Below are 445,081 nucleotides of genomic sequence, written 5' to 3'. Positions count from 1 at the left end.
TTTCCCGGACGAGCGCACGCTCGCTGTTCCTGCGCAGCGTTGCCATGCCGGGCCAGCCGGGAAGCAACTCGGAGGCCGCGGCGATTTCACCCGATGGCACCCTGTCGCCGCCATAGAGCGCGATGGCCCACGCAAGGATATGATGGTCGAGCGAGGAAACCGGAAGCTTGTCGCGGGCTGCGCGCGCGCCGTCAAAATCCTTGGCCGCAAGCGCGTCGAGACCGATCTTCAACTGCATCGGATTGAAAGCCGGCAGATCCTGCTTGTTCGGCACGGGAAACATCGGCAGCGCATCGGACAGGCGCTTGTCGATGCCGCTGCCGATGGCGATCGCCGGCGCCAGCAACACGATCGCTCCAAGGATTGCAAAACGATAGAGCCGTCTGGCGGTCATGATTCCGGTCTGTTCAAGGTGTGGACGCGCTACACATAGGACATAGGTTGGGATTGTTGAAACCCCAGCAGTCGCTTGCGCGAAGCCGATAAAAGAAAGGTTATTGGTTCCGTTTCCTTTGCCGTCTTCCGCGCCGGCTCTACTTGCCCCAGAACAGTGTCGAGACTATGGTGCCCGGCCTTTCGATGGGCTAGAGCCGTTCAGGATCGGCCTGGTTCGATCGATACCCTGAAAAAGAAGCTTGGAAACCGTTGGGTTCCGTGGAGTTTGAAGACATGCTGAGAGGCTCGCTGACTGCGCTCGTGACACCGTTCGAAAAGAGCGGGCGCTTCGACGAGAAAGCCTTTCGCGCGCTTGTTGCCTGGCAGATCGAAGAAGGAACCCGCGGGCTGGTTCCGGTCGGCACCACGGGCGAATCTCCGACGCTGTCGCATGAAGAGCATCGTCATGTTGTGAAGACCTGCATCGAGGTCGCCAACGGCCGCGTGCCGGTAGTGGCGGGCGCCGGCTCCAACAACACCGAAGAAGCGGTTGGTCTGGTGCAGTTCGCCGAGCAGGCCGGTGCCGACGCTGCCCTGGTGGTGACACCCTACTACAACCGGCCGACCCAGCGCGGCCTCTACCAGCATTTCGCTGCCGTCGCGAAGGCCACCAGGCTTCCGATCATCATCTATAACATCCCGCCGCGCTCGGTGATCGACATGATGCCGGAGACGATGGGGCAGTTGGCCAATGATTTCAAAAACATCGTTGGCGTGAAGGATGCCACCGGCAAGATCGAGCGCGTGTCCGAACAGCGCGCTACCTGCGGCAAGGACTTCATCCAGCTTTCGGGCGAGGATGCGACGGCGCTCGGTTTCAATGCGCATGGTGGCGTCGGCTGCATCTCGGTCACGTCCAATGTTGCGCCACGCCTGTGCTCCGAGTTCCAGGAAGCTACGCTTGCCAATGACAAGGAGCGCGCGCTGGAACTGCAGGATCGGTTGCTGCCGCTGCACAAGGCCATCTTCGTCGAGCCAGGCGTTTCGGGCGCCAAATATGCGCTTTCGCGGCTTGGTCGTGTTGAGAATGCTGTGCGCTCGCCGCTTATGACGGTTGAGGAGAGCACTGCAGCCAAGATCGACGCGGCGATGAAATTTGCGGGTCTCTTGAACTAGGCTGTCACGGGTCTAGAGCGTTTCCGTTTTTCACGGAAATGCGGGAACGCTCTAACTCTTTGTTTTTTCGCAATTCCAGACGGAAAACCGTTGCACACTTTTCCTGGAATTGCTCTTGCGGAATTCGACCCGCATTGCCATTTGATGGCTTCTTTTCCGACGCGTCTCGGGTGGCAGGGCCTGCCGTGGCGCGCCGACAGTTGATTGAAATTGAATGCCATGAACCAGGTGAAGAAAGCCGACCCCAATAACAAGACCGCCGCGGAAAACCGCAAGGCGCGTTTTTCCTATGAGGTGCTCGACACGGTCGAGGCTGGCTTGGTGCTGACCGGTACCGAGGTGAAGTCCTTGCGTCAGGGCCAGGCCAATATCCAGGAATCCTACGCTTCGGTGGAGGATGGCGGCATCTGGCTGATCAACTCTTATCTTCCGGAATATCTGCAGGGCAACCGTTTCAACCATGAGCCGCGGCGGCGGCGCAAGTTGCTGCTCAACAAGCGCGAGATCGCGAAGTTGGGGCAGGGCGTCGCGCGCGACGGCATGACTCTGGTTCCGCTCAAGATCTATTTCAACGACAAGGGCAGGGCCAAGCTGTTGCTCGGTCTGGCGCGCGGCAAGAAGTTGCACGACAAGCGCGAGACGGAAAAGCAGCGCGACTGGGCCCGCGAAAAGGGCAGGCTGCTCAAGGAGCGCGGCTAGACGTCTGCCGAAGAAACTGCTCGCGTTGTTGGGCAGTGCAGCTTATGCCGGACCCAGTGCTGCCCTGATGTCTGAAAACACCTTCATGAACATCTCCGTCGTGAGCACGCCGGTATTCGTGTTGTAGCGGGAGCAATGATAGCTGGAGAACAGCTGGATTTTGCCTGTGTCATAGTTGCCGCCGTGCTTGAACGGGAAGGCCGCGACGCGCAGTCCAAGGGCTCGAACGGTCGACTGATGCGCAATCGCCCCCAGCGTCAGAATGGCACGCAGATTCGGAAAGCGTGCCATTGTCGGGACGAGGAAGGTCCGGCAGGTCGCGATCTCCGGGCCGGTCGGCTTGTTCTCCGGCGGCACGCAACGCACTGCGTTGACGATGGCTGTGTCGACAAGCTCCAGGCTGTCGTCCGGCCGTGCCTCGAAGCGTCCGCGAGCAAATCCATGGGCAATCAGCGTTGAATAGAGCAAGTCACCGGCATAATCGCCGGTAAAAGGCCGTCCGGTCCGGTTGGCACCACGCAGGCCAGGTGCCAGGCCGACGATCAGCAGACGTACACTGTCTTCTCGTCGGTCCGGTGCACTGCCTTTGGGCAAGAAAGCCGGCACGGGACCGTTGAACCAGTCAGGCTCGCGTTCACGCCAAGCGGCAATGAAGTCGTGCAGGCGTGGGCAAAGCGGACAGTCGTGATCGGGTTCGGCGGAGACAAGCATGCCTCGGTGCTACCATCTGCCGGCCCCCATCATCAATACTGGTCGTCGTCATCATCCTGGGCGGCCGCTGGTTCGGCACGCCGGACCGGACGATCCGTCGGATCACGGCCAACCTCGTTCTTCAAGGTCATCAGGTCGATGAAATGGTCGGCCTGCCGGCGCAAGTCATCCGAGATCATTGGCGGCTGGGAAGCCATGGTCGAAACGATCGAGACCTTGCGGCCACGCCGCTGCAGGGCTTCCACCAGGGTGCGGAAATCTCCATCACCGGAAAACAGCACATAGTGGTCGACGACATCGGCGAGTTCCAGCGCATCCACGGTCAGTTCTATGTCCATGTTGCCCTTGATCTTGCGGCGGCCTGCAGCGTCGGTGAATTCCTTGGCTGGCTTGGTAACAACCTTGAAGCCGTTATAGTCGAGCCAATCGATCAGAGGTCGTATCGAGGAGTATTCCTGATCCTCGACCAGCGCAGTGTAATAATATGCGCGCAGGAGATAGCCGCGCTTCTGGAAGCTGGCCAGAAGTTTACGGTAGTCAATGTCGAAGCCGAGGGAACGGGACGTGGCGTAAAGATTGGCGCCGTCGATGAAAAGAGCGATCTTTTCGCGTGGGTCGAACATGGCAATATCCTTCTTGAAAATAGGCAATGCGATAAGTACGTCTGGCAAGGTTTCTTAAGAAAACCGCCAAGCCCCTATTCTTTTGGAAATAACGCCCGGATGATGGCATTCCAAGGGTAGCCAGGGATTGAGCAAGAAATTGTGATCGCAGACAGACCTGGTGGGTGCTTGAGGCGCGCCGCGCTTGTATTCCAGGCCGGTTCGGGCTATGGAGCCCGCCAGATTTCCAATAGATCAAGAGCATGAAAGGGGCATCGGATGGCCCGCGTAACCGTTGAAGATTGCATCGACAAGGTCGACAACCGCTTCGAGCTGGTGCTGTTGGCCGGTCACCGCGCCCGTCAGATCAGCCAGGGTGCGATGATCACCGTGCCGCGCGACAACGACAAGAACCCGGTCGTGGCGCTGCGCGAGATCGCCGACGAGACGCTCTCGCCGGGCGACCTGAAGGAAGACCTGATCCATTCGCTCCAGAAACATGTCGAGGTCGACGAGCCGGAAGCACCGGAAGCCGAGGCGATTACCGATCAGACCGGAACCGCTGTTGCGGCCGACGCCGACGAGCCGGAAGAGAACATCACTTTCGACCGCATGTCGGAAGAGGATCTGCTGGCCGGTATCGAAGGCCTGGTTGCTCCGGAAAAGAACGACGATTATTGATAGCCGGCGGGGCTTAAGCCCTTTCGCGCCATAGTTTTCGTGGCTATTTGTGACATGCGTCGCTCGGCGAGCGGCGCATGATTCATTTCAGCGTTGCGAGAATCCGCCCATGATGCGTCAGTATGAGCTTGTCGAGCGCGTCCAGCGCTACAAGCCGGACGTCAACGAGGCGCTGCTCAACAAGGCCTATGTCTATGCCATGCAGAAGCATGGCCACCAGAAGCGTGCTTCTGGCGATCCTTATTTTTCGCATCCGCTCGAAGTCGCAGCCATCCTCACAGACATGCATCTGGATGAGGCAACCATTGCCGTTGCCCTCTTGCATGACACGATCGAGGACACCACCGCCACGCGTGCCGAGATCGATGAGCTCTTCGGTCCCGACATGGGCAAGCTGGTCGAGGGCCTGACCAAGCTGAAAAAGCTCGACCTCGTCTCCAAGAAGGCGGAGCAGGCCGAAAACCTGCGCAAGCTTCTGCTGGCGATTTCCGAGGATGTGCGCGTTCTCCTGGTCAAGCTCGCCGATCGCCTGCACAACATGCGCACGCTCGACCACATGCGCGAGGACAAGCGTCTGCGCATCGCCGAGGAGACGATGGAGATCTATGCGCCGCTGGCCGGACGCATGGGCATGCAGGGCATGCGCGAGGAGCTCGAGGAGATCGCGTTTCGCTATATCAATCCGGAGGCCTATCGCACGGTAACCGCGCGGCTCGCCGAAATATCGGAACGCAACAAGGGCGTGCTGACCGAGATCGAGAACGCGCTTTCAGCTTTGTTCGACAAGCATGCGATGAAGGCCAGCGTCAAAAGCCGCCAGAAGAAGCCGTGGTCGGTGTTCCGCAAGATGGAAGCCAAGGCACTGTCCTTCGAACAATTGTCGGACATCTTCGGCTTTCGCGTCGTGATGGACACGGTCGAGGATTGCTACCGCGCGCTTGGCCTGATCCATACCACATGGTCGATGGTGCCCGGACGCTTCAAGGATTACATCTCGACGCCGAAGCAGAACGACTACCGGTCGATCCACACCACCATTGTCGGTCCTTCGCGCCAGCGTGTCGAATTGCAGATCCGCACGCGCGAAATGAACAAGATCGCGGAATATGGCGTCGCCGCCCATTCGATCTACAAGGATGCCGCTGGCAAAAGCAACGGCACACACATCATCTCCAAGGAGACCAACGCCTATGCGTGGCTGCGCCGTACTATCGAGCAGCTGGCCGAAGGCGACAATCCGGAGGATTTCCTGGAGAACACCAAGCTGGAACTGTTCCAGGACCAGGTGTTCTGTTTCACCCCGAAGGGCATGCTGATCGCGCTGCCGCGCGGCGCGACGCCGATCGATTTCGCCTATGCCGTCCACACCGATGTCGGAGACACCTGCGTCGGTGCCAAGGTCAACGGCCGGGTGATGCCGCTGATGACCGAACTGAAGAATGGCGACGAGGTCGAGATCATCCGCTCGAAGGCGCAGGTGCCACCCGCGGCCTGGGAATCGATCGTGGTCACGGGGAAGGCGCGCGCTGCCATTCGCCGCGCCACCAAGAACGCCATCCGCAAGCAATATTCGGGGCTTGGTCTGCGTATCCTCGAACGCGCCTTCGAGCGTGGTGGCAAAACCTTCTCGAAGGAAAACCTGAAGCCGGTGCTGCACCGGCTGGCACGCAAGGATATCGAGGACGTTCTGGCCGCCGTCGGGCGTGGTGAGCTCGCTTCGGCGGATGTCTTGAAAGCCGTGTTTCCCGACTACAAGGACGAGCGCGTCACAGTCGCGCCGAAGCAGCGCGAAGAAGGCTGGTCGCGCATCCGCAATGCTGCCGGCATGCTGTTCCAGATGCCGGGGCGCGCCGCTCGCCGCGACAAGACACAGCCGCGAGACGATGCGGCGGTGCCGATCCGCGGCGTGCGCGGCGATCTGCCAGTGCGCTTCGCGCCTGAAGGCGCGGTTCCCGGAGATCGCATCGTCGGCATCATCCAGCCAGGCTCCGGCATCACCATCTATCCGATCCAGTCGCCGTCGCTGACCGCCTTCGATGATCAGCCGGAGCGCTGGATCGACGTGCGCTGGGATATCGACGAGAACAACCGGGAGCGGTTTCCGGCGCGCATCTCGGTGACGGCCATCAATGCGCCGGGTTCTCTTGCTGATATCGCGCAGGTCGTGGCGTCAAACGATGCCAACATCCATACGCTGTCGATGGTGCGCACGGCGCCCGACTTCACCGAAATGCTGGTCGACCTGGAAGTCTGGGATCTGAAGCACTTGAACCGGCTGCTGTCGCAGCTCAAGGAAAACTCGAGCGTCAGCGATGCGCGGCGTGTCAACGGATGATTGGAGCCGCAAGGCATGAACACGGCTGAAGTGCTTGATATCTTTCGCTCGGCGGGCGCGGTGCTCGAAGGTCATTTCATCCTCACCTCGGGCCTGCGCAGCCCGACCTTCCTGCAGAAGGCGCGCGTGTTCATGCATGCGGACAAGACCGAACGCCTCTGCAAGGCGCTGGCCGACAAGATCCGCGCCGAGGTAGGGGGACCGATCAACTATGTCGTCGGTCCTGCCGTAGGTGGTCTGATCCCTGCCTACGAGACGTCGCGTCATCTTGGCGTGCCGGCGATCTGGGTCGAGCGCGAGCAGGGTGTGTTCAGACTGCGCCGGTTCGACATCGAGAAGGGCGCGCGCGTCGTCATCGTGGAAGACATCGTCACGACCGGCCTGTCCATCCGCGAGACGATCGAATGCCTGCGCGATCTCGGTGCCGAGGTGCTGGCAGCCGCCTGCATCATCGATCGTTCGGCCGGCAAGACCGACGTCGGCGTGCCGCTGATTGCACTCGCGCAATATGAGGTTCCGGCGTATCCTGCCGATCAGTTGCCCCCCGAGCTGGCCGCGATTCCGCCGGTGAAGCCGGGCAGTCGCACGCTCTGATTGGTCCGTGTGGGGTTGGCCTGATCGACATGTTGTTCAAGCGAAGAAAAGCGGAAAGTCTTGGTGAACGCCTGCGGGTGTGGTTATGGCCGCGCCGCTCGTTGTCGCGGTCGTTGCGCTATTATGCCAGGCGCATCGTGCGGCTGGAGGCATCGCCGCATGCCGTTGCCGCCGGGGTGGCGGCGGGCGTGTTTGCGTCTTTCTTCCCGCTTGGACTGCACTTCGTTGTTGCTGCGGCCGTATGCTGGCTGGTCGCCGGTAATCTGGTCGCCGCCGCCATCGGTACCGCGCTTGGAAATCCGCTGACCATGCCGTTTCTGTGGGGTGCGTCCTGGGAGACCGGCAAGCTGATTTTGCACCAGCACCTGCCACGCAAGGGGGTGCCGGAGCATCTCGGTGCCATGATGGAGCATTTGAGCCTGTCGCAGCTTTGGGAACCGGTGTTGAAGCCGATGACTATCGGCGCAGTTCCACTTGGTCTGCTCACCGGCGTTGTCGCTTATGGGCTTACGCGTTGGGGGATGACGGCGTTTCGCGAGCGTCGACGCCGGCGGCTTGCCGAAAGGGCCACGCATCATCGGGTATCAGGCGCTGATGCCTTGGGTTCGGCGACACGATGATCATCGGTATCGGTTCCGATCTGATCGACATCCGTCGTATCGAGAAGTCGCTTGAGCGACATGGCGAACGTTTCGTCAAGCGGGTCTATACCGATGTCGAGCAGGCCCGGTCGGAAGGCCGCCGAGCCCGCGCAGCCTCCTACGCCAAGCGGTTTGCCGCCAAGGAAGCCTGTGCCAAGGCTTTGGGAACCGGCATCGCGCAGGGTGTTTACTGGCGGGACATGGGCGTAGCCAACCTGCCGAGTGGCAAGCCGACCATGGTTTTGACCGGTGGCGCAGCAGTCCAGCTCGGGAAGCTTCTGCCTTTCGGCCATCACGCCGTGATCCATCTCACGATCACCGATGATTTTCCGCTTGCTCAAGCCTTTGTGATCATCGAGGCACTGCCGGTCGCAGAAGCGCCACAGTGATGGAGGCTGGAGGGGTTATTGACGTTGTCCGACAAGACAACGGCGTTGCCCGGCAGCCGGTGACCCCGTATATGAACGGCGGGACAATGCATCAGCCCGAAAGTCGGAATCGATTTTCGGCAAGAAGGATGTGTAGATAAAGTTTTAGAGCGTTCCCTGTGCGTCCGAACAAGCGCGCGGTGCTCTAGCGAGGATGAGATGAGCGTGGCTGACAAATCAGAAAAGAAAAGCGGCGGACTTGGCGAAACCGTAAGCGTTATCGTGCAGGCTCTGCTTCTGGCGCTTGTCATTCGTACCTTGTTCTTCCAGCCCTTCTCAATTCCTTCCGGTTCGATGCGGCCGACTTTGCTGGAGGGCGACTATCTCTTTGTCACCAAGTGGGCCTACGGTTATTCGCGCTATTCGCTGCCATTTGGACCAGATCTGTTCTCAGGTCGCATCTGGGGTTCGGAACCGAACCGCGGCGACGTGGTCGTCTTCAAGTTCCCACCGGATCCATCCGTCGACTACATCAAGCGGGTCGTCGGCCTGCCGGGCGACAAGATCCAGATGAAGGGCGGCCAGCTCTTCATCAATGGCGTCGGCGTGCCGCGCACCAAGGTTGGACAGATCGACAACCCCGATATCACCGAGAAGAACGGGCCTGTCGACGTCTACCGCGAGACGCTGCCGAACGGGGTGAGCTACGACACGCTCGACCTGACGCCAAACGGCATCGGCGACGACACACGCGAATTCGTCGTGCCGGAAGGCCATTATTTCATGATGGGTGACAACCGCGACAACTCCAGCGACAGCCGGTTCAGTGTCGGGTATGTGCCTGCGGACAATCTTGTCGGTCGCGCCAACATCATCTTCTTCTCGATCGCCGGCGGTGCCAGCCCGCTCGAAATCTGGAAGTGGCCGTCCGAGATGCGTCCGTCGCGCCTCTTTTCCTTCGTCCACTGACAGATGACGGCGCCCAAGCGTTTAACTCCCGAGGCATTGGCTGCCGTCCTGGAAAGTCGAACCGGTCACGGTTTCCGCGATCCCAAACGTTTGCAGCGCGCGCTGACACATGCCAGTGCTCGCGGCAGCCATGCCGGGGTCGACTATGAGCGCTTTGAATTCCTGGGCGACCGGGTGCTCGGCCTTGCAGTCGCGGATATGCTGCTGGCCGATTTTCCGGACGCACCCGAAGGCGAGCTGTCGGTGCGGCTGAATGCATTGGTCAACGCCGAAACGTTGGCGCAAATTGCCGATGAGATCGGACTGGCCGATTTGATCCGGGCGGGTAGCGAGGTCCGCAACCTCGCCGAACGCAAGCGGGTCAACCTGCGCGCCGATGCGCTTGAATCGCTGATTGCCGTCATCTATCTCGACGACGGGCTCGACGCAGCCAGGCGCTTTATCCACTCCTATTGGAGGCCGCGCGCCAAAGCTGTTGGTGCCGCCAGACGCGATCCAAAGACCGAATTGCAGGAGTGGGCGCACCAGGCGGCAGCCGCAACCCCGGAGTATCGCATCGATAGCCGGGAAGGGCCTGATCATGACCCGCTCTTCACCGTAACAGTGAGCGTTGCCTCCAAGGAAACGGCGACGGGCACCGGCCGCTCAAAACGTGAAGCGGAACAGGCCGCAGCTACGGCGCTTCTGCTCCGTGAAGGAGTATGGGCCGCCGAAGGAGACAATGTGCGATGACGGCAGACATGAGCGCAGGGACAACCCACTCTGGTTTTGTCGCGCTGATCGGCGCGCCCAATGCCGGGAAGTCGACGCTGATCAACCAGTTGGTCGGTACCAAAGTGTCGATCGTGACCCATAAAGTGCAGACAACCCGTGCCCTCGTGCGCGGCATTGCGACCCACGGAAGTGCACAGATCGTGCTGGTCGATACGCCCGGCATCTTCAAGCCAAAGCGGCGACTCGACACTGCGATGGTCACCACCGCCTGGGGTGGAGCCAAGGACGCGGATCTGGTTCTGGTGTTGATCGACGCTGAACGCGGCATCAAGGGTGACGCCGATGCCATTCTCGACAAGCTGGCCGATGTGCGCCAGCCGAAGATACTGGTCCTGAACAAGGTCGACCGCGTGAAACCGGAGACGCTGCTGACGTTGACAAAGGCAATCAACGAGCGCGTTGCTTTTGAGCGCACCTTCATGGTTTCGGCTCTGACAGGCTCCGGCTGCAAGGACCTGCTCAATTATCTTGGCGAGGCTTTACCGGTTGGTCCCTGGTACTACCCGGAAGACCAGATATCCGACCTGCCCATGCGCCAGCTCGCCGCTGAAATCACGCGCGAAAAACTTTACCTGCGCCTGCATCAGGAACTGCCTTACGCCTCCCATGTCGAAACCGAGAAGTGGGAGGAAAAGAAAGATGGCTCGGTGCGTATCGAACAGGTGATCTATATCGAGCGCGACAGCCAGAAAAAGATCGTGCTTGGCCACAAGGGCGAGACCATCCGTGCAATCGGCGAGTCCGCTCGCAAGGAGATCGGCGAAATCCTAGAGCAGAAGGTCCATCTCTTCCTGTTCGTGAAAGTTCGGGAAAATTGGGGCGACGACCCTGAGCGCTATCGCCAGATGGGGCTGGATTTCCCGCACTAACGGGCTGTTCCTTTGTCGCGTAACTGTCATATGCGACACCTATAGCCGTCGCGTCCCGGTGGCGTTCGTTGCGTCGGGGCAGCGGCGGAACGATGCGCATGAATGGACTTACCGGTACCACGGGCGGCCTTTCCCGGCTTGAGCTCGAGCGTGTTGCGGTGGCTGAGCTTCAGCGCGTGTTGCGAGCCAGCGTCGATCCGTCCAACGAGGAGACCATTGCAGCCTCGGCATTTGTCGGCGGCAGCATCGCGGCGGCAATCGTCACTCTCTCTCCGCGCCAGCGCCGGGCATTGGACCGGCTGCTCAAGAACCCATCGAAGCTTGCCGCCAAGATCGTCAAACTCCTCCTCGTCGATGTCGCTCAGGCATCGGAAGGCCGGGGACCGGTGCATGAGAGCGCCACTTTGCTGGAAAGCCCTTTGTCAGAATCTGCCTCGGAGCTTCCGTCGCAGCGCAATGGTCTGGCGTCCGTCCTGGTCGAGGAGTGGGCAGGGCAGGTGGCGGGCTCCACCTATCTGGAAGAAACGTTGCGCATCCCACGCTCCACTTTGCATCGTTGGCAGCGGCGGGGTGAGGTGATTGCGCTGCGCACCGGCGGCAGGAAACACGTCTTCCCGCTCGCTCAGTTCATCGACGGCCGCCCGGTGCCGGGGATTCGTGAGGTGCTTGGGTTCATCGGCCATCCGAGAACGGCCTGGTCGTGGCTTATCCGGCCGGCATTGGAGTTCGGCGGCGAGGCTCCGCTCTCGCTTCTGGCCAAGGATCACGCAGGCGACGTCATCCGCGCTGCCGAGGCCTTCGCGGGGTCGTCGACCGAGGTCGCCTGACTGCCTTTGGCAAGTCTGCCTTGTGCTCAATTTTCTTTAGCCGGCACAAAATTATTCGGCGAATGACCGGTCTTTTATGACAGATTCTTGTCGATGTGCCGTATGTGCCAAAAGTCATTAAATATCAACATGTTAGTTGTAAATTTACAACAAGCTGCGGGCGAATGTCCTGTCCTGCCGTTGTGCAGTGCAATATTCGTTGAAAGTGAAAACTCGATGGGTATTGTCCCGGCAGAAAGGGGCGCTCGGGCGTCACCTTTCGAGTGGCGGTTGGTGGCAATGGCCTTCAGCCAGAAATCTGAAAACATATTTTTGAAAATTGACTGGAGAGGTCAAAATGAACATCAAGAGCCTCCTTCTCGGCTCGGCTGCGGCACTGCTCGCAGTTTCCGGTGCGCGCGCCGCCGACGCTGTTGTGGTCGCCGAGCCGGAACCCGCTGAATACGTCAAGATCTGTGACGTCTACGGCGCCGGCTACTTCTACATCCCGGGCACCGAGACCTGCCTGCGCGTCGGTGGTTACATCCGCTATGACGCCGGCTTCGGTGATGTCGGCTCGTTCGATGGCTCCGTCGCCACCGATCGCCTGGACGGTGACCGCAACCACACCTACGCAAAGAATGCCCGTTTCGCTCTGCGCACCTGGACCGGTCAGGAGACCGAATACGGCACGTTGAAGACCTTCACCGAGACCCGTTTCCAGTTCGGCAACACCAACAGCAACGGCGACGCCGTGAACAAGAACGTGTCGCTGAACTTCGCCTGGATCCAGCTCGGCGGCCTGCGCGTCGGTAAGGACGAAACGGTGTTCGATTCGTTCATCGGCTACGCCGGTAACGTAATCCAGGACACGCTGATCCCCTACGGCGGCAAGGACACCAACCTGATCAGCTATACCTTCGATGCCGGCAATGGCTTCTCGGGTATCGTGTCGCTGGAACAGGGCTCGGGCAGCTACTCCCGCGTCAAGCGCGTGGGTGACACCTGGACTGTCGACAGCAACACCATCGACAGCTACGTTCCGCACGTGGTCGGCGGCCTGAAGTACAAGGGCGACTGGGGTTCGCTCACCGGCGTCGTCGCCTACAACAGCGCTTACGAAGAATGGGCTGGCAAGGTTCGCCTCGATGTGAACGCAACCAGCGACCTCACCCTCTTCGTGATGGCTGGTTATGGTTCGGACGACAACATCGACCGCAACCAGTACAAGCCTTGGGGCGGCAACTGGGCTGTCTGGGGCGGCGGTACCTACAAGTTCGACTCCAAGACCAAGTTCAATGCTCAGGTTTCGTATGACGACAACCGCAGCCTCGCAATCGCTGCCAACGTTGCCTACGAAATCGTCCCTGGCTTCGTGATCACGCCTGAAGTCGACTTCGTCAACGAAGGCCGCTACGGCAAGGCCGGCTACCTCGGCAGCTGGACCAAGGCTGACAAGAAGAACAGCTTCGGCGGCATCATCCGCTTCCAGCGCAACTTCTAATCGACCTCCAGTCGATATCTTGCGGCCCGCGGCATTCGCCGCGGGCCGTTTGTTTTGGCGGGAGATTTGAAGCCTTCTGCCTGCTCCTTGATTTCCCAGCCGAAGGCGTCAAATCTCCCGCCATGGAATGGCGCGACGAGGGAATCATACTCGGCACCCGCAAGCATGGCGAAACCAGCGCCATCCTCGAGGTGATGACGCGCGCGCATGGCCGGCATCTCGGCCTGGTGCGCGGCGGCCGCGCACGCAAGATGCAACCAGTGCTGCAGGCCGGCAATCGGGTCGACCTGATCTGGCATGCCCGACTCGACGAGCATCTCGGAACGTTTCAGGCCGAAGCCATCGAAATGAACGCGGCACGCTTGATGGACAGCGCGGTCGCCGTCTACGGCTTGCAATTGCTGGCCGCCAATCTCCGGCTTCTGCCGGAGCGCGACCCACATGACGCGCTTTACGAAACTCTGGCCCTCATCATTGCCCATCTGGAGGATGCCGACGTTGCCGGCGGGTTGGTTGCGCGGTTTGAACTCATGATCCTCGACGAACTCGGCTTCGGTCTCGACCTTTCCGAATGTGCCGCTACCGGGACCAAGGAGAACCTGGCCTATGTCTCGCCGAAGTCGGGCAGGGCGGTGTCGCGCGAAGCGGGAGCGCCCTGGCACGACAAGATGCTGGCGCTGCCTATGTTCCTGCAGCGCGGCGCCGGGCTGAACGCGGATCTTTTCGCGGTGGAGCAAGCCTTCAGGCTGACATCGTTCTTTTTCACCCGTCATGTCTACGAGCCACGTGGCGTCGAACCGCCGGATGCCCGCTCCGGCTTCATTGCCGCCTTGCGCAAGCATCATGCTGCCCACGGCTCGACCAAGGGAGACACCGCCGCATGAGTGCCGTTGAACTCTATCCCGGCCGGATTTCGCCGATGGGCGTCGGCACCATTCCGCATGCCGACATGCTCGCTTATTCAGGACTGGAGCTGCTGCAGCGTGTCATCGACGGTCGGTATCCAGCGCCGCCCATGGCGTATCAACTGAGTTTCGCCCTCACCGAGGCAGAGGAGGGGCGCGTCGTCTTTCGCGGCATGCCCAACGAAAAACATCTCAATCCCATGGGTGGGGTGCACGGCGGCTGGGCGGCGACCGTGCTCGATTCGGCGCTCGGCTGTGTGGTGCAGACCTTGCTGGCCAAGGGCGAAGCCTATGCGACGGCGGAATTCAAGGTGAACCTGATGCGACCCATCACGCCGAACATCGGCGAGGTGGTTTGCGAGGGCAGGATCATGCACAAGGGGCGCACGCTGGCCGTATCGGAAGCGACCCTGAAGGACAGTGCAGGCAGGCTACTGGCCTTCGGTACCGAAACCTGCTCGATCTTTTCGGTCGCCAACCTGGCGGCCCGATAGGCGATTCGGGCGACGGTAGAACGCGGCTTCAGGGGGATGCCTCGGTGGATGTCTTCAGCATTGTCGGTTTTGTCGTTCTGCTTGTTATCGTGGCTCGACAGCGCTCGCAGCTTGGCAGGATCGAACGCGAGCTCGGCGAGGTGCGCAAACTCGTCATTCCGGGTGCAGCCGGATCGACCTCCAGGCCCGCGGAGGCGCTCACGACCGAGCCATCGCCGCTGAGCTCAAGCGAGGCTTTGCTAGAGGGCGGGCCCGACGATGTTCCTCAGGCCTCCGAACCGGAGGATACGCAGGAAATTGCAGCGGCTGGCCCATGGGGAAGCCCGGTTCAGGGTGAGGAGGCCGTGTCCGAGCCGAGGGGCGAAGACGGTGCCGCGAAATCGCAAGAACCGAAGAAGAAGCCGGACATTGAAACCGCGCTCGGCACACGCTGGGCGGTATGGGTCGGTGGTATAGCACTGGCCTTGGGCGGTCTCTTCCTCGTCCGCTACAGCATCGAGGCGGGTATCTTCGGGCCGGGTGTGCGGATAGCCATGGCGGCAATCCTCGGCCTTGTTCTGGCCGGCGGCGGTGAATTCATCCGCCGCACCGGCTTCAAGGTGCCTGTCGAGGGCGCGGCCGGTGCCTTCATCCCGGCCATTCTCACCGCGGCCGGCGCCTTCACATTGTTCGGTACCGTTTATGCAGCACATGGCATTTACGGCTTCATCGGTCCCACGGCGGCTTTCGTGCTGCTTGGGTTGATCGGCATCGCGACGATCGCCGCCGCGCTCGTGCACGGGCAGGCGCTCGCCGGCGTCGGACTGCTCGGCTCGCTGGCGACGCCGATGTTGGTCTCTTCTCAATCACCCAATCCATGGGCCTTGTTCGGGTATCTGGCGATCGTCCTCGCGGCGACCGGTTTCATCGCGCGCATCCGTCGCTGGTCGCTGCTGATGGCGGCAGCCTTTGCCGGCGTCGGTTTGTGGGTCGTGCTCTATATGATCGAGGCGCCAACGCCCGGATTCGGTGTCCTCGTCTTCATCAACCTCGTTGTGCTGGCGGTTCTTGGCCTTGTCTGGTTGGGCTCAGAGTCCAGCCCGGCCGAGGCGCGGATGGGCTTCGACCTGACATCGATCGCTCCGGCGATCTTCGTCGCGGCAGCAAGCCTGGTGTTGTTTGCCGAGCCGCGTTTCGCTGATCTTGGTGGTGCCTGGCCAGCAGCCCTGATCGTCGCCGCGATGATCGGAACCGTCGCGTTTCGGCCGCAGGCATTGCCTGTTCTAAACGGTTCCGCCCTGGCAACCGTCTTTGCCTATCTCAAAATCACGCCGTTGGCCGAGACATCCATCGACCTTTCAGGCTACGCGGCCATTGACACCACGCCAGTGACCGTCGTTGCAGATGCCGTGATGGTCCGCATCGGCATCGTGCTTGGTTTGCTGTTCTTGGGCACGGGCCTGTGGAGCGCCAGGCGACATGTCGGGACAAGCCTTGCACAGTCGGCTTCCTGGGCTGCATGTGCTGCGGCTGTGCCCCTGGTGATCGTGTTGTCGCTTTGGGTGACGTTCGGCGATATCGATCGGGATTTCGTCTACGCGGCAGTTACCTTGCTGTTGCTCGCTGTGCTGGTTGCCGGTGGCGAATGGATCGCGCGGGCCGAACAACCTCCGCTCATCGGCGGTCTGGCTGTTTCCTTCGCGTTGGCCGGTGCAGGGGTCGCAACCGTCCTGTTGCTGCATATGGCTTTCGGCTCAGGCCTGACCACCGTTCTGTTGGGCGCGGCTGCCGTCGTGCCCGCCCTGGCCACGCGTTGGCGAGACTATCCTGTGCTTGGCTGGCTTTCGGTCGGCTCCGTTGTCGCCGTTCTTGCGCGCATAGCCTTCGACCCGACCATCGTCGGTGCCGAGTTCCTGTCCAGAACACCAGTCTTCAACTGGCTGTTGGCAGGTTACGGTGTGCCCGCACTCGGCTTCGGCTTTGCGGCCTGGCAGCTGGCGCGCACCACCAATGGCCGCCCACGCCTTGCCATGGAAGCCGGAGCGGCGCTGTTTGCCTTGCTTTGCGTGGCGATGCTGGTGCGTCATGCCATGCATGGTGGCGTCATCGATGACGGGCGGGTCTCACTCGCCGAGCAGTCGATCTATACGCTGATAGCTCTCGGCGCAGGCGCCATTTTGATCAGCATCGACATGCGCTCGCCGAGTTCGGTGCTGCGTTATGGTTCGCTGATCGTCGGTGTCGTTTCGGCGCTCGCCATAGTCGGCCAGCATTTTGTCATCCTCAATCCGCTCTTCACCGACGAGTCGACGGGCGGGATTCCGGTCTTCAATCTGCTTTTCCTCGCCTATCTGTTGCCGGCTGCCGCTGCCGGGGCAGTGGCATATTACGCGCGCGGCAAGCGCCCGAAATGGTATTCCGCCATGCTTGCCCTGATCGGAGCCCTGTTGGCTTTCGCCTATGCAACCCTGTCGGTGCGGCGCTTCTTCAAGGGTGAGTTCATCGGCCTGTGGAGCGGCATGGAGCAGATCGAGACCTACAGTTATTCCGCGCTGTGGCTGCTGCTCGGCGTCGTGCTGCTCGTGATTGGTGTCCGGTTCGGTTCCTATGTGCTGCGTGTCGCTTCGGCGGCGTTGATTGCGATAGCCGTGCTGAAGGTCTTCCTGTTCGACATGTCGGAACTGGAAGGTGTGTTGCGGGCGCTTTCCTTCATTGGGCTGGGTGCCGTGCTCATCGGCATCGGATTGTTCTACCAGCGACTGCTGTCGCGGGCGCCCAGGCAGGGGTAGCCGCTTTCAGGAATGCTTAAGGAATCTTACTGAAATATTACCCATAAATATTTGTTTTCGCTAAACTTTGCGCAATGTTGGCGTAATCCATGCCGGCCATTGTCCCCATGCAACCAGCGCGCTGGTGCACGGGGCCCAGCCGGCGGATTGCTTCCCCAGTCGCCGACCGGCCGTCAGCCCCGTCAACGGGCTGCGGAGCTAAATGCTCCGCAGCTCAATCATTTTCGGAGCTAAAACCATGTCCAAGCGAAATCTGTTTCTCGTCATGTTCGCTGGCCTTGCACCTTTCGCCGTGCCGGCCGTAGCGGCCGATCTCGTGTCCGACCAGACCTATTCGGATCCCGCCTACAACTGGTCGGGCAGCTATATCGGCGGCCAGTTGGGTACCTCATCCTCGGGCTTTCCCAACCCGTTTTCGAGCAAGAGCGGCTGGCAGTTCGGCGGCCAGGTCGGCACCAATTTCCAGAGCGGCCCATTCGTCTACGGTGCGGAACTCGACGGCACCTACTCCAAGGGAACCAAGCACAAGCTGGATGACGGCGCCGAACTGAAGCGTACCTGGACCGGTGCCGCCAAGGTTCGTGCAGGCGTCTCCTTCGACAGGACACTGGTCTACGGCACGGCCGGCTATTCGATGACCAAGGTCAAGCCGGGCGGCACCGTTGCCTCAGGTGGCAAGTGGGAGGGCGGCTATCTGCTGGGCGGTGGTATCGAGCAGGCATTCGCCGGCAACATCTCGGCCAAGGTCGAATACAACTATGTGAACTATGGTGACGTCGACTACACGTTGCGCAATGGCGCCAAACGCACGGATGATCTGAAGAGCCACACCGTCAAGATGGGTCTCAACTACCGGTTCTGATATCAGCCGGTTCTCCAGCGCCGCTGGCTCCCCGAGCTGGCGGCGCTTATTTTTTGATGCCCGCCAATTGGTCCGGGAATAATCCCTTCGCTGGCTTCGTTCTGTTCCTGAAGGCAACAGAGCGGGCATTGGCGCCGCTTGCGCTAGCCGGCGAAGGCGCGTTCAATCGCCAGGGCAACGGGAAAGATTGGCGAACAGCCACCCATGGACGACAGGAAGGCCGCGATCCTTGGCGAGATTCCGCGCTTGCGCCGCTATGCGCGGGCGCTGTTGCGCAATCGCGATTCCGCGGACGACCTTGTCCAGGACTGTCTCGAGCGTGCCTTGGCCAGGCTGGATAACTGGCAAACCGGCGAAAGCCCGAGGAAATGGCTGTTCACGATCATGCACCACCTTTTCATCGACCAGATGCGCAAGGTGAGCCGCCGCGGCGAAATGGCGATGCTGCCACTGGATGGCGACGAGGCGCTGACAGTGCCATCGATCCAGGTGGAAAACATCGCCTCCCGGGAAATCCTCGATGCCCTGCAGGCGATTGCGCCCGAGCGTCGTGCGGCGATCGTGACCGTTGCCATCGAAGGTTTCTCCTACGCGGAAGCCGCCAACATTCTCGGTATCCCTGCAGGTACGCTTATGTCGCGGATTTCGCGTGGCCGTGAGGATCTGCGCGCGCTGCTCGACGATCGCGCGCGCCGCCGCTCGCTGAAGGTGGTCGAGAAATGACCGCGCGTGATTTCACGGAACGGGACATCCATCTGGCACTCGACGACGAATTGCCCGATGAAGAACGGACCGCCTTCGAGCTATGGCTCGAGAGCAATCCGGAGATGAAGGCCAGGAGCAGTCGCTTCAATGCCGATCGCGATGCATTGCGCGGCGCCTTGTCGGCTATCCTTGACGAGCCGGTTCCGTCCCGTTTCACCAAGTTGGTTGCGGGCGATACCGGCACCCGGGCGCCACTGCGCTCCCGCTGGTGGCAGGCTGCCGCAGCTGCGGTCCTGCTGGCAACGGGTGGCAGCGGTGGTTACGTCATCGGTTCGCGTGGCATCGGTGTGGAAGACCCTTCGGCCGACAGATTCGCCGAGGAGGCGGTTGCCGCCTACACCGTCTATGCAGCCGAGAAGCGTCATGCCGTCGAGGTACCCGCCTCGGACGGGGAGCATATGCGCAATTGGCTGTCGGCGCGGATCGGCTTGCGACTGATAACCCCGGATCTCACCGCCGACGGGTTCCAACTGGTCGGTGGCCGGCTGCTGCCCTCTGGTACGGGCAAGGCGGCGATGCTGCTCTACGAAGATGCCGAGGGCAATCGCGTCTCACTTTTCGTGACTTCGGAATCCGGCAGCTATGCGAAGGGCACCTACGCCGAGAAGAACGGTCCGACTGCGGTCTACTGGCTCGACAAGGGTTATGGTTGTGCCGTTGTCGGTGTCCTGCCGCAGGAACGGCTAGCCACCGTTGCCCGCAATGCCTATCGCCAGTTGATCGAAGGCGCCGAAAGCAAGGTCTGAGCGATACGGCTGGCGGTCCGGGCTATTGGCAGGCTTGGAGATCGTGCTCGACATGCACCTGTTCGCCGACTGCACTGGCGATATTGGCGGCTATCAGCACGCAGAGCAGGGCAGAGAAGATCGCAAAGACCAGGTTAAGCCGGTCGCGAAGATAGCGGCCGTTCACAACCGCGCCGGCGCCATAGATCAACAGTGTGGGGACGGCAAACAGATAGACCGAGATCGGTCCGTCACAATCCACAGCATCCACGCCCAAGGCTTTGTATTCATTCGCCGGTATCGTCATTGCAGCCAACGCTGCCGGGATGGCAGCAACGAGGAAGGCAATGCCGAGCCATCCGAGCCATTTCGGCCAGGGGCGCAAGGACTGTTGTCGTTCGGTAGTGACCATATCTCTTGGTTGCACGGCTCCGGCCGGCAGCAAAGCCCTGTGCTGTCTTTTTTCGTAGGGTCTGTCAGAGCCTGATTGCGACTGTCGTGGAGAGCCCGCTCCCTCGATATCTCCGGTGGCGGAAGTTGTTCGACGTCTTGGCAAGCAAGTCGAATCTGTCACAATTCAGCCGAAATCGAAGCGCGAAACGCTGAATATGCGTCGGCTTTCCTGTCGGCGTGTTCGATGTTTCGATAGGCCCATTTCCTGCCACGCACCGAGGTTTTTCAAGCCTTCATGCCTGCCGAAGTCCGCACGGCCCGCGCTTCCGACGTCGATGCTCTCGCCGCCATCGAGAACGCCGTCTTTGCAACCGATCGCATTTCGCGCCGTTCCTTCCGCCAGCTCATCGAGCGGGAAACGGCTGAGACCCTGATCGCTGAGAGCGGCGGCAACATTGCAGGTTATGCGATCATCCTGTTTCGCAAGGGCAGCCGCGTCGCGCGGCTCTATTCATTGGCCACAGGCCCTGATTTCGGCGGGCGGGGCGTTGGCCGCCTGTTGCTGGAGGCGGCAGAGGACGCTGCTTTCGAACACGATCGCATGATGTTGCGCCTGGAAGTACGAGAGGACAACGCGCGCGCGATCCGCATCTATGAACAATCCGGCTATCGCAAGATTGGTCGCGAGAGCGACTACTACGAGGATGGCGCACCCGCACTGCGTTACGAGAAGATGCTGCGGGGCCATGTGCCGGTCATTACCTCTGTGCCATTCTATGAGCAGACCTGTGATTTTACGTGCGGTCCATGCTGCCTGATGATGACCATGGCGCATTTCGATACCGGCTTCAGGCCGGACCCAGTCATGGAAGTGCGGTTGTGGCGGGAAGCAACGACTGTTTTCATGATGTCGGGCCCAGGCGGCTGCGAGCCATTCGGATTGGCGGTGGCTGCTTATGAATACGGACTTTCGGCTGAGATTTTCGTCTCGTTCGACGGACCGCTGTTCCTGCAGTCGGTGCGCAGTGTCGAGAAGCGCCGTGTCATGGAGCTCGCACAGATCGATTTCCAGCGTCGTGCCAGGGAGTATGGCATCCCGGTGCGCTACAATGCCTTTTCCATCGAAGACATCCGCGCCGCGATCGCCACTGGCAAGCTGGTTGTTGTCCTGATCAGCGGCTTCCTGATGTTCGGCAAGAAAGTCCCCCACTGGGTTCTGGCCATTGGCGACGATGGCGACCATATCCTCATCCACGATCCATGGGTCGAGGACGAGCGGGAAGAAACGCAAGTGGATGCCGCCAACATTCCGGTGCCGTACGACATCTTCATTTCCATGGCGCAGTTCGGCCGCGACGGCCTGCGTGCCGCCATCATTCTTGGAGCGCGCGCGAAACAATGACCTGGGTCATCCTCACAGGCAGGCAGAACGATCTCGACCAGGTGGCAACGCCGCACAAAGTCATCACCAATCGCGACTATCTGGCCCATCCTGGCCTGTTTCGCGGCCAACGCCCGAAGGTGATCAATCTTTCCAACCGCTATGACTACCAGAGCCGCGGTTATTACTCGTCGCTGCTGGCGAGTTCGCGCGGCCACAAGGTCATTCCGACCGTCGAGACGATGATCGACCTCTCCGAGCGCAAGCTCTACGAGCACGCGCTGCCGGAACTGGAACTGGCGCTGAACAAGTGCCGCAAGGATCTCGGCGGTGTCTTCCCAGCCAAGGTTCACATCTTCTTCGGTATCGGTCCGGGCAAGGCTTGGGATCGTTTCGCCAAACTGCTGTTCGACTGGTTCCGTGCACCGGCGCTGGAAGTGGCGATAACCGACGCGGGCGAATGGGCGACGATACGCAAGATAGGGTTCTATCCGCTGGCACGGATGACCGAGGTGGAGGAGAAGCGCTTTCTCGAATGCCTCGATGTCTACACCGGCCGCGAATGGCGAGACAGCAAGGCGCGCATCCCGGCACGCTACACGTTCGCGACGTTGGTCGATCCGCATGAGCAATTGCCGCCTTCGGCGATCTCTTCTCTGCGTTATTGGGCGCGCATAGCCGAGAAGATGGGCGTCGAGGTTGAGCCGATCACCAAAAAAGATCTGGCCAGGGTCGCCAACTACGACGCGCTGTTCATCCGCGAGACGACCTCGATTTCCAACCACACCTATCGTTTTGCCCGCCGTGCCCAGCAGGAAGGCATGCCGGTGATCGACGACCCGCTGTCGATGATCCGCTGCACCAACAAGGTCTATCTGAACGAGTTGATGGCTTTCAACGACGTGCCGGTGCCGCCCACCGTGATGATCGCCGGTCCCTCAGATCTGGAAGTGGCTGCAGACGCGCTTGGGTTCCCGCTGGTCCTCAAGATCCCCGACAGCGCTTTCTCGCGCGGGGTCAAGAAGTGCAAGGATTTCGGCGAGCTGAAGAAACTGGCGACCGAGTGGCTGGAGGATTCCGACCTGCTCGTTGCGCAGAAGTTCATCCCGACCGACTATGACTGGCGCATCGGCGTGCTGGGCGGCGAGCCACTCTTTGCGGTGCAGTATCTGATGGCCAAGCAGCACTGGCAGATCGTCAACCATGATCGCGCCGGCAAGCCGGACGAGGGCGGCTTCAAGACCTTCACTCTCAAGGATGCTCCCGCACATGCGGTCCAGACAGCCGTCAAGGCGGCCCGCTGCATCGGCGATGGCCTCTACGGCGTCGACTTGAAGGAAACCAAGGACGGTGTTTTCGTCATCGAGGTCAACGATAATCCCAACCTCGACCACGGTTGCGAGGACACCGGCGAGAAAGATGACGTCTGGGTGCGGCTGACGCAGTGGTTCCTGGATCGTCTGGAGCGCCAGGGGCGCTAGTCAAGAGACTTTCGGTCGGCGTCGAAGCGCTCGCGGGCGGCGTCGAGATCGCCCGAATGGCGCTCCGCCCAGCGGTCCAGCGTGATCAGCGCTTCGCTGAGTGAGCTGCCGAGGGCACTCAATCTGTATTCGACATGCGGTGGCACGGTCTGCATGTCCTTCCTGATCACCAGCCCATTGCGCTCCAGGTCCTTCAGCGTCTGCGTCAGCATTTTCTGAGAGATGCCGCCGATCTTCCTCAGCAGCGCGCTGTTGCGCATCGATCCTTCGGATAAGGCCGGCAGGATCAGCATCGCCCATTTCGAGGCGATCAGTTCCAGCGCATCTCGCGCGGAACAGGCAGAATCATAGACATTTGGCGCGGCCATCAAAAACCTATAGGCACCAAAAGGTGCGTAATTGCTCTTTGGTTCCCGCTAGCACACATGGGTCTGCATCTGAACATCAAAGGAGGGCCGGAATGGCTTGGCTGCTGCTTCTTGTCGCGAGTGTCATCGAGATCGCGATGGGTGTTTCGTTGAAATATGCCGAGGGCTGGACGCGGTTCTGGCCGAGTGTCGGCGGCATCTTTTTCGCACTGCTAAGCGTCTTCGTGCTGACTTTCGCCATGCGCCATCTGCCGGCTGGTACCGCTTATGCCGTTTGGACAGGCATCGGCGCGGTTGGAATCGCGACCCTCGGCATTGTGCTGTTCGGCGATCCGGCGACGCCACTCCGGCTTGGCTGTATAGCGCTCATCATTGTCGGCGTGGTTGGCCTGCGCTTCGTCGAGGGCTGAGTAGACCTGGAGCGTTTCCGTTTTTCACGGAAACGCTTTAACTCCCTGTTCGTACGCAATTCCGGACGGAAAACCGTTACACGCTTTTCCTGGAGTTGCTCTGGCGCAAACCGGCTTCGATCTTGTGGAACCGAGCCATGAACGCCTTTTCCACCTGCTTGGCGGGTTTGGGAGTGAGGTCGAACTGATCTATGGACAGTCCGCGTGGGCGGCCGAAAAATTCCGCCGCCTCCGCGAGCCCGAAACCGGCCAGCACCGTCGCCTCGAAATAGGCAGCGATCTGGTCTGCGCGCTTGATGTCCCTTTTCAGGCTTTGGCTTGCGGAAGCAGGCAGTCCGTAGCGCAGGTGGATGGCATGCTGCAGCCGCTCCTCGCAGGACCTGTAACCGCCACCGACGACCGACTTGAACGGCGAGATCATGTCGCCGATGACATATTCCGGCGCATCGTGCAGCAAAGCCGTCAATTGCGCGGCGGGTGACGCCGATGGCTCGATGGCGCGGAAAATCTCTTCGACCAGCAGTGAGTGCTGCGCCACTGAAAAGGCATGATCGCCGGAGGTCTGCCCGTTCCAGCGCGCGACGCGGGCAAGGCCATGGGCGATGTCGCCGATCTCGACGTCGAGCGGGGAAGGGTCGAGCAGATCGAGCCGGCGTCCCGACAGCATACGCTGCCAGGCTCGCGGCGGCGCGCCGACCCGGTCCGCCATCAGGCGTCCTCCGCACTTGCGGTTTCAGGGAATGTGAAACGCGCCCAGCTGGGGATGGCCAACGAAACGGCAACACCTTCGGCACTGATTTCCTGGCCGGAATCCATCGCCGCCTTGACGCGGTCGATGCGCGCAATGGCCAGGCCGCGCGTGCCTGAGACCGAGCCCAGGGTGCCGACTGGGCGGCCGTTGACGGTCAGTTCTGTTCCTGAGGCTGGCAAGGCGCTTGCGGCGTCCACCAGCAGCACGCGCCGGCGCGCAGTGCCGCGATGCTGCATGCGCGAAACAACCTCCTGGCCGATGAAGCAGCCTTTCTTGAAGCCGACGCCGTCCAGTTGGTCGAGCAGGACGTCATGAGGGAAGGCGTCGTTCAGAGCGTAGTCGGGACCGCTTTCGGCGACGCCCTGTGAAAGGCGGAAGGCCTCCCATTCGGCTAACGTAGCCTCCGCCGCAGGCAATGGCGCTTCGTAGAAGCGCCGGACCGGAGAGTTGAAACGGGTGTCGCGCACGCCGGCGCTTGATTCACTGGTTGAGGCTGCGGAATCATTTTGCGAGGCATTTGAATCAGCCTGCCACCAAACGGCGACAACATCCTGTTCCTGCTTGGAAATGTCGACCTTTGCGCGCAGCCGGTAAAACATCAGCCGCTTGACGAAATCATCGGCGATGTCGGCACGGCACTCCAGTCGGAAGCCATTTTCGCCGGTGCGGGAGACCAGGAAATCGAAGAGGATCTTGCCTTGCGGCGCCAGCAGTGCACCTGGCCTGGCTTCGTCTTGGCTTAGCGGATCGAGATCGACGGTCAGGATATTCTGCAGGAAGTGCTCGGCCTCAGGGCCTGAGACGGAGACGAGTGCGCGGTCTGCGAGAAGAGTTGTCGGCATGGGCCTGATCTTGCATTTCGAAGAGCCATTACGTAAGCCGCAGGCAATTCCCACACAAGGGCCGGAGCGGATGGCAGTGACCTACGACCTCATCCTCAAGGGCGGCATCGTCGTCAATCATGACGGCATTGGCCAGCGCGACGTTGGCGTGAGTGGAGGCAGGATTGCCGCGATCGGCGATCTTGGTTCCGCTTCCGCTGGAGAAACCATAGATTGTCGCGGCCTGCATGTGCTGCCTGGCGTCGTCGACAGCCAGGTGCATTTTCGCGAACCGGGCCTCGAGCATAAGGAAGATCTTGAAACCGGCTCCCGCGCCGCGGTGCTGGGTGGCGTCACCGCCGTCTTCGAGATGCCCAACACCAATCCACTGACGACCAGCGAAGCGACGCTCGCTGACAAGATCGGGCGCGCCACCGCGCGCATGCACTGCGACTTCGCTTTCTGGGTCGGCGGTACGCGCGACAATGCCGGGGATGTGGCCGAACTGGAGCGCCTCCCGGGCGCTGCCGGCATCAAGGTGTTCATGGGTTCGTCCACCGGGGACCTGCTGGTGGAGGATGACGAGGGCGTGGCCTCGATCCTGCGCAACACCCGTCGTCGCGCGGCGTTCCACTCGGAGGATGAATTCCGCCTGCGCGAGCGTCTTGGCCTGCGGGTCGAGAACGACCCGTCTTCGCACCCGGTTTGGCGCGACGAGATCGCGGCACTCCAATGCACCGAGCGCCTGGTGCGCATCGCGCGCCAGACGCGCGCGCGCATCCATGTGCTGCATATTTCGACGGCCGAGGAGATCGCCTTTCTCCAACAGCACAAGGATGTCGCCACCTGCGAGGCGACACCGCATCATCTGACCATGAGTTCCGAAGACTATGGCCGCCTCGGTGCGCTTCTGCAGATGAACCCGCCGGTGCGTGCGCCGCGCCATCGCGACGGCATCTGGCATGGCATCAGTCAGGGCATTGTCGATGTGCTTGGCTCCGACCATGCCCCGCATACGCTGGCCGAGAAAGCAAAACCCTATCCGGCTTCACCCTCCGGTATGACCGGCGTGCAGACTCTGGTCCCGATCATGCTGGATCACATCAATGCCGGGAGGCTCACGCTCGAACGCTTCGTCGATCTTTCCAGCCATGGTCCGAACCGCATCTTCGGCATGGCGCGCAAGGGGCGCATCGCCGCCGGTTACGACGCCGATTTCACGGTCGTTGACATGAAGCGGCGCGAGACCATCACCAATGCGCAGGCAGGCTCGCGGGCAGGTTGGACGCCGTATGACGGCAAGGAAGTCACAGGCTGGCCGGTCGGCACCATCGTGCGTGGCATCCGCGTCATGTGGGAGGGCGAGATCGTCACGCCATCGCAGGGCAGGGCAGTGGAATTCTCGGAAGCTGTTGTCGGCTAGAACCGTACTGCCACCGTCGCCGCAGGCAAGTTGATTGGTCGCAGGGGGCGGGATTTAGACAGGCTGCGTTCATGTTGGATCGGTAAGGTCGCGCCGACGTCCGTAAGGACCCAATGGAGAATGTCCTGATGAATTTGATGAAATTTGCGACTGCCGCCGCCCTGGTGATGACGCTCGGAATTGCCGCCTGCTCGCAGACAGCACAGCAGCAGAGGGCAACCGGCGGCGCCGCCCTTGGCGCAGCTGGCGGCGCGCTGGTCGGCCAGGCGATTGGCGGCAATACGGAAAGCACGCTGATCGGTGCCGGTGCCGGTGCGCTGCTTGGTGCGGTTCTGGCAACCTCAGGCGGTCCGCAACCGCGCGACCGCGGTCGCGAGATGTGCCGTTATCAGGACCGCTACGGTCGGGTATTCACTGCGCCTTGCGACGAACGCTACTACCGCCGCCGCGGATACTAAGTAGCCTTTCTGGCGGACATCGAGTCCGCCAGAGCCTTCCTTGGGTGAGCGAGGCAGCCCTTGTCCTATCAAGGTGGCCCCTGCGTCAGTCGCCTGCGACGAAGAAGGTCCAGCGGCCCTGTGGCGTGATGCCCACCCGATAGAAGATGTACGTGCCGTACTGTTTCATGTCTTCGTAGTCGCCGGCGGTGACGATCTTGAAGAGCTCCACCCGCTGCTTGGCGTCTAGCTTGGCCAGCGGGTAGGCGAAGAAGTAGGGCCAGACGTAAAGTTCCTGCGGTGTGCCTGGGTCGAGCTGCACGTAACCCGCGTCCAGAACTTCCTGCAGGATCGCCAGGATCTCCTGGCCCTCGGTATCGCCCGACAGTCCCTTCAGGAAGGCGATAGGATCGCCTTCGATATCGGTCAATGAAAGCTGTGTCAGCGAATCGCCGATGCCGATCAATGGGCGGAGCTTCTCTATATCACCGCTCTTGCAGGCTTCGATGATCAGGTCGCGCATTCGCCGCACCGGTTCCGGCAGTTTGGCAAGGTCATATTGCACAGGTGGCAACGACGCGGTGGGATCGATCTGCGGCCGTGCGAGATTGCCGCTGCCTTCTCCTGGTTTGGCAGGCTCGACCTGTTCGGGCTCGTCCTGGCCCGGTGGCGTTGTTTTCTGGGCCGGCGGAACGGTCTGGATCGGATCCGGCAGCGGAACGGTACCGGGTTTGGGGGCTTCTGGTCCCATTTGCGGACGCTTGCCGGGGACCTGCACGTCATCGTACTTGATTTCGCTGAGAGCGATGGCCGGCCGGGCCGTCGTGAGCAGCGCGGAAGGTGTCGCGAGCGCCAGCGCGAGGAAACCAGCGCCAAACGCCAGGCCGCGGGGTCTGTCGAAGGACGAAGATTTCAACGGCCGCCTCTCCATGCTGCCGGGTCCTACCCGGTCGGTATGCCGCCGCGCGGCGGAAAGGCTATTCCGCCAGTCGGCGCCGGGCGTCGGTTCAGTGCCGCACTTGGTCAGGCTCGAACGCCCCGGCAATTACCTTTTCACGCATCCTGTCGAGCAGGGCAAGGGCTGCGGTTTCACCATTGGTGCGCAGCATCTCGCAAAATGCGGTTTCCAGTGCAGCCTCGGCGATGATATCTGGCTCGATACCCGCAGAAAGCCCTTCCGCCCATGCTTCGCTATGGCTTTCGACGGCAGTCAGGCGCTTTTCTTCCCTGACGAGGGCATCGATATCGTTGGCTGTGTGTCCCATACGCAACTACCACCCTTGTTCAAGCGGCGATCCTTCAAATGAGGATCAAACTTGACCCGTCCCTTTAATGTCCCATTAAGGTTCCTACCACAGGACTTTGGTGCTGTGCTGCCACAATGGTGAAAAAGTTAACAGCTCGCTAATTGCCGTAGCGCGACGCGATGTCGCGCGAGAGCTTCTCGCCCTCTTTCATATACCTGCTGATCGCCTCGCTGGCAGAAGATGTGCACTGCGTGTAAGTGCTGCCGAACGAGCGGTAACCTCTGTTGAAGGCTGCGATGAAGCGCGCCCGCCGCTCGGGATCGGGGTTTTCCGATTCCAGCAGCTTCTCCATCTCGCCGCGCCACTGATCTCCCTTCTCGCCGCAAAGGTTGCGCAGGAAATGCAGTGATCCCAGAACCTCGGCCAGCCGCATCAGCCCAGGCTCGAATGGCGCCTCGGCAGCCGTCACCGGGCGCGCCGGAGCGGCCACGAGGACGGCGAGAGCAAGCATGAAAAGCATAGAAGCGCGGATCATAAGCCTTTGTGAACAAACAATCTGTCTGCCGCAAGGCGTTCGCGGGCTTAGCCCAACGGCTTTTTGTCCGGCTGCAGCAAGTCCCTGGCGACCGAAAAGACAGAACCGGCCAACGGCATCGTTTCCATCTCTGCAAGCGTGTAGAAGGCCGCCGTTTCGGCATCGTCGTCGGCTTTGGCTTCGCCGCCGATGTAGCGGGCGCCGAATACGGTCAGGCGGTAGTCGACCGGGTGGCCCTCGGCGGAGCCGTCGATGAAGATCTCGATCAACGGACGCAGATCGGCCGCGCCGAGGCCAGTCTCCTCGAGAAGCTCCCGGTTCGCCGCAGCTTCCAGGGTCTCGTTTGTCTCTACCTTGCCGCCTGGAAAGGCATAGACACCCCGGGAGGGCGGCTTGGCACGTTTCACCAGAAGCACTGTGTCTCCACGTACGACCGCCACGGAAACCGACGGTATGGTTTGCCTGCGGGTCATTTCGCTGTCTCTTCCCATTGTTCGCCGGACGGCGCGATGGCTGTGGATCGCGCTTCCAAATCGAGCTTTAGCGGTTGCAGCCACGCGCTTCCACCACCACTTTTGAAGCCAGACAGAGAAGAGATTGCGCCATGTGCGGACGTTTTGCCCTGACCGCCACGCCTGACCAGACCACGACATTCCTGGGGCTGGACGATATCGAGCCCTTTCCGGCGCGCTACAACATCGCACCCACGCAGCCCATCACGATGGTGCTTTCCGGCGCTCCGAAGGCACCCGGTTCGAACCGTTCCGACCGTAGCTCCATGCTGGTTCGCTGGGGGCTGATTCCAACCTGGGTCAAGGACACGCGTCAGTTTCCCCTTCTCATCAATGCCCGATCCGAAAGCGCAACTGAGAAAGCCTCTTTCCGAACAGCCATGCGTCATCGCCGTGCCCTGGTACCGGCCAGCGGCTTTTATGAATGGCGTCAGGCAGGCAGCAGGAAGGGGCAGGCCTATTGGGTGCGCCCGAAAAACGGCGGTATCGTCGCCTTTGCGGGGCTCATGGAGACATACGCCGAGCCCGGTGGTTCCGAAATGGATACGGGCGCCATCATGACCACCTCGGCCAATGCCGACATCGCCCATATCCACGACCGCATGCCGGTCGTCATCCATCCCGAGAATTTTTCGCGCTGGCTGGATTGCCGGGGCCAGGAGCCGCGCGCTGTGGCTGATCTTCTGCGCCCGGTCGAGGAGGGGTTCTTCGAGGCGATCCCGGTCTCGGACCTCGTCAACAAGGTAGCCAATTCGGGTCCGGAGATACAGGAGAGGTTCGTTGCGTCGCCCGACGACCTTGTGGCCGATCCAGGACCGGCCAAACCAGCGCGCAAGAAACCCGCTGGCGACGATGCTGATCAGATGTCGCTATTCTAGTCTCTTGCGCTGAACGAACATCGGCTCGTCAGCGGCGGTCTGCGCCCACAGACCGTTTGTTCAGGCCGCGCGTGGCGAAGTGATCTTGTGCGCGGGCTTCTTCTTCTTAGCCGTGTGGAGCAAGGCCGCCACCACCGCCGCCGGGCCGATTGCCCGGTATTGGCTGGCGAGTGTCGGTTGTTTCGCTCGACTGGCTTCCTGTTTGCTGCGTGGCATTTCGACTTCCCCAAGGTCAAGGTCACTGGAAGGCGCTGCACATGATGGTCGATTCCGACCAAATCGTGGCGTTTTCCACGTGCGCCGACGAATATTATAGCACTGAACGCACATGCTTAAGAAAAAGTTTCTTCAAATGGTTTACGCCTGTCAGGGCGACCTGCAGGTGAAAGTTGCGACTTGACGGCAACACGGGCGGGCGCGATAAAGCCGCCCATGAGAACGTCTTTCGCCATTTGTGGCATCTGCATTATTGGCTAGCGCTCGCGCTGGTCTGGACGTTTTCGCCTCAACTTTCTCTCTGAGTGGACAACGCCCCGGCCAGCAGGCTGGGTTGAATTGTGCGCGAAAATGCGCGTCGGCCGGGGTCGGCCGGGAAGGGGATGAATGTCTGAGGGTTCGAAGGGTTTGCGCCTCTACAACACGCTGAATAGGGCGAAGGAGGATTTTGTCCCCATCGATCCCGACAATGTGCGCATGTATGTCTGCGGCCCGACCGTCTACGACTTCGCCCATATAGGCAATGCTCGCCCCGTGATCGTCTTCGACGTGCTGTTCAGACTGCTGCGCCATGTTTATGGCGCCGAGCACATCACCTATGTCCGAAACATCACCGACCTTGACGACAAGATCAACGCGCGCGCCCTGCGTGATTTCGGCAACGATATCGCCTCCGGAAAGCTGTCGCTCAACGAAGCAATCCGGCGGGTAACCGAGAAGACGGCGGACCAGTTCCACCAGGACGTCGCCACGCTTGGCTGTCTTGAACCGACCTACGAGCCGCGTGCCACCGAGTTCGTGGAACCGCGCGCCGACGGCAGGACCGATATGATCGGCCTGATCCACCAACTGATCGATCGCGGTCATGCTTACACGGCCGAAGGCGAGGTGTTGTTCGATACCGCGTCGATGCCGGACTATGGCGAGCTCTCCAAGCGTCCCCTGGATGAACAGCAGGCCGGCGCGCGCATCGCCGTCGACGTGCACAAGAAGAGCCCGGGCGATTTTGTCCTGTGGAAGCTTTCATCCGCGGAAGAGCCGGGCTGGCAAAGCCCGTGGGGCCGTGGACGGCCCGGCTGGCACATCGAGTGCTCGGCCATGAGTGCGGCTTATCTTGGCGAAGTCTTCGACATCCACGGCGGCGGCCTGGACCTGATCTTTCCGCACCATGAGAACGAGATCGCGCAGTCGCGCTGCGCCCACGGCACCGACGTGATGGCCAATGTGTGGATGCATAACGGCTTCCTTCAGGTCGAGGGGCAGAAGATGTCCAAGAGCCTGGGCAATTTCTACTCGATCAATGAACTCCTGCAGACGGAGACATTCGGCGGCCGCAAATGGCCGGGTGAGGTGCTGCGCCTTGCCATGCTGATGACGCACTATCGCGAACCGATCGATTTTTCGGTCCGCAAGCTGGAGGAAGCCGAGAACACGCTGCGCAAATGGAAGCGCGGTGCCGACCTGGCTGTCGGCGAGGCAGCCGACGTTCCGCAAGCCATCATCGAAGCACTGTCGGACGATCTCGGCACTTATCAGTCTTTCCAGGTTCTGACGCAGCTTGCGACGGAAGCTGCCGAAGGAAATGCCGCAGCGGCAAGCCTCAAGGCGGCGCTGCAATTCCTCGGTTTCAGCCTTGCTACCGGAGTCATTGACGAGCAGGCTGTTTCGAACACCATAGCGGAGCGCCTCGCCTTCATTGCAGCCAAGAACTGGGCCGAGGCGGACCGCGTCCGTGACGCATTGCTCGCACAAGGGATCCAGCTGAAGGATGGCAAGGATCCGGCGACAGGGGAGCGGGTTACGACCTGGGAGGTGAAGAGATGATCGACCATACCGGCATTTCCGTCGTCGATTTCGAGGCGGCGAAGACGTTTTACGACAAGGCGATGGCGCCACTTGGCGCCTCACTGCTCTACATGGTGCCCGAGCAATATACGGGCGGTGCCAAGGTTGGTGGTTACGGCCGTGACCGGCCGGTATTCTGGCTTCACGAGACCAGGACGTCGGCGCCGGGTCGTCACTATGCTTTCGCAGCCAGCAGCCGGGCCGATGTCGATGCTTTCCACAAGGCGGCAGTCGTTGCGGGCGGCAGGGACAATGGGGCTCCGGGGCTGCGCCCGCACTACCACGAGCACTATTATGCCGCGTTTGTTTTCGACCCCGACGGCAACAACATCGAAGCCGTCTGCCATGGGCCGGCATGATGAGCCTCGACAACAAACCCACCTATGCCGGTGGATGCCAATGTGGCGCGGTGCGTTTTCGCGTCGAAGGCGTGCTGGGTGAAGCCTCGATCTGCCATTGCCGCATGTGCCAGAAGGCGAGCGGCAATTTTTACCAGCCGCTGGTTTCCGTCGCCGGCGCAAGGCTGACATGGACGCGCGCCGAACCGAAGCTGTTCCAGTCCTCCAGCTTCGCCAAGCGCGGTTTTTGTCCGGAATGCGGTACGCCGCTCACCTTCGAGGCGCCGGACGGCATCGCTTTGGCCATCGCGGCCTTCGATCATCCGGAAGAAATTCCGCCGACGATTCAGTGGGGCATCGAGGCCAAGTTGCCCTATGTCGATGCGATCCCGTCCTTGCCCGGCGGGGTAACGGAAGACGATCCGGTTTCCGTACCGTTCATCACCTCGATGGTGAACCACCAGCACCCGGACCATGAGACAGAAACCTGGCCCCCGGAGGAAAGATCATGACCGACATCAGAACTGGCGGCTGCCAGTGCGGGGCCGTGCGTTTCCGCATAAGCGGTGAACTGGGGCGTCCATCCATCTGCCATTGCCGTATGTGCCAGAAGCAGTTTGGTTCGTTCTTCGGCGCTTTCGTCACGGTACCGTCGGCGGGCGTCGAATGGGTGCATGAGGAGCCGAGCTATTTCCAGTCGTCCATCAACATCGCACGCGGATTCTGCAAGCGTTGCGGCACGCCGATGACCTACAAGAGTCCGGATGCACTGGAGATCTCCATCGGCAGTTTCGATGACCGTTCCGATCTGGCACCGGCGCACCAGGTCAATTACGGCTCGCGGCTGCCCTGGGTGGAGAAGATCTTCGAGGCACCGGTGCACCAGAACGCAGACTACTACGCGCGGCAGGAGCACATCATCTCCTTCCAGCATCCCGACCGCGAAACCGAAAACTGGCCTGAGAAAGGTCTGAAACTGTGAGTCTGGGACTGCGTGCGCTTTATCCCGAGATCGAACCGTTCGAGACCGGCATGCTGGATGTCGGCGACGGTCACCAGCTCTATTGGGAACGGATTGGCACCAGGGGCGCCAAACCCGCCGTCTTCCTGCATGGCGGACCAGGCGGCACCATCTCGCCGAACCATCGGCGTTTGTTCGATCCGAAGCTCTACGATGTGATCCTGTTCGATCAACGCGGCTGCGGCAAATCCACGCCCAACGCTTCGCTGGAGGCCAATACGACCTGGCATCTGGTTGCTGACATCGAACGGCTGCGCGAGATGGCCGGCTTCGACAAGTGGCTGGTCTTCGGCGGGTCTTGGGGTTCGACGCTGTCGCTCGCCTATGCCGAAACGCATCCCGAACGCGTCAGTGAACTGGTGGTACGCGGCATCTACACGCTCACCCGGGCCGAGCTCGAATGGTATTATCAGTTCGGTGTCTCGGAGATGTTCCCCGATAAATGGGAGCGTTTTCTGGCACCGATCCCTCAGGATGAGCGCGGCGACATGATGGCCGCCTACCGCAAGCGGCTGGTGGGCAGCGATCGCGAGAAGCAGATCGAAGCTGCCAAGGCCTGGTCGATCTGGGAGGGCGAAACCATCACGCTCCTGCCGGAACCGTCGACCAGCGACCCGTTCGCGCAGGACGACTACGCGGTCGCCTTCGCCCGCATCGAAAACCACTTTTTCGTTCACAACGGCTGGCTGGAGGAGGGGCAGCTTCTGCGGGATGCCTACAGGTTGAAGGATATCCCCGGCACCATCATCCATGGCCGCTACGACATGCCGTGCCCGGCGAAATACGCCTGGTTGCTGCACAAGGCCTGGCCGAAGGCCGACTTCCACCTTATCGAAGGCGCCGGACACGCCTATTCCGAACCAGGTATCCTCGACAGCCTGATCCGCGCAACGGACAGATACGCCGGAAAATGATCATGCAACGCGACCGCCTCTACCTTTTCGACACGACGTTGCGCGATGGCCAGCAGACGCCGGGCATCGACTTTTCGGTCGAGGACAAGATTGCGATCGCTGGCATGCTGGACGAGTTCGGCATGGATTACGTCGAGGGCGGTTATCCCGGCGCCAATCCGACCGATACCGAGTTCTTCACCAAGAAACGTACGACGCGCTCGACGTTCGTTGCCTTCGGCATGACCAAGCGCGCCGGCGTTTCAACGTCGAATGATCCAGGTCTCGCCGCACTGGTGCAGGCCCGCTCGGATGCCATCTGCTTCGTTGCCAAGAGCTGGGACTACCACGTTCGCGTCGCGCTGGGCTGCAGCAATGAGGAGAACCTCGAGGCGATCGGCGCATCCGTGGCCGCTGCGGTAGCCGCCGGCAGGGAGGCCATGGTCGATTGCGAGCACTTCTTCGATGGTTTCAAAGCCAATCCGGACTATGCGCTGGCCTGCGCCAAAGCCGCCTACGAGGCAGGCGCGCGTTGGGTGGTGCTGTGCGATACCAACGGCGGCACCCAGCCGTCCGAGATCCGTGCCATCGTCGAAAAGGTGATCGCAGCCGGCATCCCGGGCGATCATCTCGGCATCCATGCCCATGACGACACCGGGCAGGCCGTGGCCAATTCGCTCGCGGCCGTCGAGGCCGGCGTGCGGCAGATCCAGGGCACGTTGAATGGTATCGGCGAGCGTTGCGGCAACGCCAATCTGGTGACGCTGATCCCCACGCTGATGCTGAAGCCGGCCTACAAGGATCGCTTCGAAACCGGCATCTCAACGGAGCAACTGGCCGGTATCTCGCGCCTTTCCCGTGCTTTCGACGAATTGCTGAACCGCGCTCCGGAAGCGCAGTCGCCCTATGTCGGTTCCTCTGCTTTCGCCACCAAGGCAGGGATCCATGCGTCGGCTCTGATCAAGGAGCCACAGACCTATGAACATGTACCGCCGGAGACTGTCGGCAACCGTCGCCGCGTCATGGTCTCGGATCAGGGCGGCAAGGCCAATTTCCTCGCCGAGCTGAAGCGCCGCGGCATCGACGTGCCGAAGGATGATGCGCGGCTGGACGCGCTCATTGCCGTGGTCAAGGAACGCGAAGCCGAAGGCTACGCCTATGAGGGGGCCGATGCTTCCTTTGAATTGCTGGCGCGCAAGATGTTGTCGGGCCTGCCGGAGTTCTTCGCCGTCACCTCGTTCCGCTGCATGGTTGAGCGCAGGTTCGACGCCAATGGCCAGCTGAAAACCGTCTCGGAAGCCATCGTGAAGGTGATGGTGGACAACGAGGAGAAGATGTCGGTGGCCGAAGGCCATGGTCCGGTCAATGCGCTCGATCTCGCGCTGCGCAAGGATCTTGGCAAATACCAGAACGAAATTGTCGATCTCGAACTCGCCGACTTCAAGGTGCGTATCCTCAATGGCGGCACCGAGGCGATCACTCGAGTGTTGATCGAATCACACGATTCCACCGGTGCCCGCTGGTGGACGGTCGGCGTGTCGGAAAACATCATCGACGCCTCGTTCCAGGCACTGATGGATTCCATCATCTACAAGCTGATGAAGAACCGCGAGATGGCTGGGCTGGTTGCAGCCGAATAGAGCCCGGACGGCGCCGCGACCCCAAGCAATCCATCAGCGAAAGTCCACGATGCATCAGAATTAGTTGATGGTCTTGGTGCGGCCGCTGGCGCATAGCTTTGGGCCATGACGACCCAGACTGTACCAATGGAAACTGATTCCGGCGCGCGTCGCGGCTTTCTCCTGGCTCTCGGCGCTTATCTCCTGTGGGGGCTTCTGCCCTTCTACATGAAGGCAGTGGCCCATCTGCCGCTGGCCGAAGTCATCGCCCATCGCATCATCTGGTCGGTGCCGATCGCGGCCGCCGTGCTGATCTGGCTCGGCCGCACCGCCGATTTCAAGGTTGCGCTGCGTTCGCCGCGCATGTTGGCGATGGCAGCGCTGACGGCGACATTGATCACCGTCAACTGGAGCATCTACGTCTGGGCGATCGCGGTCGATCGCACAGTGGAAACTGCACTGGGGTATTACATCAATCCGCTCGTCAACGTTCTGGTCGGCGCGCTGCTGCTCGGTGAGCGCCTGAATCGCCTGCAGATCGTGGCTGTCGTGCTGGCGGCAGTCGCGGTGATCGTGCTCACGGTCGAAAGCGGCACCTTGCCCTGGGTTTCGCTGGCCCTAGCTTTCTCTTTCGCGGCCTATGGCTTCTTTCGCAAGACGCTTCCTATCGGCCCGAGCCAGGGTTTCCTGCTGGAAGTGCTGCTCCTCTCTATTCCATCGCTGGCCTACATAGTCTGGCTGGCGTTGAAAGGGGAAGGGCATTTCGCGACCGGCAATACGACGGATACGCTGCTTTTTATGGGCAGCGGCATCGTCACTGCCGTGCCGCTGCTGCTCTTTGCCTTCGGCGCCAAGCTGCTTCGTCTATCGACCATCGGCATCATGCAGTACATTGCGCCGACCATCGTGTTCCTGATCGCCGTCTTCGTTTTTGGTGAGCCGTTCGACACGACGAAAGCGATCGCTTTCGGTCTGATCTGGGCTGCGCTGGCGATCTATACGTGGTCGATGCTGGCCGCGAGCCGGCGTGGCTAGGCAATCCCAGCAAAGGTGCTTGGGTTTGCGTCCCGAAATCGTGCAGAAAATTTAGTCCCGCGATTCAGAGAAAAGCGGCCCGCCGCCGTCGGCACTACATCTTGTCGATGACGGAGGAGATGCCGCTGGTTGGGGCGTCGACGGCAGCGCCTGTGGCAAGAATCGTCGCAACGATCTTGTCTGGATCCTCGACCACCAGGGGCTTCACGTTGTGAGCGGTGTGGATGAATCCTTCAGCCGCCATATGGTCTATCAATGCCAGCATCGGGTCCCAGAAACCCTTTATGTTGGCGAATACGATCGGCTTGCGATGATGGCCGAGCTGTGCCCAGGTCATGATCTCGACGATTTCCTCGACCGTGCCGATGCCACCGGGCAACGCCACGAATGCATCGGATTCTTCGAACATCCTGTGCTTGCGCTGGTGCATGTTTTCGGTGACGACCACTTCATGCAGCCGGTCGAGCGCGCTTTCCGTCGCCTCCCTGTTCATCAGGAAGCGTGGTATGATGCCCATGACCTTGCCGCCTGAGCGCATGGTGCCTTCGGCAACCGCGCCCATGATACCCTTGGTGCCACCACCATAGACCAGGCGCAGGCCTGAGCGGGCAAGGGAATGACCGAGCTGGCGACCGGCTTCAAGATAGATGCCATCGCGGCCAGGTGACGAGCCGCAATAAACACAGACGGATCGAATCGTGTTCATGATTGGATTGGTGATGCCGTCTGCAGGCCCGGTCAAGTCTGAAGGCGGGCTTTTTCTTGTCGGCTCCGCGAAAAGCGGCTAGACCGAAGATAGGTGGCTAAGGGGGGCTAACAGGATATGACAACAGCGCTTGTCAGGGCATTGCTATTTGCAGGAGGTGGCGCGGCGGCGGTGGCTGGCGTTGCCTATGTCTCCGGAGCTCTCGACCCCTACCTGAAATCCATTCCGCCGGCGCAGCTCGCCGCCGTTCAGCCAAGCGCACCAGCAACGCAACAGCCAGCGGTGCAACAGCCAACGATGTCACCGCAGCCGGCTGAGCAGCAGGCCGCCGTGACACCGGCGCCGGAAAAGCCCGCCGCACCAGCGCCGGCGACTGTCCCTGTCGCGCCGACCTTCGACGTGGTGCGTGCCGAAGGAGACGGCTCCCTCGTCGTTGCCGGCAAGGCCGCGCCGAATGCAAAGGTTGATGTCGTGCAGGGCGCGACCGTGTTCGGGACCACGACGGCCGGGCCGGATGGCGACTTTGCAATCGTCCTGAACGATCCGCTGAAGCCTGGAAACTACCAGTTGCAGCTGCGTTCGACCTCTCCATCCAACGCTGTCGTGCCCTCCGCGCAGACCGCCGTCGTTGCGATCCCCGAGAAGTCGAACGGTCAGGTGCTGGCCCTGGTCGAGGAGCCGGGCAAAGCCGCAACCTTGCTCTCGGTGCCGAAGGTTGAAGAGAAAGCCGGCGGCGAAACCAGTCCCCAGCAGACAGCCTCCGCGCCTGCTGGCGCACAGGCTGCCTCGCCGCAGCCGACGGTTTCCGCGGCCCAGCCTGCCGAACCTGCGGCTCAGCTGGCGCCCGGAGCACCGAAGGTCTCGGTCGGCGCTGTCGAGATCGACGGCGGCAAGATCTTTGTCGCCGGGACTGCCGATCCGGGTCGCAAGGTTCGCGCTTATGCCAACGAAATCCTGCTGGGCGAGGCGGTGGCATCCGAAAAGGGACAGTTCCTCGTCGAGGCGACCCGCGACCTGCCGGTCGGCGACTACACCGTTCGGGTCGATCTTCTGGATGCCGATGGTTCCAAGGTGATTGCCCGGGCGGCGGTGCCATTCCAGCGTGAGCCCGGCGAAGCCGTCGCCGCGGTTGCACCCTCTGCTTCCGAAACGGTTCCGGCCACACCTCAGCAGGACACGGCTTCGGCAGACAAGGCTCCAACCACCGTCGCGCCGAAGCTTGAGCAGGTCGACCACGCCGTCATCATCCGCCGCGGCGATTCACTATGGCGCATCTCGCGTCGGGTTTACGGGCATGGCGTCCGCTACTCGACCATCTATCTTGCCAATCAGCAGCAGATCAGCAATCCGGACCGGATCTGGCCAGGCCAGGTGTTTAAGGTGCCGCCGAAGTCGAAGGAAGGCGAAACCGCCGACATGAAGACATTGGGCGACCAGGCAACGGTCGCCGAATAGAATTCGTTTCGTCCATCTGGCCAGGTTGCGCAAAATTGGTTCATCGTTTATCGACGATGAACCATGGACTCTCCGTTTGAACTTTGTGGCGCAGGCCACCCTGTCGATACGCGCGCAGTCGCCGCAAAGTTCGCGGCGCTGTCTCATCCTGCGCGGATCGAGATCCTGAAGTGCCTGTCCGCCAGCCGTTCCTGTTGTTGCGGCGAGGTGGTGGATCATCTCGACCTGGCGCAGTCGACGGTTTCACAACATCTGAAGATCCTCGTCGAAGCAGGATTGGTCCGCTTCACGCCCGACCGGCAGCGTTCGCGCTACGAGGTCGACCATAAGGCACTCGCCGTTGTCTCCGCATCCGTCGCCGCGCTGGTTGATGCCTGCCGCCATACGGCCGAGTCGATTTCATAAGGCAAGAACAGTGGCTGAAAAGACCGTTTCCGCCGCCGATACCGGCACTACTTTCCAGACGCTGCGCAATCTGTGGCCTTATATGTATCCGGCCGACCGGCCCGACCTGCGCTGGCGCGTCACCTGGGCGACGCTGCTGCTGGTGATTGCCAAGCTGGTGCTGGTGGCCGGTCCCTATTTCTTCAAATGGGCGACCGACGCCCTTGCCGGCACCGGGCAATATCATCCGCCACTGCCGGAGATTCTGCTGGCGCCGATCGCGCTCGTTATCGCCTACAATTTCCTGCGGCTCGTGCAGCTTGGTTTCAATCAGCTGCGCGACGCGCTGTTTGCGCGAGTCGGCCAGCACGCGGTGCGCCAGCTGGCCTTCCGGACCTTCGTACATATGCATCAGCTGTCGTTGCGCTTCCATCTGGAACGCCGTACCGGCGGCCTGTCGCGCATCATCGAACGCGGCACGAAGGGCATCGAAACCATCGTGCGCTTCATCATGCTCAACACGGCGCCGACGGTGCTCGAGTTCGCGCTTACGGCCGGCATCTTCGGCTTTACCTATGGCTGGAAATACGTCGCCGTCGTTGCCGTCACCGTAGCGCTCTATGTCTGGTTCACGGTAAGGGCGAGTGACTGGCGCATCGGCATCCGTCGCGACATGAACGACAGCGATACCGACGCCAACACCAAGGCGATCGATTCGCTGCTCAATTTCGAGACGGTCAAATATTTTGGCAATGAGGCGATGGAAGCCCAGCGCTTCGACCGGTCGATGGCGCGTTATGAAACCGCCGCCACGCGCATCTGGACGTCGCTCGGCTGGCTGAACTTCGGCCAGGGCGTCATCTACGGCCTCGGCACGACAGTCGTCATGTGCATGTCTGCCTATGAGGTGATGAACAAGACGCAGACCATCGGCGACTTCGTGTTCATCAACGCCATGCTCATCCAGCTCTCGGTGCCGCTCAATTTCATCGGCTTCATCTATCGCGAGATCCGCCAGGGGCTGACCGACATCGAACACATGTTCGACCTGCTCGGCGTGAAGCAGGAGGTGGTCGACAAACCGGGTGCCAGGCCGCTCGCCATCGGCAGCGGGAATGTCGAATTTCGCGATGTGCATTTCTCCTATGATCTCAACCGCAAGATCCTGAAGGGCGTTAGCTTCGAGGTCCCGGCCGGCAAGACGGTCGCCATCGTCGGGCCTTCAGGCGCCGGAAAATCGACGATCTCGCGGCTGCTCTTCCGCTTCTACGACGTTCAGTCTGGCGCGGTGCTGATCGATGGACAGGATGTGCGCGACGTCACGCAGGAAAGCCTGCGTTCGGCCATAGGCATGGTGCCGCAGGATACCGTGCTCTTCAACGACACCGTCGTCTACAACATCCGCTATGGCCGCATGGACGCCGGCGAGGATGAAGTCCGCCGCGCGGCGGAACTGGCCCAGATCGGTCCCTTCATCGAGCGCCTGCCGGAGGGATACGCCACCATGGTCGGCGAGCGTGGCCTCAAGCTCTCGGGTGGCGAGAAGCAGCGCGTGGCCATCGCCAGAACGATCCTCAAGGCACCGCCGATCCTGATACTCGACGAGGCCACGTCCGCGCTGGACAGCCATACCGAGCAGGAAATCCAGGCAGCACTCGACCTGGTGTCAAAGGACCGCACCACGATCGTCATCGCCCACCGTCTGTCGACCGTGATTTCCGCGGACGAGATCATTGTTCTGAAGGATGGTCAGATTGCCGAACGCGGTACGCATGGCGATCTGCTTCGGCAGAATGGCCTTTACGCGTCGATGTGGGATCGCCAGCGCGAAGCGACGGAAGCCGAAGAACGCCTGCGCATCGCCCGCGAAACGGACGACCTCGGCGTCGTCGTGCGCAGACGCACGGAAGAAGTGTCGTAGGCAACACGCTTCTGCGTTATACCAACGGTCGGGTTGACGGACGTCTTGGGCAGGGACGTACGCCGCAACAAAATCCGGGGAACCGATGCTCTACGCCATTCTCGCTTACCACGCCTCGGGCGTGGTCGAATCCTGGACGCCTGACGAGGACGCTGCTGTGATGGCGGATCTCGCCATTGTCCGCGATAGACTGCTTGCGGAGGGCAAGCTCGGCCCTGCCGCAAGGCTCGGGCCGACCGAAGGAGCCTTCACCTTGCGTGGACCGGGAGCCGGCATGGTCATCGATGGACCGTTCGCCGAGACCAAGGAGCAATTGCTCGGCTTCTATGTCGTCGACTGTGCGACGCACGAGGAAGCCGTTGAGGCCGCTCGCAGCCTCCGCAGCGCCAATCCGACCGCGGTCTATGAGATTCGGCCCGTTCCGGTTTATTTGCCGGGTGTTCCATTCCCGGCTGTGCAAGCCGAAGAAAATTAGAGGGATCTCAATCCCTTAGCCGGATGGGCTGCTGGATATCGCAGCGCTCGCAGCTGCGTTTACGCCTTGGCCGCTGCCCGCGCGGCTTTGGCGCGTTGCGATGGCAGGCGCTTTCCGGTAGAGAGGCGCATCCGAAACGGAGCCGCCCCCAGCCCGATGAATCTTGTCGACACGGTCAAGAACGCGTTCGTTCCGATCCACCGCGAAGGCTATCCGTTCATCGCGGGCTTTGCCGCGGCGACGCTGCTGCTCGGCTATTTTTCGTCGACCCTGTTCTGGATCGGCCTGATCCTCACCGCCTGGTGCGCCTATTTCTTCCGGGATCCGGAGCGGGTGACGCCGGTCGATGACCGTCTGGTCGTCAGCCCGGCCGACGGCGTCGTATCGGCGGTAGGGCCGGCGGTGCCTCCGCGTGAGCTTGGCCTCGGCACGACCGAGATGACACGCGTCTCGGTATTCATGGATGTGTTCTCCTGTCATGTGAACCGCGCTCCCGTGCGCGGTCGCGTCACGCGCATCGAGCATCGGCCTGGGAAATTCCTCAATGCCGAACTCGACAAGGCAAGCCAGGAGAACGAGCGCAACGGTCTCGTCATCGAAAGCCCGAACGGCACGGTCGCTGCGGTTCAGATCGCCGGTCTGGTGGCGCGGCGAATTGTCTGCTGGGCTGACGCCGGCGGCACGCTGGCGGTCGGCGAGCGTTTCGGGCTGATCCGTTTCGGCTCGCGTGTCGATGTCTTCCTGCCTGCCAACGCCGCTCCGCGCGTCGCTGTTGGCCAGACCGCGGTTGCCGGCGAAACCATCATTGCCGAGTTCGGCGGTGCGCAGGCTGCGCCGCTTGTGCGCATCTCGTAGGGACGGCGCGATGGGCGCTCCCTTCAAGAAATTCGAGGCGCACGGTCATGGTGGGCCGCGCATCACGGAAATTCCGCTGCGCATGGTTCTTCCGAACCTGGTGACCGTTCTGGCGATCTGTGCCGGCCTTTCCGGTATTCGCTTTGCTTTCGAGAACCGTTTCGAGACCGCGGTGGTGATGGTGCTGCTTGCAGCATTCCTCGACGGCATCGATGGTCGCCTGGCACGGCTGCTCAAAGCAACGTCGAAGTTCGGCGCACAGATGGATTCGCTGGCCGACATCGTCAATTTCGGCGTCGCACCCGCACTGGTCCTCTACGCCTATCTGCTTGACAGGGCGGGATCGCCCGGCTGGATCGCAGCGCTGCTGTTCGCCATCGCCTGCGGCATGCGACTGGCGCGCTTCAACGTGCTCGACGAGCAGACGGATCGGCCGGCATGGCAAGCCGACTACTTCGTTGGCGTGCCGGCACCGGCGGGTGCCGTTCTTGTCCTGCTGCCACTCTACCTGGCTTTCCTCGGCATGCAGCCGACACGGCCGATCGCATTTGCAGGCGTCGCCTTCACCGTGCTGATTGCTTTCCTGCTGGTCAGCCGGTTGCCGGTCTACTCCGGCAAGAGCCTCAAGATTCCCGGAGATCGCGTGCTGCCGGTGATCCTTGCCGTCGTGCTTTATGTGCTGCTGCTGGTCAGCTACCCGTGGCACACGCTGACGGCATCGGTGGCAGCCTATCTGATCTTCCTACCCTTCAGCGTGCGCGCTTATTCGCGTCGTGCCAAGAAGGAAGGCGAGGCGATCCTGCCGCCGGATGTCGACCACAAGGGGGTCGAAGGCGAAGGCTGAGCCGCAAGCCTCGTCCGGGGAGATTGTTCTGAAGCGTCAGACGGCCAGCCCCAGTTGCTCCATCGCCAGCTTTTTCGCGGCGACATAATCAGTCTTGCCGGATCCCAGAACCGGGAGCGTATCGACCTTGACGATATCGTGCGGCACCATGAGTTCAGCCGCGCCATGCTGCTTGCTGAAGTCGCGCAGATCCTCCGGATCGGCATCATCGGCGGTGGTCACCAGGACGATACGTTCGCCCCGCCGTTTGTCGGGCAGCGCAACAGCGGCGTGATTGTCTTCGGGCCAGAGCGATCGCACCAGCATTTCGACCGCGCCCAGGGACACCATCTCGCCGGCAATCTTGGCAAAACGCTTGGCTCGGCCACGGATGGTGATGAAACCGTCCCGGTCTACCGAAACGATGTCGCCTGTATCGTGCCAGTTCTCCAGCCGCTGCAACTCTCCCGGCCGGTCCGCGGTCATGTAGCCCATCATCATGTTCGGTCCGGCCAGCCATAACCTGCCGCCATCCTTGATGCCTTCGACGGCATCGAGCCGCATGCGAATGGCGGGCAACAACCTGCCGACGGTACTTTCGCGGCTGTGGATCGCGGTGTTGACAGCGACAACCGGGGCGGCCTCCGTCAGGCCAAAACCTTCGACGATATCGGCCTGAAACCGGTCTCGGTAGGTACGGCGTGTCTCCGGTTTAACCGGTTCGGCACCTGCAACGATGAAGCGCAGGCTGGCGAAATCACTGTCGCTGGCCTGGCGTGCATAGTTTGCCAGGAAGGTGTCGGTGGCAATCATCGCGGTGGGACGCGTCTTGCCCGCTATTTCTGGAATGATCTTGTAGTGGAGCGGGGAGGGATAGAGAAACGCTTTCATCCCGCTCAGCAGCGGCAGGATAGCCCCGCACGTCAGGCCGAAGGAGTGAAACGCCGGCAGCACGTTGAGCAGGGTATCCTTGGGTGAGAGCGAAAGACGCGCCTCGGCCTGCATGGCATTAGCCACGAGATTGGAACTGGAAAGCACAACGGCCTTCGGCTGCCCCTCCGAGCCCGAGGTGAACAGGATCACCGCAGGCTTCTGCGCGTCCTGCGGCTGCAGCGGCCAACGCCATAAGGCAGCTGCTGCCAGCTTTGCGAGGCTCGATGTGCTCTCACGAATGTCCTCGAGCCAGACGAATTTGGCGCCGCCGTCTTCGGCGGCGGTGACAATATCGGCAAGGGATGCCTTTTCGACAAAGGCGCGCGACGAGACCACGGTGCGGATCACCGCTGTGCGCACGGCGGACGTCACATTGGCGGGACCCGCCGTGTAGTTGATCATCGCGGCGACGCGACCGGACGACCAAAGTCCAAGCAATGAGATCACCATGGCGTTGGCGTTGGGCAGGATGACGCCCACTGCCTCGCCGGGTGCCGTACGCGCCTCGATGTGCTGGCCGAAGACGCGCGCGCTTGCGAAGAGTGCCCTGTAGCTGAGTTTTCCGCTCACCACGTCTTCGATGATCGGATGAGAGGAGCCGAAGCGATCCGATGCAGCGCGGGCCGATTGGAAGAGGCTGCATCCGAGATCGGTGGCGCCGAAGCGGGCCTCCGCGACATAGTCGAACAGCGCATTGCCGCGATTTCGTGCTGGCTCGCCATCTCGCGCAGCCAGTTGCTCAAGCGTCATCGGTGGCAGCACGCTGATCGTGAGCTGAGGAAACAGCGTGCGCGGAGCTTGCTCTGCCGGTGACAGCGAACTGGGAAGCCAGCGGGCGCCGCCGACGAAGATCGGTACGATACGGGCATCCGCCTGCAGGGCGATTCGTGACACCGCGCGGTAGAGCCTGAACGACTTCAGGTCCGGTTCGACAGCATCCGGGAAATAAACCGCGAGGCGACCTCGCCCCTTCAGGACACGCACCAGCCGCCGACTGACAAAGACATGTTCAGCGTTGAAGGCGATGGTGCGGGCGAGTTCGCGCCAAGGCTCAAGCCAGAACGAGCGCGCAGAGGCCTCGTCGAGGATGTGGAGCGTATTCTCCGGCAAAAGCGACAACATCAGCGCCGGATCGAGCTTCGACTGATGGACAATTGCGTAGATCACAGGGGCATCCGCGTCGCGGGCGACCCTGAGTTTGTGGTCGGTGATCCGGTAAGCGAGCTTGAACGGTGTGTAGAGGAATGCCTGGGCGAAGCTCAGCCCAAGGCGGACCTTTTCGATGATTGCGATGAGCAGCCAGACAGCCGCGACAGCTGCGAACAGGGCAACAGCCAGGATCATACCGCGTCACTCCCAATGCAGTTCAGGGTGTCGCGCGTCCGGTGGGACGCTTCGCGCTCCGATTACCGGCGCACCGCGCAGACCCTATCGAAAGTGGCATCAAGGTCAATGCGAAACGGGAGAGTGCGCTCGTGCAAAGAAAAAGCCGACCATGAGGTCGGCTGGAGGGGGGCGGGCCGAGGGGTTGGGGGGACTAGAGCATGGCCCGCAAGACAATAATGCGCGGGCTCTGTGATGGTTCCATGACAGCGCAATTATTTTACAGCTTTGGCTGTGGAAAGCTGCGCCAGGCGCTGCGCGGAGCTCCAGTCATGCCAGCCGTGTGCGAGGACCGCGGCTAGTACCACGGCTCCGCCTGTCAGACTGGCGTAAGGAGGGATCTCGGACAGGAAAAGCCAAGCGAACAACGCCGCGGCAGGAATCTCGGCTGCACCGAGCAGCGCCGCCTCCGGAGCAGGGATCAGCCTGCTGCCTTCGGTCCATAGCACCGAGGCGACCGCGAAAGAGGTGCCGAAAACCGCCAGCAGGACGATATCCTCGCGGCTGATGGCCAGCGGATCCGTGACGAACCAGCCAAACAGGAACAACAGCAATGACGAAACGGCGCCCGCCCAGACCACGGGAGTGTCGCGGAAGCCACGGACCATGATCATGTAGAGCGAGCTGCCGATCGTCATCAGCAGCGCCAACCCGTCGCCGAACAGATTGCCCGTGCCGAGGCCGGAATGCACCATGACGGCGACACCGCAAAGCGACAGCAAAGCCGCAGCCATCGTTGGCAGCCGGCACGGTTCGCGTACCAGTATCCAGGCGAGCAGGGCGGTCACGAATGGCGCTGTCGCGTAGATCACCGCGACATTGGCTACATAGGTGAACTTGAAGGCCGCGATGAAGGCGATGCTGGCGGCAGCCCCTTCGACGGCCAAAAGCCATCCACGCCAGCCGAGCCGCAAGTCAGGCCGCTTTCCAGTCCGGCCCGGCCGCCAGCGCACATAGGCTCCGATCAACAGGAAGCCGACAAATCCGCGCCAGCAGGTCACCGTCAGCGCGTCGGCGGTGATCGATTTGGTCAGCACACCGCTTAGGCCGAAGACGATTGCCGATGCTGCCACCAGCAGGATGCCGAGTGCACGGTTCTTTTCAGCCTCATTCGCCTGTTCCATCAGCCCCTCCGGTGCTGATCATACTAGCGTCGGGCTCCTGACAGCCTTCTGACAGGAATATCGGTTGTTCAGGCCGCGGGTTTGCGGAAACGTTCGCTGGCGACGACGACAAGACCGGCAAGCACGATGATGGCCGCGCCGACAAATACGGCGTCACGCGGCACGTCGCCCCAGATCAGGAATCCAAGCGCGAAGGCCCAGAGCAAGGCTGTGTATTCGAACGGGGCGATGATGGAGATCGGTGCCCGCTTCATCCCCTCGAACAGGAAATACTGGCCAAGGCCACCGAGGACACCGACAGCGATCATCAGCGCAAATTCCTGCCAGCTTGGTGTCTGCCAGCTCCACAGCAAAGGAATTCCGGCGATCACCAGAAAGAATGCGTTGTTCAGCACGAGCTGCACAGTGGTGCGCTCCTGTGTGGCGACCTTGCTGAGCAACACGATGGAAAGACCCCAGAAGCCGGCCGCCGCCAATACCAGCAGAACGGGCAGCGAGAAGCCGAGGCTGGCGGGATCACAGGCGACGAAGACGCCGCCGAAGCCCATCAGGACGGCCACCCAGCGCAGCAGCGGGACTTTCTCCTTCAGGATCACGATCGACAGAGCCGTCACGATGATCGGCGCGGCGAAATAGATGGTCGTGAGCTCGGCGAGCTGCAGGTCCTTCGCGGCCGTGTAGTAGCAAAGCCATGCTGCGAGGATGAGGAAGCTCCGCAAGAGCATGGATTTGAGGATCGGCGACCGTGCCGAATCGATGACCAGCTGCCCGCCGCCGGCTGCAAGACAGCCAACGAGGATCGTGGCACTGCGGATGAACAGAATCTGCCAGACCGTCGCGGTCGTCACCAGCAGTTTGATCGAGGCGTCCTGCAGCGAAAACAGCAGATAGGCCAGGCTGGTCAATAGAATGCCAGCCAGCACCTTTTCGCGCGTATCGGAGAGAACGACGTCTGTCATTGTGGGCTCGGTTGCGGAATGCGCGGCCGAGCCAGGATCGTCATTGGTCCAGGCCCCTCCGTAGCTGCCAAGCTACACGAGAGGCTGCTTCAGCGCTGCTGAGCCAGACAAATGCTTGCGTTGGCGCAGTTCTGGAGTGTTTCCATTTTTCACGGAAACGCTCCAGCTTTTGTCTACGCAATTCCGGACGGAAAACCGTTTCACACTTTCCCTGGAATTGCCTTGGCGCCGCAACGTGCCCCGGCTTACTGGGCGGGAGCCGGTTGCTGCTGTTGCTGCGGCTGCTGCTCGGCGCCGGGCTCGTCGTCGCCCATATCGGCATAAGGCGAGGCGCTCGGCACGCACTGGACGGTCCAGCCGGTTGGCGCAGGCTGCTGCTTCTGGAATTCGGTAATGGCTGCAGCACACTGCTCGCGATTGTCGAAGGTGCTGGGCAGTACAACCATGCCGCCTTGCGGGCCGGCAACGACGAGATACCAGACCAGGGCAACGGTCGATGACATGGGAAGTCCTCACTTTGGGATTGGGAATGAATGAGTTGACGGAACCTAGCAAGTCTTGGCGGCGCGTGAAAGCACGCGCATGACATCCGGCTTCGAAAGCTGAATCAACCTTCGGAGCCAGCTGCCTTCAAAAGTGAACACAGCAACCGAACTTGGATTTAAGTGTGGCCTGGATCCGACGGTTGCCGCGGGTTTCTCACTCAGCCGCAAAACAATAAAACAGCCCGTCGCCGCCGGTGCCTTTCAATGCGTCCTGACTGCAGCCGCCACGCGAGCCGTGCGACGAGTTCCAGGATTTGGCCGCTGCCGAATCGTCCAGCCCGGTGCGATCGGAGTGACCCATGAGCGCGACGCCCTCGGCCCCGCTCTGTGTCCAGTCGCCGCAAGTCTTGTCGGTGGCCTTGGTGCCGTCCGGGTTCGAGCCGGTCAGGATATCGTGGCGGTTCGGCTTGTCGCCGCGTCCATTGATGACCTCGCCTCTTTCGTTGAGCGCCGTCTGCTTGGTGAGATTGTTCTTGTCGCTGTGCAGGGACGCGACATCATCCGCTATCCTGTCGCCCTTGGCATTGAGCCACGGGCCCTTGCCGATACGGTCGCGTGCATCGGTGTCCTTGGTGGAAAGGTAGGCATGCCAGGTCTTGCCGGTCACGCCAGCGGCTTCGGCCAGCTTGCCGCAATGGGCATCCGCGCCGGCCAGTCCGCCAAGATCTGCGCCCTTGCCGGAACCAACGCTGGTGACGAAGAAACTCATCCTTTTGTCCTGAGCATAGGCGGATCCCGCAAGGATGATCGCCGCGGTCATGGACAAGAAAAGCAGTTTGCGCATGGAAATTCCTCCCGGTTGGATGCCCCTGCCATGGGCAACGATACCGGGGAAGGAATTCATCCCGCAACCAAGACCTGCTTGAGTACCGAAGGTCTCAGGCCGGCATCTGGTACGAGACCCAGCGATTGGGCTTGGCCTGAAAGATCATGCCGGTCTCGGTGACCGACTGGCCGGCAAGCGGCACGATGCGCGCGGCAATTTCGGAAGGATGGGGCAACGTATCCGGGTTTTCGCCCGGCACCGCCTGCGCGCGCATGGCGGTGCGGGTGGCACCGGGATCGACCATGTTGACGCGCAGCGGCGAATTGCGGGTCTCGTCGGCCCAGGACCGCCCCATTGCCTCAAGAGCGGCCTTGGAGGCGGCGTAAGGCCCCCAGAAAGCGCGTGCGGAGTGAGCGGCTCCCGAGGAGATCAGGATGGCCCGGCCCGCGTCGGAAAGCCTGAGCAGCGGGTCGACCGAGCGGATCAGGCGCCAGGTCGAGGTGACGTTGACGTTGATCACCTTCTCGAAGGTCTTGGCTTCGACATGGCCGATCGGAGCAATCACGCCGAGCACGCCCGCATTCGCGACCAGGATATCGAGCTTGCCCCAACGTTCGTGGATCGCGCCGCCCAGCCGGTCGATGCCGGCCATGTCGGCGAGGTCAAGCGGCACCAGCGTCGCCTCGCCTTTGCCGGTCCTGGCGTGTTCCGCCTTGATCTCGTCATCCAGCTCTTCAAGTCCGCCAACGGTACGCGCAACCGCGATGACATGCGCGCCGGCGGCCGCCATCTGCTTGGCGATGAAGTAGCCGATGCCGCGCGAAGCGCCGGTGACGACCGCAAGGCGGCCGGTGAGGTCTGGAGTAGCGGTCATGCGGTCATCCAATATGACGAGAACGGTCAGCGCGATCAGATAGGACGAAATTGGCGCAAACGAAACCCCGCGAGCCTTTGCCGATGGCCGGTTCGACGAATGGTCGCAGCATTTCATGGGGCCATGTCGGGAAACGCGACCTCCCGACGTCCTTGGAATGAACTCGGCTTCCAGAGGAGGACAAAATGGGCCGGACTGTCGCAATTCTCGTCGCAAGACTGATCTTCGCCGGTGTTTTCGCCATGGCCGCAACCTTCAAGTTTGCGGGAATGGCCAACACGGCCGCCTACATCGCTGCGGTCGGCTTTCCGGTCCCGCTGTTGCTGGCCTGGCTGGCGGCGATCTTTGAAGTCGCGCTGGTGCTGGCGTTTCTAAGCGGCGCCTTCTTTTCGGAAGCCGCCTTGCTGGCGGCCGCCTATGTGATCTTCCTGGCCGTCTCGTTCCACGGTCCGTCGCGCTGGCAGGCGAACCAGGCCGAGTTTGGCTTCTTTGTCGACCACTTCACCTTCTTCGCGGGGCTGCTTTACGCCGCGGTTCACGGCCCGGGCGAAGTTCTCGCCATCAAACGAAGTCTGGTCGGGCGGGCCACGGAGTCCAGCGCGCAGTCATGACCAGCCATCAAAGGCCGGGTACCAGATGCCGCGTCGGAGGAAGTTGCCGACATTGGGTCGAACGTGGTTCTGTTCGAGATCCTCTACGCTCTCGACGGGCCTGACGCGACACACTGGCATCTCTGCCTCGGCGAAAAAGTGCAGTTTCAGCAGAGCGAGAGCATCCCTTGCGTCGGAAGCGGTAACTCCGACCCCAAGAGTCATCCAGGCTGGAAGGCGCTCGAAGTCTTTCTCATCGAAGTCGATCCAGAAGACGCCGAGCGGCATCTGTTGTGATCGACTTACTGTCCGCCGCTCGCCAGCAGCGACAGCGTGCGCACGTTGTCGGCGCCTTCGTGGTCGAGCAGGCGCGTCGGATATTGCCCGGTGAAGCAGGCGTCGCAGAACTGCGGCTGCTCTTCATTGCGCCCGGCCTCGCCGACGGCGCGATAAAGCCCCTCGATGGTGAGGAAGCCGAGCGTGTCGACACGGATGAACTCCGCCATTTCCTGCACCGACATCCGCGAAGCCAGCAGCTTCGACTTCTCCGGCGTGTCGACGCCGTAGAAACAGGACGCGCGGGTCGGCGGCGAGGCGATGCGCATATGCACTTCCTTGGCGCCGGCATCGCGCACCATCTGCACGATCTTCTGCGATGTGGTGCCGCGTACGATCGAATCGTCGACCAGCACCACGCGCTTGCCTTCGATCATGCGACGGTTGGCGTTGTGCTTCAGCTTCACGCCCATGTGGCGGATCGAGTCGCCCGGCGAAATGAAGGTGCGGCCAACATAGTGGTTGCGGATGATGCCGAGTTCGAACGGAATGCCGGCTTCTTGGCTGAAGCCGATTGCGGCAGGTGTTCCGGAATCCGGGACCGGCACGACGATATCGGCTTCGACGGGGTTTTCGCGCGCCAGCTCCGCACCGATGCGCTTTCGCACATCATAGACGTTGCGGCCCTCTATCGAAGAGTCCGGGCGGGCAAAATAGACATATTCGAAGATGCAGAAGCGGGTTTTCTGTGGCTCGAACGGGAAATGGCTTTCGATGCCCTTGGTGGTGATGACGACCATTTCGCCGGGCTTGATGTCGCGCACGAAGCGGGCGCCGATGATGTCGAGGGCACAGGTTTCGGAGGCAAGGATCCAGGCACCGTCGAGATCGCCCAGCACCAGCGGGCGGATGCCCAGCGGATCGCGCACGCCGATCAGCTTCTTCGAGGTCAGGGCGACCAGCGAGAAAGCGCCTTCCAACTGGCGGATGGCTTCGATGAAACGCGAATTGATGTCGCGTTCCTTCGAGGTGGCGACCAGATGCAGGATCGTCTCGGTGTCGGACGTCGAGGAGAAGATCGAGCCCTGCTTCTGCAGGGTGCGCTGCACGGTCAGTGCATTGGTGATGTTGCCGTTATGGGCGACGGCGAGACCGCCGGTGGAGAGCTCGGCGAAGAAAGGCTGCACGTTGCGCAAGCCGGCGCCGCCGGTGGTGGCATAGCGCGTGTGGCCAATGGCACGGTTGCCCTGCAGCCGGTCGATCACCGACTGCTTGGTGAAGGTGTCGCCGATCAGGCCGACATGCCGTTCGACATGGAACTGGCTGCCGTCGTAGGAGACGATGCCCGCTGCTTCCTGGCCGCGATGCTGCAAGGCATGAAGTCCAAGTGTGGTGATGGCGGCCGCATCCTGGCGGCCGAAAATACCGAAGACACCACATTCGTCGTGGAAGTGGTCATCTGCCTCGGCGCAAAGCACGTCGTCTGCGTCTGCCATGCCGGAAGCCTCTTGTCCGCTAAAACCGCGATATAAGGCCATGGCGCAGCGAAAGCAACGTGCTCTCGCGGCGTTTCACATGATCGTCAGTTGTTTGTAGCCGGCGCATTGCCGCCGGCGGGCGGCTGATCGGCCGGAGCTTCGTCGTCCGGTGCCGGCGCCTCGTTGTTTTCAGGCACTGCCCCTTCGGGAACCGGGGCCTGCGTACCTGCGGGCGGCGTTCCGGTATTGGGCACCACGCCGCTCTTGTTGAGCTGCTTGAGGATCGTCTTTTCCGGATCTTCCGGCAGCACGCTTTCGATGTACTTGCCGATCGATTCCAGCAACGGACGCGACTTCGATTCGGCCACCCAGTTCGGTGCCTTCTCGCCCGCCAGCCAGTTGAAGAACATCAGCCCGACAGCGACGACCAGAATGCCGCGTGCGGCGCCGTAGAGGAAGCCCAGCGTGCGGTCGAGCGCGCCAACCCGGGAATCGATGATCCAGTCGGCGATTTTCATGGTGATCACCGACACGACGATCAACGCGATCAGGAAGACGATGCCGGCGGCAGCGCCCATCGCGATCTTTTCATTGTCGATATAGGGCTGAACGTAAGGAATGACCGGCTTGTAGAACAGATAGGCGGCGACCGCCGCTGCCGCCCAGGAGGCGATCGACAGCACCTCGCGAGAGAAGCCGCGCACCATGGCAAGCATTGCAGAAACAAGCGTGAAGCCGGCGAGAATCCCGTCTAGCAGCGTAATCGGCATGTCCTGCGCCTACTCCATATGCCCTGTTATTCGTCCTCGATGGCGCGGCCGCGGCGGGTGCCGGCGATGCGCGCCACAAGATCGGCGAGCTCGGTAGGCTGGAAAGCGCCGGCGCCTATACCCCCGGCAATTTCCTCGCTGCCCACGGGCAGGACTGCGCTTCCGAAGCCCAGCTTCTCGGACTCCTTGAGACGCTGTTGCGCATGCGCAACCGGCCTCACGGCGCCGGAAAGGCTGATTTCGCCGAAATAGACGCAATCAGCCGGAAGGGCAAGACCGGTGAGCGATGACACCAGCGCCGCAGCCACTGCAAGGTCGGCGGCCGGTTCCGAAATGCGATAGCCGCCGGCAACATTCAGATAGACGTCGTGCTGGCCGAAGCGCACGCCGCAATGGGCTTCCAGGACGGCCAGGATCATCGACAGCCGCGCCCCGTCCCAGCCGACCACCGCCCGGCGGGGCGTGCCGAGGGAAGAGGGCGCGACGAGAGCCTGGATCTCGACCAGCACCGGCCGGGTGCCTTCCATTCCGGCAAAAACCGCGGCGCCGGGCGACTTTGCGTGCCGTTCGCCGAGGAAAAGCTCGGAAGGGTTGGCGACTTCCCGCAACCCTTTGTCCGACATTTCGAACACGCCGATCTCGTCGGTCGGGCCGAAGCGGTTCTTCACCGTGCGCAGGATGCGGAAGTGGTGGCCGCCTTCGCCTTCGAAGTAGAGAACGGCGTCGACCATGTGCTCGACGACACGTGGTCCGGCGATCTGCCCTTCCTTGGTCACGTGTCCGACGAGCACCACTGCAGCGCCTGTGGATTTCGCATAGCGGATCATCGCCTGGGCCGCCGCGCGTACCTGCGTGACCGTTCCCGGGGCCGAATCGGCGAGGTCGGTCCACAAGGTCTGGATCGAATCGATGATGACCAGATCCGGGCGCTTGCCGTCGGCGATGGTGGCCAGGATATCCTCGACATTGGTCTCGGCGGCGAGTTCCACTGGCGCCGAGGCGGCACCCAGACGCTGCGCGCGCAGCCGGATCTGCGCGACGGCCTCTTCGCCGGACACATAGACGATGCGATGGCCCTGGCGCGCGAGTGCCGCTGCGGCCTGGGTGAGCAATGTCGATTTGCCGATGCCGGGGTCGCCGCCGACCAGCAGCGCCGAGCCGCGCACGAAGCCGCCTCCGGTGGCACGATCCAGCTCACCGATCCCGGAAGCAATGCGCGGCGCGTCCTCGATATCGCCCGACAGTGTCGTCAGCGCGACGGCGCGGCCCTTGCGGGCGCTCTTCAGTGACGCCGGTCCCGAGCCGATGCCGCCGGCGGTGCCTTCTTCGATCAGCGTGTTCCATTCGCCGCAGGCATCGCACTTGCCTGCCCAGCGCTGATGCACCGTGCCGCAATTCTGGCAGATGAACTGTACGCGGGACTTAGCCATGAACCTGGTCGCCCCGGTCCGGGAAGTTGCGGCCTTTTCGGACAAGGATCATGTGCTGGGATGCCAGGGCGCAGATCAATGTTCGAACCGCTCGGGCAGCTGATGCTCTTCCGCGAGATCGGAGAAACGGGTGTATTGGCCCTCGAATGCGAGCTCGACCGTGCCGGTGGGGCCGTGACGCTGCTTGGCGATGATGAGTTCGGCCTTGCCCTTCACCTTCTCGAACTTGATCCGCCAGTCTTCGTATTCCGGCGTGCCTTCCTCTGGCTGCTTGTTCTGCATGTAGTATTCGTCGCGGTAGACGAAGAGCACGACGTCGGCGTCCTGCTCGATCGAACCCGATTCGCGAAGGTCGGACAGTTGCGGGCGCTTGTCGTCGCGGCTTTCGACCTGACGCGACAGCTGCGACAGCGCGATGATTGGAACGTTGAGTTCTTTCGCCAGTGCCTTGAGGCCGGTGGTGATCTCGGTGATTTCCTGCACGCGGTTCTGCGAGGATTTGGCGGAGCCCTGCATCAGCTGCACGTAGTCGATGACGATGACTTCCAGGCCGCGCTGGCGTTTCAGGCGCCGCGCCCGCGCGGCAAGCTGGGCGATCGAGATGCCGCCGGTGGCGTCGATGTAGAGCGGGATCTTCTGCATGGTCTGCGCGCAGGCGACCAGCTTCTCGAAATCCGACTCGGTGATCTCGCCGCGGCGGATTTTCGATGACGAGATTTCGGTCTGCTCCGAGATGATACGGGTCGCCAGCTGTTCCGACGACATTTCCAGCGAGAAGAAACCCACCACGCCGCCGTTGGCGGCCTTTGTCGATCCGTCGGCCTGCTGGGCCGGCTGGTAGGCTTCGGCGATGTTGAAGGCGATGTTGGTGACCAGCGATGTCTTGCCCATGGCCGGGCGGCCGGCAAGGATGATCAGGTCGGAGGGTTGCAGGCCGCCGAGCTTGCGGTCGACGTCGCGCAGACCGGTGGAGATACCGGACAAATGGCCGTCGCGCATATAGGCGGCATTGGCCATGTCGACGGCGGTTTTGACCGCATCGGTGAAAGCCTCGAAACCGCCATCGTAGCGGCCGGTCTCGGCCAGTTCGAACAGGCGCCGCTCGGCGTCTTCGATCTGCTCCGCAGGCGACATGTCGACAGGCGCATCGTAGGCGATGTTGACCATATCCTCGCCGACCGTAATCAGGGCGCGGCGGGTGGCCAGGTCATAGATGGCGCGGCCATAGTCGGAAGCGTTGATGACGGTGACGGCCTCTGCGGCGAGCCTCGCGAGATATTGCGCCACGGTCATGTCGCCGACCTTGTCGTCGGCTGGCAGGAAGGTCTTGATGGTGACCGGATCCGCCTTCTTGCCCATGCGGATCAGCTCCGCGGCGACCTCGAAGATCTTGCGGTGCAGCGGCTCATAAAAATGCGCGGATTTGAGAAAATCGGAGACGCGGTAGAAAGCGTCATTGTTGACGAGCATGGCACCGAGCAAAGCCTGTTCGGCCTCGATGTTGTTGGGGGCTTCCCGGTAAAGCGGCGTTTCCGCCGCGCTGAACTTGAGAGCTGCCTCTGCCATGATATCCCCAACCTATCCTGGTGTGTCGTTAGCAGATGGATCGTTGCTGCGGTCCATCCAGACGCCCTGAAAGGCCAACCATGCCCGTGATCCACAGAACGGCTTCATCGTCCACAGGACGATATTCCACCACCCCGAATCCGATTGACTCGGTGGGGCATTAAGCCTAGCCGGGCAGCAGGAACAGATCAAGAACTATTGGCGCGGTCAGGCAGATTCGAGGTCGAGCGTATCACCCCAATCCAGCCGGCGCGCTGCCTTGAAGATGTCGCCGTCGCGTTTCGTGAAAAGCCGCTCCGATACAATGCCGCCAGGCTGGCACAGCTTGAGTGCGACCTTGCCCGAGCCGGCTCTCGGCGGCGCCAGCACGCGGGCTTCCTGCGCGATCCGAGGTGTGCGGGATGCGGCGAGATAGATGAACTTCTCGTCCTCCCAGGGCACTTCGGCATCCTTGGCCAGCCGGTGCAGGCGGGAGCGGGCGACACGTCGCGAAAAATGGCACCAGTCCGGCGCGGCCAGGGGGCAGGGCGCGTGGTGCGGGCAGGGCGCGGCGACAGAAGCGCCGATCTCGATCAGCTGGGCTCTGGCATGCAGGATGCGCTGCCAGCCGGCGGGCGTGCCCGGTTCGACGACGAGCAGCGTGCCGGCGGTCAACTGCCAGAGGCGTTCGATCAGCCGAGACAGTGACGCCGGAGCGATTTCATCCATGACATAGGCCATGGTGACGAGGTCGGCGGCCGGCATCTCGGCCAGATCGATGGTGAGGTCGCCGGCCTGCCAGTGCACTTGCGGCACATCGATGCCTGCCGCGAGCGTTTGCCCCACCTTGCGGGCGGCATTGCTGGCTTCCAGCAATGTTGCCGATTCTATCGAAGTCCACTGGTCGGCGGCTGCCCACAACACTGTGCCGGGTCCAGCGCCGATGTCGAGCATCGTCCTGGGGGCAAAATCCGGCAAGGTGTGTGCAAGCACCTCGAGGCTGGTGCGGACAGCCGCATAGGTGGCCGGCAGGCGGGTGGCGAGATAGGCCTTGGCGGCAACGTCATCACCCATATGCAGACGCCCATCGCGTACTTCCGCACGGTAGCGGTCGGACAGCGTCCGGGAAGCCTGCTTCAAGGTTGCCAGCGGCACGTTGTCCAGCAGTTGCTCGACGGCTTGCCGCAGCGGTGCGGGCAGTTCCATGCCTAGACGCTCCTCGGTGCGAACAGGATCACCGACGCTCCCGCCATGCAGATCGCGGCACCGACAACATCCCAGCGATCGGGGCGAACGCCTTCAGCGAGCCATAGCCAGAGCAGGGATGCGGCGATGTAGATGCCGCCATAGGCCGCATAGGCGCGTCCGGCGGCGTCGACCGGCGCCAGCGCCAGCAGCCACGCGAAGGCAATCAACGAGGCGAGGCCCGGCAGCAGCCACAACGGTGATTTCTCCAGACGCCACCAGGCCCAGAATGAAAAACAGCCGGCGATTTCGGCGACAGCCGCGACAACAAAGAGGAGGATGTTCATCCTCCTCTCTTAATCCATCTCGATGGCCATGGACCAGTCCGGCAAAACGCCCGGCTGGATCTCGCCCCTATTCCTTGACCTTGCGGCGCCGCGCCGGCTTTGCGAACAGCGGCTTCTGCGGCGCATCCCTTACTTCCAGGGCCTTTTCGCACTTGCTGATATAGTCGCGCGTCATGGGCAGGACGTCGTTCTTGTGCGTGAGCTGGATCTGGAACACGACGAGATCCTGCCAGCGGAAGGACGCTTCGGAACCGGACAGGTAGAACTCCCACATGCGGCAGAAGCGCTCGTCGTAGATCGCCTTGACCTTGTCACGGTTGGCGAGGAAGCGCTCGCGCCAGTGCTTCAGCGTGTCGGCATAGTGCAGCCTCAGGATCTCGACGTCGGTGACCGCCAGGCCCGAGCGCTCGATATGCGGCATCATCTCCGAAAGCGCCGGGATATAGCCGCCGGGGAAAATATGCTTTCGGATGAAGGCATTGGTGGTGGTGGCAGGCCCGGTCCGACCGATCGTGTGAAGCAGCATGACGCCGTCCGGCTTCAGCAGTTTCGCGCTTTTGTCGAAGAAGGTCTTGTAGTGGTTGACACCGACATGCTCGAACATGCCGACGGACACGATGCGGTCGAAACGCTCGGACAGGTCGCGATAATCCCGCAGTTCGAAATGCACGTGCCGGTCGAGGCCCTGGGCATGCGCACGGTCGGTGGAAACCTGATGCTGCTCGGTGGAGAGCGTGACGCCCAGCACATCGGCTTCAAAGGCCTCCGCGATGTAGAGGCCGAGGCCGCCCCAGCCCGAACCTATGTCGAGCACGGTCTGGCCGGGCCGCACTTTCAGCTTGGCGGCGATATGCCGTTTCTTGGCAAGCTGCGCTTCCTCCAGCGTCATGTCCGGCCGTTCGAAATAGGCGCAGGAATACTGCATGTCCGTATCGAGGAAGAGTTTGTAGAGATCACCCGACAGGTCGTAGTGGTGCGCGACGTTCCGGCGCGACTGGCGGGCATTGTTGAGCTGCTGCAGCGGCCGGATGGTCAGCCTCGCCGAGTTGACCAGCTTGCCCCAGGTCGACTCGATCCAGGAAATGCCAGTGTTTTGATACACGAGATGGAGGAACGAGAGCACGTCGCCTTCAACGAAGTCGAGTTCTTCTTCCATGAAGGCTTCGGGAATGGCCAGGGATGGGTGCAGGGTGATGGCGCGCTCCGCGTGGCGCGTATGGATCACCATATGCACTTTCGGGCCGCTGCCGTCGCCGAAAGTCCGGGTCGCCCCATTTGGCCCGGTGATGGTCAGATTGCCTCTGCGAACAACGCGTTCGGCAATGCGTTCCAGAAAAACATTCATGACGTGCCCTCAAAGAACGATAGTGACAGCAGTGCTGTCCAATCCCTCAAAAAAGGCGGAAGCGTCGAAAAGTTCCGTTGGCATAAAAAAACCGGGCGCCAGGCCCGGTTTCTTGATCCAGTAGCAAGACTGGCTTTATGACAGGTCTCTAAAAGATCAGGCGTTCTCTTCTTCGCCTTCGAAATCGGCGTTCGGATCGAAGAAGCTGTCCGGACGGGCGTTTTCGTTGATGTCGTCGCCATAGATGGCTTCGGCAGTGGTGAGCGTCTCGCCCTTGGACTGACGCTCGGCCTCTTCGGACGAACGGGCGATGTTGAGCGTCACGGTGACTTCGACTTCCGGATGCAGCGCGATCGCCACATTGGTCAGGCCGATGGTCTTGATCGGGTGGTTCAGCTCGACCTGGTTGCGGGCAACCGAGAAGCCTTCGGCGGTCAGCAGATCGGCGATATCGCGGGTCGAGACCGAGCCATAGAGCTGACCGGTTTCGCCGGCCGAGCGCACGATGATGAAGCTCTTGCCGTCGAGCTTGTCGGCGATCTGCTGGGCTTCGGACTTGCGCTCGAGGTTGCGGGCTTCCAACTGGGCGCGCTGACCTTCGAACTTCTTCTTGTTGGCTTCGTTGGCGCGCAGCGCCTTGCCCTGCGGCAGCAGGAAGTTGCGGGCGAAGCCGTCCTTGACCTTGACGGTGTCACCCATCTGGCCGAGGCGGGAAATACGTTCGAGAAGAATGACTTCCATTGTTTTCTCCATCTGCGTCGCGATCGACGCTGTTCGGGAGACAGTCAGGAAGAGAAGGACGCCTTGGCGCCGGTTTCGCTGTCCTGCCTGTCGAGGCAGTTAGGGCCAGGCCCAACTTGGGATTTGGATATCACCGGCTGTGCCCATCACTGCCGGAGAAAACCCGCGGGCATTGCTGCCCGCGGGTAAGCTGTTTAGCGGACCACGTAGGGCAGCAGGCCGAGGAAGCGGGCGCGCTTGATCGCCTGGGCGAGTTCGCGCTGCTTCTTCTGGCTGACGGCGGTGATGCGCGACGGCACGATCTTGCCGCGCTCGGAAATGTAGCGCTGCAGCAGACGCACGTCCTTGTAGTCGATCTTCGGGGCATTGGCGCCGGAGAACGGGCAGGTCTTGCGGCGACGATGGAACGGGCGCCGGGTCGGGATCTGGTTGATGTCGACCATTATTCTGCACCCCCTTCAAAGCTGCGCTGCGGACGCGGGCCACGATCGCCACCGTCACGGTCGCCGAACGAGCGCGGACCACGATCGCCGCGGTCGCCGAACGAACGTGGACCACGGTCACCGCGGTCACGGTCGCCGAAGCCGCCACGCTCGGAGCGCTCTTCGCGCTTCTGCATCATTGCCGAAACGCCTTCCTCGTGCTTCTCGACCTTGATGGTCAGGAAGCGCAGGACGTCTTCCGACAGACCCATCTGGCGTTCCATTTCGCTGAGCGCTGCCGGTGGGCAGGTCAGGTCCATAAGCGTGTAGTAAGCCTTCCGGTTCTTCTTGACCCGGTAGGTGAGGGACTTCAGTCCCCAGTTCTCGACCCGGCCAACCGAGCCGCCGCCTGCGGTGATGACGCCCTTGAAACGTTCAACGAGCTCATCGACCTGCTGCTGCGACAGATCCTGCCGGGCAAGGAACACATGTTCGTAAAGAGCCATTTGTCTTGCCTTTCTTCGTTTCTCTCCCGGTTCCCGGCGGCTAAAGCCTCTGCAACTTCTCTTTATCCGCGACGCGGAGAAGAAAGGAGCACGACGAGACGGTCGAGAGCGGAGACACGGGAGGCGGAAGCGTTTTCGCTCCACACGGCGGTTCTCTGAAGAACCTCCGGCCCTCCGTTCAGCCCCCAGCTGGGACCGGCAGATTGCGCGCGTCTATACAGCAATCTGGCAGGAACACAACCCTGGCAGGCTATGCAGCGGCAATCCGTCGCCGAAATCGCACCGAGCCGCGATTTAGGCGGCTTTAGGATCGCGGGCGTTGCGGCAGACTGGCGAACGCCTCATATTCCGGCCTCTCAACAACCGGAGAATTTCATGTCTTTCCAGGCCTATCTCGATACGATCAAGAACAAGACGGGCCAGGGACCGGACGATCTGATGCGCCTCGCCGACGCCAGAGGCTTTTCGGAAGGCGGGAAGCTGAAGCCGGGCATCAAGGCCGGACAGATCATCGAATGGTTGAAGACGGATTATGATCTCGGTCACGGTCACTCGATGGCGGTCTACGCCCTGCTGACCGGCAAGAAGAAACCCGGCGATTGAGAGACCGCCGTCGGCTCGCAAGTACGAAGTGCCGCTTCCCGAATTGCGCATCGCTCGATGGCTGGAACATGAACGGGCCCGAGTTGGACATTGTACGAGCCCGGTGAATGAGCCATCAGGCCCGTTTCGTTTCGAAACACGGAGCCCGCCATGTCCGGCACCAGGAGAGACCACGATCATTGGTCCGATGTCGCTTCCGAGTGGATCGAGTGGGCCCGCGCACCCAGCCATGATGCCTTCTGGGCCTATCGGCCTGCCTTGTCCGAATTTGTTGGCAAAGGCACCGGCGATGCGCTGGAGGTCGGCTGCGGCGAGGGCAGGGTTTCGCGCTTGCTCAAGGAACGCGGCTATCGCGTGACCGCGACGGATACGGTCGAAGTTTTCGTTGCCGCCGCCAGGGAGGTCGATTCGGCAGACCGCTATGAGGTCGCGCCTGCCACGGCTCTGCCTTTCGAAGCGGCCAGCTTCGACTTCGTCATGGCCTACAACGTTTTGATGGATCTTGACGATGTGCCCGTCGCCGTGAAGGAAATGCGGCGTGTTCTGCGTCCGTCCGGCACGCTGTTTGTCTCGATCGTGCATCCCTTTGCCGATCGCGGCCGTTTCGACCGCGAGCGTCCGCAAGCACCGTTCGTGGTCGACGGCAGCTATTTCGGCCGCGAGCGCTTTGAAGGCACTGAGGAGCGCGACGGCTTGCGCATGCGTTTCGCCGGCTGGTCGCAACCGTTGCAGAACTATGTAGCGGCGCTGGAAGGTGCCGGGCTCGCCATCACCTCGTTGCTGGAACCGAAGCCTGACACCGGGCCGCAATGGGCTACCATGCGCAACTGGGATCGCATTCCGTTGTTCCTGTGGCTGAAGGCGCGGCCGCTTGCGGCCTGAGATGCGTCAGCCTCTGCCTGATTTGAGGACAAGGCGTCCGACCGCCAGGAGGATGTAGGCGCCGAAGAACAGGGACAGCGCACCGCCGAAGCCGGACGGCCCGAAGGCATCCATGCCGAGGCCGATGGCCTGCGGGCCGAGCACCATGCCGACGCCGTAGCAGAGGACGAAGGCGGCATTGGCCGAGGCCAGCTCGTGGCCTGAAAGCTGCGAACCGAGATGGGCGAGGCCAACAGTATAGAGCGCGGCCACCACACCGCCCCATACGAAAAGAAGTCCTGCCATGAGGTGCCAGTTCGAGGCCAGGTGGGGCATCACCAGCGTTCCGATCAATCCGACGGCGGCGCAGGCCAGTAGCAGGTAGCGACGGTCACCGACACGATCGCTCACCATGCCGATGGGGATCTGCAACAGCACGTTGCCGAGGCCGATCATGGTAAGCAGCAGCGCCGCGTCGGCCTCCGAATAGCCGATGCGGTTGCCATAGATCGGAAAAAGCGCAAAGCCACCGGTCTCGACCGCACCGAACACCAGGACGGCAGCCGTGGCGGTCGGAACCAGCCAGATGTATTGCAGGAAGCCGCTGGTTTCTTCGCCCTCCGGCCGGATCGGCGGGCTTTCCTTGCGCGCGGCGAGAACCGGGATGGCTGCCACGGCGACCAGCACGATGATGACGCCGAAAGGCAGGAAGCCAGTACTGCCGATGCGAGAAAACAGCCACGGCCCGGCGGCGAAACCCAGTGAAAGCACTGTGGCATAGATGCCGAGTACCAGCCCGCGGCGCTTTGGCGGGGCGGACGTGCTGATCCAGAATTCCGACAGGATGAAAAGCACCGTCAGCGCGATGTGAAGCACGATACGCAATGGAAACCACATCCAGAACGACGGCGCGAAATGGAAGCCGACGAAGGCCAGCGCGCCTGCCGCGATCATGATCAGCATGGCCCAGGCGACGCCGAGGCGGGTGGCGATCGGCGTCGCCAAGGGTGCTCCAGCGATCGACGCGAGACCGGCGACCGCCGTGTTCAGGCCGATCATCGAAGCTGAATGGCCACGTGATTCCAGGATGACGCTGAGCAGCGGCATGCCGAGACCGATGGCAATGCCCACGACGCTGATCGAGGAAATGGCTGCTATCATCGGCAGCCAATGTACGCGCTCCTCGTCTTGCGCCATGGTTTCGTCCGTCATGCCAACCTGATTTTGTCTTAGAGAACGTCGCGCACGAAGCGGTTGTGGAGCATCCGATAGAAAGGCACCGCCCCGCCGGGGCGCAGCAGCGGATCGTCACTGAGCCGCTTTTCCAGCTCGTCCAGGATCGTTCGCGTAATCGTCGGGATATCGGCTTTCCTTGCCTCGGCCAGTGGCAGCCAGACAAGTTCTTCAAGCTCGTTGGTCGGGCCGTTGGGCAAAGCAACCGCGACGTCGTCGCGCCAGGCCGCGAGAAAACGGGTATCGAAGCGGCGGACGCGCCCGGGCGGGGTGATTGCGCGGGCAATGAAGCGCACGGCTTCCAGCGAAGGCTGCACGCCATGTTCGACGAACCCCTGCCAGTCGCGCTTGCCTGTGGCGAGGGAACCCTTCCGGCCGATCAGCAGTCCGGCCTCTTCATAGGTTTCGCGGATCGCAGACAAGGCAATGGCGCGGGCGCGGGTGGGGCCGGTGCGGCCGGCGCGAGCCGTCAGTTTGGTTTCGTCTTCGGGATGCAGGCCGGTCGCAACTGGAACGCGGCTGTCGGCAGGGTCGGTGCGGCCCCCGGGGAAGACGAATTTACCGGGCATGAAGGCGTGTGCCGCGTGGCGCCGGCCCATGAGCACGCGAAAGTCGTCGCCCTTACGGTCGAGCAGAATGAGCGTCGCGGCGTCGCGCGGACGTTTTGGCCCATCTCCGAGCGCGGATTCGTTGCGCTCAGCCTTGTCGACTTCCGCCTTGGTCATCCCTTGCATGTGACCCACCTAGCGGAAACTCATGTCAAATTAAAGGGGTGGTCTGGGCCGGTGCATTGCACCAGCCGCAAGGTCAGGTCTCGGGATGACCTTCGATGTGATCGACCTCACCGCCGAAACCATGCATGTAGTATGCCCACTGCAGACCGATCACGGCGCCCTTGATCGGCTGCAAAAGCGCCAGCGACATGATGATCGTGAGTGGCGCCCAGATCGCGAGGTGCTGCCACATGGTCAGCGTCGAGGTCGCTTCGACGCCCATGAAACCGCCGAGGATGACATGGCCGATGATCACGATCACCAGATAGGCCGGCAGGTCGTCGGCGCGGTGATGGTGGAATTCCTCACCACAGGCCTCGCAATGGTCGAAGGTCTTGGTGTAAGCGCGGAACAGCTTGCCTTCGCCGCAGTTGGGGCAGCGGCACAGGAAACCACGCTTCATCGCTGTCCACAGCGGGCGCGTTGCCCTGCCGGAATGCTGTTCGCCGCCGAAAACCTGCTGTTGCATCATCGTCTCCTGCCGCGCGGTCCAGAACGCGATTGCGAGGCTCGGGCGCGGCCCTTTGCCTTGTGAAACGACCGTTTCGAGCCAGGCAGTGGTTTCGGTGCGCTCAGCATTTCGAAGCGCATTGCGCCAGCCAGCGGCGCCACTTCGACAAGACGGACCTCAACACGGTCCGCAAGCTGATATCCCTTGCCGCTGCGTTCCCCGAAAAGCGAACGCGCCGTTTCATCAAATATATAATAATCGTCACCCAGTGATGACACCGGGATAAAACCATCTGCGCCAAATTGTGGCAATTGGACAAAAAGTCCTGCCTTCGCGACACCGGAGATGCGGGCGTCGAAGCGCTCGTCGACGCGCTCGGCCAGATAGGCTGCGATGAGGCGGTCGACGGTTTCGCGTTCCGCGGCCATGGCGCGGCGTTCCGCCGCCGAGATCAACGCTCCGGTTTCGGCAAGCCTTTCTTCTTCGCCATGGGTCAGGCCGTCCGGCCCCAGGCCAAGCGCCGCGATCAGCCCGCGGTGCACGATCAGATCGGCATAACGACGGATCGGTGAGGTGAAATGCGCGTAGCGGCGCAGATTCAGCCCGAAATGGCCGATGTTGTCGGGGTTGTATTCGGCCTGGCTCTGCGAGCGCAGCACAACCTCGTTGACGAGTGCCTCGTTGTCGGCGCCGCGCACGCGTTCGAGGATCGCGTTGAACTGGCTCGGACGCATCTGCGCGCCACGCGCCAGCGACAGGCCGAGCGTCTGCAGGAATTCGCGCAGCGATTCCTGCTTGGCCAGTGTCGGGCCATCGTGGATGCGGTAGATCAGGGGCTGCTTCTTGGCTTCCAGCGTTTCGGCAGCCGCGACATTGGCCTGGATCATGAACTCTTCGATCAGCTTGTGCGCATCCAGCCGCTCCGGGACGATGACGCGGTCGACCGTGCCGTCCTCCTTGAGCAGGATCTTGCGCTCCGGCAGGTCGAGTTCCAGCGGCTGGCGGGCATCGCGGCCACGCTTCAGCACCGCATAGGCATCCCATAGCGGTTTCAGCACGCTGTCCAGGAGCGGGCCTGTCTTGTCGTCGGGCGCTCCGTCGATGGCAGCCTGTGCTTGCGGATAGGCAAGCTTGGCAGCCGACTTCATCATGACGCGGTGGAAGCTGTGACGGATCTTGCGTCCTTCCGCCGAAAAGGTCATGCGCGTGGCGATAGCCGGGCGATCCTCGCCCTCGCGCAATGAACAGAGATTGTTCGAAATGCGCTCTGGCAGCATCGGCACGACGCGATCCGGGAAATAGACGGAGTTGCCGCGCTTCAGGGCTTCGCGATCGAGCGCCGAATTCGGCCGTACATAGGTCGCGACATCGGCGATGGCGACCGTCACCACCACGCCGCCAGGATTGTTTTCGTCCGTGTCCGGTAACGCGTAGACCGCGTCGTCATGATCCTTGGCGTCCGCCGGATCGATGGTGACCAGAGGCAAGTCTCGCCAGTCTTCGCGTCCCTGCAAGGTCACCGGCTTCAAGGCCTCGGCCTCGGCCAGCACGTCGGGCGGGAAGATATGCGGGATGTCGTGCGCGTGGATGGCGATCATCGAGACCGCTTTTTCGCTGGTCAGCGAACCCAGGACGGCCAGCACTTTCGCCCGCGGCAGGCCGTAGCGGCCGGCACGCGACGGTTCGACCTCGACAAGGTCGCCATTGCGGGCGCCGTTCTGGAATTCCTGGTCGACGATGAGTTCGGGTTGCCGCCGCTCCACCGGCTCGATACGGAATGTGCCATCCTTCAAGATACGGAAGACACCGAGCACGGCGTCCTTGCGTTTCTCGAACACTTTCATGATGCGCGCGGTGTAGGCGGGGCCAGCCGGATCGTCGGTCGGGAAGGTCTTGGCAAGCACCCGGTCACCAATGCCGGCTACGGGACCGCTACGTGAGACGCGGATCGAAACCACCGGCGGCTCGCCATTGCCCTGATGCTCCGCAGGCCGGCCGACGAGACCGCCTTCACTGTCACGTCCGATCACGTCGAGCACGGCGACATGAGGCAGCGCTCCGGGGCGAATATGTCGCTTGCGCGTCTTTTCCAGCAGGCCCTCATCCTGCAGGTCGCGAAGCAGGTCCTTCAGCCAGGCGCGATCGTCGCCGCGCAAGGCAAAGGCCTTGGCGATTTCGCGCTTGCCGGAGCGATCTGGGTTTTCCGCGATGTAACGCAGAATCTCGTCACGCGAGGGGCGATACTGATCGCGTGTCCCCCGGCGGGTATCGGCAGCGCGGGGATCGCCATGGCTTCGTCCGGAGATCCTGCGCGCCAATGCCCTATCCCTTCTTCTTGCCGCGGAACGGCTTCTTGCCGCCACCGCCCTTGGCTTCCTTCTCGGCGATCAGCGCGACGGCTTCGTCCACCGTCACTGTCTGCGGGTCCTTGCCCTTGGGCAGGGTCGCGTTGATCTTGCCGAAATTGACATAGGCACCGTAGCGGCCGTCACGCACCGTGATCTTGCCGCCGCCAGCAGGGTGTTCGCCTAGATCCTTCAGCGCTGCCGGCGTGCCGCCATTGCGTCCGCCTGGTCCCTTCGACTGCTTTTCAGCGAGCACCGATACGGCGCGGTTGAGGCCGATGGAGAACACGTCCTCGATGCTTTCAACGTTGGCATAGGTGCCGTCATGCAGCACGAACGGGCCGTAACGGCCAAGGCCGGCCGAGATCATCTTGCCGGTCTCCGGATGCTGGCCGACATCGCGCGGCAGCGACAGCAGGGCCAGCGCCTTCTCGTGATCGATCGTCGCTGCCGTCCAGCCCTTGGGCAGGCTGGAGCGCTTGGCATCCTTGCCTTCGCCGCGCTGCACGTAGGGGCCGAAACGCCCCGAGCGCAGCGTGATTTCCTCAGCGGTATACGGATCCTTGCCGAGCAGCTTGGTGCCGTCTTCGACCGCGCCATTCTCGCCATTGCCGTTCTGGCCATCGAGCTGGCGGGTGTAGCCGCATTCGGGATAGTTCGAACAACCGACGAATGCACCGAATTTGCCGAGCTTCAGCGAAAGGTTGCCGTTGCCGCATTTCGGGCAGATGCGCGGATTGGAGCCGTCCTCGCGCTCGGGGAAGACCAGCGGCGCCAGTTCTTCGTTGAGCGCGTCGAGCACGTCGGTGACGCGCAATTCCTTGATGCCGTCGACAGCGCCGGAGAAATCCTTCCAGAAATCGCGCAGCACGTCCTTCCAGGCGAGCTTGCCGTCGGAAATCTCGTCGAGTTTCTCCTCGAGCGAGGCGGTGAAGTCATACTCCACATAATGCTCGAAGAAGCCCTCCATGAAGGCGGTAACCAGCCGGCCCTTGGACTGAGGCATCAGCTTGCGATTCTCGATCTTGATGTAGTCGCGGTCTTCCAGCGTCTTCAACGTCGCGACATAGGTCGAGGGACGGCCGATGCCGAGCTCTTCCATCTTCTTGATGAACGATGCTTCGGAGTAGCGGGGCGGCGGCTCGGTCGTGTGCTGCGTGGCGCTGATCTGCTCGCGCTTCAGCGTCTCCTCGGCGCGGATTTCCGGCAGACGGCGGTTTTCCTCGTCTTCCGAATCCTCGTCCTTCTGGTCGGTATAGGCTGCGATGAAGCCATCGAAGCGGGTGACGGAACCCACCGCGCGCAGGCCGGCGACCTTCGCGCCATTGCGTGCTTCGATCTCGACCGTGGTGCGCTCGATCTCGGCCGGCTGCATCTGGCTGGCGATCGCCCGCTGCCAGATGATTTCGTAGAGCCGCGCCTGGTCGGCATCGAGATACTTGCGCATCTCTGCCGGCGTGCGGTTGAAATCGGTCGGGCGGATCGCTTCGTGGGCTTCCTGCGCGTTCTTGGCCTTGGTCGTGTAGTGACGCGGCTTTTCGGGCAGATATCTGGCGCCGAATTCCTTGGCGATGGTGTCGCGGGCTCCCGAGATCGCCTCGGGCGCCATCTGGACGCCGTCGGTACGCATATAGGTGATCAGGCCGGCCGTCTCGCCGCCAATGTCCATGCCTTCGTAGAGGCGCTGGGCAACCTGCATGGTACGCTGGGCCGAGAAGCCGAGGCGTGACGAGGCGGCCTGCTGCAGCGTCGAGGTGGTGAACGGCGGTCCAGGATTGCGTTTGGTCGGCTTGGCTTCGACCGAGAGCGCGCGGAAGGATGCGCCTTCCAGCATCGCCTTGATGTCGTCGGCCATGACTTGCGAGGAAATGTCGAGCTTCTGCAGCTTCTTGCCTTCATAGACCGTCAGCCTGGCTTCGAAGCTATCATTGCGCGGCGTGCCGAGAATGGCGGCGATCTGCCAGTATTCCTCGCGAACGAAGCGTTCGATTTCAGCCTCGCGATCGCAGACGAAACGCAGCGCCACCGACTGCACGCGTCCGGCGGAACGGGCGCCCGGCAGTTTGCGCCACAAGACCGGTGAAAGCGTGAAGCCGACCAGATAGTCCAGGGCACGACGCGCCAGATAGGCGTCCACCAGCGGCGGATCGATCTCACGCGGGCTGGCGATCGCATCGAGCACTGCCTGTTTGGTGATGGAGTTGAAGGCGACGCGCCTGACCGGCTTGTCCTTCAGCACTTTCTTCTGCTTCAGGACTTCCAGAACGTGCCAGGCAATGGCTTCTCCTTCGCGATCCGGATCGGTTGCGAGGATCAGGCCGTCGGCTTCTTTCACGGCCTTGGCGATATCGGTCAGTCGTTTGGCCGAAGCCGTGTCGACTGCCCAGGACATGGCGAAATCCTCGTCGGGCTTCACCGAACCATCCTTGGCGGGCAGGTCACGGACATGACCAAAGGAGGCCAGAACCTTGTAGTTCCGGCCAAGATACTTGTTGATGCTTTTAACCTTGTTCGGCGACTCGACGACGACGATGTCCATGAGCGGCTGCGTTCCCGTGCGGCGTCAAACCAGAAAATGGAGCGCCGGAAGCTGAAAAATCCGCCCGTCACATGGCCGTGCTTTTCGGTCCGGTCAAGAGGTCGCCTCAAATTGCATATGTCGAGCAGGGCGTAACTCACGTATTTGAAGGGCGATCTTCTGCTACCCGAGGTGCGCATGGACAGTCCGTCAATATGGCGACTTTGGTCCTGTCGACTCGGGGCCGCGATCTTGCGACGGACAGAACTGCAACAGGAACTGTTGTCCATTGCGAGTTCGAAGTCCCGACCCGAGGGGTATGCCAAAGGCGCCGGCAGGCAGAGAGCATCTGCAATCCGCTTTCTCACGGTTTCCTTGCCTCACGATTTCGTCATCGCTGACAAAACCGTTCTGCGCTGACTTGCCACACAATGGTGATTGGAGCCCTGGCCCTGGCGAGGCTATATCCTGCTGCGCAACGGACGGAGCATTAAACATGGCGTTGGATGTCGGCTATCTCAGCGCGATCGGGGCAGGGGCCATCTCCTTCCTGTCGCCATGCGTGCTTCCGCTCGTCCCGCCTTACCTGTGTTACATGGCCGGCGTTTCCGTTGACGATTTCCGCGGCAATGCCGGTGTCGCGGCCAAGGCCGGAGCCCGCGGCGCGTTGATCGCTGCCTCCGTCGCCTTCGTCCTTGGCTTCTCCACCGTCTTTATCGCATTGGGCGCCGGCGCTTCGACGATCGGACGGCTGCTGCGCGTCTACCAGGAGCCATTGGCGATGATCGCCGGCGCCCTCATTATTCTGATGGGCCTGAATTTCCTGGGTGTCCTGCGCATTCCGCTCCTGTCGCGCGAAGCGCGTTTCCAGTCGCAGGGCAAGCCGGCCAGCGCGGTCGCCGCCTATGTCATGGGCCTTGCCTTCGCCTTTGGCTGGACGCCTTGCATCGGCCCAGTGCTCGGCCCGATCCTGACGCTGGCGGGTGGACGCGAGACCGTGAGCGAAGGCGCGTTGCTGCTCGCCGCCTATTCGCTCGGCCTAGGCATTCCGTTCCTGATTGCCGCGCTGTTTTCCGGGGCGTTCATGCGCTTCCTGGGCAGGTTCCGTGTTCATCTGGGTAGGGTCGAGAAGGTAATCGGGGCGCTGCTGGTTGTTGCCGGCGTCTTTTTCCTGACCGGTGGCGTGCAGGTGATGGCCTACTGGCTGCTCGAAAACTTTCCAGCACTCGGGCGTCTCGGATAGCAGCCCGAAATTTAACCGTATTGGTACCATAATGCGCCGATGCTAGAAGCCATTCGTCTTTCCCGCATCGGTAGCCGCTCATGACATCCAGAACCTGCCTGTCCATCATCCTCGCCGCCGGCGAAGGCACGCGTATGAAAAGCGCGCTGCCCAAGGTCCTGCACCAGATTGCCGGCCTGCCGATGGTGGCGCATGTGGTGAAGGCTGCGGAGACCGCCGGTGCCACCGACATCGCTCTGGTGATCGGCCATGGCGCCGAGGAGATGCGCAAGGCAGCGGAAAAGTTTGCGCCGCGGGCCGGCACCTTCGTCCAGGAACAGCGCCTGGGCACCGCGCATGCCGTGTTGGCTGCACGCGAAGCCATCGCCAAGGGGTATGATGACGTCCTCGTCATGTTTGGAGACACCCCCTTGATCGATGCCGGGGCTCTCGGTGAGGCGCGGGCCAGGCTCGCCGAAGGAGCTGCCGTGGTGGTCATCGGCTTCCGCCCGCCAAGCCCTGCCGGCTATGGCAGGCTGCTTGAAAAGGGAGGCAAACTGATCGCGATCCGCGAGGAAAAGGATTGCACCGATGAGGAGCGCAAGATCGGTTTTTGCAATGCCGGCATGATGGCTGTCTCCGGCAAGCACGCGCTCGACCTGCTTGACGGCGTCGGCAATGCCAACGCCAAGGGTGAATACTACCTGACCGATATCGTCGAGATCGCCAACGGCAAGGGGCTGGATGTCGTTGCAACCGAGGCAGGCTACGAGAACGCGCTCGGCATCAACAATCGCGCCGAGCTCGCCGAAGCGGAGGCCATCTGGCAGAAGCGCCGGCGCAAGGAGGCAATGCTTGCCGGCGTTACGCTGATCGCGCCGGAGACGGTCTACTTCTCATATGACACTGAGATCGGTCAGGATACGGTGGTCGAGCCCAATGTGTTCTTTGGTCCGGGCGTGACCATCGCCGGCGGCGTGAAGATCCACGCGTTCAGTCACCTGGAAGGTGCTACCGTTGCGGCCAATGCCGACATCGGCCCCTACGCGCGCCTACGCCCAGGCTCCGATCTCGCGGCCAAGGCCAAGGTCGGAAACTTCGTAGAGGTCAAGAACGCCCGGATCGAGGCCGGCGCCAAGGTCAACCATCTGACCTATATCGGCGACGCGCGCGTCGGCGCCGGTGCCAACATCGGCGCGGGCACCATCACCTGCAATTATGACGGCTATTCCAAGTTCTTCACCGACATCGGGGCCGGCGCTTTTGTTGGCTCGAACTCGTCGCTGGTGGCGCCGATCAAGCTTGGCGACGGCGCATACATCGCTTCCGGCAGTGTGATTACGGAAGATGTTCCGGAAGATGCTTTGGCATTCGGTCGCGCACGCCAGAAAACCTTGCCTGGCAAGGGCAAGGAACTGCGCGAGCGCCGAGCTTCTGCTGTCAAGAAATAGGAAGTTGTTGCGGCTGGACTTCGCCAAGAGCTTGTCATACGAGGCACCGGAGCAGGTCTAGAGCAATTCCAGGAAAAGTGCGTGGCGGTTTTCCATTCGGAATTGCGCAAAAAGTTAGAGCGTTTCAGTGTTTCCGGAAAAACCGGAAACGCTCTAAGTCAAAAGACTGGACGAAACGCAATGTGATTGTCGTGGGCGACAGCGGTCAATTAAACAGCGGCCGGGTGATCGCCAAGAGGAATCGGGGCAACTTTTTATGTGCGGAATTGTGGGAATTGTCGGCCATTCGCCGGTTGCACCGCTGATCGTCGACGCGCTGAAGCGGCTCGAATACCGTGGCTACGATTCAGCCGGTGTCGCCACGATCGAACATGGCGAACTGTCGCGACGCCGCGCCGAGGGCAAGCTGGTCAATCTGGAGCGTCGGCTGCAGGCCGAGCCGCTCGATGGCACCATCGGCATCGGTCACACGCGCTGGGCGACGCACGGCGTTCCCAATGAAACCAACGCACATCCGCATTTCTCCAATGGCGTGGCGATCGTCCACAACGGCATCATCGAGAATTTTGCCGAGCTGCGCACCGAGCTTTCGGCGGATGGCTATGAATTCTCCTCGCAGACCGACACCGAAGTCGTCGCTCATCTGGTCTCGCGCGAAACGGCGCGCGGCGCCAAGCCCGTGGAGGCCGCTCACAACGCGCTGAAGCGCCTTGAAGGCGCTTTTGCACTCGCCATCATGTTCAAGGGCGACGAAGACCTCATCGTCGGTGCCCGCAACGGCCCGCCGCTCGCGGTCGGCCATGGCGAGGGCGAAATGTATCTCGGTTCGGACGCCATCGCGCTGGCGCCGTTCACCAATTCCATCACTTACCTTGAAGACGGCGACTGGGCGGTGGTGCGCCGCAACGAAATCACCATCTTCGACATGGATGGCAACAAGGTCGAGCGCAAGCGCCAGCAGTCGATCGGCACCTCGTTCCTGGTCGACAAGGGCAACCATCGCCACTTCATGCACAAGGAAATCCACGAGCAGCCGGAAGTCATTTCCCACACGCTCGGCAACTACATCGATTTTACCAATGGCAAGGCCAAGGCGCTGGACCTGCCGTGGGATTTCGCCAAGATCGACCGCCTTGCGATCTCTGCCTGCGGCACCGCTTATCTTGCCGGCCTCGTCGGCAAATACTGGTTCGAGCGCCTGGCGAGGCTTCCGGTTGATATCGATATCGCCTCGGAGTTCCGCTACCGCGAAATGCCGCTGTCGAAGAACAGCGCCGCGCTCTTCATTTCCCAGTCCGGCGAGACGGCCGACACGCTGGCCTCGTTGCGCTACTGCCGCAAGGAAGGCGTGCCGATCGGCGTCGTCGTCAATGTGCGCGAATCGACCATGGCGCGCGAAGCCGATATCGTTCTGCCGATCCTCGCCGGGCCGGAGATCGGCGTTGCTTCCACCAAGGCTTTCACCTGTCAGCTTTCGGTGATGGCGGCGCTGGCCGTGCGCGCTGGTGTTGCTCGTGGCTTCATCTCGCCCGATGACGAGGCGAGGCTGGTCAAGCAGCTCGCCGAGGCGCCGCGTCTGGCCAGCCAGGTCATCAAGCTGGAAGAGCAGATCGAGAAGGTCTCGCGCGATCTCGCCCATCACCGCGATGTGCTTTATCTCGGCCGCGACACCAATTTCCCGCTGGCGCTCGAGGGCGCGCTGAAGCTCAAGGAACTATCCTACATCCACGCGGAAGGCTACGCAGCGGGTGAGCTCAAGCATGGACCGATCGCACTGATCGACGAAAACATGCCGGTCGTCGTCATCGCTCCGTTCGACCGCATCTTCGAGAAGACCGTTTCGAACATGCAGGAGGTTGCAGCGCGTGGCGGCAAGATCATCCTGATCACCGACAAGAAGGGCGCCGAGAAGTCGACAGTCAAGACCATCGACACCATCGTGCTGCCGGATGTGCCGGAAATCATCGCGCCCATACTCTACGCGCTGCCGGTCCAGATGCTGGCCTATTTCACGGCGGTGTTCATGGGCACCGACGTCGATCAGCCGCGTAACCTGGCCAAATCAGTCACGGTGGAGTAACTGCCAGCCTGTCGCGTTGGTCCTGTCGCGATAGTGATTGTCGCCCATTCGTGTTGATGCTCTAAGATAGGTGCAGCGCACAATCTTAGAGCATGGCCAAGCACGGAATGTCGGATACACCCAGAACATCAGCGATAACCCGGCTGAGGAACTATTTCCTCGCGGGCTTCGTCGTCTGCGCACCGCTGGCGATCACCGCCTATATTGCGTGGTCGTTCGTCGGCTGGGTCGATTCCTGGGTCAAACCCTACATTCCGGGGCGCTACAATCCCGACACCTACCTGCCGTTTCCGGTTCCTGGTTTCGGGCTCATCGTCGCGCTGGTGCTGATCACGCTGATCGGTTTCCTTGCCGCCAACATCGTCGGCCGCGCCATCGTCACCTTCGGCGAACGCCTGCTCGGACGAATGCCGCTGGTACGCGGCATCTATGGTTCCCTGAAGCAGATTTTCGAGACCGTTCTTTCAAACAAGAGCGAAATGTTCCGCCAGGTCGGGCTGGTCGAATATCCACGCAAGGATGTCTGGTCGCTGGTCTTCGTCGCCGGCGAAAAGCACACCGAGATCAACGAGAAGCTGGATGTCGCCGGCGATCCTCTGATCGGCGTGTTCATGCCATGTACGCCGAACCCGACCACCGGCTTCCTGATGTATGTGCGCAAGTCCGAGATCGTCATGCTCGACATGACCATCGAGGAGGGCGCCCGCCTGATCGTCTCGGCCGGTCTCGTCGCGCCGGATCCGAGGAAAAAGGTCAAGGGACCGGATGGGCAACTGATCGATCTCGGCAATCCGTCTGCCGGTACGTTGAGCAATTCCAGGAAAAGTGCATAGCGGTTTTCCGTTCGGAATTGCGGAAAAACAAGGAGTTAGAGCGTTTCCACGTTCCCGCAAGAACGGAAACGCTCTAGCCTCAGCCGGCCCGCAAGAGCCGCACCGCCTCATCGCGCCCGAACAAATAAAGCAGCAGCCTCAGCGCCTCGCCGCGGTCGTCCTGAAGTTCAGGGTCGCGCGAAAGGATCAGCCTTGCATCGTCGCGCGCTGCCTCCAGCAAGTCGGCGTGCACATCGATGCGCGCCACCTGGAAACCAGGCGTGCCTGACTGGCGGGTGCCGAGAAGCTCGCCTTCGCCGCGCAGCTTCAGATCCTCTTCAGCGATGACGAAGCCGTCCTCGGTCTCGCGCATCACCGAGAGCCGTCGCTTTGCCGTTTCACCGAGGGGATCCTTGTAGAGCAACACGCAGCTCGACGGCTTCGAGCCGCGACCGACGCGACCGCGCAGCTGATGCAATTGCGCCAGGCCGAAGCGCTCGGCATGTTCGATCACCATGATCGTGGCGTCCGGCACGTCGACGCCCACTTCAATGACCGTGGTGGCGATCAGCACGCGGGTCTCGCCTTCCTTGAAGGCGCGCATGGCCTCGTCTTTTTCGGCGCCTTTCATGCGGCCGTGCACGAACCCGAGACGATCGCCGAACACCGGTTTCAGCGAAGCGAAACGATCTTCCGCAGACATCAGCCTGATCTCTTCGGACTCCTCGACCAGCGGGCATATCCAGTAGATCTTCTGGCCTTCCGCTGCCGCGTCGCGGATGCGGCCGACCAGTTCGTCCAACCGTTCCAGCGGCAAGGTGACGGTCCGGATCGGCTGCCGCCCGGCCGGTTTTTCGGTGAGTTTGGAGACGTCCATGTCGCCGAACGCAGTGAGCACCAGCGTGCGTGGGATCGGCGTCGCCGTCATCACCAGCATGTCGGGGGCATCGCCCTTGGCGGTGATGGCGAGCCGCTGATGCACACCGAAACGGTGTTGCTCATCGATCACCGCAAAGACCAGGTTCTTGAAAGCCACGCTCTCCTGGAACAGCGCATGGGTGCCGACGACGATGTCGATCGATCCATCGGCTAGCCTGGCCAGCGTCTCGGTGCGTTCGCGCCCCTTTTCGCGGCCGGTGAGGATGGCTGTCGTGAGCCCGGCTTTTTCGGCCAGCGGTGCGATGGTGGCGAGATGTTGGCGCGCCAGGATTTCGGTCGGCGCCATCAGTGCTGCCTGACCGCCCGCCTCGACCGCGCGCGCCATGGCCAGCAATGCAACCACTGTCTTGCCGGAGCCGACATCGCCCTGCAGCAGGCGCAGCATGCGTTCGGGCGTTGCAAGATCGGTGAGGATCTCGGCAAGTGCTGCTTCCTGCGAAACCGTCAGCGAATAGGGCAGGGCCGTGCGCAGCCGTTCGATGATGCGGCCGTCACCGTTCAACGGCCTGCCTGATAACTTGCGGATTCGAGAGCGCACCAGCGCCAGCGACAGCTGGCCTGCCAGGAATTCGTCATAGGCGACCCTGCGCCAGGCCGCACTTTCCGGCTGGGCATCGATCGGGCTTTCCGGATTATGCACCCGGCTAAGCGCTGCCGCGAATGATGGAAAGGTATGACGCCGCATGAAACCGGCGTCCTGCCATTCCGAAAGCGCGGGCACACGCTCCAGCGCCTGGCCGATGGCACGCCGCAGCACTTTCGAGGATAGCCCTGCCGTGAGCGGATACACCGGTTCGACCAGCGGCAGGTTGCCTGCATCGCTTGCCAGCGCGATATGGTCGGGGTGCACCATGCTCGGCCGGCCGTTGAACCACTCCATGCGGCCGGACACCACGACCAGCTCGCCCTCGGGCATTGCCTTTTCGAGATAGCTGGCATGGGCGTGGAAGAAGGTCAGCGTGATCTCGCTGGTGTCATCATGCGCGTAGACCCGGTAGGGCACAGACCGGTTGCCGCGTGGTGGCGGCTGGTGTCGATCGATCCGCACCTCCAGCGTGACGATCGCACCTTCGATCGCATTGGCTATGCCCGGCCGATTGCGGCGGTCGATGACCGAGTTCGGCAGCACGAACAGAAGATCGCCGACACGCGCCTCCCGGTCGCCGAGATCCACCGGCAGAACCCGCTCGATGAGTGTTGCCACCTTTGATCCGACACCGGCCAGCGTCGTGATGGATGAGAACAGCGGGTCGAGCAGGGAAGGGCGCATCGTTGCAATAAGCGCGGAAGCGGCCGCATGCGCAAGGCATATGCGGCCGGTTCCTGTCGCTTCAGATTTGCGGTTGTCAGGCGCTGGCGGTTTTCAGGGAGTGAGTGCTCGCTGATCCAGCTGCGTGCCGATCCAACCCGGCTGCATGGTTGCGGGGTGTCTCGAACCTCTCGAGCAGATGTTCGGTTGCCGTCGCCAGTGGCAACAGCAGCCCATAGTCATCATGCAGGTAGCCCCGATCGAGCCCGCGTCGCAGTACCGTTTGGTCGCCGATACCGGAAAGATAGGCCGACATTGTCGCTTCGTTGAGGATTTCGGCATCCACATCGGCGCAGGCACGCGTGTCCGCCAGCAGGTAACGGCCGGGTGAGAGGTCGAGCACGCACAGGACCGGCATGACGCGGTCCGGCGCCCAGGCCGCTTTCCAGGCCTCGACACCGTCACCCAGCCGGCGCGCCAGGTCCGGTCTGCGGCGAAGGCTGGAATCGTAGTCGCCAGTGAAGTGATAGGCGATGTCGTCGGCTCGTTCGATCGTCGGGAACGCCAGACCATAGGCCGGAATCGGCCGGACGTTGGTGATCTTGTAGTCGTCCTTCCTGTCGAAATACGGGCTGAACCGTTCGATGCTGAGCTGGCCGACCCCGACTGGTGGCTGCAGGTGCTGCAGCAGCGGGATCAGGCGTGCCGTGACCTCATAGGCAATGTCTTCGTCGCCGGGAAAATCGGTCAGCAGATTCCAGGCGGCTTCGATGCCGAGCGCCCTGGCGAAACGCAGGCAGTCGAGATTGATCTTCAGCGTGCTCCCCTTGCGCATCAGTTTCAGCACCGAGGTCGCGAGTGACTCGATGCCGGGCTGGATGCGCTCGACCCCGGCCGACTTCAGCAGCTTCATCTTCTGGAAGGAGAGATTGGCCTTCTGTTCGTAGAAGATGCCAACCTTGTTCTCGGCCTTGGCCAGTTCCGGAAGCAGGGTCGAGAAGTAGGAGTGCGGCATGATGTTGTCGACCATCATGATCCTCGTCGACTTGTGTCGCGCAACGAGGTCATTGAGTTCGGTGAATGCTTTTTCCGCCGATTTCTGCCGATGCTGCATGCCGTTGGCGTTGAGACCACAGAAGGTGCAATGCTGCTTGGCTCCCCACCAGCAGCCGCGGCTTGTTTCATAAGGCAGCCAGATTTCTTCCGGACGCAGTCCGTCGGGGTGAATGTCGCAGCCTACCGTCTGCGCCAGTTGCGCGAAATAATCATCGTAGTCGGGCATCGGCGAGTCATCGAGGGCCTCGAGCGGTTCGCCACGGATGATCTTGCCATTACCCGGTTTTTGATCGCGCAGATTGGTCAGGAAATCGACGAAGGAGACGTCGCTTTCGCCCGAGAAGATGTGATCGATCGAGCCGGCCAGTGGCTGGATGCCTTCCGACATGATGCCGTCGACATTGGCGCCGCCGAGCAGGAAGATCTTGTCCGGTGCCGCTTTCTTGGTTCGTTTTGCGATGGATAGCGCAGCCAGGGTTTGCTCGAAGACGGTGCTGAAACCGATAATGGTTGCGGGCATCGCTGCGAGTGCGGCGGAGAAATCATCGGCCCATTGCCTGGCGGTTTGCTGGAGCCAGTCGAGCGTGACGCTTGATGGGGCGGTCGCGGCGGCAATGGCGCGTGCGACTTCGGGTTCCATGCGCCCATGCGCCTTGGTTCCGAACATGGCGCGCGCGAAAATCCGTTCCCCGATCAGCAGTCCGGTCGGTGTTCCGCAGAGCTTCTGGTAACGGCGAACGCCGATCCTGCTGGCGAAGGAGAGGTTGGCATAAAGCACTCGGGCTTCGTAGCCGGCCTGCGCTGCGCGCGCGGCAATCACGTGCGGACCGAGAGCCGGTCGATCCGGGCTGGCGAAAGGCGGTACGACCACAAGGATGTCGGCTGTATTGTAGTCTGCGTCGAACATGGTGCACCTCTGTTTTTTGTCGGGGAAACTCCCTCCGCGTCGGTACGCATGGCGCGGAGGGCTCTGCACGATGAACGCATGGCTGGATCGACGGCGGTTTACCGCCGTCGATCTCCCAGTCTTCGTCAGAATTTGACGCCGACGGATACTGTGACTTCGGTTTCCGCGGCCTCGGAGCCGGTGAGCGCGCCGCCGGGGCGCGTTCTCAGCTTGGCGACTTCGCGGGAGAGCCGGGTGGCCTCGGCGTCTGAAATGACCAGGCCCTTGGCTTTCAAGGCTTTCGACGGATCGCTGAGAAAACTGTCGCCGAACTTTACATCGGTGCTTTTCAGGCTGGCGGCAGTGGTCTTGACGGGACTTTTGGTGACTGCTTTGACCATAATCATGCTCCCTCATGTGACCAGGTGCTTGAGTGCACCGGAAATCTGATCACGAAGCCGGGCAGGTGACTGTGAGATCGATCACAGTCGAGGAGACCGGCGACCGAGCTGCGTTCGTCGGGGAACAGGCTGACACCGCCGCCTATCCACGCTATATGCGCCCTGCAAGTAAGGGATGCCGCCGCCATGACCGCAACGACACGATCGAACGCAAGATTGGCGAACAATGAACTGGACCCGCATCGCAAGAAGCTCCTGTTCCGTTCCTGGCATCGCGGCATGAAGGAGATGGATCTCATCCTTGGCAATTTCGCGGAGCGCGAGATCGCCAGCTTGACCGCCGCCGAGATCCATCAATATGAAAAGCTCCTCGAAATTTCCGACACCGTGCTGATGCCCTGGCTGACCGGAGGCGAACCGGTTCCCGGTGACATCGATCTGCCGATCCTGCACAAGATCCTGGCGTCGCGCGAAACGCTTGAATTCTGAAACGACCATGAGCCTGATACCCAAAATCGGCCTGCCCAAGGGCCGCGCAGCCTCCTGTATCGTCGACGGTGTCGCCGATGGCTTTGAAGCCTTTGCACTGGTTCAGGCGGCGAACGAGATCGCACCCGACGGGCCTCTGCTGTTCGTCGCTCGTGACGGCCAGCGTCTGCCTGCCATCGTCGAGGCGCTTGCCTTTGTCGCGCCCGGACTGCCGGTGCTGGAACTCCCAGCCTGGGATTGCCTGCCTTACGACCGTGTTTCGCCGGGTTCGGATGCCGCCGGGCGGCGGCTGGATGCGCTGGCGGCGATGATCGCTCTGGCCAGGAAGCCGCACCGGGCCATCGTGCTGACCACTGTCAACGCTCTGTTGCAGCGCATGCCGCCCGCCGAATTGCTGGAGGGCCAGACGTTCCACGCCAGGCCTGGCAATCAGGTCGACATGAACAAGCTGATTTCGCGGCTGGAGAATTCCGGCTTCGAGCGCGTGCCGACGGTGCGCGATATCGGTGAATTCGCCGTGCGTGGCGGCATCCTCGATCTCTACGCCCCGGGTTGGAGCGAAGGCCTGCGCCTCGACTTCTTTGGTGACACGCTGGAATCGATCCGCAGTTTCGACGTCGCCAGCCAGCGCACGACCGGCCAGCGCAAGGCGATGACACTGCAGGCGATGAGCGAGGTGGCGCTGACGCCGGAAACCATCAGCCGCTTTCGCCGCTCCTACATCGAGGCCTTCGGTGCGCCGTCGCGCGATGATGGCCTCTATGCTGCGGTCTCCGAAGGGCGTCGCTTCGCCGGCATGGAACACTGGTTGCCGTTCTTCTACGAGCGGCTGGAAACGGTTTTCGACTACCTGCCGGAAGCGCCGGTGGTATTTGATCACCTGTCGCATGAGGCGTTGACCGAGCGGCACGATCTCATCCTCGACCACTATGAGGCACGGCGCAAACAGGCGGATGCGGCGCTCAAGGATGCCGTGCCCTACAAGCCGGTGGCGCCGGCGCTGATGTATCTGGCGCCGGATGATGTAAAGGCGGCAACCGGAGAACGCGAGCAGATCGAATTCACGCCGTTCGATGCACCGGACGCCGGGGGGCGCAAGGTTTTCCACGCCGGTTCCCGTGCCGGTCGCTCTTTCGCCGAGGAACGCGCCGACCCGAATGCAAACGTCTTCGACGTGGCGGTCAAACACATCGCCGAAGAGCGTGCCGCCAGGCGCCGGGTCATCGTCGCCGGCTGGACCGAAGGTTCGCTCGATCGTCTCGGCCAGATCCTGGCTGAACACCACCTCGGCAACATCAAGCAGGTCACGTCGCTCGCCGACGCTGAAAAGCTGGCGCCGGGCGAGGCGGGTCTGGCGGTCCTGCCTCTGGAAACCGGCTTCGAGACCGACGCACTGGTCGTCGTGGCCGAACAGGATATTCTGGGCGACCGGCTGGTGCGCCGTTCCAAGCGCAAGAAGCGCGCTGCCGATTTCATCGCCGAGGCAGCTTCGCTGTCGCATGGCGACATCGTCGTTCACGCCGATCATGGCATCGGCCGGTTCGTCGGCCTGAAAACCATCGAGGCCGCCGGCGCACCGCACGACTGCCTGGAAATCCGCTATGCTGGCGATGACCGGCTGTTCCTGCCGGTCGAGAACATCGAACTGCTGTCCCGCTACGGATCGGACTCGGCCGAAGCCACGCTCGATAAGCTGGGCGGCGGTGCCTGGCAGGCACGCAAGGCCAGGCTGAAGCGCCGGCTGCTCGACATGGCCGGCCAGTTGATCCGCATCGCTGCCGAGCGTCAGATGCGTGCAGCGCCCGCCATGGTGCCCGCCGACGGGCTTTACGGCGAGTTCGCCGCACGCTTCCCTTACGAAGAGACCGACGACCAGCAGTCGGCAATCGATGCGGTGACCGAGGACCTTTCCGCCGGCCGGCCGATGGATCGCCTGATCTGCGGCGACGTCGGCTTCGGCAAGACCGAAGTGGCGCTGCGGGCCGCCTTCATCGCGGCCATGGAAGGTTTCCAGGTCGCCGTGGTGGTGCCGACGACGCTGCTGTCGCGCCAGCATTTCAAGACCTTTTCGCAGCGCTTTTCAGGTCTGCCGATCCGCGTGCGCCAGGCATCGCGGCTGGTCGGCGCCAAGGAACTTGCTGAAACCAAGAAAGGCATTGCCGATGGCACGGTCGATATCGTCGTCGGCACCCACGCGCTGCTGGGTTCCTCCATCTCCTTCAAGAACCTCGGCCTGCTGATCATCGATGAGGAGCAGCATTTCGGCGTCAAGCACAAGGAGCGCCTGAAGGAGCTGAAGAGCGACGTGCACGTGCTGACACTGTCGGCGACGCCGATTCCGCGCACGCTGCAATTGGCGCTGACCGGTGTGCGCGAACTGTCGCTGATCGCCACGCCGCCGGTCGACCGCATGGCGGTGCGCACCTTCATCTCGCCGTTTGATCCGCTGGTCATCCGTGAAACGCTGCTGCGCGAGCGTTATCGCGGCGGCCATTCATTCTACGTCGTGCCGCGGATCTCGGACCTATCGGAAATCCACGATTTCCTGAAGGCAGAAGTACCCGAGCTCAAAGTGGCAGTTGCCCATGGCCAGATGCCGCCGGGCGAGCTCGACGACATCATGAATGCTTTCTATGACGGTCAGTACGACGTTCTGCTCTCCACCACGATCGTGGAGTCCGGTCTCGACATTCCGACGGCCAATACGCTGATCGTGCATCGCGCCGACATGTTTGGCCTGGCCCAGCTCTATCAGTTGCGCGGCCGGGTCGGTCGCTCGAAGGTGCGTGCCTATGCGCTGTTCTCGCTGCCGGCCAACAAGAAACTCACCGACACCGCCGATCGCCGCCTGAAGGTGCTGCAGTCGCTGGACACGCTGGGGGCGGGCTTCCAGCTCGCCAGCCATGACCTCGACATCCGCGGCGCCGGCAATCTGCTCGGCGAGGAGCAATCCGGCCACATCAAGGAGGTCGGCTTCGAACTTTACCAGCAGATGCTGGAAGAGGCTGTCGCAGAGGTGAAGGATTCCGGCGAGGTTGCCGACACCGGCTGGTCGCCGCAGATCACCGTCGGCACCGCCGTCATGATCCCCGAAGGCTACGTGCCGGACCTGCAGCTCAGGCTGGCGCTCTACCGGCGCCTTGGCGACCTGGAGACCACCGAGGAGATCGATGCCTTCGGTGCGGAACTGATCGATCGCTTCGGTCCATTGCCGGAGGAAGTGAAGCACCTGCTGAAGATCGTCTTCATCAAGGCATTGTGCCGCAAGGCCAATGTCGAGAAACTCGACGCAGGTCCGAAGGGCGTCGTGATCCAGTTCCGCAAAAAGGAATTCTCCAATCCCGTGGCCCTGGTCAAGTTCATCGGCGAACAGGGATCCCTGGCCAAGATCAGGCCGGATCAAAGCGTGGTCTTCACCCGCGATTGGCCGACGGCGGAAAAGCGGCTGGCAGGTTCAGCCGTGGTGATGACGCAGCTCGCGAAACTGGCGGTGTAGGTCCTCTAGACCGCCTTTTCCAGTTCTCCGCGCGCCTTGGCTTCGGCCACCTGACGGATGGCGTCGGCGAGCGTGTCGGTGTCCTGTGCGCCCATCACCGCATAGCGCCCCTCGATCAGGAAGCATGGAACGCCGGTGATGCCCATGCGTGCGGCGGTCGCGATCTCGGCCTTCACGGCTTCCACGTCCGCGTCGGTCGGCAGCAAGGTCTCGACGATGGAGACATCCATGCCGGCCTCGCGCGCGGCCTCGATCAGCACATGGGGGGCGCCGGTGTTTTCCCCGCGTTCGAAGTAGGCGCTGAACAAGCGATCGACCAGCTTGTTCTGGACGGCAATACCGGCAGTCCCTGCCCAGCGGATGACGCGATGTGCGTCCAAGGTGTTGGGAGCCACCTTGATGGCGTCGAAGTCGAAGGAAATGCCTTCCGCGGCGCCCAGCGACACCAGGTTGGCGTGGATCTGCTTCAAGCGGTCACCGTCGCCGAACTTGGCCTGCATATAGGCCTTGCGGTCCTTGCCCTCCGGCGGAATGCTCGGGTCGAGCTGGAATGGCCGCCAGCGCATCTCGACGCTTACGTCCTTCAGGCTTGCAATCGCATGCTGCAGCCGCTTCTCGCCGAGGAAGCACCAGGGGCAGACGACATCCGACACCACGTCGATGCTCAGGGTCTCGCTCATCGCTTCGTCCTTTCGCGGTAGGGCAATTCCAGGAGAAGTGAAGCGGTTTCTGTCCGGAATCGCGTACAAACAAAGTGTCAGAGCATTTCCGCGGTGCGCGGAGAAAATCGCTCTGGGGTTCAGTCCGGTTTGCGCCACCATACCGGCAACTGGTAGCCGAACAGCGGCGTTACCTTGGGATGCTCCAGATAGCTCCAGTATGCGACCCACTGGTCGGGATTGTACTGCATCGGCACCATATAGTTGCCCGAGATGAGCAACCTGTCGAGCACGCGTACCGCGGCAACGAAATCTTCCTTGGTGCGCGCGTTGAGCATGGCGTTGATTGCAGCATCCACGGCCGGTTCGGCAACGCCGGCCAGATTGAACGAGCCGTCGACCTTGGCCGCTTCCGATCCCCAGCGCCCTCGCTGCTCGATACCGGGCGAGAGCGAATTGTTGAAGCCGCTGGCGCCGATCAGAACGTCGAAATCGTAACGCTGCTTGCGCGACTGGATCTGGTCGCCATCGAGCGAACGGATCGAAACGGTGATGCCGATCTTGGCCAGCGTGCGCTGATAGAGCGATGCGAGCCGTTCTTCATCCTGCGACGAGGTGAGGATTTCGAATGTAAAGGGCTGGCCCTGTTTGTCGAGCAACTGGCCGTTTTCAATATGATAGCCTTGACCCTTGAGGATCTCGAAGGCCGCCTTCAGTACCTTGCGGTCCTGGCCGCTGCCATCCGTGACGGGAGGCAGCCAGGTGCCGTCCATGACGTCGGCGGGCACGCGGCCTGGATACGGTGCCAGAAGCGCCTTTTCCTTGTCGCTGGCTGGATGACCGAGGGCCGAAAGCTCCGAATCCTGCCAGAAGCTCTTCAGGCGCGCGTAGCGGTTGTTGAACAGGTTCTTGTTCGCCCATTCGAAGTCGTAAAGCATGCCGAGCGCGTGGCGCACCTCGGCATTGGCGAATTTCGGCAGGCGAGTGTTGAAAAGAAAACCGGTGACCACTGGCGGAATACCGCTCTTGAACGTTTCCGCCACCACCTCGCCGCGCTTGAAGGCCGGGAAGTCCATGTCGCGCTCGCGCTTGACCGGATCGGTCTCCATGTTGACGGCGCAGATACCCTTCTTGAATGCTTCAAGCTGTGCGTTCGAATTCAGGAAATATTCGATCGTGATGCGGTCGTAATTGTCAAAGCCGCGCTTGGAAGGGATATCCCTGGCCCAGTAGTCGGGATTGCGCTTGAAGATGATGCGCTGGCCCGGAGCAACCTTGTCGACCGTGTAGGGGCCTGAACCGATCAGCGGCTTCAGGGTCGTCTTGTCGAAGGTCTCCTTGTCGAAGGCGTGTTTCGGGATAATCGGCGTCATCGCGATGATCAGCGGAAATTCCCGGTCCGACAGCTCGTTGAAGGTGAAACGCACGCTGCGCTCGCCGGTCTTTTCCAGCTTCTCCACCCGCTTCATGCGATCGGAATAGGGCGGCCGACCCTTTTCGGTGAAGACGTCATAGGTGAACAGGACATCCTCCGGCGTTACCGGTTGCCCGTCCGACCACCTGGCCTTGGGATCGATGTGGAACTCGATCCATTTGCGCTCCGGATCCATGTCGACGCTATCGGCAAGCAGGCCGTAGAGACCAAACGGCTCGTCGTAGTTGCGCTGCATCAACGGCTCGAAGACGAGGTTGCCATAGATCGTGTCGATCATGCCGCGCGCTGTGGTGCGCAGGCTCTTGATGATGAAGGGATTGAGATTGTCGAACGAGCCGACCACGCAATAGGTGACGTTTCCGCCCTTCGGCGCATCGGGATTGGCGTAGCGGAAATGGCTGAACCCGGCCGGCAGTTCCGGCTCGCCCTGCATGGCGATGCCGTATTTCGGCTCAGCCAGGGTCGAGGCGCTGCCAATCAGAAGAAACGCGGCGGTCAGCCAGTAAAAAGAGCGGCTCATGCCGTATCCTCGAACGGAACGTGTGATTCGAGACGCAACCTAGCATGAGCTGTGGCCGTACCGTGGCCATAGTCAACAAATGGTCGGGCAACTGGCGCAAGCCGACTGACGAAGCTGGCAAAGAACAGAACGGCCAAACTGGGCAGGAAATGCGCTGGTGGGCTGGATTCGGGAACAATGCCGGTGTAACACGCCGGGCGAAGTCATTCTGTTGCCTCATTTGGGCAAGAGGTAGCACGCCAAGGTCTGAAGGCCGCTACGGGGATCAAGGTAGAGGAAGTTCATCATATGAAGAGCCTGAACAGCAAAGCTCATCGTCTTTCGCTCATGGCCGCTGGCGTCGTCGGCATCCTGGGTGCGGGCGTTCCGGCTGCTTCCGCTCAGCAGCAGATCCCGCAGGGCTGGTTCAAGGCCTGCACCAAGCAGGAAGATGTCGACATCTGCAACGTGCAGAACATCCAGACCGCCGGCAACGGCCAGTTGATCACCGGCGTCAGCCTGATCGACCTGCGCGGCAAGGTGAACCGCAAGGTGTTCCAGGTCACCGTACCGAGCGGCCGTCTGGTTCCTCCCGGCATCGCACTCCAGATCGACAACAACAAGGCGCAGAAGCTCGACTATGTCATCTGCTTCCCGGATCGCTGCGTTGCCGAGGTGCCGCTGACCGACCAGCTCGTCACCTCCTTCAAGAAGGGCCAGCAGATCACGCTGACCTCGATCAATTTCCAGGCACAGCCGAACCCGATCAAGATTCCGCTGACAGGTTTCGGCACCGCCTTCGACGGCCCGGCCATGCAGCAGTCTGACATCGAAGACCGTCAGAAGAAGCTGCAGGAGTTCGTTAACAAGAACAACCAGGACTTCTCCAAGAAGCTCAAGGAAGAGCAGGAGAAGGCCAAGACGGCACAGTAATTGCCACTCGAGGGCCATGAAGCACTTGAAACCCCGGCTCAGGCCGGGGTTTTTTGTTGGCGGGATGCCTCGCCCGTCAGATAGCGTTCACGCAGCATGGTCTGGCCCTTGGCGGGCTTGTCTTCTCCATTGCGACGGGAGGAACTGCAATGAAACGCGAAACGCTTCTGACAGCACTGACCGTGACCAATCTTGCCTTGCTTTTCGGGATGGGACTGGACCGGGTGTTGCCCGCACGAGCCCTAAGCGAGCCAGGTATCTTGCGAGGCAATGGACTGGAGATTATCGACAAGGAGGGGCGGCTGCGTGCCACCATCACCATCCAGCCTCCAGCCGAGGGCGCTACTGAAACAACCTTGTTGCGGCTGATCCAACCCGACGGCCAGCCTGCGGTAAAGATTGGCGCTTCTCTCACGGGTGCGGGACTGAGCTTTGTCGGCGGTGACGACCAAAGTTATGTCATCCTTGATGCGGATGGGGCTGAAACCAGGCTCAAAATGATGGAGCCCGGTGGTCGCGAGCGGCTTCTCACGCCCTGAGCGTTCCTCTTGCAAGCCGGCTTCGTTCACGCCGTCGTCATGCCGGGCCGCTATGAGCGGCGCCGATCCCGGCGATTTTCAAATCGCCTTTTCCGGCACGGAGCGATTCTTTATGCGGATGGCACGGCTCGGGGCGGCACTGGCCGCCATGCTGACGATGACGTTCGGATCTGCCGCGGGGCAGGATCGCGCTGCACTCGTCCTCGAGCGCCTGCAGCATGCAAACCAATGGCGTGATCATGTCATGGTCGTGGCGCATCGCGCCGGTGGCCTGCAGGGCGGCAAGGCACGCTTCCCCGAGAACTCGCTGGCTGCCATCGAGGATGCCATCTCGGCGGGTGCGGAAATGATCGAGGTCGATGTGCGCCGTTCGAAGGACGGCACCTTCATCATCATGCATGACAGCTGGCTCGACCGTACCACGACCTGCAAAGGCGAGGCTGCGGAACGCTCCGTTCTGGAGCTCAAAAGCTGCCGGCTGGTCATCGAGGCGGGACGCGTCGAAACGAACGAAACTGTCTCGACACTCTCCGAATTGCTTGCTGTCACGCGCGGGCGCATCCTGGTCAATGTCGACAACAAGCTTGGCACTGACGCATTGCCCGGAATCATTGCCGAGGCGAAGGCGCTTGGCATGGCCGAACAGGTCGTGGTCAAGGAGAACATCTGGAGCGACGCACGCATCACCGAGGTGGGGGCCGCTCTGAAGGCCGCGGGCAGGGGCTTCCAGTTCATGCCGATCATTGCCGACGATGCCGTGCGCGATGCGGCTTTTGTCGAGAAGGTTGCCCGGACCTTCAATTCCCATGCGATGGAATTGATCAACTGGCGCAATGGTGCCGAGACGCTGACCGAAACCGGTGGTGCGCTGTTCTCAACCCGAATGCGTGCAACTGCCGTGCGTGGCGGCTGGCATCTGTGGGCGAACACCTATGCCATCCTCAACAAACCTGGCGGGTTCCTAGCGGGGGGGCGCGGTGATGAATTGGCCGTAGCGGCGGCCATGCCTGCCGAAAGCTGGGGTTTCTGGGCCGAGCGCGGCGCCACCATCATCCAGACGGATGAGCCGCGGGCTGCGATCGAGTGGCTGGCGGCCAAGGGCTATCGTGTGCCCTATGGTGAAAGGCGGCCTGAAGTGCCGACGACAACAGCCAGCATCAATTGACCCTGCAAGGGCAGCGGGACAGCTTCTGCCCTCAGGCAAGCAAAAAGGCCGCCCGAAGGCGGCCTTTTCGATCGATTCCGTGAAACGCTTAGCGCTTCGAGAACTGGAAGCTGCGGCGGGCCTTGGCCTTGCCGTACTTCTTACGCTCGACGGTACGGCTGTCGCGGGTCAGGAAGCCGCCCTTCTTGAGAACGGCGCGCAGCGCCGGCTCGTAGTAGGTGAGCGCCTTGGAGATGCCGTGGCGCACGGCACCGGCCTGGCCGGAGAGACCACCGCCGGTAACAGTGGCGACGATGTCGTACTGGCCGGCGCGGTTTGCCGCGATGATCGGCTGGTTGAGGATCATCTGCAGGACCGGACGCGCGAAATAAGCGCCGAATTCCTTGTCGTTGACAGTGATCTTGCCGGAGCCGGGCTTCACCCAGACGCGGGCGATGGCGTCCTTGCGCTTGCCAGTGGCATAGGCGCGGCCCGACTTGTCGAGCTTCTGGACGTGGACCGGAGCGGCCGGCTGCGCGGTCTGCGCGACCGAGCCGAGTTCTGCGAGCGAGGAAAGCTCAGCCATTATCAAGCCCTCTTGTTCTTGGCGTTCAGCGCGCCGACGTCGAGCGTCACAGGCTGCTGGGCGGTGTGCGGGTGCTCAGCGCCGGCATAGACGCGGAGGTTCTTCATCTGGCGACGGCCGAGCGGGCCGCGCGGGATCATGCGTTCAACGGCCTTCTCGACAACGCGCTCCGGGAAGCGGCCTTCGAGCAGCTGGCGCGCAGTGCGCTCCTTGATGCCGCCGGGGTGACCGGTGTGCCAGTAGTAGACCTTGTCGGTGTACTTCTTGCCGGTGAAAACGACCTTGTCGGCGTTGATGATGATGACATTGTCACCGTCGTCGACGTGGGGCGTGAAGGTGGGCTTGTTCTTGCCGCGCAGGATGTTGGCGACGAGCGATGCCAGACGACCGACGACGAGACCCTCGGCGTCGATCAGCACCCACTTCTTCACCACGTCCGCAGGCTTCTGCGAAAAGGTTGCCATGGTTACATGCTTTCGTTTCGGACCTTCAAAAGAAGGCGTTTCTTGTTGCTTTCATTGGCAGCCGGCATCGGCCCGTTGCCAATAACAAAACGGCGGCCTTTGCAGGCCGCTGCTTTGCGTCGGCTTATAGGAGAGGCCATTGCTGTCGTCAAGCGATCGAAAATCAAGGGTTTTTCAAAAAATAGTTTAAAAACAATATGTTAAAAGTGAGGTATTATTTTACCGCATTCCGGCCGCCTGAATAAGGCCGCGTTTCTCGCCATTCACAGCCTCGGGGCCGTCTGCACAGACACAATCACGATCGAAGCGTTCCTGGGCTGCAATCACCGCTTCGATATTGGCTTCGGCCCACTCCGTGATGGCCGAGAGTTTCTCGGCGAGCGTGTTGCCCAGCGGGGTGATCGAATATTCCACGGTAACCGGTACGGTGGCGAAGACCTTGCGCGCGATCAACCCGTCGCGGCCGAGCCGTTTCAGGGTCTGCGACAACACTTTTGTCGAGATGCCTTCGACGTCGCGGCGCAATTGGTTGAAGCGCACCGGTCCGTCCGAGATTTTCCACAAGACCAGCGCAGTCCATTTGTCCGCTATATGATCGAGCAGCAGCCTTGTCGGGCAATTCTCGGCATAGACGTCATAGTTGCGCATGGCTGCTTGTCCGTCGGGGCGATTACCTGCCGGTAACTTGGGTGCGGCACGCACCACCTTGTAACCGGACAGTGCCTTCTTTTTATCTACGTTTCCCATGGCTAACAAGCTTCTGTTTGAAACCCGCTTTCGAAAAGAAAGCGTCAGGAGTTTGATATGTCCAAAGGAAAGATCCTGGTTCTGGCGGCGACAGGCAATGTCGGAGCACCGCTGGTCGCCGAATTGTTGCGTAAGGGAGAGCAGGTCAAGGCGGCAAGTCGTGCTGCCTCCCCGAGCCTGCCGGCCGGTGCCGAACCCGTCCGGCTCGACTTGTCCAATCCGCACAGTCTTGAGCCGGCGCTGGACGGCGTCGATCGCATCTATGGCGTTTCCCCGGCGGGTTACCTCGACCAGCTCGGCCTGTTGGGGCCGGTGGTGAGGGCCGCAGCGTCACGCAAGATCAAGGTGGTTCTCCAGACGGCGATCGGCGTCGACGCCAGCGATGCCATTCCGTTCCGGCAACTGGAACTGCAGCTTGAACGCTCCGGCACGCCTTTCGTGATCCTGCGCCCCAACTGGTTCAGCGACAATTTCGCGACTTATTGGGCGAGGGGCGTGCAGGCCGGTGAAATTCGCGTGCCGGCGGGTGAGGGGAAGACAAGTTTCATTGATGCCCGTGACATCGCCGCTGCTGCCGCCGGCGCGCTGGTGACGAGCCGCCATGACGGCAAGGCGTTCGCGCTGACCGGTTCCAGGGCGTACAGCTATGCCGAGGCAGCTGCGCTGTTGTCGGAGGCGCTCGGCCGGACAATCCGCTACAGTTCGATAGACGACCGCACCTTCATCGCCGAAACGGTGGCCGGCGGACTGTCTCAGGGCTATGCCGAACTTCTGGCGGCAATCTTCCATCCCGTCGCCGAGGGATGGGTGGCTGCGACGACCGACGCAGTCGAGACCCTTTCAGGAAACAGACCCCGCTCGCTCGAAGAATCGATTGGCGACGTCGTTCGCCGGCTCCAGGCTCAGCCAGCATAGCAAAAACCGTGTCGAAGGCCGGGTTGCTCCCGGCCCTCGACGTGTTTTTCAATCAATTCCACGCGGCGCCAGCCACCTGCCGCACGCTGGCGTTCAGCCGGTTCCACACGTTGATCTGGGCGATCTGCAACAGCAGCCCGGAGATGGCCTTCTCGTCGTAATGTTTGGCGGCTTCATTCCAGACATCGTCCGGCACTGCGTCGGAGCGGTCGGCAATGCACGTCACGGCCTCGGTGAGTGCAAGCGCCGCGCGCTCGGCCTCATTGAAGAACGGTGTATCGCGCCAGGCCGCCACCGCAAAGATACGGCGGTCGGTCTCTCCCGCCTTCTTCAGTTCCTGCGCATGCATGTCCACGCACACGCTGCATCCATTGATCTGGCTGGCGCGCAGATGGACGAGTTTGGTGGTGACCTCGGAAAGGCCGCTCTTTTCCGTCGCCTTGTTGAGCGCCATCAGCGCCTGCATGGCTTCGGGGATTACAAAGACGGGGTTCTTCATTCGGGCCTGCATGGCTTTCATCTCCGTGTTAGATCGAGGTTCACGACGATTTCCGCGCCCTGTTGGTCACATCGGCCGGATTTCGTTCGTCATCGGCATGACGCACGGCAGACAGGGAATGTGACCGATGGACGAAAAAAAGTTTCTGGCAGGCCAGTTCGAGGCAAGTCGCGCTCATCTGAGAGCCGTTGCCTTCCGCATGCTCGGCTCCCGCACCGAGGCCGAGGACGCCGTGCAGGAAACTTGGCTGCGGCTGAACCGGACCGACGTTGGCGACGTCGAGAACCTCGGTGCCTGGCTGAGGACGGTGACAGCGCGCATCTGCCTCGACATGCTGCGCTCACGCAAACTGCGTCGTGAAGATCCGATCAGTGACGGGGAGCACGATCTGCCGTCCGAAGCCGGCACAGCCTCCTACGATCCCGAGTACCAGCTCGCCATGGCCGATTCAGTTGGTCTTGCCATGCTCATCGTCCTGGAGACGCTTGGGCCGGCCGAGCGGGTCGCTTTCGTCCTGCACGACATGTTCGACCTGCCGTTCGATGACATTGCCCCGATCGTCGGGCGCACGACCGATGCAACGCGCAAGCTGGCCAGCCGCGCCCGCCAGCGCGTGCAGGGCACCTCGGTCTCGCCCGAAGCGGATCGTGCCCGCCAGCGCAAGGTCGTCGAGGCCTTTATCGCCGCGTCGCGTGACGGCAATTTCGAGGCGCTGCTCTCGATCCTGGATCCGGAGGTCGTGTTCCGGGCCGATGAGGCCGCGATGCGATTGGGCTCCGAGGCCGAATTGCGTGGGCCGACGGCCGTTGCCAATGCGTTCAACGGCCGCGCCCGTGGGGCAAAACCGGCCATGCTCGACGGTGCGCTCGGCGTGGTGGTCGAGGCCGGTGGCCGGACGCTGCTTGTCCTGCGCGTCGCACTGAAAGGTGATCGCATTGCCGGCATCGAGGCTGTGGCGGATCGCGAAAGCCTGGCCGGGTTGGACGTGACGGTGCTCGACTGACCGTGATCAGCGCTTCGGTGGGATCGAATACGTGCCGGTGGCCTGGGCGACGGTGTGGCCCGTTGCTCCGGCGACGATATCGATGTCGTAGACCATGAGGCTCCGGCCTAGTTTCAGGATGCGGCAGTGGCCGAGAACCGGCCCAGCATCGGCCTTGCGCATGAAGTTGATGTTGAGATTGGTGGTGACGGACAGCGCATCCGGGCCGGCGTGGGAAAGCACGCAGACATACCCGCCGATATCGGCCAGCGTGAACAGGCAGGGGCCTGACACGGTGCCACCGGGACGCAGGTGCCGCTCGTCGGCATTGAGACGAACCGTGCAGCCGCCCGGGAAGATGTCGACGGCCTCATAGGCGAGATAATCGTCGTTGAGCTGCGGGTAGACGGATTTCAGGAGGGCGTTTGCCTCGCCTGCGGTCAGCACCGGCCTGAGATCGTCCTGCATCGGCATGGCATCGTCCGTTCATTGTCGTGGCGCTTCGGTCTTTGCCCGACGCCTGTTATGATCCCAGGGCAACTCCAGGGAAACTGTGTAATGGTCTTCCGTCCGGAATTGCGAAAGAACAAGGAGTTAGAGCGCTTCCGCGTTTCCGTAGAAAACGGAAACGCTCTAAAGTTCAGAAAGCATGCTCAAAGCCTTTCCTTCAATCGGCAGCGTGCTAGTTCTTTTGTTCCATACTGAACGAATCCGACGGCGGGGTCGTCGAGCAGCGGAGATCAAGACGTGGCCGAAATCGTCGCCATCAAGTCCGAACCCGTCGGGCCGGTACTGGTCGAACAGGCCAATGGCATCGCACGGATCACGCTCGTCAGCCCACCAGCCAATGCGCTGTCCCTGGCCGTCATGGCAGCCTTGCAGGCGGAGTTCGACCGGTTGCGCGACAACCGTTCCGTGCGGGTCATCGTGCTTGCGGCATCGGGCAAGGTGTTCTGTGCTGGACACGATCTCAAGGAACTCACCGCGCATCGCAACGAGGAGGACCGCGGCAGGGCCTTCTTCGAGAAGACCTTCGCCGCCTGCTCGGCCTTGATGCAGACCATCGTGCGTCATCCGAAACCGGTGATCGCGGCGGTCGACGGGCTGGCGACGGCCGCCGGCCTGCAACTTGTCGCCAGCTGTGATCTGGCGATTGCCTCGCATGAGGCGACATTCTGCACTCCGGGTGTCAACATAGGCCTGTTCTGCTCGACACCGATGGTGGCCCTGTCGCGCAATGTCCCGCGCAAGCAGGCGATGGAGATGCTGTTGACCGGCGAAACCGTCGACGCTGCGACCGCCAAGGAATTCGGCCTGATCAACCGTATCGTGCCACGCGAGTACTTGAATCAGGTCGTGACCAAATACGCGCAAACCATTGCTTCGAAATCGCCTTTGACGATCCGCGCCGGCAAGGAAGCCTTTTATGCGCAGGCAGAGATGGGGCTCTCGGACGCTTACGACTATGCCGGGCGTGTGATGGTTGACAACATGCTGGCGCGAGACGCCGAGGAAGGTATCGGCGCCTTCATCGGCAAGCGGCAGCCTGAATGGAAGGGCGAGTGACACCGCTTTCGGCCATGTCGCGCACACCGAAACACCCGGCATTTTCCCGCCAATGAGCCAAAGCCTCGTTTTCGACATCCGGCCCAACACCGTCTGGCACGTCGAAGAGGCCTGCCGGCAGGCCTGGCCAGCAGCGGTGGAGCAGGTTGCCGACGGCTGGTTGTTGCGCCGTTCAGGCGGCGGCATCCGCAGGACCAACGCTGCCAATCCGTTGGCGGGCGAGCGCCATTGTGGTGCCGCGCTCATCGATAGGGTCGAAGCTTTCTATCGTGGTTTCGGTCAGGTGCCGGTCTTCCGCCTCACCGATTTCACGCGCGAGATTTCGTCGGAACTCGACCGGCGTGGCTACACGACGCAGGCAAGCACGCTGACCTTGCTGGCTTCGCTGGCGGCCCCGCCCGGATCCGGCGCCAACGGGCCGACGGTGACGACCGAGCCGACAGGGAACTGGTTCGAACTGCGGGATCGTCTGGCGAAGGATCCACTGATCTTTCGCGATATGGTGACTTCTATCGACCTGCCGAAGGCTTTTGCGTCGTCGCGGGCCGGTGGCCGCACCGCCTCGATCGCTTACGGTGTGATCTGCCACGGCATGCTTGTGGTGGAATCGGTCGCCACCCACCCCGACCATCGCGGCAAGGGACTGGCCAAACAGACCGTCGGCGCCCTGATGAACTGGGCGCGCGGAGCCGGAGCCGACAAGGCATGCCTGCAGGTGGTGGCTGACAACCATCCGGCCCTTGCGGTTTACCGGGCTTTGGGCTTCAACACCTCGCTCTACAGCTATCACTATCGTTTCGCACCGGATGCCGCATGAACCACGACTCCTATGACAACGCCTACATCGCCGGCATCCTCAATTCGGTGAAGACCATCGCCATCGTCGGTGCTTCCGCCAATGACGTGCGGCCGAGCTGGTTCGTGCTGAAATACATGCTGGACAAGGGATTTTCGGTGTTTCCAATCAATCCCGGCCATGCTGGCAGGGAAATCCTCGGGCGCATGACCTATGCCAGGCTGGCGGATATCCCCCAGCCGATCGATATGGTCGACATCTTCCGTGCGCCGGCCGCGGTGCCAGGCATCGTCGACGAGGTGCTGGCGCTCGATCCTTTGCCTAAGGTGGTCTGGATGCAGCTCGGCGTGCGTCACGACGAGGCGGCCGCGAAGGCGGAGGCCGCCGGCATCAAGGTGGTGATGAATCGCTGCCCAAAGATCGAATATGGTCGCCTCTCCGGCGAGATCGGCTGGAACGGCGTCAATTCGGGGGTGCTGTCCTCCAAGAAGCCCATCATGCGTCAGGGTTTCCAGAGTTTCGGCGTTCGCCAGAGGTAGCCAGCAACAATTTTCCGCGGTTTTGCCAAAACGCTGGCAGCAGCACTGAAAAATAGCACTCGCCGGGCAAAATCTTCTTTGCATTCGCTACGCGGCTCGCCCAAGAATGCCCGGCGATTTTTTGGGGCGATTTGAGGAGGTTTTCGATGAGCCAGCGCGCACCAGGTTTCAACACGCTCGCGGTTCACGCCGGCGCCAAACCCGATCCGGCCACGGGCGCTCGCGCCACGCCGATCTACCAGACTACATCCTATGTCTTCGACGACGCAGATCACGCTGCCTCGCTGTTCGGCCTGAAGGCGTTCGGCAACATCTACACACGCATCATGAACCCGACACAGGCGGTGCTCGAAGAGCGCGTAGCAGCGCTTGAGGGCGGCACGGCAGCACTTGCGGTGGCGTCCGGTCACGCCGCGCAGCTCCTGGTAGCGCACACGCTGCTGAAATCCGGCGAGAACTTCGTCGCGGCGCGTCGGCTCTACGGCGGTTCGATCAACCAGTTCGGCCATGCCTTCAAGAACTTCGGCTGGGAAGTGCGCTGGGGCGACACCAACGACGTGTCGACCTTCGAGAAGCAGATCGACGAAAACACCAAGTTCATCTTCGCCGAGAGCCTGGCCAATCCGAACGGCGAGTTCGTCGACATTGAAAAGCTGGGCGATATCGCCCGCAAGCACGGCATTCCGCTGGTCGTCGACAACACCCTGGCGACGCCCTATCTGGTGCGCCCGATCGAGCACGGCGCCGATATCGTCGTGCATTCGCTGACCAAGTTCATCGGCGGCCATGGCAATTCGATTGGTGGCGTCATTGTCGACGGCGGCACCTTCGATTGGTCGAAATCCGGCAAGTATCCGATGCTGTCCGAACCGCGTCCCGAATATGGCGGCGTTGTGCTGCACGAGACCTTCGGCAATTTCGCCTTTGCCATCGCGACCCGCGTACTCGGCCTGCGCGATTTCGGCCCGGCGATCTCGCCCTTCAATGCCTTCCTGATCCTGACCGGTCTGGAAACGCTGCCGCTGCGCATGCAGCGCCATTGCGACAATGCTTCGACCGTGGCGGCCTGGCTCGCCAATCATCCGAAAGTGTCCTGGGTGTCCTACCCCGGCCTGCCGACGGACAAGAACAATGCGTTGCACAAGAAGTACTCGCCGCTGGGCGCGGGCGCTGTCTTCACGTTCGGTCTCAAGGGGGGCTACGAGGCCGGCGTGAAGTTCGTCGAGGCGCTGGAACTGTTCTCGCATCTGGCCAATGTCGGCGACACCAAGTCGCTGGTCATTCATCCGGCATCGACCACGCATCGCCAGCTTTCCGACGAGCAGAAGGTTGCGGCGGGTGCAGGTCCGGACACGGTGCGTCTCTCGGTCGGTATCGAGGACGTGAACGATATCGTCGCGGATCTCGAACAGGCGCTCGCCAAAGTCTGATCGGCATGGCACAGAAGGCTCCGGATCAGACCGGAGCCTTTTTCATGAGCCAGCCGAAATTCCTCACCGTTTCCATTGACGGCATCGAGCCGGAGCATGGCGCGCCGGCTGCGGACCGCCTGGTTTCCGGCGACCCGAAATTCCGCACCTGGAATGCCGAGGAGCGCGATGGCGGTCTCTACGCCGGCATATGGGAATCGACGCCGGGAAAATGGCGCATCGTCTACGACGAGTGGGAATTCTGTCACATCCTCTCAGGTGTCTCCGTGATCGCGGAGGAGGGTGGTGAGGCGCGCACCGTGCGATCTGGCGACAGTTTCGTGCTCAGGCCCGGCTTCAGGGGAAGCTGGGAAGTGCTTGAAACGACTCGCAAGGAATACGTCATCAAGCTCTGACGGCATGCCTATCCTGGCACCCGACCCGAGACCCTGAAGAAGGTGTGCGAGGTCACCAGAACGTCGGGATCCGCCAGGTGGATTTCGAGTGCGGCCATGTCCGTTTCGAGGTCGTCCCGCGTGATGAAGCCCTGATCGATCATCTTTTCGCGCACATTGTTGACGAACTCATAGAGCATCGGCCGCCGATCATGCCCGAGCGGGTAGACATGGTAGACCGCGTCGACATGGACATCGATCATGCCAGCTTCACGAAACAGGCGATGCGTGCGCCGGCCGATGAAAAGGTCGATCCCTTGAGCCGCCGAGTAGGCGATGTAGGCATCGAGCAGACGATTCCAGGCCGGCAGCGCCGGGTCGCAGAAATGGGCGCCGAAATCGGCCTCGAAACTCGCAATCCAGCCTCCAGGTCGTACCAGTGCCACCATCTCGCGCACGATGCGCTGGGGCTCCGGTACATTGACCAGGACCAGCCGCATATGCGCACCGTCGAAAGACCCGCGTTCCAGTCCGGTATCGTAGGCGTCCCCCTCGCGCACCTCGACTTGCGGCAGCGCATGATCGGCGACGAAACGGCGTGCCATTTCGACGAAATGCGGGCTGCGCTCGAGGCCGAGCACCGAGCCGGTCACGCCGACGCGCTTGCCTAGCAAGTGCAACACTCCGCCTGGCCCGCAACCCAGGTCGATGACCCGTTCGCCCGGCTTGATGCCGATGCGCTCGAATTGAACATCGGAGTCTGGCGCCAGATTGGCGATCTGCCGTTTCAGCCTTGCTTCCTCGGCCGGGCCACGGCCGAGCAGATATTTGTCCTGCCGCATGGTGCACGCTCCCCCTCATCGAGACGTGAACTGCGAAAAACCTAGATTAGCACGGAACGACTCTGTGGGGCGGAGGATTTCGCAAAACGCCATTGCTCGGATTTGCCGTGCGTATGATCAGGCTTTTATCGCCAGCACATGCAGCCAGATGGCGGGAAGGTTGTAGTAACCGGAGCCTTCGCGCTGGGATATTTCGACCGATGACCAGTTCCCGAACTCGAGCGCCTGCCGCAAGTACGCTTCGTCGGGATAGTTATAGTAGCGGCCAAACTGATCTATCCGTTCCTCGCCTCCGGTCTTGAAACTCGCGTAGAGTACGCCGCCGGATCGCAACGCCTTGTGGATATTTTCGAAGATCGTGGGCAGTGACGACTTGGGCGCGTGCAGGAGGCAAGCATTTGCCCAGATGCCGTCGAATTCGTTGACGAAGTCGATGTCCTCGAACAGCAGCACCTCCACCCGTCGGTCCAGCCGCTTTTCGGCCTCCCTGGCCAACTCTGCCGAGCCGTCGGTTGGGATGGCGTCGAATCCGGCAGCAAGCATTGCCTCGCTGTCCTGTCCTCCGCCGCAGCCGAGTTCCAGTATCCGGCCGCCGGCCGGAACGAGTGCAAGGAAAGGTCCCAACTCCTCCGATACCCGGTAGCGCGTCGCGTAGGCCTCGGCCTCGCGTGCATAGAAATCCAGTGTCGGCTGATCCTTCAAGCTACAACCTCTAACCTCTCCAGCCCGTGAAAGTGATAGGTATCACGAAATTGTGGTTCCACGGCGAAATGCAGCGTTGGCAGGCGCTCGAACAGAGCCTTCAGCGACACCTGCAATTCCAGCCTGGCCAATGGGGCTCCAATGCAGAAGTGTATGCCGGCGCCGAAGGAGACATTTTTCTGGTCGGTGCGCTGCGGGTTGAAGAGATCTGCCTCCGCAAAAGCTGAGGGATCGCGGTTGGCCATTCCAAGCAGGAGGCCGAGCTGCTCGTTCGGCTTTATGGTCACACCCGGTACGACCTCGATCTCCTGATAGGCGTAGCGGGTGAACATGTGCAGCGGTGCGTCGTAGCGCAGGCATTCCTCGACCGTAGCGGCGGTTGCCTCCGGCGAAGTGAAGAAACGTCGCGGATCGCCGCCCTGCGCGAGCACTGAGCGCACCGCATTGCCGGTCTGGTGCACCGTTGCCTCATGACCGGCATTGAGCAGCAGGATTGTCGAGGAAACCAGCTCGTCTTCCGAGAGCTTCTGTCCATCTTCCTGGGCGGAGATCAGCAGCGACAGCAGGTCATCGCCTGGCTGCTTGCGCCGTTGGGCGACATAGCCGCGCAGGAAATCGCCGAATTCGCGTGCCGCGCGGTTGGCCGTATCCTCAGTCTCGCGGGTGCGGCCGTGCATGTACATCGCCACCATCTGGTGAGACCAGTCGAGCAACTGCGGCCCCATTTCGACTGGGACGCCGAGCATCTCGGCGATGATGGTGATTGGCAGTGGCGCCGCGTAGGCAGGCAGCAGGTCCACGGGTTTGCCTGGCTCGAAGCGATCGATCAGTTCGTTGGCGAGCGCTTCCACGCGGGGGCGCAGCCTTTCCACCTGGCGAGAGACAAAGGCGCGGTTGACCAGTGTTCGCAGCCGGGTGTGCACCGGCGGCTCGAGCTCCAGCATGGAATTGGCTTCGATCGCGTCGAACGCGGCCAGATGGCTGCGATCCTGGTCGAGACCGCGGCTGTCCGGGATACCGGTCGGGTTCTGTCGACCGAAGCGGCGGTCGCGGAGCAAGCCGTTGACCGTGTCGTAACCGCCCAGGCACCAGAAGCCGAATTCCTTCCAGAAGAAGGCCGGACTGTTGGCGTGCAGCCAGGCATAGGCGTCATAGGGATCCTGAACGAAAGCAGGCTCGTGCGGGTCGAGGCTGACATGCCGGCTCGCCGGGTCGAAGGAGAGGTAGGCTGGCTTGGTCGGCATAAGTCGCTCTCAGCTTGCGAAGGAAAGGCACAGGATCGGGCCGGAGCCGGCCTCGATGCGTCGCCAGTTCACGAAGGCCGCACTTTCGCACAATGCGGCGAGCAGATCCGGCCGGCTGCGCTTGAGCGCTTCAGCCTGCTCCAGCTGAATGACAACGATGCCGCCTTTTTCCACATGGATGGTCGAAAGGCCAGCATCCGGTTCGTCCAGATGCGACATGCAGTCGATCCAGGCGTCCCAGTTGCGGCCATAAAAAACCGGGAAGCCGAAAGCGTCGGCAAAAAGGGCATGCATGTCGGTGACTTCGGAGCAGTCGATGCGCACAAGACGATATTGCAAGAAACGCCCCGGGGTTGTGAATTGATATGACTTTCCCGCATCAGAGGGCTGTTGCCAATATGAACGTCATCGTCGTCGGCGCCGGCATCGCCGGCCTCTCCACCGCATGGTCGCTGATCAAGGCCGGACACAGCGTCTCCATTCTGGAGCAGGGGCCGATTCCCAATCCCCTGGCTGCCTCGGGAGACCATCATCGGATCATCCGTCGTGCCTATCGCGCGGGGAGCGGTTATGGCCAATTGATCAGCGAGGCCTATGCCGCCTGGGAAGAATTGTGGAGTGACCTTGGCGAGGATCATCTCGATCAGCGCGGTTTCCTGTGCGTGTCGCGTGAACCAGGCGATGAGGCGGAGGAATATCGCGAGGGCATGGAGGCGGGCGGGTGGCCTATTGAGCTGCTGATGCCCGAGGCCGCGGTTGAACGCTGGCCTTTCCTGGAGGCTGGAAGCTTTCGCTACGCGTATTTTTCGCCGGATGGCGGCGCGTTGCATTGCCGCAAGATCGCGGAGGGACTGGCGAAATGGCTGCGCGCGCACGGCGCTGACGTGCGTGAAAACTGCAGGGCAACCGCAATCGACGCCGCGGCTGGGCGAGTGACGTTTGCCAATGGCGATAGCCTCCAGGCCGATCGCGTGGTGGTTACCGCGGGCGCCTGGGTGCTGAAGCTGTTTCCGGAACTGGGCGACGAGCTGAAGACCTATCGTACTGCGCTTGCCTATGTCGAACCGCCGGTCGATCTGCGCTCTGCCTGGGAAGCTGCCCCTGTCATCCTCGATATCGGCGGCAAGACCGACGGCTACGTGATCCCACTGACCCGTGGGGCCGGGATGAAGCTCGGCTCGGGCCTGCACAAGGTGCCGGCCGCCGATGCCGACTGGAACCGCGTACCGGTACCAGGTGAGGGGGAGCGGATCCGCGACCTGTTCTCGCCACCGATTGCCCGCATCGACGAATACCGGGTGACCGATGTGGTGACCTGTGCCTACACATTCACCGCCGATGAGAAGTTTCTGGCGCGCGAAAAGGGCAAGTGCCTGATTGTTTCGCCCTGTTCGGGCCATGGTTACAAATTTGGCGCCTCGGTCGGTCGTCGTGTCGCCCGTGCTGTCGGTGACGGTGATGTCGAAGGTCTCAAGCGCTGGCTTCGAGCCGAACAGGTTTGACTGCCGCACAACAAGAAGCCGGATCTACCACCCGGCTTCTTGTTGTTGAGCTGTCGCCCGATATCGAAAGCAGACGGAATTCGCCTTCACATCATCCGCTTGCTCAAGCGGGGTTCATCGCTGCGAAGATAGCCCCATAGCTGCCATCGCGTTCGGCCCAACGCCGGGCCTGATCCCGTTCGACCAGCACCTCGCCTCCGGGATGCTCCTGTTGCTCCAGTAATTGCATGACTTCCGCGACGAAGGCATCGACAGGCATCGCGCGTGGATCCGACGCCTGGTCAACACTTGTGAGTTCCGTCTGCACATAGGGCGGCGCGAGTTCGAGCACTTCGACGGGCATGTTGCGAAGCTGGTGCCGCAGCGATTGCAGCCAGGAATGCAGGAATGCCTTGCTTGCACAATAGGCGGGAAAATCAGCGCGCGGCACGAAGGCCAGGTTCGAACTGGTGGCGACGATTGTCGCATCGGCCTGTCTCTTCAGCGTTGGCAGAAGGGCTGCTGTGATACGCAGTACGCCCAGTATGTTGGTTTCGACAATTGCCTCGGCGTCGGAAGTATCCCAATTGTCGCAAGTCATGTCTTCCGCTCGTGAAATGCCGGCGTTGGCAACGAGCACGTTGAGTTCGGGGAAATGCAGCCGGATGTCGGCTGTGGCGCGGGAGAGCGAGGCCGGATCGGCCAGATCGAGCAGCATGCCGTGGAGGTCAGGCTGTCCCGCCGTGATCTCATCGAGCAGTGACTGTCGCCGTCCTGTGACGACGACGCGGTTGCCACGGGCGTGGAAAGCCTCGGCCAGCGCGCGACCGATGCCGCTCGTTCCGCCTGTGATGAGGATGGTGTTTCCAGTCATTTTCATGGGTTTGCCTTTCAGGTGCTTGTCGGGAAAGGCGGACGGTGGGCCAGGCTGTGCAGGGCGGGACAGCATGCATCCCGGCAAGAGTGCTCTTGCCAAGGCATGTGTCGAGCGGGCTAACAGCCGCTGAGCAGGAAAAATGGACATACCGTTGCGCCTTCGTGATCGAGATCTCCCAGCCGGGACCTTCTCGAAAGGCGCGTTGGATGACGGTAACGCCTACGGCAGCGCCATTCAGGCAACTGCGGGCGGAGAACTAACGCGACGAGTCGCCGACGTCAATCGATTGATTGGTGCGGAAACTGGTAGTCGATAGAGCCGTTTTCGTGCACACGACGCTCTAGCACGACTGTGGACCCACTAGGATAGAGCACGATGGGTGGGCCCGGTATGATGATGGTTTGAGAGCCATCCAGTCGAATGAAATATCGGTTACTTGACCTGGCTGAGGCCACCGAGATCACCGTGCCCGAGACTTGAACCTTTCTGATGACGCGGCTGTAGCCTGAATACGTCCAAAACCCGGTACCAACGATGAGAATCCCGACGATGGCGAAAACCACTCGGCGGGTCACGTCCGATTTGGTTGGTGATGAAAAATCCACCGTCTCCATCAGCCACATATAGAGGCTCGGCCGCCCAACCAAAAGCTGGCGGGCGCGCCTGGATTGGTTCATTCTTTCAGCGGGAAACCCAAGATCGCTCGCCAATGCCCTCGACGACGATGCGGATAAGTCGACGTACCTGACTGTGATCGAATGCTTCTCCCACAAGGGAGTTCAGCATCGCCTGGCCATAGATCCCAAGCAGCACCAGCGCCATGTAATTTGCTTCCTCGTCGCTGCGGACGAGGCCCTGCTGCTGGCCAAGAGCAAGAATGTCCCGGACGAGCCCCTGAAAAGACGGGCGTTCGGACGGCGGCTCCAGGGACGGTCTTATGGAAGGCGCAAGCGCCAGGCGTGCCAGCGATGGGTTGGCGATGCACCAGCGCGCACTGTCCGTCAGAACCAGCTCCAGCAATTCTGTGACGTTCATGTTGCGCGCCATCAATTCACGGTAACCGGCATCGTTCGCTTCCACGCGGGCGATGAGGTTCAAGGCGATGTCTTCCTTCGAGCGGAACAGGTTGTAGACGGTCTTGCGGGTCAATCCGGCGTGCGCGGCGATTTCCTCGACCGAGGTGTTTTCAAACCCTAGTTCCCGGAACGCCTCATCGGCAGCGTCGAGGATCAGATTTCTGGATCGCTCAGTACGTTTCAAGCTTGGCATTTTTATACATATGTGTAAATTTACTCATCTGTAAATATTGGTGGTGACGTGATTTCCATCCTGACGCAGTTCGGGCCTGAGATCTGGCTTGCCGAAGGCCGGACCGTAACAGCCGCGGCCGGTTTTCACTATCCGACGCGCATGGCTGTCATTCGTCTGTCCGGAAACCGACTGTTCATCTGGTCGCCGGTAGCCCTTACAGCCGACTTGCAAGCGGCGGTCAGCGCGTTGGGCGAGGTGGGCTATCTCATCCCACCCAATTCACTGCATCACCTGTTCCTGCGTGACTGGCAGCGCGCTTTTCCACAAGCGAAGACCTTTGCCCCGCCAGGGTTACTCGAGAAACGACCTGATATCCCGTTCGATGGTGACCTCGCCGGCATCGCCCAGCCGGCCTGGAACACGGATGTGAAGCAGGTCGTCATGGGCGGAAACCTCATCACAACCGAAGTCGTGTTTTTCCACCTGGCGAGCCGTACCGCTCTCTTCTGCGATCTGATCCAGCAATTCAAACCCGGCTGGTTCTCTGGCTGGCGAGCGGTCGTCGCGCGGCTTGACCTGATGATCGGCGCCGAGGCGTCCGTGCCCCGCAAATTCCGGATCGCGTTCACGGACAGGCGGGCCGCACGTGCCTCAATCGAGAAAGTCCTGGCCTGGCCTGCGGACAAGGTTTTGATGGCTCATGGCGACCCGATAACGCGGGACGGGCAGGCGTTCTTGCGTCGCGCGTTCCGTTGGCTGATTTGAGCGTGGCCATCCAGTCGGTATCGGCAAAAAGCCGGAGCAAATGCCCCGGCTTTGTCAGCAGGCTGTCTGCTCAGTATTGGCAGTGCCGCGGAATGTGCACGCGGCGCCAGCCGGTCTGGCCTTCGGAGACCATCACGCGGCGGGCGACCTGTCGATAGGTCGGCGGCACCTCCAGCACGCGCTCCGATCCCGGCTGCACGACCACCTGTTCGGTTTCGTAGCCATATTCCGCGGGGATGACGACGCGGCGGCGCGATTCCGGCTGGATCACGACGGTTTCTGCCACCCTCTCATAGCGTGGCTTGTATTTGATCTTGCACAGTACACGGCGGCCGTTGATCCAGCGCCATTCCCAGCCATAGCCGCCATCCGAGACCTGCACGGTGCGGTAACGCGTATCGACGACCGCAGGGATCACCTCATAGGTGACACGTTCCGGTCGGATCAGCACGGCACGCTGGCGCGTACCATAGATCGGAGGCGTCCTGACCACGCGGCTGTAGCCGGGACTGACCTGCTCCTCGCCATAGATGGTGTCGTAGACCGGACGTGTCCGGTACGGCTCGTAACATTCGACCGCGCGGCCGCCGGCCACTGTTTCCGAGGCGGTACCGAGCATGATCAGCGCGGACACGGCCAGCGAAAGCTGCTTCTTCAACATATGCCACCCCTTTTTACGCGAACTGACGCCGCTCGCTTCAACTTTAACGGACGGTAGTGCGCGGGAAAGTGAATTCTTTAAAATTCGTTAACGGCGGCAAGGCCATAAAATGCGCTGGCCGGATGGCTAGGCGGCACGGTCTTGCGCTAGGGTGAGCCGGCATCCTATCTACGGAAACGACCGTCAGCATCGATTCCGCCCGTTCGGCGCGGAAACCCATCCAGGCAAGGGACCATTTATGAAGAGCCCCATCGAAACCTACATGAACCTCGTTCCGATGGTGGTCGAACAGACCAATCGCGGCGAACGAGCATATGACATCTTCTCGCGTCTTCTCAAGGAACGCATCATCTTCATCACCGGCCCGGTCGAGGACGGCATGGCGACGCTGGTTTGCGCGCAGCTGCTTTTCCTGGAAGCAGAGAACCCGAAGAAGGAAATCAACCTCTACATCAATTCGCCAGGTGGCGTGGTGACGTCTGGCATGGCGATCTATGACACGATGCAGTTCATCAAGCCGGCGGTTTCGACGCTCTGTATCGGCCAGGCCGCATCGATGGGCTCGTTGCTGCTCTGCGCCGGCCACAAGGACATGCGCTTTGCCACGCCGAACGCCCGCATCATGGTGCATCAGCCATCGGGTGGCTTCCAGGGCCAGGCCTCCGACATCGAACGCCACGCCCAGGACATCATCAAGCTCAAGCGTCGTCTGAACGAGGTCTATGTCAAGCACACCGGCAAGGACTACGAGACCATTGAAAAGACGCTCGACCGCGACCATTTCATGACCGCCGACGAGGCCCGGGATTTCGGCCTTATCGACAAGGTCATCGAGAGCCGTGAGCCAGCGGAAACGGCCGCAAGCTGATAGTCGGCCCGACTAAAATTGTCAGTTGTCGGCGGCAGACCACGCTTTTGGTGTGGTTTGCGGCATTTCAGCCACAATTGGCTGTTTCCTCGACGACGACGATTGCCTACGTTAAGGCTATGTTGATTTTCGGCGGCTTAGCTTTCCGTGGGGCTGCAGGAATCATTGCCACGTTTTCTGATTTGTGTTTCGTACGGAATGCGTTGCAGGAGCCAGACCACTGGCCGGCGCGGATTCCCGCGATAGATATGTAGGTGTGCCATACGCCAAACCATCGGCGGGTGCCCATGAAAGGACTGGGACGATGAGTAAGGTCAGCAACAGCGGCGGTGACTCCAAGAACACCCTGTATTGCTCCTTCTGTGGCAAGAGCCAGCACGAGGTGCGCAAGCTGATCGCCGGACCGACGGTGTTCATCTGCGATGAATGCGTCGAATTGTGCATGGACATCATCCGCGAGGAGAACAAGACCTCGATGGTGAAGTCGCGCGAAGGCGTGCCGACACCGCAGGAAATCCTGAAGGTTCTGGACGACTATGTCATTGGTCAGCCTTACGCCAAGCGCGTGCTGTCGGTGGCCGTCCACAATCACTACAAGCGCCTCGCGCACGCCGGCAAGAACAACGACGTCGAGCTGGCGAAGTCGAACATCCTTCTGATCGGCCCGACCGGCTGCGGCAAGACGTTGCTCGCCCAGACCCTGGCCCGCATCATCGACGTGCCGTTCACCATGGCTGACGCCACGACGCTGACCGAAGCCGGCTATGTCGGCGAGGATGTCGAGAACATCATCCTGAAGCTGCTGCAGTCGGCTGATTACAATGTCGAGCGCGCGCAGCGCGGCATCGTCTACATCGACGAGATCGACAAGATCAGCCGCAAGTCGGACAATCCTTCGATCACCCGCGACGTGTCGGGCGAGGGCGTCCAGCAGGCGCTTCTGAAGATCATGGAAGGCACGGTTGCCTCGGTGCCGCCGCAGGGTGGCCGCAAGCATCCGCAGCAGGAGTTCCTGCAGGTCGACACCGCGAACATCCTGTTCATTTGCGGTGGTGCGTTTGCCGGGCTGGACAAGATCATCTCCGACCGTGGCCGCAAGACCTCGATCGGTTTCGGTGCGACGGTCGCCTCGCCGGAAGATCGCCGCACCGGTGATCTGTTCCGCCAGGTCGAACCCGAGGATCTGCTGAAGTTCGGCCTGATCCCGGAATTCGTCGGTCGTCTGCCGGTTCTGGCGACGCTCGAGGATCTCGATGAGCCTGCGCTGATCCAGATCCTGACCGAGCCGAAGAACGCGCTGGTCAAGCAGTACCAGCGCCTGTTCGAGATGGAGAGCGTGGATCTCACCTTCCATGAGAATGCGCTGTCGGCGATCGCCAAGCGCGCCATCGAGCGCAAGACCGGCGCTCGCGGCCTGCGTTCGATCATGGAAGCCATTTTGCTCGACACCATGTTCGAGCTGCCGGCGCTCGAAGGCGTCCGCGAAGTCGTGATCTCGGAAGAAGTCGTTTCGGGCAACGCCCGGCCGCTCTACATCTATTCCGAGCAGAAGGAAAAGAAGGGCAACGTCAGCGCCTGACAAGTCCTTTTTCAAGATCGAAGCGGCGCCGTTCGGCGCCGTTTTCGTTTCGCGGATAAGGTTCTGCTGGCGGGTTACCTAGCACTAAAGGTAGGTGAAGGTGGACCTTGATCTTTGCCGGTGACTTATCCACTTAACATGCGAAGGCCACGGGCCGAATTCTGTGCTGCAAAACTCCCGTCACAATCGGTGGTAGGCGGAATGGTCCGCGGTCGTTAATATGAGATTCGCGATTGGCCAAAGGCGATCGCGAAGGAAAGGTTGGACAATGGCCAAAATATCCAAGGCTACCGGTGACGGCGCCTTTGCGGTTCTTCCGCTTCGCGACATCGTGGTGTTCCCACACATGATCGTTCCGCTCTTCGTCGGGCGCGAGAAATCGATCAAGGCGCTCGAAGAAGTGATGGGCCAGGAAAAGCAGATCCTGCTTGCCACCCAGATGAACGCCGCCGATGACGATCCCGAGCCCGATGCGATCTACGATATCGGCACGCTGGCCAATGTGTTGCAGCTGCTGAAGCTTCCCGATGGCACCGTGAAGGTGCTGGTCGAGGGCGTGGCACGCGCCAAGATCGTGACCTTTACCGACCGCACCGACTATCATGAGGCCAAGGCCGGTGTTCTGGCCGAACCCGAGGAGGAAGAGGTCGAGGTTGAGGCGCTGGCTCGTTCCGTGGTTTCGGACTTCGAGAACTACGTCAAGCTGAACAAGAAGATCTCTCCTGAGGTGGTCGGCGCGGCCAGCCAGATTGACGACTATTCCAAGCTCGCCGACACGGTTGCCTCGCATCTCGCCATCAAGATCCCCGAGAAGCAGGAGATGCTCGCCACGCTTTCCGTCAAGGAGCGTCTCGAGAAGGCGATGGGCTTCATGGAAGCCGAGATCTCCGTCCTGCAGGTGGAGAAGCGCATCCGCTCGCGCGTCAAGCGCCAGATGGAGAAGACACAGCGCGAGTACTACCTCAATGAGCAGATGAAGGCGATCCAGAAGGAGCTGGGCGAAGGCGAGGACGGTCGCGACGAGGCCGCCGAGATCGAGGCGCGCATCAAGAAGACCAAGCTGACCAAGGAGGCCAGGGAAAAGGCGGAGGCGGAGCTCAAGAAGCTGCGCACCATGTCGCCGATGTCCGCCGAGGCCACGGTCGTGCGCAACTATCTCGACTGGATCCTGTCCATTCCGTGGGGCAGGAACTCCAAGGTCAAGCAGGACCTGAACTTCGCGCAGGACGTGCTCGATACCGATCACTATGGCCTGGACAAGGTCAAGGACCGCATTGTCGAGTACCTCGCCGTGCAGAGCCGCCAGAAGAAGCTGAAGGGGCCGATCCTGTGCCTCGTCGGCCCTCCCGGCGTCGGCAAGACCTCGCTCGGCAAGTCGATCGCCAAGGCGACCGGTCGCGAATTCATCCGCATGGCGCTTGGCGGCGTGCGTGACGAGGCCGAGATCCGCGGTCACCGCCGCACTTATATCGGTTCGATGCCCGGCAAGGTCATCCAGTCGATGAAGAAAGCGAAGAAGTCCAACCCGCTCTTCCTGCTCGATGAGATCGACAAGATGGGCCAGGACTTCCGTGGTGACCCGTCTTCGGCGCTGCTCGAGGTGCTCGATCCGGAACAGAATGCGACGTTCATGGATCACTATCTGGAGGTCGAATACGACCTCTCGAGCGTGATGTTCGTGACGACGGCCAATACGCTGAACATCCCTGCGCCTTTGATGGATCGCATGGAGATCATTCGTATCGCCGGCTACACCGAGGACGAGAAGATCGAGATCGCCAAGCGGCACCTGCTGCCCAAGGTGGTGCGTGACCACGCGCTGCAGCCGAAGGAGTTCTCGGTTTCCGAGGACGCCATCCGTGCTGTCATCCAGACCTACACCCGCGAGGCCGGCGTCCGCAGCCTCGAGCGTGAGCTGATGAAGCTTGGCCGCAAGGCGGTGACCGAGATCCTCAAGACCAAGAAGAAGTCGGTGAAGATCACGGCTGCCAATCTGGCGGACTATCTCGGTGTCGAGCGGTATCGTTTCGGCCGTGCGGAGTCCGACGATCAGGTCGGTGTCGTTACTGGTCTGGCCTGGACGGAAGTCGGTGGCGAGTTGCTGACCGTGGAAGGCGTCATGATGCCCGGTAAGGGCAAGATGACGGTGACCGGCAACCTGCGCGACGTCATGAAGGAATCGATCTCGGCGGCGGCGTCCTACGTCCGCAGCAGGGCGCTCGATTTCGGTGTCGAGCCGCCGCTGTTCGACAAGCGTGACATCCACGTGCACCTGCCGGAAGGCGCCACGCCGAAGGACGGTCCGTCCGCCGGTGCGGCCATGGCCACCGCCATTGTGTCGATCCTGACCGGTATTCCGGTCCGGGCTGATGTGGCGATGACCGGCGAGATCACGCTTCGTGGTCGCATCCTGCCGATTGGCGGCCTCAAGGAGAAGCTGCTTGCAGCACTGCGTGGCGGCATCAAGAAGGTGCTGATCCCGGAAGACAACGCCAAGGACCTGGCGGAGATTCCGGACAATGTGAAGAACGGGATGGAGATCATTCCGGTCTCGCGTGTCGGCGAAGTGCTGCGGCACGCGCTGGTCAGGATGCCTGAGCCGATCGAGTGGGTGGAGCCGGTTAACGCCCCGGCAAACGCCGATGTCGATGACGCTGGAAAGTCGCTTGCTCACTAGAGCTTCGCGCGTCCGTTAGGGCGCGCGAAGGCTGCTCTGAGGTTCTGGAGCCGTGCTTTGTGCTTGCCGAGAATCGATTTCGGTTTTCGGGTTGCTAAGTGAGCGTCGGCTAAGAGTGCAATGCACAAATGAAAAGCCGGGCCCTGTGCCCGGCTTTTTTGTGAAAAAGCCCGGTTTTCCGGGCTTTTTTCGTTCTTTTGTCGGTCTTTTGGCTTGGTTGTCGGAACGCTTCTTTCTAAAGTCCAATCCCTGCCGGATGAGTCGTAAGTTCCGGTGTTCTCATGGAAGGGAATTTTGATGAACAAGAACGAACTGGTGTCCGCTGTCGCCGATGCCGCGAAGATCTCGAAGGGTGACGCGCAGTCGGCGGTGGATGCGGTGTTTGCCGTTATCACCGGCGAGTTGAAGAAGGGTGGCGATGTCCGTCTGGTTGGCTTCGGCAATTTCTCGGTTTCGAAGCGCGCTGCCTCGACCGGCCGCAACCCGCAGACCGGCGCGGAAGTGAAGATCCCGGCCCGCACGGTGCCGAAGTTCACCGCCGGCAAGGGCCTGAAGGACGCCGTCAACTAAGGCGCGCTGTTTGTTCAGAACTGCGAAAAGCCGGGCCTAGCGCCCGGCTTTTTTGTTGGGTGCCTGCCCGGGAGGGGAGCCCCCGACCCGGACTAGAAATATGTCTGTGGTTGAACCTGCCTGGCGCGCTGGCGCAGGTAGAAACAATAGAAGCCGAAAGCTGCCGCGAACCACATGTAACCCTCGCCGATCGCCAATCGGTTGTTGGAGTTGCTGAGCAGTGTGATGGCGAAGAAGATCAGCGTTGAAATGTAGCAATGCCATGCGGTTGGTTCGATGAGCTTCGTCCGTGCGGCTTGCTGCACCTGCCTTGCCGACCAGATGAAGAGAAACGCATAGAACGTCAGCCCGGCGATGCCGTAGCGGACGGCGATCTCAAGATAGCCGTTGTGGAAGACATCGTAGATCTGGGTGTGATAGGCCCTGTTCTGCCATTCGGTGAGCCAGGCTGAGCTGGCGCCGAAAATCGGATGATGTTTCCAGATTTCAAGCGCGTTGGACCACAACATCAAGCGCTCCTTGGCCGATACAGGCGTCAGGTCGCTCTTGATGGCGTGTTCGAGGGCACTGCCTACACCGTTTGTGGTCGCGTCAGTTATGGACCTTCCGACGAAGGCAAGCGTGTCGCCCGCAGTCGATGACAGGATGCCGTAAGAGAAGAAAAGGCCAACAAGGATCAGGACCAGCGCGCCCATGCCCACGAGGACGTAGCGCCGACTTCCCCGCAGCACGGTCAAGACAACCAGCAGGAGCAGCGCTGCAGCCAGAGCAAGCCACACGCCCTTCGACCGCAGTGCGACGATGTTGACGACGGCAAAAATCAGCACGGCTGCCGAGAGCAGCCAGAACAGTACCTTGCCTCCTGCTCCCTGATCGCTGCGCTGCGTGGTGTAAATCGCAAACTGCAGCGCACACAGGAAGATGAAACCAGCGCCGATCGCCGCATGGATAGGATTGTTGAACAGCACCGTCTCGGGTTTCAAGCCTTGAAGTATTGCCTCGTAGCCGGTGCTCGCTGAAAGAAAGGCCAGGCTCGCAACCATAAAACATGCAGCCACGATCGACGGGCGCCTGACATAGGCCAGCAGTGTGAAACCCGTCGTCGCATAGAGAGCGGGAAACAAGTAGATGCCTTCAGACGCGCCGAGTTGGCCGGTGGTGAAATAGACCGCTGCAAGGCGGGCGAACACATAGAAGGTCCAGGCAAAACAGAGATATCCAACCCCACCGATCAACGGTTTGCCGTATGTCCACAAATCCTTGCCCAGCCAGCGGAAGATGCCCACCAGGAAAAGGAGAACCCCGGCGTAGCGATAGGTGTCAGCCTCCCGCCAGACTGGTGAGACGAAAGCCAGCACGAGAAGTGTTGCGAGCATCTGCCACAACAGAGGCTGTCTGGGCGCTGTGAAATCCGCCGCATCGCTGTCCAGCGGCGGGCGTAGAAAAACGTGATGCAAACGTCGAAACTGATCCTTGGCGCGGAAGGAGGCCGTTCCCAGCCGTTTCCACCACGAGAATCTGGCGCCCTTGTAGCTTCCGGAAGGCCCCGCGATGCTGGAAACAGCGCTGCGGGATGTGAAGCTCAACACGTTCTTTCGGGTCGAATAGACTTCGAGGCCGGAATCCCAGAACCTTTCCAGAGCAATGTCCCAAGGCAAGGTCATGGTGGCAAGTTTCGAGATCAGCCTCTGCGCGCCTTGTCTTGTAACGAGATAGGCGGCTGCGGAGCCCTGCGGACCATGGAGCGCCCGCCCGATCTCATCGCCTCGCGAGGTTGTAACCGCTCGGATGAACAGCCCGGTTCTGTGAGTGGTGAGCTTGATGGCGTCGAAATTCGGTACGGCGGCGATAATCGCTTCGATCCGGCTCAGAGTGTCCTCGTTGAAGGCGACGTCGTCCTCGATGATCAAACCGTATGGCTTGCCTTCGTCCAGGAATGTCTGCAACGCAGTCAGATGGCTCTGGTAGCAGGCATATTCAGTCGGCAGGATCTCTCGCCCGCTCCGTGCCCTGGCGGTTGCCAGGTCCACGCCGTCCCAATTCTCAACCGGCAGACCTCTGCCGTCGATCGCCGATACACGGCGCAAGGAAAGTCCCGCGGAACTGGCATTGCCCGCCAGTTCCTCCCAGCGGTCGACTTCGGTGTCGAGATTGATGGCGAAGATGGGCAGGTCCATGTTGCGGTTCTGACGTTCCGGTTGAAGCACGCTTTATATGCAGAATCACCAGCTTGGCCAGCGCGCGGCAACGCCAGTCTTTAAATTGTAGAGATTTTGGAGGTGTTGATAAGCGTGCCGACTTTTTGCCGGGCTGTTTCGCGGCTGACGATCGGCTTGGCCAGAGGCGTTGTCCTGCTGAAAGAACAATAGTGCCAGGGACACAACCGACCATGCCATATCTTCATGCAGGCAAAGCCGCATGAAGATTGAAAAACAACAGCTTTCTGCTGAAAACTAGAATGGCGCGAGTGACGGGGCTCGAACCCGCGACCTCCGGCGTGACAGGCCGGCACTCTAACCGACTGAGCTACACCCGCGCACCGACGACACGTGTCTGTGTCGTCGTTGGCGGCTGGATAAGGGGTTCACCGGCAGGTGTCAAGCGGCCCGTCACGGCTAATTGCAGTTCATGCGAAGGTTTTTTGACAAGCCGTTGGAAAGCCGCGAAAGCGCGAGCTTAACATCCCTTCAATCTTGTCATTTGGTCTTGCGAAGCGTTCGCTAACTGCTTAAAGGTCCGCGCCGGAGCGGGCGATTAGCTCAGTTGGTAGAGCGCTTCGTTTACACCGAAGATGTCGGCGGTTCGAGCCCGTCATCGCCCACCAGATTCCTCAAGACGACGATCCGAATTTGACCGGCAGCCTGAGCCGCCGGCGTTCGATGCAGACGCCCTTATGCCCCGGCAATTGAAAACGCCGCACCGGACCCGGTGCGGCGCGATAACTGTCCCGGGAGGAGACGGCTCAGGCCTTCTTGCGGCGGTTCTGACGCTGCTGGTCGATGATCACGGCGGCTACGATGATCATGCCCTTGATGATTTCCTGGTAGTAGGCGCCTACTTTCAGGAAGGTGAATCCCGAGGTCAGCACACCCAGAATGATGGTTCCGATCAGGGTTCCGGATATTCGTCCAACGCCGCCGGAAAGGGACGTGCCGCCGATCACTGCTGCAGCAATCGCATCGAGCTCGTAGGCGACACCCATATTGGGCTGACCGGACGCGGCGCGCGCAGCCGTGACAACACCGGCTAGGCCTGAGAGCAGGCCGGCGATGGCATAGACCTTGATCAGATGGTTGCCGATATTGATTCCCGATACGCGCGCTGCCTGTGGATTGGCGCCGATCGCGTAGGTGAATTTGCCGTAGCGCGTGTAGCCAAGCGCCACATGGAAGACCGCCGCAACCAGCAGGAAGATGATCACTGGCAGCGGCAGTGGGAAGCCGAAGATATCGAAGCTCTTGCCGAACCAGGTGAACTCATCCGATAGCAAGGCTACAGGCTGGCCCTGCGTGTACCATTTGGCGAGACCGCGTGCCGACACCATCATGCCGAGCGTGGCGATGAAAGGCGGTATCTTGGTTTTTGCTATGATGAAGCCGTTCACCCAGCCTGCGAGCAGGCCGACGGCAAGGCCGGCCAAAATGGCAAAGATTGGCGAGATGTCGGTCAGCGATGGATAGACAGCGCGTGGGTTGACTGACGTTTGCGCCAGACTGGCCGCGACCATGGCAACGAGACCGACAACCGAACCGGAAGACAGGTCGACACCACCGGTGATGATGACCTGTGTGACACCGACTGCAATGATGCCGATGACCGACACCTGCAGGATAATGATGGAGAGGCGCTGCTTGTTCATCAGGAAGCTGTCGCCAACCAGAATCCAGCCCAGGATCTCGAACACGAGCGCAATCCCTATGAGAACGGCGAGGATCGAAACTTCCGGAGGGAGGCGTTTCTTTGCCCCTATCATGCGTGTGGGGCCCGCAACATCGTTCGTAGTCATGTTTGTCTCCACCAAGGTGGGGCAGCAAATCTCAGTGAGATGCCAGCTCCATGATTTTCACTTGATTGGCTTCTTCGCGGTCCAGAAATCCGGTCACCCGACCTTCGTGAACCACCATGATGCGGTCGCTCATGCCGAGCACCTCCGGCATTTCGGATGAGATCATGATCACTGCGACGCCTTCGCCCGCCAGTTTGGAGATCAGGCGATGGATCTCCGCCTTGGCGCCGACATCGATGCCCCGCGTCGGTTCGTCGAGAATCAGGATCTTCGGCTTGGTCAGCAACCAGCGTCCGATGAGAACCTTCTGCTGATTGCCGCCGGACAGGTTGTTGATCGGCTCCGACATGTCGGGTGTCTTGACGCGCAGGGCGTTGCTGATGTCGATCGAATCCTTGGCAAGACGCTTTTGCTCGACGAAGCCATTCTTGACATAGCCCGACTGCAGCACGGCGATTTGGGTGTTCTCCTGAATGTCGAGCAGGAGGAAACAGCCCGTGTCCTTGCGGTCTTCCGTGAGGAAGGCCATGCCATGACGCATTGCGGTGGCGGGGTTGTCGACGCGTATCGTCTTGCCGAACAGCTCGATCGTGCCTGAATCGGCTGGCGTAACGCCGAAGATCGTTTCGGCGATGTTGGAACGGCCCGAGCCGACAAGTCCTGCGATGCCCAGAATTTCACCGGAGCGCACCTCGAAGGTGACATCCTTGAAGATGCCGTTCAGAGCGAGGTCCTTCACGGAAAGCACCACCTCTCCGATTGGTACCGTTTCCTTCGGGAACATCTGGGTGATCTCGCGCCCGACCATCATGCGGATGATGTCGTCGCGGGTCACCTCGGTCGATTTTCTGGTCGCGATGTATCTGCCGTCGCGGAACACCGAGAATTCGTCCGCGATCTCGAACAGCTCATTCATCTTGTGCGTGATGTAGATGATGCCTTTGCCTTGTTCGCGCAGGCTGCGGATGATCTTGAAAAGGTGCTCGACCTCGCGTTCGGTCAAGGCTGACGTCGGTTCGTCCATGATCAGCACGTCGGATTCATAAGACACCGCCTTAGCGATTTCGACCATCTGTCGATTGGCAACGCTCAGTGTGCCGACCTGGGCATCCGGATCGAGGTCGATGTTGAGTCGCTTGAACAGCGCAGCGGTTTGGGCGTGCATCCGCGCATGGTCGATGAAACCGAAACGGTTGGTCGGTTCGCGCCGGATCCAGATGTTTTCGGCCACCGTCATCGGCGCCATCAGGTTGAGTTCCTGATGGATCATGGCAATGCCTTTTTCCAAGGCGTCGAGCGGGCTCCTGAGGCGGATATCTTTGTCGTGAAAGCGGAACGAACCGGAGTCGGGGGTGTAGATTCCGGCGATGATCTTCATCAGCGTCGACTTGCCAGCACCATTTTCGCCCATCAGGGCATGAACACTGCCGCGACGCAGGCGGAATTGTACATTGTCGAGGGCAAGGACCCCCGGAAACTCCTTACGCACACCCTCAACCTCGAGGATGTAGTTGTCGATGGGAACGATGCCTGTGTCGTGCGTTGTGGCTGCCAAAGGGCTCTGCATGCCGATCAGTCCTCCCAGACCCGGTTCAGATGCACGGCTGATGAAATGAAGGGAGAGACGCGCCGCGCATGCGGCGCGCTCCTGGCCCCGGTCAGTTCTTCGAGATGTACTGATCCATGTTGGCTGGGGTCACCAGTTCGAACGGCACCCATACCGGTGACTGCACGGCTTCACCCTTCGCCAGTTTCATTGCGGTTTCGATTGCGCCGCCGCCCTGAGCTGCCGCATTCTGGAAGACCGTCACATCAAGATCCCCGGCCTTCATGTAGGCGAGCGCTTCCTGCGTGGCGTCGACGCCGCCGACGATCACTGTTTTCATGTCCCAGCCCGCGGCCTTCATCGCGTTGATGGCGCCGATGGCCATATTGTCATTGTTGGAAATGACAGCATCCGGCTTGTGACCTGCCGCGATCCAGTTGGTCATCAGATCCTGAGCCTTGACCGGATCCCAGCCGGCGGTCTGTTCGTCGATGATCTTGATGAATGAGCAGTCCGGAGTTGCAATCACGTCATGCACGTCCTTGGTGCGCATGACCGCCGCCTGGTTGGCCAGGTCGCCCTGCATCACCAGGATGCCGGCTTCCGTCTTGCCGGCTTCCTTGAGCTGGCGGCAGACTTCCTTTGTCTCCAACGTGCCGGAATCGACTTCGTTCGAGCCAACGAACGCGCCTTTGCCCAGCTTGTCCATGTCGATTGGCTGGCGATTGACGTAGACGATCGGGATTCCGGCGTCGTTGGCGAGCTTGGTCATGCTCGCGGTGGCCGAGGTGTCGACGGGATTGACGATGACCGCATCTACCTTGGCGGCGATGAAGTTCTGCACCTGGCTGAGTTGCTTGTTGACATCGTCGTCGGCGATTTCGATCTGGACCGGCTGCTTGGCGTCGGATGCTGCTTTTTCGATGCCTTTCCGAAGCACCGTCAGGAATGTATCCGAATTCGCCATCGACACACCGATGTCGCCAGCAAAGGCTGTACCAGTCATAAGCGCTGTAACAATTGCGCCCAGCAAAAGCTTCTTCATTTCAGTTCTCCTCCACAGATGGTGTCCGGTCGCACCTGACAATCCGGATTCCTGCTCCCAAACCTGCCGGCCCGATGTTCCTCCTGGGACGGCATGGAAATTCACTTGACGGACCTCCAGAGCATTAATTGGAATGCTTGAAGCGTATTAACTCTTTATGGAATGTTTGTTCCATTTTATGGCGCATTCGTCAATATGGAATTTTTGCGGCGGCAGTCGCGCTATGCGGGCTTTAGGAAATTGCGGGCTTTAGGAAATGGAAGGCTGAGCACGGGCAGGGCGCGCGGGTGCCTCGCCCGGGCCTGCCTGAGGACCGATCGGTTTTGCGCGACTATCCGGTGTTGTGGCCTTGACCTGGAGAATCTCGAAACGAGAGAATTGACGACGGCCTTCGCGCCATCCGAGAATATTTACAGGTACTTCTCGACTTTCTTGCCGATCCTCAGGAAGCGCAACGGATCGATGGCATCACCGTCGTGCCGGACCTCATAGTGCAGATGCGGACCGGTCGAGCGACCCGACGAGCCGGTCTGGCCGACGACGTCGCCGGCTTTGACGGCCTGGCCGATGGCGACATCGACGCGGCTGAGATGGGCATAACGGGTTGTGTAGCCTTGACCATGATCGACTTCGACCATGCGGCCATAGCCACCGTTCCAGCCTGCCTTGGTGATTACGCCGGGTGCCGTGGCCCGGGCAGGAGAACCAAGCGGAATACGGAAGTCCATGCCTGAATGCAGCGCCGCGGTGCCCAGCAGGGGATCCGTGCGTACGCCGAACGGGCTGGTCACGGCGCGTCCCGGGGCGGGATTGGCGAGTGGCAACCGCCTCGCTTCCTTGCGCAGATGGTCGAGCTGGTCGAGGGCTTCGTCCAGTTCCTTGACCTTGGTGTCAAACAATGTCGCGCGATCAATCGGCACAAGCGGGCCACCGACATCGGTCTCATCCTTGCCGAAATCGGCGTCCACAGGCAGTCCGGCTGCTTGCAGCGCATCCTTGATGGCATCCGCATTCTGATAGGTTGTATCGGCAAGTCGGGTTATGCGCTGCAACTGCTCCGTCTCTATCGCCTGCAGCGATTGATTGATGGCCCCAAACAACTTGTCGGCGCGGTCTGCGGAAGACGCGTCCACAGGCAGGTCGGCGCGAGTTGACCAGCGTGAAAATGCCGGAGCCTCGGAACTGCCGCCCATGCTGGCCAGCGCGGCAAGCTCCGGCATCGCTTTGTTGCCGATGAGCGCAGCGTGGTCTTCAGGCTTGGTTCGATCGGCCGGAGCGGTCGGCGTTGGATTTTGCAGTTCCGGGCTGATCCCTTCGAGAGTTTCTGCGCGTTCGAGGATAGGTCCAAGCCGGCCATGACGCTGGCTGAGCTGGGTCTGACGCGCCAGCAATTCACCGACCTTGGTCTCCATCAATTGCTGGTCGAGCAATTGCCGGCTGGTGATCCGGTCCACCTGCGCACGCAGTGCGGAGATGCGGTCCTCGTAAGCCTGCTGCATGCGGGCCTGGCGAGCGGTCGTTGCGCCGATAAGGTCGTCGCGGAAAACAAGATAGGATGTGGCCAGCAGGTAACCGACGACGACGGCGGCAACGACTGAACCCAGACACGCAATCATCCAGGGACGCACCGTGAAGTGCCGGATTTCATCGCCACGGGCGATGATGACCGTATGCGGCTCCTTGCGCCTGCCGAACACTGCCGACTGACCGTTTGCGTTCACCGGACCAGGCTTTCGTTTGCTACCCCAACAATGCCCATTAGGCACTTGTTATGGTTAACAAAGGCTTGCCCTGCACGATCCGCGCAGCTTTAAGGTCCGTAAATCCGAGCCGATGTCTGACTACAAGGCTCGAACCGCTTCGAGAACCGCTTCTGCGTGGCCCTTGACCCGTACCTTGCGCCAGACGCGGGCGATATGGCCGTCGCGCCCGATCAGGAAAGTGGCCCGTTCCACTCCCATATAGGTGCGTCCATACATCTTCTTTTCCACCCACAGGTGATAGGCTTCGATTACCTTGCGCTCTTCGTCGGAGGCGAGGGCGATATCCAGGGCATGCTTGGCCTTGAATTTGTCGTGCTTCCTTACGCTGTCGGGCGAGAGTCCGATCACCACTGCGCCGGCCTTTTCGAAATCGGATTTGAGCTGCGAGAAGCTGATTGCCTCATTGGTGCAGCTTGGGGTGTCGTCCTCCGGATAGAAATAAAGAACCACCGGCTTGCCGACAAAGGAAGCGAGTTTAAGGCTGCCGCCGCCATCGGCTGGGAGAGTGAAATCAGGTGCAACATCACCCACATCAAGATCGGCCATAACCACGCCTTTGTTTGAGCCTAAGCGCCGAACCTATGATGCCGGTGAGGGTATAGCCTCGGCTGGCATCGTGCGTGATCCTCAATAAATCGGCGCGCGACGGAAGGCAAAGCACGATTCTGCTTTTGCCGTTCGCGCTTTGGATTGGCTCGATATAGGCAATTTAAGCAAAAGCGCGCCGCGGTTTTGCATCCGGAATTACGCAAGATAACGAGTTGGAGCGTTTCAGCGTTTCCGCTCGGGGAGGAAACGCTCTAGTGTCGGCGTGGAATCGTCGGCCAACGAGGGCTGAAGACGGAAGACCAGGTGAATCAGGAACTCCCGAGGCACGAGAAGATCCGGTTCAGGCGCGACGAGATTGCTGATCTCCGCACCCTGCCTTCTGCCAATGCCGTGCCGCCGCTTGGGCGCGCCAGGTTTCGCCGCGGTGCGCGTCTTCTGACGCGTGTTTTGTTCGGCGTCGGTGTACTGGTTATGTTGGCGGTCGGCGGAGTTTATGCCATCGGCGCCAGTGGGATAGGCTCGGAACGATTACGGCAGGCCGCCGAGCAAGCCATCGAGGGGATGGTCGGCGTCGATATTCGCGTTGCTGTAGGGCCAGCCAGCATCACGCTCGACAAAGCGAGTTTCCTGGCGCTGCAGGTGCGCGATGTGAAACTGACCGCCGGCGATGGCAAGCCAATGGTGCAAGCCGGCCTTATGCGATTTGGCGTGCGCCTGCTGCCGCTCCTGTCGGGCGAGGTGCAGCTTACCAGCGCCAGGGTTTCCGATGCGAGCCTCTTCGCCGATGCGATGCCCTCGCAGGGGAGCAGCGATTGGGCTGCTTCTCTGCGCAACACGGACGGACTGATTGACCCCGACAAGATCGTCGATGCGGTCTTCGGCGCGGTCCACCAGTCGCTTGACGCGATCCGGCTCGATTCGATCCGTTCAATCGATCTCGATAATGTTGCGGTGGCTCTGTCTCCAACAGGTGATGTGCGGCTTGTGACAATTGCCGACGCGACCGTTTCGCAATCCGGTCCCGCTGCGCTGCGATTTTCCTCCAAGCTCGATGTCGACGGCCGCAAGCTTGCAGTGGAGGCTTCCGCGGGTCGCGATCCTGCCGCGCGCAAGGTAACGGCTCTCAGGGCTGATATTACGGTGGAGCCGATCGAGGTCGACACCAAGGCAACCGGGCAGGCCGGCGGCAATGTCGGAGCGGTGACGTTGCATCTGGAGGGAACGGAGGGAGAGGGCGATGCGCAGCCGCGGCTCAGCCTCTCCGGTTCCTTGGCCGGTGCCGTACTGGATCTCGGTGCACGTGGAATGTTGCCGGTCGACGCGAAGCTGAAGGCGACCCTACTAAGGGGTGCCAACAAGATCGGCATCGACGGCCTCGATCTGCGGGTTGGCCGGTCGGATTTCGACATCGAAGGGTCGCTTGGCCCTAAACCGGCGCAGGGTGTTGCTGGCGATGAACCGTCCTATCGTTTCGACCTCGTCAGCAACAAGGCGACGCTGGCGCCGATCGATTCGTCGGAACCAGCACTCGACTTCGTCGGACGCGTCGCCGGCGACTATCGGACTGTGAGCCGCAAACTTGTCGTTCCGACCATCGCGGTCCGATCGGGGGCGTCGGGCGAGGTGCTGGGCAATGCAGCCCTGGAGTTCGTTGCCGGCAAGGCGCCGGGTGTCTCGATGGCTCTGAACGTTCACGACATGCCCGTCTCGCATGTCAAGCAGCTCTGGCCCTGGTTCTCTGCGCACGGGGCCCGCGAATGGGTGCTGGAGAACCTGTTCGGCGGCAAGGTCGTCGAAGCCAGCTTGCAGTATCAGGTGGCGCCCGGACGGGCAGGAAACGGCGTCCCGCTTGACCGCAACGAAGTGTTCGGCCGCTTTCAGCTTGAGGGATCACGCTTCGATACCGCAGGCCAGATTCCACCCATCCGCGATGCCAATGGCGTGGTCGAATTCCACGGCAACGATGTCGACATCTCGCTGTCCAGCGGTACGGTCTACATGCCGAGCGGCCGTCTGGTGGCAGCAAGCAACGGCACGCTCAGCGTCAAGAATGCCAATATCCCGCCGGTCATCGGCGCATTGAACATCGATGTCGCGGGCAATGCCGATGCCATCGCCGAACTGGCTTCTTATGAACCGATCAACGCCATGCGACACGTCGGCTTGAAGCCGGACGAGCTGTCCGGAACCGTTACCGGCAACGTCAGGGCGGATATTCCGCTGCAGAAAGGCATCGATACATCCAAGCTCGGTTGGCTGGTATCGCTGGATTACCAGGATCTCGCCATCTCCAAGCCGATCGACGACCAGATGGTCACCGGTGCCGACGGCAGCATCGTCGTTGATCCCAAGAGCGCTATCGTCAAGGCGCACGCATTGCTCAACGATATCCCCGCCGAGATCATGCTGGCTGAACCGCTTGAAGCAGATGGGCCGCCACGCTCCCGTCAGGTGACGCTGACGGTCGATGACAAGATTCGGCAGAGTTTGATGCCAGGCCTCTCTGCCATGCTTTCAGGCACGATGAAAATCGCGCTCGACAAGAGCGACAATGCCAATCAGGACGTCGTTGCCGACCTGACCAGCGCCAAGCTGAGTATTCCCTGGGCCGGGTGGAGCAAGGGGCCTGGTGTGCCGGCAACAGTCTCTTTCACCATGGAGAAAACCGGATCGACTACCCGGCTCACCAATTTCGATCTCGATGGCAAGACGTTCGAGGCTCGTGGTGCGGTCGAACTGTCGAACGGTGACCTGGTTTCCGCGAATTTGTCTCATGTGCAGCTCAACCGCGGCGATGACGTCGCCGTTTCGATCAAACGCTCCGGCAAGGGTTATGCCGTCAAAATCAATGGTGACGCACTCGATGCTCGCGCGCTTCTCAAGCAGTTCACCTCCGACACCGACAGCGCCACAAAGGGCGCAGGCGGTGACGCAATCTCGGTAACTGCCGATGTGAAGGCGCTGACAGGTTTCAATGATGAAGTCGTGTCGAATTTCACGCTCGACTACAGCGGCGCGGGATCAAAAGTGAACGGACTGACGGTGAGGGCGCAGGCCCGCTCCGGCGCATCCATCGACGTTTCCAACAACACCGTTGGCGGCCGGCATACGCTGGATATGAAGTCAGCGGATGCGGGCGCGGTGCTTCGTTTCCTCGACATTTACAAGCACATGGAAGGAGGCGCGATCGCCGTGGCGCTGGCCGGCGCGGCGGATGGGCCTATGCGCGGGACGGTGGATGCCCGTAACTTCCAGATCGTCAATGAGCCGAAGCTGGCGTCGATCGTCTCGACGACGCCGACCGGCGACAAGCGCTCGCTCAACCAGGCCGTGAAGGCCGATATCGATACCTCACGCGTTCAGTTCGAGCGAGGTTATGCCGAGATCGTCAAGGGAAATGGCTCTCTCAAGGTGGCAAATGGTGTGCTGCGTGGTCCGCTGATCGGGACCACGTTCCAGGGCACACTCTATGACCAGAACGATAATATGGACATGACCGGCACTTTCATGCCGGCCTACGGCATCAACCGCATCTTCGGCGAGTTGCCGCTGGTCGGCGCGCTGCTGGGCAACGGACGCGACCGCGGCCTGATCGGGGTGACCTACCGGTTGAGGGGGAGCGCCAAAAAACCCGACCTGCAGATCAACCCGCTGTCGGTCATCGCGCCTGGCATCTTCCGCTCGATCTTCGAATTCCGGTGACGCCGATCGCCTTAGGCCGGCCGCACCAGAATGTGTTTTTTCTTGCCGAGTGAAAGCTTTGCAACCTTTTCCGGACTCAGATCCTGGGATGTGACAGAGCGCCGTTCGTCGGTGATCGCTTCATCGTTCAGCCGCACCGCGCCGCCCTGGACGTGGCGGCGCGCTTCGCCGTTGGAAGCGGCAAGTCCGGCCCGCACCAGCAGGGCGAGAAGACCAACCCCGGCCTCCAGCTCGGCGCCAGATACCTCGATCGACGGCAGATTGTCGGCTAGCGCGCCTTCTTCGAAAGTTTTGCGCGCGGTCTCGGCAGCCTCTTGTGCGGCAGCGCGTCCATGCACGACTGCCGTCACTTCCGTGGCGAGAATCTTCTTGGCTTCGTTCAGCTCGGAACCACCCAGGGCTTCCAGCTTGGCAATCTCGTCGAGCGGCAGGCGCGTGAAGATCTTCAGGAAGCGACCGACATCGGCATCTTCCGTGTTGCGGAAATACTGCCAGAAATCATAGGGGCTGAAGAGATCACCATTCAGCCAGACCGCCCCCGAGGCGGACTTGCCCATCTTCTCGCCGGAGGATTTTGTGAGCAGCGGCGTGGTCAGTGCGTAGAGCTGCGGGCCGCCCATGCGATGGCTCAGATCGACGCCATTGATGATGTTGCCCCACTGATCGGAGCCGCCCATCTGCAGCACCGTACCATGGCGCCGGCTGAGCTCGGTGAAGTCGTAGCCCTGCATGATCATGTAGTTGAATTCAAGGAACGACAGCGACTGCTCGCGGTCCAGCCGGAGCTTCACGCTGTCGAACGACAGCATGCGGTTGACCGAGAAATGGCGGCCGACGTCACGCAGGAACTCGACATAGTTCAGTTTCAGCAACCAGTCGGCGTTGTTGACCATGATGGCCGGGTTCGAGCCGTCATAGCGCAGGATATTGCCGTAGACTTTCTTGATGCTCTCGATATTGCTCTCGATCTGCTCGACGGTCAGCAGCTTGCGCTGCTCGTCGCGGAAGGAAGGGTCGCCTACCATCGACGTGCCACCCCCCATCAGGGTGATCGCCTTGTGGCCCGTCTCCTGCAGCCAGTAGAGCATTGTGACAGTGATCAGATTGCCGATATGGATCGACGTAGCCGTAGCATCGTAGCCGACATAGCCGCAGATCGGGCCCTTCATGGCCAATGCGTCGAGCCCTTCCGGGTCGGAGATCTGATGGATGAAGCCACGTTCGTCGAGAACGCGCAGAAAGTCGGACTTGAAGGCGGGCATGACTGGATTCCGGAAACAACGAGAAATCAGCGCAGCCCTTGGCGTGCGCTGCTCCGGGCCTTTAGCATCGCCGAGCCTGGAATCACAAGAATATAGGTCAGGAATGCCTCAATTCTGCGCAATCGGCTTGATGAGCGGTACCTCGATGGACGGCATCGACCTCGCCATGCTGCGTAGCGACGGCGAAAATGCACTCAAGCGCGGTCCATCCTTCTTCGTGCCTTACGAGGCGGCCTTCCGTCAGCGCATCGCGGCTGGGCTGGAGGAGGCCAAGGCGATCGTCCAGCGCGAGGAGCGCCCGGGAACACTTGCCGAACTCGAGAGGGAGATCACGGAGAGGCATGCGGATGCCGTGACGCGGTTTCTGGCTGGGGAAGCCGGGAAATGGGGACAGCCCGATCTGATCGGCTTCCACGGCCAGACTGTGCTGCACCGGCCACATCTGGGGCTGACGGTCCAGCTCGGTGATGGGCCGTTGCTGGCACTACGCACCGGTTTGCCAGTGGTCTATGACATGCGCGCCAACGACATGCTGCACGGCGGTCAGGGAGCGCCACTGGTTCCCGCCTATCATGCCGCGCTGGCCAGAACACTGCCTCAGCCGTTTGCGGACGATTATCCGGTCGTGTTCGTCAACATTGGCGGTATTTCCAACATCACCTATGTCGGGGAAAGCGGCGATCCCATCGCCTTCGATACGGGGCCTGGCAATACGCTGATCGATCAATGGGTGTCGCGCGAAGGCGGAGTGCCTTTCGATGCCGGCGGTGCGATCGCCAGCGAAGGTGGCGTGATCGTCTCGGTTGTCGAACGTTATCTCGATAGTCCCTTTTTCGCGAAATCCGGTCCGAAGTCCCTGGATCGCAACGATTTCACGCTTGGTGAAGTCGAAGGTCTGGAACTCGCCGATGGTGCCCGCACGCTAGCCAGCGTTTCGGCTGAAGCCATCCTCAAATCCGCCGACCATATGCCGGAAGCGCCGCGACTGTGGATCGTATGCGGTGGCGGTCGCAAGAACCCGCATATCGTCGGCGACCTGCGCACCGGTGCGCTGAAGGCCGGTGCGCAGGTGATCCTGGCCGAGGATGCCGGCTTCAATGGTGACTCCACTGAAGCAGAGGCCTGGGCCTACCTCGCCGTGCGCGCGGAACGCGGTCTTCCGTTGACGTTTCCAACCACGACCGGCTGCAGCGAGGCTGTGACGGGCGGGCTGATCACGCGTCCGTGAATGGGATTGCCCTATCCCGGATGCTTGCCACGATCTGGCCTCTGGCGTAAGGAAAGCCCGCGTTCCGGTGGACGCGCCGCCATTCCAGAGACGCGTCGGGCCGACCGCGTCGCTCGACATTCGTGAAGTTGTTCGGTCGATCTGATTGCCATGGCGGACACCTTGATCTCCATCGTCATACCAGGCCGCAACGAGGCGGCTAACCTGCCTCTGCTGATCGACGAGATCGCTGCGGCCATGAGTGGGCGCGACTTCGAGGTCATAGTCGTTGACGACGGTTCTACCGACGACACAGCGGCGGTGCTTGCCACCCTGGATGCCGCGCAGCCGTTTCCGGTTCGCCACATCCGCCATGAGAAGTCGTCCGGTCAAAGCCTTGCCGTGCGTTCCGGCGTCTGGGCGGCGCGTGGCGATATCGTCGCAACCATCGACGGTGATGGCCAGAACGACCCGCAGTATATCCCGGTCTTGGTCGATGCGCTGCGCGAGGCTGGTCCGGAGGTCGGCGCAGCCCAGGGGCAGCGGCTGAAGCGGCGCGACAGCAAGGCCAAGCAGCTTGCCTCACGTTTCGCCAACTGGTTGCGCAACGCAATCCTGCATGACCAGACCCGCGACACCGGATGCGGGCTGAAGGCCGTGCGTACCGAGATCTTCCGCAAGCTTCCGTTCTTCGACGGCACGCACCGTTTCGTGCCGGCGCTCATTATCCAGGAAGGCTTCGGAGTGGTGCATCGCGACGTGGTCGACCGCTCGCGCCGCCACGGCAAGTCCAATTACGGCATCTTCGATCGAGGGCTGCAGGGAGCCGCCGATCTGCTCGGAGTCTGGTGGCTGCGGCGTCGGCGCCGGCGTATGCCAAGGGCAAGGGAAATCACGCATGGATAGTGTGTTCCAGGAATTGGTGACCTGGCTGCATGAAGTCTTCGTGCAGCAGTTCGATGGCTGGGTGCTGCTCGGCTTCATCGCGCAGTTCTTCTTCACCATGCGCTTCGTGGTGCAATGGGTTGCCTCCGAACGGGCCAAGCGTTCGGTGGTGCCGATTGCCTTCTGGTTTTTTTCGCTCGGCGGTGGCGGGCTGCTCCTGGTCTACGCAATACAGCGCCGTGACCCGGTCTTTATCGCGGGGCAGGGCCTGGGCCTCTTCATCTACATCCGCAATCTCTGGCTGATCGCCAATGAGCGCAAGGCTGCCATGAGCAAGGTCGACTGATTAGGCGATTTCGGAGAGTTATCGCATCGATTTTGGAGCAAAAGTCGCGCTCGACCGACGGTCGGCCATGACCGCCAGAGGCAATAATTCTTCGAGATCGCCCCGGATGGCACAGTCGTCCGCGGCGGATCAATCTTTCGGTAGGAGATCAGGCGCGTGGAGATGACCAGGAAATATCTGTTTCTGTTTCTCTTCAGTCTCGTGCTCTCTGCGTCGGGGCTCGCCAGTCTGCCGGTGGTGGACCGCGATGAAGCGCGTTTTGTGCAAGCCACCAAGCAGATGGCCGAGAGCGGGGACTATATGGACATCCGCTTCCAGGAGGCCTCGCGCTACAAGAAACCGATCGGCATCTACTGGCTGCAGTCAGCGGCAGTGGGATTGAGCGGCGAGGGGGCCGGCGCTCCGATCTGGATCTATCGTCTCGTATCGGCCCTGGGCATCGCCATCGCGGTGGTTGCAACGGCATGGACGGCGACTGTTCTATTTGGTGCAAATGCCGGCTTGGCCGCCGGTCTGGTGATCGCAGCCATCTTCGCCACGGCCTTCGAGGGGCGTATCGCCAAGACCGATGCGTTCCTCCTGGCCTGTTGTGTGCTCGCGCAGGGTACATTGGCGCAGATCTACGTTGCGGCACGCCGCGACGAGCCCTCGGCCTCATATCTGCCGTGGCTGTTCTGGATCGCGCAAGGGGTCGGTATCCTCATCAAGGGACCGATCACGCCAGCATTGTCGCTTGTCACCATCCTGATCCTGCTCGCTTTCGAGCGCGACGCACGCTGGCTGTCGCGGCTGAAGGCCGGACGAGGCTTGCTGCTGACGGCTCTTATCGTCGTGCCCTGGCTTGCGGTCATCACCTGGAAGAGTGGTGGTGCATTCTGGCAGGAAGCCGTCGGCAAGGATCTGGTCGGCAAGGTCGCCGACGGTCAGGAATCGCATGGCATGCCCCCGGGCTATTATTCGCTGACCTATTCGCTGTTCATGTGGCCATTCAGCCTGATCGCGCTCGGAGCAGGGCTGGCAGCTCTCAATCATGTGCGCAGTGACCCACGGCTGCGCTTCTGCCTTGCGTGGTACATACCGTTCTGGATCCTTCTCGAGCTGGTGCCCACCAAGCTGCCGCATTACGTACTGCCGGCCTACCCCGCTGTTGCGCTGCTCGTCGGCTGGCTGCTTACTGCGTCGCCGGAACAGGCGGCCCTGAAACGCTGGCAGACCTGGCTCTATTGGGCGACTGCCTTCGGTCTTGTCGTCGTCACGCTTGGGATCGCGGCGATCGCAGTTGGCGCGCCGCTTTATTTGACCGGCGCGTTCAATCCGTGGAGCATTCCTGCGGCCATTTTTGCGCTCGCCGCAGGTTATCTGGCATTCCCACGCCAATCGCAGCTTTCGTTGAATCGCATCGGTGCCGCTGCTGCTGCTGCTGGCGCGACCTATGCGGTGCTGATCGGTCTTATCGTGCCGACGCTGGCGCCGATCTGGTTGACACCACGCATCGTCGCCGCGATCCAGGAAAACAAGCCTTGCGAGAATTCGGTTCTGGCATCGTCTCGATACCATGAGCCGAGCCTGATCTTTATGGCCGGCACCAATACCCAGCTGACCGATACGCAAGGGGCCGCCGCCCATCTGGCGGTGGATCCGGCTTGCGCGCTCGCACTGGTTCCTGTTGCCGACGAGCCAGCACTTCAATCCGCACTGGCAAGTTCGGGCAAGACGGCAACGCGCCTGAAGGAAATCGACGGCACCAATTATTCATCGGGCGACAAACTGGCACTCGGGCTCTACAGGGTCGCCAAGCCTTGACCGTTCGTTAGCCAGACCTTGATGATCTGTCATGATAGCGTCACTGTACCGATGTGTTGCTGCCGCTGATTGGCGGAACTGGGGTAAGGGGCTTTGGGTATGAAGGATGCTGGCGCGCCGTCACGGCCGCTGCTGCAGCGCATGTTTGCGCGCAGCCGGACGAACATGGTCACCACCTTTGCTGTCATTGGTCGCCGTTTTCGCCAACGCCCGGCTCAATATGACCGGATATTCTGGCTGTCCTGGACGATAGGCTGTGTTCTTCTGGCAGGACTGGCGGCCATCTATCTGGATCGAGCTTCAGTGCGCGACTGGCATCCGGTTTTTGGCGCGCTGGCCGAAATGTCCACGCCACTGGGGTTGGGGGAGTGGTACCTCTGGCCCGCTGCGGCATGGGTGTTGGTGGCCAACCAGATCGACTGGTCGCGTCTGGGACGCAAGCAGCTTGTTGCCGCCTACAACCGCACCTCCATTGCGCTTTTCGTACTTGTGGCGGTCGGTTTGCCCGGATTGCTGACCATCGTCCTGAAGATCCTGTTCGGTCGCGCGCGCCCGGCGCTTTACGAAGAGTATGGAGCGTTCTCGTTTCATCCGGTCACGGTGAAAGCCATCTTCGCTTCCTTTCCGTCCGGGCATGCCACGACGATCGGATCGGTCGTGGCCGTGCTGGTGCTTTTGTTTCCGCGCGGAAAATACTGGTTCCTGGTCGTTGGTCTATGGTTGGCCGCAACGCGCATCTTCGTTGGCGCCCATTATCCCAGCGATACCATCGTCGGCTTCGGCCTCGGCTTCGGCCTTGCGGTGGTGGCCGCGATCGTCTGCGCTCGCCTGGGCTTCCTGTTCCGTTCAAACCCGGTCGGCCTGCCCCGCCCCAGACGGACCCTCTGGCGCACGCCAGGAAGCGATGGAGCGTCCGGGGGCCAAATCGTCCACAACGAGCCTGCGTCCTAGCACCAGGCTGATCAGTCGAGCCCGCCATAGCGGCGCACCAGCGCCGCCATATTTGGCGAGTGCGGCGAGGTTTCATGGTCGAGACCGCTCGCCACGCCTTCACGGTCGGCAACAGGCCGGTTCTGGCTGACTTTCCATTTGCCGGTGATGTCTTCGATCGTGATTTCCAGGCCAATGATGCCCTTGATCTGAGCCTGGATGAATTCCGGCGGGGCATCGGTAACCGCCCAGGAATGTTCGCGCCCGTCTTCCTGCTTGCCGGTGAGGTCGTTTATCTGCCGCGCAAGCCACGCGTTGTCGGCTACGATTTTTGCCGTTCCACGCACCTGCACGGTGGCATAGTTCCACGTCGGTACCACCTTGCCGGTTTCACGCTTGGTTTCGTACCAGGACGGCGTGACATAGGCATCGCTGCCCTGGAAGACGACCAGAACCCTGGCTGATGGATTGTCCGCAATCAGCCGCCAGTGTGGATTGGCCTTGGCCAGGTGCGCTCTCAGCACGCCGTGCTTGTCGGTTCCTGCGTCGAGCAGGAACGGGATCGGGTCGGCGACCGGCCCGTCTACGCCATTGGAAATCAACAACCCCAGCGGATGCGCGCGGATCAGTGCGTGCAGGACCTCGAGGCGCGTCTCATTGAAATGCGGCGGCTGATACAAGGGTAAAATCCTTCTGCTCGAGGACTACCCTGAAATCAACGCGGCCCTGAGGCAATACACCTGTTGAGGTTTACGACTGTCTCAGCCTAATTGCGCGAGATGCAATAGCGGAAAAGGCTTTCCGGAGCCGTCCAGTTCGGAACGACCGACCTGCGTGAAGCCGCATTTGAGGTAAAAGGCCAGGGCGCCTGGATTCTGTTCGTTGACGTCCACCTTCAGGCGTCCCTTGAGCGCGACGGCATGGTTGACCAGCTGTTTGCCGATGCCGTGTCCATGATGATCGGGTTCGATGAACAGCATTTCCAGATTTGCGCCGTCCAACCCGGCGAAACCCAGCAATTGGCCATCATCGCCTTCCGCCACGTAGACCTCCAGTGCCGGTATGTGCAGATCGCGCAGCCGTGGCTCGAAAAACCGGATGTCGTCCTCGGTCAGGAAATGATGCGTGGCGCGCACCGCGGCAAGCCAGATGTCGACCAGGCGCGCAGTATCGCGCTCGGCATAGGGTCTTATCTTCATGTGTAGTCCTGCTGCCGGCGGGCCGGCATGAGCGCGTTCTAACGCAGTCGTTTCGGGCGCGGGTCGGCCAGTTCACCGGCGAGACGGCGATCAAGATAATCCGCGCATTCTTCGATCAGAAGTTCGGCGTCATTGGCGAAGAAGTGGTTTGCACCCGGAAGCGTCTTCTGGGTGATGGTGATGCCCTTCTGGGTATGCAGCTTGTCGACCAGCCCCTGAACGTCCTTGGCTGGCGCCACCTTGTCGGCGTCGCCGTGGATGATCAGGCCCGACGATGGGCAAGGCGCCAGGAAGGAGAAATCATAGGTGTTGGGCTGTGGCGCCACCGAGATGAAGCCTTCGATCTCCGGACGACGCATCAGCAACTGCATGCCGATCCAGGCGCCGAACGAATAGCCTGCCACCCAGCAGCTCTTGGAATCGGGATGCAGCGACTGCACCCAGTCGAGCGCCGCGGCGGCATCCGAAAGTTCGCCCGTGCCGTGGTCGAATTCGCCCTGACTGCGGCCGATGCTGCGGAAATTGAAGCGCAGAGTGGTGAAGTTACGCTTCTGGAACATATAGAAGAGGTCGTAGACGATCTTGTTGTTCATCGTACCGCCGAACTGCGGGTGCGGATGCAGAACGATGGCGATCGGTGCGCTCTTTTCCTTGGAAGGCTGGTAGCGACCTTCAAGGCGACCGGCCGGACCGGCGAAAATGACCTCTGGCATGAACAACTCCTGGTGTACGCTCTAGAGCACCGCGCGTTCTCTTTGACGCGCAAAGGGCACTCCAACACTTTGCTAAGGCGTCCGAACAATTCCAACTCCGGCCCTAATCCAAGCTTGACGCAAGGCGAGCGCCTACCTAGAAGCTAGTTTAGAACTGTTCAAAACTGCATGGCCGAGATGTAAGGCTCTGCCATTGCTGCCGCAAGCCGCGTAATAGGACGGCTGGCCTTGGAATTTCAAGGAAATAACGCTTCTCGTTGCGAGAGCGGGTTTTGAAGGGAAAATACCGGGTAAATGGCCGAACATCGCGCCTATCTCGACTACAATGCCAGTGCACCGCTGCTTCCGGCGGCGCGCGCGGCTGTGGTCGCGGCGTTGGATGCGGCAAATCCCTCCTCGGTGCATGCCGAAGGCCGCGCGGCGCGGCGGCTGATCGAAGATGCTCGCCGCGATGTGGCCGCATTGGTCACCGCCAAGCCGGATCATGTCTTCTTCACCTCAGGCGCCACAGAAGCGGCTGTAACATTGCTGTCTCCCGATTGGCGCATGGGCCGTGCGGCACTGCGCATGGGGCGCCTCTACGTTTCCGCAGCTGACCATCCTTGCGTACTGAACGGTGGCCGTTTCGCGCCTGAGAAGGTGGTGCGCATCGGCGTGACAGCCGATGGCATTCTCGACCTCGAAGCCTTCGACCTGGCGCTTGCCGGCCACGACAAAACCGAAGGCCTGCCTCTGGTGGCCATCCACGCAGCCAACAATGAGACCGGCGTCATTCAGCCGATTGCCGAGATTGCCGCAGCCGTGAAAGCGGCCGGCGGTGTCCTTGTGGTGGACGCGGTGCAGGCAGCAGGGCGCATTTCGCTCGACATGTCAGCGCCTTACGCCGACTATTTGATTCTCTCCTCCCACAAGCTCGGCGGCCCCAAAGGCATAGGGGCGATCGTTGCTGCCTCTGATTTGATGATGCCGGCGCCTTTGGTTACCGGCGGCGGCCAGGAGAAGGGTCATCGCGGCGGTACGGAAAACCTGGCCGCAATTGCCGGTTTTGGTGCGGCCGCGCGCGAAGCGCTGGCTGGACTTGCCGATATCGAGGCTGTCCGGCAGCGGCGTGACACCATTGAGGCGATCGTGATCGAATTGGTGCCTGACGCCGAAATTTTCGGAAAGCGCGTCGAACGCCTTGCCAACACGACGTTCTTCGCTATTCCAGCCACCAAGGCCGAGACGGCGCAGATTGCTTTCGATCTCGCTGGTGTCGCGCTGTCGGCAGGCTCGGCCTGTTCGTCGGGCAAGGTCGGCCCGAGCCACGTGCTGAAAGCGATGGGCCATGGCGAGGAGGGCGGGGCACTGCGGGTGTCGATCGGTGCTGCCACGACCGCCGAGGATGTCGAACGGTTTCGCAAGGCGCTGGCTGGCATCGTCGCCCGCCGCGCAGCGCGGGAAAGAGCCGCCTGAAAAAGGCGGAAAGAATTCAGGCTTCGGCCTGGTAGAGCCGTGTGTTCCGATTGGCCGGGTGTTTTCTTGGCCGGAGCGCACTATATGGAACTTACGCCGCCAAGCACGGCCCGCATAGGGCCGGCGGTGCCATAGTTTGAAAACGGCCGGGCCTTGACCTCGGCATGGATGGAGAACGCTTATGCCTGCCGTGCAGGAGACGATCGATCGAGTCCGAAAGATCGACGTCGACCAATATAAATATGGCTTTGAAACGACGATCGAGACCGACAAGGCTCCCAAGGGCCTTTCGGAAGACATTATCCGTTTCATTTCCGAAAAGAAGAATGAGCCGGAGTGGATGCTGGAATGGCGTCTGGAGGCGTATCGCCGCTGGTTGACGCTGGACGAGCCGACCTGGGCGCGCGTCGAGTATCCCAAGATCGACTTCCAGGACCTCCACTATTACGCGGCACCGAAGAACCAGTCCGGTCCCAAGTCGTTGGACGAGGTCGATCCGGAACTGCTCAAGGTCTACGAGAAGCTCGGCATTCCGCTGAAAGAACAGGAAATCCTCGCCGGCGTGCAGAAGGAAAAGGCGCCGGTCGACGGACTGTCGGACGAAGATGCCAGCGATAACGTCTACAAATCCGGTCGCGTCGCCGTTGATGCCGTCTTCGACTCGGTTTCCGTTGTCACCACCTTCAAGGAAGAGCTGGCCAAGGCCGGCGTCATCTTTTGCTCGATCTCGGAAGCCATCCGCGAACATCCGGAACTGGTGAAGAAATATCTCGGCTCGGTCGTGCCGACCTCCGACAATTTCTATGCCACGCTGAACTCGGCGGTCTTCACCGACGGCTCCTTCGTCTTCGTACCGAAGGGTGTTCGCTGTCCGATGGAACTCTCGACCTATTTCCGCATCAACGAGAAGAATACCGGCCAGTTCGAACGCACGCTGATCATCGCGGAAGAGGGAGCCTACGTTTCCTATCTGGAAGGCTGTACCGCGCCGCAGCGCGACGAGAACCAGCTTCACGCCGCAGTGGTCGAGCTGGTTGCTCTCGACGATGCCGAGATCAAATATTCGACCGTGCAGAACTGGTATCCCGGTGACGCGCAGGGCAAAGGTGGCATCTACAACTTCGTCACCAAGCGCGGCGACTGCCGTGGCCATCGCTCGAAGATCTCGTGGACGCAGGTCGAGACCGGTTCGGCGATCACCTGGAAGTACCCGTCCTGTATTTTGCGCGGCGACGAGAGCCAGGGCAATTTCTACTCGATCGCGGTGTCGAATGGCTATCAGCAGATCGATAGCGGTACCAAGATGATCCATCTCGGCAAGAACACCCGCAGCCGGATCATCTCCAAGGGTATTGCTGCCGGTTTCAGCCAGAACACCTATCGCGGCCAGGTTTCAGCTCACCGCAAGGCAACCAACGCGCGCAACTTCACCAACTGCGACTCGCTGCTGATCGGCGACCAGTGCGGCGCGCACACGGTTCCTTACATGGAAGCCAAGAACTCGACCGCCAAGTTCGAGCACGAGGCGACGACGTCGAAGATTTCCGAGGACCAGAAATTCTACGTCATGCAGCGCGGCATCCCGGAAGAGGAAGCCATCGCGCTGATCGTCAACGGCTTCGTCAAGGATGTCATCCAGGAGCTGCCGATGGAGTTCGCCGTCGAGGCGCAGAAACTCATCGGTATCAGCCTGGAGGGAAGTGTGGGGTAGTGAGTGCTGGTCCAAAACTTGGCCGGATTGCTACCGTAACTCAGTGGGCAATGATCGGTGTTTTGGGCTTGTTTCTCACAATCGCAATTGGCGGAGCCGTCCTTGCATTAGTTGGTGCGATGGGCGGCTGGCCAGGACTTAAAGCACTAGGCGGTTATGCAGCCGGAATTGGTGCTGGTGGTTTTTTTCTTGGGTTGTTTGTGATGCCGCCGTTTTTCAGGCTCGTGTCCGAGCTCTCGAGAGTGAATGACCGCGATAACGCGCGGTGAAGAAATTGAATTTTGAAGGTATGAACGATGCTTGAGATCAAGAACCTGCATGCCCGCATCGCCGATGACGGCACCGAGATCATCCGTGGCCTGAACCTGACGGTGAACAAGGGCGAAGTCGCCGCCATCATGGGTCCGAACGGCTCCGGCAAGTCGACGCTGTCCTACATCCTCGCCGGTCGCGAGGACTACGAGGTCACCGAAGGCGACATCCTCTACAATGGCGAGTCGATCCTGGAGATGGATCCGGCCGAGCGCGCGGCATCCGGCATCTTCCTCGCGTTCCAGTATCCTATGGAGATACCGGGTGTCGCGACGATGGAGTTCCTGAAGGTTGCCATGAATGCCCAGCGCAAGGCGCGTGGCGAAGAGCCGCTGAAGGTGCCCGAATTCCTCAAGCGGGTGAAGGAAGCTGCAGCCTCGCTGAACATGGACATCGCCATGCTGAAGCGTCCGCTCAATGTCGGCTTCTCCGGCGGCGAGAAGAAGCGCGCCGAGATCCTGCAGATGAAGCTGCTCGAGCCGAAGCTGTGCGTGCTCGACGAAACCGACTCCGGCCTTGACATCGACGCGCTGAAGATCGTCTCCGACGGGGTCAACGCGTTGCGTTCGCCGGACCGCGCCTTCCTCGTCATCACCCACTACCAGCGCCTGCTCGAGCACATCGTGCCGGACAGCGTGCACGTGCTCTACAAGGGCCAGGTCATCAAGTCGGGCGACAAGTCGCTGGCGCTCGATCTGGAAGCCAACGGTTACGCCGGTGTGATCGGCGAGGCTGCGTGAGGGAACTGTCATGAATGCACATGTTCAACCGCAGCTGACACAGGCCGAGACGGCGCTGATCGATGCCTTCGGCGAGCGGCAGTCGTCGTTGCCGGGCGATGGCGAGGTCATGGTTCGCCGTGACAATGCCATCGAGGCGTTGAAGGGCGGCCTGCCGACCAAGCGTGTCGAAAGCTGGCACTACACCAACCTGCGCACCTTGCTGCCGGCCGTTCCGGCTTTCGATCCATCGGCAAAGGCCAAGGCGATTGCCCCGGTCATCGAGGGTTCGACCGTGGTTTCGGTGCTGAATGGCGCATCCACGGCCAAGTTCCCGACGGTCGAAGGCGTCTCGTTCGCTCGCCTGTCGGACAAGCTGACTGACGGCAGCTTCGCGCCGGCGCTCGATCTTTATGGTGCTGATGATGCCATCGGCGCGCTGAACACCGCTTTCGTTGCCGATGGCGTGTTCGTTGAAATCGCCGATGAGGTCGAACTGGAAAAGCCGATCGAACTGCAGAATGTGCAGGCCGGTGGCCAGAGCCATGTCCGGCTGCCGGTTCGTATCGGCAAAGGCGCCAAGGCGATCATCGTCGAGCGCCAGACCGGTGAGGGCGCAGCACTCACCTCGTCCGTCAGCCAGCTGACGCTGGACGAGGGCGCGGAGGCGACCTGGCTGATCGTGCAGGAGCAGCCGGAAACGGCTTCGCATCTCGCCCAGTTCAAGGCCTGGATCGGCAAGGATGCCAAGCTCACCTTGTTCTTCATGAACGCCGGCGGCAAGCTTGTGCGCCAGGAAGTCGTGGTGGCCACCAAGGGCGAAGGCGCGGATTTCAAGCTGCGCGGCGTCAACCTCCTGGCCGGCGACACCCACACCGATGTGACCATGGTGCTCGATCATGCGGTGCCGCACACCACGTCGACGGAAGTGATCCGTAACGTCGTCACCGGCAAGGCGCGTGGTGTCTTCCAGGGCCGCATCAATGTGCATCAGTATGCGCAGAAGACGGACGCCAAGATGGCCTGCAACACCTTGCTGTTGTCGGATGATGGCGAGTTCTCGACCAAGCCGGAGCTGGAGATCTTCGCCGACGATGTCCAGTGCGGCCATGGCGCCACTGTCACCGAGATCGACCACGGCCATCTCTTCTATCTGATGGCGCGCGGCATCGATGAAAAGACCGCGCGTGGTCTGCTGGTGAAGGCCTTTGTCGCGGAAGTGATCGAGGAGCTGGAAGACGAGCAGATCGTCGAGACGCTGGAAGGCAAGCTCGACGAATGGTTCGCGACGCACGGGTAGTGAGTAGCGAATAGTGAGCAGTGAGTGGTGGGGAACGATGCAGTTGCTACTCATGCCCACTGCTGACTGACGACTACTCACCATTCACTTTGGGTAGGAAATGGATCACGTGCTGAACACTACCGCTCCCTACGATGTCGAGGCGATCCGCCGCGACTTCCCGATACTGTCGCGCGAAGTCTACGGCAAACCGCTGGTCTATCTCGACAACGGCGCTTCGGCGCAGAAGCCGCAGGCGGTGCTGGACGCCGTCCAGCACGCCTATTCGCAGGAATATGCCAACGTTCATCGCGGCCTGCACTTCCTGTCGAATGCCGCCACCGATGCCTATGAAAAGGCGCGCGAAACCGTGCGGCGGTTCCTGAACGCGCCAAGCACCGACAACATCGTCTTCACCTCCAACACCACAGCCGCCATCAACACGGTTGCATATGGCTGGGGCATGCCGAACATCGGCGAAGGCGACGAGATCGTGCTCTCCATCATGGAGCACCATTCCAACATCGTGCCGTGGCATTTCATCCGTGAGCGCCAGGGCGCCAGGCTGGTCTGGGTGCCGGTGGACGATTTGGGGGCGTTCCACATCGAGGAATTCGAAAAGCGGCTGACTGATCGCACCAGGCTTGTCGCCATCACCCAGATGTCGAATGCGCTCGGCACGGTGACGCCGATCAAGGAGATCTGCCGCATCGCGCATCAGCGCGGCATTCCGGTCCTGGTCGACGGCAGCCAGAGCGCCGTGCACATGCCCATCGACGTGCAGGATCTCGACTGCGATTTCTTCGTCTTCACCGGTCACAAGGTCTACGGCCCATCCGGCATCGGTGTGCTCTACGGCAAGAAGGAGCGGCTCGAGGCCATGCGGCCCTTCATGGGCGGCGGCGAGATGATCGAAGAGGTGACGGAGGATATCGTCACCTACAATGATCCACCGCACCGTTTCGAGGCCGGCACGCCGCCGATCGTGCAGGCGATCGGCCTCGGTGCCGCGCTCGAATATATGGAATCGGTCGGTCGCGAGCGGATCGCCGCGCACGAAGCCGATTTGAAGGCCTATGCGCATGAGCGGCTGCGCTCCATCAATTCGCTGCGCATTTTCGGCGACGCACCGGACAAGGGTGCCATCATCTCCTTCGAGCTCAAGGGCATTCACGCCCACGACGTCTCGATGGTGATCGACAGGCAGGGTGTAGCCGTGCGCGCAGGCACGCATTGTGCGCAGCCACTGTTGAAACGCTTCGGCGTGACCTCCACATGCAGGGCATCCTTCGGCATGTACAACACGCACGCCGAGGTCGACGCACTTGTCGATGCGCTGGAAAAAGCACGGAAATTCTTCGGGTAAGAGCCATGGAAGACGCCGCGATCACTGAAACAGAGACGCCCCAGGCGGTGCCGGCCGAGACCGCTCCCGTTTCGGCAATTCCCGCAGACGAACTGGCGCGCATCACCGACGACATCGTTTCGGCGCTGAAGACGGTCTACGATCCGGAAATCCCGGCCGACATCTACGAACTCGGTCTGGTCTACAAGATCGACATCGAGGACGACCGCACGGTCAAGATCGACATGACATTGACCGCGCCCGGCTGCCCGGTGGCCGGCGAGATGCCTGGCTGGGTGGAAAATGCCGTCGGCACGGTGGAAGGCGTTTCGGGCGTCGAGGTCAAGATGGTGTTCGATCCGCCCTGGACACCCGACCGTATGTCGGAAGAGGCTCAGGTTGCGGTGGGGTGGTACTAGAGGGCCGCGCGTCTGTCGCACGCGCGAAGGACGCTCCAGCACTTTTGCGGGCCGTCTTGCGCGCCTGCGAAAACTTCACCATCTTATAGCTAGAGCAATTCTAGGAAAAGTGCACAGCGGTTTTCCGTCCGGAATTGCGTAGAAACAAAGCCAGAGTGTTTCCGCGTTTCCGAGAAAAACGGAAACGCTCTGGCCTCGTTCCGCGGGCCTTGAACCCGTGTGAAACTGGAGAATGACATGGGACGCTTCGCCGTCATCTCAATGACCGACAAGGCCGCAGAGCGCGTGCGCGAGATCATGGCCACGCGCGAGAACGCGCAGGGCATCCGTCTCGGCATCAAGAAGGGCGGCTGCGCGGGCATGGAATACACGGTCGACCTGGTGACCGAGCCGAACGCCAAGGATGACCATGTCGAGCGCGAGGGCGCACACGTCTATGTCGCGCCGGAAGCTGCGCTGTTCCTGTTCGGCACCGAGATGGATTTCGAGCGCACCACGCTGCGCACGGGTTTCACGTTCCGCAACCCGAACCAGTCCTCGGCCTGCGGCTGCGGCGAATCGGTGGAGCTGAAGCCTGCCGACCTCAAGGCGCTGGCCGAGGCCCGTGCCCAAAGCGCTGCATGAGATTTCGCTTCAGTGAAAGCGGCTGAGGCGGGTGTGACCTCTGTCCGGCCGCATTGTCCTGCCGACCACGCGCAGCTTGCTGTCCTCTTCGAGGCAATGCAACAGCACTATGGCGTCTCGTGCCCTGCGAGGGAGATCATCCTGGCGGACCTCGCCAGCCTTCCGGCCGGCGTCGAGATCCTCGTCGCCGAAGCCGATCGTCTGATCGGTTTCGCCACCTTCTCCACCATCTATCCCGGTCCGGGATTGAAGGGCGGGCTGTTTCTCAAGGATCTGTTCGTCTTGGAAGCCATGCGCGGCAGCGGCGCTGGCAGGTCGCTTTTGCGGGCGCTTGCCCGCCTTGCCGCGGCGCGTGGTCTTTCGCGCGTCGACTGGACTGCGGACAGGAGCAATGCCCGGCTGCTCGCTTTCTACGACGAAACCGGTGCCTCGCGAGAGGAAGAAAAGGTGTTCTTTCGCCTCAAAGGACAGGCACTGGAGGATTTCGCCAGCGAAGACTGACGGTACCCGGGCGGCGTACAGGGAGAGCCGTTCGGTTCGCTGCCCAACCGCAGGTATCTCACTCCACCCACATTCCCGTTCTTCGATGCCAGTCGGCGATTGATTCCTCGGGATAGAGATCGAAGACCTTGTCGCCGTCGCGGATGTCGGGCTCGACCCAGCCGCTCTTGTATTTCAGCATCAGATGGGTGCGCTCCGGCGGCTCAGGCAACTCCGTATCGACGGCCGATGCGAATGGATGCACGAGTTCCGGCCAGGTCGGATCGTAGAGCCACAGTGCCGAACCGCAGTTCCTGCAGAAATTGCGTTCGCCCGTGGAGGTCTCGCATACAGGACGTTCGTCGTCCTGGATCTCTGCGCGATAGACCCCGAGGTTCTCCTCGCCTGTTATCGTCAGCGTTGCCGAAGTGGCCCCGAGGTTGATCGCGTATCCGCCGCCGCCCTGCTGCTTGCGGCAGATCGAGCAATAGCAGAGCTGGTAGGGGGCCGGTGTGTGGCTTTCGACTTCGAAGCGGACGGCACCGCAACGACAGGAGCCTTGAAGTAGCATGGGCATGGCGGTCTCCTCGATTGGACCGGACAATATTGTACAGCCCTGAGCCGAAACCTGTCAGCAGAGCTTTGGTTTCATCGTGACGATGGTCAGGCGCCATGCAATGATCGCGCCATGGACAATGACGCGATCACCGACCTTTTCGCTGGCCTGGGCCCGGTCAGCATCCGTCGTCTGTTTGGCGGCAAGGGCATTTATTTCGACGGTGTCATCGTCGCCATCGAACTGCGCGGCGAACTGCTGCTGAAGGCCGATGCCGAACTCGGCCATGAATTCGCAGCGGCCGGCTGCACGCAATGGACCTATGTCGGTTCGCGTCATGGCAAGCAGGTGGCGATGCCGTATTGGACCTTGCCGGACGGCGCCGCCGACGATCCCGACGACATGGCTGCCTGGGCAAGGAAATCCTACGAGGCTGGCCTGCGTTTGGGAAAGTAAAATTACCGCAAGCCAGCGTCTGAAATCAGCCGCAGGAAAAGGCGTTCATTTTCTTTTCGAAATCGATGTCGACATCGGATGTAAGCTTGCCGTTGAGGGCATAGCCTTGAAACACGGAATAAGCGGCTGACGCCGTAAAGCCGTGGTTTTCAAGGAATTTGACGTTCTCCGTTTCCGCTCCCATCGAACCCAGTCTGTCGAACCGGGCGTACCATTTGCTGTAGGCGGTGTAGGGTTTCTTGTTGTAGGGGGCTTTGCTCTGCAGGCCGTCGTCGATCCACTTCCTGAAGCTTTCCTGCTTCAGGAAAGCCTTGCCTTCCGGCCACCTGCTGCTCGTAGGCCGTGCATTTGGTCGCTGCCTGGCTGTTCGCCACGCCCACGAGCAGCGTCGCGACGCCCAACGCCACGACGGTCAATTTTCCCTTGATCGGCATTCTGTCCTCATTCCTGCGCTGCCCGCCCAGGACATCGTCATCACACTTGCATGCCGGAGGGAAGCAAGGGCGCGGAAGCCGATGACCTTTTCTACAGGGCCTTGGCAACCCTGGCCGCGACTCGGGCGTTGTTTTCGACCAGCGCGATGTTGGTCTTCAGGCTGCGGCCGTTGGTGAGTTCCAGGATCTTGCCGAGCAGGAACGGCGTGACGGCTTTGCCGGTCACGTTCTGCGCTTCCGCCGCCTTCTGCGCGGCCTCGATATAGCCGGCCATCTCGGCCGCGGGGATCTCGTCGGTCACCGGCACCGGATTGGCCACCAGCACACCGCCATCGATGCCAAGCGCCTGGCGGGTCTTGAACAGTTTGGCGATCTTTTCGGGTGCATCCAGCGTCAGCGGCGCCCGGAAGGGTGATTGCCGCGACCAGAAGGCCGGCATCGTCTCGCAGCCATGACCGATCACCGGCACGCCGCGCGTTTCCAGGACTTCCAGCGTCTTTTCGATGTCGAGGATGGCCTTGGCGCCTGCCGACACCACGATCACCGGCGTGCGTGCCAGCTCGTCGAGATCGGCCGAGATGTCGAAGCTTTTTTCGGCGCCCTTGTGCACCCCGCCGATGCCGCCGGTGGCAAACACCCTGATGCCGGCCATATGCGCGGCGATCATGGTGGCGGCCACGGTCGTGCCGCCCGTGCGGCCTTCGGCGACGGCGAAGGCGAAGTCGGCGCGCGACAGCTTCATGGCGTCGCCGGTCATGGCAAGCGACTCCCGTTCGCCGTCGGACAGGCCGATCTTGATGCGGCCGTTGACGACCGCGATCGTTGCCGGCACTGCGCCTTCATCCGAAATGATCTTTTCGACATTGGCCGCCATCGCGCCATTGTCGGGGTAGGGCATGCCGTGGGTAATGATGGTCGATTCCAGCGCCACCACCGGACGGCCCGCTTTCAGTGCCTCGGCGACGGGAGCGTGGATGTCGATGTAAGGGCGGGCGGTTTCGAGGATCATGAGATGTCTCCGGTTGGCGTCACGCGGTTCGCGAACAGCCGTTCAAGAATGGGATTTGCCGTCCTCATGCCACTTCCCGCGCTTCCGGCACAAGCGTCAGGGCTGCGGCAAAGGATGCCTGCGTGAATTCGGGTACCGCGAGCGGGCTTTCGATAGCGAGTGCTGCTGCTGCGACACCTTCGCGCAATGCGACGCGCAGCGGCAGCCCGCGCAGCAGCGCTGCGGTGGTGGCTCCCGCCAGCGCATCGCCTGCGCCGGTCACGTCGACCACGGCCCTCGGCGGAGGCGGCGAGATTGCAAAGGCGCCGTCCATGTCAAAACCGAGCGCAGGGCGGTCTCCTGCCGTCACGACGCCGCCGCGCATGCCAATGCCACGCAGGCCCATTACCAGATCTTTCTCGGTCGCCTCGCGCGAAAGGCCGGTCAGCGCTGCTGCCTCGCGACGGTTCATGAACACAAGCGTCGGCCGTTCGAACAGCGAGGCGAGGCGAACCACCTTGGCCGGTGAAATGGCGATGACGAAGATTGGTCGGTCTGCGGCCAGCACCATGAGACGCTCGAGCGCCGCGGTCGGCAGGTTCGCATCGCAGAGCACCGCATCCGATGCCTCAACCGCGCCGCGAATGTTGGCGCGGCGCATCTGCTTTGGGAAAGCCAGATCATAGAGCCCCATGTCGGCAAAGCCGACCATAAGCTCGCCCTCGCTGTCGAGGATGGCCGTGTAACTCGGCGTGGCACGGTCAAGGAAGGTGACCGAGAGATCCTTGATGCCGGCCTGCGTGATTGTCCGCGCGACCGTTTCGCCCGCGGTGTCGCCGCCGCGCACCGACATCAGTGCGGCGGAGACACCACGTCGCACGACTGTGCGCAGTGCATTGAAGACGCCGCCGCCGACATCCTCGCGCATCGTTCCGGGATTGGACGCCGCCGGCACATAGGGGCCGCTCACCTGACCGCGTCGGTCGATATGCGCGCCACCAGCGGCGAAAAGCTTCGGCATGGGGCTCATGCACGCACCGCGATGCTAGGGGTCGCGTTATGGTTCGTTGCTGTGGCCTTGCCGAATCGGCGACCGCCGCATCGCGCCAATGTGATCTGCGCGCGTGAGGACGCCTCACGGCCGCCTGCTGCAAAACAAAAAAAGAACAAATTGGAGTTTAACATACTTTTCAAGGTTTTACGGTGTCTTGCCAAAACGGAACAAAAAGGGTACATAATAACAAGGGATCCCGGACTGTCCGGCCTTCATTGACGACCAAGGGGTGATGTATCATGGCTCAGAATAGCTTGAGGCTTGTAGAGGACAATTCGGTGGACAAAACAAAAGCGCTCGACGCTGCGCTGTCGCAGATCGAACGGGCATTCGGCAAGGGCTCGATCATGCGGCTCGGTGCCAATGAGCAGGCGGTCGAGATCGAGACGGTGCCGACAGGCTCGCTGGGCCTCGACATCGCGCTCGGCGTCGGCGGTTTGCCGCGTGGCCGTATCGTTGAAATTTACGGGCCGGAAAGCTCGGGCAAGACCACGCTGGCGCTGCACACGGTGGCGGAAGCGCAGAAGAAGGGCGGCATCTGCGCCTTCGTCGATGCCGAACATGCGCTCGATCCGGTCTATGCCCGCAAGCTGGGCGTCGATCTCGAAAACCTGCTGATCTCGCAGCCGGACACCGGCGAGCAGGCGCTGGAGATCTGCGACACGCTGGTTCGCTCAGGCGCCATCGACGTTCTGGTGGTCGATTCGGTCGCAGCGCTCACTCCGCGCGCCGAAATCGAGGGCGAGATGGGTGATGCGTTGCCGGGCCTGCAGGCTCGCCTGATGAGCCAGGCGCTACGCAAGCTCACCGCCTCGATCTCGCGTTCCAACACCATGGTCATCTTCATCAACCAGATCCGCATGAAGATCGGCGTCATGTTCGGTTCGCCCGAGACGACCACCGGTGGTAACGCGCTGAAGTTCTACGCTTCGGTGCGCCTCGACATCCGCCGCATCGGTTCGATCAAGGATCGGGACGAGGTCGTCGGCAACCAGACCCGCGTCAAGGTGGTCAAGAACAAGCTGGCCCCACCCTTCAAGGTCATCGAATTCGACATCATGTATGGCGAAGGCGTGTCCAAGACCGGCGAGTTGATCGATCTCGGTGTCAAGGCCGGCATCGTCGAGAAGTCGGGAGCCTGGTTCTCCTACAATTCGCAGCGTCTCGGCCAGGGACGTGAAAACGCCAAGCAGTTCCTGCGCGACAATCCGGATCTTGCCCGCGAGGTCGAGCAGGCGCTGAGACAGAATGCCGGGCTGATCGCGGAGAAATTCCTCGACAATGGCGGCGACAGCGACAACGATCTCGACGACGCCGCAGAAGGCTAACGGTTGGTTCTCCCCTGAGAGCCAGTTCAGCGCCTGATGACAATGGTTTAACCGCCGGCCTTGCGCCGGCGGTTTGCGTTTCTGGCGATGGCTTTGGGTCTGCGCGCATGGGTCTTGCCTGTTTCTGGACAGGCTGGAAGGCTGCCGCTAAAAGGCCTATTCCATTTTCCACCGGCCTTGGCTGGGGGCTTCACCATAAAGGCAGTTTCGATGAGTGGCGTGAATGATATCCGGTCGACCTTTCTCGACTATTTCCGCAAGGAAGGCCACGAGATCGTCGCCTCCAGCCCGCTGGTGCCGCGCAACGACCCGACGCTGATGTTCACCAACGCCGGTATGGTACAGTTCAAGAACGTTTTCACCGGCCTGGAGAAGCGGCCCTATTCGCGCGCCGCAACCGCGCAGAAGAGCGTGCGTGCCGGCGGCAAGCACAACGATCTCGACAATGTCGGCTACACCGCCCGCCATCTCACCTTTTTCGAGATGCTCGGCAATTTCTCGTTCGGCGATTATTTCAAGGAACGCGCGATCGAACTCGCCTGGAACCTGATCACCAAGGGTTTCGGGCTGAAGAAGGACAAGCTGCTCGTCACCGTCTATCACACCGACGAAGAGGCGGCCGGCTACTGGAAGAAGATCGCCGGCTTTTCGGATGACCGCATCATCCGCATCGCGACCTCGGACAATTTCTGGGCCATGGGCGACACTGGTCCCTGCGGGCCGTGTTCCGAGATATTCATCGATCGCGGCGAGCACATCTGGGGCGGCCCTCCCGGCAGCCCGGAAGAGGATGGCGACCGCTTCCTCGAATTCTGGAACCTGGTCTTCATGCAGTATGAGCAGGTCACCAAGGAGGAGCGCATCGACCTGCCGCGCCCGTCGATCGATACGGGCATGGGCCTGGAGCGCATGGCCTCCATCCTGCAGGGGGTGGAAAGCGTTTTCGAAACCGATCTTTTCCGTCACCTGATCGACGCGGCTTCGTCCGCGCTCGGACAAGGCCCGAACACCGAGAATGTCGCGTCCTACCGCGTGATCGCCGACCACCTGCGCTCGTCATCCTTCCTGGTGGCCGATGGCGTGCTGCCTTCCAACGAGGGCCGTGGCTATGTGCTTCGCCGCATCATGCGCCGTGCCATGCGTCATGCGCAGCTGCTCGGCGCCAATGAGCCTTTGATGTGGAAGCTGGTGCCGGCGCTGGTGCGCGAGATGGGGCAGGCCTATCCCGAGCTCGTGCGCAGCGAAGCACTGCTCACCGAAACGCTGAAGCTTGAGGAAACCCGCTTCCGCAAGACGCTGGTGCGCGGTCTCGGCCTGCTCGCCGATGCCACTGACAGGCTCGGTACCGGCGACATGCTGGACGGCGAGACTGCCTTCAAGCTCTACGATACCTACGGTTTCCCGCTGGATCTGACGCAGGACGCCCTGCGCCAGCGCAGCATCTCGGTCGACCTTGCCGGTTTCACCGACGCGATGGAACGGCAGAAGGCGGAAGCGCGCGCCAGTTGGGCCGGTTCCGGCGAAGCTGCCACCGAGACCGTGTGGTTCTCCGTGCGCGACAAGACAGGCGCGACCGAGTTCCTCGGCTACGAGACCGAGAAGGCAGAAGGCATCGTCACGGCGATCCTGCGCGACGGCAAGGTCGTTGACGACGCCAAGGAAGGCGACAGCGTGGCGATCATCGTCAACCAGACGCCTTTCTACGGCGAGTCCGGCGGCCAGATGGGCGACACCGGAACGATCTCCGGCGAGGGTTTCCGGATCGACGTCACCGACACTCTGAAGAAGGCCGATGGCCTCTTTGTTCATCAGGGCAAGGTAACCAGGGGTTCGCTGAAGACAGGCGCTGCCGTCGAGCTCGAGGTCGACCATGCTCGCAGGACGCGCCTGCGCTCCAACCACTCGGCGACGCACCTCATCCATGAGGCGCTGCGCGAAGTGCTGGGCACCCACGTCGCCCAGAAGGGTTCGCTGGTTGCGCCGGAGCGGCTGCGCTTCGACATCTCGCACAACAAGCCGATCTCACCAGAAGAGCTGGAAGAGGTCGAGCGTATGGCCAACGAGATCGTTGTCCAGAACAGCCCGGTCACGACCCGGCTGATGTCGGTGGATGACGCCCGTGCGGAAGGCGCGATGGCGCTGTTCGGCGAGAAATATGGTGACGAGGTCCGTGTCGTCTCGATGGGCACCGCCTTGCATGGCGACAAGGCCAACCGGCCATATTCCATCGAGCTTTGCGGCGGCACGCATGTAAAGGCGACCGGCGACATCGGCCTGGTGCGCATCGTTTCCGACAGCCCGGTGGCGGCGGGTGTTCGTCGCATCGAGGCGCTGACCGGCGAGGCGGCACGCCGTCATCTCGATGAACAGGACCGGCGCCTCAAGGCGGTCGCGGCGATGTTGAAGATTTCCCCGGCCGATGTGCTCGCACGGGTGGAAACCCTGCTTGACGAACGCAAGAAACTGGAGCGTGACCTGACCGATGCGCGCAAGAAGCTCGCCATGGGTGGCGGCTCCGCCGGCGCGGCCGAAAACGCCACCGAGACCGTGGCGGGTGTCGGTTTCCTCGGTAAGTCGGTCAGCGGTGTCTCGCCGAAGGACCTGAAGCCGCTCGCCGACGAGGGCAAGAAGGCGCTGGGTTCCGGTGTTGTCGTGCTGGTCGGCGAGGCCGAGGGCAAAGCAAGTGTCGTCGTTGCGGTCACCGACGACCTGATCGGTCGCTTCAGCGCCGTCGACCTGGTGCGCGTCGCATCCGCCGCGCTCGGCGGTCAGGGCGGTGGCGGTCGGCCTGATATGGCGCAGGCTGGCGGTCCCGACGCCTCCAAGGCCAACGATGCCATCGCCGCGGTCAAGGCGGCGCTCGCCGCATAGCAGTCGAGCCAGGTTTCAGTCTGAGCAAACCTCCAGTGCCGGGTGCAATATCCGGCATTGGCTATTCCGGGGCAGCCACCGCAGGCCCGATGCGGTCAACGCGGTTGGTCCAGATCGCACCGTCGAAACGGGCAGGCAGTTTCCTGAACGTCGCGATGTCGTCGACGCCGGTCGAATGTTTCGAACCGTCATTGTCGCCCAGGATCACCAGCGTCGAGCCGTTGGCGTCCAGCCGCTCGCTCAGCCGGTTTGGAAAACCCCAGGCGAAGGGTGCGTAGTTGGCCGGCAGCATGAACAGCGTCTTGCGGCAATCCTCTGGAACATAACCGCTCCAGCCGAGCGCGGCATAACGCATCAGACAGGGGACGACGCGGTCGGTCCCCAGCACGACGGCGTCGGGCAGGGCGGCTCGGTAGGCGTCGATCGCCTTGCCGCCGCCATAGACCATGATGAGCTTCCGCCGCTCCGATGGCAGCGCGCCGATCGTCCTTGCCAGCAGTCGGCCCTCGGCTATGTCGTCGCTCTTGATGTTGATCAGCAAACGTTTGGTCGGAAATGCGCTGAGCACCTCGCCAAGGCTCGGCATCTGGCCGATGCCCTTGCCCCGGAACGGGAAGGTCTTGCCACCATCGGCGGTATAGCCATAACCGATGTCGAGCGCCTTCAGCTCCTTAAGGCTCTTTTCGCGCGTTATCCCTTTGCCATCGGTGCGGCAATCCACCGTCCAGTCATGGAACACCGCGAAGTCACCATCGGTGGTCGGATGGACGTCGAGCTCAACAATGTCGGCGCCGGCTGCAAACGCCGCCCGAAAACCCTCGATGGTGTTTTCGAGATAGGGATGCTCCGGCGAATAGATGCGGTCGGCCGTGCAGATGTCGTTGCCGATGCCGACAGGGGAGAAGGTCTGGCCCAGCCCGCGATGCGCGATCAGCATCGGTCGTCGCTCTGAATTGCCGGCGAGCAGGCTGCTGTTGAATGCCCATATGGCGCAGCCAGCGGCAAGTGCCCCAAGCAGGGCGACGGTTCGTTTGCGCATGATTCCCCCGAATTTGACGCGAGGCTACGCGCTGAACCGGGACAAAATCTGGACGAAGCTGCGCCGCTTTGAAGGCAACCGAGAAAAGTCGAAGCCGGAACGAGGGCGCGTTCCCGGGGAACGCGCCCTCGTTCTGGACTATCCCATGGCGAATGTATCGGGGTCCGGCCCGATCTTGCCCTTGGCGCTGTCGAGCTTCTCGATCTCGGCGATGTCTTCCGGCGCCAGCTTGAAGTCGAACAGCTGGAAATTCTCGACGATGCGCGATGGCGTCACCGACTTGGGGATGACGATGTTGCCGATGTCGAGATGCCAGCGCAGGATCGCCTGGGCGGCGGTCTTGCCGTGTTTCTTCGCCAGCGCGGCGAGCACCGGATCATGCAGCAGCGTGCCCTGGCCGAGCGGGCTCCACGCCTCGGTCACGATGCCTTCCCTGGCGTGGTAGGCGCGCAGCTCCTTCTGCTGGAAGTGCGGGTGCAGTTCCACCTGGTTGATCGCCGGAACCACACCGGTTTCCGCCTTCAACCGTTCGAGATGGGCGATCTGGAAATTGGAAACGCCGATCGAGGCGACGCGGCCTTCCTCGCGCAGCCTGATAAGGGCCTTCCAGCTGTCGACATAACGATCGCGCGATGGCACCGGCCAATGGATGAGATAGAGGTCGATCTTGTCGCGGCGCAGCTTCCCGAGGCTGGTATCGAAGGCCCTGAGCGCCGAATCGTAGCCCTGTTCGGAATTCCAGAGCTTGGTGGTGAGAAAGATGCCGGAAGTGCTTGAAGCGGCAAGCGCATCGCCGACACCTTCTTCGTTGCCATAGATGGCGGCGGTGTCGATCGAGCGGTAGCCAGCCTCGATGGCAGCGGTCACAGCCGCATTGGCGCCTTCGTTCGGCACCTGCCAGACGCCGAAGCCGAGTTGCGGGATAGCCTTGCCGTCGTTGAAACGGATTGTCGGGCTCATGGGTCTCTTTCCTGGAAATGTCTTGAAAGGACAGTGATTGAAGGCGTCCTCGCCAGGCGATTGCGGGCGGACGTGGAAGGACGCTCGCGGCAAGAAGAGCCGCAGCTCCTATTTGGGGCACCTGATTGCCGAGGACAAGAAAACAGTCTCCCGTTTTGCAAGGGGTAGCAAAAAACTCTTCCGAATTCCCGGTTAGCCGGTCGGCCTGGTGGCCAGAAAGCTCGCGCGCGCCAGCATCGATTGCCACCAGTCAGACAGCGCAGGATACCTGGCCAGCATCGCAGCCGACATCTCGGCCTGCATGAAATAGCCGAACATTGGGGCTGCATGCAGGTCAGCCAAGGTCAGTTGTCCGCCAAGCAGCCACGGACCCGGCAATTTCAGCCCGGCCAGGGTGGCGATGCAGGTTTCGGCGCGCGGTAGCGCAGCCGAGACGACAGTTTCGTTCACTGCATTACCCTCGCGCGGCTTGGAGACGGTCTCGACATAGATGTCCCAGACGAGCGTTCGGTAGGCATAGGCATCGAGCATGCCGACGATCTGGTTCATCACCGCGCGTTCGCGAGGCTGCCCGGGTTGCAGAGCAGGGCCCTCGAAGGCTTCGTCGACATAGCGGGCGATAGCCGTTGTCTCGAAGAGTTTCAGCCCATCATGTTCGAACGCCGGTATCCTGGAGAAGGGATGCAACGCGCGATACCACTCGGGCGGTCCGCCTGCGGCGAAGATGTCGACCGGCACAAGTTCATGATCGACATGTTTCTCCAGCAATGCCAGCCGTGCAATGCGCACATAGACGCTGTAATCCGCACCGTAGAGCGTTGGTCTGTGGTTCATGATCAGGTTTCTCCCTGTCGGCCTGCATAGCACGGGGAAACGGCTTGTTTCTTCGTCTTGCAAGTCAGCAGGATTTGTCAAAAGCGGCTATGGTTGTTTCCAGCCGATCGATTTGCATGAGGCCTGACATGAATGGCGAAACGGCATGGGCAGTCTACGAAACGCGTCTGAGACGGGTTTCGAACCACATCCACGAGCACCTCGACGAGGAGCTGGACATGGATGGCCTGGCCGAAATCGCCTGCCTGTCACCCTATCACTGGCATCGGATCTATCGCGCCATCTACGGCGAAACCGCGGCGGCGACAGTCAAGCGACTGCGGTTGCATCGGGCGGCCGGCGACATCGTGGAGACGGATCTCGGCATCAGCGAAATTGCGAAACGGTCTGGCTATCCCAACGTCCAGTCGTTCAACCGCATTTTCAAGGCGGTCTACGGAATGCCGCCGGCGCGCTACCGGAAAGAGGGAAGCCACACACTCTTTGAAAGCAAGCAGAGAAAGGCTTCCATCATGTTTGACATCTCCATCCGCACGCTCAAGCCCACCGAGGTGGTCGGCGTTTCCCACCAGGGTTCCTACATGGGCATCGGCAAGGCGTTCGAACAATTGTTCGGGACGCTTTACGCCCGCGGCCAGGGGCAACCCGGGCAACGCATGATCGGCATCTATCTCGACGATCCCGACGTCGTGGCGGTCGACAAGCTGCGCTCCTATGCCTGCGTCGAGACGGATGCCGCGCAGCCTGTCCAGGCGCCGCTGGAGCGCCGCACGCTCGAAGGCGGCGACTATGCCGTGCTGCGCCACAAGGGACCCTATGCGGAGATGCACAAGGCCTACACCTGGCTCTATGGCGAATGGCTGCCGATGTCGGGGCGCAAGCTGCGCGACACGGTGATGTTCGAGGAGTATCTCAACAACCCGCGTGATGTGGCGCCGGCCGAGCTCCTGACCGACATCAACCTGCCGCTGGTGTGACACGCCGATACCTTTCCAGGGGAAGGGCGACCCAACAAAAAAAGCCCCGGATCGCTCCGGGGCTTTTTCAGTTTCCATCCTGCCAGGATCAGGCCATGGCCTTCTGCAGGTTCTCGTCGATCTTGTCGAGGAAACCGGTGGTCGACAGCCAGGGCTGGTCGGGACCGATCAGCAGCGACAGATCCTTGGTCATGTAGCCGCCCTCGACGGTCTGGATGCAGACCCTCTCCAGCGTCTCGGCGAAACGCTTCAGTTCGGCATTGTCGTCCAGCTTGGCGCGGTGCGCGAGACCGCGGGTCCAGGCAAAGATCGAGGCGATCGAGTTGGTCGAGGTCTCCTCGCCCTTCTGATGCTGGCGGTAGTGGCGGGTGACGGTGCCGTGTGCGGCTTCCGCTTCCACAGTCTTGCCATCCGGCGTCATCAGCACCGAAGTCATCAGGCCGAGTGAGCCGAAGCCCTGTGCAACGGTGTCGGACTGCACGTCGCCGTCATAGTTCTTGCAGGCCCAGACATAACCGCCGGACCACTTGAGCGAAGAGGCGACCATGTCGTCGATCAGGCGGTGTTCGTACCAGATCTTCTTCTCCTTGAGGGCGGCCTCGAATTCCTTCTCATAGACTTCCTGGAAGATATCCTTGAAGCGGCCGTCATAGGCCTTGAGGATGGTGTTCTTGGTCGAGAGATAGACCGGATAGCCGCGCAGCAGGCCGTAGTTCAGGGATGCGCGGGCGAATTCGCGGATCGATTCGTCGAGATTGTACATGGCCATCGCCACACCGGCGCCGGGCGCATCGAACACGTCGTGCTCAATCACCTGGCCGTCATCGCCGACGAACTTGATCGAAAGCTTGCCCTTGCCGGGGAACTTGAAGTCGGTCGCCTTGTACTGGTCGCCGAAGGCATGACGGCCGACGATGATCGGCTTGGTCCAGCCCGGCACCAGGCGCGGCACGTTCTTCATGATGATCGGCTCACGGAAGATGACGCCGCCCAGGATGTTGCGGATCGTGCCGTTCGGGCTCTTCCACATCTTCTTGAGCTTGAACTCTTCGACGCGGGCTTCGTCGGGCGTGATGGTCGCGCACTTAACGCCCACGCCATACTTGTTGATGGCGTTGGCGGCGTCGATGGTTACCTGGTCGTTGGTGGCGTCGCGATGCTCGATGCCAAGGTCGTAATAGTCGAGGTTGAGGTCGAGATAGGGGTGGATCAGCTTGTCCTTGATGAACTGCCAGATGATGCGGGTCATCTCGTCGCCGTCGAGTTCGACGACGGGGTTAGCCACCTTGATCTTCGCCATGGAAAGAAGCCTCGCTGCTGGTCGGGAAGGGCCTCGCGCACGGCTCGGCCAGGAGATGCGGCCCCTATATCAAAGCACGATTGGGGGTGCAAACGCTCAGAATGCGAGATTGAACCTCGGCGACAATCAAATACGCGCCAATGAACAAGCCCCACTGCCGGCAGAACATTGCTTTTCGGTCGAAACGGTGATGCTGTCGGCAGCTGTCGATCGGGAGCTCACGCATGATTGATCTGGCCACACTGATTTCTTATGTCGCGATCGTGTTCGGCTTCGTCTTCATTCCGGGGCCAGCAACGCTTCTCACTGTCGCACGCTCGACCAGCTCGGGAACGAAGGTGGGTGTTGCCACCGGTGCCGGCATCGCTGCCGGCGACATGATCCACACCGTGCTGGCCATCGTCGGCATCTCGGCCATCATTGCTGCATCGGCCATGTTGTTCTCGGTCGTCAAATATCTCGGCGCCGGCTACCTCGTTTACCTCGGTATCCGCGCGATCCTGGCCAAAGCGCCGACGGAGCTGGCCGCGAATACGTTGCCGATCAGCGCCGGAAAAGCTTTTCGGCAGGCAATCGTGGCCGAAGTCCTCAACCCCAAGACGGCATTGTTTTTCCTCGCCTTCCTGCCTCAGTTCGTGCGGCCGGAGAATGGGCCGGTTCCTGTCCAATTGCTCAGCCTTGGCGTCATCTTCGTCGTGCTCGGACTGGTGAGCACGCTGGTTTTCGCGTTCGGCGCCGGCGCGCTCGGCAACCTTCTGCGCCGCAATCCGACGATCCTGAAATGGCAGGGCAAGGTCGTTGGCGGCATTTATTGTGCGCTTGGGGTACGCCTGGCGCTGCAGCATCGCTGAACCGTAGGCCGAAAAAGCCAAAGCTTCATTTTCGCGGCCGAATATGGCAGGGGTCGCGACAGTGTCGCAAATGAGCGTTTTGTCATGACGAATTCACCTGAACAGGCCGCCGGGCCCGCCATCATCCTTGTCGAGCCGCAGCTTGGCGAAAACATCGGCATGGTCGCGCGCGCCATGGCGAATTTCGGCTTGAGCGAGCTGAGGCTGGTCAATCCGCGCGACGGCTGGCCAAGCGAGAAGGCCCGAGCCGCCGCCAGCAGGGCCGATCACGTCATCGATGCGGTCAAGCTTTACGACGATCTGCCTTCAGCCATCGCCGACCTCAATTTCATCTTCGCCACCACGGCGCGCGAGCGCGATGGCTTCAAGCCGGTGCGCGGACCGGTGGAGGCAGGAAGGACACTGCGGGCCCGAACGCGTGACGGCCTGAAGACCGGCATCCTGTTCGGGCGCGAGCGCTTCGGGCTCTACAATGACGAGGTCGGTCTTGCTGACGAGATCGTCACTTTTCCGGTCGACCCTGCCTTCTCCTCGCTCAACATCGCCCAGGCGGTGCTTCTGATGTCCTATGAATGGATGAAGTCCGGCCTCGAGAACGAGACCGATACCAACTTCTCCAGCGCGGAAATGCTGCCGGCGACCAAGCAACAGCTGCACGGCTTGTTCGGACATCTGGAAGCGGCGCTTGAGGCGCGCGGTTATTTCCGGCCTGCCGCAAAGAAGCCCAAGATGGTCGACAATCTGCGCGCCGTGTTGACCCGCGCCGGCTTCGCCGAGCCGGAGCTGAAGGTGCTGCGTGGTGTCGTTGCGTCGCTTGACTATTTCTCCCCGAAGGAGCCGCGCGGCGCCGGCTATCCTGAGCGCAAGGCCAAGGCTGATCGTGCAGCGCACCCGTCGGAGGACGGCGACGACGCTGACATGCTGCCGCCGGTCGGCGGCAAGGGGCTGGACAACGACTGAGGGCACGAAATGACCGAGCAGCCGATCCTGATCTTCGATTCCGGTGTCGGCGGGCTCACCGTGCTGCGCGAGGCGCGCGTGCTGATGCCCGACCGCCGCTTCATCTACATCGCCGACGATGCTGCTTTTCCCTACGGCAATTGGGAGGAGCCGGCATTGAATGCGCATCTCCTGGCGCTGTTCGGGCAATTGCTGGAACGCTACCAGCCGGCGATTTCAGTCATCGCCTGCAACACCGCCTCGACACTGGTCATCGACGCGCTGCGTGAGGCTTTTCCCGCCCATCTTTTCGTCGGTACCGTACCCGCGATCAAGCCGGCGGCCGAACGCACGCGCTCAGGCCTTGTTTCTGTGCTGGCCACGCCGGGTACAGTGAAGCGGCAATACACGCGCGATCTTATCGGCAGATGGGCGCAGAAATGTCATGTGCGGTTGGTCGGCTCCACCGCGCTGGCAGGCCTCGCCGAGATCTACATGCGCGACGGTTTCGTCGACGAAGAGGCTGTGCGTGCCGAGATCTCCCCCTGTTTCATCGAACAGGACGGCCGCTTCACCGACATCGTCGTGCTGGCCTGCACCCATTATCCCTTCCTGGTCAACCGCATGCGCAAGACCGCACCGTGGCCGGTTGACTGGATCGACCCGGCCGAAGCGATCGCGCGACGGGCGCTGTCGTTGTTGCAGGATGGAAGGCCGATGGAACCAGCCGAGCTTTCGAGCAACGGCACCGATTTCGCCGTCTTCACCTCGGGCAAGACCAATTTCGCGACGCGGCGCCTGATGCAGGGCTTTGGTCTGACCGCAAGCTGAATTTACCGGAACGCATGGCCCGGCAGGCCGTTTCCCGATCAGGCGGAAACAGGAGATGCGACTATGCCGGCCACCTCAAAAGCGCAGCAGCGCGCTGCGGGCGCGGCGCTCGCCGCCAAACGCGGCGAGATCAAGAAGAGCGAGCTCATCGGTGCGTCGAAACAGATGTATCAGTCGATGACCGAGACGGAGCTTGAAGAATTGGCAGAAACCAAGCTCGACGGCCTGCCGGAGAAGAAATCCGAGGACTAGCCGCATCCGGCAGGTCAATTCGAGCGTTTCACCATTTCCATGAAACGGTGAAAACGCTCTCCCTGTTATTACGCAACTCCAGACGGAAAACCGCTGCACGGTTTTCCCGGAATTGCTCCAGTGGTCAGTAGCCGAGCGTGAAACGCTTGCCAGTGTGCTTCGGCTTTTCCGCCTCGTCGAGGACTGCGTAGGCGAGGTCCTCGACCGAGACATGGCTTTCGCCCTTGGCATCGAGCACCGGCTCATCGCCGCCGAGGCGGAACTTTCCGGTGCGTTCGCCCGGCGCGATGTGGGCTGCCGGCGACACGAACGACCACTCAAGGCCGCTATCCTTGCGCAGTTCGGCAAGCGCATCACGGGCAGCGCGAGCGCCATCCCTGTAGGCGGCGGGGAAGTTGGGCGAATCGACGATCTGGCTGCCGTCCGGCGCCAGCAGGCTGCCGGCGCCGCCTACAACGATCAGGCGCACGCCGGCCTGTTTGGCAGCGGCCGCGATGGCGCGCGAGCCGGTGATATGCTTGTTGTAGATGTCGGGGTCGCCCCAGCCGCCATTGAAAGCGGAGATGACGACGTCATGGCCGGCAAGCAATGCTGCGAGCTGCTTGACGTCGTTGACGTCGCCCTTGACGGCGGTAACACCAGAGGCTGCCGCGATCTTCTCGGGATTGCGGACAATGGCTGTGACGCTGTGGCCGCGCTGGGTGGCTTCCTTGAGCAGCGCGCTGCCGACGAAGCCGGAGGCGCCGATAAGGGCGATCTTCATGATTGGTCTCCTTGTCTGTCCCTTTCCCTGATTGGGAAAGCCGGATATTTCTGGTAATCAGGTTATCACCAGTAACTAGATAGCTGTGACGAGGGGCGCCGAAAAGAACGCATGATTTCGTGCCCAGGTTACATGGAAGGAACTGCATGAACGCCAGGACGAACGAAGTGGGCGTGCCACTGCTGCACACCACGCCGGGTTTTGCCACCGACGCCGATGGCAACTGCCCGATCCGCGAGGTGCTCGACCGCGTCGGCGACACCTGGAGCATTCTCGTCATCCTCAACCTGCAGCCGGCATCGATGCGCTTCAATGCGCTGAAACGTGCGATCGAGGGCATCTCCCAGCGCATGCTGACCGTCACATTGCGTTCGCTGGAGCGTGATGGTCTTGTCAGCCGTACCGTGCGGCCAACGACGCCACCGGAAGTGGAGTATGCGCTGACGGAACTCGGCCAGTCGCTTGCCGTGCCGATTGCGGCGCTCGGCGCCTGGGCTGCCGGCAACCGTGACACTCTGCGTTCCGCACGGGCGGCTTTCGACGCCGCCGCTTGAGCCGGGTAACGCCTCCCCGCACAGGACATCGACAACACATGCCTGCTTTGCGCTGGGGAAAATCGCTCCTTTCTCCTCATGGCCATTGCCAGATTTCATTAGCGGGCTAATCATTGCCTCGCGGTGGGGTCATTCTGCGGAGGAAGGAATGAAACGCTACTGGAAGGATTTTGCTCGACCTGCCCTGTTCGTACTGGCTGGCGTCGTGGCTGCGACCGGCGTTCGCGCCGAGGATGCCAGGCTGGTGCAGGGCGACGACCCTTACTACAAACAGGCCGACGGCGCGCTCAACCAGATACTGAAGCGCCAGAAGAACACCAACCGCGCCAAGAACGTCATCCTGGTCGTAGGTGACGGCATGGGTTTCTCCACCGTTACCGCAGCCCGTATCTTCGAGGGGCAGCAGCGCGGGGTCGACGGCGAATCCAACGTGCTCGCCTGGGAGGCATTCCCTTATCTTGCGGCCTCCAAGACCTACTCTGCCGATGCTCAGATCACCGACTCCGCTCCGAGCGCGGTTGCCATGACGACGGGCGTGAAAACCATCAACGACCTGATGGGTCTCAACCACACCGCCAGGCTGGATTCCTGCGAGGACCAGAAAACCAAGGCGGTGACAACCTTGTGGGAAATGGCCGAAACGCTCGGCCTGTCGACAGGAGCGATCACCACGGCGCGGCTTACGCATGCCACGCCGGGCGCCACCTACTCCCATATCGCCAACCGCGATTGGGAATCGGATGCCGACATGCCGGCCGAGGCGGTATCCGCCGGCTGTGCCGACATCGCGCAGCAATTGGTCGACATGCGCTACGGCAACGGTCTCGAGGTGGCGATGGGCGGCGGCCGTGATCGCTTCCTGCCGGCCACGGCAGCCGATCCGGAATATGCCGACAAGAAAGGCAAGCGCAAGGACGGCAAGGACCTGACGCAGGCCTGGCTCAGCCGCTATGGCGACAAAGGTGCCTTCGTGTGGAATGCCGAGCAGTTCAAGGCGATCGATCCTACCAGGACTGATCATCTGCTTGGCCTGTTCGAGCCGTCCCATATGCAATACGAACATGACCGTCCGGGCGACAAGGCGGGCGAGCCTTCGCTGGCGGAAATGGCGGAGAAATCGATCGATATCCTGTCGCGCAATCCGGAGGGCTATGTGCTTCTGGTCGAGGGCGGGCGCATCGACCATGCCAGCCATGAATCCAACGCCTATCGCACGCTTTCGGATGCAGCGGCGATGAACGAGGCGGTCAAGGCGATCCTGCGCAAGGTGGACCTCGACGAGACGCTGATCGTTGTCACCGGCGACCACAGCCACACACTGACGATCGCCGGCTATGCCAAGCGCGGCAATCCCATCCTTGGCATTTCGGTCGGTGTCGATGATGAACCGATCTACGGCAAGGATGGGAAGACCTACACCACAATCGGCTTTGCCAACGGGCCGGGGGGCGCGGAAAAACCATCCGAGCGCCCCATGCTGACCTCGGAGGAGACAATGAAGCCGGACTTCGTGCAGCACTCGCTGGTGCCGCTCTCCAGCGAAACGCATGGCGGCGAAGACCTTGGCATCTATGCCATCGGGCCGTGGGCGCATCTGTTCCAGGGTACTGTGGAGGAAAACTACACCTTCCACGTCATGAACTATGCGTCCGGCATAGGTGACAGGCTTCAGAAGAAGCAATAGCTGTAAGGCGTCGGTTCTGTCCCGCCGTTGACAAGGCGGGACTCTTCAATTAGGTAGCCGCCCAAGCACCGGGCCACGCGTCCGGTGTTTGGTTTTCCGTGGCTGCGAGACCGGACGGAAAACAGCGTACATTTTTCTGGCCCCGCAAACTGACGTGTCCCGTGGGTTTTCCATCGCTTTGCGCGGAAAACCCTGTCAGGTCTCGAAAAAGGAGGCCAGAGGAGGGCGCGTTTCCTTCGCCCGAACCGTGGTGGTTCGGGTCTGTTGTTTTGAAAGGGAATGCGATGAGCAAACGCGAATCCGCTAAGTACAAGATCGATCGCCGTCTTGGTGAAAACATCTGGGGCCGCCCGAAGTCCCCGGTCAACAAGCGCGAATACGGCCCCGGCCAGCACGGCCAGCGCCGCAAGGGCAAGCTTTCCGACTTCGGCCTGCAGCTGCGCGCCAAGCAGAAGCTGAAGGGTCACTATGGTGACGTTTCGGAAAAGCAGTTCCGCAAGACCTATGAAGAGGCCAACCGCCGCAAGGGCGACACCTCCGAGAATCTGATCGGCCTGCTCGAGTCGCGCCTGGACGCCGTCGTCTATCGCGCCAAGTTCGTGCCGACCATCTTCGCTGCACGCCAGTTCGTGAACCACGGCCACATCAATGTGAACGGTAAGCGCACCAACATCGGTTCTTACCGTTGCAAGCCGGGCGATGTCATCGAGGTGCGCGAGAAGTCGAAGCAGCTCGTCATCGTTCTGGAGTCCGTCGGCCTCGCCGAGCGCGACGTGCCGGACTACATCGAAGCCGACCACAACAAGATGGTCGCGACCTTTGCCCGCGTTCCGGGCCTGGCGGACGTTCCGTTCGCCGTCCAGATGGAACCGAACCTGGTCGTCGAATATTATTCGCGCTAATCAGTTCGTGAATTCGAATGCAAAAGGCCGCCTTCGGGCGGCCTTTTTTGTTGCGGGCATTTGTTTGGTGAAGCGAGCCTCGTTATAAGGCGCGGCATCAACTGCGGAACGCAACGCCATGAACGCACCAGCAGACCCGATCCCCGATCTCGATGGTGGTTGCCATCCACTGTTTCGCGACGTGCCGTCGTCGGTCGAATTCAACAAGCTGCGCAAGCGCCTGCTCAGGCTGTCGCGCCAGGCCATGGATGATTTCGCCATGGTGAAACCGGGCGAACGCTGGCTGGTCGCCTTGTCGGGCGGCAAGGATTCCTACGGATTGCTGGCGCTTCTGCTCGACCTGAAATGGCGCGGTCTGCTGCCGGTCGACCTCATCGCCTGCAATCTCGACCAGGGCCAGCCGAACTTTCCCAAGCACATCCTGCCGGACTACCTGACGGCCAACGGTGTCGCGCACCGCATCGAGTACCAGGACACCTATTCGATCGTCACCGACAAGCTGCCCGAGAACTCGACTTACTGCTCGCTCTGTTCGCGGCTGCGGCGCGGCCATCTCTACCGTGTGGCGCGCGAGGAGGGCTGTTCGGCGCTGGTGCTGGGCCATCACCGCGAGGACATCCTCGAAACCTTCTTCATGAACCTCTTCCACGGGGGGCGCCTGGCTGCCATGCCGCCGAAGCTTCTCAACGACGAGGGCGACATGATGGTGCTGCGGCCGCTGGCCTATTGCGCCGAGGAGGATCTGGAGAAGTTCGCCAACGCCATGGCCTTTCCGATCATCCCTTGCGACCTCTGCGGCAGCCAGGAAGGACTGCAGCGCAACGCCATGAAGGCGATGCTCGACGATATCGAAAAACGCATGCCCGGCCGCAAGGACACCATGATCCGCGCCATGACCAATGTGCGGCCTTCGCATCTGCTTGACCGCAAGCTGTTCGATTTCGCTGCTTTGGCTCCTGCTTCCGGAAATACAAATGCGCTTTGACGACCGCGACATCGAATGGCTGACCGGGGTTCTGGCCGACGCGGCGGAGCGTGAGATCATGCCGCGCTTTCGCCGCCTTGGCGCAGGAGACGTGCAGCAGAAGAAATCGGCTGCCGACCTCGTCACCCAGGCGGATATCAATGCGGAGCGGGTGATCGCCCAGGCCCTGGCCGAAAAATATCCGGATGCGCTGATTGTCGGCGAAGAAGCGTGCGAGGCCGACAGGACATTGCTGGCGAAGCTCGGCGGCAGCAAGCTGGCCTTTGTCATCGATCCGGTCGACGGCACCTACAACTTCGCTTCCGGCGTACCCGTGTTCGGCGTGATCCTGGCCGTGGTCAAGGACGGCGAGACCGTTGCCGGCATCATCTATGATCCGGTTGGCAAGGATGCCCTGGTCGGCGTTCGCGGGGCGGGAAGCCACATGGTGAGCGGGCAGGGCAGAGAGCGTGTCGCCGTGGCCGAACCGGTGCCGTTCTCGTTGATGACCGGCGCGCTGGGCTGGCAGGCTTTCGATGAACCCGAGCGTTCGCTGCTTGCAAGGAACCAGGCGAAATGCCTGTCTTACATCGGCTATCGCTGCTCGGCGCATGAGTATCGCGTGCTCGCCGCCGGGCACGCGCATTTCATCGTCCAGAACGTGATGATGCCATGGGACCATCTGGCCGGTGTGCTGATACATCAGGAGGCCGGTGGCTATGCCGCGCGGTTCGACGGCAGCGCCTACCTGCCATCCCATGTTGCGGGTGGCCTGATCGTGGCGCCGGACAAGGCAAGCTGGGCCGAGATCAAGCGCGAACTCTGGGCTTAGAACGGTTCCGCTTTTGGCGGAAACACTCCAGCTCTTTTGCCGGAATTGCTCTCGTAAAAGCCGGCAGGCCCTGCTGCCGGCTTTTATTAGTGGGAAATATCCGCACTGACCGTGTGTGGTGCATTGGGCGCCGTAAACAGCCTGCCCCGCTCAGCGATCAGCACGAAGACCAATCCCAGGATTCCCACGCCGCAGAAGCCGGCGGCCAGCGGTGTCACCGTACCGTCGAAGGCCTGGCCGATGCCTGCGCCGATCAGTCCGCCGCCCAGCGTCTGGATGAAACCCTGGATCGATGCCGCCGTGCCGGCGATATGGCCGAGCGGTTCCATTGCGATGGCGTTGAAGTTGGAGCCGATCCAGCCGAACTGGAACATCGCCAGGGCGAACATGAGCACGAACAGCGGCAGCGGTATTGGTCCGATCAGGGACAGAACGAACCATATCGTCGAGACGATGGTGAAGCCGATCAGCGCGCCGTGCGACAGGCGACGCATGCCGAGCCGCATGACAAGGCGCGAATTCACGAACGAGGATACGGCCATCATGCCGGCGATCGCTGCGAACAGCACCGGAAACCAGTAACCGAGATGGTAGATGTCGAGATAGATCTGCGGTGCGGAGTTGATGAAGCCGAACAGCGCGGCGAACACGGACGTTGAAGCCAGTGTATAGCCGAGCGACAGCCGGTTCGACAGCACGATCCCGAAACCCTGTGCAACGGAACCGAGATCGATCTGCCGACGGTCTTCCGGATGCTGTGTTTCGGGCATCCGGATGAAGGTCCACAGAGCGATTGCCGTGGCGATCAGGGCCATCGCCATGAAGATCATGTGCCAGTTGGCAAAGATCATCACCACTTGTCCGATCGATGGCGCCACCACCGGAACCACCATGAAGACCATGAAGATCAACGACATGACTTCGGCCATGGCGCGGCCGCCGAAACGGTCGCGCACCATCGAGACCGCGATGACACGCGTCGAGGCGGCACCGATGCCCTGGATGAAACGCAGCAGCAGCAGTGTTTCGAAGCTCGGCGCGAACACCGCGCTGGCAGCGGCACAGATATAGATGACGAGACCGACCAGCAGCGGCTTGCGGCGGCCGAAGCGGTCCGACAGCGGCCCATAGAAGATCAGTGCGGCGGCTAGTCCGCCGAAATAGGCGGAGATCACATATTGCCGGTGGTTCTCGTTGGCGACGCCGAGGCTGGAACCGATCTCCTGCAGCCCGGGCAGCATGATGTCGATGGCAAGCGCGTTCAGAGCCATCAGCGCGGCGCAGATGGAGATGAATTCCCAGCGCGGAATTGCGAAGGCCGGTTGTCGGGCGTCTTGCTGGGTTTGCGTGTCCATGAGGATCCCCCAAATGCCAAAATGCCGATGCGCTATCGGGGCGCATCGGCCTTATGTCCTGAAACGGACGATTTTAGTTCAGCCGGGCAGGGGGCTGCCTGGCAAGGATCAGGTCAGGCGGCGCCTTTGACCTTGATACCCTTCTCGTCGAGGAAGGCCTGCAATTCACCGGCCTGGAACATCTCGCGGATGATGTCGCAACCGCCCACGAACTCACCCTTCACATAAAGCTGCGGGATGGTCGGCCAGTTGGAATAATCCTTGATGCCCTGGCGAAGATCGTTGGAAGTCAACACGTTGACGCCCTTGTAGTCCACGCCGATATAGTCGAGGATCTGCACGACCTGACCCGAGAAGCCGCACTGCGGGAAGCCCGGCGTGCCCTTCATGAACAGGACGACGTCGTTGCTCTTCACTTCGCTGTCGATGTAGTCGTTGATTCCGCTCATGGGCCAAAATCCTTCTGCGCCCGCGGGAGTCGGGCCTGTAACATCATCATGAGATAACCCCGACAGCGAGCTGAAACAAGATGTTTGCCGATCACCATGCTGAAATGGCGCAAGCAACAGTCGGTTGCTGGGCCAAGCAGAGCGCGGTCTCAGGTCGCCGATGACGCACCGAACCTGGCTGGTTTTGCTGGTTCTGCTGCTCGCTGGAGCCTGTCTGGTGACATGGCTTGCCGTGCGATCGCAACAGGCTTCGCCTCAACAGTCCACGACATCGGCGCCCCCGCCATCATCTCCGATGCCGCCGCAACCGGCGTCGCCGGTGCCGCAGCCTGCACAATTGCCGGCAGGGAGTGCGTTGCCGGAACCTTGCCGTGACCTCACGTTCGAAACGGTCGCTTATGTCGTGTGCGAGGTGGACTTGCGCCGATACGCGGTATCGCTTCACAGGCAGGATGCGGCAGCCAAACCGTACGGTTCCGTAGCGAAATTCACCGAAGCCATGCGCACTGCCGGTTCACCGGTGTTGCTCGCCATGAATGCCGGCATGTACCACAAGGACCTGTCGCCGGTCGGCCTGTTCGTCGAGAATGCCCACGAAGAAGCACCGCTCAACCGCGAAGACGCGGAGGGCAATTTCTTTCTCAAGCCGAACGGGGTTTTCTACATCGGTATCGATGGCAAGGCAGGTGTTCAGGAAACCGGCGCCTTCGCGGCTGTCGGACCTGCGGTGACCTATGCCACGCAATCCGGTCCGATGCTGGTGATCGACGGAGCCGTGCACCCACGCTTCGAACCGAATGGCACGTCGCGCTACATCCGCAACGGTGTCGGCGTTCGCGATCCCGATACGGTGGTGCTGGCGATCTCGCGCGGCGAAGTCAGCCTTGGCGGTTTCGCCAGGTTGTTTCGCGATGCGCTGGGCTGCCGCAATGCGCTGTTTTTTGACGGCGCGGTCTCGACGCTCTCCAGCGGAACCGACGCGGTTGTCGGTGGCTCGTTTCCCGCCGGACCGATTCTGGCGGTGACGACGCGGTAGTTCACACTCTTGCCGGCAACTTGTTCAGCTGAGCCGTGCTGCGATCCACGGATGACACGTGAAATCCTCGAGATCGTGATAGAGGACAGCCTCCCAACCATGCTGCTGCGCGGCCGCGACAACCCTGGCGGAATCGTCGAAGAAAAGCGGGGGCTGGGCTTGCTGTCCGATCAACTGCTCGACGTTTTCATAGAAGCGGCCGCTGTTCTTGCCGACGCCGAAGCGTGCGGCGTAGAACATCTCGTCGAAATAATGCCGCAGCCCGACGTCGTTCCACAGGTGGAAGGCGCGGATGTGTTCCTGGTTGGTGGCGACGAACAGGCGTGTGTCGCCGGAACGGCGCAGCTTCTTGATGAGATCGAGGAGCGGCAGGTTCAGGCTGACGTCGCGTGTCAGCCAATAGGTCAGGAAATCGAGCGAGGAACCGCGAAAGCCGATCGTCGGCAGGAACACGTCAAGCTTGTTGACGAGCGAGACCCGACCCTCGATCACGTCATTGAATTCCGGTCCGAAGAGAGGGGCGATATCCTCCCTGGCCACTCCCAGATCCTCCAGGAGATGCTGATCCCAGCGTCGGCGACGCGTCGGGTCAGGGTGGAAAAGGCTGTGGATCAGAACGCCGTCAACGTCGAAGAAGACGGCCCGCATCACTCCGGTACGCTGGTCTGCAGGGCAAGGGCATGTAGCACGCCGCCCATGTTGCCTTTCAGCGCGTCGTAGACCATCTGGTGCTGCTGCACGCGGTTCTTGCCGCGGAAGCTCTCGGCCACGACTTCGGCAGCGTAATGATCGCCGTCGCCTGCCAGATCGCGGATCGTCACCTTGGCGTCCGGAATGCCTTCCTTGATCAGCCGTTCGATGTCGCGGGAGTCCATAGCCATGGGACGTTCCTTCTTCTTCAGTTCCCCATGAAGCGAGGAAACCAGGATTCGTGCGCCGCTTTCAAGTCCTTGATTGATATGGCGCGCGCGGAGCCCAGTTTCAATTCGCTGCCGCCGGTGTTGCCGATCCATGGCGCGAAGATGCCGAGTGCCTTGGCCTCGTTCCACAGCGCCTGCAACTCTTCCGACTGGCCGGCGAATTTCACCGTGACAAGATAGCGACCCTGGTCTTCGCCGAAGAAGACGGGGATCGGGTTGGCGTCGCTCAGGCCGGGCACCGTCGCGCCGATGCCGGATGCCATCGCCATTTCGGCAAGCGCCACGGCAAGGCCGCCATCCGACAGGTCATGCACGGCGGTTGCCGCGCCGGCGCGGATCAGCTTGCGCACGAAATCGCCGACCTTCTTCTCATGTGCGAGGTCGACCGGCGGCGGCGGGCCGTCGCTGCGGTTGTGGATGTCACGCATGTAGATCGACTGGGCAAGATGGCTGCCCCAGCCGGCCGGGCCGCCGATGAGCAGGATGACTTCGCCTTCGCCGGCGAAGCCGACCTTGGCCATCTTCGACCAGTCATCGATCAGGCCGACGCCGCCGATGGTCGGTGTCGGCAGGATGCCTTGCCCGTTGGTTTCGTTGTAGAGCGAGACATTGCCCGACACGATCGGGAAGTCGAGCGCGCGGCAGGCATCGCCAATGCCGGTGACGGCCTTGGCGAACTGCCCCATGATCTCGGGGCGCTCCGGATTGCCGAAATTGAGGTTGTCGGTCGCAGCGAGCGGCAAGGAGCCGGTCGCAGTCAGGTTGCGCCAGCATTCGGCCACCGCCTGCTTGCCGCCCTCATACGGATCGGCCTCGCAGTAGCGCGGGGTCACATCGGAGGAGAAGGCGAGTGCCTTGGTGGCATGGCCGTCGACGCGCACGACGCCGGCATCACCGCCCGGGATCTGCAGCGAATTGCCCTGGATCAGCGTATCATACTGCTCCCACACCCAGCGGCGAGAGGAGAGGTCAGGGCCGCCGAGCATCTTCAACAATGCGTCGGCAACATCTGCCTGCGGGATGTCGTTGGCCGCCAGCGGTGCGCGCTTTGCCGGCTCAACCCATGGCCGGTCATATTCCGGCGCCTGGTCACCCAGTTCCTTGATCGGCAGGTTGGCGACTTCCTCGCCCTGGTGCAGGACGCGGAAGCGCAGGTCGTCGGTGGTCTTGCCGACGATGGCGAAATCAAGACCCCATTTGCGGAAGATCGCTTCGGCTTCCTGTTCTTTTTCGGGGCGCAGCACCATCAGCATGCGCTCCTGGCTCTCGGAGAGCATCATTTCGTAGGCGCTCATGCGCTCTTCGCGCACTGGCACCTTGTCGAGTTCGAGTTCGATGCCGAGGTCACCCTTGGCTCCCATCTCTACGGCCGAGCAGGTGAGGCCGGCGGCACCCATGTCCTGGATGGCGATGACAGCGCCGGATGCCATCAACTCCAGGCAGGCTTCCAGCAGGCACTTCTCGGTGAACGGATCGCCGACCTGCACGGTCGGGCGCTTCTCGTCGATCTTGTCGTCGAATTCGGCCGAAGCCATGGTGGCGCCGCCGACGCCGTCACGACCGGTCTTGGCGCCGAGATAGACCACCGGCAGGCCGACGCCCTTGGCTTGCGACAGGAAGATGCCGTCGGCCTTGGCGAGGCCGGCCGCGAACGCGTTGACCAGGATGTTGCCGTTGTAGCGGGTGTCGAAATTGACCTCGCCGCCAACAGTCGGCACGCCGAAGGAATTGCCGTAGCCGCCGACACCGGCGACCACGCCTGCCACCAGGTGACGGGTCTTGGGGTGGTCCGGCGCGCCGAAGCGCAGCGCATTCATCGCCGCGACGGGCCGCGCACCCATGGTGAAGACGTCGCGCAGGATGCCGCCGACACCGGTGGCCGCGCCCTGATAGGGCTCGATGAAGGAGGGGTGGTTGTGGCTCTCCATCTTGAAGACCACGACATCGCCGTCGCCGATATCGACCACGCCGGCATTTTCGCCGGGGCCCTGAATGACCCGAGGGCCCTTCGTCGGCAAGGTGCGCAGCCATTTCTTGGAGGATTTGTACGAGCAGTGCTCGTTCCACATCGCCGAGAAGATACCGAGCTCGGTAAAGGTCGGTTCGCGCCCGACCAGTTCGAGGATGCGCTGGTATTCGTCAGGCTTCAGCCCGTGAGAGGCAATCAGTTCCGGCGTGATCTTCACGGTGTTGGAGATGGTCATGGTGCAGCGGGCAACTCCGAGAGCGTGTTGCGGCCCCTATAGCCGAACGGGCGGCGCTGCGACACTGCCGATTTCAGAAAAATGGCCGCATGCCACAGGCAGTTTGCCAGTGATCAGGCCCTGGCTGCCTGTGCGAGACGTTTTGCCAGCACCATCGTGCCGGGCAGGGCGGCACCGCCGGGGCCAGGCACGGCGCTCACATCAGCTGCCGTCACGTCTTCACCGCATGCAGAACAGGCGATTTTCGAGATGAGTGTGCAGCCGCAGGCCTTGTGCAGGAATCGGATCGGCTGCCCTTCCCGTGGTTGCGCCCAGCGATCACCCCAGGCCGTCAGGGCAAGGATGACGGGAACCAGTTCTTCTCCAGCTTCGGTGAGCTGGTAGTCGAAACGGAGAGGCCGTTTCTGGTAGGCCGAGCGTTTCAGCACACCGCCCTCGACAAGATGCCGGAGTCGCAGCGTCAGCAGGTTGCGCGAGATGCCGAGATTGAGTGCGATGTCGTCAAAGCGCACGAGGCCGAGATAGACATCGCGGATGATGAGAGGGGACCACCAGTCGCCGATGATCTCCAGGGATCGCGCCAGGGAACAGCGCATTTCGCCAAAGCTGACCTTCTTCATCTGTCCAGGCTAGTGGGTTGCGTGATTGAACTCAAGCCAGTAGGTTCAATCATTGAACTTGGAGGGGTGGCATGTACCATGCAGTTGTCCGCGCAAGAATCCGCTCCCTGTTCGACAGCGTGAACAGGGGCGATGCCGGCCCTGTGCTCGCAGGCTTCGCATCGCGTTTCGAGCATCGTTTCCTTGGCGAGGGGCACGCGCTTTCCGGTGTGCGCACGTCTTTGCCGAAGACGAAGGAATGGTATGAGCGCCTTTATAGGTTGCTGCCGGACCTGCATTTCGAGCTGGATCGGATCGCCGTCAGCGGGCCGCCATGGAATACACTGGCCATAGTCACCTGGCTGGAAACCAACAGCGGCACCGATGGCGTGCGCACCTGCAATCGCGGCATACACGCCGTGCATCTGGCATGGGGCAAGATGACGTCGTTGCATATCTGCCCTGATACGGCGGGGCTGGTTGCAACGCTGGATCGCTTGGCAGCCGCCGGCAATGCAGAAGCACATGCGGCACCGATCACGGATTGAAGTTCAACCGAAGGAATCGTAACCGGCGCGGCCTTCTTCAAGCAGCCGGCGGATGATCTCGACGCCGCGCGCGACATCGGAGCGCGGTCCTGGCGCCGAGATGCCAAACCGCACGGCATGGAAGACCTGTTCCGATCGGCCGGCCTTGAACTCGTCCTCGTCGTCGAGCAGCACGCCGTTCTCGAACGATGCGTTCTTGAACGTGCCGGAAAGCCAGGGGTCCGGCAGAGTCAGCCAGACGAAGGGGACATTGTCGCGAGCCTGGAAAGTGAAGCCAGCCAGTTTTTCGCGCACGATGGCGATGCGGGCATTGATTTCGGCAATGCTGTTGCGGCGAATTTCATGCGCCTTGCCGGAATGCACCAGCCTCGAGCCGACTTCGGCGAGCAGGAAGGGTATGCCGCCGGTCAGCATCTTGTGTGCCACCTGGATGCGGTGCCGGTAGGCAGGCGGGCAGGACAGCCAACCGCCACGAACCCCCGCCGACACGGATTTGGACAGGCCGCTGGCGACGATCGTGCGTTCGGGAGCGAATTCGGCAAGCAGCGGTGTCTTGTCGTCGGTAAGGCCGCCATAGAGATCGTCTTCGACCAGCAGCACATTGTATTCGCGTGCGATCAGCGCGATGTCGCGGCGGCGGCCGACGTCGATCGTTGCCAGTGTGGGGTTCTGCACGGTTGGCATCAGGAACATCATCCTGGGATGCTTTTGTGCGCAGACGCGCTCGAAATCCTCGGGATCGATGCCCTCGGCGTCGGAGCCGACCAGCGCGATGCGTCGCCCGACAAGTCCTGCGCTGCGCGACACTTGTGAATAGGTGAGATGCTCGAAAGCGATATAGTCGCCGGGCGCGGTCAGCGCAGCGATAGCGGCCATCACCGCCGCATGCGTGCCGAGTGTCGGCACGATGCTGTCAGGGGCAGGGCGAAAGCCGTTGCGGGCAAGCCACAGGCTGCCGGCATCCATCCAGCGCTGTGGGAAATCACGCGTGTAGCTGGCGATCTCATAGGCGTGGTCGCGTGTGATCTGCGCCAGGAGATCGGTGATGGCACCACCCTGGCCTGTGTCGGGGGCTGCCGTACTGTCGAGGCGTAGCTTGCCAGCCGGCGCCACGGTCAGGCGCGTTCCTTCCGGATGCGTGGGCAGGGGATTTGCATCGCCTTGCTGCATGTTGTCGGAGTGTCGCTTGAGCACATAGGTGCCGCGACCGACCTCACCGCTGACAAGACCGCGCTCGCGCAGCAACTGATAGGCGCGACCGATCGTGCCGACTGTGGCGCCGATGTCGTAGGCGAGGTCGCGCTGAGGAGGCAATTTGGTGCCGGCACCGAGCACGCCACGGTCGATATCGGCTTCTATGCGATCGGCAAGGCGCTGATAGAGCGGGCCATTGCCGGAGGACAGGTCGGGGAGCCAATTTGTCATGGTGGCAATTTAGTATATTGTATCAATCTGAGAGTCAATACATATGCATTGCACCGCGATTGTCGCGGTAATTGTGACAATGGTGCTGTTATGGCAAGTGCAATAGAGACAATTTATCGGAGACAATCGTCTTCGATCATCCAGATCGAGCAGCCGTCTGGCTTCTCGGGATTTTGCCGCCGTGTGACGATGATGATGACTTCGTCGCCAACCTGGCTGGGCAGGGCGCTCGAGCGCCGCCGCAGCCGCCTGGCGCTGCTGGAAATGACCGACGAACAGCTGAAAGACATCGGGGTTTCCCGCTCCGACGCCTATCGCGAAGGTATGCGCTCGTTCTTCGATTGAGCATGCGGTCCGCTTGAAGGGCATTTCGATGCAACGGAAGAAGAGATATCCCGCGCCGATACACTCCACCGAACCGGCGCGGCCGCCTCTTGCAAGGTTGTTCGAAAGGCTGACGCGTGGCTGGAGCGCGCTGCCGCAACATCAGCTTACCCGCCGGGGGCTGATGGAACTCGACGATGAAAAGCTTGCCGAACTCGGCATGCCGAGACGCACGCGAGCGAAAATGAAGTCGTCCTGATCGGCCGGGAACCTGGGGGCGGTCGAACCCGGAAGAGTGGTGCGCTCTGGTGATTAAGCCTTGGCGCCGCAGTCACTGTTGCCGGTCTGCCAGCGAGCAATGTCGGAGCCGATGCGACCGGAGAGCGGCTCGCTCATCAGCGGGCCGAACACTTCGACGCGGCTGGAGGCACCCTGCGCCTGCACCACCAGAAGCGGCTTGCCGCCGTAGTGCTTGGCCGGCACAAGCAGGAAGCGCGGCGTTCCGCCGAAATTGTTGAGTTCATTGGCCATCTGGTAGGATTTGAAAGCCGGATCCTTGGATGCGATCCAGCATTTGTGCGCGGCGATCGCCACCTGTTCCATGGCGCGCAGCGATGCGCTCTTGCCGCCGCCGCTTGGTGCGGAATTGTAGGACTTCGACTGGCAGGCGACCAGCGCGAGGCCCGCCAGGGCGACGAAACCGAAACGGACGGCCATCTTTGCTGCATTCATCGTTTCGGCTTCCCCAAGTCGAGATGAGATCTGGTCGGTGTCGGAAGAAGAGATGGTTCAGGCTGCGATGCCAAGCGCGCCTTCGAAAAGCGCGCGGCCATCAACGCCGCCATGTGCCGCCTCGATCAGGTTTTCGGGATGCGGCATCAGGCCCAGCACATTGCCCTTGTCATTGATGACGCCGGCGATGTCATTGATCGAGCCGTTCGGGTTGGTGCCTTCGGCATAACGGAACACGACGCGGCCTTCGCCCTCGATGCGGGCAAGTGTCTCGGCTTCGGCGAAATAGTTGCCGTCATGATGCGCAACCGGGCAACGGATGATCTGGTTCGGCTGGTAGCCGCGGGTAAACGCCGTATTGGCGTTGGTCACCTGCAGCTTCACTTCGCGGCAGACGAATTTCAGCGAGGCATTGCGCATCAGCGCGCCCGGCAGAAGACCGGCTTCGACAAGGATCTGGAAGCCGTTGCAGACGCCCACCACCATCACGCCTTTTGCAGCCTTCTCCGCCACCGCACGCATCACCGGCGAGCGTGCCGCGATCGCGCCGCAACGCAGATAGTCGCCGAACGAGAAGCCGCCCGGAATGGCGATCAGGTCGACATCGGGGATTTCCGTGTCGGTCTGCCAGACGGTAGCCGGCGCGGTGCCCGAAATCTTGGTCAGCGCCGCGATCATGTCGCGGTCGCGATTGAGGCCGGGGAGGAGGACGACAGCGGTTTTCATGACACTTCCTGCTCGGTCAGCTGTTTGAGGTATCGAGATGGAACATGGTTGGTCAGCCACACACCATTTTCGGAAAGAAAGAACAAGATTCCATCTTTCGCCATTGTGCCGCTATCAACGGCCAGGATCGCATCCTGACCCTTGCGGCGCGCAGCAACCACCTTTGCCGTGGTGATGTCCTTTGACAGATGGACATGCTGGCGCGACTGGCTCTTCAAGCCTTGTTCGAAGATCGAACCCATAAAGTCCGCTTTCGTACCGTGATAAAGCGTATCAGGCGGCGTGGAGGGAGAAAGACCAAGATCGATCTCGACACTATGTCCCTGGGCGGCTCGGATGAGGTTGCCCTCGAGCACGAACCGTTTCTTCGGATTTTCTGCGACGATCCGTTCCACATCCGGCTTCTGCGCGTGGAAACGCGCCTCAAGGACCTCGCAGAGCCGATCGAAGTCCGTCCAGCCGTTCGCGTCCAGCGTCAAGCCTGCCTCTTCGGGCGCATGCCGAAGAACGAGGCTCATGAATTTCGATATCTGGACGTCCTTGGACACCCTTCAGGCGATCTCCACCGCGTAGTTCTCGATCACCGTATTCGCCAGCAGCTTGTCGCACATCGCCTTGAGCGCGGTCTCTGCCTTGGCCTTGTCGGTGCCATCGAGCTCGATGTCGAACACCTTGCCCTGGCGCACCTGGCCGACGCCGTCGAAGCCGAGGCCGCCCAGCGCATGTTCGATCGCCTTGCCCTGCGGGTCTAGCACGCCATTCTTCAGGGTTACGGTGACACGGGCCTTAATCACGCTATGCAATCCTCGTTGTGGTCGTTGATCGGCTCCGCGAAAGCTGCCTCCGGGAACCAGATGCGCCGACCTCTGAAGGAAGTCGGCGCGGCAATCGTCTCAGTGCTTGGTGTCCTTTGGACCGGTCGACGCGACCAGGACTGGTCCGGTCGGACGCTGCGGCTCGTTCTCGTTCATGATGCCGAGGCGGCGCGCCACTTCCTGGTAGGCCTCAACCAGCCCGCCCATGTCGCGACGGAAGCGGTCCTTGTCGAGCTTGTCCTGGGTGGCGACATCCCACAGGCGGCAGGAGTCGGGCGAAATCTCGTCGGCCACGACGATGCGCATCATGTCGCCCTCGAACAGGCGGCCGCATTCGATCTTGAAATCGACAAGCTGGATGCCGACGCCGAGGAAAAGGCCAGAGAGGAAGTCGTTGACGCGGATGGCAAGTGCCATGATGTCGTCGATTTCCTGCGGGCTTGCCCAGCCAAAGGCCGTGATATGTTCTTCCGACACCATCGGATCGTCCAGCGCGTCGGCCTTGTAGTAGAACTCGATGATCGAGCGCGGCAGCACGGTGCCTTCCTCGATGCCGAGCCGCTTGGACAGCGAGCCGGCGGCAACGTTGCGCACCACCACTTCCAGCGGAATGATTTCGACTTCCTTGATCAACTGCTCGCGCATGTTGAGCCGGCGGATGAAGTGGGTCGGGATACCCATGCGGTTCAGATGGTTGAAGATGTGCTCGGAAATGCGGTTGTTGAGCACGCCCTTGCCGTCGACCACTTCATGCTTCTTCTTGTTGAACGCGGTTGCGTCATCCTTGAAGAACTGGATCAGCGTTCCGGGCTCCGGTCCTTCATAAAGGATCTTGGCCTTGCCTTCATAAATGCGGCGGCGTGACTTCATCGGATTTTTTCTCTGGTTGGAAGGGCAGGTGACAACGACCGGTCCCTTTCTTTCGCGGCACATTGGCGCGTCTATGGTCTCAATCGCGGTCTCTACCGCAATCGTGGACGTCGCTCAATCGGCAAATCGGTTGAATCACCGCTTTCCGGGCCGAAATGCCGCAACGCAACAAGCGGGCGCCAGACAAGATCGCATATTGACCGCGCGCCAGCCATTTGGTTTGAGAAAACCAGACAGGCATCTATCGACCACCAACCGAATCGGTTCCACCGGAGGATTTGCGATGAGCAGCATGAAGGACCGCGAAGAGGGCTTCGAGCGCAAGTTCGTCTTTGACGAGGAACTGCGCTTCAAGGCGAACGCGCGTCGCAACAAGGCGCTGGGCCTGTGGGCGGCCGAGAAACTGGGCAAGACCGGCGCCGACGCCGACGCCTATGCCAAGGAAGTCGTGGTTTCAGACATCGAGGAAGCGGGTGACCATGATGTCTTCCGCAAGATCCGCAAGGATTTCGATGCCGCCAATATCGACCAGTCCGATCATCAGATCCGTCGCACCATGGACGAGCTCATGGCTCAGGCCATTGAGCAGATCAAGAACACCTGATCGTCTAGTGCCGGCAAGGCTGGACCAATGGACCGCCCGGTTTCGCCGGGCGGTTTTTCTTTGCCTTTTCCGTCGTTTCCGGCTGAAACTGGATTCAATTCGAGCGTTTCCGTTTTCGCGGAAACGCTCCTGCTTTATGTGTTAAGCAATTCCGGACGCAAACCGCTGCGCACTTTTGCTGGAATGTATCTTGAGAGGAAATAGCCGATGTCCCTGAAAGCCCGTCTGGAAGCCGATGAAACGCTGTGCACCGCCTGGTCGGGCGTGCCGGATGCGTTGACCGTCGAGATCGTCGCCAGGCAGGGCTTCGACGCGGTAACGCTCGACATGCAGCATGGCGGCCACAATGAGGACAGTGTCCTGCGCTCGATCGCGCCGATACAGTCGGTCGGCAAGCCCGCGCTCGTGCGCATTCCGGTCGGCCGTTTCGACATGGCCAGCCGCGCGCTGGATTTCGGCGCCGAGGCGGTTATCGCGCCGATGGTCAATTCGGTGGCCGACGCCAGGGCTTTTGCCGCGGCCATGAAGTATCCGCCGCTTGGCGAGCGCTCCTGGGGCCCGACCTATGCCTTGCCGCGCTACGGCAAAGGCACACAGGCCGACTGGCTGAAAGAGAGCAACCAGCGCACCCTGGCTTTCGCCATGGTCGAGACACGTGCGGCGCTGGCGGCACTGGACGGCATTCTCGAAACGCCCGGTATCGACGGTATTTTTGTCGGACCGTCGGATTTCTCGATTGCCTGGAGCAATGGCGCTGTCGTGGACTCGACGCTTGAGGACATGATGGAGACGATCGCCCTGATCGCCGAGCGCAGCCGCAAGGCGGGCAAGCATGCGGCGATCTATGTCCTGGATGCCAGCCTCGGCGGCCGTCTGGTCAAGATGGGCTACAGGCTTCTTGCCATGGGCTCCGAACAGGCATTGGTCGGCCTGGGCGCCAAGACGCTGCTGGCAAGCGTGAAAGCGTCGATTGGACAGTGAGTGGTGAGTGGACAAAACCACCACTCGCTACTCGCTGCCTACTATAATCGTGACAGGAAATGGGCGAAGGTCATCGAACCCTCCGGCCATGGCCCGTGGCCGGATTCTGAATTGAGATGGCCGGTTTCACCGGCGTCGATGAACAGCGAGCCCCATGCGTTGGCTAGGTCTTCTGCGATTTCGAAATCACAGAACGGGTCGTTGCGGCTGGCAACCACCATCGAGGGGAACGGCAGCGGGTCGCGAGGGTAGGGGCCGAAGGTCATCAGGTGTTTCGGCTTGATCTTCGGATTGGCCACATCCGGCGGCGCCACGAAAAATCCGCCGACAATCGGCTTCTTGCACAGCGGCAGTGCCTGGATGGCGGTGGGCACGCCGAGCGAATGTGCGACGAGCACGACCGGCTTGGTCGCTTCGTTGACGGCTTCGGCGACGCGTGCCGTCCAATCTTCGCGCACGGGCTTTGACCATTCGGCCTGTTCGACGCGGCGTGCTGTCGACAGTTTTGCCTCCCAGCGGCTCTGCCAGTGGTCAGGCCCCGAATTGGTGTAGCCGGGTACGATGAGGATGTCGGCGTCCTTGACTTTCATGGCCCCGATGTAGCGAGCGCCGTCGCCGGGCGCAATGGTGTGGCATCGTCGTCGTCATGTGAACGACGTGTTCGATTTTTGCTGTCTTGTGTGAACGATGGAAATCTTCCATTTGCTGGGTGACACAATCACCGCCGCGTGCCTTCGGAGATAGGACTTTGCGACTGACGCGACGTACAATGATGGGTGCAACCGGTGCGTTGGCTCTCGGAGCCATGACAGGTGCGACCCGCTCGGAGACCAGGATGAGCACTTTACCCTTTGCCGCCACCACACCGGTCAGCGTTGCTCGTGTCGGTTTGAAAGCTCGCGACGCCGACAAGCTTGCCGCGTATTATGGCGCGGTCGTCGGTCTGCAGGAACTTGCCCGCGATGGCGAGACGATTACGCTCGGCGCGGCCAATCGCCCGCTTCTCGTGCTGGAGCGTGACACTGCTGCCAAGCCGGATGATCCGCGCAGCGCCGGTCTGTTCCACACGGCTTTTCTTCTGCCCAGCCGTGCCGATCTCGGTCGCTGGATCAACCACGCCATCGAAAACAAGATCGCGGTCGAGGGCGCTTCGGATCATCTGGTCTCTGAAGCCGCTTATCTCACCGATCCCGAAGGCAATGGCATCGAGATCTACGCCGATCGTCCGCGCGACACCTGGAAGTGGAATGGCCCGACCGTCGAAATGGCGACGGTCCGCATGGATATCCCCGGTGTGATCGGTTCCGTGCCCGCCGGTGACGCCGGCTGGAAAGGCGCCCCGGAAAACACGGTGGTCGGCCACGTTCATCTGCGGGTCGGCGACCCAAACCAGGCCGAGGCCTGGTGGAATACCGAATTCGGCTTCGACACGGTCACCAAATACGGTACGCAGGCAGTGTTCCTGTCGTCTGGCGGCTATCACCACCATATCGGCGCCAACACCTGGCAGAGCGCGGGCGCTGGCAAGCGCGACGCTGGCCGTTCGGGTCTGTCATGGGTCGAGATGCGCTCGTCGCAGGCTTCGGCATCGTCAACCTATATCGATCCTTGGGGGACCGAAATCCGTGCGGTGCCTGGACAGCCCGGCTGAGTGGCGTTGGCCGAGCCATCTGGTGATCCAGAAGCAATCCTGACACCGTCGAGCTCTCAGCGATGCTAGATATCTGCAGCCGAGTCCGCGTCGAGCGGGCTCGGCTGTTGGCATTTCGCAAGAAGGCACGCTCATGCTCAAAGTCATCGCCGAGGACTTCATCAGGCCAGAAGCCATCGACACGGTGAGACCGCTCTACGCTGAACTTGTCGAGAAGACGCGGCAGGAGCCGCTTTGCATCTCCTATGAGCTTTTTGTCGACCAGAAGGATCCAGGGCATTTCGTCTTCGTCGAGAAATGGCCGGATAGCGCCGCGCTGGACACCCATTGCCGGACCGAACATTTCCGCCGGCTGGTGCCGCTGATCAATGCGCACAAGGCGAAGGATGGAACGGTCGTCCTGACGGACCCGTTCGCTGCCTGAACGCGTCAGGTGCCGATGGCGTCGGCGGCAAAGCCTGTCGAGAGTCCGTGCACCCAATTGGCAAAACCGCTGGCTTCCGCGCGGTGGGCGGCCTCTGCCCAGTCATAGCCTATGGCGCGCAGGTCGAACGACCATCTGCCGTCCTGGCGCGTGGCGATCGCATAGCGTGCGTGCGGGCTGCCCGTCACGGTAAGACCAGGAAACGCCTGCACCCCAACGCTGCCTGGATTGAGAACGATCTGGCGTTCGGAGACCTGGACGACGCGGGGCGTATGCGAGTGGCCGCACAGCACGAGCCCCGCGGTGACGTTGCTGAGCTTGCGCCGAACCGCGCTCTCGGTTGACGGGAAGAAGTGGTTGCCGCCGTCTTCCTCCAGCAGGAAGATCTCGTCGCTCGACGGGCTGCCGTGGCAAAGGAAGATTTCCGGTTCCAGGCTCATCGTGGCGGGCAACGCCGCGATCCATTCCTTCGAGGCCCTGGAAAGATGCCGGTGGGAGAAGGCGTCGGACTCGCCGAGCTCGGCGGTCGGCGTCTCGGCAAGCTCCCGATCATGATTGCCACGCACGGTCGGCCAGCCGTGCGCGGCCAGATACTGCGCGGTTTCTTCCGGCCAGAGCGGACCCGACAGGCAGTCGCCCAGATTGACGATCAGGTCGGGTGCTGCCGCCTTGATCTCGCGATGCACCGTCTCCAGTGCGCGCAGATTGCCATGGATGTCGGAAATGACCGCCAGCCGCATGAGAGCTTATCCGAACACCCGCTTGAAGATCGTGTCGACATGCTTGGTATGGTAGCCGAGATCGAACTTCTCGCGGATCTCGGCTTCCGAGAGTGCGGCGGTCACTTCCTTGTCGCCAAGCAGTTCCTCAAGGAAATCAGCGCCCTGTTCCCAGACCTTCATGGCGTTGCGCTGGACAAGCCTGTAGGCATCCTCGCGGGAAACGCCGGCCTGCGTCAGGGCCAGCAGCACGCGCTGCGAGTGGACCAGGCCGCGGAACTTGTTGAGGTTCCTGTCCATGTTTTCGGGATAGACAAGCAGCTTGTCGACAACGCCGGTAAGGCGCGCCAGGGCAAAGTCGAGCGTAATGGTCGCATCCGGCCCGATCATGCGCTCGACCGAAGAGTGCGAGATGTCGCGCTCGTGCCAGAGTGCCACATTTTCCATGGCCGGCAGCGCCATGCCGCGCACCAGCCGGGCGAGACCGGTGAGGTTCTCGGTCAGCACGGGATTGCGCTTGTGCGGCATCGCCGACGAACCCTTCTGGCCGGGCGAGAAGTACTCCTCCGCTTCCAGCACTTCGGTGCGCTGCAGGTGGCGGATCTCGGTCGCGAGCCGTTCCACCGACGAGGCGATGACGCCGAGTGTCGCGAAGAACATGGCATGACGGTCGCGCGGAATAACCTGCGTCGACACCGGCTCCGGCTTCAGGCCAAGCTTCCTGGCGACATGTTCTTCGACATAAGGCTCGATGTTGGCGAAAGTGCCGACAGCGCCGGAAATCGCACAGGTGGCGATATCTTCGCGCGCATGGACGAGGCGTTCGCGGCAACGGCTGAATTCAGCATAGGCTTGCGCCAGCTTGACGCCGAATGTGGTCGGCTCGGCATGGATGCCATGGCTGCGGCCGATGGTGACGGTGTTCTTGTGTTCGAAGGCGCGTCGCTTCAGCGCCGCCAGCAAGGCGTCGATGTCGGCGAGCAGAATGTCGCTGGCCCGGGTGAGCTGCACAGCGAGGCAGGTGTCGAGCACGTCGGAGGAGGTCATGCCCTGGTGGATGAAGCGCGAATCCGGACCGACGAATTCGGCAAGATGCGTCAGGAAAGCGATGACGTCATGTTTGGTGACGCGTTCGATCTCATCGATCTTGTCGACATCGAACTTGGCGGCGCCGCCTTTTTCCCAGATGGTCCTCGCCGCTTCCTTCGGAATGACGCCGAGCTCGGCCAATGCGTCGCAGGCATACGCCTCGATTTCGAACCAGATGCGGAAGCGTGTTTCCGGTGACCAGATGGCGACCATTTCCGGCCGGGAGTAGCGTGGGATCATCGGTCCGTCCTGATGTCTCGGGAAAACTTACGCCGCGTCCTAACAGAGCGCGAGAAAATGCTCAACGCGGCTGGCGGACAAACCACAGCGCAGCGGCAAACAGCGCGACGAATCCAAGCGGGAAATAGAAGCGAATACCGAGCATCGCGAACTGATAGAGTGCGCCCGCACTGGTGAAGGCGAACTGGAAGAACCAGCGCAGGCTGAACGGTGTACCGTGCCACTCGGCATAGTAGCTACGGTACTGCAGTGCGTAGAGCCCACCGGTGACCGCGATCGTCATGGCGATCAGACAGGCTAGAAAGGCGGCGAAAGCCACTTCGCCGGACCGGCCAAGCGAAACGAGCCGCGCAGCGTAGAGACCAAGCGGAAAGGCGAGAGCCCCTCCGGCGGCAAACACCACCACCACCGTCACGATGCTTCCCGGCGTCTGCCAGCCGGCCAGAAACAGTCTGACGTAGGCGCTGGCACCCATCGAAAGGGCCCAGATGAGGGTGCCGGCGATTGTCGTATGCAGCGCAGGCAAAGCCTGATGCAGCCGGGTCGCCATCGCGCCACTTACCGGAGCTGGCGAGGCAGACGCGATCACAGCCGCCCGGTCACTGCGATCCAGCGGTATTCCGGACCTTCAAAGCCGTAGCCGCGTGTCCAGATCAGAACGGCAAATGCAGACAGGCTGTCGCCGCCATAAGTCTGCACTGCGCCGATCCCGTAACCGGCCGGGCAGCCACGGCTCTTCGGGATGGATTTGTCCTCATGCAGCAGTTTCGTCGCACCATTGGGCGTTGCCTCGATGCGCAGGAGGCGAAACCCTTTTGTCTCGCCCTGGCTGGCGCAGACATCATCGCCGCTCGCCACGAACTCATTCAGCCTGAACTCCAGCGGCTCGTCGATGGCCGGAAAGACGGGGCGCGGATTGACGACCATGCGCTGCGGGTCGGCGGAAAGTTCGGTCACAGGATTGCTGCCGGCCGTAAACCCTTGGTTGGCGTCGAGTTCGGCCTGCTTGACGATAGCCTCGCCCTGTTCGCGCGCCTTGTTGCGGGCAGCCTGCAGGGAGGCGCTCTCATCATCGATCCGTACACGCACCGGTGTACCTTTGACGAATGTGTCCGTCGCCGTATCGATGTAGTAGCGATTGGCGTAGGGAAAGCCGGAGCCATCCTGCACGCCATATTCTTCGAAAGCGAAGACACCGCCGCCCTTGCTGAAGCCGAGGACCTGCAGCTGTGCAACGTCGCCTGCCCATGCAGTGCTTGCCGTCAGCCATAACGCGCCTGCCAGGCTTACGAATTTTGCCAACCGCATTTGCATCATTCGCCCTCTCGAACTCTCTCTAGTATGCCTAGTATGCCCGCCGCAGGTGCTCGCTGTACACTCAGCCTTTCAGCGAGGACCACGTTGGGAAAAGATCGCTTTCCGATGGTGTCGCGCTGAATACCGCGCGTGCGATCGCCCGTGCCATGGTGGCGCCGGCCGCGGCATAAAGGTCGATGGCTTCTACCGGCGAGGGCACCATACCGCTCCTGCCTGTCGAGAGGCCGAAGACGAGATCTCCGTCCACCGGGGTATGGGTCGGCCAGATGGCGCGCGTGAAGCCGTCATGCGCCGCGATCGCCAGCCGTTTGGCGGCGGCCTTGGTCAGCACCGCGTCGGTGGCGATGATTGCAATGGTCGTGTTGGCGCCGACCGGGTTGTCGCGGAATTTCAACCGGACCTGCCGGCTGTCGGCTGGGAGAGGGGAAGGATAGCCCAGGCCGCCGAACTCAGCACCGATCTCGAAGGGGGCCGCCCAGAAATGGCGGCTGCCGCCGAGCGTCACCGAGCCGGTTGGATTGGCGGCGACGAGGGCGCCAATAGTGATGCCATTGTCCAATACGGTCGAAGCGGAGCCGAGGCCGCCCTTCAGGCCGGAAGACAGGGCGCCGGTGCCTGCACCGGCGGTGCCGATCTCGAAATTCGTCGAAGCGGCAAGTGTCGCCTCGTATCCGAACTCACGATACGGCGGATACCGGCCCCAGTTCTTGTCGCCATTGTTGGGAAGGTCGAACAGGATGGCCGCCGGCACGATCGGCACGCGAAAGCCCGCGACCTCGAAGCCGACGCCCAGTTCGCGCAGTGCCGCTTGCACGCCGGAGGCAGCGTCGAGGCCAAAGGCGGAACCGCCTGAAAGCACCAGTGCATTGATGGTTTCGACCGAATTGTGCGGCTCGAGCAGGTCGGTCTCGCGTGTACCAGGGGCACCGCCCAGTACCTGCACACCAGCCACCGCGGGCTCGTCACAAACGAGAACAGTGGTTCCCGACTTCAGCCGCGCGTCGCCGGCGTTGCCGACACGCAGGCCGGCAACATCGGTGATCAGGTTGTGTTGGCCGGTACGGAACATCACTGCTCCTCAAGTGGCGTGAAACGCGTGCCGTCGAAGCGGAAGCCGCGATAGGGGTTCCGGGTCAGGTCGCCTTTCGCGTCGAAGGTTATCTGGCCAATCGAAGTCGTGAAAGTCCGGCCCGACAGCACGGTTGCCAATGGCTTCCCGTCTGCCTCGGACGCTTTCCTGGCCGCATCGGCGATCTCGACCGCGGCAAAGGCCGGCAGCGCGTAGCCCTCGGGCAAGACTTTGCCGGCAGAAAACAGGTCGAGCGTCTTCTTGTCCGCGACATCCGCCCATTCCGGCATCGCGATCATCAAGGTGCCTGTCGCGTAAGGCACATCGCTTGCTGCCGCGCGCAACGACTCGCCGCCGGCAAACGCCATTACGGAGCCCTGTTTGGCCGCGTCGCGCGCCATGATGGCGACATCGCGGCCGTCGCCGCCGACAAAGACGGCGTCTGCACCGGCTTTGCGCAGCCGCCCGACAAGGCCGACCTGATTGTCGAGTTCGGGGCGGAATGTGTCGGTGAACACCGGTTTCAGCGCTGCCTGCTGGGTCGCGACCCGCACCGCCTCCGCCAGTTCGCGCCCGTAAATGGTGCCGTCGTCGACGATGGCAAACGAAACATCGCGCCACAGCTTCGACAGGATCGTGCCCGCGGCGTCCCGTTCGGCATCGCCGCGCGGACCCAATCGGAACACCGGCCAGCCCGTCCTGGCACGCCTGTCCGTGAGGCCTTCACTGCGCACGCCGAGCGTTATCACCGGGATGCCGGCCTGTTTCAGGATCGGCATCGCGGCCTCGATCGCGTCGGTGCAAAGGAAGCCGACGACAACGTCAACCTTGGACGATACGAGTTGGGCAGCAGCAGCAGCACCTCCGTCCGCGCTGCATTTGTCATCGACAAAGGTGGTCTCAGCGCCACGGGATCCAGCGCCCAGCCGCGCGCCATACTCGATCTGCCTGCCGAGGATCGCGGACGGACCCGACAGTGGCGCCGCGATACCGATGTTGAGCGGCGCCGCGGCGGCGGCACCGGTCAGCAGCAGCCCGCCAAGCAGGCCTATGAGTGCGTTCGGCAGTCGCATTCCGATAAACTGCTCCCCCATCGGTTTTCGAACCGGTGCCGGTCCAGACCTAAAGGCTGGCAGCTTTCGGTGCAACAAGGCAATTTCGGCGGCTGCATCAACCACTTCGCTTGTCGTGCGCAGGTTGCGGTCATATATAGCGCTAGGGGTTTGGTGTCTGGAAAATCGCCCGTGCTGATGAAGAATGATGTCGAGCCGCAGGCCTATCGCGACGCGATGAGCCATTTTGCCGGCCATGTCCACGTGATCACCACTGACGGTGTCGCGGGGAGACGTGGTGCTACCGTCATTGCGGCCTGTTCCGTGTCGGACACGCCGCCAATGGTTCTGGTCTGCCTCAATCGGGTCAATCCCAAGAACGAAGCGTTTATCCAGAACGGCAATTTTGCCCTGAACACGTTGTCTTCGCACCATCAGCCCTTGTCCGTTGGTTTTTCCGGCATCACCGGCCTGTCGCTCGATGAGCGTTTCGCGCTCGGGCAATGGGACACGTTGTCGACCGGCGCGCCGACGCTGTCCGACGCGCTGGCTGTTTTCGACTGTGAGTTGTTCGATACCAAGGACTTGGCCACCCACCGTGTGCTTTTTGGCAAGGTGACAGGTCTGCGCATCGGCGATAATTTGAAGCCGTTGATCTATCACGACCGCGGCTACCGCATACTGCAGGACTAGGACGCGGGCATTCACGGAGCCAGGATGACCGAGCTGAAACCGTGCCCCGTGCCGGCGACGATCGACGAGACGCTCGATCTCCTGACCGGCGCGGACTATGTGGCCGACCGGTCGCTGGCGACGGTGCTGTTCCTGTCGCTCCGCATGAAGCGGCCTCTGTTCCTCGAAGGCGAAGCCGGTGTCGGCAAGACCGAGATCGCCAAGGTGCTGGCGTCTGCGCTTGGCCGGCGTCTGATCCGCCTTCAGTGCTATGAGGGGCTCGACGTTTCCTCGGCGGTCTATGAGTGGAATTATGCCGCCCAGATGATCGAGATCCGCATGGAAGAGGCGGCGGGCAAGGTCGAGCGCTCGACCATGGAGCGCAATGTCTTCTCGGAAAAATATCTGATCCGCCGCCCTGTGCTCGATGCGCTGACCGGCAAGGAAGGGGCCGCCCCTGTCTTCCTGATCGACGAACTCGACCGTACCGACGAGGCTTTCGAAGCCTTCCTCCTCGAGATCCTGTCCGACTTCCAGGTCACGGTGCCCGAACTGGGAACGATCAAGGCTGAAGAGCCTCCGATCGTCATCATCACCACCAACCGCACCCGTGAAATCCACGACGCGCTGAAGCGTCGCTGCCTTTATCACTGGGTCGACTATCCGAATGCGGCACGCGAGCTGGAGATTGTCCGGCGCAAGGTGCCGGGTGCCAACAGGCGCCTGTCGTCCGAGGTCGTCGCATTCATCCAGAAGCTGAGACAGATCGAATTGTTCAAGGCCCCTGGCGTGGCGGAAACCATAGATTGGGCTGGCGCGTTGACTGAGCTCGACAAGGTGGCGCTCGACCCGGAAACCGTTTCGGACACGATCGGTGTCCTCTTGAAATACCAGGACGACATTGCCCGCATCGAACAGGGCGAAGGACGGCGCATTCTCCAGGAAGTCCAGGCGGAACTTGCCTCGGCGGCGGAGTAGGGTGAGATGACAGGCAGCCAACCGGAAGGCCGGATCGCTGACAACATCGTCTATTTCGCGCGCGCGCTGCGCAAGGCGGGCATGCGGGTCGGGCCTGCCTCGGTGAAGGACGCGATCGAGGCGGTGCTCACGGCCGGTATCGGCAGCCGTGACGACTTCTACTGGACGCTGCATGCGGTGCTTGTCACCCGCCACGAGGATCATGCCACCTTCGACGAGGCATTTCGCCTGTTCTGGAAGTCGCGCGAGCTTGTCGAGAAACTGCTTGCCATGTTCTCGCCGGTGGCGCTTGAGAACCGCGAGCGGCAGAAGCCACGCGCCGCCGAGAGCCGGGTCAGCGATGCGATGTTCGAAGGGCATCAGAACGCGGCGCCGCCGCGCGAGATTCCGGATATCGAAATCGACGCGCGTTTCACCGTTTCCGGCAATGAAATGCTGCGCGGCAAGGATTTTGCCCAGATGAGCGCGGCGGAACTGACCGATGCCCGCCGGGCTATCTCGGAACTGCGCTTGCCGTTCGACATGGTAACGACACGGCGCTTCAAGGCCGACGCGTCCGGCCGACGCATCGATCCGCGCGCCATGATGCGGGCATCGGCCCGCACCGGCGGGGCGCTGATCCTGCCGAAATTCCGGTCGCCGCGCGAGATCCACCCGCCGCTGGTGGTGCTGGCCGATATTTCTGGCTCGATGAGCCAGTACACGCGCATCTTCCTGCATTTCCTGCATGCGCTGACGGAGAAACGCCGGCGCGTGCATGCCTTCGTGTTCGGCACGCGGCTCACCAATCTGACGCGCCAGATGCGGCACCGCGATCCGGACCAGGCCCTGGCCGATGCTTCCGCTGTCGTGAAGGACTGGTCGGGCGGCACGCGCATTGGCGAGACGCTTGCCGAATTCAATCGGCTGTGGTCGCGACGTGTTCTGGGGCAGGGCGCGGTTGTGCTGCTGATCACCGACGGGCTGGAGCGCGACCATGTCGACGGGCTCGCCAGCGAGATGGAGCGCCTGCACAAATCCTGCCGGCGCCTGATCTGGCTGAACCCGTTGCTGCGCTTTGACGGGTTCGAGCCGCGCGCGCGCGGCGTGCGGGCGATGCTGCCGCATGTCGATGAATTCCGGCCCGTACACAATCTGAACGCGCTTGCCGATCTCTGTGTGTCGCTAGGTCGTGGTCCGAAGCGCGAGAATGATCCGCGCCGCTGGCTCGATGCTGTCACGGCAAGGGCGGCCTAGCCAATGTCTGGAGGAACGGCCATGCAGAACAGCGCCTATCTCGACGAGGCCCGCGATCCGTTGCTCATCGCGGAAGACTGGATGAAAAACGGCAAGGATGTCGCCATCGCCACGGTTGTCGAAACCTGGGGCTCGGCGCCGCGCCAGGCCGGCAGCCATCTGGTGATCGATGCGGACGGCAGTTTCCATGGTTCGGTTTCCGGAGGCTGTGTCGAGGGCGCCGTGGTGGCCGAGGCGCTGGACGTCATCAGTTCCGGCAAGGCCAGGATGCTCGAATTCGGCGTGGCGGATGAGACGGCATGGCAGGTTGGCCTTTCCTGCGGCGGCCGCATCAAGGTCTATGTCGAACGGCTAGGATAGGAACGGGGCATCATGGATCCCTATGTCCTCAAGACATTGAACGCAGAGCGCCGCGCACGCCGCGCGGCGGTGCTGGTGACCGATCTTGGCGATGGGCGCGACCGCGTCGTGCGCGAAGGCGATACAGTGGCAGGAGAACTCGGCGCTGCCATCGAAAGGGCTTTCCGCACCGGATTGTCCGGCTCTGTCGAGGCCGAGGGCCGCACCTTCTTCCTCAACGCCCATCTGCCGCAACCGCGTCTGGTGGTGATCGGCGCCGTCCATATCAGCCAGGCGCTTGCGCCGATGGCCAGGATTGCCGGCTATCCGGTCGAGATCATCGATCCGCGCACTGCATTCGCCACGCCGGATCGCTTTCCCGACGTTTCGCTGCATGCCGAGTGGCCGCAGGATGTTCTGGCGCGGCAGCCGCTTGATGGCTACACGGCGCTCGCCGCCGTCACACATGACCCCAAGATCGACGATTTCGCATTGAAGGCCGCGCTCGATGCGCGCTGCTTCTATGTCGGTGCTCTCGGCAGCCGCAAGACGCACGCCAAACGTGTAGAGCGCCTTTTGGCCTTGGGAGCGGCTTTAGACGATATCGCACGCATCCATTCGCCGATCGGCGTCGACATCGGGGCGGCGAGCCCGGCCGAAATCGCGGTGGCGGTCCTGGCCGAGGTGATCGACGCTTTCCGGTCGCGTGGCCTTCAGCGCAAGGGCGAAGCAGCGTGAAATTCGGTCCGGTGCCGCTGGAGGAAGCCGAGGGTGCCATCCTGGCGCATTCGACGATGATCGGTGACAGGCGCTTGCGCAAGGCCCGCGTGCTCTCCGCCGAAGACATCGCCGCGATGCGGGCTGCCGGGTTGCGCGACGTAATCGTCGCGGTCCTCGCTGCCGATGACGTCGAGGAAAATGCCGCGGCCGAACGACTGGCGTCAGGACTTTCCTTCGCCGGCATCGAGGCGAAACCTGCCGCCACCGGCCGCGTCAATCTTCATGCCACCGTCTCCGGGGTCTTCACGGTCGACAGGCAATTGATCGATGCCATCAACCTGGTCGATCCCGACATTACCATCGCCACCATGCCGCCCTTCGCGCCGATGCTGGAGGGGCAGATGGTGGCGACGATCAAGATCATCCCCTTTGCCGTCCCGGAAAGTATGCTGGAGCGTGCTCTGGAACTGGGGCGCGGGCGAGAAGCCTTCCGCATGCATTCCTACACACCCCTCAGGGTGGGGGTGGTGCAGACAGTCCTCCCTTCGATCAAGAGCAGCGTGCTGGACAAGACCCTTCAGGTCACGGAGGAACGCCTGGAGCGAACCGGCAGTTCGATCTCCGGCGAGATTCGCACGCCGCATGCTGCTCCGGATGTCGCTCGCGCCATTGAGCAACTGTCGGACGCCAGCGATATGGTGCTGGTATTCGGCGCTTCGGCGATGAGTGATCCCAATGAGGACGTTATCCCGGCGGCGATCCGCGCTGCCGGCGGCATTGTCCACCGCTCCGGTATGCCGGTCGACCCGGGCAATCTTTTCGTGCTGGGCGAGCGGCATGGAAAACCCGTACTCGGCGCGCCGGGCTGTGCGCGCAGCCCGAAGCTGAACGGTTTCGACTGGGTGCTGGATCGACTGATGACCGGCATTCCGGTGACGAACGAGGACATCGCCGGCATGGGTGTTGGTGGGCTCTTGATGGAGATCCCGACCCGGCCGCAGCCACGCGAACTTGCCACCGGCAAGGGCGATGCGAAAGAGGTGGCGCTGAAGGTGCCGGTTGTGCTGCTGGCTGCCGGCCGCTCCAGCCGCATGGATGGGCCGAACAAACTGCTCGCGCTGTTCGGCGGCAAGCCGCTGGTGCGGCAGAGTGCGGAACGAGCCTTGGCCTCGAAGGCAAACGGCGTCATCGTGGTCACTGGGCATCAGGCCGAGCGGGTGAAAAATGCGCTCGCGGGTCTCAAAGCCTCTTTTGTCGAAAATGCGCATTTCAGGGAAGGCCTGTCGACCTCGCTAAGGGCTGGTGTCGCCGCGCTCGCCGATGACGCCGCCGGCGTACTGGTGATGCTTGGCGACATGCCTGGCGTATCGCCTGTGGATCTCGACCGGCTGATCGATGCCTTTCGCACCTCCGGTGGCCGTTCAGTGGTCCGCGCCTCGCATGACGGGCGCCGCGGCAACCCCGTGATCCTGCCGCGCTCCCTGTTCGCTGCCGTCGGTCATCTCGAGGGCGACACCGGTGCGCGCCATCTGGTTGAAGCGGAGGGACTGGACGTCATCGATGTCGAGATCGGTGCCGCTGCCTTCGTTGACGTCGACACGCGCGAGGCGCTCGCCGAGGCCGGCGGCGTGTTGCAGGATTGACAAGGGGGCCTGCGGCAACGCAACCCTCTCGCATGAACGTGACCGTCTTCTCTTCTCTCACGCCAGGTCTTGCGAGGGGACTTTGCCTTGCGCTGGCGGTTATGCTGTTTTCCGCTTCGACGGTGGTTTTTGCGCACGCGCAAACGCTGAAGCCGTTCAAGGATGAGCTGTTTGCCTATCCCGGTATTCTTTCCGCGGAGAAGGGCGACGTCTATCGTGTGATCGACTATCGCGAGATGCGCGATATCAATGAGCGCGACGCGGTGCCGGAACGACGCGTACATCCCCAATACACGTCGACCGATGTGCGCAATGTGCAGCAGGATCTGGCGCTAAAGACCGACATGGGCACGCTGCGCCACGTCGCGGTTGGCAAGACAGAACAGGCCGCCATCATCGTGCTTTACCTGCATGGGCAAGGCGGCAGCCGCAAGCAGGGCGTCGATGATTTCACCTTCGGCGGCAACTTCAATCGTCTCAAGAACCTGATGGCCAACAATGGCGGCCTCTATCTGTCGCCGGATTTCACCGACTTTGGAGACAAGGGGGCGGGGCAGGTGGCTGCGCTGATCGACTACTACGCCGAGCGTTCGCCCGGCGCGAAGATATTCGTCGCCTGCGGCTCGATGGGCGGAGCGTTGTGCTGGAAGCTGGCGGGCCGCCCGGATACCGGCAACCGCATCGACGGGCTGCTGTTGCTTGGATCGCTGTGGGACGAGAGTTTCTTCGCCAGTCCCGCCTTCAAGCGACGTGTGCCGGTGTTTTTTGGACAGGGCAGCAAGGATCCGGTCTTTCCCGTTGAAAACCAGGAAGCTTTCTTCCGTTCGATCCTTGCCAGGTCGAAGGCCTACCCGACCCGCTTCGTGCGCTTCGAAACCGGTACGCATGGCACGCCGATCCGCATGACCGACTGGCGCGAGACGCTGAACTGGATGCTGTCGCGCACCAGATAGACCGGACCGATGGTTGGTCAGGGCGCGGTGTTGTAGTCGATCACCGTTTCCGGGTTGACCTCGCCGTCGTAGCTCGCGTCGACGTCATACTGGACCAGGGCGAACGCCCCGTTGCGAAACAGGTAGGTGCCGCTCGATGAGGCATCGCCGACACCACGCCATTTGTCGTGAGAGACGAGCGTGTGAGCATTTTCATCGTAGCCGGAGTTGATGAGTCGGTCGACGGTGCGAAACCCGATGACGCCGATATGCTCGACCTTGCCTTCCGTGTTGCCGTTTTCATAACGGATGTCGAGCTCCGGCACCGCGAACTGTAGCTGGTTCACGCTCTGCTCTGCATCCGAGAAATAGTAGATGGAACTCTCATTGTAGGCAGCCATCGAGCAGAAGAACTGAAACAGCCGCACCGTCCTGTCCGGCTGATCGTCCGAAGGCTTGTAGCTGATGCTGTAGATGGTGGGGTCGCCGATCTGGCGGCCAGCAGGCCCTTCCTGATCGCACTCCTCGGCATAGCTCGCGAGAAAAGCTCGTTTTGCCTGATCCAGCTCCGCATCCTTTTTCGGGATTGGCGGGCTGTCGCCGCAACTTTCCGGCAGCGCCTCGCCGAACTCCTTGTCGGAAGGCTTGAGGTCGCCTTTCTCGATGCGGATCGGGCTGAAAGGCGGAGCCTGAATCTCTGCATTAACCTGCCGCAATGTGTAGCAGCCGGCGAAGATCTTGCCGTTGCCGGCCTTGTCTACGGCGCGGATGGCGACCGGAATGGTGTAGTAGATGCTGCCGGCAGCACCCTCACTGCCTGCGTTGCCGGTAACCACATCGACTGTTTCGGTACCTTCGTATCCTTTGGCGAAACCGTCGAAATCCTTGGCCGGTTTGGTGTCGCCGAAATAGTCCCAGGCGCGCGCGTATTCGTGGCGGTTGATCGCATTGTAAAGCGACCGGATGACGGCGGCGGCGTCGCTGCGGTCGTCAAGATAGGTTGGCTCCGCGGCTCTTGCGACCTGACCGAACAGGACGAGGCCGATGGCTGCGGTCGCTGTGAAAAAAGCGCTTTTCATCGGAGAATCTCCACTCTACGCGAGCAGCTTCGATGTCGAATGAGGCAGGCACGTGACGGCCAGACGACACTTGAAGAATCGTCGCTGGAAGCGCTACGTCTTGGCCTGGGCAGAAGGGAAGATGGCCATGGCGATATCCATGTATGATGCATCGGTCGCGGTGTTCCAAGCCAGGCTGAAGGCATTGGCCGGCGTATTGAACGCCGCCGAACAGAACGCGGCCGAACGCAAGATCGATCCGGAAGTCCTTCTTTTTGCACGTCTGGCGCCGGACATGTACCCGCTGACCCGGCAGGTGCAGATCGCAACCGATCATGCCAAGGGCGCAAGCTCAAGGCTGGCCGGACGTGATGCGCCGCGCTTCGAGGACGACGAGCAGACTTTCGACGACCTGCACGCCCGCATCGGCCGCACCACGGATTATCTGGCGACGTTCACGACGCAGGACATCGCGGGCTCCGAGGAAAAGACGGTCGAGCTTCGCCTGGGTGGCCGGCAGCTTTCAATGCCTGGCCTGCAATATCTGCTGCATTTCGCCATGCCCAACTTCTATTTCCACGTCACCACCGCTTACGACATCCTGCGCCACAATGGGGTACCCCTGGGCAAGGTCACCTTCATCAGCGGGGGGCAATCGCGAGAATGAAGTGTCGGGTCGCCGTTCCTATTGATGGCGACGGTCAGCGAAGCGCGGGGATACGGGCGATGCGCGGAAAGTCCGCCGGCTTGATGCCGGCTTCGGCACGGTCGGCGCGGCTCATTGCATAGATAAGCGCCAACGAGGCGCGATAGCGCACCTGCTCCTGCGGGCGCGGGCGGGCGAACATCTCGGTGAAGAACCCCATGGTTCTTGGCTCCGGTTGGTCCTCCCATCCTTCATATAGGTGATTCATGACCATTGTTGCAGTGCAGCATTGCCGCAGTATCTGGTTTTATGTTGCGTTGCACAATATGTCGCAGCCTGCCGCACGGCACCTTGGGGATGCCTTCGCTGTGGCTTCGACCCGGCGAGCCGGCCGCTAAAAATCCCGCCGCCGATGGCATGCATTTTTAACGAGCCGGATGTATCGTCCGCGCACGTTCGGTTGGGCGCGCATTGCTGGGAGGCTGACATCGCTACCGGAGCCAAGCAGGATTTCGCTTCCTTGCTCGACGATCTCTTTGTCGCTTCCAGTGAAGCAGACGAAGTCGGCGCCAAGCCGTCCATTCCCTTCGACTATCTTTCCGTCGTCGATGAACTGCATTCCGGCCGTATCAAGGTGTCGGGCGAGGCAGCGGCAGCCGAATATCGTGAGAGCGGCGCTGACCTGGCCGCCGAGTTCTCGGCTCTGCTCGACCAGGCACGCGTCGCGCTGGCAGACGAACATCCCAAGGCGGAGGAGATCCTCCCGCCGATCGATCCCGAGGCAATTGCTTCAGAACTCGGGCTCGGCCGCATTGCGAAGGCCGCTGATCTCGCACGCCTGCGTCGCGACTTCGCTTTCACCAATCATCCGGATCGCGTCGCGCCGCACCTGCGGCAACGCGCCATGATCCGCATGCAGGTGGCCAATATGCTCATCGACGACGCCAAGAAAAAAGCCCTGGCTGCCACGCGTCGCCGTTAATACGCTTCGTCTCACGCCTTTCCTGAAGCCTCGCAGGGCTTGGCCTGCAAGTCGGGCCTGCCTATGCTGGGCTTCCCCCATCCACGCATTGCCGCATACTTTGCGGCTGCAGACCCTCTCCGGAGAAAAAATGCAGAAAAGCCGTCTCGGCCGGACAGATATTCTTGTCTCAAGGATCTGCCTGGGTTCCATGACCTGGGGCCAGCAGAACACCGAAACCGAAGGGCACGCGCAGCTGGACCTGGCCTTCGCGCATGGCGTCAACTTCATCGATACGGCCGAACTCTATCCGATCCCGCCCAAGGCGGAGACGCAAGGGCGCACCGAAACGATCGTCGGCAGCTGGATGAAGGCGCGTGGCAACCGCGACAAGGTCGTTCTGGCCACCAAGGTGGTTGGCCGTACGGCCAGCGAATGGTTCCGCGGCGGTCGTACCTCCAGGCTGGTGCGCGCGGATATCTTCGACGCCATCGACAAATCGCTGGCCAGGCTCGGCACCGACCATGTCGACCTCTACCAGATCCACTGGCCGGATCGCGATGTGCCGTGGGGCGCCAATCCCACGCGGATTGGCGGTACGTCGCCGCGCGCGGATTCTCCCGGCGGCGGGGAAACCCCGATCGGCGAGACGCTGGCCGTCTTCGACGAGCTCGTGAAAGCCGGGAAGATCCGTCATTTCGGCCTGTCGAACGAAAGTTCCTGGGGCACGATGCGTTTCCTCGCCGAAAGCGACAGCGGCTTGGGGCCTCGCGTCGTCTCGCTGCAGAATGCCTACAACCTCGTCAACCGCACCTTCGAGGTGAACCTCGCCGAAGTCTGCGCCCGCGAAGATGTCTCGTTGTTGGCCTACTCGCCGCTGGCGCAGGGCTATCTCACCGGCAAATATGACCATGGTGCGCTTCCGGCAGGCTCACGCTCGCAACTGTTCAACCGCGGCCAACGCTACCAGACACCGAACGCCGCCGCTGTGCTGCTGGAATACAATGAACTGGCCCGTTCGTTCGGCATGGAGCCGGCGCTCTTTGCAGGCGCATATGTGATCAGCCGTCCCTTCGTCACGTCGAGCATCATCGGTGCAACCAGCATCGCCCAGCTCGAGACGGCGCTCGGCTGCGCCGATATGGCCTGGACAGAAGAGATGCAGAAAGCCGTCGATGCCGTGCATCAGCGCGTCGGCAATCCCTGTCCCTAGCGTTTCCGCCTTAGCGGAAGCACGGAAACATTGTGCCTCTTTGTTTATACGCAATTCCGGACGTAAAACCGCTGCACACTTTTGCTGGGATTGCTCTAGTCGCATGTTTTCGGATGCAGCATGAAGGTCCGACAGATTGAGCGAGGACAGGATGGATTTTCCGATTGAAGCCGTGCGTGCTGCATTCCCGGCACTTTCGCTGACCGATAGCGGCCGCCGACGCATCTATCTCGACAATCCGGCCGGCACACAAGTGCCGAAATCGGTCGCTGATGCGGTGTCACAATGCCTGCTCAGCACCAATGCCAATCTCGGTGGTTTCTTCGAGACGACCCTGGCCGCACAGAAGGTGGTGGATGATGCCCACGCCGCGATGGCGGATTTCCTCGGCGCGGAAACGGCACAGGAGATCATCGTCGGCGCCAACATGACGACGCTGACCTATCACCTGTCACGCACGCTTGGCCGAGACTTCGCGCCGGGCGACGAAATCATCCTCACGCGCATGGATCATGAGGGCAATGTCTCGCCCTGGCTGCAATTGGCTGAGGACCGCGGCCTTGTCGTGCGCTGGCTGCCTTTTGATCAGGAAAGCTGGCAGGTAGAACCGGCCGCCTTGGCAGCACTGCTCAACGATCGCACGCGGCTGGTGGCATTGAACTACGCCTCCAATCTCACCGGTTCGATCAACCGGGTGCGGGAGCTCAGCCGGATTGCCAGGGACGCCGGCGCGCTTGTCTATGTCGATGCCGTACAGTTCGCGCCGCATGGGCTTGTCGATGTCAGCGAAATCGGCTGCGACTTCCTGGTGTGCTCGGCTTACAAGTTCTTCGGCCCGCATATGGGCATCCTGTGGGGCAGGCGCACGGTCATCGAGGCCCTGAAGCCCTACAAATGCCGGTGCTCTTCCAATGATCTGCCCGAGCGCTTCGAGCTCGGCACACCGCAGATCGAGCTGATGGCGGGATTGACCGCAACGATCGATCATTTCGAGCGGCTGGGCGAACAGACCGGCTCGAGGGGCTCACGGCGCGAGAAGGTCGCGGCCGCATTCGACGCATCCATAGCCTATGAAAACGCCCTCGCGCTGCAGTTGATCGACGGGCTTTCCACGATCGATGGGCTGACCATCCACGGCATCACCGACAAGGCACGCGCGCATGAGCGGGTTCCGACCGTTTCATTCACGGTCGAAGGGATCGTGCCGGAAAGCATCGTCAGACCCATGAACGCCGAAGGCATCTTCCTGTGGTCGGGCCACAACTACGCCTGGGAGATCGTCCACCAGCTTGGCATTCCTGCCGACCAGGGCGTCGTGCGCATCGGCATCGCACACTACAACACCGCAGCCGAAATCGACGAGACGGTTGATAGCGTGACACGCACCATCGCCATGCTGCGGCAGCAGCGCTGACTGCTATCGCCGATGGCTGCTGCCGAAGCCGGTGAGGAAGCTGGTCAGGTTGGCGCCGAGCGCATCGCACAGATAGCCGCCCTCCTGCACGATCACCGTCGGCAAGCCGAGCCTGGCGATCGCCTCGCCAATACGTGCGAAGCCAGGCGTCGAGACCGACAGGCCGCCGAAGGGATCGCCTTCGAAAGCGTCGAGACCGAGTGCGATGACAAGGGCATCGGGCGCAAAGCTGCGGATTCGGCGGAAGGCAGCCTGAAGTACCTCGAGGAAAGCCTCGTCGCGGGATTTGCGGGGCAGGGGCAGGTTGAGGTTGTAGCCCAGGCCCGGACCTTCGCCGCGTTCATCGGCATGCCCCCAGAAGAATGGATAGAAGCGCACCGGGTCGGCGTGGATCGAGACTGTCAGGACGTCGGGCCGGGCGTAGAAGATCCCTTGCGTGCCGTTGCCATGATGCAGGTCGACATCGAGGATCGCCACCCGTGCCGCCTGCCTGCGCAGCACCTGTGCGGCCACGGCCGAATTGTTGACGAAACAGAAGCCTCCGGCCACATCGGCGAAAGCATGGTGGCCAGGCGGTCGGCAAAGCGCGTAGGCGGCGGGCTCGCCCGAAAGCACCGCTTCAGCCGCATCCACGGCACTCCAGGCGCTCCACAGCGCGCTGTTCCAGGTATCCTTTGAGATCGGGCAGGCGGTGTCGGCCATATGGTAGCCAGCCTGACCGACAGCCGAGGCAGGATAGGAGCCGGTGCGCGCGAGCGGGTGGATGTTCGGGATCACTTCCGCGGAGGCGCCCTCGATGCGTTGCCAGCGCTCGAAAATGTGCTCGAGGAAATCGAGATATTCCGGCGTGTGGACGGCAGCTATCGGTCCAAGCCCGTGATCGCGCGACCGTTCGACCGAGCATCCGGCGGCGATCGCGCCAGTCCTCAGGCGCTCGACACGTTCCGGTTGTTCCGGATTGGGCTGCGGTGCGCCGCTGGAAAGAAAGGCCTTCGGATCATGACGTTTCTGTTCGTCGGCGTAAAAAGCTCTCACGTCTCGTCCCCGAAATCCTTGGCTGTGGCAAAGGCGATGAACGCATCGCCGATGATCCTGTGGACCTGGTCGTCGTCCTGATGGGTGATGCCGATGCGATCATAGAAGCGCTGGGCACCGAAATTGCCGGTATCGACCGCGAGCTCCAGATAGACGCCACCGTCGTCATTGACCTGTCGCGCCAGACGTCGCAGCAGCTTCTCGCCAACCTTCTTGCCGCGGAAAGCCTCACCGACAAAAAGATCCTGGACAAAGGCGCCGGGCCGTCCCCTCCAGGTGGAGTAGATAGGAAAATACAGGCACATGCCGGCGAATTCTGAATCGATTTCTGCGATCAGGACCTGGAAATGCGGCCTGTCGCCAAAACCATCGCGGCGGATGTCGTCGGGCGTCGAGCGCACCTTGTGCAGTTCGCCGACCGTCTCGGCGATGCCCAGCAGGCCCGCATGGATATTGTCGGTATCCTCGGGACGAGCAGGGCGGATGTGAACTGTCGCTTGTTTCATATTGCTCATCAGAACGCCACCCGGTCACCACCCTTGAGCGCCAGCATCTGGCGCGCTTCGGCGGGAGTTGCGACTTCCAGCGACAGGCCTTCGAGTATTCCACGGATGCGCCTGACCTGATCGGCATTGGATTTTGCCAGCGCGCGGCCATCGTAGAGACTATCCTCGAGGCCGACACGGACATTGCCGCCCATGGCGGCTGCCATCGAGATCAGCGGCATCTGCTGGCGTCCGGCCGCGAGCACGGAGAACCTGTAGTCGCTGCCGAACAGCTTGTCGGCAATCCGCTTCATGTGGAGGAGGTTTTCAGGATCGGCACCGATCCCACCGAGAATGCCCAGCACGAACTGAATGAAGAGAGGACCTTGCGCCAGCCCCCGGTCCCTGAAATGGGCGAGCGAATAGAGGTGGCCGACATCGTAGCATTCGAATTCGAAGCGTGTGCCGCATCCTTTGCCGAGTTTGTCGAGGATGGTCTCCATGTCGGCGAAAGTGTTCTTGAAAATGGTATGCCGGGTCGCCTCCAGCAGCTTCGGTTCCCATTCGTGCTGCCAGTCACGTGGCTTGTCGAGCATCGGGAACAAGGCGAAATTCATCGATCCCATATTGAGCGAACACATTTCCGGCTCGGCCTGCAAAGGCGCCGCCAGGCGTTCGTCCAGACCCATCAGCGAGGAGCCGCCGGTGGTGATGTTCACCACTGCCTCGGTCGCCTGCTTGATGCGGGGCAGGAACTGCATGAACACGGCCGGATCCGCAGTCGGACGACCATCTTTCGGATCGCGCGCATGCAGATGCAGGATCGACGCGCCGGCCTCGGCCGCGGCAATGGCATCCGCAGCGATCTGGTCTGGCGTGATTGGCAGGTACGGCGACATGGTCGGTGTATGCACCGAACCGGTGACGGCACAGGTGATGATGACTTTGTTCGACGCCATGGCGATCCTCAGGAATTGACCGGCAGGCCGAGTTCATCGGCCAGGGCTTGCAGGCTGCCGCCCAGCACATCGACGATCTCGCCGATCTGTTCTTGCGTGACGATCAGGGGCGGGCAGACCATGAAATTGTCGCTCTCCGGCCCACCACGCACCCGGCGCGAATAGATGATCAGCCCGCGTTCGAAGGCAAGGTCGATGAGGCGCATATTGGCATTGTGCTCGCGCGGCAGCGGTGTTTTCGCGATCGCGTCGGCATAAAGCTCGGCGCCGAGCAACAGGCCTTTGCCGCGCACGTCGGCCACGAAGGGGAAACGCTTCGTCAAGGCCTGTAGTTCCCCTTTCAGGACCTCGCCCATGGCGGCGGCGTTCCTGGTGAGATCAAGCCTGTCGATCTCGCCAAGCACGGCAAGACCTGCAGCCGTGGCGACGGGATTGCCGCCATAGGTATGGCCATGCAGGAAGCCGCCCATGGCAAGCACCGGGCCGACAATCGCTTCGGTTGCTGCGATCGCACCCAACGGCGCATAGCCTGACGACAGCCCCTTGGAGAGCACGACGATATCCGGCCGGCAGTTCCAGTGATCGCCGCCGAGGAAGCGACCGGTACGGCCAATGCCGGTCATCACCTCGTCGTGGATGAGCAGGATGCCGTGGCGGTCGCAGATTTCACGGATACGGGCGAAATGGCTGTCGGGTGGCACCAGGGCAGCGGTCGCCGCGCCACCGATCGGTTCCATAATGAAGGCGAGCACGCTGTCGGCGCCTTCTTCGATGATCTTGTCCTCGAGCATGTCGGCATAGCGCAGCCCACGCTGCTCAAGCGTCAGGTTATCCTTGTCCCGGTGCACGAAAGGTGCCGGCACCAGCGGCATCGATCTGCCGATGGGCGTGAAGGCAGGTGTCAGGACTTCGTCGCCGGTGACACCAAGCGAACCGATGGTGATGCCGTGATAGGACGGCATGCGTCCGATGATTTTCCAGCGCCTGGGCTGGTTCGTGGCGACGGCCCATTGCCGCGCGAGCTTCAGGCTGGCTTCCACTGCCTCGGAACCGCCGGAAACGAAGTAGATGCGGTCCAGCCCTGTCGGCAGGCGTTGCGCCAGTTCACGCCCCAGCGCGAGTGCCGGTTCGCTTTCGAAATGGATGGTGTAGGCGAAGCTGACGCGATCCATCTGCCGCTTCATCGCGTCGATCACGGCCTGGTTGCCATGACCGACATTGACGTTCACCGCCCCGCTGGAGCCGTCGATGTAGCGGCGGCCTTGCTTGTCCCACAGATAGATGCCGGCTGCGCGATCCACGGTCGGGCGCGGCAGTCGGGTGAAATGGAAGAGGTTGGGTTTTGTCACGGAAGCTCCAGCGGAGGATCTTGTGGGTGTCGCGGTCATGAGGATCGTGCGCCGAGGAAACGGTCAAGCACATTGGCCGTCACGCGCTCGACCATGGCATCCTGGCGCAGCAGTCCGGCCACCCACTCGCAACTACCGGCATGGAAGACCTCGCCCTTGCCGCGCTGGAAGGAGACGATCATGCCGTTCGCGCGCTTGACCTTGTCGAGATTGGCGTCGCTCGCCTCGCCAAAAAGGGTTTCGGCACTGAAGCGCCCGTCTTCGTCGCCGAGAAACTGATCCTCCGGTGCGATATCGGCGCTTTCTTCAACCTGGGACGCCATGCCGACGGCGAGGATCTCCAGGCCGGCTGGCGCGCCGCTGCCGGCGGTCGGGTAGGGCAGCCCGCCACGGATTTCATGCTCCAGGCCATCCACCTCATAACCGAAGATATGACTGTCGGCGCCGAGCAGGTCGCCGTAGTAGAGACCGGTTCCGGCGAAAGCCCAATGCTCGGGCCGATGGATCGGAAAGCCGCGCGCGCCACGGGGTGCGCAGCCGCCCCAGCCGGCATAAAGACCGCGTGTGGCATTCAATCCGAATGTTTCCGCCCCAGGCCTGCCGATTTCCGGAGCTTCCCACGAATGGGTGGCTCGGTGAACGTCGCCACCGTTGTAGATCGGGTCTTCAGCGCGGGCGCGGTACTTGTAGCAGACTTGTCGTCGGCCCTCGTTCTCCAGCCGCGTCTGCCACATGAAATTGCCGGCGAAGCGCGCGGCGTGACCGCCTCCTTCAACATAGGCGTCGACGGCGTCACGCATCTCCCACGTCCAGTATTCGTCGTGCCCGACGAAGACGACACAATCGTAGCCGTCGAGGATCTCGGGGGTGAAGTGCAGATCGTGCTGGCTGGCAAGGTCTATCGCATAGCCGCTGCGTTCCGCGAAACGGAAGAAGTGGCTGTCATAGCTTGCCCAGCCGGACGACGTATACTTCTTTGAGTGACCGGTGGCGTAAGCCCATTCCATATGCGGATAGCGCGGCGCGGTCTTCGGCGGCATGGACACGCCATGCGGCACGCGCGGGGCCTCCGGCGGCAGCGTGACGAAACCGCGGCACCACGGCCGCTCGATCGACACGACCGGCGAATACTGGTTGCCGTTCGGTCCGGTGATGCCTTCGTAGTGATTGGAGCCGCCCCAGGTGTTGTAGGCCAGCCAGGTTCCGGTCGCCGCCACCTGGAGGATCCGACCGCTTCTTTTGCCTGCTTTCGGTGCGACAATGAAGAGATGTCGATACTGGATCGGCTGCTCGTCACGGCCTCGCGCCGTTAGCGTCATCCTGTAGGCGCCGGACGGCCAATCGATACCGACTGCAAACTCGTAGGAGGTCTCCCAGCCGCAGCCTTCCACCGAACAGTGTTCGGGGGTGTCCTGCCAATGGCAGTCGATGTCAGCCTGTTCGAAAACCGCGACTTCCATGCCGCCGTCACGAACGATCTCGATTGAAAAGCGCGCCGCCGTCGCACTGACCTGCAGCCGCACGATCTCTCCCGGACGATAGGACAAGTGATCGGTATAGGCCCAGATCTCGCCGCGGACGCCATCCATGCCCGGTTTCTCATAGTAATGGCTTCTCACGGCGGCGTGGCGCTGCTGCGGGGTCAACCCGAAGTCTGGAAATGTCGAAGGCGATCGATTCATGGCAGGCCCGTGCGTCGCCGCCATTTCGACCATCGCCTCGCGGGGCGTCAAATGGAAAGCATCGGGCCAGCAACTGCTTGGTGCTGGCGTGTAAACCGACTATCTAAGACGGAGAGATGTTTTGCGGGAGCCGCCATGCTGAGAGTGCACAGGGTGAAGATCGACGACATCTATGTGCCGACGGCACGACGCAAGACATTGCACCCTGAAACCGTCCGCCATCTTGCCGAAGACATTCTGGAGAACGGCATGAAAATGCCGATCCAGGTTCGGCACGATGGCAAGCGCCATGTGCTCGTCGAGGGCTTGCATCGGCTGGAAGCGGCGAAGTGGCTTGGTGAGGAAGCGATCGACGCGTATCTGGTGCAGGCGAGAAAGCACTGACGTTTTTGCTAGCAAGCTTCTGAAATGAATCCTGTTTTCGGATTGTTCGCCAATTTTTTCGGCAATGATGTCGGGTTGGGGGCCGGCCGTCCGTCCTCGGTGGGAAGATCGAAATCAACCCATTTAGGAGAGAATGACCATGGCTACCAAACTTGACATTGCACCATCGTCGGAGAACGAACTGGTTCTGGCCCGCATCATCGATGCGCCGCGCGAAGCCGTCTACCGCTGCTGGACCGACCCGAAGCTGATGACGCAGTGGTTCGCCCCGAAACCGTGGACAACGCCGCGTGCCGAAGTGGATCTGCGCGCCGGTGGCGCATCCCTGGTGGTGATGGCAGGCCCGGACGGCAGCGAGTTCCCGAACGCCGGCCAATATCTGGAAGTGGTCCCCGGTAGGAAGCTCGTGTTTACCGATGCCTATATCGGCGACTGGCAGCCTTCACAGAAGCCTTTCATGACCGTCGTGTTGACCTTCGAGGACGAAGGCGCTGGCAAGACCCGCTACATTGCGCGCGTCCGGCACTGGAATGCCGCCGATCGCGAGCAGCATGAGCAGATGGGTTTTCACGAAGGGTGGGGCATCTGTGCGGACCAGCTCGAGGCCTTGGCCGGAACGCTTTGATCGACCGCGCGAATAGGGCACATCACAGCTTTTCATTTGACGGCATGGAGCGGCAGGCTACCGTGCCGTTCCTTTTCTCGAGAAGCCGGAACGATAATGAAATACCAGGGTGGTTGCCTGTGCGGTGCTGTGCGCTATTCGGCCGAAGGCGAACCGATCAATCAGCGCGTCTGCCATTGCCGCCTGTGCCAGAAAGCGATCGGCGCGGCGTTCAATGCACGGCTTCTGTTTCACATCGATGCGGTGACTGTCGAAGGGCCTCTGGCCATGGTCAGCTCTTCTGCGGAGATCAGGCGCGGCTTCTGTCCACATTGCGGCACGACCATGTTCTCGCGTCGCGACAAGGCGGGGGTCATGGGCGTGACTTCGGGGTCGCTCGACGATCCGGCCGTGTTCTCTCCCGACATGCACATCTTCATGGCTTCAAAGCAGCGCTGGCTCGTGATCGATGACGGCTTGCCGCAGTTCGAGGGCGCGCCGCCGCCAGCGTAGACCACGGCTGGACGTGCCTCGAGCGAATGTGAAACACATCGCGGACGCTGCCGCATTTTTTTCTTTAAATTCCTCGAAATAGCCGACGAAGCATCATTGGTCTGCCATGTTTGGCGCCCTATCTATGCATCGCGGGTGGCCTTCGAAGAGGCGAGACATGAGTGAGCGCAAAGAGACACTGGAAGAGCTTTTGGGCGACCAGATCGTGCAGCTCGTGATGGAGCGCGACGGCTGGCGGCCGGAACATGTACGTCTGCTTCTAGAAAGGGCCCGAATGCGTTCGGGCATCGAGCCGTCGGTTCCGCCGGCGCATATCATCGCTAAGGCCTGTCTGCCGCAATGGATGGGCAGCTGAATGAGATTTGCTGGCTAGCCATTCGCGAGTGGCGCGACGAAGCGTCTTTCCCGGTTGGCAGCGAGTCGGAGATTTAACGGCCCCGTCAAAGCACGGGGCCGTTTTTCATAAGAGCATTTTTTCGGGAGTTCCAGGAACAGAAGCGCTCTAGTGGCAGCTGCCACAGCAGCTGACGACAAGCTTCTCATTGGCGTAGCCGGCCTGCAGGATTGCGGCCGCCACGGCGTCTTCGTCGGCAGCGCCTTCCACCGAAACGGTTGATGCGCCGAGGTCGACTGTCACCTTGGCTTTTGGATCGACACCTTTCACCGCCTTCTCGACCGTGCTGGCACAATGGCCGCATGTCATTTCCGGAACTTTCAGGTTCAGCATCGGAACACTCCTTTCGTGGCTGATGAGCCGGTTGTGGGCCTTGCCATGCTGGGAAGGTCAAGCGCCTTCCTGCGCGGGATTTGTGATGCGCGACTTGCGACCCACGCGCCCCGACGAAATTTCAGAAGTTGCGCCTTGACCTTCCAGTAACTGGAAGCCTTATCTGCAGCTGCAACAACCGCAAGGGAGTTGCGAAATCCATGATTATGCCGACCTTTTTCTTCCACCAAAGCAACATCACCCATCCTTGCTGGACGAGGGGCGGCCAATGAACATCGGACAGGCGTCCAGCGCTTCGGGCGTATCGGCCAAGATGATCCGATACTACGAACAGGTCGGATTGATCGCCAGTCCGGCACGCACCGAAGCCGGCTACAGGGACTATTCGGCGGATGAGATACATATGCTGCGCTTCATCCGGCGGGCACGCGATCTCGGCTTTTCTGTCGAACAGATGACCAACCTGCTCGCGCTGTGGAGCGATCGTTCGCGCGCCAGCAGCGACGTGAAGCGTTTTGCGATGGCACATGTCGTCGAGCTGGAGCGCAAGATGCGCGAGCTGCGCGCCATGGCGGAGACGCTGCGGCATCTGGCCAAGACGTGCCACGGCGACGAGCGGCCGAATTGTCCGATCATCGAAGAACTATCGAGCGGCCATGAAGCAGTTCCGCCCAAACCAAAGCGCGCCATCGCCAGACGTTATGGCGGGCATTGAACCGCAACGATCAAGAACAGAGCAACAGGAGTTCCCCATGCATCGGCGCACCTTTCTCACGGCGGGTCTTGCGACACTTGCTGCCGGCAGCCAGGCGTTGGCGCAAATGAAGATGGACGACATGAACGCGATGCCAGGCATGGATCATTCCGCTCACGGCATGCCGGCCCACCCCGCCAAGCCTGCCGCGTCGCTGATGCTGAAGGAGGGCGAAGCGTTGCGTGACTTGCCTCGGTTGGCCAACGAGAGCACCGACGCCGGTCTGTTCCGCGCCAGGCTGGCGGCGGCGCCGGCGACGGCCCGTTTTGCCGAAGGCGTCGAAACGCCCGTGCTTGCCTACAACGGCATGAGCCCAGGGCCGCTGATCGAGGCCTTCGAAGGCGATCGCATCGAGATCGATTTCACCAATGATATTCCAGGCGAGGACAGCACAATCCACTGGCATGGCATGCCGGTGCCGGCAGACCAGGATGGCAATCCGATGGATCCCGTCGTCGCTGGTGCCACCCGCCGTTATGCATTCGATCTGCCGGCCGGGAGTGCTGCTTCGTACTGGTTTCATCCGCATCCGCACGGCAGGACGGCCGAACAGGTTTATCGGGGGCTTGCCGGTATCTTCCTGGTCAAGCCGAAGGCCGATCCGGTGCCTGCGGCATATGGCGATACGGTTCTCGTCTTCACGGACCTGCGTCTTGCGGCTGATGGGTCCATCCCGGAAAATTCGATGATGGATCTGATGAACGGCCGTGTCGGCGATCATGTCCTGGTCAATGGCCAGAAAAACCCGGTCCTCGACGTGCCGCTTGGCGCCAAACGCCGCTTCCGCTTCTTCAATGCCACCAACGCCCGCTTCCTGAAACTCTCCTTCGGCGCGGCGACTATGACCGTGATCGGCACCGACGGTGGTTTGCTGGAGGCTCCGGTCGCGGTCGGCGATGTGTTGCTGGCGCCGGCGGAACGGCTCGAACTGGTGGTTTCGTTCGATAGGCCGGGTGAGGTCAAGCTCGAAACGCTTGCCTATGAGCGTGGTTGGATGGGCCCGGGCAAGCCGGACGATTCCGGGCTGACACTGCTGACCGTCAATGTAGCCAGCGAAGCGGGCGAGCCGATGCCGCCGCTGCCCGAAAAGCTGCGTGCCATTGCGGCCCTCGGCAACGCGACAATCAACCGTCGTTTCGTCTTCACCGAGAAGATGGGCATGGGCGCCAGCGGCATGGAAATGGGCTTTTTCATCAATGACGTCGCCTTTGACATGAAACGCGTCGACGTGACCGCCAGGGTTGGCGAAGTCGAGCTGTGGGAAGTGATCAACAAGGCTGACATGGACCATCCATTCCACGTCCACGGTACCCAGTTCCAGGTGGTTGAGCACGAGCGCGACGGCAAGGTGAGCCCGTCAGCCTATCGGGCTTGGAAAGACACGGTCAACGTCGCAAAGGGTGAAACCGTAAGGCTGCTGCTGAAGCAGGATCTGCCGGGGCAGCGTATGTATCATTGCCACATCCTGGAGCACGAACAGCTTGGCATGATGGGCATTGTCGACGTAACAGTCTGAGCATGAAGGGCGGCGGGTCATATTGGGTTTGATGGACGTACTCGCATCCTATGGCGCGTTGTTCGTCAGCGCGTTTCTCGCCGCAACTCTGCTGCCAGCATCGTCCGAACTGGTTTTGCTCGGATTGCTTGCCGCCGGTCGTGGCGACCCCGTCCTTCTTGTCGTCGTGGCGACGGTCGGCAATACGGCGGGATCGGTGGTGAACTGGGCGATCGGCCGTGGCGTCGAAGTGCTGCATGGCCGTCGCTGGTTTCCCGTATCTCGTGAATATTATGAGAAGGCCGGCAGCCTGTTCAGGCGCTACGGCCTGTGGACGCTGCCTTTCGCCTGGCTGCCGGTCATTGGTGACGCCCTGACGGTCGCTGCGGGTGCGGCACGTGTCAGCCTATGGCGTTTCGTCGTGCTGGTTGGGTTCGGCAAGGCTGCGCGCTATGCGGCAATCGTTGTCGGGCATGCATGGGTGACAGGCTGAGGAGTGGCCGGCAGTCAGGCGTTCGCGCCGGTCAGGATGCGCTCGAGTTGCCCCGGCGTGCTGCCGGTCAGGCGTCGACTTTCCCGCACGAGATGCGCCTGATCCGCATAACCGGCCTCCACCGCCAATACCGCCGTTGATGCCTGCGAGCTTTGCGACAAGCGTCGGAAGCGCTGATAGCGCAGGATCCGGTCGAGCGTTTTGGGGCCGTAGCCGAAGCTGTCGTCGAAACGGCGCCTCAGCGTGCGATCACTCATTGCCAGTGCTCGCCCCAGCCAGGGGATGAACGGCGCATCCTCGGGCGGACCGGCTTCGATCAGGCGGAACGCGGCTCGCATGGCGTAGTCGCCACTATGGCCATGAGCACCATTCGCAATACTCTTCTCGATGGAAGCAATGAGTTCGGCGAGATCGCTCTGGGGGCGGATGTTTGCATCCAGCTGCCGGCCTTTTCGACCGAGCACGGTATCGATCGCCAAGCGCTCGCCAAGCAGTTCAGTGGCAGGAACGCCCAGCCAGGTCGCTGCCGCTGCCGGCTGGAAGCGGAAACCGATCACCGCGGTGCCTGCCGGTATGATCTCTGTTTGCGGGTCCCTGTCAGGGCCGGCAACGCGGAAACGCCCGTCGATCCATTGCAGGTCGATTGTGCCGTCAGGTGTCACGATGACAGGCGGAGCTTCGGCTTCCGGCATCTGGTGAGCCCAGACGGTCGAGAACCAGTCGCGCAGGAAAGGAGCAACCGGACGCTCGTGATAGTGGCCGGTTGCCTGGGCGGGCACCGCCTGCATGATGATCTCCCTGGCCTTTCCACATCGGCCGGTCTCGTTCGCCACAGGTACGCCCGCCAGCAGCGAGGTTCAACCCGCCGGCCGCGTCGGAGAGCGAGATTGGCCGAAATGTTCAAGCAATGCCGTTCATTTGAAGAGAGATAGTACAAGGCCATCACCGCAGCGGAGGTGGCTATGAGACAATCCACTATGAAAGGTCAGAACCATGAAACCGAGGATCAGTGTCATCACACTTGGTGTCGATGATCTCGAGACGTCGCTCAAATTCTACCGCGATGGTCTGGGGCTACCGACGGAAGGCATCATCGGTACCGAATTCGAGCATGGCGCCGTTGTCTTCTTCGATCTGCAGGGTGGGTCGAAATTCGCGCTTTTTGCGCGAGACGACATTGCCCATGATGCAGGGATAGCGAAAACCGGCCGTAGCCCCACCGAACTGACGCTTGGCCACAATGTGGCCAGCGAAGCGGAGGTGGATGCCGTGATGGAAAAAGCCATCGCCGCCGGAGCGAGGCCGGTGAAACCTGCGCAGAAGACGTTCTGGGGCGGTTATGCCGGCTATTTCCAGGACCCGGACGACCATCTCTGGGAAATCGTCTACAATCCTGCCTTTCTCCCCGAGGAATGATGGCAGCGGTCATTCCTGGCAAGCATGGTTCGCGGCAGAGCGCGTGTTCACTCGGAGCTGTTGCCGCGATTCCAATAGGACACCACCAGGTGCTGTTCCTTGTTCAGCCCGAGCTCGCCGCGGCAATAGCTGCGAATCTGCCGGAACGTGGCGAATTCGCAGCCGGCCCAGACGTAGACGGACGATTCATCGTCCGGAAGATTGGTGCCTCGCACTGCATCGATCAGCAGTGATGTCGTGCCCGCGGCGGCACCGTTGCGATGAAGCCAGGTCACCTCGATCCCAGCCTGGAATTTGAGCTGCTGGACTTCGCTCTTGTCAGGGACTTCGATGAATGCCTTGCCACGCGTTTGCGCGGGAAGGCATTCCAGCATACGGGCAATGGCGGGCAGGGCAGTCTCGTCTCCCGCGAAGAGATACCAGTCGGCATCGACAAGGCCGCCGCCGCCCGGGCCGATGACACCGATTTCGGCACCGATCCGTGCGGTCTCGGCGAGCGCCGAACCGGGGCCGGCATCGGCATGGAGCACGAAGTCGATGTCGAGCCTGGCTGCAGCGACATCTAGCGAGCGCACTGTGTATTTTCGAAAGGCCGGGCGTCTTGCCGGATCGCCCCATTGGGCCAGTCCGTTGCTGCCGACCGTCGGCCACTGCGGTGCCGCGAGGTCGGGATGCTGGCAAAGGAGATTGAGATGCAGCGCACTCATTCCCGCGAAGCGGGCTACGTTGTCGCCGTGAAATGAGATGCGGCGCATATGCGGCGTGATGTCCTGTACAGCGGTTATGCGCAGGATCTGGAAATTGGGCGGGCGCGCCAGGTCATCGCCATCGCCGTGCCAGACGATGGTGGGGGCGGCGGGCTCCGCGAATTCCAGGATATGCGAGGCAACTGCAACCCGCACGAAATAGAGGCTCTCCAGGCTGTCTGCCTCGACGTCGACCAATGTTCCGTCATTGGTCAGGCTGAATCGCGCACGCGCACCGGAGAATTCGAGGATACGGACGCCATCCTCCGTGCGCGCGACGCCGCCATGTTCGAGCATGTGTTCGCAGACCGGCGCGATGATTGCTTCAGGATTGGACAGCGCCACACGGGTCTGGGCGGAAAATGTCATCATGATCAAAGCCTTGCGTTCAGCTTGGGTCTCTTCATGCACCGGATGCTCGGTTGGAGGCCTTATTGCGGGGCTGCCGCGGCATCTTCCTTCAAACCGATCCAGAACGTGCCTTCGAGCGGTATGGCCATGAAGCGTTTGTTGATCTCTGCCAGGGTGCGGTCTGGATCGAGATCGCTGAAGAGCTCCGGATGCAGCCATTTGGCGAAGCATTCGAAAACGAGAAAGCTCAGGGCCGAGATCGAGAGTTGATGCGATACAGCGTAGGCACGTCCGTTACGCACCGCCGTCAGCTCGCCGCGGAAATCGCGACCAACCGCTGTGCGCAGCGAGGCTCGAGCCGCTTGCGCGCTCACCCCGCCTCCAACCACCAGGCCGCCCTGTGCGGCAAGGTGCGGGCCGCCGGTCGCGATATAGACCCTGGGGTCTGCGCCGAGGACGAACTCGGCGCTGAGCTGTCCGTCATAGCCAGGAACATCGGCACCGATGCTATGTCCGCCAGCCATTTCGACGGCTTCGGTCATTCGGTTGCTTGCGCCTGGCGACGAACAGCAGACGGCACCGGCGTGGGCGTCTATCAGTACGCTCGGCCGATCTGTCGCGCGCTTCAGCCGTTCTTCGATCAGACGGTAGCGTTCCTTGGCGTACCCGGCATATTCCCCGGCCCTGGCATCCTGGCCGATCGCCCTGCCGAGCAACGTCATCGAGAAGGCGGTAACCTCAGCCGGGCTGAGTGTGCTGTTCTTCGGACTGTCCAGGAAGATCGTCGGGACACCGGCGGATTTCAGGATCTCGACAATGTCGTTCCAGCCGGGATCCCAGATGCTGACGACGAAGATATCCGGACGCGCGCTGAGGATTGCTTCGGCGGAACTCTTGGTTGGCAATACGCCGCCGACCTCGGGAATGTCCATGGACTGTGGAAACCGCTTGCGGAAAGCGGCCAGGACACCGCTGTCGAGGCGTCTGGGTGCGGCCCATCCCACGATCTTTGCGGCCGGATCGGCATCGATCAGCGCCAAGGAAAGCAGAAGCAGGCTCTCGTTCGTCACGATTCGCGTTGCCGGTTTTTCCAGCCTCACTTCGCGGCCGGCTGCATCGATCAGCATGATCTCGGCATGGGCTGACCGCCAGCCGAAGCTGCAGAACAGCAAGGCCAGGCCAAACATCAGGATTGCGGGGCGCAGCAGGATCGGCGCCAAGGCGGCGCGCGTTCCCCGGATATGGTGGCCGGATATCGTCACCATGTGTAGTTGATGCCTGCGGTGATCGTCCGTCCGGCACCGTAATTGCAGCTGCCGCCGGTCAGGTTCAGGCAGTGCGAAACATACTTCTTGTCGAACAGATTGCTGACATTGACCTGCAGCCTGGTGCCTTCGAACGTCTTGTCGACTGCCCCGAAGTCATATTCGGCGCCGATATCGACAAGGGTGCGGGCCGGGATACGCAGTTGCGCCAGGTAGGTGCTGTCGGTCTGGTAGGACGACGTGGCGCGTACGCCCGCGCTGAGGGCAAGGCCGGGCACGTAGGTCGGCCGATAGATTGCCCACAGGCTGGCCTGGTGCTCGGGCAGCCTGAGCATTTCGCGACCGAGTTCGACCGGCCTGTTCGAGCGGAGCACTTCCGAATGCGAATAAGCATAGGCGGCCAACACGTCGAGTTCAGGCGTGAGCTCCATCTTGCCTTCGAGTTCGACGCCGCGCACACGTTGCTTGCCTGCCTGGACGGAGAAGCGCGAGTCTTTCGGGTCGGGGGTCAACGCATTCTCAAGCGTCAGGTCGAACACCGACAGGCCAATCATGCCGCGCGCGCCGACAGGTTCGTATTTGACGCCGACCTCGAATTGCTGGGCGGTCTGCGCGCGGAAGGGATTGTTCGCCTTGTCTGTTCCGAGCGTAGGCAGGAACGATGTGGTGTAGCTGGCGTAGGGCGCCAGGCCGTTGTCGAAGAGGTAGGTGAGGCCGGCACGCCAGGTCACCTGATCGTCCTCGGTCTTGACCGGTTGCGCGTTCGCCAGCATGCGGTTCGTGCTTTCGACCTTGGATCGGTCATAGCGCAATCCGAACGTGCCGACCCAGCGGTCATAGCGGATCTGGTCCTGGGCGTAGAAACCGATCTGGTCCTGTTTCTGAAGGCCCGAGCGCTGGATCGGGGCATTCGGGATGATCCGTCCATAGATCGGATTGAGGAAGTCGAGCGGTGGCACGCTCACACCAGGCCCGGTATTGCCGAAATTGGTGTCGGAGACACTGTGCACATAGTCGAGGCCGAACAGCACGGTGTGGTTGAGCGCCCCGGTGTCGAACACCGCCTCAGCCTGGTTGTCGACCGCAAAGGTGGAAAGGCTGTCGTCGGCTACACCGGAAACCCGGTTCAACTGGCTGGACGGAGCGCCTGTGTAGGCAAAGGCGGGGTTGACGAGGGCCAGGAACATATCCTGTTCGGCGCGGGCGTAACGAAGGTTCTGGCGTAAGGTCCAGGTCTCGCTGAAACGATGCGAGAACTCGTAGCCAGTGGCGAAGAAGTCTCGGTTGAACTGGTTGGCATTGGGGTCGGCCAGGAAGAGGTCGCGAGGAATTTGCCCGGCAGGATTGGGCAGCAATGTGCCGGAAGCCGGATAGAAACGCGGGCTGAAGACGTCGCGGTCGCGCTGGTAGTAGCCATAGAGCGTGAGCGAAGTGTCAGCGGTAGGATTCCAGGTCAGGCTTGGAGCCAGCACGATCTTGCGATCGCGCTCCATGTCGATCTGGGTATGCATGTTCTTGGCAAGGCCGGTGAAGCGGTAGAGCCATTCGCCATCCGGCGTGAGGGGGCCGGTGACATCGATAGCGCCCTCGATACCTCCGAAGCCGCTTGTCTTGATCGACGCTTCGCGGTGTGCGGTCTCCTGGGGACGCTTGCTGACGAGGTTGACCAGCCCGCCGGGCACGGCGCGTCCATAGAGGACCGAGGCCGGCCCCTTGATGACTTCAACGCGTTCGAGGGCATAGGGGTGGACGGTGGGCGTGGCATAGCCGGACGGATCACCGGGCATCACCAGCCCGTCGAGCCACGTCGTGCCATAGGCATTGAACCCGCGAATATAGAGCCAGTCGTAGCGGACGTCGAAGCCGTTCGGGTCAGGGAGAACGCCTGGCGTGTAGCGCAGCGCGTCGGCGACACTGTCGACGCCCTGGGCCTTCATCTGCTCACGCGTGACGACGCTGACGGCCTGCGGCGTTTCCTTCAGCGGCGTGTTGGTCTTCGAAGCGCTGGTGCTTTGCTTGGCAACAATGCCTTTGTCGGGACCACGAGCGCTTTCGCCCTCGAGGGTGATCTTTTCCAGCTGAGTGGATTCTTTCGCATTCTGGGCGCCTGCAGACAACGGCAGTGCCAACACCGCCCCGAAAGCCAGGGTCGAGGTGCGCAACAGGCGGCCATGAACGGCGCCCCATGCTTTGCCTACCTGGTATTCCGTGACACCAATTCGAACCATTCCAAGCCCCAAATAAATTTGACTGCATTTGTCAAGTTAAAGTAGTGGATAGGGCAGCAAAGCATATGTGACAACGCCGGGACCTTTGCCGGACGATCAGACATCTTTGCGCGGGAATGATTCTTCAGCCTTGCGATGCCGGCGGTTGGCATGCGAGCGGAAAGCGATGTCAACGGTGCCACAAACGGACAGAGGTCTCGACCTGCCTGGGCAGGGCAAGCGGGTGCGCGTCCGTGATTTCATGGCCAGGGACGGGGTCGTCCTCGACAGCCCCGACGATCGTCTTGCCGAGGAGGACACGCTGATCGAAGGCAGGATGCTGCATCAGGAACTGCGCAGCGGCCTCTTTCTTCATGGCGGCGATGTTGTCGAGGAACGGATGTTCACCGTGACCTCGCATCTCAAGGAAGGCTTGTCCTGCATCATCTTCCTCGACGGCCAGGTTGACCTCGACATCGGTGACCGCCATTTCGAGTTCAAGGGAGATCCGCGAAGCGCCATGCGGGGCAGTGCCATCATGAGCGTCAACTCCGAAAGTTTCCGGCGAGCATCGCGCGGTCGACAGCATGTGCGTCATCTCGTGGTCTCGGCTACGCCGGAGTGGTTCGACCGCGACGGGCTTGAAGAGATGCAGGACGCGCGACCGGCCAGCCGCTTCCTGAAGGATCATCTTGCGCATCATGCCTGGACATTGACGCCGCGGGTCATCGATCTCGTTCAGCAGGTGATGGCGCCTTCCGGACTCTCGCCGGCATTGCACAAGCTGTATCTTGAGGGCCGTGCCATCGAGATAATCCTCGAGACGCTCGCCGCCGTGACGCAATCCGGGCGAAGGCTTTCGTCGGGTACAGGCATTGCTCGCCAGGACATCGTCCGGCTACAGCGGGCCAAGGAGCTCGTCGACAGTCGGCCAGGCGCAGCGCTGAGTGTGGAAATGATTGCCCGGGCTGCCGGTATCAGCGCCAGTGGCCTGCAGCGACTGTTCCGGCAGGCAGAAGGGACCAGCGTTTTCGAATACATCCGCGACCGCCGGCTGGAGCGCGCATTCCTCGCCCTGCAGGCTGGAGACGTGACCGTGCAAGGAGCCAGTGATATCGCCGGCTATACCAGCCCCGCCAATTTCTCGACTGCGTTCCGGCGCCGTTTCGGCGTGACGCCGCGCGAGATCGCTCCAGCCAGGCAATAAGGGCAGCCGCCCCGGATCAGTCGATGACCGCCTCCGCTTCGATCTCGACCTCGTAGTCGCCGATGAGGGCGCCGGCCGCGATCATGGTGTTCGCCGGCTTGATTTCGCCGAAGACGCGGCCGTGCGCCCGCGATGCCGGCTCCCACAAGGAAGCATCGCGAAGATAGATGCGCGTGCGCACGACATCCTCTGCCCGGCCGCCGAGTGCCGCGATCGAAGCCAGGATCTTGTCGAGGATGTAGGTGGTCTGCGCTCCGACATCGCCGGGCGCGACACAACGGTCTGCGCCATGGGTGGCGGTCGTGCCGGAAACGCGGATCGTATCCTTCACCCGCACGGCGCGGCTGAAGCCGGCGATGGGTTCCCAGACGCTGCCGGACGAGACGCGTGAGCGCCCCGGCCGTCCTGGAACGGGTGCTGCCACATAGATCGAGGGCAGGGCGTCGAGATGATGGCTGAGGTCGCCCGACGCGGTCAGAAAGGGTGGGCGGCGATATTCGTCGCCGCAATCACCAGGGATCGGCTGTGTGCCGGCAAAGGCCGCCTCAAGCCGAGCCAGGTCCTCTTCATCGAGCGCGAACGAGAAGGCTTTCAGATTGTCTTCGCGATGTTCGCTTTCGCCGAGCCGTGCGCCGATGATGGCTGCAGCGACGGACGGATGTTCCAGCACCCAGCGTGTCGCGACGTTGGAGATCGAGACCTTGTGCTTGCGTGCGATTTCGCCTGCCGCGCCGAGCACAGCCTGGAAGGCTTCCCAGCCGCCGGCAGTGTCGATGAAGCGTTTGTATTTCGAGCGGCTCCAGTCGGCGATCGACGCCGGCTCCGGTGCGCCCAGCCATTTGTTCGACAGAAAACCACCGCACAGGGTTCCGTAGGCAAACAGCCTGACTCCGCTACGCATACAGAGTTCGGAGAGCGCTCCGGCAGCACGGCGGTCCACCAGGGAGAAGGAAACCTGATTGGAAGCAAGCGGGATACCGTCGGCAAGAGCCAGACCCAGATGCGCGGCATCGAAGTTGGTGACGCCGATCGCCCCGATCAGGCCTTCCTGCCTGAGCCGCGCCATTTCGTGCAGCGCATCCAGCCATGCCGGATGCTCGAAGCTCCACCAATGGAATTGCAGCAGGTCGACCTTTGCAATGCCGAGCCGGTCGAGCCGCTCCCGCACGCCTTTTCGCACGACATCGGCTGTCATGGGGCCGGGTTCCGGGCACCACTTGGTGAAAGCCAGTGGTCGCTTGCCCTCGGGGTAGCGCGCCAGCAGTCGGCCCGTGATGATTTCGGCGCTGCCGTAATGGTCGGCCATGTCGAACGTGTCGAACCCGGCCGCGGCATAGGCCTGCAAGTCATCGGCACTTCGCTCGGGGTCGAGAGTCGTGCCACCTTTCTCGATGTCCGCGACCTGCCACAGGCCGCACAGCAAGCGGCTGATATCGAGCCCTGCCAACGTCGTGCGTTCAGGAGTGGTTGGCATTTGGGCCTCGCTCGGAAACGGAAGGGCTGGTGTTGGATGTCATCCGGCGTCCCGGCTTCAGGCGGGCGAGATGGCGTGAAACCACGCGTTCCTCGCCGAGGATGCCGCGGGGCCGCAGCAGCAGGATCGCGCACAGGCCGACGCCGATCAGCACGATCCGCAGTGCGGCAGCCCGAGCCTGCTGGTCCGGGGGGAACAGCGAGGCGATGGCGCCGGCTGAAGCCGCCCAGATGCCCCAGACCAAGATGGCCCCAAGGATGGCGCCGCGATTGTTGCCGGAACCGCCGACGATCAGCATGGCCCAGACCTGGAAGGTAAGCAGTGGGACATAATTGTCGGGCGCGATGAAGCCGACGAAATGCGCCTGGGTGGCTCCAGCCAGACCCATGATGGCACCGCCGATGGCGAAGGCCTGCAGGCGGAAGCCGGTCGCGTTCTTGCCCAGCGCCAGCGCTGCTGTTTCCTCTTCCCGGATGGCGCGCAGCACGCGTCCCCACGGGCTGCGCAACAAATGTTCGAGCGCGAAGTAGAGCAGGACGACCACGACAACCAGCACGCCGAGGTTGAGCAGGCTGAAGGCCAGCGGATCGCCGGCCAAATTGGCAAAAGGCCTTGGAATGAAACCGATGCCGAAGGGGCCGCCGGTGATGCTTTGCAGGTTAAGGGCGACGAGTTGCACCGTCACCGCGACGCCGAAGGTGGCGATGGCGAGATAGTCGGCGCGCAGCCTGATCGTCAGCCAGCCGACAAGAAACGAGGCGAAGCCCGTGGCAAGCGCCGCTCCCAGCCAGCCCACCAGTATTGGCAGGCCAAAGCCACCAAAACGGTCCGGCGCATCGGGCGTGGTCAACAGCGCGGAGACGTAGGCGCCGATGGCCACGAAGCCGGCGACGCCGACGTTGAACAGGCCGGTCTGCCCCCACTGCACGTTGAGACCCAGGCACATGACGGCGTAAGTCAGGGCCATGGTCAGGAAGAACGCGATATAGGCGATCAGTTCCACACTCATTCGGCCCTCCCGAACAGCCCTTGCGGACGCAACAACAGGACGAAGACGAGGATCATGAAGGCGACGGCTGCGCGCCATTCCGCGCCGATCAGCTGCACGCCGAGCGCTTCGGCAAGACCAACGATCAGGCCTGCCAGCATGGCACCGGGCACGCTGCCGATGCCACCGAGGATCGCGGCTGCAAACAGCGGCAACAACAGGTCGAAACCCATATAGGGCCGGATCTGCACCAGAAGGCCAGCCATGACGCCTGCAATGCAGGCAAGCCCGGCACCCAGCACCCAGACGGTGCGGATCACCTTGCGGACATCGATGCCGGCAACGCCGGCAAGCTGCTGGTTCTCGCTGACGGCGCGCATGGAACGACCGATCGCCGTGCGCGTCAGCAGGATGTGAACGACCATGACGAGAAGCGCGGCAACGGCCAGCGACAGGAGCTGGTCGGGCGTGGCGCGCAGGCCGCCGCCGAGCGGAAGCGCGATCTGCAGGGCCTTGGAAAAGTAGACGGGTTTTGAGGTGAACAGGAATTCGAGCAGGCTGCGCAAAGCCAGCGAGGCCCCGAAGCTCGCCATCACCATGATGATGATGGCGCTGCGGCGTCGGCGCAAGGGACCGAACAAAAGGGCATCGACCAGCAGCGCCAGTGCCGCCGTCAGCGCTACGGCAGCAAGTATGGCAAGCGGCAGCGACCAGCCGAAGGAAAATGGCCCGATCGGTTTGAACAGCGCTCCCGACAGTGAACCGAGCAGGCTGCTCACGGCGAGCGTGAGATAGGCGCCCCAGCTGATCATTTCGCCATGCGCGAAATTGGCGAAGCGCAGGATCGAATAGGTGAGCGTGATGCCGATGGCGCCGAGCCCGATCATCGCGCCAGCGATAAGGCCATCCATGATCAATTGCGGGTTCATGGCGTGGTCGCCTTTCCGGCGGGGCGGGCGCCGAGATAAAGCTCGGCGACGATCGGGTCCTCGGCGAGTGTCGCTGCCGGTCCCTCATGGCGCAGCTGCCCTTCGACGAGGATCGCCGCGCGATCGGCGATGACGAGGGCCGCCTTCACGTTCTGCTCGACCAGGATGATGGTTACGCCGGTGTCGTTGATCGCTTTCAACTGTGAAAAGACATCCTGTACGATCTTGGGGGAAAGGCCGGCCGACGGTTCGTCCAGGATCAGAACGCTCGGCTCGACGATCAGCGCCCGTGCCACCGCCAGCATCTGGCGCTGGCCTCCCGAGAGCAGGCCGGCGCGCAGCGATGGACGGGCCGCGAGATCGGGGAACATCGCATAGAGGTCCGCCACGCGGCGGCCGCGCTTTTCCCTGGGCAGAACATTTGCAGCCAGCAGGAGATTGTCCTGGATCGACATGGTCGCGAAGATGTTTTCGGTCTGCGGCACGAAGGCCAGCCCGTGCCGGATCTTCTCATGCGTCGGCACGGCGGTGATGTCGAAATCACCAAGCAGGGTGATCCCTGAGTGGATTGGTACCAGCCCGGCGATCGCCTTGACGAAGGTGGATTTACCGGCGCCGTTGGGGCCGAGAACGACGACGAGTTCGCCGCTGCGAACCGAAAAGTCGATGCCACGCACGATCGGCAGGTCGGGCTCGTAGCCTGCCACGAGGGCTTGCGTGGACAGCGCGATGGAGGGTGGCTCTGTCATGCTGCGACCTCGCCGAGATAGGCGTCGATCACGGTGCGGTTGCGCGACACTTCGTCGGGCGTTCCCTCCGTCAGCAATTTTCCTGCAGCCATGACGACGACACGGCCGCATAGCCGGGCGACCATATCCATGTTGTGCTCGATCAGCAGGATCGATCTGCCCTGGCCGTTGAGTTCGAGCACGCGATCGATGATGAGTTCGAGCAGTGTCGGATTGACACCGGCGGCCGGTTCGTCGAGCAGAATCGTCTCGGGGTCCGCCATCAGCACGCGTGCCAGTTCCAGGAGCTTGCGTTGTCCGCCCGATAGAACCCGCGCGGGTTCAGCCTCCAGCCCGGACAGTTTGACGAAGTCCAGCAGCGCACGGGCTTTGTCGACGGCCTGACGCTCTTCGGTTGCGACACGACCCGGCTGGAGAAAGTTCATCCAGATGCGTTCGCCGGACTGCCGCTGGCTGCCGGTCAGGACATTCTCCAGCACTGTCATTTCAGCGAAGGGACGCGGAATCTGAAACGTGCGTCCAATGCCACGTGCGATACGCTGCTCCGACCGCTCCTGTGCGACTTCGACGCCGCCGATGCGGATCGAGCCGGATGTCGGCCTAAGGCTGCCCGCGATGAGGTTGAAGAGGGTCGTCTTGCCGGCGCCATTTGGCCCGATCAGTCCGACCATCTCGCCGCGATGCAGGCTGATAGACATGCTGTCGACAGCGCGGAGGCCGCCAAACTGCTTGACCAGTTCGCGCGCCTCGACCAGCGGACCGCGGGGTATGTCGGAAGGAGCATCTGCGACAGGCTGCATTGTGGCCGATCGATTTTTTTGATCTGTGATGTTTGATCAAACTTTACATCGGAGCAAATTGCAACTACGAAAATGAGCAATGGCTTGAGGGCTTCGAATGGTGGACGAAATGTCTGATCACGAAATCCGTGAAATCTGCCTGAACCGTCGCGGGGGATCTGCGGCATGAGCCGCCGCAGCGCACTTTCGCCGGTCGTACGCGAGACGCTGCATGATCGTGTATATGCCGAACTGCGGCGCTCTCTGATCCACGGCATGTTCGACGCAGGCGAGATGATGCGCATCGTCGACCTTGCCGAAATCCTCGAGACCAGCACCATGCCGGTGCGCGAGGCGCTCGGGCGTCTGGTTTCCGAACAGGCATTGGAGGCGCTCCCCAACCGCTCCGTGCGGGTGCCGCTGATCACGCGGGAGCGATTGGAAGATCTGGCTCGCGCGCGCTGCCTCATCGAAGGGCAGATCACGGCGCTGGCCTTGCCCAATTTGGCCACTGCCGACTTCATCGAGCTCAGGCGATTGACTGCGGCCTGCGAGGCCGCTTTCGCCAGCAACGATCACGACAAGGCGCACAAGACGTCTGAGCTCAATCACGCGTTTCATTTCTACATCTATCGGGCCGCCGGTTCGGCGGTGCTGATCCCGATCGTCGAAAGCCTTTGGCTGCAGTCGGGGCCTTATGTCCGCACCGCAGCCCAGATTCATGACGAGAACCGCGACATCCCGGCTACACATCATCACTGGGCGCTGATCGAAGCCCTCGAGCGCCGCGACGTTGCCGGCTCCGTCAAGTCGCTGACCGACGACATCACCCGGTCGTTCAACCTGATCCGTGGCCGCCTCGACGACGAAGAGGCCGACGCGCGGGAGCTGCGACATGGCTGACGATGATTCCTTCGATCTCTATGATCTGCGTGTTGAGGTGACTGCGCCAGAAGGCGGGGCGATCTATTGCGGCGCCAGGGTCGGCGATTATTTCGAAATGCGCGGCGAGATGCTGCATCTGCCGGAAGGGCAGGGTTTTTCGATCTATTCGCTGGCTGCGCTACTGCCCCTCCTGCCAGCCAAGCAGCGGCCGACGCACAGGAACGACTGGATGACAACCGATGCCGAGGTCGCTTGTCCCGATCCAAATTGCAGCTCGCGTTTCCGCATCACCCGAACCGGCTTGCGCCGCTTCAGCCATGCCGAAACGACGGCCGTGCCTCTGAACGATGATTGAGACGAAGAGCATGCAGAGAGCCAGTCTGGCGCCGGACTATGAGATTTCGCGGGTTATCCGTGGCGGTTGGCAGATGGCCAGCGGTCATGGCGCCGCGTCGAGCGACGATCCCGTTGCCGACATGATAGCCTTTGCCGACGCTGGCATCACCGCGTTCGATTGTGCCGACATCTACACCGGAGTCGAGGAACTGATCGGGCGTTTCCGGCTGCGTTACCGGGATGAGCGTGGCCAACAGGCACTCGATCGCATCAAGGTGCACACCAAATTCGTGCCCGATCTCGATGTCCTGCCGCGCATCACCAAGGCATATGTCGAGAGTGTCATTGATCAATCTCTGCGGCGGCTCAACCTCGACCGGCTCGACCTGGTTCAGTTCCATTGGTGGGACTACGAGGCATCACGCTGGTTGGAGACTGCGGGCTGGCTGAACGAGTTGCGGCAGGCCGGCAAGATCGACCGGATCGGCGGCACCAATTTCGACACCGATCACGTCGAGGCGATCATCGCGGCCGGGGTGCCGCTGACCTCGATGCAGGTGCAATATTCGCTGCTCGATACGCGGCCGGCCAAGCGCATGGCTGCCCTTGCCGCGGAAACGGGCATCGCGTTCTTGTGCTACGGCACCGTCGCCGGTGGTTTCCTCGGCGACCGCTGGCTCGGCATGGCGGAACCCGCCGAACCCTACGAGAACCGGTCGCTGCTCAAATACAAACTGATCATCGACGATTTCGGTGGCTGGGATCTGTTCCAGGAATTGTTGCGGACGCTGCGTGCCGTGGCAGACCGCCATGGTGTCGACATTGCCACCATCGCCAGCGCGGCGATGCTGTCGCAGCCCTCGGTTGCTGCCGTTATCGTCGGCGCGCGCAGTCGCGCGCATCTTGCGTCGAACCTTGCCATTTCAGACATCAGGCTGACCGACCAGGACCAGGATCGGATCGAAGCCGTGTCGGCGCGAGCTCGGCAAATCGAGGGCGATGTCTACACGCTCGAGCGTGACCGCCACGGCCGTCACGGCTCGATCATGAAATACAACCTCAACAAGGGAGCTGCCTGAGCCAGGGCGGCCCGCAAGTCTACCAAACAAGGCCGTGTCGGGAGCTCGGCCATAACAAAGGGGAAGTGATATGAAGAAACATCTTTTCGCCACCACAATGCTGGCGGCGTTGGCCATGTCAGCCGCGCCGGTCTCGGCCGCGGATTGCGACATCACCGTTGGGCTGGTCATGGAACTGACCGGCCCTGCCGGCGAGTATGGCCAGGCGGGCGCGAAATCCGTGGAAATGGCCTTCCGTGACTTCAATGAGGCCGGTGGCATCGGTGGCTGCAAGCTCGTCACCGACACACGCGACAGCCAGAGCCAGGGCAACGTGGCCGTCGATCAGGCGACCCAACTGGTCAACATCAAGAAGGTGCCGGTCATCATCGGCGGCATCATCTCATCGGTGTCGATTCCGATCCTGACCTCGGTGACCGCTCCTGCTGGGATCGTGCAGGTGTCGCCAGCCTCTTCGTCGCCGACGCTGACTGCTCTTGGCAAGGATGGCAAGACCAACGGTGTCTTCTTCCGCACCATCACCTCGGATGCGCTGCAAGGCACCGCCGCTGCCAAATATGCAATCGACAGCGGCCTGAAGAAGCTCGCCGTCATCCACGTCAACAACGACTTCGGCGTCAACATGGTCAAGGAATTCGCCGACGCTTACAAGAAGCTCGGCGGCACCATCACCTCGACCACGCCTTACAACGAAAAACAGGCGAGTTACTCCGCCGAAGCCAGTGCGGCGATGGCTGGTGAGCCGGAAGCGCTTTATCTGGTCAGCTATCCAGTCGACGGCGCGACGATCGCACGTGCCTGGATTTCCGGCGGCGGCGCCCAGAAATTCCTGCTCAATGACGGCATGAATTCCGCCGAGTTCATCGATGCGGTCGGCGCACAATATCTCAGCGATGCTTATGGCACCTCGTCCGGCACGAGCAAGACTGCGTCGACCGATTATTTCTATGGTGCCTACGAGGCGTTTTCCGGCGGCATCAAGCCGGATGCCCCGGCTGCGGACCGTTCCTACGATGCCGGCGCGATCGTGGCACTGGCCATTGCCAAGGCCGGCAAGGGTGACGCGGCGGCGATCAAGGCCGCGATCCCGGAAGTGGTCTCCGCCAAGGGTGAGCCGATCCATGCCGGCAAGGAGGAATTCGCCAAGGCTCTTGCGCTGATCAAGGAAGGCAAGCCGGTGAAATACGAAGGCGTTATCGGCCCGGTTTCCTTCGACCAGTATGGTGACATCACCGGCCCGTTCCGATTGTGGAAAGTCAAGGATGGCAAGGTCGAGACGGTCGGCGAGATGAGCGCCGACGAGGTTGCGAAGACCAAAGCCGACATTCAGAAATAGAATCGGCGATTTGTCAGCAAAGCTATTGGCCCCTTTCTTCGGTTCAAAACGAAGAAGGGGCCAAGTTTTTGAGAGGTCAATCGTCTACTGCCGATTCGCTCGGTTGCAAAATAAGAGGAGGAAATTCTTAGCAATAGCGCTGGCGCACTTGGCCGGCCAAGCTTCGGACAGTTGATCCTAAGGTCGTAATTTGCGGGAGCTTGATCTGCGTAGGACTGTGGCGCAATATGCGCGCCACAGCGACATTAATTTATTGAATTAAACATGATCAAAGGCGATCAAAGCACAACTCGCGCGTTGAACAGGCGGCTGGTTCTCAATTGCCTGCGCCGCGAAGGTGGACTCAGCCGCGTCGAGATCGCGGCCATGACCGGCCTCAGCCCTGCGGCAGTTACCGGTGTCACGGCGGAACTCATCAATGAAGGCATGCTGGTCGAAGGAAAGGGCATGCAAAGCACGGGTGGACGCAAGCCCATCCCGCTCAGCATCGACTATCAGCAACATTGGTCCATCGGGTTCAAGCTCATGGCGGACAGGGTGGAAGGCACGCTGACGGATCTGTCCACACGGCCGATCGGGACATGCAGGGTGCCCTTGTCCAGCCACGATCCAGAGGCGATTGCTGCCGCGGTGGAAAGCGGGGTGGCCGTTTTGCAAAGGGAAAATGGCAATGCGCGAAAACTGGTCGGCATCGGAGTTGCCATGCCGGGGCTTATCGATGTCAATCGTGGGATCTGCCTTGAATTCCATGACTTCGGCTGGAGCAATGTGCCCGTTGCCGAGTTGATCGCAGCGCGTATCAGCGTGCCGGTCTGGGTGGAAAACGACGTCAATGCTTTCGCGATCGCCCAGCAATTGTTTGGATATGGGCGCACACATGGGTCCGCCCTGGTGCTTGTGATAAGCGCCGGCGTTGGGGCGGCCTTGATCTTCAATGGCCAGATACATCGGGGCGCGCGCTTCGCTGCGGGTGAGATCGGCTTCGTGCGCCCGGACAGGGATGGCGGGGCGACGAGTGATCGACTGAGCTGGAACCGGCGCCTTTCGGAGTCCGGTATCATAAGGGGATGGCAGGAGTTGCGAGACGGAGGGTCAGGCGACGACTTGCAGGCGGCGGCCGAGAGTGGCGACCCGATAGCGTTGGCCTATCTCGGCAAGATCGGTCGTGAAATCGGCGAACGGCTGGTCGGCATGATCGACCTTGTCGATCCTGAGGTCGTCGTTGTCGGTGGCGAGGCGGTGCGTTTCGGCAGGGCGCTTATCGATCCTCTCGCCCGGGCGGTGAAGGAGAATTCCTTCGGGGCGCCGCCGCCGCTGGAAGTGGACTGGGACAACAATGTCTGGTTGCGCGGCGCGTCGGCACTCGCGATCCAGAAGTTCTTCGATTTCGAAAGCGCGGCTGGGCATCAGCGAAAACTCGCCAGCTGACAACGGACGATTGCGCGCGGCGTCATTCTGATTGCAGCTTTGCGGTCAGGCCGCCGGTGATCCGCTCCATATGTTCGAGCGCAGTTTGCAATTGCGACGAAAGCTCCGGATCCTGAGCGATCCCTGCCGCGTCGAGATTGCGTCCCAGCAGGGGCAAGGTGATCGACGCATCCTCGATCAGACGAGCCGACATCGTCTGCAATGTCAGGCGCAGCGCCGCATCGGCATGCGTTGATCGTTGGGACGCGTTGATGACGGCAACGGGCTTCTCCGGAAATTCAAAGCTGCTGACCAGCCAGTCCAGCGCGTTTTTCATGATACCGGCAATGCCGCGCGCATATTCCGGGCTGCATATGAGCAGGCCATCGGCGCTGCCGATTGCCTTGCGCAACCGCAACACGGACGAAGGCGGAGTGTCTGTATCCTGGTCCGGATTGAAATAGGGCAGTGCCTCCAGTTCATCGAAGAGCGTTATCTCAAGCGACGGTGGCGCGAGGATCTGCGCTGCCTGCAGCACGGCGAGATTGGAGGAGCGCGCACGCAGGCTGCCGCAGATCGCCAGTATTCTCATCGTCTTTTGCTCCGAGCGGGACTTTTGTCCAGCGGATCACCGCGGGGAATCGATGCAGTTTAGGCGGAAATCGAAGCGAGCAGCAGGGCTGAGAGATAGAGCCCGACGCCGAAGGAGAAGTGCGCGATCAAGCTGCGCTGGCGCGAGATGGCGGGTTTGGGCGTGCGAGACGCGGCAATGCCAAAGCCAAAGGCTGGCTGCATGATAAAGAATGGAAAAACGACAGTCACGAGACCGACGGTCAACGCGAGCAGCGGGGTGGGGTGTTGCGCCCAGCCGGCCCCGCCGAGCGCCAGCATAAGTGCCGCAAAGGCAATGCCGATCGCATAGTGCGCGCACCAGCCGAGGATGGCTTCGCCGGAAATCGGGGCTGCTTTCGCGATGTTCTCATGTGCAAAGCGGCCATGCCGAAAATGCAGGAGCCAGCGTCCGACCCAGGCATAGTCGAGGGACGGAATTCCAAACATGCGCCTCAGGAAAAGCGCCCAGAGGTCCATTGCCGCGGTAGCTCCGACGCCAATGAGCACAGCCCGCAGGATGAGATCGCCGTTCATTGTTCCACTCCAGATATTCCCGGTGGTCGAATTGATCGCCGTCATACCTTGATGAAAAACAACATTCAATAGATTGATCGAATGTTTGAATGGTGTTAGAGCGAAGTCATGACAGATGCTGACTCCCACCATCCTCTCTTTGACTTGTCCGCGGACATCGCCCGCACTCTTGGCCATGCTCATCGGCTGGTGTTGCTGCACCATATCGCGGAGGGCGAAAAAGCCGTGGAGCAGTTGATCGAACTGACCGGCCTCGGCGTGGCCAATGCCTCGCAGCATCTGCAGGGGTTGAAGCGTGCCGGCCTGGTGCAGACCCGCCGCGATGGCAAGCGCGTGCTCTATCGCCTCGGCAATGGTCCGATCGAGGCTTTGCTTGCCGCCTTGCGCAGTCTCGCCGCCTACAACAGCGTCCAGATCCGCGATCTGATCGAAGGCAGCAGCGGCCGCTCCAACCTCCTGGAGAGCATAACACGCGAAGAGTTGCTGCGTCGCATGCACGAAGATTCGATCGTGTTGCTCGATGTCCGGCCGGAAGACGAGTTCGCCGCCGGGCACTTGCCGCGGGCGATCAACATCCCCCTCGAGGAACTGGAAAATCGGCTGGCCGAACTGCCGCGAGAGAAGCTTGTCGTTGCTTATTGCCGCGGTATCCGTTGCGTGCTGTCTGCCGATGCGCTGGCAATCCTCAAAGCGCGCGGTTGGGTCGCTCGCCGTTTTGAACTGGGTTTTCCCGATTGGCTCGACGCCGGCCTCGCCATCGAAGGTTACGAAAGCGGCTGAGCCGATACGCCCGCCGGTTCGCTTACAGCATCATCACAAAGACAACGCCTCGGCCCGCATGCCGAACGGACATGCGCGCCCGCGATTGGAGGGATCAGAACGTGACAGACTTGATCAAAAAACGGCAACGCCTGGCCTTCGTCATGCTCGCCACCGTGCAAAGCACGCTGATCTTCACCATCGCCCTGATCATGGTGCCGCTGCCGAAAATAGCTGCCGAATTCGGGTTGGTGCCGACGGACGTGCTGCTGCTTCAGGTTGCCTACGGGCTGCCGTTCAGCGGTTTGCTTCTGTTCGGCGGCCGGCTGGCCGATCGCTACGGCGGCAGGCGCATGTTCGTCCTTGGCCTGCTCGTGTTCGGCGCGGCTTCCGTCATCGCCGCGGCCGCGACGAGCTACAAGATGCTGGCGGCGATGCGCTTCTTCGAGGGGGTTGGTGGCGCCATGATCGCACCCGCCGCAATGTCCGTGCTGCACAGACTGTTTCCAGACGCCAAGGACTTCGGTCGGGCCATGGCAACATGGGGTGGTGTTTCGGTGCTTGGAGCCATTCTCGGTTTCATCGTTTCGGGTATCGCCACAAGCTGGGTCTCATGGCGCTGGATGTTTGTCGTACCCATCCTGGTTGCTTTGATCGCCTTGATGACCACCAGCATGCTGCTGTCGCGGGACAGCAACGAAAATTCCGTCGCAAGGCCACCTCTTGACCTGCTTGGAGCATTGCTGGCCACGGGCGGCATCGTTCTCGGCAGCTACGGTCTGATCATGACCGGGGACCATTCCTGGACCTCCACGCCGGTTCTTGTGCCGCTGACCGCCTCGGCAATCCTGCTCACCGTGTTTTTCGTCGCCGAAGGAAAAATGCGCGATCCCTTGCTGCCGCCATCCTTCCTTGCCGATTCCTGCCGCATCACCGGGCTCTTCGGCATGATGCTGGCTGCTGTCGGGTCGATCGCGATCGAATATATCCTGTCACTCTACCTGCAGCAGGTCCGCGGCTGGTCACCGCTGATGACGACGCTGGCGTTCCTGCCTTTCGCCGTCGTGCTGATTGCAACGAACCATCTATCACCGGCTCTGGTCGGCCGTTTTGGCGCTGCGCAGACAACCATCGGCGGCCTGATTGTCGCTGCACTCGGCCTGGGGCTTCTTGCTGGACTAACTGGTGGTGCGAGCTATCTCGTCGGCCTGATGCCCGGAACCGTCCTGGTCGCTGTCGGCATGTCGCTGATGTTTTCGGGCTCGGCGGTGCTGTCCATGACGAATGTGCCTCTGCGCCAGGCGGGATTGGCCGGCGGCGTCATGAACACCGCCATGGAACTGGGGCCGACCGTCGGGCTGGCGGTGTTGATGTCGGTCGCCGCGACGCAAGGCGATGTGGTGCGCGGTTACGGTTGGGCCTTTGCTGCCACAAGCCTGTTCTATATCGCCCTGGCACTTGTCGCGGTCCGATCCAGCAGGCAGGGAGCCTGCGCCGCCATGGCCCGCGGCTGATTGGCTGCCGGCCCGGCCAAGGCGGTTATCGGCGTGGCTTCCGGCTCACCGGATGATCGCTTTGCGCGCTCTCCTTGGGTACATGCGTGTAGTCGGGCGTGTTCGCGCCATAGAGATCGTTCTCCGCCATCTCGCGCCATTGCGCATCGACGTCTTCGGGCGTCGATGCCTTATGCCTTCTGTCACGCGCGAGGCGTTGCACCCAACGGGGCATCATCTGTTCGAACAGGCTGGCTGTGTGTGACATCGGGGGCTCCTCTCATCCTGATCACAGGGTGGCGATGGTCATGTCATTGCCCGCCATCGCTCCGGCAAGCTGACGACGTTGCCGGTTTCGATGGGCTCGCCGGCAAGCTCGACTTCCGCCCGCTTGCGCAAACGGGCCGCGTCGAGGAGCATGCTGCCGGCCCAGCGATAGACATTGTTGTTACGCACGATTTCGCGCATGCGGCGCATGCGGTCGCACTGTTCGGCGGAGGACATCGTCAGCGCATGCCGCATCGTTTCTCCCATCGTGGCGGCATCGAAAGGGTTGACGATCAGCGCCTCGAGCAACTCCTTTGAAGCGCCCGCGAACATCGAAAGGATCAGCACGCCCTGTTCGTCATCGCGTGCCGCGACGAACTCCTTGGCGACGAGGTTCATGCCGTCGTGGAGGCTGGTGACCATGCAGACATCGGCCGCGCGATAGATCTCGTAGACCTGTTGCCGCGTATGGTGCTCGGCTACAAACAGCACAGGTGTATAGCCGTCGCGGCCGTAGCGCTGGTTGATCTCTTCCGCGCAACGTTCGCATTCGCGGTGCAACCTCTCATAATCCGGCAATGTGCCGCGGCTTGGTGCCGCGATCTGCAGGAACGTCACTTTGCCGATCCATTCAGGATGCCGGTCGAACAGTTCGCCCAACGCGCGGAAGCGGTCGATGATACCCTTGGTGTAGTCGAGCCGCTCCACGCCTACGCACAGTTTTATGCTCTCGGCGATACCGAGCTTGGTGCGGATACGTTCTCGGCATTGCGCGACGGCAGGCACCTTGCCCAGCTCAGCCGGAAGCCATTCGATCGAAATCGGATATGCGTGAACCAGACTGGTCTGTCCCTGGTAGGAAATCGCGGCGTCTTCACGCTCGATCCGCGTCTCCAGGAAGCGATCGACACTCTCTATGAAGTTGTTGCAGTGGAACTGCGTGTGGAAGCCGATGATGGAGCTGCCCAGCAATCCGTCCAGGATGCGTTCGCGCCACGGGCAGATGCTGAAGACTTCCGAGTTTGGCCAGGGAATGTGCCAGAAGGTGATGATGATCGCTTCAGGCAATTGCTCGCGCAGCATGCGCGGCAGCAGCGCGAAGTGGTAGTCCTGGACGAGCACGATTGGCCTTTCGTTCCGCGCCTCGGCAACGACAGCGTCGGCGAATTTCCGGTTGACGTTCTCGTACGTCTCCCAGTCCGAAGCCCGGAAATTCGGCCGGGTGAAGGCGATGTGGCAGAGCGGCCAGAGCCCTTCATTGGCAAAGCCCAGATAGTAGCCCGCATGCTCGGCTTCGCTCAGCCAGACGCGGCGAAGCATATAGGAGGGATCATCCGGTGGTACGGCGACACGATCGTGTTCATCGACGGTAAGGCGATCCGCCGATCCGCCGCCATATGCGATCCAGGTGCCGGCACAGGCCCGCGTGATCGGCTCGAGCGCCGAGACCAGCCCGCTTGCCGGCACGACAAGCTCGACCTCGTCGTCCTTGATATTATGGATGTAGGGCTCGCGGTTGGAAACGACGATCACCTGCGCGTCGGGCAGTTCCGTGCTGAGAATCTTGCGCAGCGTCTCGGGTGACCATTTGACCAAGGTGGCGTCCGCCGAATGGCCGTTTTTTTCGAATTCGCGCAGCAATGTCCGCGGTGCATCCGGGGACGTCTCGGGAACGAAGGGAAGTGGTCTGGATTTCCCGGATCGTATCAGTGCAGCTGCCAGGGCCACTCCCGCCAGACAAAAGGTCGCCAGAACTGCAAGCCACAGAGCCGGAAGCGAGTTCACAAGATCGCTTGTTGTCATCAATGGTTCCGCTTCCCGACCGGTCAGTCGGTTGCATCTCCTGTGCTTCGAGAAGAATAGCCTGCGCTGCAGGTATGGGGTCCAACGCGACGCCGGCGCGATGGTTCCGATTTTCAGCTGCGTACGATCAATGGCACCAGCCCTTCATGCTGATCGGCGAGGAAAGCGCCGATGCGGTCGCCGACGCGCTGGAATATCAGGTCGACGGCGACGGTTCCGACCTGGATGTGACGGACCGTCAGATTGTCGATACCGATCGGCAGGCGAGGGCGGGTCACCTCGATGGAGCCCGTCCATCCGTCGACGCGGAGACCGAGGCAGGCCTGCATCAGCATGAAAGCCGCTCCGGCCGACCAGGCTTGAGGCAGGCAGGCTACCGGATAGGCGATCGGTGCCTCGCCGGGTGCGCGGGTGAAACCGCAGAAAAGCTCGGGCAGCCGCATGTTGAAATGCACCGCTGCCTCGAAGGTGCCGCTTGTAAGCCGCACCACCTCTTCGCGGGTGCCATAACGGGCAAGCCCGGCGGTGCAAATGGCGGTATCGTGCGGCCAGATCGATCCGTTGTGGTAGGACATCGGATTGAAGAACACCGCATCATCGGCCAGCGTCCGCAGGCCCCAGCCGGAATGGAAAGATGCCGACAGCAGCTGCTCGGCCACTTTCGCGGCTCGTTTTGCGCTCGGCAGGCCGACATAGAGCAGATGTCCCGCGTTGGACGTGCGCACTTTGCACGGCTCGCCATCGCCATCCAGCGCAAGTGCGTAATAGTCGAGGTCGTCCATCCAGAACCGCTCCTCAACCCGCTCACGGAGCGCTTCCGCCAGACGGTTCCATTCCGCGGCCTGCTCGGGTTCATCGCGGCGCTCTGCAAGCGCTGCCAGTCCGCGGAACGCCGCAAAAACGTAGCCTTGCACCTCAACCAGGGCGATAGGACCTTTCGGGATCCGTCCGTCGGCGTGGAAGACGGAATCGTAGCTGTCCTTCCAGCCCTGATTGGCAAGGCCTGAAGCTGCGGCCCGCTGATAGGTCACGAAACCGGTTTCCTTCGATGCTTCGATCATCCATTCGGCCGCGGCGTTCAGCGAAGGCCAGAGTCGGTCTATGAAATCCATGTCTCCGGTCCTGTCGGCGTAGGAGCAGGCGAGCAGGATGTAGAGTGGTGTCGTGTCGACACCGCCATAGTAGCGGCCGAAGGGCAGCTCGCTGAGCGCCACCATCTCGCCCTTGCGGGTCTCATGCATGATCTTGCCGGGCTGGGCATCGCTGAACGGCGATGTCTCGGTGGCCTGGTGCTGCGCAAGGAAGGCCAGCACGCCACGCGCCAGTCCCGGGTTCAGCCAGAGCATCTGCAGTGCCGACACCACGCCGTCGCGGCCGAAAGCGGTCGAGAACCAGGGAATGCCGGCGTAAGGGTAGGGGCCGGTTTCCAGTTCCGTGGTCAGCAGGGCGACATCGGCACGCGCCCGGTTGATCCAGTCGTTGAAGACCCGGCCGGAACTGTGAACCGTCGCACCATGGCGGCGTTTGGCGCGCATCGCAAAACGGGCTCGCGCCGCTGCAGCCCGGAATCGCTCCCGTTCCGGTGCCGCGACATCGCTGCCGACTTCGACATAGAGCGTCTGCCTGGCGCGTTTGGCAATGGTCAGGAAGAAATCGGCCTGATCCGGCATCAACTGGTCCGGCATCTGCGAGAACGAGATCGCCGAAACCCGCTCGACACCGTCGAGCCCATGATATCGCAGGACGATGGAATTCTGCCCCGCCTCGGCGAGATGCGCGGTGCCGCGTTTCTGTCGGACCGTGCCCCGGACTTCGAACATGTCGCGGAAATCGGCGGCAAAACGGAGTGACAGCAGGATGGCGGACTGCTCCTGGCCGTAATTGGAAAGCGTCAGGCGCTCGTAGAGCCTGTCTTCCCAGATCAGCCGTACTCGTTCGACGTGGATTGCGCCTTGCCGGATCTCCTTGCCGTCCATGGTCTTGATCGGCAGGTTGGTCAGGTTGGTGGAAAAGAGCACGTTGTCCTGGCTGAGCGAAGCGCCAAGCAGGGAAGTCGAGCGCCCGCCGACGGTGAGCCGGAATTCAGACAACATGCGCATGTCGTCACGGAAGAAGCCGTCGCCGACACCACGTATGTCGCCATAGGCGTCGGCGACAGCAAAACTGTCGCCATGTTTCAGGGCGAACAGGCGATGCGGTTCCCTTGGCGCAGCTTCGTCAAGCGATGCGAGGGCGATGGCCGGATCGAGCTTGTGCTCGTCGAGCGGTACGGTGTTCAATGGATCGCTCCAGGGAAATTTCTACTGGGGGCACGGTTTCCGAGTTGCGCCGGCGATCCAGCCAATTGCCGGTAGGCGCTCACATAGTCCCGCGCCATGCGGGAAGCTGAAAACCGCTCCTCGAAGGTGGCACGGACGCGACGCCGATCGAGCGACAACAGGTCTGGCATCGTCGTCACGGCATCTTCCAGGGTTTCTACGAGAATGCCGCTGACGCCATGGTCGACAACCTCCGGCATCGCACCGCAACTCCAGGCCATGACCGGTGTGCCGCAGGCCATTGCTTCGATGACGGCAAGGCCGAACGGCTCCGGCCAGTCGATCGGAAACAGCAGGCCAGCGGCGTTGCCGAGAAATTCGTTCTTGGCATGCTCGGGGATCTCGCCGACATATTCGATCTGATCGCCGTCGATCAGTGGTTCGATCACCTCGGCGAAATAGTCGCGATCGCCGTCGCCTATCTTGGCGGCCAGCTTCAGCTTGAGCCCGGTGCGGCGGGCGATTTCGATGGCTCGGTCGGGCCGCTTGTCCCGCGAGAGCCTGCCGAGGAAAGCCAGATAGGTGCCGTTCGCGCCGGCTTCCGCATCGAGCGTGTAGAGCTGGGGCGGAATGCCGTGATGGATGGTGGAAAGCCAGTTGGCATCCGGCAGGCCGGTTTTCTGGCTTTGGGAGATCGAGATCATCGGAAATTCTGGAAACCGCGCATAGGCGGGCGCCAGGTCTGCATAGTCCAGCCGGCCATGCGGTGTCGTAACCGTACGCTCCGGCATATCGTCGAAGAACGGAAAGTGCTGGAAATGGCTGAGGTGGAAATGGATGACGTCGAAGTCGTCGGCTCGTGCCTTGACGTCATGCAGCATGGAAAGATGGGCAGCGATCTCAGACTTGAGCGGATGCGGATCGAGCCGAAGTGCCCGTTCACGCCCGGCCACCAGGGTCGCTGATGTGTTTGCGTCTCCCGCCGCAAACAGGGTGACCTCGTGGCCGAGTTCGACAAGGGCTTCGGTGAGGTATGAAATGATACGTTCGGTGCCGCCGTAAAGCTGTGGGGGAACGGACTCAAAAAGCGGTGCGACATGGGCAATTTTCATGGCCCGGCGGTCCTCCTATGGCGCGGTGATGAAACCCAAATGCGTCAGCGCTGGGATCGTTCCGACATTTGCGGAGATGTCGGGGTCGGGCTCGCGGACATTCGGCCTGCCTGTCTGGCACGGCCGATGTCAGGCAGTTATTCCCGAACCATCGATGGTGCTGTGCCTTCAACCGCAATGTCGCCGCGCAGGATGTCGTCGATGATCTCCACGACACCATCACCCGCGGGAGCCAGGGTGACCCGATCCGCCGTTTTCTTCAAACTCGGCAGCGCATTGGCCACCGCGACACCAAAGCCTGCGCGGCGCAGAAGATCGTGATCGTTCTCGGCGTCGCCGATCGCGACCACTCCGTCGATCGGCATGTCCAGATCGTCCAGAGCCGCCATCAGTCCTGTTGCCTTGTTGATGCCGGTCGGCAGCACCATCACGGCTCCCTTGTTGAAGATGATTTCGAGTTCGAGGCCATGGCGCCGGATCTCGTCGAGGACAATCATCTCGTTCGGGACAAGCGTGCCGATCACGGATTGACCGACAAGCAGCGGATCGACTCCGCGTTTTCTCAAGGAGTCAACGAAGGCAGGTGGAGGCGCGGCCGCCAAAAGCCTCTCATCGCTGGTGGTCGGATCGAACAGGACGGCTCCATTTTCGGCCACGACCCGGTCGAAGACGCTGAAGTGCGGAAAAACTCTCTTGAGGTCGGGCAGCTGCCGCCCCGAAACCAAGACGAGCCTGCGGCCATTGTCCTTGAGCTTCCATAACGCGCTCAATGTTGTCGCCGAGACCAGGCCTTCTTCCGCAAGCGTTTCATCATAGTCGGTGGCAAGTGCCGTCACATCCATCAAGAGACTTCTCCTTTCGGTTCGGTTTCTCAACTGCGGCGGCACGGTATTGTTCCCCTCATCCTGGGATCGGGTTCAGGGAAAGCTTCTTTCGGCCCTGGCGCTGCCCAGCAATGCACCGCTGGCATCAAGTGCCTGCAGGGAGAGGCGATAGTGATGCGGTTGAGAAGGATCAGGTGGGCAGGGTCCCTTGTAGGTGAACGCGCCATAGGGCAACGTTTCCTGGCCGTTGAAGCTGACATCGCCGCCGCCATGGTTGAAATCGGCGGCGTCGAGATCCGTGAGCCTGAAGCGCAGCGTCGCGGTCCCCTGAGGGACGTCGGCGACGGTGATGGGCGGTGAGTTGGGATCGAAGCACTGCTTCGTCGGACCCCAGCCGAACCCAAGTCCCATATTGTTAGCGGATGCCGGCGAGAGTGTCGTCAGGAGCAATCCGAACACCAGCGCAGCACGCATCTCAGCCTCCCGCGCGTCGCCGGTTTTTCTTCAAGACGAGGCGGCGACGATTATCGGAAAAAACCAGAAGAGGCTGCACAAGTTCCGTCTCGTTCGTGCACATAAGCGTGAGCGGACCGCGGCGATTTCTGTCTCCTGCATTCGAGTTTCAGGCTCGTCGTGCGGCAGGTTCGTCCAGGGCGTAGATCAGACCGGGCTGCACGATCCATTCGCCCGGAACAAGGCTCTCCACGGCGAAGCGCCCACCCCGTGTGCGCGGCATGACACCGGTGAACCGGTAACGCCGGCCATCCTGGTCGATGACGGCCTCGCGGATCGGTTTGCCGGCAAGATGTCCGACTACCGGCCCGTCCGATTGCAGGTTGGCGAGGATGAAGTATTCGGTTGGGATGGCGTTCGTTCTGGTCAGCAACCGGAACTGGGAGACGGGTTTGAGCATGGCAAAGGTCGCGGCATCTATGCCGATCAGCAGCAATCTCGTGCTGAGCCGGCCATCTGGGAGACTTCAGATAGGCCGCATCGGCATCAGAATTCGATTGGGGATTTGCCGATCCCAGATCAAGAAAACATCAGGGGCGGCGGTTCTGCCGGCTTGGAGCTATGCCAAAGGAGACCGGCGGAAACATTGCTGCTGCGGACGCGGGCAAGCATGGAAAATCGTTGCGACGATCGCTTGGGTTTTGGAACAAAATCTGCCTGTCAAAGGTCGGCTCGGGCGCCTATGTAATTGGTCCGCGATGGTGGCCGTTCACCGGCCAGCCATCTGCCGATCCGATGGGAGCCGAGAATGTCAGAACAATCCGCATACACGCCGCCGCAAGTCTGGACCTGGGACAAGGCCAACGGCGGCGCCTTTGCCAGCACCAACCGCCCGATCGCCGGCGCGACGCACGACAAGGAACTGCCCATCGGCAAGCATCCGCTTCAGCTCTATTCGCTGGGGACACCCAACGGCGTGAAGGTGACCATCATGCTGGAGGAATTGCTGGCTGCCGGTCACAAGGGCGCCGAATACGATGCCTGGCTGATCAAGATCGACGGCGAACAGTTCGGCTCCGGTTTCGTCGACGTCAATCCGAATTCGAAGATTCCGGCCCTTGTCGACCGCAGCGGCAAGGAGCCGCTCCGGGTTTTCGAATCCGGTTCCATCCTCGTCTATCTGGCCGAAAAGTTCGGCGCTTTCCTGCCGACCGCACAGCCGGCGCGGGCAGAGGCACTGTCCTGGTTGTTCTGGCAAATGGGATCGGCACCGTTTGTCGGCGGCGGCTTCGGTCATTTCTATGCCTACGCGCCGGAAAAGATCGAATATGCGATCAACCGCTACGCCATGGAAACCAAGCGCCAGCTCGACGTGCTCGACCGGCGGCTGGCCGAGAACGAATATGTTGCGGGCAGCGAATACACCATCGCCGACATGGCGATCTGGCCCTGGTATGGCGGCATGGTGAAAGGCTGGAACTATGGTGCCGGCGAATTCCTCTCCGTGCATGAATACAAGAATCTTCTGCGTTGGGCCGACCAGCTTCACGCACGGCCAGCGGTGAAGCGGGGACGTATGGTCAACCGTGTTTCCGGCGACCCGGCAGGTCAGTTGCGCGAACGGCACGATGCCAGCGACTTCGAAACCAGAACGCAGGATAAGCTCGCAGCGGCTTAGTTGTCGCCATGGCGCGGTGGGCTGCGCCATGTTAGCCACGGATCATGACGATCATGCTCGAAACGGCGCAGCTGAGGCTGCGTCCATCCGCTGCAAGTGACAGGGATGATCTGTTCGCGCTCGAGCAGGACGCGGAGGTAATGCGTTTCCTGAACGGTGGCAGGTCGACCCCGCTGGATGGCGTTGACCCTGATGCTGATTTCATGATGCCGCGCGGTGGCGAAGCCGGCATCTGGGTGGCGTTGGCGAAGGCCACCGGCGCCTTCGTCGGTTGGTTCTCGCTGCACGATCATGGTGACGGCACAGCCGAGCTCGGCTATCGCCTGCGGCGGGCAGCCTGGGGCCAGGGATATGGTTCAGAGGGTGCCAGGGCGCTTGTCGATGCCGGGTTTTCGCAGCTCGGTTTTGTCCGCATCGTGGCCAACACCATGTCCGTGAACAGGGGCTCGCGCCGGGTGATGGAGAAAGCGGGGCTCGTTCACGTCCGCACGGTCCATCTCGACTGGCCGGACCCCTTGCCCGGATCCGAAGAGGGCGATGTCGAATATGCGATCACCCGAGAGGCCTGGAGTGAGGTGTCTTCTCGAAAAGCGGGAAGTTAGCTCACCGGAAAGCGGATCAGTCGACCGACTGATCCGCTTGGTTCGTGATATGGTCAGATCTTTGCAGTTTCGATTGCTGCCAGGGATCGGTCGATCGCCTTGTTGAGGGATTGACCGAGCGACGTATCGCCGAGCTCGGCTAGGCTGACTGCGGCCCGAGCGGCGAAGCCGAGATGGAATTCGACAAGCCATTCCGGATGCGGCTCCGGCTCCGGGAATGGCGGCCACCAGGGTGGAAGCTTGATCTTTTTCGGTCTTGTCGGGCACCAGTCGTCCAGATCGTCGAAAACCTGCTTCATATCCAGGCCAGCCCTGTCGGCCAACCAGGCGGACCGAATGAACTCAGACGCTACGGCTGCTCCCAGATGTCCTGGCGGCAGCGGCTGCGGGTTGAGCGCGACATAGGCCAGGGAGGCCTGTGGCCCTCGCGGGATGACGTCATAAATGGCGGGAATACGTTTGCCGATAATGGCGAGCAATTTGGCATTCAACTTCATCGGAACCTCCTTCCGCGGGCGGCGTCCGCGCGTTGACTTGGTGTTTGGGGCGAGGACCTGGGTCCACGTCGGGCCGCGCGGGGAGAATGCGAAGGAGCCGAAACGTCATCTATGAAGGGCTTTACACAACACTGGAAAATTTAGCGGGATCTAATGAAAAACCCCGCCAATGGCGGGGTTCGCAGCTGTCGACCAGGCTGGCTCTGCTATTTCCAGCCTGGTGAGCGTCCAAGCGTTTCCACGACGGCATTCGCGAGGATTGCGTCGAGACGCATCAAGGTCAGGCTTCCTTCCGCAGGCGATGCCTGGAGGAGGCGGACGATCGTGCGGTGAAGTTTGTCTGCTTCGGCCAGGAACGTTTCGGGTTCGACGGCGCAGGCCAACGGCGGCTTGCCGAACGGTGTGGTGACTAGGATCTGCTGCATTGCTGTTCCAATGGTGGTTGGGATCAATCGTGTCGCAGGTTTGATGACAGTGGTTTGATTGTTCTTTCGTATTCGCGTGTCAGGACTGGCCGGCGATGAGATTTTCGATACGGATCGGGAAACGGCGCACGCGCACGCCTGTCGCGTGCCACACCGCGTTGGCGATAGCTCCGACAGTCCCGGTGATGCCGATCTCGCCGACACCCTTGATGCCGAGCGGATTGACGTAGGGGTCATCCTCCGGAATCAGGATAGCATCCAGCGAAGGCACATCCGCGTTGACCGGCACGTGATATTCGGCGAGGTCGGCATTCATGATCCTGCCGGTCCTGCGGTCGGTTATCGCCTCTTCGTGCAGTGCAAAGGATGTTCCCCAGATCATGCCACCGAAGTATTGGCTGCGCACGAGGCGGGGATTGATCACGCGACCGGCGGCGAAAGCGCCAACCAGGCGCGTTGCGCGGATCTGCCCGAGATCGGGATCGATCTTCACCTCGGCAAAGACGGCGCCGTGGGAGAACATCGCATGGCGCGCTGCAGCCTCCTGGTCGCGCGCCGCCTTGGCTGTGCCGATCACTTCGGACTGACCGGCGCGGGCCAGAATCTCGACATAACTTTCGCTGCGGCCTTCATCGTCCAGCCGATGGAGCCGTCCCGACCTAGCGACGACACCGATGTTGCCGGCGCCGAAAAGCGGCGACGCCGGATCGGCAGTGGCGATTGCCGCCAGCCTGGCGATCGCATCCTCGCCTGCATTGTTCAGGGCCAGGCCGGCACTGGCCGTATGCCCGGAACCGCCGGCGATGCCCCCGTCAGGCAGGCTCGAAACCCCGGAGTGGAACTCGACCTGATCAGGATCGAGGCCGAGTGCTTCCGCCGCGATCTGTACAAGTGCCGTCCAGGCTCCCTGGCCCATGTCGGCGCCGGATGTCTCCACCAGGGCCGTGCCGTCGGCGCGCAAGGTGGCGCGGGCTTCAGCCGGGAAATGCGGGCAATGGAAAACAGCCGTGCCCATGCCCCAGCCAACAAGAAAACCGTTCTCGTCGCGCATCTGACGAGGGACAAGCGGCCGCCCGGCCCAGCCGAAGCGCTTTGCACCTTCGAAATAGCATTCCCGCAGCGCCTTGGATGAGAACGGCCGTCCGGTGCCGGGCTCGGTTTCGGCGTAGTTGGCCAGCCTGAAGTCCAGCGGATCCATGCCGCAGGCGACAGCGGCCTCGTCCATCGCAACTTCGAGCGCCGCTGATCCGGAGGCTTCGCCGGGCGCGCGCATCGGCCCGGGCGTGCCGGTATCGAGCCTGAGACCTTCATGTTCGACGAGGATGGCGGGGCTATCATAGAGCGGCAGCGAGGCGTTTGCCGATGGCTCGAGAAACTCGTCGAAGCTGGAAGTGGCCGCAACCGCATGGTGATGCAGGGCGGTGAGGCGACCTCCACCGTCGGTGCCGATGCGCAGCTTCTGCCAGGTGTGGCCGCGATGCCCGACGGGGCCATACATCTGTGCTCGGGTGAGGACCAGTTTTACAGGTCGCTTCAACATGCGGGCGGCGAGAATGGCCAGGATCTGCGGGCCGTTGAGGATTGCCTTCGAGCCGAAGCCGCCACCCAGGAAAGGCGAGCGGATCAGGACATTCTCGGCGGGGATGCCGAAATAGGCGGCATAGGCAGCGCAGCTCAGCGCCATGGCCTGGTTGGGCATGTCGATCGTTACCCGATCGCCGTCCCATTCAGCCACCACCGCGTGCGGCTCCATCGCATTGTGATATTGCGCCGGCGTCACATACTCGGCCTCGGTCACGTGAGCGGCGGCAGCCATACCGGCCGCGATGTCGCCATGGGCGGTGCGCGCCGGCGAGCCGATACCCACGGCGTCAACGTCGAACCGCTCGCCATTCGACAGGTCCGTGCGCGCTTCGGCCACGTCGTATCGCGGATCGAGCAGGGCAGCCCCTTCCGTTGCCGCCTCCAGCGTTTCGGCGATGACGAGTGCGATCGGCTGGCCGACATAGCGCACGTCATCATTTTGCAGCACCTCGACGCGGAAGCCGAACGGCGGCATCTTCTCGTCTGGATCATGCGATAGCGGCGGCCGATTGGCCGGGGTCAGGACTTCGACGACGCCGGGATGCGCCTTGGCCGTGGCAACGTCGAGCGCCGTGACGCGCCCGCGTGCGATGCGGCTGACGGCGGCGACAGCATAGAGCATGCCCTCCGGATGGTTATCGGCGGCGTAGGTCGCGCGGCCGGTGACCTTGAGCACGCCATCGCGGCGCGTCAGCGGCTGGCCGGCATTCGACCCGTGGCGGCGGGACTGAGAGGAGACGTTCTCAAGCGACATGGGTTGCTCCAGCTGTTGTGGAGAACGGCGAGGCCGGAAGCGCCGGTATGACCTCGGGCGTACCCTCCAGGGCAAGGCTCAGGGCGCGGACAACGATGCGGCGCGCCAGTTCGATCTTGAAGGCGTTGTCGCCGGAGGGAGCCGCATCGGCCAACGCCAGTTCGGCAGCTTTTGCAAAGGCTTCCCTCGAGGCCGCCCCTCCGATTAAAGCCATTTCCGCCTCCCGGGCGCGCCAGGGCTTGGCGGCGACGCCGCCAAGTGCGATGCGCGCCTTGCGGATCTGGCCGCCTTCGAGCTCCAATGCTGCCGCGGCAGAAACCACGGCGAAGGCATAGGAGGTGCGTTCTCGCAGTTTCAGATAGCGGGCGTTGGCGGAAAAACCTGCCGCTTCCGCCGGCAATCTGAGGGCGACGATGAGTTCGCCCGGTGCCAACGCGGTTGCATGTTCCGGTGTTGCACCCGGCAGGACATGCAGCAGGTCCACTGGAATCTCGCGGCCACCATGCGGTCCTTCGACTTCGACCACGGCATCCAGTGCCACCAGCGGCACGCAGAAATCGGATGGATGGGTGGCGATGCAATGCTCGCTCCAGCCGAGCACGGCGTGCAGGCGGTTCTCGCCGTCGCGGGCATCGCAGCCCGAGCCGGCCATGCGCCGGTTGCAGGCGCTTGTCAGGTCATGGAAATAGGCGCAGCGCGTGCGCTGCATCAGGTTGCCGCCGACGGTTGCTGCATTGCGCAACTGGGCGGAGGCGCCCGAAAGCAATGCTTCCGCCACGGCCGGGAAGGCTCGCGCAAAACGCGTGTCATAAGCGAGATCGGAATTGCGGACCATGGCACCGATCCGCACGCCTCCGTCGGGCAGCCATTCGATGCGGTCGAGGCCCGGCAGCCGCGTGATGTCGATGACGCGCTCCGGCCGCATGATGCCGACCTTCATCAGGTCAAGCAGATTGGTGCCGGCGGCGAGATAAGTCGATCCGGCAACGGCAGCGGCCGCGATTGCCTCCGGCACGCTGTCCGGACGTATGTAGTCGAAACGGTTCATGCCGCGTCCCTCTGCTTGCCTTCGGTCATCATTTTCTGGGCTTCCAGGATCGCCTCGGTAATGCCCTGGTAAGCGCCACAGCGGCAGATGTTGCCGCTCATCAATTCGCGGATGCGCTCGGGATCACCCTGTGCATGCCCCTCCTTGATGAGGCCGACGGCACTCATGATCTGGCCGGGCGTGCAGTAGCCGCACTGAAAACCGTCATGCGCGATGAAGGCGGCCTGGACCGGATGCAGCGTTTCGCCCTCGGCGAGCCCTTCGATGGTGATGACCTCGGCTCCGTCGAGGCTTGCAGCCAAGGCCAGGCACGAATTGATGCGCCGTCCGTCGACGAGCACGGTGCAGGCGCCACACTGGCCGCGGTCGCAGCCTTTCTTGGTGCCGGGCAGATCGAGCCTTTCACGCAAAAGGTCGAGCAGCGTCACACGCATATCGTCGAGCACGACCGTGCGTGCTTGACCATTGATGGTGAGGCTGATGGAGAGTGACATCGCGGTACTCCATTCAGTGATCGTGATATAGGAAAGCCGCTGTCCAGCGGCGAAGGATGCGGGCGCGCGGAGAGATCTGGTGCGAAACGGTCCGTTGACCCTGACCGGAATTGCCTTTGTGCACTATTCCGATCTGCATTACTATATACGGAGGGTGCCTCCGTTTATCAAGGGGGAATATGTCCCGTTGGAGAAAATGGAACTGAAGAGCGAAAAGGCAAGGCGAAAACCACGTGCGGACTCAATCCGCAATCGCCAACTGTTGCTTGAGACTGCGACGCAGATCTTCAGCGCCGGCGGGCCACAAGCCAGCCTGGAAGCGGTGGCAAGGCAGGCTGGTGTCGGCATCGGCACGCTCTATCGGCATTTTCCGACGCGGGAAGCCCTGTTCGAGGCAGTCTATCGGCACGAAGTCGACCAGTTGACCGACCTTGCCGAACGACTGACCGCGGACACCGAGCCGGTCGAAGCGCTACGCAGGTGGCTGCATGCCAATGTCCGTCTTGTCGCCACCAAGAAAGGCATGATCGAGGGGCTGCAGCTCGTGGCGCACGGCTCATCTGAGCTGAAGGCCTACTCCTTCGAGCGGCTGACCGCGGCTATCGCAATGCTGCTCGAACGCGGTGTTGCCGCCGGCGAACTGCGTTCGGACATTTCGCCGGGAGACCTGCTGCGGACCTTGGTCGGCATCTTCTATTCGCAAGGGGCAGGGGAATGGCAGCCGACCGCGCTGCGTCTCGTCGATGTTTTCGTGGACGGCTTGCGCAGACGCTGAGACCCGCTCCAAAGGCTGCTCAACAGCTCGGCTGCATTCAAAGCAGCTTTCGCGCCGCCAGGTTGCGCATCAGGTGCGATGGGCCGAAGACCCAGGGCGGACAGTCGGTTGAAAGGCGGACACGGTTCGTCAGCGAGCCGAGTTCGTCATTGGCAATCGTGACGATGTCGCCGATCTTGTGGGTGAAGCCTTGCCCCGGCGTTCCACGGTCCTCGGTCGGGGCAAACAGCGTGCCCATGAACAGCACCAGCCCGTCCGGATATTGATGATGACGGCCGATGGTCTGCGACACGAGATCGAGCGGATCGCGGCTGATCTCCTTCATTGAGCTTCGGCCGTCGAGCACGAAGCCGTCTTCGCCCACCACCTTCAGCCTCAGTTCGGCATTGCGCACGTCATCGATCGTATAGGTCGCGTCGAACAGCCGGATGAACGGTCCGATCGCGCAGGAGGCGTTGTTGTCCTTGGCTTTGCCGAGCAGCAATGCCGATCGCCCTTCGACATCGCGCAGATTCACATCATTGCCGAGCGTCGCGCCTTTCACCGTGCCGGCCGAGTTCACGACAAGCACGATTTCCGGCTCGGGATTGTTCCACTTCGAGATTGGGTGAAGCCCGACATCCGCACCGTGGCCAACCGAGGAAAGCACCTGCGCCTTGGAGAAGACCTCGGCGTCAGGACCGATCCCGACCTCCAGGTATTGCGACCAGACGCCATCTTCGATCAGCGCTTCCTTGACCTTGGCTGCCTGGGCCGAGCCTGCCTTCAGGTTGCGCAGGCTGTCGCCAACGATGGCAATGACCTTTTCCCGGATCTTGACGGCCAGATCCGGGTCGCCGGCGGCACGTTCCTCGATGACACGCTCGATCATCGAGCGCGCAAAGGTTACGCCGCAGGCCTTGACCGCCTGAAGGTCGTTGGGTGCCAGGAGATGCAAGGCCTGCGGATCCCGGTCGCCGCCGGATTGTGAAAGCAGCTCCGCCAGCGATGCCAGTGCCGGGCCGTCGGCTTGCGCGACATATTCCGCGGCGTCCTCGCGTTCGAGCAGGTCGCGCATGGTTGGTGTGGCTTTTGACGTGATGTCGATCAGCTTGCCGTTGCGGATCGCGACAAGGCTGGGGCCGGCGATCGAGGGGTCCCAGACCCGCCCGACGAATGTGCCGATTGCGAAGACATCATGCGCGATTGTCACTGTCACTTGCTCCTGTTTAGGCGATTAGGTTCGATTTTCGGAATGTTCGCAAGCTTCAGCGCCGAGCCTGTGTTGCTGTACCAGGCGGCCGGCTACCTAATCGTCAAGATACCGCCGACGACATCGCGCGCATCGAAGAAAAGTTCGGCTCGCATCCATCCTCCTGCTTCGACAATCGCGTTGACAATAGGCATCGGCAGATCTATTGCAAGGTCCATGTGTACCTATATGATAGGTTGCGGCGATGGAAACGACATTGACTTCAAGGGAGCCGGCCGATCATCCGGGTGGTGAAGGGCTGGTCGATCGCGTGATGACGGCGGTTCAGGCCCACATCCGTGACAACGGCCTTCAGGTCGGCGATGAACTGCCGAGCGAGGGGGCCTTTTGCGAGTTGACGGGCACCTCGCGCACCATCGTCCGCGAGGCTTATCGTTCGCTTGCAGCGCTCACTTTGATCGACGTCGGCAACGGGCGGCGCGCCCGTGTGGCGGCACCGAGAGCGGATGTACTGGCCATGATCACCGATCATGCCGTTCATACCAATCAGGCCACCATCCAGCAGATATTCGACGTCCGGCGAACCGTGGAACGGCGCACGGTCGCGCTCGCAGCCCTGAGACGCACGGACAGGGAGGCGGCCGAGATTTTGAAACTTGCCGAGGCCATGCAGCGTGATTTTCACGAGCCGCAAAAGGTCATGGAGCACGACATCGCCTTTCACGAAGCGATCGGCATGGCCTCCAGGAATCCGATGTTTTCGATGATCGTCGGTTCTTTCCACGTCGTCACGCGCCACACCTGGCCGATCGGATGGGCAAGCCGGGGCAGCAACGAGACGCGGCAGGAAAGTGTCGACACGCATCTGGCGATCGCCCAGGCCATCGCCAATGGCGATCCTGCCAAGGGAGAAGCCGCCATGGTCGAGCATTTCGATCTGACGGTTAAGGCGCTGCTCGCAGCGGGAGTCTATTGATCGATGAAGATCACCGAATTCGAAACCGTTCGGGTCACGGAGTTCCCGAACATTCTTTGGGTGCGTGTCCACACGGATGAAGGCATCGTCGGTCTCGGCGAGACCTTCTTCATGGCCGAAACGGTCGAGGCCTATATCCATGAGGTGGCGGCGCCCAGGCTGCTCGGGCGCGACCCGCTCGAAATCGACAGGATTTCCAAGGACCTGAACGGTTATCTTGGCTTTCGTTCGACCGGGGTCGAAACGCGCGGCAATTCGGCGATCGACATTGCGCTCTGGGACCTGTTCGGCAAGGCAACGAATCTGCCCATCGCTCAACTGCTCGGTGGGTTCTCTCGTCGCGAAATCCGCACTTACAACACCTGTGCCGGCAACACCTACATGCGCGAAGCCAAGGGGCAGCAGACGGCCAACTACGGCATTGGCGGGCAGAGGCGGGACTATGACGACCTGAACGGCTTCCTGGAGCGCGCGGACGAGCTGGCCGAGGATCTTCTGTCCGATGGCATCACCGCCATGAAGATCTGGCCGTTCGACATCGCCGCGGAGAAGACTTCCGGTCAGTACATTTCAGGTCCCGACCTCCGCAAGGCGCTCGAGCCGTTCGAGAAGATCCGCAAGCGGGTCGGCGACAGGATCGACATCATGGTCGAGTTCCATTCGATGTGGCAATTGACGCCTGCCATCCAGATCGCACGGGCGCTCGAGCCCTACGCCACCTTCTGGCACGAAGATCCGATCAAGATGGATTCGCTTTCCAGTTTGAAGCGTTATGCGGCGGCCAGCCGGGCGCCGCTTTGTGCCTCCGAGACACTGGCGACGCGTTGGGCATTTCGTGACCTTCTGGAAACCGAGTCCGCAGGGATCGTGATGCTCGACCTGTCCTGGTGCGGGGGAATATCCGAAGCGAAGAAGATCTCGACGATGGCTGAAACCTGGCATCTGCCGGTAGCTCCGCATGATTGCACCGGACCCGTCGTGCTTTCGGCCTCGACGCACCTGTCGCTCAACGCGCCGAACGCGCTCGTCCAGGAAAGCGTTCGCGCCTACTACAAGACCTGGTACGCCGATCTCACCACGCAGTTGCCGACCGTCAAGGACGGCATGATCACCATCCCGCCGGGGCCGGGTCATGGCGTCGACCTCGCCGGAGATCTCGATCGAAAATTCACAGTTCGTCGCCGTTCGTCAAAGACCAATTGAACGGGGAGCAGAAATGCGCTTAACTGGTATGGTAGTAGGGTAGACTGTTTTGCCTTGGGAGGAGGGCTCCATGCAGATCGCCGAAGTGCCTGCCGGTATTTCCCTCGGGGAGACGGTCGGCCCCCAGGTTTATCGCCTCTTGCGAAGGCGGATCATCCAGGCCGAACTCCTGCCCGGCGAGCGTCTTTCCGAATCGGAAGTCGCCAAATCCCTTTCTGTCAGCCGCCAGCCGGTGCGCGAGGCTTTCATCAAGCTCTCCGAGGAAGGGCTGGTGCAGGTCCTGCCGCAACGGGGCACGTTCGTGACCAGGATATCGGTCGCAGCGGTGATGGACGCGCGTTTCGTGCGCGAGGCAATCGAGGCCGATGTGGTCCGGATGGTCGCCGAGAGCCGTGCTGCCGGCGCCATCGATGAGCTGCGCCGGCAGGTTGCCCAGCAGAAGGGTGTCCCGCACAGCGATCGTGCTGCTTTCCTGCGCTTGGATGAACTCTTTCACCGCACGCTCGCGGCGTCCGCCGGCAAGAGCTATGCCTGGAATGTCATCGAAGGCGTCAAGGCGCAGATGGACCGCGTGCGGTTTCTGTCTGTCGACGACATGCACGTGACACGGCTGATCGATCAGCATGAGCGTATCGTCGAGGCGATCGCCAGCGGTGATCAGAACGGCGCCGAACAGGCAATGCGCCTGCACCTGCGCGAAATCCTGAATTCGTTGCCTGCAATCGCCAGCGGTCGCGCCGAACTGTTCGACCGCGACTGACAGCAGGCGGCGCGAAGACATTCACAACAACAAGAAACAGCAATGGAGGAAAACATGCTCAAACAATTCCTGACCACCACCGCACTCGGTCTCTCGTTGATGGCGTCGCCCGCTGGCGCTGAAGGCCTCAACACCATCTTCATCAGCCATTCTTCGGCCTCCAACACGTTCTGGCAGTCGGTGAAGAAGGGTTATGACGATGCCTGCGCCAAGGTTGGCGCCACCTGCCAACTGGTGCTGACGCAGCAGGAAGGTTCCGTCGAACAGGCGGTGGCCAATCTGCAGGCGGCGATCGCATCCAAGCCGGACGCGATCTTCGTCGCCATCGTTGACGACAAGGCCTACGACAACGCGATCAAGGAAGCGACGGACGCAGGTATTCTTGTGCTGGCGGTCAATGTCGACGACAGCCAGGGCGCCAAGGGCAATGCCCGCAAGGCCTTTATCGGACAGGGGTTTGTCGCGGCGGGTTATGCGCTTGCCAAGGCACAGTCCGAGAATTTCCCGAAGGAGGGGCCGCTCAACCTGCTGGTCGGCGTGAACGCACCCGGCCAGACCTGGTCGGAACAGCGCGCAGCCGGCGTCACCAAGTTCCTGGAGGAATACAAGGCCGAGCACAAGGATCGCGAAATCAACATCACGCGTATCGATTCCGCCACCGATCTCGCGCTCACCGCCGATCGCATCGGCGCCTATCTGAATGCCAATCCCAACACGACGGCCTATTTCGATACCGGCTATTGGGAAGCCAGTGTTGCCAAGGTGCTCAAGGATCGCGGGATCGCACCCGGCAAGGTTCTCCTCGGCGGATTCGATCTGGTACCGGAAGTCCTCCAGCAGATGCAGGCGGGCTACGTGCAGGTCCAGGTCGATCAGCAGCCCTACATGCAGGGCTTCATGCCGGTCATGCAGGCCTACCTCCACAAGACCGCCGGCCTCACACCGGCCGATATCGACACCGGGCAGGGTATTGTCACGCCGAAGGATGTTCCGGCGATCATGGAAATGTCCAAGCAGGGCCTGCGCTGATCCTCCAGTCCTCTGGGCGTCCCGGCCTGCGGGTTCGGGGCGCCGAGCAACGAGTGTGAACCCATGAAGCGGTTTCTGAAAATCTATCTGGATAAGCCGGAACTCGCCGGCCTCGCGCTGCTTGTCGTCCTGCTGGTGGTTTTCCAGATCAAGTCGAACGGCATCCTGTTGTCCGTGGAGAACATCCGCGGCGTCATGGGGCTCCTGCCGGAAATGGCGCTGGTCGCGATCGGCGTCACCATCCTGATGATCTGCGGCGAATTCGATCTTTCAGTCGGGTCGGTTTTCGCGCTGATGCCGATGAGCATCGCGGTGATGCTGAATGCCGGAGTTCCGTTTCCGCTCGCCTTGCTCATCGGGCTGGCGATCTGTGCCCTGGTCGGGTTCATCAACGGCTATATCACGCTGCAGTTTGCGATACCGAGCTTCATCACCACGCTGGGCATGCTGTTCATCGCCCGCTCGCTCACCATTGTCATCTCCGGCGGTTTTCCGCCGTTGCTGCCGGACAATCTGCCGACCTGGCTGTTCACCGACTACATCTGGCAGGGTTCGATCCTGCGCATGTCCTTTGTCTGGTTCGTGGTCATAGCAGCCCTGGCAACAGCACTGTTGTCGCTCACCAATTTCGGCAACTGGATCCGCGCAACCGGCGGTTTCAACGAGGCAGCCGCTTCCATGGGCATTCCGGTCAAGCGCGTGAAAATCATCTGCTTCATGCTGTGCTCCATGCTGGCTGGCTTCGCCGGCCTGCTGCAGGTATTGCGCCTCGGCTCGCCCCTGCCGTCGATTGGTGAAGGACTGGAACTGCAGGCCGTGGCGGCAGCCGTCATCGGCGGCACGGCGCTCGCCGGTGGCATCGGCACGGTGTTTGGCGCCATCATCGGCACGCTGCTTATCCGCACGATCGACAACGGGCTGGTCCTGTCGCGCGTTGACGCCAACTGGTTCAAGTTCGCGATCGGCCTGCTCACCATGTTCGCTGTCATCGCCAATGCGTGGATGGCCAGGATATCCCGCAAGATCAAGGTGGAGGCGCACAAATGACCACGCCGATCATCGAGTGCCGCAATCTCCAGAAATGGTACAGCGGCGTCCATGCGCTCAAGAATGTTTCGCTGATCATCCACCCCGGCGAGACGGTCGGGCTGGTGGGCGACAATGGCGCCGGCAAGTCGACCCTCATCAAGATCCTGTCCGGCGTGCATTACCAGGATGCGGGTGAAATCCTGATCGAAGGCAAGGAGGTTCGTTTCCGCTCGCCGAAAGATGCCATGCATCACGGGCTGGAGACGATCTACCAGTACAACTCCATGGTCCCGACCATGTCGATAGCGCGCAACCTTTTCATCGGTCGCGAGCCGTTGAAGTGGGCATTCGGCGGTTTTGGCCTCATGGATCAGAAGCGCATGCGCGAGGAAAGCGTGCAGGCGATCGCCGATGTCGACCTGCACCTGCGTTCGCCGGATGCCCTGGTCGGTGAATTGTCGGGCGGCCAGCGCCAGGGCGTTGCCATCGCCCGCGCCATGCACTTCAGGTCGAAGGTGCTGATCCTCGACGAGCCGACCAATCATCTCTCGGTCAAGGAAACCAACAAGGTCATCGGTTTCGTGCGCGGCCTCAAGGCGCAGGGGCTGACCGGCATCTTCATCTCGCACAACATGCAACACGTCTTCCAGTCCTGCGACCGCATCGTGGCGATGGCGCGCGGCGAGATCGTTTTCGACCGGCCGACGGCTGAAACCTCGATCGACGAAGTCCACGACCTGTTGTGAGAAAGCCGATGACGATCCTTGGCGGACAAAACGTGCTTCTGACCGGGGCGCTCGGAACCTTGGGGCGCGCCCAGGCGGAAGTGCTCGGCGGAGCGGGGGCAAACCTTCTTCTGCTCGATCGGCCGCATGCCGAAGGCGGCGCGGCATTTGCGGCGGAGCTCGGCGCGAAGTGCCGGGTTCAAGCTTCCTATGTCGGGCAAGACCTCAACGACCTTGCCGCGACGCAGGCGCGTGGCGAGACGCTCGCTGCAGCCTGTGGCGGCATCGATATCCTGATCAACAACGCAGCGCTGATCATCAACAAGCCGTTCGAGGCGTTCTCGCTCGAGGAATACGAAGACCAGCTTCGGGTGAATTCCGCCGCTGCCTTTGCGCTTGCGCGCGCGGTAGCGCCCGCGATGAAACAGAAGCGCTATGGCAAGATCGTCAATTTCTGTTCAGTGACGCTGAATGGCCGCTGGGATGGCTATGTTCCCTATGTAGCTTCCAAGGGCGCCATGCTTGGCCTCACCAAGACGCTCGCCCGGGAACTTGGGCCGCATGGCGTGCGCGTCAATGCCGTATCGCCGGGCGCTGTCGTTTCGGATGCCGAGCGGCGGGTCTTTGCCGACCGGCTACAGGAATACAATGACTGGATCCTCGAAAATCAGTGCCTGAAGGAACGCATTGAACCGGCGCATGTCGCCGAGCTTGTGCTGTTCCTGGTTTCGCCGGCCTCTGACCTGATCACGGGACAAAACATTCATATCGACGGCGGTTGGTGATGGCGCCGCTTTGCCTGTCCAGCACGATCGCCCGGATCACCATCCGGCCGGATCTGGGAGCGGGGCTTATGTCCTTCGACGTGATGCATCGCAACGCCTGGACGCCGGTGTTCCGATCGGTCGATCCAGGAACGGGACATCCCTTCGGCCTGTCGAACATCCTGCTGGTCCCGTTCTCGGGACGCGTTTCGGGTGGTGGCTTTGCGTTCGATGGTGCATTTCACCCCATTGAGCCGAACATGCCGGCCGAAAGATACCCCATCCATGGCAGCGCATTTTCGGCAGCGTGGACTGTCGTCGAAGCGAGCGACGGCGCCGTCACGCTTTCCCTCACTGGGACGGGGCCTGGCCCGTTTTGTTATGACGCCTCGGTGACCTACCGGCTGGACGGCGCTACGCTTCTCATGGAACTCGCCGTCACCAACAGGGCGGCACTCGTCCTGCCTTACGGTCTGGGTTTTCATCCATGGTTCGTGCGCGATCACGACACTAGGCTGACCGCCCAAGCCGATCGTGTCTGGCTGGAGCAGGACGACCATCTGCCGCGAGCAGTCGAGCCCGTCTGGAAGCATTCGCAGCTGGATTTTACCCGAAGCCGTGAACTGCCGCGATCCTGGGTCAACAACTGGTTCGATGGCTGGGACGGCAAGGCGCGCATCGACTGGCCATCCAGGGATCTGACGGTACTGGTCGAGGCAAGTGAGTTGTTGGATCGGTACGTGCTTTATTCTCCGTCCGGTGATGCCGATTTCTTCTGCTTTGAACCGGTCTCCCATCCTGTCGACGCTTTCAATCTGCCGGAAGGCCCGATCAGCCACGGCATGGTGAAACTTCAACCAGGTGGACGGATAAAGGCCAGCGCGCGGTTCATCGCGCAACCGCTGTAGATTGCCGTGGATTTGCCTGATGTCCGATGCGCGTGGGCAGCTCGGTTGTGAAATCCTGCGTGCACTGATGTATGGTTGTATCAGCGCTGATTCCTTCCGGTGATGCTGGCTGATCGATATGAAAAAAGCTGCTGCCGCAGTGATTGCCGTTGTCGCGGCCATCGTCGGACTGCTTCTTGTTCTCCCAGCCCTGATTTCGACTGACTGGGCGCGGTCCGAGTTGAGCCGGCAGCTGTCGTCGGCAAGCGGCATGGACATCAGCCTGAACGGCCCTGTGCGGCTGTCGTTCCTGCCGAGCCTGGCCGTGGTGACGAAGGACATCACTATCTCGTCGCAGACAGGCGATCTTTCTGCAAAAGTACCCGGGTTTTCGACCGCGATCACGCTTTCGTCGCTGTGGTCGAAAAAGCTTGAAATCCAGTCCATTGCGCTCGTCGACCCGGCCATCACCATCACATCGTCCGGCGAAGGCGCGGATGCACAACCAACGCCGTCTGGCCAGCTTGACCACGATCCTTTCGCCGCTCTCGTCGGTACGCTGGAGCGGCTGGCCGTTAATCGCATCACCATCGAAAATGGCAGCCTCAGCGCGGCCGGCGAAAACGGGGCGGCGAGCACCGTCAGTGCAATCGATGTCGATCTGAAGGCATCGGATCTCGATCGCGAAGCCGTTTTCTCGCTGGCTGCGACGCAGGATGGCCGGCGGCTGCAACTGGATGGCACGCTTTCGGCACTCAGGCCGATCCTGCAGCGGCAGCCGGCCAAGGTCGCGCTCGAAGCGAAGATCGAGCCTGCGCCGTCTCCTCTTCTGGCATCGGTGAAAGCAAGCGGTGAGATCCGGCTGAATGCGGACGGCGGCTACCAGATCCAGGGTGGACAATTCGACCTTGCCGACCAGTCCTTCCAACTGGACGCGCTGTTCCAGCCCGGCAGGCCGCACCGCTTCCTCGCAGATCTGTCCGCAAAGCGCATCGATGTCGGTGCGCTGGCCAATTCCGGAACCGGCAAGGCAGAGCCGGGCACTGCCAGCGAACCCAGCCTGGCGATGCTGGCGAATATCGACGCCGATGTCAGCGTCACCGTGGATCAACTGGTCAGCGGCGCGCTGGCTGCCTCCGATGTCCAGTTCGCGGCGACCCTTCGCAACGGGCATCTGGAAGCCGACCTGCAGCATCTCGGCCTCGACGCGGGCAGTCTTGCCGCTTCGGTTTCAACCGATGTGACCAAGCCCGCCCCGACATTCCAGGGCAAGCTGACCAGCTCCGGACTGGATATCGGCGCGATGGCGAAGCTTGCCGGCCAGCCGGCCCCGCTGTCGGGAAAGATAACCCTGGATACCGCCTTCGCCTTTCGCGGACTGAACGCGGCCAAGATGCGCGAAAGCCTCAACCTGCGGGGGACGGTAGGGATCCGCCAGGGCAAAGTCCCTCTGGCTGCGCTCACCGGCAAGAAGGACGGCGACATTACCGGCCTGAGCCTCGACGCGAAAATTCAGGACATTGCCAAGCCCGTCGATGTTGCTGGAAAGCTGACCTGGCAAGGCCAGGAGATCGCCTTCCAGTCGCAGGCCGCCCCCGCCGATTTCCTCGCAAGCCCATCGCTTGCGGAGGCGTCGGGACCGGTAAGTCTCTCCATAGCGTCGAAACTTCTGCGTGCCAGTGCGAACGGCACGGTGGGTGCGGGCGGCACGTTCAAGGGGCAGGTCTCTGCTTCGACACCATCGCTCGACAGGCTCTTGCAGTGGCTGGGGCAGGGCGCATCCGGTGGTTTGCAGGATTTCGACTTCAAGGGCACCGTCGACGCCGGTCCCGCAGGGGCCTCGTTCGCAAACGCCAATATTGGCCTGAACGGCGTCAAGGCATCCGGCGATGGTGCGGTTAAACTTGGCACGCCGCTCAACATCCGCACCTCGCTCCAGTTTGCGACGCTGGATTTCGCGGCGCTCACGGGAGGGGGAAAGCCCCCAGCCTCGGGAAAAAAAGGCTCGGCCGGCTCCAGCGACGCGCCTATCGATCTTGCATTTCTCAAAGGGCTGGACGCACAGATCGACGTTGCGGCGGACAGGATCGGTTACGGCAAGGTCTTTGCCGGTCCGGTGAAAACCACGCTCGTCGTCGCGAATGGTGACGCTGATCTGAGCCTGCCCGAAAGCCCGTTCTACGGTGGGACCATCGCCGCGAAAATGTCCGCGAGCGGCTCCGGCGATGTTCCTGCGATAAAGCTGGACCTGGCGATCGGTGGCGCGACCGCCGCGCCGCTGCTTAACGATGCGGCGGGGTTCGACAAGCTGGAGGGCCGGCTCGACACGAACATCGCCGTTTCGGGGACCGGAAAAACCACAAAGACGCTGAGACGGTCGCTTGAAGGCAAATCCGCGTTGAAGCTCAGCGACGGTGCGCTGCGCGGCATCAACATCGCCGAGGTCTACAACAATCTGGCCGGACTGCTTGCCGGCGGCTTCAAGTCGGATGACACCAAGAAGACCACATTCACCGAACTCGGCGCATCGTTCGCCATCGAGAACGGTGTTGCGCAGACGCAGGATATCAGCCTGCTCGGCCCGCTTGTGCGCATGGACGGCTCCGGCAAGATCGATCTTGCGGAACTGACACTCGAGATCAATCTCAATCCGCGGGTCGTGGCTTCGCTCTCCGGGCAAGGCGGCGACATCGCGGCAAAGGGCATAGGCGTGCCGGTCATTGTCGACGGCTCGCTCTCCGCGCCACGCATCTATCCGGATTTGCGCAAGTTGTTGCAGGATCCCAAAGGCGCATTGGAGATGCTGAACCGCCTCGGATTGCCGACCGGCAAGCTGAACCTCGACAAATTGCTTCCGGGAGAAGCCGGCATCGGCAAGGGCGCCGGGGACCTCATCGGCGACCTGATCAAGGGCGGCAAGGGCGACAAATCCGGGCTCACCGACATCATAAACGGCGTCTTGCCGGGTCAGAAGCCTGATCAAGGAGCTCCCGATCAAGGTTCCAATGAAACACCGCAAGCGAACGAGGGGCCTGTTCAGGGCGAGGTAGAACCTGAAGCAGGCCAGCCGCCCGCGCCGGAGACGCCGAAAAAAGACAAGATCGGAACGATTCTCGATCAGCTTCTGCAGTAGCTACAGGCGTTGCGGTCCTACTGGATCCCACCCGGGCCCGTGGTCTGCTGGATCCGCCAGGACACCGTCTGGATTCGGATCGGTTCGACGGGGCCGCATTGTACCGCCGTAATAACCTCGCCTGAGCTGCACGGCACGTGCATCTCGAAGCTGCCGTAGCCGCCTTCGATGGCACCGATATCCGTGGCCACGATGGTTGTGCCCGTCATATCCAGTGGACCGGCCTTCTCCCGCAGCGAGGCGAGCTCCTGCGCCCTTTCCGGATAGGGGCGGTCCAGAGCGACGTTCTCCAGGAAAATGGCGTCTGCAGTGCTGTTGTCCCAGCCTTGTGCCAGCAGGCGTCGAAGCCCATCGGCCAGTCGATCGATCGCGGCGGGGACCGGTGGCTCGGCCGCGGCGATGCTGGTGGCCGCACCGAGCAGCAAGGCCAATGCTTCGGCAGCGGGATTCCAGGCGCCCGAATAGGTTGCGTTCTCGACCACGACAACGCCGAGACGCGTCGCCGGATTCCACCGCATGTGCGAGCTGAAACCAGGATATCCGCCAGAGTGGCAGACGATCGGGCCAAACCTTCGATGGTCTTCGATCACAAGGCCATAGCCGTAGCCCTTGAGACGCAACTCGTCTGTCGCGTCGAATGCGATCGGGCATTGTATCCGCTGCATTTCGCGCCGGCTGGCACTGGAGAGGGGGCCGTCATCGTCGCCCGTGGGATGGAAGGCCGAGCACAGCCAACCAGCCCAACGTGCCAGGTCCAGGGGGGTAGTGACGACACCGCCTATGGAAGAAAAGGCGCCGGGACCACTGAACGGCAACGCAACCCATTCGTCGCCGACCTTGCGGTATCCGGTCGTCAGCGAGCCCTCCGGGACTGCGGCGGGGTCGAAACCCGTCTCGTCGAGGCCGAGGGGTTTAAGCAGATTCTCGGTCACGAATGCGGGATAGGATTGGCCGCTGACCACCTCGATCACCTGCCCAAGCAGGGCGTAGCCCAGGTTTGAATATTCATAGCGCGTTCCCGGTGCCGTCGAGAGGCGGACACCGTTCCGCAGGATCGAGCGGAACTCTTCATTGGATATCGATTCCTGCCGGTCGGCCCACGGATCGTCGGTCGGAAAGCCGCCAGCCATCGACAGCAGCATCCGAAGCGTCGGTGCCTCCGGCTGGTTGACCGGCCGCGTCGCGACAAGGTCGGGAACGTAGTCCGTCACCGCATTGTCAAGCGACAGCAGCCCTCGGTCGCGTAGTTGCAGGACCGCCGCAGCCGTAAAACTCTTGGTGCAGGAGGCCACGCGGAAGCGACTATGTCGCGCGGGCGGGGTTGCGCTCTCTCCGGCGGTTCCAAAACCGCCCTCGAACATCGGTCCGGAAGTGTCGAAAACCACAAAGCGGATACCGGGGCTGGTCTGGCTGGCGACGCGTCGTGAAAACACCTCGGATACTGCGGCGGCAAGCGCCTCATATTCCGGCAACTCGTTGAGACGGGGCATCGCTTCACATTCCTTGAAACCGCAAGCCAATTGCCATGCTCCAGGATTTGAGTCGACGCCAGCGCCAAGTGAACCTGGAACAGCAGACGTAGGGCTGTGAACCGTTGTGGTCACGCGCCCGCCAAATTTGAGCGGCTGATCGAGTCTGGCGGGATTGCGAGGACGGGGACCAAGTTCGGGTCAGAGCCGCAATTACCAATGCCAGGGCATCGGTGTACTCAGGTCGCAGAGCAGGTCGACTTTACCTTCAGGCGGAGTGGCCAGCGTTAGACGGCCGATTGTTTTGGTCATCGGCGGGGGAGGTATGAGCACTGACAATTCAGCGCCGCGTGCATTCGCAATGCGATAGCTCGGAGCCCCGTCTTCGATGGCAAAGCGGGCAGTCCAGTTCGCTTCCTGTAGATCGGGGAAAAGGGTTATCTCGGCGCCTTCGACCCGTTTCAGTGTTGCGCTTTTCCTGTCCGAAAAGGTGAACTCGAAGCTGTTTTTGCCCTGTGAACATGAAATCGAGTTCGCTGTGGGCTCCGCTCCCTCCGCCAGGCTGACGCCCGAAGCCGACAGCACCGCCATCAGCGCGGATACACCGCAAGCCGCAATCCTTACACGAGACGGCAACTGTTTCAACGACTTCGAGGTGATCCTGGGCACTGTCAATACTCTTGCCGACATCAGCCAGTTCAAGCTGACACGACTGGGAAAGAATGCCAACGGCGCATTCTCTTGCCTTTCATTTTTGAAGACAGCGAATCAAGAGACCCCGGCGCTTTCGTGCCGGGGTCTCTTGCATTGCCTGAGATGGCGAGTTGTCGAGTAGGATTTACATGAAGCCTGTTCGGCCCCGGATCAGCTGCACCCGCTCGTCGCGCCGCAGGTGTCGCACTTCTCGCAGGTGCCGTTGCGAACCATCGTGAAGTTCTGGCACTCCGAGCAGCTGTTGCCGGTATAGCCCTGCAGCAGCGACTTGGCGCGGCGGTCGGCGGCGAGCTTCTTGGCCTCGGCGACTTCCTGTGCGGCAGCGTCGGTGAACAGCGCCGAAGTTGCTGTTTCTTCCGAGCTCTCTTCGTCGGCTATGTCCTCGGCCAGTTCCTTCGCACGCTCCTCATAGTCGCGCTTGTAGGCGAGCGCGTCCTCGGCATTCGGCTTCAGTGCCAGCACGTTGGAGCCTGCGAAAGCCGTCGGGGTTGCGCGGGCAGGGGCCGGTGCCTGGGTGCCGCCAAAACCTTTCGGCTCGGCTCCGAGGTTCGACACCAGCTTCACCGGCGAAGCACCCCGATACAGGCCCTTGGAGAAGGGCGTCGTCTTGCCTTCGGTGATGCCCTTGCCGAGCGAGGTCTTGTCGAGGTCCGACTGGTCGACATGAGCGAGGTCGTGACGCGACAGGTAGGAGACGGCCAGTTCGCGGAACACATAGTCGAGGATCGAGGTGGCGTTCTTGATGGCGTCGTTGCCGACGACCATGCCGGCCGGCTCGAACTTGGTGAAGGTGAAGGCCTCGACATATTCGTCCAGCGGCACGCCGTACTGGAGACCCAGCGAGATGGCGATGGCGAAGTTGTTCATCATGGCGCGGAAGGCAGCGCCTTCCTTGTGCATGTCGATGAAGATCTCGCCGAGGCGGCCGTCGTCGAACTCGCCGGTGCGCAGATAGACCTTGTGGCCGCCGACGATCGCCTTCTGGGTATAGCCCTTGCGGCGGTTCGGCAGCTTCTCGCGGTCGCGATAAAGGCGCTCCACCACGCGCTCGACGATCTTTTCCGTGACCTGCACGGCCTTGGCGGCAGCAGGCGCGGCGATCAGCGCCTCGATGGCATCGTCTTCGTCCTCGTCCTCATCGGCAATGAGCGACGCGTTGAGCGGCTGCGACAGCTTCGAGCCGTCGCGGTAAAGCGCGTTTGCCTTCAGCGCCAGCTTCCACGACAGCATGTAGGCGCTCTTGGCATCCTCGACCGTCGCTTCGTTCGGCATGTTGATGGTCTTGGAGATGGCGCCCGAGATGAACGGCTGGGCGGCCGCCATCATGTGGATGTGGCTTTCCACCGAGAGGTAGCGCTTGCCGATCTTGCCGCAAGGATTGGCGCAATCGAACACCGCATAGTGCTCGACCTTCAGGAAGGGCGCGCCTTCCAGCGTCATCGCGCCGCAGACATGGACATTGGCGGCCTCGATCTCCTTCCTGGAGAAACCCAGCGCCGGCAGCATCTCGAAGGAGAAGTCGCCGAGCTGTTCGTCGGTGAAGCCGAAGGTCTCCTTCACCCAGTCGGCGCCGAGCGTCCACTGGTTGAAGACGAACTTGATGTCGAAGGCGCTCTTGAGAGCCGCGTTCAGCGCTTCGATCTTTTCATCGGTGAAACCCTTGGCTTTCAGCGACGACGGATTGACGCCTGGTGCCTGGTTGAGGTTGCCATGACCGACGGCATAGGCCTCGATCTCGGCAATCTGGCTTTCCGAATAGCCGAGCGTACGCAGGGCTTCCGGCACGGCGCGGTTGATGATCTTGAAATAGCCGCCGCCGGCCAGCTTCTTGAACTTCACCAGCGCGAAATCGGGCTCGATGCCGGTGGTGTCGCAATCCATTACCAGGCCGATCGTGCCGGTCGGCGCGATGACGGTTGCCTGCGCGTTGCGGTAGCCATGCTCTTCGCCGAGCTCGATGGCGCGGTCCCAGGCGGCCTTGGCGTGCTGGCCGAGTTCGGCCTGCGTCAGGTCGCCATGGACGAGCGGAACCGGGTTGACCGCCAGCTTCTCGTAGCCGTCCTTGTCGCCATAGGCGGCGCGGCGATGATTGCGCATGACACGCAGCATGTTGACGGCGTTGCGGTCATAGTCCGGGAAGGCGCCGAGCTCGGCTGCCATTTCTGCGGAGGTGGCATAGGCGACACCGGTCATGATCGCGGTCAGTGCGGCGCAGATGGCGCGACCTTCCGCCGAGTCATACGGAATGCCGGACGTCATCAGCAGACCGCCGATATTGGCGTAGCCGAGGCCGAGCGTGCGGTAGTCATAGGAGAGCTTGGCGATCTCCTTCGACGGGAACTGCGCCATCATCACCGAGATTTCGAGCACGATGGTCCACAGGCGAGCAGTGTGCTCGTAGGCCGCGATGTCGATATCGCCGTTCGCCTGGCGATAGGGCAGCAGGTTGATCGAGGCGAGATTGCAGGCCGTGTCGTCGAGGAACATGTATTCCGAGCACGGGTTCGATGCGCGGATGGCACCGGCCGACGCACAGGTGTGCCAGTCGTTCATGGTGGTGTTGAAGTGCAGGCCCGGATCAGCCGAAGCCCAGGCGGCGTAGCCGATCTTTTCCCACAGGTCGCGTGCCTTCAGCGTCTTCAGGACCTTGCCGTCCTTGCGGGCGGTCAGGTGCCAGTCGCCATCGGCTTCAACCGAACGCAGGAAGTCGTCCTTCAGCGAGACCGAATTGTTGGAGTTCTGGCCGGAGACGGTGAGGTAGGCTTCCGAATCCCAGTCGGTGTCGTAGGTCTTGAAGTCGAGCGCGGTGTAGCCCTGTCGCGCAAACTGGATGACGCGCTGGATGTAGTTCTCCGGCACGGCGTTCTTCTTGGCGGCCTTGATCTCGCGCTTCAGCGCGGTGTTGATGGCCGGGTCGAAGCAGTCGTCGTCCTGGCCTTCGCAGTTGACGCAGGCCTTCATGATGGCGTCGAGGTGCTTCTTGACGATCTTGGAGCCGGCGACCAATGAGGCCACCTTCTGCTCTTCCTTCACCTTCCAGTCGATGAAGGCCTCGATGTCCGGGTGGTCGGCATCGACGATGACCATCTTGGCGGCGCGGCGCGTCGTGCCGCCCGACTTGATGGCGCCGGCAGCGCGGTCGCCGATCTTGAGGAAGCTCATCAGGCCGGACGATCTGCCGCCGCCCGAAAGCTTTTCGCCCTCGCCACGCAGATAGGAGAAGTTCGAGCCGGTGCCGGAGCCGTATTTGAACAGGCGGGCCTCGCGCACCCACAGGTCCATGATGCCGCCTTCGTTGACGAGGTCGTCACCCACCGACTGGATGAAACAGGCATGCGGCTGCGGATGTTCGTAGGCCGATTTCGACTTGGTCAGCTTGCCGGTGAACGGGTCGACGTAATAGTGGCCCTGGCCGGGGCCGTCGATGCCATAGGCCCAGTGCAGGCCGGTGTTGAACCACTGTGGCGAATTGGGTGCGACACGCTGGGTGGCCAGCATATAGGCGAGTTCGTCGCGGAAGGCGGCGGCGTCTTCTTCCGAGGCGAAGTAGCCACCCTTCCAACCCCAGTATGTCCAGGTGCCGGCGAGGCGGTCGAAAACCTGACGGGCGTCGCGCTCGGAACCGTAGCGCTCATTCTCGGGCAGTTTGGCCAGCTCGGCTTCGTCGGCGACAGAACGCCAGAGGAAAGAGGGGACGTCGTTTTCCTCGACCTTCTTCAGGCGAGCCGGAACGCCAGCCTTGCGGAAATACTTCTGGGCCAGGATGTCGGCGGCGACCTGCGAGAACTGCGCGGGCACGTCGATGCCGTCGAGGCGGAACACCACGGAACCATCCGGATTCTTGATCTCGGAAAGCGCCTTGCGGAATTCGATCTCCGCATAAGCCGATTGTCCTGGCTTGGTGAAACGCCGCTCGATGCGCATCGTCGTGGTTCCTTCTTAATCTATATATAGCGCTTTTTGCGGGCGTTTGCCCGGTCCCTTTCCAAAAAGCGCACGCCCCAGTCTTCCAGCTGCCTCGCAACAGCCGACGTTCATCACCGCGCTCTGTTGTCGACTCGCTGTATTACGCTTCCTGCGAAGCCTCGCTCAGCCTGCCGACAGACCCGCGCGGGTCTTTTTGATCTGAAAAATTCCGATTCCCTCATTGGAGGGCTCTTCACATTATCTAGGGCTGAGATTGGCTGCAAACACTAAATATAGTGTTAACAGGTCATTTATTCCAGCCGTAAAAGTCTCCTTTTCGGTGTTTCGCGCCCGACAAACGCCACGCCTCCGCCGGCCTAGTGGTTAAGGCGGAAAACGGGCGAAAACGCACAAATTCCTGGGAAAAAGACCGGGCTCGAAACTTTCCGGTCGCGCCCGAAACGCGAGCACATGACCTATAAAAGTCGACTCGCTCCTAAGCGTCAAGGGTTCGTTTTTGTAGATTTTGTGACCCCAACATATTGTGTGTCACATATGTGGATAATGGGGAGAAAGCGCCCCTGGCAAAATGATTGCTGGCGTCAGGATTTTATGCGCAATGGCTTGCTTGTTCGGCCCGTACGCGTAAAAGAGGCGCGGGGGAATATGGCTGAGAGGGAACAGCCGTCACGCAACTGGGGTGACAGTTGAAGGCCTATTTCGTCCGCAAGTCCGCTGATCGCGAGGTCGTCGGGTTGTTTGTCGCGCCATCACTTATATTGCTTGCCGCACTGGTCGATGAATGCTGCGACCCGTCGGTCTGCGACTATGCACCCGCCCCGATGGGGGGCATCCTGGTACCTGGGTCCACGCAGACGCAATGGCCGTTGAACGAGGATGACTCGGAAAGCGGTTTCGAGAACGTGGTTTTGTCCCAGCAATGGGACGACGAATTGCGCGAAGGTGGCGAGCTGGAGTGGAAGCCGCTGAAGGCGGCGGCACTCAAGATGCTGCGCGAATGGTCTGGCAAGAGTGCGAAGCGCATGGCGCCACTCGGCGAAGGCGCCTGATCTCGCGCAATCGCCTCAGGCCGCGAAGCGTTTCGGGTTCTCACCAAAATGGGCGATGATCAGGCCAAGATCCGGCTCATTGACCATGCGGGCGGCCTGGACGGGTGTCACCCATTTGCGCTCGCGTTCATGCCTCTCCTTCCACTTGGCGGCGACATCAACGACCTTGAGCGGAAAAACCAGCACTTCGCAGGGTACCTGCTGCCCGGTCGACAGGGCCTTGGCGTAGAAATAACGGCCGACTTCGAGCGTGGAAACGGTGCCGGTCAAACCTGCTTCCTCGCCCGCTTCGCGCGCGGCGGCCTCGCACAAAGGCTCTCTTGCTTCCGGCCAGCCCTTGGGCAGGACCCAGCGACCGGTATCGCGGCTGGTGATCAGCATCACTTCGATGGAACGGTTGTGCCGGCGCCAGGGCAGCGCAGCAACCTGAAGGCGCAACGGAACCGTGCCGAAAAGTTTTCTTACCCTTTCGGCCAGATTGGCGTTCGCTAGAGGTCCGTTCAACATTCGAAAGTCACCGCAAGAAACCGAAACTTCTTTGCCGTCTCACGAAATATGGGCGCTATTTTGCGAAACAAAAGTAAAAAACGCACACAAGTTCCACGAAAGGGCCCGGAATGCGGAAAAAACTGTGACTCCCGGGCTCAGGAAGCGACGCAGTCACCCGGAGGGGCCCTTCAAACAGGTGGCCCTGGCGCACGCAACCGTCGTGATTCGGAGGTGTGACAACCGAACCAGCGGAACAGAAAAGTTGCCTGCGTCGTCTAGCCGGCGTGGTCGTCGGCGATCGGCTTCTGGTAGGTGAAGCCCATGTCCCAGGGGAAGTAGATCCACGTGTCCTGGCTGACTTCGGTCACGAACGTGTCTACCAGCGGGCGGCCTTTCGGTTTGGCGTAGACGGTAGCGAAATGCGCCTTCGGCATCATCGCGCGAACGATACCGGCGGTCTTGCCGGTGTCGGTCAGGTCATCGATGATCAGGATGCCTGCTCCCTCTTCGGCGAGCAGCGAGGGATCGACCTGCTTCAGCACCTGCAATTGCCCCTGTGACGTGTAGTCGTGATAGGAAGCCACGCAGACGGTCTCGATGATGCGGATGCCGAGTTCGCGCGAGATGATCGCTGCGGGGACCAGGCCGCCACGGGTGATGCAGACGATCGCCTTCCACTGCCCGTTGACGCCGGACAGCCGCCAGGCGAGCGCACGGGCATCGCGGTGGAACTGATCCCAGGAAACTGGAAAGGCCTTTTCGGGAAGGGACATCACGCACTCCGCAGGCGCGCCAGCCGCGCGCAGGATTTGAGGAATGCGGGCGGAATTAGCCGGAAAGCCGCGTCTTTGGCAAGAGGCTTGGAGTTGGTGCGGTCATCCCGTGCCCCGATATCCACGGCGATGACGCGAGCATGGCCGCCGATGCGTGTTTCACCAGCCCGGACTTTGTTCTTCCGTTCGAACTCAAACGGCCTTCAGGTCGCAAGGTCTTTTGGGGCAATTCCCCGGAAGGTGATCGTCACCTGGACAGGAAGGCGGTCACCGGCGAGGAGCGCAGCACGGTTCTAGTCACGCCGCCATAGAGCAGCCGGTGCAGCCAGGAATGGCTGTACGCTCCGATGACGATAAGGTCTGCTCCAGTCTCGATCAGGCGGTTCTGTACGGCGTCCTCGATGGTGCCGCCCTTTGCCTGCCTTGTCGCCACGCTGGCCTTCACGCCGTGGCGGGTCAGCGCCGCGGCAATTCCGGCGCCGCCCAGCCCTTCCTCGTCGCTGTCCTCGCCGGGATCGACCACGAAGATCTCGACCTTTTCGGCTTCGATCATGAAGGGCAGGGCGTCAAAGGCCGCACGAGCCGCCTCGCGGCTGCCGTTCCAGGCCAGCATCACATGGCGGAAACTGGCGGCAATCGGCCCGGCATGCGGTACCACGAGCACAGGTCGGCCTGCGTCGTAGACGAGTGAGCCGATATCGGCATTGGTGTCGCTGTCGGCATCGCGCTGCGCTGCGACCACAATGTCGGCGGCGCGCACGCTGGCGAGGCTGGAGAGCGCGCTATCGCCTGAAAATGTCTCTTCGGCCCGCCACTCGAAGGAGAGGCCGGAAGGCTGCAGTTTCTTCTGGAAGACCGTCCGCAGCTTCGCCGAGCGTTCCTTGTTGAGGTCAGCCGAGACCTGCATGAATTCGGTGTCCGGAAAGCCGGTGGCCGAGGTGTACGGCATCGGCAGTGCTTCGGCATGGACACCAATGACGTGGGCCTGGAAGCGGGAGGCCAGCGCGATGGCGCCATCCAGCACGCGCTCCGCATCCTGTTCGCTCTGTACGATGGCGACGATGGTCTTGAACGGCATGGAGCCCTCCTGCATTTTCTGACCGCTGCCGACGTCCGCGCCGGATAGTTCAGTGCTGGCTCAGATATCACCACAACGTCAAGGATATAGGACAGGTTCCCGCTCGGCCAGCAAACTCAGCCTTCCTTGGCGAGCTCCGCGACCATGGCCTCGACCTCGGCTCGTACGGTTTCCAGAACCTCGGGCGAGCGGGCACGCACGACCAGTTCCGTCCAGAACGTGCCGTCAGCATATTTCGGATAGGAGCCGATGATGGTGTCGGGATGAGCCTTCTGGATTTCACCGAGCGGACCGCCGATCCGGCCTTCGCCATAGGGGCACTGCACCGTGGCCGAGAGCAGCTTGGTTCCGGTCTTCAGCGTCGGCACGACGTTGTCCAGCATCGCCTGGAAGATCGACGGGACTCCGGCCATGACATGGACGTTGGCCATCCGAAAGCCTGGCGCGACGGAAACGGGATTGTCGATGTGCTCGGCGCCACGCGGCATGCGTGCCATGCGCTTGCGGGCCTCGTTGAACTCGATGCCGCGCTTCTCATAGCTGTCGGCAAGCAAGGCGAGCGCCTTGGCGTCATATTCACAAGGAACGCCAAATGCCTTGGCAACGGAATCCGCGGTGATATCGTCATGCGTCGGCCCGATGCCGCCGGTGGTGAAGACATAGGTGTAGCGAGCCCGCAACGCATTCACGGCAGCGACGATCTCGGCCTCGTCGTCCGGCACGACGCGGACTTCCTTCAGGTCGATCCCGATCGCCGTCATCATGTCGGCAAGGTGGCCGATGTTCTTATCCTTGGTGCGCCCGGACAGGATCTCGTCGCCGATGATGATCATGGCGGCTGTTACAATGTCTGGCATGGCGCACTCCGGATTGAACTCAGGCGATTTCGAAGAATTATTGCATCGATTTTGGCCGAAGATCGCGTTTGACGGACGGTTGGCCACCACCGGCAGCAGCAATAATTCTTCGAAATCGCCTCAGTCGAATAGCGCGGCGGCCGGACGCGGGCAATGCTCCTGAAACGGTGAACAGTGCGTGTCAGATTTGGCGGCTTCCGGTGAACGGTCCGGGCACTAGATTGCGGCGCTACGGAACGACGGCGTTCCCTTGGTTCAATCGTCTGGAGATGCATGCATGGCAAAGGTACTGGTGCTTTATTATTCGAGCTGGGGACATATGGAGCAGATGGCCAAGGCCGCTGCCGAAGGTGCACGGGAAGCTGGTGCCGATGTGACCATCAAGCGGGTGCCCGAACTGGTGCCGGAAGCTGTCGCCAAGGCAGCCTATTACAAGCTCGATCAGGAGGCGCCGATCGCCGATCCGCTCGAACTGGAGAATTACGACGCCATTATCCTGGGAACCGCCACGCGCTACGGTGCGATGGCTGCCCAGATGAAAAACTTCCTGGATCAGACCGGCCCCTTGTGGGTCAAGGGCGCGCTGCTCAACAAGGTTGGATCGGTGATGGTTTCGACGGCTACCCAGCACGGTGGTGCGGAGCTGGCGCTGATCAACGCGCAGGTGGTGATGCAACATCACGGCATGATCATCGTGCCGCTTTCCTACGCCTATCAGGGGCAGATGGGCAATGATGTGGTGCGCGGTGGCGCCCCCTACGGCATGACGACGACCGCGGATGGCGATGGTTCGCGCCAGCCCTCGGCACAGGAACTCGAAGGCGCGCGCTTCCAGGGGAAACGTGTGGCCGAAATCACTGCCAAGCTGCTCGGCTGAGCGTCTCACGGCTGGCATCAGGCAGGCGGGCGGCTCGTGCGAGCCGCCCGCTTTTTTCCGCGGAAGCCGGAAGCATCGCACTCTCGGTTTCATCACGGCCGATGATATTTCCGTGAGGCTGGAACGCCCTTCGCAAAGCCGCATTTCTCCTCCGCGGATCGGGAACTTCCGGCGAGCAAACAAATCGCGACAGGTGGAACCAGACGGTCCAGCAGCGGAACGGGCTGCGGAGTGGACGTCGCTTGTTCCAATCGCAGAGGAACAAACCATGTCTTCTTTCTCTTCCAGGCTTCTTCTCCTGGCCTCGGTTGCGGCCGTGGTTCCGATTGCCGGCGGCGCGTTGGCCGCCGAGCATCGCCACGTCCGTATGTCGGCTCACACCGTTGCAGCATCCAGCACCGACGCTGCCATGGCGCGCACGATCTACAACCAGGCCGAGGGCGTGGGGCAGGGCATCCGCGATGCCGAACAGCTCAATCTCATCGACGCATCGAAGGCGCGTGAACTGGGGTCCGAGGCGCGGCAGATCCGCGGCGAGGCCGCGCGCGGCAACGGTTCGCGCGCGCTGCTGGCCCGCCTGGATGATGTCTCGCAAAGCCTTCGCGCCGCCACCGGCGAAGCGACACCCAACGGCAATGGCGGCGACGGCGGATACTATCCCGACGGATACAGCTCGAGCTTCCCGCGATAGCCCGCGCCACGCAGGCGGTGACGCCGACTGTTGTTTATGGCCGGCCCCATCGATTTTATCTGTGAGCCACGCTTCGAAATACGTCATTTGCCGTATGCCCAGGCCGCGCCCTGTTTGTTAACTTGACACGGCGTGGTCTGGTTCCTGGGCGGGGCTTTACGGACCAGCAGGAAATCCGGGCTGCCGCCAGCCCGGATTTCCACAGTTTTGCCCGGTGCATGGGGGCTTTGCCGTTTGACGCGGCTCGGCTTGTCTTGACAGCGGCAATCCAGAAACCTCGATATGCGACGAGCTCTGGATTAGAGGTCGCTGATGTTGCTGACCGTGCTTCTTTGGCTTCTGGCCGCCATCGTCGTCGCCTGCCTTGCCGTCGTCGGCTATTTCGTTTTCAGGACACGCCGCATCGTCGCCTGGGTCGAGCGCACCATGCCACCCGCCGGCAAGTTCATCGACATCAAAGGCAACCGCATCCACTACGTCGACGTCGGTGAAGGGCCTCCCATCGTTTTCCTGCATGGGCTCGGCGCGCAGCTGCACCATTTCACGCACCCGCTGTTCAAGGTGTTTGGGCCAGGCTATCGGCTGATCGCACTCGACCGCCCGGGTTCCGGTTATTCGACACGCGCACGGGGTTCGACCGGCCGGTTGCCGGAACAGGCGGATATCGTCTGCGCCTTCATGGAAAGACTGGGCCTCGAAAAACCTGTGATCGTCGGCCATTCGCTGGGCGGTTCGGTGGCGTTGGCGATCGCCGTCGAGCATCCGGAGGCGATCTCCGGCCTCGTGCTCCTGGCGGCGCTCACCCACAAGGAGGTCGATCTCAGGCCCGAGTTCAAGGCGCTGTTCGTCTCCTCGCCGCTGAAGCGTTTCATTCTGGCCCATACCGTCTCGGCGCCGGCAGGGCTAAAATATGGCATGAAGACGATGGGCCTGATCTTCGCGCCGCATCCGCCGCCGAAAAACTACATGACCGAGAATGGCGGCTTTATCGGGCTGCGCCCCAGCCACTACTATGCCAGCGCAACCGATTTCGCGGTGATCGAGATGGATCTGCCTCGCCTGTCGGAGCGATACAACGAGATCAAGATGCCGTCGGGATTGTTGTTCGGTGGGGTCGACCCCATCATCTCGCTCGAAGTGCAGGGTACGCCGGTCAAGGAAAAGATCGAGGGGTTGGAACTGGAGATCGCGGAAAACCTCGGTCACATGCCGCAGTTCATAGACCCAGAGCAGGTGACCACGTTCATCCGTCGTATTGCCGATCGCGCATTCGACAGGAGCGTTTCGGCCTGAGCGTCCTCAGTTGTCAGGCCGCGGGGTCGTCCCGGACTTCCGTTTCCGGCCTGTCACGTCCGTCAGCGAGTTCCGAGTGCCACTTCCCGTTGGCATCTTCATACTCGATACCATCGGTCTGGCCGGCAATCCGCTGTTCGGAAGAAGCGATCCTGGCTGCCTGCAATGCATCTGAATGACTCGGAAAGGTTTCCGAATAGGTGTCGCCGACCCTGTAGGCCCACCCTCCATCATGCTCGACGATCGTGTAGGTCAACTTCGCCATGAAAGCCTCCGGTGACGGCGCTCTTAACAACCGAGACTTTCCTGCACTTCGAGACGGAATTCAACCTCTTGCGGCCTTAGCCGGCAAGTGGAGGGCAAGTTTTAATCCTCGTCGCGGATCCAATGCTCCATTGTGGTGGCGGCACGGGCAAGCTGTGGCGCGGGGTGGATCTTTTCACCGAGGCTCGCTGCTGCACGCCAACCCCAGCGCGGATCGGCCAGGAAAGCCCGCCCAAGGGCGACGATATCGGCCTTGCCGTCCTTGACGACGGCATTGGCGTGCTCCGGATCGGTGATGAGGCCGACGGTGCGCGTGGTGATGCCGACCGCGTTGCGCACCGCCTCGCCAAGATGCACCTGGTAGCCGGCGCCGGTGGGCAATTTCTGAAGCGGAGAGTTGCCGCCGCTGGAGCAGCACAGATAGGCCAGGCCAACTGCCTTCAGCGCCTTTGCCACTTCGATCGCATCCGGCACGTCGAAGCCGCCATCCACCCATTCCTTTACCGACAGCCTGGCGCCCAGCATCAGCGTTGGCGCTGCCGCTTTCACAGCCTTGGCGACCTCCACCGCAAAACGCATGCGGTTTTCCAAGGAACCGCCCCAGCGGTCCGTGCGCCGATTGGAAAGCGGCGAGAGGAACTGGAAGATCAGGTAGCCATGAGCCGCATGCAGTTCGATGAAGTCGAAACCGGCACGTTCGGCGCGCCTTGCCGCGTCGGCAAAGCGCTGGATCACGCCAAGCACCTCCTCGTCGCTGAGTTCATGAGGCACCTGCCAGCCGGCGTCGTAAGCCACAGCCGAAGCCGAGACGACCGGCCATGGATCCTGTTCCGGCTTCAGTGGGCCGCCGCCTTCCCAAGGGCGCTGGCAGGATGCCTTGCGCCCGGCGTGGGCAAGCTGCACGCCGAACTTGGCACCGGGCAGTGCGACACGGCGTGCAGCATCCAATGTGCGCTTGGCCGCCGCTTCGTTGTGATCCGAATACAGGCCGAGGCAGCCATGCGAGATGCGGCCGCGCCGCTCGACATCGGTCATTTCGACCGTGATCATGCCTGCGCCCGACAGGGCGAGGTTCATCCAGTGGTAGAGATGCCAGTCGGTGGCGGAGCCATCGTCGGCCGAATACTGGCACATCGGCGCCACTGCGATGCGGTTCGGCAATTCGAGGCCATCGAGCGAAATGGGCTGGAAGAGGGCGACAGTCATGGTGGCTCCGGTTGATGCGGTCTTCTCTCTAGGCCGAGAGCTGGCTCGCGCGCCAGATCGTCTGCAATGCAGCCTGTTGGCCCAGCGGCCGGATGTCATTGCGGTCTGGCCCGTCGCACGCTATCCCATCGCATCCCCCAAGACGAGGCAAGCATGGACGACCGCATCCGCATCCGTTCGCAGGAAATCCTTTCCGACGACTGGGCCATCCTGAAAAAGACCACCTTCGACTACCGCCGCCGTGACGGCGTCTGGGAGACGCAGGTGCGCCAGACCTACGATCGCGGCGATGGCGCCGCCATACTTCCTTTCGATCCCGACCGCGGCACGGTGCTTCTGGTGCGGCAATTTCGCTGGCCTGCCTTTGTCACCGGGCACAAGGAGCCGCTGATCGAAGCCTGTGCCGGTCTGCTTGACAAGGATGACGCAGAAACCTGCATCCGCAAGGAGGCGGAAGAAGAGCTGGGCTATCGGCTCGACGGCGTGAAGCTCGTGTTCACGCCTTTTATGAGCCCGGGCAGCGTGACGGAACGCTTATGGCTGTTTGCTGCGCGCTACTCGCCGGCGGATCGCATTTCCGACGGTGGAGGCGCGCCGGAGGAGGGTGAGGATATCGAGGTACTCGAGATGCCGGTCGAGGAAGCAATTGCTGCTATTTCCGATGGGCGCATCATCGACGCCAAGACCATCCTGTTGCTGCAGTATCTGAAGCTCAACCCGGGGCTGTTCGTCTAGAAGGCGATGCAGGCAGGCGCTGATGCTCAAAGTTCCCGCGGGCAACGCTGCCTGCGGCTGGCCTCGATGGCTGCCTCTTGTGCCTGCAGGCGTTCAATATCCGCCGTCCGTCGGTCCTTGAGCACGGAAACCGCTTTCCGTCCGCCTGGCAGCCAGAATGGGATGCGGGTATTCGAGATGTTGGCGCGGCTGAGTGCGGTGGAGGTCACTCCCGTCGCAAGTTCGCCAAGCGCGACATTGAGTTCGGTGCAGTTCATCGATGCATATTGTGCAGGATCGACCGATCTCATCGAGCCGCAGCCCGCCAGCAAGGGCAGGCCAAGCAGAAACGCGCTTGCCAGAGGCTTCGGGGCGATCGCTTTCATGGCGACAGGCTAGCAAGGTCGCTCGCGAAAGGGAACCATCTCGAAAAGGTCGAACGGCTACCGTTGGTGCAGCAACGGCAGGAGTGCTTCATGCACACTTCGTTCGATCTCGATCTCAAGTTGGTGTCGTCGCCTGATCTGCGCTCGCTTGTTGGGTTTGTACTCATTCTGAGGGCGCCGGATCTTTGTCGGCGGGAGTTGGAAGATGGTGGGGGCCACCCGCCTGCCACCGGATTCCATCCAGAAACCGTCATAATCCGCCAGGACACGACGGCGCAGGCCGGGATCGGTTGCAAACACATGACCTCGGTTGGAGGCGGCAAAAACGCCTGAAAGCTTAAGGCCACCAGCCAGGCTTTGTGCCACGAGCAGCAAAAGGCTTTTAGGGCGCAAGCCAGCCAGGCTTTTTGTCAAGGTCCTGGCATCCTCGAGCCCGTGTGCGCCGGCCGCCGCCGTCTTGATCGCGCCAATCCAGAGGATTGGCCCCATTTCCCCAAGGCCAAGCAGACGACTGTCGACGATCGCGAGTGCCACCTCCATGACTGCCCGCCCGTCCCATGACGCTAAAAGCCGCCACTCGCCTTCGCGGTAGAGTCCCTGTTGGCCCGTGAGGTCTACCGTGATGCCGCCCACTGCGGTTTGCAGTGACAGCAGCTGCTTGCCTGCGATGTGGCTTTCGATAAAAGCCTCGGTCTTCAGCAGGCGAAACGCCGCCGCATAGTGTCCAACAACCGCAGCCGCGCGCTGGGCGGGATTGAGGCCGCTGACGAGGTAAGGTCGCACCGGTTTGAACGGGATCTCAGGATAGGCCTGAAGGACACGACAAAATGGTTCTGCGCTAAGTGCGTCGTTGATGGCGGAGATTTCCCGCCAGAATATCCGCCGTACGAGTGCCCGTTTCCCCGCACGGATCCATCTGTTCAACTGCTGACGGGGCAACGAGTGTTTTCTGCGTGGAAGCGCGGCACATGGCGGGTCATCGGGGGCTGTCATGGAGTTCGCGCTTCCTGACGCTGATATCATTGAGATGCGCGACAAGTTGCGGCGCAGGCGACTGCTTCGATGCCGCCTGCGTGAGCGTTCGAATGATGCCGAGGGGCAGAATGGACCTGCCAGCTTACGGCCGCGTCTCCGCGATCATACGGATTGGTAAGCTTTGCCCGGGAACTGCATCAGGGTTGCCGGGTGAACCGCCCGGGAATTTGCGAGTTCTTGCTGATTGAAGGCCGGTCGATAGCCTCGGCCAGCAATTACAATTTCGTCCATCTATTTGTTTTGAAAGCTGTTTGTCGAGATGGTGCGGACGACGTGCATCTATTTGAAGTATCAGGGCATTTCACCCCTTATCATCTCTTTGCAGCCTAGCGCGCGATTGAAAGGGGATTTTCAGGGGACGTCAGAACAGGGAGTTCGAAGCCGTGGAAGTGATGGATCGACTGACCGTGAAGGGCATCGGATCGCTTTCTACGGGCAAGCACGCCGACGGAGGTGGTCTCTGGCTCTACAAACACGAAAATGGCGCACAATGGGTGCTCCGTTTTACGATCCATGGTCGCCGCAAAGATATGGGTCTCGGCTCCGCAACCCATTTAACGCTTAAGGAAGCGCGGGAAACGGCTAGCGACTGACGAAAGGTGGTTCGGGCGGGGATGGACCCTATCAAGTAGCGTTTGCGGAAGCGCCGGCAGGCTGCCCGAAACGTCCACATGCTGAAGGACATTGCTGAAGAGGCTTTCGAAGCTCGTAAAGCCGAATTGAAGGGCGCCGGCAGGGCTGGCAAGCAGCGGCATAAGGCTGGAACTATTGGTTAGCGTGCTATCATTGGTGGCCTCTGCTGCCAACACCCCGTGCAGCGGACGCCAGGGCGGCATATCCCACTGCCAAGGGCGGATTTTCATCTGCAATGACGGTTCGGTCAGCGCCAGCAAGCGGAACTGCTCGATTGATATGGGCATGGCATCGTCCGGTGCGGCCGGATTACTCAGTGATCCCAGCGCTTGCTCCCTCAGCAGGCCAGAACGCATGCTCATGCAGATCCGGGCAGTACTGCGTCGGGCCACGGGGTGGGCATCACTGCTTCACGGATAGTGGACGGAAGAGCTATTTGCGGAAGTAGCTCACGCCCGGTACCCCTACGATTTCTTGGGCCGATTGACTCGGGGATTGATCGCATTGAAGACCTCATCGGCATCGAACGCACCGATGTTATTCGGCCCAGTCAGATTTCCGATTTTGATCATGAGGTCCTGCCCCGGCTTCACAATCTGATATGCGCTTCCCGGTATGTAGGTCGTGAAGGCGGTATTGCCGTAAACGTTGGTTTGCACGACGCCTTGCGTCTGCCCAAATTCATGGCGGCTGGCGTCTTGGCTGCCAATGATAATGAAATGGGTTTTGCCTGCTTGCAGGGCGGTCTCCGCAACTTTCAGCAACACGTAATCCTGGATGAGGGTCTGTTTAGCCGTTACCTCTCGCGGAGATACGATAGACATCGCCGCCTATCGGATCGGCTGTGACGCCGCCCATCAGCCCCATATCTTGATAGGGGGTTTTGGCAGCCAGCGATTAACAAAAACGCAAGTACAGCATTGTCTGCTTCATTCCCTCAGCCCCCAGCATTCCGGGAAGCATTGCGCGCTGTAATTTTTCGCGCAAGTTTAAATATTTGAAAGAGGGAGTCGATCGGCGAAACTGACGATCTCGATCGACGCTACAGTTTATGGAGCTGGCGGTCAGAATACGTGAGCGGACGTTTGGGCGCTCATAAGACTTCCTCCAGCTTAGAATAAAGTATATTGTTCTCCGAGAAACTGTACGGTTTGGGGGGGCTGTATGCGTTCAACGATTATCGGGTTGGCTTTTTTGTAGCCTCCACATCGCCTGGCTTCGCTGGCATGTGAGACGGCTTCCCCACCGTTAAAGGTTCGCAATCTCGCGGCATTGGCGACGCCGTCATCCGCGACCTCGCGGTTCCAGATATCCGGTTATCGCGGATATCACTCGCAGAACACGGCCGAATTTTTGCAGGTGCTCGATACGACCTATGTCGGCCTCCTGCATGTCGGGCCGGGAATTCTTACGGTCCAGCCGCCCGAACCTACGCGAACATCTATTCACAAAGCGCGCAATGCCATATTTTCCAAGACGATTGCGCTTTCGGTTCTGGTTTCCGCAAACGGCTCGGCTCGATCGTAGGCGGCATCGTGCATTTCTCGAAGCGGGACATCATGCAGATGTATGACACCGGCGATCAGGTGCTGGCGGCAAATGTGTTGGCAAAAGTCGGCTTTACCGCGCGCCTCACAGGTGAAGACTATGAGAGGTTCCATGGAAATTTCGCGGGGGACATTTTTACGACGCCGCAACCGTTGAAGGATGTCGAAGTAGCGTTCTGCATGCAAACGTCGCCCTTCAACTACGATGTCTCTTTCCTCGTCAAGGCTGGTACGGATACGTTTCCGATAGCAGGTAAGCCCACGACCACGACCCTCGCAGGGGGGACGGTGAAAATTGGCGATATCCCCGCGGGAACAGCAATCCAGTTGCAAGCGGTGTCGTCGGGGGGAGCAATGACAATCCTCCAGCATGACCGGATGATTATCTCCGCCGGGTACTGAAACCCACCCAACTCAACGTTGCATAACGTCTCGATCGGCTCGCATTCGCAATTGCAAGCCGATCGCCCATTGCTCCGAGCATGCTCGCCTGCTGCTCTAGCCCTATAGCCTACTTGGCAGGATCAAAGATGAACGCGAACGTTGCCCGCCGGTGCGGCAATCGCTGCGGCATGACAATACGCAGACTGCGTCTCGCAGGATTGCAGCTTTCTTATTGCCAAAGCGAGCAACCCAAAGTTGGCGATATGCGATGCGGCCTGGACGAGTAGGCAAAGCATAGGAACTAGTTACACTGCCCCGATAGACCCCGCATCCCACAACTGGAGTATCAGAAATGACGGACGCACCACTGCTTGAGCCGTGGAGGCTTATGCCGTCTACTGCCCAATGCTCGACTTGATCGGACACGCTGAAAGAACCGACAAAGGCAGGGGGTACAACGAGCTAGAAGATTGTGCGGGTTGCGCTCACGTAAGCTTCTACCAGCGTGGCGAATTCTCGGCGGACGCGATCATTTGTCATTTCACGTTCTCGCTTGTTGATGTGCCTGTGACGGCTGGACCGGCCAGACTGATCTTGGCGGCTATCTTCCTTGCGGACGTCAGCGTCAGATGATTGTCGTCAAATAGAAGGGGTTTCCCTTCGGCGATCATAGAGCAGGTCTGATCTGCGCAGAAGGAATCCGCGGGGTCGACGACTTCGACGTTCCGATACCTGCGTGCCAGAGTGTCCAGCAGATCTCGAGAGACCTGCGTTTCTCGTCGAAGTTGGGTTAATGGCAGTGAGATTTCTGGTCTCGGGGTCGTCATCGCCGACCTAGCCGCGGCTTGTGGAATTGCGTAGCCGGTGACCGGGTTCGAGGCGATGAGGATCACGCGTTTCCCGGCTTCAGATAGCTTTGAAACAGCGGCTTCGAACCCTGTGACGAACCGATCACTTTCGGGTTTGCCGAGGTAATACTCGTAGAATGCCGTCATTATGATGGTTCGAATCTCAGGGCGATCGAGCAGATACCCAAGCGCATCAGTATTGAATGGCCTACAACCGATCTGATGATCCGGAGATGCATAGTCCAACGAAGGCGGGCATGAGCTATAGGTCAGCGACACCACTGACTTGCCCTTTGGAGCTTCGATGTCACCGAGGGCATCTGCGATCTCGACACCGTGGCTGTCGCTCCACACAGCGGCTGTAGGCGCTGCCGACTGTGCTCCAAACGCACAGCTTTTCTCCAGCGGCAATTGGAAGTTATCGTTGCGATGGCAATTGGGCCGGTGCTTGCTGAAATCAGTTGTGCTCGCATACAGGGCGGCGGCTTCGGTCGTGAGACGTTCCGGATAGCCTTCTTGGCTCGCGACGGCATTTCCTGCGACGACGACGGCCAATGCTGCTGGGATCGTGGGGAGAGCCCACTCCACAGGTTTCTTCACTATTGGGAGCTCGACGAATCGGTAACTCAGGTATGATAAGCCGAAGGTAAGCGCTAGCAGCACGACCAGATCGACACCCGTCGGCAACTGCTCGAAATGCGTCAGCCGATAGAAGACGAGGATCGGCCAGTGCCACAAATAGAGGCTGTACGAAATCAGCCCAATCCCCCGGAATGGTGTTGAGCCCAGCATGTTGCTGGCGATAGTTCCCTGTTTCCGGCAGACAATCAGCGCTGAGCCGAGCACTGTTGGAACCATCGAAAGACCCAGAGCGGTTTCGCTGCCTTGCAAGGTGAAGACCGAGAGAGACACAAGTGCCAGTCCTACCAGAACAGTCGCTTCGGAAAGTAGGCGATTTGTTATGGTGGGCAGAAAGACGAGCAACGCGCCTGCGCCAAGTTCCCACGCCCGAGACTGTGGCAAATAGAAAGCGGCTTTCGGGTTCACCGCTACTGTTCGGGCACTGTAAGCGAGACCAGCCAAAATCATCAGCGTAATGATGAGCGAAGTCCAACGCCTCGGCACTGTCATCAGAAGACCGAAAAGAAGCACAGGCCAAACCAGATAGAACTGCTCCTCCACCCCAAGGCTCCAGGTGTGAATGAGAAGTTGCAGTTCGGCTGATCGGTCGAAGTAGCTGGTATTCCAGTAGAAATGGAGGTTTCCGAAGCCAACTGTGGCATATGCCGCGCTGCTGCCGGCTGTCTGATAATCGCCTGGGATCAATAGGAACCAGCCAGCGGCTAGAGTGGCGGCAAGCACTACGATAAGAGCCGGGAAAATGCGCCGGATGCGTCGTCCGTAGAAATCGAAAAGCACAGGCCAAAGCCAGCGGTGGTGATCGATGCTCTCAGTAAGCTGCTTGGTGATCAGATAGCCAGAAATGACAAAGAACACGTCAACACCGGCGAAGCCTCCCGGTAGCCAGTTCGCGCCATAATGGAAGAACACCACACACAGAACTGCAATCGCTCGGAGGCCATCAATATCTGGCCGATCGTCGTGTTTTGATCTCATATCGCCCCAATATCTGCAGCCAGTCTGGTGCGCAATCTACTGCTGCGTTTCCACTTACTGACAGGCTCCAAAACATTTTCCTGAAGGATGTCGATCATGACGAATGTGCCCCCGGCGCGCCAACTGCCCGTTGGCGACTTGCGAAAAGCCTTGTCGTACTTCGAGTATCCGATTTCGCAATATGAACAGTGGGTGAGGTTCTACTAGGCCCAGCAGGAGCGCTTCGCGCCGTATGCGTGGTCGTACCAGCCCGCCGTTGACGCTCTGGCGAGCATTGGAGCGGAAATTAGAGCGTCGCGTTCGTCCTAGAGCCTGTGGCAGCTGCTACAAGCCGGGTTTTCCAGGTTCGAGGCTAACCCGCATCTGCTTGGCAGTGATGAAGCCCTCCACCCCGTAGCTCGCGCTCCACTCGACGCGGTAGTTCTCGTCGACCTTGGTGATCTGCAGATCAAAGATGATTGCCGGCATTTCGAAATCGTCCAATTCGATCGTCTTCAGGCCATCAAGAGCGAGAGTAACCGTCGCGTGCTTGTCGGAAATAAGAGCCCTCGGCATCCACCTGATCGGTCTTGTTCCAGGCATGTATGCGCAGGAGCCCGATTCCTGTGCCGGAGAAAGCGATCTCAAGCAGTTCAGCATCATGGAATCGCGGAACGTACCCGAACCAATCGAAGAGCGCGGCGCGCCTCCGGGAATATCATGCAGCGTGGGCTTGGGTGGTGTGATGATTTGCGTGCGGACCCCGGGCAGCTATCTAACGTCTCTGTAGGTCCCCATGTCGTCCCAGACCTCGATGACGAATAGCTCTGCCGTGACCCCGATCGCCCCGACTGCAGCTTGCGTGGCTTCGCCATCTATCCTCTATTGCGGCTTTTGTTCTCCATCGTATCCTTTGAGCCCAATCTGCGGGATCACTGCTTCAGGCCATATCTGTACAGCGCCCAAAGCCCAGCTATCGCCAGTATGTAGACAGCGAAGGCAAATGTGCGGAGGATTTGATGGCGCCCTGACTTGCCTTCGAAGCGAAGCATCGTTCCCGCGATGAAACCGAAGAACGCGTTCATGGTTTCGGTAGCCGCATACGCGCCCTCATGATCGCAAGCTCGGTCTCGAGCTCGGCATTTGCTTCTTGGGTGAGGTCTTTGGCTGAAAGGAGCGCCACGAAGGCGGCGCGCAACTCCTCGCGTGTCCAACCGACGGCAACCAGTTCTTCAAAGAGAACGTCGAACCCGGGCGTAAGCGCTTCTTGGCAGTCGATTTGCCGATCTGGATATGGATCCTGGCGCTTAGGCGGGTTGAACCACATGGTGGCACTGTATCGCCAATTGTGAGCCGGTCAACGAGGGGATGTCTAAGCGACCAACAGAAAGTAAACTGCGCGCACTAGTACATCAGCCCTGTGGATATTCGTATTGGCCCAACGACTTCGTCATTTGCAAGTTGGTCGTCTTGGCTAGCTTCTCCTCAACCGGACTCGGAGGGGCTGATGACTCGGTTGCTGCTTGGCGTGGCGTTTGTCGTCGCAGGGGTTCTTGGTACGGGCAGTCCCGGTCCTGCAGGCTGGTCCGGTGATGGACAGGCCTTTGCTCAATCCACTCAGTCTGGCGCACCAGGTTCGGGTTCCACGACGCAGGTCGGCACCGGTTTCAGCAATGGTGGTGCCGGATTCGGAGCCGGCGGCAAGTCTGTCGAGGGCAAGCCCAATAGCGCGGCTTCGACATCCGCCAAGGATGAGAGCGGCGGCATAGCGAAGCCAAACAGCCAGGATGACGCCAAGGGGACCGCCTCTCAGGATCGCGATCCTGATGCAGCCGCCAAGATCGGCAATGGTTCAACCAAAACCGCTGAAGAGAAGGACAAAGGCAGCAACAAGGATGCCGCCAAGGCCAAGGCGGAACAGAAGGCGGCTCCCGAGGCAGCGGCGATGGCTGCGGCTACCTCGGGCAGCGGCTCTATTGGCCAAGATCCGGAAGCGGTTGGAGCCCCCGCCAAGGTGGATCTGCCGAGCCGGGCTTCCAACGGCAGTCTCGGCTATTCGATTGATATCGATGTTTCGGCCTTCCGTGGCCTCGAGCCGAAGCTTTCGTTGACCTACGATTCCTCACGCAAGACCAAGCTTGGCGGACTCTACCAGGGCTGGCTGGGTTATGGTTGGGGTCTGGACGGCATTGATGTGATCGAGCGGGCCAGCCCCGGCTACGGCATGCCGGTGTTTGATGGTTCCGACGTGTTCCTGCTCAATGGCATGCCGCTGATTGCCTGCGGCTCGGGTGTTTCCTCGCCATCCTGCTCGGCGGGCGGTACCCATGCTACGGAGAATGAATCCTACCGGCGCATCGTCTTCGACGGCAGCGTCAACGAATGGCGAGTGACTGATCGCGACGGCACTGTCTCTACCTTCAAGTCGGTCGGTGCCATCTCCGGCACTTCAGCTCCTGACGCCAGTCTTGCCTATTCCTACCGCTGGATGCTCAGCTCCGTTGCCGACACCAACGGCAACATGGTCAGCTACAACTACAGCTGTCCGGATATGCCGGTCTGTTATCCTGAAACGATTGTCTACAACGGCACTACCGTCAAGTTCGTGCGGTTCGCCCGCCCCGATCCGATCTTGATGGGGAACGGTCGAGGCATTTCTGTAACTCAACAGCTCATTGGCGAGATTTGGATTTACGTCGCGGGCAAGAAGCGAGGCGTCTATTCGCTCAGTTACAATCAAGCGCCGTTCTCCAATACTTCGCGCTTGTACAGGGTGTCCCGTGGCGAAGGAGACTACGGCGGGCGCAGAGACGTCCGGATGAGCTATCAGGATACGGCGGCGGCCTTCAGCACATCAAACGTCTCGATCTTTGGTGCATCGGGCTCGGGGCCGACGGCCAGCATCAACAGCAATGCTCAGGCCAACGATCTCGATCTTGATGGTGTCGACGACCTGTTCGGCGACAACACTGGCCAGGTCAACATGGGGACGCCGCGGGATCCTGTCTATGGTACCCGTCGTATCCGCAATCTCTTCAAGTTCACGACGAACGGCACCGCCACGAGCCAGTCGGTGACCCTGGAGACACTCCAGAACCCGGACGCAGGCTCCAACAACCCGCCATATTTCTCTCAAGCCGGCCGCTTCATTGCGGGCAAGAAAACGGCGGACTTTGCCGACGCGGTTACCTCCAGCAGCACCGGGTCAAATGGCCGCCCTGTCTACTCGACTGCCCGTTCTATAGTGCAGACGAACGCCCAACTCGGGATGGCCAAGCTGCCCTGCGACGGGATCAATGTTACCCCGCCTCCGGGCTATGAGGCCGTTTGTGCTGCCTTGCCAAGGCAAAGCGGCAGCACTCCCGGCGCGCCGTCGATGTATCGGTTTGTTGCCGATGACAATGGCGATGGCGTCGATACGGTCTATTCCTATCCCTCGAACATTCCGACAACGCGAGGCGATCCGCTGATCGGCGTCGGTGACTTCCTCGGCAACGGCCGGCAGTCTCCGCTGTTCCATGATCCGTATACCGCCACGCTCTACAAGAGCTACCTGTCTGGCGGTACCTGGCAGACCGTTGCTTCGATCGGTATCAGTTGCGCGACGGTCGACTTTGGAACCGACGCTGGTCCGATTGGTCCTTGCGTCCTTGCGGACGTCAACGGCGATGGTGCGAGCGATATTGTTCGTTACAGGGCAGGTGCGGTCGCGATCTGGCTTTCGACTGGTCAGGGGTTCCAAGCCTACACCGCAACCGCCGGCAGTTCCCGAACTGGGGCCTTGCGCGACTTTGACAATGATGGCCGGGCGGACCTGATCACCTTTGCCACGTCACCCGGGCCTGAAATCAGCTACCCGAAAATGGGCGCGGCTGCAGTGTTCTCACTTCAGCCAACCGGTTCGGCTTATACGGCGGTTCAGTTCACGCCATTCTCGCTGACGGCGACACCGGTCATCGGTGACTTCAACGGCGATGGCTTGCCCGACTTCATCAACCGCAATGGTGCAGGAAGCTTTGTCGACATCGTCTACCTTTCCAACTCGGGCACAGGCACCCCGAACCTGTTGCGCTCTGTGACGACGGAACTGGGTGGTACAGTTGCCGTCGACTACACGCCATCCTCACGATGGGAGAACACCTATCTGCCGCAAGTGATACATGCGGTGACGAAGCTTTCGGTCGGAGACGGTCGCGGCCAGGTTGCGGTGACCGACTACAGCTACTGGGGTGGCAAATACGATCCGATCGCCCGTCGCTTCCTCGGCTTTGCCTGGGTGCAGGAAACCAAACCATCCGCCAATGGCGAAAGCGGCCGGCCAACCGTCGCTACCAGCTACCGTCAGGACGTTGCCTCCTACGGCCTGCCAGAGATGACCACCATCAAGGATGGTAGTGGAAATGTTCGAAAGCAGATCTGGGAAACCTACCAGGTCAATGCGACGACCAAGCCCTATTCTGCACTCAACGTTCGGACCGTCACCACTTGGTCGGACAGCATTTCGCTGTCAACGCGGGTTGATCGCTACTTTGATCAGTTCGGAAACCTGACGACCGTCGACGACTTTGGACGGCTGGATGTCGCCGGTGATGAGACCAGGACCGGCTACCATCAGGTAACGCCCAACACCTCAGCTTACATCGTATCAAGAGAACGGGCAGAGACGGTTCAGGCCGGCCATGACTGGTCGTTGCCGTATCTGAGCTATGCCGATTATTTTTATGATGGCCAAACTGACAACATGGCTGCTCCCACACGAGGCAACCTGACATGGAAGCGCAGCTTCCAGGACCTCTATTCGTCACCTCAGAAATTTGCATCCGAGACATACACTTACGATCAGTACGGCAATAGAACGTCCATGTTGGATGGTCTCGGCAACCGTAGAGAATGGGACTACGATCCGACCTATCATATTTATCCGGTCACTGAGCGTGCGCCAAAGTATTTTATGCCCGGCACGGCTCAGGTAAGTGATCCGAGATTTGTCTCAACGACAGTATACGAGCCAGTCTGCGGTAAGCCCTACCAAAAAACCGATTGGAATGGGGTCACGACGAGATACGAATACGATTCTTTCTGTCGGCAAAGCAGAGCGAGAAACACTGTTTCCGGTTACGAATTGAGAACGGCCGTTGTTTCGGAAGGTAATCCGACACAACAGGTATTTGTGACAACCGTTCCAAGGGGTGGCGGTAACGGCGAGGTAGCCACCCTATCGTATTTCGACGGATTGGGACGTGTCTACAAGCAGACCACTCCCGGAGAGACCACCACAAGTCCGTTGCGAGTTGTGCAAACCGAATATGATCAGCGTTCCAATGTGCAGCGCAGGTCGGTCGCAAGTTTCGTCGGTGAGACACCGCAGTGGTCGATAACTAACTACGACTGGAACGACCGTCCAACCAGGATGGAAAACCCGGACGGCTCCGGCCGCAACCTCAGCTATCATCTCTACGCGGGGACTGCGATCACTGGGGTGGGCAACGTCCCGTTCAGGTCAATCTATCAAGTTGATGAGTTGGGCCGGGGATCGTCGCAATTCTTCAGCGCCTGGGATGACGTGATCTGCATCCAGGTGGCGATGCAGGATGGCACCTACGATAGCCAGTATCGCACCTATGACCGCTTCCGCAGGTTAACACGGTTGCTGGATAACAAACTATCGTCGTGGGCTTTCACCTATGACATGGTCGGCAATCGGTTGGTTGCCAATGATCCCGATCTGGGAGCCTGGACCTACAAGTACGACGCTGGCAATCAGCTCGTGGAACAGACAGATGCTCGGGGAGCCGTCACCAAGCTCATCTATGATCAGATGGGGCGCCTGCTTCAGAAGAGGGCGACACTTCCAGGTGGAGCGCCCGTCACAATCACTCAAAACCGCTATGATGACCAAGAAGCAGGTTCCTACAATATCGGCCAACTAACGTCGTCGGCAGGTGGGGCCGTATCTCATCAGTTCAAATATGACGCGTTTGGCCAGGTTCAGTACCAACTGACGAGCGGTTATGAAGGAGCCTCCAGCACCATTGTTACGGCCAGAGATGTATCTGGGTTATCAGTCCGGCAACAATACACTCCTGACCCAGTCGATTTCGGAACGAGTGCGGCGCCGCTGCAATACACCGCCGGCAACCTGCTCTTCTCAGCTCCCGGTTACATCAATTCGATCTCTTACGAGGCCGACAATCAGACGCGCGAGATCGTCTATGCCAATGGCGTGAAGACGAGTTTCAGCTACTCCCCGACGCGCCGGTGGTTGAACAGGATCATAACAACGACGTCAGGTGGTGTGGTGTTGATGGACAACACCTACGCGCGTGATCTCGCCGGTCGGATCATCAGTATCAATGGTGCGCCAACGGCACTCGATGCTGCGGGCACGGCAGACGACTGGAGCTATACCTACAACAACGTCGACTGGCTGATGACCGCGGCCAACGGTGCCAACAGCGCCCTCAACGAAAGCTATGGGTACGACACCAACGGCAACATGCTTTCGCGCAGCCGGGTCTCGGGCAGCTACGTCTATCCAACAGCCTCGGCACCGCGTCCGCATGCTCCGCTTAGCGTCGGCTCGCGGTCCTTTGCTTATGACGCCAACGGCAACACCTTGTCGGACGGCATTCGCACCATGACTTGGGATGGAGCCAACCGGCTAACCAAAGTCGCCGGCTCAAATCCCACCACGTACTACTACGGTCCCGACAGTGCGCGGGTGATGAAGGCTGGCCAGTTTGGAATATTCCTCTATCCGACAGCGGACGTAGAAATTCAGCCCGTCACCCCCCGCTTTAGCTACTACACCCGCTATCCGAATCCCGACATCAAGGTAGTGAACGGCGCCAAGTTCTTCCTGCACCGGGATCACCTGGCTTCGGTGCGCATCGTCACCGATGCGGCCGGTGCGGTTGTCGAAAGCACCGGCTATGCCGCCTATGGCGAGCGCCTGAACTCGGGCTTCCAGACGCAGAAGGGCTATATTGGCGAACGCTTCGATCCAGAGACCGGCCTGCTCTATCTCAACGCGCGGTATATGGACCCGGTGCTGGGACGCTTCATTTCGCCGGATGATTGGGATCCGACACTGCCGGGTGTTGGGACCAATCGGTATGCTTATGCTCGCAATGACCCGATCAACAAAGCAGACAACAACGGACACATCGCAATCGCGGATGACGCAGTCATTGGAGGGCTTATCGCAGCTGCGGTTGGCTATGGCGTTGCTGACATCAATGATGATGGGAAACTAAATGGTTCTGTTGGAAAGGGATTTGGCTCGGCTCTTCAGGATAAATTTAACGAAGCCGTTGACGGGCTGTCGAACATGGCCGGTATCGGCCATAATGGCGGTCCACCACTTGGTCCCGAAGACGATGCCGGCGGAGGAGCTGGTAGTCCCGGCCCAGGGAATGATCCTGTAGGTACAGCCATGGCTACCTTGGGGGCTGCTGGGTATTCCGTTACTAGAGATCAGGTTTCACATTGGGGAACTGATCCCGTAAAAGGTTTCCAGACGCCGGAAGCCTTGCATGGTGCCCGCCTTTCCCGGCACTTGGGCGTTGATGTGGTCAGGAGCAAAGACCCTTCAGCGGACTTTGTGAATCCAAAAAATGGTACGACATATGATGCAATGGGGCCTGTGCCGGAGCGCTTTTTCGACGCGTCTAAATTCTCTAGATCTGTAACCAGCCACCTTCGAAAAAGCGTTGATAAGATTTCAATTGATGGCTCTGGATTGACAAAGGCGCAACAGAAGTCGATCCGAGATGACATTTCAAGTCGCCCGGATACTGATCGTAATCGAATTGACACGTTTGGAATGGAGTAATGGGCACAATATCTATCGATGATACTAGGGTTTGGGGAGGATCCAGGCGTCTCATCTATGATTTGATAAATTATTGTATAGAAATTGTAGGTGATGTTAAATTTCTTCTAGATTTTAGAGATAGTTTCGACCATGGATATAACGCAATATTTTTGGATGACATCGGCATCGATGACGTAAAATTATTTCGAAAATTGACAATACAATATGTCGATGGGATGCATTTTCAGCATTTATGTCAGGATAAATGGGAGGAAAGATCTACAGAAGAGATTTTACGTGAACTCGTTTCGTTGGTTGATGACTTGTTGAGGCGGCGTTCGGAAAATTTGCAATAGGATATTCTCTAGCCGCTCGCGCAACTGCCATTGAGCACGATCATCCCCTTCATAGCGTCGCCGCCGTGCAGGGCCACAAACTTGTCAGCCACGCGCTGCAATTCGGATTCCTGCCTAGCATCGAGGCGAACGACCCGGTCCATGGCGAACCTCCTAGAACAGCGAACCTTGTGCCGCTGCCTGTGGGTATTTGATTTGCGTCGCTGGCTTGTCGACGATGATCAGAGCGTCGTCTGGCGCCGGCTTTTGTATACCCTTGGCTTCCGACCACGGTGCGTTCAAGCTCGAGATGTTGGAGGCCGGCGGCGACCGACCGTTGACGCACCTGCTTACCGAGATTGTCAGGCGGAAAGGCTGCACGCTGAAGGAAACGATCCCGGCCTACGACAAGTGTGGCGTGGTCTATTCCAATCTGCCGGCAGAACCACCCGCTCCGAAGTCAAACGCCTATGCGAAAGCCAAGGGCGGCTAAAACAAGCTCCACACCCATTCACCGGCCCGCCACAGGCCATAGCCGACCAATACACAACAAACACGCCTACGATGATCGCGTAAGCCATTGCTGGTAGCGGAAGGGGCGACGATCGAGGCGGTAGCCTTTCATGAAATTCCCCCGCATTCTCTACCGGAGGCTCGCGGTTTCACTACGAATATCTAAAAACACCATGTATACAGCTACATATCGCCACAGTAAGCGAAAAACGCAAAAAATGGATCGGGAAGGGGATGGGAAACCTAAGTTTCTCGTAAATGCTTGTTTTAACAAGATAAAATATGAAAACTGGTGCGGACGACGGGAATCGAACCCGTACGATCGAGGATCGAGGGATTTTAAGTCCCTTGCGTCTACCAGTTCCGCCACGTCCGCGCGGCTGTCACTTCAATGACTTAGAGTGAGTAGTCAACCTGTGTTTTGCCGCATGGGTAAACTTGTTCGACCTTGCGATTGGGCAAGCTCAGCCGCGTTGGCCTCTGCAGCCAGCCGCGCCGGCAAGATCAACGTCTCGCCAGGAACCTGCGAACGCGCGTTGGGAAAGAGCGAAACAAGCTCAATACGAGGCTGATGCAAAACCACTGCAAGAGCAGCGCGGCGGCTATCCCCGCCAGCAGCCAGATGCCTGAGTGAGAGACGCTTACACATCCCTGACAAATAAGGTCGAAGGCGAATTTAACGAGCATTGCTGGCCAGCATTTCCGTCGAACGTGGGCAAATCACTTGCCTCTGTTCTTACGTCGATGTCGGGAATGCAGCAAGCGAGGTCGTCGCTTGCATTGCTACATCGCAAAGCCGCCGAACCCGGCGACGCTTGGCTTCACGGTGATGTATTTGGTGTCCTCGGGGACAAGGATCTTGGAGCGGCGGGCAAAGGCAATGAACGCGTCGCGCGCGATCTGTGGATCGAGCTCACCCGATTGCGCTGCATTGCAGGCTTTCATCGCGATTTCCCAGGTCTTGCTCTCGCCTGTCTTGGCCCACTCGGTCAGGAATTCGATCATGTCGCAAAGCGAGGAGATTTCGCGCTTGTCGCCAACTTCGGCAGTGACGACGACATGCTTGAACGCCAGCAAATTGTGCATCGGAAGGCCTTTCTGAAAATGGAAAGAGGCCAAATACGAACGCTGGCCTCGGCAGGGAACGCACAGAAACGTTCCAGTACGGCTGTGGTTCCGTACCCATCTTCATCCGACCTCGTAATGTCGAACGGTCAAAAAAAGTCATCGGGCCGAAAGGCATTGATGAAAGCGTGCTGCAATGTCGCCGGGGTCAGTGAGGCGAGCACAGGCAGGCGGCCGAGAATCCTGACTCCGCCGAGCCTGCCGATGATGCTTTCGGTCTCGGGCTCTGTTTCGCCGATAAAGGCGACGCCCAGCACGGGCACACTGCGAGCGCGCAGCGCTTCCAGCGACAGAAGTGTATGGTTGATGGTGCCGAGCCGGGTGCGGGCGCACAGCACCACCGGCAACTTCCAGCGCGCGAAGACATCGGCGAAGGTCGTGGTCTGCGTCAAGGGTACCAGTATGCCGCCGGCACCTTCGATGACCAGTGGTCCATGGATTGCCGGCACGGTCAGGTCTTCGGGGGCGATGGTGACGCCGTCGACCGCCGCTGCGTGATGTGGAGAGGCCGGCGTGTTCAACCGCCATCTCTCGGGCAATATGCGGCCCGGCGGGATGTCGCCGAGCCTTTTTACGATTTCGCTGTCTGTCTCGCCGTGAAGCCCTGCCTGCACCGGCTTCCAGTAGGATGCGCCGAGCAGCCTGGTCAGCGCTGCGGCGAAAACCGTCTTGCCGATATCGGTATCGGTGCCGGTGACGACGATGCGTGCGCTCAAGGCGCACCAATCGCGAGCGAGGGCAGGGATGGCAGAGGATGGGATCTGCTGCTTTGTCCCGGATGATCTCCGGCGCTTGCATGGACAGGCGCTTCGGCAGCGCGCATGCCGAGCTTTTTCAGGAGCGCGAAATCCTTGTTGCGTTCCGGATTGCCGGTGGTCAGAAGCACGTCGCCGGTGAAGATCGAGTTGGCGCCGGCCAGGAAGCATAGCGCCTGCAACTCGTCGCTCATGGCATGGCGACCGGCCGAAAGCCGGACCACGCTCTGAGGCATGAGAATGCGCGCGAGCGCGATCAGCCGCACGAAGGCGATCGGCTCGACCGGCTGGCCCTTTTCCATCACCGGCGTGCCCTTGATCTCGTTCCACATGTTGATGGGAACGCTTTCAGGGTGCCTCTCCAGGGTGGCCAGGAGGACCAGCATGGCGACGCGGTCCGTCATCGTTTCGCCCATACCGACAATGCCGCCGGAGCAGACCTTGATACCACCTGAACGCACCAGCGCCAGCGTATCCAGTCGATCGTCAATGGTGCGGGTTGTGGCGATTTCGGGATAATATTCCCGCGAGGTGTCGATGTTGTGGTTGTAGTAGTCCAGACCTGCTTGCCGCAGCCGTTCGACCTGCGATCCCGTCAGCATGCCGAGGGTCACGCAGGTTTCCATGCCCAGCGCCCTGACGCCTTCGATCATGGCGCAGACCCGGTCCATGTCGCGATCCTTGGGGCTGCGCCAGGCAGCCCCCATGCAGAATCGTGTCGCCCCGCCGGCCTTGGCACGCTTTGCATCCTCGATCACGCGCTCCACTGCCATCAACTTGGTCGCCTTGACGCCGGTTTTGTTGTGCGCGCTCTGCGAGCAGTATCCGCAGTCCTCCGGGCAGCCACCTGTCTTGACGCTGAGCAGGCTAGCCGTTTCGACCACGGTCGGGTCGAAACGGCTTCGATGAACGTTCTGCGCCCGATGGAGCAGGTCGGGCAAGGGCAAGGCGTAGATCGCTTCCGCTTCGGCCTGCGTCCAGTTGGTGCGGACATCGCCCGTCTCGGTTACGGACGCACTCATCGGCCGACCTTTCCCAGCAGACGTGCCGGAATCATGGCCGAACCGACTGCGACCATGGCGATGTTGATGAGATCACCGAGGATGAACGGGGTGAAGCCGAGGGCAATGACGTCCTTGCCGGGGATATAGAAACCGAGCCATGGCAGGCCAGCTGCATAAGTGACCGCAAGGCCGGCCAGCATCGCCATGACGCGGCCGAACATCTGTCGACCTTCAGCCAGCCAGCCGGTCAGCCAGCTGGCGAGGAGATAGCCCAGCAGATAACCGCCCGTCGGTCCCATCATGTAGGCAAGGCCGATACCGCGTTCCGGCGAGCCCGAGAAAACCGGCAGTCCGGCGGCGCCAACCGCCAGGAAGGCGAGGAAGGTGGCTGTCGCCATGCGAGGGCCGGTGGCGATCGCAATCCCCATGACCGCCAGCGTGTACAGGGTCAGCGGCACCGGCCAGAACGGAATGCGCAGCTTGGCGCAGAGCGTGATCAGGGCGACGCCCGCGATGATGGTCGCAGCAGTTTTTACCGCCTTTCGCGGTTTGACGCCGCGCAGCGTTAGGGTCTCGCTCATGATGTTCCTTTCGTAAATTATAGATAATTTATGATCTATATCTACATAGAATCCACAAAAGGAAACGAGTCGCAACAGGATTATAGATATTTTTATCCGACAATCGCGAAAGCGTCGCGAATGCCACCGCTGGCCGACTTCTGGGGCCGGCGGCCGATCCACTGGACATGGCCTGCCAGCGTGGTGCACGCCGCTTCGATCTGACCCTTGCGCAGGGCCGATAGAATGGCGCGGTGGTCGTGATCGGTACGCGCTTCCCAGTCGGACTGCCAGGCGGCGAACAGAAAACGGGCGCTGGCGGCGTGCAGGTCGTCGATCGCGGAAAGCAGCCGTGGCATGGCGCAAGGCTCCAGGATCAGGCGATGGAAGCGCCGGTTCGCTTCCTCCCAGGACCGCACGTCCCGCGAATTGTCGCCGGCCTTGGTGGCTTCTTCGGCAGCATCGAGAATGGCCGGCGTCAGATGCGGCGCGGCATGGCGCAGCGCCAGCACCTCAAGGGCTGCGCGCATTTCCGCCACTTCCTTCACTTCGGCGAGGTCGAAGCTGGCGACACGTACGCCACGACGCGGTTCGCTGACGGCGAGTCCTTGTGCCTCGAGCCTGCGAAAGGCCTCGCGCACGGGAACGTGGCTGGCACCGAATTCCTCGGCGATATGATCCTGCCTTAACCGTGAGCCGGGCTCGATCTTGCCGGCGATGATGCGATCGGCCAGCGTCCTGGAGATGCGGACTGCGAGAGTGTCTTCTTTTGGAGCGCCCATGTTTCATAGATAATTTGGCGCGCGGGGCTTGTCGATTGGCCGACCGGATTAGTCACAAAGGAACAGCGGCATTATTCTTTGGGCAACAGTCGAATGGCGTTCCGAACTCATGGAAATGTTGTTTGCCTGGTTTGACAGTCAAAGGGCATCACTACACACTCCGGTGATGAGCGAGCCTTGGGCCAATATCGTCGAGAAATTCCGGGAATGGGGAAGCCTGGAGAATGGTGCGTTCGGGGTGGCCACGTCTGGCATCGCGCAAATCGCCAGCCTTATTGCGGCAGGACCGCTGAAGGTTGCGTTGTTTGGATGGACCTCCATGCATGATCTGTGCATTCAACAATCCGATGTGCGGCCTTACAGCGGGCCATACCTGCGCATCTCGCCCTTACCATCCGGTTCGGTGGAGTTCCGCTACATCGACACTGCCATCGCCGATCGGCAATGGCAGCGCGTGGAAGCCGCCAATCGGGCGGTGGAACGCCTGCTGACGTTTCTTGAACAGCTCCGGTGGATAGCTCCCACTCCGAACGCCGCCAACGATTCCCCCGTTTAACGGCGCGCCACCGGCGGCACATAGTGCTCGAGTTCTGGTGCCGGGAAACGCACCGTCTCGCCTGTTTCCGCTGACTTGTAGAGCCCCATCATCATTTCCACGACGGCTAGACCGTCGTGGAAGGTTTCCAGTGGAGTCTCACCCTTGCGGAAACACTCGGTCATGTGGCGGTTCTCGTCGGTGTAGCCATAGACGCCGGCTTCGTCTTCCAGCACTGGCATCAGGCCTTGCTCGGCATTCTGTTTCTCGACGAGATCCTCGCCTTCCGAGCCTTGCACCGCACGTGACATGAAGATCTTGAGGCCGGTGCCCAGCGAATTGAATTCCATCGCGTATTCAGGGCCGAGCAGTTCGAGCTGTATGCGCAGGCCTGCGCCGACATAGGCCCAGGACGTAGTGGCTTCGATCATCAGTTCGTTGCCGGCTTCGTCTTCCAGCGCCACGACGCCGCGCGCGAAATCCTCGGAGGGATGGTTACGGTAGTCGACGCCCGAGCCGAAGCGACGGGCAAGGTCGTCGGCATACTGCGGCCGGGTCCATTTGAGGTTGGCAACTGTGCCATTCACCGATTTGACCTTCAGTGAACCCCGTGCCGCGCCCGGTGCCGTCAGCAGATGGCGCGCGACCTCGAGGCTGTGGCACATCATGTCCGACAGCACGCCGCCGCCCTGCTTGTCGCCTTGCCAGAACCAGGCTTCATGCGGCCCGGAATGTTCCTCCGCAGCACGGGCGAGATAGGGGCGGCCGGTGGTTGATGCGGCACGGCGCCAGATGATCTCCTTGCCGCGAATGACCGGCGTCGCAAACACCTGGTTCTCGAGATAGCCGTGGTTCAACCCGGCATCTTCGGCCAGCCGTACCATTTCGCGCGCTTCGGCAACGGTACGCGCCAGCGGCTTTTCGCAGGCAACCGCGAACACCCTGGATCGGCCGGCCTTGCTCTCCGCGTTCAGCGTGCGCATGACGTCGAGGCGCGTGTAGTTCGGCGACAGGATCCATACGGCGTCGAGCGTGGGATCGCCGAGCAGGCTTTCCAGGCTGTCGTGATTTTTGCAGACGCCGAGACCGAGCTCCCTAGCCAGCTTCACGAAGTGTTCGCGCTTTTCATTGCTGCGGCTGTAGACGCCGACGACGTCGACGTTGCGCACGCCGACCAGCGACTTCAGATGGAACTGGGCGATGAAGCCCGTGCCCACGAACCCGACGCGCAATCTCTCCTTCGGCAACTGTGCCATGGTCGTCCTTCCTGCTTTTTGTCTTTCAGATTGATCTTGGCCGCGCGGTCGAGCCGCGGATCTGCAGCGTCGTCGGCATCTCCAGCGTCTCGGCCTCGATTTCTTCTCCGGCCAGCACCCGCAGCAGGCGCCGCATTGCTTCCTGGCCGATCTCCGCGCGCGGTTGGCGCACGGTTGTCAGTGGTGGATAGTAGGCTTGGCTGAGGAACAGGTCGTCGAAACCGACCACCGAAATATCGCCCGGTACGTCGAGGCCCAGCCTGCGCAACTCGTTGATCGCACCGAAGGCCATTTCGTCGTTGGCGACAAACAGCGCGGTCGGCCGGTCGGGCCGCTCGAACAGCGCACGGCACAGTGTTTCGCCCGAATGCAGCAGATAGTCACCGACGGGTTCGTAGCCGCCAGGTATAGTCAGTCCGGCCGCCTGCATGGCTTGGCGAAATCCCTCGCGGCGGCGAACCGCCATGATTTCAGGAACGGGGCCGCAGATATGGGCGATCGCACGATGGCCTAGCCCGATCAGGTGTTCGACTGCGGTGCGCGAGGCGCCGGCATTGTCGATCTGCACATGCGGCAGGCCCATGCCTTCGATCGTTTCCAGCGCCACCACCACCGGCAGGCCCTGTAGGTGAGATCGGCTTTCCTCGGGCGACCAGGGCAATTTGCCGGTGATCAGGATCATGCCATCGGCATGGCCGTCGCGCAGCATGTCGAAATATTCGACCTCACGTTCGGCGTTGTTTTCCGTGTTGCCCATCAAAACCGAATAGCCGGCGGCGCGTGCCGTTGCCTCGACGCCTTTCATGATCTCCAGGTAGAAGGGGTTGCCGACATCGCGCACCACCATCAGGACGGCCATGGATTTCTGGGTGCGCAGGTTGCGGGCGCTGACATTGGGCCGGTAATTCAGCAGCTGCGCCACTTCACGAATGCGCGACAGGGTCGGTTCCGCCACCAGGCCTGTGTCGGAAAGCGCGCGCGAGACCGTGGCGGGGGAAACGCCGGCGCGTGCGGCGATGTCCTTGATCTTGGCAGGCCCGGCCATCCTGGTCAGCCTCGCATTGCCTTGGCGCGTCCATAGAACAGCATCAGCGCCACCAGCGTCGCGCCGAACACCATCTGCCGTCCGGCTTCGTCGATATGGACCGTGGTCAGGATGCTCTGGAGCAGGACCAGCAGTACAGCGCCAGCCATCGTTCCGGTGTAACCGCCCTTGCCGCCGGAAAGCGGTGTGCCGCCCAACACCACGGCGATGATCGACGGCAGCATGTACTGTTCGCCGACATTGGCGAAGGAGGAGCCGGAATAGCCGAGCAGACACATGCCGGCGATGGCCGCGAAAACTCCGGAGAGCATGAACAACGCGACGCGGATCATCTTCACTGGCACGCCGGCCATGAAGGCTGCCTGTTCGTTGGAGCCGATGGCGTAGACGCGGTAGCCGAACACGGTGCGGCGCAGCAGGAAAGCCATGGCGAGCCCGATCAGCAGCCACAGCCAGATGATGCCGGGCAGGCCGAGCAGGAACGGTTTGACGACGAAATCGGAGAGACCCGGGGCTGCGCGGCCGGATGGAATGCCGTTGCGGATCACTACCAGAAGGCCCTGCAGCACACCAAGCATTCCAAGCGTCATCACCAGCGGCGGAATGCGCAGCAGCGTGACGCCGACACCGTTGATCAGGCCGAACAGTGCACCGACGACGATGCAGACCAGGATTGCCGGCAAGATGCCGCCATCGGCACCGTTCATGACATTACCGGCCAGGATCGCCGCCAGCGAGACGACGCCGCCGACCGAAAGGTCGATGCCTTCACGTCCACCAAGGATGACCAGGTTCTGGCCGGCAGCGACGATGCCTAGCAGGGCGGCAACGATCAGCAGCCTCAGGATCTGTCCCGGCGAGGCGAAGCCCGGTGACAGCCATTCGCCGACGGCAAGCAGAAGCACGATCAGGATCAGTGCCACCACGAGCGGTTTCTTCAGGAAGGCCAGAGCGGCGTTCCCGATTGGCTTGGAGGGGAGGGCGTCGGCGCTCATGCCCGTGCTCCGCGGCTGACAAGGATGCCGGTCATCAGGGCTAGCAGGATGGCAAGCCCCTGCACGAAATTCTGCCATTCCGAAGGCGTGCCGACGAAGAAGACAAGCGCGTTGATGAGGCCGATGATGAGGGCGCCGATCAAGGACCCGGTCACCGTGCCGAACCCGCCGGCCAGTGCCGAGCCGCCCAGAACCACGGCGGCGACCGAATAAAGCGTCATCTTGCCGCCGACCAGCGGATCGCCGCTCGCCGTGTCGCCGGTGATGCAGAGCGCGGCGAGTGCCGCGAACAGACCGCAGAAAACGTAACCCTTGATGCGGATAGCGGTTACCGGCAGTCCGCTCTGGAAAGCCGCCTGCTGGTCGTCGCCGACCGCCAGCATCTGCGTGGTCAAACGCATGCGCATCAGGACGGCGAGCAGGATCGCCACTGCGGCGACAGCATAAAACACGAAAGGGATACCCAGGAAGCGGCCGCCATAGGTGGTCCAGTAGGCTTCGGGCGCCGGTGTCCCGGCCACCGGCAATACGGTGAGAGCAAGACCGGTGAAGAAGATGGAGGTCGCGAAAGTGGCAACGATCGCCTGTAGACGCAAGCCGGCCACGACGATGCCGTTGATCAGCCCGCAGGCCAGCCCGATCAGCGCGCCGGCCAGGCAGGCAGCGATGACGGCGAAACCGTCGCCGCCCCATTTCTGCATCAGCACGATCACCGAGACATTCACCAGTGACACTATGCTGCCGGCGGACAGGTCGATGTCACCGGAAAAGACCACATAAGTCTGCGCCACCGCCAGCATCATCAGCGCCAGGTAGGTCGAGATGAGCCCCGTCATCGAGCGGAAGCTCAGGCTGCGCGGCTCGAAGATGCCGTTGAGCGCCAGAAGCAGGATGAGGATGATCAGCGCAGGCAGGAAAGGATAGCGACGGATCAGGCGACCAAGGCCGCTGGTACTGGTCTGGGTGGCTGCGTTGCTCATCAGGCAGCCTCATATGCGGCGTGATAGAGGTTGTAGCGGGTTCGGTCTTCTCCCTGCAGTTCGCGCGTCACCACGCCCGAATTGAAGACCAGGATACGATCGGCGTTGGCAAGCAGTTCAGCGTCCTCCGACGAATACAGCACGATACCCATGCCTTCCGCCGCCAGCGAACGGATGAGCTGGAAAAGATCCGACTTCGCGGCCAGGTCGATGCCCTTGGTCGGGTCGTCCAGCAGCAGGATGGCAGGACGATCGATCAGCCAGCGCGCGATCACCACCTTCTGCTGGTTGCCGCCGGACAGCGCGTTCACCGGCTGGCCGATATCCTGGTATTTGGTCTTCAGGGCCTTCAGCGGTCCGTCGGCCAGTGCGGTGAGCGCGCCGGGGCGGGCAAAATGCAGCCTGTTGCGCAGGAAATGAATCGGGGTGACATTTTCCAGGATCGGCCGGTCGGTCAGGATTCCGTCGCGACCGCGATCGCCGGAAACATAAGCGATGCCATTGCGGATCGCTTCGGCCGGCGTGCGTGCGGCGCAAGCCCTGCCGCCGACTTCGATCGTTCCGGCATTGTGGACCAGGGCGCCGAAAATGGCGCGCAAAACCGAAGACTGGCCCTGGCCGTGCAGTCCGCCGAAACCGAGAATTTCACCCTTGCCGACAGTGAAGGAAATGTCGTGGAAGCCGGTACCGCTGAGCTTGGCAACGGACAGCATCGGTTCGCCGGCGGCCACCGGGACTGGCGGCTTGCTTTCAGCCGATAGTGCCTCGCGTTCGCCCACCATCTGGCGGATCACTTGATCGGCGTTCGTTTCGGCAATCGCGGAGGTAGCAACGGTGGCGCCGTCGCGAATGACGGTGACGCGATCGCCGATCGAGAAGATCTCATCCATGCGGTGGGAGATGAACACCATGGCGCGGCCTTCCTGCTTCAGGCGACGCAGGATTTCGAAGAAACGATCGACCTGGGCACGATCGAGTGCGGATGTCGGCTCGTCGAAAATGAGAATGGGCGCCTCGCTGGCGAGGGCCTTCATGATCTCGACCAGCTGGCGCTGGTCGGCGCGCAGCCTGTCCACGGTCACGTCGGCGGCAAAGCCTTCGCCGGCGACGTCCTGGAATTCGGCGATGATCCGGGCGGTTCGTTCTTCCAGTTCAGTGCGATCGACGAAAATACCGCCCTTTACCGGCATTGCCGGCAGCAGGATGTTCTCGGCCACAGTGCGGCGGGCAGCCAGGCTGAGTTCCTGGTAGAAGATGCCGATGCCGAGTGCCCGCGCCGCACGAGGGCCGTCGATGGTGACGGGCTTGCCGTCCAGCAACACGTCGCCGGCATCCGGCTTCACGCTGCCGGCGACGATCTTGCACAGCGTGCTTTTGCCCGACCCGTTCGAGCCGATAAGCACATGCACTTCGCCAGGTCTGAGATGCAGGTCGCCTCGGCTCAGCGCAACCGTTGCGCCATAGGCCTTACGCGCGCCGCGAACGATGAGTTCGGACATCGAAGCCGTTCCTTCGGCTGCTGGGCCTGGTAGCCCCCGGATAATCAGCTTACTTGAAAAATCGTCCCGGGTCCGCCCGGAGCAGAAGCTGCCGGGCGGAGGTCCGAGGCCGGTTACTTGAAGAGCTTTTCAGCGTCTTCGACCGAAAGCTGGCTGGTGAAGGAATAGTAGCCGGGCTTGCCATCCACCGCCTTCGCCGCGTCGTCGAGGTTCTTGTTGTCGATGAAGGGAATCGGCAGGTACATGGCGTTGCCGTATTGGCCAGCCGTTGCCGGCTCCTTCAGTTCCTTGCCCTGCAGCATCAGAACAGCGACGTTGAGGGCGCTGGCCATGACGCCGGGCGGGTTCACCGAGGCACCGGAATTCAGCTTGTCCTTCTTCCACAGGTCGATGAAATCCTTGCGGATTTCGCCGGTCGCGGCGATCGAAGACTGCTTGTTGGCGTCGATGATCGACTTCCACGCGCCGGCGGCCATGCCATCCTGCACCCAGACGCCGGTGATGTCGGGATAGGTGGCGAGCAGGTTCTGCATGGCCTGCTGGCCCTGCGCCTGATCCCAGTTGGCATTCACTTCGTTGACGATCTTGATGTCGGGATACTGGCCGAACACTTCCTTGTAGCCGGCAACGCGCATCTCATTGGCCGGGTGACCGGCCACGCCATTGATGGCGACGACATTACCCTTGCCGCCCAGCGTCTCGGCCAGCCATTTGGCGCCGGCAGCGCCCCAGGCCTTCTGGTCGATGCCGACATAGGTGGCGTCCTTGGACGACACTTCCGCGTCGGTGGCGATCACCATGATGCCGGCGTCCTTGGCCTGCTTGAAGATCGGGTCGAACGCGGTCGGGCTGTTCGGGTTGATGATGATGGCGTTGACGCCCTGGCTCATGAAATTGCGCACCTGCGCGATCTGGCCGGGCACGTCGACATTGGCGCTCTGCACTACGACTTCGACATTGACGCCCTTTTCCTTCCAGGCGGCAGCGGCAGCCTGTGCCTCCTCGATCATCTGGGTGCGCCATTCGGAACCGACCCAGCCGTTGGAAAGGCCGATCTTGAAATCCGCTGCGTAGGTGGAAAACGCCGATACGGCCAGCGCGGTGGTGGCCGTCAAAGCCAATACGATCGCTTTTTTCATTATTGATCCTCCCTGAGTGCGACAGCGGCGACAGTATCAGGAATGAAATCGATTTCAATAGCGGTTTCACGGCTTTTCAGCGCGATTTTTGTCGTCTGGTGCCAAAATTTGGAGAAGCGGATGAGGGACGCTGTCCCGTGCCAGACGGGACCGCGCTGTGCCTTATTTGACGTCGATGAAGTCGAGCACAGCCTTGTTGTATTCGTCCGGCGCCTGCAGCATCGCGAAGTGGCTGGCATTGGGCAGGATTATTTCGGTCGCGCCGGGGATCATCCTGGCCATGGCGTCGGTGTGCTCGCGCTTGATCGCCTCGTCGTGGTCGCCGGCAACGATGGCGATCGGCGTGGTGATCCTGGCGAGCTGTTCCTTGTTCCAGTTCGGCTGCGTTTCCCACATCTTGCTGATCTGGCCGACGAAGGCGTCGTACTGATCGGGTGTCTTGGAGAGTTTCTTATAGTCGCGGCCGGAGCGCTCGATATAGGCCGCGAAGGTCTTGTTGGTCAGGACACCCGGGTCGACACCATCCGTGGTGACGTTGGCAGCCTGCGCGAACACGCGCGTCAGCCGGTCGGGGTGGTTCATGGCGAGGTCTATTCCGATGATGCCGCCGTCGCTCCAGCCGACCAACGCGGTCTTGCCAATCTTGAGATGGTCGAGCAGGGCAACGTAGTCCGATGCCATGAGATCGTAGCCGAACGGCTCCTCCGTGCGGGTCGAGCGGCCGTGGCCGCGGCTGTCGGCAACGATCACCTTGTGCGTCCTGGCCAGTTCCGCCACCTGGCTTGACCAGATGTCGGCGTGGCCGAGTCCGCCGTGGATCAGCAGCACCGGATCACCTTTGCCATAGACGGCATAGTACATCTGGATGCCGTTGACGGGCGCATAGCCGCTTTCATCGGCCTTGGGCATCGGCGCCGGCTCTGGCAGGGTCTGCCACCGCTCCTCTGCAGAGGCGACGCCGGCAAGGAGCAGGAAGGCAACAACGCTCAGGGCAGTCCACAAACGCGGCATCGGGCGATCCTCCGGAAGGGAAGGCGAGATCAACTGCCTTACCTCCAGAAAAGTCAACAGCGACGGCATCGCCGTCGCTGTTGATGAATGCCTTCCTGGAGCCGTTGGGTTCAGGCGTCTTCTTCGACGAAGACTTCCTCGCGCTTCTTGCGCACCGAAGGCAGCAGGACGACCACCAGGACCAGGGCGGCGGCCAGAAGCAGCATGGCGCTGATCGGCCTGGTGACGAAGGTCGACGGATCGCCCCTCGACAGGATCATGGCCCGGCGCAGGTTTTCCTCAAGCATTGGCCCAAGCACGAAACCGAGCAGCAAGGGAGCCGGCTCGCAGCGCAGCTTGGCCAGCACATAGCCGAGGAAGCCGAAGAAGGCGACCGAGTAGAGATCCCAGGCGCTCGACTTCACCGAATAGACACCGATCGCCGAGAACGCCATGATCGCCGGGAACAGCACCTGGTAGGGTACGGTGAGCAGTCTCACCCACAGCCCAATCAGTGGCAGGTTGAGCACGATCAGCATCAGATTGCCGATCCACATCGAGGCGATCAGCCCCCAGAACAGCGCCGGCCGTTCGGCGGCGACGTCGGGTCCGGGCACGATGCCCTGGATGATCATTGCGCCGATCATCAGCGCCATCACAGGGTTGGCGGGGATGCCCAGCGTCAGCATCGGGATGAACGAGGTCTGGGCCGCGGCGTTGTTGGCCGATTCAGGGCCTGCCACGCCTTCGATCGCGCCCTTGCCGAATTCCTCGGGGTTCTTGGCGACACGCTTTTCCAGCGTGTAGGAGGCGAAGGAGGCGAGGATGGCGCCGCCGCCGGGCAAGATGCCCAGCACCGAACCGAGACCGGTGCCGCGCAGCACGGGAGCGGTCATGCGCCGGAAATCCTCGCGTGTCGGCATCAATCCGGTCACCTTGCGGATCATCACCGAGCGGTCATGTTCGTTTTCCAGGTTGCGCAGGATTTCGGCGACGCCGAACACGCCGACCGCAACCGCGACAAAGTTCAGGCCATCGGCGAATTCGCGGATGCCAAGCGTGAAGCGGGGCGTGCCCTCGAAAATGTCGGAACCAACCAGGCCGAGCAGCAGGCCAAGCACCACCATGGCCAGCGCCTTGATCACCGAACCATGGGCGAGCGCGATCGAAGACACCAGTCCGACGACCATCAGCGAGAAATATTCGGCTGAACCGAACTGCAGTGCGATTTTTGTCAGCGGCGGTGCAAACAGCGCCACAAGGAAGGTGGCCACCGTGCCGGCGAAGAAAGAGCCGAGAGCGGCAGTGGCAAGTGCTGCCCCCGCGCGGCCGTTTCGCGCCATCTGGTAGCCATCGATGGCCGTGACGGCCGAGGAGGATTCACCCGGCATGTTGATCAGGATGGCCGTGGTGGAGCCGCCATACTGGGCGCCGTAGTAGATGCCCGCCAGCATGATCAGCGATGAAACCGGATCGCCGATCTGGAAGGTCACCGGCAAAAGCATGGCAATGGTGGCGGTCGCGCCAATGCCGGGCAACACGCCGATCAATGTACCGAGCAGGACGCCGATGAGGCAGAAGATCAGGTTCCACAGCGTGGAGGCGGTGACGAAACCGAGCGCGAGATTGTCGAAAAGCTCCATGGCTCAGGCTCCTACCCAGGGTATCCACGGGCCGAACCGCTGGAACGGCAGGCCGAGCGCATAGCTGAACACGATCGTGGAGAAGATGGTGAGCGCCAGCGCGACGATGATCGCGGTGCCGGGCCGCATGCGTTGCGAGGCGAAGGCCGCGATCAGTGCCGTGATGAACAGGGAGGGCACGAAGCCCAGGCCGCGTACGGTAAGCCCGAAGAAGATCGGTGCGGGCAGGATGAAGAACATGCCGCGCCATGCGATCGCGCCGATCGGTTCGCCGGCGACGCGGGTTGCCTGGACGGCGATGATGGCGCCGAGCACGATCAGGATGCCTGACAGGACGAGCGGGAAGTAACCCGGTCCCATGCGAAAGGCGGTGCCGATCTCCTGGCCGAGTGACTGGTAGCCGAAGAACAGGCCGGCGGCGACGAAGATCGCCCCGCACGCGCCGTTCGCCGGATCGATGGAAAGCTTGTTCACGGTTCCCTCCAAAGGCCTGACGCTAGACTTCGCTAGATGCGGCCGCCGGGCATCCTCGATCAGGACCAGGCCGGCGACAAGGTGAAGGCCGGACGAGGGACGCTCGTCCGGCCTTCCGAAGGTTCAGTCTGCGTATTGGCCGGCAGCCTCGATCACCGGCTTCCAGCGGGCGACTTCGCTCTCGAGCTTGGCCTTGAGCGCTGCCGGCGTCGCGTCAGCCTCGGGCGAAGGCTTGGTGCCGAGTTCTGCGAAGCGGGCGATGACGTTCTCATCCTTCAGCGCCTTCTGCAGCGATTTGCTGAGCTTTTCGAGCACCTCTGGCGGCGTGCCCTTCGGGGCGTAGAGGCCGTGCCAGATGCCGACCTGGAAACCTGGCAGGCCAGCTTCTTCGGTGGTCGGGATGTTGGGCAGCACATCGAGACGGGCCGGCGAGGTGACGGCGTAGGCCTTGATCGTGCCACCCTGGATCTGCTTGGTCGTGTTGGTGGTCTGGTCGCACATAATGTCGACCTGGCCGCCGAGCAGGTCGGTCATTGCCGGACCGGTGCCCTTGTAGGGCACGGTCACGAACTGCGTCTGGATGGCGTTCATGAACATCATGCCGCAAAGATGCGAGGCGGCGCCGATGCCGGCATTGGCAAGCGTCACCTTGTCCTTGTTCGCCTTGACGTAATCGATCAGGCCCTTGAGGTCGGCGGGCTCGAAATCCTTGCGCGTGACGATCGTCATCGGCACTTCGGTGACGAGGCCTACATAGTCGAAGGCATTCAGCGTATCGTAGGCGAGCTTGCGGTAGAGTGTGGCGCTGGTGGCCATGCCGATATGGTGCAGCAGCAGTGTGTAGCCATCCGGATCGGCTTCGGCGACGCGGGCTGCGCCCAGCGTGCCGCCGGCACCGCCGACATTTTCCACGATCAACTGCTGGCCGAGGTCCTTGGACATCGACTCGGCGACCAGACGGGTGACCGTGTCGGTTGGTCCGCCTGCCGCAAATGGCACGATGACGGTGATCGTCTTGTCGGGATAGGTCTGCGCCACGGCAGAGCTCGCCAGAATGGCAAAGGTCGCAGCCGTCGCCAGCGAGGCGATAAGCTTCTTCATGAAATCCTCCCAGATCATCGTTCCAGTGCAGGTCTCCTCCAGCACCATGAACGGATGGCCGATAGGAAGAGCCTTCTTCGCGTTGGGCAATGTCCGACATAGAAGAAACTTCGGCATTCACGCTTCGACACCGCCGCAATGGGTGGAAATCGTAACATTGCGGCCAGGGCGTGTGTGGTTTCCCACACATCGGGCTTAGTCAGCGGTCTCCGCCGCTCCAAGCTGCTTCTTGTCGAGCCCATAGCGCTGCATCTTTTCGTAGAGCGTCTTGCGCGAGATTCCGAGCTGTTCGTAGACCGGCTTGAGGCTGCCGCCATGCGCGACAAGCGCCGCGGAGATGATGTCCTTTTCAAACTCCGCGACGCGATCCGCCAGCCGCAGATCGCCATTGGTGGTTTCGGTTGCCTGTGAGCCCGCATGCGGGCTCAGTCCCAGCACGAACCGGTCCGCTGCGTTCCTCAGTTCCCGCACATTGCCGGGCCAGTCCCGGCCTGCGATGTCTGCGATGACATGCGGTGCCACATCGACATCGTCGCGACGGTAGCGTCCGGCGGCTTCGCGCACCAGCTGCAGGAAAAGCAGGGGGATGTCCTCGCGCCGGGCGACAAGCGCCGGCATTCTCAATGTCACCACGTTGAGATGGTAAAGCAGATCGGCGCGGAAGCGTCCCGCAGCGACTTCGTCATCGAGATCGACCTTGCTGGTGGCGATGAAACGCACGTCGAGCGGGATCGGTTCGTTGGAGCCAAGCCGGTAGATGACACGGTCCTGTATGACGCGCAGCAGCTTTGCCTGCAGATCGAGGGGCATCGAGCCGATCTCGTCGAGGAGCACGGTACCGCCCCTGGCATGCTCGAACTTGCCGAAGCGAGGCCGCAATGCGCCCGGGAAAGCACCCGCCTCGTGGCCAAACAGCTCGCTTTCGATCAGCGTGGCAGGAAGGGCTGCACAATTGATGGCGATGAAAGGCCTGGTCGCGCGGCCGCTGATGTCATGCAGCGCGCGTGCCGCCACCTCTTTGCCGGTGCCGGTATCGCCGATCACCAAAATGTCGGCATCGGTGGCCGCGATGGCCCGCAGCTTGTAGCGCAGCTCGACCATCACCTGGGTGCGGCCGGGCAGGCGGGTCTCCAGGTCGTCGTTCTTGCCGGCTGCCGCGCGCAACTGGCGATTTTCAAGCACGAGGCTGCGCCGGTCGATGGCGCGCCCGGCCATTTCGATCAGGTGCTGCACGACATACGGCTTTTCGAGGAAATCGTAGGCGCCTTCGCGCATCGCACGCACGGCGAGCTGGACGTCGCCGTGGCCGGTCACGAGGATGACGGGAATATCCGCATCGATTTCGCGAATGCGGGCAAGAAGCGTCATTCCATCCATTCCGGGCATGCGGATGTCGGAAACCACGACACCGCTGAAGCCTGGTGTGATGAAATCAAGCGCGCGCTCCGCCGAGGCGCATTCCTGCAGCGCAAGTCCGGCAAGGTCGAGCGACTGGGCTGCAGCCCGGCGTGGTTCCTCCTCGTCGTCGACGAGCAGCACGATAGGAGGCTTCATTCGGCCGCCTCACGCACCGTGTTGCGCATTGCTTCGAGCTCGATCGTGAACAGGGCACCACCCTCGGGATGATTCAATACGGCAAGGCTTCCTCCGAAGTCCTTGATGATGTTGTAGGAAATTGAAAGACCGAGGCCCAGCCCCTTGCCAACGCCTTTCGTCGAGAAAAACGGATCGAATATCCGTTCCGCAATGGCATCGGCCACGCCGGGGCCATGGTCGCGGATCGTCACGAGCACTCTGCCTGCCTTGCGGCGAGCCTGAAGTTCGATGCGCCTGTCCGGCAGCCCTTCAACGGCGTCGGCTGCATTCGTGATGATGTTGACAAGCACCTGCTGAAGCCGGACCGATCCTGCCTTGACCGTCAGCGGCGTCCGACCGAGGTCGACAAGCAGTGCCGCATCGGCTGCCTTGAGCCGCCAGGCGACGATTTCCTGCGTGTCGCGCACGACGTCCGCCAGATCGACCGCGCCCAGTTTTTCGTTCGGCTTGCGGGCGAAATTGCGAAGATGACGGCTGATCGAGGCCATGCGGTCGGCAAGGATCGAGATACGCGCAACATTGTCGCGAGCCTCGGTGGTGCGGTTGCGCTCGATCAGGACTGCGGCGTTGTCGGCATAGGTTTTCACGGCTGCCAGCGGCTGGTTGAATTCATGAGACAGGGCTGCCGACATCTGCCCGAGTGCCGCCAGTTTGCCGGCCTGGATAAGGTCGGCCTGTGTTTGCCTCAGTTGCTGTTCCGTCGTGCGTCGCTCGGCGACTTCCGTCTCTAGGCGGGTGTTCACCAGCGCGAGGTCGTGCGTGCGCTCCTCGACGCGACGCTCCAGCTCTTCGCGGGCAAAGCGTTGCATTTCCATGCGTTCGGCAAGCCGGGCGCGCCGCTGTAGCAGGACAAAGCCGGCAAGGGCAGCCAGGCCTAGCGTCAGAAGTGCGGCGGCAACGGTGGTCAAAGCCTGTGTTCGCGCCGAACTCGTATCCAGGAGCACGTTGATCGTCCAGCCGGCGTCCGGCATGGCCTCGGACAGTACCAGATACTCGCTCTGCTGCCTGTCGAAATTGACGGTCATCAGCGAAAGGCGGTTTTCAAAATTGCCGCGTGTGACCGGCAGCTCGCGCAAGGAGGCGGTTGCATAACGCCGCGATGCGGCGGTGCGGGCGAGCCGCTCCGGCGTGAGCGGCAGCAGGCTGGTGTAGAGCCACTCCGGCCGCTCCGCCATGAAGATGATGCCTTCGGGATCGGTAACGATGATCTCGTCGTCGCCGCCAAGCCACGACGCTTCTATGGCGTCGACCTCGACCTTGAACACCACGACACCACGGATGGCGTCGCCGACATGCACGGGAGCCGAGAAATAGTATCCGCGTTTCAAAGAGGTGGTGCCGAGCGCGAAGAAGCGGCCGCGCTTGCCCTTGATCGCGTCCTGGAAATAGGGGCGATAGGAAAAATTCTCTCCGACGAAGCTGATCGGGCGGTCGAAATTGCTGGCAACGATCGTCTCGCCGTCCGGACCGATCACATAGATATCGGAGGATTGCAGCAACGCATTGATCTGCTTGAGATAGAGGTCGCCCCGGGCACGAAGTTCCGGGTTGCCGGGATCCGACAGCAATTCCTTGATGTCGTCATTGTCTGCGATCAGGGACGGAAGCGGTTCGAAGCGATTGAGCTGTCCCTGCAAGGCAGCAACCGCCAGCCGCAGTGTGGTTTTGCCGCGCGACGCCGCCTGGTCGAGATAGGCACGTGTCGCGAAGGTGCTGCCGTAGACGGCGAGCGCTGCCGCGAGTGCGACCAGAAGCGCAATCCAGAACCAGCGCCTGTTAGAAGATAGCTTGAGCATCAGCATCGCCGGTTGACCCGCAGGCAGTATAGCCGGCGTGCCATCTTGTACAACGGACCGGCAGACCACGGAAACCGGGTGCGATCGCGGGCGCATTTCGGCACATCCGCTGTTCTCGCAAAGGCATTGGATGATCGATCGGCAATTCCGATATCCGACCTTCTGTGGATACCAGGAAAATGGAGCGCGCCATGACGAACCGACCTGACGAATTGTCTGCAAACATTACCGCAACGCTGATCGGCGGTCCGACCGCCTTGATCAACATAGGCGGTCTCAATCTTCTGACCGATCCGGCCTTCGACACGCCGCAGGCCTATGATGGCGGGGTACGCCTGGTGAAGCTGACAGGTCCGGCTCTCGGTCCGGATGAACTGCCGCCCATCGACGCCGTTCTGCTCAGCCACGACCAGCATTTCGACAATCTCGATCATGCCGGCCGCGCCTTCCTGCCGAAGGCCGGCCGCGTGCTGACAACGACCGTGGGAGCGGAACGCCTGGGAGGTCGCGCTGAAGGTCTTGAACCCTGGCAGAGCGTGGATATCCAGACCCCGCAGGGCCAACGCCTGGTGATAACGGCGGCTCCCGCCCGCCATGGCCCGCATGGCTTCGAGCCGATCAGTGGCGATGTCATCGGCTTCATCATCTCTTTTGGCGACGCGAAGGGACCGAGCATCTATATTTCCGGCGACACGGTCTGGTTCGATGGTGTTGCGGAAGTCGCACGGCGTTTCGATGTGCGCCTTGCCGTGCTGTTCACCGGTTCCGCCAAGCCACGCGGTGCCTTCCATGTCACCATGGACGCCAATGATGCGATCGAGGCGGCCGCAGCCTTCAAGAAGGCGACCATTGTCGCCATCCACAATGAGGGCTGGGAGCATTTCACCGAAACGCAGGAGCAACTCGCCCACGCATTCAAGGCTCTGGGCATCGCCGACCGCCTGAAGGTACTTGAGAAAGGCAAGGCAACTGAATTTGGAGTTTAGGTTCAGTCCTTTGGCATGATTTCCTGCCTCCCTGTTTCACGCGACCTTTCGGCGTTCTGTCGTGTGAACGGACGAACGAGGTCAAAATGAGCCGTTGGCTTGTCATCATCGAACTGGTTTCCCGCCGGCAGTTTTGCCAGAGTGGGAAATTCAGTGCGATCGACGGAAGCGAAACGTGATTCCAGCAAGATTTCCCCGACCCAAACCCTGGACCGAGGTGGCAACTCTGCTTGTCGATGTTGCCACCGGGCGCAAGCCGGCCGACCTCGTGGTGCGCAACGGTCGCTGGGTCAATGTCCACTCTGGCGAGATCATCGCCGGAACCGACATTGCCGTTGTAGGGGGGCGTTTCGCCTACTGCGGGCCCGACGCTTCCCACGCCATCGGACAGGAGACTGTGGTGGTCGACGCGGGCGGGCGCTATCTGGTGCCTGGCCTGTGCGACGCGCACATGCATGTCGAAAGCGGCATGGTGACCGTTACCGAGTTCAGCCGTGCGGTCATTCCGCATGGCACCACGTCCATGTTCATCGATCCGCATGAGATCGCCAATGTGCTTGGCCTGCCCGGCGTGCGGTTGATGCATGACGAGGCGCTCGCCATGCCGATCAACGTGCATGTGCAGATGCCATCCTGCGTGCCTTCCGCGCCGGGGCTGGAGAACGCCGGTGCCGTGCTCACGGTCGAGGACGTCGCCGAGGCAATGACCTGGGAGAACATCATCGGGCTCGGCGAAGTCATGAACTTTCCCGGCGTCGCTGCCAACAATCCGGTCATGTCAGGCGAGATCGCAGCCACGGTCAGGGCCGGCAAGACGGTGGGCGGCCACTATGCTTCGCCGGACCTCGGCCTGCCGTTCCACGGCTATGTCGCCGGCGGGCCGGAAGACGACCATGAAGGCACGCGCGCCGAGGACGCGATTGCGCGTGTGCGTCAGGGCATGAAAGCGATGCTGCGGCTTGGTTCGGCCTGGTACGATATCGCCGAGCAGATCAAAGCGGTGACGGAGCAGGGGATCGATCCGCGCAATTTCATCCTGTGCACCGACGATAGCCATTCTGGAACGCTGGTGAATGACGGCCACATGGACCGTGTCGTCAGACACGCCATCCAGCAGGGATTGAAGCCGGTAACTGCGATCCAGATGGTAACGATCAACACCGCCCAGCATTTTCGGCTGGAGCGCGAGATCGGCTCGATCGCACCAGGGCGGCTTGCCGATTTCCTGATCGTGTCGAACCTTGCCGAAATGACCATGGACGAGGTCTATGGCCGCGGCACTCGGCTGGCGGCGAACGGCCGGCTCGAGGCCGATATCCCGCCCTATGACTATCCCGCCAGCGCCAAGAATACGGTCAAGCTTGGCAAGCGGCTCGCCGCCACAGATTTCGACATCAAGGCCCCAGAGGGCGCTAACAAGGTGCGCGCCCGTGTCATCGGTGTCATCGAGAACCAGGCGCCGACCCGAGCACTGGAGGCGGATCTGGTCGTCGAGGATGGCCTGGTCGCCATCGACCGGGCTGGCGATGTCTGCCAGATCGCGCTGGTCGAGCGTCATCGCGGCACCGGCGGCGTCACCAACGCCTTCGTGTCGGGCTTCGGTTACGTCGAGGACTGCGCGATGGCGTCGTCGGTCGCGCATGACAGTCACCACATCATCGTCGTCGGCACCAACAAGCAGGACATGGCGCTCGCTGCCAACCGGCTCGCTGAAGTCGGTGGCGGTGTCGTGCTTTATTCGAAGGGCAAGGAACTGGCATTGGTCGAAATGCCGATCGCCGGCCTGATGTCCGACGAGCGGGCCGAAATCGTCGCTGCCAAGGCCGAGAAGCTGACCGAGGCGATGCGCAAGATGGGCTGCTCGCTGAACAACGCCTACATGCAGCACTCACTTCTGGCGTTGGTGGTCATCCCGGAACTGCGCATCTCGGATGTCGGGCTGGTCGACGTCAGGACTTTCGAAAAGGTCGACCTGTTCGTCTGAGCGAAAGGCATTTCAGGACATCCCATGTATGTAGGCCGTTCTTACAGGTTGCTGGATTTCGCGCTTTGGTCGCGGCGCAGCGTGATCTACATGATCGCGGTGAGCGCACTGGCAGTGGCACTCTATCGCCTTCCCGGTACAGCCGGGTTCTCCGTGCCGTGGTCGGTGGTGCTCGTGCTCGGTACAACCGTTTCGCTCGTGACCGGCTTCAAGAATTCGCAGGTGTTCACACGCAGCAATGAGGCCTTGCAGGCGTTTTCCCAGATCACGGCAAGCAGCCGGTTATGGTCCAATTTCTGCAGGGACTTCACCGACGCTGCAATCGCAAGGCAGCTCATTTATCGACACCTCGCCTGGCTGACCGCACTGCGGTTCTCCTTGCGCAGGCCGATGCCTTGGGAGTCGCTGGCGCGCGCCGCCAACATCGAATTCCGTCGGCGCCGCTATCATATCCAGGAAGATAAAAGCGCGGTCGCCGACGAATTGCGCGCGCTGTTGGCTGAAGATGCCGACCGTGTCCTGAAAACGCCTCAGCCAGCCGTAACCCTTCTTGAGATGCAATCTGTCCAGGTCAACGGATTGCTCAAAAGCACCGCTGTCCCGACACAGGTCTATTCCGAGCTTACCAAGCTGATACGCGACTTCCATGATCAGCAAGCGCGTTGCGATCGCATCAAGAACAACCCGTACCCGCGGCAATACGCGATCATCAGTTCGATGTTCATGGTGATCTTCTGCACTCTGCTGCCCTTCGGCATCGTTCCCGTCTTCGCCGAGATGGGCAAACTGGGCGGCTTCCTCGGTCCTGTCGCGATCTGGCTGACCATCCCGTTCAGCGCGCTTCTCGGATGGGTCTACATGTCGCTGGACCTGGTTGGCGAGAGCAGTGCAAATCCGTTCGAAGGCGGCGCCAACGATGTCCCCATTTCCCAGATCTGCCGGGATCTCGAGATCGAGCTGCGCAGGTCGCTTGGCGAAACCAGCCTGCCGGCGCCGTTGCCTGCGATCAATGATATCGCGACCTGAGTGTGCCTCCTGTGTTCACACCTGGCCGATAAAAAGACGGAAATCCCGTGCCTCCGCCTCGGCCAGCATCGACGCCCTGCTGTCCGGATTTTGAGACAGGAAACGTTCAACGAGCCGGAATCCCAAGGCATAGCCAGACCAGCTTGGTCTACCGTCGGTGCCAAAGAACCATGCCTCGTGATCGTAGTCCGTCTTGTCCCATTCCTGCAGCGCCGACCCGACATGAGCCCGGACGGTATCCATGGGCAGCAATTCCCAAGGCTCCAGAGGTTGCCCGTAGAGTTCCTGGGCGAAATGTCCGGCAAGTCCTTCCGAAACCAGCGCTTCACCCAGAGAAGAGCCATAACCCGGTCCGTCCCAGCGGGCAGCGTGATGAAGCTCGTGTGCAAACATCCGCTCGAGTGATGCGTCCGCATTGGCTTGCAATGCCGGATTGTCCGGGTCGACCGTCACGAAAATAACGCCCGGTCTTGGCGCATACCCCATATGTCCCTTATCGGGAATGACCCAGCCTCCCGACTGTACGACGACGTCCAGAGGTTGGATGGGCATCAACGCGATCGCCTTGGCATGCGTTTCCGTCAGGCAGTCGCGAAGCCAGTCGTGATGTTGCGCGAGCGCGCCGCGGGCATCGAGGAAATGAAGTTCCATGGACATAACCGCAAGCCTCAACGGCGTTTGAGGATGAAGCCGCACCCCGAGATCAATTCTGGCTGCCGTCTGTGCTATTGCCCACCGGTCACCACGGTCAGCACCTTGAACGGCGTGGTGATGACGATCTGGGCCACGGATCCAACCGCCTGGCCAAGGCCGGTGCCGAGCTGTTCGATCGGTTGGTTGCTGGCAGGTTCAGCCTCGGCCAGCGCCGCCGGCGTTCGCAACTGCTTGCCGAGCAACTGCACCAGAAGTGGGTTGTCTGCGAACTTCGCATGGTTCAGCCGATCGCCACTTTCAGTCTTGGTCAGGTCGACGACCGTGACGCCGTATTGCGCGAGATCTGAGGCATTGCCGTAGTCGCCGACGCGCGGCTTGGCGCCGGAGATGAAAGTCGAAAGCTGCAGGGCGCGGTCGTCTGCCGACAGGAGCACGGTGAAGGGCCGGTCGGGTTTGCCGTAGCGTATCATCTGTTTCTTGAACACATCGACGTCGATGTCGGGGGAGGCGAGCACGACATAGCCGAGCTTGCCGGAAAGGTCGCGGTTTCCGGTGATGGCCAACTGCCGCAAGGCCTCCATCGCTACCCAGTTGCCCATGGAATGAGCGATGATGTCGATGCTCTTTGCTTTGGTCTTGGCCAGCAACCGCAGCGTCGCCTCAAGATCGTCGCGGGCGGCGTTGGCGCTTTCCTTGTCGTAGATGTAGCCGGTGGTCTTGCCGGCCGATGCCCAGGAAAACAGCACCGGCGTGCCTGGATAGTTCGTGTCCTGGACGATCTGGGTCAGCCGATAGACGCCGTCGTCGAAGCCGTTGTTGTAGCCATGCACGAAGACCAGAACGCGCCCGTCACTGCGGGCGATGTCAGCGCCCACGGCCTGCTCGAATTCCCTGGCGTTGCCGTAGAGGGTGGCGCGGGTTGCGGTGAAGTGTTTGGCTGGGTCACTTTGCGCGCGCCCCCTGGCGCGCTCGATCTGGCCCACCTGATGGATCTTCGGCACCGAAACGTCGATGCGCGCATATTGCGTACGCAGCGAGCGTTCGCTGGCAAACACCTGGCGCGGTTCGGTTTTCGCTGCCTCGCGCGTGGTGGCGACATAGATGTCATGGGTGGCGGCAATCGCCGAAGCCGGCGCCTCGATCGCGGTCTTGTTGAGCAGGTCGTGCGAATTGGAGCCGGCGCAGCCAGTGGCCGAGAGCGCGATGGCGACGACGAACAAAGCCTTCCAGCGCATGAAGCCGATCCTGATGCCTTCGCGCCCGAACACGGCGCCTTCAATCTCGAATAGAGGCTGGAGCTGCCCCCGTCCAGATTATTTGAGCCGTGACCTACATCATGCCCAGCTGTTTGATGCGGTCCGTGACGGTGCGGTCATTGGCGTAGCCGTCGTCTTCACGCAGTCGCTGACCGAGCAGTTTGACCATCTCTGGGTTATCCGCGAACTTGTTGTGATTGAACGAGTCCGTGCCCGACTTGGAGGACAGGTCGACAACGGTCACGCCGTAGTCGGCAAGTTCAGCTGCTTCCTTGTAGTCACCGAGACGGGGGCGTGAGCCGGCGAGAATGCCGGAGAGCCGCAGCGCGCGATCGTCGTCTGACAGAAGCACGATGAAAGGCTTGTCCGGCTTGCCGTAGCGGCGCATCTGGCTTTTGAATACGTCAACGTCGATATCCGGCGACGCCAGCACCACATCGCCCAGCTTGCCGCTCAGGTTGCGGTCGCCGGTGATGGCGAGCTGGCGCAGGGCTTCCATCGTCACCCATGTGCCCATGGAGTGCGCCACGATGTCGATGCGGCGTGCGCCCGACCTGGCCAGTGTGCGCAGTGTGACTTCGAGCTGGTCGCGGGCGACACTGGCGCTCTCGCGGTCATAGACATAGCCGGTGGTCGAGGCGCCGGATGCCCAGGAAAACAGCACCGGCGTGCCGGGATAACCGGAATCGTTGACGATTTGCGTCAGTCTGTAGACGGCATTGTCGAACGAAGTGTTGTAGCCGTGCACGAACACCATGGCACGGCCGCCACGGGCGGCGATGTCGGCATTGAGTGCCGCCTCAAATTTCGGCTCGGTGTCATAGCCGACCATCTGCGAGGCCATGAAATATTTCGATGGATCGTCGGAATTACCACGACTCTTGCGTTCGATTTGTCCGATCTGGTGTTCTTTCGGCACGGTGACGTTGACGCGTGCGTAGTTCAGCGTCGACGAACGGTCGCCGTCGAAGCCCTGGTTGGGGTCGTCGGAGCGTTTGCGGGTTGTGGTGATGAAGATTGCGTGGTTGCCGACGATGTCGGAAACCGATGCCGTTACCATCGCACTGCCCAGCACTTCCTGCGGCCCCTGGCTGGCGCAGCCGGCGGCAACAAGCGTCATCGCAACGATCAGCAACCTTTTCAAACGCACGATACGTCCAGCCCTGCTAAATCCGACTCCCGCCGGTTCTTGTCTTTTGAAAGCAGTCTCCGGACAAGTGAAGTGCGGCCAAAGTAAGTCGGTGGCCGCGAAAACCACATTGCGAAGCTCCTGTCGAGGCCCGGGTGTTGCGCCAAAGCCAAAATGGCGGCAGGAACGATTGCTGTAATTTCTACAAGGGCTTGCCTCATGACCAGTTTTGTCGACCGGGTCGCCAACGCAGCCGCGGCGGTGCGGCAGATCTTCCCAGAGACGCCGCTGCAGGAGAACGACTACCTGTCGCGCAAATACGGCGCGCGCGTGCTTTTGAAGCGCGAGGATCTGACGCCGGTGCGTTCCTACAAGATCAGGGGCGCCTTCAATTTCTTCCGCAAGGCGTTGGCGGAAGGCAACGAAGCCGAGCTTTTCGTCTGTGCATCCGCAGGCAACCATGCACAGGGTTTCGCTTTCGTCTGTCGGCATTTCGGCCGCAAGGGCGTCGTCTTCATGCCTGTGACGACGCCCCAGCAGAAGATCGACAAGACACGGCTGTTCGGCGCCGAATTCGTCGAGATCAGACTGGTCGGCGACTTCTTCGACGAATGCTATCGCGCCGCCTTTGAATTCACCGAGCAGAGCGGTGCGCATATGGTGCCGCCGTTCGACCACAAGGACATCATCGAGGGCCAGGCGACGGTGGCTTATGAGATCGCCGACCAGATGCCCGGTGCGCGGCTGCCCGACATCATCATGCTGCCGGTCGGCGGCGGCGGGCTTTCTGCCGGCGTCTCACACTATTTCACCCAGGGGGGCAGGGCGCCGCGTTTCGTTTTCTGCGAACCTGCCGGTGCGCCGAGCCTCAGGGAAAGCCTCGCTTCCGACAAGCGCGCGAAACTCGCAAGGGTCGACAACTTCGTCGACGGCGCTGCCGTTGCCGAGATCGGTCGCGAGCCGTTCCGCCATCTGAAGGGCTATTCCAAGGACGATGTGCGGCTGGTGCCGGAGAACCGGCTGTGCGCCACCATGATCGAGATGCTGAATGTCGAAGGCGTCGTTCTGGAGCCCGCCGGCGCGCTCGCCATCGATGCGCTCAAGGATTTCCCGCGCAAGGAGATCAGGGGCAAGACCATCGTCGCCGTCGTGTCGGGTGGCAATTTCGACTTCGAACGCTTGCCTGATGTCAAGGAACGGGCTCTTCGTTTCGAGGGATTGAAGAAGTACTTCATCATCCGCTTCCCGCAGCGGCCGGGCGCGCTGCGCGATTTCCTTGAGATGCTGGGGCCGGACGACGACATCGCCCGCTTTGAGTATCTGAAGAAATCGGCGCGCAATTTCGGGTCGGTGCTGATCGGCATCGAAACCAAGGACCGCCGCAACTTCGATCTGCTGACCGCGAATTTCGCCGCGCACGGCGTGCAGTATCAGGACATCACCGACAACGAGACGCTGGCAGGTTTCATCATATGAACGGATTCGTTGCGCTGTTTTCCGGCATCAATGTCGGCGGTAACCGCATCGTCAAGATGGCGGAGTTGCGTGACTTCTTCGAACAACTCGGCTTTGCCGATGTCGCAAGCTACGTGCAGAGCGGCAACGTGGTGTTCCGCTCGACACATACCGATGCCATCGCGCTGACGAACATGCTGCAGGATGCATTCGAGAAGCGCTGGGGATTTCGTTCACGCATCATGGTGCGCGATGCGGCCTGGTTTGCGCGACTGGTAGCCGATAATCCTTATCCCGAGATCGCGGAGGACCCGACCCGGTTGCATGCGATGGCCCTGGAACGTGAACCGACGCCAGAGGAGGTCGCCAGGCTTGCCGAAAAATGCACCGGGCCCGAGCGCTTCGAGGTGAAAGGCGATGTCCTCTACCTGCATGCCCCCGATGGTCTGGGCAAATCGAAATTCGCCGAAATCCTGCCGCGCACGCTCAAAGTGCCCGGCACGATGCGCAACTGGCGCAGTGTCCTCGCCCTGGCAGCGCTGATCGGCGCCTAGGCCGCTGCCCAGTTGAAGACCAGTTCCTCGCGGAAGGCGAAGCGCTTGATGTGGTCTTCGACGACACGTTCGAGCTGTTGCAACTGGCTGGTATCGCTCGCGGTCAGTGCGATGCGCAGCGCTGCCGCATCGGCATCCATCACCGTTTTACCGATGGTCAGCTCGATTTCACCGTGGTTCGGATCGAAGGTGACCGGAAATTTATGTGCCCAATGCTTGCAGAGCTGTTGCAGATAGCGGCTGGCATGTTCGGTGGTGACGTCGGCATTGCTGGTCGACATGGGAGTTCTCCGTTCGGCTGTCTGGCTGGCGTCACGCTGGCTGATGAAAGCGGGCCCGGTTCTTCATGACGTTCCCGCTGAAATAGTGAAGCGCTGGTAGCCGCCCGGCAGGTTACCAGTTTCCGGTATTGGCCATCGAGGCCCAGGGTTCTGCCTTCTCCTGGGCGGCACCTTTCTGCAGGAGCTCGATCGATATGCCGTCCGGCGACTTGATGAAGGCCATATAGCCATCGCGCGGCGGGCGGTTGATCGTCACGCCCCGATCCTGCAGGCGCTGGCAGGTGGCGTAGATGTCGTCGACCTCATAGGCGAGGTGGCCGAAATTGCGCCCGCCTTTGTAGTCTTCGGGATCCCAGTTGTAGGTTAGCTCGATCAGCGGTGCGCGCGCTTCGACGCCGCTTTTCTCATCCTCGGAAGCTGCCAGGAAGATCAGCGTGAAGCGGCCCTGTTCATTTTCGATGCGGCGGACTTCCTTGAGGCCCAGCTTGTTGCAGTAGAAATCAAGGGATTCGTCGACATTGGTCACACGGACCATCGTGTGCAGATAGCGCATATTGCTCTCCAAGCTTGGGATCGCGCGCACCATAGGGGTGGTCGCAGGATGCCGCAACGCTGAAAAGCAACGTTACGGCAGCCAGCAAACAGTCTTTGCGAGCTCGACTGAATATAACTCTGAATGAGCCGGTGAAAAAAGGCACGTCAGGTCTTGCACACCCCGGAAGCCGAAGTGTTAATCTCATGTAAAGAATCAGTGGCTGCAGTTTCGGAGAAAGGGGGCATTCTGATGGGGGAAAAAGCCTCTCTGACCAGTCGGGATGCGCTTCTTGGCGATACCGCTGGGCATGACGAGATCGGCGAATCCGCGGATCTGCTGGAGATCTCCGGCGCGATCAAATGGTTCGACGTTGCCAAGGGATACGGCTTTATTCTTCCAGACGAAGGTGTCTCCGGCGATATCCTGCTCCATGTGACCTGTCTGCGGCGCGATGGTTTCCAGACTGCGCTCGAAGGCGCTCGGGTTGTCTGCCTTGTCAAGCAAGGTGATCGCGGCCTGCAGGCGTTTCGCGTTCTCTCGATGGACACCTCGACCGCGGTCCATCCTGCCGAACAGCAGGAGCAGCGCACGCACGTCACGGTGACGCCGGAAAGCGGGCTGGAACGCGCGCTCGTCAAGTGGTTCAACCGCACCAAGGGTTTCGGTTTCCTCAGCCGGGGCGAGGGTACCGAGGATATCTTCGTGCATATGGAAACGCTTCGCCGCTACGGTGTTACGGAACTCAGGCCCGGCCAGGTCGTCCTGGTGCGTTATGGTCGTGGCGACAAGGGGCTGATGGCGGCGGAAATCCACCCGGATATGGGGACGCTGCCAGTCGCTCACTGAGCGCATGGTTTTTCGTGATCGAGGCCGCCTTCGCGCGGCCTTTTGCTTATCCGGCATGGGCTGTCTTGCCATCATCGGCCATCATCTAGGCGCCGGTCGTGTAGCGATGGTCGTCGGATGCGAGCACCAGTGCGAAGGCCGCCACCACTTTCCATGTCGTATGGAAATGTTCTTGCTACTCACAGGTGCTCCCGAACCTTGTGTAGGGCGGTTGCGTGCGTGAGCGAGCGCGTGCCAGTTCTACAAGGCTGTTTGATGTGGCCGTTGTCATCGGTCAGGTTTTAACGGGACACAATGCTGCAAGGCGCTTGCGCCGGTCGGCGGGCCGTCTAGGGTGCGGCGGTGCGGTGAATGAAGCAGGAACGACGATGGTTGGATTTTCGATACGGCAAACTTGGCGTCTTTTGGCTCTGGCTGGCCTTGTGGTCGCATCGCTTGTCGTGGGCCGGACACAGGCAGCCGAGGGGCAGGCGATGATGTTGCCTGTCGACCCGGCGCCGCTGGTTGCCGTCACAGGCAACGGCGACCGTCCATTCCAGATTGAGATTGCAGACGATGATGGTGAGCGCGAAGCGGGGCTGATGTTCCGCCAGACGATGCCGGACGATCGCGGCATGCTGTTTGTGTTTCCGCAGACAGAGAGTGTCGGATTCTGGATGAAGAACACGCCGATGCCGCTCGATCTGCTTTTCATCGGACAGGACGGCCGTATCAAGGCGATCCGGCAAGGGGAGCCGCAGTCGGAAGCGGTCATCGCGCCCAATGAGCCGGTGCGTTTCGTGCTGGAGTTGAAAGCAGGCACCGCCACGCGCGAAAACATCAAGGAAGGCGATCTGGTCAGGCATCCGGCCGTCAACGCTGTCTCTGGCGTCAACTGAAGGTGGTTCACGCAATGCAGTTTTTCAGCCATGACGGCTTCGACCTCGCTTTTCTGGATCGCCAGCCTGCCACGGGCAACGGGGATCCCGTGCTGATGATTCACGGTTTTGCCTCCAGCCACTATGTGAACTGGGTCGCGCCGGGCTGGTTCAAGACGCTGAACGAGGCGGGCTATCGCGCCATCGCTTTCGATCATCGCGGGCATGGTGCTTCCACCAAGAGTTATGAGGGCGCCGACTACACGCCGGACAAGATGGCTTCCGATGCGGCAGCACTGCTCGACCATCTCGGCATCGAGCGAGCTCACGTGATGGGATATTCCATGGGCGCGCGTGTTTCCGCCTTCCTGGCGCTCTCCGATCCTGACAAGGTTGCTACGCTGGTGCTGGGCGGCCTGGGCATCGGTATGGTCGACGGTGTTGGCGACTGGGATCCGATCGCCGATGCGCTGATGGCGCCCGATGCCTCCGCGATCACGCATGCTCGCGGCAGGATGTTCCGCAGCTTTGCCGACCAGACCAGGAGCGACCGCCAGGCGCTTGCCGCCTGCATCGTCACCTCGCGTGAACTGCTTTCCGAAGACCAGGTTTCGCGCATTGCGCAGCCGACACTGGTGGCCGTCGGCACGACCGATGACATTGCCGGGTCGGCCGACGATCTGGCGGCATTGATGCCCAATGCCGCAGCGTTCCACATCGAAGGACGCGATCACATGCTGTCGGTGGGAGACCGCACCTTCAAGAAGCGGGTTCTGGAGTTCTACGCTCAACATCCGCTCTGAACTCGCAATGGTCGAGCTTCTCGTCGCCTATCTGGATATGACCGTATCGCCGTCAGGCACGGCATTGAGCAGTCCGGACGGTTCGGCTCGCCTGGCGCGCGAAACCCTTTCGCCCGCCGACTACCTGGACCTTTATCGCGCGGTCGGTGCATCGCTGGATTGGGATCAGCGGTTGCGCATGCCGGCGGAGCAATTGGCGATCCTGCTGGCGAGCCCCTCCACATGGCTGAATGTCCTGCGGGTGGATGGTGTTGCTGCGGGCTTCTGTGAATTCAACGGTGTCGGCGAGCCGGTTGTCGAACTGGCCCATTTCGGCTTGGCTATCGCCTTTCGGGACAGGGGATTGGGGCCCTATCTGCTGGACAGCTCGTTACGCGCGATCTGGTCGGAGAAGCCTCGCCGCGTGTGGTTGCATACCGACACCAACGATCACCCGAAGGCGCTGTCCGTCTATCTGCGCGCCGGTTTCGCCATTCGCGAACGGCGGATGGAGAGTTTTCCCGACTAGTTGCCTGATGGCGCCTCAAGCGCTTCGATCGAACGTCGGATATTTTCCCGCGCCTGCTTTTCGAAGCGGCTGCGGAAGATCTCGGTGTGGTAAATGTGCTCGCGCTCGAGAAAGGTCCTCAACACGTTGCCGCGCCCGATAACCCACAACGGCTCCTCCACCCAGGTGTATTCGCGCCGCACCGCTGCCTCGTAGGCGTTGAATGTTTCGGGTGCTGTGCCCAGGATCGACAGGTCCATGTCGAGCAGAAGCGCCGCGTCGCGCCTCGCCGTCTCCGGTTCGATCTGTGGAACCGTATGCGTGGCGGTGGCCTCGATCGTCAGGGCAATGCGGTTGAGCCTTTCCGCACTGGCGATGCCAGCCAGTTTGGCGCGCGCGAGATCGGCGCTGCGTGCCTCGTTATCCTTGGCCCGGCTGTCATAGATCGCATCGTGGAACCAGATCACCGCTTCGACTGCCTCGGGATCGGAAAAGGAGGATCGGTATTCGTCGAGCAGGTCCAGCAACGCCTCGATGTGAGCCATGCCGTGATAGTGGCGATCTCCACCACCATAGAGTGTCGACAGCTCCGCCTTCAATTCTGGCGCAATCAGGGAGGTGCTCATTGGCCGGTGAACTCCGCTTTGCGGCGTGCCTGGAAGGCAGCCCGGCCCTCGGCATAGTCGGCGCTGGTGAAGGTTTTGTCGCCAGCCGCACGAGCAAGCTCGATCTCGGTCGCATCGCCGCTCAATTCTGCATGGATTGCCAGCTTAGAGGCGCGCACCGAAAGCGGGGCATTGGCAGCTATGGTCGCCGCGAGCTCGGCGACGCGCCGCTCGAGTTCCCCGGGCGCGACGATTTCGAGCAGGAAACCAGCCTTGAGTGCGGTTTCCGCATCGATGCGATTGCCGGTGAAGGTGAGATAGCGTGCCATCTGCGGTCCCGCTGCGCCGACGATATCGCACATGGCGTCCTGCGGATACGCAAGCCCGAGTTTGGCGGCAGGCACTGCAAACAGCGTGTCGGGTGTTGCGAGCCTCAGGTCAGCCGCGGCGGCAAGACCGAAGCCGCCACCGAAGCATATGCCGTTCAGCGCTGCGATTACCGGTATCCGAGCGTTGCGAATGGACGCGAAGGCCGCGGAATTGGCCGCTTCGTAGCTGCGTGCGTTCTCGCCGCCGCGCAACGTGTCGAACTCGGCGATGTCGGCGCCGGCTGAAAAATCGGCCCCCGTGCCGCCTAGTATGATGGCTCGCACGGACGGATCAGCCGACAAGGCTTCAAACTTGGCGGACAGGGCCTGCCACATGGCGAAGGTGATGGCGTTCTTCTTCTGCGGCCGGTTGATGAGGATCGAGGCCACGTTATCGGTGACCTTCACGATCAAGGGTTCGTTTTCCATGCCCGGTTGAATTCCAGCCAGCCAAAACCATTTGAACGAGCGATAAGGAAAATTGAGTTCACCCGTGCTATGATATGGCTTATAGGACCGGCCGGATAAGACAAGCCGCCAGCGGAGACTGTCCATGAACAGCATCAGCATCGCCCGCTCCAGCCTTTTGCAGCCGGTCGACCCGATCTGGCGGTCCATTCGCGACGAGGCGACCGAGGCGGTCAACCGCGATCCGCTGCTGGCGGCGTTTCTCTACGCCACCATCCTGAACCAGGAGACGCTGGAAGAGGCCGTGATCCATCGTCTCGCCGAACGGCTCGCCCATCAGGATGTTGGTGCCGACCTGATCCGCCAGACGTTCAAGGCTATGCTCGACGATCAGTCCGACTGGTCCGATGTGGTACGCACCGACATCCAGGCCTATTTCGACCGCGACCCGGCCTGCGATCGCTATCTGATGCCGGTTCTCTACTTCAAGGGCTTCCATGCGATCCAGACACACCGCCTGGCGCACTGGCTTTGGAACCATGGCCGCCGGGATTTCGCTCTCTATCTGCAGAGCAGATCGTCGTCCGTGTTCCAGACCGACATCAATCCGGCCGCCCGTATCGGCAAGGGCATTTTCCTCGACCATGCCACCGGCTTTGTCGTCGGTGAAACGGCGGTCATCGAGGACGATGTCTCGATCCTGCATGGCGTCACCCTTGGCGGCACCGGCAAGGCCGGCGGCGACCGTCACCCGAAGATTCGCCACGGTGTGCTGATCGGCGCCGGCGCCAAGATCCTCGGCAACATCGAGATCGGTCATTGCTCCAAGGTGGCGGCCGGTTCCGTCGTGCTCTCGGCGGTGCCGCATAACAAGACGGTTGCTGGCGTGCCTGCACGCGTGGTGGGTGAAACCGGCTGCGACCAGCCGTCTCGCCAGATGGACCAGTTGCTGCCGTCTCAGTCGATGGAGCATGTGGTGTCGTTCGACATCTGAGCCAGGTCATGGGTCGCTCGAATTTAGAGGCACATTGCTGAGCCGCTTCATTGTGCGGCGGAGCCTGTCACCAATAGGCGCATCTGCCTTTACATCGCCATCCTTACCGTGCCAGAAGCGCGGAACGCCGTGAGCGCCGGATGGTGCCGGGCAGCCATTTCCTAGCGGAGAAAGCCGTTGAAACCCGACGAAATCAGAAAGCTGGACGCCTATTTCAAGCGCGTCTTCCAGAATCCGAAGCTCGAAGTAAAGGCGCGCCCGCGCAAGGAAGATTCGGCCGAACTCTACATCGGCGACGAGTTCCTGGGTCTCGTCTACAAGGACGAGGAAGAGGGCGATTACAATTTCTCGATGGCGATCCTCGACATCGATCTCGGCTGACACCGTGCAGGCGCCGTCCTGCTGCGCGGTCATCTAGACCCGCAAAGGGATGTTCCGACGTCTTTGAATGGCGGCGCCTGTCACTTCTTCAGCGTTGCACCCGTCTTCAAGGTGCCCGACGCAAAGGCCAGGACCGCTGCGTCCAGCGCCGGCCACTGGGCCAGGAATTCTCTCGGAAACCGGTAAGTGAGGCTCAGCCTTTCGCCGACGAGCACATCGCGCTCGCACGGAGCAAGCGATTGCTCTGCGCTTGGGCCGGCAAGACAACGCGCGACGAACGGCTCTTGTCCAGGACGCTCGGCCACGACCAGTTTCTCGTTCAGATAGCCGGACTTTTCGGTGAAATCGTAAATCGTGGTGCCGGCAGGGCCAGGCGTGCCGGGCCGTGCGATCAGCGACGAATAGATTGGTGCATAGCGGCCGCTCATGTCGCGCGACATCGCCTGTTCCTCGAATGTCAAAAACAGGATGGTGCGCTTGCCGGACGCATTGTTGAAATCGTCCCGTGCCGCGGCGGAGTATCCATCCATCTTGGGATAGCGCAGATAAACGTCGAGCCGGTCGGTGTTGCCATCGCGGCGTGCCTTGTCGAAACGGATGAAATTGGCAGGCACGGCCAGCACATTGTTGCCGATGACGATCCCGCGTATTTTCGTATCGTCGGAATAGCCACCCATGGCGATGGAATGACCAAGCCACTTGCCGGCTGCGCTGATGCCCGCCGACAGCAATGCCACGACGGCAAAAGCGTAGAACACCTTCACCATCACGCTGGAGTCGACAACCGTGAATTCGGGCGTTTCCGTTGCGGATTTGCTCATCTCGATCCCGAAGGCTGTGACCTGTTCCTTGCGCCGCACACAGGCGATTCCGGCAGGCTGACGATCAAGTCTGACTGTGAGGAACTATGGTAAACGGACGGTAAAGGTCTGGCCGTGCTTGTCACGCTCGCAGGCGGTCCTCTACTGTCTGGGAGACCTGAATTTTCCGAGCCTTGAGGGAAAGATGCCGATTTATGCTCTGGATGGAAAAGCGCCGCGCCTCGTCGACGCTGACAGCAACTGGATCGCACCCGACGCGACATTGATCGGCGACATCACGCTTGGGCGCAACGCCGGCATATGGTTTGGCGTCGTCATTCGGGGCGACAACGAGCCGATCCTTATAGGTGATGATACCAATGTGCAGGAACACACGGTGATGCACACCGACATCGGCTTTCCGCTGACCATCGGCACCGGCTGCACCATTGGCCACCGTGCCATGCTGCATGGCTGCAGCATCGGCGACAACAGCCTGATCGGCATGGGTGCCATCGTGCTGAATGGTGCGAAGATAGGTCGCAACTGCCTTGTCGGTGCGGGCGCGCTTGTCACCGAAGGCAAGGCTTTTCCCGACAATTCGCTTGTCGTCGGTTCGCCGGCGCGCGTCGTCCGTACCCTGGACGAAGATACGATCGCCGGTCTGCGCAATTCGGCTGCGCACTATGTCGCCAACGGCAGGCGCTTCAAGGCTGGCTTGACCGCTGCATGAAAGGATCGTGGGCCAGACAAGGCTCTGCAAGTTCTCCCCTCGGAATAATGCCGGCCGGTCGAGCCGCCACCTTGCAAAAAGGTGGAGCCGGCCCGGGGACTGGGCCGGCTCCTTGACCCGGTCGTCGGGGACGGGGAGGGTGGGGACTCGACCGGGTTTCCGTTATGTCCTTGGCGAGTGGGCCAGTTGCCCGGCCTGGACACGCTGTCAGCGGACGCTGGCAACCGCGTCGGCGCGACCATCCGTGATCGTTACCCAGACGCCGGAGTTCGTCTCGGACTGGCGCTTGAGGTAGGTGTAGGGGGTCTGGCTCCAGAGCAGGACCTTCGGCTGCAGGTTGTCGAGCACGAAGTCACCCATCGAGGTTCGGACAGTGAGGACGGCGTGGCCGTCGCCGTTCGGCTGGCGAGCCACGGTTATCAGCAGATCCCCCGCCGGGACACCGGCTCTGATCAGCTGCCGGCGCTTCTCAAGCGCATAATCCTCGCAATCGCCGTAGCCCTTGTCCGGATAGGCCCAGTATTCCTCAACGCCATAGGCTTCCAGATCGGTGACCGGCTTCACCTTGGTGTTCACATCGTTGTTGACCGAGATCATCGTCGCCCACAGCTTGCGCGACAGCTCGATCGGCGCGCCCTTTGCTGTGCGCTGCGTGCATTCGTCAGGCAGCCGCTGGCAAAGTTCATAGTGACCAACGGGCTGCGTTGTGCGCGCGCCGGTCGGCATATAGTTGCCGCCGGCCTTCGCGGTCCCCACCGCGCTGACCAGCACAGCTACTGCGACCAGCAGCTTGCGTCCAAATCCGTCCATGTCGTCGTCTCCCCGTTTGAGATGACAATGCCATGGTCGGATTTATTTGACGCAAAGTGGCGAAGTATATATTGAATAAAAGGCGGAACGATTTGAAAACTATTTCAAATACAATAAGTATAAAATAGTTACGATTTTTGTTGCAATTCGTTAACCATGGATCCTGGCCGCCTTTTCGGTACTGGTCCACAGCTATGGCTGAAGTCGGTTCTGCTGCTTGCTGCTCTCGGTTGTGATGTCGCAGATGTTGGATGGTAGCCGAAAAGCGCATGACGTGGCGGCCCTGAGGGACTTGCCTTCGACAGACAAAAGCGCAATCCTGACCCGCCAGAACAAGTCTTGCCACTTGAAGTTGTTAGAGGGGCAGCCAAGAGTCGGTAAATGGACGAGGACACCAAGCAAAGGTTGAGCCATCGCCAGTCACCGGTTCTTCCCGATGATGTCAGTCTGCTGCGTGGCATCATCGACCGAGCCGCAACCGCAATGGCGTTGCTTGGCAACGGTGGGCAGTGTCTCTTTGCAAATCGGGCTTTTGGTGCGTTGCTCGACCGGGAGCCGGAGAGTTGTATCGGACTGTCGCTGGCGGATGTTTTTCAAGTCGGTGATCGCAGCCCCTTCGCCGAACCGCTGCTGCCTATCGCAGATGCCGAGTGCCGGTACAGGCGCGCTGGGGGCGGTCTTCGCCACGGACTGATCAGCATCTCCCCTCTGGGAGAGACCGCAGGCGACACCGCATTCTGCTTTGTGCTTCAAATCACCGACATCGAGGTCCAGAAGCAGGCCGAACAGCGTTCGGTGGAAAACGAATGGCGCTGGAGCCATGCGCTTTCAGGCGCGGATCAGGCGGTCTGGGACACCGACATTCTTGGTCGTCGCATGTGGGTTTCCCCCCAGATCAGAACGATGGTCGGCCAGGAGGCCGGAGAGCTTGAGGTCGACGAATCCGAGTGGCTTGCACGGACCCATCCGGACGATCGTGACCGTGTCCGCGAGTCGGTCCGGGATGTCGTCCTCGGGCGCCGGGCCTCCCATGATGAAACCTACAGGCTCTTGCACGAAGACGGACACTGGGTCTGGATCCGCGCGCGGGGCAAGGTCGTGAAGCGCACGCCGGAGGGACGATCCCTGCGGCTGGTCGGGGCCATCACCGACATCTCGCATCAAAGGGAGATCGAAGAACAGCTGGCAGATGCTTCCGAACGCCTCGATATCGCGCTGGAAACCGGCGGTATCGGTATCTTCCACGTCGATTTTCCATCAGGTTTCCGGCACTGGGACGCACGCACGCATGAATTGCATGGGGTCACCGAGAAAACCTTTGATGGCACCGTCGACGGATTCAATCGCCTGCTCCACCCTGATGATGTGATCAAGGTTGAGCAGGTTCGGAATGCTGCTTTGGCGGAGCAAGAGCGCTACCAGACGGACTATCGCGTCAAACTGGGGGCACCGGACGCCTATCGCCATATCCGGGTTTCGGTTCGTCTCCTGCGCGACACGGATGGTTTGGTGCGCCGCGGCATCGGCGCCTGCTGGGACATTACCGGCGATGTGGAGCGGGCGACTGAACTCAGCGAAACGCTGGACCAGCTTTCCAGCGTCACCGACCGTCTGCAACTCGCCCTCGAAGCCGGCCATATCGGCACCTTCGACATGGATTATTCGACCGGTATGCGCAAATGGGACGCGCGCGCCTTCGCGCTGCATGGCGTGACACCGGGAACTTATGACGGATCGCGTGAAGGCTTCTTCAAGCTGCTTCATCCGGAAGACATCGCGCGCGTGCGCGAGCGCACGCGGCACTTTGCGGAATCAGGTGACGCCTTCACTTCCATTGAATACAGGGTGGTTCATCCCGCTTCTGGCGAGGTTCATCATATCCGGGTTGCAACCAAGGCAATCCGCGGGCCGGAAGGCAGGGTCCGGCGTTTTGTCGGTGTCTGCTGGGACATCACCGAGCAGATTGAGCGGTCAAAGCAGTTGCACGATGCACTGGCTCTCCTGGAGGCGGTGATGCGCGGCACGCCGGACCTGATCTACGCCAAGGACGCCGAAGGGCGTTACCTGCTCACCAACAAATCTGTCGAGCAACTGGCTGGTCGCTCGAGTGCCGATATTCTGGGCCGCTTTGACCACCAGGTTTTTCCGAGGGCCACGGCAGACACCGTTGTTGTTCACGACAGGCACGTGATGGAGACCGGGAAGCCGTTCACGGTCGAGGAGACCGTGCTGGTCGATGGTGTCCTGCGAACCTATTCGTCGACCAAGGCACCTCGGCTGGACGAAAAGGGCGAGATCGTCGGCATCGTCGGCATTTCGCGCGACATTACTGAGGCCAAGGCTGCGGAAGCGGCACTGCGCAGAAGCGAAATGCGCTGGCAATTTGCCGTCGATGGCGCCGGCGACGGCATCTGGGACTGGAATCTCGAAACAGGCCACGTTTTCTACTCCCCCCGCTGGAAAAGCATGCTGGGCTATGAGGAAGACGATATCGGGAACGCGGTCAGCGATTGGTCGGACCATGTTCATCCGGAGGATTTGCCGCGTTGCATGGAGATCATCGAAAGGCATCTCCGTGGCGAAACCGCCGACTTTATCCTGGAGCACCGCATGCTGGCCAAGGATGGTACGTGGCGCTGGATCTACGACCGCGGCAAGGTGATCGAAAGGGATGAGGCGGGCAAGCCACTCCGCTGTATCGGCACTCACACCGACATCACTGCGCGCAAGGAAGCGGAGCAGGCGATCGTGGCTTTGAACCAGCGGCTGCAACTTGCCGTCGAAGCGTCCGAGGCCGGTATTTTCGAGCTCGATTTCGCGACGGGGAAGTTCACCTGGGACGAGCGCATGTACGAGCTGTACGAATTGTCGCCGGATGATTTCGACGGCACCCTCGATCACTGGTTGACCTTCATCCATCCCGACGACGTGCCGGAGGTCCTGCGCCGTTATGAACTCGGGGTTCAGGAAACGTCGATCTTCTCCATGGATGTGCGCATCCGGCGTCAACATTCGGGCGCGATGCGTCATATCCGGTCGCTCGCCAAATTGTCGCGGGACGAAAGCGGCGCTCCTTTGCGTGCCGTCGGCATGAATTGGGACATCACCGACCATATCGACCTCGCTCAGGCTGTGTTCGAGGAAAAGGAACGGCTGCGCATCACGCTGCATTCGATCGGCGACTCAGTAATTTCAACCGACGCGCAAGCGCGCATCACTTTCATGAACCCGGTCGCCGAACAGATGACCGGCTGGCTGGCGAGCGAGGCGGCGGGCATGCCTTTGCGCGACGTTTTCCGCATCGTCGATGAGCAGACCGGCGATCCGATCCCCGACCCGGTCGAAACCTGTCTCGCCCGGCTACAACCATTTTATCTCAGCGACGCGGCGATACTGATCGGGCGCGACGGCGAGCGCCGCAGCGTCCGCGATTCAGCTGCTCCGGTGCGCACGGCTTCCGGCGAGATCATTGGTGCCGTACTGGTGTTTCAGGACGTGACCAAGGCCCGCACGCTGCAGCAGGCACTGGAACATTCGGCTAGTCATGACAGTCTGACCGGCTTGCCCAATCGGGCTGCTTTTGAGCGGGAGCTGAGGATTGCCGGCGAGCAGGCTCGTTCACGCGGCCAGCAGCATGTCATGTGCTTCATCGATCTCGATCGCTTCAAGCTGGTCAATGACACCGCCGGTCATGCCGCCGGTGATGCATTGCTGCGGGATGTTGCCAATGTGATGCGCCGGGTCTGCCGCGAAGACGACATCGTCGCCCGTCTGGGAGGAGACGAGTTCGGTTTGCTGCTGTACGAATGCGACACGCCCGACGGTGAAAAGCTTGCGCAACTGCTTCTGCGTCAGCTCGCGGCGCTCGAATTCGTCTGGGATGAGCGAACATACCGGATTGGGGCCAGCGTCGGCCTGACCGTCATCGGTCCCGAGGGCTTGCGTATCGATGAACTGATGAGCCAGGCAGATATTGCGTGCTACACAGCCAAGACCGCAGGCCGCAATCAGGTGTCGGTCTACGGCGGTGCCGGCAGCGAAGCGCATCGCAATCATCGCCAGGTTCAGGTGGCCGCAGGCATCCGCAACGCGATCGAGGCCAACCGGTTTCGCCTGTTTGCCCAGAAGGTGTGCGACCTCAGCGGTCGCTCGAACGGCTATTCGCATTACGAGATCCTGCTCCGGATGCTTGGGGACGATGGCGGCATCGTCGAGCCATCGGCCTTTATTCCCGCATCCGAGCACTACGACCTGATGGGCAATATCGACCGCTGGGTCATCCGCACCACATTCCGCGACTTCGGTGAGCGCCTGGCGTCGGCCGAACACCTGTCTTTCGCCATCAACTTGTCGGCCAATTCACTCAACGACCCGTTCCTGTGGCCATTCCTGCAGGAAGAACTGGACCGGTCCGGCCTGTCGCCGAGGCGGCTGCATTTCGAAATCACCGAGACCGCCGTCATGAACAATCTGTCGGCGGCGAAACTGTTCCTTTCCAAGGCGCGCACGGCTGGCTGCGGCGTGATCCTGGACGATTTCGGTACAGGTCTGAGCTCGTTCAGCTATCTGAGGCAGTTTCCGGTCAATGGTCTGAAAATCGATGGCAGCTTCATCCGGCAAGTCACCGAAAACGACCTCGACCGTGCCATCGTGGAATCGATCAACGCCGTTGGTCACCGCTTGGGCGCCATAACGGTTGCCGAGCAGGTCGAGGATAAGAAGACGCTCGAACTGGTCAAGGCCATGGGCATCGACCAGGCGCAGGGTTATGCGATCGCCATGCCGCAGCCGCTGGAGACGATTTTCTGATCGGGCATGGGCTGCAACAGCACGGCTGCAAACCCACGCAACCAGACTTGGGGCAGGCGGCTAGGTTCGCGGGCGGTTGAATTCGGAATCGAGCGTTTCCGGGCGCTGCACGACGGCGAACTCGATAGCGATGCCTTCTTCGAAATGGCGCACGACCTGGCCCCGCATGGTGCCGAGCACCACCTGAACGCCCTTGGCCGGCTTGACGTCGATTTCGATGGCCGCGCCCGACAGAGACAGATCGATGATACGGCACTGATACTGCCGTCCGTCTGAAAGCTGCAGCACGCTCATTGGATTGCGTGGCGCGACGCGTTCATGGCGACGGTCTTCCGGCAGGTCGAGTTCATGCTTGTTGGCGAGCCAGGTGAGCTGCGCGGCCAGCTTGTCGCGTTTGCGCTCGGAGGCCACCACTGTCATGGCAAAACCGTCCTGCAGGCGTCGCGTCACCACACCTTCGATACGGCCGATATGATCCAGATAAGCGATCACCTTTTCGCCGGGATCGCCGACGCGGTCGGCGCGAAGGGCCACGTTGCCGGGCGACATGTCGATGACTTGACAAGGATGCTCGGTGCGATCCTCGAGCATGAAACGACCATAGATCTTCACGCGAACGCGCTGAAAGTTGCGCCTTTCAGCCGCCGCCGGCGCCTGGTCGATCGCCGCTGACCTCATCACCGCTTGTTACCTCGTTGGCATTCCTGCGCCGTTGCGAGGAATTTCAGCAGAACGCTACATGATGAGAAGTTAAAAAAGCTGAAAATGTTAACGTCAGCTTAGAGCATTTACTCGTCTTCCCGCCCACCTTCGAGCACGACCAAATGGCGCACGCGCCTGGCGCCGCTGTAAGTGCCGGTCGGTTTGGCATATCCAAGTTCCGTCGGCGCCAGCGATGGAGCGACGATAGCCGTCCGGCTGGTCAAGGCAGCCATTTCCTTGTCCGGCTCGATGACACGAACCGATTCGATCGTCGCATCGGCGATTGGATCGGCACCCAGCCAGAACGGTTTTTCGGCGGTACTGACCACGCCCAGGCAGCGTGGGTGCTCCGCACCGCCATCGAGCGGCAACGCCAGAAGTTCGAATCGACAGGAGTGGCCGCCACGGCTCCTGCCTTCATAGCTGATCAGCACTGCCGAATTCTGCTCGAATACCCCCTGCATCAGGCGAGACACCAGTCGCTGGTCCTTTTCAAGCCACAACGAGGGGAAGGAGAAACCCTTCAGTTCGCGGCCGTAGGTGGCACACAACCTCGTGCCGGCCAGCCGAAAGACAGCTTCGCCACGCGAATCCCTCTCAAGAATGAAGGTGTCGGCCAGCAGCGTCTTGATATCGGCGGGCTCCACCTCGGTTCGCCGCGGTGCCGGGCGGCCGCGGCGCAGCCGGTTCCAATATTGGAACAGTGCGATCGATCCGTTCAGGTTCATAGTCGATATGCTCCGCGCCATCCGTCCATCAGATGTGCCATCGGGGAACAGCTGGGCGTTTTCCGATGGCCTACATGGGACGCGGAGCAGGATGCGTGCCAGTCTGGATGGCATTTGTTAACCGGCCGGGGTCATTAAGGTTAACGAGCGGTTTACATTGCTGATCAAACTTGTCCGTGCAAGATTGAAATCACTCCAGTTTTCGTCGTGGTCCGGTTCGGGCGGCGGCATTCCAGTCAAAGGCTTTCAGGGGAGCATGGGGGCTCGACCAGCCGTCCGAGGGAAACCTTGGACGGCTTTTTTTCTTGTTTTCCGAACTTTGATTCGTTTTCGATGCGCCCCGTTTGTGTAATGCGGTGCCTTGGCTTACATGCACCTTCACCAGGACGGGCCAGGAACCGGGAATGATACGATGAACGAGGCGAGAGAGACGGGGACACCGGCGGACGACGAGATTCCGTCGCGCGAGCCGATCTTCAATCTGCCCGTCATCGTCCTCGCGATTATCCTGATCTGCGCCGCGGTTCATTTGTTGCGTCTTTATGTGCTGACATCGCAGCAGGACATTGAACTGCTCATTCGTGCCGCGTTCATTCCGGTTCGTTACTCCGGCCAGTACGATCTGGATTTCTACGCCTTTTCGAGCCCGTTCACTTACACCTTCGTGCATGGTGGCTGGGCACATCTGATCGTGAACATGATCTGGCTTGCCGCATTCGGATCGCCGCTTGCAAACCGCATCGGCGTTTTGCGTTTCGCGCTGTTCTTCGCGGTCACCGGCGTCGCAGCGGCGTTCTTCTTTTTCGCCATTCACCCGCAGACGCAGGCGCCGTTGATCGGTGCGTCCGGTTCGATTTCCGGTATGATGGGCGCAGCCGCCCGTTTCGCCTTCCATGTCGATCGTTCATCCGGCAAAGGCGCGTTCGCCGGACCGTTGCTGCCTTTCAGCGCGGTGTTCCGTTCGCGTGCCACGCTGAGCTTCCTGGCTGTGTGGATGGTCATCAACATCGTCACCGGCGTCATCGGCTTCGTGCCGGGGCAAGACAGCCAGATCGCATGGGAGGCTCATATCGGCGGCTTCCTTGCCGGCTTCCTCGGACTGCGTTTCTTCGATCGCAAGCAAGTCTATGGTCGCTGATCGGAATACTTGAAATGCAGCCCGTCACGGCGCACCATATCCCTGCTTGACGTCAATATCCGCTCGCCCTGGGGCTGACGGATGGTTGCAGAGGAGGACGCCATGACTGTTAAGGCAATTCTTGAGGCGAAGGGCCACGCTGTGGTCACACTTGGCCCCAACGCGACACTGACCGAAGCGGTCGGATTGCTCGCCGATCGGCGGATTGGTGCGCTGGTCATCACCAACGGAGATCGCAAGATCGTCGGAATTCTCTCCGAGCGCGACGTGGTGCGTGTCATCGCCAAGGAGGGCGCCGCCGCACTCGACCTTCAAGTGCGCGCCGTCATGACGCCGAAGGTCAAGATCTGTAACGCGAGCCACACGGTCAACGAAGTCATGGAGATCATGACCAATGGCCGCTTCCGCCACCTGCCGGTGGAAAAGGATGGCTTGCTCGATGGCATCATCTCGATCGGCGACGTGGTCAAGCGGCGCATTGAAACGGTTGAGCGCGAGGCTGAGCAGATCAAAGCCTATATCGCCACGGCGTGATCACTGTTTCCCGACGAGGGAATCAAGACCTCCCCATGCCGGCGACGACATGGGGAGGTCTTTTCTTTGGGACAGGTCGCCAGCTCAACGGTTGTCGAGCTGTGGACGTACCAGTCTCAGCCCTTCACGCGTGATGCGATAGGGGCCGCCATTGTTGGAAGCGACGGCCTTCCTTCGCTTCAGTTTCTTGAAGAGCGAAATGTCGAAATCCGGATACCGCCAACCATCGCGGGTCAGGCAGTACACGGCTTCGATCTTCTGGCTGTCGTCTTTTTCGATTTCAATGCGTCCGCCCTGCGCGAGCAGGTGCAGGATGCGCTGTTCCAAGCGCGAAATGTTCATTGTGGAATGGTCCCGGGAAAACCTGGCCAAAATGGCCAAAACAAAAAACCGCAGCCACGCGAACGCGGCACGGGGTTTCAGGTTCTCACGCCCCGCCTTCAGCAGAAGGTCGGGGCTCTAGCGGGACTCAGACGAAGTAAACATCCACACTCCATGGGATGAGCGCCGTATAGGCGAAACCGTCACGGAATGCCAGCCTGGGCAGAATTCTGAAAATTGCAGACTTTTCTGAGAAAGGAGGCATCTGCGGTCCGTCATGCCAAGGCAGAGAACGGTAGAGCAGAATACCGTCCCATCGTCAGCGGATTCCGCTCTGGCATCAAAGCCGGATCAGCTTCGGTGATCCAGCCGCGCAACCAGCCGGTCACCCAGCCACTGTATGCCGCATACGAGCACGATCAGAACCGCCACCACGGCGATCATCACGGTGGTCTCGAAACGCTGATAGCCGTAGCGGATGGCAAGGTCGCCGAGCCCGCCTGCTCCGATCGCGCCGGCCATGGCAGACGCACCGACCAGCGTCACCAGTGTCACGGTGAAGCCGGCGACGATACCGGGCAGGGCTTCGGGCACGAGCACTTCGCGGATGATCGTCCAGCGGTTGCCGCCCATGGCGCGCGCCGCTTCGATGAGACCGCGGTCGACTTCGCGCAACGAGACTTCGGCGATACGGGCGTAATAGGGCGTCGCCGCAATCGACAGCGGTACGATTGCTGCCCATGTACCGATCGAGGTGCCAACGATCAGTCTCGTCACGGGGATCAACGCAACAAGCAGGATAATGAAGGGCACTGAACGAAAACCGTTGATGATGGCGGCAAGGATGCGGTTCACCCAAAGGTTCTCCGCGATGCCGCCGCGTTCGGTGGCGATCAGCGCCAGCCCCAACGGCAAGCCGGCGACCAGCGAGATCAAGCCGGACGCCGCCGTCATCAGCACGGTCTCCCAAAGCGACCGCAGCAGGAGTTGGAGCATGATTTCAGACATAACCGAGCACCTTGGCCCTGGCATTGCGGGCAATCAGGAAATCGAGTGTTTTGGCGACCTGGCCGTCTTTGGTGGCTATGCCGAGGAAGAGGCTGCCGACCGGTTCGCCCTGGACGTGGTCGACGCCGCCATGAATCAGGCGGAAACGGCCGGGAACGGCTGCTGCCAGTTCTGAAAGCAGTGGACGCCTGGCAGCATCACCGGCGATATCCACGCGCAGGATCGCCTCCTTGCCAGGAACGGATGAAAGTTTTTCGGCGATCTCGGCTGGCAGCTGCGGGCGGATTCCGCCAAGCAGGCTTTTCGTGATTTCGGACTGCGGATCAGCGAAGACCGACCAGACCGGACCCTCTTCGACGATACGTCCGGCATCGATCACCGCGACGCGGTCGGCGATCGAGCGGATCACTTCCATCTCGTGGGTGATCAGGAGGATGGTGAGGCCGAAACGTTGATTGATATCCTTGAGCAGCGCCAGGATCGATCGCGTCGTTTCCGGGTCGAGTGCCGATGTCGCTTCATCCGACAACAACAGCGCCGGTCCGGCGGCAAGCGCGCGGGCAATGCCGACGCGCTGTTTCTGGCCGCCGGACAGCGAGGACGGATAAGCCCTGGCCTTGGCGGAAAGGCCGACCAGTTCCAGCAGTTCTGCCGCTCGCGCCCGGCGCTCGGCCTTGGGTCTTCCCTCGATCTTGAGCGGCAGCGCGACATTGTCCTCGACCGTCTTGGCCGACAGCAGGTTGAAGTGCTGGAAAATCATGCCGATGCGCCGTCTCAGCGGCTGCAGTTCACGCTCGCCAAGCCGGCTGATCTCTCGGCCTTCGATGTGGACTTCGCCGGAATCCGGCCGCTCCAGTCCGTTCAGGCACCGGATCAATGTCGATTTGCCCGCGCCGCTGCGGCCGATGATGCCGAGGATCTCACCCTTGCGCACGGTCAGCGACACGCCCTCCAGTGCCGGCGTTTCTCCGAAGCGACGCTTCAGATCGACAAGGCGCACAATCTCGTCGCTCTGGGCAAGGGCCGGGCTGGCTGGCCGGCTGGCGATGTCATCGTCCATTGTGTCGGCCAAATGCGGGATCTCTGCCAAGACGTGCTGATTCACGGGTTGTCCTTTCCCGGCAGCCTCTTGCGGCTGCGCATCGAACGGCTCCAAACCAAGCAGCCCGCTGGCCGAAAGGCCGCGAGCTGCTCGCCGTTCCAGATAGGGTTGCATCGGCCTTAATAGGCGCTGATGCCGGTGCCCTTGTAGACGCGGTCGAATTCTGCCTTCACCGTCGGGTTCTGGTAGGCTGCGACCAAAGCCTTCACCCAGGGCTCGTTTTCATTGCCCTGCTTGACGGCGATGAAATTGCGGTACGGATTATCGGCGACCGGCTCCTGCGCGATGCGGTTTTCCGGTGTCAGCCCACTCTTCAGCGCCCAGTCTGTGTTGACGACAGCTGCGTCCAGGTCTTCCACCGAGCGGCCGACGATGCCGGCGTCGAGTTCCTTGATCTCGATCCCGCTCGGATTCTCGGCGATGTCGGCAGTGGTGGCCAGGATACCTGTACCGTCCTTCAGCTTGATGAGCTTTTCGTTCTGCAGCACGCGAAGCGCGCGGCCTTCGTTCGACGGATCGTTCGGCACGCCGACGACCGCGCCTTTTTTCAGGTCGGCCACCTTGGCATGCTTTTTCGAATAGAGGCCGATTGGCCAGACGCCGGTATAGCCGACCGGCACGATGTGATAGCCCTGTGTCTTGACCTGGTTGTCGAGATAAGGCTGGTGCTGGAACGCGTTGGCGTCGATCTCGCCGCGTTCCAACGCTTCGTTGGGCTGGGTGTAGTCGTTGAAGACCACGGTCTCGATGGTCAGGCCCGTCTTGGCGGCTTCAGCGGTGACGACGCGCCAGACGTCTTCATCCTCGCCGGAAATGATGCCAACCTTCACGGATTTCTTGTCCTCTGCATAGGCGGACGACGGAGCCGCAAGGCTGACGAGCGCGACGGCCGAAGCCAGCAATGCGGCAAGACCGGCGCGGCGGGTAATCGGGCTTCTAAAGGCGGTGGTCATAACAGTCCTCGGTCAAAAATAGCCTTGGGAGGCGAAAGGGTTGGCAGCGCGGAATGCGAAGCCTGCCCATATCGTCCACAAAGCCGGCTTCAAGTTCAAAGGACCGCTTTGCCTGTTCAGGGGTGGCGACAGGAATTTCGTCTTAAAGATTCCGCATTGCAGAGCAGAACAAACCTCGTCTTCGCACTTGCGAGATGACGGCGCGCAAAGTTTTTCCTAAAAGGAGACGAGGGGCGCGACATTTGCGGTGGCTTGCCTCGCGGCGCCGGTTGCGCTAGCCCAAATCAACGATTTCACGCTTCCTGAATGCAGGCCTCCATGACCCTCATCGACACCCGCACGTCCGACCCCAAGCGATTGATTCCCGGCGCCACCGGCGACTGGGAAGTTATCATCGGCATGGAGGTCCACGCGCAGGTGACCTCGGAGGCCAAGCTGTTCTCCGGTGCGTCGGCTGCTTTCGGTGCAGCCCCCAATGCCAACGTCTCGCTGGTCGATGCGGCGATGCCCGGTATGCTGCCCGTGATCAACGAGGAATGCGTGCGTCAGGCCATCCGCACCGGGCTTGGCCTGAACGCCCAGATCAACCACAAATCGGTTTTCGACCGGAAGAACTATTTTTATCCGGATCTGCCGCAAGGCTACCAGATCTCCCAGTTCAAGCAGCCGATCGTCGGTGAAGGCACGGTGATCGTCTCGGTCGGCCCGGATAAGAAAGGTGAGTTCGAGGACATCGAGGTCGGCATCGAACGCCTGCATCTGGAGCAGGACGCGGGCAAATCGATGCACGACCAGCATCCGACCATGTCCTATGTCGATCTCAACCGCTCCGGCGTGGCGCTGATGGAGATTGTCTCGAAGCCCGACATTCGCTCATCCGACGAGGCCAAGGCGTACATCACCAAGCTGCGCACCATCGTGCGCTACCTCGGCACCTGCGACGGCAACATGGACGAGGGCTCCCTGCGCGCCGATGTCAACGTTTCGGTGCGCCGGCCGGGCGAAGGCTTCGGCACCCGTTGCGAAATCAAGAACATGAACTCGATCCGCTTTATCGGCCAGGCTATCGAGTATGAGGCGCGCCGCCAGATCGCCATCCTGGAGGACGGGGGCAAGATCGACCAGGAAACTCGCCTATTCGACCCGGTAAAGGGCGAGACGCGTTCCATGCGTTCCAAGGAGGAAGCGCACGACTATCGCTATTTCCCCGATCCGGACCTGCTGCCGCTGGAGTTCGACCAGGCCTATGTCGAGGAACTCGCCAGATACCTGCCGGAGTTGCCGGACGACAAGAAGACGCGTCTGGTCGAGAAGCTCGGCCTGTCCGCTTATGACGCCTCGATCCTCGTCTCGGAAAAGGCCATTGCCGATTATTTCGAGCAGGTGACGATGGGGCGCGACGGCAAGGCGGTGGCGAACTGGGTCATCAACGACCTGCTGGGTGCGTTGAACAAGTCCGGCAAAGCCATTGAAGAGACTCCGGTTTCACCTGCCCAGCTTGGTGGCATCATTGACTTGATCAAGGAAGGCACCATCTCCGGCAAGATTGCCAAGGACCTGTTCGAGATCGTCTGGAACGAAGGCGGTGACCCGAAGGAGCTCGTCGAGACGCGCGGCATGAAGCAGGTCACCGACACCGGTGCCATCGAAAAGGCGGTGGACGAGGTGATCGCAGCCAACCCGGACAAGGTCGAGCAGGCCAAGGCGAAGCCGTCGATGGCCGGCTGGTTCGTCGGCCAGGTCATGAAGGCGACCGGCGGCAAGGCCAATCCGCAGGCGGTCAACGATCTCGTCAAGGCCAAACTCGGCATCACGGAATAGCCGCCATGTTCGTGCGTACGGCGAGCGAGCGTGACCTTGAAGCGGTAAAGGCGCTGCTCGCCGAGACATGGCATGCCACCTATGATGCCATTTACGGCGTGGAGCGGGTGAACGAGATCACCAGCCAGTGGCACACGCCAGCTTCGCTCAAGGCCCGCCTGACTCAGCCAAACTCCGAGTTCCTGGTCGCCGACGATGGCGAGACCATCGCCGGCGTGGCCTTTGCAGCTGCGACCGACGATCCAAAGGTGGTGAAGTTGCGCCAGCTTTATGTGCTGCCGGCATTCCAGCACAAAGGCATCGGCAGCATGCTGCTGGAAGAGATCGAAGACAGCTTTCCCGAAGCCCACACACTGCGGCTGGAGGTGGAGGGTGCCAATGCGCCGGCCATCCGCTTCTACAAGGCCAATGGTTTCACCGAGGCTGGCCAGAGCAGCGATTGTGGTGCTGCCGGATCGGGTATCCCGGCGCTGGTATTCGAGAAACGGCTGGGTTAGCCGCTTCCCGCGGAGAGAATAAGTCCTCTAGATCCCGACAATCTCGACATTGTCGATCAACCGCGTAGCGCCGAGCCGCGCGGCCACCAGGATGCGGCCGTCGCGGTCGCGTCGCCAGGGTGCAAGCGTATCACTCTCGCGCGCCTCGACATAGTCGACGGCAGCGAAGCCAGTGGCGAGGATTTGTCGGCGGGCTTTCTCCAGCGTTTCCTCTTCGCCAGCCCCAGATTGCAAGTCCTGCGCGGCACGGCGCAGGATCTTGTTGAGCTGTCGCGCCACGGCGAGTTCGGCAGGCGAGAGATAGGCATTGCGCGAGGACATGGCGAGGCCTTCTCCGTCCCGCACCGTCGGTGCTCCGATGACCTCGACGGGAATGTCCAGATCGCGGCAGAGCTTTTTCACCACACAGAGCTGCTGATAGTCTTTTTCGCCGAAGATCGCGCAGTCGGGCAGGGTCTGCAGGAAAAGCTTGGCGACGATCGTGGCGACGCCTTCGAAGAAGGTTGGCCGGAAATCGGTTTCCAGTCCGGTCGACGGACCACCGATGACCACCTTGGCGTCGAAGCCTTGCGGGTACATTTCCGCCGCCGCCGGCGTGAAGGCAAGCTGCACGCCGGCTTCTGCCAGTCGGTCAAGGTCGGCGGCCAGCTGGCGCGGATATTTGTCGAGGTCTTCGGTCGGTGCGAATTGCGTCGGATTGACGAAGATCGACACCACGCATCGGTCGGCGCGATCGAGTGCTATGCGCGTCAGCGAAACATGTCCGTCATGCAGCGCGCCCATGGTCGGCACCATGGCAACGCTCAGGCCCTGGCGGCGCCACTCCCGCACGACGGTGCGCAGATTGGAAACGGTTTCAACAACTTGCGGGCGTTTCATGATTCTTTCGTGCCCTTCGGTTGAAACACGTGTTCGGGTCCCGGGAAGGTGCGCGCGCGTACGTCCTCGGCATAGTGGACGGCTGCTTTGGCCACCGTGTCGCGCAGGCTGGCATATTCCTTGACGAATTTCGGCACGCGGTCGACGGTCAGGCCGATCGCATCGTCGACGACGAGGATCTGGCCGTCGCAGGCCGCGCTGGCGCCTATGCCGATGGTGGGGATCGCCGCCCGACGCGTGATCTCGGCCGCCACAGGCTCCATCGTGCCTTCGATCACCATCGAGAAGGCTCCAGCGCGCTCGACAGCTTTGGCATCAGCCAGGAGTGCGGCGATGGCGGTATCGGTGCCGCCCTTGATTTTATAGCCGCCGTCCTTTTCGACCGATTGCGGCTGCAGTCCGATATGACCCATGACGGCAATGCCGGCGCCTGTAATGGCGGCGATCTGTTCCGCCACGTCGATCCCACCCTCCAGCTTCACGGCATCACAGCCGGTTTCATCGATCAGGCGTTGGGCCGAGGCGAGGGCGACGGCGGGCGAACTTTCATAGCTGCCGGCCGGCATGTCGAGCACGACGCACGCGCGCCGCGTGCCGCGCATCACAGCCTGGCCATGCAGGATCATCATCTCCATGGTCGCGCCGAGTGTTGTCTTGTGCCCATGCAGGACCATGGCGACGCTATCGCCGACCAGCAAAAGATCGACATGCGGGTCAAGCAGGCGGGCAATGGGATAGGTGTAGGCGGTCAGGCAGACGATCGGCGTGCCGCCCTTGCGGGCCGACAACTCTGCAGGCGTGATGCGGGGTGCAGCCGCAGTCGCGTCGGAAGCCATCTTTTTCCTCCCATGACGGACAGGCCGAACCTGTCCGAAAGCCCGGTTGTCCGAGCGTCCCAAGGGATACGGAGCGGCTAATTATTTTGCAAGTGCGAGATGGATTTGAGCAAATGCGAAATGGAGGGGCATTTTTCCCCGTTTCCGGATGAGGAGTGCTGGAACTCCACATTGTCCCGACGATCTAACCCTTGCCTTCCGCCCGGCAGGGCGCCATAAGCAGGCAACGGCAAACGCCCGCGAGGACCAGCATGGCAGGCTTTCTGACGCAGTTTTTCACCTGGTGGAACGGCCAGACGCTGGGAACGCGTTTCCATACCTGGCGTCATGGCAAGAAAGTTGGTCAGGACGAATTCGGCAACATCTACTACGAGGGCGGCATCAATTCCGACGGGCAGACCCGCCGTTGGGTGATCTATGCCGATAAGTCGGAAGCCTCGGCCATTCCTCCCGGCTGGCACGGCTGGATTCACCACCGTGTCGATGTTGCTCCGGTCAACGAGACATACACGCCGCGCGAATGGCAGAAGCCGCACGAGCCCAACCTGACGGGTACCGCCGCCGCGTACCGGCCGAAGGGTTCGATCCTGGGCAGCCAGCACCGTCCACAGGTGACCGGCGACTATGATGCCTGGACGCCGGGTTCCTGACTAGACACGGTTCGGGTTCTCGCCACATTTGCCGTTTAGCTGGTTCGCTTCGCCGGAACGCTCTACCTTTGGGCGTTGAGAATCACCTGCCCAAAGACGGGTCGTCCGTATGAGATCTATCAGCCGCCTTTCGACCGGCGCCTTGGCAACAATGCTGGCGGTTGCTTGCCCGCTTGTTGCGAATTCACAGCAGATGCCCTGGGATCCGCCCGCCGGTGAAACGCCTGCCCAGATACCGTTCGAGATCCAGCCAGACGCCAACCAGGGACAGCCTGTCCAGGAGCAACCGGCCCAGGAACCGGCTCCTCAACAACCGGCTCAGGGTGAACAGCCTGGCCAGAAGCAGCCTGCCCAGAACAAGCCGGCTCCCGAGGTGAAGGTTGAACGCGTTGCCAATCCGGTCGCCGAATTTTCCGGCATCGACAAGATCACCGGCCGCATCATCAATTTCGACGTCTATATCGACGAGACGGTGCAGTTCGGTGCGCTGCAGGTGACGCCGCGCGTGTGTTATTCGCGCCCCGGCGCCGAGGCGCCGAAAACGGATTCCTTCGTCGAGGTTGACGAGATCACGCTCGACCGCAAGATCCGCCGTATCTTCACAGGCTGGATGTTCGCCGAAAGCCCCGGCATCAACGCTGTCGAGCACGCCGTCTACGACGTGTGGCTGAAGGGCTGCAAACAGAAGTCCGACGTGCCCGCGCCTGTTGCAGCCAAGCCGTCGTCCAGTGGCGCACCCGCCAAGGTCAACAGCAAGCAGCCCACCAACTGACCGGCCGCTGGCGATCTCAATCTGCCCTTGGGCTGAATGCCGCTTCGCCTTTCAGTGCTGCTGCGAGCATCTTTTCATAGCGGCCGCGCGGTACGTCGACAGCGCCGAAGCGTTTCAGATGTTCGGTGGTGAACTGGGTGTCGAGCAAGGCAAAGCCGCGCTCCTTGAGCCGCTCGACCAGATGGACGAGGCAGACCTTGGAGGCGTCGGTCTCCCGTGAAAACATGCTTTCGCCAAAGAAGACGCGGCCGAGCGAGACGCCATAGAGCCCGCCGACGAGGTGATCGTCGCGCCAGGCTTCGACCGAGTGGCAGTGGCTCATCCGGGCGAGTTGCAGATAGGCTTCACGGATCGGTGCGTTGATCCAGGTCGACTGGCGCTCATCCCGCTGTTCGGCGCAGCCGGCGATTGTTGCTGCGATGTCATGGTCGAAGCGGATATCGAAGGGAGCCCGGCGGATCGTCTTGGCAAGACTCTTCGGAATATGGAAGCCGTCCAGCGGGATGATGCCGCGCTTTTCCGGTCGCACCCAGAACACTTCGGGATCATCGGCACTCTCCGCCATCGGGAAGACACCCGAGGCATAGGCCTTGAGCAGCAGGTCCGTCGGGATGCGATAGCCGGGCGCGAAAGGGCGGGTCATTTCAGCGTTGTGCTCGAGCATGATCTCGAAAAGTTGCTGACTTTTCGGATAAAGATCATGCGCCAAAACAAAGAGATAGAGCCGGATTTATTTCGAATGCATCCGCATCCAACGATGCGTCCCTCGGGGCAAGCCTCGAAGGACGCATTGTCTGTCACTCCGTCTTGGCCAGATATTTTTCCAGCCAGTGGATGTCGTAGTCGCCATTGGCGATGTCGGAGTTACCGACGAGGTCGCGGAACAACGGCAGCGTGGTCTTGATGCCATCGACAACGAATTCATCGAGCGCACGGCGCAGGCGCATCATGCATTCGACACGGTTGCGGCCGTGCACGATCAGCTTGCCGATCAAGCTGTCGTAGTAGGGCGGGATGCGGTAGCCGGAATAGACGCCGGAATCGACGCGGATGCCGAGACCACCAGGCGTGTGGAAATGCGTGATGGTGCCTGGCGAAGGCGTAAAGGTGCGCGGGTCCTCGGCATTGATGCGGCATTCAATGGCATGGCCGTTGAACTTGATATCTTCCTGCCGCACCGAAAGTCCGCCACCCGAAGCAACCCTGATCTGCTCATGCACCAGATCGATGCCGGTGATCGCTTCCGTCACCGGATGCTCCACCTGCAGGCGGGTGTTCATCTCGATGAAATAGAATTCGCCGTTTTCATAGAGAAACTCGATGGTGCCGGCGCCCGAATAGCCAAGATCGGCGACAGCGTTGGCGCAGATACCGCCGATGCGGGCTCGCTCTTCCTCGTTGAGGGCAGGAGAGTTGGCCTCTTCCCATACCTTCTGGTGGCGACGCTGCAGCGAACAGTCACGCTCACCGAAATGCACGCCCTGGCCGGCGCCGTCGCCGAACACCTGCAATTCGATGTGGCGCGGCTTTTCGAGATATTTCTCGATGTAGACAGCATCGTCGCCGAAGGCTGCGCCTGCTTCCGAACGAGCGGTGGCGAGCGCGACTTCCAGGTCTGCCTCGGTGCGCGCCACTTTCATGCCGCGGCCTCCGCCGCCTGCGGAGGCCTTGATGATGACCGGATAGCCGATCTCCGCGGCAACGCGTTTGGCTTCCTTTTCTTCTGAGACTGCGCCATCCGAGCCGGGAACAACCGGAATGCCGAGGCGCTTGGCGGTGCGCTTGGCTTCGATCTTGTCGCCCATGATGCGGATATGGTCGCCCGAGGGACCGATGAAAGTGATGTTGTGGGCGGCGAGGATGTCGGCGAACTTGGCGTTCTCCGACAGGAAGCCGTAGCCCGGATGCACTGCATCGGCGCCGGTGATTTCGCAGGCGGCAACGATCTGGTGGATGTTGAGGTAGCTGTCGCGCGAAGGCGGCGGGCCGATGCAAACGCTTTCGTCCGCAAGGCGAACATGCATGGCATCCGCGTCGGCGGTGGAGTGCACGACGACTGTCTTGATGCCGAGTTCCTTGCAGGCGCGCAGCACCCGAAGCGCGATTTCGCCGCGATTGGCGATGAGGATCTTCTGGAACATTCCGTCCGTCCCCGTGCCTTATTCGATCACGACGAGCGGCATTCCGTATTCTACCGGCTGCGCGTCCTCGACCAGTATCGCCGTCACCGTGCCGGCGCGCGGCGAGGGAATCTGGTTCATCGTCTTCATGGCTTCGATGATCAGCAGCGTCTGGCCTTCCTTCACCTTCTGCCCGATTTCGACAAACTGCTTGGCATCGGGCGAGGGAGAAAGATAGGCGGTGCCGACCATCGGTGAGGGCACGGCGTTCTTGGCAGCTTCGGCTGCGCTCGGTGCGGCGGGAGCAGTCGGTGCCTGCGGCGCGGCAGCCTGGGCGAAGACCGGAGCCGGCGCTGCGACTGCGTGCACGGTCGGCGCATGGCGCGACACGCGCAGCTTCAGATCGCCGAGCTCGACTTCGATTTCCGTGAGGTTGGTATCGTTCAGGATACCCGCGAGATCGCGGATCAGCTGCTGGTCAACACCGGTTTTTTTCGTCGTCATGTCCGACCCTTCTTGTTGTCCGCCCATTTCAGATGCGGGCGGCGAGCGCTTGCAGCGCCAGCGTGTAGCCAAGCGGCCCGAAGCCGCAGATCATTCCCACGGCGTGCGGTGCGATCCGGGATACATGCCGGAATGGCTCGCGCGCGTGGATGTTGGAAAGATGCACTTCGACCACCGGCAGCGGGGCAACACCCCGGATGGCGTCGTGGATGGCGATGGAGGTATGGGTATATGCGCCGGCATTGATGACGATCCCGGCAGCAGCTTCGCCTGCTTCCTGGATCCAGTCGACCAGATGGCCTTCATGGTTCGACTGGCGGAAATCGACGGTCAGCCCGAGGTCCTTGCCTGCCTTCACGCAGCCAGCGGCGATGTCGTCCAGCGTCTGGTCGCCATAGATCGATGGCTCGCGCTTGCCGAGCATGTTGAGATTGGGACCGTTGAGGACGAAAACCGTTTTCAAAAATGGCTACCTTTACCCTCGCGCCGAATATCGCCGGCGCGCCGGACCTCTATAATGGGCATAACCGGCGGCGAAAAGAGCGCAAGTGTGATCTTGGCCTGTCCACAACGCCGGTTTGACCGGACTTAAGCTGGTCAAGTCCGGGCGTTCAATTCCGCAAAGCTCAGAGCGTGGGCTTTGCGGCCTTGATCTTTTCGGTCAGAACATCCGCGCCGAGCGCGCCAAACACCACCTCATTGCCGATGACGTAGGAGGGGGTACCCGTGATGGCGAGCTTGTTGGCAAGGTCGTAGGTCTTGGCGAAGCGCTCCATGATGGCTGGATCCTTCATCGCCTCGCGCAGCTTTGCCTCGTCGGCGCCGAGCTCCAGTGCGATCTTGATGGCGGTTTCTTCGGTCGCGCGGGTCTGGCCACCGAGGAGCTCGAGATGGAATTCTCCCGCCTTCTCCGGCATCAGCTTCTGGAACGCCTGCGAGACGACATGGGCCTTCTGGGAATCCGGTCCGAGGATCGGGAACTCCTTCAGCACGAAGCGAAGATCGGGGTTGGCTTTGGTGAGATCGGCCATGTCGGCCATCGCGCGTTTGCAGAAGCCGCAATTGTAGTCGTAGAACTCCACGATCGTGATCTTGCCCTTGGGATTGCCCACGACGGTGTCGTACGAGGCGTTGAAGATCTCGTCCTTGTTTTCTTTGATGACGCCGGAAGCAGCGAGCTTCTGTTCCTCCTTCTGCTTGGTCTCCAGCGCATCCTGCACTTCAAGCAGGATTTCCGGGTTTTTCAGGAGGTAGTTGCGGACAATCTCCTCGACCTGGGCGCGATCGAGCTTGGTGTCGGCGGATGCCGGGCGGGTGTCGCTGGCGGTAAAGCCGAAGGTAAAGGCGGCAAGGGCAATGGCCGCTCCGGCGGTGCTGAGCAGATAGGCCTTGTTCATGGTCGTCTTCCTTTGCCTTTCAGGCGCTGCAGCAGGGTCATATCCTGCGGCCGTGTCGTCTTCAGTTCGATTTCTTGGTTGGCGCCTTGGCACCGATGATGTCCTGTGCACGAACCCAGGCCGGTTCGCCCGGCTTCAAAAGCTTCTGCGCACGCATGGCGAATATTTTGGCGTCGTTGGTGGCGCCCTGGTAATAGTAACCTTCGGCCGTCGCCAACTCGGCCTTGCCGACATCGCCGAGTTCGCCATAGGCCTGCGCCAGAAAACGGTAGCCGCCGGCGTTCTCGCGGTCACGCTCGAGGCCGTTGGAGAGCTGCGTGACGGCCTGTTTCAACGATTCCGGTGTTCCCTGGGCAAGCAACGCCTGCCCATAGGATACGGAAAGAAGTCCCGATTTCGCCGGGTCGAGGCTGACGGCCTTGGCGTAGGCGGAGGCCGCTTCCTTCGGCTTGTTGGCTTTCATCAGGATGTCGCCACGCAACTCCTGGAGGTAGGCGTTCTTGGGCTGTGACTTGATCATTGCATCAGTCTTGGCCAGCGCGGAACTTGGATTGCCGTTCAGGTAGTTCGAAATCGCTTCACCGTACTGCACCGCAACCGCATCGGGATTCTTGCGCAGCAGCCGCGACGTGGCCGCCTGGCCTTGCGTGAAGGCGGCGATCTTGACCCGCATCATGTTGTGGCGCTGCTGCAGGGCAGGGGGATCCTTGGCATCAAGGTAAGGGCTCTTGCTCACCAGTTCCTGCAGGTTCGAGATACGCTCTTGCGGCATCGGGTGGCTGACGCGGTAAGGATCAACACGCGCGCCCGAAAGCGATAGCGCGCTCTGGAAACGTTGGAAGGTTTTCAACATGCCTGCACCAGACTGGCCGGTGGCGTTGAGATAGGTAATGGCGGATCGGTCCGCCGTCATTTCCTCGCCGCGCTGATAGGCAAGCAGCGAACGCTGCGCCAATTCGGTGCCGCCGGTGGCGAGTCCCATGCCGGCACCTGCCAGGCCCTTGCTGTTGCTGGCCGCGCCTGCCACCAGCGCGCCGGCACCAAGCAGGCCGGCGACGATTGCCATCGTCTTGGCACGCTCGAGCTGTTCACGCAGCCGTTGCTGGTGGCCGCCGGCAATGTGCCCGGTTTCGTGTGCCAGCACCCCGATTACCTCGTTTGGCGTTTCGGCCTGCATCAACGTACCTGTGTTGATGAAGACGCGGCGACCGGCAACAAAGGCGTTGAAACTGGGATCATTGACCAGAACGATCTGGATGCCGGCATTGGAAAGGCCGGCCGCCTTGAAAATCGGCTTGGCGTAATCGCGCACCAGCGCCTCGATCTCGGCATCCCGCACGACCGGCACGTTTTGCGCAAAAGCATTTACAGTGCCGGAGACGGCGATAGCCGCGCCAAGCGCCAACGTCGCCAGGGCGCGCACGGTCCTTGTGATCGTCTTTCCGGGACGTGAGAGGCTTAGCATGATGCGTACACTGGTAGACGAGGCAGTTGACGATGAAAAGCCGGCGCGCGAAAACTTGCTGAACTTGTGATCCCCATCAATCGGGCATTTGTGCGGCACGGTCCGGCGGCCGGCTGCGGATGGCGGGGGCGTCTTGAACAGGAGTTTTGCCCAAGAATGGTTGTTTCATTGTCACGGCGCGGAGACGTCGAGCCGTTCCACGCCATGGATGTTCTGGCTGGTGCCAACAAATTGAGGGCCGAAGGCGTATCGGTGATTTCCATGGCCGTCGGCCAGCCATCCGATCCCGCCCCCGCCATCGTGCGCGAGGCAGCCGCCGCCGCCTTGAAGAGCGGCCGCATCGGCTATACCGACGCACTCGGCCTGGCCGGCTTGCGTCGTGCCATCGCCGACCACTATCGCGACCACTACCAGATCGAGGTCGCGCCGGAACGGATCGCTGTCACGACCGGCTCTTCTGCTGCCTTTAATCTGGCGTTTCTGGCCATGTTCGACGCCGGCGATCGTGTTGCCATCGCTGCACCCGGCTATCCGGCCTATCGCAACATCATGGCAGCGCTCGGCATTGAGGTGGTTGAGATCGAGCTGGAAGGCGCAGCGTATCTCCACGCCGAACATCTGGTGAGTGCGCACGCCGAAAAGCCCTTGAAGGGCGTGCTGTTTGCCAGTCCGGCCAATCCTACCGGTGCGGTCATTCCTGTCGAGGCGTTGAAGGCGCTGGTCGAAACGGCGGACCGGCTCGGCATCGCGGTGATCTCCGATGAGATCTACCATCGGCTGACCTATGGCGCACCCGACACCACCGCGCTGGCCTTTGGCCACGACGTCACGGTGATCAACTCCTTCTCCAAATATTACTGCATGACCGGCTGGCGTATCGGCTGGATGGTGTTGCCGGAAAAACTGGTGAGACCGGTCGAGCGCATCGCGCAGAGCCTTTACATCTCCGCGCCGGAGCTTTCGCAGGTGGCTGCCATGGAGGCCTTTAGGGCGACCGAGCAGTTGGAAGTGGTGAAGGCGCGTTATGCCTGGAACCGTGAACTGCTGATGAAACGCCTGCCCGAATTGGGGTTTGTGCTTGCCGCGCCAATGGATGGCGCGTTCTACGCTTTCTGCGATGTCTCGCGCCTCACCAATCACAGCATGACATTTGCAGGCAAGATGTTGGCAGAAGCCCACGTCGCCGCCACGCCTGGTCGGGATTTCGATCCGCTGCAGGGACATCGCTACATGCGTTTCTCCTACGCAGGCAGCCATGAAGAGATGGTGGAAGCCGTGGCCCGACTGGAGCACTGGCTGAAATAGGCAAGGCCAGGGTGGTCTTACGCCCATCACGATTTCGCGACTGCAGGAACCCGCAGCGGCGGAGTGCGTTTTAACGTCAGGCAACAATTCATGGAGGCACCGATGCGCGCCATGAACCTTGTCACCCTCGTCCTGATCATCATTGGCGGCCTGAACTGGCTGGTCATGGGCGTTGCGGGCTACGATGTCCTCGGAATGCTGTCCGGAGGCACCGGAACCCTGCTCGCCCGGCTGGTTTCTGTCATCATCGGCCTTTCGGCCGTATGGCAGCTCATGCCGTTCGTACAGGCGTTCAGCGAAGGTGAGGTTTCGGCGGAACGGCATATCCGCCATCACTAAACGCGTCCAAGATGAAAAAAGCGGCGGCACCTGGTGCCGCCGCTTTCTTATACGCTCTGACGGTTTCTCCGCCGAGGCCGGATAGTCGACTCAGAAGAAGCCCTTGCGCTGCCACCAGCCGCCACGCTTCGGCTTTTCTTCGACTGCTTCTTCAGCTTCCGCTTCGACCGTGGAAGAAACGACAGGTGCAGCCGGCGTCTCCGCGCTAGCAGTCTTGCGGCGCGACGCGCGAGGTTTTTTCCCGGCGGGAACATCCTTGGCCTCAGACGCAGCCGTCTCGACGACGATGTCGACGGCCGGTTCGGTCGCGACCTCCGCCGCTGCTGCCTCGGCGGCTTCGGCCTTCTTCGACTTTGCTGTACGGCGCGGCTTTTTCGGCTTTTCGGCCGGAGCTTCCTCCACGGCAGGTGCGGGTTCCGGCTCGACCACCACAGCTTCGGCGACGGCTTCGGCGGTCACGGTTTCGCTGTCGGCCGTGGCAGCCTCTGCCGCATCGTCGCCAGTCTCGCCATCTTCCTTGCGGCTGCGCTTGCCGCCGCGCTTGCCGCGCCGGCGTTTCTTGGCCGGTTCGTCGTCGTTCTCTTCTGCGACAACGATCGCCTCGACCTCCGCCACGGCTTCAACGGCGGCGGCATCACTTTCTTCGCCGATTTCCTCGTCGTCAGCAGCCGCGCCTTCATCGCCTGCTTCCGTGGCCGCCTGATCGCGATCGCGGCCGCCGCGACGACGCCTGCGCCGACGACGCTTGCGGTCGCGCTGGCTGTCGCCGTCGCGTGCCTGCTGCTGTTCCTGGCGGGGCTGATCTTCTTCGGTCTCGTCCTCGTCCTCGACGATGATCTCGTCTTCCGGCTCTTCGGGTTCGAGTGGGATCGGCTGCGGCTTCGCCTCTAGGAAGCCTTCCGGCTTCTCGGCGATTGCACCGCGCGCGATGGCATAGTGCTGAGAACCGACGGTCTCGTCAGCTTCGACAGTGATCGTCAAGCCGAAGCGCGTTTCCAGTTCGACCAGCGTGGAGCGCTTGTGGTTGAGCACGTATAGCGCGGTCGCTGCCGGGGTGCGAACGGTGATGTGGCTGCGCGAATCCTTGAGCAGGAATTCCTCGATGGCACGCACGACAAGCAGCGCGACGGAGGAATCGGAACGAACATGGCCGGTGCCACCGCAATGCGGGCAAGGTTTCATGGTCGATTCCAGCACGCTGGCACGAATACGCTGACGGCTCATCTCCATAAGGCCGAAATGCGAAATGCGGCCGACCTGGATGCGCGCGCGATCGTTCTTCAGGCAATCCTTCAGCTTCTTCTCGACAGCCCGATTGTTCCGGTTCTCTTCCATATCGATGAAGTCGATGACGATCAGGCCGGCAAGATCGCGCAGTCGCAACTGGCGGGCCACTTCTTCGGCGGCTTCCAGATTTGTCTGCAGCGCAGTGTCTTCGATCGAGTGCTCACGCGTCGAGCGGCCCGAGTTCACGTCGATCGAAACCAGCGCCTCGGTCTGGTTGATGATCAGGTAGCCGCCGCTCTTCAGCGTCACCTGCGGTTGCAGCATCTTGTCGAGCTGTGCCTCGATGCCGTTGCGCGCGAAGATCGGCGAAGTATCGCGATAGGGCTGGACCATCTTGGCATGGCTGGGCATCAGCATGCGCATGAAGTCCTTCGCCTCGCGATAACCGTCCTCGCCTGCGACAAGGATCTCGTCGATCTCCTTGTTGTAGAGATCGCGCACCGAGCGCTTGATCAGCGACCCTTCTTCATAGACCAGCGCGGGTGCGGTGGACTTGAGCGTCAGGTTGCGGACGTTCTCCCACAACCGCATGAGGTATTCGTAGTCGCGCTTGATTTCGGCCTTGGTTCGGCTTTCGCCGGCGGTGCGCAGGATCACACCCATGCCCTGCGGAACTTCGAGGTCGGCCACCACTTCCTTGAGACGCTTGCGGTCCTGGGCGTTGGTGATTTTGCGCGAGATGCCGCCACCGCGGGCGGTGTTTGGCATCAGGACGGAATAACGGCCAGCCAGCGACAGGTAGGTGGTCAGAGCGGCGCCCTTGTTGCCGCGCTCTTCCTTGACGACCTGGACCAGCAGGATCTGGCGACGCTTGATGACTTCCTGGATCTTGTACTGCTTGCGCACCGGCCTGCGCCGATCGCGGATTTCCTCGAGCGCGTCCTCGGCGCCAACCGATTCGATCTCGTGATCATCGGAATGGGAGGAGGCTATTTCTTCCAGCGTGCCACGATCGGCATCGGCGGCAGGTGCGACTTCGTCGCTGTGAACGTCCTCAGAGGCGTGAGGCTGTTCTTCACGGCTTTCCTGCGCGACCTCTTCCGAAATCACATCGACTTCGACACTGGCAGCAATCGAGCCGCCTTTTACGCCTTCTTCGGCATCGCCGTTGTCGTTCGGCTCGACGGTTTCGACATCATCGGCGCTTTCGTCGGCCGCTACTGCCTCATCACCCGTTTCGTCGTTTTCGCTGGCTGCGGCGTCACGCTTGCGCTCACCGCGGTCGCGATTGCGTCCGCGACGGCGGCCGCGCCGCCCGCGATTGCGCTCCTGGCGATCGTCGCCATTCTCGCCGTTTTCGTCCTCGTCTTCATCCTCATGCTCCTGCGCTTCGGCGCGCAACAGCGCCTGACGGTCAGCAACGGGTATCTGGTAGTAATCAGGATGGATTTCGCTGAAAGCCAGGAAGCCATGGCGGTTGCCGCCATATTCCACGAACGCCGCCTGCAACGACGGCTCAACCCGCGTGACGCGGGCAAGGTAGATGTTTCCTTTGAGCTGCTTCTTGTCCTGCGATTCGAAGTCGAATTCTTCGATACGGTTACCGCGAACGACGACTACGCGTGTTTCCTCCGGGTGGGAGGCGTCGATTAGCATCTTGTTGGGCATTATTATGTTTCCTCCCGGCAGCCGCCAGCCGCGACCGACGGGATGATGCCCGCTGCCGTGATGCTGTTTGTGCGTGAGTGCCGGATGTTTGTGCGTCCGCAGTGGGCCGCTTCAGGGTCATGGCGGTGCCGCCCGCAGCCATGTTGGCGCGGTTGAATGCGGACCTTTCCAATGCAGTACCTGAAACCGTCAAAACCGAACGGACCTTTTTGAACCTAAGCCCGGAAACCCGGACCAGCTTGTTTTGCTCCTGTCGAGCCGGCGCGGTGCAACCCTTGCCGTTTTCCTGCCGCAGGCACTTCCCCCGCCTCTGGCGAGCACCTGCGAAAATCATCGCGATCACCTGCATTCCCGCCGCTTTGGCGATGACCTGCCTCTCACCTTGAACCCAGCAGAAAGCTGAGGGGAAAGGTTGTCCCTGGATTGCAGTGACCCACCATCGCTTTTATGATTTGACGCGTAGGAAGGCAACCCCGATTTCCATGCCGGCAAAGGGCTGTTCCCTCAACGAAATCGCTCTTGAAAAGGCTTGGTTAACCTTCTCTGGATACCAATCGTTAATCGAGTTTACCGCTTAAGCGCGTCTTCGACCGAACAACCGGGCTGGTTCGATGAATCGGCAGCGACTGGAATTGAGATGGGGCTGAAAGCAATCACGAACAAGAGGCTCGGCGGCTGGGTCGGCGTACTATGCTGCGCTCTGTTCGTCGTGTTCGCGAGCCTGATCCTTCCGGCGATTGCGCGCGCCGCCGAGGTTCCGCTGGCAGCGACCGGCTACAAGATGGCCGGTGACGCCACCAAGATGCGCGTCGTCGTCGATTTCGATCGCGAGCCAAATCCGCGCTGGTTCCTGCTGCGCGGTCCGCACCGGCTGGTCATCGATGTTCCCAACTCCAAGCTGGCTTTCAGCGCCAGGGATCTCAAAGCCCGTGGGCTCATCAAGAGCGTGCGTTATGGCCAGATCGAGGCGGGGGCTTCGCGGCTGATCCTGATCAGCAAGGGGCCGTTCCGCGTCGACAAGCTGGATGTGCTCAAGAACGAAGATGGTTCCGGCTATCGCATGGCGGTCGACATCTCGGCCGTTTCGGATCGCGAGTTCGATGCGGCACTCGCTGACCAGGCGGTGACGACGGCCTCGACCGTTTCTCCGGACAAGCGAGAGCGTCTCGCCAAGCCTGTTCCTGCTGCAGCCTCCCACAAATTCACCATTGTCATCGATCCCGGCCATGGTGGCGTCGATGGTGGCGCCGAGGGATTGAACGGTACGGTCGAAAAAAATGTCACCTTGGCCTTCGCCAAGGAGCTGCGCGACAGGCTTTTGGCGGAAGGCAAATATGACATCTCGCTTACCCGCGAGGACGACACCTTCCTGCGCCTGGATGACAGGGTGCGTATCGCCCGACAGCGCGGCGCCAATCTGTTCATCTCCATCCATGCCGACACCATTCGCCTGAAGGGCATCCGTGGCGCCACGGTCTACACCGTCTCGGACAAGGCCTCCGATCCGGAAGCGCAGGCCCTGGCTGATCGGGAAAATCTGTCCGACCAGTTCGCCGGCATGGAGATCAAGGAAGACAGCCAGGAAGTCACTGATATCCTGATCGATCTGATCCGCCGCGAGACCCATTCCTTCTCGATGAGTTTTGCCCAGACGCTGGTCGGCGAGCTTGGCAACAGTGTCGGGCTGATCAACAACCCGCACCGCTTCGCCGGCTTCCGCGTGCTCAAGGCGCCGGACGTGCCGTCGGTTCTGGTCGAACTGGGCTATCTGTCGAACGCGAAGGACGAAGCGCAACTCACCAACCCGGAATGGCGTGGCAAGGCGGCCGACAGCATCAGCAAGGCGGTGTCGGCTTTTGCTGCGTCGCGGGTCAATGCGGGCGGATAAGCCTGCTGAAATGGGAGCAGGGCGCTGTTAGCCTTTGGCAGCGTTGCACCTCGACAACACCGGGTGTTAATATTCCGGCCGATTGGCCAGGAAATTTGCGATTGCCGCAATTTACCCACATCGCCGCGACAATGGGTGGCGAACGGCCGGGTGGTTCCCGAGCCTTGCGTGGCAGGCAGTATCGTTTATGGCGTCTCATGCAAGGGCAGGACGCAAGGATTGCCGTAGCGTATGAAGCGGCGCAGGAGCGCCGGGAAATCGATTCCGATTCCCGGGACCATGCGCTAGGGAAATCCTGGGCCACGGACTGGAGTGGGCATGATTCGTCTTATCGGCTATTTTTTCGGCATCGGCACGATGCTGGCTCTGCTGGCCGCCGCGGTTGTCGCGATCTATGTCGGCAATCTGGCCAAGGAGCTGCCTGACTACGAGGTCCTGGCCAAATACGAGCCGCCTGTCACCACCCGCATCCACGCTTCCGATGGTGCGCTGATGGCCGAGTATGCCCGTGAGCGTCGTCTGTACCTGCCGATCCAGGCCGTGCCGGATCGCGTCAAGGCCGCTTTCCTGTCGGCCGAGGACAAGAATTTCTATTCGCATCCAGGCATCGACATCACCGGTCTTGGCCGCGCCATCATCGTCAACGTGCAGAACTGGGGTTCGCGCCGTCCGGTCGGCGCCTCGACGATCACCCAGCAGGTGGCGAAGAACTTCCTGCTCACCGCCGACCAGACGATGGACCGCAAGATCAAGGAAGCGATCCTCGCCTTCCGCATCGAGCAGGCCTATTCCAAGGACCGTATCCTTGAACTCTATCTCAACGAAATCTTCTTCGGCCTGAACGCTTATGGCGTTGCGGGCGCAGCGCTGACCTATTTCGACAAGTCGGTGAACGAGTTGACGGTGGCGGAAGCCGCCTATCTCGCCGCACTTCCGCGTGGCCCGTCCAACTATCACCCGTTCCGGCACACCGAGCGTGCCATCGAGCGCCGCAACTGGGTCATCGATCAGATGGTCGAGAACGGTTACGTCACCAAGGAGGAGGGCGCCAAGGCCAAGGCCGAGCCGCTCGGCGTCAAGCCGCGCCGCAACGGCACCTACCTATTCGCTGGTGAATATTTCACCGAGGAAGTCCGCCGACAGATCATCTCCCGCTATGGCGAGAATGCACTCTATGAAGGCGGTCTTTCCGTCCGAACCACACTTGATCCCAAGTTGCAGCTGTTCGCTCGCAAGGCGATGCAGAACGGCCTGATGAAATTCGATACGTTGCGCGGCTATCGTGGCCCGATCACGCATATCGACGTGTCGGGCGACTGGGGGCCGGGACTGGGCGCTGTCAAGTCTTTGAGCGACGTGCCGGAATGGACGCTCGCCGTCGTGCTCGACAGTTCCGGCGAGGGTCTGTCCATCGGCCTGCAGCCTGATCGCGAGGCTTCCGGTGACCTCGTCAAGGAGCGGGTCGAAGGCACGGTATCGCGCGAGGATATGAGCTGGGCGATGCGCTACAAGCAGGGTGACAAGACGCTGAAGGCGAAATCCCCGGCGGAAGTCCTGAAGGCCGGCGATGTCATCTTCGTTCAGAGGAAGGGTGACAGCGGTTCCGATTATCTCCTGCGCCAGGTGCCGCAGGTCGAAGGCGGCCTCGTCGCCATGGATCCGCACACCGGCCGTGTGCTTGCCATGGTCGGCGGCTTCTCCTATGCCGCTTCCGAGTTCAACCGCGCCACGCAGGCCATGCGTCAGCCTGGCTCATCATTCAAGCCGATCGTCTATGCGGCGGCCTTGGACAATGGCTATACGCCGGCCTCCGTCATCATGGATGGTCCGATCACCATCCAGTCTGGCAACACCACCTGGACGCCGAAGAATTACGACGGCAACTCGGCCGGTCCGTCGACGCTGCGCAACGGTATCGAGCGTTCGCGTAACCTGATGACCGTTCGCCTCGCCAATGACATGGGCATGAAGCTGGTTGCGGAGTACGCGGAGCGTTTCGGCGTCTACGACAAGCTGGCGCCATATCTGCCGATGGCGTTGGGTTCCGGTGAAACAACGGTCATGCGCATGGTTTCGGCCTATGCGATCATGGCCAATGGCGGCAAATCGATCAAGCCGTCGGTCATCGACCGCATCCAGGATCGTTACGGCAAAACGGTGTTCCGTCAGGATGAGCGTACCTGCGAGAACTGCAACGCGACCGAATGGAAAAACCAGCCCGAGCCGGAACTGACCGACAATTCCGAGCAGGTGCTGGACCCGATGACGGCGTACCAGATCACCTCCATGATGGAAGGCGTGATCAAGCGCGGCACCGGTGCCACCGTTGCCGAACTCGGCTACCCGATGGCTGGCAAGACCGGCACGACCAACGACGAGAAGGACGCCTGGTTCATCGGCTTCACGCCGAATCTTCTGGTCGGTCTCTATCTTGGTTATGACCAGCCCAAGCCGCTCGGCAAGGGCATCACGGGTGGCGGTCTCGCGGCGCCGATCTTCAAGGACATGATGCGCGAAGCGCTTGTTGGTCAGCCGAAGATCGAATTCAAGGTACCGGAAGGCATGACCTTGGTCGCGATCAACCGCAAGACCGGCATGCGTGCCAACGAGGGCGACCCCAACACGATCATGGAAGCCTTCAAGCCCGGCACGGGTCCTGCCGACAGCTACTGGGTCATCGGCATGGGGTCTGACGGCTCGAATGGTCCCGGCACGGGGATTTCGCCGCAGGCTTCGCAAGCGATCCAGTCGGGTGGCGGCGGCCTCTACTGACGAGACGATCCTTGTTGGATGGGCCGGCTCTATGCCGGCCCATTTTCCTTTACAGGCGGCGGGGCGATGCCTATGTATCGCGCCGACTTGCTTGTTGGGATCCATGCCATCTTGAGCCGGCAACGGCGGGCAGGTGTCCTTTGAATCTCAGCTGGCCCCGAGTGGCGACGGTCGTCACTTCGCAAACCGGAAAAGAAAAGAGATCATGCGCGCGGAAACGCAGAACATTGTCGACGAGATCAGGCAGGCGATAACCCTGCTGAGGAGGCATCTTTGACTGGGATCAAGCGCTAAAACGGCTTGAATACCTGAACGTCCGTGCCGAGGACGCCAGCCTGTGGAACGATCCGCAGGAAGCGCAGAAGCTGATGCGCGAGCGCCAGGGTCTGGAGGAGGGCATCGGCACGGTCAAGGGCGTCACCCAGGCACTCGAGGACAATATCGGCCTGATCGAACTCGGCGAGGAAGAGGGCGATGAAAGCGTCGTCCAGGAAGCCGAGACGGCGATTCGCTCGCTGGCCGGCGAAGTCCGCGCGCGCCAGATCGAGACCATGCTCTCGGGTGAAGCCGACGGCAACGACACCTATCTGGAAGTCCACGCCGGTGCCGGCGGCACCGAAAGCCAGGATTGGGCGAACATGCTGTTGCGCATGTACACGCGCTGGGCCGAACGTCGCAAATTCAAGGTCGAGGTCCTGGAAGTCCATGATGGCGAAGAAGCCGGCATCAAGTCGGCGACAGTGCTCATCAAGGGCCACAATGCCTATGGCTGGCTGAAGACGGAATCGGGCGTGCACCGTCTTGTGCGCATCTCGCCCTACGATTCCAACGCGCGCCGCCACACCTCGTTCTCATCGATCTGGGTTTATCCGGTGATCGACGACAACATCCAGATCGACGTCAGCGAATCCGACGTGCGCATCGACACCTACCGGTCGTCGGGTGCCGGCGGCCAGCACGTCAACACCACCGACTCGGCCGTACGCATCACGCATATCGCGACCGGGATTGCGGTCGCGTGCCAGGCCGGGCGTTCACAACACCAGAACCGCGCCAAGGCATGGGAGATGCTTCGGTCGCGCCTTTACGAGGAAGAGTTGAAGAAGCGCGAAGCAGCTGCCAGCGCGACGGAAGCCGCCAAGACCGATATCGGCTGGGGCCACCAGATCCGATCCTATGTGCTGCAGCCCTATCAGTTGGTGAAAGATCTGCGCACCGGCGTGGAGTCGACAAGCCCGTCGGACGTGCTCGACGGCGACCTCGACGACTTCATGGAAGCCTCGCTGTCGCAGCGCATCGAAGGCGGAGTGGGGCAGCCTGTCGCGGATATCGACTAGGAAAATCCGCTCCGTTTCGATGGCCTCCTGACGTTAAGTTGTCAGGAGGCTCTCTCTATGCTGTGTTGCTAATCCAATGGCACAGCGAGGAGAGCCGATGATCATCAAGGGAAGCTGTCACTGCAGGGCCACGACGTTCGAGGTGTCGGAGGCGCCGCAGACGGTGACACAGTGCACCTGCTCCTTCTGTTCGAAGCGTGGCTCGCTCTGGGCCTACTACACGCCCGACAAGTTCAAGCTTACCAGCCGTCCTGAAAATGTGAGCTTCTACCGTTGGGGCTCCAAGACCATCAAGCACGGCTTCTGCGCGATTTGCGGCTGCGGCACCTTCACCGAGACGCCGGACTGGTCGACTGGCGAGCCGGATTTCGACAATCCCAAGATCAGCATCAACTCGCGCCTGTTCGACGATTTCGACCTCGATACAGTCGAGGTGGTGATCATCGACGGCAAGAACCTCTGGTAGTCGCGACTGGAGTTTTCCTTGCTCGACGCGATGATCCTGAGGGCACGCGGAAAAACCCCGCGCTCCGCCATTTCATGCTCCGGTTTCTGCCGCAATTCGTGCTAGAAGGGCGGCTAAGGACTTGCCCGCGCGCCGAGTCGCGGCCGTAGTTTGGAGAGGGATATCTCATGAAGAAAATTGTGCTCAGCGTGGTGGCTACGGCGGTGTTGGCCAGTGCCTGCACGACCGATCCCTACACGGGTGAGCAGAAGGTTTCCAATACCGCGGGCGGCGCCGTTCTCGGCGGTCTGGCTGGCGCGGCGCTCGGCACGCTTGCAGGTGGCAACGATCGCCGCAATGCGCTGATCGGTGCGGGCATCGGTGCGCTGGCAGGCGGCGCCATCGGTTCGGTGATGGACCAGAATGAAAATGCGCTGCGTCAGCAGCTGCAGGGCACCGGCGTCAGCGTTACCCGCGTTGGCAACCAGATCGTTCTCAACATGCCATCCGACATTACTTTCGCCACTGACCAGGACTCGGTGAAGGCGAGTTTCTACTCGGTGCTGAACTCCGTTGCACTGGTCCTGAAGAAGTACAATCAGACTACCGTCGACGTGTTCGGCCACACCGACTCGACCGGTTCGGACCAGCACAATTTCGACCTGTCGCAGCGCCGTGCGCTCTCGGTGGCGAACTACCTGTCGTCGCAGGGTGTCGATTCGCGGCGCTTCGCGGTCACCGGCTTCGGCAAGACCCGGCCGGTTGCTCCCAACAACACCGCCGAAGGCCGCGCGCAGAACCGCCGCGTCGAGATCCAACTTTCTCCGCTTACCTGAGGCTCGGCCTCTACGGATACGAAAACGGCCCCGCTCGGGGCCGTTTTTATTTGGGTGTTTGTAGAAAACTCAGTCCGGCATCGGGCGAGATCCACCCGACTGCATTCAGACCTTGGCGACGATCTTCATGAAGGCGGGCACGTCATCACCGAAGCCGATTGTCTTATCGTCTTCCTCCTCGCGGTGGTGACGGGAGTGGCGCTGTTCGCGATGCGGGCGCTGATCCTTGCGGTCGGTGTCCCTGCGATCGGCATTGTCGGCGCGGATTGCCTCCTTGCGCTGCTTGCGGTCGTCACCCGCAGGTGCAGCCGCTTCAGTCGGAGCCGGGATCGCCTCGCCATTTTCGTTGGCGGCATGCCTGTCGCCGCGCTTGCCCTTGTTACGCCGGTCGTCGCCATCCTTGCGACCGCCACGGCGCTTGTCGCCGCGGCCGCGGCGTGGTGCCTCATCGGCGTCCTCGCTGACAACCAGCGTCGAAAGATCGCCGTCGAACCATTCGATCTGTTTGCCGATCAGCTTCTCGATCGCGTCGACATATTTGGTATCGCCCTTGGTGGCGATGGTGAACGACTTGCCGGAGCGTCCCGCGCGGCCTGTACGGCCGATGCGGTGGACATAGTCTTCGGCATGGATCGGTACGTCGTAGTTGAAGACGTGGCTGACGTCCGGAATATCAAGTCCGCGGGCGGCGACGTCCGACGCCACCAGCAACTTCAGCTTGCCGTCGCGGAAGTTGGACAACATGGTCATGCGCGCGCGCTGGTCCATGTCGCCATGCAGTGCGCCGGCGTTGAAGTCATGTTTCAGCAGCGAACGGAACAGTTCCGAGACTTCGACCTTGCGGTTGCAGAAGATGATGGCGTTCTTCAGCCCTTCTTCCTCTGCGTGGATCAGGTCGCGCAGGACGGCACGTTTGTCCCACGGTTTCGAGCCGGCCTTGACCAGGCGCTGCGTCACTGTCGAAGCCGTGGTTGCAGCCTTGGCGACCTCGATGCGCACCGGGGCGTGCAGGAACTGCTCGGTGAGCTTGGTGATCTCGGGCGGCATGGTCGCGGAGAAGAACAGCGTCTGCCGGGTGAATGGGATGAGTTTGCAGATGCGCTCGATGTCGGGAATGAAGCCCATGTCGAGCATGCGGTCAGCCTCGTCGATGACGAGGATTTCGACGCCGGTCAGCAGCAGTTTGCCACGTTCGAAGTGATCGAGCAGGCGACCAGGGGTTGCGATGAGCACGTCGGCACCGCGTTCCAGCTTCTTTTCCTGGTCCTCGAAGGAAACACCGCCGATGAGCAGCGCCACGGTGAGGCGATGGTTCTTGCCGTATTTGACAAAATTCTCCTCGACCTGGGCCGCCAATTCACGTGTCGGTTCCAGGATCAGCGTGCGCGGCATGCGCGCCCTTGCGCGGCCCTTTTCCAGCCGCGTCAACATCGGCAGCACGAAGGATGCGGTCTTGCCGGTTCCGGTCTGGGCGATGCCCAGGACGTCCTTGCCTTGCAAAGCGTGCGGGATCGCGCCGGCCTGGATCGGCGTCGGCTGCGTGTAGCCGGCGTCTGTCACGGCGGAAAGAACCTTGGGCGAGAGGCCGAGGTCGGAAAAAAGCAACGCTTCTTGAGCGGTCTGGGTGTCTGAGGACAAGTTTTGCTGTCTTTGGCTTGTATGGGGAGCGCGGCGGCTTCCGTCGCGGCAGACGCCTCGCGTCTTCGATATCGTGAACGCCGATAGGCGCAAGTCCACGTTTTGTCAACACAAACGGGCTTGAAAGCCGGCAATCACGCGGTCTTTTGCCTAAGGTAGTGTCTGATAGGGTTCCGTCAAGCCGGGCGCAGGCTCAATATCGGAACTGTTCGGCCAGGATACGCTCATCCCAGGAGTGGTTGGGATCGAACAGCACCGTGGCAGTCGCGGTCAGGGATTCTCGCACCGTCACCGACGTCACAGCCTTCACCTCGGTGTGGTCGGCGGCGGCGTTCACCGGCCGCTTTTCTGCCTCCAGTATGTCGAAGCGTACCGTTGCGCGGTTGGAAAGCAGCGCGCCACGCCAGCGGCGCGGCCTGAACGGGCTCACCGGGGTGAGCGCCAGCAGGGGAGCATCGAGCGGCAGGATCGGGCCGTGGGCGGAAAGGTTGTAGGCAGTGGAACCCGCCGGCGTGGCGATCATGACACCGTCGCAACTCAATTCCTCGAGGCGTACATGGTCGTCGACGGCAATGCGGATCTTGGCCGTCTGGTAGGACTGGCGCCATAGTGCCACCTCGTTGATGGCAAGCGCTTCGACGGTTTCGCCTTCGGCGTTGGTTGCCGACATTTCCAGCGGCCGGATGGTTTCCGGTACCGCCTTGGCGATGCGTTCGGTCAGGCCTTTTTCGCGGAACTCGTTCATCAGGAAGCCGATCGTGCCCCGGTTCATGCCGTAGACACGCTTGCCGCTGCTCATCGTGTCACGCAGCGTCTGCAACAGGAAACCGTCGCCACCGAGGGCGACGATCGTATCGGCTTCATCGACCGGTACCTGGCCATAGCGGGCACTAAGCCGCTCCAGCGCGGCCCGGGCGTCGGCGGTTTCGGAGGACACAAAGGCGAGGCGGCTTACGGTATTCGTCATGGCTCCCGGCGGGCGATCCTCGGCATCGACCAGCGCGGCGTAGCATGGTCAACCGGCACCTGCAAAGGGCGTCATGGTAAGCACGGCAAGATCACTGCCATTCGCGACGGACGAATCATTGCACCGTGTCTGCTTGCGCAAACATGGTTAAAATCCGTCTTAATTTTTCTGAAATTTGCTTTGCCCATGCTTGGGGCAGCAATCGGTGGGCGGGGGCCAAGTCGAGAGCTTTCCCATTGTCGATGTCACGCCTGATGATCCTTTTCCTGATGCTCGGTTCGTTCGCCGTGATGTTCTCCATCGTGGTCCGGGCCTCAGACCAGATGAACCAGCCGGTCGTGTCTTCAAAATGCACGGGCGTGCTGATGCCTTGCCTGAGCAAGCGTTGATCAGGAACTGAAAGGCGGAGAAGAAGTGCCAGCCCGGGGCAGGACATTGCAACTGCAGGCTGAATTGAATGGTGCCGGCGGAGAGGATCGAACTCCCGACCTTCGGTTTACAAAACCGCTGCACTACCGCTGTGCTACGCCGGCTCCAGGACACCGCAACTTGGTGGCCAATCGGTACTTCGGATCCTCCGATCCCGGTTTCAGTTGCCAGGTTGGAGGAACATGGCGCACCGGTTAGCACATTTGCCGCGCCAGTAAAGACAATTGTCGGCAACTTGGATGCCGCAATGCTCCCCTGGCCGGGCGTCGAGCATGAAATCGGCCAGTTTCATCCTTATATCCATGGCGATGCCTGCTAGCGGGTATCGTTGATGGGGTTTGTCCATGATCCGAATCGTCGTCGTCGGTTTGATCGTATTCGCCGTCTGGCTTCTGGCGATGAAGCTGCTGCGTGCCCTCAAAGGCGCCAATGTCGACTGGACCGGCGTCAGTTTCGCCATCGGCTTCATCGTGCTGGCGTTCTGGCTGCGCCACGTCACCGGAATGGGCTGATGGCAACGTTCAGCGTTTGGTGCTGCCACCAATCATCTTGGTGATCTCCACTGCTGCATTCCGCACCAGCGGCCCGATCTCCGTCAGGCGTTCGGGCGTCACCCTTGCCGTCGGCCCCGATACCGAAACGCCACCGATCGGTTCTCCGAATTCGTTGAAAATCGCGGCGGCAACGCAGCGCATGCCAAGGTTCCGTTCCTCGTCGTCAACGGACCAGCCTCTTTCGCGAATATCCTTCAGATCGAGCGCCAATGCGGGCAGGGTGGACAAGGTTTTCGCGGTAAAAGCTTCGAGCCCGGTCTTGCGGCTTATGGCGGCAACACGATCGCCGTCGAGATAGGCCAGCACGGCCTTGCCGATGCCGGAGGCATGAAACGGGCTGCGCGTACCCGGCCGGAAGAAGGCACGGATCGCCTGATGTGTCTCGACCTGGCTGACAAACACAACGCAGTCGTCTTCGGCCAGACCCAGATTGGCGGTCTCGCCGGTCTTTTCCATCAGCTCCTGCATGACGATGCGGGCACGGTCGACCAGCTTGCGCCTGCGCAGAAATGCGGCGCCCATGCGGTAGGTCTCCACACCGATCGACCAGAGCTGATCGGTTTTGTCGAACTCGACCATGCCGTGTGTTTCGAGTGTCGTCAGCATGCGGTAGGCGGTCGAGGCGGCGATGCCGGAAGCGTTGGCCACCTCCGAGAGCGACAGGCCGCTACCTTCCGCGACAATGGCAAGGATGCGCAGCGCGCGATCCAGCGATTGCACCTGCGCGGTGTCTGCAGGGGCGTTGAATGCGCGTGGGCGTCCGCGCTGGCGTTTTTCGGTTTGTTCCATATCCGCATTGTCGCCAAAACTGGCCGATCATCAATAAAAAATTTTTTCGAATTGCCGATAGCGATTTGATTGGAAAACGGAATCTTTTTTAAAATCAGTATGAAAGGGATAAATTTCAATAATGAAAAATTATTTTGGAAAAATTGAAAAATACGCGAGCCGCTGGCAGAGTCGGACCATTCGAACATCACCGTTTTGGAGGGCTCAGATATGGCCAGGATGCGCGCAGTCGATGCGGCGGTTCTCGTTCTCGAGAAAGAGGGGATCAAATGCGGCTTCGGGGTGCCGGGTGCTGCCATCAATCCGTTCTATTCGGCACTGAAGGCACGCGGCACCATTGGCCATGTCCTGGCGCGCCATGTCGAGGGAGCTTCCCACATGGCGGAGGGCTATACCCGTGCCAAGGCTGGCAATATCGGCCTGTGCATCGGCACCTCCGGTCCAGCTGGCACCGACATGATCACCGGCCTTTATTCGGCGGCGGCCGACTCTATTCCGATCCTGTGCATCACCGGCCAGGCGCCGCGTGCCCGTCTCACCAAGGAAGATTTCCAGGCCGTCGATATCGCCGCGATCGCTGGTCCGGTCGCCAAGTGGGCGGTGACGGTCATGGAGCCCTATCTGGTTCCGATGACGTTGCAGAAGGCTTTCCATCTGATGCGCTCGGGTCGCCCAGGCCCGGTTCTGGTCGACCTGCCGATCGACGTTCAGCTCGCCGAAATTGAATTCGACATCGACGCCTACGAGCCGCTGCCGCTGGCCAAACCCGCGCTGACCCGCGCCCAGGCGGAAAAAGCCCTGGCCATGCTGAACCAGGCCGAGAGGCCGCTGATCGTCGCCGGTGGCGGCATCATCAACGCCGACGCTTCCGACCTGCTCATCGAATTTGCCGAGATCACCGGCGTTCCGGTTGTTCCGACCCTGATGGGTTGGGGCACCATCCCCGACGACCACGCCCTGATGGCAGGCATGTGCGGCCTGCAGACTTCGCACCGCTACGGCAATGCGACCATGCTGGAAGCCGACTTCGTGTTCGGTATCGGCAATCGCTGGGCCAACCGCCACACCGGTTCGGTCGATGTCTACACCAAGGGCAGGAAGTTCATCCACATCGACATCGAACCAACCCAGATCGGCCGCGTCTTCGCGCCGGATCTTGGCCTTGTCTCCGACGCTGGTGCGGCGCTGAAGGCGCTGCTCGACGTCGCCACCGAGTGGAAGACGGCCGGCAAGCTGCGCGACTGGTCCGGTTGGGCCAAATCTTGTCAGGAACGCAAGAAGACCCTGAAGCGCAAGACCCATTTCGAGCAGGTTCCGCTGAAGCCCCAGCGTGTCTACGAAGAGATGAACAAGGCATTCCCGCGCGACACCACCTATGTCACCACGATCGGCCTCAGCCAGATTGCCGGTGCGCAGTTCCTGCATGTCTACAAGCCGCGCAACTGGATCAATTGCGGCCAGGCCGGCCCGCTCGGCTGGACGTTGCCGGCAGCGCTTGGTGTTCGCGCCGCCAATCCGGATGCTTTTATCGTTGCGCTGTCGGGTGACTATGATTTCCAGTTCATGATCGAAGAACTGGCGGTCGGTGCCCAGCACAAGCTGCCCTACATCCACGTCGTCGTGAACAACGCCTATCTCGGCCTCATCCGCCAGGCACAGCGCGGCTTCCAGATGGACTACGAAGTCAGTCTTGCCTTCGAAAACCAGAACAGGAAGGATGACCCGGAAGCAGGTTATGGTGTCGACCATGTCGCCGTCGCCGAGGCGATGGGCTGCAAGGCGGTTCGGGTTCGCAAACCGGAAGAGTTCGCCGGTGCCTTCAAGGAGGCCGAACGGCTGATGAAGGAGCATCAGGTTCCGGTCGTTCTGGAATTCATCCTGGAGCGTGTCACCAACATCTCCATGGGCACCGAGATCAACAACATCACCGAATTCGAGGAACTGGCCGAGAAAAACGAAGACGCTCCCACGGCGATCGTGCTGCTCGACTGAATCTGTTCCTGAAGTCGTTGACTCAATTTCCAAGGAAGTTCCGCTATGCCACGGTTTTCAGCCAATCTTTCGATGCTCTTCAACGAGCACGAATTTCTCGATCGCTTCGATGCGGCGGCCCGCGCCGGCTTCAAGGGGGTCGAATATATCGGTCCCTACGACCACACTCCCGAGGTGATCGCTGCCCGATTGAAGAAGAACGGCCTGACACAGGTCCTGTTCAACCTTCCGGTCGGGGACTGGGGCAAGGGCGAACGCGGTATCGCCGTGCTGCCGGACCGCATCCATGAGTTCCGACAGGGTGTTGCCAAGGCCATCGCCTATGCGCATGCGCTGGGTTGTGACCAGGTCAACTGTCTTGCTGGTATCACCCCGGCCGGCGTGTCGCAGCAGGCGCTCCAGAATGTCTTTGTCGAGAACCTCGGCTTTGCCGCCGAGAAGCTGGAGCAGGCCGGTATCAAGCTGTTGATCGAGCCGATCAACACCCGTGACATTCCCGGCTTCTTCCTGACCAACACCGGCCAGGCGCTCGATATCATCGAGCGGGTCGGCTCGAAGAACCTCTATCTGCAGTACGACATCTATCACATGCAGGTCATGGAGGGGGATCTCGCCCGGACCATCGAGGCCAATCTCGGCCGCATCGCGCATATCCAGCTGGCGGACAATCCCGGACGCAACGAGCCGGGGACGGGCGAGATCAACTATCCGTTCCTGTACGAGCATATCGACCGCATCGGCTATGCGGGCTGGATCGGCGCTGAATACAAGCCGAAGGCCGGCACCGAGGCTGGGCTGGGCTGGTTCCACGCTCTGATCGGCAAGGGCAGCGCCGCGGCCTGACCGCATCCTCTGGAAAATTTCTGCCTCCTCCAGCGGCGCGAGCCGGCTGGCGGGAAGACGACTGACTTCGAAAGGACAATGACAATGGAAAAGATCGGTTTCATCGGCCTCGGCATCATGGGCACGCCGATGGCGGGACATCTGCTCGACGCCGGCTATGAGGTCGTGACAACCGACCATTTCGCAAAGCCCGCGCCGGAGCTTTCCGCCAAGGGCATCAAGGTCGTGACCGGCAATGATGCGGTGGCGCGTGCGGCCGACATCATTATCCTGATGGTCCCGGACACTCCGCAGGTCGAGGATGTCCTGTTCGGCGGCAAGGGTGTCGCCGAGGGCCTGTCAAACGGCAAGCTGGTCATCGATATGAGCTCGATCTCGCCGATCTTCACCAAGGAATTCGCCGCCAAGGTCAAGGCGACCGGTGCGGACTATCTCGACGCTCCGGTTTCGGGCGGCGAGGTTGGCGCAAAGGCGGCTTCGCTCGCCATCATGGTCGGCGGCGAGGAGGCTTCGTTTGATCGCGCCAGGCCGATCTTCGACAAGCTCGGCAAGAACATCACCCTCGTCGGCCCGAATGGCTCCGGCCAGACGGCGAAGGTGGCCAACCAGATCATCGTCGCACTCACCATCGAGGCCGTCGCCGAGGCGCTGGTGTTTGCTTCCAAGGCGGGTGCCGATCCGGCCAAGGTGCGGCAGGCTCTGATGGGAGGCCTCGCCAATTCGCGCATCTTGGAAGTTCATGGCGAGCGCATGATCAAGCGCACCTTCGCGCCGGGTTTCCGCATCGAGTTGCACCAGAAAGACCTGAATCTCGCACTGGAAGGCGCCAGGTCGCTGGGTGTTGCCTTGCCCAACACCTCGACCACACAGCAGCTCTTCAACGCCTGCGCGGCCAATGGCGGCGCCAGGGATGATCACTCCGGGGTGGTCAAGGCGCTGGAGTTGATGGCCGGGCATCCTGTGGCCTGATCTTCAGGGAACCTCTCCCCGGGGCGCATTCTTCGGGATGCACCGTTTTTGAGGCCTGCCTTTGAAGCGTCTTCTGGTACTGCGTGCCCAGGAGGAGATGACGCCCGGCGGCTCTGGAGGAGTGGGTTCCCGATTGCGGTTCGGCTGGGAGCGGCGGACCGCCTCCAGATCCACCTCGTCGAGGCCATGTGCCGCGGCGAGGTGGATCTACCTACCATCGCCCACCTTGGCGGTTTCTCCGCTTTGACGAAGATTTCACGTTCAGGCGCAAGCCCTTGCCCTCGATCCCAACGCGAGGGCATTCTTTTTGGCGATACAGATCAGCCGAGGAATCGTCGCACCGCGTAGAGCGCCACCGCGGCAGCGTTGGAAACGTTGAGCGAGCGGATGGCTCCCGGCATGTTCAGCCTGGCCAATGCCGTCACTGTCTCGCGCGTCTTCTGACGCAGACCTTTGCCTTCGGCACCCAGAACCAGGGCAATCCTGTCGCCAGAGAAGGTTTTCTCAAGCTCTGCCGGCCCCTCCGAATCGAGGCCGATCGTCTGGAAACCCGCCTCATGCAGTTCATCGAGCGCCTCGGCGAGGTTCTTGACCTCGATATGGTCGATGTGCTCCAGCGCGCCGGACGCCGATTTTGCCAACACGCCGCTTTCCTGTGGGCTGTGACGCGCGGTGGTGATCAGGGCGCCGGCACCAAAGGCGACGGCAGAACGCAGGATGGCGCCGACATTATGCGGATCGGTGACCTGGTCGAGGACGAGCACCAGATTGCTGTCGCCAAGCGCATCGAGCCGTTTTGGTTTCAGCGGTTCGGCCTCGATCAGGACACCTTGGTGCACGGCGTCTGATCCCGTCAGCTTGTCGATATCGCGTGGTTCGACCAGTTCAGCCTTGAAGGGCAGGGTGGCGATGTCTGAAATCTCGAGCCGCTCCAGTGCGTTGCGCGTGACCAGCATGGAGCGGATGCGACGGCCGGGGTTGTCGAGTGCCGCACGCACCGTATGCAGTCCATAGAGCCGCACCAGCCCGTTTGCCGGGCCTTCGCCTGGCGCGACCTTCGGGCGTGGTCGGAAAGCAGGCCCGCCGCCGGTCTTTTCCTCGCGGTGCGCACGCCGCAGCCGCGCGTAGTGGCTGTCCTTCGGCGTTCCCTTCTTGGTGTCGTTGCTCATCAGGTGGCTCCGGCATCGTGCAAGCGCAATTTTAGTGCAGATGTCGCGGCTGTGTCCAAAAGTAAACCGGTATGTCGGCTTTTCTTTCGAGGGATTGCAGAATCCCGGCGGGGCCCTTGTTCCGGGATTGAAACAGGCCTGGCAATCGCCTGAAGCTTCGCAGGGCGGGCTGCATTTTACGCCTTTCATCTTAGCCGCGACAGGTTTGCGGAGGTTGGTTGGGAGCGGCTGCTGCTCCATATGAAGAAAATCATCCTGGTGGTTGCCGGCCGTGGTTGACAGGCCGAACCTCAACCGCCATAAGGCACCCGGTTTCCGGCCGGCCGATCCCACAACAGGGACAGGTCACGGTTAAGGGAGAATGTCCCGAGCGGCAAAGGGGGCGGACTGTAAATCCGCTGGCTACGCCTTCGTAGGTTCGAGTCCTACTTCTCCCACCACTTCTTTTTCATGAGAACAAGGTCGAATGGCCGCAAGGCAGCTGCCTTGTTCAGTCGGCCAAATTTCTTGTGGAACGGGCTTCCGGATCGCCGTCATCTCCTCTATGGATGCGGACGCAAAGCGGGTGTAGCTCAATGGTAGAGCAGCAGCCTTCCAAGCTGAATACGAGGGTTCGATTCCCTTCACCCGCTCCAGTCACTTCCATCATCTAGAAAATAAAGGCCGCGCGAAGCGCGGCCGATATCCTGTTTGCGATGGCGGCGCCTCCATGCGCGGAGACGCCAGAGCTGGCCGGCTAGAACACCGCCAGATATTTGAGCAGCGACACGATGCCGATCAGAATCACGATGATCTGCACGATTTGCCTGATGCGGCCGTCTAGCGGCAGCCGCTGCACGAGATAGAGCACGAGCACAATCACCAGGAAGGTGATCAGGATGCCGATCAGCATGGAAGAAGCCATGACAATTTCCTCATACGGTTGACTGGGGTCCGGTAAAGCGCTGGATCGGACCTACCAGTAGCCATCCCTGCCGTTGTGAGACCTGGCCAGGGCCATCCCTGCGAGCAGAGCCAATGCGCCAACCACCGCGACGACCGCCGTTGTGGCGCGCGGGTTCTCCCTCGCCGTCTCCGAAACGGAATGTGCCTGGCTACGCAGATGGCGCATGGCCCTTGCCGCGGTTGCCGAGGCGGTCCGGTAGGTATCATCGGCGTGATCGATGGCCTCGTCGAAGACCTCAGCTCCGCGCGCGGCCAGCGATTTGTTGAGCTTTGCGACCTCGCGGCGCAATTCCGCGAGTTGCCCTTCGAGGGCCGCCTGGATGTCTGTTCCGTTGGCGTGCGTCTGTTTGGATGTAGCGACCATTCCACACTCCTCTGATCGAGATACACAGCCGAAACGACGGAGGTGGACGGTTCGTTCCGAAATTGTGCAATCCGAGAAATAACGTTGCCTGACAACGCGTTACAAAGGCTGTTGGAGTTTTTGCTCGCTGCTGGCCGCAAGGAAAAACGCCGCCCTGGGAGAGTGGCGGCGTTTCGCGCGTTGATTCGAAAGCTGATGAGCGACGCAGGCTAGGCGCTGAGCTGTCCCCATTCCTGCGCCACCGTGAGCGCGGCGCGGTCGAGTGCTTCTTCGGTCAAGATACCCTTGTTGTGGGCAAAGCGCTCGAACGCGTCGCGAGCCTTTGCTGCAGGTTGCATGCGGGCGATGGCGTCGCGGCAGGAAGCGATTGCCGCCGCATGGTCGTCGTCGCGGGTGCCGTTCCATTCAAGCAACACGTCATAGGCTTCGAGCGCATTTTCGACATCGCGCGGAAAGCCGAGGCCCATGAAGATCGAAACGGGATTGTTGAAACGAAGGTCGGTCATGGAAGTCCGTCTCCTTGATGATGGCGCCTTTTTGGCTGGCCAAAAGGGGCAAGGAAATGGTCGGCCCCGTCACAAATGGAGACGCGATTGTGCAGATGCGTGATGGAATCGATTAAGTTCCTTTGCTGCGGCGGCAGCGCAGGACTCTCCGGAATGTCGCAGTCGGTGCGCAGGTCCGTCATTCAAATAAAAAACGGGCGCCGAAGCGCCCGTCTTCATCTGGCAAAAGTGCGAAACTCAGTTGCCGAACAACGATTCGAGTTGGTTGCGCGAGGGCACCTGACCGTTCGGCGTCAGCTTGTCGACAACGCCCGGCAGAGCGTTGGACAGTTGCTTCAGGAGCTCTTGTTCGTCGAGCCCGGTACGAGCCGCGATCTCACGGATCACCTGCGGACCAAGGGCTTTTCCGAGCGTGCCGGCATCGATCGACTGGTTCTGGCCGGTGCCAACCCAGGAATCGGCAACCTGACCGTGGCCGGCGTCCTTCAGCTTGTCGAGCAGGCCGCCAAGACCGCCGAGCAGGCCTCCGTCGGCGCCGGTGTTGTCGGGCGCGGCGGGCTCAGGCGCAGGCTGCTGCGCCGAACCGCCACCGCCGAGCATTTTGCCCACCAGCAGGGCGCCCAGCGCGATCATCAGGGGTTTGGTGATGTTGCCGCCTGGAACGGCGTTGTCGAACAATCCCATCGTGGATCTCCATTGTGAACAGTCCTGGCCCACTCAGTCCGGCCCACGCTGACAATTGACCCTCTCGACGACAATTTCAAGACGAGCTTGAGCTTTGGCGCGCGCTATGGAAATCTCAGCTTGCCTGGGGGCAAACGGAGCAGCGCAATGGGAATCATCAGCTGGATTATCCTCGGTGTCATCGCCGGCTTCATCGGCAGCAAAATCGTTAATAAGAGTGGTCAGGGCTTCCTGATGGATATCGTGCTCGGCATAGTCGGAGCGATTGTCGGTGGTGTGATCTTCAGCGCCTTCGGTGCTACCGGTGTCACCGGGCTCAATATCTACAGCTTGATCGTCGCCGTGATCGGTGCGGTCGTAGTTCTGTGGGGCTATCACGCCATCAGCGGTCGACGCGCCTAGCGCTTCGAACCAATAGAACTTGGAAAGGGCCGCAGACGACAAGTCGCGCGGCCCTTTCTTGATCGAGCGTTCGATCTCGGAAGCGCTTACTGACCCCAGATACCCTGGCCGTAACCGGGGTCAGGCATGGTGAAGGGATCCTGGTCGGTCGGCGAGACACGGGGTGTTGCAATCGGAGATGCAATCGAAGCCGTGGGTGTATGATCGACCTGTTCGACGACGTGGCGGTTTGCCTTCTTCACATAGGTTCCGTTGGCTGCGAAGGCACTGCCGGAAGCGGCAACCAGCAGCGCGGCTGCGGTGACAACGATCTTGTTCATGGACGAAAACTCCTTGATTTCAAACCCGTGCCTGGTTTCTGGAAGCAACCATCGGCGGGCATGACGGATATGTGCAGGTGCTTGGCCGGCTTCCAATCACGACATGATCGCGCGCCGTCACGAGATCGTGGATCGACCGTGAACGACGACGTCATTGGGGCCTCTTGTGAACTAGGTTTGAATTCCTACATTCGGGCAAATCCACTGCACTGATCCCACGCAGTCGATGCGTGCGGTTTCGACGCCAGCTACAAGAGGCTTGTGTTTTGCGGCCTTTGTCGCTAATCGCCGCGCATCCGACTGAACGTAGGTCCAGGCCGTCCAAGGAAAGAGACTATGGCAAAAGGTAAATTCGAGCGTACGAAGCCTCATGTGAACATTGGCACGATTGGTCACGTTGACCATGGCAAGACGTCGCTGACGGCAGCGATCACGAAGTACTTTGGCGAATACAAGCCTTACGATCAGATCGATGCGGCGCCGGAAGAGAAGGCTCGCGGCATCACGATCTCGACGGCGCACGTCGAGTACGAGACGCCGAACCGTCACTATGCGCACGTCGACTGCCCCGGCCACGCCGACTATGTGAAGAACATGATCACCGGTGCTGCCCAGATGGACGGCGCGATCCTGGTTTGCTCGGCCGCTGACGGCCCGATGCCGCAGACGCGCGAGCACATCCTGCTTGCGCGCCAGGTTGGCGTTCCTGCGATCGTTGTGTTCCTGAACAAGGTCGACCAGGTCGACGACGCCGAGCTTCTGGAGCTGGTCGAGCTGGAAGTTCGCGAGCTTCTGTCGAAGTACGAGTTCCCGGGCGACGACATTCCGATCATCAAGGGTTCGGCTCTGGCTGCGCTTGAAGATTCGGACAAGAAGATCGGTGAAGACGCGATCCGCGAGCTGATGGCAGCGGTCGACTCTTACATCCCGACGCCTGAGCGTCCGATCGACAAGCCGTTCCTGATGCCGATCGAAGACGTGTTCTCGATCTCGGGTCGTGGCACGGTCGTGACGGGTCGCGTCGAGCGCGGCATCGTGAAGGTCGGCGAGGAACTGGAAATCGTCGGCATCCGTCCGACCTCGAAGACGACCTGCACGGGCGTCGAGATGTTCCGCAAGCTTCTGGACCAGGGCCAGGCCGGCGACAACATCGGCGCGCTGCTGCGTGGCGTTGACCGTGAAGGCGTCGAGCGCGGCCAGGTTCTGGCCAAGCCGGGCACGGTGAAGCCGCACAAGAAGTTCAAGGCGGAAGCCTACATCCTGACGAAGGAAGAGGGTGGCCGTCATACGCCGTTCTTCACGAACTACCGTCCGCAGTTCTACTTCCGCACGACGGACGTGACGGGCATCGTCTCGCTGCCGGCCGGCACCGAGATGGTGATGCCTGGCGACAACATCACCGTTGACGTCGAGCTGATCGTGCCGATCGCCATGGAAGAGAAGCTGCGCTTCGCTATCCGCGAAGGCGGCCGCACCGTCGGCGCCGGCATCGTCGCTTCCATCGTCGAGTAATCGGCGATTTGATTGAACGAATGAAAAAGGCGGTCCTCGGGCCGCCTTTTTTGTTTTGCGAGGATGAAAGCGCTTGGGCGGGGCCGAGGGCCAAATCTGCCCGTCCGGCCAGCTTGCATCCTCTGCCGCGTTTCGAGACATTGCATCCCTTCATATCAGCAAGGGAAACGACGGCATGACCGCGGATGTACCCACGCTTTACGACTGGGCCGGCGGAGCCGACCGGCTCATCCGGATGACCTCGACCTTCTATGACAAGGTAGCGAAAGACCCTGTGGTCGGGCCGGTGTTCCAGAACATGTCGCCGGACCATCCCGCCCACGTAGCGGCCTTCATCGGCGAAGTCTTCGGCGGACCGAAGACCTATTCCGAGAAGCATGGCGGACATCGAGAGATGGTGATGCATCATCTCGACAAGCATCTGACCGAGGAGCAGCGCCGCCGCTGGATCAGTCTTCTGATGGATTCGGCGGATGAGGTGGGCGTGCCGGATGATCCGGAGTTCCGTTCGGCCTTCGCCGCCTATATCGAATGGGGCTCGCGGCTGGCGAAGATGAACTCCAATCTGGGTGCGACCTGTGATCCGGAGGAAGAGCCGATGCCGCAATGGGGCTGGGGCGTGCCGGGCGGGCCCTACAAACCACCAACCGGCTGAGGCATAATCGGCCGGAATTCAGGGAACAGGTCGGCCGATGGATACGACAATCGTTGCGCGGTGGCAGGAATGGGAAGGCGGCGGCACCCAGCACCTGGTGTTGAACCGCCGGCTCGACGGATTGTCGGTGGATGCGGTTGCTGTCTCCTCCGATCCGCATCCCTTCGCAGTGCGCTACAGGATCGCGATCGACACAGATTGGCTGACCCGTCGCGTGGAAGTCGCGTTGGTCGGTCGCGAGGATGATTTGGTGCTTGAAGCCGACGGCGCCGGGCATTGGACGATGAACGGCCGGTCGATGCCCGCGCTGGACGGCGCATTGGAGCCGGACCTGTCGGTCAGCCCGTTCACCAACACGCTTCCGGTGAAGCGGCTTCGCCTCGCCAAGGGTGCGAGCGCGGAAATCCGCACTGCCTACGTCTATGCACCGACGCTTGAGGTCTTTCCGGACCCTCAGCGCTATACCTGCCTGGAAGAGGGCAGACTCTATCTCTATGAGTCGCTGGACAGTGACTTCCGCCGCGAGGTCTCGTTCGACGAGCATGGTCTGGTCACGGAGTACCCGGGGCTGTTTCGCAGGCTTTTATGATCGAGCCGGCTTGCTGTGTGATTTGCACAAAAGCTGCTCTTTACAGACGGCACGGAAGCTTCTAGGAAGCGCCTGCCGCGCAGATGATGCGTCGCAACCTTAGGGGTATAGCTCAGTTGGTAGAGCGGCGGTCTCCAAAACCGCAGGTCGCGGGTTCGAGCCCTGCTGCCCCTGCCAGTTTCCCGAATTCCTTGAAAGCTCTGGCCTTGAAATGGCCGCAAGCCTTGCCATATGAGCATTTTTCGGGCATAAGGGCGCCCATAGCCGGGACGGAACGACTGGATGGTTCCGATGCGGCGTTTGGTCATAAAGCGGAAGCTTGCCACTTGCGTGGAACAAGAATCGGTTTTATGTAGACACGACAGACACGCGGCGCGTGGAGCTGGGAAGCCAGCTTTGCGCGTCTGATTTGCATGGATCGAAGGCTTGCTGATTCGGCTTGATCTTCGGTTCTGCGGCACGTCCCGGCCGGCGGGATCATCCAGGAGATCCGGTCAACGGGTCTTGAAAGCAGAGCGGACATGGCGTCGAAGACAACCAATCCTTTCGTCTTCCTTCAGCAGGTGAGGGCGGAGACCGCCAAGGTCACCTGGCCTTCCAGGCGGGAAACGATGATTTCGACGGTCATGGTCCTGGCCTTCGCGGCGATTGCCATGATTTTCTTCTTTGCTGCCGACCAGATCATGGGTCTGGCGGTCGAGATGATCCTCGGCATCGGCAAGTAAGACCACCACGACGGGGATAATTGATAGATGACTGCGCGGTGGTACATCGTTCACGCTTATTCGAACTTCGAAAAGAAGGTCGCTGAGGACATCGAAAACAAGGCCAAGCAGAAGGGCCTGTCGGAGCGTATCGAGCAGATCGTGGTGCCGACCGAAAAGGTTGTTGAGGTTCGTCGCGGCAAGAAGGTCGATGCTGAGCGCAAGTTCTTCCCCGGCTACGTGCTGATGAAGGCTGATCTGAACGATGCGGTGATTTCGCTGGTGAAGAACACGCCGCGCGTTACTGGTTTCCTCGGTGAGGACAAGCATACGGCCAAGCCGATGTTCATCACCGAAAAGGAAGCCGAGCGCATCCTGCATCAGGTGCAGGAGGGTGTTGAGCGGCCGAAGCCGTCGGTCACTTTCGAGATCGGCGAGCAGGTGCGGGTTTCGGACGGGCCTTTCGCCTCGTTCAATGGTTTCGTCCAGGAAGTGGACGAGGAGCGTGCCCGCCTCAAGGTGGAAGTTTCGATCTTCGGGCGCGCTGTGCCGGTCGATCTCGAATTCGGTCAGGTCGAAAAGGGCTGATCGGTTCTCGCTCTCCTGCGGGAGGGCGAGAGGGTGGCGCGCTCGGCGCTGCCATGAACGGTGGGAGGTAAGGGCGGCTTAGCCGGCCGAACGAACCGAACCACCAGACTGCAACCGCCGGCGTCTTCCTGAAGTTCGGGAGCCGGCATGACTGAAGGCAGGAAAGAGTATGGCTAAGAAAATAGCGGGCCAGCTCAAGCTCCAGGTTGCCGCGGGTTCTGCGACTCCGTCGCCCCCGATCGGCCCGGCGCTTGGTCAGCGTGGCATCAATATCATGGAATTCTGCAAGGCGTTCAACGCGCAGACGCAGGAGCTGGAGAAGGGTTCGCCCATTCCGGTCGTCATCACCTACTATCAGGACAAGTCGTTCACCTTCGTCATGAAGACGCCCCCGGTGAGCTACTTCCTGAAGAAGGCCGCCAACCTGAAGTCGGGCTCGAAGGAGCCGGGCAAGGTGAAGGCTGGCACGATCGCCCGCGACAAGGTGCGCGAGATCGCCGAGAAGAAGATGAAGGACCTGAACGCCAACGACGTGGAAGCAGCAATGCGCATGGTCGAAGGCTCCGCCCGTTCGATGGGCCTGGAAGTGGTGGGCTGAGACGATGGCAAAGATTGCAAAGCGTGTAGCCAAGACCCGCGAAGGCATCGACCCGAACAAGGCCTATGGCCTGGGTGAGGCCCTGCAGATCCTCAAGGATCGCTCGAAGGTGAAGTTCGACGAGACCATCGAGATCGCCATGAACCTCGGCGTTGATCCGCGTCACGCCGACCAGATGGTTCGCGGCGTGGTCAACCTGCCGAACGGCACGGGCAAGAACGTGCGCGTCGCCGTGTTCGCGCGTGGCGACAAGGCTGAAGAAGCCAAGGCCGCTGGTGCCGACATCGTTGGTGCCGAGGAACTGGTGGACATCGTCCAGAAGGGCACGATTGATTTCGATCGCTGCATCGCCACGCCGGACATGATGCCGCTGGTCGGTCGTCTGGGTAAGGTGCTCGGCCCGCGTGGCATGATGCCGAACCCGAAGGTAGGCACCGTCACCGCTGACGTCGCCGCTGCCGTCAAGGCATCGAAGGGCGGCGCGGTCGAGTTCCGTGTCGAGAAGGCAGGCATCGTGCATGCTGGCATCGGCAAGGTGTCGTTCGACGTCAAGGCGCTGGAAGAAAACATCCGCGCTTTCGCCGATGCGGTCACCAAGGCCAAGCCGACCGGCGCCAAGGGCAACTACGTCAAGAAGGTGTCGGTCACCTCGACGATGGGCCCCGGCTTGAAGCTGGACGTCGCCACCCTGGCGGTGGCCTGAAGTATTGAAAGGCAGGTTGGCGCCTGAAGCGCCGGCCTGCCTGAAGAATTCCGGCCCTCGTGCAAGCGGGGGCCGGATGCCGGAAATCGAAAGAGATCCGGCATCCTGTCCGAGATTGCAGGCGGCCTAGTCCCGAAAGGGCGGACCTTAATCGGAATGGCCTGCATGAGACGGGGTAGGACCCGACACCGGAGCCTGGGCTCCATGGAAGGTTCGAACCGTGTTTGCCTTTTGTCTGCGCACCGCGCCGGGGAAACCCGTCAGGTGTGGCGAAAGGGGGCAGGATCCTCGAGCGCCGTTCGGGAGATCTGGATTTCTGGATAGCCCGCCCGGCAAAAGGCAACCCGACCGCTGTTCCCGCAAATGGGAAAAGTGGTCAACTGGAGATAGGCAGTGGACAGAGCGGAAAAACGCGAACTCGTCACGGACCTGAACGACGCCTTCAAGGGCGCCGGCTCAGTGGTCGTGGCCCACTATGCCGGTATCACCGTCGCGCAAATGAACGATCTTCGCACGAAGATGCGTCAGGCCGGCGGCACCGTCAAAGTCGCGAAGAACCGCCTCGCCAAGATCGCTCTTCAGGGCACGGAATCCGAAAGCATCATCGATCTGTTCAAGGGACAGACGCTGGTCGCCTATTCGGATGATCCGATTGCGGCACCGAAGGTCGCCTCCGATTTCGCCAAGGGAAATGACAAGCTGGTCATTCTCGGCGGCGCAATGGGTACGACCTCGCTCAATGCCGACGGTGTGAAGGCGCTTGCCTCGCTGCCGTCGCTCGACGAGCTGCGCGCAAGGCTGGTTGGCATGATCGCCACCCCGGCAACCCGGATCGCCCAGATTGTCAATGCGCCGGCGGCTTCGGTCGCGCGCGTCATTGGCGCTTATGCCCGGAAGGACGAGGCGGCGTGAGGCCGTTCCTCATCACAACAACACGTTCGAACCTTATAAAGGAATATCAAAATGGCTGATCTCGCAAAGATCGTAGACGACCTCTCGAGCCTGACCGTCCTCGAGGCGGCTGAACTCTCGAAGCTCCTGGAAGAGAAGTGGGGCGTTTCGGCTGCCGCTCCGGTGGCTGTTGCTGCTGCTGGCGGTGGTGCCGCTGCTGCTGCTCCGGCTGAGGAGAAGACCGAGTTCGACGTCATTCTTGCTGCCTCGGGCGACAAGAAGATCGAAGTCATCAAGGAAGTGCGCGCCATCACCGGCCTGGGCCTCAAGGAAGCCAAGGACCTGGTCGAGGCCGCTCCGAAGCCGGTCAAGGAAGGCGTCAACAAGGCTGACGCCGAGAAGATCAAGGCCCAGCTGGAAGCAGCCGGCGCCAAGGTCGAACTGAAGTAATTCAGGGTTTCGGTGGACGGCACATGCCGTCCACCGGTCCTGAAGGACGTTGTGGAAACCTCTTTCCTGAAGGCCGAAATGCGGCTTTCAGGAAACGGGTTTTCAACCGTTCTGGCCCGGCGTCGGAAGGCGAAGGGTACCCGTAGGGACCGCCATGCGGAGGCGGTCGAGAATTGCAAGGCAGGTCGAGGCGAATGCCTGCCCCAAGAGCTAGCCAAGGAGCGACGATGGCCCAGACGCAGACTTTCAATGGCCGCAGACGCGTACGCAAGTTCTTCGGAAAGATCCCGGAAGTTGCGGAGATGCCGAACCTGATCGAGGTTCAGAAGGCATCTTATGATCAGTTCCTGATGGTGGACGAGCCGAAGGGTGGCCGTCCTGACGAAGGGCTGCAGGCCGTTTTCAAGTCGGTGTTCCCGATTTCCGACTTTTCCGGCTCTTCGATGCTGGAATTCGTCAAGTATGAGTTCGAAGCGCCGAAGTTCGACGTTGACGAGTGCCGTCAGCGCGACCTGACCTATGCCGCGCCGCTCAAGGTGACGCTGCGCCTGATCGTGTTCGATATCGATGAGGATACCGGCTCGAAGTCCATCAAGGACATCAAGGAGCAGGACGTCTACATGGGTGACATGCCGCTCATGACCATGAACGGTACCTTCATCGTCAACGGCACCGAGCGCGTCATCGTCTCGCAGATGCACCGTTCGCCGGGCGTCTTCTTCGACCATGACAAGGGCAAGTCGCACTCGTCGGGCAAGCTTCTGTTTGCCGCGCGCGTCATCCCTTATCGCGGTTCGTGGCTCGACATCGAGTTCGACTCGAAGGACGTCGTGCACGCCCGTATCGACCGTCGTCGCAAGATCCCGGTGACGTCGCTGCTGATGGCGCTCGGCATGGACAGCGAAGAGATCCTGTCGACGTTCTACAACAAGATCACCTACAAGCGCACCGGCGACCATTGGCGCATCCCGTTCAGTGTCGACCGTTTCCGCGGCCTCAAGGCCGTCAACGATCTGGTTGACGCCGACACCGGCGAGATCGTTGTCGAGCAGGGCAAGAAGATCACCGCCCGCCAGGCACGCCAGCTGGCCGAGAAGGGTCTGAAGGCGATCAAGGCGGTCGATGAGGATCTGCTTGGCAGCTATCTGGCTGAAGATATTGTCAACTATGCCACTGGCGAGATCTTCCTCGAGGCCGGCGACGAAATCGACGACAAGACCCTCAAGGTCCTGCTCGGTACGGGCGAGACCGAAATCCAGATTCTCGACATCGACCACATCAATGTCGGTGGCTACATCCGCAACACGCTCAACATCGACAAGAATGAGAGCCGCCAGGATGCGTTGTTCGATATCTACCGGGTGATGCGTCCGGGCGAGCCGCCGACGCTTGAAACCGCCGATGCGATGTTCAATTCGCTGTTCTTCGACAGCGAGCGCTACGATCTGTCGGCTGTTGGCCGCGTCAAGATGAACATGCGTCTGGAACTCGACGCCGAGGACACCGTGCGCGTGCTGCGCAAGGATGACATCCTCGCCGTCGTCAAAACGCTGGTCGAACTGCGCGATGGCAAGGGCGAGATCGACGACATCGACAATCTCGGCAACCGTCGCGTGCGTTCGGTCGGCGAGCTGATGGAGAACCAGTATCGCGTCGGCCTGCTGCGCATGGAGCGCGCGATCAAGGAACGTATGTCCTCGATCGAGATCGATACGGTCATGCCGCAGGACCTGATCAACGCCAAGCCCGCGGCTGCCGCCGTGCGCGAGTTCTTCGGTTCTTCGCAGCTGTCGCAGTTCATGGACCAGACCAATCCGCTCTCCGAGATCACGCACAAGCGTCGTCTCTCGGCGCTTGGACCTGGCGGTCTGACCCGCGAGCGCGCCGGCTTCGAAGTCCGCGACGTGCACCCGACGCATTACGGCCGCATCTGCCCGATCGAAACGCCGGAAGGCCCGAACATCGGTCTGATCAACTCGCTGGCCACCTTTGCCCGCGTCAACAAGTACGGCTTCATCGAGAGCCCGTACCGCAAGATCGTCGAAGGCAAGCTGACCGAAGAGGTCGTCTATCTGTCGGCAATGGAAGAGGCCAAGCACTACGTCGCCCAGGCCAACGCCGAACTCGACAAGGAAGGCCGTTTCGTCGACGAATTCGTCATTTGCCGTAACGCCGGCGAAGTGATGATGGCGCCGCGCGAAAACGTCGACCTGATGGACGTGTCGCCGAAGCAGATGGTGTCGGTTGCCGCCGCGCTCATCCCGTTCCTCGAGAACGACGACGCCAACCGCGCGCTGATGGGCTCGAACATGCAGCGTCAGGCCGTGCCGCTGGTGCGCGCCGAGGCTCCGTTCGTCGGTACCGGCATGGAGCCGATCGTGGCCCGTGACTCAGGGGCTGCCATCGCGGCTCGCCGCACCGGCATCGTCGACCAGGTGGACGCGACCCGTATCGTTATCCGCGCCACCGAAGATCTCGATCCGGGCAAGTCCGGTGTCGACATCTACCGGCTGATGAAGTTCCAGCGCTCGAACCAGTCGACCTGCATCAACCAGCGTCCGCTGGTGAAGGTGGGCGATCCCATCGAGAAGGGCGACATCATCGCTGATGGTCCTTCGACCGATCTCGGCGATCTGGCGCTCGGCCGCAACGTGCTCGTCGCGTTCATGCCGTGGAACGGCTACAACTACGAGGACTCGATCCTTCTGTCCGAACGCATCGTCGCCGACGACGTCTTCACCTCGATCCACATCGAGGAGTTCGAGGTCATGGCGCGCGATACCAAGCTCGGGCCTGAGGAAATCACCCGCGACATTCCGAACGTTTCGGAAGAAGCGCTGAAGAACCTCGACGAAGCCGGCATCGTCTACATCGGTGCGGAAGTGCAGCCGGGCGACATCCTGGTCGGCAAGATCACCCCGAAGGGCGAGAGCCCGATGACGCCGGAAGAGAAGCTTCTGCGCGCCATCTTCGGTGAAAAGGCGTCCGACGTTCGCGACACCTCCATGCGCATGCCGCCCGGAACCTTCGGCACCGTCGTCGAAGTGCGCGTCTTCAACCGCCATGGCGTGGAGAAGGACGAGCGCGCGATGGCGATCGAGCGCGAGGAGATCGAGCGTCTGGCCAAGGACCGCGACGACGAACAGGCGATCCTGGATCGCAACGTCTACGCACGTCTGTCCGATGTGCTCATCGGCAAGGAGGCTATCGCCGGGCCGAAGGGCTTCAAGAAGGGCTCGACCCTGGCCAGGGAAACGCTGGACGACTATCCGCGTTCGCAGTGGTGGCAGTTCGCCGTGGAGAACGAAAAGCTCCAGAGCGAGCTGGAAGCCCTGCGCGGCCAGTACGACGACTCCAAGAAGGCGCTCGAGCAGCGCTTCATGGACAAGGTCGAGAAGGTGCAGCGCGGCGACGAGATGCCTCCAGGCGTCATGAAGATGGTCAAGGTCTTCGTGGCCGTGAAGCGCAAGATGCAGCCGGGCGACAAGATGGCCGGCCGTCACGGCAACAAGGGCGTGGTCTCGCGCATCGTTCCGGTCGAGGACATGCCGTTCCTCGAGGACGGTACGCATGCCGATATCGTGCTCAATCCGCTGGGCGTGCCTTCGCGCATGAACGTCGGCCAGATCCTGGAGACGCATCTTGGCTGGGCCTGTGCTGGCATGGGCAGGAAGATCGGCGAACTGATCGAAGCCTATAAGGGCGGTGGCGATATCAAGCCGCTGCGCCAGACGATCGAGCAGATCATCCCGGCCAACGACCGCAACGAGCCGGTCCGCGAGTACGACGACGAGTCCATCGTTCGCCTCGGCGAGCAGATGAAGCGCGGCGTCTCCATCGCGACCCCGGTGTTCGACGGTGCGCATGAGGTCAACATCAACGAGATGCTGGAGCAGGCTGGCCTGCACACGTCCGGCCAGTCTCAGTTGTATGATGGCCGCACGGGTGAGCCTTTCGACCGCAAGGTGACCATGGGCTACATCTACATGCTCAAGCTTCACCACCTGGTCGACGACAAGATCCACGCCCGTTCGATCGGCCCGTACTCGCTCGTTACCCAGCAGCCGCTGGGCGGCAAGGCGCAGTTCGGCGGTCAGCGCTTCGGCGAAATGGAGGTCTGGGCTCTGGAAGCCTACGGCGCCGCCTACACGCTGCAGGAAATGCTGACCGTGAAGTCGGACGACGTGGCTGGTCGTACCAAGGTCTACGAAGCGATCGTCCGTGGCGACGACACCTTCGAAGCGGGCATTCCCGAGAGCTTCAACGTTCTCGTCAAGGAAATGCGCTCGCTGGGCCTCAACGTCGAGCTCGAGAACACCAAGGTCGAGAACGGTTCGCAGAGCCTGCCGGACGCGGCCGAGTAACACGGCATATAGCGGGCGTGGATACTTCCACGCCCGCCTGAGATTTTCCGGCTCAAACCGGGTTTCGCGAGCGGTGGCTCGCAGTCACATGCAAAGGGGTTTTCGAGGACCCCGAAAAGGAGAATGGCATGAACCAAGAGGTCATGAATCTCTTCAATCCGCAGGCGCCCGCGCAGGTGTTCGACTCCATTCGCATCTCGCTGGCGTCGCCTGACAAGATTCTGTCCTGGTCGTTCGGTGAGATCAAGAAGCCGGAGACGATCAACTACCGCACGTTCAAGCCTGAGCGTGACGGCCTGTTCTGCGCGCGCATCTTCGGTCCGATCAAGGACTACGAATGCCTGTGCGGCAAGTACAAGCGCATGAAGTACAAGGGCGTCATCTGCGAAAAGTGCGGCGTCGAAGTCACGCTGTCGCGCGTTCGCCGCGAGCGCATGGGCCACATCGAGCTCGCCGCTCCGGTCGCTCACATCTGGTTCCTGAAGTCGCTTCCGTCGCGCATCGGCACGCTGCTCGACATGACGCTGAAGGATATCGAGCGCGTCCTCTATTTCGAAAACTACATCGTCACCGAGCCGGGCCTCACCGCGCTGAAGGAGCATCAGCTTCTCAGCGAGGAGGAATACATGCTGGCCGTTGACGAGTACGGCGAAGACTCCTTCACCGCCATGATCGGCGCCGAGGCGATCCATGACCTGCTCGCTGGCATGGAACTGGAGAAGATCGCGGGCGACCTGCGTTCGGAACTCGCTTCCACGACGTCGGAGCTGAAGCAGAAGAAGCTCCTGAAGCGCCTGAAGGTGGTCGAGAACTTCATGGAATCCGGCAATCGTCCGGAATGGATGATCATGAAGGTCGTCCCCGTCATCCCGCCGGACCTGCGCCCGCTGGTTCCGCTGGACGGCGGCCGTTTCGCGACGTCCGATCTGAACGATCTCTATCGTCGCGTCATCAACCGTAACAACCGTCTGAAGCGCCTCATCGAGCTGCGCGCGCCTGGCATCATCGTGCGCAATGAAAAGCGCATGCTGCAGGAAGCCGTCGACGCCCTGTTCGACAACGGCCGTCGTGGCCGCGTCATCACCGGCGCCAACAAGCGTCCGTTGAAGTCGCTGTCCGACATGCTGAAGGGCAAGCAGGGCCGCTTCCGTCAGAATCTGCTCGGCAAGCGCGTCGACTATTCGGGCCGCTCGGTCATCGTGACCGGTCCGGAGCTGAAGCTGCATCAGTGCGGCCTCCCGAAGAAGATGGCGCTGGAACTGTTCAAGCCCTTCATCTACGCCCGTCTCGACGCCAAGGGTTATTCCTCGACCGTCAAGCAGGCCAAGAAGCTGGTCGAGAAAGAGCGTCCGGAAGTCTGGGATATCCTGGACGAGGTCATCCGCGAGCATCCAGTGCTGCTCAACCGCGCGCCGACGCTGCACCGCCTCGGCATCCAGGCGTTCGAGCCCACCCTGATAGAAGGCAAGGCGATCCAGCTGCATCCGCTGGTCTGCACGGCCTTCAACGCCGACTTCGACGGTGACCAGATGGCGGTCCACGTGCCGCTGTCGCTGGAAGCTCAGCTCGAAGCCCGCGTGCTGATGATGTCGACCAACAACATCCTGCACCCTGCTTCCGGCGCACCGATCATCGTGCCGTCGCAGGACATGGTTCTGGGCCTCTATTATCTCTCGATCGTCAACCAGAACGAGCCGGGAGAGGGCATGGCGTTCGCCGACATGGGCGAGCTGCAGCATGCGCTGGAGACCAAGGCCGTCACCCTGCACGCCAAGATCAAGGGCCGCTTCCGGACCGTTGATGCGGAAGGCAATATCGTGTCGAAGATCTACGACACCACGCCTGGCCGCATGATCCTCGGCGAACTGCTGCCGAAGAACGTCAACGTGCCGTTCGAGACCGCCAACCAGGAGATGACCAAGAAGAACATCTCCAAGATGATCGACACCGTCTACCGTCACTGCGGTCAGAAAGAGACGGTCATCTTCTGCGATCGCATCATGGCCCTCGGCTTTGCTCATGCCTGCCGCGCCGGTATTTCGTTCGGCAAGGACGACATGCTGATCCCGGACACCAAGGAGAAGCTGGTTGCCGAGACCGAGGCTTTGGCCAAGGAATACGAGCAGCAGTACAATGACGGTCTGATCACTCAGGGCGAGAAGTACAACAAGGTCGTCGACGCCTGGGCCAAGTGCTCGGAAAAGGTCGCCGACGAAATGATGGGCCGCATCAAGGCGGTCGAGTTCGATCCTACCGGCCGTCAGAAGCCGATGAACTCGATCTACATGATGTCGCATTCGGGTGCGCGTGGTTCGCCCACCCAGATGCGCCAGCTCGCCGGCATGCGCGGCCTGATGGCCAAGCCGTCGGGTGAAATCATCGAGACGCCGATCATCTCGAACTTCAAGGAAGGCCTCACCGTTCTGGAGTACTTCAACTCCACGCACGGCGCCCGCAAGGGTCTGGCTGACACCGCTCTGAAGACCGCGAACTCGGGTTACCTGACCCGCCGTCTGGTCGACGTGGCGCAGGACTGCATCGTCAACTCCGTGGATTGCGGCACCGACAAGGGCCTCACCATGCAGCCGATCGTCGATGCCGGCCAGATCGTCGCTTCCATCGGCCAGCGCGTGCTGGGCCGCACCGCACTCGACGACATCAACCATCCGGTCACCGGCGATCTGCTGGTCAAGGCCGGTACGATGATGGACGAGCGCGATGTCGAGCAGATCGAAAAGGCTGGCGTACAGTCGGTCCGCATCCGTTCGGCGCTGACCTGTGAGGTCCGCATCGGCGTCTGCGCGGTCTGCTACGGTCGCGATCTTGCGCGTGGTACTCCGGTCAACCAGGGCGAGGCCGTCGGCGTCATCGCCGCGCAGTCGATCGGTGAACCGGGCACGCAGCTCACCATGCGTACGTTCCACATGGGCGGCACCGCCCAGGTGGTCGACTCCTCCTATCTCGAGGCGTCGTACGAGGGCACCGTGTCCGTTCGCAACCGCAGCGTGGTCCGCAACTCCGACGGCAACCTCGTGGTGATGGGCCGCAACATGGCGATCCTGATCCTCGACGAAACCGGCAAGGAGCGCGCCACGCACCGCGTCACCTACGGTTCGCGTATCTACGTGGACGACGGCGACAAGGTGAAGCGCGGCCAGCGTATCGCCGAGTGGGATCCGTACACCCGTCCGATCCTCACCGAAATCGAGGGTCGCGTGGCGTTCGAGGACCTGGTCGACGGTATTTCCGTTCAGGAAACCGCCGACGAGTCGACCGGCATCACCAAGCGCGAGGTCATCGACTGGCGGTCGACGCCGCGTGGTTCGGACCTCAAGCCGGCGATCGTCGTCCAGGATGCCAAGGGCAAGGTCGGCAAGCTGTCGAAGGGCGGCGATGCCCGCTTCCTGCTCTCGGTCGAGGCGATCCTCTCGGTCGAGCCGGGTGCTTCGGTCAAGCCGGGCGACGTGCTTGCCCGTATTCCGATGGAAAGCGCCAAGACCAAGGACATCACCGGTGGTCTGCCGCGCGTGGCAGAACTGTTCGAAGCTCGTCGTCCGAAGGATCACGCCATCATCGCCGAGATCGATGGTACGGTCCGCTTCGGTCGCGATTACAAGAACAAGCGCCGCATCATCATCGAGCCGCATGACTCGACGCTGGAGCCGGTCGAATACCTGATCCCGAAGGGCAAGCCGTTCCATCTCCAGGACGGCGACGTCATCGAGAAGGGCGACTACATCCTCGACGGCAATCCGGCACCGCACGACATCCTGGCGATCAAGGGCGTGGAGGCTCTGGCTTCCTACCTCGTGAACGAAATCCAGGAAGTCTACCGGTTGCAGGGCGTGACGATCAACGACAAGCACATCGAAGTGATCGTTCGTCAGATGCTGCAGAAGGTGGAAATCACCGAGCAGGGCGACTCGACCTACATCCCGGGCGACCATGTCGACGTGATCGAACTGGACGAGATCAACGAGCGCCTGATCGAGGAAGGCAAGAAGCCAGCGGCCGGCCAGCCGGTGCTGCTCGGCATCACCAAGGCCTCGCTGCAGACGCCGTCCTTCATCTCGGCCGCCTCCTTCCAGGAGACGACCCGCGTGCTGACGGAAGCTGCCGTTGCCGGCAAGACCGACATGCTGCAGGGCCTGAAGGAAAACGTCATCGTCGGCCGTCTGATCCCGGCCGGTACCGGTGGCCAGATGAGCCAGATCCGTCGCATCGCGACGCATCGCGACGAGCTCATCCTCGACGAGCGTCGCAAGACGTCGGGCGTCGAAGTGGCCGAGCCGATGCTGACCGAAATGGTCACCGCCGCACAGTAAACGGTCATCAAACGATGCAAAAAAGGGGCCAATTGGCCCCTTTTTCTTTGGTTGCCTGCTTCAGTCGGCGATCGACAGTTGGCGTCCGGTTCCACCCTTGTTTATTGATTGCAGAACCTATCAAACAGCCGAGGTCGTCGTGAAACCCACCACATTCGCTGTCTTCGCAACCCTTGCTGCGACAAGCCAGGCCTTTGCCGGCGGTTGGGCACCTTATGGCAATGCACGCTACAACTACTGGATCGACACGCCGCCCGGGTTCTCAAAGATCGAAGAATCCGCAAACGGCGATGGCGGCACGTCGAGATCGCCGGATGGCCGAGCCGAGCTTGCGGTGTGGGGTAGTTATCCAGGCGAGAACGACTTCTCCAGGGACGTGAAATGGCGCGTCGACCAGGAACGGTCCGATGGCTGGTCGGTCGACTATCAACGTCTGAAATCCAGATGGGCGGTCTGGTCGGGATCGAAAGGCGGTCGCCTGTATTACGAGCGCGCTATCCCTGTATGTGGTGGCGCGGTGGCCTATTTCCGCCTCGAATATGACAAGGCCCAGGCCGGGAGTTTCGATCCCATCGTTGCTCGTCTGGGGAAGTCATTGCGAAGCGGGGACTGCTGAAACAACGCAAGAAACGGAATGCGGAGCCTTTTCGCGGCTTCTACCTTGGCCACAGAAACCCGTTCCAGCTTTAGTTGGAGAACGGGCTACGCCAAGGAGGCCGCCATGAATGCCAGTGTCCATATCCATCGATCCGTCGATCAAGCCGCCGTGCAGCGCGTCGCGGCTTATGATTGGGAGGCACTTGGCGCCGAACTCGACGCTTATGGCTGCGCCGTGATCGGCAAGTTGCTGTCCCCACAGGAATGCACGGATATTGCCGCGCTCTATCCGCATGAGGAGCATTTCCGCAGTCACGTCGTGATGGCGCGCCACGGTTTCGGCAAAGGCGAATACCGCTATTTCAAATATCCGTTGCCGGATCTGATTGGCGGATTGCGTGCCGCGCTTTATCCGCATCTGTCGGAGGTCGCCAATCGATGGAGCGAGCGCATGGGCATGGCCACGCGCTATCCTTCCATGCACCAGGACTATCTCGATCTTTGCCACGCTTCCGGTCAGCAGCGACCGACGCCGCTTCTGCTTCAATACAAGGCAGGCGACTTCAATTGCTTGCACCAGGATCTTTACGGCGATCTCGCCTTTCCGATCCAGGTGGCGGTGCTGTTGTCTGAACCCGGCCGCGATTTCACCGGTGGCGAATTCGTGCTGACGGAGCAGCGGCCACGCATGCAGAGCCGGGCCGAGGTTGTGCCGCTGCGCCAGGGTGATGCCGTCGCTTTCGCTGTCCACAATCGACCGGTACGGGGCATGAAAGGCAACTATCGTGTCAATCTGCGCCACGGTGTCAGTCGCATCCGTTCAGGACATCGCCACACCGTCGGGATCATCTTCCATGACGCGCGCTGAACTTGCGCGTCTTTTCTGTGATGTTGCCGATACTCCTGACAGGAAACGGCGCATGAAGCGGCTAAGCTCGCCGCGGCCCGCGGTGAGCCAACGTTGTGGAGAGTGCACAGGACGATGACGCGCAAAGGCAAGGAGCAGATCGGGTTGGTCTCCGGAACGGTTGCGACGCCGATCGGGCCGTTGGTCGTGATCGAGGACGAGAGCGATGCCCTCTTCATGGTGGAGTTTGCCGATTGCGATGATCGCATGGATCGCTGGTTGCGCCATCGTTTGGCATCTGGTCGGTATTGCCTGAGGGCAGGGACTGTTTCCGCCGGCTCAAGGCAGGCTTTCGCGACCTACTTCGATGGCGAGGTCGATCTCCTTCGTACCTTGCCGGTCAGACTGGACGGCACCGCCTTTCAGAACGAGATGTGGACGGCCCTGCGTGAGATAGCCCCCGGTGAGACACTTGCCTATGGCGCGTTCGCCCAAAGGCTTGGCCGGCCGAATGCTGCGCGCGCCATTGGTCATGCCAATGGTTCCAATCCGCTATCGGTCGTCGTGCCGTGCCATCGCCTTGTCGGCGCCGATGGGGCGCTCACCAATTACGGCGGTGGATTGGAACGCAAGCGTTGGCTGCTTGACCATGAAGCGCGCCACGCCGGATCCTGAACCAACTGGTCCCACCCCAGCTAAAGGCTTGAACCAGGCCGCAGACATGCGTGCCGTTGGCGGCCTGTGCACGATGGGTGCGACAGTTTGACATCGCCTGTCGCTGCTCCATACTCGACCCGGGGATAAGGGCGGGTCCGAAGTTTGATCCATCGCCGGAATGTCGGCGGGGTCATGCGCGAAACGAGGATGCGGTGTCCTGTCCGACCTGATGGTCGCGGTGCCGCAGCGAGGAGGGACCGATGACCGACGCAACCTTGAAATCAGGCCACACGGATGCGGCGGAGCCCAGCCTTCATCGCGTCATGGGGCCATGGCTGCTGCTGCTGTTTATTGTCGGCGATATTCTGGGTACCGGCATCTATGCGCTGACCGGGCAGGTCGCCAAGCAGGTCGGCGGCGTGGTGTGGCTGCCGTTCCTGGTCGCCTTCATCGTCGCCGTCATCACCGCTTTCAGCTATCTGGAGCTGGTCACCAAATATCCTCGTGCAGCCGGTGCCGCGCTCTACACGCACAAGGCCTTCGGCATCCACTTCGTCACTTTCATCGTGGCTTTCGCGGTGATGTGTTCCGGCATCACGTCGGCCTCGACGGCTTCGCGCGCTTTCGCGGTTAATTTCTCCTCTGCTTTCGGCCTCGGGTTGGAAGGCGGCACCGGGATCATCCTGCTCGGGCTTGCTTTCATGGCGATCGTGGCAGCGGTGAACTTCCGCGGCGTCGGCGAAAGCGTGAAGCTGAATGTGGTTCTGACCTGTGTCGAACTCACCGGCCTGCTCATCGTCATCGCAATCGGTCTCTGGGCAATAGGCATGGGGCAGGGCGATGTCTCGAGAGTCACCGAGTTCCATACCCCCGAAGGTGTGAGCCCGTTCTGGCCGGTCATCGCCGCTACGACGCTCGCTTTCTTCGCCATGGTCGGTTTCGAGGATTCGGTCAACATGGCCGAGGAAACCAAGGAGCCGACCAAGATCTTCCCCAAGATCCTGCTCGCCGGCCTGCTGATCACCGGCGTGATCTATGTTCTGGTTTCGGTTTCGGCGGTCACACTCGTTGAGCCGGCGGAACTCGGTGAAGGTGAAGCGCCGCTGCTCAAGGTGGTGTCTACCGGAGCGCCGGGCTTCCCGATCTGGATATTCGCCTTCATCACGATGTTTGCGGTGGCGAACTCCGCGCTCATCAACATGCTGATGGCCAGCCGCCTGGTCTATGGAATGAGCCGTGAGCATGTTCTGCCGCCGGTGCTTGGCAAGGTTCATGCGACCCGCAAGACGCCTTACATCGCCATAGTTTTCACCACGCTGCTCGCCTTCGGCCTGATCACCTTCGTCGGCTCGGTGCCGCAGCTTGGTGGTACGACGGCGTTGCTGCTGCTTTGCGTGTTCACCATCGTCAACATCGCGGTGCTGGTGCTGCGCAAGGACAAGGTCGACCATGACCATTTCACCGCACCGACCATCCTGCCGGTGATTGGCGCCATCGCCTGTGGTTTCCTGACCGGCCCATGGACCGGCCGTAATCCCGATCAATACAAGATCGCCGGCGTGCTTCTGGCACTCGGTGTGGTGCTATGGGTGGTGACCGTTTTCATCAACCGCGCAACCGGCGTCAAGCCGGAAGCTCCGACTGTGGGCGAGGGCGGCATGCCCGGTCCGGTCAACTAGTCGATCGACATGACGCAATGAAAACGGCAGGCCTTGGCCTGCCGTTTCTTTATGCTGCCCATACCGGGTGTGTCAGTCGAAGAATGCCTCGACGACATTGCGTTTGCCGAGCATGAAGGCGTCCGCCACGTGCTGGAGCGGCGCGAGATCGACATCGGATCTTTGACCGCGTACCAGTTCGGCGAAGCGACGGTACAGTGTCGGATACTCAGTGTCCGGACCTTCCTGGATTACCTTGCCGTCGACGGCAAGCCTGGATCCGCCTGCGGAAAGCACCATCGAACCCTTGTCCGTTTCGGCCAGGATGTCCCAGCTTTGCGGACCGGTCTGGCGCCAGTCGAAATCGACAGCCACCGCAATGCCTTTGTCGGTGCGGAAGCTTACCTGCGCTGCGATTGGTGCATCCCGATTTTCCGGAAAATCGAGCGTCGCAGCCGTGATGAACATCGGCGGCAGGATATGGGTGGCAATCGACAAGGCATTGATACCGGGGTCGAACACACCGAAGCCGCCTGGCTGCCAGATCCAGTCCTGGTTCGGATGCCAGCGGCGCACGTCTTCCTTCCAGTTGATGGCAGCCGTCTTGATCCGTGCCGATGCGAGAAAAGTGCGTGCGGCTTCCACGGCAGGCGCATAGCGGGAATGCCACGACGCAAACAACGTCACGCCCCTTTCCGCCGCCAAGGTCTTCAGCTGCTCGACCTCGCTCACCGTCGCACCGGGAGGCTTTTCGAGGAAAACATGTTTGCCGGCCAGGATCGCCGCGCGCGCCGCGTCATGCCGAAACTGTGGGGGCATGCAAAGCGACACGGCTTCGACCGCAGGCTCGCCCGCCAGCAGGGCTTCTATATCGGCAAAGTTTGCGACACCATCCACCTTTCCATGCGGGCTGGCCGCGCCAAGCAGCTTGTAGTCCCTGTCCCGGGCAAGTGCCGGGAGATGCTGGTCGCGGGCGATCTTGCCCACACCGACAATGGCTATGTTGATGGGAGTAGCAGTCATCGCCAGCTTTCTTCAAGTTTGAGTTCGAACGGCCCGCCGGCCAGGAAACGCTCAAGCACGGGCTCGAAGGGGGAGGGATCAATGGCGTTCGCGCGCAACCATTCCTCCGAATAGTAGGTGTTGGCGTAGCGCTCGCCGGAATCGCAGATCAGCGTCACCACCGAACCGCTTTCTCCGGCAGCGATCATGCGTGCTGCGTGAAAGCACATAGCCGCGAAATTGGTGCCGGTCGAACCACCGACACGCCGCCCAAGCCGGCGCGACAACACACGCTTGGCTGCGATCGACACCCCGTCGGGTATGCGCAGCATGTGATCTATGACGCCAGGCACGAAGGATGGCTCGACCCGCGGCCGGCCGATGCCTTCGATACGGGAGGGCCGTTCGCAGGAGCAGCCCGCATCTCGAGTCGCATAGCCCTCAAAGAAAGCGGAATGTTCGACGTCGGCGACCGACAGCCTCGTCGCGTGGCGTTTGTAGCGGATGTAGCGGCCGATGGTCGCCGAGGTACCGCCGGTACCGGCGCCCATCACCACCCAGGAGGGGATCGGGAAGCGTTCCGCGCGCATCTGCTGGAAGATGGATTCCGCGATGTTGTTGTTGCCGCGCCAGTCGGTGGCGCGTTCCGCATGGGTGAACTGGTCCATGAAGTAGCCGCCGAGCCGCTCGGCAAGTTCCGCGGATTCGGAATATATGCGCCGGCCATCGTCGATGAAATGACAATTGCCGCCATAGTGCTCGATGGCGGCTATCTTCTCACGCGAGGTCGAGCGCGGCATCACGGCGTAAAAGGGCGAGCCGATCATGCGTGCGAAATAGGCTTCCGAAACGGCGGTGGAACCTGAGGACGCCTCGACCACCGCTGTGCCTTCACGAATCATGCCGTTGCACAGGGCATATAGAAACAGCGAGCGTGCCAGCCGATGCTTCAGGCTGCCGGTCGGATGCGTGGATTCGTCTTTCAGATAAAGGTCGATGCCGGGGAGGGCCGGCACGTCGAGCATCCATAGATGGGTATCGGCGGAACGATGCTGGTCGGCCTCGATGGCCGCGACGGCACGATCCGCCCAATCCCGCGAGGCCGTCCGTCCGGCCTGTTTCCCTGCCACGACCGTTATCCGCTAGATCGGCTCGTCGAAGGTGACGATCGAGACCTCACCTTCGAGCGCGCCCTGATAGGCTGAGAGATGCGGCTCCTCGTCGGGTTCTTCCTGCATCTCGCCGATCTGGTCCAGCTCGGCTTCGGCATAACCTTCGGCCGCGAGTGATTCCAGGGCGCGGCGCACGGCGGAATCATCATCGGGCGCCATCAGCATCACATGGACGCCTTCCGGCTTGCCGTTTTTCTTCTTCCAGACCCGGCCGGTGATGATCATGACCGGACGGGGCTCGTCATTATCGTTGAGAGGATCCTGCAAAGACTGATTCCTTCCTTTGGCGGCTCCAAAAGAGCATTTTGCCCCTTTTTGCACGAAGCCATGCCAGGCGACAGTTGGAAGCCGGTCACTTTCTTCCTCGCATATGCAAAAAGACGCAAGAATATTACATGCGTCGCGCGCAGGGCAGCCAAGCACTGACGCAAACGTAATTTCTGGGGTTGCGGGCTTGACGGTTTGCGATGTTGCGAGTAGAAGCCGCGACGTCTGAACCGATGTGAGGTCAGCTTTTCCGAGGCGTCGCGCCTTGGAGTTTGCCTCAAACAGGGTTCGTTTTACGAGCGAACGACATTTCCGTCATGCATGAAGCGGCAACGCTTCCTCTGCTTTTTGTTCGGGCAAGACCGCAAACGCGCGGTTTCGGCCCGAATTTGCGTATGGAAAGCCGCTTGAAACGGCCCGTAATGGGTTTGCGACACGAGATTTAGAACTAGAAGGAAGGTTTAATGCCTACCGTAAACCAGCTGATCCGCAAGCCGCGCCAGGTGCCGGCAACGCGAAACAAGGTCCCTGCCATGCAGCAGAACCCGCAGAAGCGGGGCGTCTGCACACGCGTCTACACCACCACGCCGAAGAAGCCGAATTCGGCTCTGCGCAAGGTGGCCAAGATTCGCCTGACCAACGGTTTCGAAGTGATCGGCTACATCCCGGGTGAGGGCCATAACCTTCAGGAGCACTCGGTTGTCATGATCCGTGGCGGTCGTGTGAAGGATCTTCCGGGTGTGCGCTATCACGTGATCCGTGGCGTGCTCGACACCCAGGGCGTCAAGAACCGCAAGCAGCGCCGTTCGAAGTACGGCGCCAAGCGTCCGAAGTAAGGTTTTCCGGCTTCGGCGCTTTTTTATTGTGCGCCAAGCCTGCGAGATTGAGAGACAAGAGCTATGTCCCGTCGTCACAGTGCAGATAAGCGTGAGATCAACCCGGACCCGAAGTTCGGCGATCTGGTGATCACCAAGTTCATGAATGCCGTTATGTATGACGGCAAGAAGTCGATTGCCGAGACGATCGTCTATGGCGCGCTGGACCAGGTGCAGTCCAAGACCAAGCAGGAGCCGGTCGGCGTCTTCCATCAGGCGCTCGACAACGTTGCCCCGCACGTCGAAGTTCGTTCGCGTCGCGTCGGTGGTGCTACCTACCAGGTGCCGGTTGATGTTCGTCCGGAGCGTCGCCAGGCCCTCGCCATTCGCTGGCTGATCACGGCTGCGCGCAACCGCAACGAGACCACCATGGTCGACCGTCTTTCCGGCGAGTTGATGGACGCGGCGAACAACCGCGGCACCGCTGTGAAGAAGCGTGAAGACACCCACAAGATGGCGGAAGCCAACCGCGCTTTCGCGCACTACCGCTGGTAAGCGCGAACGAGACTTGAGAGGCACCTTCCATGGCCCGCGAATATAAAATCGAAGACTACCGTAATTTCGGTATCATGGCGCACATCGACGCCGGCAAGACGACGACGACTGAGCGCGTCCTGTATTACACGGGCAAGTCGCACAAGATCGGCGAAGTCCACGACGGCGCTGCGACCATGGACTGGATGGAGCAGGAGCAGGAGCGCGGCATCACCATCACGTCCGCCGCGACGACGACCTTCTGGCAGGGCCGTGACGGCAAGATGCGCCGCTTCAACATCATCGACACCCCCGGCCACGTCGATTTCACCATCGAAGTCGAGCGTTCGCTTCGCGTGCTTGACGGCGCCATCGCGCTGCTCGATGCCAACGCCGGTGTAGAGCCGCAGACCGAGACCGTCTGGCGCCAGGCCGACAAGTATCATGTGCCGCGCATGATCTTCTGCAACAAGATGGACAAGATCGGTGCTGATTTCTACCGCTCGGTCGAGATGATTGGCTCGCGCCTTGGTGCGCAGGCCGTCGTCATGCAGCTGCCGATCGGCGCCGAGAGTGAATTCAAGGGCGTCGTCGACCTGGTCGAGATGAATGCGCTGGTCTGGCGCGATGAATCGCTGGGCGCTGCCTGGGACGTCGTCGAGATCCCGGCCGACCTGAAGGAAAAGGCCGAGGAATACCGCGAGAAGCTCATCGAAGCTGCCGTCGAGATGGATGACGACGCGATGAACGCCTATCTCGAGGGCAATCTCCCCGACAATGACACCATCCGCAAGCTGATCCGCAAGGGTACCATCGCGGTCAAGTTCTACCCGATGTTCTGCGGTTCGGCTTTCAAGAACAAGGGCGTGCAGCCACTGCTCGACGCCGTCGTCGAATACCTGCCGTCGCCGATCGACGTTCCGGCCATCAAGGGCGTTGACGCCAAGACCGATGCCGAGATCGAACGTCATGCGGACGACAATGAGCCGCTGTCGATGCTCGCCTTCAAGATCATGAACGACCCGTTTGTCGGTTCGCTCACCTTCGCCCGCATCTACTCGGGCAAGCTCACCAAGGGTGCGTCGCTCGATAACACCGTCAAGGGCAAGAAAGAGCGCATCGGCCGCATGCTGCAGATGCATGCCAACTCGCGCGCCGACATCGAAGAGGCTTTCGCCGGCGACATCGTCGCTCTGGCCGGCCTCAAGGAAACGACCACCGGCGACACGCTGTGCGATCCGCTGCATCCGGTCATCCTGGAGCGCATGGAATTCCCGGATCCGGTCATCCAGATCGCGATCGAGCCGAAGACCAAGGGCGACCAGGAAAAGATGGGCCTCGCGCTGCATCGTCTGGCTGCCGAGGATCCGTCCTTCCGCGTCAAGACCGACGAGGAATCGGGTCAGACCATCATCGCCGGCATGGGCGAACTTCACCTGGACATCATCGTCGACCGCATGCGTCGCGAGTTCAAGGTCGAGGCAAATGTCGGTGCTCCGCAGGTGGCCTATCGCGAGACGATCACCCGCACCCACGAGCAGGACTACACCCACAAGAAGCAGACCGGTGGTACCGGCCAGTTCGCCCGCGTCAAGCTGGTGTTCGAGCCGAACCCGGAAGGCGAAGACTACGTGTTCGAGTCCAAGATCGTTGGTGGTTCGGTTCCGAAGGAATACATCCCGGGTGTCGAGAAGGGCATCGGTTCGGTCATGTCGTCCGGTCCGTTCGCTGGCTTCCCGATGATCGGCGTCAAGGCGACGCTCATCGACGGCGCCTTCCACGACGTCGACTCGTCGGTCCTGGCCTTCGAAATCGCTTCTCGTGCTGCCTTCAGGGAAGCTGCGCCGAAGCTCGGCGTCCAGCTGCTCGAGCCGATCATGAAGGTCGAGGTCGTTACGCCTGAGGATTACGTCGGCAACGTCATCGGCGACCTGAACAGCCGCCGTGGCCAGATCCAGGGTCAGGAGACCCGTGGTGTCGCCGTCGTCGTCAACGCGATGGTGCCGCTGGCCAACATGTTCAAGTACGTCGACTCGCTGCGTTCGATGTCGCAGGGCCGCGCCCAGTACACGATGCAGTTCGACCACTACGAGCCGGTTCCGACCGCGGTGGCTCAGGAAGTCCAGAAGAAATACGCGTAATTCCGAGGAATTGCGTCAGTAACCAGGTTTAACGCCTTCGGGCATGCAGGAAATGGAGACCTCACATGGCAAAAGGTAAATTCGAGCGTACGAAGCCTCATGTGAACATTGGCACGATTGGTCACGTTGACCATGGCAAGACGTCGCTGACGGCAGCGATCACGAAGTACTTTGGCGAATACAAGCCTTACGATCAGATCGATGCGGCGCCGGAAGAGAAGGCTCGCGGCATCACGATCTCGACGGCGCACGTCGAGTACGAGACGCCGAACCGTCACTATGCGCACGTCGACTGCCCCGGCCACGCCGACTATGTGAAGAACATGATCACCGGTGCTGCCCAGATGGACGGCGCGATCCTGGTTTGCTCGGCCGCTGACGGCCCGATGCCGCAGACGCGCGAGCACATCCTGCTTGCGCGCCAGGTTGGCGTTCCTGCGATCGTTGTGTTCCTGAACAAGGTCGACCAGGTCGACGACGCCGAGCTTCTGGAGCTGGTCGAGCTGGAAGTTCGCGAGCTTCTGTCGAAGTACGAGTTCCCGGGCGACGACATTCCGATCATCAAGGGTTCGGCTCTGGCTGCGCTTGAAGATTCGGACAAGAAGATCGGTGAAGACGCGATCCGCGAGCTGATGGCAGCGGTCGACTCTTACATCCCGACGCCTGAGCGTCCGATCGACAAGCCGTTCCTGATGCCGATCGAAGACGTGTTCTCGATCTCGGGTCGTGGCACGGTCGTGACGGGTCGCGTCGAGCGCGGCATCGTGAAGGTCGGCGAGGAACTGGAAATCGTCGGCATCCGTCCGACCTCGAAGACGACCTGCACGGGCGTCGAGATGTTCCGCAAGCTTCTGGACCAGGGCCAGGCCGGCGACAACATCGGCGCGCTGCTGCGTGGCGTTGACCGTGAAGGCGTCGAGCGCGGCCAGGTTCTGGCCAAGCCGGGCACGGTGAAGCCGCACAAGAAGTTCAAGGCGGAAGCCTACATCCTGACGAAGGAAGAGGGTGGCCGTCATACGCCGTTCTTCACGAACTACCGTCCGCAGTTCTACTTCCGCACGACGGACGTGACGGGCATCGTCTCGCTGCCGGCCGGCACCGAGATGGTGATGCCTGGCGACAACATCACCGTTGACGTCGAGCTGATCGTGCCGATCGCCATGGAAGAGAAGCTGCGCTTCGCTATCCGCGAAGGCGGCCGCACCGTCGGCGCCGGCATCGTCGCTTCCATCGTCGAGTAAGAAGAACAAGAGATCTGTCGCGGGCGCGGATACGCCCGCGCCGCGCCAGAACAAGGAATAGACGCATGAACGGACAGAATATCCGCATCCGACTTAAAGCGTTCGATCACCGCGTGCTCGATGCTTCGACTCGGGAAATCGTTTCCACGGCCAAGCGCACCGGCGCTAACGTCCGCGGCCCGATCCCGCTGCCGACCCGCATTGAGAAGTTCACGGTCAACCGTTCGCCGCACGTCGACAAGAAGAGCCGCGAACAGTTCGAGATGCGCACCCACAAGCGCCTGCTCGACATCGTGGACCCGACCCCGCAGACGGTTGATGCGCTGATGAAGCTCGATCTGGCCGCCGGCGTGGACGTCGAAATCAAGCTCTAAGAGCTGAACCATGAGCCGGCGGGGTGACCCGACCTGCTCCTCTGAAGGAAGATGAACCGATGCGTTCAGGTGTAATTGCACAGAAGGTGGGAATGACCCGCATCTACAATGATGCCGGCGAGCATGTCCCCGTTACCGTTCTCCGCATGGAGAGCTGCCAGGTCGTCGCACAGCGTACGCAGGAAAAGAACGGCTACACCGCTGTTCAGCTCGGCGTCGGGCTTGCCAAGGTCAAGAACACGTCGAAGGCCATGCGCGGTCATTTCGCCGCCGCCTCCGTGGAGCCGAAGGCCAAGGTCGCCGAGTTCCGCGTTTCGCCGGACAATCTGCTGGACGTCGGTGCCGAATTGACCGTCGACCACTTCGTCGCCGGCCAGAAGGTCGACGTCACCGGCACTTCGACCGGTAAGGGTTTCCAGGGTGTCATCAAGCGTCACCATTTCGGTGGCGGTCGCGCTACCCACGGTAACTCGCTGTCGCACCGCGTGCACGGCTCGACCGGTCAGCGCCAGGACCCAGGCAAGGTGTTCAAGGGTAAAAAGATGGCCGGTCACATGGGTGCTACCCGGGTGACCACGCAGAACGTCGAGGTCGTTTCGACCGACGCCGATCGCGGCCTCATTCTCATTCGTGGCGCGGTTCCGGGCACCAAGGGCGCCTGGATCCTGGTTCGCGACGCCGCCAAGGTTGCGCTGCCTGCCAACGCGCCGAAGCCGGCCGCGATCCGCGCCGCCGCCAACAATCAGGCTCCGGCCACCGAGGGAGCGGAATAATGGACCTCAAGATCACCACTCTCGCCGGCAAGGATGCCGGCAAGGTGAAGCTCTCGGAAGAGATCTTCGGCCTTGAGCCACGCGAGGACATCCTCGCCCGCGTCGTTCGCTGGCAACTTGCCAAGAAGCAGCAGGGCACGCATCAGGCCAAGGGTCGCGCCGACATCGCGCGCACCGGTGCCAAGATGTACAAGCAGAAGGGTACGGGCCGCGCCCGCCACCATTCGGCACGCGCTCCGCAGTTCCGCGGCGGTGGCAAGGCTCATGGTCCTGTCGTTCGCAGCCATGAATTTGACTTGCCGAAGAAGATCCGCGCGCTTGGCCTGAAGCACGCTTTGTCGGCCAAGGTGAAAAGCTCGTCGATTATCATCGTCGACGATCTGAAGCTGACGGAAGCCAAGACCAAGGCGCTGGTGGAGAACTTTGCTTCGCTCGGCCTGACCAACGCCTTGCTTATCGGCGGTGCCGAGCTCGACCAGGGCTTCAAGCGGGCTGCTGCCAACATTCCGAACATCGACGTGCTGCCTATTCAGGGCATCAACGTCTACGACATTCTGCGCCGCGGCACGCTGGTCCTTTCCAAGGCCGCCGTCGAGGCTCTCGAGGAGCGCTTCAAATGACCGACCTTCGTCATTACGACGTGATCGTCTCGCCGGCGATCACCGAAAAGTCGACCATGGCGTCCGAGCAGAACCAGGTGGTCTTCAACGTCGCCAAGAAGGCGTCGAAGCCGGAGATCAAGGCAGCAGTCGAGGCGCTGTTCGGCGTCAAGGTGACGGCTGTGAACACGCTGGTCCGCAAGGGCAAGGTGAAGCGCTTCCGCGGCACGATCGGCCGCCAGGGCGACGTCAAGCGAGCAGTGGTGACGCTGGCCGATGGCCAGTCGATCGACGTCGCGACGGGTCTCTGAGCTAGGCCGCGAGGACAACGACAATGGCACTGAAGAAATATAACCCGATAACGCCGAGCACCCGCCAGCTGGTCATCGTCGACCGCTCGGGCCTCCACAAGGGCAAGCCCGTCAAGGGCCTGACCGAGGGCCTGACCAAGTCGGGCGGCCGCAACAACTACGGTCGTATCACGGCCCGCTTCATCGGCGGTGGCCACAAGCGCACCTACCGCATCATCGACTTCAAGCGTCGCAAGCTTGATGTTGTCGGCACGGTCGAGCGCCTGGAATACGATCCGAACCGCACTGCCTTCATCGCTCTCATCAAGTATGAGGATGGTGAGCTGAACTACATCATCGCCCCGCAGCGCCTGCAGGCCGGTGACAAGGTTGTGGCTGGTGAAGCGGTCGACGTGAAGCCAGGCAATGCGATGCCGCTGTCGGCCATGCCGGTGGGCACCATCGTGCACAACATCGAGCTGAAGCCCGGCAAGGGCGGTCAGGTTGCGCGCTCGGCTGGTGCCTATGCCCAGCTCGTCGGTCGCGACCAGGGCATGGCGATCCTTCGCCTGAACTCGGGTGAGCAGCGCATCGTGCACGGCTCGTGCTTTGCGACTGTCGGTGCCGTGTCGAACCCCGACCACGGCAACATCAACGACGGCAAGGCCGGTCGTTCGGTGTGGCGTGGCAAGCGCCCGCACAACCGCGGTGTTGCCATGAACCCGGTCGACCATCCGCACGGCGGTGGTGAAGGCCGCACCTCGGGTGGCCGTCATCCGGTCACGCCGTGGGGTAAGCCCACCAAGGGTAAGAAGACGCGGTCCAACAAGGCGACCGATAAGTTCATTGTGCGCTCGCGCCATCAGCGCAAGAGCTAAGAAGAGGTAACGCCAAGTGACTCGTTCGATTTGGAAAGGCCCCTTCGTCGACGGCTACCTTCTGAAGAAGGCAGACAAGGTTCGTGAAGGTGGTCGTAGTGAGGTGATCAAGATGTGGAGCCGCCGCTCCACCATCCTGCCGCAGTTCGTCGGCCTCACCTTCGGTGTCTACAACGGCCAGAAGCATGTCCCGGTCTCGGTGAACGAGGACATGGTCGGTCACAAGTTCGGTGAATTCGCTCCGACCCGGACCTATTACGGTCACGGCGCGGATAAGAAAGCGAAGAGGAAGTAATCATGGGCAAGGCCAAAGCTCCGCGCAGGCTTGCTGATAACGAGGCTCGTGCAGTTCTGCGCACGATCCGCATCAGCCCTCAGAAGCTGAACCTGGTTGCTGCGATGATCCGCGGCAAGAAGGTTGCTGCTGCGCTCAACGATCTGGAATTCTCGCGCAAGCGGATTTCGGACACCGTGAAGAAGACGCTGGAATCGGCGATCGCCAACGCGGAAAACAACCACGACCTCGATGTCGATGCGCTGATCGTGGCTGAGGCCTATGTCGGCAAGTCGATCGTCATGAAGCGTTTCCACGCTCGTGGCCGCGGTCGCGCCAGCCGTATCGAAAAGCCGTTTTCGCACCTCACGATCGTCGTGCGTGAGGTTGAAGAGAAAGGGGAGGCCGCATAATGGGTCAGAAAATCAATCCGATCGGTCTCCGTCTCGGCATCAACCGCACCTGGGATTCCCGCTGGTACGCAAACACCGGCGAGTACGGCAAGCTGCTGCATGAAGACCTGAAGATCCGCGAATATCTTGAGAAGGAACTCAAGCAGGCCGCGATCTCGAAGATCGTCATCGAGCGTCCGCACAAGAAGTGCCGCGTGACCATTCACGCCGCTCGCCCGGGTCTGATCATCGGCAAGAAGGGCGCCGACATCGAGAAGCTTCGCAAGAAGCTGACCGAGATGACGCAGTCCGAAACGCACCTCAACATCGTTGAAGTGCGCAAGCCGGAGACCGACGCGACGCTGATCGCTCAGTCGATCGCGCAGCAGCTCGAGCGCCGTATCGCATTCCGTCGCGCCATGAAGCGCGCCGTGCAGTCGGCCATGCGTCTCGGTGCCGAGGGCATCCGCATCAACTGCTCGGGCCGTCTCGGCGGCGCCGAAATCGCCCGCATGGAATGGTACCGTGAAGGCCGCGTGCCGCTGCATACGCTGCGCGCCGATGTCGACTACGGCACCGCCGAAGCCCAGACCGCTTATGGTATCTGCGGCGTCAAGGTGTGGGTATTCAAGGGCGAGATCCTCGAGCACGACCCGATGGCTTCGGAACGTCGTGCTACCGAAGGCGATCATTCGCAGGGCGGTGAGCGCTCCGAGCGCAGCCGTCGTCGCGAAAACGCCTGATAGGCATAGGAATCTGGAGTTAGAACGATGCTGCAGCCAAAGCGCACAAAGTTCCGTAAGCAGTTCAAGGGCCGCATCCACGGCACCGCGAAAGGTGGCACCAACTTGGATTTCGGCGGCTTCGGACTGAAGGCGCTGGAGCCGAACCGCGTCACCGCGCGTGAGATCGAGGCGGCCCGCCGCGCGATCACCCGCGAGATGAAGCGTGCCGGCCGGGTCTGGATCCGTGTGTTCCCGGACGTTCCGGTGACCTCGAAGCCAACCGAAGTTCGCATGGGTAAGGGTAAGGGCGCGGTCGACTACTGGGCTTGCCGCGTCAAGCCGGGCCGCGTCATGTTCGAGATCGACGGTGTGTCGGAAGAGATCGCTCGCGAGGCCCTGCGCCTCGGTGCCGCCAAGCTCTCGGTTCGCACGCGCTTCGTGCAGCGCATTGCAGAATAAGGAAGGGCTAAGCGATGAAGGCCTCTGATGTACGTATGAAGACCGTCGACGAGCTCGACGCTGATCTTGCCGATCTGAAGAAGGAGCAGTTCAACCTGCGCTTTCAGAAGGCCACCGGCCAGCTCGAAAAGACCGCGCGCGTGAAGCAGGTCCGCAAGGACATCGCGCGCATCAAGACCATCGCTGCTGAAAAAGCAGCGGCCAAGAAGGCATAAGGACGAGAATCATGCCAAAGCGCATCCTGCAGGGCACCGTCGTCAGCGACAAGAACGAGAAGACGGTCGTCGTCAAGGTCGAGCGTCGCTTCACCCACCCGGTGATGAAGAAGACCGTGCGCATGTCGAAGAAGTACAAGGCGCATGACGAGAACAACACCCACAAGGTGGGCGACCAGGTGTCCATCCAGGAATCGGCTCCGATTTCCAAGGATAAGCGCTGGGTCGTGATCGGTTCCGATCAGGCGTAACGAAACGAATTTTGGACAGACCGGGGAGGGGCTCTTAAGCCCGTCCCGATAGCGAAGAAGAAGGCGGCCAGTCATGATTCAGATGCAAACAAACCTCGACGTCGCGGACAACTCCGGCGCTCGTCGTGTCATGTGCATCAAGGTGCTGGGCGGCTCGAAGCGGAAGTATGCCTCCGTTGGCGACATCATCGTGGTGTCGATCAAGGAAGCCATTCCGCGCGGCCGCGTGAAGAAGGGTGATGTGATGAAGGCGGTCGTGGTTCGCACGGCCAAGGACATCCGTCGTCCGGACGGCAGCGTGATCCGTTTCGACAAGAACGCAGCCGTTCTCGTCGACAACAAGAAAGAGCCGGTGGGCACCCGTATCTTCGGGCCGGTTCCGCGCGAACTTCGTGCGAAGAACCACATGAAGATCATCTCGCTCGCACCTGAAGTGCTGTAAGGAGCCGGAGAAATGCAAAAGATCCGCAAAGGCGACAAGGTCGTCGTGCTTTCCGGCAAGGACAAGGGCCGCTCCGGCGAAGTTCTGTCCGTTCAGCCGAAGGAAGACACCGCGATTGTTCGCGGTATCAACATCGTGGTTCGCCACCAGCGTCAGACCCAGGCCCAGCAGGGCGGTCTGATCCGCAAGGAAGCGCCGATCCACCTTTCGAACATCGCCGTTGCCGATCCCAAGGATGGCAAGCCGACCCGTATCGGCTTCAAGCTTGAGAAGGACGGCAAGAAGGTACGAGTCGCCAAGCGCTCGGGAGAAGTCATCAATGGCTAAGGCAGCACAAACCGCGCAGAACACGCCGCGCCTGAAGCAGGTCTACAACGAGACCATCAAGAAGGCGCTGCTGGAGCAGTTCAAGTACGACAACGAGATGCAGATTCCACGCATCGACAAGATCGTGCTGAACATGGGTGTCGGCGAAGCCACGGGCGACTCCAAGAAGCCTTCGGTCGCTGCCGAGGATCTTGCGATGATCGCCGGCCAGAAGCCGGTCATCACCCGCGCCCGCAAGTCGATCGCCGGCTTCAAGGTTCGCGAGAACATGCCGATCGGCACCAAGGTGACGCTCCGCAAGGAGCGCATGTATGAATTCCTGGACCGCCTGGTCAACATCGCGCTGCCGCGCGTTCGCGACTTCCGCGGCCTGAATCCGAAGAGCTTCGATGGCCGCGGCAACTACGCCATGGGCATCAAGGAGCACATCGTGTTCCCGGAGATCAACTACGACAAGGTCGATCAGATCTGGGGCATGGACATCATCGTTTGTACGACTGCGAAGACGGACGACGAAGCCAGGGCGCTGCTCAAGGCTTTCAACTTCCCCTTCCGCCAGTAACGGCAGCGAGCAAAGGAAAAATCTGAAATGGCAAAGACCAGCTCAGTCGAAAAGAACAACCGGCGCCGCAAGCTTGTGGACCAGTACGCTGCCAAGCGTAAGGCCCTCAAGGAAATCGTCATGGATCAGTCCAAGCCGATGGACGAGCGTTTCCGCGCCCAGCTGAAGCTCTCGGCCCTGCCGCGCAACTCGGCCAAGATCCGCATCCGTAACCGCTGCGAAGTCACGGGCCGTCCGCGCGCCTTCTATCGCAAGCTCAAGGTCTCGCGTATCGCGCTTCGCGATCTCGGCAATACCGGCCAGATCCCGGGCCTGGTCAAGTCGAGCTGGTAAGGAGGACAAGAAATGTCATTGAGTGATCCTCTCGGCGATATGCTGACCCGCATCCGCAACGCCTACGGCCGCAAGAAGTCGTCGGTGTCGACTCCGGCCTCGCGTCTGCGCGCCCGCGTTCTCGACGTGCTGAAGTCGGAAGGCTATATCCGCGACTACAGCCAGACCGACTTCGACAACGGCAAGTCGGAAATCGAGATCGAACTGAAGTATTTCGACGGCAATCCGGTCGTGCGCGAAATTTCCCGCGTTTCGAAGCCGGGCCGCCGCGTCTACGTTTCGGCAAAGTCGATCCCGCAGGTCGCCAACGGCCTCGGCATCGCCATCCTTTCGACCCCGAAAGGCGTCATGGCCGATCACGAAGCACGCGAGCAGAACGTCGGCGGCGAAGTCCTCTGCCAGATCTTCTGATCGGCGAGTTGAGATAGGAAGGACGAGAGAAAATGTCTCGTATTGGTAAAAAGCCCGTCTCGGTACCGGCCGGCGTAACCGCAACCGTCAACGGCCAGACCGTGACGGCCAAGGGACCGAAGGGCGAACTGAAGTTCGTGGTCAACGACGAAGTTCTGGTCAAGCTGGACGAAGGCCACATCGCCGTCGAGCCGCGCGACCAGTCGAAGGACGCACGCTCCAAGTGGGGTATGTCGCGGACCCAGATCGTCAACATCCTGACCGGCGTGAAGGACGGCTTCGAAAAGAAGCTTGAGATCACCGGCGTTGGTTATCGCGCTGCCATGCAGGGCAAGAACCTGCAGCTGGCGCTCGGCTTTTCCCATGATGTGGTTTATGAGACCCCGCAGGGCATCACGATCACTGTAGGCAAGCCGACCGAAATCACCGTTTCGGGCATCGACAAGCAGCAGGTCGGCCAGGTTGCGGCCGAGATTCGCGAATATCGCGGCCCAGAACCCTACAAGGGCAAGGGCGTGCGTTATGCTGGCGAGAAGATCGTCCGCAAGGAAGGCAAGAAGAAGTAATAGGCTTGGCCCTGAACCGATTGTTCGGACAGGGCCAAATCCAGGAAATGCAACGCCACGGGGTGTTGCCGCGGGAGGAGAAAAACCTACCGCACAGGGCAACCCCCGTCTTACAAGGCAGGAATTACGACCATGGCAACCAAAGAAGCCACGCAGCGCCGCTCGGCGCGTATCCGTCGCCAGATCAAGGCAGTCGCCAACGGCCGCCCGCGTCTTTCGGTGCACCGTACCTCGAAGAACATCTATGTGCAGGTGATCGACGACGCCAGCGGCCACACCATCGCCGCCGCTTCGACGCTCGAGAAGGATTTCAAGGCGGCCAAGAAGACCGGCGCCGACACCGCTGCTGCAGCTGCCGTCGGCAAGCTCGTTGCCGAACGCGCCGTCAAGGCAGGCATCAAGGATGTCGTGTTCGATCGTGGCTCCTACATCTATCACGGCCGCGTCAAGGCGCTGGCCGAAGCCGCCCGTGAAGGTGGCCTGAACTTCTAAGCCTGAACCTTTCCGAAAGCCGGCTTCGAAAAAGGGGCTGACATTTCGGAACGGATCGTGCAGAAGGCACAAGTTTTTCGCCGCCGGCGACCTCGAAAAGAGGCGCCGGCATTTCAGCAACCCGTGCTTCCGGAAAAGAACAAGGACTAGGATATGGCACAGGAACGTAGGGAAGGCGGCCGCGAACGTGGCCGTGACCGCGAAGAGCGCGACGACGGCATCGTCGACAAGCTCGTACACATCAACCGCGTCGCCAAGGTGGTGAAGGGTGGTCGTCGCTTTGGCTTCGCCGCTCTCGTCGTCGTCGGCGACCAGAAGGGCCGCGTTGGCTTCGGCCACGGCAAGGCTCGCGAAGTGCCTGAGGCGATCCGCAAGGCGACCGAGTCTGCCAAGCGCGAAATGATCTTCGTGCCGCTGCGCTCGGGCCGCACGCTGCATCACGACGTCGAGGGACGTTGGGGCGCTGGCCGCGTTCTGCTGCGCACCGCCAAGCAGGGTACCGGTATCATCGCCGGTGGTCCGATGCGCGCTGTCTTCGAGACGCTCGGCATGCACGACGTCGTCGCGAAGTCGATGGGCTCGTCGAACCCGTACAACATGGTTCGCGCGACCTTCGACGCCCTGAAGCGCCAGATGCATCCGAAGGATGTGGCTGCTGCGCGTGGCATCAAGTATTCGACCCTTCAGGCTCGCCGCGGCAATGCCGTTGCGGCTGATGAATAGTCGATAGCTTAGAGGGACCACCAACATGGCCAAGAAAGCTACCAAGACTGTCACCGTTGAGCAGATCGGTTCGCCGATCCGTCGGCCGAAGGAACAGCGTGCGACGCTGGTCGGCCTCGGCCTCAACAAGATGCACCGCAAGAGCACGCTGGAAGATACGCCTTCCGTGCGCGGCATGATTGCGGCCGTCCAGCATCTCGTCCGCGTTGTGGACGAGAAGTAAGCCGCAGGAGAAGAAAAATGAAACTCAACGACCTGCGTGACAAGGACGGTGCGACCAAGGCTCGCAAGCGTCTCGGACGCGGCATCGGCTCGGGCTCCGGCAAGACTGCCGGCCGCGGCGTGAAGGGTCAGAAGGCCCGTTCCGGCGTTGCCATCAACGGCTTCGAGGGTGGCCAGATGCCACTCTACCGTCGTCTGCCGAAGCGCGGCTTCAACAACATCTTCGCCAAGAGCTTCGCCACTGTGTCGCTCGCCCGTATCCAGACGGCGATCGATGCCAAGAAGCTTGACGCCAAGGAGACCGTGACCGGTGAGGCGCTCGTCAAGGCCGGCGTCATTCGCCGCCTCAAGGACGGCGTGCGCGTTCTTTCGGACGGTGAACTGAAGGCCAAGGTCTCCTTCGACGTGGCCGGCGCCTCCAAGGCCGCCATCGAGAAGATCGAGAAGGCCGGCGGTTCGGTGAAGCTGCCTGAAAAGGCATCTGCCGAATAATATCTTAGACAAGTGGCCGCGCTCGACGCGGCCGCTTGCATCTTGGCATGGCCGAGCCTATGTCCGGTGCTCGGTGATAGGCGCTGCCCGAAGCGGGCGCTCCCGCGTCATCTGGCGGAGAAATTTCCATGGCTTCGGCTGCTGAACAACTGGCGTCCAATCTCAATTTCGCGGCTTTCGCCAAGGCCGAGGATCTCAAGAAGCGCATCTGGTTTACGATCGGCGCTCTCCTCGTGTATCGCCTTGGCACTTACATCCCGCTTCCAGGCATCGATCCGGCCGCGTTCTCGCAGGCTTTCCAGTCGCAGTCCAAGGGCGTGCTGGGCATGTTCAACATGTTCGCCGGCGGCGCTGTGCAGCGTATGGCGATCTTCGCGCTGGGCATCATGCCCTACATCTCCGCTTCCATCATCATGCAGCTGATGACGTCGGTCATTCCGTCGCTCGAAGCGCTGAAGAAGGAAGGCGAGCAGGGCCGCAAGATCATCAATCAGTACACCCGCTATGGCACCGTGCTGCTCGCCATCGTGCAGGCATACGGCATCTCGGCAGGGCTTGAGAACGGTAACGGCATCGTCACTGATCCGGGCATGTTCTTCCGCATCTCCACCGTCATTACTCTGGTGGGCGGCACCATGTTCCTGATGTGGCTGGGCGAGCAGATCACCGCCCGCGGCATCGGCAACGGCATTTCACTGATCATCTTTGCTGGTATCGTCGCCGGCCTGCCAAGCGCGATTTCCGGCACGCTGGAACTCGGCCGCACCGGTGCGTTGTCGACCCCGCTTATCCTTGCCATCATCATCCTGGCCGTCGTGGTCATCGCGCTGATCGTGTTCTTCGAACGGGCGCAGCGCCGGCTCCTGATCCAGTATCCGAAGCGCCAGGTCGGCAACCGGATGTTCCAGGGCGATACGTCGCACCTGCCGCTGAAGCTCAACACGTCGGGCGTTATCCCGCCGATCTTCGCGTCCTCGCTGCTGCTTCTGCCGGCGACCGTTGCCGGTTTCTCGAGCACGACCAACCTGCCGGCCTGGGCGAACACCGTTCTGGCGTCGCTCGGTCACGGCCAGCCGCTCTACATGGCGTTCTATGCTGCCATGATCGTGTTCTTCGCGTTCTTCTATACGGCGATCGTCTTCAATCCGAAGGACACCGCCGACCAGTTGAAGAAGCATTCCGGCTTCATCCCTGGTTACCGTCCGGGAGAGCGGACTGCCGAGTATATCGACTACGTGCTTACCCGCATCACGGTGATCGGCGCCATCTATCTGGTTGTCATCTGCTTGATGCCGGAATTCCTGATTTCGGCGACTGGCGTACCGTTCTACCTTGGTGGCACTTCGCTTCTGATCGTGGTCAGTGTAACGCTCGACACCGTTGCGCAGATTCAGGGTCATCTGATCGCGCATCAGTACGAGGGTCTGATCAAGAAGTCGAAGCTGCGCGGAGGTAAGAGGGGTAGATGAGGTTGATATTGCTTGGCCCGCCTGGTGCGGGCAAGGGGACGCAGGCGCAGCGACTGGTTGAAAAACACGGCATTCCGCAGCTCTCCACCGGAGACATGCTGCGTGCCGCCGTCAAGGCGGAGACACCGGTAGGCCTCAAGGCCAAGGCGGTCATGGATGCCGGCGAACTGGTGTCCGATGCTATCGTCAACGCCATCGTTGCAGAGCGCATAGACCAGGCCGATTGCGCCAGCGGGTTCATCCTGGACGGTTATCCGCGCACGCTGGCACAGGCCGACGCGGTCGAGGCGATGCTCGCGGAGCGCAAGCTGAAGCTGAACGCGGTCATCGAGCTCGTCGTTGACGACAAGGTGCTGGTTGGCCGAATCGTCAAGCGCGCTCAGGAAGCAGCGGCAGCCGGGCAGCCGGTGCGCAAGGACGACAATCCCGAAGTCTTCGAGGAGCGTCTGCGCGAGTATTACAAGAAGACGGCTCCGCTCATCGGTTATTATCATGCCAAAGGCATGCTGAAGGGCGTCGACGGCATGGCCGACATCGATGCCGTAACCGGGCAGATCGAGACCATTCTGGCAGCTGCTGTCCAGAAATGAACAATTAAGCTTGACTGGGCCGGGCTGCTGGAGTATGGCGGCCCGTCTCCCTATCAGGCATGAGCTTTGCTTGTCCGTGAGGACAATGCAGCCGCTTTGAACAGGAACTCCCGCATGGGCCGGCCTCCACCGGACGCGGGTTCACGCAAAGCGCCGGTTCGACGTTGTCGTCCGGCCCAAATGGAGAAAGAGAAGTCATGGCTCGTATAGCCGGCGTTAATATTCCGACCAACAAGCGCGTCGTTATCGCGCTTCAGTACATTCACGGCATTGGCAAGAAGTTCGCCCAGGAAATCGTCGACAAGGTCGGCATCCCTGCAGAGCGCCGCGTCAACCAGCTGACCGATGCCGAAGTGCTGCAGATCCGCGAGACGATCGATCGTGACTATCAGGTCGAAGGTGACCTGCGTCGCGAAGTCTCGATGAACATCAAGCGTCTGATGGACCTCGGCTGCTACCGTGGCCTGCGTCACCGTCGTTCGCTGCCGGTGCGCGGCCAGCGTACCCACACCAACGCTCGCACCCGCAAGGGTCCGGCGAAGGCGATCGCCGGCAAGAAGAAGTAATTTGGCGGCAGTCGCCAGTAGGCAATGGGCAGTCGGATAAGACGGCTGCCGACTGCCGAAGTCCGACTGCCTCCAGGTGTAGCCGCTGGCATTACGGCGGTGTAGAGATCAACTGAAAGGACTACCATGGCCAAGGAAGCCGCACGCGTCCGTCGCCGCGAACGCAAGAACATCTCGTCGGGTGTCGCTCACGTCAACTCGACCTTCAACAACACCATGATCACCATTTCCGATGCACAGGGCAATGCGATTGCCTGGTCATCGGCTGGCGCCCAGGGCTTCAAGGGTTCGCGCAAGTCGACCCCGTTCGCTGCCCAGATGGCCGCCGAAGACGTCGCCAAGAAGGCGCAGGAACACGGCATGCGCATGCTCGAAGTCGAGGTTTGCGGTCCAGGTTCGGGTCGTGAGTCGGCGCTCCGCGCTTTGCAGGCCGCCGGCTTCACCATCACCTCGATCCGTGACGTGACGCCGATCCCGCATAACGGCTGCCGTCCGCGCAAGAAGCGCCGCGTCTAATAGCTTTTCGAATGCCACCGGGAACGCCTCGTGCGTTCCCGAATGGTTTCCAGGTCGCCCGCCACGATTGGATGGTGGTGGGGAAACGGAAGGGTAGAAAATGATCCAGAAGAACTGGCAGGAACTGATCAAGCCCAACAAGATCGACTTCTCGTCGAAGGGCAAGACGCTGACGACGCTGATCGCAGAGCCGCTGGAACGCGGTTTCGGTCTGACCTTGGGCAACGCGCTGCGTCGCGTGCTGCTTTCGTCGCTGCGTGGCGCGGCTGTTACCGCCGTGCAGATCGATGGTGTGCTGCATGAATTCTCGTCCATCGGCGGTGTTCGCGAGGACGTGACCGATATCGTGCTGAACATCAAGGAAATCGCCATCAAGATGGAAGGCGATGGTCCCAAGCGCATGGTCGTGCGCAAGCAGGGGCCGGGTGCCGTCACGGCTGGTGACATCCAGACCGTTGGCGACGTCGAGATCCTGAACCCCGACCACGTCATCTGCACCCTCGACGAGGGCGCGGAGATCCGGATGGAGTTCACCGTCGACACCGGCAAGGGTTATGTGCCGGCTGAACGCAACCGCGCTGAAGACGCGCCGATCGGGCTGATCCCGGTCGACTCGCTCTACTCGCCGGTCAAGAAGGTCTCTTATAAGGTTGAGAACACCCGCCACGGCGAAGAGCTCGACAAGGACAAGCTGACCATGACCATCGAGACCGATGGTTCGGTTACCGGTGAGGACGCGGTGGCTTTCGCCGCTCGCATCCTGCAGGACCAGCTTTCGCTGTTCGTCAACTTCGACGAGCCGCAGAAGGAAGTGGCGGCTGAGGCTGTCACCGAACTCGCTTTCAACCCGTCGCTCCTCAAGAAGGTCGACGAGCTGGAACTGTCGGTGCGCTCGGCCAACTGCCTGAAGAACGACAACATCGTCTACATCGGCGACCTCATCCAGAAGACGGAAGCGGAGATGCTTCGTACGCCGAACTTCGGCCGCAAGTCCCTGAACGAGATCAAGGAAGTTCTGGCAGCGATGGGCCTGCACCTCGGTATGGAAGTGCCGGACTGGCCGCCGGAAAACATCGAAGACCTCGCAAAGCGTTACGAAGACCAATATTGAGCATGAACTCCAAGGATCGGCGGTGAGAGCCGCTGATCCGACGGTCATGCGGAAAACCATCAGAGGCCGTGGCCTCTTGAACAACTGAAGAAGGAAAAGAGCCATGCGCCACGGTTTCAAAGGCCGTCGCTTCGCCCGCAGCGTAAGCCACCGCAAGTCGATGTTCGCCAACCTCGCCGTGTCTCTGATTGAGCACGAGCAGATCGTCACCACCCTGCCGAAGGCGAAGGACCTGCGTCCGATCGTCGAGAAGCTCGTCACGCTCGGCAAGCGCGGCGACCTGCACGCCCGTCGTCAGGTCATCGCCCAGATCGGCAATGAGCCGGTCGTGAAGCGCCTGTTCGATACGATTGCACCGCGTTATGCGCAGCGCAACGGCGGTTATCTGCGCATCATGAAGGCAGGTTTCCGCAAGGGCGACAACGCCGCCATGGCGGTCATCGAGTTCGTTGATCGTGATACCTCGGCCAAGGGCGCTGCCGACCGCGCTCGTGTCGAAGCCGAAGCGACCGAGACCGAGGCGGCCTAAGCCCTTCGGACTTGTTGAAAGACATTCAGGGACCCCTCGTGGGTCCCTTTTTGTTTTTGGGTCCCGCATCATTTGCGGTTTGTGCATCAGCCTGAATCGGCTTTTCAGCGCAGAGCAGGGGATGATCATCCAGCCGTTGCCCGGCTGTCATCTGCCGGTCATGGCTTTCCAACAAAACGGAGAGGGGATGGGTCTCGGGGGACCCTTATCACCGTTTTGAAGGATGGATGATCATGACCAATCTCATCAGGCGCTCGCTGCTGGCCACGGCAGCGTTTTCCGCGCTTCTCGTTTCTGGCACCGTTTACGGGCAGGGGGCCGCCGATGCTTTTCTTGAGCGTGGCGCCAAGGGGGACATCACCCAGCAAGGGGGCGCAAGGCGCCTGACCGGAGAGGCCACCGCGGAATTTCAGAAGTACATCCAGGGCGGCGACGTGAAGAACGTCATCCTGCTCATCGGCGACGGCATGGGCGATTCCGAAATCACGGTAGCGCGTAACGTTGCCGAAGGCGCCGGCGGGTTCTTCAAGGGCATCGATGCGCTACCGGTTACGGGTCAGTACACGCACTATGCGCTCGACAAGAAGAGCGGCAAGCCGAGCTATGTCACTGATTCCGCCGCCTCGGGCTCGGCCTGGGCTACGGGCACCAAGACCTACAACGGCGCCATCTCCGTCGACATCCAGGAAAAGCCGCACAAGACCCTGATCGAGCTGGCCAAGGTCGCCGGGATCGGCACGGGCAATGTCTCCACCGCCGAGATCCAGGACGCCACGCCTGCCGTGCAGGTTGCCCATGTCACGCAGCGCAAATGCTATGGCCCAACCGCGACCGCTGAAAAATGCCCGACCAATGCGCTGGAGAACGGCGGCCTCGGTTCGATTTCAGAGCAGTTGCTGAACACGCGCGCCGACGTTGTGCTGGGTGGTGGCGCAAAGAGCTTCGGCGAGACCGCCAAGGCCGGGGACTGGAAGGACAAGACGTTGCTCGACCAGGCTAAGGAACGCGGTTTCCAGATCGTGACCAATGCCGACGAGCTCAAGGCTCTGACCGCTGCCAACAACGACAAGCCGGTGCTCGGCCTGTTCTCGGAGGGCAACATGCCTGTGCGCTGGAAGGGCCCGAAGGCCACTCATCACGGTAACATCGACCAGCCGGTGGTGACCTGCGAACCGAACGGCGAACGCGCCGCAACTGTCCCGACGCTGGCCGCGATGACAACCAAGGCGATCGAACTGCTCAAGACCAACGAGAAGGGCTTCTTCCTGCAGGTCGAGGGTGCTTCGATCGACAAGCAGGATCATGCCGCCAATCCATGTGGCCAGATCGGCGAGACGGTCGATCTCGACGAAGCCGTGCAGGTTGCACTCGACTTCGCCAAGGCCGACGGCAAGACGCTGGTCATCGTCACCGCCGACCACGCCCACACCAGCCAGATCATCCCGAACGAGACCAAGTCGACTGGTCTCACTCAGGTTCTGAACACCAAGGATGGTACAGTGCTCACCATCAACTATGGCACGTCGGAAGATGAAAACGATCAGGAACATACCGGCGCGCAGCTACGCGTCGCGGCCTATGGTCCCCATGCCGCCAATTTTGCCGGCCTGACGGACCAGACCGACATGTTCTTCACCATCCGCGATGCGTTGAAGCTGGCTGATTGATGACCTCGGCCCTTCCTCCTCTCGGGGAAGGGCATCCGCCTGATCGCGACGGAGGCGAACGGGACGTATGGAATTGCACCTGCGCAAACTTTAGAACGTAGTTATTCTGGTTCCAGAAACTGGCGGTTTTCATGATGAGAACCGCCAGTTTTGTCATGTTTTCCATTAGGCACGAATGGATTGGCAAGTTCTTCAAAAGGAAATGCGCGCGTGCAGGCGGCTTTTCTCGGGGTGGGAAATTAGCGGATGGGGATGCTGTTGGATTCCGCTTCCGCGCTTCCTACTTTGTTGGAAACACTCTAGCCTCGCGCCCAATCAGAATCGTTAGCCAAGGCCCGCCATGCGTTGTCCCTATTGCCAGTCCGAAGACACGCAGGTGAAGGATTCGCGTCCCGCCGAGGATGGCGCCGCCATCCGCCGCCGCCGCGTCTGCCCCGATTGCGGCGGTCGCTTCACCACGTTCGAGCGGGTGCAACTGCGTGACCTCGTCGTCGTCAAGAAATCCGGCCGCAAGGTACCATTCGATCGCGACAAGCTTGCGCGTTCGGTCGAGACCGCGGTGCGCAAACGCAATGTCGATCCCGATCGGATCGACCGTGCGGTCACCGGTATCGTGCGTCAGCTGGAAAGCTCGGGCGAGACCGAAATCCCGTCGGCGGAGGTTGGCCGCCTGGTGATGGACGCGCTGAAGTCGCTGGACGATGTTGCCTATGTCCGTTTTGCCTCGGTCTATCGCAATTTCCGCGAAGCCAAGGACTTCCACGACGTGCTTGGCGAACTGAAGGGCGACGAGGATGCTGGATAGGTCGTGACGTCGCATAACAGCCCAGAACAGCAGGCTCTCGACCGCCGGTTCATGGCCGCAGCGATCAGGCTGTCACGGCGCAACCTCGGCCGCACTGCCACCAATCCTTCCGTTGGCACCATCATCGTGCGGGACGATGGTGCTGGTCCGATGATCGTTGGCACCGGTGTGACTGCCATTGGTGGACGTCCACATGCCGAAACCGAGGCTCTGGCCGAGGCGGGCTCGCTCGCCAAAGGTGCCACCGCCTATGTGACGCTCGAACCTTGCGCCCATCATGGCCGCACGCCGCCCTGTGCCAACGCACTGGTTGCCGCAGGCATCAAGCGGGTGGTTGGTTCGGCGAGCGATCCGGATCCGCGCGTATCAGGCAAGGGTTACGCCATCCTGCGTGATGCCGGCGTCGAAGTGATTGAGCATGTACTGGCCGCAGAGGCCGGCGAGCAGATGGCCGGCTACCTGATGCGCTCTCTCAGGAAGCGTCCGGAAGTGATTCTGAAACTTGCCCTTTCGGCAGACGGCATGATCGGCCGCAAGGGCGCGGGCCAAATCTCCATCACCGGTGATGCCGCGCGCCGCGAGGTGCATCTGATCCGTGCGGAAGCGGACGCGGTTCTGATCGGGATCGGCACGGCACTCGAGGACGATCCTGCCTTGACCGTTCGCCTGCCCGGGTTGGAGGGGCGTTCGCCGGCGCGGGTGCTGCTTGATCGTCACATCCGTTTGCCGGAAACAGCCAAGCTGCTGGCCGAGGTGGACCGTGTACCGCTCTACATCGCCGCCTGTGCCGAAGCAGATCCTCAGCGCAAGGCAGCACTGGAACGGCGCGGAGTGCGCTTTATCGGCACCGAAACCGTCGATGGCCGTATCGCATTGCCAGAACTGATGGAGGACCTGGCAGCGCTCGGCATGGCGAGCGTGCTGGTTGAAGGTGGCGCGGAGATCGCCAGGGCTTTCCTGGACGAGGGGCTGGTTGATCGGATCATCCTGTTCACCGGGCCGGCGTTGATCGGCGCCGATGGAATCGCCTCGCCCATCGACGCGACTGGCATTCCGGCCGAATTCCGTAAATTGCGCGAGACGAGCTTCGGCGAGGATCGCTGCGCAGAATGGATAAGGGATAGTCTCTGATGTTCACCGGCATAGTCACCGATATTGGCACTGTGGCTGCGGTTGCTCCGCGCAAGGAAGGCGTCGGTCTGCGCATCGATACCAGCTACGACCCAGCGACCATCGACATCGGTGCCTCGATCTCCTGTGGCGGCGTGTGCCTGACCGTGACGGCGTTGCCGGAACAGGGGTCCAACGCACGCTGGTTCGAGGTCGAGGCCTGGGAAGAGGCGCTGAGGCTCACCACCGCGTCCGACTGGAAGGCGGGCACCCGCATCAATCTGGAGCGGGCATTGAAGATCGGCGACGAATTGGGCGGCCATATCGTGTCCGGCCACGTCGATGGTACCGCACTGGTCGTGGCACGTGAGGACGAGGGCGATGCCGTGCGTTTCACGCTCGAGGCGCCGCGCGAACTGGCCAAATTCATTGCGCCCAAGGGTTCGGTGGCGCTGGATGGTACCTCGCTGACCGTCAACAAGGTGGAAGGCACGCACTTCGACGTGCTTTTGATCCATCATTCGTTGCAGGTGACGACCTGGGCGGATCGGCAGGTGGGCGATCGTATCAACATCGAGATCGACACCATGGCGCGCTACGCGGCGCGACTGGCCGAGGCTGCAAAAGAGGGGCTTTGAGGGGCTCCGGCCCCAAAAAAGGGAACGCCATGTCTGAGTTTCAATTCGAAGCCCAGATAATTCACTGGCGGGGGCCGTCTCCGTTTTTCTTTGCGCCGGTACCTCCCCACTGCGGCGAAGAGATACGGCAAATCTCGAAGTTCGTGACGTATGGTTGGGGGATGATCCCTGTCGAGGCCACGATCCGTGGTTTCATGTTTTCCTCGTCATTGTTCCCAAAGAACGAGGGTTACCTTCTGCCATTGAAGGACAAGGTAAGGCGAAAACTCGATCTGACTGCAGGCGACACGATTTCAGTCGTAATGTCAGTTCGGTCGGCACAGCGCTAAGTTGTCCAGAACCGAGATGACTCATCGCATTCTGTCAGGTTGCCCAGCCATTCTGGTGGTTCACAGTTCACGGCTCCGGAATGGCGCCAGCAAGCACCTGCGAATAAGCCGCCGCGTCGACGTTGCCGCCCGATATGACGCACACCACGTTGCCTTTGATGCGGTCGCTGGCAAGGGCGACCGCCAGAGAAGCAGCGCCCGCGCCCTCCGCCACAACCTTGCCTTTCGAGAACAGGAGCCGCATCGCATCGGCGATCTGGTTGAGACTGACGGCAACCGCTCCGTCGATCAGCGGGTTCACGACCGGCCACAACTTCGGCACGAGCGACGGGCCGCCGATGCTCTTCACGAAAGACGGCTTGGTCTCGATCTCGACAATGCCCCCGGCAGCAAGAGCCGCGGTGACGGGCGCCGCCTGTTCATCTTCGGCTGCAATGATCTTCGCCTCTGGGCACAACGCCTTGACCGCACTGGCAACGCCCGTCGTCAGGCTGCCGCCGCCGAAGGGTGTCACCACGACATCGACCTCCGGTAGATCCTCGACGATTTCCAGGCCGATCGTGCCGTTGCCGATCAGCACGGCCTGATCCGTCACCGGATTGATGAGAAGCTCATCGAGTTCGGGACGTTCGGCGTCGATGATGTAGCGCCACCAGGTTTCCATGGAGATGAAGCGGACTTCACCGCCGAGTTTGCGGACGCCGTCAATCTTGGTCCGCGGTGCTCCTGAATACATGTAGGCGGCCATCGGGACGCCGAGCCTGTGCGCGGCCCAGGCCATGCCATAGGCCATGTTACCGGAGCTCGCCGTTGCAACGCCACTACGCAAGGTCTTGATGTCGCGCGACAGCAATGCATTCAGTGCCGGCCGCAGCTTGAAAGCCCCGATGGGGGACAGTGTTTCGAGTTTGAGGAATATGCGCCGATCCGGCAGCCCAAGATCGAGCTGAATCAACGGCGTGCGGGACATGTAGGCCGCCAGCCGCGTCCGCGCTGTCTCGATCTCGTCGAGGCGCGGACGTCGTGGCCTTGCGGTATCGAAGCTTTCTGCGCCCGTTTCCATGGGATACCTTCGTCCGTCATCAATTCTGGCACGAGATTATATTTTATCCCTAAAACAATAAAGGAGTGTCCCGAATAGGGGCTGGCATCGACGCGCGGTTGTCGGGGAATGCATGTGATGGCAGGCATGCTCAAACGTCGCTTGCGCCGGCCGCCGCTTCGGCCTAAGTCACCGACAATTCCGGAGATCTTCATGGCTGGCACATCTCAACACGGCAAGGCGTTCATCAGGCCAAGGAAGAACGCCCACCTTCTCATCATCGAGGCGCGGTTCCACGACGATCTCGCGGACGCGTTGCTTGACGGCGCCGCGAGCGCGCTTGGCGAAGCCGGCGCGACCTATGACGTGGTGACCGTTCCTGGCTCGCTCGAAATCCCGGGCGTCATCGCATTCGCGCTCGACGGTATGGCTGAGGGCGGCAAGATCTATGACGGCTTCGTGGCGCTCGGCACCGTCATCCGCGGAGACACCTATCATTTCGACATTGTGGCGAACGAGTCGAGTCGTGCGCTGATGGACCTTTCGGTGCAGGAGTCGATTGCGATCGGCAACGGTATCCTGACCACCGAAAACGAGGAACAGGCTTGGGTGCGCGCCAAGAAGAGCGAAGGCGACAAAGGCGGGTTCGCCGCGCGCGCGGCGCTGACCATGATCGCGCTCAAGGAAAAACTGGGAGCGTCAGCGTGACAGAACCGTCCGATTCTGCTCCGCGTCAGGCCAACAAGCGGGGTGCCGCGCGCCTCGCGGCTGTGCAGGCGCTCTACCAGATGGATGTCGCCGGCTCAGGCTTGCTGGAGATCACCGCTGAATACGAAGCGTTTCGGCTCGGCAAGGAAGTCGACGGCGCCCTGTACCGTGAGGCAGACGCACAGTGGTTTCGTGCCATCCTGGCCGGTGTGGTCGAGAACCAGAAGACGGTCGATCCGGTTATCCGTCAGTCCTTGACCGAAGATTGGCCGCTGTCCCGGCTGGATTCCACGCTGCGCGCCATCCTGCGCGCCGGCGTCTACGAGTTGATGAAGCGCGAGGACGTGCCGGTTGCGGTGATCGTCTCGGAATATGTTGACATCGCAAAGGCTTTCTACTCCGAAGAAGAGCCCAAGCTGGTCAATGCGGTGCTCGACCGTGTGGCGCGTCGTGTGCGCGGCGAGGGCAGGGGAAAGGACGCGCGATGAGCGCCGTGACGGCCGCCGCTGAAAACGAGGCGCGCCGTACCGCCTTCATCCTCTCCGCTGCCCAGGCAGTACTGGGGTCGGCCGGTCCGATCTGCTTCGCGCTCGGCGCGCTGGCTGGCGAATTCCTGCTCGGGCCCGACAAGTCACTTGCCACGGCACCACTCACCGGGTTCTCGGTCGGCCTGGCGGTGGGTGCGCTGCCTTCGGCCGCGCTGATCCGCCGATTGGGCCATCGCGACGGCTTTCTCCTCGGTACTGTCGTCACCGCGCTGGGCGGACTGATCGCCACCCTGGCGCTGTTCCAGTCGAGTTTCTGGATTTTTGTGTTCGGGCTGCTGGTGATAGGGGTGGGAGCCGCCTTCGTGCAGCAGTTCCGCTTCGCCGCTGCCGACAATGCCCCGCAGGAATTCAAGGCACGTGCCATTTCCTTCGTGTTGGCGGGCGGTATCATCACGGCAATTCTCGGCCCGCAGGTGGTGATCTTCACCAAGGACCTGCTGGCGCCGGTGCCTTTTGCCGGCGCCTTTGCGTCGATCCTCGTCCTGTCGGTGGTGGGCGGCGCGATCCTGTTTTTCCTCAACACGCCAAAGCCGTCGCAGGCCGAGCAGGCGGCGGCCCATGGCGGCAGGTCTCTCGCCGAGATCATCAGCCAGCCGCGCTTCTTCATCGCGCTCTTTTGTGCCGTCGGCTCCTACACGATGATGACCTTCGTCATGACCGGCGCACCTCTTGCCATGGTCGGTTGCGGCTTTTCCTCCGATGAAGCGACGCTCGGCATCTCCTGGCACGTGATGGCAATGTTCGGGCCGAGCTTCTTCACTGGTCGGCTTATCCATCGTTTCGGTGCCCCAAGCATCGTTGCCGTCGGCTTCGTGCTCTTGATCGGATGCGCGGTGATCGCTTTGTCAGGCATCCAGCTCTGGCAATTCTGGACCACGCTGATCCTGCTAGGCCTGGGCTGGAATTTCGGCTTCATCGGCGCAACCGCCATGGTGACGGAAAGCTATCGGCCGGAGGAGAAGGGTACGATCCAGGGCTTCCACGACCTGATCCTGTTCGGTTCCGTGGCGTTTGCCTCGCTGATGTCCGGTGCGGTCTACAACGCCTGGGGTTGGTCGATGCTCGCATGGATCGTCTTTCCGGTCTCGATCCTCTGCCTCGTGGCACTTGGGGCGCTGCGCAGCACGGCGATGCGTCAGGCCTGAAGCGTGCCTTTCGTCTCTTTCGGGAAGTCGAAGGTGGCTTGCTGTCGAGAGTCGGGCAACGACCGGGCGTCTAGTCTCCCAGTGCATTGCGTGCGGCGTAGAGTTCCGCGGTGAAGTCGGTGACAAGCGCCGAATTGATGCCATCCGGTGGGCGCAGGATCAGCGCACGGAAATGGACAGCCGGCTCGAATGGCCTGGCGACGATGCCTGCGATCATCCCGTCGGCTATGACGGAGGGATTGACCAGTCCCACCCCCATGCCCTTCGCGGCGAGGATGGCGATGGTGAGGCCATAGGGCGTCTCGATGAGGACGCGTGGCCGCACGCCGTGTTCGACGAAGATCTTGTCCATTGCCAGCCGCACCGTGTCTTCCGGCGACAGAGCCAGGAAGCCCTCATCCGCGAGATCGGCGGGCGTGACGACAGATTTGCCAGATAGTCGGTGGTTCTTCGGCATGACACAGACTGCGCGTGGCGTGGTGAAGACGCTGTGCAAAACGCCTGTGGTATCCACTTCGTCTGCAGCGAGCCCGATGTCGAAACTGCCGGACGCCACAAGATCGCGGACGACGTGGGAGGTGCGGACCTGATAGCTGATGCGCACCTGCGGGTGCTTCTTCGAGAAAGCAACGATGGCGCGTGGCACCAGCCCATGCCCCAATGCCGATAGGCTGGCCACGCGGATCGTACCCGTGCCGACTTCCTTGATCTGGGCGGCACGCAGCTTCAGTCGATCAAGCCCGACCAGGTTGGCTTTGACTTCGGCATGGAAAAGCTCGCCCTCCCGCGTCGGGACGAGCCTGCCGCGAATGCGCTCGAACAGGCGAAAATCGAGTTCGCCCTCCAGCTTGGCGAGCGAGCGGCTGATCGCTGGTTGCGAGGTGTCGAGCAGTGTTGCGGCTGCCCCGGCACCTCCTGTGATCATGATCGCATTGAAGACGTCGACATCCCGCAGGTTCATGGGAAACCTATATCAAAAGTGGATGGACTCTACCGAAATGGCCATAGATGGCAATGGCTGAGTCGACTAGAGTTTCTCCATGACCCGACAGGACGACACCGCACACATTCATCCTCCGCTACGCTCGCGGGAGCCTTTCCAGGCGCTGGCCATGTCGGTCGAGCGCGCGTCGACTGTGGTCTTCGACAATCTCGAGGCCTTTCAGACCCGCACCGAACGCCTGTACGACGGTTTCAGCTACGGACTTTACGGCACGCCGACGAGCCGCCAGCTGGAGGATCACATCGCCGCGCTGGAAGGCGGCAGTCGCGCGCTCGTCGTGCCTTCCGGCATGGCGGCCATTACCTTGGCGACCATGGCGACATGCAAGGGAGGGGAGCGTGTACTCGTGCCGGAGACCCTCTACGCACCGGCGCGCGACATGGCTTTGCGTTTCCTTGGGCCATTGGGGATCGATGCCGTTTCCTACGATCCACGGCTTGACGCAGATCTTATCGGGCTCATCGACGAAAGGACGCGGCTGGTTTGGGTAGAGTCCCCAGGCTCCGCCACTTTCGAGGTGCAGGATGTGCCGGCCATTGTCGCTGCGGTCCACAAAGCCGGCGCGCTCGTCGCTGCCGACAACACGTGGGCCTCGCATCTTCTGTTCCGGCCTCTCGACCATGGCGTCGACATCTCCATGCAGGCTCTCTCCAAACATGCCGGCGGTCATGGCGACCTGTTGATGGGTTCCGTCGCGGTTCGTGATGATGCGCTGTTCAGGCGCCTGAAAGATACCGCGCGTTTCCTTGGCTACGGAGTTTCACCGGACGACTGCGCGCTGTGCGAGCGTGGGCTGATGACCATGCCGGTACGCATGCGACAGGCCGACGCCACGGCGCGAGAAATCCTGGCCTGGTTGGCGTCCCGCCCCGAAGTCGTTCAGATATTGCACCCGTCCCAGCCAGCACATCCGGGGCATCAGGTCTGGAAACGGGATTTCGCGGGTGCGGCGGGTGTTTTTTCGGTCGTTCTGCGACCCGACCTGGCGCCGTTTCAGGCCGAAGCGCTCGACCGCTTGCGTCTGTTCAAGCTTGGCGCCAGCTGGGGCGGAGTGCACTCGCTGGTCGCGGTCAACGACCCGCGCAGGGGGCGAAGCAGTCTCGACTGGCTGAAGCCCGGTCCGGTCTGGCGACTGTCGATCGGTCTTGAAGCGGCAAGCGATCTTCTGGCCGACCTTACACGGGCTTTCGAGCTGTTCGCGAAAAAACAACCTGTCTTGGCTCTGAGCCAAGACAGCGCTGCCGAAGAACAATGACAACACAAGAACAAGGGGAAATGGACATGTCTGCGAGAAACTTCAAACGGTTTGCCGTGATGGCGTTTGGCCTGGCTGGGCTCGTGGCCGGCGCAGACGCTGCCAGCGCGCAGAGCGTGGTCGGCAAGATCAAGGAGCGCGACTATCTGAGCTGCGGAGCAAGTCAAGGCGTGCCTGGCCTCTCCCGGCCGGACGAGAAGGGTTACTATCGTGGCTTCGATTCCGACATCTGCCGCGCCTTCGCCACGGCAATCCTCGGCGACAAGGAAAAGATCCGCTACGTGCCGCTGAATGCCGGCCAGCGCTTCCCGGCACTGCAGACCGGCGAGATCGACGTGCTGTCACGCACTTCCACGATCACCTACAGCCGCGACTCGGTCGTGCGCTTCGTGTGGATCACGCTCTACGACACCGATGGCGTTCTGGTGCGTAAGTCCGACAACATCACCGATGCCAAGCAACTGGACGGCAAGACGGTATGCCTGCAGAGCGGCGGTTCGCTGACCGAAAAGGCCATCGAGGAGACCGAGGAAGAATATGGCATCACCATGAAGAAGGTCTACTACGACTCGACCATCCAGGCCCGCGACGCCTTCTTCGGTGGTCGCTGCGACACCTACGTTACCGACGGAACCGCCGCGGCCGGCCAGCGCGCCTCCGTCGCCAAGAACCCGGACGACTACGACATCATCAAGGCAGGCCATGGCGCCGAGCCCAACGGCGTTGCCGTGGCACGTGGCGACGATCAGCTCTTCGACGTTGTACGCTGGACGGTGAATGCGCTGTTCTGGGCGGAACTCAACGGCATCACATCACAGAACATCGATGAAAAGCTCGCTTCCGGCGGGCCGGATATCAAGCGCGTCCTTGGAGGTGAGGCCGGTTTTGGCAAGCCGCTCGGGCTGGACGACAAGTGGGCCTACAACGTCATCAAGCAGGTCGGGAACTACGCCGAGATCTGGGACAGAAATCTCGGCAAGGACAGCCCATTGAAGGTCGATCGCGGTCTCAACAAGCTCTGGCAGGATGGCGGTCTCAATTACCCTTATCCCTGGGAGTGAGCCCATACAAAGGCACCCCCTTTGACCTCCGAACGCTGTGAACCTGCGAGGCCGGAATGCTGAGCGACGCCAAGACCCGATCAATCATCATCCAGGCTATTCTGGTTCTGGCCTTCGTTGCCTTCGTTGCCTTGCTGGTGGATACGACCTTCGACAATCTGAAGGCGAGGGGGATTCCGATTGGCTTCGATTTTCTGACGACGCCATCGAGGATCGTCATTTCAGAGGCGATCCTCACCTACAAGTCGCGCGATCCTTACTACTGGGCCATCGTGGTCGGGTTGGCCAACACGGTGTTCATTTCCGTCCTGGTCATTCTCTTTTCGTCCGTGCTCGGTCTCATCGTCGGCATCACCCGATTGAGCAGCAACCCTTTGGCCGCGGGCACTTGTCGTGTCTGGGTTGAGCTGGCGCGCAATTCGCCACCGATCGTGCTGCTGATCTTTCTCTACTCCCTGTGGTGGAAAGTGCTGCCGCCAGTCGGCGAAGCGCTCAACCCGCTGCCGGGCGTTTACGCATCCATGCGCGGTTTCGTGGTGCCCGCCATTGGCTTCGATGTCGGCACGACTGGCCTGATCATTGTGCTGGCAGCCCCTGTATTGCTGGTCACGGCCTGGGTGGCGACGGGCAAAGGCAGGTCACGGTCATGGATGGTGCCTGCTGCCCTGGTCGCAGGATTGACGGGGCTCTGGCTTGCCGATGTGCGCTTTGTGGTCGACTGGCCAACCTTTGCCGGCTCGAACTTCGAAGGGGGTAAGGAATTGACGCCCGAGCTCAGCACGATCCTCGTCGGATTGACCATCTACACCACAGGCTTTGTGGCGGAGATCGTCCGCGGCGGCATCTTGTCGGTTGGTCGCGGGCAATGGGATGCCGGCAACTCGCTCGGTCTGCCGCGTAGCAAGATATTGCGCCTGATCGTCGTGCCGCAAATGCTGCGGGTAATCGTGCCACCGCTCAACAGCCAATACATCAACGTCGTCAAGAACTCGACCCTGGCCATTGCTGTCGGCTACCCGGATTTCCTCGCCGTCATGAACACCATTATCAGCAAATCCAGCCATTCGATCGAAGGCGTCTTCATCATCCTTGGCGTCTATCTCGCCCTGAATCTCACCCTGTCGAGCGCGGCCAATTGGTACAATCGCCGCATCGCCATCGTGGAGCGATAAGCCATGAAGGCAGTATCCCTTCCCATGCCACCCGAAACCTTGCCGGGGAATTTGCGCTTTGGCGCCCTGCAGCGCCTCGCCAGGCTTCTGTTGGGCTCGCCGCTCAACGCCGCTCTCACGCTGATGTTCAGCGCCTTGCTCATCGTTACAGTGCCGCCCATGCTGCGTTGGCTGGTGATCGATGCGGTGTGGTTCGATCCAGATCCCAACGCCTGTCGTACAGCCACGGGGGCCTGCTGGAGCTTTGTCTACGCGAAGTCCGGACAGTTGCTCTTCGGCATCTACCCGGTCGACGAACGCTGGCGCCCTGCGATCGTCTGTTTGCTGATCGTGGCCCTGCTGGGCTGGTCTGTTCGGCCGGCGAGTTGGACATCTCGGTTGCTTATGCTGTGGGTTGCTGCATTCGCTCTGATCGTCTGGCTGATGGGAGGTGGCTTCGGTCTTGTCGAGGTGCCAACCTCTTCCTGGGGTGGTCTTCCGGTAACATTGATACTGACTGTCGTTGCTATAGGCACTGCCTTCCCGATCGGCATCCTCCTTGCCCTGGCAAGGCGCTCGGCAATGCCGATGGTGAGGATTGGTGCTGTCGTGCTGATCGAATCCGTGCGTGGCTTGCCACTGCTCTCGATCCTGTTCGTTGCCTCGATCATGATGCCGCTGTTCCTGCCCGAGGCGCTCCTGCCCGACAAGTTCGTGCGTGCGCTGGTTGCGCTGACCATCTTTGCCGCGGCTTATCTCGCCGAGGTGATCCGCGGTGGTCTTCAGGCTATACCGAAAGGCCAATACGAGGCGGCGGCTGCACTCGGTCTGCCTTTCTGGCGAACGCAGTACCTCGTCATCCTGCCGCAAGCGATCAGGGTAGTGATCCCGGCCCTTGCCAACACCATCATCGTGATGATCAAGAACACCAGCCTTGTCCTGGTGGTGGGACTGTTCGACCTGATCAGTTCCGGCAAGGCGGCACTCGCCGACCCGGAATGGCCTTCGCCAGCCGCCGAAACCTTCCTCTTCATCGGCGCGATCTTCTTTGCGCTGTCTTTCTCCTTCGCCCGTTTCGCCGACTTCCTGGAGAGACGCGGCCCGGTTTCCCATTGAGCATCCTCATGACGGCATTTACGGATATGACGACCGACCAGACCTCGCTCCCGCCGATCTCCGACAGTTCGGTCGCATGCGAAATCGTCGGCATGCACAAGTGGTATGGCGAGTTCCATGTGCTGAAGGACATCAACCTGAAGGTGATGCGCGGCGAGCGCATCGTCATCTGCGGTCCTTCTGGCTCGGGCAAATCGACGATGATCCGTTGCATCAACCGTCTGGAAGAACACCAGAAGGGCAAGATCATCGTCGACGGCAAGGAACTGACCAACGATCTGAAGAAGATCGACGAGGTGCGCCGCGAGGTCGGCATGGTGTTCCAGCACTTCAACCTGTTCCCGCACCTGACCATCCTGGAGAACTGCACGCTGGCGCCGATCTGGGTGCGCAAGATCCCGAAGAAGCAGGCGGAGGAGACCGCCATGCATTTCCTCAAGCGCGTCAAGATCCCGGAGCAGGCGCACAAATATCCGGGCCAGCTGTCGGGTGGCCAGCAGCAGCGCGTGGCGATCGCGCGTTCGCTGTGCATGAACCCGCGCATCATGCTGTTCGATGAGCCGACCTCGGCGCTGGATCCGGAAATGATCAAGGAAGTTCTGGAGACGATGGTCGGCCTTGCCGAAGAGGGCATGACGATGCTGTGCGTGACGCACGAGATGGGCTTCGCGCGCAAGGTGGCCAACCGCGTGATCTTCATGGATCAGGGCCAGATCGTGGAAGAGAACACGCCGGTCGAGTTCTTCGATCATCCGCGCCACGAGCGCACCAAGCTCTTCCTCAGCCAGATTCTCGGGTAACGGAAGGGCCTGCTGTCCTTCTTGGGGCAGCAGGCCGATTGACCTAGAAGTTCCGTTCGAAGCGGAGGAAGCCGCCGAGAGAACCCTTGCCATTGGTTATGTAGTCGAGCTTGCTCGTATAGACGACCTCGGGCGTCACGTAGAAACCTGGCACAACCGCGTAGGAGACATTGGCAACCGCCGCAAAAGCCTTGCTGTCGTCATAGGCGACTTGCAGATTGAGGCTGGTCTTGTCGTTCACCTGTGCCGTACCACCGCCCCAGACGGCCCATGAGCCACCCCAGTTGCCATAGTAATTCTGGATGTTCCTGTCGGATTTGTAGCCTGCCATCACGAACAGCGTGATGGTATCCGTTGCCTTGATGTCCAATCTTGCCTTGCCGGCCCAGACCTCGTTGACGCTGTCATAAGCGCCAACCGCCGACACTTTACCCCAGCCTTGGGTGTAAGAGCCGCCGAAGACGACGTGAGGAACATAGTTGTCGATGGTGTAGGAGCCTGCTCCTTGTTCCAAAGCGACGGTGGCCGCAAAGCCGTTGCTGCCGGTGTAGGTATAGGAGACCTGGTTGGTACGAAACGGTCCGTAGCCCAGGAGCCAATCGTTGATGACGTTGCCGGCATAATCTGTCAGCGTGCTGAAGACGGAATCGGTCATGCCGATCCGGAAGCCGCCAAGCTCCATATAGATCTCGTTGAGGTAGATGTTGTCGGCCACGGGCGATCCGAACGAGTTGTAATTCCAGATCGAACCATTGGTGTCGCGGTCGAAATTGATCTTGGCATAGGCGCGCAAGGTACCGAGCTCGGTCTGGCTTCGCGCATCTGTCTGCAGCGAGAAGCGCGCGCGCTTGTAGTAGGTGTCGCCGAGCCCATCGCCATCGACATCCGAACCGAGGTTTTCGCCGAAGCCGATGTCGTAGCGAACGTATCCGCCGATCCTCAGACAGGTTTCGGTCCCGGGGATGTAAAAAAAGCCGGTGCCATAGACATCGCAAATCTTGACGAATTCGGCTGGTTCCGGTTCGGCAACAACCGCCGGATCGGCGGCATAGGCACCGTTGAAACCGAGTGCCGGCATGACGAGTACGGCCGACAGAAGAGATTTTCTCATTTCCCACCTTTTCAATTCGAGTAACGCCGTACCGGTCGTCGGTGCGGTCGAATTGATCTGCGGGCACGAGTTTTTCCGGTGCCGAACACGAGGCTTACATATCTGTAAGAGCGGCGCTCGGTGCCGCGGAGGACCGAAACTGTTGCCGTGACGCCACATCACATTTGCCGGCTTCTGGCCGGTGGCGCACTCAGGGAAATGGCGAGCACCGCGAGCGCCGAACACCGAATTACAGATTTGTATATCCCGGCTCAAACGGGCTCAAAGGCGGTGTCTTATGAAAGGAGGGTCTCAATGACGAACGCAGATCTGACTATCCGCCCGTGCGTCTGACCTCCACGGGCGGAGATTTTCTTTCTGGAGCAATTCCAGGAAAAGTGCGTAGGGTTCTGCGCTTCTAATGAACCGTCGGGAAGAAAATCGAAACGATCAGGCCTGGGTTGTTATCATTCAGGAAGATGTTGGCGCCGTGGATATCGGCTATCGCCTTGACGAGACTGAGCCCCAGCCCCGTGCCTTCCGTCGTACGGCTCTTCTCCAGCCGATAGAAGCGCTTGAATACCCTCTGGCGTTCATGCTCGGGGATGCCAGGCCCATTGTCGGCAACAATGACCACGCACGAGCCGCCCCGAACTCTGACGCCGATAACAATGCGTGCGCCTGGCTGTGTGTGACGCATTGCGTTGACGATCAGGTTGACGCACATCTGCTTTAAAAGATCCGCATCGCCCCACACGAAAGCGGAGGTGTTGCGCCTGTCGTCTGAAAAGCGGAGCGAACGCCCACTGTCCTCGACTATATCGCGATAGATGTCGTCGATATCGCGGACCAGCGCCATCAGGTCGACTTTGGCAAATCGCGACCGGCGTGCGCCGGATTCAATCTGGGAGATGCGCAGCAGTCCCTCGAACGTCGCAGTGATGCGCGCGACTTCATTCATCGCTCGTTCGATAAGCGGAAGCGCCGATGCCTGGTCCGGGCTTTCGGAAGCTGCCTCAAGCGTCAGATACAGCCGCCCGATGGGCGTTTTGAGATCGTGGGCGATATCGGTCGTGACCTGGGTCATGGCCGCGACGTTTGCCTGCAATTGCCCTAGCGCGTCGTTGACCTCGATTGCCAAGGCGTCGATGTCGTCATGGCGCTTCGAAACCGGCAGTCGGGTGGCAAGTGCGCCGGCTCCGACAGCCTTCATGGCCTTCGAGAACCTGGCTATCCGGCGACGAGTGCGGAATGCGAATATCGCACCGCCACCTAGCCCGGCCGCAAGGACGATGGCCGTCGCCCATCCGAAACTCACAAGTGCGATCCAGCGCAGACGGTTGGTGTCGTCGTAGCTGACGCCAACGGTCAGATCGTACCGGTCGAGGTTCCTTCGATAGAGGCGATAATTGGTCGGGGGCTTATCATGGCTCGTGGGCGCCCGTGTCGAGAAGCCCGGCGGCGCGTGAGCCGTGTCGATGTTTCCGACAAGGACGGTGTCATCTGCATCCTTGAGGGTATAGAGCGTTTCCTGACCGCGTATCGCCGGGCCATGGCTTCGGATCATCGCAGCGGCACCATCAATCCCGTTCTTGATATAGGCAGTCTCGATCTCCCTGAAGCGCTCCATGACGTTCGAGTCCAGGCGCTCATAAAGATAGGAGGCGACCATATTGTAGCCCACCGCGTTGGCGCCCAGAAACGAAAGCAGGAACAGCGAGATGTAGAAGCCGGCGAGGCGGAGTGATGTACTGCGCGTTATGCTAGCGTTGACCATGAATGCTGTAGCCGGTGTTGCGCGTATTGTGCAGCAGCGGCACGTCGAAGGGTTTGTCGATCTTGGCACGGAGGCGGCTGATATGGGTCTCCACGACAGTGCTTTGCGGATCGAAATTGAAGTTCCAGATACGTTCCAGCAACATCGTCTTTGTCAGAATGCGGCCTTCGTTGCGCATCAGCAGTTCAAGCAAGGCGAATTCGCGCGGCAACAGTTCGATACTGGTGCCACCCCTGCTGGCCAATCGGCTGAACAGATCCAGCTCCAGGTCTGCCACGCGCAGCTTGGCTTTTCCTGCGGTGATCGGCGGCCGGCGCAACAAGGCATTCACCCTTGCCAGGAGTTCTGAAAATGCAAACGGCTTGACCAGGTAGTCGTCGGCGCCGGCTTCCAAGCCCTCGACCCGATCGTTGACCCCGCCCATCGAGGTCAGGAAGATGATCGGAACCTTGCCGCCGGCGCCGCGCAGGCCCCGCACGAGCGACAAACCGTCAAGCCCCGGGATCATCCGGTCGACGATTGCGACATCGAAAGGCTCTCGCAGTCCTACCGATAGGGCGTCGCGTCCGTCACTCAGGATGTCGACGACATGGCCGGACGATTTCAGTCCGTTCTGGATGTATTGGCTGATCTGTTCATCATCTTCGACCAGAAGAATTCTCATGACGAATGGCTCTCATCTGACTTGGTTGCCCAAGCGTTGACGACCTCGGGGGGCGGTTCGTCCAATTCCTGCACGAACCATGTCTCAATGAATTGTTGAACGGCGGGTATTCCCGCTCGACGCCTGTTATGATCGCATCGCGGCTCAGGACTGCCCTGTGCCATGGGGGAGATTGGCGGCTGATATAAGTGTCGTTGGGTCGCGCAGGTTCTCGTATCTCCGCCAAACTCGTATCATCGGGGTCGCTCTGCTGAAGCTGGTTCGATTCCGGTGGTGGCTATCGGCATCTGCAACAACTGTGTTCGATCTGGGTCTTCAGCCAGGCAGATTGTGGAACTGCGATCACGGATTGGTGACGGTCGATGAAGTTGCAACTTCGCCCAACGCAGTCGTGAGCTTGGCCACATTGGTCGACAAACGAAGCCATGAGCCGGGGCAAGAGGTGAGCGGCTTCAGGAGCGATCCGTCGGTCGGATCGCTCCTTGCGTCAAATCGTTCCGCGGGGGGGACGGTGTCGACGCCTACCTCCGTCCCGCCCAACTGGCACGCTGGCCTTGTGACCAGGAGGGCTTCACGATCTCGACGCGGTTGTAACGCGTGTTGGTCTTTTCAACGTCTCCGTTGGCAAGAACCCTGTAGGAGATGTCCGGATTCGACACCGATCCGGCCGCCTCGCCAGCTGATCCATGGCCCTGCAAGATCCTGTCGAGCCCGGAATTTGTTGGATTGGAACCGCTGTTGGCAAAAGCGCCGGTCGCCGTGCCGGCCACGATGATCAAAGCATATCCTATGGTCTTGTTCATGACTGTTCCTCTTGTCGAACGCGGGCGTCTTGGGAGCCCGACGATCCGAGGCTAGGCGTGCGACTTCACCGTCACTTTCCGCACGATTTACAATTTTGTGATTCTAGCCTTCGCGGGCATGAAACGTCGTGACGGTTCTGCACTAGGCGTCATCTGCAGCTTGACGTGCCGCTGGACCACCGTCACAAAAGCCGCGCCCGCAACCCGCTCTCGGGTTGATGATTCTCGCGGTGTCGGGCGACCGACCGTGCACCATGCCGGTCAACGAGAGACGAATACAAATATGTATAAAAAAACTTGTTGGCCCTCCGAGATCCCGGCAATACCATCATCCGGTAGCCGTTGTCTGATCCGCGTCGGAACTTCGGCGTCGATGTAAGAAACCAAGGTCGTTGGAACTGCGCCTGATGACTGTTCGCCAAGCCATAGCAAGCGTCGCGGCCTGCCTTTTGCCTGTATTTATATGCACGGGCAGAACGCTGTCGGTTGCGCTTGTCATGATGGCAGTGGCGATAAGCAGCACGGGCTGGGCCGCAACCGCGGTCTTGCCAGCAACCGGTGACGTCGTGACTGGTGAAACCTCAACGGTGGATCATCAGAGCGCCGGAAACCACGATCATGGCGGTAAACCGGCAAACAGTTCGACAGCCTGCAAGGGTGGAAACTGCGGCAGCTCGCACCATCAACCACAGGACTTGGCGCAAACCTGCTGCGCCATGGCCTGCCACACCGCCATTCTTTCCGTCGATTGTGTTGCACCGGTCAGCTTCCTGACCTGGCAGGTCAAGCACCGCCAATGGGCCGACGTGCTGGAGGGCTCCGCTACCCTCCGCCTTGAACGTCCTCCTCGTCCACTCCACGCCTGAAACGTTGGCGTAAGGTTGGATTGTTGCGTAGCTGGCGGAATTCCCCGCTCGACTGACGCACTCAATTCCTGTTTCTGATCGACCTTGACGATCGGCCCGGCGACACGCCGGGGGAGATCGTGCGCGCCGACTGAGCGTCAGTGCCCGGGATTCTGTGGGGATCCGGCACGGCGGCTATCACCAATCGTCGCATGGCCTTGCCCGGAGATTTCTCTTCGTCAGGCCCGCGTTTCTCGTTCATTTCCGTCGTTGAGGATCATTCATGAGGTCTCCTTTCGTGATGGCGCCCGCCATCATCCTTTCCGCTTGCACGGCCCTGCCTGATATCGGCACAGGGCCGTCGGCCGCGGACCCTGCCGTTGCCGTGCCACCTGCACGGTACGCGCCGGTACTTGCCGGCACAGTCGACTATCGGCCCGTAGCGCCCAAATCCTGGATCGACAGCAACCGTCAAGTGGCGCCGAAGGAGAAGGGCAAATGATGCCGATCATCTCCTTTGCTGTTTCCGTCTTGCCGGCCACCTGGAACGGCAAGTTCATCAAACTCGGGGGTGTCAGCCTGCTTGCGCTTACGCTTGCCGGCTGTGCCTCCTTCACCAAGGATGGCGGCATGTTGCCGGTGGGCGCGCAGGTGTCGTCGGCCATCGGCGCCAACGTGGTGAAGATTGCCTCGAAGGCCGACGCCGCGGCGGGGTCTTCGCGTGTGAAGACGCTTTTGGCCAAGCCATTGAACGCTGACAGTGCCGTCCAGGTTGCATTGCTGAGCAACAGGAACCTGCAGGCCGAGTACAATGCGCTCGGCGTTTCGGAAGCGGCCTTCGTGGAGGCCAGCCTGCCGCCCAATCCAAGCATTTCGCTTGGCGGGACCTTGCAGGGAGGATCGCTGGAGATCGAACGCCGGCTGGTCGGTTCGCTGCTGTCGCTGCTCACCTTGCCTGCACGCAAGGCGATTGCCGAGAAGGAATTCGAGGCAGCGCGATATCGCGCCATGGAGGCAACATTTCGTCAGGCGGCCGCTGCGCGCAAGGCATACTATCGAGCCGTGGCCGCCCGTCACCGGGTGACCTATCTCGAGCAGGCGAGAGCCTCGACGGACGCAGCCGCTGACCTTACTCGCAAGCTCGGCGAAACTGGCGCGGCCACCAAGCTGGATCAGGCGCGTGCGGGTGCCTTCAATGCCGAAACCTCCAGCCAACTCGCCGCCGCAAGGCTTGAAGCAGGTGTCACACGCGAGGCGCTGACGCGCGAGCTTGGCTTGTGGGGCTCGGATGCCGGCTACAAGATCCCGGACAGGTTGCCGTCCCTGCCAAAGAAACTGCAGACGTCGGATCAAGCCGAGACGGAGGCCGTTCGCAAACGCGTCGATCTGATTGCGGCACGGCTCGAACTCGACGCCCTGGCGCGTTCGCTCAAACTCGACAACGCGACCCGGTATGTCTCGGCCTTCCAGCTCGCCGGCTTTGCCAATTTCGAGCGCAGCAAGAACGATCACGGCGAGGTCGAGAAGGACTATCCCAAGGGAGGTGTGCTCGACCTCGAACTGGAGATACCGATCTTCGATTTGGGCGAGACCACCAGGCGGCGCAATGCCGAGACCTATATGCAGGCGGTCAACCGCTTTGCGGCAAAAGCCGTGAACATCCGCTCCGAATCCCGCGCGGCACTTCTTGCCTACCGTGCCGCCACGGACATCGCCCACCAGTACCGAGCCAGCATCATCCCGCTGCGCAGGGTGATCTCGGAGGAAGCTCAGCTTCAATACAACGGCATGCTGATCGACGTGTTCGAGCTGCTGACCACCACCCGCGAAGGCATCGAGAGCAATGTCGCCGCCATCGAGGCACAGCGCGACGCCTTGCTCGCCGGTGTCGACTACCAGAGCGCCATCATCGGCGGTGGTGCGGGAGGCGGCGATGAGTGATCCCAAGGAGAAAAGAAACATGACGGTTTCCCGCCGAAACTTCCTTGGCGCCACCGGTGCCATGACCTTGCTGGGTGCCGGTGCGGTATCGGGGCGCACCGCGTTCGCCTCGGTGCCCGAGGCACCGACCATGACGGAGGCTGTGATGCAGCCGCCGCTCGTGCCGAAAACCGGGCCGGACTACAACCCTGTCGTCACCTTGAACGGTTGGACCTTGCCGTGGCGCATGAACGGAGACTGGAAGGAATTCCATCTCGTCGCCGAGCCGGTGGTGCGCGAGTTTTCGCCAGGCATGGTCGGTCATCTGTGGGGCTACAACGGCCAGTCGCCGGGACCGACCATCGAGGCGGTCGAGGGCGACAAGGTGCGTATCTTCGTCACCAACAGGCTGCCGGAGCACACCACTATCCACTGGCACGGTCAGCTGTTGCCCAGCGGCATGGACGGCGTCGGCGGTCTCACGCAACCGCATATCCCGGTCGGCAAAACCTTCGTCTACGAGTTCCAGCTGCAGAAGAGCGGTACCTTCATGTACCACCCCCATGCCGACGAGATGGTGCAGATGGCGATGGGCATGATGGGCTTCTTCGTGGTGCATCCGAAGGATCCGGCCTTCCGCCGCGTCGACCGCGACTTCGTCTTCCTGATGTCATCCTACGACATCGAGCCGGGCGCCTATGTGCCGCGCGTGGCGGAAATGACCGACTTCAACATGTGGACCTGGAACAGCCGTGTCTTCCCGGGCATCGACCCGCTGGTGGTAGGCAAGGGCGACAAGGTGCGTGTGCGCTTCGGCAATCTCACCATGACCAACCATCCCATCCACATGCACGGCTACGACTTCAAGGTCTCGTGCACGGATGGCGGCTGGGTGCCGGAAGCGGCGGCCTGGCCGGAAGTGACCGTCGACTGCGCGGTCGGCCAGATGCGTGCCTTCGACTTCGTGGCAGATAATCCCGGCGACTGGGCGATCCACTGTCACAAATCGCATCACACCATGAACGCCATGGGGCACGAGCTCGCTACCTTCATCGGCGCAGACAAGAAGGAGGTCGCCAGGAAGATCAAGCGCCTCGTGCCGGACTACATGCCGATGGGCACCGCCGGCATGGCCGACATGGGCGAAATGGAAATGCCGTTGCCCGAAAACACCCTGCCGATGATGACAGGTTTCGGTCCGTTCGGACCGATCGAGATGGGTGGCATGTTCTCGGTGGTCAAGGTCCGCGAGGGGTTGGCCGCCGGGGATTACAAGGATCCCGGCTGGTATCAGCACCCGTCGGGTACGGTCTCCTATGAATGGACCGGACAGACCGGCCAAGCGGCGCGTCAGGAAACGCCCGCCTTCGACAGGTCAAAAACCGCCGAAGTCACCGTGGTGAAGCCCGGCGGGCAATCCTCTCCCAAGAACTCCCACAACAATCACTAAGGATAGACACGACATGAAATCCCGAACTCTCATTGCCGTCTTGGCTGTGTTGGCGTGGCCTGTGGCCGCCATCGCCGACCCCGGCCACGACGGCGAGCGCGCCTATGGCGAGCCCGGCAACCCGAAGAAGCCGGCGCGCGTGGTGCAGGTCGTCATGCGCGAAGCCGACGGCAGGATGGAATTCCTGCCCAATCGCGTCGAGATCAAGAAGGGCGAGCAGGTGAAGCTCATGCTGCGCAACAATGGCGAGCTCGACCACGAGCTGGTGCTCGGCACGCTTGCCGAGAATCTCAAGCACGGCGAGCAGATGCAGAAGAATCCCGACATGGAACATGACGATCCGAACGCTAAGCGCCTGGCGCCGAATAAAAACGGCGAGATCGTCTGGAAGTTCACCAAGGCCGGCGAGTTCGACTTCTCCTGCCTCATCCCCGGTCACCGTGAAGCCGGCATGACAGGCACCATCGTCGTCAAGTGAAGACGGCGCAATCCCAACCGGACTACCCAACGCAAATGAAGGAGAACCCAATGCGTAAGATCGTAACCGCCGCCGCTTTTGCTCTGGCTCTTGCCACCTCTGCTCGCGCTGCGCCCGTGGACGGCCAGATCACCAAGATCGACACGGCGCAGAATAAGGTCACGCTGAAGCATGGCCCGATCACCAATCTGGAGATGGACGCCATGACGATGGTGTTCGTGGTTGCGGATCCGGCTGCGCTCAAGGCCGTCAAGGTCGGCGACAAGGTCAAGTTCGAAGCCGATCGTGTCAATGGCCGCCTCACCGTGACCAAGATCGAAAAAGCCAAGTAAACCTAATCGTAAACTCAGCGAAGACAGCACGGAGCCGATCTGGCTCCGTGCTGTTCGCACCAAAGGAGATGGTGATGAAACGCAGGACTTTTCTCGTCGCGACAGCGGTCTTGCTTGCAGGCACGTCGGCCTTCGCCGCGAACCGGCCGCTGGTGACGGTCTACAAGGACCCTTCGTGCGGTTGTTGCGGGGCGTGGGCCGATCACATGGCAAAGGCGGGCTACGCAGTGAAGGTCGTGGAGAGCTCAACGCTGGAGAAACTCAAGGCGGAGAACGGGATACCGTCGGCTCTGCAGTCATGCCATACCGCCCTGGTCGCCGGCTATGTGCTCGAAGGGCATGTGCCAGCCAAGGCGGTTGGAAAGCTGCTTGCCGAGCGGCCGGCCATCAAGGGCCTTGCGGTTGCAGGCATGCCCGTCGGCTCGCCAGGCATGGAGATGCCGGGCGTTGAGCCCGAAGCCTACGATGTCGTGACATTTGGCCCTGTCGGCACTGTCTTCATGCGATTTTAGGCGAACCGGTCATTACATCCCAACGCAGGGCCATGAAGCGTTGATTGGAGCAGGATCCATCACGGGCTGCCTCTATGGCCGGCCGTAGGTGTCTCTGTATTGATGAGTGGTGCCAGCCTCTCGGTGATGCCGGCATCCGGAGTTCTACATGGACCAGCCTTTCAGTCCGCGGCGCGGCACCGGCATCACACTCGCCTTCATTTGCCTCATCGTGCTTGGCCTGATGCCGATTATCGCAATCGGCCGCCCAGCTGGTTCCAGTGCGCTTTCCTTTGCGCTGTGGCTCTCGGTCTGGCAACTTCTGTTCTCGCTGCCGCTGCTGGCACTCGAGTGGCATTCGGGCGAGCATGGGCTGTTCGGTGACCGTCTGCCTCGATCAGAACGATGGCGTGTGCTTGGCGTCACGCTGTTCACCGGTGGGCTCTTCAGCCTGTCCACCTGGATGTACGTTCTGGCGTTCGAGAAGGCGGGAGCGGTCAATGCGGCCATTGCCCTGCAGGCCTACCCGCTCTTTGCGGCCGCGCTCGAGGCGGTGTTCCTGCGTCGCCGCAAGAATGCGCTCGAGCTAGGCTTCATGCTTTTGGTGGTTGTTGCGCTCTATTATCTCGCCACACAGGGCACCTGGCAGCTGGCCGGGCTGTCGTCCTGGTTCCTGATGGCGCTCGCGGTCCCACTGGTCTGGAGCGTTGCCCACATCATCGTCAGGCAGGCATTGTTGTCGACCCCGATCACCCCGAGCCAGGTCACCACTTCGCGTTTGATCGTGTCCACGATATTTCTGCTCGTGCTTGCTGTCGTACTCGAGGGTTTTGAGGCCATCCCATTGTTAGGGCTGGATTTTCAGTTCCAGATCTTCGCGGTTGCCATGGGCCTTGCCTACTATGTGGAACTGATCGTCTGGTTCTATGCCGTCCGCCATATCGACGTTTCGGTGGCCAGTTCCATCACCGTGCCGGCGCCGGTTGTGACGATGGTCCTGTCGGCCTTGTTTTTCAATGAAACCATCACCGGACTTCAGATCATCGTTCTGGGCCTTGTCATCCTTGGATTGACGGGTTTGCTGTATGCGGGTTCGCGCGCCCATATCGCGACGCCATATGAAGCGGGACAGTGAGCTTACAACGTTGGCATGTTGGTGCGGGAAGTTCCGGCCGGCAGTCAAACGGACAAAGCCGCCAAGCCAACTGACAGAACGCTGTCGGGATAAGCATGGACCGAACGCCCATTGCGGATAAAAATATTGCGCTTACCCTCCATCTTATGAAACCGTATGCCCCGACTGCCCGACTGGGTCGTGCGATAGCAGGCATCGTCATCGGTTTTATCAGAGGGATTTGCCGCCATGTCTTCAACCAGATTTTTAGCCGGTGCGCTTGTGGTGCTCGGCCTCTCCGTCGCCTCCGCCAACGCTGCCGACGTCGTCGTCTCTTCCAAGATCGACACCGAGGGCGGGGTTCTTGGCAACATCATCCAGTCGGTTCTGAATGCGAACGGCATCAAGACCGTCGACCGTATTCAGCTTGGCGCCACGCCTGTGGTGCGCAAGGCGATCATTGCGGGCGAGATCGACATCTATCCCGAATACACCGGCAACGCCGCCTTCTTCTTCGAGAAGGCTGACGACCCGATCTGGAAGGATGCCGCCAAGGGTTATGCCGAAGCAAAGAAGCTCGACTACGACGCCAACAAGCTTGTCTGGCTGACACCATCGCCGGCTAACAACACCTGGGCGATCGCGTTGCGCAAGGATGTCACCGACGCCAACAAACTGGCCACGCTCTCCGACTTCGGCAAATACGTCTCGGGCGGTGGTAAGGTGGTGCTGGCGGCTTCAGCCGAATTCGTCAATTCGGCTGCCGCCCTGCCAGCTTTCCAGACAACTTACGGCTTCACCCTGAAGCCGGATCAGCTGATCACGCTTTCGGGCGGTGACACGGCTGCCACTATTGGCGCTGCCGCCAACCAGACCAACGGGGCCAATGCTGCCATGGTCTACGGCACTGACGGCGGCATCGCACCGTCCGGCCTCGTGGTTCTCAGCGACGACAAGAATGTCCAGCCGGTCTACCAACCGACACCGATCATCCGCGAGGCGGTGCTCAAGGAAAACCCCAAGATCGAGGAGGTGCTGAAGCCGGTTTTCGAGAAGCTCGACCTTGTCACGCTGCAGGAGTTGAACGGCCGCGTGCAGGTTGGTGGTGAGCCGGCCAAAGCGGTTGCCGAGGACTTCCTGAAGAAGAACGGCTTCCTCAAGTAGGAAGCGGTTCCGGCGCGCCGGCTGGATCGAAACGACTGGGCGCGCCGGACCTGAAGGACCGGGGATCGTGGGGATTCGCTTTGACAAGCTGGGCGTGGTGATTGCCGCGATTGCTGCCTATGCGGCTTTCCTTGCACCATTCGCCACCTTCCGTGCCAACCGCATCGTGCCGGGGGAAGGGCGATCCATCCTCGACGCGCTTCCTGCTGTCAGCGGGCCTTTGCTGCTGGCGCTGGTCATCGCCGCCATCATCGTCGCACTGCTGAAGACACCATTGGCCTGGCGGCTTGTTGCAAGTGTCGTTCTGTTGGTCGCGCTTGCGTTGGCCATCGGCATGGCGGGCAGCTTTCTGACGCCGCCCGGCAACACCTTCGCGCGCGTGTCACCGGCGTCCGGCTTCTGGTTGCTGCTCTTCGCCTTTACCCTGCTGCTGGCCGACGTGCTGACGCGCCTGGAACTGTCGCCATTTATGCGCATCGTTATTCTCTTCGTCGCTTCAGTGGCGATTGCCGCCCTCTTGGCATCTGGCAGCTGGGACAGCCTCTCCATCCTCAAGGAATATGCCAACAGGGCCGGTAGTTTCTGGGCCGAGGCACGCAAGCATGTCGCTTTGGCGCTGGGTTCGCTGGCCGCCGCCGTCGCGGTTGGCCTGCCGCTCGGCATTCTCTGCCACAGGGTCGAAGTGCTGCGGGCGGGGGTCCTCAATGTGCTCAACATCATCCAGACCATCCCGTCGATCGCGCTGTTTGGCATGTTGATCGGACCGCTTGGCTGGGTGGCGCTGCACGTGCCGGGAGCCGCCGCGCTTGGCATTCGCGGCATCGGCACCGCGCCGGCCTTCGTGGCGCTGTTCCTCTATTCGTTGCTGCCGGTGGTGGCGAACACGGTGGTGGGACTGGCCGGCGTGCCGAAGGCGGCCAATGAGGCCGCGCGCGGCATGGGTATGACGGACAGGCAGCGGTTGTTCGGCGTGGAGTTCCCGCTTGCCTTCCCGGTGATCCTGACCGGGATCCGCATCGTTCTGGTGCAGAACATCGGCCTTGCCACCATCGCCGCCCTGATCGGCGGCGGCGGCTTCGGCGTCTTTGTCTTTCAGGGCGTCGGACAGACGGCGATGGATCTGGTTTTGCTCGGTGCGGTGCCGACGGTGGCACTGGCCTTCGCGGCGGGCATCGTGCTCGATGCCGTCATCGAACTCACCGCAACAGCCAAGCGCAAGGAAGCGGTCGCATGATCGAAATCGAAAACATCACCAAGCGCTACGACAAGCAGACCGTGGTCGACGAGGTGTCGATGGTGATCGAACCGCGCACCATCGCGGCCATCGTCGGCACGTCCGGTTCCGGCAAGACCACGCTGTTGCGTATGATCAACCGGCTGGTCGAACCAACTTCCGGCACGATCAAGCTGGACGGTGTCGATAACCATTCGCTGCCGGACTACGAGTTGCGCCGCTCGATCGGTTACGCCATCCAGGGCCATGGCCTGTTTCCGCATCGCACCGTGGCGCAGAACATCGCAACGGTGCCGCTGCTGCTCGGCTGGGACAAGGAACGCATCGACGAGCGTGTCGATGAGCTGCTGAAGCTCTTCCAGCTCGATCCCGCAGCTTTCGGCCCACGCTATCCGCACGAATTGTCAGGCGGCCAGCAGCAGCGTGTCGGCGTGGCGCGCGCGCTCGCCGCCAAACCCAATGTGCTGTTGATGGACGAGCCATTCGGCGCGCTCGACCCGATCATCCGCACCAAGGCGCAGGAAGACCTGCTCGCCATCCAGAAACATTTCGGCACCACCATCATCCTGGTTACCCACGACATGGAGGAGGCGGTGCATCTGGGCCACAAGATCGCGGTCATGGATGGTGGCAAGCTGGTTCAATACGCCGGCCCCGCCGAAATTCTGGCGAAGCCCGCCAGTTCCTTTGTCGAGACGCTGGTCGGCTCGTCCGAGCGGCCGTTCCGGCTGCTGTCGCTTGGCCGTGTCGGCGATGCGGTGGAGAAGGGCAGCGCGGAAGGCGAAGCAATACCCGCCGACGCCAGCCAGCGCGATGCACTGGCGGAACTGCTTTGGACCGGCAAGCCGGCGCTGCCGGTCAAAGGGGCGGATGGCCAGGCGCTCGGCCGTGTTACCGTGGACGGCCTGGTGAAGCTCGCGGCGAGGCCGGCATGAAGGTTTTCCTGCCAGCAGCATTGCGTGTCGTACTGCTGGTGCTCCTGGTGGCGTTCATCGTCAATCCGGGCTGGTTCGAGCCACTGTTCAAGCCGCTTACGGAAAACAATGCGCCGGCGATCTACAACCAGGGCAGCCTGCTGTCGCTGACCTTGCAGCATCTGGGCACCGTGGCCGTGGCTACGACCGCCGCGATCATTGTCGCTATCGGCCTTGCCATCCTGGTGACACGGCCCTTTGGTGCCGAATTCCTGCCGCTGTCGCGATCGCTGGTCAATATAGGCCAGACCTTCCCGCCGGTCGCGGTGCTGGCGCTCGCCGTGCCTGCGGTCGGTTTCGGCGAGAAGCCGACCTTGATCGCGCTCTTCCTCTACGGCCTGCTGCCGATCTTCGAGAACGCGCTGACCGGACTTACCACGCTGCCGGCCAATGTCGTTGAGGCGGCCCGCGGTGCCGGCATGACCGATCGCCAGAAACTATTCCGGGTCGAACTTCCGCTCAGCCTGCCGGTGATCCTGGCAGGCATCCGGCTGTCGGTGGTGATCAGCCTGGCCACCGCCACCATTGGATCCACTGTCGCGGCCAAGACGCTGGGCGAGGTCATCATTGCCGGATTGATTTCCAACAACCTGGCCTTCGTCGTCCAGGGTGGCCTCATCGTTGCCGGGCTTGCGGTGTTCATCTACGACGGACTGATGGCTCTCGAACGTGTCGCGGCACGCCGGATGGGGCAGGCTGTCCAGTAGTGCGCAGCCGACTGGGGCCGCCGTCTAACGCCTTGCCGGATGGTCGAGGGTTATTTCCAGTTCCGCGGCATTTCCTGCGACGACCCATCGGCGCTGGATGATCGAAAAATCATGGCGCCCCGCGTCGCCCGTCTCCAGCGATACCAGATCTCCAGTCGTGCAGCTTGCCGGCAGCCGCAACGACAGCAGCATTGTCGTCAACTGGTGCTTTTCGGCGTGGCGCTCCGCGCTTGCGGTCAGGACAATTGAAGCGAGACTCATTGCGTGTTCGCCGGGACTCGGTGATCCTGCTTTGCCGTGACCAGAATCATCGAAAGCAGAAGGGGCTTTTGCCATGACGTCACGTCTTTCCAAGATCACCATGTGCCTGTGTCTGGCGGCCTTCGCCTTCCTCGTCGCCTTTGGCAACATCACCGACTATGGCTCCAACTTCGCCTTTGTCCAGCATGTGCTGTCCATGGACACAACCTTTCCGGGCAATGCCCTGATGTATCGTTCGATCACCAGCCCAACGCTCTGGACCGTGGGCTACTGGCTGATCATCGTCGGTGAAGCACTGACCTGCGTACTCTTCCTGATCGCCGCCTGGAATTTGTGGAGCGCCCGCAAGGGGAGTGGCGAAACGTTCAACAATGCCAAGAAATTCGCCATTATCGCCACAACCATGGGCTTTCTGGTCTGGTATTTCGGCTTCATGGTCATCGGCGGAGAGTGGTTTGCCATGTGGCAGTCGAAAACCTGGAATGGCCAGGAAGCCGCCTTCAAGTTCTATATGACCATGCTTGCGGTGCTGATCTTCATCATGCAACCGGACCGCGACTTGCAGCGGTAGCGTTGGGCCGCAACCGCTGCTTCAAGGTGAAGCGCATGCAAGCATTTGGGCTCGGCAACACACCGAGCGCGGTAAACTGTCGCAGCGAAATGCGGGCAAATGTCGCACGCCGGCTTGACGGTCGAGACCGCGGCTTTGCATAAATCGATCGAGGGGTCGGGATTCCGCTCGGGAATCCCGGTTCGGTTCCAAGGTCCGGGGAGGAGGTCTGCCGGGCCACAGATCGAGGAATAATCCGCAAATGACCATGCTTTATGTCGTCATCCTCTGCGGCGTGCTTTCGATCGTCTACGCCATCTGGGCTACACAGTCCGTGCTGGCGTCCGACCAGGGCAACGCACGCATGCAGGAAATCGCCGCGGCAATCCGCGAGGGCGCGCAGGCCTATCTGGCGCGCCAATACACCACCATCGCCATCGTCGGGGTTGTCGTGTTCCTGCTGGCCTGGTGGCTGCTGTCGGGTACCGCCGCCATCGGCTTCCTGATCGGTGCCGTGCTTTCGGGCGCGGCAGGCTTCATAGGCATGCACGTTTCGGTGCGCGCCAATGTGCGCACGGCGCAGGCCGCATCGAACAGTCTGTCTGCCGGCCTCGACATCGCCTTCAAGTCGGGTGCCATTACCGGCATGCTGGTTGCCGGCTTGGCACTGCTTGGCGTCTCCGTCTACTACTGGGTGCTGACCGGCCCGCTGGGCCTGGCGCCCGGCGATCGTACCGTGATCGACTCGCTGGTGGCGCTTGGCTTCGGCGCGTCACTGATCTCGATCTTCGCGCGTCTCGGCGGTGGTATCTTCACCAAGGGAGCTGACGTTGGCGGCGATCTCGTCGGCAAGGTGGAAGCCGGCATCCCGGAGGATGACCCACGCAACCCCGCCACCATCGCAGACAACGTCGGTGACAATGTCGGTGACTGCGCCGGCATGGCTGCCGACCTGTTCGAGACCTATGCCGTGACCGTGGTCGCAACCATGGTGCTGGCCGCGATCTTCTTTGCCGGCACTGACGTGCTGTCCAGCATGATGCTCTATCCGCTGGTCATCTGCGGTGCCTGTATCGTCACTTCCATCATCGGCACCTTTTTCGTGAAGCTCGGGGCCAATGGTTCGATCATGGGCGCCCTCTACAAGGGCCTGATCGTCACGGGCATCCTGTCGATCGTCGGTTTGGGTGCCGCCACGTCCATGACCATCGGCTGGGGCCCGGTCGGGGCCGGCGCGCATGTCGTGACCGGAACGAATCTGTTCATCTGCGGTCTGATTGGCCTGCTGGTGACGGCGCTGATCGTGGTGATCACCGAATACTATACCGGCACCGACAAGCGTCCGGTCAATTCGATTGCCCAGGCCTCGGTCACCGGCCATGGCACAAATGTCATCCAGGGCCTCGCGGTTTCACTGGAATCGACCGCGCTGCCGGCGATCGTCATTGTCGGCGGCATCATCGCCACCTTCCAGCTGGCGGGCCTGTTCGGTACCGCGATCGCCGTCACCACCATGCTTGGCCTTGCCGGCATGATCGTGGCGCTCGATGCCTTCGGCCCGGTCACCGACAATGCCGGCGGCATCGCTGAGATGTCCGGCCTGCCCAAGGAAGTGCGTCATTCCACCGACGCGCTTGATGCTGTCGGCAACACCACCAAGGCCGTCACCAAGGGTTACGCCATCGGTTCGGCAGGCCTCGGCGCGCTGGTGCTGTTCGCGGCATATTCGAACGACCTGCAGTATTTCGCCGCCAACGGCGCGCAATATCCTTACTTCGCCGATCTCGGCACGGTCTCCTTCGACCTGTCGAATCCTTATGTCGTCGCGGGCCTGATCTTCGGTGGTCTGATTCCGTATCTGTTCGGTGGCATCGCCATGACCGCGGTTGGGCGCGCCGCGGGTTCGATCGTGGAGGAGGTGCGCCGCCAGTTCCGCGAGGACCCAGGCATCATGAAGGGCACGTCCAAGCCCAACTATGCGCGGGCGGTCGACCTTTTGACCAAGGCTGCGATCAAGGAAATGATCATTCCGTCGCTGCTGCCAGTACTGGCGCCGCTGGTCGTCTACTATGGCGTGCTGCTGATCTCGGGCTCCAAGGCCTCGGCTTTCGCGGCGCTCGGCGCCTCGCTGCTCGGCGTCATCGTCAACGGTCTGTTCGTGGCCATTTCGATGACCTCCGGCGGCGGCGCCTGGGACAACGCCAAAAAGTCGTTCGAAGACGGCTTCACCGATAAGGATGGCGTCAAGCACCTGAAGGGTTCGGAGGCGCACAAGGCTTCCGTCACCGGCGACACGGTTGGCGATCCCTACAAGGACACGGCCGGTCCGGCCGTGAACCCGGCCATCAAGATCACCAACATCGTGGCCCTGCTGTTGCTCGCCGTGCTGGCGCACAGCTGACAACGGCATCTGTCCGGCAGAAAGAAAAAACCCGCGGGAGCGATCCCGCGGGTTTTGCTTTTGGAATATCTGTCTGGCAGGTCGTCCTTGCCGACCTGCAGCGGGATCAGAGCCCGGCAGCCGGATTGGGCTTGAGCTTGCCGGCGCCGGAGATGATCTGGCCGAGGAAGTTCTGATCCTTGCCGCCGGTCGGCGTCGTGCGTGAAATGAAGTCAAACACCCGGCCATCCTTCATTCCGTAGTTTGCCAGGCGGGCGACACGGCCATCCTGGCCGAAATAGACGGCCAGTACCTTCTGGTCGACAACGCTCGGATTGGCGAAAGCAACCGAACGACGGCGCGTCTGCGAGATGTAATAGAAGACCTCGTTGTCGAAGGTGGCTGTGGTGGATGGCGTACCGAGCGCAAGCAGCACCTGCTCGCGGCTGGAACCAACGGGAACCGAATCCAGCGTCTGCTGGTCGACGATGTAGCCCTGAGTGAGTGTCTCGCCAGGCGTCAGATCCCCGAACATCTTCGACGAGTTGCAGCCGGTCAGCGCCGTTGCGATGACAAGCATCGAGGCGACGGACGCAGGACCTGCCAAGGCGGTCGACTTGAATTTCAATGCGCGCAACGACAACTCCATAGTCCGCTCTCGGGCACCGGCTTGCGCGAGGCGGCAAAACCGGTAAACCAGCTTAGCCGCCGATGCAACAATTCTGCCTTAACAAACAGGTCCCCGGGAGACCGTCCCCAATGTTTCAGCGCCTGTTCGGCCGTGAACGCCATGCCAACCGCGCTATTGTCGAGGCGCTGTACGCACAAATCGTGGCGGCGGCGCGGCAAACTTTCTTTTATTCGCACTGGAATGTGCCCGATACGCCGCTTGGCCGTTTCGAGATGTTGTCGCTGCATATGTTCCTGTTCCAGCACAGGCTGCATGGCGAGAGTGGCGTGCCGGCTGAGCTGGCGCAGACCCTCATTGACGAGTTCTTCACCGATGTCGACCATTCGCTGCGCGAACTCGGCATAAGCGATGTCGGCGTCCCGAAGCGCATGAAGAAGCTGGCGAAGATGTATTATGGCCGTACCGCCGCCTATGCCGACGCGCTCGCCCGTGACGACAAGGCTGATCTCGCCGCTGCTCTGTCCCGCAATGTCCGCCCCAATGTCGCGGATTGGCCGGAGGCATCGGATATGGCGGCTTATGTGCTGCGGGCCAGGGAGGCGCTTGCCACTCAATCGTCGGATGCGATCTGCCTTGGCGAGCTGGTCTTTCCGGCCGCCGCAGCCTGAAGGATGACCGCAATGAAACATCAAGAAGAATCAAGCAGCGCCGTCTCGTTCGTGGCGCATGTCTCGCGCCTGCCGCAAAAAGGCATGCCGGTGCTCATCGAGGCCGATGCTGCTCAACGCGAGGCTCTCGCCAGGGCGCATGGGCTGGTCTCCGTCGAGCATTATGCCGCCAATCTCGTGGTGACACCCTGGAAACGCTACGGCGTGAAGGTTACAGGCCGTGTCGAGGGTGACATCACCCAGGCCTGCGTGGTGACGCTGGAGCCGCTGACGGCTCATATCGACGAAGAAGTCGAGGGCCTGTTCCTGCCCGAGGATTCGAAGCTGGGTCGCCAGGGTTTCGAGGGCGGCGGCGAGATCCTGCTCGACGCCGAAGGCCCCGATGGCCCGGAAACCTTCACCGGCGATACGATCGATGTCGGCGCTCTGGCCGAGCAGTTCTTCGGCCTGGCGATTGATCCCTATCCGCGCAAGGCCGGTGTATCTCTGGAGGCTGGGCCGGATGATGCCGAACCCGAAAGCGAATTCCAGAAAAAGCTGAAATCCCTGCTCGGAAAATCCTGAAAGCCATGGATCGACGACAAAAGCCGGTTGTGCGGTGACTCAAAACCGCTATTTTCGCCGGAAAGTCACGATGGTCCCAAGCCAACCCACGAGATGAACAACGCGTGATAAAAATCTCCATTGATGCCATGGGCGGTGACCACGGTCCCGGTGTGGTCATTCCGGCGCTCCAGACAGTCGCCACCCGTCGCCCGGACATCCGTTTCATTATCTATGGCCGCGAAGACGTGGTGCGGCCCGAATTGGCCAAGTTTCCCGGCCTTGCCGAGAAGAGCGAGTTCTTCCACTGTGAGGTTGCCGTCCGCATGGACGACAAGCCGAGCCAGGCATTGCGCCATGGTCGCTGGAAATCGTCGATGTGGAAGGCGATCGAGGCGGTAAAGGCCAATACAGCCGATGCCTGCGTGTCCGCAGGCAATACCGGCGCGCTGATGGCGATGTCGAAATTCTGCCTGCGCACGATGGCGACCATCGATCGGCCGGCAATTGCCGCGATCTGGCCGACCATGCGTGGCGAAAGCGTGGTGCTGGATGTCGGCGCCACCATCGGCGCCGACGCTCATCAGCTGGTCGACTTCGCTATTCTTGGCACTGGCATGGCCCGCGCGGTCTTCGGCGTGGAACGGCCGACCGTCGGCCTGCTCAATGTCGGCGTCGAGGAGATCAAGGGCCAGGAAGTGGTCAAGGAGGCTGGACGCATGCTGCGCGAGGCCAATATGAACTCGCTTGTCTATCACGGCTTCGTTGAGGGCGATGATATCGGCAAGGGCACCGTCGATGTCGTGGTGACGGAAGGTTTCGCCGGCAACATCGCGTTGAAGACCGCCGAAGGCACGGCGCGCCAGATCGGCGGTTACCTGCGTGCGGCCATGGGGCGGACGCTGATGGCACGTATAGGCTATCTGTTCGCGAAAGGCGCTTTCGACTTGCTGCGCGAAAAGATGGATGTCAGCCGTTCCAACGGCGGTGTCTTCCTCGGATTGGACGGCGTCGTGGTAAAAAGCCATGGTGGCGCCGATTCGGCGGGGTTTGCCGCTGCGGTGGAACTGGCCTACGACATGGTGCGCAATCGTTTGCTGGATCGCATCGAAGCGGATCTCGATCTGTTCCATGCCCGCAACCCGCAGTCTCCGGCACCCAGAAAGTCTGACGTCGCGGTCGACGAAGAAGGATAAAACAGCTTGATCAGATCAGTCGTGCGCGGCACGGGCCAGGCGTTGCCCCGCCGTATCATGAAGAATGCCGATTTCGAGGGCATGGTCGAAACGTCGGACGAATGGATCGCCCAGCGTACCGGCATTCGTCAGCGCCATATCGCGTCCGATGACGAGACCACGGCTTCGCTTGGCGAAGGGGCTGCACGTGCGGCGCTGGCCGATGCCGGTCTTACGCCGGACGATATCGACCTCATCGTTCTGGCGACTTCGACACCGAACAACACGTTCCCTGCCACGGCTGTCGAGATTCAGCAGCGACTGGGAATGCGTCATGGCTATGCCTTCGATATGCAGGCAGTGTGTTCCGGTTTCGTCTATGCGGTTACCACGGCCGATGCCTACATTCGCGCCGGACTTGCCAAGCGCGTGCTGGTGATCGGCTCGGAGACTTTCTCCCGGATTCTCGATTGGAACGACCGCTCGACCTGCGTCCTGTTCGGCGACGGCGCCGGCGCGCTGGTGCTGGAGGCCGCGGAAGCGGCGGGTACCATCGCTGACCGTGGTGTTCTGGCCGCCAGCCTGCGTTCCGACGGCTCGCACAAGGAGAAGCTCTATGTCGACGGCGGTCCGTCGACCACCGGAACGGTCGGTCATCTCAGGATGGAAGGGCGCGAGGTGTTCAAGCACGCCGTTGGCATGATCACCGACGTGATCGAGGCGACGTTCTCGCAGGCTGGAATCACGGCGGACGACCTCGACTGGTTTGTGCCGCACCAGGCCAACAAACGCATCATCGACGCTTCTGCCAAGAAACTCGGCATCGCTGAGGAGAAGGTGGTGATCACCGTCGACAAGCATGGCAACACATCCGCAGCCTCGGTGCCGCTGGCGCTTTCGATCGCAGCCGCCGATGGCCGCATCAAGCGTGGCGACCTCGTGCTTCTGGAGGCGATGGGGGGAGGATTCACCTGGGGTGCGGTCCTCATCAGATGGTGAAGCGAACCGCACGGTTCGGTTCTTGACCTTGTCGAGTCAATTACTTAGGCTCCGCCTCGTTTAGTCGATACATTTGAGCACAAGCTGATAGGACGGTCTCTGATGGGGGGAAAGACACTGACACGTGCTGACCTTGCTGAGGCCGTTTATCGCAAGGTCGGTTTGTCGCGTACAGAGTCGGCTGAGCTGGTCGAAGCGGTGCTTGACGAGATATGCGAGGCCATCGTTCGTGGCGAGACGGTGAAGCTGTCATCCTTCGCCACCTTCCACGTCCGCTCCAAGAACGAGCGTATCGGGCGCAATCCCAAGACAGGCGAGGAGGTGCCGATCCTGCCTCGCCGGGTGATGACCTTCAAGGCCTCGAACGTGCTGAAGAGCCGTATCCTGCGCTCTCATCAGGCCGGCAAGACAAAATCAGGCAAATAGGCGAAAGTCTCACTCTGCGGTTGAAAACCAGCTTCGGCTTTATGCCGGGCTTGAATGTCGGGTGATAAATCGCTGAAATAGACTGCGATTCGACAGGGTAGTGCCGAATCTTCGGTTCGTCTGTTCTTTGCGCATTGGATTGACCAACGCACGTGACGACGCGTCCGATCCGATGCCCAGCGCGAGGATCCACCCATGGACAAGAGCCCCGACGCCTTCCGCACCATTTCCGAGGTCGCCGAAGACCTTGATCTGCCACAGCATGTGTTGCGGTTCTGGGAGACGCGTTTCAATCAGATCAAG

Annotated in this window: 459 protein-coding genes, 7 tRNA genes and 1 pseudogene (2 of these 467 cut by a window edge); 265 read left to right on the top strand and 202 right to left on the bottom strand. The window is 61.4% G+C overall.

Annotation, left to right across the window (positions count from 1 at the left end):
- Positions 1-394, bottom strand: the start of a protein-coding gene (locus tag ACFWYE_RS07550; protein WP_379110519.1) for a lytic transglycosylase domain-containing protein. The gene continues 1,634 nt to the left of window position 1, outside the view; the window shows 394 of its 2,028 coding nt (coding positions 1-394); its start codon is at positions 392-394; the stop codon falls past the left edge of the window.
- Positions 395-669: 275 nt separating this feature from the next.
- Here ACFWYE_RS07550 and dapA point away from each other — a divergent pair, with 275 nt between their 5' ends.
- Both dapA and smpB read left to right on the top strand, forming a co-directional pair.
- Complete coding sequence (gene dapA / locus ACFWYE_RS07545) at positions 670-1,551, top strand: 4-hydroxy-tetrahydrodipicolinate synthase (RefSeq protein ID WP_379110517.1); 882 nt, start codon at positions 670-672, stop codon at positions 1,549-1,551.
- Positions 1,552-1,770: 219 nt separating this feature from the next.
- Entirely contained in the window at positions 1,771-2,250 is a 480-nt protein-coding gene (gene smpB, locus ACFWYE_RS07540) for an SsrA-binding protein SmpB (RefSeq protein WP_129410455.1), read from the top strand.
- A 42-nt stretch (positions 2,251-2,292) separates the two neighbouring features.
- On the opposite strand, the gene ACFWYE_RS07535 is transcribed toward smpB, so the two are convergent.
- Together ACFWYE_RS07535 and ACFWYE_RS07530 are read right to left on the bottom strand one after the other, a co-directional pair.
- On the bottom strand, positions 2,293-2,961 hold the full coding sequence (locus ACFWYE_RS07535; protein ID WP_379110515.1) for a uracil-DNA glycosylase: 669 nt from the start codon (positions 2,959-2,961) through the stop codon (positions 2,293-2,295).
- A 32-nt stretch (positions 2,962-2,993) separates the two neighbouring features.
- Positions 2,994-3,584: an NYN domain-containing protein gene (locus ACFWYE_RS07530; RefSeq protein WP_379061176.1), complete on the bottom strand. Its 591-nt coding sequence runs from the start codon at positions 3,582-3,584 to the stop codon at positions 2,994-2,996.
- Between the two features lie 258 nt (positions 3,585-3,842).
- On the opposite strand from ACFWYE_RS07530, the gene rpoZ reads away from it, so the two are divergent.
- The 16 genes from rpoZ to ACFWYE_RS07450 all read left to right on the top strand — a co-directional run bounded on the left by rpoZ (position 3,843) and on the right by ACFWYE_RS07450 (position 19,644).
- Complete coding sequence (rpoZ, locus tag ACFWYE_RS07525) at positions 3,843-4,244, top strand: DNA-directed RNA polymerase subunit omega (protein WP_239370515.1); 402 nt, start codon at positions 3,843-3,845, stop codon at positions 4,242-4,244.
- A gap of 109 nt (positions 4,245-4,353) precedes the next feature.
- A complete protein-coding gene (locus ACFWYE_RS07520; RefSeq protein ID WP_379110513.1) occupies positions 4,354-6,579 on the top strand; it encodes a RelA/SpoT family protein in 2,226 nt (741 codons plus the stop codon).
- 15 nt (positions 6,580-6,594) lie between these two features.
- On the top strand, positions 6,595-7,173 hold the full coding sequence (gene pyrE / locus ACFWYE_RS07515; RefSeq protein WP_379061172.1) for an orotate phosphoribosyltransferase: 579 nt from the start codon (positions 6,595-6,597) through the stop codon (positions 7,171-7,173).
- 101 nt (positions 7,174-7,274) lie between these two features.
- Positions 7,275-7,793 (top strand): DUF2062 domain-containing protein, encoded by a 519-nt coding sequence (locus ACFWYE_RS07510; protein WP_379061170.1) that lies wholly within the window; start codon positions 7,275-7,277, stop codon positions 7,791-7,793.
- Positions 7,790-8,203, top strand: a complete 414-nt coding sequence (acpS, locus tag ACFWYE_RS07505) for a holo-ACP synthase (protein WP_379110511.1) — start codon at positions 7,790-7,792, stop codon at positions 8,201-8,203. The genes ACFWYE_RS07510 and acpS overlap by 4 nt, the downstream gene beginning before the upstream one ends.
- Before the next feature lie 198 nt (positions 8,204-8,401).
- Positions 8,402-9,151 carry a signal peptidase I gene (gene lepB, locus ACFWYE_RS07500; RefSeq protein ID WP_379061166.1) on the top strand — a complete coding sequence of 250 codons (750 nt, stop codon included), beginning with the start codon at positions 8,402-8,404 and terminating at the stop codon, positions 9,149-9,151.
- A 3-nt stretch (positions 9,152-9,154) separates the two neighbouring features.
- Positions 9,155-9,883 (top strand): ribonuclease III, encoded by a 729-nt coding sequence (gene rnc, locus ACFWYE_RS07495; RefSeq protein WP_379061164.1) that lies wholly within the window; start codon positions 9,155-9,157, stop codon positions 9,881-9,883.
- Positions 9,880-10,794, top strand: a complete 915-nt coding sequence (gene era, locus ACFWYE_RS07490) for a GTPase Era (protein ID WP_379061162.1) — start codon at positions 9,880-9,882, stop codon at positions 10,792-10,794. The genes rnc and era overlap by 4 nt, the downstream gene beginning before the upstream one ends.
- A 98-nt stretch (positions 10,795-10,892) precedes the next feature.
- On the top strand, positions 10,893-11,621 hold the full coding sequence (locus ACFWYE_RS07485; protein ID WP_379110509.1) for a hypothetical protein: 729 nt from the start codon (positions 10,893-10,895) through the stop codon (positions 11,619-11,621).
- 337 nt (positions 11,622-11,958) lie between these two features.
- Complete coding sequence (locus tag ACFWYE_RS07480; protein WP_379061158.1) at positions 11,959-13,104, top strand: porin; 1,146 nt, start codon at positions 11,959-11,961, stop codon at positions 13,102-13,104.
- 122 nt (positions 13,105-13,226) lie between these two features.
- Complete coding sequence (gene recO, locus ACFWYE_RS07475; RefSeq protein ID WP_379061156.1) at positions 13,227-13,988, top strand: DNA repair protein RecO; 762 nt, start codon at positions 13,227-13,229, stop codon at positions 13,986-13,988.
- Entirely contained in the window at positions 13,985-14,503 is a 519-nt protein-coding gene (locus ACFWYE_RS07470; protein ID WP_379061153.1) for a PaaI family thioesterase, read from the top strand. The genes recO and ACFWYE_RS07470 overlap by 4 nt, the downstream gene beginning before the upstream one ends.
- A gap of 44 nt (positions 14,504-14,547) precedes the next feature.
- The gene (locus ACFWYE_RS07465) at positions 14,548-17,271 is read left to right on the top strand and encodes a DUF2339 domain-containing protein (RefSeq protein ID WP_379110507.1); all 2,724 of its coding nucleotides are present in this window, start codon (positions 14,548-14,550) and stop codon (positions 17,269-17,271) included.
- Between the two features lie 238 nt (positions 17,272-17,509).
- Positions 17,510-18,133 (top strand): outer membrane protein, encoded by a 624-nt coding sequence (locus ACFWYE_RS07460; RefSeq protein WP_379110505.1) that lies wholly within the window; start codon positions 17,510-17,512, stop codon positions 18,131-18,133.
- A 204-nt stretch (positions 18,134-18,337) separates the two neighbouring features.
- The gene (locus ACFWYE_RS07455) at positions 18,338-18,856 is read left to right on the top strand and encodes a sigma-70 family RNA polymerase sigma factor (protein ID WP_379061149.1); all 519 of its coding nucleotides are present in this window, start codon (positions 18,338-18,340) and stop codon (positions 18,854-18,856) included.
- Positions 18,853-19,644 (top strand): anti-sigma factor family protein, encoded by a 792-nt coding sequence (locus ACFWYE_RS07450; RefSeq protein ID WP_379110503.1) that lies wholly within the window; start codon positions 18,853-18,855, stop codon positions 19,642-19,644. Before ACFWYE_RS07455 ends, ACFWYE_RS07450 begins: the two co-directional genes overlap by 4 nt.
- Before the next feature lie 22 nt (positions 19,645-19,666).
- Here the strand turns inward: ACFWYE_RS07450 and ACFWYE_RS07445 are convergent, their stop codons facing one another.
- Positions 19,667-20,068 (bottom strand): hypothetical protein, encoded by a 402-nt coding sequence (locus tag ACFWYE_RS07445; protein ID WP_379110501.1) that lies wholly within the window; start codon positions 20,066-20,068, stop codon positions 19,667-19,669.
- Between the two features lie 243 nt (positions 20,069-20,311).
- On the opposite strand from ACFWYE_RS07445, the gene ACFWYE_RS07440 reads away from it, so the two are divergent.
- Positions 20,312-21,418, top strand: coding sequence for a peptidase C39 family protein (locus tag ACFWYE_RS07440; protein ID WP_379110500.1), 1,107 nt, complete (start codon positions 20,312-20,314; stop codon positions 21,416-21,418).
- Positions 21,415-22,878, top strand: a complete 1,464-nt coding sequence (locus tag ACFWYE_RS07435; protein ID WP_379061141.1) for a RimK family protein — start codon at positions 21,415-21,417, stop codon at positions 22,876-22,878. The genes ACFWYE_RS07440 and ACFWYE_RS07435 overlap by 4 nt, the downstream gene beginning before the upstream one ends.
- Here ACFWYE_RS07435 and ACFWYE_RS07430 read toward each other — a convergent pair.
- Entirely contained in the window at positions 22,875-23,246 is a 372-nt protein-coding gene (locus ACFWYE_RS07430) for a winged helix-turn-helix transcriptional regulator (protein ID WP_379110498.1), read from the bottom strand. The two genes, ACFWYE_RS07435 and ACFWYE_RS07430, sit on opposite strands and share 4 nt — an antisense overlap.
- A gap of 92 nt (positions 23,247-23,338) precedes the next feature.
- Between ACFWYE_RS07430 and ACFWYE_RS07425 the strand changes: the two genes are divergently transcribed.
- Positions 23,339-23,656 (top strand): multidrug efflux SMR transporter, encoded by a 318-nt coding sequence (locus ACFWYE_RS07425; RefSeq protein WP_129410434.1) that lies wholly within the window; start codon positions 23,339-23,341, stop codon positions 23,654-23,656.
- 76 nt (positions 23,657-23,732) lie between these two features.
- On the opposite strand, the gene ACFWYE_RS07420 is transcribed toward ACFWYE_RS07425, so the two are convergent.
- Complete coding sequence (locus tag ACFWYE_RS07420; RefSeq protein WP_379110642.1) at positions 23,733-24,368, bottom strand: hydrolase; 636 nt, start codon at positions 24,366-24,368, stop codon at positions 23,733-23,735.
- Complete coding sequence (locus ACFWYE_RS07415; protein WP_379110496.1) at positions 24,365-25,249, bottom strand: YgfZ/GcvT domain-containing protein; 885 nt, start codon at positions 25,247-25,249, stop codon at positions 24,365-24,367. The genes ACFWYE_RS07420 and ACFWYE_RS07415 overlap by 4 nt, the downstream gene beginning before the upstream one ends.
- A gap of 70 nt (positions 25,250-25,319) precedes the next feature.
- Between ACFWYE_RS07415 and ACFWYE_RS07410 the strand changes: the two genes are divergently transcribed.
- A complete protein-coding gene (locus ACFWYE_RS07410; protein WP_379110495.1) occupies positions 25,320-26,651 on the top strand; it encodes a dihydroorotase in 1,332 nt (443 codons plus the stop codon).
- A 128-nt stretch (positions 26,652-26,779) separates the two neighbouring features.
- Positions 26,780-27,109: a YMGG-like glycine zipper-containing protein gene (locus ACFWYE_RS07405; RefSeq protein ID WP_379072844.1), complete on the top strand. Its 330-nt coding sequence runs from the start codon at positions 26,780-26,782 to the stop codon at positions 27,107-27,109.
- 85 nt (positions 27,110-27,194) lie between these two features.
- On the opposite strand, the gene ACFWYE_RS07400 is transcribed toward ACFWYE_RS07405, so the two are convergent.
- The 4 genes from ACFWYE_RS07400 to ACFWYE_RS07385 all read right to left on the bottom strand — a co-directional run bounded on the left by ACFWYE_RS07400 (position 27,195) and on the right by ACFWYE_RS07385 (position 29,343).
- Positions 27,195-28,019, bottom strand: coding sequence for a hypothetical protein (locus ACFWYE_RS07400; protein WP_379110640.1), 825 nt, complete (start codon positions 28,017-28,019; stop codon positions 27,195-27,197).
- A gap of 76 nt (positions 28,020-28,095) precedes the next feature.
- On the bottom strand, positions 28,096-28,353 hold the full coding sequence (locus ACFWYE_RS07395) for a hypothetical protein (protein ID WP_379110493.1): 258 nt from the start codon (positions 28,351-28,353) through the stop codon (positions 28,096-28,098).
- A 139-nt stretch (positions 28,354-28,492) separates the two neighbouring features.
- Positions 28,493-28,870 carry a TIGR02301 family protein gene (locus ACFWYE_RS07390; RefSeq protein ID WP_379110491.1) on the bottom strand — a complete coding sequence of 126 codons (378 nt, stop codon included), beginning with the start codon at positions 28,868-28,870 and terminating at the stop codon, positions 28,493-28,495.
- A 47-nt stretch (positions 28,871-28,917) separates the two neighbouring features.
- Positions 28,918-29,343 (bottom strand): NUDIX hydrolase, encoded by a 426-nt coding sequence (locus tag ACFWYE_RS07385; protein ID WP_379110489.1) that lies wholly within the window; start codon positions 29,341-29,343, stop codon positions 28,918-28,920.
- Positions 29,344-29,474: 131 nt separating this feature from the next.
- Between ACFWYE_RS07385 and ACFWYE_RS07380 the strand changes: the two genes are divergently transcribed.
- Positions 29,475-30,260 (top strand): SOS response-associated peptidase, encoded by a 786-nt coding sequence (locus ACFWYE_RS07380; protein WP_379072836.1) that lies wholly within the window; start codon positions 29,475-29,477, stop codon positions 30,258-30,260.
- Positions 30,261-30,320: 60 nt separating this feature from the next.
- Here ACFWYE_RS07380 and ACFWYE_RS07375 read toward each other — a convergent pair whose 3' ends face one another.
- Entirely contained in the window at positions 30,321-30,476 is a 156-nt protein-coding gene (locus ACFWYE_RS07375; RefSeq protein ID WP_129410428.1) for a hypothetical protein, read from the bottom strand.
- A 387-nt stretch (positions 30,477-30,863) separates the two neighbouring features.
- On the opposite strand from ACFWYE_RS07375, the gene cysS reads away from it, so the two are divergent.
- From cysS to rarD, 7 genes are all read left to right on the top strand, one after another.
- A complete protein-coding gene (gene cysS / locus ACFWYE_RS07370) occupies positions 30,864-32,300 on the top strand; it encodes a cysteine--tRNA ligase (RefSeq protein WP_379110487.1) in 1,437 nt (478 codons plus the stop codon).
- Entirely contained in the window at positions 32,297-32,680 is a 384-nt protein-coding gene (locus ACFWYE_RS07365) for a VOC family protein (RefSeq protein WP_379072832.1), read from the top strand. The genes cysS and ACFWYE_RS07365 overlap by 4 nt, the downstream gene beginning before the upstream one ends.
- Complete coding sequence (locus ACFWYE_RS07360) at positions 32,680-33,171, top strand: GFA family protein (protein ID WP_379073107.1); 492 nt, start codon at positions 32,680-32,682, stop codon at positions 33,169-33,171. Before ACFWYE_RS07365 ends, ACFWYE_RS07360 begins: the two co-directional genes overlap by 1 nt.
- On the top strand, positions 33,168-33,641 hold the full coding sequence (locus ACFWYE_RS07355) for a GFA family protein (protein ID WP_379072830.1): 474 nt from the start codon (positions 33,168-33,170) through the stop codon (positions 33,639-33,641). Before ACFWYE_RS07360 ends, ACFWYE_RS07355 begins: the two co-directional genes overlap by 4 nt.
- Before the next feature lie 2 nt (positions 33,642-33,643).
- The gene (pip, locus tag ACFWYE_RS07350; RefSeq protein WP_379110638.1) at positions 33,644-34,594 is read left to right on the top strand and encodes a prolyl aminopeptidase; all 951 of its coding nucleotides are present in this window, start codon (positions 33,644-33,646) and stop codon (positions 34,592-34,594) included.
- Between the two features lie 2 nt (positions 34,595-34,596).
- Positions 34,597-36,213, top strand: a complete 1,617-nt coding sequence (gene cimA / locus ACFWYE_RS07345; protein WP_379110485.1) for a citramalate synthase — start codon at positions 34,597-34,599, stop codon at positions 36,211-36,213.
- Between the two features lie 126 nt (positions 36,214-36,339).
- Positions 36,340-37,227, top strand: coding sequence for an EamA family transporter RarD (gene rarD, locus ACFWYE_RS07340; protein ID WP_379072826.1), 888 nt, complete (start codon positions 36,340-36,342; stop codon positions 37,225-37,227).
- A gap of 94 nt (positions 37,228-37,321) precedes the next feature.
- Here rarD and ACFWYE_RS07335 read toward each other — a convergent pair whose 3' ends face one another.
- Positions 37,322-37,933, bottom strand: coding sequence for a TIGR00730 family Rossman fold protein (locus tag ACFWYE_RS07335; RefSeq protein ID WP_379110484.1), 612 nt, complete (start codon positions 37,931-37,933; stop codon positions 37,322-37,324).
- 117 nt (positions 37,934-38,050) lie between these two features.
- On the opposite strand from ACFWYE_RS07335, the gene ACFWYE_RS07330 reads away from it, so the two are divergent.
- From ACFWYE_RS07330 to pssA, 6 genes are all read left to right on the top strand, one after another.
- On the top strand, positions 38,051-39,388 hold the full coding sequence (locus ACFWYE_RS07330; RefSeq protein ID WP_379110482.1) for an Ig-like domain-containing protein: 1,338 nt from the start codon (positions 38,051-38,053) through the stop codon (positions 39,386-39,388).
- Between the two features lie 63 nt (positions 39,389-39,451).
- Positions 39,452-39,793, top strand: coding sequence for an ArsR/SmtB family transcription factor (locus ACFWYE_RS07325; protein ID WP_379072820.1), 342 nt, complete (start codon positions 39,452-39,454; stop codon positions 39,791-39,793).
- A gap of 10 nt (positions 39,794-39,803) precedes the next feature.
- The gene (locus ACFWYE_RS07320) at positions 39,804-41,693 is read left to right on the top strand and encodes an ABCB family ABC transporter ATP-binding protein/permease (protein ID WP_379110480.1); all 1,890 of its coding nucleotides are present in this window, start codon (positions 39,804-39,806) and stop codon (positions 41,691-41,693) included.
- An 85-nt stretch (positions 41,694-41,778) separates the two neighbouring features.
- On the top strand, positions 41,779-42,168 hold the full coding sequence (locus tag ACFWYE_RS07315) for a YciI family protein (RefSeq protein WP_379072816.1): 390 nt from the start codon (positions 41,779-41,781) through the stop codon (positions 42,166-42,168).
- 129 nt (positions 42,169-42,297) lie between these two features.
- Entirely contained in the window at positions 42,298-43,023 is a 726-nt protein-coding gene (locus ACFWYE_RS07310) for a phosphatidylserine decarboxylase (RefSeq protein ID WP_379110636.1), read from the top strand.
- A 10-nt stretch (positions 43,024-43,033) separates the two neighbouring features.
- A complete protein-coding gene (gene pssA / locus ACFWYE_RS07305) occupies positions 43,034-43,867 on the top strand; it encodes a CDP-diacylglycerol--serine O-phosphatidyltransferase (RefSeq protein WP_379110478.1) in 834 nt (277 codons plus the stop codon).
- Between the two features lie 36 nt (positions 43,868-43,903).
- On the opposite strand, the gene ACFWYE_RS07300 is transcribed toward pssA, so the two are convergent.
- From ACFWYE_RS07300 to ACFWYE_RS07275, 6 genes are all read right to left on the bottom strand, one after another.
- The gene (locus tag ACFWYE_RS07300; protein ID WP_379110476.1) at positions 43,904-46,123 is read right to left on the bottom strand and encodes an AMP-binding protein; all 2,220 of its coding nucleotides are present in this window, start codon (positions 46,121-46,123) and stop codon (positions 43,904-43,906) included.
- Positions 46,124-46,377: 254 nt separating this feature from the next.
- Positions 46,378-47,286, bottom strand: a complete 909-nt coding sequence (locus ACFWYE_RS07295; protein ID WP_379110475.1) for a DMT family transporter — start codon at positions 47,284-47,286, stop codon at positions 46,378-46,380.
- 68 nt (positions 47,287-47,354) lie between these two features.
- A complete protein-coding gene (locus ACFWYE_RS07290) occupies positions 47,355-48,245 on the bottom strand; it encodes a DMT family transporter (RefSeq protein WP_379110473.1) in 891 nt (296 codons plus the stop codon).
- 245 nt (positions 48,246-48,490) lie between these two features.
- Entirely contained in the window at positions 48,491-48,748 is a 258-nt protein-coding gene (locus ACFWYE_RS07285) for a hypothetical protein (RefSeq protein ID WP_326891367.1), read from the bottom strand.
- Positions 48,749-48,944: 196 nt separating this feature from the next.
- Positions 48,945-49,574 carry a hypothetical protein gene (locus ACFWYE_RS07280; protein ID WP_379072804.1) on the bottom strand — a complete coding sequence of 210 codons (630 nt, stop codon included), beginning with the start codon at positions 49,572-49,574 and terminating at the stop codon, positions 48,945-48,947.
- Between the two features lie 94 nt (positions 49,575-49,668).
- On the bottom strand, positions 49,669-50,430 hold the full coding sequence (locus ACFWYE_RS07275) for an SDR family NAD(P)-dependent oxidoreductase (protein WP_379110471.1): 762 nt from the start codon (positions 50,428-50,430) through the stop codon (positions 49,669-49,671).
- Positions 50,431-50,615: 185 nt separating this feature from the next.
- Here ACFWYE_RS07275 and ACFWYE_RS07270 point away from each other — a divergent pair, with 185 nt between their 5' ends.
- Together ACFWYE_RS07270 and ACFWYE_RS07265 are read left to right on the top strand one after the other, a co-directional pair.
- Positions 50,616-51,041, top strand: coding sequence for a DoxX family protein (locus tag ACFWYE_RS07270; RefSeq protein WP_379072800.1), 426 nt, complete (start codon positions 50,616-50,618; stop codon positions 51,039-51,041).
- Between the two features lie 63 nt (positions 51,042-51,104).
- Entirely contained in the window at positions 51,105-51,317 is a 213-nt protein-coding gene (locus ACFWYE_RS07265) for a hypothetical protein (RefSeq protein ID WP_379072798.1), read from the top strand.
- 5 nt (positions 51,318-51,322) lie between these two features.
- Here ACFWYE_RS07265 and purF read toward each other — a convergent pair whose 3' ends face one another.
- From purF to rpsF, 10 genes are all read right to left on the bottom strand, one after another.
- A complete protein-coding gene (gene purF, locus ACFWYE_RS07260) occupies positions 51,323-52,792 on the bottom strand; it encodes an amidophosphoribosyltransferase (RefSeq protein WP_379110469.1) in 1,470 nt (489 codons plus the stop codon).
- Positions 52,793-52,878: 86 nt separating this feature from the next.
- Positions 52,879-53,544 (bottom strand): CvpA family protein, encoded by a 666-nt coding sequence (locus ACFWYE_RS07255; RefSeq protein ID WP_379110467.1) that lies wholly within the window; start codon positions 53,542-53,544, stop codon positions 52,879-52,881.
- Between the two features lie 26 nt (positions 53,545-53,570).
- Positions 53,571-54,974: a DNA repair protein RadA gene (gene radA, locus ACFWYE_RS07250; RefSeq protein ID WP_379110465.1), complete on the bottom strand. Its 1,404-nt coding sequence runs from the start codon at positions 54,972-54,974 to the stop codon at positions 53,571-53,573.
- Between the two features lie 75 nt (positions 54,975-55,049).
- Positions 55,050-56,540 carry a replicative DNA helicase gene (locus tag ACFWYE_RS07245; RefSeq protein ID WP_379072793.1) on the bottom strand — a complete coding sequence of 497 codons (1,491 nt, stop codon included), beginning with the start codon at positions 56,538-56,540 and terminating at the stop codon, positions 55,050-55,052.
- 207 nt (positions 56,541-56,747) lie between these two features.
- Positions 56,748-57,725, bottom strand: a complete 978-nt coding sequence (locus ACFWYE_RS07240; RefSeq protein WP_379110463.1) for a small ribosomal subunit Rsm22 family protein — start codon at positions 57,723-57,725, stop codon at positions 56,748-56,750.
- Positions 57,726-57,727: 2 nt separating this feature from the next.
- On the bottom strand, positions 57,728-58,051 hold the full coding sequence (locus tag ACFWYE_RS07235; RefSeq protein ID WP_379072789.1) for a YnfA family protein: 324 nt from the start codon (positions 58,049-58,051) through the stop codon (positions 57,728-57,730).
- A gap of 67 nt (positions 58,052-58,118) precedes the next feature.
- Positions 58,119-59,396: a class I SAM-dependent methyltransferase gene (locus ACFWYE_RS07230; RefSeq protein ID WP_379072787.1), complete on the bottom strand. Its 1,278-nt coding sequence runs from the start codon at positions 59,394-59,396 to the stop codon at positions 58,119-58,121.
- Between the two features lie 156 nt (positions 59,397-59,552).
- Entirely contained in the window at positions 59,553-60,137 is a 585-nt protein-coding gene (gene rplI / locus ACFWYE_RS07225; RefSeq protein ID WP_379072785.1) for a 50S ribosomal protein L9, read from the bottom strand.
- 194 nt (positions 60,138-60,331) lie between these two features.
- Entirely contained in the window at positions 60,332-60,580 is a 249-nt protein-coding gene (gene rpsR, locus ACFWYE_RS07220) for a 30S ribosomal protein S18 (protein ID WP_024923879.1), read from the bottom strand.
- Entirely contained in the window at positions 60,580-61,065 is a 486-nt protein-coding gene (rpsF, locus tag ACFWYE_RS07215) for a 30S ribosomal protein S6 (protein WP_101934856.1), read from the bottom strand. The genes rpsR and rpsF overlap by 1 nt, the downstream gene beginning before the upstream one ends.
- A 375-nt stretch (positions 61,066-61,440) precedes the next feature.
- On the opposite strand from rpsF, the gene ACFWYE_RS07210 reads away from it, so the two are divergent.
- Both ACFWYE_RS07210 and ACFWYE_RS07205 read left to right on the top strand, forming a co-directional pair.
- Complete coding sequence (locus ACFWYE_RS07210) at positions 61,441-61,668, top strand: DUF4287 domain-containing protein (RefSeq protein WP_379072783.1); 228 nt, start codon at positions 61,441-61,443, stop codon at positions 61,666-61,668.
- 150 nt (positions 61,669-61,818) lie between these two features.
- Positions 61,819-62,550 (top strand): class I SAM-dependent methyltransferase, encoded by a 732-nt coding sequence (locus ACFWYE_RS07205; RefSeq protein ID WP_379110460.1) that lies wholly within the window; start codon positions 61,819-61,821, stop codon positions 62,548-62,550.
- Between the two features lie 6 nt (positions 62,551-62,556).
- Here ACFWYE_RS07205 and ACFWYE_RS07200 read toward each other — a convergent pair whose 3' ends face one another.
- From ACFWYE_RS07200 to topA, 5 genes are all read right to left on the bottom strand, one after another.
- Positions 62,557-63,741 (bottom strand): MFS transporter, encoded by a 1,185-nt coding sequence (locus ACFWYE_RS07200; RefSeq protein ID WP_379072779.1) that lies wholly within the window; start codon positions 63,739-63,741, stop codon positions 62,557-62,559.
- Between the two features lie 17 nt (positions 63,742-63,758).
- On the bottom strand, positions 63,759-64,496 hold the full coding sequence (locus ACFWYE_RS07195; RefSeq protein ID WP_379072778.1) for an NUDIX hydrolase: 738 nt from the start codon (positions 64,494-64,496) through the stop codon (positions 63,759-63,761).
- Positions 64,497-64,569: 73 nt separating this feature from the next.
- Positions 64,570-65,004 carry a DUF983 domain-containing protein gene (locus ACFWYE_RS07190; RefSeq protein ID WP_379110458.1) on the bottom strand — a complete coding sequence of 145 codons (435 nt, stop codon included), beginning with the start codon at positions 65,002-65,004 and terminating at the stop codon, positions 64,570-64,572.
- The gene (gene rnr, locus ACFWYE_RS07185) at positions 65,004-67,304 is read right to left on the bottom strand and encodes a ribonuclease R (RefSeq protein ID WP_379110457.1); all 2,301 of its coding nucleotides are present in this window, start codon (positions 67,302-67,304) and stop codon (positions 65,004-65,006) included. The genes ACFWYE_RS07190 and rnr overlap by 1 nt, the downstream gene beginning before the upstream one ends.
- Positions 67,305-67,308: 4 nt before the next feature.
- On the bottom strand, positions 67,309-69,870 hold the full coding sequence (gene topA / locus ACFWYE_RS07180; RefSeq protein ID WP_379110455.1) for a type I DNA topoisomerase: 2,562 nt from the start codon (positions 69,868-69,870) through the stop codon (positions 67,309-67,311).
- 475 nt (positions 69,871-70,345) lie between these two features.
- Here topA and ACFWYE_RS07175 point away from each other — a divergent pair, with 475 nt between their 5' ends.
- From ACFWYE_RS07175 to ACFWYE_RS07160, 4 genes are all read left to right on the top strand, one after another.
- Positions 70,346-71,092: a cytochrome c biogenesis CcdA family protein gene (locus tag ACFWYE_RS07175; RefSeq protein WP_379072772.1), complete on the top strand. Its 747-nt coding sequence runs from the start codon at positions 70,346-70,348 to the stop codon at positions 71,090-71,092.
- An 80-nt stretch (positions 71,093-71,172) separates the two neighbouring features.
- Positions 71,173-72,522 (top strand): bifunctional UDP-N-acetylglucosamine diphosphorylase/glucosamine-1-phosphate N-acetyltransferase GlmU, encoded by a 1,350-nt coding sequence (gene glmU, locus ACFWYE_RS07170; RefSeq protein ID WP_379110454.1) that lies wholly within the window; start codon positions 71,173-71,175, stop codon positions 72,520-72,522.
- Positions 72,523-72,778: 256 nt separating this feature from the next.
- Positions 72,779-74,602, top strand: a complete 1,824-nt coding sequence (glmS, locus tag ACFWYE_RS07165; RefSeq protein WP_379110453.1) for a glutamine--fructose-6-phosphate transaminase (isomerizing) — start codon at positions 72,779-72,781, stop codon at positions 74,600-74,602.
- A 107-nt stretch (positions 74,603-74,709) separates the two neighbouring features.
- Positions 74,710-75,435 carry a DUF502 domain-containing protein gene (locus ACFWYE_RS07160; RefSeq protein ID WP_379110451.1) on the top strand — a complete coding sequence of 242 codons (726 nt, stop codon included), beginning with the start codon at positions 74,710-74,712 and terminating at the stop codon, positions 75,433-75,435.
- A gap of 79 nt (positions 75,436-75,514) precedes the next feature.
- Here ACFWYE_RS07160 and recG read toward each other — a convergent pair whose 3' ends face one another.
- The 3 genes from recG to ACFWYE_RS07145 form a co-directional block, all read right to left on the bottom strand.
- The gene (gene recG, locus ACFWYE_RS07155; RefSeq protein ID WP_379110450.1) at positions 75,515-77,623 is read right to left on the bottom strand and encodes an ATP-dependent DNA helicase RecG; all 2,109 of its coding nucleotides are present in this window, start codon (positions 77,621-77,623) and stop codon (positions 75,515-75,517) included.
- A 76-nt stretch (positions 77,624-77,699) separates the two neighbouring features.
- Positions 77,700-79,565 carry a RiPP maturation radical SAM C-methyltransferase gene (locus tag ACFWYE_RS07150; protein ID WP_379110448.1) on the bottom strand — a complete coding sequence of 622 codons (1,866 nt, stop codon included), beginning with the start codon at positions 79,563-79,565 and terminating at the stop codon, positions 77,700-77,702.
- A 125-nt stretch (positions 79,566-79,690) separates the two neighbouring features.
- Positions 79,691-79,945, bottom strand: a complete 255-nt coding sequence (locus ACFWYE_RS07145) for a hypothetical protein (RefSeq protein WP_165358006.1) — start codon at positions 79,943-79,945, stop codon at positions 79,691-79,693.
- 186 nt (positions 79,946-80,131) lie between these two features.
- Between ACFWYE_RS07145 and ACFWYE_RS07140 the strand changes: the two genes are divergently transcribed.
- Positions 80,132-80,434, top strand: a complete 303-nt coding sequence (locus ACFWYE_RS07140) for a succinate dehydrogenase assembly factor 2 (RefSeq protein ID WP_379072760.1) — start codon at positions 80,132-80,134, stop codon at positions 80,432-80,434.
- 7 nt (positions 80,435-80,441) lie between these two features.
- Positions 80,442-83,930: a transcription-repair coupling factor gene (gene mfd / locus ACFWYE_RS07135; RefSeq protein WP_379110446.1), complete on the top strand. Its 3,489-nt coding sequence runs from the start codon at positions 80,442-80,444 to the stop codon at positions 83,928-83,930.
- Positions 83,931-83,935: 5 nt separating this feature from the next.
- Here the strand turns inward: mfd and ACFWYE_RS07130 are convergent, their stop codons facing one another.
- Together ACFWYE_RS07130 and ACFWYE_RS07125 are read right to left on the bottom strand one after the other, a co-directional pair.
- On the bottom strand, positions 83,936-84,610 hold the full coding sequence (locus ACFWYE_RS07130) for a DsbA family oxidoreductase (RefSeq protein WP_379110444.1): 675 nt from the start codon (positions 84,608-84,610) through the stop codon (positions 83,936-83,938).
- A 119-nt stretch (positions 84,611-84,729) separates the two neighbouring features.
- Positions 84,730-86,544, bottom strand: coding sequence for an extracellular solute-binding protein (locus ACFWYE_RS07125; RefSeq protein ID WP_379110442.1), 1,815 nt, complete (start codon positions 86,542-86,544; stop codon positions 84,730-84,732).
- A gap of 288 nt (positions 86,545-86,832) precedes the next feature.
- Between ACFWYE_RS07125 and ACFWYE_RS07120 the strand changes: the two genes are divergently transcribed.
- From ACFWYE_RS07120 to ACFWYE_RS07110, 3 genes are all read left to right on the top strand, one after another.
- Positions 86,833-87,456 carry an invasion associated locus B family protein gene (locus tag ACFWYE_RS07120; RefSeq protein ID WP_129410386.1) on the top strand — a complete coding sequence of 208 codons (624 nt, stop codon included), beginning with the start codon at positions 86,833-86,835 and terminating at the stop codon, positions 87,454-87,456.
- 149 nt (positions 87,457-87,605) lie between these two features.
- A complete protein-coding gene (locus tag ACFWYE_RS07115; RefSeq protein ID WP_379072754.1) occupies positions 87,606-87,995 on the top strand; it encodes a hypothetical protein in 390 nt (129 codons plus the stop codon).
- Positions 87,996-88,107: 112 nt separating this feature from the next.
- Positions 88,108-89,160: a glycerophosphodiester phosphodiesterase family protein gene (locus ACFWYE_RS07110; RefSeq protein WP_379110441.1), complete on the top strand. Its 1,053-nt coding sequence runs from the start codon at positions 88,108-88,110 to the stop codon at positions 89,158-89,160.
- An 88-nt stretch (positions 89,161-89,248) separates the two neighbouring features.
- Here ACFWYE_RS07110 and rpsI read toward each other — a convergent pair whose 3' ends face one another.
- The 3 genes from rpsI to ACFWYE_RS07095 all read right to left on the bottom strand — a co-directional run bounded on the left by rpsI (position 89,249) and on the right by ACFWYE_RS07095 (position 90,936).
- Complete coding sequence (rpsI, locus tag ACFWYE_RS07105) at positions 89,249-89,725, bottom strand: 30S ribosomal protein S9 (RefSeq protein WP_129410384.1); 477 nt, start codon at positions 89,723-89,725, stop codon at positions 89,249-89,251.
- Positions 89,726-89,727: 2 nt separating this feature from the next.
- Positions 89,728-90,189 carry a 50S ribosomal protein L13 gene (gene rplM, locus ACFWYE_RS07100; protein ID WP_129410383.1) on the bottom strand — a complete coding sequence of 154 codons (462 nt, stop codon included), beginning with the start codon at positions 90,187-90,189 and terminating at the stop codon, positions 89,728-89,730.
- Between the two features lie 219 nt (positions 90,190-90,408).
- Positions 90,409-90,936: a winged helix-turn-helix transcriptional regulator gene (locus ACFWYE_RS07095; RefSeq protein WP_379110440.1), complete on the bottom strand. Its 528-nt coding sequence runs from the start codon at positions 90,934-90,936 to the stop codon at positions 90,409-90,411.
- Between the two features lie 57 nt (positions 90,937-90,993).
- Between ACFWYE_RS07095 and ACFWYE_RS07090 the strand changes: the two genes are divergently transcribed.
- Entirely contained in the window at positions 90,994-91,851 is an 858-nt protein-coding gene (locus ACFWYE_RS07090) for an NAD(P)H-binding protein (protein ID WP_379110438.1), read from the top strand.
- A 52-nt stretch (positions 91,852-91,903) separates the two neighbouring features.
- On the opposite strand, the gene ACFWYE_RS07085 is transcribed toward ACFWYE_RS07090, so the two are convergent.
- Entirely contained in the window at positions 91,904-92,362 is a 459-nt protein-coding gene (locus tag ACFWYE_RS07085) for a carboxymuconolactone decarboxylase family protein (RefSeq protein WP_379110436.1), read from the bottom strand.
- A gap of 115 nt (positions 92,363-92,477) precedes the next feature.
- On the opposite strand from ACFWYE_RS07085, the gene ACFWYE_RS07080 reads away from it, so the two are divergent.
- Positions 92,478-93,353, top strand: a complete 876-nt coding sequence (locus tag ACFWYE_RS07080; RefSeq protein WP_379110434.1) for a sigma-70 family RNA polymerase sigma factor — start codon at positions 92,478-92,480, stop codon at positions 93,351-93,353.
- Positions 93,354-93,359: 6 nt separating this feature from the next.
- Here the strand turns inward: ACFWYE_RS07080 and ACFWYE_RS07075 are convergent, their stop codons facing one another.
- The gene (locus ACFWYE_RS07075; RefSeq protein ID WP_379110432.1) at positions 93,360-93,806 is read right to left on the bottom strand and encodes a PaaI family thioesterase; all 447 of its coding nucleotides are present in this window, start codon (positions 93,804-93,806) and stop codon (positions 93,360-93,362) included.
- A 273-nt stretch (positions 93,807-94,079) separates the two neighbouring features.
- Here ACFWYE_RS07075 and ACFWYE_RS07070 point away from each other — a divergent pair, with 273 nt between their 5' ends.
- The 5 genes from ACFWYE_RS07070 (at position 94,080) to ACFWYE_RS07050 (ending at position 98,058) form a co-directional block, all read left to right on the top strand.
- A complete protein-coding gene (locus ACFWYE_RS07070) occupies positions 94,080-94,898 on the top strand; it encodes an enoyl-CoA hydratase (RefSeq protein WP_379110431.1) in 819 nt (272 codons plus the stop codon).
- Between the two features lie 52 nt (positions 94,899-94,950).
- Positions 94,951-95,715: a GNAT family N-acetyltransferase gene (locus tag ACFWYE_RS07065; protein WP_379110429.1), complete on the top strand. Its 765-nt coding sequence runs from the start codon at positions 94,951-94,953 to the stop codon at positions 95,713-95,715.
- Entirely contained in the window at positions 95,712-96,233 is a 522-nt protein-coding gene (locus ACFWYE_RS07060) for a CoA-binding protein (protein WP_379072737.1), read from the top strand. The genes ACFWYE_RS07065 and ACFWYE_RS07060 overlap by 4 nt, the downstream gene beginning before the upstream one ends.
- A 146-nt stretch (positions 96,234-96,379) precedes the next feature.
- Positions 96,380-97,663 (top strand): O-acetylhomoserine aminocarboxypropyltransferase, encoded by a 1,284-nt coding sequence (locus ACFWYE_RS07055; protein ID WP_379110427.1) that lies wholly within the window; start codon positions 96,380-96,382, stop codon positions 97,661-97,663.
- A gap of 44 nt (positions 97,664-97,707) precedes the next feature.
- Positions 97,708-98,058: a cupin domain-containing protein gene (locus tag ACFWYE_RS07050; RefSeq protein ID WP_379072733.1), complete on the top strand. Its 351-nt coding sequence runs from the start codon at positions 97,708-97,710 to the stop codon at positions 98,056-98,058.
- 8 nt (positions 98,059-98,066) lie between these two features.
- On the opposite strand, the gene ACFWYE_RS07045 is transcribed toward ACFWYE_RS07050, so the two are convergent.
- The 4 genes from ACFWYE_RS07045 to ACFWYE_RS07030 all read right to left on the bottom strand — a co-directional run bounded on the left by ACFWYE_RS07045 (position 98,067) and on the right by ACFWYE_RS07030 (position 101,164).
- Positions 98,067-98,879 (bottom strand): methyltransferase domain-containing protein, encoded by an 813-nt coding sequence (locus ACFWYE_RS07045; RefSeq protein ID WP_379110425.1) that lies wholly within the window; start codon positions 98,877-98,879, stop codon positions 98,067-98,069.
- Between the two features lie 117 nt (positions 98,880-98,996).
- The gene (locus tag ACFWYE_RS07040; RefSeq protein WP_379072729.1) at positions 98,997-99,581 is read right to left on the bottom strand and encodes a class I SAM-dependent methyltransferase; all 585 of its coding nucleotides are present in this window, start codon (positions 99,579-99,581) and stop codon (positions 98,997-98,999) included.
- Positions 99,578-100,825, bottom strand: coding sequence for a cytochrome P450 (locus ACFWYE_RS07035; RefSeq protein ID WP_379110424.1), 1,248 nt, complete (start codon positions 100,823-100,825; stop codon positions 99,578-99,580). Before ACFWYE_RS07035 ends, ACFWYE_RS07040 begins: the two co-directional genes overlap by 4 nt.
- A 9-nt stretch (positions 100,826-100,834) precedes the next feature.
- Positions 100,835-101,164, bottom strand: a complete 330-nt coding sequence (locus ACFWYE_RS07030; protein WP_379072727.1) for a barstar family protein — start codon at positions 101,162-101,164, stop codon at positions 100,835-100,837.
- A gap of 59 nt (positions 101,165-101,223) precedes the next feature.
- On the opposite strand from ACFWYE_RS07030, the gene ACFWYE_RS07025 reads away from it, so the two are divergent.
- A complete protein-coding gene (locus tag ACFWYE_RS07025) occupies positions 101,224-102,327 on the top strand; it encodes an NAD(P)/FAD-dependent oxidoreductase (RefSeq protein WP_379110423.1) in 1,104 nt (367 codons plus the stop codon).
- Positions 102,328-102,430: 103 nt separating this feature from the next.
- Here the strand turns inward: ACFWYE_RS07025 and ACFWYE_RS07020 are convergent, their stop codons facing one another.
- From ACFWYE_RS07020 to ACFWYE_RS07010, 3 genes are all read right to left on the bottom strand, one after another.
- A complete protein-coding gene (locus ACFWYE_RS07020; protein WP_379110422.1) occupies positions 102,431-103,186 on the bottom strand; it encodes an SDR family oxidoreductase in 756 nt (251 codons plus the stop codon).
- A gap of 275 nt (positions 103,187-103,461) precedes the next feature.
- The gene (locus tag ACFWYE_RS07015) at positions 103,462-103,860 is read right to left on the bottom strand and encodes a hypothetical protein (RefSeq protein ID WP_379110421.1); all 399 of its coding nucleotides are present in this window, start codon (positions 103,858-103,860) and stop codon (positions 103,462-103,464) included.
- A gap of 4 nt (positions 103,861-103,864) precedes the next feature.
- Positions 103,865-104,452: a TetR/AcrR family transcriptional regulator gene (locus ACFWYE_RS07010; RefSeq protein ID WP_379110419.1), complete on the bottom strand. Its 588-nt coding sequence runs from the start codon at positions 104,450-104,452 to the stop codon at positions 103,865-103,867.
- Between the two features lie 57 nt (positions 104,453-104,509).
- Between ACFWYE_RS07010 and ACFWYE_RS07005 the strand changes: the two genes are divergently transcribed.
- Positions 104,510-105,199, top strand: coding sequence for a DUF4336 domain-containing protein (locus ACFWYE_RS07005; protein WP_379110634.1), 690 nt, complete (start codon positions 104,510-104,512; stop codon positions 105,197-105,199).
- A gap of 70 nt (positions 105,200-105,269) precedes the next feature.
- Here ACFWYE_RS07005 and ACFWYE_RS07000 read toward each other — a convergent pair whose 3' ends face one another.
- The gene (locus tag ACFWYE_RS07000) at positions 105,270-105,860 is read right to left on the bottom strand and encodes a hypothetical protein (protein ID WP_129410366.1); all 591 of its coding nucleotides are present in this window, start codon (positions 105,858-105,860) and stop codon (positions 105,270-105,272) included.
- A 238-nt stretch (positions 105,861-106,098) separates the two neighbouring features.
- On the opposite strand from ACFWYE_RS07000, the gene clpP reads away from it, so the two are divergent.
- The 4 genes from clpP (at position 106,099) to hupB (ending at position 111,554) form a co-directional block, all read left to right on the top strand.
- Positions 106,099-106,728: an ATP-dependent Clp endopeptidase proteolytic subunit ClpP gene (gene clpP, locus ACFWYE_RS06995; RefSeq protein WP_144223873.1), complete on the top strand. Its 630-nt coding sequence runs from the start codon at positions 106,099-106,101 to the stop codon at positions 106,726-106,728.
- A 304-nt stretch (positions 106,729-107,032) separates the two neighbouring features.
- Positions 107,033-108,307, top strand: coding sequence for an ATP-dependent Clp protease ATP-binding subunit ClpX (gene clpX / locus ACFWYE_RS06990; RefSeq protein ID WP_054308708.1), 1,275 nt, complete (start codon positions 107,033-107,035; stop codon positions 108,305-108,307).
- A gap of 268 nt (positions 108,308-108,575) precedes the next feature.
- Positions 108,576-110,984, top strand: a complete 2,409-nt coding sequence (lon, locus tag ACFWYE_RS06985; protein WP_379072716.1) for an endopeptidase La — start codon at positions 108,576-108,578, stop codon at positions 110,982-110,984.
- Between the two features lie 297 nt (positions 110,985-111,281).
- Positions 111,282-111,554 carry a DNA-binding protein HupB gene (hupB, locus tag ACFWYE_RS06980; RefSeq protein ID WP_129410362.1) on the top strand — a complete coding sequence of 91 codons (273 nt, stop codon included), beginning with the start codon at positions 111,282-111,284 and terminating at the stop codon, positions 111,552-111,554.
- 92 nt (positions 111,555-111,646) lie between these two features.
- Here hupB and ACFWYE_RS06975 read toward each other — a convergent pair whose 3' ends face one another.
- A complete protein-coding gene (locus tag ACFWYE_RS06975; RefSeq protein WP_379110417.1) occupies positions 111,647-113,731 on the bottom strand; it encodes an O-antigen ligase family protein in 2,085 nt (694 codons plus the stop codon).
- Between the two features lie 282 nt (positions 113,732-114,013).
- Positions 114,014-114,090 (bottom strand) — tRNA-Asp (locus ACFWYE_RS06970).
- 212 nt (positions 114,091-114,302) lie between these two features.
- Here ACFWYE_RS06970 and ACFWYE_RS06965 point away from each other — a divergent pair.
- Positions 114,303-114,378: transfer RNA gene (locus ACFWYE_RS06965), tRNA-Val, on the top strand.
- A gap of 138 nt (positions 114,379-114,516) precedes the next feature.
- Here ACFWYE_RS06965 and ACFWYE_RS06960 read toward each other — a convergent pair.
- From ACFWYE_RS06960 to ACFWYE_RS06940, 5 genes are all read right to left on the bottom strand, one after another.
- Positions 114,517-115,560 carry an ABC transporter permease gene (locus tag ACFWYE_RS06960; RefSeq protein WP_379072712.1) on the bottom strand — a complete coding sequence of 348 codons (1,044 nt, stop codon included), beginning with the start codon at positions 115,558-115,560 and terminating at the stop codon, positions 114,517-114,519.
- 31 nt (positions 115,561-115,591) lie between these two features.
- The gene (locus tag ACFWYE_RS06955; RefSeq protein ID WP_379110416.1) at positions 115,592-117,127 is read right to left on the bottom strand and encodes a sugar ABC transporter ATP-binding protein; all 1,536 of its coding nucleotides are present in this window, start codon (positions 117,125-117,127) and stop codon (positions 115,592-115,594) included.
- A gap of 91 nt (positions 117,128-117,218) precedes the next feature.
- On the bottom strand, positions 117,219-118,151 hold the full coding sequence (locus tag ACFWYE_RS06950) for a sugar ABC transporter substrate-binding protein (RefSeq protein ID WP_379072708.1): 933 nt from the start codon (positions 118,149-118,151) through the stop codon (positions 117,219-117,221).
- A gap of 410 nt (positions 118,152-118,561) precedes the next feature.
- Positions 118,562-119,872 (bottom strand): M23 family metallopeptidase, encoded by a 1,311-nt coding sequence (locus ACFWYE_RS06945; RefSeq protein WP_379072706.1) that lies wholly within the window; start codon positions 119,870-119,872, stop codon positions 118,562-118,564.
- 120 nt (positions 119,873-119,992) lie between these two features.
- Positions 119,993-120,460, bottom strand: coding sequence for a peroxiredoxin (locus ACFWYE_RS06940; protein ID WP_379110414.1), 468 nt, complete (start codon positions 120,458-120,460; stop codon positions 119,993-119,995).
- A gap of 306 nt (positions 120,461-120,766) precedes the next feature.
- Between ACFWYE_RS06940 and ACFWYE_RS06935 the strand changes: the two genes are divergently transcribed.
- Complete coding sequence (locus ACFWYE_RS06935; RefSeq protein WP_379110412.1) at positions 120,767-124,165, top strand: DUF3971 domain-containing protein; 3,399 nt, start codon at positions 120,767-120,769, stop codon at positions 124,163-124,165.
- Between the two features lie 11 nt (positions 124,166-124,176).
- Here the strand turns inward: ACFWYE_RS06935 and tyrS are convergent, their stop codons facing one another.
- Entirely contained in the window at positions 124,177-125,427 is a 1,251-nt protein-coding gene (tyrS, locus tag ACFWYE_RS06930; protein WP_379110410.1) for a tyrosine--tRNA ligase, read from the bottom strand.
- 103 nt (positions 125,428-125,530) lie between these two features.
- Between tyrS and ACFWYE_RS06925 the strand changes: the two genes are divergently transcribed.
- From ACFWYE_RS06925 to ACFWYE_RS06905, 5 genes are all read left to right on the top strand, one after another.
- Positions 125,531-126,655, top strand: a complete 1,125-nt coding sequence (locus ACFWYE_RS06925; protein WP_379110408.1) for an anhydro-N-acetylmuramic acid kinase — start codon at positions 125,531-125,533, stop codon at positions 126,653-126,655.
- A gap of 150 nt (positions 126,656-126,805) precedes the next feature.
- Positions 126,806-127,540 carry a glycosyltransferase family 2 protein gene (locus ACFWYE_RS06920; protein ID WP_379110406.1) on the top strand — a complete coding sequence of 245 codons (735 nt, stop codon included), beginning with the start codon at positions 126,806-126,808 and terminating at the stop codon, positions 127,538-127,540.
- Positions 127,533-127,865: a lipid-A-disaccharide synthase N-terminal domain-containing protein gene (locus ACFWYE_RS06915; RefSeq protein ID WP_326891432.1), complete on the top strand. Its 333-nt coding sequence runs from the start codon at positions 127,533-127,535 to the stop codon at positions 127,863-127,865. Before ACFWYE_RS06920 ends, ACFWYE_RS06915 begins: the two co-directional genes overlap by 8 nt.
- A 162-nt stretch (positions 127,866-128,027) precedes the next feature.
- Entirely contained in the window at positions 128,028-129,668 is a 1,641-nt protein-coding gene (locus ACFWYE_RS06910) for an ArnT family glycosyltransferase (protein ID WP_379110632.1), read from the top strand.
- Between the two features lie 99 nt (positions 129,669-129,767).
- A complete protein-coding gene (locus tag ACFWYE_RS06905; protein WP_379110404.1) occupies positions 129,768-130,619 on the top strand; it encodes a phosphatase PAP2 family protein in 852 nt (283 codons plus the stop codon).
- An 11-nt stretch (positions 130,620-130,630) separates the two neighbouring features.
- On the opposite strand, the gene ACFWYE_RS06900 is transcribed toward ACFWYE_RS06905, so the two are convergent.
- From ACFWYE_RS06900 to ACFWYE_RS06890, 3 genes are all read right to left on the bottom strand, one after another.
- Entirely contained in the window at positions 130,631-131,278 is a 648-nt protein-coding gene (locus tag ACFWYE_RS06900) for an FMN-binding negative transcriptional regulator (protein WP_379110403.1), read from the bottom strand.
- A gap of 81 nt (positions 131,279-131,359) precedes the next feature.
- Positions 131,360-131,797: an acetyltransferase gene (locus ACFWYE_RS06895; protein ID WP_379110402.1), complete on the bottom strand. Its 438-nt coding sequence runs from the start codon at positions 131,795-131,797 to the stop codon at positions 131,360-131,362.
- A 38-nt stretch (positions 131,798-131,835) separates the two neighbouring features.
- Positions 131,836-132,510, bottom strand: a complete 675-nt coding sequence (locus ACFWYE_RS06890; protein WP_054313999.1) for an alpha/beta hydrolase — start codon at positions 132,508-132,510, stop codon at positions 131,836-131,838.
- A gap of 294 nt (positions 132,511-132,804) precedes the next feature.
- Here ACFWYE_RS06890 and ACFWYE_RS06885 point away from each other — a divergent pair, with 294 nt between their 5' ends.
- The 9 genes from ACFWYE_RS06885 (at position 132,805) to ACFWYE_RS06845 (ending at position 140,875) form a co-directional block, all read left to right on the top strand.
- Positions 132,805-133,965, top strand: a complete 1,161-nt coding sequence (locus ACFWYE_RS06885; RefSeq protein ID WP_379110400.1) for a cysteine desulfurase family protein — start codon at positions 132,805-132,807, stop codon at positions 133,963-133,965.
- Between the two features lie 181 nt (positions 133,966-134,146).
- Entirely contained in the window at positions 134,147-135,676 is a 1,530-nt protein-coding gene (gene sufB / locus ACFWYE_RS06880) for a Fe-S cluster assembly protein SufB (RefSeq protein ID WP_326891438.1), read from the top strand.
- Entirely contained in the window at positions 135,676-135,945 is a 270-nt protein-coding gene (locus ACFWYE_RS06875; RefSeq protein ID WP_379110399.1) for a hypothetical protein, read from the top strand. Before sufB ends, ACFWYE_RS06875 begins: the two co-directional genes overlap by 1 nt.
- 27 nt (positions 135,946-135,972) lie before the next feature.
- Entirely contained in the window at positions 135,973-136,728 is a 756-nt protein-coding gene (gene sufC / locus ACFWYE_RS06870; protein WP_129415872.1) for a Fe-S cluster assembly ATPase SufC, read from the top strand.
- A gap of 10 nt (positions 136,729-136,738) precedes the next feature.
- Entirely contained in the window at positions 136,739-138,007 is a 1,269-nt protein-coding gene (sufD, locus tag ACFWYE_RS06865; RefSeq protein ID WP_379110397.1) for a Fe-S cluster assembly protein SufD, read from the top strand.
- A gap of 109 nt (positions 138,008-138,116) precedes the next feature.
- Complete coding sequence (locus ACFWYE_RS06860; RefSeq protein ID WP_379072680.1) at positions 138,117-139,352, top strand: cysteine desulfurase; 1,236 nt, start codon at positions 138,117-138,119, stop codon at positions 139,350-139,352.
- 5 nt (positions 139,353-139,357) lie between these two features.
- A complete protein-coding gene (locus ACFWYE_RS06855; RefSeq protein WP_144223857.1) occupies positions 139,358-139,750 on the top strand; it encodes an SUF system Fe-S cluster assembly protein in 393 nt (130 codons plus the stop codon).
- 237 nt (positions 139,751-139,987) lie between these two features.
- Entirely contained in the window at positions 139,988-140,374 is a 387-nt protein-coding gene (sufA, locus tag ACFWYE_RS06850; RefSeq protein ID WP_379110395.1) for a Fe-S cluster assembly scaffold SufA, read from the top strand.
- A 96-nt stretch (positions 140,375-140,470) separates the two neighbouring features.
- Complete coding sequence (locus ACFWYE_RS06845; RefSeq protein ID WP_379110393.1) at positions 140,471-140,875, top strand: GNAT family N-acetyltransferase; 405 nt, start codon at positions 140,471-140,473, stop codon at positions 140,873-140,875.
- Positions 140,876-140,933: 58 nt separating this feature from the next.
- Here ACFWYE_RS06845 and ACFWYE_RS06840 read toward each other — a convergent pair whose 3' ends face one another.
- Complete coding sequence (locus ACFWYE_RS06840) at positions 140,934-141,431, bottom strand: GFA family protein (protein ID WP_379072675.1); 498 nt, start codon at positions 141,429-141,431, stop codon at positions 140,934-140,936.
- A 111-nt stretch (positions 141,432-141,542) separates the two neighbouring features.
- On the opposite strand from ACFWYE_RS06840, the gene ACFWYE_RS06835 reads away from it, so the two are divergent.
- Positions 141,543-141,866: a TfoX/Sxy family protein gene (locus ACFWYE_RS06835; protein WP_379110392.1), complete on the top strand. Its 324-nt coding sequence runs from the start codon at positions 141,543-141,545 to the stop codon at positions 141,864-141,866.
- 149 nt (positions 141,867-142,015) lie between these two features.
- On the opposite strand, the gene ACFWYE_RS06830 is transcribed toward ACFWYE_RS06835, so the two are convergent.
- The 3 genes from ACFWYE_RS06830 to ACFWYE_RS06820 form a co-directional block, all read right to left on the bottom strand.
- Entirely contained in the window at positions 142,016-142,300 is a 285-nt protein-coding gene (locus ACFWYE_RS06830; RefSeq protein WP_379110390.1) for a hypothetical protein, read from the bottom strand.
- A 91-nt stretch (positions 142,301-142,391) separates the two neighbouring features.
- Positions 142,392-143,309: a pseudouridine-5'-phosphate glycosidase gene (locus ACFWYE_RS06825; protein WP_379110388.1), complete on the bottom strand. Its 918-nt coding sequence runs from the start codon at positions 143,307-143,309 to the stop codon at positions 142,392-142,394.
- A 64-nt stretch (positions 143,310-143,373) separates the two neighbouring features.
- Complete coding sequence (locus tag ACFWYE_RS06820; protein WP_379110386.1) at positions 143,374-144,318, bottom strand: carbohydrate kinase family protein; 945 nt, start codon at positions 144,316-144,318, stop codon at positions 143,374-143,376.
- A 263-nt stretch (positions 144,319-144,581) separates the two neighbouring features.
- Here ACFWYE_RS06820 and recA point away from each other — a divergent pair, with 263 nt between their 5' ends.
- Together recA and alaS are read left to right on the top strand one after the other, a co-directional pair.
- The gene (recA, locus tag ACFWYE_RS06815; RefSeq protein WP_054314012.1) at positions 144,582-145,670 is read left to right on the top strand and encodes a recombinase RecA; all 1,089 of its coding nucleotides are present in this window, start codon (positions 144,582-144,584) and stop codon (positions 145,668-145,670) included.
- A 210-nt stretch (positions 145,671-145,880) separates the two neighbouring features.
- On the top strand, positions 145,881-148,541 hold the full coding sequence (gene alaS, locus ACFWYE_RS06810; RefSeq protein ID WP_379110384.1) for an alanine--tRNA ligase: 2,661 nt from the start codon (positions 145,881-145,883) through the stop codon (positions 148,539-148,541).
- A 61-nt stretch (positions 148,542-148,602) separates the two neighbouring features.
- On the opposite strand, the gene ACFWYE_RS06805 is transcribed toward alaS, so the two are convergent.
- The 3 genes from ACFWYE_RS06805 to ACFWYE_RS06795 form a co-directional block, all read right to left on the bottom strand.
- Positions 148,603-149,580 (bottom strand): glycerophosphodiester phosphodiesterase family protein, encoded by a 978-nt coding sequence (locus ACFWYE_RS06805; RefSeq protein WP_379110382.1) that lies wholly within the window; start codon positions 149,578-149,580, stop codon positions 148,603-148,605.
- Between the two features lie 138 nt (positions 149,581-149,718).
- The gene (locus ACFWYE_RS06800; RefSeq protein WP_379110381.1) at positions 149,719-150,540 is read right to left on the bottom strand and encodes an aldo/keto reductase; all 822 of its coding nucleotides are present in this window, start codon (positions 150,538-150,540) and stop codon (positions 149,719-149,721) included.
- 192 nt (positions 150,541-150,732) lie between these two features.
- Complete coding sequence (locus ACFWYE_RS06795) at positions 150,733-151,374, bottom strand: glutathione S-transferase family protein (RefSeq protein ID WP_379110379.1); 642 nt, start codon at positions 151,372-151,374, stop codon at positions 150,733-150,735.
- Positions 151,375-151,502: 128 nt separating this feature from the next.
- On the opposite strand from ACFWYE_RS06795, the gene ACFWYE_RS06790 reads away from it, so the two are divergent.
- Entirely contained in the window at positions 151,503-152,351 is an 849-nt protein-coding gene (locus ACFWYE_RS06790; RefSeq protein WP_379110378.1) for a GyrI-like domain-containing protein, read from the top strand.
- Between the two features lie 88 nt (positions 152,352-152,439).
- Here the strand turns inward: ACFWYE_RS06790 and ACFWYE_RS06785 are convergent, their stop codons facing one another.
- Complete coding sequence (locus tag ACFWYE_RS06785; RefSeq protein WP_379110376.1) at positions 152,440-153,651, bottom strand: NADP-dependent isocitrate dehydrogenase; 1,212 nt, start codon at positions 153,649-153,651, stop codon at positions 152,440-152,442.
- A 109-nt stretch (positions 153,652-153,760) separates the two neighbouring features.
- Between ACFWYE_RS06785 and ACFWYE_RS06780 the strand changes: the two genes are divergently transcribed.
- The 5 genes from ACFWYE_RS06780 to ACFWYE_RS06760 all read left to right on the top strand — a co-directional run bounded on the left by ACFWYE_RS06780 (position 153,761) and on the right by ACFWYE_RS06760 (position 156,524).
- Entirely contained in the window at positions 153,761-153,883 is a 123-nt protein-coding gene (locus ACFWYE_RS06780; protein WP_379110374.1) for a hypothetical protein, read from the top strand.
- Positions 153,876-154,502, top strand: coding sequence for a LysE family translocator (locus tag ACFWYE_RS06775; protein ID WP_379110372.1), 627 nt, complete (start codon positions 153,876-153,878; stop codon positions 154,500-154,502). The genes ACFWYE_RS06780 and ACFWYE_RS06775 overlap by 8 nt, the downstream gene beginning before the upstream one ends.
- A gap of 84 nt (positions 154,503-154,586) precedes the next feature.
- Positions 154,587-155,462: an RNA methyltransferase gene (locus tag ACFWYE_RS06770; RefSeq protein WP_379110370.1), complete on the top strand. Its 876-nt coding sequence runs from the start codon at positions 154,587-154,589 to the stop codon at positions 155,460-155,462.
- 9 nt (positions 155,463-155,471) lie between these two features.
- Positions 155,472-156,272, top strand: a complete 801-nt coding sequence (murI, locus tag ACFWYE_RS06765) for a glutamate racemase (RefSeq protein ID WP_379072649.1) — start codon at positions 155,472-155,474, stop codon at positions 156,270-156,272.
- Between the two features lie 63 nt (positions 156,273-156,335).
- Positions 156,336-156,524 (top strand): DUF3008 family protein, encoded by a 189-nt coding sequence (locus ACFWYE_RS06760; protein WP_379110369.1) that lies wholly within the window; start codon positions 156,336-156,338, stop codon positions 156,522-156,524.
- Positions 156,525-156,648: 124 nt separating this feature from the next.
- Here the strand turns inward: ACFWYE_RS06760 and ACFWYE_RS06755 are convergent, their stop codons facing one another.
- The gene (locus ACFWYE_RS06755; RefSeq protein ID WP_379110367.1) at positions 156,649-157,287 is read right to left on the bottom strand and encodes an NAD(P)-dependent oxidoreductase; all 639 of its coding nucleotides are present in this window, start codon (positions 157,285-157,287) and stop codon (positions 156,649-156,651) included.
- A gap of 146 nt (positions 157,288-157,433) precedes the next feature.
- Between ACFWYE_RS06755 and ACFWYE_RS06750 the strand changes: the two genes are divergently transcribed.
- The 5 genes from ACFWYE_RS06750 (at position 157,434) to ACFWYE_RS06730 (ending at position 162,223) form a co-directional block, all read left to right on the top strand.
- Complete coding sequence (locus ACFWYE_RS06750; RefSeq protein WP_379072645.1) at positions 157,434-157,841, top strand: winged helix-turn-helix transcriptional regulator; 408 nt, start codon at positions 157,434-157,436, stop codon at positions 157,839-157,841.
- Between the two features lie 148 nt (positions 157,842-157,989).
- Positions 157,990-159,525 carry an alkaline phosphatase gene (locus tag ACFWYE_RS06745; RefSeq protein WP_379110365.1) on the top strand — a complete coding sequence of 512 codons (1,536 nt, stop codon included), beginning with the start codon at positions 157,990-157,992 and terminating at the stop codon, positions 159,523-159,525.
- Between the two features lie 284 nt (positions 159,526-159,809).
- Complete coding sequence (rpsD, locus tag ACFWYE_RS06740) at positions 159,810-160,427, top strand: 30S ribosomal protein S4 (RefSeq protein ID WP_054314024.1); 618 nt, start codon at positions 159,810-159,812, stop codon at positions 160,425-160,427.
- Between the two features lie 118 nt (positions 160,428-160,545).
- Complete coding sequence (gene ttcA, locus ACFWYE_RS06735) at positions 160,546-161,412, top strand: tRNA 2-thiocytidine(32) synthetase TtcA (RefSeq protein WP_379110363.1); 867 nt, start codon at positions 160,546-160,548, stop codon at positions 161,410-161,412.
- Positions 161,402-162,223, top strand: coding sequence for an inositol monophosphatase family protein (locus ACFWYE_RS06730; protein WP_379110361.1), 822 nt, complete (start codon positions 161,402-161,404; stop codon positions 162,221-162,223). The genes ttcA and ACFWYE_RS06730 overlap by 11 nt, the downstream gene beginning before the upstream one ends.
- 86 nt (positions 162,224-162,309) lie before the next feature.
- On the opposite strand, the gene ACFWYE_RS06725 is transcribed toward ACFWYE_RS06730, so the two are convergent.
- Both ACFWYE_RS06725 and grxD read right to left on the bottom strand, forming a co-directional pair.
- Positions 162,310-163,578, bottom strand: coding sequence for a multidrug effflux MFS transporter (locus ACFWYE_RS06725; protein ID WP_379110359.1), 1,269 nt, complete (start codon positions 163,576-163,578; stop codon positions 162,310-162,312).
- 113 nt (positions 163,579-163,691) lie between these two features.
- On the bottom strand, positions 163,692-164,027 hold the full coding sequence (gene grxD / locus ACFWYE_RS06720) for a Grx4 family monothiol glutaredoxin (protein ID WP_129415847.1): 336 nt from the start codon (positions 164,025-164,027) through the stop codon (positions 163,692-163,694).
- A gap of 222 nt (positions 164,028-164,249) precedes the next feature.
- Between grxD and ACFWYE_RS06715 the strand changes: the two genes are divergently transcribed.
- Entirely contained in the window at positions 164,250-164,402 is a 153-nt protein-coding gene (locus tag ACFWYE_RS06715; protein WP_379110652.1) for a hypothetical protein, read from the top strand.
- Between the two features lie 37 nt (positions 164,403-164,439).
- On the top strand, positions 164,440-165,063 hold the full coding sequence (locus tag ACFWYE_RS06710) for a phosphodiester glycosidase family protein (protein ID WP_379110630.1): 624 nt from the start codon (positions 164,440-164,442) through the stop codon (positions 165,061-165,063).
- A gap of 24 nt (positions 165,064-165,087) precedes the next feature.
- On the opposite strand, the gene ACFWYE_RS06705 is transcribed toward ACFWYE_RS06710, so the two are convergent.
- The 4 genes from ACFWYE_RS06705 to ACFWYE_RS06690 form a co-directional block, all read right to left on the bottom strand.
- Positions 165,088-165,711, bottom strand: a complete 624-nt coding sequence (locus tag ACFWYE_RS06705; protein WP_379110357.1) for an HAD-IA family hydrolase — start codon at positions 165,709-165,711, stop codon at positions 165,088-165,090.
- Positions 165,711-165,944, bottom strand: a complete 234-nt coding sequence (locus tag ACFWYE_RS06700) for a BolA/IbaG family iron-sulfur metabolism protein (protein ID WP_054314029.1) — start codon at positions 165,942-165,944, stop codon at positions 165,711-165,713. Before ACFWYE_RS06700 ends, ACFWYE_RS06705 begins: the two co-directional genes overlap by 1 nt.
- 17 nt (positions 165,945-165,961) lie before the next feature.
- Entirely contained in the window at positions 165,962-168,187 is a 2,226-nt protein-coding gene (purL, locus tag ACFWYE_RS06695) for a phosphoribosylformylglycinamidine synthase subunit PurL (protein WP_379110356.1), read from the bottom strand.
- 113 nt (positions 168,188-168,300) lie between these two features.
- Positions 168,301-168,807 (bottom strand): winged helix-turn-helix transcriptional regulator, encoded by a 507-nt coding sequence (locus ACFWYE_RS06690; protein WP_379110354.1) that lies wholly within the window; start codon positions 168,805-168,807, stop codon positions 168,301-168,303.
- Between the two features lie 71 nt (positions 168,808-168,878).
- Between ACFWYE_RS06690 and ACFWYE_RS06685 the strand changes: the two genes are divergently transcribed.
- Entirely contained in the window at positions 168,879-169,334 is a 456-nt protein-coding gene (locus tag ACFWYE_RS06685; protein ID WP_379110352.1) for a nuclear transport factor 2 family protein, read from the top strand.
- A 3-nt stretch (positions 169,335-169,337) separates the two neighbouring features.
- On the opposite strand, the gene ACFWYE_RS06680 is transcribed toward ACFWYE_RS06685, so the two are convergent.
- Positions 169,338-170,759: a PLP-dependent aminotransferase family protein gene (locus ACFWYE_RS06680; protein WP_379110350.1), complete on the bottom strand. Its 1,422-nt coding sequence runs from the start codon at positions 170,757-170,759 to the stop codon at positions 169,338-169,340.
- 195 nt (positions 170,760-170,954) lie between these two features.
- Here ACFWYE_RS06680 and ACFWYE_RS06675 point away from each other — a divergent pair, with 195 nt between their 5' ends.
- Complete coding sequence (locus ACFWYE_RS06675; protein ID WP_379110349.1) at positions 170,955-171,104, top strand: DUF1127 domain-containing protein; 150 nt, start codon at positions 170,955-170,957, stop codon at positions 171,102-171,104.
- 28 nt (positions 171,105-171,132) lie between these two features.
- Complete coding sequence (locus ACFWYE_RS06670) at positions 171,133-171,342, top strand: hypothetical protein (RefSeq protein WP_379110347.1); 210 nt, start codon at positions 171,133-171,135, stop codon at positions 171,340-171,342.
- 53 nt (positions 171,343-171,395) lie between these two features.
- On the opposite strand, the gene ACFWYE_RS06665 is transcribed toward ACFWYE_RS06670, so the two are convergent.
- The 5 genes from ACFWYE_RS06665 to purC all read right to left on the bottom strand — a co-directional run bounded on the left by ACFWYE_RS06665 (position 171,396) and on the right by purC (position 174,226).
- Positions 171,396-171,815 (bottom strand): hypothetical protein, encoded by a 420-nt coding sequence (locus ACFWYE_RS06665; protein WP_379072627.1) that lies wholly within the window; start codon positions 171,813-171,815, stop codon positions 171,396-171,398.
- A 57-nt stretch (positions 171,816-171,872) separates the two neighbouring features.
- Complete coding sequence (gene purQ / locus ACFWYE_RS06660; protein WP_379072625.1) at positions 171,873-172,541, bottom strand: phosphoribosylformylglycinamidine synthase subunit PurQ; 669 nt, start codon at positions 172,539-172,541, stop codon at positions 171,873-171,875.
- Positions 172,538-173,089 carry an RNA 2'-phosphotransferase gene (locus ACFWYE_RS06655; protein WP_379110345.1) on the bottom strand — a complete coding sequence of 184 codons (552 nt, stop codon included), beginning with the start codon at positions 173,087-173,089 and terminating at the stop codon, positions 172,538-172,540. Before ACFWYE_RS06655 ends, purQ begins: the two co-directional genes overlap by 4 nt.
- A 3-nt stretch (positions 173,090-173,092) precedes the next feature.
- Positions 173,093-173,335, bottom strand: a complete 243-nt coding sequence (purS, locus tag ACFWYE_RS06650; protein WP_379072623.1) for a phosphoribosylformylglycinamidine synthase subunit PurS — start codon at positions 173,333-173,335, stop codon at positions 173,093-173,095.
- Between the two features lie 99 nt (positions 173,336-173,434).
- Positions 173,435-174,226, bottom strand: coding sequence for a phosphoribosylaminoimidazolesuccinocarboxamide synthase (gene purC, locus ACFWYE_RS06645; protein WP_379072621.1), 792 nt, complete (start codon positions 174,224-174,226; stop codon positions 173,435-173,437).
- A 283-nt stretch (positions 174,227-174,509) separates the two neighbouring features.
- Here purC and ACFWYE_RS06640 point away from each other — a divergent pair, with 283 nt between their 5' ends.
- Together ACFWYE_RS06640 and ACFWYE_RS06635 are read left to right on the top strand one after the other, a co-directional pair.
- Positions 174,510-174,830 carry a DUF1476 domain-containing protein gene (locus ACFWYE_RS06640; RefSeq protein WP_054314038.1) on the top strand — a complete coding sequence of 107 codons (321 nt, stop codon included), beginning with the start codon at positions 174,510-174,512 and terminating at the stop codon, positions 174,828-174,830.
- Between the two features lie 207 nt (positions 174,831-175,037).
- On the top strand, positions 175,038-175,811 hold the full coding sequence (locus tag ACFWYE_RS06635; RefSeq protein WP_379110343.1) for an HpcH/HpaI aldolase/citrate lyase family protein: 774 nt from the start codon (positions 175,038-175,040) through the stop codon (positions 175,809-175,811).
- Positions 175,812-175,852: 41 nt separating this feature from the next.
- Here the strand turns inward: ACFWYE_RS06635 and ACFWYE_RS06630 are convergent, their stop codons facing one another.
- Complete coding sequence (locus ACFWYE_RS06630) at positions 175,853-176,401, bottom strand: RBBP9/YdeN family alpha/beta hydrolase (protein WP_379072617.1); 549 nt, start codon at positions 176,399-176,401, stop codon at positions 175,853-175,855.
- A gap of 158 nt (positions 176,402-176,559) precedes the next feature.
- Between ACFWYE_RS06630 and ACFWYE_RS06625 the strand changes: the two genes are divergently transcribed.
- A complete protein-coding gene (locus ACFWYE_RS06625) occupies positions 176,560-177,462 on the top strand; it encodes a VOC family protein (protein WP_379072615.1) in 903 nt (300 codons plus the stop codon).
- Positions 177,463-177,595: 133 nt separating this feature from the next.
- Positions 177,596-177,886, top strand: a complete 291-nt coding sequence (locus ACFWYE_RS06620; protein WP_379110341.1) for a putative quinol monooxygenase — start codon at positions 177,596-177,598, stop codon at positions 177,884-177,886.
- A gap of 5 nt (positions 177,887-177,891) precedes the next feature.
- On the opposite strand, the gene ACFWYE_RS06615 is transcribed toward ACFWYE_RS06620, so the two are convergent.
- From ACFWYE_RS06615 to ACFWYE_RS06590, 6 genes are all read right to left on the bottom strand, one after another.
- Positions 177,892-178,626, bottom strand: a complete 735-nt coding sequence (locus ACFWYE_RS06615) for a metallophosphoesterase family protein (protein ID WP_379110339.1) — start codon at positions 178,624-178,626, stop codon at positions 177,892-177,894.
- A gap of 6 nt (positions 178,627-178,632) precedes the next feature.
- Entirely contained in the window at positions 178,633-179,934 is a 1,302-nt protein-coding gene (gene purB, locus ACFWYE_RS06610) for an adenylosuccinate lyase (RefSeq protein WP_379110337.1), read from the bottom strand.
- A 61-nt stretch (positions 179,935-179,995) separates the two neighbouring features.
- On the bottom strand, positions 179,996-180,484 hold the full coding sequence (locus ACFWYE_RS06605; protein WP_379110335.1) for a hypothetical protein: 489 nt from the start codon (positions 180,482-180,484) through the stop codon (positions 179,996-179,998).
- 35 nt (positions 180,485-180,519) lie between these two features.
- Positions 180,520-181,242, bottom strand: a complete 723-nt coding sequence (locus ACFWYE_RS06600; protein ID WP_379110333.1) for a DUF2259 domain-containing protein — start codon at positions 181,240-181,242, stop codon at positions 180,520-180,522.
- A 70-nt stretch (positions 181,243-181,312) separates the two neighbouring features.
- Positions 181,313-182,320: a P1 family peptidase gene (locus ACFWYE_RS06595; RefSeq protein WP_379110331.1), complete on the bottom strand. Its 1,008-nt coding sequence runs from the start codon at positions 182,318-182,320 to the stop codon at positions 181,313-181,315.
- Entirely contained in the window at positions 182,320-183,393 is a 1,074-nt protein-coding gene (locus ACFWYE_RS06590; protein ID WP_379110329.1) for a branched-chain amino acid ABC transporter substrate-binding protein, read from the bottom strand. The genes ACFWYE_RS06595 and ACFWYE_RS06590 overlap by 1 nt, the downstream gene beginning before the upstream one ends.
- Before the next feature lie 171 nt (positions 183,394-183,564).
- Here ACFWYE_RS06590 and ACFWYE_RS06585 point away from each other — a divergent pair, with 171 nt between their 5' ends.
- From ACFWYE_RS06585 to ACFWYE_RS06555, 7 genes are all read left to right on the top strand, one after another.
- On the top strand, positions 183,565-184,065 hold the full coding sequence (locus ACFWYE_RS06585; RefSeq protein WP_379110328.1) for a flavin reductase: 501 nt from the start codon (positions 183,565-183,567) through the stop codon (positions 184,063-184,065).
- A gap of 24 nt (positions 184,066-184,089) precedes the next feature.
- Entirely contained in the window at positions 184,090-185,022 is a 933-nt protein-coding gene (locus tag ACFWYE_RS06580; RefSeq protein ID WP_379072599.1) for an AAA family ATPase, read from the top strand.
- 6 nt (positions 185,023-185,028) lie between these two features.
- Positions 185,029-186,258 (top strand): VWA domain-containing protein, encoded by a 1,230-nt coding sequence (locus ACFWYE_RS06575; RefSeq protein WP_379110326.1) that lies wholly within the window; start codon positions 185,029-185,031, stop codon positions 186,256-186,258.
- 21 nt (positions 186,259-186,279) lie between these two features.
- On the top strand, positions 186,280-186,618 hold the full coding sequence (locus ACFWYE_RS06570) for an XdhC family protein (RefSeq protein ID WP_379110325.1): 339 nt from the start codon (positions 186,280-186,282) through the stop codon (positions 186,616-186,618).
- 12 nt (positions 186,619-186,630) lie between these two features.
- A complete protein-coding gene (locus tag ACFWYE_RS06565) occupies positions 186,631-187,335 on the top strand; it encodes an XdhC family protein (RefSeq protein ID WP_379110323.1) in 705 nt (234 codons plus the stop codon).
- Positions 187,332-188,960 (top strand): NTP transferase domain-containing protein, encoded by a 1,629-nt coding sequence (locus ACFWYE_RS06560; protein ID WP_379110321.1) that lies wholly within the window; start codon positions 187,332-187,334, stop codon positions 188,958-188,960. Before ACFWYE_RS06565 ends, ACFWYE_RS06560 begins: the two co-directional genes overlap by 4 nt.
- 101 nt (positions 188,961-189,061) lie before the next feature.
- The gene (locus ACFWYE_RS06555) at positions 189,062-189,913 is read left to right on the top strand and encodes an alpha/beta hydrolase (protein WP_379110628.1); all 852 of its coding nucleotides are present in this window, start codon (positions 189,062-189,064) and stop codon (positions 189,911-189,913) included.
- Between the two features lie 17 nt (positions 189,914-189,930).
- Here the strand turns inward: ACFWYE_RS06555 and ACFWYE_RS06550 are convergent, their stop codons facing one another.
- Complete coding sequence (locus tag ACFWYE_RS06550; protein WP_379110319.1) at positions 189,931-190,971, bottom strand: DUF1176 domain-containing protein; 1,041 nt, start codon at positions 190,969-190,971, stop codon at positions 189,931-189,933.
- Between the two features lie 127 nt (positions 190,972-191,098).
- Here ACFWYE_RS06550 and ACFWYE_RS06545 point away from each other — a divergent pair, with 127 nt between their 5' ends.
- Complete coding sequence (locus ACFWYE_RS06545) at positions 191,099-191,617, top strand: DUF1993 family protein (protein WP_379110317.1); 519 nt, start codon at positions 191,099-191,101, stop codon at positions 191,615-191,617.
- 34 nt (positions 191,618-191,651) lie between these two features.
- On the opposite strand, the gene ACFWYE_RS06540 is transcribed toward ACFWYE_RS06545, so the two are convergent.
- A complete protein-coding gene (locus tag ACFWYE_RS06540) occupies positions 191,652-191,816 on the bottom strand; it encodes a hypothetical protein (protein ID WP_180882729.1) in 165 nt (54 codons plus the stop codon).
- A 300-nt stretch (positions 191,817-192,116) separates the two neighbouring features.
- Here ACFWYE_RS06540 and ACFWYE_RS06535 point away from each other — a divergent pair, with 300 nt between their 5' ends.
- From ACFWYE_RS06535 to ACFWYE_RS06525, 3 genes are all read left to right on the top strand, one after another.
- Complete coding sequence (locus ACFWYE_RS06535) at positions 192,117-192,578, top strand: hypothetical protein (protein WP_379110315.1); 462 nt, start codon at positions 192,117-192,119, stop codon at positions 192,576-192,578.
- 130 nt (positions 192,579-192,708) lie between these two features.
- Positions 192,709-193,770, top strand: coding sequence for an aldo/keto reductase (locus ACFWYE_RS06530; protein WP_379110313.1), 1,062 nt, complete (start codon positions 192,709-192,711; stop codon positions 193,768-193,770).
- 151 nt (positions 193,771-193,921) lie between these two features.
- Positions 193,922-195,184, top strand: coding sequence for a cysteine desulfurase-like protein (locus ACFWYE_RS06525; protein WP_379110311.1), 1,263 nt, complete (start codon positions 193,922-193,924; stop codon positions 195,182-195,184).
- A 3-nt stretch (positions 195,185-195,187) separates the two neighbouring features.
- On the opposite strand, the gene ACFWYE_RS06520 is transcribed toward ACFWYE_RS06525, so the two are convergent.
- From ACFWYE_RS06520 to ACFWYE_RS06500, 5 genes are read right to left on the bottom strand one after another with little or no spacing between them, the layout of a single operon-like run.
- Complete coding sequence (locus ACFWYE_RS06520) at positions 195,188-196,219, bottom strand: histone deacetylase family protein (protein ID WP_379110309.1); 1,032 nt, start codon at positions 196,217-196,219, stop codon at positions 195,188-195,190.
- On the bottom strand, positions 196,216-196,734 hold the full coding sequence (locus tag ACFWYE_RS06515; RefSeq protein ID WP_379110307.1) for a GNAT family N-acetyltransferase: 519 nt from the start codon (positions 196,732-196,734) through the stop codon (positions 196,216-196,218). The genes ACFWYE_RS06520 and ACFWYE_RS06515 overlap by 4 nt, the downstream gene beginning before the upstream one ends.
- Complete coding sequence (locus ACFWYE_RS06510) at positions 196,734-197,663, bottom strand: 3-keto-5-aminohexanoate cleavage protein (RefSeq protein WP_379110305.1); 930 nt, start codon at positions 197,661-197,663, stop codon at positions 196,734-196,736. Before ACFWYE_RS06510 ends, ACFWYE_RS06515 begins: the two co-directional genes overlap by 1 nt.
- An 8-nt stretch (positions 197,664-197,671) precedes the next feature.
- Positions 197,672-199,012, bottom strand: a complete 1,341-nt coding sequence (locus ACFWYE_RS06505; RefSeq protein ID WP_379110304.1) for an aspartate aminotransferase family protein — start codon at positions 199,010-199,012, stop codon at positions 197,672-197,674.
- Positions 199,013-199,047: 35 nt separating this feature from the next.
- Entirely contained in the window at positions 199,048-200,694 is a 1,647-nt protein-coding gene (locus tag ACFWYE_RS06500) for a N,N-dimethylformamidase beta subunit family domain-containing protein (protein ID WP_379110303.1), read from the bottom strand.
- 135 nt (positions 200,695-200,829) lie between these two features.
- Between ACFWYE_RS06500 and ACFWYE_RS06495 the strand changes: the two genes are divergently transcribed.
- The 4 genes from ACFWYE_RS06495 (at position 200,830) to ACFWYE_RS06480 (ending at position 202,550) form a co-directional block, all read left to right on the top strand.
- Complete coding sequence (locus ACFWYE_RS06495) at positions 200,830-201,078, top strand: ParB N-terminal domain-containing protein (RefSeq protein ID WP_379072572.1); 249 nt, start codon at positions 200,830-200,832, stop codon at positions 201,076-201,078.
- Positions 201,079-201,217: 139 nt separating this feature from the next.
- On the top strand, positions 201,218-201,703 hold the full coding sequence (locus ACFWYE_RS06490; RefSeq protein WP_379110302.1) for an SRPBCC family protein: 486 nt from the start codon (positions 201,218-201,220) through the stop codon (positions 201,701-201,703).
- A 93-nt stretch (positions 201,704-201,796) separates the two neighbouring features.
- Entirely contained in the window at positions 201,797-202,195 is a 399-nt protein-coding gene (locus ACFWYE_RS06485) for a GFA family protein (protein WP_379110626.1), read from the top strand.
- Positions 202,196-202,352: 157 nt separating this feature from the next.
- Entirely contained in the window at positions 202,353-202,550 is a 198-nt protein-coding gene (locus tag ACFWYE_RS06480) for a hypothetical protein (protein ID WP_379110301.1), read from the top strand.
- Between the two features lie 147 nt (positions 202,551-202,697).
- On the opposite strand, the gene ACFWYE_RS06475 is transcribed toward ACFWYE_RS06480, so the two are convergent.
- Positions 202,698-202,922: a heavy-metal-associated domain-containing protein gene (locus ACFWYE_RS06475; protein ID WP_129415810.1), complete on the bottom strand. Its 225-nt coding sequence runs from the start codon at positions 202,920-202,922 to the stop codon at positions 202,698-202,700.
- 268 nt (positions 202,923-203,190) lie between these two features.
- On the opposite strand from ACFWYE_RS06475, the gene cueR reads away from it, so the two are divergent.
- The 3 genes from cueR to ACFWYE_RS06460 are packed head-to-tail and all read left to right on the top strand — an operon-like array spanning position 203,191 to position 205,664.
- Complete coding sequence (cueR, locus tag ACFWYE_RS06470) at positions 203,191-203,637, top strand: Cu(I)-responsive transcriptional regulator (protein ID WP_379110299.1); 447 nt, start codon at positions 203,191-203,193, stop codon at positions 203,635-203,637.
- 37 nt (positions 203,638-203,674) lie between these two features.
- On the top strand, positions 203,675-205,192 hold the full coding sequence (locus tag ACFWYE_RS06465) for a multicopper oxidase family protein (protein ID WP_379110298.1): 1,518 nt from the start codon (positions 203,675-203,677) through the stop codon (positions 205,190-205,192).
- Positions 205,193-205,223: 31 nt separating this feature from the next.
- Positions 205,224-205,664: a YqaA family protein gene (locus ACFWYE_RS06460; protein WP_379110296.1), complete on the top strand. Its 441-nt coding sequence runs from the start codon at positions 205,224-205,226 to the stop codon at positions 205,662-205,664.
- A 14-nt stretch (positions 205,665-205,678) separates the two neighbouring features.
- Here the strand turns inward: ACFWYE_RS06460 and ACFWYE_RS06455 are convergent, their stop codons facing one another.
- A complete protein-coding gene (locus ACFWYE_RS06455; protein ID WP_379110295.1) occupies positions 205,679-206,452 on the bottom strand; it encodes a helix-turn-helix domain-containing protein in 774 nt (257 codons plus the stop codon).
- Between the two features lie 205 nt (positions 206,453-206,657).
- On the opposite strand from ACFWYE_RS06455, the gene ACFWYE_RS06450 reads away from it, so the two are divergent.
- Entirely contained in the window at positions 206,658-207,080 is a 423-nt protein-coding gene (locus ACFWYE_RS06450; protein WP_379110293.1) for a VOC family protein, read from the top strand.
- Between the two features lie 47 nt (positions 207,081-207,127).
- Here ACFWYE_RS06450 and ACFWYE_RS06445 read toward each other — a convergent pair whose 3' ends face one another.
- From ACFWYE_RS06445 to ACFWYE_RS06435, 3 genes are read right to left on the bottom strand one after another with little or no spacing between them, the layout of a single operon-like run.
- The gene (locus tag ACFWYE_RS06445; RefSeq protein WP_379110291.1) at positions 207,128-208,198 is read right to left on the bottom strand and encodes a DUF2218 domain-containing protein; all 1,071 of its coding nucleotides are present in this window, start codon (positions 208,196-208,198) and stop codon (positions 207,128-207,130) included.
- A 59-nt stretch (positions 208,199-208,257) separates the two neighbouring features.
- Complete coding sequence (locus ACFWYE_RS06440; RefSeq protein WP_379110289.1) at positions 208,258-209,442, bottom strand: ABC transporter substrate-binding protein; 1,185 nt, start codon at positions 209,440-209,442, stop codon at positions 208,258-208,260.
- A complete protein-coding gene (locus tag ACFWYE_RS06435) occupies positions 209,436-211,670 on the bottom strand; it encodes a TonB-dependent siderophore receptor (RefSeq protein WP_379110287.1) in 2,235 nt (744 codons plus the stop codon). The genes ACFWYE_RS06440 and ACFWYE_RS06435 overlap by 7 nt, the downstream gene beginning before the upstream one ends.
- Before the next feature lie 175 nt (positions 211,671-211,845).
- On the opposite strand from ACFWYE_RS06435, the gene ACFWYE_RS06430 reads away from it, so the two are divergent.
- Entirely contained in the window at positions 211,846-212,856 is a 1,011-nt protein-coding gene (locus tag ACFWYE_RS06430) for a helix-turn-helix transcriptional regulator (RefSeq protein WP_379110285.1), read from the top strand.
- A 16-nt stretch (positions 212,857-212,872) separates the two neighbouring features.
- Here ACFWYE_RS06430 and ACFWYE_RS06425 read toward each other — a convergent pair whose 3' ends face one another.
- From ACFWYE_RS06425 to ACFWYE_RS06405, 5 genes are read right to left on the bottom strand one after another with little or no spacing between them, the layout of a single operon-like run.
- Positions 212,873-214,330: an aldo/keto reductase gene (locus ACFWYE_RS06425; protein WP_379110283.1), complete on the bottom strand. Its 1,458-nt coding sequence runs from the start codon at positions 214,328-214,330 to the stop codon at positions 212,873-212,875.
- Complete coding sequence (locus tag ACFWYE_RS06420; RefSeq protein WP_379110281.1) at positions 214,314-215,339, bottom strand: branched-chain amino acid ABC transporter permease; 1,026 nt, start codon at positions 215,337-215,339, stop codon at positions 214,314-214,316. The genes ACFWYE_RS06425 and ACFWYE_RS06420 overlap by 17 nt, the downstream gene beginning before the upstream one ends.
- Positions 215,336-216,247, bottom strand: a complete 912-nt coding sequence (locus tag ACFWYE_RS06415; RefSeq protein WP_379072546.1) for a branched-chain amino acid ABC transporter permease — start codon at positions 216,245-216,247, stop codon at positions 215,336-215,338. Before ACFWYE_RS06415 ends, ACFWYE_RS06420 begins: the two co-directional genes overlap by 4 nt.
- Complete coding sequence (locus tag ACFWYE_RS06410; protein ID WP_379072544.1) at positions 216,244-216,996, bottom strand: ABC transporter ATP-binding protein; 753 nt, start codon at positions 216,994-216,996, stop codon at positions 216,244-216,246. Before ACFWYE_RS06410 ends, ACFWYE_RS06415 begins: the two co-directional genes overlap by 4 nt.
- Entirely contained in the window at positions 216,993-217,796 is an 804-nt protein-coding gene (locus ACFWYE_RS06405; RefSeq protein WP_379110279.1) for an ABC transporter ATP-binding protein, read from the bottom strand. Before ACFWYE_RS06405 ends, ACFWYE_RS06410 begins: the two co-directional genes overlap by 4 nt.
- 165 nt (positions 217,797-217,961) lie before the next feature.
- Here ACFWYE_RS06405 and ACFWYE_RS06400 point away from each other — a divergent pair, with 165 nt between their 5' ends.
- The 5 genes from ACFWYE_RS06400 (at position 217,962) to ACFWYE_RS06380 (ending at position 222,839) form a co-directional block, all read left to right on the top strand.
- Complete coding sequence (locus tag ACFWYE_RS06400) at positions 217,962-218,678, top strand: GntR family transcriptional regulator (RefSeq protein WP_379110277.1); 717 nt, start codon at positions 217,962-217,964, stop codon at positions 218,676-218,678.
- A complete protein-coding gene (locus ACFWYE_RS06395; protein ID WP_379110275.1) occupies positions 218,671-219,015 on the top strand; it encodes a TIGR04076 family protein in 345 nt (114 codons plus the stop codon). Before ACFWYE_RS06400 ends, ACFWYE_RS06395 begins: the two co-directional genes overlap by 8 nt.
- 10 nt (positions 219,016-219,025) lie before the next feature.
- Positions 219,026-220,075 (top strand): aldo/keto reductase, encoded by a 1,050-nt coding sequence (locus tag ACFWYE_RS06390; RefSeq protein ID WP_379110273.1) that lies wholly within the window; start codon positions 219,026-219,028, stop codon positions 220,073-220,075.
- Positions 220,076-220,145: 70 nt separating this feature from the next.
- The gene (locus ACFWYE_RS06385; RefSeq protein WP_379110271.1) at positions 220,146-221,411 is read left to right on the top strand and encodes an ABC transporter substrate-binding protein; all 1,266 of its coding nucleotides are present in this window, start codon (positions 220,146-220,148) and stop codon (positions 221,409-221,411) included.
- Positions 221,412-221,675: 264 nt separating this feature from the next.
- A complete protein-coding gene (locus ACFWYE_RS06380) occupies positions 221,676-222,839 on the top strand; it encodes an ROK family protein (RefSeq protein ID WP_379072532.1) in 1,164 nt (387 codons plus the stop codon).
- A gap of 22 nt (positions 222,840-222,861) precedes the next feature.
- Here ACFWYE_RS06380 and ACFWYE_RS06375 read toward each other — a convergent pair whose 3' ends face one another.
- Positions 222,862-223,410, bottom strand: coding sequence for an NADPH-dependent FMN reductase (locus tag ACFWYE_RS06375; protein ID WP_379110269.1), 549 nt, complete (start codon positions 223,408-223,410; stop codon positions 222,862-222,864).
- Positions 223,411-223,469: 59 nt separating this feature from the next.
- Positions 223,470-224,147, bottom strand: a complete 678-nt coding sequence (locus tag ACFWYE_RS06370; RefSeq protein WP_379110267.1) for a DUF2938 domain-containing protein — start codon at positions 224,145-224,147, stop codon at positions 223,470-223,472.
- On the opposite strand from ACFWYE_RS06370, the gene ACFWYE_RS06365 reads away from it, so the two are divergent.
- Positions 224,073-224,744, top strand: coding sequence for an ArsR/SmtB family transcription factor (locus ACFWYE_RS06365; protein ID WP_379110265.1), 672 nt, complete (start codon positions 224,073-224,075; stop codon positions 224,742-224,744). The two genes, ACFWYE_RS06370 and ACFWYE_RS06365, sit on opposite strands and share 75 nt — an antisense overlap.
- A 101-nt stretch (positions 224,745-224,845) precedes the next feature.
- The gene (locus ACFWYE_RS06360) at positions 224,846-226,237 is read left to right on the top strand and encodes an MFS transporter (RefSeq protein WP_379110263.1); all 1,392 of its coding nucleotides are present in this window, start codon (positions 224,846-224,848) and stop codon (positions 226,235-226,237) included.
- 25 nt (positions 226,238-226,262) lie between these two features.
- Here the strand turns inward: ACFWYE_RS06360 and ACFWYE_RS06355 are convergent, their stop codons facing one another.
- The 7 genes from ACFWYE_RS06355 to ACFWYE_RS06325 all read right to left on the bottom strand — a co-directional run bounded on the left by ACFWYE_RS06355 (position 226,263) and on the right by ACFWYE_RS06325 (position 233,393).
- The gene (locus ACFWYE_RS06355) at positions 226,263-226,484 is read right to left on the bottom strand and encodes a hypothetical protein (protein ID WP_379110261.1); all 222 of its coding nucleotides are present in this window, start codon (positions 226,482-226,484) and stop codon (positions 226,263-226,265) included.
- Between the two features lie 38 nt (positions 226,485-226,522).
- A complete protein-coding gene (locus ACFWYE_RS06350; protein ID WP_379110624.1) occupies positions 226,523-228,268 on the bottom strand; it encodes a trehalose-6-phosphate synthase in 1,746 nt (581 codons plus the stop codon).
- Between the two features lie 131 nt (positions 228,269-228,399).
- Positions 228,400-230,565 carry a glycogen debranching N-terminal domain-containing protein gene (locus tag ACFWYE_RS06345; RefSeq protein ID WP_379110260.1) on the bottom strand — a complete coding sequence of 722 codons (2,166 nt, stop codon included), beginning with the start codon at positions 230,563-230,565 and terminating at the stop codon, positions 228,400-228,402.
- The gene (locus ACFWYE_RS06340) at positions 230,562-231,656 is read right to left on the bottom strand and encodes a glycosyltransferase family 4 protein (protein ID WP_379110258.1); all 1,095 of its coding nucleotides are present in this window, start codon (positions 231,654-231,656) and stop codon (positions 230,562-230,564) included. Before ACFWYE_RS06340 ends, ACFWYE_RS06345 begins: the two co-directional genes overlap by 4 nt.
- Positions 231,657-231,793: 137 nt before the next feature.
- Positions 231,794-232,498, bottom strand: coding sequence for an HAD family hydrolase (locus ACFWYE_RS06335; protein ID WP_379110256.1), 705 nt, complete (start codon positions 232,496-232,498; stop codon positions 231,794-231,796).
- A 75-nt stretch (positions 232,499-232,573) separates the two neighbouring features.
- Entirely contained in the window at positions 232,574-232,954 is a 381-nt protein-coding gene (locus tag ACFWYE_RS06330) for a phospholipid-binding protein (protein ID WP_379110254.1), read from the bottom strand.
- 148 nt (positions 232,955-233,102) lie between these two features.
- The gene (locus tag ACFWYE_RS06325) at positions 233,103-233,393 is read right to left on the bottom strand and encodes a hypothetical protein (protein ID WP_379110253.1); all 291 of its coding nucleotides are present in this window, start codon (positions 233,391-233,393) and stop codon (positions 233,103-233,105) included.
- 348 nt (positions 233,394-233,741) lie between these two features.
- Here ACFWYE_RS06325 and yghU point away from each other — a divergent pair, with 348 nt between their 5' ends.
- Both yghU and ACFWYE_RS06315 read left to right on the top strand, forming a co-directional pair.
- A complete protein-coding gene (yghU, locus tag ACFWYE_RS06320) occupies positions 233,742-234,611 on the top strand; it encodes a glutathione-dependent disulfide-bond oxidoreductase (protein ID WP_379110251.1) in 870 nt (289 codons plus the stop codon).
- A 44-nt stretch (positions 234,612-234,655) separates the two neighbouring features.
- Positions 234,656-235,213, top strand: a complete 558-nt coding sequence (locus tag ACFWYE_RS06315; protein WP_379110249.1) for a GNAT family N-acetyltransferase — start codon at positions 234,656-234,658, stop codon at positions 235,211-235,213.
- Positions 235,214-235,266: 53 nt separating this feature from the next.
- Here the strand turns inward: ACFWYE_RS06315 and ACFWYE_RS06310 are convergent, their stop codons facing one another.
- The 5 genes from ACFWYE_RS06310 to ACFWYE_RS06290 all read right to left on the bottom strand — a co-directional run bounded on the left by ACFWYE_RS06310 (position 235,267) and on the right by ACFWYE_RS06290 (position 240,015).
- Complete coding sequence (locus ACFWYE_RS06310) at positions 235,267-235,710, bottom strand: hypothetical protein (protein WP_379110247.1); 444 nt, start codon at positions 235,708-235,710, stop codon at positions 235,267-235,269.
- Positions 235,711-235,916: 206 nt separating this feature from the next.
- Complete coding sequence (locus ACFWYE_RS06305) at positions 235,917-236,135, bottom strand: hypothetical protein (RefSeq protein WP_379110245.1); 219 nt, start codon at positions 236,133-236,135, stop codon at positions 235,917-235,919.
- Positions 236,136-236,214: 79 nt separating this feature from the next.
- A complete protein-coding gene (locus tag ACFWYE_RS06300; protein ID WP_379110244.1) occupies positions 236,215-238,473 on the bottom strand; it encodes a xanthine dehydrogenase family protein molybdopterin-binding subunit in 2,259 nt (752 codons plus the stop codon).
- Complete coding sequence (locus ACFWYE_RS06295; RefSeq protein WP_379110242.1) at positions 238,463-239,521, bottom strand: FAD binding domain-containing protein; 1,059 nt, start codon at positions 239,519-239,521, stop codon at positions 238,463-238,465. Before ACFWYE_RS06295 ends, ACFWYE_RS06300 begins: the two co-directional genes overlap by 11 nt.
- Positions 239,518-240,015, bottom strand: coding sequence for a (2Fe-2S)-binding protein (locus tag ACFWYE_RS06290; protein WP_379110241.1), 498 nt, complete (start codon positions 240,013-240,015; stop codon positions 239,518-239,520). The genes ACFWYE_RS06295 and ACFWYE_RS06290 overlap by 4 nt, the downstream gene beginning before the upstream one ends.
- Before the next feature lie 196 nt (positions 240,016-240,211).
- On the opposite strand from ACFWYE_RS06290, the gene ACFWYE_RS06285 reads away from it, so the two are divergent.
- Complete coding sequence (locus ACFWYE_RS06285; RefSeq protein ID WP_379072498.1) at positions 240,212-240,790, top strand: TetR/AcrR family transcriptional regulator; 579 nt, start codon at positions 240,212-240,214, stop codon at positions 240,788-240,790.
- Positions 240,791-240,827: 37 nt separating this feature from the next.
- Here the strand turns inward: ACFWYE_RS06285 and ACFWYE_RS06280 are convergent, their stop codons facing one another.
- Entirely contained in the window at positions 240,828-241,988 is a 1,161-nt protein-coding gene (locus ACFWYE_RS06280; RefSeq protein WP_379110239.1) for a fumarylacetoacetate hydrolase family protein, read from the bottom strand.
- Between the two features lie 307 nt (positions 241,989-242,295).
- Here ACFWYE_RS06280 and ACFWYE_RS06275 point away from each other — a divergent pair, with 307 nt between their 5' ends.
- The 9 genes from ACFWYE_RS06275 (at position 242,296) to ACFWYE_RS06235 (ending at position 252,488) form a co-directional block, all read left to right on the top strand.
- Positions 242,296-242,958: a FadR/GntR family transcriptional regulator gene (locus ACFWYE_RS06275; RefSeq protein WP_379073096.1), complete on the top strand. Its 663-nt coding sequence runs from the start codon at positions 242,296-242,298 to the stop codon at positions 242,956-242,958.
- Between the two features lie 3 nt (positions 242,959-242,961).
- A complete protein-coding gene (locus ACFWYE_RS06270) occupies positions 242,962-244,161 on the top strand; it encodes a mandelate racemase/muconate lactonizing enzyme family protein (protein WP_379110238.1) in 1,200 nt (399 codons plus the stop codon).
- A 70-nt stretch (positions 244,162-244,231) separates the two neighbouring features.
- Positions 244,232-244,921: a GntR family transcriptional regulator gene (locus ACFWYE_RS06265; protein WP_379110236.1), complete on the top strand. Its 690-nt coding sequence runs from the start codon at positions 244,232-244,234 to the stop codon at positions 244,919-244,921.
- A 54-nt stretch (positions 244,922-244,975) separates the two neighbouring features.
- The gene (locus ACFWYE_RS06260) at positions 244,976-245,950 is read left to right on the top strand and encodes a sugar ABC transporter substrate-binding protein (protein WP_379110234.1); all 975 of its coding nucleotides are present in this window, start codon (positions 244,976-244,978) and stop codon (positions 245,948-245,950) included.
- Positions 245,951-246,013: 63 nt separating this feature from the next.
- Positions 246,014-246,997: an ABC transporter permease gene (locus ACFWYE_RS06255; protein WP_379072491.1), complete on the top strand. Its 984-nt coding sequence runs from the start codon at positions 246,014-246,016 to the stop codon at positions 246,995-246,997.
- On the top strand, positions 246,994-247,725 hold the full coding sequence (locus ACFWYE_RS06250) for an ATP-binding cassette domain-containing protein (protein WP_379072489.1): 732 nt from the start codon (positions 246,994-246,996) through the stop codon (positions 247,723-247,725). Before ACFWYE_RS06255 ends, ACFWYE_RS06250 begins: the two co-directional genes overlap by 4 nt.
- 8 nt (positions 247,726-247,733) lie before the next feature.
- Positions 247,734-248,489 carry an SDR family oxidoreductase gene (locus ACFWYE_RS06245; protein WP_379110232.1) on the top strand — a complete coding sequence of 252 codons (756 nt, stop codon included), beginning with the start codon at positions 247,734-247,736 and terminating at the stop codon, positions 248,487-248,489.
- Entirely contained in the window at positions 248,489-249,376 is an 888-nt protein-coding gene (locus ACFWYE_RS06240) for an aldose 1-epimerase (RefSeq protein ID WP_379110231.1), read from the top strand. The genes ACFWYE_RS06245 and ACFWYE_RS06240 overlap by 1 nt, the downstream gene beginning before the upstream one ends.
- Positions 249,377-249,494: 118 nt before the next feature.
- Positions 249,495-252,488: an AsmA family protein gene (locus ACFWYE_RS06235; RefSeq protein ID WP_379110229.1), complete on the top strand. Its 2,994-nt coding sequence runs from the start codon at positions 249,495-249,497 to the stop codon at positions 252,486-252,488.
- A gap of 17 nt (positions 252,489-252,505) precedes the next feature.
- On the opposite strand, the gene ACFWYE_RS06230 is transcribed toward ACFWYE_RS06235, so the two are convergent.
- The 3 genes from ACFWYE_RS06230 to ACFWYE_RS06220 form a co-directional block, all read right to left on the bottom strand.
- Positions 252,506-253,978: a serine hydrolase gene (locus ACFWYE_RS06230; protein WP_379110227.1), complete on the bottom strand. Its 1,473-nt coding sequence runs from the start codon at positions 253,976-253,978 to the stop codon at positions 252,506-252,508.
- Between the two features lie 192 nt (positions 253,979-254,170).
- A complete protein-coding gene (locus tag ACFWYE_RS06225; RefSeq protein ID WP_379110226.1) occupies positions 254,171-254,686 on the bottom strand; it encodes a hypothetical protein in 516 nt (171 codons plus the stop codon).
- A 135-nt stretch (positions 254,687-254,821) separates the two neighbouring features.
- Positions 254,822-258,595 carry a vitamin B12-dependent ribonucleotide reductase gene (locus ACFWYE_RS06220; protein ID WP_379110224.1) on the bottom strand — a complete coding sequence of 1,258 codons (3,774 nt, stop codon included), beginning with the start codon at positions 258,593-258,595 and terminating at the stop codon, positions 254,822-254,824.
- Positions 258,596-259,284: 689 nt separating this feature from the next.
- On the opposite strand from ACFWYE_RS06220, the gene ACFWYE_RS06215 reads away from it, so the two are divergent.
- Entirely contained in the window at positions 259,285-259,647 is a 363-nt protein-coding gene (locus ACFWYE_RS06215; RefSeq protein WP_379072477.1) for a hypothetical protein, read from the top strand.
- A gap of 15 nt (positions 259,648-259,662) precedes the next feature.
- Here ACFWYE_RS06215 and ACFWYE_RS06210 read toward each other — a convergent pair whose 3' ends face one another.
- The 4 genes from ACFWYE_RS06210 to ACFWYE_RS06195 all read right to left on the bottom strand — a co-directional run bounded on the left by ACFWYE_RS06210 (position 259,663) and on the right by ACFWYE_RS06195 (position 262,844).
- Complete coding sequence (locus tag ACFWYE_RS06210) at positions 259,663-260,154, bottom strand: NUDIX hydrolase (protein WP_379072475.1); 492 nt, start codon at positions 260,152-260,154, stop codon at positions 259,663-259,665.
- A 257-nt stretch (positions 260,155-260,411) separates the two neighbouring features.
- The gene (gene gpt / locus ACFWYE_RS06205) at positions 260,412-260,909 is read right to left on the bottom strand and encodes a xanthine phosphoribosyltransferase (RefSeq protein ID WP_326895764.1); all 498 of its coding nucleotides are present in this window, start codon (positions 260,907-260,909) and stop codon (positions 260,412-260,414) included.
- Positions 260,910-261,156: 247 nt separating this feature from the next.
- Positions 261,157-261,987, bottom strand: coding sequence for a universal stress protein (locus tag ACFWYE_RS06200; RefSeq protein WP_379072473.1), 831 nt, complete (start codon positions 261,985-261,987; stop codon positions 261,157-261,159).
- 116 nt (positions 261,988-262,103) lie between these two features.
- Positions 262,104-262,844 (bottom strand): competence/damage-inducible protein A, encoded by a 741-nt coding sequence (locus ACFWYE_RS06195; protein ID WP_379072471.1) that lies wholly within the window; start codon positions 262,842-262,844, stop codon positions 262,104-262,106.
- A gap of 277 nt (positions 262,845-263,121) precedes the next feature.
- Here ACFWYE_RS06195 and wrbA point away from each other — a divergent pair, with 277 nt between their 5' ends.
- From wrbA to ACFWYE_RS06180, 3 genes are all read left to right on the top strand, one after another.
- Positions 263,122-263,721, top strand: coding sequence for an NAD(P)H:quinone oxidoreductase type IV (gene wrbA, locus ACFWYE_RS06190; protein ID WP_379072469.1), 600 nt, complete (start codon positions 263,122-263,124; stop codon positions 263,719-263,721).
- Between the two features lie 268 nt (positions 263,722-263,989).
- Entirely contained in the window at positions 263,990-264,412 is a 423-nt protein-coding gene (locus ACFWYE_RS06185) for a hypothetical protein (RefSeq protein WP_379110222.1), read from the top strand.
- Between the two features lie 312 nt (positions 264,413-264,724).
- A complete protein-coding gene (locus tag ACFWYE_RS06180) occupies positions 264,725-265,705 on the top strand; it encodes an alpha/beta fold hydrolase (protein ID WP_379110220.1) in 981 nt (326 codons plus the stop codon).
- Between the two features lie 13 nt (positions 265,706-265,718).
- Here the strand turns inward: ACFWYE_RS06180 and ACFWYE_RS06175 are convergent, their stop codons facing one another.
- Together ACFWYE_RS06175 and ACFWYE_RS06170 are read right to left on the bottom strand one after the other, a co-directional pair.
- The gene (locus ACFWYE_RS06175; protein WP_379110218.1) at positions 265,719-265,970 is read right to left on the bottom strand and encodes a DUF2188 domain-containing protein; all 252 of its coding nucleotides are present in this window, start codon (positions 265,968-265,970) and stop codon (positions 265,719-265,721) included.
- 101 nt (positions 265,971-266,071) lie between these two features.
- The gene (locus tag ACFWYE_RS06170; RefSeq protein ID WP_379110217.1) at positions 266,072-267,175 is read right to left on the bottom strand and encodes an NADH:flavin oxidoreductase/NADH oxidase; all 1,104 of its coding nucleotides are present in this window, start codon (positions 267,173-267,175) and stop codon (positions 266,072-266,074) included.
- A gap of 153 nt (positions 267,176-267,328) precedes the next feature.
- Between ACFWYE_RS06170 and ACFWYE_RS06165 the strand changes: the two genes are divergently transcribed.
- The gene (locus ACFWYE_RS06165) at positions 267,329-267,910 is read left to right on the top strand and encodes an NUDIX domain-containing protein (protein WP_379110215.1); all 582 of its coding nucleotides are present in this window, start codon (positions 267,329-267,331) and stop codon (positions 267,908-267,910) included.
- Positions 267,911-267,936: 26 nt separating this feature from the next.
- Here ACFWYE_RS06165 and ACFWYE_RS06160 read toward each other — a convergent pair whose 3' ends face one another.
- Positions 267,937-268,275: a hypothetical protein gene (locus tag ACFWYE_RS06160; RefSeq protein WP_379072459.1), complete on the bottom strand. Its 339-nt coding sequence runs from the start codon at positions 268,273-268,275 to the stop codon at positions 267,937-267,939.
- A 57-nt stretch (positions 268,276-268,332) separates the two neighbouring features.
- Positions 268,333-269,268, bottom strand: a complete 936-nt coding sequence (locus ACFWYE_RS06155; protein WP_379110213.1) for a DUF535 family protein — start codon at positions 269,266-269,268, stop codon at positions 268,333-268,335.
- 434 nt (positions 269,269-269,702) lie between these two features.
- On the opposite strand from ACFWYE_RS06155, the pseudogene ACFWYE_RS06150 reads away from it, so the two are divergent.
- Positions 269,703-270,056: pseudogene (locus tag ACFWYE_RS06150) on the top strand (Arm DNA-binding domain-containing protein); the annotation flags it as partial.
- Positions 270,057-270,407: 351 nt separating this feature from the next.
- Here the strand turns inward: ACFWYE_RS06150 and ACFWYE_RS06145 are convergent.
- A complete protein-coding gene (locus ACFWYE_RS06145) occupies positions 270,408-270,767 on the bottom strand; it encodes a hypothetical protein (protein WP_379110212.1) in 360 nt (119 codons plus the stop codon).
- Between the two features lie 735 nt (positions 270,768-271,502).
- On the opposite strand from ACFWYE_RS06145, the gene ACFWYE_RS06140 reads away from it, so the two are divergent.
- On the top strand, positions 271,503-271,892 hold the full coding sequence (locus ACFWYE_RS06140; RefSeq protein WP_379110210.1) for a hypothetical protein: 390 nt from the start codon (positions 271,503-271,505) through the stop codon (positions 271,890-271,892).
- Between the two features lie 518 nt (positions 271,893-272,410).
- Here ACFWYE_RS06140 and ACFWYE_RS06135 read toward each other — a convergent pair.
- The 3 genes from ACFWYE_RS06135 to ACFWYE_RS06125 form a co-directional block, all read right to left on the bottom strand.
- A complete protein-coding gene (locus ACFWYE_RS06135) occupies positions 272,411-274,339 on the bottom strand; it encodes an acyltransferase family protein (RefSeq protein WP_379110209.1) in 1,929 nt (642 codons plus the stop codon).
- A gap of 324 nt (positions 274,340-274,663) precedes the next feature.
- Entirely contained in the window at positions 274,664-274,894 is a 231-nt protein-coding gene (locus ACFWYE_RS06130) for a hypothetical protein (RefSeq protein ID WP_379110208.1), read from the bottom strand.
- A gap of 505 nt (positions 274,895-275,399) precedes the next feature.
- Complete coding sequence (locus ACFWYE_RS06125; RefSeq protein ID WP_379110206.1) at positions 275,400-275,645, bottom strand: hypothetical protein; 246 nt, start codon at positions 275,643-275,645, stop codon at positions 275,400-275,402.
- A gap of 180 nt (positions 275,646-275,825) precedes the next feature.
- Here ACFWYE_RS06125 and ACFWYE_RS06120 point away from each other — a divergent pair, with 180 nt between their 5' ends.
- On the top strand, positions 275,826-282,152 hold the full coding sequence (locus ACFWYE_RS06120; RefSeq protein WP_379110204.1) for an RHS repeat-associated core domain-containing protein: 6,327 nt from the start codon (positions 275,826-275,828) through the stop codon (positions 282,150-282,152).
- Positions 282,153-282,498: 346 nt separating this feature from the next.
- On the opposite strand, the gene ACFWYE_RS06115 is transcribed toward ACFWYE_RS06120, so the two are convergent.
- Complete coding sequence (locus tag ACFWYE_RS06115; RefSeq protein ID WP_379110202.1) at positions 282,499-282,633, bottom strand: hypothetical protein; 135 nt, start codon at positions 282,631-282,633, stop codon at positions 282,499-282,501.
- Between the two features lie 113 nt (positions 282,634-282,746).
- Here ACFWYE_RS06115 and ACFWYE_RS06110 point away from each other — a divergent pair, with 113 nt between their 5' ends.
- Positions 282,747-282,962, top strand: coding sequence for a hypothetical protein (locus tag ACFWYE_RS06110; protein ID WP_379110200.1), 216 nt, complete (start codon positions 282,747-282,749; stop codon positions 282,960-282,962).
- A 310-nt stretch (positions 282,963-283,272) separates the two neighbouring features.
- Here the strand turns inward: ACFWYE_RS06110 and ACFWYE_RS06105 are convergent.
- From ACFWYE_RS06105 to ACFWYE_RS06080, 6 genes are all read right to left on the bottom strand, one after another.
- Positions 283,273-283,358: transfer RNA gene (locus ACFWYE_RS06105), tRNA-Leu, on the bottom strand.
- Between the two features lie 407 nt (positions 283,359-283,765).
- Positions 283,766-284,068: a DUF982 domain-containing protein gene (locus ACFWYE_RS06100; RefSeq protein WP_379110199.1), complete on the bottom strand. Its 303-nt coding sequence runs from the start codon at positions 284,066-284,068 to the stop codon at positions 283,766-283,768.
- A 128-nt stretch (positions 284,069-284,196) separates the two neighbouring features.
- Complete coding sequence (gene bioD, locus ACFWYE_RS06095) at positions 284,197-284,823, bottom strand: dethiobiotin synthase (RefSeq protein WP_379110197.1); 627 nt, start codon at positions 284,821-284,823, stop codon at positions 284,197-284,199.
- Positions 284,820-285,884, bottom strand: a complete 1,065-nt coding sequence (bioB, locus tag ACFWYE_RS06090; RefSeq protein WP_379110195.1) for a biotin synthase BioB — start codon at positions 285,882-285,884, stop codon at positions 284,820-284,822. Before bioB ends, bioD begins: the two co-directional genes overlap by 4 nt.
- A complete protein-coding gene (locus ACFWYE_RS06085) occupies positions 285,881-286,447 on the bottom strand; it encodes a biotin transporter BioY (RefSeq protein ID WP_379110193.1) in 567 nt (188 codons plus the stop codon). Before ACFWYE_RS06085 ends, bioB begins: the two co-directional genes overlap by 4 nt.
- A gap of 92 nt (positions 286,448-286,539) precedes the next feature.
- Positions 286,540-287,208: a GntR family transcriptional regulator gene (locus ACFWYE_RS06080; protein WP_379110191.1), complete on the bottom strand. Its 669-nt coding sequence runs from the start codon at positions 287,206-287,208 to the stop codon at positions 286,540-286,542.
- A gap of 109 nt (positions 287,209-287,317) precedes the next feature.
- On the opposite strand from ACFWYE_RS06080, the gene ACFWYE_RS06075 reads away from it, so the two are divergent.
- On the top strand, positions 287,318-287,764 hold the full coding sequence (locus ACFWYE_RS06075) for a hypothetical protein (RefSeq protein WP_379072448.1): 447 nt from the start codon (positions 287,318-287,320) through the stop codon (positions 287,762-287,764).
- On the opposite strand, the gene ACFWYE_RS06070 is transcribed toward ACFWYE_RS06075, so the two are convergent.
- The 12 genes from ACFWYE_RS06070 to ACFWYE_RS06015 form a co-directional block, all read right to left on the bottom strand.
- A complete protein-coding gene (locus tag ACFWYE_RS06070; RefSeq protein ID WP_379110190.1) occupies positions 287,761-288,999 on the bottom strand; it encodes a Gfo/Idh/MocA family protein in 1,239 nt (412 codons plus the stop codon). The two genes, ACFWYE_RS06075 and ACFWYE_RS06070, sit on opposite strands and share 4 nt — an antisense overlap.
- Positions 289,000-289,024: 25 nt before the next feature.
- Positions 289,025-290,044, bottom strand: a complete 1,020-nt coding sequence (locus tag ACFWYE_RS06065; protein ID WP_379110188.1) for a LacI family DNA-binding transcriptional regulator — start codon at positions 290,042-290,044, stop codon at positions 289,025-289,027.
- Positions 290,045-290,049: 5 nt separating this feature from the next.
- Complete coding sequence (locus tag ACFWYE_RS06060) at positions 290,050-291,039, bottom strand: ABC transporter permease (protein ID WP_379110186.1); 990 nt, start codon at positions 291,037-291,039, stop codon at positions 290,050-290,052.
- On the bottom strand, positions 291,036-292,019 hold the full coding sequence (locus ACFWYE_RS06055; protein WP_379072440.1) for an ABC transporter permease: 984 nt from the start codon (positions 292,017-292,019) through the stop codon (positions 291,036-291,038). Before ACFWYE_RS06055 ends, ACFWYE_RS06060 begins: the two co-directional genes overlap by 4 nt.
- Positions 292,019-293,518, bottom strand: a complete 1,500-nt coding sequence (locus tag ACFWYE_RS06050; RefSeq protein ID WP_379110185.1) for a sugar ABC transporter ATP-binding protein — start codon at positions 293,516-293,518, stop codon at positions 292,019-292,021. The genes ACFWYE_RS06055 and ACFWYE_RS06050 overlap by 1 nt, the downstream gene beginning before the upstream one ends.
- Positions 293,519-293,631: 113 nt before the next feature.
- On the bottom strand, positions 293,632-294,657 hold the full coding sequence (locus tag ACFWYE_RS06045) for an ABC transporter substrate-binding protein (protein ID WP_379072437.1): 1,026 nt from the start codon (positions 294,655-294,657) through the stop codon (positions 293,632-293,634).
- Between the two features lie 162 nt (positions 294,658-294,819).
- Positions 294,820-295,668 (bottom strand): alpha/beta fold hydrolase, encoded by an 849-nt coding sequence (locus ACFWYE_RS06040; protein ID WP_379072435.1) that lies wholly within the window; start codon positions 295,666-295,668, stop codon positions 294,820-294,822.
- A 110-nt stretch (positions 295,669-295,778) separates the two neighbouring features.
- Positions 295,779-297,290 carry a tripartite tricarboxylate transporter permease gene (locus ACFWYE_RS06035; protein ID WP_379072432.1) on the bottom strand — a complete coding sequence of 504 codons (1,512 nt, stop codon included), beginning with the start codon at positions 297,288-297,290 and terminating at the stop codon, positions 295,779-295,781.
- Between the two features lie 3 nt (positions 297,291-297,293).
- Positions 297,294-297,764, bottom strand: coding sequence for a tripartite tricarboxylate transporter TctB family protein (locus ACFWYE_RS06030; protein WP_379110183.1), 471 nt, complete (start codon positions 297,762-297,764; stop codon positions 297,294-297,296).
- Between the two features lie 123 nt (positions 297,765-297,887).
- On the bottom strand, positions 297,888-298,865 hold the full coding sequence (locus tag ACFWYE_RS06025; RefSeq protein WP_379110622.1) for a tripartite tricarboxylate transporter substrate-binding protein: 978 nt from the start codon (positions 298,863-298,865) through the stop codon (positions 297,888-297,890).
- Positions 298,866-299,060: 195 nt separating this feature from the next.
- The gene (locus ACFWYE_RS06020; protein WP_379072427.1) at positions 299,061-300,419 is read right to left on the bottom strand and encodes a sigma-54-dependent transcriptional regulator; all 1,359 of its coding nucleotides are present in this window, start codon (positions 300,417-300,419) and stop codon (positions 299,061-299,063) included.
- On the bottom strand, positions 300,416-302,257 hold the full coding sequence (locus ACFWYE_RS06015) for an ATP-binding protein (RefSeq protein WP_379110181.1): 1,842 nt from the start codon (positions 302,255-302,257) through the stop codon (positions 300,416-300,418). Before ACFWYE_RS06015 ends, ACFWYE_RS06020 begins: the two co-directional genes overlap by 4 nt.
- A 191-nt stretch (positions 302,258-302,448) precedes the next feature.
- Here ACFWYE_RS06015 and ACFWYE_RS06010 point away from each other — a divergent pair, with 191 nt between their 5' ends.
- From ACFWYE_RS06010 to ACFWYE_RS06000, 3 genes are all read left to right on the top strand, one after another.
- Positions 302,449-303,243, top strand: coding sequence for an MBL fold metallo-hydrolase (locus tag ACFWYE_RS06010; RefSeq protein WP_379110179.1), 795 nt, complete (start codon positions 302,449-302,451; stop codon positions 303,241-303,243).
- A 175-nt stretch (positions 303,244-303,418) separates the two neighbouring features.
- Positions 303,419-305,227, top strand: a complete 1,809-nt coding sequence (ade, locus tag ACFWYE_RS06005) for an adenine deaminase (RefSeq protein WP_379110178.1) — start codon at positions 303,419-303,421, stop codon at positions 305,225-305,227.
- Positions 305,228-305,251: 24 nt separating this feature from the next.
- A complete protein-coding gene (locus ACFWYE_RS06000; RefSeq protein WP_379072416.1) occupies positions 305,252-306,253 on the top strand; it encodes a bestrophin family protein in 1,002 nt (333 codons plus the stop codon).
- 15 nt (positions 306,254-306,268) lie between these two features.
- Here ACFWYE_RS06000 and ACFWYE_RS05995 read toward each other — a convergent pair whose 3' ends face one another.
- The 3 genes from ACFWYE_RS05995 to ACFWYE_RS05985 form a co-directional block, all read right to left on the bottom strand.
- Positions 306,269-306,904: a DUF2268 domain-containing protein gene (locus tag ACFWYE_RS05995; RefSeq protein ID WP_379110177.1), complete on the bottom strand. Its 636-nt coding sequence runs from the start codon at positions 306,902-306,904 to the stop codon at positions 306,269-306,271.
- A 74-nt stretch (positions 306,905-306,978) separates the two neighbouring features.
- Positions 306,979-308,142 carry an alpha/beta hydrolase gene (locus ACFWYE_RS05990; RefSeq protein WP_379073094.1) on the bottom strand — a complete coding sequence of 388 codons (1,164 nt, stop codon included), beginning with the start codon at positions 308,140-308,142 and terminating at the stop codon, positions 306,979-306,981.
- Positions 308,143-308,236: 94 nt separating this feature from the next.
- Entirely contained in the window at positions 308,237-309,283 is a 1,047-nt protein-coding gene (locus ACFWYE_RS05985) for an alpha/beta hydrolase (RefSeq protein WP_379073092.1), read from the bottom strand.
- Between the two features lie 228 nt (positions 309,284-309,511).
- Between ACFWYE_RS05985 and ilvA the strand changes: the two genes are divergently transcribed.
- A complete protein-coding gene (ilvA, locus tag ACFWYE_RS05980; RefSeq protein ID WP_379110175.1) occupies positions 309,512-310,768 on the top strand; it encodes a threonine ammonia-lyase IlvA in 1,257 nt (418 codons plus the stop codon).
- Positions 310,765-311,301: a DUF1697 domain-containing protein gene (locus tag ACFWYE_RS05975; RefSeq protein WP_379110173.1), complete on the top strand. Its 537-nt coding sequence runs from the start codon at positions 310,765-310,767 to the stop codon at positions 311,299-311,301. The genes ilvA and ACFWYE_RS05975 overlap by 4 nt, the downstream gene beginning before the upstream one ends.
- Here the strand turns inward: ACFWYE_RS05975 and ACFWYE_RS05970 are convergent.
- Together ACFWYE_RS05970 and gloA are read right to left on the bottom strand one after the other, a co-directional pair.
- Complete coding sequence (locus tag ACFWYE_RS05970; RefSeq protein WP_379072405.1) at positions 311,298-311,582, bottom strand: DUF2218 domain-containing protein; 285 nt, start codon at positions 311,580-311,582, stop codon at positions 311,298-311,300. The two genes, ACFWYE_RS05975 and ACFWYE_RS05970, sit on opposite strands and share 4 nt — an antisense overlap.
- A gap of 112 nt (positions 311,583-311,694) precedes the next feature.
- A complete protein-coding gene (gene gloA / locus ACFWYE_RS05965; RefSeq protein WP_379110171.1) occupies positions 311,695-312,135 on the bottom strand; it encodes a lactoylglutathione lyase in 441 nt (146 codons plus the stop codon).
- Between the two features lie 231 nt (positions 312,136-312,366).
- On the opposite strand from gloA, the gene ACFWYE_RS05960 reads away from it, so the two are divergent.
- The 4 genes from ACFWYE_RS05960 (at position 312,367) to ACFWYE_RS05945 (ending at position 315,131) form a co-directional block, all read left to right on the top strand.
- Positions 312,367-312,963, top strand: a complete 597-nt coding sequence (locus ACFWYE_RS05960) for a cold-shock protein (RefSeq protein ID WP_379072400.1) — start codon at positions 312,367-312,369, stop codon at positions 312,961-312,963.
- Positions 312,964-313,436: 473 nt separating this feature from the next.
- Positions 313,437-313,841 carry a DUF192 domain-containing protein gene (locus tag ACFWYE_RS05955; protein WP_379110170.1) on the top strand — a complete coding sequence of 135 codons (405 nt, stop codon included), beginning with the start codon at positions 313,437-313,439 and terminating at the stop codon, positions 313,839-313,841.
- A gap of 14 nt (positions 313,842-313,855) precedes the next feature.
- Positions 313,856-314,623, top strand: a complete 768-nt coding sequence (locus tag ACFWYE_RS05950) for an alpha/beta fold hydrolase (protein ID WP_379110168.1) — start codon at positions 313,856-313,858, stop codon at positions 314,621-314,623.
- A 7-nt stretch (positions 314,624-314,630) separates the two neighbouring features.
- On the top strand, positions 314,631-315,131 hold the full coding sequence (locus tag ACFWYE_RS05945; RefSeq protein ID WP_379110167.1) for a GNAT family N-acetyltransferase: 501 nt from the start codon (positions 314,631-314,633) through the stop codon (positions 315,129-315,131).
- On the opposite strand, the gene ACFWYE_RS05940 is transcribed toward ACFWYE_RS05945, so the two are convergent.
- Complete coding sequence (locus ACFWYE_RS05940) at positions 315,128-315,736, bottom strand: hypothetical protein (protein ID WP_379110166.1); 609 nt, start codon at positions 315,734-315,736, stop codon at positions 315,128-315,130. The two genes, ACFWYE_RS05945 and ACFWYE_RS05940, sit on opposite strands and share 4 nt — an antisense overlap.
- Positions 315,733-316,512: an enoyl-CoA hydratase-related protein gene (locus tag ACFWYE_RS05935; protein WP_379110164.1), complete on the bottom strand. Its 780-nt coding sequence runs from the start codon at positions 316,510-316,512 to the stop codon at positions 315,733-315,735. Before ACFWYE_RS05935 ends, ACFWYE_RS05940 begins: the two co-directional genes overlap by 4 nt.
- Positions 316,513-316,636: 124 nt before the next feature.
- Here ACFWYE_RS05935 and cysE point away from each other — a divergent pair, with 124 nt between their 5' ends.
- Positions 316,637-317,485 carry a serine O-acetyltransferase gene (gene cysE / locus ACFWYE_RS05930; RefSeq protein WP_379110162.1) on the top strand — a complete coding sequence of 283 codons (849 nt, stop codon included), beginning with the start codon at positions 316,637-316,639 and terminating at the stop codon, positions 317,483-317,485.
- Between the two features lie 177 nt (positions 317,486-317,662).
- Entirely contained in the window at positions 317,663-317,866 is a 204-nt protein-coding gene (locus tag ACFWYE_RS05925; protein WP_129415718.1) for a DUF3126 family protein, read from the top strand.
- An 80-nt stretch (positions 317,867-317,946) separates the two neighbouring features.
- On the opposite strand, the gene ACFWYE_RS05920 is transcribed toward ACFWYE_RS05925, so the two are convergent.
- Positions 317,947-318,687 carry a hypothetical protein gene (locus ACFWYE_RS05920; protein ID WP_379110160.1) on the bottom strand — a complete coding sequence of 247 codons (741 nt, stop codon included), beginning with the start codon at positions 318,685-318,687 and terminating at the stop codon, positions 317,947-317,949.
- A 184-nt stretch (positions 318,688-318,871) separates the two neighbouring features.
- Between ACFWYE_RS05920 and ACFWYE_RS05915 the strand changes: the two genes are divergently transcribed.
- Positions 318,872-319,399 carry a gamma carbonic anhydrase family protein gene (locus ACFWYE_RS05915; RefSeq protein WP_379072384.1) on the top strand — a complete coding sequence of 176 codons (528 nt, stop codon included), beginning with the start codon at positions 318,872-318,874 and terminating at the stop codon, positions 319,397-319,399.
- A 207-nt stretch (positions 319,400-319,606) separates the two neighbouring features.
- Here the strand turns inward: ACFWYE_RS05915 and ACFWYE_RS05910 are convergent, their stop codons facing one another.
- On the bottom strand, positions 319,607-320,209 hold the full coding sequence (locus ACFWYE_RS05910) for a transglutaminase-like cysteine peptidase (protein WP_379072381.1): 603 nt from the start codon (positions 320,207-320,209) through the stop codon (positions 319,607-319,609).
- A 381-nt stretch (positions 320,210-320,590) separates the two neighbouring features.
- Here ACFWYE_RS05910 and ACFWYE_RS05905 point away from each other — a divergent pair, with 381 nt between their 5' ends.
- Positions 320,591-325,018 (top strand): PAS domain-containing protein, encoded by a 4,428-nt coding sequence (locus ACFWYE_RS05905; RefSeq protein ID WP_379110158.1) that lies wholly within the window; start codon positions 320,591-320,593, stop codon positions 325,016-325,018.
- 60 nt (positions 325,019-325,078) lie between these two features.
- Here the strand turns inward: ACFWYE_RS05905 and ACFWYE_RS05900 are convergent, their stop codons facing one another.
- Together ACFWYE_RS05900 and ACFWYE_RS05895 are read right to left on the bottom strand one after the other, a co-directional pair.
- Complete coding sequence (locus tag ACFWYE_RS05900) at positions 325,079-325,696, bottom strand: PilZ domain-containing protein (protein ID WP_129415713.1); 618 nt, start codon at positions 325,694-325,696, stop codon at positions 325,079-325,081.
- Between the two features lie 110 nt (positions 325,697-325,806).
- Positions 325,807-326,448: a PAS domain-containing protein gene (locus ACFWYE_RS05895; RefSeq protein WP_379110156.1), complete on the bottom strand. Its 642-nt coding sequence runs from the start codon at positions 326,446-326,448 to the stop codon at positions 325,807-325,809.
- 412 nt (positions 326,449-326,860) lie between these two features.
- On the opposite strand from ACFWYE_RS05895, the gene ACFWYE_RS05890 reads away from it, so the two are divergent.
- Together ACFWYE_RS05890 and ACFWYE_RS05885 are read left to right on the top strand one after the other, a co-directional pair.
- Positions 326,861-327,586 carry a rhomboid family intramembrane serine protease gene (locus ACFWYE_RS05890; RefSeq protein WP_379110155.1) on the top strand — a complete coding sequence of 242 codons (726 nt, stop codon included), beginning with the start codon at positions 326,861-326,863 and terminating at the stop codon, positions 327,584-327,586.
- 102 nt (positions 327,587-327,688) lie between these two features.
- Positions 327,689-328,120, top strand: a complete 432-nt coding sequence (locus tag ACFWYE_RS05885; protein WP_129415710.1) for a CBS domain-containing protein — start codon at positions 327,689-327,691, stop codon at positions 328,118-328,120.
- 84 nt (positions 328,121-328,204) lie between these two features.
- Here ACFWYE_RS05885 and ACFWYE_RS05880 read toward each other — a convergent pair whose 3' ends face one another.
- From ACFWYE_RS05880 to ACFWYE_RS05865, 4 genes are all read right to left on the bottom strand, one after another.
- Positions 328,205-328,462: a YjhX family toxin gene (locus tag ACFWYE_RS05880; protein WP_379072372.1), complete on the bottom strand. Its 258-nt coding sequence runs from the start codon at positions 328,460-328,462 to the stop codon at positions 328,205-328,207.
- Positions 328,463-328,792: 330 nt separating this feature from the next.
- Positions 328,793-329,449 (bottom strand): methionine ABC transporter permease, encoded by a 657-nt coding sequence (locus ACFWYE_RS05875; protein WP_379110153.1) that lies wholly within the window; start codon positions 329,447-329,449, stop codon positions 328,793-328,795.
- A complete protein-coding gene (locus ACFWYE_RS05870; RefSeq protein ID WP_379110151.1) occupies positions 329,442-330,554 on the bottom strand; it encodes a methionine ABC transporter ATP-binding protein in 1,113 nt (370 codons plus the stop codon). Before ACFWYE_RS05870 ends, ACFWYE_RS05875 begins: the two co-directional genes overlap by 8 nt.
- 116 nt (positions 330,555-330,670) lie before the next feature.
- Entirely contained in the window at positions 330,671-331,504 is an 834-nt protein-coding gene (locus tag ACFWYE_RS05865; protein WP_129415706.1) for a MetQ/NlpA family lipoprotein, read from the bottom strand.
- Positions 331,505-331,822: 318 nt separating this feature from the next.
- Between ACFWYE_RS05865 and gatB the strand changes: the two genes are divergently transcribed.
- Together gatB and ACFWYE_RS05855 are read left to right on the top strand one after the other, a co-directional pair.
- Positions 331,823-333,325, top strand: a complete 1,503-nt coding sequence (gene gatB, locus ACFWYE_RS05860) for an Asp-tRNA(Asn)/Glu-tRNA(Gln) amidotransferase subunit GatB (protein WP_379110149.1) — start codon at positions 331,823-331,825, stop codon at positions 333,323-333,325.
- 5 nt (positions 333,326-333,330) lie between these two features.
- Positions 333,331-333,822 (top strand): GNAT family N-acetyltransferase, encoded by a 492-nt coding sequence (locus ACFWYE_RS05855; protein WP_379110147.1) that lies wholly within the window; start codon positions 333,331-333,333, stop codon positions 333,820-333,822.
- Between the two features lie 27 nt (positions 333,823-333,849).
- On the opposite strand, the gene panC is transcribed toward ACFWYE_RS05855, so the two are convergent.
- Both panC and panB read right to left on the bottom strand, forming a co-directional pair.
- On the bottom strand, positions 333,850-334,701 hold the full coding sequence (gene panC / locus ACFWYE_RS05850) for a pantoate--beta-alanine ligase (RefSeq protein ID WP_379110146.1): 852 nt from the start codon (positions 334,699-334,701) through the stop codon (positions 333,850-333,852).
- Positions 334,698-335,537: a 3-methyl-2-oxobutanoate hydroxymethyltransferase gene (gene panB, locus ACFWYE_RS05845; protein ID WP_379110145.1), complete on the bottom strand. Its 840-nt coding sequence runs from the start codon at positions 335,535-335,537 to the stop codon at positions 334,698-334,700. The genes panC and panB overlap by 4 nt, the downstream gene beginning before the upstream one ends.
- Before the next feature lie 251 nt (positions 335,538-335,788).
- On the opposite strand from panB, the gene ACFWYE_RS05840 reads away from it, so the two are divergent.
- Together ACFWYE_RS05840 and ACFWYE_RS05835 are read left to right on the top strand one after the other, a co-directional pair.
- Positions 335,789-336,187, top strand: a complete 399-nt coding sequence (locus ACFWYE_RS05840; RefSeq protein WP_379110143.1) for an NADH:ubiquinone oxidoreductase subunit NDUFA12 — start codon at positions 335,789-335,791, stop codon at positions 336,185-336,187.
- Between the two features lie 109 nt (positions 336,188-336,296).
- Positions 336,297-336,959, top strand: coding sequence for a DUF2155 domain-containing protein (locus ACFWYE_RS05835; RefSeq protein ID WP_379110142.1), 663 nt, complete (start codon positions 336,297-336,299; stop codon positions 336,957-336,959).
- A gap of 16 nt (positions 336,960-336,975) precedes the next feature.
- Here the strand turns inward: ACFWYE_RS05835 and aat are convergent, their stop codons facing one another.
- The 6 genes from aat to ACFWYE_RS05805 all read right to left on the bottom strand — a co-directional run bounded on the left by aat (position 336,976) and on the right by ACFWYE_RS05805 (position 342,445).
- The gene (gene aat / locus ACFWYE_RS05830; RefSeq protein ID WP_379110140.1) at positions 336,976-337,602 is read right to left on the bottom strand and encodes a leucyl/phenylalanyl-tRNA--protein transferase; all 627 of its coding nucleotides are present in this window, start codon (positions 337,600-337,602) and stop codon (positions 336,976-336,978) included.
- Between the two features lie 154 nt (positions 337,603-337,756).
- Positions 337,757-339,100 (bottom strand): acetyl-CoA carboxylase biotin carboxylase subunit, encoded by a 1,344-nt coding sequence (gene accC / locus ACFWYE_RS05825; RefSeq protein ID WP_379072348.1) that lies wholly within the window; start codon positions 339,098-339,100, stop codon positions 337,757-337,759.
- Positions 339,101-339,118: 18 nt separating this feature from the next.
- A complete protein-coding gene (gene accB / locus ACFWYE_RS05820) occupies positions 339,119-339,583 on the bottom strand; it encodes an acetyl-CoA carboxylase biotin carboxyl carrier protein (protein ID WP_379072345.1) in 465 nt (154 codons plus the stop codon).
- A gap of 28 nt (positions 339,584-339,611) precedes the next feature.
- Positions 339,612-340,046 carry a type II 3-dehydroquinate dehydratase gene (aroQ, locus tag ACFWYE_RS05815; RefSeq protein ID WP_379072342.1) on the bottom strand — a complete coding sequence of 145 codons (435 nt, stop codon included), beginning with the start codon at positions 340,044-340,046 and terminating at the stop codon, positions 339,612-339,614.
- Between the two features lie 163 nt (positions 340,047-340,209).
- Positions 340,210-340,980, bottom strand: coding sequence for a DsbA family protein (locus ACFWYE_RS05810; protein WP_326895698.1), 771 nt, complete (start codon positions 340,978-340,980; stop codon positions 340,210-340,212).
- A 61-nt stretch (positions 340,981-341,041) separates the two neighbouring features.
- Positions 341,042-342,445: a M48 family metalloprotease gene (locus ACFWYE_RS05805; RefSeq protein ID WP_379072339.1), complete on the bottom strand. Its 1,404-nt coding sequence runs from the start codon at positions 342,443-342,445 to the stop codon at positions 341,042-341,044.
- Between the two features lie 156 nt (positions 342,446-342,601).
- Between ACFWYE_RS05805 and ACFWYE_RS05800 the strand changes: the two genes are divergently transcribed.
- Both ACFWYE_RS05800 and ACFWYE_RS05795 read left to right on the top strand, forming a co-directional pair.
- The gene (locus ACFWYE_RS05800) at positions 342,602-343,750 is read left to right on the top strand and encodes a pyridoxal phosphate-dependent aminotransferase (RefSeq protein WP_379110138.1); all 1,149 of its coding nucleotides are present in this window, start codon (positions 342,602-342,604) and stop codon (positions 343,748-343,750) included.
- A gap of 102 nt (positions 343,751-343,852) precedes the next feature.
- Positions 343,853-344,089: a DUF378 domain-containing protein gene (locus tag ACFWYE_RS05795; RefSeq protein WP_379110136.1), complete on the top strand. Its 237-nt coding sequence runs from the start codon at positions 343,853-343,855 to the stop codon at positions 344,087-344,089.
- A 90-nt stretch (positions 344,090-344,179) separates the two neighbouring features.
- Here the strand turns inward: ACFWYE_RS05795 and ACFWYE_RS05790 are convergent, their stop codons facing one another.
- Positions 344,180-346,984 (bottom strand): ribonuclease E/G, encoded by a 2,805-nt coding sequence (locus tag ACFWYE_RS05790; RefSeq protein WP_379110134.1) that lies wholly within the window; start codon positions 346,982-346,984, stop codon positions 344,180-344,182.
- Positions 346,985-347,621: 637 nt separating this feature from the next.
- On the opposite strand from ACFWYE_RS05790, the gene ACFWYE_RS05785 reads away from it, so the two are divergent.
- The 5 genes from ACFWYE_RS05785 (at position 347,622) to ACFWYE_RS05765 (ending at position 354,262) form a co-directional block, all read left to right on the top strand.
- Positions 347,622-348,872, top strand: a complete 1,251-nt coding sequence (locus ACFWYE_RS05785; protein ID WP_379072331.1) for an N-acetylmuramoyl-L-alanine amidase — start codon at positions 347,622-347,624, stop codon at positions 348,870-348,872.
- Positions 348,873-349,190: 318 nt separating this feature from the next.
- Positions 349,191-351,644 (top strand): penicillin-binding protein 1A, encoded by a 2,454-nt coding sequence (locus ACFWYE_RS05780; RefSeq protein WP_379110132.1) that lies wholly within the window; start codon positions 349,191-349,193, stop codon positions 351,642-351,644.
- Positions 351,645-351,849: 205 nt separating this feature from the next.
- Positions 351,850-352,981, top strand: a protein-coding gene (gene prfB, locus ACFWYE_RS05775; protein WP_379072325.1) for a peptide chain release factor 2 whose coding sequence is annotated in 2 segments (ribosomal slippage) — positions 351,850-351,915 and positions 351,917-352,981 — 1,131 coding nt in all. Because the reading frame shifts where the segments join, the coding sequence is not laid out codon by codon here.
- 97 nt (positions 352,982-353,078) lie between these two features.
- A complete protein-coding gene (locus ACFWYE_RS05770; protein WP_379072322.1) occupies positions 353,079-353,447 on the top strand; it encodes a GFA family protein in 369 nt (122 codons plus the stop codon).
- A 167-nt stretch (positions 353,448-353,614) separates the two neighbouring features.
- A complete protein-coding gene (locus ACFWYE_RS05765) occupies positions 353,615-354,262 on the top strand; it encodes an OmpA family protein (protein ID WP_129415689.1) in 648 nt (215 codons plus the stop codon).
- A gap of 105 nt (positions 354,263-354,367) precedes the next feature.
- Here ACFWYE_RS05765 and ACFWYE_RS05760 read toward each other — a convergent pair whose 3' ends face one another.
- Complete coding sequence (locus tag ACFWYE_RS05760) at positions 354,368-355,900, bottom strand: DEAD/DEAH box helicase (protein WP_379072319.1); 1,533 nt, start codon at positions 355,898-355,900, stop codon at positions 354,368-354,370.
- 193 nt (positions 355,901-356,093) lie between these two features.
- Positions 356,094-356,867 carry an NAD kinase gene (locus ACFWYE_RS05755; protein ID WP_379072316.1) on the bottom strand — a complete coding sequence of 258 codons (774 nt, stop codon included), beginning with the start codon at positions 356,865-356,867 and terminating at the stop codon, positions 356,094-356,096.
- A gap of 143 nt (positions 356,868-357,010) precedes the next feature.
- Here ACFWYE_RS05755 and ACFWYE_RS05750 point away from each other — a divergent pair, with 143 nt between their 5' ends.
- Positions 357,011-357,256, top strand: coding sequence for a hypothetical protein (locus ACFWYE_RS05750; protein WP_379110130.1), 246 nt, complete (start codon positions 357,011-357,013; stop codon positions 357,254-357,256).
- A 69-nt stretch (positions 357,257-357,325) separates the two neighbouring features.
- Here the strand turns inward: ACFWYE_RS05750 and ACFWYE_RS05745 are convergent.
- Positions 357,326-357,400: transfer RNA gene (locus ACFWYE_RS05745), tRNA-Thr, on the bottom strand.
- Positions 357,401-357,640: 240 nt separating this feature from the next.
- On the opposite strand from ACFWYE_RS05745, the gene ACFWYE_RS05740 reads away from it, so the two are divergent.
- A complete protein-coding gene (locus ACFWYE_RS05740; protein WP_379072311.1) occupies positions 357,641-357,808 on the top strand; it encodes a hypothetical protein in 168 nt (55 codons plus the stop codon).
- A 9-nt stretch (positions 357,809-357,817) separates the two neighbouring features.
- On the opposite strand, the gene bhcR is transcribed toward ACFWYE_RS05740, so the two are convergent.
- On the bottom strand, positions 357,818-358,639 hold the full coding sequence (gene bhcR / locus ACFWYE_RS05735) for an HTH-type transcriptional regulator BhcR (RefSeq protein ID WP_379072309.1): 822 nt from the start codon (positions 358,637-358,639) through the stop codon (positions 357,818-357,820).
- Positions 358,640-358,849: 210 nt separating this feature from the next.
- Here bhcR and gcl point away from each other — a divergent pair, with 210 nt between their 5' ends.
- The 3 genes from gcl (at position 358,850) to ACFWYE_RS05720 (ending at position 362,443) form a co-directional block, all read left to right on the top strand.
- Positions 358,850-360,631: a glyoxylate carboligase gene (gene gcl, locus ACFWYE_RS05730; RefSeq protein WP_379110128.1), complete on the top strand. Its 1,782-nt coding sequence runs from the start codon at positions 358,850-358,852 to the stop codon at positions 360,629-360,631.
- Between the two features lie 45 nt (positions 360,632-360,676).
- Positions 360,677-361,474, top strand: coding sequence for a hydroxypyruvate isomerase (gene hyi / locus ACFWYE_RS05725; protein WP_379110127.1), 798 nt, complete (start codon positions 360,677-360,679; stop codon positions 361,472-361,474).
- An 84-nt stretch (positions 361,475-361,558) separates the two neighbouring features.
- Positions 361,559-362,443 carry a 2-hydroxy-3-oxopropionate reductase gene (locus ACFWYE_RS05720; protein ID WP_379110125.1) on the top strand — a complete coding sequence of 295 codons (885 nt, stop codon included), beginning with the start codon at positions 361,559-361,561 and terminating at the stop codon, positions 362,441-362,443.
- A 320-nt stretch (positions 362,444-362,763) separates the two neighbouring features.
- On the opposite strand, the gene ACFWYE_RS05715 is transcribed toward ACFWYE_RS05720, so the two are convergent.
- Positions 362,764-363,612 carry a TrmH family RNA methyltransferase gene (locus ACFWYE_RS05715; RefSeq protein ID WP_379110124.1) on the bottom strand — a complete coding sequence of 283 codons (849 nt, stop codon included), beginning with the start codon at positions 363,610-363,612 and terminating at the stop codon, positions 362,764-362,766.
- A 355-nt stretch (positions 363,613-363,967) separates the two neighbouring features.
- Here ACFWYE_RS05715 and ACFWYE_RS05710 point away from each other — a divergent pair.
- Both ACFWYE_RS05710 and ACFWYE_RS05705 read left to right on the top strand, forming a co-directional pair.
- Positions 363,968-364,052, top strand: a tRNA-Tyr gene (locus ACFWYE_RS05710).
- 121 nt (positions 364,053-364,173) lie between these two features.
- Positions 364,174-364,247: transfer RNA gene (locus ACFWYE_RS05705), tRNA-Gly, on the top strand.
- Positions 364,248-364,348: 101 nt separating this feature from the next.
- Here the strand turns inward: ACFWYE_RS05705 and ACFWYE_RS05700 are convergent.
- From ACFWYE_RS05700 to ACFWYE_RS05685, 4 genes are all read right to left on the bottom strand, one after another.
- Positions 364,349-364,516: a Thivi_2564 family membrane protein gene (locus ACFWYE_RS05700; protein ID WP_379110123.1), complete on the bottom strand. Its 168-nt coding sequence runs from the start codon at positions 364,514-364,516 to the stop codon at positions 364,349-364,351.
- A 51-nt stretch (positions 364,517-364,567) separates the two neighbouring features.
- Complete coding sequence (locus tag ACFWYE_RS05695; protein WP_379110121.1) at positions 364,568-364,921, bottom strand: hypothetical protein; 354 nt, start codon at positions 364,919-364,921, stop codon at positions 364,568-364,570.
- 209 nt (positions 364,922-365,130) lie between these two features.
- Positions 365,131-365,427, bottom strand: coding sequence for a DUF982 domain-containing protein (locus ACFWYE_RS05690; protein ID WP_379110120.1), 297 nt, complete (start codon positions 365,425-365,427; stop codon positions 365,131-365,133).
- A gap of 237 nt (positions 365,428-365,664) precedes the next feature.
- Positions 365,665-366,111 carry a YidB family protein gene (locus ACFWYE_RS05685; RefSeq protein ID WP_379072292.1) on the bottom strand — a complete coding sequence of 149 codons (447 nt, stop codon included), beginning with the start codon at positions 366,109-366,111 and terminating at the stop codon, positions 365,665-365,667.
- A 147-nt stretch (positions 366,112-366,258) separates the two neighbouring features.
- On the opposite strand from ACFWYE_RS05685, the gene ACFWYE_RS05680 reads away from it, so the two are divergent.
- Positions 366,259-366,513, top strand: coding sequence for a GlsB/YeaQ/YmgE family stress response membrane protein (locus tag ACFWYE_RS05680; RefSeq protein ID WP_129415677.1), 255 nt, complete (start codon positions 366,259-366,261; stop codon positions 366,511-366,513).
- Between the two features lie 86 nt (positions 366,514-366,599).
- Here ACFWYE_RS05680 and ACFWYE_RS05675 read toward each other — a convergent pair whose 3' ends face one another.
- Positions 366,600-366,833, bottom strand: a complete 234-nt coding sequence (locus tag ACFWYE_RS05675; RefSeq protein ID WP_379072289.1) for a hypothetical protein — start codon at positions 366,831-366,833, stop codon at positions 366,600-366,602.
- 336 nt (positions 366,834-367,169) lie between these two features.
- On the opposite strand from ACFWYE_RS05675, the gene tuf (ACFWYE_RS05670) reads away from it, so the two are divergent.
- From tuf (ACFWYE_RS05670) to ACFWYE_RS05595, 16 genes are all read left to right on the top strand, one after another.
- On the top strand, positions 367,170-368,345 hold the full coding sequence (gene tuf / locus ACFWYE_RS05670) for an elongation factor Tu (RefSeq protein WP_379072248.1): 1,176 nt from the start codon (positions 367,170-367,172) through the stop codon (positions 368,343-368,345).
- Positions 368,346-368,520: 175 nt separating this feature from the next.
- Positions 368,521-369,000 (top strand): group II truncated hemoglobin, encoded by a 480-nt coding sequence (locus tag ACFWYE_RS05665; protein ID WP_379072286.1) that lies wholly within the window; start codon positions 368,521-368,523, stop codon positions 368,998-369,000.
- Positions 369,001-369,037: 37 nt separating this feature from the next.
- Positions 369,038-369,589, top strand: coding sequence for a putative glycolipid-binding domain-containing protein (locus ACFWYE_RS05660; protein ID WP_379110118.1), 552 nt, complete (start codon positions 369,038-369,040; stop codon positions 369,587-369,589).
- Between the two features lie 101 nt (positions 369,590-369,690).
- Positions 369,691-369,766: transfer RNA gene (locus ACFWYE_RS05655), tRNA-Trp, on the top strand.
- 344 nt (positions 369,767-370,110) lie between these two features.
- Positions 370,111-370,314, top strand: a complete 204-nt coding sequence (gene secE, locus ACFWYE_RS05650; protein ID WP_054314107.1) for a preprotein translocase subunit SecE — start codon at positions 370,111-370,113, stop codon at positions 370,312-370,314.
- Positions 370,315-370,341: 27 nt separating this feature from the next.
- A complete protein-coding gene (gene nusG, locus ACFWYE_RS05645) occupies positions 370,342-370,881 on the top strand; it encodes a transcription termination/antitermination protein NusG (RefSeq protein WP_054314106.1) in 540 nt (179 codons plus the stop codon).
- A 169-nt stretch (positions 370,882-371,050) separates the two neighbouring features.
- A complete protein-coding gene (gene rplK, locus ACFWYE_RS05640) occupies positions 371,051-371,479 on the top strand; it encodes a 50S ribosomal protein L11 (protein ID WP_101934581.1) in 429 nt (142 codons plus the stop codon).
- 4 nt (positions 371,480-371,483) lie between these two features.
- Positions 371,484-372,182 carry a 50S ribosomal protein L1 gene (rplA, locus tag ACFWYE_RS05635; RefSeq protein WP_379072278.1) on the top strand — a complete coding sequence of 233 codons (699 nt, stop codon included), beginning with the start codon at positions 371,484-371,486 and terminating at the stop codon, positions 372,180-372,182.
- Positions 372,183-372,575: 393 nt separating this feature from the next.
- Complete coding sequence (gene rplJ, locus ACFWYE_RS05630; RefSeq protein WP_379072275.1) at positions 372,576-373,094, top strand: 50S ribosomal protein L10; 519 nt, start codon at positions 372,576-372,578, stop codon at positions 373,092-373,094.
- A gap of 51 nt (positions 373,095-373,145) precedes the next feature.
- Complete coding sequence (gene rplL, locus ACFWYE_RS05625; RefSeq protein ID WP_379072272.1) at positions 373,146-373,523, top strand: 50S ribosomal protein L7/L12; 378 nt, start codon at positions 373,146-373,148, stop codon at positions 373,521-373,523.
- 227 nt (positions 373,524-373,750) lie between these two features.
- Positions 373,751-377,887, top strand: coding sequence for a DNA-directed RNA polymerase subunit beta (gene rpoB, locus ACFWYE_RS05620; protein ID WP_379072269.1), 4,137 nt, complete (start codon positions 373,751-373,753; stop codon positions 377,885-377,887).
- Positions 377,888-378,015: 128 nt separating this feature from the next.
- Positions 378,016-382,212 (top strand): DNA-directed RNA polymerase subunit beta', encoded by a 4,197-nt coding sequence (gene rpoC / locus ACFWYE_RS05615; protein ID WP_379110117.1) that lies wholly within the window; start codon positions 378,016-378,018, stop codon positions 382,210-382,212.
- Between the two features lie 139 nt (positions 382,213-382,351).
- Entirely contained in the window at positions 382,352-382,828 is a 477-nt protein-coding gene (locus ACFWYE_RS05610) for a hypothetical protein (protein ID WP_379110116.1), read from the top strand.
- Between the two features lie 105 nt (positions 382,829-382,933).
- Entirely contained in the window at positions 382,934-383,677 is a 744-nt protein-coding gene (locus tag ACFWYE_RS05605; protein ID WP_379072263.1) for a 2OG-Fe(II) oxygenase, read from the top strand.
- Positions 383,678-383,791: 114 nt separating this feature from the next.
- Entirely contained in the window at positions 383,792-384,331 is a 540-nt protein-coding gene (locus ACFWYE_RS05600; protein WP_379110114.1) for a methylated-DNA--[protein]-cysteine S-methyltransferase, read from the top strand.
- 242 nt (positions 384,332-384,573) lie between these two features.
- Positions 384,574-385,992: an APC family permease gene (locus ACFWYE_RS05595; RefSeq protein WP_379110113.1), complete on the top strand. Its 1,419-nt coding sequence runs from the start codon at positions 384,574-384,576 to the stop codon at positions 385,990-385,992.
- Positions 385,993-386,064: 72 nt separating this feature from the next.
- On the opposite strand, the gene ACFWYE_RS05590 is transcribed toward ACFWYE_RS05595, so the two are convergent.
- Genes ACFWYE_RS05590 through ACFWYE_RS05580 form a run of 3 tightly spaced genes read right to left on the bottom strand, consistent with a single transcriptional unit; the run spans position 386,065 to position 388,370 of the window.
- Complete coding sequence (locus ACFWYE_RS05590; protein WP_379110111.1) at positions 386,065-386,994, bottom strand: Gfo/Idh/MocA family protein; 930 nt, start codon at positions 386,992-386,994, stop codon at positions 386,065-386,067.
- Complete coding sequence (locus tag ACFWYE_RS05585; RefSeq protein ID WP_379072254.1) at positions 386,991-388,103, bottom strand: PLP-dependent cysteine synthase family protein; 1,113 nt, start codon at positions 388,101-388,103, stop codon at positions 386,991-386,993. The genes ACFWYE_RS05590 and ACFWYE_RS05585 overlap by 4 nt, the downstream gene beginning before the upstream one ends.
- A 12-nt stretch (positions 388,104-388,115) precedes the next feature.
- The gene (locus ACFWYE_RS05580; protein ID WP_129416422.1) at positions 388,116-388,370 is read right to left on the bottom strand and encodes a transcriptional regulator; all 255 of its coding nucleotides are present in this window, start codon (positions 388,368-388,370) and stop codon (positions 388,116-388,118) included.
- Positions 388,371-388,876: 506 nt separating this feature from the next.
- On the opposite strand from ACFWYE_RS05580, the gene rpsL reads away from it, so the two are divergent.
- The 36 genes from rpsL (at position 388,877) to ACFWYE_RS05400 (ending at position 412,273) form a co-directional block, all read left to right on the top strand.
- A complete protein-coding gene (gene rpsL / locus ACFWYE_RS05575; RefSeq protein WP_024927095.1) occupies positions 388,877-389,248 on the top strand; it encodes a 30S ribosomal protein S12 in 372 nt (123 codons plus the stop codon).
- Positions 389,249-389,311: 63 nt separating this feature from the next.
- Positions 389,312-389,782: a 30S ribosomal protein S7 gene (gene rpsG, locus ACFWYE_RS05570; RefSeq protein WP_379072252.1), complete on the top strand. Its 471-nt coding sequence runs from the start codon at positions 389,312-389,314 to the stop codon at positions 389,780-389,782.
- A 29-nt stretch (positions 389,783-389,811) separates the two neighbouring features.
- The gene (gene fusA / locus ACFWYE_RS05565; protein WP_379072250.1) at positions 389,812-391,902 is read left to right on the top strand and encodes an elongation factor G; all 2,091 of its coding nucleotides are present in this window, start codon (positions 389,812-389,814) and stop codon (positions 391,900-391,902) included.
- A 65-nt stretch (positions 391,903-391,967) separates the two neighbouring features.
- On the top strand, positions 391,968-393,143 hold the full coding sequence (tuf, locus tag ACFWYE_RS05560; protein WP_379072248.1) for an elongation factor Tu: 1,176 nt from the start codon (positions 391,968-391,970) through the stop codon (positions 393,141-393,143).
- Between the two features lie 65 nt (positions 393,144-393,208).
- Complete coding sequence (rpsJ, locus tag ACFWYE_RS05555; RefSeq protein WP_006205468.1) at positions 393,209-393,517, top strand: 30S ribosomal protein S10; 309 nt, start codon at positions 393,209-393,211, stop codon at positions 393,515-393,517.
- Positions 393,518-393,576: 59 nt separating this feature from the next.
- The gene (rplC, locus tag ACFWYE_RS05550) at positions 393,577-394,290 is read left to right on the top strand and encodes a 50S ribosomal protein L3 (protein ID WP_101934567.1); all 714 of its coding nucleotides are present in this window, start codon (positions 393,577-393,579) and stop codon (positions 394,288-394,290) included.
- Positions 394,290-394,910 (top strand): 50S ribosomal protein L4, encoded by a 621-nt coding sequence (gene rplD, locus ACFWYE_RS05545; RefSeq protein WP_379072246.1) that lies wholly within the window; start codon positions 394,290-394,292, stop codon positions 394,908-394,910. The genes rplC and rplD overlap by 1 nt, the downstream gene beginning before the upstream one ends.
- Entirely contained in the window at positions 394,907-395,200 is a 294-nt protein-coding gene (locus tag ACFWYE_RS05540) for a 50S ribosomal protein L23 (RefSeq protein WP_054311478.1), read from the top strand. Before rplD ends, ACFWYE_RS05540 begins: the two co-directional genes overlap by 4 nt.
- A 23-nt stretch (positions 395,201-395,223) precedes the next feature.
- Positions 395,224-396,057 (top strand): 50S ribosomal protein L2, encoded by an 834-nt coding sequence (gene rplB, locus ACFWYE_RS05535; protein WP_379110108.1) that lies wholly within the window; start codon positions 395,224-395,226, stop codon positions 396,055-396,057.
- Positions 396,058-396,073: 16 nt separating this feature from the next.
- Positions 396,074-396,352 carry a 30S ribosomal protein S19 gene (gene rpsS, locus ACFWYE_RS05530; protein ID WP_054311480.1) on the top strand — a complete coding sequence of 93 codons (279 nt, stop codon included), beginning with the start codon at positions 396,074-396,076 and terminating at the stop codon, positions 396,350-396,352.
- 2 nt (positions 396,353-396,354) lie between these two features.
- On the top strand, positions 396,355-396,744 hold the full coding sequence (rplV, locus tag ACFWYE_RS05525; RefSeq protein WP_101934562.1) for a 50S ribosomal protein L22: 390 nt from the start codon (positions 396,355-396,357) through the stop codon (positions 396,742-396,744).
- The gene (gene rpsC, locus ACFWYE_RS05520; RefSeq protein ID WP_129415658.1) at positions 396,744-397,466 is read left to right on the top strand and encodes a 30S ribosomal protein S3; all 723 of its coding nucleotides are present in this window, start codon (positions 396,744-396,746) and stop codon (positions 397,464-397,466) included. Before rplV ends, rpsC begins: the two co-directional genes overlap by 1 nt.
- A 27-nt stretch (positions 397,467-397,493) precedes the next feature.
- Positions 397,494-397,907, top strand: a complete 414-nt coding sequence (gene rplP, locus ACFWYE_RS05515) for a 50S ribosomal protein L16 (protein WP_054311483.1) — start codon at positions 397,494-397,496, stop codon at positions 397,905-397,907.
- Positions 397,908-397,921: 14 nt separating this feature from the next.
- On the top strand, positions 397,922-398,122 hold the full coding sequence (gene rpmC / locus ACFWYE_RS05510; protein ID WP_054311484.1) for a 50S ribosomal protein L29: 201 nt from the start codon (positions 397,922-397,924) through the stop codon (positions 398,120-398,122).
- A gap of 11 nt (positions 398,123-398,133) precedes the next feature.
- Positions 398,134-398,373: a 30S ribosomal protein S17 gene (gene rpsQ / locus ACFWYE_RS05505; RefSeq protein ID WP_054311485.1), complete on the top strand. Its 240-nt coding sequence runs from the start codon at positions 398,134-398,136 to the stop codon at positions 398,371-398,373.
- Between the two features lie 73 nt (positions 398,374-398,446).
- A complete protein-coding gene (gene rplN / locus ACFWYE_RS05500; RefSeq protein WP_024924768.1) occupies positions 398,447-398,815 on the top strand; it encodes a 50S ribosomal protein L14 in 369 nt (122 codons plus the stop codon).
- A gap of 12 nt (positions 398,816-398,827) precedes the next feature.
- Positions 398,828-399,142, top strand: coding sequence for a 50S ribosomal protein L24 (rplX, locus tag ACFWYE_RS05495; protein ID WP_379072232.1), 315 nt, complete (start codon positions 398,828-398,830; stop codon positions 399,140-399,142).
- Positions 399,135-399,704, top strand: coding sequence for a 50S ribosomal protein L5 (gene rplE / locus ACFWYE_RS05490; RefSeq protein ID WP_379110105.1), 570 nt, complete (start codon positions 399,135-399,137; stop codon positions 399,702-399,704). The genes rplX and rplE overlap by 8 nt, the downstream gene beginning before the upstream one ends.
- 27 nt (positions 399,705-399,731) lie before the next feature.
- Positions 399,732-400,037: a 30S ribosomal protein S14 gene (gene rpsN, locus ACFWYE_RS05485; RefSeq protein ID WP_129415655.1), complete on the top strand. Its 306-nt coding sequence runs from the start codon at positions 399,732-399,734 to the stop codon at positions 400,035-400,037.
- Between the two features lie 12 nt (positions 400,038-400,049).
- A complete protein-coding gene (gene rpsH / locus ACFWYE_RS05480; RefSeq protein WP_101934556.1) occupies positions 400,050-400,448 on the top strand; it encodes a 30S ribosomal protein S8 in 399 nt (132 codons plus the stop codon).
- A 32-nt stretch (positions 400,449-400,480) separates the two neighbouring features.
- Positions 400,481-401,014, top strand: a complete 534-nt coding sequence (gene rplF / locus ACFWYE_RS05475; RefSeq protein WP_379072223.1) for a 50S ribosomal protein L6 — start codon at positions 400,481-400,483, stop codon at positions 401,012-401,014.
- Positions 401,015-401,146: 132 nt separating this feature from the next.
- A complete protein-coding gene (gene rplR / locus ACFWYE_RS05470) occupies positions 401,147-401,506 on the top strand; it encodes a 50S ribosomal protein L18 (protein ID WP_379072220.1) in 360 nt (119 codons plus the stop codon).
- Positions 401,507-401,659: 153 nt separating this feature from the next.
- Complete coding sequence (gene rpsE, locus ACFWYE_RS05465; RefSeq protein WP_129415652.1) at positions 401,660-402,229, top strand: 30S ribosomal protein S5; 570 nt, start codon at positions 401,660-401,662, stop codon at positions 402,227-402,229.
- Between the two features lie 25 nt (positions 402,230-402,254).
- Positions 402,255-402,452, top strand: coding sequence for a 50S ribosomal protein L30 (gene rpmD / locus ACFWYE_RS05460; RefSeq protein WP_054311493.1), 198 nt, complete (start codon positions 402,255-402,257; stop codon positions 402,450-402,452).
- Positions 402,453-402,469: 17 nt separating this feature from the next.
- Positions 402,470-402,943, top strand: coding sequence for a 50S ribosomal protein L15 (gene rplO / locus ACFWYE_RS05455; protein WP_379110103.1), 474 nt, complete (start codon positions 402,470-402,472; stop codon positions 402,941-402,943).
- A gap of 128 nt (positions 402,944-403,071) precedes the next feature.
- Positions 403,072-404,412: a preprotein translocase subunit SecY gene (secY, locus tag ACFWYE_RS05450; protein WP_129415650.1), complete on the top strand. Its 1,341-nt coding sequence runs from the start codon at positions 403,072-403,074 to the stop codon at positions 404,410-404,412.
- A complete protein-coding gene (locus tag ACFWYE_RS05445; RefSeq protein WP_379110101.1) occupies positions 404,409-405,002 on the top strand; it encodes an adenylate kinase in 594 nt (197 codons plus the stop codon). Before secY ends, ACFWYE_RS05445 begins: the two co-directional genes overlap by 4 nt.
- A 197-nt stretch (positions 405,003-405,199) precedes the next feature.
- Positions 405,200-405,568, top strand: coding sequence for a 30S ribosomal protein S13 (rpsM, locus tag ACFWYE_RS05440; protein WP_024924780.1), 369 nt, complete (start codon positions 405,200-405,202; stop codon positions 405,566-405,568).
- Positions 405,569-405,694: 126 nt separating this feature from the next.
- Positions 405,695-406,084, top strand: coding sequence for a 30S ribosomal protein S11 (rpsK, locus tag ACFWYE_RS05435; protein ID WP_024924781.1), 390 nt, complete (start codon positions 405,695-405,697; stop codon positions 406,082-406,084).
- A 100-nt stretch (positions 406,085-406,184) separates the two neighbouring features.
- Entirely contained in the window at positions 406,185-407,195 is a 1,011-nt protein-coding gene (locus ACFWYE_RS05430; RefSeq protein WP_379110099.1) for a DNA-directed RNA polymerase subunit alpha, read from the top strand.
- A gap of 103 nt (positions 407,196-407,298) precedes the next feature.
- A complete protein-coding gene (rplQ, locus tag ACFWYE_RS05425; RefSeq protein ID WP_129415647.1) occupies positions 407,299-407,724 on the top strand; it encodes a 50S ribosomal protein L17 in 426 nt (141 codons plus the stop codon).
- A 233-nt stretch (positions 407,725-407,957) separates the two neighbouring features.
- Entirely contained in the window at positions 407,958-409,391 is a 1,434-nt protein-coding gene (phoA, locus tag ACFWYE_RS05420) for an alkaline phosphatase (RefSeq protein ID WP_379110097.1), read from the top strand.
- A gap of 340 nt (positions 409,392-409,731) precedes the next feature.
- Positions 409,732-410,196, top strand: a complete 465-nt coding sequence (nrdR, locus tag ACFWYE_RS05415; protein ID WP_024926294.1) for a transcriptional regulator NrdR — start codon at positions 409,732-409,734, stop codon at positions 410,194-410,196.
- 51 nt (positions 410,197-410,247) lie between these two features.
- Positions 410,248-411,327, top strand: a complete 1,080-nt coding sequence (gene ribD / locus ACFWYE_RS05410; protein WP_379073089.1) for a bifunctional diaminohydroxyphosphoribosylaminopyrimidine deaminase/5-amino-6-(5-phosphoribosylamino)uracil reductase RibD — start codon at positions 410,248-410,250, stop codon at positions 411,325-411,327.
- Positions 411,327-411,944 carry a riboflavin synthase gene (locus ACFWYE_RS05405; RefSeq protein ID WP_379110095.1) on the top strand — a complete coding sequence of 206 codons (618 nt, stop codon included), beginning with the start codon at positions 411,327-411,329 and terminating at the stop codon, positions 411,942-411,944. The genes ribD and ACFWYE_RS05405 overlap by 1 nt, the downstream gene beginning before the upstream one ends.
- Before the next feature lie 29 nt (positions 411,945-411,973).
- On the top strand, positions 411,974-412,273 hold the full coding sequence (locus tag ACFWYE_RS05400) for a DUF1905 domain-containing protein (RefSeq protein ID WP_379072203.1): 300 nt from the start codon (positions 411,974-411,976) through the stop codon (positions 412,271-412,273).
- A gap of 67 nt (positions 412,274-412,340) precedes the next feature.
- On the opposite strand, the gene ACFWYE_RS05395 is transcribed toward ACFWYE_RS05400, so the two are convergent.
- On the bottom strand, positions 412,341-413,336 hold the full coding sequence (locus tag ACFWYE_RS05395) for a pyridoxal-phosphate dependent enzyme (RefSeq protein ID WP_379110093.1): 996 nt from the start codon (positions 413,334-413,336) through the stop codon (positions 412,341-412,343).
- A gap of 192 nt (positions 413,337-413,528) precedes the next feature.
- On the opposite strand from ACFWYE_RS05395, the gene ribH reads away from it, so the two are divergent.
- From ribH to ACFWYE_RS05380, 3 genes are read left to right on the top strand one after another with little or no spacing between them, the layout of a single operon-like run.
- Positions 413,529-414,023 carry a 6,7-dimethyl-8-ribityllumazine synthase gene (gene ribH, locus ACFWYE_RS05390; protein ID WP_379072201.1) on the top strand — a complete coding sequence of 165 codons (495 nt, stop codon included), beginning with the start codon at positions 413,529-413,531 and terminating at the stop codon, positions 414,021-414,023.
- Positions 414,020-414,511, top strand: coding sequence for a transcription antitermination factor NusB (gene nusB, locus ACFWYE_RS05385; protein WP_054311506.1), 492 nt, complete (start codon positions 414,020-414,022; stop codon positions 414,509-414,511). Before ribH ends, nusB begins: the two co-directional genes overlap by 4 nt.
- Entirely contained in the window at positions 414,508-415,716 is a 1,209-nt protein-coding gene (locus tag ACFWYE_RS05380; protein WP_379110092.1) for an MFS transporter, read from the top strand. Before nusB ends, ACFWYE_RS05380 begins: the two co-directional genes overlap by 4 nt.
- Before the next feature lie 70 nt (positions 415,717-415,786).
- On the opposite strand, the gene ACFWYE_RS05375 is transcribed toward ACFWYE_RS05380, so the two are convergent.
- Positions 415,787-416,677 carry a LysR substrate-binding domain-containing protein gene (locus ACFWYE_RS05375; protein ID WP_379110090.1) on the bottom strand — a complete coding sequence of 297 codons (891 nt, stop codon included), beginning with the start codon at positions 416,675-416,677 and terminating at the stop codon, positions 415,787-415,789.
- A 79-nt stretch (positions 416,678-416,756) separates the two neighbouring features.
- Between ACFWYE_RS05375 and ACFWYE_RS05370 the strand changes: the two genes are divergently transcribed.
- From ACFWYE_RS05370 to ACFWYE_RS05350, 5 genes are read left to right on the top strand one after another with little or no spacing between them, the layout of a single operon-like run.
- Positions 416,757-417,974: a trans-sulfuration enzyme family protein gene (locus ACFWYE_RS05370; RefSeq protein ID WP_379110088.1), complete on the top strand. Its 1,218-nt coding sequence runs from the start codon at positions 416,757-416,759 to the stop codon at positions 417,972-417,974.
- 26 nt (positions 417,975-418,000) lie between these two features.
- Positions 418,001-419,035 (top strand): transporter substrate-binding domain-containing protein, encoded by a 1,035-nt coding sequence (locus tag ACFWYE_RS05365; protein WP_379110086.1) that lies wholly within the window; start codon positions 418,001-418,003, stop codon positions 419,033-419,035.
- Between the two features lie 56 nt (positions 419,036-419,091).
- The gene (locus tag ACFWYE_RS05360; RefSeq protein WP_379110084.1) at positions 419,092-420,207 is read left to right on the top strand and encodes an amino acid ABC transporter permease; all 1,116 of its coding nucleotides are present in this window, start codon (positions 419,092-419,094) and stop codon (positions 420,205-420,207) included.
- 3 nt (positions 420,208-420,210) lie between these two features.
- Positions 420,211-421,302 (top strand): amino acid ABC transporter permease, encoded by a 1,092-nt coding sequence (locus ACFWYE_RS05355; protein WP_379110083.1) that lies wholly within the window; start codon positions 420,211-420,213, stop codon positions 421,300-421,302.
- 26 nt (positions 421,303-421,328) lie between these two features.
- Positions 421,329-422,102 (top strand): amino acid ABC transporter ATP-binding protein, encoded by a 774-nt coding sequence (locus ACFWYE_RS05350; RefSeq protein ID WP_129416420.1) that lies wholly within the window; start codon positions 421,329-421,331, stop codon positions 422,100-422,102.
- 43 nt (positions 422,103-422,145) lie between these two features.
- On the opposite strand, the gene ACFWYE_RS05345 is transcribed toward ACFWYE_RS05350, so the two are convergent.
- From ACFWYE_RS05345 to ACFWYE_RS05330, 4 genes are all read right to left on the bottom strand, one after another.
- Complete coding sequence (locus tag ACFWYE_RS05345; RefSeq protein WP_379110082.1) at positions 422,146-423,213, bottom strand: porin; 1,068 nt, start codon at positions 423,211-423,213, stop codon at positions 422,146-422,148.
- A 397-nt stretch (positions 423,214-423,610) separates the two neighbouring features.
- Positions 423,611-424,969, bottom strand: coding sequence for an ATP-binding protein (locus ACFWYE_RS05340; protein ID WP_379110080.1), 1,359 nt, complete (start codon positions 424,967-424,969; stop codon positions 423,611-423,613).
- Complete coding sequence (locus ACFWYE_RS05335; protein WP_379072184.1) at positions 424,956-425,633, bottom strand: response regulator; 678 nt, start codon at positions 425,631-425,633, stop codon at positions 424,956-424,958. The genes ACFWYE_RS05340 and ACFWYE_RS05335 overlap by 14 nt, the downstream gene beginning before the upstream one ends.
- A 521-nt stretch (positions 425,634-426,154) precedes the next feature.
- Positions 426,155-426,436 carry a hypothetical protein gene (locus tag ACFWYE_RS05330; RefSeq protein WP_379110078.1) on the bottom strand — a complete coding sequence of 94 codons (282 nt, stop codon included), beginning with the start codon at positions 426,434-426,436 and terminating at the stop codon, positions 426,155-426,157.
- Between the two features lie 392 nt (positions 426,437-426,828).
- Here ACFWYE_RS05330 and ACFWYE_RS05325 point away from each other — a divergent pair, with 392 nt between their 5' ends.
- From ACFWYE_RS05325 to ACFWYE_RS05270, 12 genes are all read left to right on the top strand, one after another.
- The gene (locus tag ACFWYE_RS05325; protein ID WP_379110076.1) at positions 426,829-427,302 is read left to right on the top strand and encodes a hypothetical protein; all 474 of its coding nucleotides are present in this window, start codon (positions 426,829-426,831) and stop codon (positions 427,300-427,302) included.
- A gap of 262 nt (positions 427,303-427,564) precedes the next feature.
- Positions 427,565-427,783: a hypothetical protein gene (locus ACFWYE_RS05320; protein WP_379072176.1), complete on the top strand. Its 219-nt coding sequence runs from the start codon at positions 427,565-427,567 to the stop codon at positions 427,781-427,783.
- On the top strand, positions 427,780-429,222 hold the full coding sequence (locus ACFWYE_RS05315; protein WP_379110074.1) for a TolC family protein: 1,443 nt from the start codon (positions 427,780-427,782) through the stop codon (positions 429,220-429,222). The genes ACFWYE_RS05320 and ACFWYE_RS05315 overlap by 4 nt, the downstream gene beginning before the upstream one ends.
- A gap of 19 nt (positions 429,223-429,241) precedes the next feature.
- Positions 429,242-430,651 (top strand): multicopper oxidase domain-containing protein, encoded by a 1,410-nt coding sequence (locus tag ACFWYE_RS05310; protein ID WP_379110620.1) that lies wholly within the window; start codon positions 429,242-429,244, stop codon positions 430,649-430,651.
- A gap of 13 nt (positions 430,652-430,664) precedes the next feature.
- Complete coding sequence (locus ACFWYE_RS05305; protein ID WP_379110072.1) at positions 430,665-431,129, top strand: plastocyanin/azurin family copper-binding protein; 465 nt, start codon at positions 430,665-430,667, stop codon at positions 431,127-431,129.
- 50 nt (positions 431,130-431,179) lie between these two features.
- A complete protein-coding gene (locus ACFWYE_RS05300; protein WP_379072167.1) occupies positions 431,180-431,461 on the top strand; it encodes a copper-binding protein in 282 nt (93 codons plus the stop codon).
- A gap of 74 nt (positions 431,462-431,535) precedes the next feature.
- Positions 431,536-431,973, top strand: a complete 438-nt coding sequence (locus ACFWYE_RS05295; RefSeq protein ID WP_379110071.1) for a DUF411 domain-containing protein — start codon at positions 431,536-431,538, stop codon at positions 431,971-431,973.
- Between the two features lie 148 nt (positions 431,974-432,121).
- A complete protein-coding gene (locus tag ACFWYE_RS05290) occupies positions 432,122-433,087 on the top strand; it encodes a DMT family transporter (RefSeq protein WP_379110069.1) in 966 nt (321 codons plus the stop codon).
- Positions 433,088-433,315: 228 nt separating this feature from the next.
- Positions 433,316-434,230, top strand: coding sequence for an ABC transporter substrate-binding protein (locus tag ACFWYE_RS05285; RefSeq protein WP_379110067.1), 915 nt, complete (start codon positions 433,316-433,318; stop codon positions 434,228-434,230).
- Between the two features lie 67 nt (positions 434,231-434,297).
- Complete coding sequence (locus ACFWYE_RS05280; RefSeq protein ID WP_379110065.1) at positions 434,298-435,464, top strand: ABC transporter permease; 1,167 nt, start codon at positions 434,298-434,300, stop codon at positions 435,462-435,464.
- The gene (locus tag ACFWYE_RS05275; protein WP_379110063.1) at positions 435,461-436,399 is read left to right on the top strand and encodes an ABC transporter ATP-binding protein; all 939 of its coding nucleotides are present in this window, start codon (positions 435,461-435,463) and stop codon (positions 436,397-436,399) included. The genes ACFWYE_RS05280 and ACFWYE_RS05275 overlap by 4 nt, the downstream gene beginning before the upstream one ends.
- Positions 436,396-437,145 carry an ABC transporter permease gene (locus ACFWYE_RS05270; protein ID WP_379072151.1) on the top strand — a complete coding sequence of 250 codons (750 nt, stop codon included), beginning with the start codon at positions 436,396-436,398 and terminating at the stop codon, positions 437,143-437,145. The genes ACFWYE_RS05275 and ACFWYE_RS05270 overlap by 4 nt, the downstream gene beginning before the upstream one ends.
- Before the next feature lie 24 nt (positions 437,146-437,169).
- On the opposite strand, the gene ACFWYE_RS05265 is transcribed toward ACFWYE_RS05270, so the two are convergent.
- Entirely contained in the window at positions 437,170-437,406 is a 237-nt protein-coding gene (locus ACFWYE_RS05265) for a hypothetical protein (RefSeq protein ID WP_379110061.1), read from the bottom strand.
- A 73-nt stretch (positions 437,407-437,479) separates the two neighbouring features.
- On the opposite strand from ACFWYE_RS05265, the gene ACFWYE_RS05260 reads away from it, so the two are divergent.
- Together ACFWYE_RS05260 and ACFWYE_RS05255 are read left to right on the top strand one after the other, a co-directional pair.
- Positions 437,480-437,977: a DUF2165 family protein gene (locus tag ACFWYE_RS05260; RefSeq protein ID WP_379110059.1), complete on the top strand. Its 498-nt coding sequence runs from the start codon at positions 437,480-437,482 to the stop codon at positions 437,975-437,977.
- Positions 437,978-438,218: 241 nt separating this feature from the next.
- Entirely contained in the window at positions 438,219-440,357 is a 2,139-nt protein-coding gene (locus ACFWYE_RS05255; protein ID WP_379072143.1) for a sodium-translocating pyrophosphatase, read from the top strand.
- A 106-nt stretch (positions 440,358-440,463) separates the two neighbouring features.
- Here ACFWYE_RS05255 and ACFWYE_RS05250 read toward each other — a convergent pair whose 3' ends face one another.
- Positions 440,464-440,973 (bottom strand): outer membrane protein assembly factor BamE, encoded by a 510-nt coding sequence (locus ACFWYE_RS05250; RefSeq protein WP_379072141.1) that lies wholly within the window; start codon positions 440,971-440,973, stop codon positions 440,464-440,466.
- A gap of 122 nt (positions 440,974-441,095) precedes the next feature.
- Here ACFWYE_RS05250 and ACFWYE_RS05245 point away from each other — a divergent pair, with 122 nt between their 5' ends.
- The 6 genes from ACFWYE_RS05245 to ACFWYE_RS05220 form a co-directional block, all read left to right on the top strand.
- Positions 441,096-441,635 carry a ubiquinol-cytochrome C chaperone family protein gene (locus tag ACFWYE_RS05245; RefSeq protein ID WP_379110058.1) on the top strand — a complete coding sequence of 180 codons (540 nt, stop codon included), beginning with the start codon at positions 441,096-441,098 and terminating at the stop codon, positions 441,633-441,635.
- A 12-nt stretch (positions 441,636-441,647) separates the two neighbouring features.
- Positions 441,648-442,199, top strand: a complete 552-nt coding sequence (locus ACFWYE_RS05240; RefSeq protein WP_379110057.1) for a YceD family protein — start codon at positions 441,648-441,650, stop codon at positions 442,197-442,199.
- 104 nt (positions 442,200-442,303) lie between these two features.
- Positions 442,304-443,374: a phosphate acyltransferase PlsX gene (plsX, locus tag ACFWYE_RS05235; protein WP_379072132.1), complete on the top strand. Its 1,071-nt coding sequence runs from the start codon at positions 442,304-442,306 to the stop codon at positions 443,372-443,374.
- Between the two features lie 6 nt (positions 443,375-443,380).
- On the top strand, positions 443,381-444,352 hold the full coding sequence (locus ACFWYE_RS05230) for a beta-ketoacyl-ACP synthase III (RefSeq protein WP_379110055.1): 972 nt from the start codon (positions 443,381-443,383) through the stop codon (positions 444,350-444,352).
- Between the two features lie 102 nt (positions 444,353-444,454).
- Positions 444,455-444,778 (top strand): integration host factor subunit alpha, encoded by a 324-nt coding sequence (locus ACFWYE_RS05225; RefSeq protein ID WP_054311518.1) that lies wholly within the window; start codon positions 444,455-444,457, stop codon positions 444,776-444,778.
- Positions 444,779-444,973: 195 nt separating this feature from the next.
- Positions 444,974-445,081: the beginning of a MerR family transcriptional regulator gene (locus ACFWYE_RS05220; RefSeq protein WP_379110053.1), read on the top strand. Its footprint extends 432 nt past the window's final position; the window shows 108 of its 540 coding nt (coding positions 1-108); the start codon lies at positions 444,974-444,976; its stop codon lies off the right edge, out of view.

It is taken from the genome of Mesorhizobium sp. NPDC059025, assembly GCF_042739655.1.
Lineage (GTDB): Bacteria > Pseudomonadota > Alphaproteobacteria > Rhizobiales > Rhizobiaceae > Mesorhizobium.
Note: the sequence above shows the minus strand (reverse complement) of the source record. Positions and strands in the feature narration are given on the sequence as shown.

Bases quoted from the DNA above. Each gene is read 5' to 3' on its own strand.
- ACFWYE_RS05810 (WP_326895698.1), bottom strand. From the start codon at position 340,980: ATGAACAAGGCCTATCTGCTCAGCACCGCCGGAGCGGCCATTGCCCTT.
- ACFWYE_RS05855 (WP_379110147.1), top strand. From the start codon at position 333,331: ATGTTCGTGCGTACGGCGAGCGAGCGTGACCTTGAAGCGGTAAAGGCG.
- ACFWYE_RS05900 (WP_129415713.1), bottom strand. From the start codon at position 325,696: ATGAGGTCAGCGGCGATCGACCAGGCGCCGGCGGCGGCTGAAAGGCGC.
- ACFWYE_RS07330 (WP_379110482.1), top strand. From the start codon at position 38,051: ATGACAACAGCGCTTGTCAGGGCATTGCTATTTGCAGGAGGTGGCGCG.
- rpsN (WP_129415655.1), top strand. From the start codon at position 399,732: ATGGCAAAGACCAGCTCAGTCGAAAAGAACAACCGGCGCCGCAAGCTT.
- clpX (WP_054308708.1), top strand. From the start codon at position 107,033: ATGAGTAAGGTCAGCAACAGCGGCGGTGACTCCAAGAACACCCTGTAT.
- rplM (WP_129410383.1), bottom strand. From the start codon at position 90,189: ATGGCAACCTTTTCGCAGAAGCCTGCGGACGTGGTGAAGAAGTGGGTG.
- ACFWYE_RS06060 (WP_379110186.1), bottom strand. From the start codon at position 291,039: ATGAGCGCCGACGCCCTCCCCTCCAAGCCAATCGGGAACGCCGCTCTG.
- ACFWYE_RS07160 (WP_379110451.1), top strand. From the start codon at position 74,710: ATGTCGGATACACCCAGAACATCAGCGATAACCCGGCTGAGGAACTAT.
- recO (WP_379061156.1), top strand. From the start codon at position 13,227: ATGGAATGGCGCGACGAGGGAATCATACTCGGCACCCGCAAGCATGGC.
- ACFWYE_RS05945 (WP_379110167.1), top strand. From the start codon at position 314,631: ATGGTCGAGCTTCTCGTCGCCTATCTGGATATGACCGTATCGCCGTCA.
- ACFWYE_RS06675 (WP_379110349.1), top strand. From the start codon at position 170,955: ATGACTTCGTCGCCAACCTGGCTGGGCAGGGCGCTCGAGCGCCGCCGC.
- ACFWYE_RS06725 (WP_379110359.1), bottom strand. From the start codon at position 163,578: ATGGACACGCAAACCCAGCAAGACGCCCGACAACCGGCCTTCGCAATT.
- rpsF (WP_101934856.1), bottom strand. From the start codon at position 61,065: ATGGCTCTTTACGAACATGTGTTCCTTGCCCGGCAGGATCTGTCGCAG.
- ACFWYE_RS07415 (WP_379110496.1), bottom strand. From the start codon at position 25,249: ATGCCGACAACTCTTCTCGCAGACCGCGCACTCGTCTCCGTCTCAGGC.
- ACFWYE_RS06480 (WP_379110301.1), top strand. From the start codon at position 202,353: ATGAGTGAGCGCAAAGAGACACTGGAAGAGCTTTTGGGCGACCAGATC.
- ACFWYE_RS07210 (WP_379072783.1), top strand. From the start codon at position 61,441: ATGTCTTTCCAGGCCTATCTCGATACGATCAAGAACAAGACGGGCCAG.
- ACFWYE_RS07050 (WP_379072733.1), top strand. From the start codon at position 97,708: ATGAGCCAGCCGAAATTCCTCACCGTTTCCATTGACGGCATCGAGCCG.
- ACFWYE_RS06955 (WP_379110416.1), bottom strand. From the start codon at position 117,127: ATGCAGAGCCCTTTGGCAGCCACAACGCACGACACAGGCATCGTTCCC.
- ACFWYE_RS06885 (WP_379110400.1), top strand. From the start codon at position 132,805: ATGGCCGAACATCGCGCCTATCTCGACTACAATGCCAGTGCACCGCTG.
- ACFWYE_RS07270 (WP_379072800.1), top strand. From the start codon at position 50,616: ATGGGCCGGACTGTCGCAATTCTCGTCGCAAGACTGATCTTCGCCGGT.
- dapA (WP_379110517.1), top strand. From the start codon at position 670: ATGCTGAGAGGCTCGCTGACTGCGCTCGTGACACCGTTCGAAAAGAGC.
- ACFWYE_RS06755 (WP_379110367.1), bottom strand. From the start codon at position 157,287: ATGAAGATCGCCCTTATCGGCGCCTCCGGCTTCGTCGGCAGCGCGCTG.
- ACFWYE_RS06070 (WP_379110190.1), bottom strand. From the start codon at position 288,999: ATGGCACAGTTGCCGAAGGAGAGATTGCGCGTCGGGTTCGTGGGCACG.
- ACFWYE_RS06180 (WP_379110220.1), top strand. From the start codon at position 264,725: ATGTTGCTGACCGTGCTTCTTTGGCTTCTGGCCGCCATCGTCGTCGCC.
- gcl (WP_379110128.1), top strand. From the start codon at position 358,850: ATGGCCAGGATGCGCGCAGTCGATGCGGCGGTTCTCGTTCTCGAGAAA.
- ACFWYE_RS06750 (WP_379072645.1), top strand. From the start codon at position 157,434: ATGAACGCCAGGACGAACGAAGTGGGCGTGCCACTGCTGCACACCACG.
- ACFWYE_RS06305 (WP_379110245.1), bottom strand. From the start codon at position 236,135: ATGCAGCAGATCCTAGTCACCACACCGTTCGGCAAGCCGCCGTTGGCC.
- ACFWYE_RS06550 (WP_379110319.1), bottom strand. From the start codon at position 190,971: ATGAAAAGCGCTTTTTTCACAGCGACCGCAGCCATCGGCCTCGTCCTG.
- ACFWYE_RS06940 (WP_379110414.1), bottom strand. From the start codon at position 120,460: ATGGCCGATCTTGATGTGGGTGATGTTGCACCTGATTTCACTCTCCCA.
- ACFWYE_RS06580 (WP_379072599.1), top strand. From the start codon at position 184,090: ATGACCGAGCTGAAACCGTGCCCCGTGCCGGCGACGATCGACGAGACG.
- ACFWYE_RS07045 (WP_379110425.1), bottom strand. From the start codon at position 98,879: ATGCGGCAGGACAAATATCTGCTCGGCCGTGGCCCGGCCGAGGAAGCA.
- ACFWYE_RS07240 (WP_379110463.1), bottom strand. From the start codon at position 57,725: ATGGAACTGCCCGCACCGCTGCGGCAAGCCGTCGAGCAACTGCTGGAC.
- ACFWYE_RS07000 (WP_129410366.1), bottom strand. From the start codon at position 105,860: ATGTTGAAGAAGCAGCTTTCGCTGGCCGTGTCCGCGCTGATCATGCTC.
- ACFWYE_RS07360 (WP_379073107.1), top strand. From the start codon at position 32,680: ATGAGCCTCGACAACAAACCCACCTATGCCGGTGGATGCCAATGTGGC.
- ACFWYE_RS06370 (WP_379110267.1), bottom strand. From the start codon at position 224,147: ATGAGCATGGCCAAGAGTGCGGGCGATGTCCGCGGACAAGTCAAAGAG.
- ACFWYE_RS07385 (WP_379110489.1), bottom strand. From the start codon at position 29,343: ATGACCCGCAGGCAAACCATACCGTCGGTTTCCGTGGCGGTCGTACGT.
- rpmC (WP_054311484.1), top strand. From the start codon at position 397,922: ATGAAGGCCTCTGATGTACGTATGAAGACCGTCGACGAGCTCGACGCT.
- ACFWYE_RS07440 (WP_379110500.1), top strand. From the start codon at position 20,312: ATGCCTGCCGAAGTCCGCACGGCCCGCGCTTCCGACGTCGATGCTCTC.
- ACFWYE_RS05365 (WP_379110086.1), top strand. From the start codon at position 418,001: ATGTCTGCGAGAAACTTCAAACGGTTTGCCGTGATGGCGTTTGGCCTG.
- ACFWYE_RS06315 (WP_379110249.1), top strand. From the start codon at position 234,656: ATGACGATCATGCTCGAAACGGCGCAGCTGAGGCTGCGTCCATCCGCT.
- ACFWYE_RS07130 (WP_379110444.1), bottom strand. From the start codon at position 84,610: ATGAGCGAGACCCTGAGCATCGACGTGGTGTCGGATGTCGTCTGCCCC.
- ACFWYE_RS07520 (WP_379110513.1), top strand. From the start codon at position 4,354: ATGATGCGTCAGTATGAGCTTGTCGAGCGCGTCCAGCGCTACAAGCCG.
- ACFWYE_RS05960 (WP_379072400.1), top strand. From the start codon at position 312,367: ATGGGGGAAAAAGCCTCTCTGACCAGTCGGGATGCGCTTCTTGGCGAT.
- ACFWYE_RS05370 (WP_379110088.1), top strand. From the start codon at position 416,757: ATGACCCGACAGGACGACACCGCACACATTCATCCTCCGCTACGCTCG.
- era (WP_379061162.1), top strand. From the start codon at position 9,880: ATGACGGCAGACATGAGCGCAGGGACAACCCACTCTGGTTTTGTCGCG.
- phoA (WP_379110097.1), top strand. From the start codon at position 407,958: ATGACCAATCTCATCAGGCGCTCGCTGCTGGCCACGGCAGCGTTTTCC.
- panB (WP_379110145.1), bottom strand. From the start codon at position 335,537: ATGGCTTCCGACGCGACTGCGGCTGCACCCCGCATCACGCCTGCAGAG.
- ACFWYE_RS07065 (WP_379110429.1), top strand. From the start codon at position 94,951: ATGAGCCAAAGCCTCGTTTTCGACATCCGGCCCAACACCGTCTGGCAC.
- ACFWYE_RS05885 (WP_129415710.1), top strand. From the start codon at position 327,689: ATGACTGTTAAGGCAATTCTTGAGGCGAAGGGCCACGCTGTGGTCACA.
- rplV (WP_101934562.1), top strand. From the start codon at position 396,355: ATGGGCAAGGCCAAAGCTCCGCGCAGGCTTGCTGATAACGAGGCTCGT.
- ACFWYE_RS07425 (WP_129410434.1), top strand. From the start codon at position 23,339: ATGGCTTGGCTGCTGCTTCTTGTCGCGAGTGTCATCGAGATCGCGATG.
- ACFWYE_RS05755 (WP_379072316.1), bottom strand. From the start codon at position 356,867: ATGACGAATACCGTAAGCCGCCTCGCCTTTGTGTCCTCCGAAACCGCC.
- ACFWYE_RS06820 (WP_379110386.1), bottom strand. From the start codon at position 144,318: ATGAGCCCCATGCCGAAGCTTTTCGCCGCTGGTGGCGCGCATATCGAC.
- ACFWYE_RS06400 (WP_379110277.1), top strand. From the start codon at position 217,962: ATGAGCCGCCGCAGCGCACTTTCGCCGGTCGTACGCGAGACGCTGCAT.
- ACFWYE_RS05260 (WP_379110059.1), top strand. From the start codon at position 437,480: ATGACGTCACGTCTTTCCAAGATCACCATGTGCCTGTGTCTGGCGGCC.
- ACFWYE_RS06085 (WP_379110193.1), bottom strand. From the start codon at position 286,447: ATGAGCGAGACCCTAACGCTGCGCGGCGTCAAACCGCGAAAGGCGGTA.
- rplN (WP_024924768.1), top strand. From the start codon at position 398,447: ATGATTCAGATGCAAACAAACCTCGACGTCGCGGACAACTCCGGCGCT.
- ACFWYE_RS07145 (WP_165358006.1), bottom strand. From the start codon at position 79,945: ATGGTCAAAGCAGTCACCAAAAGTCCCGTCAAGACCACTGCCGCCAGC.
- rnc (WP_379061164.1), top strand. From the start codon at position 9,155: ATGACGGCGCCCAAGCGTTTAACTCCCGAGGCATTGGCTGCCGTCCTG.
- ACFWYE_RS05660 (WP_379110118.1), top strand. From the start codon at position 369,038: ATGGATACGACAATCGTTGCGCGGTGGCAGGAATGGGAAGGCGGCGGC.
- ACFWYE_RS06500 (WP_379110303.1), bottom strand. From the start codon at position 200,694: ATGAATCGATCGCCTTCGACATTTCCAGACTTCGGGTTGACCCCGCAG.
- lepB (WP_379061166.1), top strand. From the start codon at position 8,402: ATGAGCGTGGCTGACAAATCAGAAAAGAAAAGCGGCGGACTTGGCGAA.
- ACFWYE_RS06080 (WP_379110191.1), bottom strand. From the start codon at position 287,208: ATGGGCGCTCCAAAAGAAGACACTCTCGCAGTCCGCATCTCCAGGACG.
- ACFWYE_RS07485 (WP_379110509.1), top strand. From the start codon at position 10,893: ATGAATGGACTTACCGGTACCACGGGCGGCCTTTCCCGGCTTGAGCTC.
- ACFWYE_RS06415 (WP_379072546.1), bottom strand. From the start codon at position 216,247: ATGAACCCGCAATTGATCATGGATGGCCTTATCGCTGGCGCGATGATC.
- ACFWYE_RS06975 (WP_379110417.1), bottom strand. From the start codon at position 113,731: ATGGACCTGCCCATCTTCGCCATCAATCTCGACACCGAAGTCGACCGC.
- ACFWYE_RS07410 (WP_379110495.1), top strand. From the start codon at position 25,320: ATGGCAGTGACCTACGACCTCATCCTCAAGGGCGGCATCGTCGTCAAT.
- ACFWYE_RS05405 (WP_379110095.1), top strand. From the start codon at position 411,327: ATGTTCACCGGCATAGTCACCGATATTGGCACTGTGGCTGCGGTTGCT.
- ACFWYE_RS06040 (WP_379072435.1), bottom strand. From the start codon at position 295,668: ATGCCGCGTTTGTGGACTGCCCTGAGCGTTGTTGCCTTCCTGCTCCTT.
- ACFWYE_RS06525 (WP_379110311.1), top strand. From the start codon at position 193,922: ATGGATTTTCCGATTGAAGCCGTGCGTGCTGCATTCCCGGCACTTTCG.
- ACFWYE_RS05255 (WP_379072143.1), top strand. From the start codon at position 438,219: ATGACCATGCTTTATGTCGTCATCCTCTGCGGCGTGCTTTCGATCGTC.
- ACFWYE_RS06545 (WP_379110317.1), top strand. From the start codon at position 191,099: ATGGCGATATCCATGTATGATGCATCGGTCGCGGTGTTCCAAGCCAGG.
- alaS (WP_379110384.1), top strand. From the start codon at position 145,881: ATGAGTGGCGTGAATGATATCCGGTCGACCTTTCTCGACTATTTCCGC.
- ACFWYE_RS06100 (WP_379110199.1), bottom strand. From the start codon at position 284,068: ATGCACAATTTGCTGGCGTTCAAGCATGTCGTCGTCACTGCCGAAGTT.
- ACFWYE_RS05340 (WP_379110080.1), bottom strand. From the start codon at position 424,969: ATGGTCAACGCTAGCATAACGCGCAGTACATCACTCCGCCTCGCCGGC.
- ACFWYE_RS07120 (WP_129410386.1), top strand. From the start codon at position 86,833: ATGAAGAGCCTGAACAGCAAAGCTCATCGTCTTTCGCTCATGGCCGCT.
- rpoC (WP_379110117.1), top strand. From the start codon at position 378,016: ATGAACCAAGAGGTCATGAATCTCTTCAATCCGCAGGCGCCCGCGCAG.
- ACFWYE_RS06010 (WP_379110179.1), top strand. From the start codon at position 302,449: ATGACGAACCGACCTGACGAATTGTCTGCAAACATTACCGCAACGCTG.
- ACFWYE_RS06435 (WP_379110287.1), bottom strand. From the start codon at position 211,670: ATGGTTCGAATTGGTGTCACGGAATACCAGGTAGGCAAAGCATGGGGC.
- ACFWYE_RS07390 (WP_379110491.1), bottom strand. From the start codon at position 28,870: ATGATCCGCGCTTCTATGCTTTTCATGCTTGCTCTCGCCGTCCTCGTG.
- ACFWYE_RS06915 (WP_326891432.1), top strand. From the start codon at position 127,533: ATGGATAGTGTGTTCCAGGAATTGGTGACCTGGCTGCATGAAGTCTTC.
- ACFWYE_RS05360 (WP_379110084.1), top strand. From the start codon at position 419,092: ATGCTGAGCGACGCCAAGACCCGATCAATCATCATCCAGGCTATTCTG.
- ACFWYE_RS07430 (WP_379110498.1), bottom strand. From the start codon at position 23,246: ATGGCCGCGCCAAATGTCTATGATTCTGCCTGTTCCGCGCGAGATGCG.
- ACFWYE_RS06405 (WP_379110279.1), bottom strand. From the start codon at position 217,796: ATGCAGCCTGTCGCAGATGCTCCTTCCGACATACCCCGCGGTCCGCTG.
- ACFWYE_RS06515 (WP_379110307.1), bottom strand. From the start codon at position 196,734: ATGAGCAATATGAAACAAGCGACAGTTCACATCCGCCCTGCTCGTCCC.
- cueR (WP_379110299.1), top strand. From the start codon at position 203,191: ATGAACATCGGACAGGCGTCCAGCGCTTCGGGCGTATCGGCCAAGATG.
- ACFWYE_RS05375 (WP_379110090.1), bottom strand. From the start codon at position 416,677: ATGAACCTGCGGGATGTCGACGTCTTCAATGCGATCATGATCACAGGA.
- ACFWYE_RS05345 (WP_379110082.1), bottom strand. From the start codon at position 423,213: ATGAGAAAATCTCTTCTGTCGGCCGTACTCGTCATGCCGGCACTCGGT.
- lon (WP_379072716.1), top strand. From the start codon at position 108,576: ATGGCCAAAATATCCAAGGCTACCGGTGACGGCGCCTTTGCGGTTCTT.
- ACFWYE_RS05330 (WP_379110078.1), bottom strand. From the start codon at position 426,436: ATGAACAAGACCATAGGATATGCTTTGATCATCGTGGCCGGCACGGCG.
- ACFWYE_RS05695 (WP_379110121.1), bottom strand. From the start codon at position 364,921: ATGGTCGCTACATCCAAACAGACGCACGCCAACGGAACAGACATCCAG.
- ACFWYE_RS07275 (WP_379110471.1), bottom strand. From the start codon at position 50,430: ATGACCGCTACTCCAGACCTCACCGGCCGCCTTGCGGTCGTCACCGGC.
- ACFWYE_RS06115 (WP_379110202.1), bottom strand. From the start codon at position 282,633: ATGGACCGGGTCGTTCGCCTCGATGCTAGGCAGGAATCCGAATTGCAG.
- smpB (WP_129410455.1), top strand. From the start codon at position 1,771: ATGAACCAGGTGAAGAAAGCCGACCCCAATAACAAGACCGCCGCGGAA.
- ACFWYE_RS06805 (WP_379110382.1), bottom strand. From the start codon at position 149,580: ATGCGCAAACGAACCGTCGCCCTGCTTGGGGCACTTGCCGCTGGCTGC.
- rpsC (WP_129415658.1), top strand. From the start codon at position 396,744: ATGGGTCAGAAAATCAATCCGATCGGTCTCCGTCTCGGCATCAACCGC.
- ACFWYE_RS07405 (WP_379072844.1), top strand. From the start codon at position 26,780: ATGAATTTGATGAAATTTGCGACTGCCGCCGCCCTGGTGATGACGCTC.
- ACFWYE_RS06670 (WP_379110347.1), top strand. From the start codon at position 171,133: ATGCAACGGAAGAAGAGATATCCCGCGCCGATACACTCCACCGAACCG.
- ACFWYE_RS05785 (WP_379072331.1), top strand. From the start codon at position 347,622: ATGGGGCTGAAAGCAATCACGAACAAGAGGCTCGGCGGCTGGGTCGGC.
- ACFWYE_RS05970 (WP_379072405.1), bottom strand. From the start codon at position 311,582: ATGTCGACCAGCAATGCCGACGTCACCACCGAACATGCCAGCCGCTAT.
- ACFWYE_RS05955 (WP_379110170.1), top strand. From the start codon at position 313,437: ATGATGTTGCCTGTCGACCCGGCGCCGCTGGTTGCCGTCACAGGCAAC.
- ACFWYE_RS05840 (WP_379110143.1), top strand. From the start codon at position 335,789: ATGGCAGGCTTTCTGACGCAGTTTTTCACCTGGTGGAACGGCCAGACG.
- accC (WP_379072348.1), bottom strand. From the start codon at position 339,100: ATGTTCCAGAAGATCCTCATCGCCAATCGCGGCGAAATCGCGCTTCGG.
- ACFWYE_RS06745 (WP_379110365.1), top strand. From the start codon at position 157,990: ATGAAACGCTACTGGAAGGATTTTGCTCGACCTGCCCTGTTCGTACTG.
- ACFWYE_RS06530 (WP_379110313.1), top strand. From the start codon at position 192,709: ATGCAGAAAAGCCGTCTCGGCCGGACAGATATTCTTGTCTCAAGGATC.
- rplD (WP_379072246.1), top strand. From the start codon at position 394,290: ATGGACCTCAAGATCACCACTCTCGCCGGCAAGGATGCCGGCAAGGTG.
- ACFWYE_RS05245 (WP_379110058.1), top strand. From the start codon at position 441,096: ATGTTTCAGCGCCTGTTCGGCCGTGAACGCCATGCCAACCGCGCTATT.
- ACFWYE_RS07140 (WP_379072760.1), top strand. From the start codon at position 80,132: ATGACCGCAACGACACGATCGAACGCAAGATTGGCGAACAATGAACTG.
- ACFWYE_RS07205 (WP_379110460.1), top strand. From the start codon at position 61,819: ATGTCCGGCACCAGGAGAGACCACGATCATTGGTCCGATGTCGCTTCC.
- ACFWYE_RS06270 (WP_379110238.1), top strand. From the start codon at position 242,962: ATGAAGATCACCGAATTCGAAACCGTTCGGGTCACGGAGTTCCCGAAC.
- ACFWYE_RS07470 (WP_379061153.1), top strand. From the start codon at position 13,985: ATGAGTGCCGTTGAACTCTATCCCGGCCGGATTTCGCCGATGGGCGTC.
- rpsK (WP_024924781.1), top strand. From the start codon at position 405,695: ATGGCCAAGGAAGCCGCACGCGTCCGTCGCCGCGAACGCAAGAACATC.
- ACFWYE_RS06440 (WP_379110289.1), bottom strand. From the start codon at position 209,442: ATGGTGACGATATCCGGCCACCATATCCGGGGAACGCGCGCCGCCTTG.
- ACFWYE_RS05315 (WP_379110074.1), top strand. From the start codon at position 427,780: ATGATGCCGATCATCTCCTTTGCTGTTTCCGTCTTGCCGGCCACCTGG.
- ACFWYE_RS06460 (WP_379110296.1), top strand. From the start codon at position 205,224: ATGGACGTACTCGCATCCTATGGCGCGTTGTTCGTCAGCGCGTTTCTC.
- ACFWYE_RS06785 (WP_379110376.1), bottom strand. From the start codon at position 153,651: ATGGCGAAGATCAAGGTGGCTAACCCCGTCGTCGAACTCGACGGCGAC.
- ACFWYE_RS05445 (WP_379110101.1), top strand. From the start codon at position 404,409: ATGAGGTTGATATTGCTTGGCCCGCCTGGTGCGGGCAAGGGGACGCAG.
- ACFWYE_RS05975 (WP_379110173.1), top strand. From the start codon at position 310,765: ATGAACGGATTCGTTGCGCTGTTTTCCGGCATCAATGTCGGCGGTAAC.
- ACFWYE_RS06250 (WP_379072489.1), top strand. From the start codon at position 246,994: ATGACCACGCCGATCATCGAGTGCCGCAATCTCCAGAAATGGTACAGC.
- ACFWYE_RS06140 (WP_379110210.1), top strand. From the start codon at position 271,503: ATGCAGATGTATGACACCGGCGATCAGGTGCTGGCGGCAAATGTGTTG.
- ACFWYE_RS06120 (WP_379110204.1), top strand. From the start codon at position 275,826: ATGACTCGGTTGCTGCTTGGCGTGGCGTTTGTCGTCGCAGGGGTTCTT.
- ACFWYE_RS05770 (WP_379072322.1), top strand. From the start codon at position 353,079: ATGATCATCAAGGGAAGCTGTCACTGCAGGGCCACGACGTTCGAGGTG.
- ACFWYE_RS05680 (WP_129415677.1), top strand. From the start codon at position 366,259: ATGGGAATCATCAGCTGGATTATCCTCGGTGTCATCGCCGGCTTCATC.
- rpoZ (WP_239370515.1), top strand. From the start codon at position 3,843: ATGGCCCGCGTAACCGTTGAAGATTGCATCGACAAGGTCGACAACCGC.
- tuf (WP_379072248.1), top strand. From the start codon at position 367,170: ATGGCAAAAGGTAAATTCGAGCGTACGAAGCCTCATGTGAACATTGGC.
- ACFWYE_RS07150 (WP_379110448.1), bottom strand. From the start codon at position 79,565: ATGTTCGACGCAGACTACAATACAGCCGACATCCTTGTGGTCGTACCG.
- wrbA (WP_379072469.1), top strand. From the start codon at position 263,122: ATGGCAAAGGTACTGGTGCTTTATTATTCGAGCTGGGGACATATGGAG.
- cysE (WP_379110162.1), top strand. From the start codon at position 316,637: ATGAACAGCATCAGCATCGCCCGCTCCAGCCTTTTGCAGCCGGTCGAC.
- ACFWYE_RS05295 (WP_379110071.1), top strand. From the start codon at position 431,536: ATGAAACGCAGGACTTTTCTCGTCGCGACAGCGGTCTTGCTTGCAGGC.
- ACFWYE_RS06335 (WP_379110256.1), bottom strand. From the start codon at position 232,498: ATGGATGTGACGGCACTTGCCACCGACTATGATGAAACGCTTGCGGAA.
- ACFWYE_RS06890 (WP_054313999.1), bottom strand. From the start codon at position 132,510: ATGCCAGAGGTCATTTTCGCCGGTCCGGCCGGTCGCCTTGAAGGTCGC.
- ACFWYE_RS06380 (WP_379072532.1), top strand. From the start codon at position 221,676: ATGATCAAAGGCGATCAAAGCACAACTCGCGCGTTGAACAGGCGGCTG.
- ACFWYE_RS05935 (WP_379110164.1), bottom strand. From the start codon at position 316,512: ATGGAAAACGAACCCTTGATCGTGAAGGTCACCGATAACGTGGCCTCG.
- ACFWYE_RS05890 (WP_379110155.1), top strand. From the start codon at position 326,861: ATGAACGAGGCGAGAGAGACGGGGACACCGGCGGACGACGAGATTCCG.
- ACFWYE_RS07460 (WP_379110505.1), top strand. From the start codon at position 17,510: ATGTCCAAGCGAAATCTGTTTCTCGTCATGTTCGCTGGCCTTGCACCT.
- secE (WP_054314107.1), top strand. From the start codon at position 370,111: ATGGCGTCGAAGACAACCAATCCTTTCGTCTTCCTTCAGCAGGTGAGG.
- ACFWYE_RS06630 (WP_379072617.1), bottom strand. From the start codon at position 176,401: ATGAAAGTCAAGGACGCCGACATCCTCATCGTACCCGGCTACACCAAT.
- ACFWYE_RS06130 (WP_379110208.1), bottom strand. From the start codon at position 274,894: ATGCCGAGGGCTCTTATTTCCGACAAGCACGCGACGGTTACTCTCGCT.
- ACFWYE_RS07175 (WP_379072772.1), top strand. From the start codon at position 70,346: ATGGCGTTGGATGTCGGCTATCTCAGCGCGATCGGGGCAGGGGCCATC.
- ACFWYE_RS07010 (WP_379110419.1), bottom strand. From the start codon at position 104,452: ATGCCAAGCTTGAAACGTACTGAGCGATCCAGAAATCTGATCCTCGAC.
- rpmD (WP_054311493.1), top strand. From the start codon at position 402,255: ATGGCCAAGAAAGCTACCAAGACTGTCACCGTTGAGCAGATCGGTTCG.
- ACFWYE_RS06455 (WP_379110295.1), bottom strand. From the start codon at position 206,452: ATGCAGGCGGTGCCCGCCCAGGCAACCGGCCACTATCACGAGCGTCCG.
- ACFWYE_RS06615 (WP_379110339.1), bottom strand. From the start codon at position 178,626: ATGCGGCTGGCGGTCATTTCCGACATCCATGGCAATCTGCGCGCACTG.
- ACFWYE_RS05430 (WP_379110099.1), top strand. From the start codon at position 406,185: ATGATCCAGAAGAACTGGCAGGAACTGATCAAGCCCAACAAGATCGAC.
- ACFWYE_RS06160 (WP_379072459.1), bottom strand. From the start codon at position 268,275: ATGAAAGCGATCGCCCCGAAGCCTCTGGCAAGCGCGTTTCTGCTTGGC.
- ACFWYE_RS06300 (WP_379110244.1), bottom strand. From the start codon at position 238,473: ATGTCGCTTGAGAACGTCTCCTCTCAGTCCCGCCGCCACGGGTCGAAT.
- ACFWYE_RS07060 (WP_379072737.1), top strand. From the start codon at position 95,712: ATGAACCACGACTCCTATGACAACGCCTACATCGCCGGCATCCTCAAT.
- ACFWYE_RS07325 (WP_379072820.1), top strand. From the start codon at position 39,452: ATGGACTCTCCGTTTGAACTTTGTGGCGCAGGCCACCCTGTCGATACG.
- ACFWYE_RS07245 (WP_379072793.1), bottom strand. From the start codon at position 56,540: ATGGCAGAGGCAGCTCTCAAGTTCAGCGCGGCGGAAACGCCGCTTTAC.
- ttcA (WP_379110363.1), top strand. From the start codon at position 160,546: ATGAACGCACCAGCAGACCCGATCCCCGATCTCGATGGTGGTTGCCAT.
- ACFWYE_RS05310 (WP_379110620.1), top strand. From the start codon at position 429,242: ATGACGGTTTCCCGCCGAAACTTCCTTGGCGCCACCGGTGCCATGACC.
- ACFWYE_RS06295 (WP_379110242.1), bottom strand. From the start codon at position 239,521: ATGAACCGTTTCGACTACATACGTCCGGACAGCGTGCCGGAGGCAATC.
- ACFWYE_RS06240 (WP_379110231.1), top strand. From the start codon at position 248,489: ATGGCGCCGCTTTGCCTGTCCAGCACGATCGCCCGGATCACCATCCGG.
- murI (WP_379072649.1), top strand. From the start codon at position 155,472: ATGACCGAGCAGCCGATCCTGATCTTCGATTCCGGTGTCGGCGGGCTC.
- ACFWYE_RS06600 (WP_379110333.1), bottom strand. From the start codon at position 181,242: ATGCGGTTGGCAAAATTCGTAAGCCTGGCAGGCGCGTTATGGCTGACG.
- ACFWYE_RS05740 (WP_379072311.1), top strand. From the start codon at position 357,641: ATGATCCGAATCGTCGTCGTCGGTTTGATCGTATTCGCCGTCTGGCTT.
- ACFWYE_RS07055 (WP_379110427.1), top strand. From the start codon at position 96,380: ATGAGCCAGCGCGCACCAGGTTTCAACACGCTCGCGGTTCACGCCGGC.
- gatB (WP_379110149.1), top strand. From the start codon at position 331,823: ATGACCCTCATCGACACCCGCACGTCCGACCCCAAGCGATTGATTCCC.
- ACFWYE_RS05690 (WP_379110120.1), bottom strand. From the start codon at position 365,427: ATGACCGACCTTCGTTTCAACAATCCCGTTTCGATCTTCATGGGCCTC.
- ACFWYE_RS06620 (WP_379110341.1), top strand. From the start codon at position 177,596: ATGCTCAAAGTCATCGCCGAGGACTTCATCAGGCCAGAAGCCATCGAC.
- ACFWYE_RS06375 (WP_379110269.1), bottom strand. From the start codon at position 223,410: ATGAGAATACTGGCGATCTGCGGCAGCCTGCGTGCGCGCTCCTCCAAT.
- ACFWYE_RS06235 (WP_379110229.1), top strand. From the start codon at position 249,495: ATGAAAAAAGCTGCTGCCGCAGTGATTGCCGTTGTCGCGGCCATCGTC.
- ACFWYE_RS07075 (WP_379110432.1), bottom strand. From the start codon at position 93,806: ATGCCGATGCAGGACGATCTCAGGCCGGTGCTGACCGCAGGCGAGGCA.
- ACFWYE_RS06910 (WP_379110632.1), top strand. From the start codon at position 128,028: ATGACCAGGAAATATCTGTTTCTGTTTCTCTTCAGTCTCGTGCTCTCT.
- nusG (WP_054314106.1), top strand. From the start codon at position 370,342: ATGACTGCGCGGTGGTACATCGTTCACGCTTATTCGAACTTCGAAAAG.
- bioB (WP_379110195.1), bottom strand. From the start codon at position 285,884: ATGAGTGCGTCCGTAACCGAGACGGGCGATGTCCGCACCAACTGGACG.
- ACFWYE_RS06635 (WP_379110343.1), top strand. From the start codon at position 175,038: ATGTCCCTGAAAGCCCGTCTGGAAGCCGATGAAACGCTGTGCACCGCC.
- rpsH (WP_101934556.1), top strand. From the start codon at position 400,050: ATGTCATTGAGTGATCCTCTCGGCGATATGCTGACCCGCATCCGCAAC.
- ACFWYE_RS06730 (WP_379110361.1), top strand. From the start codon at position 161,402: ATGCGCTTTGACGACCGCGACATCGAATGGCTGACCGGGGTTCTGGCC.
- ACFWYE_RS06575 (WP_379110326.1), top strand. From the start codon at position 185,029: ATGACAGGCAGCCAACCGGAAGGCCGGATCGCTGACAACATCGTCTAT.
- ACFWYE_RS05335 (WP_379072184.1), bottom strand. From the start codon at position 425,633: ATGAGAATTCTTCTGGTCGAAGATGATGAACAGATCAGCCAATACATC.
- ACFWYE_RS05320 (WP_379072176.1), top strand. From the start codon at position 427,565: ATGAGGTCTCCTTTCGTGATGGCGCCCGCCATCATCCTTTCCGCTTGC.
- ACFWYE_RS07235 (WP_379072789.1), bottom strand. From the start codon at position 58,051: ATGAACATCCTCCTCTTTGTTGTCGCGGCTGTCGCCGAAATCGCCGGC.
- ACFWYE_RS05795 (WP_379110136.1), top strand. From the start codon at position 343,853: ATGCGCGCCATGAACCTTGTCACCCTCGTCCTGATCATCATTGGCGGC.
- ACFWYE_RS05605 (WP_379072263.1), top strand. From the start codon at position 382,934: ATGAATGCCAGTGTCCATATCCATCGATCCGTCGATCAAGCCGCCGTG.
- recA (WP_054314012.1), top strand. From the start codon at position 144,582: ATGGCTCAGAATAGCTTGAGGCTTGTAGAGGACAATTCGGTGGACAAA.
- ACFWYE_RS06155 (WP_379110213.1), bottom strand. From the start codon at position 269,268: ATGACAGCCCCCGATGACCCGCCATGTGCCGCGCTTCCACGCAGAAAA.
- nrdR (WP_024926294.1), top strand. From the start codon at position 409,732: ATGCGTTGTCCCTATTGCCAGTCCGAAGACACGCAGGTGAAGGATTCG.
- rpsD (WP_054314024.1), top strand. From the start codon at position 159,810: ATGAGCAAACGCGAATCCGCTAAGTACAAGATCGATCGCCGTCTTGGT.
- ACFWYE_RS06590 (WP_379110329.1), bottom strand. From the start codon at position 183,393: ATGCGACTGCCGAACGCACTCATAGGCCTGCTTGGCGGGCTGCTGCTG.
- ACFWYE_RS06855 (WP_144223857.1), top strand. From the start codon at position 139,358: ATGGAAGACGCCGCGATCACTGAAACAGAGACGCCCCAGGCGGTGCCG.
- ACFWYE_RS07115 (WP_379072754.1), top strand. From the start codon at position 87,606: ATGAAACGCGAAACGCTTCTGACAGCACTGACCGTGACCAATCTTGCC.
- ACFWYE_RS06245 (WP_379110232.1), top strand. From the start codon at position 247,734: ATGACGATCCTTGGCGGACAAAACGTGCTTCTGACCGGGGCGCTCGGA.
- ACFWYE_RS06390 (WP_379110273.1), top strand. From the start codon at position 219,026: ATGCAGAGAGCCAGTCTGGCGCCGGACTATGAGATTTCGCGGGTTATC.
- rplX (WP_379072232.1), top strand. From the start codon at position 398,828: ATGCAAAAGATCCGCAAAGGCGACAAGGTCGTCGTGCTTTCCGGCAAG.
- ACFWYE_RS07255 (WP_379110467.1), bottom strand. From the start codon at position 53,544: ATGCCGATTACGCTGCTAGACGGGATTCTCGCCGGCTTCACGCTTGTT.
- ACFWYE_RS06420 (WP_379110281.1), bottom strand. From the start codon at position 215,339: ATGAGTGTGGAACTGATCGCCTATATCGCGTTCTTCCTGACCATGGCC.
- secY (WP_129415650.1), top strand. From the start codon at position 403,072: ATGGCTTCGGCTGCTGAACAACTGGCGTCCAATCTCAATTTCGCGGCT.
- ACFWYE_RS06195 (WP_379072471.1), bottom strand. From the start codon at position 262,844: ATGCCAGACATTGTAACAGCCGCCATGATCATCATCGGCGACGAGATC.
- rplB (WP_379110108.1), top strand. From the start codon at position 395,224: ATGGCACTGAAGAAATATAACCCGATAACGCCGAGCACCCGCCAGCTG.
- ACFWYE_RS06230 (WP_379110227.1), bottom strand. From the start codon at position 253,978: ATGCCCCGTCTCAACGAGTTGCCGGAATATGAGGCGCTTGCCGCCGCA.
- pyrE (WP_379061172.1), top strand. From the start codon at position 6,595: ATGAACACGGCTGAAGTGCTTGATATCTTTCGCTCGGCGGGCGCGGTG.
- rplK (WP_101934581.1), top strand. From the start codon at position 371,051: ATGGCTAAGAAAATAGCGGGCCAGCTCAAGCTCCAGGTTGCCGCGGGT.
- ACFWYE_RS06020 (WP_379072427.1), bottom strand. From the start codon at position 300,419: ATGAAGCCTCCTATCGTGCTGCTCGTCGACGACGAGGAGGAACCACGC.
- rplE (WP_379110105.1), top strand. From the start codon at position 399,135: ATGGCTAAGGCAGCACAAACCGCGCAGAACACGCCGCGCCTGAAGCAG.
- ACFWYE_RS07355 (WP_379072830.1), top strand. From the start codon at position 33,168: ATGACCGACATCAGAACTGGCGGCTGCCAGTGCGGGGCCGTGCGTTTC.
- rpsR (WP_024923879.1), bottom strand. From the start codon at position 60,580: ATGGTCGACATCAACCAGATCCCGACCCGGCGCCCGTTCCATCGTCGC.
- rpsL (WP_024927095.1), top strand. From the start codon at position 388,877: ATGCCTACCGTAAACCAGCTGATCCGCAAGCCGCGCCAGGTGCCGGCA.
- ACFWYE_RS05685 (WP_379072292.1), bottom strand. From the start codon at position 366,111: ATGGGATTGTTCGACAACGCCGTTCCAGGCGGCAACATCACCAAACCC.
- tuf (WP_379072248.1), top strand. From the start codon at position 391,968: ATGGCAAAAGGTAAATTCGAGCGTACGAAGCCTCATGTGAACATTGGC.
- ACFWYE_RS05865 (WP_129415706.1), bottom strand. From the start codon at position 331,504: ATGACCACCGCCTTTAGAAGCCCGATTACCCGCCGCGCCGGTCTTGCC.
- rplP (WP_054311483.1), top strand. From the start codon at position 397,494: ATGCTGCAGCCAAAGCGCACAAAGTTCCGTAAGCAGTTCAAGGGCCGC.
- sufA (WP_379110395.1), top strand. From the start codon at position 139,988: ATGGGACGCTTCGCCGTCATCTCAATGACCGACAAGGCCGCAGAGCGC.
- ACFWYE_RS05835 (WP_379110142.1), top strand. From the start codon at position 336,297: ATGAGATCTATCAGCCGCCTTTCGACCGGCGCCTTGGCAACAATGCTG.
- ACFWYE_RS06540 (WP_180882729.1), bottom strand. From the start codon at position 191,816: ATGGGGTTCTTCACCGAGATGTTCGCCCGCCCGCGCCCGCAGGAGCAG.
- ACFWYE_RS07375 (WP_129410428.1), bottom strand. From the start codon at position 30,476: ATGCCACGCAGCAAACAGGAAGCCAGTCGAGCGAAACAACCGACACTC.
- ACFWYE_RS05240 (WP_379110057.1), top strand. From the start codon at position 441,648: ATGAAACATCAAGAAGAATCAAGCAGCGCCGTCTCGTTCGTGGCGCAT.
- ACFWYE_RS06015 (WP_379110181.1), bottom strand. From the start codon at position 302,257: ATGCTCAAGCTATCTTCTAACAGGCGCTGGTTCTGGATTGCGCTTCTG.
- ACFWYE_RS07315 (WP_379072816.1), top strand. From the start codon at position 41,779: ATGCTCTACGCCATTCTCGCTTACCACGCCTCGGGCGTGGTCGAATCC.
- rpoB (WP_379072269.1), top strand. From the start codon at position 373,751: ATGGCCCAGACGCAGACTTTCAATGGCCGCAGACGCGTACGCAAGTTC.
- ACFWYE_RS05665 (WP_379072286.1), top strand. From the start codon at position 368,521: ATGACCGCGGATGTACCCACGCTTTACGACTGGGCCGGCGGAGCCGAC.
- ACFWYE_RS06145 (WP_379110212.1), bottom strand. From the start codon at position 270,767: ATGTCTATCGTATCTCCGCGAGAGGTAACGGCTAAACAGACCCTCATC.
- ACFWYE_RS07085 (WP_379110436.1), bottom strand. From the start codon at position 92,362: ATGCAGGCCCGAATGAAGAACCCCGTCTTTGTAATCCCCGAAGCCATG.
- ACFWYE_RS05675 (WP_379072289.1), bottom strand. From the start codon at position 366,833: ATGAACAAGATCGTTGTCACCGCAGCCGCGCTGCTGGTTGCCGCTTCC.
- acpS (WP_379110511.1), top strand. From the start codon at position 7,790: ATGATCATCGGTATCGGTTCCGATCTGATCGACATCCGTCGTATCGAG.
- pssA (WP_379110478.1), top strand. From the start codon at position 43,034: ATGGGCGCTCCCTTCAAGAAATTCGAGGCGCACGGTCATGGTGGGCCG.
- ACFWYE_RS06495 (WP_379072572.1), top strand. From the start codon at position 200,830: ATGCTGAGAGTGCACAGGGTGAAGATCGACGACATCTATGTGCCGACG.
- rplC (WP_101934567.1), top strand. From the start codon at position 393,577: ATGCGTTCAGGTGTAATTGCACAGAAGGTGGGAATGACCCGCATCTAC.
- rpsI (WP_129410384.1), bottom strand. From the start codon at position 89,725: ATGGCTGAGCTTTCCTCGCTCGCAGAACTCGGCTCGGTCGCGCAGACC.
- sufD (WP_379110397.1), top strand. From the start codon at position 136,739: ATGAATGCACATGTTCAACCGCAGCTGACACAGGCCGAGACGGCGCTG.
- ACFWYE_RS07395 (WP_379110493.1), bottom strand. From the start codon at position 28,353: ATGGGACACACAGCCAACGATATCGATGCCCTCGTCAGGGAAGAAAAG.
- yghU (WP_379110251.1), top strand. From the start codon at position 233,742: ATGTCAGAACAATCCGCATACACGCCGCCGCAAGTCTGGACCTGGGAC.
- ACFWYE_RS07455 (WP_379061149.1), top strand. From the start codon at position 18,338: ATGGACGACAGGAAGGCCGCGATCCTTGGCGAGATTCCGCGCTTGCGC.
- ilvA (WP_379110175.1), top strand. From the start codon at position 309,512: ATGACCAGTTTTGTCGACCGGGTCGCCAACGCAGCCGCGGCGGTGCGG.
- ACFWYE_RS06845 (WP_379110393.1), top strand. From the start codon at position 140,471: ATGCAACAGCACTATGGCGTCTCGTGCCCTGCGAGGGAGATCATCCTG.
- ACFWYE_RS07025 (WP_379110423.1), top strand. From the start codon at position 101,224: ATGAACGTCATCGTCGTCGGCGCCGGCATCGCCGGCCTCTCCACCGCA.
- ACFWYE_RS06395 (WP_379110275.1), top strand. From the start codon at position 218,671: ATGGCTGACGATGATTCCTTCGATCTCTATGATCTGCGTGTTGAGGTG.
- ACFWYE_RS05285 (WP_379110067.1), top strand. From the start codon at position 433,316: ATGTCTTCAACCAGATTTTTAGCCGGTGCGCTTGTGGTGCTCGGCCTC.
- ACFWYE_RS06265 (WP_379110236.1), top strand. From the start codon at position 244,232: ATGCAGATCGCCGAAGTGCCTGCCGGTATTTCCCTCGGGGAGACGGTC.
- topA (WP_379110455.1), bottom strand. From the start codon at position 69,870: ATGGACATCGTCGTCGTCGAGTCGCCGAACAAGGTTAAAAGCATCAAC.
- rpsM (WP_024924780.1), top strand. From the start codon at position 405,200: ATGGCTCGTATAGCCGGCGTTAATATTCCGACCAACAAGCGCGTCGTT.
- ACFWYE_RS06825 (WP_379110388.1), bottom strand. From the start codon at position 143,309: ATGATCCTCGAAACCGCCCGCCCTTACATCGACATCCACGCTCCCGTC.
- ACFWYE_RS06570 (WP_379110325.1), top strand. From the start codon at position 186,280: ATGCAGAACAGCGCCTATCTCGACGAGGCCCGCGATCCGTTGCTCATC.
- gloA (WP_379110171.1), bottom strand. From the start codon at position 312,135: ATGCGCTATCTGCACACGATGGTCCGTGTGACCAATGTCGACGAATCC.
- rplI (WP_379072785.1), bottom strand. From the start codon at position 60,137: ATGGAAGTCATTCTTCTCGAACGTATTTCCCGCCTCGGCCAGATGGGT.
- ACFWYE_RS06680 (WP_379110350.1), bottom strand. From the start codon at position 170,759: ATGACAAATTGGCTCCCCGACCTGTCCTCCGGCAATGGCCCGCTCTAT.
- ACFWYE_RS07535 (WP_379110515.1), bottom strand. From the start codon at position 2,961: ATGCTTGTCTCCGCCGAACCCGATCACGACTGTCCGCTTTGCCCACGC.
- ACFWYE_RS06510 (WP_379110305.1), bottom strand. From the start codon at position 197,663: ATGGCGTCGAACAAAGTCATCATCACCTGTGCCGTCACCGGTTCGGTG.
- rplL (WP_379072272.1), top strand. From the start codon at position 373,146: ATGGCTGATCTCGCAAAGATCGTAGACGACCTCTCGAGCCTGACCGTC.
- ACFWYE_RS06065 (WP_379110188.1), bottom strand. From the start codon at position 290,044: ATGGCCGGGCCTGCCAAGATCAAGGACATCGCCGCACGCGCCGGCGTT.
- ACFWYE_RS06125 (WP_379110206.1), bottom strand. From the start codon at position 275,645: ATGTGGTTCAACCCGCCTAAGCGCCAGGATCCATATCCAGATCGGCAA.
- ACFWYE_RS06185 (WP_379110222.1), top strand. From the start codon at position 263,990: ATGTCTTCTTTCTCTTCCAGGCTTCTTCTCCTGGCCTCGGTTGCGGCC.
- ACFWYE_RS07190 (WP_379110458.1), bottom strand. From the start codon at position 65,004: ATGCAACAGCAGGTTTTCGGCGGCGAACAGCATTCCGGCAGGGCAACG.
- ACFWYE_RS06025 (WP_379110622.1), bottom strand. From the start codon at position 298,865: ATGAAGAAGCTTATCGCCTCGCTGGCGACGGCTGCGACCTTTGCCATT.
- ACFWYE_RS05950 (WP_379110168.1), top strand. From the start codon at position 313,856: ATGCAGTTTTTCAGCCATGACGGCTTCGACCTCGCTTTTCTGGATCGC.
- purB (WP_379110337.1), bottom strand. From the start codon at position 179,934: ATGATCCCACGCTACTCCCGGCCGGAAATGGTCGCCATCTGGTCACCG.
- ACFWYE_RS06220 (WP_379110224.1), bottom strand. From the start codon at position 258,595: ATGCGCATCGAGCGGCGTTTCACCAAGCCAGGACAATCGGCTTATGCG.
- ribH (WP_379072201.1), top strand. From the start codon at position 413,529: ATGGCTGGCACATCTCAACACGGCAAGGCGTTCATCAGGCCAAGGAAG.
- ACFWYE_RS06170 (WP_379110217.1), bottom strand. From the start codon at position 267,175: ATGACTGTCGCCCTCTTCCAGCCCATTTCGCTCGATGGCCTCGAATTG.
- ACFWYE_RS07335 (WP_379110484.1), bottom strand. From the start codon at position 37,933: ATGAACACGATTCGATCCGTCTGTGTTTATTGCGGCTCGTCACCTGGC.
- ACFWYE_RS07380 (WP_379072836.1), top strand. From the start codon at position 29,475: ATGTGCGGACGTTTTGCCCTGACCGCCACGCCTGACCAGACCACGACA.
- ACFWYE_RS07230 (WP_379072787.1), bottom strand. From the start codon at position 59,396: ATGAATGTTTTTCTGGAACGCATTGCCGAACGCGTTGTTCGCAGAGGC.
- ACFWYE_RS05600 (WP_379110114.1), top strand. From the start codon at position 383,792: ATGACGCGCAAAGGCAAGGAGCAGATCGGGTTGGTCTCCGGAACGGTT.
- ACFWYE_RS05910 (WP_379072381.1), bottom strand. From the start codon at position 320,209: ATGGACGGATTTGGACGCAAGCTGCTGGTCGCAGTAGCTGTGCTGGTC.
- ACFWYE_RS06715 (WP_379110652.1), top strand. From the start codon at position 164,250: ATGGCTTGCCGTGCGATCGCAACAGGCTTCGCCTCAACAGTCCACGAC.
- ACFWYE_RS07530 (WP_379061176.1), bottom strand. From the start codon at position 3,584: ATGTTCGACCCACGCGAAAAGATCGCTCTTTTCATCGACGGCGCCAAT.
- rplO (WP_379110103.1), top strand. From the start codon at position 402,470: ATGAAACTCAACGACCTGCGTGACAAGGACGGTGCGACCAAGGCTCGC.
- ACFWYE_RS06960 (WP_379072712.1), bottom strand. From the start codon at position 115,560: ATGACTACGAACGATGTTGCGGGCCCCACACGCATGATAGGGGCAAAG.
- hyi (WP_379110127.1), top strand. From the start codon at position 360,677: ATGCCACGGTTTTCAGCCAATCTTTCGATGCTCTTCAACGAGCACGAA.
- ACFWYE_RS05790 (WP_379110134.1), bottom strand. From the start codon at position 346,984: ATGCCCAACAAGATGCTAATCGACGCCTCCCACCCGGAGGAAACACGC.
- ACFWYE_RS06605 (WP_379110335.1), bottom strand. From the start codon at position 180,484: ATGGCGACCCGGCTGCATCAGGCTTTGCCTGCGCTGCATACGACAATC.
- ACFWYE_RS06665 (WP_379072627.1), bottom strand. From the start codon at position 171,815: ATGAATGCAGCAAAGATGGCCGTCCGTTTCGGTTTCGTCGCCCTGGCG.
- ACFWYE_RS07090 (WP_379110438.1), top strand. From the start codon at position 90,994: ATGTCCAAAGGAAAGATCCTGGTTCTGGCGGCGACAGGCAATGTCGGA.
- ACFWYE_RS05715 (WP_379110124.1), bottom strand. From the start codon at position 363,612: ATGAGCAACGACACCAAGAAGGGAACGCCGAAGGACAGCCACTACGCG.
- purQ (WP_379072625.1), bottom strand. From the start codon at position 172,541: ATGAAAACCGCTGTCGTCCTCCTCCCCGGCCTCAATCGCGACCGCGAC.
- ACFWYE_RS06770 (WP_379110370.1), top strand. From the start codon at position 154,587: ATGACGAATTCACCTGAACAGGCCGCCGGGCCCGCCATCATCCTTGTC.
- ACFWYE_RS06565 (WP_379110323.1), top strand. From the start codon at position 186,631: ATGGATCCCTATGTCCTCAAGACATTGAACGCAGAGCGCCGCGCACGC.
- ACFWYE_RS05700 (WP_379110123.1), bottom strand. From the start codon at position 364,516: ATGGCTTCTTCCATGCTGATCGGCATCCTGATCACCTTCCTGGTGATT.
- radA (WP_379110465.1), bottom strand. From the start codon at position 54,974: ATGGCTAAGTCCCGCGTACAGTTCATCTGCCAGAATTGCGGCACGGTG.
- ACFWYE_RS05305 (WP_379110072.1), top strand. From the start codon at position 430,665: ATGAAATCCCGAACTCTCATTGCCGTCTTGGCTGTGTTGGCGTGGCCT.
- ACFWYE_RS05765 (WP_129415689.1), top strand. From the start codon at position 353,615: ATGAAGAAAATTGTGCTCAGCGTGGTGGCTACGGCGGTGTTGGCCAGT.
- cimA (WP_379110485.1), top strand. From the start codon at position 34,597: ATGCAACGCGACCGCCTCTACCTTTTCGACACGACGTTGCGCGATGGC.
- purF (WP_379110469.1), bottom strand. From the start codon at position 52,792: ATGGCAGACGCAGACGACGTGCTTTGCGCCGAGGCAGATGACCACTTC.
- ACFWYE_RS06385 (WP_379110271.1), top strand. From the start codon at position 220,146: ATGAAGAAACATCTTTTCGCCACCACAATGCTGGCGGCGTTGGCCATG.
- hupB (WP_129410362.1), top strand. From the start codon at position 111,282: ATGAACAAGAACGAACTGGTGTCCGCTGTCGCCGATGCCGCGAAGATC.
- purL (WP_379110356.1), bottom strand. From the start codon at position 168,187: ATGACCATCTCCAACACCGTGAAGATCACGCCGGAACTGATTGCCTCT.
- ACFWYE_RS07280 (WP_379072804.1), bottom strand. From the start codon at position 49,574: ATGCGCAAACTGCTTTTCTTGTCCATGACCGCGGCGATCATCCTTGCG.
- ACFWYE_RS05905 (WP_379110158.1), top strand. From the start codon at position 320,591: ATGGACGAGGACACCAAGCAAAGGTTGAGCCATCGCCAGTCACCGGTT.
- ACFWYE_RS05720 (WP_379110125.1), top strand. From the start codon at position 361,559: ATGGAAAAGATCGGTTTCATCGGCCTCGGCATCATGGGCACGCCGATG.
- tyrS (WP_379110410.1), bottom strand. From the start codon at position 125,427: ATGCCCGCCTTCAAGTCCGACTTTCTGCGCGTTCTCGACGAACGTGGC.
- ACFWYE_RS06685 (WP_379110352.1), top strand. From the start codon at position 168,879: ATGTACCATGCAGTTGTCCGCGCAAGAATCCGCTCCCTGTTCGACAGC.
- ACFWYE_RS07435 (WP_379061141.1), top strand. From the start codon at position 21,415: ATGACCTGGGTCATCCTCACAGGCAGGCAGAACGATCTCGACCAGGTG.
- ACFWYE_RS06760 (WP_379110369.1), top strand. From the start codon at position 156,336: ATGCCGGCCACCTCAAAAGCGCAGCAGCGCGCTGCGGGCGCGGCGCTC.
- ACFWYE_RS06035 (WP_379072432.1), bottom strand. From the start codon at position 297,290: ATGGAGCTTTTCGACAATCTCGCGCTCGGTTTCGTCACCGCCTCCACG.
- ACFWYE_RS07290 (WP_379110473.1), bottom strand. From the start codon at position 48,245: ATGACAGACGTCGTTCTCTCCGATACGCGCGAAAAGGTGCTGGCTGGC.
- grxD (WP_129415847.1), bottom strand. From the start codon at position 164,027: ATGAGCGGAATCAACGACTACATCGACAGCGAAGTGAAGAGCAACGAC.
- ACFWYE_RS06075 (WP_379072448.1), top strand. From the start codon at position 287,318: ATGGAAATGTTGTTTGCCTGGTTTGACAGTCAAAGGGCATCACTACAC.
- ACFWYE_RS06275 (WP_379073096.1), top strand. From the start codon at position 242,296: ATGACGGCGGTTCAGGCCCACATCCGTGACAACGGCCTTCAGGTCGGC.
- rarD (WP_379072826.1), top strand. From the start codon at position 36,340: ATGGAAACTGATTCCGGCGCGCGTCGCGGCTTTCTCCTGGCTCTCGGC.
- sufC (WP_129415872.1), top strand. From the start codon at position 135,973: ATGCTTGAGATCAAGAACCTGCATGCCCGCATCGCCGATGACGGCACC.
- ACFWYE_RS06045 (WP_379072437.1), bottom strand. From the start codon at position 294,657: ATGAAAAAAGCGATCGTATTGGCTTTGACGGCCACCACCGCGCTGGCC.
- ACFWYE_RS06830 (WP_379110390.1), bottom strand. From the start codon at position 142,300: ATGCCGATCAAGGGAAAATTGACCGTCGTGGCGTTGGGCGTCGCGACG.
- ACFWYE_RS06290 (WP_379110241.1), bottom strand. From the start codon at position 240,015: ATGTCACTCTCCATCAGCCTCACCATCAATGGTCAAGCACGCACGGTC.
- ACFWYE_RS06690 (WP_379110354.1), bottom strand. From the start codon at position 168,807: ATGAAGAAGGTCAGCTTTGGCGAAATGCGCTGTTCCCTGGCGCGATCC.
- mfd (WP_379110446.1), top strand. From the start codon at position 80,442: ATGAGCCTGATACCCAAAATCGGCCTGCCCAAGGGCCGCGCAGCCTCC.
- ACFWYE_RS07020 (WP_379110422.1), bottom strand. From the start codon at position 103,186: ATGAAAATGACTGGAAACACCATCCTCATCACAGGCGGAACGAGCGGC.
- ACFWYE_RS06410 (WP_379072544.1), bottom strand. From the start codon at position 216,996: ATGACAGAGCCACCCTCCATCGCGCTGTCCACGCAAGCCCTCGTGGCA.
- ACFWYE_RS07450 (WP_379110503.1), top strand. From the start codon at position 18,853: ATGACCGCGCGTGATTTCACGGAACGGGACATCCATCTGGCACTCGAC.
- sufB (WP_326891438.1), top strand. From the start codon at position 134,147: ATGCCTGCCGTGCAGGAGACGATCGATCGAGTCCGAAAGATCGACGTC.
- ACFWYE_RS07125 (WP_379110442.1), bottom strand. From the start codon at position 86,544: ATGAGCCGCTCTTTTTACTGGCTGACCGCCGCGTTTCTTCTGATTGGC.
- ACFWYE_RS06925 (WP_379110408.1), top strand. From the start codon at position 125,531: ATGCCTCAATTCTGCGCAATCGGCTTGATGAGCGGTACCTCGATGGAC.
- ACFWYE_RS07080 (WP_379110434.1), top strand. From the start codon at position 92,478: ATGGACGAAAAAAAGTTTCTGGCAGGCCAGTTCGAGGCAAGTCGCGCT.
- ACFWYE_RS06310 (WP_379110247.1), bottom strand. From the start codon at position 235,710: ATGAAGTTGAATGCCAAATTGCTCGCCATTATCGGCAAACGTATTCCC.
- ACFWYE_RS07300 (WP_379110476.1), bottom strand. From the start codon at position 46,123: ATGATCCTGGCTGTTGCCCTGTTCGCAGCTGTCGCGGCTGTCTGGCTG.
- ACFWYE_RS06475 (WP_129415810.1), bottom strand. From the start codon at position 202,922: ATGCTGAACCTGAAAGTTCCGGAAATGACATGCGGCCATTGTGCCAGC.
- bhcR (WP_379072309.1), bottom strand. From the start codon at position 358,639: ATGGAACAAACCGAAAAACGCCAGCGCGGACGCCCACGCGCATTCAAC.
- ACFWYE_RS05880 (WP_379072372.1), bottom strand. From the start codon at position 328,462: ATGAACATTTCGCGCTTGGAACAGCGCATCCTGCACCTGCTCGCGCAG.
- ACFWYE_RS05750 (WP_379110130.1), top strand. From the start codon at position 357,011: ATGGTTAAAATCCGTCTTAATTTTTCTGAAATTTGCTTTGCCCATGCT.
- ACFWYE_RS07200 (WP_379072779.1), bottom strand. From the start codon at position 63,741: ATGACGGACGAAACCATGGCGCAAGACGAGGAGCGCGTACATTGGCTG.
- ACFWYE_RS06595 (WP_379110331.1), bottom strand. From the start codon at position 182,320: ATGTTCCGTACCGGCCAACACAACCTGATCACCGATGTTGCCGGCCTG.
- rpsG (WP_379072252.1), top strand. From the start codon at position 389,312: ATGTCCCGTCGTCACAGTGCAGATAAGCGTGAGATCAACCCGGACCCG.
- ACFWYE_RS05400 (WP_379072203.1), top strand. From the start codon at position 411,974: ATGTCTGAGTTTCAATTCGAAGCCCAGATAATTCACTGGCGGGGGCCG.
- ACFWYE_RS07285 (WP_326891367.1), bottom strand. From the start codon at position 48,748: ATGTCATCGACCGTTGCCCTGGTCTGGTATCTCGTCGTTGCCGGCCCG.
- ACFWYE_RS05780 (WP_379110132.1), top strand. From the start codon at position 349,191: ATGATTCGTCTTATCGGCTATTTTTTCGGCATCGGCACGATGCTGGCT.
- ACFWYE_RS06050 (WP_379110185.1), bottom strand. From the start codon at position 293,518: ATGTCCGAACTCATCGTTCGCGGCGCGCGTAAGGCCTATGGCGCAACG.
- ACFWYE_RS06285 (WP_379072498.1), top strand. From the start codon at position 240,212: ATGGAACTGAAGAGCGAAAAGGCAAGGCGAAAACCACGTGCGGACTCA.
- glmS (WP_379110453.1), top strand. From the start codon at position 72,779: ATGTGCGGAATTGTGGGAATTGTCGGCCATTCGCCGGTTGCACCGCTG.
- accB (WP_379072345.1), bottom strand. From the start codon at position 339,583: ATGACGACGAAAAAAACCGGTGTTGACCAGCAGCTGATCCGCGATCTC.
- ACFWYE_RS05265 (WP_379110061.1), bottom strand. From the start codon at position 437,406: ATGAGTCTCGCTTCAATTGTCCTGACCGCAAGCGCGGAGCGCCACGCC.
- ACFWYE_RS05270 (WP_379072151.1), top strand. From the start codon at position 436,396: ATGAAGGTTTTCCTGCCAGCAGCATTGCGTGTCGTACTGCTGGTGCTC.
- ACFWYE_RS07015 (WP_379110421.1), bottom strand. From the start codon at position 103,860: ATGAACCAATCCAGGCGCGCCCGCCAGCTTTTGGTTGGGCGGCCGAGC.
- rpsQ (WP_054311485.1), top strand. From the start codon at position 398,134: ATGCCAAAGCGCATCCTGCAGGGCACCGTCGTCAGCGACAAGAACGAG.
- ACFWYE_RS06450 (WP_379110293.1), top strand. From the start codon at position 206,658: ATGAAACCGAGGATCAGTGTCATCACACTTGGTGTCGATGATCTCGAG.
- ACFWYE_RS06465 (WP_379110298.1), top strand. From the start codon at position 203,675: ATGCATCGGCGCACCTTTCTCACGGCGGGTCTTGCGACACTTGCTGCC.
- ACFWYE_RS06000 (WP_379072416.1), top strand. From the start codon at position 305,252: ATGTATGTAGGCCGTTCTTACAGGTTGCTGGATTTCGCGCTTTGGTCG.
- ACFWYE_RS05920 (WP_379110160.1), bottom strand. From the start codon at position 318,687: ATGAGCAAATCCGCAACGGAAACGCCCGAATTCACGGTTGTCGACTCC.
- ACFWYE_RS06640 (WP_054314038.1), top strand. From the start codon at position 174,510: ATGAGCAGCATGAAGGACCGCGAAGAGGGCTTCGAGCGCAAGTTCGTC.
- ACFWYE_RS05395 (WP_379110093.1), bottom strand. From the start codon at position 413,336: ATGGAAACGGGCGCAGAAAGCTTCGATACCGCAAGGCCACGACGTCCG.
- ACFWYE_RS06200 (WP_379072473.1), bottom strand. From the start codon at position 261,987: ATGCCGTTCAAGACCATCGTCGCCATCGTACAGAGCGAACAGGATGCG.
- ACFWYE_RS05590 (WP_379110111.1), bottom strand. From the start codon at position 386,994: ATGACTGCTACTCCCATCAACATAGCCATTGTCGGTGTGGGCAAGATC.
- ACFWYE_RS05875 (WP_379110153.1), bottom strand. From the start codon at position 329,449: ATGTCTGAAATCATGCTCCAACTCCTGCTGCGGTCGCTTTGGGAGACC.
- rplQ (WP_129415647.1), top strand. From the start codon at position 407,299: ATGCGCCACGGTTTCAAAGGCCGTCGCTTCGCCCGCAGCGTAAGCCAC.
- ACFWYE_RS06555 (WP_379110628.1), top strand. From the start codon at position 189,062: ATGCTGTTTTCCGCTTCGACGGTGGTTTTTGCGCACGCGCAAACGCTG.
- panC (WP_379110146.1), bottom strand. From the start codon at position 334,701: ATGAAACGCCCGCAAGTTGTTGAAACCGTTTCCAATCTGCGCACCGTC.
- ACFWYE_RS05300 (WP_379072167.1), top strand. From the start codon at position 431,180: ATGCGTAAGATCGTAACCGCCGCCGCTTTTGCTCTGGCTCTTGCCACC.
- ACFWYE_RS06835 (WP_379110392.1), top strand. From the start codon at position 141,543: ATGGACAATGACGCGATCACCGACCTTTTCGCTGGCCTGGGCCCGGTC.
- ACFWYE_RS07195 (WP_379072778.1), bottom strand. From the start codon at position 64,496: ATGCAAGGGATGACCAAGGCGGAAGTCGACAAGGCTGAGCGCAACGAA.
- gpt (WP_326895764.1), bottom strand. From the start codon at position 260,909: ATGTCCCTTCCCGAAAAGGCCTTTCCAGTTTCCTGGGATCAGTTCCAC.
- rplR (WP_379072220.1), top strand. From the start codon at position 401,147: ATGGCAACCAAAGAAGCCACGCAGCGCCGCTCGGCGCGTATCCGTCGC.
- ACFWYE_RS06790 (WP_379110378.1), top strand. From the start codon at position 151,503: ATGAATGGCGAAACGGCATGGGCAGTCTACGAAACGCGTCTGAGACGG.
- ACFWYE_RS05915 (WP_379072384.1), top strand. From the start codon at position 318,872: ATGCCGATTTATGCTCTGGATGGAAAAGCGCCGCGCCTCGTCGACGCT.
- ACFWYE_RS06445 (WP_379110291.1), bottom strand. From the start codon at position 208,198: ATGATGACATTTTCCGCCCAGACCCGTGTGGCGCTGTCCAATCCTGAA.
- ACFWYE_RS06775 (WP_379110372.1), top strand. From the start codon at position 153,876: ATGATTGATCTGGCCACACTGATTTCTTATGTCGCGATCGTGTTCGGC.
- ACFWYE_RS07480 (WP_379061158.1), top strand. From the start codon at position 11,959: ATGAACATCAAGAGCCTCCTTCTCGGCTCGGCTGCGGCACTGCTCGCA.
- ACFWYE_RS07400 (WP_379110640.1), bottom strand. From the start codon at position 28,019: ATGGAGAGGCGGCCGTTGAAATCTTCGTCCTTCGACAGACCCCGCGGC.
- ACFWYE_RS06795 (WP_379110379.1), bottom strand. From the start codon at position 151,374: ATGAACCACAGACCAACGCTCTACGGTGCGGATTACAGCGTCTATGTG.
- ACFWYE_RS06920 (WP_379110406.1), top strand. From the start codon at position 126,806: ATGGCGGACACCTTGATCTCCATCGTCATACCAGGCCGCAACGAGGCG.
- ACFWYE_RS05350 (WP_129416420.1), top strand. From the start codon at position 421,329: ATGACGACCGACCAGACCTCGCTCCCGCCGATCTCCGACAGTTCGGTC.
- ACFWYE_RS06365 (WP_379110265.1), top strand. From the start codon at position 224,073: ATGACAGATGCTGACTCCCACCATCCTCTCTTTGACTTGTCCGCGGAC.
- ACFWYE_RS06905 (WP_379110404.1), top strand. From the start codon at position 129,768: ATGAAGGATGCTGGCGCGCCGTCACGGCCGCTGCTGCAGCGCATGTTT.
- ACFWYE_RS05940 (WP_379110166.1), bottom strand. From the start codon at position 315,736: ATGAGCACCTCCCTGATTGCGCCAGAATTGAAGGCGGAGCTGTCGACA.
- ACFWYE_RS05895 (WP_379110156.1), bottom strand. From the start codon at position 326,448: ATGAACCTGAACGGATCGATCGCACTGTTCCAATATTGGAACCGGCTG.
- ACFWYE_RS07035 (WP_379110424.1), bottom strand. From the start codon at position 100,825: ATGCCGACCAAGCCAGCCTACCTCTCCTTCGACCCGGCGAGCCGGCAT.
- ACFWYE_RS06325 (WP_379110253.1), bottom strand. From the start codon at position 233,393: ATGCTCAAACCCGTCTCCCAGTTCCGGTTGCTGACCAGAACGAACGCC.
- ACFWYE_RS06425 (WP_379110283.1), bottom strand. From the start codon at position 214,330: ATGCCAACCACTCCTGAACGCACGACGTTGGCAGGGCTCGATATCAGC.
- ACFWYE_RS06700 (WP_054314029.1), bottom strand. From the start codon at position 165,944: ATGGCTATGGACTCCCGCGACATCGAACGGCTGATCAAGGAAGGCATT.
- ACFWYE_RS06705 (WP_379110357.1), bottom strand. From the start codon at position 165,711: ATGCGGGCCGTCTTCTTCGACGTTGACGGCGTTCTGATCCACAGCCTT.
- cysS (WP_379110487.1), top strand. From the start codon at position 30,864: ATGTCTGAGGGTTCGAAGGGTTTGCGCCTCTACAACACGCTGAATAGG.
- ACFWYE_RS05580 (WP_129416422.1), bottom strand. From the start codon at position 388,370: ATGATCATCACCGGCCGGGTCTGGAAGAAGAAAAACGGCAAGCCGGAA.
- ACFWYE_RS06800 (WP_379110381.1), bottom strand. From the start codon at position 150,540: ATGAGCCCGACAATCCGTTTCAACGACGGCAAGGCTATCCCGCAACTC.
- ACFWYE_RS06490 (WP_379110302.1), top strand. From the start codon at position 201,218: ATGGCTACCAAACTTGACATTGCACCATCGTCGGAGAACGAACTGGTT.
- rplA (WP_379072278.1), top strand. From the start codon at position 371,484: ATGGCAAAGATTGCAAAGCGTGTAGCCAAGACCCGCGAAGGCATCGAC.
- ACFWYE_RS05355 (WP_379110083.1), top strand. From the start codon at position 420,211: ATGAAGGCAGTATCCCTTCCCATGCCACCCGAAACCTTGCCGGGGAAT.
- ACFWYE_RS06340 (WP_379110258.1), bottom strand. From the start codon at position 231,656: ATGAAAATTGCCCATGTCGCACCGCTTTTTGAGTCCGTTCCCCCACAG.
- glmU (WP_379110454.1), top strand. From the start codon at position 71,173: ATGACATCCAGAACCTGCCTGTCCATCATCCTCGCCGCCGGCGAAGGC.
- ACFWYE_RS06355 (WP_379110261.1), bottom strand. From the start codon at position 226,484: ATGTCACACACAGCCAGCCTGTTCGAACAGATGATGCCCCGTTGGGTG.
- ACFWYE_RS06255 (WP_379072491.1), top strand. From the start codon at position 246,014: ATGAAGCGGTTTCTGAAAATCTATCTGGATAAGCCGGAACTCGCCGGC.
- recG (WP_379110450.1), bottom strand. From the start codon at position 77,623: ATGCGCCCTTCCCTGCTCGACCCGCTGTTCTCATCCATCACGACGCTG.
- ACFWYE_RS06840 (WP_379072675.1), bottom strand. From the start codon at position 141,431: ATGCCCATGCTACTTCAAGGCTCCTGTCGTTGCGGTGCCGTCCGCTTC.
- ACFWYE_RS07110 (WP_379110441.1), top strand. From the start codon at position 88,108: ATGCGGATGGCACGGCTCGGGGCGGCACTGGCCGCCATGCTGACGATG.
- aat (WP_379110140.1), bottom strand. From the start codon at position 337,602: ATGACCCGCCCTTTCGCGCCCGGCTATCGCATCCCGACGGACCTGCTG.
- ACFWYE_RS05540 (WP_054311478.1), top strand. From the start codon at position 394,907: ATGACCGACCTTCGTCATTACGACGTGATCGTCTCGCCGGCGATCACC.
- ACFWYE_RS06950 (WP_379072708.1), bottom strand. From the start codon at position 118,151: ATGAAGAAGCTTTTGCTGGGCGCAATTGTTACAGCGCTTATGACTGGT.
- ACFWYE_RS07365 (WP_379072832.1), top strand. From the start codon at position 32,297: ATGATCGACCATACCGGCATTTCCGTCGTCGATTTCGAGGCGGCGAAG.
- ACFWYE_RS05380 (WP_379110092.1), top strand. From the start codon at position 414,508: ATGAGCGCCGTGACGGCCGCCGCTGAAAACGAGGCGCGCCGTACCGCC.
- ACFWYE_RS05595 (WP_379110113.1), top strand. From the start codon at position 384,574: ATGACCGACGCAACCTTGAAATCAGGCCACACGGATGCGGCGGAGCCC.
- ACFWYE_RS07295 (WP_379110475.1), bottom strand. From the start codon at position 47,286: ATGGAACAGGCGAATGAGGCTGAAAAGAACCGTGCACTCGGCATCCTG.
- ACFWYE_RS05225 (WP_054311518.1), top strand. From the start codon at position 444,455: ATGGGGGGAAAGACACTGACACGTGCTGACCTTGCTGAGGCCGTTTAT.
- ACFWYE_RS06135 (WP_379110209.1), bottom strand. From the start codon at position 274,339: ATGAGATCAAAACACGACGATCGGCCAGATATTGATGGCCTCCGAGCG.
- ACFWYE_RS06330 (WP_379110254.1), bottom strand. From the start codon at position 232,954: ATGCGTGCTGCGCTGGTGTTCGGATTGCTCCTGACGACACTCTCGCCG.
- ACFWYE_RS06175 (WP_379110218.1), bottom strand. From the start codon at position 265,970: ATGGCGAAGTTGACCTACACGATCGTCGAGCATGATGGAGGGTGGGCC.
- ACFWYE_RS05275 (WP_379110063.1), top strand. From the start codon at position 435,461: ATGATCGAAATCGAAAACATCACCAAGCGCTACGACAAGCAGACCGTG.
- purC (WP_379072621.1), bottom strand. From the start codon at position 174,226: ATGAAGTCACGCCGCCGCATTTATGAAGGCAAGGCCAAGATCCTTTAT.
- ACFWYE_RS06165 (WP_379110215.1), top strand. From the start codon at position 267,329: ATGGACGACCGCATCCGCATCCGTTCGCAGGAAATCCTTTCCGACGAC.
- ACFWYE_RS05990 (WP_379073094.1), bottom strand. From the start codon at position 308,142: ATGCGCTGGAAGGCTTTGTTCGTCGTCGCCATCGCGCTCTCGGCCACT.
- ACFWYE_RS06260 (WP_379110234.1), top strand. From the start codon at position 244,976: ATGCTCAAACAATTCCTGACCACCACCGCACTCGGTCTCTCGTTGATG.
- rpsJ (WP_006205468.1), top strand. From the start codon at position 393,209: ATGAACGGACAGAATATCCGCATCCGACTTAAAGCGTTCGATCACCGC.
- rplF (WP_379072223.1), top strand. From the start codon at position 400,481: ATGTCTCGTATTGGTAAAAAGCCCGTCTCGGTACCGGCCGGCGTAACC.
- ACFWYE_RS05290 (WP_379110069.1), top strand. From the start codon at position 432,122: ATGGACCAGCCTTTCAGTCCGCGGCGCGGCACCGGCATCACACTCGCC.
- ACFWYE_RS05985 (WP_379073092.1), bottom strand. From the start codon at position 309,283: ATGACGCTTGTTGCCGCCGGCTGCGCCAGCCAGGGGCCGCAGGAAGTG.
- ACFWYE_RS05800 (WP_379110138.1), top strand. From the start codon at position 342,602: ATGGTTGTTTCATTGTCACGGCGCGGAGACGTCGAGCCGTTCCACGCC.
- ACFWYE_RS05995 (WP_379110177.1), bottom strand. From the start codon at position 306,904: ATGGAACTTCATTTCCTCGATGCCCGCGGCGCGCTCGCGCAACATCAC.
- ACFWYE_RS07095 (WP_379110440.1), bottom strand. From the start codon at position 90,936: ATGGGAAACGTAGATAAAAAGAAGGCACTGTCCGGTTACAAGGTGGTG.
- ACFWYE_RS06210 (WP_379072475.1), bottom strand. From the start codon at position 260,154: ATGTTGAACGGACCTCTAGCGAACGCCAATCTGGCCGAAAGGGTAAGA.
- ACFWYE_RS06055 (WP_379072440.1), bottom strand. From the start codon at position 292,019: ATGAGCAACGCAGCCACCCAGACCAGTACCAGCGGCCTTGGTCGCCTG.
- fusA (WP_379072250.1), top strand. From the start codon at position 389,812: ATGGCCCGCGAATATAAAATCGAAGACTACCGTAATTTCGGTATCATG.
- ACFWYE_RS06895 (WP_379110402.1), bottom strand. From the start codon at position 131,797: ATGAAGATAAGACCCTATGCCGAGCGCGATACTGCGCGCCTGGTCGAC.
- rpsE (WP_129415652.1), top strand. From the start codon at position 401,660: ATGGCACAGGAACGTAGGGAAGGCGGCCGCGAACGTGGCCGTGACCGC.
- clpP (WP_144223873.1), top strand. From the start codon at position 106,099: ATGAAGAGCCCCATCGAAACCTACATGAACCTCGTTCCGATGGTGGTC.
- ribD (WP_379073089.1), top strand. From the start codon at position 410,248: ATGGCCGCAGCGATCAGGCTGTCACGGCGCAACCTCGGCCGCACTGCC.
- ACFWYE_RS05805 (WP_379072339.1), bottom strand. From the start codon at position 342,445: ATGCTAAGCCTCTCACGTCCCGGAAAGACGATCACAAGGACCGTGCGC.